Origin of the sequence: Qipengyuania qiaonensis (assembly GCF_019711515.1) — a bacterium.
Classification (GTDB): domain Bacteria; phylum Pseudomonadota; class Alphaproteobacteria; order Sphingomonadales; family Sphingomonadaceae; genus Qipengyuania; species Qipengyuania qiaonensis.
Window position 1 is genome coordinate 168,844 of the sequence record NZ_JAIGNO010000001.1, and the last position, 420,530, is coordinate 589,373.

Here is a 420,530-nt window from a genome sequence, read left to right on the forward strand (position 1 = left end):
AGAGCCTCGAGCGTCGACGGGGTTGCGCCGGTGCGGATGGCCTTCATTCGGCTGCCTCGAGCATGTCGACACGCTGCGGGCCGCGGATCAGGCCGCCGGGCGTCTCGCCCGTCCATTCGCCATCGCGGAACGTGACCTTGCCGTTCTTGATCGTGGCGACGTAGCCTTCGGCTTTCTGCAGCAGGCGCTTGCCGCCGGCAGGAAGGTCGAAAGCGAGCCACGGCTTGCCTAGCTGGATGCGGTCCATATCTATGATGTTGAGATCGGCGAGATAGCCGGGCGCGAGAATACCGCGATCCTCGAGGCCATAGAGCCGCGCGGTGTCGCTGCACTGGCGCTTGATCGCATTTTCCAGCGTGATCGTGCCGCGCGAGCGGTCGCGTACCCAGTGCTGCAGCATGAAGGTGGGCGAGGCTGCGTCGCAAATCGTGCCGCAATGCGCACCGCCGTCCGACAGCGAATTCACCGTATCGTCCGACTGCTGGAGGTCCATCAGGAAATCGAGATTGCCGTCGGCATAGTTAAGGATGGGCAGGTAGATGAAGCCTTTCCCATCGTCGCGGCACAGCAGGTCGTAAGCGTATTCGTCGCCGGACATGCGCGCTGCCTTGGCGCGTTCGAATATGCTTTCCGCGGCGGTCGGCTCGTAATTGAAGCTGGGGTCCATCTCGAACTGCATGTTCCAGCCGCCGCATACGACCATGATCAGGCCGATAATGTCCTGATTGACCTCGGAAAAATCGTGCTGCTCGGCGATCAGTCTGGCTTTGAATTCGGGATCGAACAACTTCGCCTTCTGCTCCTCCCAGGACAGGCCTTCGATTTCCTTCCAGCTCGGTTTCAGGCGGAAGGGATGAACGGTGCCCTGCCACGCCATGACGATGCCGTTGCCGCGCAGCGCGATCTGCGCGACGATATTGGCGCCATTGTCGTTCTCCGCCCGCATGCTGGCGATCTGTTCGTCGAGCGGCAGTTCCTTGGCGATCGACTGTAGCGCGGCAAAGGTAACGGGCAGGCCGGTTTCGCGGCTCATCTTGCCCATCCAGCCGAATTCGTCCCATTCGCGCATCATGTCGGACGCCATTTCGAAGACACCGTGTCCGGCACGGCCCATGGCGCGCCCGATCTCCACCAGTTCCTCCGCCGTCGCGGTAGTGCCGGGGACGACTTCGCCATCGATGTCGCGATGCAGCACGGTGCGCGAGGTGGAGAAGCCAAGGGCGCCGGCGCGCACGCCTTCCTCGACGATACGGCTCATTTCGGCGATGTCGCTCTCGGTCGGGACGGCGCCGGGCCGTTCGCGATCGCCGAGTACATAGGCGCGAACGGAGCCGTGCGGCACGTGCGTGCCGACATCGACCGTACGCGGCAATTTCTCCAGCGCGTCGAGATATTCGGGGAAGGTTTCCCAATCCCAACTCATCCCCTCGGCAAGTGCGGTGCCGGGAATGTCCTCCACGCCTTCCATCAGGCCGATCAGCCACTCGTGCTTGTCGGGCTTGGCAGGGGCGAAGCCGACACCGCAATTGCCCATCACGACCGTGGTCACGCCGTGCCAGCTCGACGGAGCCATTTCCTGATCCCACGTCGCCTGACCGTCATAGTGAGTGTGGATGTCGACGAACCCTGGCGTAACGAGATTTCCGCCCGCATCGATTTCGTCCGTCGCATCGCCGCCGACTTCGCCGACTTGAGCGATCAAACCGTCCCTGATGGCGATGTCGCCGGTAAAGCGGTCACGGCCGGTCCCATCGACGATGGTGCCGTTGCGAATGATCAGGTCGTATGCGGGCATGATTACGTGCTCCTCTCTCCATAGAAGAAGGTTCCACATTGCAACCGATGAGTCCAGCGGTGTTTAGGTAGCGCGTTCCGGCATTCGGACGGTCAGCAATGCGGCGAGTCCGATAAGAAAGAGCAGATGGATCGAAACCATACCGATCCGTTGATCGCCCGACCACAGCGTGAATTGCTCGACAAGCAGCGGGCCCATCCAGACGGTGATCGTCCCTGCAATGGCATAGAGCCCGAAGAATTCACCACTGCGGCCGGGCGGGGCGAGGGTAACGAGCATGGTGCGGCTCGAGGAGATGCTGGCGGTCGCCGTCACCGCAATCACGCTGATCGAGCCGAGATAGACGAGGTCCGACAAGGTGGGGAACACGATGCCGTCCCAGACGGTGAAGTTGGCGACGAGGCCGAACAGCAGGCTCTCCTGAGTGATGCTAAGCTGGAACAGACCGACGACGACCATTGCGAAAATTTCCAGCGCCAATGCGCGTTTGACGCCGACCCGTTCCTCCAGCCAGCCACCAAAAATTCCTCCCGCGAACGCGCACGCGCTGGCGAAGATCGCGTAGCAGAGCATTTCGAGGAAATTCCACCCAAGGAACAGTGCGACATAGACCGCACCGAGCGCCAGCAGAGCCGCCATTCCATCGGCATAGAACATGCGTGCGATCAGGAATTTCAGCAGCTCGCGATACTTTGCAGCCTCGCGCACGGTGCGCCAGACACTGCGGGCGCCTTCGCGGAAAGCCCTGGCCCAGCTCGCGTCCGGGACGCCTGGATCCCTCGCGTTCAGAAAGAACGGGATCGAGAAGAGTGCAAGCCACGCTGCGCAGATGGGGCCGGCGAGGCGGGCATGCTCGAACTTCGTCAGGTCGACGCCGAATTGCGGTACGGCAAAGGGCCAACCGGTCATCGCCGGCAGAACGAACAGCAATGCGATGGCGAGGAAAATCAACGCTGCCGCACCGTTGCCGAGACCGAGGCCGAGCCCCGAGATCATTGCCAGCCGTCGCGGTTCGCCGGAAACGCTCAACATCGCGTTATGGGTCACTTCCGAGTAGGTGTAACTCACATAGGCGATGACCAGCAGCGTCATGATCATAGCCACCGGCAAGCCCTCGCCACCGGGCATGGCAAACCACAGCATCGCGGAGCAAATCGTGATCGAACCGAGGAAGATCGCGAGGATCGGTTTGAGCCGTCCTCCGCGATCGAGCGCCGCGCCGAGGAAAGGCGCTGTCATCGCAGCGATGAAACCGGCCCATTTCGTGACCGAGGCGATGGTAGCCTGTCCCTGCGCATTGGCGGTTGCGAGCGCTTCGTCCGCGGGTAAACCGTCGAGCGCTCCGCTCGCCAGCAGGTCCGCCCCGATAATGTCACGCGCGAAATAGGGCGCGAAAATGTAGATGACGATCAGGATGTAGTAGGGATTGCGGGCCCATTCGAACACCGCCCAGGCAAATCCGGTCTTGCCCAGAGCCCCGCCTTCGCCGGTCGATTGCCGGATGGGCTGGCTGGCAAGCGGATTTGCCGCAAGTGCAGGATCGGTGGCCATCGTCGTTTCTCTCCCGATCCCGTTTTCGTGTCCGCTCAGGCTGCGCGATCCAGCTCTGCCTGTGTTGCCGGAGCGTCGAGGAAGGCGCGCAGCTTGGCGACGCTGTCATCGGCATGGGTCAGCAGGAACAGATGCCCGCCGCCCTCGATCACCTCGAGCCTCGCGTTGGGAATGGCAGAGGCGAGAATGCGGCCATTGACCAGCGGCACGATCTGGTCGTCATCGCCCATCATCACCAGCGCTTCCTTGTTCATGAAGGGCAGGGCGGGCAGGCTGGTCCAGCCCAGCATGGCAATAAGCTGGTAGAAATAGCCGCGCGGGGAGGGCGGCTTGAGGCGGCCGATATGGCTGTCCTTCTGATGTGCCTGACCATCCGGATCGACCCCGCCATAGAGCGTCTGGAAATGCTCGTTCATGAATTTGGGATCGATATAGCGGCGCGGATTGGCCATCTTGGTCAGTGCGGCGGGATTGCCCGGCACCATCAGCATGCCCGCAGTGGTGGCCGCCAGCACCAGGCGGCGGGTGCGCTTGGGATATTGCAGCGCAAAGTGCTGCGCCATCGCACCACCCCATGACACGCCCATCACATCCACTTCTTCGACGCCGAGTTCGTCGAGGATCAGGCGCGCCGTCCAGCTCATGGTGAAGGGGTTGTAAGGCATGGTCGGATCAGGGCTTTCGCCCGTGCCGGGCATGTCGAACATCACGAAGGCCCGTTCTGCGAGCATTTCGGCCAGCGGGGCGACGGCTTCGATATTCGCACCGATGCCGTTGAAGAACAGGATTGGCGGATGATCCGATGTCTCGTCCAGCCGCCAATGCGCAACGCGCAATGTCCTGCCACCTGCTTCCATCATGCGAATGGTTGCAGTCATCGGGTCAGTCTTGGATGTGGTCACGCGGGGTCCTTTGCAGCTGCTCAGCAGGCTTCCATAACGTATTGCCCCGGGGCTGGGTCCAGCGGCGCATAGCCTCTATTACCCAGCTTTGCCGGTGCCTTTTTCTTTGCTCCTGCACGCGCCTGCAGCCATTCCATCCAGTAGGGCCACCAGCTTCCGGCCACCTCCTCGGTGCCCTTGAGCCAATCGTCGGCGGTGTCGGGGAGTTTCTTCTTTGGGTCGCTCTGAATGTAGTATTTCGCCTTGGGGTTGCCCGGCGGGTTGAGGATGGCCTGCATGTGGCCCGACTGGCTGAGCACGTAGGTGACGTCCTTCGAGCCGAACAGGCGGGTCGAGCGATAGGTCGCCTTCCATGGCGTGATATGGTCGGTCACACCGCCGAGGATGAAAAGGTCGCTGGTGACTTTCGACAGATCGATCTTGTGATCGACCATCTCGACTTCGCCCTTTCTGGTGAAGGCGAGCGTTTCGAATACGGTCAGGAAATCGCCCATCAGCGCGCCGGATAGGTTCGTCGCATCGGCATTCCAGAACAGCACATCGAATGCCGGCGGGTCCTGGCCGAGCAGGTAGTTGTTGATGACGTAGTTCCAGATCAGATCGTTCGGTCGGAGCCAGGCGAAACCGCGAGCAAGGTCGTCACCCTTGATAATGCCCTTCTTGGCTGCGCGCCGTTTGGCGAGGGCCAAGCCATTTTCGCTGACGAGGGAACCCGCCTCGATATCGTTCTGCTTCGGATGAAGCACACAGACCATCAGCGTCAGTGCACCGAGCAGATCATCCTTGTCGGACGCCATCTTGCTGGCGAGCATCGAAGCGGTCTGCCCGCCCGAGCAACCAGCTGAAACGTTTACTTTTTTCGAGCCGGTTATCTTGCTCACCGCGTCCATCGCCTCCCGGCAGGAATTGACGTAATCGGCCATGTCCCAATGGCCCTGGTCCTTGCTCGGGTTCTTCCAGCTGATAACGAAAGTCTGGATGCCGTTGTCGAGCTGATACTTCACCACCGACTTTTCCGGCGAGAGATCGTTGATATACATCTTGTTGATCTGCGGCGGGATGGTGAGCTGCGGAATTGCGTACACTTCGTCGGTCGTCGGCGCGTACTGGATCAGCTCCATCATTGCGGTGCGCAGTACAACCGCGCCCTTCGAGGTTGCAACATTCTCGCCCAGCTTGAACGGTTTCTTGTCAACCTGGCTGACCATGCCCTTGTTGTGGACCATGTCGTCATAGGCATTCTTGAGGCCTTTCATCAGGCTCAACCCGCCGCTGGTAATCGCCATCTTCTGAGCGGACGGATTGCCCGCCAGCGTGTTGGTCGGTGCCAGGCCATCGATGATGATATTCGAGATGAACCGCGCGCGATCGCGTTCGAGTTCGTCGAGCTCCAGGTCGTCGAGCCAGTGTGCCGCGCCTTTCTGCACTGCCAGATAGTACTGCATGCCTGCGCGCATGAAGGGGTTGTACTGCCAGGCCGGGTCCTGAAAGCGCTTGTCCTTGGGATGGGGGGCAAGGTCGCTCTTGCCGGTCATGATCTTGATCATGTCCTCGCCCATTGTCCGACTGTGCTTCATCAGCCGCTGCGGATCGGAAGCGGTTTCGCGCAGCATGACGGCCACTGCGCCGAAAATGTCTTCTCTCGTCAATCCGACCAGCGGGCCCAGGGCACTGGTGGATTGTGCGGCTTCGTCTTCGAGCTTGGCCATCGTCAGAAATCTCTCCCGTAATTTCATGACCCTTTTGGGCCTATTCTGGTGTCAGTTCATGCGTCGCCCAGGCGTTCAATGCAAGCAAGTGTCATGCGCCGCGCGCGGCAATCATGCTTTCTATATCGACGAACTTCTCGCGCGGGGAACCCTCGCGCGCCGCGGCGATCTCGGCCTCGTCGATCTTTTGCCAATCCCGGAATGTCACGATGTCGAGGCCGCGCTGCTCGACCAGTTCGTCGAACCCTTCGCGGCCGCGTTTGCGCGATCCGGTGCCGATATCCTCGTCGACAATGTCGATCACCGCATAGCCGTCAGGGCGGTTGGTGCCGATGGTTCCGCTGGGACCGCGCTTCGCCCAGCCGACACAATAAAGGCCCGGCAGGATGCGCCCCTCGGAATTGGCGAAACGGCCGGCGCGCTCGTCGAAGGGAACACCCGCAATCGGCGAGGTCTGATAGCCGATGCAACTCACGACAAGATCGGCAGGAAGGCGGTATGTTTCGCCAGTGCTCACGGCGCGACCGGCTTCGACCTCGGTCCGCTCCACTTCGACGGCCGTTACCTTGCCGCCTTCGCTCAGAACGGCCTTGGGGCTGGCGAAGAAATCGAACTCTATGGCGACCGGTTTCTCGCCGTGGATGCTTTCGGGGATAGCGGCGAATTCGCGCAGCAGCGTGACCGATTTGCGCAGTCCCGGCTCCAGAATGGCATCGTCGCCGACCGGCGGCAGGTCGGCAGCATCGACATGCGGGCTGGCGCGTTCGAGATGCATGAGTTCGCCCAGTTCCTTCGGCGTCATCATGATCTGATGCGGACCGCGGCGGCCGAGGATCGTGATGGTCTCGATATTGCTGGCGCGCAGCGCGCCGAGCGCGTGCGCGACGATATCGGAGCCGAGAAATTCGCCTTCGGTCTTCGACAGAATGCGCGCGACGTCGAGCGCGACGTTCCCCATGCCGATGACGATTGCATGTTTGCCCGAAAGATCGGGCGCGAGTTGTGCGAATTCGGGGTGCCCGTTGTACCACCCGACGAAAGCGGCGCTGCCAAGGACGTTCCCGGTATCCGCGCCATCGATGCCCAGCTTGCGATCCCTGGGCGCCCCGGTGGCGAGGATGACCGCGTCGTACAGCGAAGATAGCTTGTCGATGGAGAGATCGCTGCCGATGCGGACATTTCCCGCAAATCGGACGGTGTCCCCTATCGCCGTTTTTTCGTAGCGGCGCGATACGGCCTTGATCGACTGGTGATCGGGCGCGACGCCTGAGCGAATGAGACCGAATGGGACAGGCAACATGTCGAAGACGTCGATCCGCGCCTCTTCGCCCCATTTCTTAACCGCCGCTTCCGCCGTGTAATAGCCCGCCGGGCCCGAACCCACGATCGCGATCTGCCGCATGCTTTTCTCCCGCGAGACCACCGATCAATGCACGCGTGTCACACCTGTGGCAAGCTTGGGCGTTGCCGTCGTCTTCGCGGGCATGGTTATGCGTTTGGAAAGGATTGGCGCTTACGTAGAACACCCACCCGACGGTTTCGGGGCGCATTCACTTGTTTTCCGATGAGGTTCGACACGCAATGGCTGGGTTTTTCTCACGATCGCTGCGTATAAGCGAGGGAGATCGTGCGGCTTCGGGCGAAGCACCGCTGTGCCCCATTTCCGCATCCGATGCAGCTCGCCGGGTGGAACTTCTCGACAGCTTCGAAGCGGCGGGTCTCGGCTGGTTCTGGGCCACGGATGCCCAGGGCCGCCTCATCTATCTTTCGGAGAATGCGGTCCGCAAGCTTGGCTGGGCCGATGGCGAGACCATTGGCAAGCCGCTGGGCGATCTGTTCACGGCAGATAAGGACGACGATCCGGACAAGGTCGAGCGACCGCTGACGTTCCTGCTCAGCGCCCGAAATTCGATCAGCCAACTGAATGTGCGTCTGGCAGTCGAGGACAAGGAAGTCTGGTGGGAAATCGCCGGCAAGCCGCAATTCGACGACAGGCAATGCTTTACCGGTTACCGGGGTAGCGCGAAGGACATCACGTTAAGTCGTGAAAGCCGCAAGGATGCCGAACGGCTCGCGCAATTCGATTCCCTTACCGGACTGGCCAACCGCCACCGCATGACGAAACGGCTGACGGATACGCTCAACGCCTATCGCAACTACAAGCGTTCCTGTGCGCTGATCATGCTCGACCTGGATCGGTTCAAGCAGGTCAACGATACTCTCGGTCATCCCGCCGGCGATGAACTGCTGAAGCAGGTCGCCGCGCGGCTGAACAGGATCATCGGGGACAAAGGCGAGATCGGTCGCATCGGTGGGGACGAATTCCAGATCATCCTCCCGGATGTCGACGACCGTGGCGAGCTGGGCGAGATCGGCCAGCGCCTGATCCAGATGATCTCTCAGCCCTATTCCATCAACGGGATGCGCGCCATTATCGGTACGTCCCTGGGGATGGCGGTTGCGCCCTATGACGGCCTCGATACCGAAGAACTGGTCACGGCGGCCGACCTGGCGCTCTACGCAGCCAAGGGCGGCGGTCGGGGCCAGTACCGTTTCTATTCCAGCGACCTGAAGGACGGTGCCAATCACCGCCGTCAGGTCGAAGAGGAACTTCGCGACGCGATCGCGAACAACGAACTGTCCATGCAGTACCAGCCATTGATCTGTGCGAAGACGCACACGGTGAAGGCCTGCGAGGCACTGATGCGCTGGGAGCATCCGGAGCGGGGACACATTTCCCCCGGAGTGTTCATTCCGGTGGCCGAGGACATCGGGATCATCAAGGAAGTCGGCGAGTGGGCGCTGAACGAAGTGTGCCGACAGGCAAAGGAATGGCCGGTCGAGCTGCGCGTGGCCGTAAACGTTTCGGCTATCCAGTTCGCTCAGGACGATTTTCCTCAGGTCGTGAAGAATGCGCTTCAATCGAGCGGACTTTCGCCGGATCGTCTGGAACTCGAAATTACGGAAAGCGTGTTTCTCGGAGATACCGGTCGGACGCAGAGCATATTCGCCGAACTCAAGAAACTGGGCGTCCGGTTGGCACTCGACGATTTCGGTACGGGATACAGCTCGTTAAGCTATCTGCGCACGGCGCCGTTCGACAAGATAAAGATCGACCAGAGCTTCGTGCGCGGCGCCACGGAAGAAGGCAATAATAACGCCGCGATCCTGAGCGCCATCACCGGTCTGGCGGACGCGCTCAAGATGGATACCGTTGCCGAGGGCGTGGAAGCCGAAGACGAGTTGGCATTGGTGACCGAGCGCGGGGCGACACTGATCCAGGGATACATTTTCTCGGGCGCGATTACGCATGAGGAATTTCTGGGGCGGCTCGAACAGGGTCAGCTAAAATACGAACGCCGCGGCCCGGCCAAAACTCGTGCCGACCGGAAGCGCGTGTTCCGCCGGATCGGCCTGATCCATGAAGATAGCAGATATAAGGTTGTCATGCGGAACCTGTCGAAAACGGGTGCGATGATCGAAGGCCTTCTCGATGTTCCCTTGGGTACCGATGTCGTCCTGGATCTCGGCGGTGGTCAGTTGGCTGTAGCGACCGTTCGCCGATCCAAGGGATCGATGCAGGGGGTAGAGTTCGAAACGCAGCTCATCAGCGACGGTGCCGATGGGCTGTGCACGCGCCATCGCGTGTCGCCATATCAGATCGAGGCAGCCGGGCGGCCGCTTGCCGCTCTGACCCATGACCCATATGCGCTGATGGTCGCCGATCTCGGTCCGCACGGTATGAAAAAGTTCGTCGAGGTCGAGGTCGGCAATCCGAAACCCGGTACCGGCCTGTGATGTTCCGAACACGGCCGTTAGGGTAAAACTAACCATTACGACGTAGGCCGTTGGGACCAAAGCAACGGTTTTGCGAGGCGGGACCATCATGGGGGCGATGCCCTTTTCAGATTTCTTCAGGGGCAAAAAGGCCGATGGCGAAATTTCGTCCGGCGCCTCGACGCGCCCCGCGCCCGCGACGCTTGCTCCGACCGACAAGCTGGAAATCGTCGATGAAATCGAACTCAGCGGCGCGATAGGTTTCTGGGCGACCGATCCGAACGGTCGCGTCGTCTACCTCAGCCCGGCCATTCTCGAAGGGCTTGGCATTGCGTTCGGGGCCGTGGTCGGACAGCCGCTCCAGCAATTGCTTGTTCCGGTGGAGGGCGAGGGCGATGGCCGATCGCTTGGGCTGAAGCTCAACACGCGCAAGAGCTTCGCCAATCTGACCGTCCAGGCCGGCGACAACCGGCACGACGTCGTGCTCAGACTGTCGGGCAGACCGCTGCATGACGAGGACATGAATTTTATCGGCTTTCGTGGCAGCGCGTTCGATGTGACCGAAGAATTCCGCAGCGAGGAAGAGGCCAGCCGTCTGGCCAAGTTCGATTCGTTGACCGGCCTTGCCAACCGTCACCGTATGGAACAGCGGATCGATTCCACGCTGCACGCCTTCAGGAGCGCCAAGCGCAGTGCAGCGCTGATGATGCTCGATCTCGACAAGTTCAAACAGGTCAACGATACGCTCGGCCACGCTGCAGGCGACCAGTTGCTGCAGCAGGTCGCGGAACGCCTGCAGGGCGTAATAGCCGGGCGGGGCGAGATCGGCCGCCTTGGCGGCGACGAGTTCCAGATCCTCGTTCCCGATATGGACGATCGCGGGGAGCTGGGCGAGATCGCCAAGAAGATCATCCAGATACTCTCGCAGCCCTATTCGGTCGAAGAAGGCCGTGCGATCATCGGTTGCTCGGTCGGTATCGCCGTCGCCCCGTATGACGGTATCGAACGCGACGAACTGACCCGGGCGGCCGACCTCGCGCTCTATGCTTCGAAGAATGGCGGGCGCGGGCAGTTCCGGTTCTACGCATCCGACCTCGAACACGAGGCAAACCTGCGCAAGCGGATGGAAGAAGACCTCGCCGAGGCGATCGAGAACGGCCACTTCACGCTGGAATACCAGCCGGTCGTCACGCTGACGGACAACCGGGTGATCGCGCTCGAAGCGCAATATTGCTGGGCGGACGAAGAACGCGGTCGCGTGGCGCCCGAGACTTTCCTGCCCGTTGCCGAGGGCAGCCGCCTGATCGTGCCGATCGGCGAATGGGCCATCCGCCGCGCGTGCGAAGATGCCGTTAGCTGGCCGGAAAGCCTGCGCATATCGCTGCACGTCAGCCCGGTCCAGTTCGAGGCCAACGGGTTCGTCGAATGTATCGAGCAGGCGCTCGAAGAAACCGGGCTCGATCCGATGCGGCTCGAACTGCGTCTCCCCGAGAGTGTGTTGCTCGGCGATGCATCCAAGGTCGACAAGGCGCTGGCCGCGCTGTTCAAGCTGGGCGTACGACTGACGCTCGACCAGTTCGGTTCGGGACTGTCCTCGCTATCCTACCTGCGCCGGGCGCCTTTGAGCGCGCTTCGGATCGGCGGCGAATTCTTCGAGCCTGTCATGGGCAACGACCTTGGGGACATGGAACTCGTCCGCGCTGTCATCGCGCTGTCGGGTGCGATGGGGATGGAGACGGTCGCCTCGGGCGTCCACGCCCTCGAACTCATGCACGAATTGGAACGGCTCGGCGTCGATCAGGTCAGCGGCTTCGTCTATTCCGAGGCACTCGCCAACGAGCGGGTTCGTGAGGAGCTGGACAAGGGCGAATGGATGCTCGCGCCCACGGATACCGGGACGCAGCGCGCCACGCGCCGCACGGTCTTCCGCAAGATCGGGCTGATCCACGAGGACCACTATTACGACGTGACCCTGCGCAACCTCTCGCGTTCGGGGGCGATGATCCAGGGGCTGGAGGACGTGCCGGTCGGGACCATGTTCGTGCTGGACTTCGGCCAGGGCCAGCTTGCCGTGTGCACGGTGCGCCGGACGATGGACGATACGCAGGGCCTCGAATTCGAGCAGGAGCTGGTCGATGATGGCGCCGGGGGCCTGTGCACCCGCCACCGGGTCAGCCCTTACGAACTGGCCGCTGCGGGCGCTCCGCTGGCGGCACTGCCGCCCGGCAGGTATGCGATGGCGCCCGATAGCGGTATGGCGAGCAGCTTCGCGCAGTTCGCCCTGTCATCCAACGCGCCCAGGCAGACCGGCAAGCGCGAAGCAGCCTGACACGGCGCTTTGCCTGCTGACAGCGGAGTGCGGCGCGGCTAATGGGCGGCGTGATGACCGACCTTTCCAAGATCCGCAACTTTTCCATTATCGCGCATATCGACCATGGCAAGTCGACGCTGGCCGACCGGCTGATCCAGTTCACCGGCGGGCTGACCGACCGTGAGATGTCCGAGCAAGTCCTTGATAACATGGATATCGAGAAGGAGCGCGGCATCACCATCAAGGCGCAGACCGTGCGCCTCAACTACACCGCGCGCGATGGCGAGACCTATGAGCTCAACCTCATGGACACGCCCGGCCATGTCGACTTCGCCTATGAGGTCAGCCGCTCCCTCGCCGCCTGCGAAGGAGCGCTCCTCGTCGTCGACGCGGCGCAGGGCGTGGAAGCGCAAACCCTCGCCAATGTCTACCAGTCTATCGAGCACGACCACGAAATCGTCCCCGTCATCAACAAGATCGACCTCCCCGCGGCCGAGCCCGAACGCGTTGCGGAAGAGATCGAGGAAATCGTCGGCATCGAAGCCACCGGCCCGTGGGAGGAAGGCGGCGCCGTCCTCACCAGCGCCAAATCGGGCATCGGCATCGAGGACACGCTGGAAGCGCTCGTCAAGCGCATCCCGCCCCCCACGGGCGACCGCGACGCCCCGCTGAAGGCCATGCTGGTCGACAGCTGGTACGACCCCTATCTCGGCGTCGTCATCCTCGTGCGCGTGATGGACGGCGTCATCAAAAAGGGCCAGCAGGTCAAGTTCATGCAGGGCGGCACGCAGCATCTGATCGACCGCGTCGGCTGTTTCACCCCCAAGCGCACCGATCTGCCCGAACTGGGCCCGGGCGAAATCGGCTTCATCACTGCGCAGATCAAGGAGGTGGAGCAGGCCCGCGTGGGCGACACCATCACCACGGTAAAGGGCGGGGCCGCCGCGCCGCTGAAAGGCTACAAGGAAGTCCAGCCCGTCGTGTTCTGCGGCCTGTTCCCGGTCGACGCCGCCGATTTCGAGAAGCTGCGCGAAAGCATCGGCAAGCTGCGCCTCAACGATGCCAGCTTCAGCTACGAGATGGAAAGCAGCGCCGCGCTGGGCTTCGGCTTCCGCGCCGGCTTCCTCGGCCTGCTGCACCTGGAAATCATCCAGGAACGCCTCAGCCGCGAATACGATCTCGACCTCATCACCACCGCCCCCAGCGTGGTCTACCGCGTCCATCTCGGCCATTCGAAGAACGAGGACGCGAAGACGATTGAGATCCACAATCCCGCCGACTGGCCCGACGTCAACCGGATCGAGACGATCGAGGAACCGTGGATCAAGGCGGTGATCTACACGCCCGACGAATATCTCGGCGCGATCCTGAAACTGTGCCAGGACCGCCGCGGCATCCAGATCGACCTGACTTACGTGGGCGGCCGCGCGCAGGTGACCTACGAATTGCCGCTGAACGAAGTGGTGTTCGACTTCTACGACCGGCTGAAATCGATCAGCCGCGGCTATGCCAGCTTCGATTACGAACAGATCGGCAGCCGCGAAGGCGACCTGGTGAAGATGAACATCCTCGTCAATGCCGAGCCGGTCGACGCGCTATCGCTGATCGTCCACCGCAGCGTGGCGGAAGAACGCGGGCGCGGGATGTGCGAACGGCTGAAAGACCTGATCCCGCGCCATTTGTTCAAGATCCCGATCCAGGCCGCGATCGGCGGCAAGGTGATCGCCCGCGAAACCATCGCCGCCTTGCGCAAGGACGTGACCGCGAAGTGTTACGGCGGGGATATTACCCGGAAGAAGAAGCTGCTGGAAAAGCAGAAGAAGGGCAAGGCGCGGATGCGGGAATACGGGAATGTGAGCATTCCGCAGGAGGCTTTTATCGCTGCGCTGCGGATGGGGGAGGAGTGAAGGCCGGCGCCTAGCGAAGGCGTTTGCGCAGCAAGCGGCAAGCTAGGAGCGAGAGGCTGGAACTCCCGCAGGCGGGTCAGCCTAGCCGACCCGTTCGACGTCACGTGACGCATAAGCGTTTGCGCTAGCAAACGCGGAACGGCGCTGGTGCTGATACCATGCGGTGGAATTGCAACGTAAAGACTTCTGGACATTGCTCTGAGTTCGAAGAGACTAGGGAAACTGCGCGCGAAGCCGTGTCGGGCATGTAGGCTTAAAGGAGCAATGGGTTGTCAATCCCCGATTATCAAACGCTTATGTTGCCGGTACTGCAATTAGCTGCAAAAGGGGAGTGGCGAGTTCCAGAAGCAGCTGAAAAGATTGCAGATCACTTTCAACTTTCACAAGATGAGCGTGATAAGCTACTTCCGAGCGGCAAGCAGAGAATATTCCATAATCGCATCCATTGGGCCAAGTTTTACATGTCCAAGGCTGGGCTGATCGAAAGCCCGAAGCGAGGAATATTTACCGCCACTTCGGCGGGAAAAGCTCTTCTGGCGCAAGGTTTGCAATCTATCGACAACGAAACATTGAATCAGTTTCCTGAATTCGTTGAATTTCGCCTTGGGAATACGGGCTCAAGCACGCCGGCCATCGCGCAAGCTGCGGCTTCCTCGTCAGATGCTACCCCGGAAGAGCAGATAGACGCGGCACAAGCGGTACTAAAGTCGGCGTTAAGTTCTGACGTTTTGCAGCGAATACTGGATAATTCCCCAACATTCTTCGAAAATGTAATTGTCGAACTGTTGGTCGCAATGGGATATGGGGGGACACACGAGAAAGCCGCGCTCAGGCTAGGTAAGAGCGGCGATAATGGAGTGGATGGCGTAATTGATGAAGATCGATTGGGCTTGGACCGAATCTATGTTCAAGCGAAGCGCTATGCTGCCGCCAATACCGTCCAGAGATCAGAAGTGCAGGCTTTTGTGGGCAGTCTCGTAGGCTTTGGCGCAAACAAAGGCGTGTTCGTCACTACCTCGACATTTACCAGTGGGGCGATTGGGTACGCGGAGCAGATCCCTCAACGCGTGATACTGATCGACGGCGCTCGCTTGACGGATTTGATGATCGAACATGATGTCGGTGTAAGAGCTAGCCGCACAATAAAGGTTAAGCGCATCGACGAAGACTTTTTTGACGACCTATAAAATGTGATCTCGCTATGACCTTCGGCGTTTTCATGCACAAGGATGGGTCGAAATACGACGACATCCCCGAGGTGCATTACCAGTTTCCGAAAAGCTATCTTAGCCGCGCGCAGCAAATGGTCGGCGATTGGATTGTCTATCGCGAGCCGGTCAAGATTCCGAACTCCAAAGGCTTCTTCGCCGTGGCGAAAGTTGAGGAAATCATACCTGACCCGGCGGAGCCTGACCGCTATCGTGCGATCATCGAGAAAGGGAGCTATCTGCCTTTCGAGCCGACCGTACCGCATATCATGAATGGCGAGCAGGTTGAGCGTGGCGTGCTCAATGAGGAAGGCAGAGTATCCGGTCGCGCCCAAGCCGCCGTCCGCTCGCTTTCGCATTCAGACTTTGCGCGCATCGTATCGCTCGGCCTGCCGGATGAGGATTTTCTGCCGCGCAGCGACGACGAAGTCGTCGAGGACAACCGCGTCCGCGACAATCAAACACCGTTCGAAATCGAGCGGCCCATCGTCCAGTCACTCGTCTCCAAGCCGTTCCGGGACCGCGCTTTCCGCCGTGCCGTGATGCACGCCTATGATGGCCGCTGCGCGGTGACAGGCTGGAAGCTGGTCAATGGCGGCGGTCGCTTGGAAGCACAGGCCGCGCATATCCGCCCGGTCGAGCATGGCGGCCCTGACAGCGTGCGCAATGGCCTCGCACTATCAGGCACAGCGCATTGGATGTTTGACCGTGGGTTGATTGGTTTCAGGGATGATCTTGAAATTATGGTATCGCGTCAGGTCAATGATCCAGCGAGCGTCGAAGGCATCATCAATCGGACCGGCAAGGCGATTGCTCCCCAGCGGGAAGCGGACCGACCGCATCCGCAATTCCTCGCGTGGCATCGCGAGCATTGCTTCAAGCATTAGCGCTGATAACTCCCCTCCCGCCTGCTGGAGGGGGCGGAGCTGGTGAAGGATGCGCCTGAACGGACGGGGGCGCCCCCTCTCCCAACCCTCTCCCCTAAAGGAGAGAGGGCTTTGGCTGTTCCGGTCCCCTCGTGCAGCCTCGCGCCGTCGCTGTCGACGTAACTCGCGGCGAGGCGCGCTACACCTTGTTCGGCTTGGGCGCGTAGAACATGCGTTTGCCGTATTGGGCGCGCTCGCGCCAGTTCTGGGCGGTGTCCGGTCGCGGTCGCACGGCCGGGGGATCGAGCAGCAGGGTGGCGGCCGTGAGCCAGCGCATCGTCCGGCGGCGGCCGATCTGCCGGAAGCGGCGCGCGCATTGCAGGCGGGGGCGCAAGCCGGTCTCGAGCCCGGGCACCGCCTCGATGCCGAACAGGCGCCGCAGCGTCAGCAATTGCGTCGCCAGCGCGCGCCGGGCGCGGCCGCCGGGGAAGAGCGCGGCGAGGGTCGCGGGGTCGAGCGGGCCGGTCGCGGTGACGAGCGCGCGCAGGTCGAGGACATGCCGCAGGTCGATCAGGCCGCGCCAGTAGTCGCGCTCCTGCAACTGGTCGTGCGCGATCAGGATCGCGGCCTGCAGGCTGGGCGAGGGCATGAGGACGCTCGCCCCGTGCAGGGTGGCCTCGGTGCAGAAGGGGGCGAGCTGCGCGAAGCCGGGCCAATGGTCGAAGGATCGCAGGCGGTAATGGATGTCGAGTCCGCCCGCATCGCTGCTGCGCTCGAAATTGCGGCCAGTGGCGGGGGCGGCGGACGGGGCGGTCGAACGGTAGCCGATCTCGCCCAGGATCATGCCGGCGAGGGTGGCCTGGCCGGGGGCGATCATCAGGTCGAGATCGGTGAACAGCCGGTCCGCGCCCCCGGCCGGATGCGCAGCGAGGACGACCGCGCCCTTGATCGGCATCGGCACGACCCCCTGGCTCGACAGCGCCTGCACCGCTTCGGCCAGCTGGCGCTCCATCATCGCATTGCGCCGCACCGTGCGCGCGGCGATGTGGGTGAGGAAGGCCTGCACCTCGTCGGGGACCGCGGGATTGCCATGCAGCGCCGCGGCGAGGGCGGGGGTGACGAGCGTGCGGTTGGCGAGCGCGAGCAGGGCGGCCCAGTCCGGCTCCTGCGGCACCGTCCCTTCGAGAGCGCGGCAGAGAACGCTCAGGATGCGCCGGTCAGCGGACAAAATGCGCCCCCAGCAATCGTCCGGCCGCGGCTGCGTCGGAATAGCCGATCGTCAGCGTTTCGGCGCGCGAGATCACCTCGACCATGGCGCGGATATCCGCGACCGATGCCTTGCCCGTGGTCGATTTCGCCTCGCTGCAGAAGTGGCGCAGGCAATCGGTGCCGGACCATGGCGCGAGGCGCGCGTCGCCCTCGCTGCTGCGGTCGAGCCGGACGAGGGCGGCTATGTCCAGCGGCGTTTCCCGGACGGGCCGGCGCAGCGGAAGGTATTTCACCGTCACGCCGTCCTGCCGCTCGACCGGCTCGGCCCGACAGTCGCGCCAGCCGGTCGCGGCGATCATGGGCCAGCTGCCTTCCTTCAGCGTGAGCGGAAGGGCGAGTGGCATGCCGGTGCCCGAGCGGGGATCGAACAGCACGATATCGTCGCCCGCAAGCGCCATCCCGCACTCGCCGGCGAACATGGCGAGCGTGGACTTGCCCGCGCCGGGGGCGCCAAGCAGCAATATCGCCCGGTCTCCGGCGACCAGGCATGCGCCGTGGAGCGCGATGCAATCGGTTTCCGCCAGGATAGCCTCGACCAGCGAAAAACGCAGCGCCGCGGCGATTTGGTGGCGAGGGACCACCCGTGCCGGGCGATCTGCGACCCTGACGATCCCCAGGCCATTATGGGACCACACATGCGCAGTCGGCTCGCCGCTCGCGGCAGCAGGGAGATAGTCGAAGGTGTCGAACCACCCTAGGTCTCCGCCATGACCGGCGAGAATTGCCGCGCCGTTCCCGAGCGGGAGAGCGGCTCTTCTGTCCCCATGTGCCGATGAAAGCGTTTCGTGCGGAAACACGTCGATCAGGCCGGCGGCGGACCAATCGACGAGCAGCCGTTCGAGTTCGGCCACTCCCCCGGCGAACACGGGGAGCAGCCGGTCACAGAGCGATTCCAGCGGCACCGGCTCCTGCAGGCGATCGAGAATTGCGGCCGCGGACGCATTCGGCTCGTAGATGGCCTGACAGGTTTCGGCGAAGATCACCGGCCTCCCGTCGAGCATGACGAGCGTCGATCTTGCGCTCAATCCGATCGACAGCGGTGGGCTATCCAATTGCGCAGGTTCCCGCACCCGACAGGTGTTCTCCGCGCGGCAACGGCGCCGCCGAAGCGACGCGCGATCGCCAGCGCATCGATGGACACCCGCGGTTCAACGGCGCCTTGCGGAGATCGGGAATTCCGGCGCGATGCCCTGCCGCCTCAGCGCCCTTCCTTCTTTGTTTTGCCGCCATCGCCTTTACCGGGATCGCCCTTGCCACGGTCGCCACCGTCGCCTTTGCCGGGATCGCCGCCATTGCCTTTGCCCGGGTCGCCGCCATTGCCGTTGCCGGGGTCGCCACCCTTGCCGTCGCCCTTGCCGCCGCCGTCGCCCTTGCCGGGATCGCCACCACCGCCACGGCCACCACCGTCACCGCCGGACGCAGCAATCGCGGGCGAGGAAAGCGAGGTAGACAAAAGCATCGTCATGACCGGAGGAACGGTCAGCGAATATTTGCCGCAGTCGGCCAGAAAGGACCGTCGATCGGTCTGCATTGCGCCCTGCGATTCGGAAGTCGATTTCACCATGAGCTTCACTCCAAAGAGAGAAGCGAAGGAAGCGCCCAAAATCGGGTTTTGACAATCGGAATCGATCTGGCAGGGGCCACTCATCCAAAATAGTCAAAAAAGATTCACATATCCGACCGTCATCCTCGAGCGTCGGCAAGCGCGAGAATTACGGATTCTCGGGCAGACGGGGTCAAGCTCCGTCCATTCCGCGAGAGGAGAGCGATTATGCGCCGGACGGGGTCGGTTTCGCGGAGTCTTCTTAACCCGGACACGTAGGTGTTTGTTAACCCGCTCAGGGTAGGGCTTGGTGAGGGGGCGATGCGTCAGGCGTCGGGCAACCCCGTTGCGAAAGTGTGGTGCGATGTCATTTATGTATCGCCTGTTTGCCCGGTTGCTGAACGACAACAAGGGCAATGTGCTACCGATCGTTGGCGCGGCCCTGGTGCCGCTGCTGATGATGATCGGGAGCGGCGTGGATCTCAGCCGGGCTTATATGGCCAAAAGCAAGATGCAGAGCGCGTGCGACGCCGCCTCGCTCGCCGCGCGGCGCGTGATGAAGAGCGATACGCTGAACGACGAAGTGACGAAGACGGGCAAGGAATTCTTCAACTTCAACTATCCGCAGGGCTATTACGGGGCGAGCACATTCGAGCCGGTGGTCAGCAAGCCGGCAGCGGGCGTGATCCGGGTGAACGCGTCGACCACTGTCCCCACCACCATCATGCGCATTTTCGGCTTTGCAACGCTGCCCGTTGCGGTGAACTGCGACGCCGAACTGAACTTCGTCAACACCGATATCGTGCTGGTGCTCGACGTGACCGGGTCGATGGCCCAGAACGTGGATGGCGCGCCCAAGATCGACGCGCTGCGGGATGCGGTGATGGCGCTCTATGACGAGCTGGCGCCGATCCAGGCCCAGCTCGCGGCGCAGGGGCTGCGGCTGCGTTACGGCATCGTGCCTTATTCGAGCACGGTCAATGTCGGCCGCCTGATCTATGGGCAGAACGCGAACTACATGCGCAGCTCGACCAGCGTGCCCTCGCGCGTGGCAAATTTCAACAATTACGCCGTCCAGAACCGGACCAATGGTCCCGGTTCATGGGAGGTTTACGGCGGCGGTTCGCTCACCAACGGTCAGTGTCAGACATATGTCACCGCCGATCCCGTGCCCGGCGGGGGGCCGCCGCCGACTGCCACGACCGCCATCAAGTACCAGGGTACCGCCTCAAGCGAAGGCTACGTCCAATCGCAAAACTGGGGTTACTCAGGCGCATCGGATACTTCCGGTAGCGGCCGAAGCTGCCGTCGCTGGCGGTTCGTCGAGACAACGACGTACGACGCCAACCGGAGGCAGTTCAGCAACTGGACTTACCAGCATGTGTCGTACGATGTCTCGAACTACATGAAGCCTGTCAGCAGCAGCATCCCTTCACAGGGCAAGATAACGTACGCGAAAGACGCAACCGGGACCATCCCTGCGCCAAATAAAACGCTTTATATCAATAATATGCCTAGTTCGGTGACAGGGGGCAGCAGCGAGGTCGCAACATGGAACGGGTGTATCGAGGAACGCGACACAGTGACCACCATCGATGGCGGTGCCAGCTACACCATCCCCTCGGGCGCGCACGACCTCGACATCAACCTGATCCCCAACAGCGACGCGACGCGCTGGCGGCCGATGATGCCGGACCTGATCTATGCCCGCAATGCAGGCAATTCCCCAGTCACGCCGTCGGAAACCGACGTACCTGCCACAAGCACTGCGGGCTGGATCAAGAATAATACCCCGGAGAGCGGCTACTGGGCTTGCCCGACGGAGGCTCGTCGTCTTGCCGTCTGGGACCGCACCGCGCTCGACACATATGTGAAGAGCCTCCAGACCGTGGGCGGTACCTATCACGACATCGGCATGATCTGGGGCGCACGCTTCATCTCCAGGGGCGGCATCTTCGGCGATAGCTGCGATGTCTTCAACGGCATGCCCTGCAACCGCCACATCATCTTCATGACCGACGGCGCACAAACCGCCTATTGCAATGTCTATGGTGCTTACGGAGTCGAAGCCAACGATATGCGCGTGAAGGGCGCGACCAACTGTACTTCCGATTCGCAGACCAATTCGGTCACGGCACAGCTTGTCGCCCGCCACGAACAGCGTTTCCGCATGGCCTGCAATGAAGCGAAGAACACGGATACATCGGTGTGGGTGATCGGTTTCGATACCGCTCTCAGCGCCAACCTGACCGGATGCGCCAGTACCCAAAGGCAGGCGGATACGGTTGCCAACCGCGCGGCTCTGATCGCCAAGTTCCGCGAGATCGGCAACCAGATCGGCGCATTGAGGCTGACCCAATGACCGGATTGTTCAAACGGCTTCGCAAGGACGAACGGGGGGCGGCGCTCGTCGAGTTCGCCTTCGTCCTGACGCCTCTGATGCTGTTCATCCTCGGCGGGCTCGACCTCGGCTATCAGGCCTATCTGCGTGCGGCCGTGCAAGGCGCGCTCAACGATGTGGCGCGTACCGGTTCGCTGGAATCTCCGACTTTCACCTGCACCAGCGGCACGGTGGAAGAAAAGATCGCCTGCGCCATCAAGGCCCGGTCGGATGTGCTGGCGCGCAACGCAACCTACCAGATTACCACGCGCAGCTTCTATGACTTCGGCAGTATCGGCAAAAGCGAGAAGCTCGTCACCGACCATAATTTGAACGGCACCTATGACCCAGGCGATTGCTTCGTCGATCTGAACGAGAACGGGGCGTTCAACACGAGCGCGGGGCGCACCACGATCGGCGGGGCAGACGATGTGGTGTTCTACGAAGTCAACGTGTCGATGCCGCGCCTGTTTCCGATCCACCGTTTCATTGACATGTCGCCCAACTATGCGATCAAGGCGACCAGCGCGGTTCGCAACCAGCCTTACGCGGTTCAAAAGACGCCGCCGACGGTGTGCGTATGATGTTGCGCAAATCTCTCTCGCCAAGACGTTTCCTGCGCAGGCTGCGGATGTCCGAACAGGGCATCGCCCTTACGGAATTCGCCTTTGTCCTCCCGATCTTCATTGCGATGCTGTTCGGTGGGCTCGAACTCATCAATCTGGTGATGGCGCATATGCGCATAAATCAGATTGCCATCTCGGTCGCCGATAATGCAGGTCGTGTGCGAACCGGGATCGACGAGAGCGATATTTACGAAGTGTTTGCTGGCGCCGACCAGGTCGGCAGGGGGATGGATTTCGCCACCAAGGGGCGCGTGGTTCTCTCCTCATTGCAACCCAACGGACAGAGCGACGGCAAGGCAGGACAGATGATCAACTGGCAGCGCTGCTACGGGTCTTTGTCGGTTACGCCGCGCTACGGTTTGCAGGATAAGGGTAAGGACGATTCATCGCTTGCCGCGGGCATGGGACCTGACGGCGGCAAGATCAAAGCAGCGGAAGGTACGGCGGTCATGTTCGCCGAAGTGTCCTATCGGTATACGCCCATCGTCTTGCCGGGGATCGTGAGCGGCGGGCTCGATCTGCGCTACGAAAGCGCCTTCAATGTCCGCGAACGGACGAATCAGAACATTACCAATGCACAGGGGCTGACGAGGAACGACTGCTAGTCAGGTTTCGTTTCGCGGATCGAAGGCACAATCGATGGACAAGAAGTTCGCTCTGATTCTCGCCGGTGGCGTCCTGCTGGTAGTTGCGTTTACGATGGGCGAAGACGGAGCGGTAGATCGTATCGCCAAGATGGATGCCGGGCAGGCGCAACGGGTAGGGCAGCAGCTCCAGCAGAGCCAGACCGAAGCATCCTCGCCCGAGTCCGTCGCGCATTTTTCGGAAGACCGCGCCGATCCACACTGGTTCGCGTCCGAGTCTCAACTCGTCCTACCCGCTACTCCGGGCTACCAGCGGGAAGCAACGCATGGTGCAGTGCCGCAGGACGTCCTCGATCCCAAGCTGGTCGCCGCCAGCCCGATCCAGTGACCGGACGACACCTCGGGCGGTAAAACCGGCCAGCGGAGCGATCCCGTCAGGGGCGCGTCTGGCCGTCTCCGTGAACGAGATATTTGAAGCTGCACAGCTGTTCCAGCCCGACGGGGCCGCGGGCGTGCATCTTGCCCGTCGCAATGCCGATTTCCGCGCCCATGCCGAATTCGCCGCCATCGGCGAACTGGGTGGAGGCATTGTGCATGACGATCGCACTGTCGATGCTCGTCATGAACTTGCGCGCCGCCTCGGCATCTTCGGTGATGATGGCGTCGGTGTGGTGGCTCGAATGCTCGTCCACCCAGGCGATGCCTTCGTCCAGCCCGTCGACGATTTTGACGCTGGCGATGGGGTCGAGATATTCGGTGTTCCAGTCTTCTTCGGTGGCCTGCTTGAGGCGGGAATCGATAGCGACGGCATCGGTATCTCCGCGCAGTTCGCAATCGCCCGCCATGGCGTCGGCGAATTTGGGGATGAAGGCTTCGGCCACGGCGCGGTCGACCACGACGCTCTCGGTCGCGCCGCACACGCCGGTGCGGCGCAGCTTGGCGTTGCGGATGACCGAAATCGCCTTGCCGATATCGGCGGCAGCGTGGACATAGCTGTGGCAATTCCCGTCGAGATGCAGCAGCGTCGGCACGCTGGCCTGGTCGCGCACCAGTTCGACGAGGCCGCGCCCGCCGCGCGGAATGACGAGATCGACGAATTCGTCGGCTTTGAGCAATGCGGCGACGGCATTGCGGTCGGTCGTCTGCACCGTCTGCACGGCATCTTCGGGTAGCCCTGCGGCCTTCAGCCCGGCACGCATGCATTCGACGATCACGCGCGTCGAATGGCGGCTCTCGCTACCGCCGCGCAGGATCACCGCATTGCCCGATTTGAGGCAGAGGGCACTGGCGTCGGCGCCGACATTCGGGCGGCTTTCGTAGATCATGCCGATCACGCCGATGGGCACGGCGACGCGTTCGATGGTGAGGCCGTTGGGGCGTTCGAACGTCGCCAGCTGGCGGCCGACGGGGTCGGGCAGTTCGGCAATTTCCTCCAGCGCACCGGCCATGGCTTCGATGCGGTCTTCGGTCAGGCGAAGGCGGTCGATAAAGCTGTCCGGCTTCTTGCCCTCGACGCTCTTCACGTCCTCGGCATTGGCGTCGAGCAGTTCGGCCATGCGGCTGCGCAAGGCCGTGGCGGCTTCGCGCAGGGCGGTGTTCTTCGCTTCGGTACTGGCGGACAGCAGGCCGCGCGCCGCCTTGCGGGCACGCCGGCCCAGTTCGTGGACGTGGATCTGCGGGTCGAGTGTCTGGTCGGTCATGGTATCTCTCTTAGTCTGGTGTCGGGGCGGGAGGCGCCTGGGATCAGCGCAACTCGACCGCCCGGTCGTAGGCTGCCTGCAATGTATCATGCAGGCGGGTGGAAAGGCCACCGTCCCCGTTCAGGGCGGCGAGGCCCGCGGCCGTGGTGCCGCCTTTGCTGGTGACGGAGTTGCGCAAATCCTCGAGGCTGGCTGCGCTGGGCTCGCTGGCCATTGCGATCGCGCCGCCAATGGTGCCGAGGACCATGTCGCGCGCCTCGTCCTCGTCGAAACCCTGCGCCATGGCGGCTTCGGCATAGGCGCGGGCGATCTCGAAAACATAGCCGGGACCGGAGCCCGCCACGGCGGTGACGCGGTCCAGCTTGTCCTCGCTGTCGACCGTGATGGTCGATCCGGCGCGGCGCATGAAATTCTCCGCGTGGCCGGTATGGGCGGAGGTCGCATGCGGGCCGGGGCAGATCCCGCTCACCCCGCGGCCGATGGCAGCGGGCAGGTTCGGCATGGTGCGGATGACGGGCGCATCGCCCATGAGCTTCGACAGGCGCACAGCGGAATAGCCCGCCGCGATCGACAGGACGTAGCCGCCAGGGGCAAGATTGCCGGCATAGTCCGCGAGAATATCGTCGATCAGTTGCGGCTTCACGGCGGCGACGATGCAATCGAAGCGCCGGTCCGCTATTTCCGCACGATCGGCGACAAGCGACACGCCTTCCGGAACCTCGCTACCGGCGGGATCGACTACGGTGATTGCCTCCGGCCCGTCTATCCATTGCGACAGTAAAGCGGAGCCCATTTTTCCGCATCCGACAATGCAAATAGTTTTCGTAATGACTAAAATCCGTTTCCGAGCGTATTCGCTCTCGTTAAATCTTGATACTACTTTGCTATAGGGCGAGTGAATTGAAATTCCAGTATCTCAATAGTATCGAATACATGCCTTTTCGTCCGGCGTGGATATTCGAAAAAATGCGGTTGTGCACTGCACAATCAGTATCTATATTATTTATCGAAAATTTCAAGGCTACGCAATATTCGAGAATATGACCAAAAAGCGAAACATTGTCGTCAAGATCGGTTCGGCCCTCCTGGCCAATCAGGAACTCCTCACCCCCCGCTACGGCTTCCTGCAACGCCTGCTGGAGGATATCGCACAGCTGCGGGCCGAGGGCACGAACGTAATCCTCTGTTCTTCCGGCTCGGTAGCCCTTGGCTTGCGCATCATAGGGGAAACACCCGAGAGCGCGGGAGTTTCCGACAAGCAGGCCGCCGCCGCCTGCGGCATGCCGTTATTGCTGAATGCCTATAAGCAGGTCGGCCACGAATTCGGGTTCGATATCGCGCAGGTGCTGTTGACGCTGGGCGATTTCGAGGACCATCGCCGCTTTCTGAATACGCGCAACACGGTGCATCGGCTGCTGGAATCGCATGTCGTTCCGATCGTCAACGAGAACGATTCCATCACGACGGAAGAAATCCGGGTCGGTGACAACGACCGGCTGGCGGCCAAGGTCGCACAGATGGTCGGCGCGGACGATTTCGTCATTCTCACCGGCGTGGACGGTCTGTACGATCGCAATCCGGACGATCCCGAGGCGCAGTTCGTGCCCGAGGTCGAGGATGTCGGCATGTACATGGCCGCGACGAAGGGCAAGAGCACGCTCGGTACCGGCGGAATGGAGACCAAGCTGCTGGCAGCCAATATGGCACAGGAAGCCGGCGTCACCACGTGGATCGCGCAGGGCGAAGTGGATCGGCCGGTGTCGGAAGTGCTGAACGGTTCGCGCAGATCGACGAAGATCCTGCCCCATCCCAATCCGCTATCCGGCTGGGACAGCTGGATCGCCAACCGGCTGCAAATGGCCGGAAGCATCGTGATTTCGGATGCCATAGCTGCCGGGCTGAGCGGGGATCGTCCGATTCGCCGCGACGATATCATCTCGATGGCTGGCGATTTCACGCGCGGCGACGTCCTCCACATTTACGACAGCAAGGGTATCGAGCGGGCCCGTGGATTGAGCGATTTCACGTCGGAAGAACTGCGCGTTCTCACGAACAATCCCGACACCCAGGCCGAACAGCTGCTGGGCTATCGGACCAAGGGCGAGGTGATCCGGAGCGCCAATCTGGTGATGCTGGAAAATCGCCATCTGCTGTGGGACGCGCCGGAGGAGATCGCCCGGCGCGATTGGGAACAGCCCGCGGCCGGATAACCGGTTGCCCGCCGCTGTCGGGGGACAGGCCCACTAACTTCACTTGGCGTTCATGGGGGGCGTGGCTATAGGCTCGTACCCATGACGACCCAGACCCGATCCACGACCAAGCTCATTTTCGGCGCCGCGCTTGCAGGTGCGACCCTCCTGACCGCCGGATGCGCTGGCCGCAATAACGGCCCCCGCGATACGGCCTATGTCGCGCGTGACGTGGAATCGCTTTACGGCGAAGCGAAGCGTCGTCTCGATAACGGGCAGGCGCAGCTCGCCGCCGCCCTGTTCGACGAGGTCGAGCGTCAGCATCCCTATTCCCCATGGGCGCGTAGGGCGCAGCTGATGAGTTCGTTCAGCTATTATGTCGCCAAGGATTACAACAAGGCGATTCAAGCCTCGCAGCGCTTCCTGCAGATCCATCCGGGCAACAAGGACGCGCCCTACGCCTTCTACCTGATCGCGCTCAGCTATTACGAACAGATCAGCGATGTGCAGCGGGATCAGAAGATCACCGATCAGGCGCTGACCGCGCTGGAAGAGATCAATCGGCGTTTCCCCAGCACCGATTATGCTGCCGATGCGCGGCTCAAGATCGACCTCGTGCGTGATCACCTGGCGGGCAAGGAAATGGAAATCGGCCGCCATTACGAACGGTCGGGCCAGTGGATCGCCGCGCAGATCCGGTTCCAGAACGTGGTCGACACTTACCAGACCACCAGCCACGCGCCCGAAGCGCTCTATCGCCTTACCGAAACCAGCCTCGCGCTCGGTGTTCCCGACGAAGCGGTGAAATACGCTGCGGTGCTGGGGGCCAATTACCCCGGCACCGACTGGTACGAAAAAGCCTACGATCTGGTGCAGGATCACGCATCCGGCGTTTCGCCGAGCTGATTTCCTCAGCCATGCCGGGAACGTGCCGGTTCCCGGTCGCCGACGCGATCGGCCTCGCCTTCCGCCTTGTGCGACCTGACGCGGTTCCGACCGTCATTCTTCGCCCGGTAGAGGGCGCGGTCGGCCTTGCCGTACAGGCCGTTCCAGTCGGCCGGATCGGTGACTATGCCGTCCGCCACTCCGATACTGGCGGTGATCTGTTCGCCATGCGGCATGTAGGCGCCGCGGATTTCGCCGAGTAGCTGGAGCGCGATGGCCGGGTCGAGCGCCTCGGCAGTTGCCAGCAGGGCGAATTCCTCGCCACCGAGCCGGGCCGCGCAGATGCCCCCGCGGACGTGGATGCGCAACAATTCGGCAAAGGCGCACAGGACTTCGTCGCCGACATCGTGACCGTGCCGGTCGTTGATGGCTTTGAAGCGGTCGATGTCGACGACCATCAGTCTGATGTGGCTGCCGAGAGCCGCGTGAGCCTTGAAATGTTCCATCAAAGCGCGACGGTTGGCGAGATCGGTCAGCGGATCGCGGCGGGCCTGCTGGGCCGATTCGTGTTGCTGCTGCGTCATGGCGAACAGCAGATTCTGGTGGCGGTTGATGAGGAAGACCTGAAAACCGACGGCGATGATCTGCGATCCCGCAAGGACCAGATTCATGACTTCGCCCGTGCTCGCCAAGGCGATGGCGATGGGGACCATGGTGATCAAGAGCGTGGTCAACGCGACGCTGCGGACCGCTGTCAGGCAGTAGGCCAGCGTCAGGGCGCCCAGCGCCATGATCGCGGGATAGTAGAGCTTGGATTCCGCCGGGGCGCTCGCCCAACTGCCCAGGCACCAGATACTGCCGATAATCGCTATCAGCAGGCATAGCCGCCATACCGAGGCAATGACGCGCCTCGCTTCCGTTACGCCCGCGGCAAGATCGAGCGGCTTGCGCAATACGATCAGGCCCGTCACCGCAAGGATCAGGATGATGACGGGCAGTCCGAAGGCGATCGACGGCGCCGTCTCCGGACTTGCGCCGAGTACCACCAAGGGCAGGCTGAGGATGAAACCGGCGAATACGAGCAGCGCCTGGCCGCGCATGTGGCAGGCGGCAAGCGTGATGAAATCGTCACGCAGATGCGCTGGAATGTCCGGCCCGAGCAGACCGGCAAGAATGCGTCGCAAAAACACCCCGGAGCTTTATGCGGGAAATACTAATTCACCGTTTACGCTTCGAAACGAGTCGACACGAAGCTTGTCGATTGAAAGCCAAGGGATGCTGACTTGCCGCGCGGCATTGTCTAGGAGGCAGGAAGCATGCTGACCCGGCTTTCTATCCGCAATATCGTGCTGATCGAAGCGCTCGATCTGACTTTCGGGCGCGGTCTCGGCGTGTTGACCGGCGAAACGGGCGCCGGCAAGTCGATCCTGCTCGATGCATTGGGGCTGGTGCTGGGCAATCGCGCGGACAGCGCGCTGGTTCGCGGGGGCGAAGACAAGGCCAGCGTTTCGGCAAGTTTCGAATTCAAGGTGATGCCGCGCGCTCTGTCCGAATTGCTCGAAGATGCCGATATCGAAATCGAAGAGGGCGAACCGCTGATCGTGCGGCGCCAGATCAGGGCCGACGGCAAGAGCAAGGCCTTCGTGAACGATCAGTCCGTCAGCGTCGGCCTGCTGCGCGAGATGGCGGGGCACCTGGTCGAACTGCACGGCCAGCACGACGATCGCGGGCTCGTCAATCCGCGCGGGCACAGGGCGCTGCTCGATCGTTTTGCCGGTAGCGAGACGCAGCGCGCCGCAGCGGGCTGGGCGCGATGGCGCACGGCGGAAACAGCGCTGGCCGAAGCGCGCGAGGCGGTCGAAACCGCGAAGGCGGATCAGGATTTGCTGTTGGCGCATCTCGCCGAGCTGACATCGCTCGAACCGCAGGCGGGCGAAGAGGCGCGGCTGGCCGAAACGCGCGCGAGCATGCAGAAGGGCGAGAAACTCTCCGGCGATCTGGAGGAATTGCGGCATCTGTGGGAAGGTTCGGATTCGCCGCTCGCCAGCCTGCGGGTCGCCGCGCGGCGGCTCGACCGGATTGCCCCCGAACATCCCCTGCTTGCCGAAGCGCTCGCCGCACTGGACCGCGCGGTGATCGAAGCGGGCGAGGCGGAAGACAAGCTGCAGACCGCTGCCGAGGCGCTGGAACACGACCCGATGGCTCTAGAAGCAGCGGAAACACGCCTGTTCGAACTGCGCGCACTGGCCCGCAAGCATCGCTGCGAGGTGGACGAACTTCCGGCAAAGATGCGCGAGATGCGGGCCCGCCTGGAAAGCATCGAGGGCGGCGAGGCGCAGCTCGATGCGCTGGAGGTGGCGGCGAAGGATGCCGGCCAGCGCTATCGCGCCGAAGCCGAAGCCCTGCACGCGAACCGCGTTGCGGCGGCGCTGCGGCTGGACGAGGCGGTGGCGCGCGAACTCGCGCCGTTGAAGCTCGATGCGGCGCGTTTCCGGACGGCGGTGACCGAATTGCCCGAGGAGAAATGGGGCGTTTCGGGCATGGATGCGGTCGAATTCCTCATCGCCACCAATCCCGGCGCCGATTTCGCGCCCTTGAACAAGATCGCCAGCGGCGGCGAATTGTCGCGCTTCATCCTCGCGCTGAAAGTGGCGCTGGCGGAACAGGGCGGGGCGGCGACGGTGATCTTCGACGAGATCGACCGCGGCGTGGGCGGGGCAGTGGCGAGCGCGATCGGCGAACGGCTCGCGCGGCTTTCGGCCGACGGACAATTGCTCGCCGTGACGCACAGCCCCCAGGTCGCCGCGCGGGGGCGCACGCATTACATGATCGCCAAAAGCTCCGACGGCACGGTCACCAAGACCGGCGTCGTCCTGCTCGACGAGGCCGGACGGCAGGAAGAGATCGCGCGCATGCTGAGCGGGGCGGAGGTAACGCCCGAGGCGAGGGCGCAGGCGGACCGGCTGCTGGAGGGGGTTTGAAGATGGTGAACTTGGAAGCCCCCTCTTCTTCAGAGGAGGGGGTTGGGGGTGGTGGCGTCTCGCAAGAGACGCTTCGCAAGCGAGCCTCCCGAATGCGCCGCGAAATGCCCGAACCCGAACTCCGGCTTTGGATGGAACTACGCCACTCTCGCTTCAACGGACTGAAATTCCGGCGACAGGTTGTAATCGGAAAGCGGATCGTTGATTTCTTCTGCCCTGCAAAAGGACTTATTGTAGAGATCGATGGCGATACGCACGATTGGGAGGCCGACAAGTATCGCGACGATACGATGCTGCGGAATCATGGCTTCACGACTGTGCGTTTCAACAACGAGCAGGTAATGCGCAATCTGCACGGTGTTCTGGAAAGGCTGAAAAGCGTGCTCGATGAGACTGCGGACCGATGGCCGAACGGTCGGAAACACCACCCCCAAACCCCCTCCTCTGAAGAAGAGGGGGCTTATTGATGTCGATCGAAATCACCGAAGCCGATGCCGCCAACGAGCTGATGCGGCTGGCGAAGCAGATCGCGCATCATGACCGGCTGTATCATGCCGAGGATACGCCCGAGATTACCGATCAGGAATACGATGCGCTGGTGCGGCGCAACCGGGAGATCGAGGAGGCGTTTCCGCATCTCGTGCGCGAGGATTCACCCTCGAAAAATGTTGGGCACGCCGTTGCCGCCTCGCCGCTCTCCAAGGTGACGCACGAGGTGCGGATGATGAGCCTCGACAATGCCTTCAACGCCGCGGAGGTCGAGGAGTGGGTCGCGCGGGTGCGGCGGTTCCTGTCGCTGGCCGAGGATGCGCCGCTGGCTTTCACCGCCGAGGACAAGATCGACGGCCTGTCATGCTCGCTGCGCTACGAAAAGGGGCGGCTGGTGCGCGCGGCGACGCGCGGCGATGGGCAGGTGGGCGAGGATGTCACGCCCAATGTCGCGCATATTTCCGACATCCCGCAGCAGTTGGACGGCGATGCACCCGAAATCTTCGAGATCCGTGGCGAGGTCTATATGGCGCGCGCGGACTTCGTCGCTCTCAATACGCGGTTGATGGAGGATGCGAGGGCCGCGGCGGAAGAAAAGCGCGAGGAATTCGATCCGTCCAAGGTTCGCCAGTTCGCCAATCCGCGCAACGCCGCCGCCGGATCGCTGCGGCAGAAGGATGCGGGTGTCACGGCCAAGCGCCCGCTCAAATTCTGGGCGCATGGCTGGGGTGCGGCCTCCTCGGTACCCGGCAAGACGCAAACGGAAATGGTGCGCCAGATCGAAGGATGGGGCGTGCCCGTCTCGCCGCTGTTTGCCCGCTTCGAAAGCGCTGCGGAAATCCTCGCGCATTATTCGACAATATCGGCGCAACGCCCTGAGTTGCCGTATGAAATCGACGGCGTGGTCTACAAGGTCGACCGGCTCGACTACCAGCAGCGGCTCGGCTTCGTCGCCAAGGCGCCGCGCTGGGCGCTGGCGCACAAATTTCCTGCCGAGCGCGCCGAAACGACGCTGGAAAGCATCGATATCCAGGTCGGCCGCACGGGCAAGCTCACGCCAGTAGGGCGCCTTGCCCCGGTACTGGTGGGCGGGGTCACGGTAACCAATGTCACGCTCCATAATCGCGACGAGATCGCGCGGCTCGGCGTGCGCCCGGGCGACCGCGTGGTGGTGCAGCGCGCGGGCGACGTTATTCCACAGCTTGTGGAAAACCTGACCCGCGAGGAGAGCCGCGAACCCTTCGTCTTCCCCGATACCTGCCCCGAATGCGGCAGCGAAGCCGTTGCCGCAGAGGGCGAGGTCGATATACGTTGCACAGGCGGTCTTATATGTCCGGCACAACGTACGGAAAGATTGAAACATTTCGTCAGTCGCGGTGCGCTGGACATCGACGGGCTGGGCGAGAAGACCATCGACCAGTTCTTCGCTCTCGGATGGCTCGAAAGCCCCGCCGACATCTTCCGCCTGAAGGACCGCCGGGACGCCATTCTCGCGCTCGACGGGTGGAAGGAACGCTCTGTGGATAACCTGTTGGCTTCTGTGGAAGCGCGGCGCGCGCCCGATGCGGCGCGGCTGCTGTTCGGTCTCGGTATCCGCCATGTCGGCGCGGTTACGGCGCGCGACCTGATGAAGAACTTCCACGACCTGCCCGAATTGCGTGCTGTGGCGGAGCAGGCGCATGCCGGCGACGAGGATGCGCTGGCCGCGCTCACCTCCATCGACGGCATCGGCGGCGCGGTGGTCGAAGCGCTGGGCGATTTCTTCCACGAAGACCACAACAAGGCGGTGTGGGACGATATCCTCTCCGAAACCTCGCCGCCCCGCTACGAGGTCGAGACGAAAGACAGTCCCGTCACCGGGAAGACCGTGGTATTCACCGGCAAGCTCGAAACGATGAGCCGCGACGAGGCCAAGGCGCAGGCCGAACGCCTCGGGGCCAAGGCCAGCGGCTCGGTCAGCGCGAAGACCGACCTGCTCGTTGCCGGGCCGGGGGCAGGCAGCAAGCTCAAGAAGGCGGCCGAGCTGGGTATCGAAGTCGTCGACGAGGCAAGCTGGGCCGAAATCGTCAAGGCGGCTTACCGATAGAAACTATATAAAAACTATTTTACATTTATGAGCATGCGGGATATTTAGCAGTTCATCGAAAGGAAACCCGTATGAATGCTCTGATGGTATTTACGAGTAAAACGGTGGATGAGATTCTCGCTTTGGGAGGAACGGGTCATTGGAACCTAACTCCGGCGAAAGTTACCGCAATGAGGTACGCTGTCTGCACGTTAGGCGATACTCCCGATCCCGAAAAACGCCGTAGTGTTGTGGGTCGTGGAGAGCGTGGCTCCGCGTTCCTCGTGGGGCGCATTTCAGGTCTGCGTCCATCGAGAATGGAAAATGGTCGGCAGCGCTACGTGGTGGAATTTTCACACTACGCGACTTTGGACATTTCGGATGTTTGGGATGGTTCTCGGAACCCGGTCCGCTACATTGATGAGGCCGTTTTGAGTTCGAAGGGAATAGACTTCGATAAACTTCAGTACAAGTCTGTCCCTGCTGTCCGATTGGACGTTGCAGAGCATTCCAACACTGGTTCTCTAACCATTGCTCAGGCAAAGGCCGGTTTAGCCAATCATTTTGGCGTCACTGAATCTCAGATTCAGATCATGATCTCGGCATGAAGTCATTGACCGAAATTCACCCTCAAGCCTTGCGCATCGCCGGATTGCTGCGCGAGCGGGGCGAAAAGATCGCGGTGGCCGACGGCGCGACGGGCGGGCTGATCGCCGCTTCGCTGTTGACCGTGCCGGGCGCGCTCGATTTCTTCGTCGGGGGCGGGGTGGTCTATTCCTTGCGTGGCCGGGACGTGCTGATCGCCCTCCCGCGCGAGGCTTACAAGGGTATGCGCGGAGCGAGCGAGGATTACGCCTTGCTCCAGGCGCGCGCCATCCGTGACAATTTCGGTGCCGAGTGGGGGATAGCCGAAAGCGGCTCGGTCGGCGGCTCGGCCCATCCGGGAGGTGCGCCTTCCGGGCGGAGTTGCACGGCGGTGGTCGGGCCTGATGGTTTCGAATGCGTGCGCATTCTCGAAACCGGCAGCGATGACCGTATCGCCAATATGGAAGCCTTCGCCCGCGCGGCGTTGCATGCGCTCGAGGATGCCCTTTCCCGCTGACTGTGGGCGATGTCGTTCCTGTCCTCGCCTGCCGGCGAGCGGCAGGTTATGATGCGTTCACAGGGCTTGGTGGGGAACGCACATGATCGGCATAATTCGTCGCTACAGGCAGCAGCGTGCCGATGCGCGCGCGATCGGCAAGGATGGCAAGCGCTGGGTCCGGTCCTGGATCAACATATTCCGCACCGAATGCGAGGCGTGCATTCCGCAGAACGAAACACTGTTGGGCGAACTGATCGGCGAAGGGCACTATTGCTGCATCGGACAATCGCATTCCTATAACGGCGTGCAGGTCATCCCCAGCGTCAACGCGATGATGATGCGCGAAGGCGGGTTGACGGCGCTGTCCTACGATCCGGCGACCGAACTGGTGCGCGTCGGCGCGTCGGTTTCCGTCCGCGAACTCAAGCTGTTCCTGCGCGACAAGCATTGCCGGGGCCTGCACAATTCGGGCAATTACATGGAGCAGTCGGTGATCGGTGCACTGGCTACGGGAACGCATGGTTACGGCCCGCGCGGGGTCATGGCCGACAGCATCGTCGAGCTGACCTTCCTCGATGGGGCAGGGCAGCGCGTGACGCTGAAGCGCGGCGATCCCGACTTCGCCTATGTCGCGCTTTCCTTCGGCACGATCGCCCCGATCGTCGAACTGGTGCTGGAGACCAAGCCGCTCCAGCCCTATATCTCGATCAGTTCGATGAGCCGCCTGTCGAAGCTCGACGAACTCAAGCAGGGCTCGATCGCCGCGAACTGGGCGGTTATGCCCTATACCGATCCCGAAGATCCCGTGATCATGCTGCATGCGCTGGCCGAATGCCACGAAGCCGATAGCGTCGTAGCGCATCCCAAGCCGAAGGGGGGTGGCGGGAGAATTGCCGCCTGGGTCCTGCGGCGATATTATGCGTTCGATCGTTTTCTGCCGTCGTTTCGCAGGCCGATGCAGCGCCTGATCGACTGGCTCGATCTCAAGCAAAGCGAGCGGGTGATCACCGATCCGGACGATCTCGACTATCTCTACGATCCGAAGCCCGGCCTGAAGGAAAACCGCGCGCCGAGCATTACGCGCGGCCTCTTCTCGACGACCTATACCGGGTACAATCTCGCCTTTTTCGTCCCGCTGGAAAAGGCACCGGCGGTGGTCAGGTTCATCATGCACGAAGCCGACGCTTTGCGCGATCTGGGGTTCTTTCTGAAGGGCATCATATCGGTGCGTGAGCTGCCCGGCCTGGCGGGACCCATCTTTGCCGCCAATTCCACCCGGCCCATGGCGGCCATCGATCTGTTTGCCGATCCGCGCGACTATGCCTGGCTCGAACGGCTTCAGCGGTCGGTCATGCAGTACGAGCCCGATACGCGCCCGCATTTCGGCAAGAGCGCGCTGGGGCCGGATTTCTGCAACGCGCTGTGCCGCACGCATCTCGACGAGCTGATGCGCATCCATCGCCGCCATTATCCGCAGGGGAACCTGATGTTTTCCGAACGGGTCCGCGCGATGTGCGATGTGGGACGCCCGCTGCCCGGCGTAGCAGCGGTCGATGCGGGTCTGGTCTGAGCCGTCTGGCCGTGTGACTTCGGAACAGAGCTGCGCGAGCTACCGGTCCGCCGGAACCCAGCGCATCACACCTCCCGCCAGCGGCGTCCACAGACCGGTTCGAATTCCGGCCGCGGCCAGCACGTCGCTGGTCCACTGATTGCAGGTATTGCCGATGTGGTAGGTGCCGGGCGCGTCATAGAAGACGTCATTGCCGAAATAGCCCGGGTAGGTCTCGCGGCCCTGCGATGTTACAACCTGCCGCTCGATGGTTGTAACGAGCTTGGCATATTGCGCTTCGGTTATGAGCAGCGGGCGCAGGTCTTCGCCGGGTGCCGGGCGGACGTAATGCGCGACGTGCAGCAGGCTGTCCCCGCCCACGACTGCGCCTGCAATGGTGGATAGCGTTATGTCGCCCCATGTCGGCGTGTTGAGGAAGACCTCGCGTTCGCCCCAGCTGACCGAAACATGCGTGTAAGGACGGTAGGGATCGCGCAGATCGTGGGTTGGGAAATCGGACCGCCAATCCTTCATCGGGGACACCAGCGGCATGACGATAGCGGTGTGGACGCCGTTGGTTTCGATCATGATTTCCACGCCGCGATCGGGTTCGATCCAGTCCGGGTTTCGCGGAATGGCACTGCCGATCCACGCGGCGAGCAGGAACAGCGTAATCAATGTCGCGGGCACGGCAAGCGCCCAGGCGGCCCATTTTGCAGCGCGTTTCAACGCACCCGGCTTTTGCGCAGCCACAGGATCGACCAGTCGCCATTGATCAGGCGCCGGGACAGCCGGAAGCCAAGCGCGCGATAGGCACGGCGCACGCGCGCTTCCTGCGTTTCGAGTAATCCGGCGAGCAGAAGGTTTCCACCGGGGGTTATCGCGTTGGCGAAGGATGGCGCCAGATCGACCAGCGGCCCGGCCAGAATGTTGGCGACAAAGAGATCGTAAGGTCCGCGCAGGCGCAGCAGGGCATCGTCCAGCCCGTCCGCTATGACCATCGTGAGTTCACCCGCATCGCCGCCTTCCGGGATGGCGTTGCTCGCCATATTGTCACGCACCACGCCTGCACAGACCGCGTCGATATCCGATGCCGTTGCGCGCGCGCGCGGCCACAGGTGCATGGCGGCGAAGGCCAGCAGCCCGGTACCGGTACCGATGTCGGCAATGTCGCGCGCCACCACCCCTTCGCGCTTCATCAGGTCGAGCATGGCGAGACACGCCGCGGTGGTTTCGTGCTGGCCTGTGCCGAAAGCCTGACTGGCGGGAATGACGAAATCGACCATCGCCGGGTCCACTTCGTGGTCGGGCGTGCGCACGTGGAAACGGCCCGCGCGGATCGGCTCGACACCCTTCTGGCTTTCGGTCACCCAGTCCGTATCGGGCAGTGCTTCCACGGTAAATGGAGGTTGCTTGTCGGCGAAAAGTGCAGCGACGCGCTTCAGATCGCGCGGCTTGGGCCGGCGATCGAGATAGACTTCGAAAGTCCAGTCGTCCGGTCGGTGGTCGGCCTCTTCCATGCCGGTGACGACCCAGTCGCTCGGCCAGTCGAGAGCGTTCTCGTGCTCCACCAGCGCCGCCCTGGCGACGTCCTTCGATACTGCGGCGACGATCTTCCAGCTGTCAGCCACCCGCTTCCTCCGCGATACGACTGTCGAGCCGTGCTTCTACGGCATCGGCATATTGAGTGCAGGTCATACCGCCGACCAGCGAACCGCTTGCCGCGCGCTTGACCATTTCGCTGGCCGAGGGATGCGGGGTCAGCAGCAGATCGCAATCCACCTCGCGCAGGCGCTGGAGTCCTGCACGGAAGGCGGCGACGTAATCGGGATGGGCGGAAAAACGATAGGTGTCGCTGCTGATAGGGGACAGCGAATCGGCATAGACGATGTCGACGCACTGGCCTGAATTGTCGCAGGATTTCCATGTCCAGCTCAGCGCGCCGGGTGTATGACCCGGCGTCGCAATCGCCGTCAGTGTTGCGGCCTCGCTGCGAACGGTCTCGCCATTGCCGACGATGACATCCACTGCGACCGGCTCGATCGGATCGTGCATGCCGTATTGCGGGTCCGCTGCGTTGTCCTGGCCCGTGCGGAGGACGGCGGCGGATTCGGGCGATGCGACGACATGCGCCCCGCTCGCTCGTTGGACCAGGGCATGGCCGCCGACATGGTCGAAATGTTCATGGCTGTGCAGGATGCTGGCGATCTCGTTGGGCCGGAAACCCAGCTTGCCGACATTGTCGAGCACGACCTGCCCGCCCGCTTTCGTCCCGGTATCGATCAGCAGGTGACCGCCTTCGCCCGCCACGAGAATCGCCGAGATACCGCAGGTGCCGACATAATATGTCGAGCCGTGGATCAGGTAGGGCGGGGCGGGTTTGTCCCACTCGTCCCATTCGGAACAGGTCGCAGCCCATTGCTGAGGCGTGACCTGTTCGGGTTCGGGTAGTGAGGCCGGCGTCTGGATCGGCGGGGCGCAGCTCGACAGCAGGGTGACAGCGGCGAAGACGGCGGATTTTCTAGCGAACATAGCTGGCTCCATTGGCGTCGAGAGTGGCGCCCGTCATGCTCGGCGGCGCATCGAGTGCGCAAAACGCAATGACCTGTGCGATTTCTTCGGGTTCGGCCACGCGGCCGAGCGGAATATCGGCCAGGAGACCGGAACCGCCCCGGCTTTCGAGATAGTCGCCTGCCATGGCGGTGTCGGTGAAGCCGGGCGTGATTGCGAAGCTCAAGATACCCTGATGCGCATACTGGCGCGCGATGGTCTTGTGCATCGCCAGCATGCCGCCCTTGCTTGCGGCGTAGTGCCAATGCGCGGGCGAATCCCCGCGGTGGCCTGCGCGGCTGGCGACATGCACAATCCTGCCGGACACGCCGCGCTCCTGCCAGTGTTTGACAGCGAAGCGGCTGAGCTGCGCGGCGGCGGTGAGGTTGATCCGCATGATGTCTTCCCATGCGTCGAGCCATTCAATGTCCGACCGCTCGATCGGGTTGGGGTCGAACAGGCCGGCATTGTTGACCAGCACGTCGATTTGCCCGCCGGCGCGGGCAAGGGCGGCTTCCCACAATTCGTGCGGCGCTCCCGGTTCGCAGAAGTCGGCCGGGACGGTGTCGATCGAAGAGCTGTGGGTCGCCTGCCCGATGACATTGGCGCCGCGCTTCTCGAGCGCGGACTTGGCTGCCGCGCCGATCCCGCGGCTCGAACCGGTGAGGAGAATGGTAGTCATGGGAGCCGGTTACCGCCTCTCCCTTGCCACGTCACCCCCGCGCGGGCGCGTGGCCCGACAAGCTCGCTGTTCGCTTCGCGTGGCATCCGGATTCCCGCCGTCGCGGGAATGGAGGATTGAAGGAGAGGATTGAAGGAAAAGTGCCCCCGCTACGCCTTGCACCGCGCGCCAGCTTCGCTAAGGGAAGGCCTCCAAATTATCCAATCGGACGAAGATCATGGCCAATCGCCCGCTCTCCCCACATTTGCAGATCTGGAAATGGGGGCCGCATATGTTCACCTCCATTCTCCACCGCGTGACCGGTGACGGGCTGGCCCTGGTCGGCCTCGGCGTACTGCTGTGGTGGCTCGGTGCGATGGCTGCGGGGCCGGAGGCCTATGCGGCGTTCGAGCTGGTCATGGGCTCGCCACTGGGCCTGGTTGTGCTGGTCGGACTTTCCTGGGCTTTCTTCACTCACATGATGAGCGGGCTTCGCCACTTCGTACTCGATATCGGCGCCGGTTACGAACTGGGTGTCAACAAGACCTGGTCGATCCTGTCGCCGTTGCTCGGCGTCGTTCTCACTGCGGGCTTCTGGGCCCTCATCCTGCTTCGTTAAAGGCTTATACCCATGGGTAACGGAACCTCCATCGGACGCGTGCGCGGGCTCGGTTCGGCGCATGAAGGCGCGCATCACTGGCTGCTGCAGCGCTTTACCGCGGTCGGCAATGTCGTGCTCGCGCTGTTCCTCGCGATCAGCCTCGCGCTGCTCCCCAATTACAGCTTTGGCACCGTGACCGGCTGGGCTTCGCAGACGCTGCCCGCGACTGCGCTGGCGCTGCTCGTCATCTCGGTCTTCTGGCATGCCCGCCTCGGCCTGCAGGTGCTGGTCGAAGACTATGTCCACGATGCCGGAACCAAATTCGGCGTCCTCACCCTTCTCAATCTTGCAACCATCGGCGGCGGTGCATTCGGGATCGTTTCGATCGCCCGCCTCGCCCTTGGAGGAGCCGCCTGATGGCTTTCAACCCGACTTTCGAAATCGGTGGCCGCAGCTATCCGATCACCGACCATACCTATGACGTGGTGGTCGTAGGCGCAGGCGGTTCCGGCCTGCGCGCGACCATGGGCGCCGCCGAAAGCGGCCTGAAGACCGCCAATATCACCAAGGTTTTTCCGACCCGTTCGCATACCGTCGCCGCGCAGGGCGGCATCGCCGCCAGCCTGGGCAACAACACGCCCGATCACTGGCAGTGGCATATGTACGATACGGTCAAGGGCTCCGACTGGCTCGGCGATCAGGACGCCATCGAATATATGGTGCGCGAAGCCCCGCAGGCCGTTTATGAGCTGGAACATGCCGGCGTGCCGTTCAGCCGCAATGATGACGGCACGATCTACCAGCGTCCCTTTGGTGGCCATATGCAGAATATGGGCGAAGGCCCGCCGGTCCAGCGCACCTGCGCCGCTGCCGACCGGACCGGCCACGCCATGCTGCACGCGCTCTACCAGCAGAGCCTGAAATACGACGCCGACTTCTTCATCGAATATTTTGCGCTCGACCTGATCATGAAGGACGGTGCGTGCGTGGGCGTGATCGCCATGTGCCTCGATGACGGGACGATCCACCGTTTCCGTTCGAAGGCGGTGGTGCTGGCGACGGGCGGCTATGGCCGTTGCTACTTCACCGCCACCAGCGCGCACACTTGCACTGGCGACGGCGGCGGCATGGTGCTGCGTGCAGGCCTGCCGCTGCAGGACATGGAATTCGTCCAGTTCCATCCGACCGGCATTTACGGTGCGGGCGTGCTCATCACCGAAGGTGCGCGCGGCGAGGGCGGCTATCTGACCAATTCCGAAGGTGAGCGTTTCATGGAACGCTACGCGCCTTCTGCGAAAGACCTTGCCAGCCGCGACGTCGTCTCGCGTTCGATGGCGCTTGAGATGCGCGAAGGCCGCGGTGTGGGTCCGGAAAAAGACCACATTTTCCTGCACCTCGATCATATCGACCCGAACGTGCTGGCCCAGCGCCTGCCGGGCATCACCGAAAGCGGCAAGATCTTCGCCGGTGTCGACCTGACGCGCGAACCGCTGCCGGTCACTCCGACCGTCCACTACAATATGGGCGGCATTCCCTGTAACTTCCACGGCGAAGTCATGGCCGGCGACGCGAGCGATCCGGAAAAGATCGTCCCCGGCCTCTTCGCGGTAGGCGAAGCGGCGTGTGTTTCGGTCCACGGTGCCAACCGCCTCGGTTCGAACTCGCTGATCGACCTCGTGGTGTTCGGCCGCGCGACCGGCCACCGCCTCAAGGAACTGATCAAGCCGGGTACCAGCCATGGCGAGCTGCCTGCGGACAGCGCCGACCTTTCACTGACCCGGCTCGACCATTTCCGTTATGCCGATGGCGAGACGCCGACGGCGAAGCTGCGCGCCGATATGCAGAAATCGATGACCCGCCACGCTGCCGTATTCCGCGACAGCAAGCTGCTGGCCGAGGGCGTGGAGGAACTGAAGGCGATCAACAAGCGGATGGAGGACGTGAAGGTTCACGACCGATCGCTGATCTGGAACAGCGACCTGATCGAAACGCTCGAGCTCGACAATCTCATGGCGCAGGCCAATGTCACCATCGCAAGTGCCGAGAATCGCAAGGAAAGCCGCGGTGCCCACGCACACGAGGATTATCCCGACCGTAACGATGCCGAATGGATGAAGCACACCATTGCCTGGTTCGACGGCTGGGGCGGCAATGGCGGCGGTGTGAAGATCGACTACCGCCCGGTTCACGAATACACGTTGACCGACGACGTGAAGTATATCGAGCCGAAGAAGCGGGTCTACTAGGGACCGTTCCATGCCGAACAGATCGGAGATGTTTGGTCTGCTTTTCGGCGCACTGCTGCTTTCGCCAGTCCCGGTCGCGGCGCAGGACAAGGTTTTCGATATGCATGTCCACCTCCACCATGGTGGGCAATCGGTGGCTGCATACGACGAGCAGAATGCCGAGGATGGCGTTCCCGTCACGGCATTCGGTGCGATGTGGTTCGGCGGGCCCAATCAGGCGCGCGAGGGCGATCTGGATGCCATCCGGCGGGGAAACGATCATGTGCTGACACTGGCGCGGCAGGATTCCCGCGTCTTGCCGATCGGCACGGTTCATCCTTACGATGGCGAACAAGGCATTGTGGAGCTTGAGCGCATCGCCGGGCTTGGCATAAGGGTACTCAAGCTCCATCCGCATACGCAGGGCTTCGATGCGTCCGATCCGCGGGTGGAGAATCTGGTCAGGCGCGCGGGCGAGCTGGACGTGACCGTGCTGTTCGACAATGCCGGGATCGTGCCCGACGACAACGTCAAGCTTTTCAATCTCGCGCTCGCCTGCCCGGACACCACCTTCGTGTTTGCGCATATGGGTGCGCTAGGCTTCCGGTTCTGGAACTTGCTACCAATGGCGCGGACGGCGGAAGGGCTGTTCGGCGAGAACATCAACTTCGACATCTCGGCGATCGTCACGCTGATCCCCGAATCTCCGTTGGCCGAGGAATTCGTATGGACGATCCGCAATGTCGGGATCGATCACGTCCTGCTGGGATCGGATTTCCCGCAGTTTTCGTGGGGATCGACGCTCGAGGCTTTCGAAAAGCTGGGTCTGACGGAAGAAGAGAAGCAAAAGATTCTCTACGGAAACGCCCAGCGTCTCTTCGGTCTCGAGTGAGCTACCGGCTCCGGCTCGGAGCGCCCGTGGTCGCTTGTGCGCTTGCGGTGGCTGCTTGTGCCAACGTTGGGCGACCACCCGGATCGCTGGCGTTGGACCTCTTCTATTCCAAACATGTCTCGGCCAGCGGCATCCCGATCGTATCGTCATCCCGGGTGCCGGACGAGGCGCTGTTCGCCGCGCGCGACATGGTGCGCGGGATGATCGCTCACCGCCCGGATCTTGCCGCCTGGCTGGTCGCCAACGATTACCGCATCGCGCTCATTGCGCGCGACGAGGCTTTGTTGGACCTGCCCGAGAATGCCGGATGGACCAAGCCGGGGCGCGACGATCCGCGGCTGACCCGCTGCGAACTCAAGCATTACGACGAGCGGATCGGCGCGAAGACCGACCGCGAATATTGGGACGAGCGCGCCCGCGGCATCGGGGGAGAGCGGATGGTCGGATCGGAGGAGGACGTGCTAGGCCTGCCCGTCAGCCGCTATTTCGGAGAAACCATTTTCGTCCACGAGTTCGCGCACAATGTGCTGTTCGCCATCGAAGGGACGGATCCTGCGCTCTACGCGCAAGTCGAGGCCGCCTATGCCCATGCGCTGGCGAACGATCTGTGGTTCGAGGAGTACACCACGACAACCATGCAGGAATACTGGGCTGAAGGGACCCAGTTCTGGTTCGATTCCAATCGGTTGCAGGCGTTCGATGGGCGGCGGATACTCAATCATGCCGATTTGGCCGAGTACGACCCGCAGCTCTATGCCGTCCTTGCCCGAGCCTATGGCGACAGCCACAAGCTGAAGTCGGACCCGTTCCATATGCACCCCGCGCGCGTTCCGCCGGGACCGCCGCCGGAGAATACTGCCGAGGTCTGCTAGTCGGCTCCCGCAGGCGCTGCCTCGACGCGCCGCATGTCGACGATCGTTGCAGGCTCGGCGAGCAATTGGCCCTTCATCCAGCCTTCGCCCTTGTCGGGATCGGGCGGCAAGGCATGAATGGCGTTGACCACATCCATTCCATCGACGACGTATCCGAACACCGCAAAGCCGAGCTGCAGATCGGGATCGGGTGAGGCCGGATTGGCGTCGAGACCCGTCTGATCCTTGATCATGATCGAAAAATCGCCCGTCGCAGTGCCCGGATCGTAGCGCGCCATCGACAGCGCTCCGTCGGTATGGCTGAGGCCCGTCTGCGTGGTCGGTTCATGCGCGATCGGGTCGAGCACACGCTCGGGGTCCATCTGCGTGCCGCCCTGCAGCAATCCGTTGGGCGGCTCGCCCCAGTCGAGATGCATGGCGCGGTAGAACTTCGTCCCGTCGAAGCGGTCTTCATCGACATAGCGCAGGAAATTGGCTGCCGTAACCGGGGCGCGTTCGGTTTCGATGGAGACTGTGATGTCGCCCATCGTCGTCTCGATCACCACCAACTGCGTAGCTGCGGCCGGTTCCGGTGCTGGTTCCGCGTCCTGCGCCGACACCGGATGAACGATAAGGGCGAGCGGTGCCAGCGCAGCAAGAAGCCGTGTCATTGATCCATCCTGATATGACGTTGGTCGATAAGCAAGCGCCTTTCCGGAAAATTCATCCAGCCTTCAGGTTTACAGGCGTAATCGCTTCGGCTACAGACGTAATCGAAGAATTACGCATCGATGAGGTGGATATGTCCCAGCGCAACCAGAACCGTGGCGAGCGGATCAGCGAAGCCGAGCATGCAGTAATGGAAGTGCTGTGGGATACGAACCCCATCTCTGCATCGGATGTATGCGAAGCCATCTGCGCCGAGCGTGATTGGTCGATCGCCACCGTGAAAACCCTCCTCAGCCGCCTTGTGCAGAAAGAGGTCGTGGGCACGGAGCCGGATGGCCGCAAATTCCTTTATCGCCCATTGATCGAACGTTCGGACTATGTCGGGGTCGAAAGCCGCCGCCTGGTCGATCGGCTGTTCGGCGGGCGGGCAGCCCCGCTTTTCGCGCAACTTGCGGAGAGCGAAGCGCTGACCGATGACGATCTCGCTGAAATCGAAGCGCTCTTGAGGGAGATGCGCAAATGACCGAGCTTATTCGAGAATATTGGGACTGGTTCCTGTTCGATACGCTGGTGTGGACCGGCGCCTTGATCGGCCTTGTATTGGTGCTGCGCCGCCCCGTGGCGAAACATCTCGGCGCGGGTGCGGCTTACGCGTTGTGGTTCCTACCATTGGCGCGATTGCTTTTTCCGCCCGTAACGCTTCCGGCATGGATGAGGCCCGCATCGTTCGAGAGCAGTGCAGCGGCCGAACCCGTCGCAGCCGGCCAGCCGCCGGTGCCGGCCGCCGATGCCGGTTTCTCCTATGCCGATATCGTCACTCCGGTTACGCCGATGCCGGTCGAATCGCCGATCGATTTCGTCGCTCCGCTGGTGATCCTGTGGCTGGGTGGCGCGGCGATCTTCATCATCCGCCGCTTCTGGCTCTACGGCGAATTGCGCCGCGAACTGCTCGAAGATGCGCGGCCGGTGGGCGAGGTCGGGCGTATTCGCCTGATCGAAACACCCGCAATATCCGGCCCCATGGCTTTTGGCGTGTTCGACAAGGTCATTGCCTTGCCCGAAGGTTTCATGATCAGCCGCGAACGGCAGGTGCGCGATCTCGCCATCGCACATGAACTCGAGCATCACCGCGGGCACGATATCCTCGTCAACGTGCTGATCCAGCCGCTATTCGCGGTGCACTGGTTCAATCCGCTGGGATGGATGGGCTGGACAGCCATGCGCCGCGATCAGGAAGCGGCCTGCGACGCCCGCGTGGTCGCCAGCCGCACCCGCGACGAGCGTGCCGTATACGCCGCGGTTATCGCCGATTTCGCCCGTCGCCCGCAATTCGCACCGCGGCCAGCCCTGGCAGCTCCGATGGCGTGCCCGGTACTTGGCGACAAATCGATCATCCATCGGTTGAGGAGCTTGCCGATGACGGACGATTCCCGCCGTCGCCGTATCGCCGCGCGCGGTGCCGTGGCCGCTGCCGCGCTGGCCCTGCCGATGACGGCCAGCGTGTGCTACGGCGTTGGTTCGCCCGCTTTGGCCACCGATCTGCCCGAATTCAGCGAAGTCGCCTCGCCGGTCATGGATCCCGAAACGGACCACTGGGCCGTTGTCGATGCCGAGCCGCTCGCGGAGCCCGCCGGTCTCGCCTTCTCCGATCCGGACGTCATGGCCGAGACGATAGAAGACCGCGTCGAGCAGCAACGCGAGCAAGCCGAAATACAGCGCGAGCTGGCGGAAGAGGACCGTGAGCGGGCGATGGAGATGCGCCAGCGGCATGACGAAATGTATGCCGAGGGACGCAAGCAATGGGCCGAAGGCCGCATTCAGTACGCCCGCGGCCGCCAGCAATGGGCGGACGGCCGTATCCATTGGGCCGAAGGTCGCGTCGAGCAAGCCAAGGCCAAGGCATCGGCGACCAAGTCACACGCCTATGCCGGCTCCGGCTGGGACGAGGATATGGGCGCAGTGATCGCGGAATCGGTCGCGGCGGCGATGGCCAATGTTCCCGAAGTGGTCGAGGATTGCCGCTACCCGGACAGCCCGGTCACCTCGATTGAAAAGAATGGCAAGGTCACGATGTATGTCTGCGACACGGCAGGCGATCGCATCGCTCTCAAAGCGCTCCAACGTGCCCGTGACGGGATCGAGGGCAATGGACGGATGTCGGACGAAATACGCATCGAAATCCTGCGCGACCTCGATGCGGAAATTCGCGAGCTGAAGAGCGAGCTGCGGAGCTGACCGACCGGTCGCGGGCTCCCAGGTCAAATAGCAGAACGAAGAATCCGAAGGGTTTGGCCAGGCGAGTGCGCCGCCTTATCCTTCTTGTGAATTCGGACGTCTAGCCCACTGCGGTGATCCGGTCGCACGCTCGGTCGTCGCCTTGCAGACCTAAACGCAGGGCATCGCTGCGCTGCTTGCTGGTGCCGTGGGTAAAGTTTTCGGAAGAAACGCGCCCGCCCGTCAACCGATCGTCGCCGATCGCGGCCGCCGCGTTCATGCCCTCTTCGATATCGCCGGGTTCGATCAGGTTGCGGTTCTTGCCCGCCCAGACGCCGGCATAGCAGTCGGCCTGCAGTTCCATCAGCACCTGCAACCGGTTCGCGCTGCGCGGATTTTGCTGCTGTGCGCTGCGGATCTGCTGCGATATGCCGGTGATCGTCTGGATATGGTGCCCGTATTCGTGGGCCATGACGTAATAGCGCGCAAAATCGCCTCCGGCACCCAATTGACGTTCCAGCGTGTCGTAGAAACTGGTATCGATATAGATTGTCTGGTCGGCGGGACAGTAGAACGGTCCCATCGCCGAACTGCCCGCCCCGCAGGCCGTGTTGACACCGCCGCCGCCATACAGGTCGAGTGTCGGCTGTGCGAACCGATCGCCGTAGCCTTGTTCCTGAAAGCTCCGCGCCCACGTCGCATTGAGCGAGGTCAGCGCATTGCAGGCCTCGGTCGCATATGCGCTGCTGGTGCATACTTCCTGTTCGTTGGTATTGGCCGGGCCGGCCTGCGGCTGCCCCTGCTGCACGCTCTCGACCATGCCAGCGGTTTGCATCGGGTCGAGACCGAAGACGAAATAGCCCAGCGCAGCGATCACGATGGTGCCGCAACCGATCCCGCCGGCCTTGCCGCCCGGCATGCCTCCGCCGCTCGACCGCACGTTGATGTTGCCGGTATCGAATGGATTGAGCCGCATCCGCTCCCCCTTTGCCTGCCTGCTTTACAGCGCCTGGTATGTGCGTAATGGCCGATATCGATATGTCCTACAACGCCGGAGGTTGAAATGTTTCTCAAAGGTAAGCGCGCACTCGTCACCGGCTCTACCAGCGGCATCGGTCTGGCCATTGCGCGTGCACTGGCGGGGGAGGGCGCGAGCATCGTGCTTAACGGTTTCGGCGACGAGGGCGAGATTGCCGAGCTCTGCAAGGAACTTAACGCGACCCATAGCGGCGCGGATCTGACGGACGTCGCGCAAGTCGAAGCGATGATGGCGGAAGCAGGAGATATCGACATCCTGGTCAACAATGCCGGCATGCAGCATGTCGCCCCGGTCGAGGAGTTTCCGGTCGACAAATGGAATCTCATCATCGCGCTCAATTTGACCGCAGCGTTTCACACCACCCGGCTTGCCTTGCCCGGCATGAAGAAGAAGGGTTGGGGACGGATCATCAACACGGCAAGCGCGCATTCCAAGGTCGCGAGCCCGTTCAAGGCAGCCTACGTCTCCGCGAAGCACGGGCTCGACGGCCTGACCAAGACCGTTGCGCTGGAACTGGCCGAATGCGGCGTGACCGCCAATTGCATCAGCCCCGGCTATGTCTGGACGCCGCTGGTCGAGAACCAGATCCCCGACACGATGAAGGCCCGCGGCATGACGCGCGAAGCCGTGATGAACGAGGTGCTGCTGGCCAAGCAGCCGACGAAGAAATTCGTCCAACCCGAGGAAATCGGCGCGCTGGCGGTATTCCTGTGCCGTGACGAGATGCAGAACGTGAACGGCGCGAACTGGAGCATTGATGGCGGCTGGACGGCCGAGTAGCGGCGCTCTCCGGCATTTCGCGACCCCCGGGTTTGACCCGGAGCCATATCGTGGGACGGTATGTAGCGGTGAGCCACTAGCGCCATTCTCAAACCGTCGTTACATGGGCCGCCACGTTTCCCCCGGCAGGCGATTCTCATAGTGGCACATCTCGACATTCCCCTCGGTCTTACTTTCGACGACGTTCTCCTCGTGCCGGCCGAGAGCGAGATACTTCCGTCGATGGCCAACACCGCCACGCAGTTGACGCGCGAAATCGCCATCAGCATTCCAGTGATCTCCAGTGCGATGGACACGGTGACCGAGGCCGACATGGCGATAGCAATGGCGCAGCTGGGCGGGATCGGGGTTCTGCATCGCAACCTCGAGGTCGAGGAACAGGCTGCTGCGGTTCGCGCAGTGAAGCGCTATGAAAGCGGCATGGTGGTCAATCCGATCACCATCCACCCAGATGCCATGCTGGGCGAAGCGCAGGACATCATGGCGAAGAACCGCATCAGCGGCATCCCCGTAACCGACCGCGGCGGCAAGCTGGTCGGCATCCTTACCAATCGCGACGTGCGGTTCGCCGACAACCCTCGGCAACCTGTCAGCGAACTGATGACGACCGATAATCTCGCCACCGTGCCGCTCGGCACGAGCCAGGAAGAGGCGCGCAAGCTGCTGCACCAACGCCGCATCGAGAAGCTGCTGGTGGTCGACGATAGCGGGCGTTGCGTCGGTCTCATCACGGTGAAGGATATCGAGAAGGCGGTTGCCTATCCCGACGCCACGAAGGATGCGGGCGGACGCCTGCGCGTTGCGGCGGCGACGACGGTTGGGGACAAGGGCTTCGAGCGCACGGAGGCGCTGATCGATGCCGAGGTCGATGTGGTGGTGATCGACACCGCCCATGGCCACAACAAGGATGTCGCCCGTTCCGTCGAACGGGTGAAGAAGCTGTCGAACAGCGTCCAGGTCATTGCCGGCAATATCGCCACTGGCGAGGCGGCCAAGGTGCTCGCCGGCGCTGGCGCGGACGCGGTCAAGGTCGGCATTGGCCCGGGTTCGATCTGTACCACCCGCGTCGTCGCCGGTGTGGGGGTGCCCCAATTGACAGCGATCATGGACTGCGTCGAGGAGGCCGAGAAGCTGGGTGTCCCGGCAATCGCCGATGGTGGCCTGCGCACCAGCGGCGATGCGGCCAAGGCACTCGCGGCGGGCGCGTCGTCGATCATGGTGGGTTCGATGCTTGCCGGCACCGAGGAGGCGCCGGGTGAGACCTTCATTTATCAGGGTCGCAGCTACAAGGCCTATCGGGGCATGGGCAGTGTCGGCGCGATGGCGCGCGGCAGTGCCGACCGCTATTTCCAGGCGGATGTCAGCCAACAGAAACTGGTGCCGGAAGGCATCGAGGGGCAGGTGCCCTATAAAGGTCCGGCCAGCGCGGTCATTCACCAGCTCGTCGGCGGCATCAAGGCGGCGATGGGCTATACCGGCAGCGCCACGATCGAGGATCTCAGAAAGCGCGCCCAATTCGTGCGCATTACCAATGCGGGCCTTACCGAAAGCCATGTCCACGACGTGTCGATTACGCGGGAAGCGCCCAATTACCCGACGCGATAGGCCATGACGCCTGCTGCACGGGTCCAGACCTCTATCGAACTGCTCGATACGATCATCGGAGCAGCGCGATCGAAAGGCGCGCCTGCCGATCGCATTCTGGCCGACTGGTTCCGGGGAAATCGTTTCGCAGGGTCGAAGGATCGCCGCGCGATCCGCGAACTCGTGTTCTCGGCCATCCGCGCCTGCGGACCTGCTCCCGAGACGGGCAGGGCGGCCATGTTGCGCCTTGCCCAAGTCGATCGAAGCATCGCGCCGCTGTTCGACGGATCGAATTACGGCCCCGCACCGATCGGGGACGACGAGGCCGTGGCAGCCGACGGCGCAGCGCCGGTGTGGCTCGAGGGGCTTTTGCAGGAATCCGAAATCGGGGCGCAGGAAGCCAAGTCTCTGCTTGAACGTGCGCCGCTCGATCTGCGGGCCAACACGCTGAAGGCCGATCGCGCCACGCTACAGCTCCCGGCTGCGGCGGAATGCACCGATGCGCCGAACGGATTGCGATTGGACGCGGGCACGCCGGTCGAACAATGGGCAGCTTTCCGCGATGGCAAGATCGAGGTGCAGGACACCGGTTCTCAGCTCGCCTGCCTCGCCGTGGGCGCCAAACCCGGTGAGACGGTGATCGACCTGTGCGCTGGCGGGGGCGGCAAGACCCTGGCGCTGGCGGCCGCGATGGATAATCTGGGCCGCCTGATCGCCTCCGACACCGACCGCAACCGCCTTGCGCGGCTGGCGCCGCGGGCAGAGCGGGCGGGCGCGACCAATATCGAGACCCGCCTGCTCGATCCGAACCGCGAGATGGATTCGCTCGCCGATCTTGTCGGACAGGCCGATGCAATCCTGATCGATGCCCCGTGCTCGGGCACGGGTACGTGGCGCCGCAATCCCGAAGCGCGTTGGCGGCTGGACGAGAAGGAACTTGCCCGCCTCACCGCTGTCCAGTCCCATCTGCTCGATATTGCGGCAAAGCTGGTCAAGCCGGCCGGACGGATCGTGTATGTCACCTGCTCCCTGCTCGACGAGGAAGGGGCGAAGCAGTTCGACGCTTTCCTTGCCCGATATCCGCATTTCGCAGCCAGGGCACCGAATATCCCGATTGGCAGACCTCGCGGGAAAGGAACGCGACTTTCGCCGTTGCACGATGGCACCGACGGTTTTTTCATCGCTTGTGCAGAATGAACGTGTTAGCCGTTCCCATTATGGCTGACGCGCCACCCATTGGACGGAAATCCCCGCTGGAGACAATTATGCGTTTCGCACCTGCCGCCGCTGCCCTTTCGCTGGCCTTGGCTGTGACATCGAGCATGGGCTGGGCAGGGCAACGTGAGCCTACGCAGCGCGCGGGAGTGCTCATTGCCGAGGGACAGGCCGCGCTGGCGCAGAACGACGTTCAGGGCGCGATCGACGCCTACGAGGCCGCATTGGCGGTCGATCCGGGATATACGCCGATCCTGCTGCGCTTGGCCGAAGCTGCGCGCGCCGATCAGTTGCAGGGCAAGGCGATCCGCTACTACAGAGAGGCACTCGATCGCGATCCGCGCAATCTCGCTGCCATTGCGGGCGAGGGTGAGGCGATGGTCGAAAAGGGCGCTGTCGAGAAAGCCAAGGGCAATCTCGCCAAGCTGGAATCGCTGTGCGGTGCCGGTTGTCCCGAAACGAAGACGCTCTCCGCTCGTATCGCTGCAGGCCCGCCGATCCGGGTGCAGACTGCCGAAGCGGTCATGCCCGACGCGGCGGCCACCCAGCAGAACTGAGCTAGACCAGCTCGCGAAAAGCGTCGACGACTGCGCGGTACACGCGCTTCTTGAATGGTACGATCAGGTCCGGAAGCTCGTCCGGTTCGACCCATTTCCAGTCGCAGAACTCGGGCGGATCATGCGCTTCGAGGTCGATATCGGCATCCGTTCCGGTGAAGCGCGCAAAGTACCAGACCTGTTCCTGCCCGCGATATTTGCCGCCCCACAGCTTGCCGATCAATTCTTCGGGCAGGTCATAGCGGATCGACTCGTCCATCGCTTTGAGGATCGTGACGTTTTCCGGCTTAGCGCCGGTTTCCTCACCCAGCTCGCGTAGCGCCGCGTCCTTCAGATCTTCGCCTTCATCGACGCCGCCTTGGGGCATCTGCCACCAGTCGCCTTCCTTGTTGTCGATGCGGCGGCCGACGAACACTTTGCCGTTGCCATTCACCAGCATCACGCCCACGCATGGGCGGTAACCGAGTGGTTCCCTCACCTATATCGCTCCACCATCAATTTCACTGCGTCGAGAAAGGCCTCGAGATCCGTCTGGCCGCTCGGAATCGCTTTTCTCAGCGTCGTAAAGCCGTGGATGATTCCGGGAAACTCCAGATAGACTACTTCCGTGCCGAGTTGCACCAGGTGTGCGGCGTATTCCCTGCCGGAATCGCGCAACGGGTCGAGACCTGCGGTGCAGAGTACAGTGGGCGGCGTATTGGAACAGTCGCCTACCATCGGCGTATGCCGCGGATCGCTTGCGTCGCCGCCATACTGGTCGGTGAACCAGCTCATTGCGGCGCCGGTGAGGAGAAAGCCCTCGGCAAAAAGCGCGAGACTGTTGTGCTGGGAAGTATCGCTCGCGACCGGATAGATCGGCGCCTGCACGATCACCGGCACGGCAGCGGGATCGTCCATCAGCTGGTTGGTGGTTACGATCGTCAGATTGCCGCCCGCACTGTCGCCGGTGACGACCAGCCCGGTGATCTCGCGGCCAAGTTCCTCCGGCGAGGATGCGACCCAGCGGGCGGCCGCTTCGCAATCGTCGGGCGCGGCGGGAAATGGATGTTCCGGCGCAAGGCGATAATCGACCGACACCACCGGAAGATCGAGATGGTGCGAAATCTCCGTGCAGAGCGCATCGTAGACCTCCAGGTCGCCGATAACGAAGCCGCCACCGTGGATGAACAGTACGCATGGGGAAGCGCCGCGCTCCGCCTTCACATCGTAAAAGCGGATCGGGATCGGACCAGCTAGACCGGGGCAGGTGAGGTCTTTCCGAACCGCCATGGTGCGCGGCTCGCTTTCGGCCACGGCTCCCATCGCGCGCATCTGCTGACGGCCCTCGGCAGCGCCCACTTCCTCGACCCCTTTGCCACCCATGGCTTCGAGCATATCGAGAAATCCCCGGACATCTTCGCGCACATAGTGTTCGGTATCGGCCATCGCATTCTCTCCCCTTGCGTTGCTTTTCAGGACTTAGCGTGTTCGCGACTCTTTTCCATGTGGCTTTTTGGGTCTAGCAGAGAAACTTCATTGCGAGAGGATAGGGCGCGGCCTAGGTGACCCGTCCCGACAGAAATGGCGCTGCATGACGACGGCGCAGACAAGGATCGACCGGATGGCTTCCGCCGCCAAGACGCCGCTGGATGGCGCTTCCACCACCCCCGAAGCCGTGGTTGTGCGGTTTGCCGGGGACTCGGGTGATGGAATGCAGCTGACCGGCGGTCAGTTCACGCTATCGACCGCGCTCGCGGGCAACGATCTCGCCACCTTTCCCGATTTCCCGGCCGAGATCCGCGCGCCGCAAGGCACGCTGTTCGGCGTCTCGGCATTCCAGATCAACTTCGGTTCGACCGACGTCGACACTGCGGGCGACGCGCCCGACGTGCTCGTGGCGATGAATCCGGCGGCGCTCAAGACCAACCTGCCTGCGCTCAAGCCTGGCGGCCTGGTGATCGTGGACGAGGGCGAGTTCGGCAAGCGCAATCTCGACAAGGCGAAATACGACACCAATCCGCTCGAAGACGATACGCTCGCCAAGTATGACGTGCTCAAGCTCGACATTTCGGCCCGCACTATCGAAGCGGTGAAGCCCTTCGGCCTCGGCAACAAGGACGCCCTGCGCTCCAAGAACATGTGGACGCTCGGCCTTGCGCTGTGGATGTTCGACCGCGATCGCAAGCCGATCCACGACTGGCTCAAGGCCAAGTTCAAATCCAAGCCCGAAATCGCCGAAGCGAATATCGCGGCGCTCGATGCCGGTCATGCCTATGGCGAAACGGCTGAACTCGCCGGGCCGCTGCGGCAGGTCCATGTCGACCCGGTGCCGACCGCGCCCGGCCTTTATCGTACGCTGACCGGGGCGGAAGCGGTTGCGCTCGGCCTCGTCGCGGGCGCGCGCTTGTTGCGTCTGCCGATGTTCTTCGGCGGCTATCCGATCACGCCCGCTTCGGCGATCCTGCACCATCTGGTGCGGATGAAAGAGTTCAACGTCACCACCTTCCAGGCGGAAGACGAGATTGCTGCGATCTGCGCCGCCATCGGGGCGAGCTATGCCGGGAGTCTCGGCGTAACCTCTTCCTCCGGCCCGGGCATCGCGCTCAAGACCGAGGCTATCGGCCTCGGCATCATGACCGAACTGCCGCTGGTGATCGTCAATTCGCAGCGCGGCGGTCCGTCCACCGGCCTGCCGACCAAGACCGAGCAGAGCGACCTCTACCAGGCGGTCTACGGCCGCAACGGCGATGCACCCATGCCGGTGATCGCCGCGCGCAGCCCGGCCGACGCGTTCGAATGCGCGATCGAAGCCTGCCGCATCGCGGTGCAGTACATGACGCCCGTCATGCTGTTGACCGACGGCTATATCGCCAATGCGGCCGAACCGTGGAAGGTGCCCGATCCCGAGATTTTCGAGCGGTTCCCGGCGCAGTTTCTCGACCAGCCCAACGGCCCGGACGGCCAGCTCCTGCCCTATAAGCGCGACGACAAGGGCGCGCGGCCGTGGATCAAGCCCGGCACGCCCGGCCTGATGCACCGCATCGGCGGGATCGAAAAGGCGGTCGATACCGGCCATATCGATTATTCGCCCGGCAACCACCAGGCGATGACCGATGCGCGCAAGGCCAAGATCGAAGGCATCCGCGTGCGCGACCAGCAGGTCAGCGTGGGCACCAAGAGCGGCAAGCTTGCGGTCGTAGGCTGGGGTTCGACCTATGGCCCGATCCATCAGGCGGTAAACCGCGCGCGGCGCAAGGGGCTGGACGTCAGCCACATCCATCTGCGCCACATCTGGCCGCTGCCTGCCAATCTCGAGGCACTGCTGAAAAGCTACGACAACGTGCTGGTGCCGGAGATGAACACGGGTCAGCTCAAGACGCTGCTGCGCGACCAGTACCTGATCGACGCGCAACCGCTCACCAAGACCAGCGGCCAGCCGTTCCAGATCGCCGAGCTGGAAGGTGCGATTGGCAAGTTCTTCGATGGCGTCGAAGGTAACGAGGGTGGCGAGGTGCCGCCAAACGCCGACCAATTGCCGAATCCTGTGGGAGTCGAAAAATGAACGAGATGACCACGATCACCACCACCCTCAAGGACTGGGAAACCGACCAGGAGGTCCGCTGGTGCCCGGGTTGCGGGGACTATGCGATCCTGAAGGCGGTACAGCGCACGCTGCCCAAGCTCGGCGCGGATCCCAAGAACACGGTGTTCATCAGCGGCATCGGCTGTTCGAGCCGCTTCCCCTACTACGTCGAGAGCTACGGCTTCCATACGATCCACGGCCGCGCTCCCGCGATCGCCACTGGCGTGAAACTGGCCAACCCGGACCTCGACGTGTGGATCGTCACCGGCGACGGCGACGGCATGAGCATCGGGGGCAATCACACGATGCATATTCTGCGGCGGAACCTGAACTGCCAGATATTGCTGTTCAACAACGAGATTTATGGCCTGACCAAAGGCCAGGCCTCGCCCACCAGCCGCCTTGGCACTCGCTCGCCTACGACGCCTGCGGGCAGCTACGACCGCCCGGCCAAGGCCTGCGCCTTCGCCATCGGTGCAGGCGCGCGTTTCGTCGCCCGCGGGTTCGACGTGTCGAAGAAACTGCCCGAAGTTCTCGAAGCGGCCTATCGGCACAAGGGCGCGGCCTTCGTCGAGATTTTCCAGAACTGCATCGTCTACAACAAGGATGTCTTCGACGGCTTCGCTGCGCCCAAAGGCGCGGAGGACCACCAGCTGTGGCTGGAAGACGGGCAACCGATGCTGTTCGCCAATGGCACCAAGGGCATCACGCTCGACCACGAGACGCTGCAACTGGCGATCGTCGATGTCGTCGATGGCGACTGGAAGGCGGCGGGTGTGATCGTCCACAATGTGAAGAATCGCTCGATCGCGCACATGCTGGTCGAAATCCCGTTCCCGCAATTCCCCAAGGCTCTCGGCGTGCTCTACGACGATCCGCGCCCCAGCTTCGAAGGCGAAGTGGCCGACGAGAAGGCCCGTCTGTCTGAAGGCAAGGAGCCGAACCTCGCTGCGCTGCTCGGCAAGGGGCAGAGCTGGACTGTCGACGAAGACGAGGGACATCCGGCCTGACGCTCTTTCGCGCAGGCGCGCGCTCGGCCTGTCGATGATTTTCGGACGGTGATCCTTCAGGCAAGCCACCAGAAACGGCTTCGAGAGGCACCATTCATCCCGGTGTCTTTGCATCGGTACGCGAACCAAATTGCTTTCCTACTTGCGAGGTGCAGGTTACGCCCGGGATATGGAACATCGCCTCCTATCTCCAACTCGAATTGTCTTGCCGGGCAAGGCGTCAGCAGCGATCCGGGTGGAAATCGGTGTGCAACTCATGACTGTGTCAACTCCGTCAACCTGTGCCGGCAAAGCGCGGGCGAATCCGGACGCCGATGGATAATCTCACGCACAGCCTCGTCGGCGCGCTGATCGGGCAGGCGGGGCTCAAGAAGAAGACCGGGCTCGCCATGCCTGCGCTGATTATCGGCGCGAACCTGCCCGATGTGGATGCAGCGTGTTTCTTCTGGCTCGACGGGGTGGAGCATCTCGGCTTCCGCCGCGGAATCACGCATGGCCCACCGGCCATGGTACTGCTGCCGCTGATCCTCGCGGGATTGCTGTGGGGCTTCGATCGTTGGCAGGCCAGACGTGGCACACGCCCAGAGAGGCGCCTGCCGGTCAGCTTCAAATGGCTGTTCCTGCTGAGTTTCATCGCCTGCCTGACCCACCCGGCGCTGGACTGGCTCAACGTCTACGGCATCCGCCTGCTCGAGCCGTTCTCGAGCCGCTGGTTCTACGGCGACACACTGTTCATCATCGATGTCTGGCTCTGGGCGCTGATGGGCTTCGCGACATGGTTCTCGCTGAGACGCGAAAAGCGCGGCGGGGAGTGGATGAAGCCCGCGCGCTGGGCGATAGCGGTGGCGCTGGCATATATCGGGTTCAACGGCGGCATTACCTATCTCGCCGAGACCAGCAAGGGCACCATGGCAGTGCCGTACCCGATTGTCGCTATCGGCAGTCCGCCTCCGCTAGCCTTCTGGGTGCGTGAGCGGATCATTCAGACCGATGACGGACGGTGGTACTCGACCTCATGGACCGGCAAGGATATCGGCTATGGATACAAGGCACCCGATGCGGTGCTGTGCCGAATGCCCGAGAATGCGGCCGAACAATCGAGCGGAGCTGCAGCATTTCTCTTGTGGTCGCGCACGCCTTTTGCCGAAATGGCCGAAGACGGGTCGGTCATTTTGCGCGACGCGCGATTTTACCAGCCATTGTCCGAAGACCGCTTCTCGGTCGCGCTGCCCGATGTGCAGTGCGAGGAACTTCCCGCTCCATGAACCGTCATTGCGAGCGTAGCGAAGCAATCTACAGCCGTGCTCGTTAAGCCATGGATTGCCGCGGCGACTGCGTCGTATCGCAACGATTGACAAGGGGCGGGTTTCGGGAATTGCCGGTATGACTTCACCACAGATCGTCTGGTTGCGACGTGACCTGCGCATGGCCGACCAGCCCGCGCTCCATGCCGCCGCCAAAGCCGGGCCGGTCGTCCCGGTCTATGTTCTCGATGACGATCGGGCGGGAGACCATGCCTATGGCGGGGCGAGCAGGGTCTGGTTGCATCATGCGCTCGAAAGCTTCGGCAAGTCGCTCGGCAAGCGCAGGTCGAAGATCGTGTTGCGCAAGGGCGATGCGCCGCAGGTGCTCGCCTCGCTGGCGGACGAAGTGGGCGCTGCCTGCATTCACGCGATGCGCCATTACGAGCCGTGGTGGAAGATCGCAGAGGACGAGCTTCGCGACGCTCTGGGCGATGGCTGCAAGTTGTGTCTTTACGACGGCAATTACCTGCTTCCGCCCGGCAGCGTGACGACCGGATCGGGCGATCCGTACAAGATCTACACGCCGTTCTCGAAGGCCGTGCTCGACGTCATGCCGCCGCGCGACGTGCTGCCGGAGCCGGATACGATCCATTCCCCGGAAAGCTGGCCCGACAGCGATGATCTCGGTGATTGGGGCTTGCTTCCGACCAAGCCGGACTGGGCAGGTGGTATCGCTGCGTTCTGGGAATTCGGCGAGGCAGCGGCGCATGAGCGTCTCGACCGGTGGGTCGATGAGGTGGGGGATTATCACGAAGGTCGCAACCTGCCCTCGCAGGACATCACCTCGCGCCTCTCGCCATATCTTCATTGGGGAGAGATCAGTCCGGCGCAGATATGGCACAAGCTCAAGGACAAGCGCAGCAAGGGCTGGCAGACCTTCGCCAAGGAACTGATCTGGCGCGATTACGCGCAGAACGTCATCGACCAGTTCCCCGACTATCCGCGCGAGAGCTATCGCGACTATGACGAGCGTGTCTTGTGGCGAAATCCCAATGCGGGCCATCTGATCGCGCAGGATTTCGAACGCTGGCAGCGGGGGATGACCGGCTACCCGATCGTCGATGCCGGCATGCGTCAGTTGTGGCAGACTGGCTGGATGCACAACCGCGTGCGCATGATCGCCGCCAGCTTTCTCGTGAAGCACCTGCTGATCGACTGGCGTTTCGGCGAACAATGGTTCTGGGACACGCTGGTCGATGCGGACTATGGCAATAACGGCGTCAACTGGCAGTGGATTTCGGGCACCGGCGTCGACAGCAACATGTTCGTGCGGATCATGGCGCCGCTCTCGCAGAGCGAAAAGTTCGATGCCGCTGGCTACATTCGCGAATATGTACCTGAACTATCGGATGTTTCCGAAGGCTGTATCCATGACCCGCCGGACGATATGCGTGGCGACTATCCGGTGAAGATGATCGGACACAAGGAAGCTCGCGAGCGGGCGCTCAGTGCCTACAAGGCTGCAAAGGGCTAGCTTGCTTCCCGTGTCTTGCCGCGCGATAGCGGCTGGCGATGGATATGCCGAGAAACCCCCGTGGCCGCGAGCTTCGCGAAGGATCGCAACGCTTTGCTCGCAAGCCCGGCTGGTTCGCACGCGTCATCGCGCCGGGCTTCGGCAAGATCCTCGACCGCATCGATGCGGCTCTGGCAAGCGGGGCCATCCACGCGACGCTGCCGGACAATTCGCGCCGTACACTCGGCGGCCGCTCCCCGGGCTTCGAGTGCGATGTCGAGCTGTCCAGTTGGAATGCACTCGTTCGCCTCGCCAGCAACGGTTCGGTCGGCTGGTATCAGGCTTGGGAAGCGGGCGAATGGTGGAGCTCCGACCCGGTCCCGCTGTTCGCGCTGTTCATGCAGCATGCCGGGCGGCTGGGCGACACGGCACGGGCGAAGGGGCCATTTCGCCACGCGCTCAAGCTGGCGCACCTCGTCAACCGCAATACGCATGACGGCGCGCAGAAAAACATCAGTGCGCATTACGACCTCGGCAACGATTTTTACGAGGTATGGCTCGACCGGACGATGAGCTATTCCTCCGCGCTGGATATGCGGCGAGATGGCCTCGAGGCGGCGCAGCGGCGCAAGTGGGATGCGCTGGCGTCGCGACTGGGCAATGCGCGGACCGTGCTGGAAATCGGCTGCGGCTGGGGCGCTTTGGCCGGCTTTCTTGCAGAGCGGGGCAATGACGTCACTGCCATCAGCCTGTCCGACGAACAGCTGGCATGGGCTCGTGCCCACAACGGGAAGGGCGTCGAATTCCGCAAGCAGGACTATCGCGACGCGGCAGGACAGTTTGACGCCATCGCGTCGGTCGAGATGGTCGAGGCATTGGGCCGAGAATACTGGCCGACCTTCATGGACTGCATCGCGCGCAACCTGAAACCCGGCGGTCGGGCGGCGATCCAGTACATCTCTATGCGTGACGACCTGTTCGACGATTATGCAAAAAGCGCCGATTTCATTCAGGCCTACATCTTTCCGGGCGGTCTGCTGATCCGCACCAGCGAATTCCGGCACCTTGCCGAAGAACGGGGCCTTGCATGGCGGGACCAGCACAATTTTGGCGTCGATTATGCGGAGACACTGAAAACGTGGCGTCACAACTTCGATGTGGCTGAGGCCAACGGACGCTTGCCGCAGGGTTTCGATGCGCAGTTCTGCGATCTGTGGCGCTATTACCTGATGTACTGCGAAGGCGGATTTCGTGGAGGCGGTATCGATGTCCACCAGGTCACGCTGGTGAAAAAGGGAGAGTGAGAATGAGGGGATTCTGGATTTCGGCAGCTGCTGTGGCGTTGACCGGGTGTGCGACGAACTACGGTGCGGCCGAAACTGCTCCCGTTGTCGCTGCATCGCCCGCCGTCACCCAGTCCATGCCCGAACAGATGGCCAGCATGGATCCGAACGACTCGATCCTGTTCTGGAGCGATGAGCGCCGTTCGGCAGCCTTCCGTGATATGGAAAAACTGTTTCCCGGCCTCGAGGTTGCTCCCGCATCCGCGCCGCGCGCGCTCCCGAGTTCTCCCGAAACGCTGCCCGTTTCACTCCAGTCGTCCATCCGCAGCTACATGACCCAGTCCCATGCGGCCGGATTGATGGTGCTAAAAAATGGTAAGGTAGTGTTCGAAGACTACGGCCTCGACCTGAAGCTCACCGATCGCTGGACCAGTTTCTCGGTCGCGAAGAGTTTCACCTCGACCTTGCTCGGGGCTGCAATCCAGGATGGCACGATCGAGAGCGTGGACACGCCGGTCACCGATATCATCCCCGCGCTTGCTGGCACGGCTTACGAGGGAGTGACCGTCGGTCAGATCGCCACCATGACCTCGGGCGTCGCGTGGAACGAGGACTATACCGATCCCGATAGCGATGTGGCCAAGATGCTTGCGATCGCGCCGGTGGCTGGGGAATCCCAGGCGGTAACCTATGCCCGAACGTTGAAGCGCGAGGCTCCAGCGGGCGAGAAATGGGTCTACAAGACGCTTGAAACCAATCTGCTCGGCCTGATCGTCGAGCAGGCGACCGGTAAATCGCTAGCCACCTACGCCGCCGAGAAGATTGTCGAACCGGCCGGCTTCGAAGGTGGACTATTCTGGATGCAGGACCTTACCGGCGGCAATATCGGTGGTTGCTGCCTGTCCCTGCGGCTCGCGGACTATGCTCGCATGGGCCAGTTCGCACTGGAGGGGGGCGAGGGCGTTGTGCCCATGGGCTGGTTTACAACCGCGGGCTCGGCATTGGTGGATTTCGCTCCGCAAGCGCCAGGCTTCGGTTATGGCTATCAGTGGTGGACCTACCCCGGCGGCAATTACGGGGCGCAGGGTATCTTCGGCCAGGCGATCACGATCGTACCCGAAGAAGATCTGGTCGTGGCGGTCGTGAGCAACTGGAAGACTGCTACCAGCAGGTCCGATCGGGATGGCTTTCGTACGCTGGTCGGGGAAATCGCCGAAGCATTGGGGGATTGATCGATACGGAGTGGTGACGGTGGCCGGATCGAGCGTTTCGAGGCGGCACACCGCCACCGACGACGATCCGGACGAAGGTTCAGGCCAGCGCCCAGAGGTCGCCGCCAATGCGTCGGTCTCGTCGCCTAGGGCGCAAACTCAGTACGAGCGATAGGCTCCTTCGCCACTGTAGCGGGCGAGGATGCTGTCATGCACGATCGGGCTCAACAGTTCGCTGAAAGCGCAGCCCACCATACAGTTTTCCCACCACACGACCTGTGCCTGAAGCGATTCAAGGCCGGGTAGGGTCAGCCAGCAAAGCTGACCTTCGTGCATCCGGTTGAGAGCCGCAGCCGAGAAGCCCGAGATCGAGAGATCGTGGACTACGGTCTGAAAGGCGCGGCCGCCACTGGCACGCAGCTGGCCGGGAATCGTAAGCTTGGTTCGCGGGGCGCAACGGTCTTCCTGGGCTACGAGAGAGTAGCGGTCCTGGGTGTGGTGGATCATGGCTTTCGCCCTTCCTCGATAAATCCAATTTCGATACGGTCGTGTCCCACGCGACGCATTCGACAGACTTTCGCTTATCAAGGTTTCCAATTCGTTAGCATGGCTGGTTAATTCATCCTTCCACCCGCTCTCGGTGGAAGCCCGCAAATTCGTTAACGAGCAGCTCAACGAGGCGATGCGCGACGATCTCGGGCTTTTTTACCGTATCCGGATCTTCGCCGGGATAGGCCTTGGCCCGCATGGCTGTGCGAGTCGCGCCGGGATCGATCAGGGCGACGCGGACTTTCGAGACCTTCTCTACTTCCTGCGCGTAGCTTTCGAGAAGATTGTCGAAAGCGGCCTTGGTCGCGCCATAGGCCGACCAGTACGCACGCGGAGTGTCGCCGACGCTGCTGGTCAGCCCGACAACGCGGCCGGCATCGGCGCGCTTCAATAGCGGATCGAAATTTGCGAGCAGAGCTTGCGTGGCGAGAAAATTGACGGTCAGGGCCTGGCTCAGCTGCTTGCCGTCTATCTGCGTTACCGGTGTGAGAGTCGGCAGGTAAGCCGCTGATATGACGAGATAGTCAAGCTTGTCCCAACGGCTGGAAATAGCTGCGGCAAGGCGGGCAATGCCGTCGCTTTCGCCAAGATCGACGGGTGCAATTGTTGACGCGCCGCCCGCCTCATGAATGCTGTCTTCCACTGTCTCCAGCGCACTGACGTCGCGCCCCGTCAATACGACATGCGCTCCGGCCGCTGCCAGGGCCTGCGCGGTCGCGGCCCCGATTCCCTTGCTGGCCCCGGTGACGAGAGCGAGCCGTTTGTCCAGCGGCTTGGCCATCACGCCACCTGTTCGGACGGGAATGCGAGTTGTTGCTGCCGATTTTCACGTCGCGCCACATCCGTCAGCGAGGTTGGGTAATCGCCCGTAAAACAGGCATCGCAAAATTGCGGGCAGGAGGAATTGCGGGGTTTTTCGCCGACGGCACGATAGAGCCCGTCGATCGACACGAAGGCAAGGCTATCGGCCTTGATGAACTCGCGCATGGGTTCGACATCCATTCGCGCGGCCAGAAGTTTCGACCGTTCGGGCGTGTCGACGCCGTAGAAGCAGCTATGCGCGGTCGGCGGGCTGGCCACGCGGAAATGCACCTCCGTCGCCCCTGCATCGCGCATCATCTCGACGATCTGCAAGCTGGTAGTGCCGCGCACGATACTGTCGTCGATCAACACGATCCGTTTGCCTTCGACCAGTGCGCGATTGGCATTATGCTTGCGCTTGACCCCGGCGTGCCGCGCGCCGTCGCTCGGTTGGATGAACGTCCGTCCGACATAGTGCGAACGGATGATGCCGAGCTCGAACGGAATTCCCGATTCCTGCGCATAGCCGATTGCCGCGGGCACGCCGCTATCGGGCACCGGGATAACAAGGTCGGCTTCTACCGGCTTCTCGCGTGCCAGTTCGGCACCGATGGCCTTGCGCGCTTCATAGATGCTGCGGCCATCGAAGACCGAATCCGGGCGGCTGAAATAGACATGCTCGAAAATGCACGGGCGCGCCGCATGACTGCCGAATGGGTGCAGGGAATCCACATTGCCGTCGAAGTCGACCTTGATGACTTCGCCCGGCTCCACCTGCCTGACGAACTGCGCACCGACGACATCGAAGGCCACAGTTTCCGATGCAAAGACGGTGGCATCGCCCATCCGACCCATTTGCAGCGGGCGGATACCGAGCGGATCGCGGCAGGCGATCATGCCTTCGGGAGTCATGACGATCAGGGCATACGCACCTTCGAGCAGGCGCAGTGCGTCGATCAGACGATCCATGATCGTCGGATAGCGACTGGTGGCGACCAGGTGGATGATGACTTCGGTATCGCTGGTCGACTGGAAGATCGAACCTCGCCGCACCAGATCTTCGCGCAACGTTCCGGCGTTGGAAATATTACCGTTATGGGCGACAGCGAAACCGCCGCTCGCCAGATCGGCATAGAGCGGCTGGACATTGCGCAGGCCCGCACCGCCCGTCGTCGAATAGCGTACATGGCCGGCAGCCATCGTACCCGGCAGCTCTGCGATGGCTTCGGGGCTCGAAAAATTTTCCGCCACATGGCCAAGCCCGCGGCGCGTGTAGAATTCCGCACCGTCGAAACTGGTTATACCAACAGCTTCCTGCCCGCGATGTTGCAACGCATGGAGGCCCAGCGCGGTGGCCGCGGCAGCATCGCTCGCATTGATGGCACCGAATACACCGCACTCCTCGCGCAGCTTGTCGCCATCCTCGTCGAAAAACGGGTGGGTGAGGTTCATCGAAAGGCCTGTCCGCCGCGGCTGATGGGATGCGCGCTCCAATGGCGATGTTACGCGTCGATTACAAGGGCAGTGAGAGGATTGCCCCCGTCGGGAACATGATTTCATTGCACGGAAAGGTTCCTCTGCCTAAACGCGCTCCTACTTTCAGGCAACGACAAGGGCCGCCTTGATCCTCTCTCCTTTCGAATGGACGATTGCCAAACGCTACCTGCTTCCGGGCAAGGGCGAGGCATTCATTGCGTTGGTCGCAAGCATTTCCATTGGCGTGGTGATGCTGTCCGTCGCCATGCTGGTCGTCGTGATGAGCGTAATGAACGGCTTTCGGGCCGAGTTGCTCGACAAGATCGTGGGCCTTAACGGACATGCGATCGTGCAGGCTTATGGCGGCCGGTTGGACGACTGGGAGAACATCCTCGACGACGTTCGGCAGACGCCGGGCGTTGTGCGCGCCTCGCCGCTGATCGAACAACCCTTGCTGACCAGCTTCAACGGACGGGTCGAGGCGATCCTGGTACGCGGCAATACTCCCCAGGACATCAAGGATCTCTCGCCCAAGGTTGTAAGCGGCAATATCGATGCATTGCAGCCTGGCGCAAGCAAGGTTGCCATCGGCATTCGACTGGCGGAAAACATAGGTGCCCGCGTGGGCGACACGATCACGATTATCAATCCGCAGGGCCGCTCCACACCGTTCGGTACTGTGCCGCGACAGGTGGGATACGAAGTCGCAGCGATCTTCGAAGTGGGCGTCTACGACTACGATGGTGCCTTCGTTGTCATGCCGATGCAGGATGCTCAAACTCTGCTTTTGATCGGCGATACCGTTCAGATGATCGAAGTCACCGTCGAAGATGCCGACAGGGTAGGCGAAATTCTCGAACCTGTGCAGCGCGCGGTTCAGGGTCGCGCCGCGGTATCCGACTGGAAGACTATCAACGCCACGCTATTCGATGCACTTCAGGTCGAACGCGCTGCTATGGCATTCGCTCTGAGTTTCATGGTGTTGGTGGCGGCATTCAACATCCTTTCCAGCCTTGTCATGCTGGTTCGCGCCAAGACACGAGATATCGCGATCATGCGGACCATGGGGGCGACACGGAAAAGCTTGATCAAGATATTCGTGACCACGGGCTTTACCATCGGTGCCATCGGTACGATGGCGGGCCTCGTATTCGGCTTCCTGATCCTGGCCGGGCGCAAGCAGATCGTGGAGGCGATCGGGGCGCTGACCGGACAGAATCTGTGGGACCCGCAATATCGTTTCCTCACGACCATTCCTTCCAAGATCGATGGTGTCGAAGTTGCGATGATCGTGTTGCTCGCGCTGGTGCTCAGCTTCCTTGCCACACTCTATCCTGCGTGGAAGGCTGCAAGCACGGATCCGGTACAGGTGTTGCGTTATGAGTAGTCGGGGCGTGAGACCCGTAGTCGAGCTCAAGGGCCTTACCCGCAGCTTCGAGCAGGGTGGTGTGCGCATCGACGTTCTGCGCGGGGTCGATCTTGCAATCCGGCCGGGCGAGATCGTGGCGCTTCTTGGCCCTTCGGGGTCGGGTAAGTCGACCCTGCTGCAAGCGGTCGGCCTGCTCGAAGGTGGCTTCGGCGGCGAAATCGTGCTCGCCGGGCATTCGGCAGAGAAGTCGGACTCGCGCGCGCGGACGGTTCTGCGGCGTGAACATCTGGGCTTTGTGTATCAGTTCCATCACCTGCTGCCCGATTTCGATGCGCGCGAGAATGTCATCCTGCCGCAGCTGGTTGCCGGCACCGCGCGCACCCAAGCCGAGGAGCGCGCCGAGCAATTGCTGACCGCGCTTGGCTTGGAACATCGCCTCGACCACCGGCCGAGCCAGCTTTCGGGTGGAGAGCAGCAGCGCGTGGCGGTCGCCCGTGGTCTTGCCAACAAGCCCGACCTTGTTCTGGCCGATGAGCCGACGGGCAATCTCGACGAAACGACTTCCGACAAGGTTCTCGCCCAATTTCTTGCCCTCGTCCGGGGCGAGGGGAGTGCGGCCTTGATTGCGACGCACAATGAGCGTCTCGCGCAAAAAATGGATCGTGTCGTCCGGCTGCATGAGGGCGTGCTGGAATAGCGATCCCCGTGGCGGGCATCGCAAACGCGCCGATTTCTCACGTTCGTGGGGCGTGATGCGGCCTCGGTCGAACGTCGCTGGCCCGTGTTGGCAATCCTGTGCAGCATGGCACGAAAAGGGGAGACTACCATGCTGACCGCCACCTTGGCGCTTGTTCTTACGCAAGCAACGACGCCTGCAACATCTGCAGCATCGCCACCCTCACCGCCCAAATGCGAAGGCGCAAGCCACGACGCCTTCGATTTCTGGGTCGGCGAATGGGACGTGTTTCCCAGGGGCGGGGACAAACCGGTGGCCGAAAGCCGGATCGAGAAAGTCAGTGCCGGGTGTGCGATCCGCGAGACCTGGATGCCGCTGCGCGGAGCTGGCGGCACCAGTCTCAGCACCTATGATCCAAAGACCGGTGGCTGGCATCAACTTTGGGTCGGCGGCACGCCAGGCCGCGTCTTTTTCGACGGGGGTGCGGTTGACGGTGCCATGGTGCTGACCGGCTATTGGGGCAAGGATAAGGAAGGAAATCCCTCGCTCGTGCGAATGACCTATACGCTTGAAGCGGATGGCAGTGTGCGCCAGTACGGTCAGGCGAGTTCGGATCATGGCCGCACTTGGGCCGACAGTTTCGACCTGACGTATCGCCGCAAGGAATAGCACCGAGATGACCACCATCGCCGATTTCACCGTCGCCACCAACAAGGGCGAGCAGCTCGCTCTCAGGGGAAAGCTCGGCAAGGTTTTGTTGGTGGTGAACACCGCAAGCAAATGCGGCTTCACCTCGCAGTATGACGGGTTGGAAGCGCTTTTCCAGGACTACAAGGACAAGGACTTCGAAGTCCTCGCCTTCCCGTGCAACCAGTTCGGCAATCAGGAACCGGGCGATGCAGGCGAGATCGCGGAGTTCTGTAAGGTCAATTTCGGCCTCACCTTTCCCTTGATGGCCAAGGTGGACGTCAACGGCGACAATGCCAGCCCATTGTTCGACTGGATGAAGAAAGAAAAGCCCGGCCTGATGGGATCGAAAGCGATCAAATGGAACTTCACGAAATTCCTGATCGACCGCGAGGGCAATGTCGTGAAGCGCTATGCCCCGACCGACGCGCCTAAGACCATTGCCAAGGACATAGAAAAGCTCCTCTGAGCCTCCCACAGCCTGTGGAGAATTGACGGCGCGCGTGACTGGAGAATCGTGCGCACAATCCGCATATTGGGTGCCATGTCGTTCAAGCCCTTCGTTCCCTTCCGTGTCCTGTCGGCGTACACCATGCTGGAAGGCGCCATCGATCCCAAGGCGATGGCGAAGCTGGCGAAGGAGCGGGGCTTTCCGGCGATGGCGATTGCCGACCGCAATGGCCTTTATGGCGCGGTCATGTTCGCCAATGCCTGCAAGGCCGAGGGGATCCAGCCCATCATCGGTACGCTGCTGGGCGTCGCTCGCGATCAGGACGGCAAGCAGGTCGATTACCTCCCGCTCTATGCGCAGGACGAAGCGGGTTACGACAACCTTTGCCATCTGGTCAGTCGCGCGCATCTCGACCGCCCGCTCGAATTCGAGCCGCATGTCCGGATTGAGGATTGCGAAGGCCGCACCAATGGCCTGATTGCATTCACCGGTGCGAGCGAGGGGGCTGTGACCAAGCTGCTTGCCGAAGGGCAGCAGACGCATGCAGAAGCGCTGCTGGACCGGCTGCAGGCGTTGTTCCCGAAGCGGCTCTATATCGAGCTTGCGCGGCGCGGGAACGACGTCGAAGAGCGCGCAGAAGCTGCGCTGGTCGATCTCGCCTATGCCCGCGATCTGCCGCTGGTAGCTACCAATCCCGCAAACTTTGCCGAGCCGCATATGCACAAGGCGCATGATGCGATGTTGTGTATCGCCGGATCGACCCATGTCGATGCCGAGCAGCGCACCCGTTCGAACCCCGAAAGCTTTGTGAAAACCTCCCACATGATGGACGAGGCTTTCGACGACCTTCCCGAAGCGGTGCAAAACACGCTCGTGGTGGCGCAACGCTGTGCCTATGCTCCGCCCTATCGCAAGCCCATCCTGCCCAGCCTTGCCGGCGATCTTGAAGGCGAGGCACGGATGCTGGAAGAGGATGCCCGAAAGGGGCTCGAAGCCCGCCTCGAACCTTATGGTGCGCTGAGCGACGACGAGCGCAAGGTCTATACCGACCGGCTGAAGTTCGAAGTCGACATTATCAACCAGATGGGTTTTCCCGGCTACTTCCTGATCGTTGCGGACTTTATCAAGTGGGCCAAGGATCACGATATCCCGGTCGGACCGGGACGTGGTTCGGGCGCAGGCAGCCTCGTCGCCTGGGCGCTCACGATCACCGATCTCGATCCGATCAAGCTTGGCCTGCTGTTCGAACGCTTCCTCAACCCGGAGCGCGTATCGATGCCGGACTTCGATATCGACTTCTGTGAAACGCGGCGCGGCGAAGTGATCCGATATGTCCAGCGCAAATACGGCCACGATCACGTCGCGCAGATCATCACCTTCGGCAAGCTCAAGGCACGCGCGGTGCTGCGCGACACGGGCCGTATCCTGCAGATGAGCTATGGCCAAGTCGATCGCCTGTGCAAGATGGTGCCGAACCACCCGACCGATCCCTGGACCTTACCTCGGGCGCTCAACGGTGCGGCGGACTTCCGGCGCGAGTACGAAAACGACAACGAGGTGAAGCGCCTCGTCGACCTGGCGATGCAACTGGAAGGTTTCCCGCGGAATTCCTCGACCCACGCGGCAGGCGTGGTGATCGGCGACCGTCCGCTTGCCAAGCTGGTCCCGCTGTATCGCGATCCGCGTTCAGACATGCCGGTCACGCAATACGACATGAAGAATGTCGAAAGCTCGGGGTTGGTCAAGTTCGACTTTCTCGGCCTCAAGACGCTATCGGTACTCAAGAAGGCGGTCGACCTTCTCAAGCGGCGCGAGATCGATATCGACCTTTCGGCGCTCCTGCTCGACGACGCCAAGGTCTACGAGCTGATGAAGGCTGGCAACACGGTGGGCGTGTTCCAGCTGGAATCGGAAGGCATGCGCCGTACGCTCACTGCGGTGAAGCCGACCAATTTCGGTGACATCATTGCGCTCGTCTCGCTCTACCGTCCCGGCCCGATGGACAACATCCCGCTGTTCGGTAAGCGCAAGGCGGGCGAGGTGCCGATCGAGTATCCGCACGCCAAGCTCGAGGGCATTCTCGCCGAGACCTACGGCATCTTCGTCTATCAGGAACAGGTGATGCAGGCCGCGCAGATTCTCGCCGGATACTCGCTTGGCGACGCCGATTTGCTGCGCCGCGCGATGGGCAAGAAGGTGCAGGCTGAAATGGATGCGCAGCGCCAGCGCTTCGTCGACGGATGCAAGGAAGTCTCCGGCATCGAGAAGAACGAGGCCAACGCCCTGTTCGACTTGATCGACAAGTTCGCCGGCTACGGTTTCAACAAGTCGCACGCTGCCGCCTATGCGCTGCTCGCCTATCAGACTGCCTGGCTCAAAGCTCACTATCCGGAGGAATTCTACGCCGCCTCGATGTGCTTCGACATGCACCAATCGGAGAAGCTGGCGATCTTCGTCGACGATGCGCGGCGTAGCGGGATCAAGGTTCTGCCGCCTTCGCTCAACCATTCCGAAGCCGAGTATGCGGTCGAACAGACCGACGAAGGTTACGCCGTGCGCTACGCACTGGCGGGAATCCGCAATGTCGGCGAACGTGCGATGGAAGCGATCGTCGAACAGCGCGAGAGCGCAGGCCTGTTCGAAAGCCTGAAGGATCTGTTCGAGCGCCTGCCCAGGGGCTCGATGAACTCGCGACAGTTGGAGGCACTGATCAGCGCGGGTGCTCTGGACGAATTCGAACCGAACCGCGCCAAGCTGATGGCCAATGCCGACATGCTGCTGGCCGTGGCCGACGCGGCCGAGCGCGAACGCTCGAGCGGACAGGCCGGGCTGTTCGGTGGCGAGGGAGCGGAAGTAGAGGATACGCTTCGACTTAAAGAGGCGGAGGACTGGTCGCTGAGCGAGACCCGCAACCGCGAGAAGGAGAATATGGGTTTCTCTTTCAAAGAGCATGCTACTGCGGCCTATCGTGAGATTGCCAGCGCCCAAGGCGCCCGCTCGCACGCATCGCTGATGGCCGGAGGTGTGCCGGGTGGCGGCCGTATGGGCGCGGTCATGGCGGTGCAGGTCGAAGGTGCCAGCAAGGGCACTACCAAACGCGGCAAGCCCTTCATCCGTGCCGATTTCTCCGACAGCTCGGGCCAGTTCAGCGCGGCCTGTTTCGAAGAAGGGCTGGTCGAGAAATTCCTCGAATGGGCCGACAACCAGACCTGCATCAAGCTCGATGTCGAACTCGACAGCCCGAGCCCGGACGAGCCGCCGCGGATCACCGTCCGGCATGCTACACCGCTCGATGCCGTGAAGGGAAGCATGGCGATGCTGCTTACGCTCGAGGTCGACAGTGTGGATGCATTGACGCAGCTTGCGCTTGAATTGGGCGAGGATGGCGCAGGCGGCGATGAAGTGCAGGCCACGCTGCTCACCGGCGATCCGACTCCGCCCGTCATGCGACTGGGCCGAACATTTTCTATCGACGGCGAACTCGCCGAACGCTTGGCAAGCGTGCCCGGTCTTGCCAAAGTGCAGCTTACCGCGCGACGGGGGAAGGCAAATCTGCGCCTCGTCGCCTGATAAAGGCGAGAGGAGAGAGTATGTCGCTTGGCGCGATGCAGGACTGGAGCATGCGGATTGCGCATGTGATCGATCACGCTGCCCGTGAAGCCCCGACCCGCGAAATCGTAACCCATTGGGCGGACGGCAGCGAAACGCGCACCGATTGGGCAGGCATCCATCGCGATGCGAGGAAGATGAGCCAGGCCTTGCTCGCGCTGGGTCTGGCGAAGGGCGACAAGGTTGCCAGCCTGGCGATGAACCATTCGCGTCATCTGGTCAGCTGGTTCGGCGTCGCGGGGATGGGCGGCGTGCTGCACACCTGCAATCCGCGCCTGTTCGAAGACCAGCTCGAATACATTGTCAATCATGCCGAGGACAAGGTCATGCTCTACGATGCGGCCTTTCAGCCGATCGTCGACAAGATGCGTGGCAAGTGGCCGACGGTGGAACACTATATCTGCTTCGACAGTGGCGAGCACACGACCAGCTTCGAAGACTGGATCGGCGCGCAGGATGGCGACTATCGCTGGGCGGAGGTCGACGAGCGCGACCCGTGCATGATCTGCTACACCAGCGGCACTACGGGCAATCCCAAGGGTGTGCAGTACGAACACCGTTCGACCTTGCTGCACGCGATGTCCGGGCTGCAGACCAGCGCGTTCAATTTCAGCGGATCGTCCGTGATGCTGCCGGTGGTGCCGATGTTCCATGCCGCGAGCTGGGGCCTGCCCTATTCGGGTGCGATGGCGGGCATCAAGTTCGTATTCTCCGCCGTGAACGATCCGGCGGTGTTATGCGATCTGATGGAGCGCGAAGGCGTGACCGACAGTGCCGGCGTGCCGACCGTGTGGCTGGCAACCTTCCAGTATTGCGATGCCGAGGGCAAGGATCTGCCCAAGCTGAAGGCGGCCACCATCGGCGGTTCGGCCGCGCCCCGCTTCATGATCGAGCGGCTGATGAAGAACGGCACCCGCGTCCAGCATGCGTGGGGCATGACCGAGACGTCGCCCATCGGCACGGTCGGCGGGCCGACGGTGGACTGGGACGAGCTGACCTTCGAGCAGAAGGTCGAGAAGACGATGAAGCAGGGCCGCCCGATCTTCGGCGTCGAACTGCGCACGGTCGATCTCGACGATCCCGCCAAGGTCCTGCCGCGCGACGGCGAGACCAGCGGCGCGTTGCAGATCCGCGGACCCTGGATTATCAAGCGCTACTTCAAGGCCGAGCACGATTCGACCGATGCGGATGGCTGGTTCGATACCGGCGATGTGGCGATCCTGCATCCCGACGGCACGATGCAGATTACCGACCGCACCAAGGATGTGATCAAGTCCGGCGGCGAATGGATCAGCTCGGTCGAGCTGGAGAATGCCGCCGTCGGCCATCCCGCGGTGGCCGAGGCGGCGGCCATCGGCATGCCGCATCCGAAATGGGACGAGCGACCGGTGCTGTTCGTGGTCAGGAAATCGGGCGCGGAATGCTGCGCGGAAGAGATCATCGAATTTCTTGCCGACAAGGTCGCCAAATGGTGGCTGCCCGATGCGGTCGAGTTCGTCGATGACATTCCCCACACTGCCACCGGCAAGATCAGCAAGAAGGACCTGCGCGAGCGGTTCACGGATTACACGCTGGAGGGTTGATTGCTCCACCTCGTCATGGCGAGGAGAGGGGCGACGAAGCAATCCATGGTGCCGGGCTGCTGCTCTTGCCTCCATGGATTGCCGCGCAGTCTTCGGCTGCTCGCAATGACGGAGTAGAACATGGATAGCTATATCGACCCGAGCCCCGCCAATTTCGCCGCCTTCAAGGACCTGCCGCGCGACGAGCCGATCCACATGCTCAACCTGCTGCTTTATCGCGACGAGGCTGCGTATCCCCAAGGGCATGAACATGCCGACAAGGGCTGGAGCGGTCGGCGCGCCTACGAGGAGTATGGCAAGACCAGCGGCCCGATCTTCCGCCGCGTGGGCGGCAGTATCGTCTGGCGCGGCGCGTTCCAGACCATGGTCACCGGGCCGGACGACAAACGCTGGCATGACGGCTTCGTGGCGCAATATCCCAATTCGGGCGCCTTTTTCGAGATGATCAAGGATCCGGATTATCAAAGAGCGGTGGTCAACCGAACGGCGGCGCTGGTCGACAGCAGGCTGATGCGGTTTAAGTCGGGCGTGGCGGGCGAGGGGTTCTAACCTCCCCGGTAAGGGGAGGGGGACCACGAAGTGGTGGAGGGGCAAGTTTGTCGGCTCCGAAAATCTGCCATTCGCCCGTCGCAAATTTCAAGTAACCGCACGATCACCACCTCGACATCTTCGAGTACCAGCTTTGCCGGAATGCGTGTCGTCGCGACACCCTGCGAACGCAGAAACTCCGATTTCGCGCGATCGCGGCTGATCCTTTCCGCGCTGTCGTGCGCCCAGCCATCGATCTCGATCGCAAGCCTGATTGCCGCGCAATAGAAATCGAGAACATAGACGCCTGCCGGATGCTGGCGGCGGAACTTGAAGCCGCCGGGCCGCTCGCGAAGATGCCGCCAGAGCAACCGTTCGGGCACTGACATTTCGCTGCGCAGCTTTCGAGCGCGCTTGATGGTATCGCGTGGCCCTGTGATCATTTCCTGTGCCCCTCCACCGGCTTCGCCGGTCCCCCTCCCCGTTCCGGGGAGGCGTTCATAGCAACCGCAATTGTCCACCCACTGCTGGCGGCCTGAACTGTGTGCAATCCAGCTCGAATTTCCCCTTGCCGACGCCCGCGCGCTTGCAGGCCACGCGGAACCTGGCGCGGAAGAGGTCGGCCCAGACGCCGCTGGGCTTCATGCGGCTGAAGAAGTTCGGATCGTTGTCCTTCCCGCTCCGGATCGACTGCACGATACCCATCACCTTGTCGCCGCGTTCGGGATAGTGGACCGAGAGCCATTCGCGGAACAGCGGCGCGACCTCGTGCGGGAGGCGCAGCGGGATCCAGCCCGCGCTGCGGATGCCCAGTTCGCCGGCGCGTGCGACAATGTCTTCCATGAACTCGTCGGTGATCGCCGGGATGATCGGCGCGATCGAGCAATGCACTGGCACCCCCGCTTTCACCAGTTTTCCCAGTGCTGCCATACGCTTGGCGGGTGAAGCTGCGCGCGGCTCTAGCTTTCCCGACAGTTTCGGGTCGAGCGTCGTCACCGAAATCGCCACCGCCACCAGCCGCATTTCGGCCATCTCCGCGAGCAGGTCGAGATCGGCCAGCACACGATCCGACTTGGTGGTGATCGTCACCGGATGCCGCGCATCGAGGCACACTTCGAGCACGTTGCGGGTGATGCGATAGCGGCTTTCGATCGGTTGGTAGGGATCGGTATTGGTCCCCATGGCGATCGGCCGCGGACTGTATTTCGGCTTGGCCAAGGTCGCGCGCAGCAGTTCGGCGGCATTGGGCTTGGCGAACAGCTTCGTTTCGAAATCGAGACCCGGCGACAGATCGTGATAGGTATGGGTGGGCCGCGCAAAGCAGTAGACGCAGCCATGCTCGCACCCGCGATAGGCGTTGATCGAACGATCGAAGGGAATATCGGGCGACTGGTTGAAGCTGACGATGGTCTTGGGATGCTCCTCGGTCACGGTGGTGCGCAGCTTGACCGGCGGGCCGTCCAGCTTTTCCATATGGTCGCGCCAGTCCCCATCCGCCTCGCGCGTGGCAAGGCCGAAGCGAGTCGGCACTTCGGCGCCCTGGGCGCCGCGGCCGGGAATCGCAGGTTCGAGACGACGGTCCATGTATGAGAACATATATGGAACATAGGCGATGCGCCAGTGGGTTTCGCGCAGAGACGCAGAGAGCGCAGAGGAGTTCTGCTTGCGGCAGGGCCGTGCCATTCTGGGCACGGATGCGAGAAACCGGGTTTGATAAAGCCACCTTCGGCGGAGCACTATCCTTTGTATCTCTGCGCTCTCTGCGTCTCTGCGCGAAACAGGGAGGCCGAGGAGCCGGACTATCTGCCGGTCGTATTACGCGGGGCGCCGAAGGGAGAACGAGGTGTCATGGCGTAGCCGGGCGGCGGCCCGGCGAGCGTGCGGGCGAGGGCGGAGGTTGACACAGTTGATACGGTCCCGAGGAACGAAAACTCCCGTTCGGCGGAAGGCTCGGCTGCCGGTTGCGGGCAGGCCAGAGCGATTGCCGCAGCGATCGCCGCGGGATCGGGACGGGCATCTTCGGAACGGCACGGAAGACCGGGCGCGGTGGGCGATCCGGGCCAGCCGCATAGCGCATCGATGGAATCGAAGGTGTTCGCCAGGCGAAGGTCCCATTCCTGCTCCGCGCTTGCCCGCGCCCGTTCGGCTATCTCGTCGCATTCTTCTTCGAGCGCGCCGAAATATTCGACGTCCACCTCATCCAATGGCGAGTCGTCATCGTCCTCCCGGTCGTCGATCTCTTGCGAGCCGTAGAACGCGTCGAGCTCGGCCTCGCGGTAGTTTTCCCGCGCTGCTTCGGCTGCCTCGACGATGGCATCCTTGCGTTCGGGCGGCAGGTCTTCCGCTCCGCCGGCGACGCTGGCGAGCAATTCGTCGAACCGGCTTGCATCGGCGCCGGCCCCTTCCTCGTCCGCCAGCGCGTCGAGGCGCGCGAGATGCGCCAGCAGCAGGCGGGCATCGTAGCGGCGGCGCGTGCCGACCAGTTCGCCGCGATAGTAGATCTGTTCCTCCACGCCTTCGATGGCGCGTTCGGCCAGGGCCTGCACGCCGTTCTCGCGGGCGAGTATCAATGCGGCCGCCCAGCCGCGAGCGAAGAACGTGTCGCGGCGGCGCAGACGATAGGCGGCTTCGGCGGACAGGTTCACCGCGCGGCATGCGGCGCGGGCATTGCCATGTGCTGCCAGCCGGTCGAGGAAACGCGCCTTGAGTTCGGGCGTCCAGCCGCGCGCCGGGACATGGGCGAGGGGTTCGATAGTGTCGGGCATGATCCGCATCTCCTGAGGAATGGAAGCGAATCAGGTCCGTTATGCAGGAACGGGCGAGTAGGAAAATGGAATCGGCGGTTGATTTGGCTCACACGAAGACGCGAAGACGGCGTGGCTAAGGTAAAGCCGCTCGTAATTTGCCAGGTCGCGGCACATCCGGCCGTGGGAGCTCCAAAGCGACACTGCGTGCCGCGGGACATCTTCGTGTCTTCGTGTGAAATGCCAACATTTCATCACCGTAAGTGCCGATAATCTACGGGCGCCACTCGGGTTCGGGCTCGATCACCGCTCCCGCAGGCGGGGCATCAGTTCGACGAAATTGCAGGGCCGGTGGCGGCTGTCGAGCTGGTGGGCGAGGATCCGGTCCCACCCATCCTTCACCGCGCCGTTCGATCCGGGCAGGGCGAAGATATACGTTCCGCGGGCGAGCACCGCGCAGGCGCGGCTCTGGATGGTGCTGGTGCCGATGGTTTCGTAACTGATCCAGCGGAAGAGTTCGCCGAAGCCGGGAATATCCTTGCTCTTCACCCGGTCCAGCGCCTCGGGCGTCACGTCGCGGCCGGTCAGGCCGGTGCCGCCGGTGGTGACGATGCAGTCGATCCGCTCGTCGTCGATCCAGCGGTGCAGGTGCGCGGCGAGTTCATTGACATCGTCGCGGCTGATCTCGCGGTCGGCGAGTTCGTGGCCTGCCGCCGCGATACGCTCCGCCAGAATATCGCCCGAACTGTCGTCTGCCAGCGTGCGCGTGTCCGACACCGTCAGCAGAGCGATGCGGACGGGTTTGAAGGGCAGGCTCTCGTCGATTGCCATGAGCGCTCCTTACCTGGCGCGGGGAAACATCGGCCAGTCGTTCTCGGCCAGGTCGGTCCGGCTCGGCGCATCGGCATCGGCCTGGCGCAGATACATCCAGTAATTGCGCATCACGATGGCGACATAGCCGCGTGTCTCCCAATAGGGGATGCTTTCCATGTAGAGCAGCGGATCGCTTTGGTCGCGAATCTCGTACTCCCAGCGCGAAACGGGGCTGGGCCCGGCATTATAGGCGGCCATGATCTTGGGCAGCTTGCCCTGCGTGAAGCCGGAGGCGTTGAGCGATTCGAGCGTCCGCTGACCGAAGGCGAGATTGATCGCCGGATCCTTGAGGTCGGAGGACGTGCTCATATCGATCGAGGCGGCATATTCGCGCTGGGTGATCGGCATGATCTGCATCAGCCCGATGGCACCTGCCGGACTGACCACGCTTTCACGGAAGTTGGATTCCTGCAGCGCATGGGCGAAGGCGAGCGCCGGATCGACGCGCCAGCCGCCCACGGGCGTGCGGAAGGTGACGGGATAGCGCAGGCTGGGATGCGCGCCTTCGCCGCGCGGGGCGTTATAGGCCATGAAGGTCTGCGCACTGGTCAGGCCCAGCGCGCGGGCGAGCCGCGACAATGCGCCGTAATCGCCCGGATCGCCGGTGCGGACGAGCCAGACGAGATCGTCCGCCGCTGCGTCGCGCCGCCCCACCTCCGCCAGCATGACAGCCTGCCGCACCGCCGCTTCGTCCTGCAGGCGCTGCCAGTCGGCCTCGGTCAGATCGGGCAAAGCGTGGATGCGGGGCAGGTCGCGGCCTATCTGCTCATGCGCGAGCATGCCGTAAAGCGTTTCGGGGAAGCGTGCCGCGCCGCGCAATTGCTCCGCCGCCTTTTCGGGATAGCGACACCTTACGAAGGCGCGGCTGGCCCAGTAGTGACCGGCCGCCGTCAGTTCGGGATTGATAGAGCCGCCCGCGCTGCGCTGGAAGGCCTCGGCGGCCTTGTCGCAATCGCCCAGCCGCCATGCGGACAGGCCTGCGACCCAGTCGCCCTCCGCCACCCAGGCCCCGCTGCCGCCATCGCGCGCGGTATCGGCCATCGCCCAGGCCTGCGCGTCCTGATTCTCGATGTAATAGCTGAAGGCCACGCGATAGCGCCATTCGGCGCGCGCTTCGCGGGATAACGTCGCATCGACCCCGTCGAGCAGCAGGCGCGCACCATCGGGATCGTCATTGACGATGCGTTCGAGGATCGCGGCCTTCACCGTTTCGGGCATGGTGCCGTCATTGACATCGCCCGGCCGGATCCGCTTGGTCGAACCGGGCTGGCGGACCAGTTCGCCCGCGGGACGCAGGTAAGGCGGGTTCTCCAGCCCGCGCGTCTGGCCGAGGCGGACGATGGCCTCCGCCTCGGGGAGGTTCGCATAGCGCGCCAGCCAGCTTTCGATTCGCGGCAGTTCGATCCGAGGGCTTTCGGGGTGGAGGTAATAGCTCGCCAGCGCGGCACCGTGCAGCGGGCCGTCCTCGCGGCTGGCCAGCATCACCTCGACCCGGTCCCAGTTCCGCCCGTCGATCGCTTCGAACAGCGAGCCGTAATAGGCGCGGTCGTCCTGCGAGAGCAGTTGCGGCAGGGCGACGGCGTGCGAGCGGGTGAAATAATCGACACTGTCGCTATTCGCGAAGGCCGTCGTGGCGGTGAGGGAGGTTGCTGCCAATGCGACAGCGGCAAGAATGCGAAGGGTCATCGGGTCCAGTCCAGCCAGCGATTCCAGAAAGTTTCCCGCCGCGCGGCCGAGCGGGCGAGATTGCGCAGATCGGGCGCGGCCAGCAGCGGGAACGGCTGGCCGGCGCAATCGATGGAGAGCGGTTCGCGCGCGTCTTCGGGCGATTTGCCGAACAGGGCGAGTTGCGCGCGCCCGAACAGGATCACCCGCTGCGGTGCGGCCAGCGCGATATGGGCGCTGGCGATCTCGCCCAGGCCGCCCGCGGCAAGCTGGCCCCAGTCGGGCATGGCCATGGGTGCGGGCAGGGCACTGGCGACATAGGTTTCGTGCCCGGCAATCCCCAAGGCGCGCAGCATGGCGTCGACGAACTTGCCCGCCCCGCCGGTCAACAGACCCTCGGCATCGTCATCGAAGGGCTGGGGCAGCAAAAGCATCAACTTCGCGCCCTTAACGCCGCGCGGCGGCACGCGCCGGTCGAGCGCGCCATCGGCCAGCGTCGGCTCCGTCATCCACCATTCGCGAAATTTTTCGAGCGTGTCGGGAAGCGCGCCGCGATCGACAGGCGTAGCGGGTACATCCCCCTGCTCCAGCGCGCGCTGCAGCGGCGTCTTGCGCTGGATCGGCGGCGGTGCGGGCGGGGGCGGGGCCGCTACGGCATCGTCGGCGACGGGTGCTGCCAGCCACCCGCTCGACTCGTCGTGGAAATCGGCGTCGACCCCGGCTTCGCGCCACCAATCGAGCGCCCCCTCGAGGCTTTCGAGCGCCGTAAAATCGCGCGTTTTCGGGGGAGCGGCCTGCATCATTCCTTGGGCGCAGGTCTTGACCTCTAAAGCGCCACCAATCAAGGCATTCCCAGCAGTTACACGACGAAAAGAGAGAGACATGAGCGAACGCGAATCCATGCCCTGCGATGTCGTCATTATCGGCGGCGGTCCCGCGGGCCTCGCCGCGGCGATCCGATTGAAGCAGGTGAACGCGGAACTCGAGGTCGTGGTGCTCGAAAAGGGCAGCGAAATCGGCGCGCATATCCTGTCGGGCGCGGTGGTCGATCCGCGGGCGCTGAACGAGCTGCTGCCCGAATGGCGCGATCAGGGCTGCCCGATGGCGGAGGTGCCCGTCACCGAGAACCATCACTGGGTGCTGTCGGCCAGCGGTAAGTCCGACCTGCCCGAATTCCTCCTGCCGCCCTTCATGAGCAATGAGGGCAATTATACCGGCTCGCTCGGCAATATGTGCCGCTGGCTGGCCGAACAGGCCGAGGCGTTGGGCGTGATGGTGTTCCCCGGCTTCCCCGCCGCCGAAGTTCTGCTTGACGACAAGGGCGCCGTCGCGGGTGTCGTCACGCAGGACATGGGCGTGGCCGAGGATGGCAGCCACAAGGCGGATTACCAGCCGGGCATGGAAATCCACGCAAAGTACACGCTCTTCGCCGAAGGTGCGCGCGGCAATCTGACCAAGCAGATGAAGGCCAAGTTCGACCTCGAGGCCGATTGCCAGCCGCAGGTCTATGGCCTCGGCGTCAAGGAATTGTGGGATATCGACCCCGCCAAGCATGAGCCGGGCCGCGTCATCCACACCCAAGGCTGGCCGCTAAGCGAAACCGGCACCTGGGGCGGGGGCTTCCTTTATCATCAGGCGAACGGCCAGATCGCGCTCGGCTTCGTGACCGCGCTCGATTACGCCAACCCTTATGTCTCGCCCTATCAGGAATTCCAGCGCTGGAAGCATCACCCTGAAATCGCCGCGATCCTCGAAGGCGGCAAGCGCGTGTCCTATGGCGGGCGCGTCATCAATGAAGGCGGCTGGCAGTCGGTGCCCAAGCTCGCCTTCCCGGGCGGCGCGCTGATCGGCTGTTCGGCCGGCTTCGTGAACGTGCCGCGCATCAAGGGCAGCCACACCGCGATGAAGAGCGGGATGCTGGCCGCCGAAAGCATCGCCGCTGCGATTGCCGCGGGCAACGAGCATACCGAGCTGATGGACTACAATGCCGCGGTACGCGCGAGCTGGATCGCGGACGAGCTGCAGAAGGTGAAGAACGCGCAACCCGCCGTCGCCAAATGGGGCGAGGATATCGGCACGGTACTTGCCGGGATCGATATGTGGATGCGCACGCTCAAGATCGGGCTGCCGATCACGATGAAGCATCACCGCGACCACGAAATGCTCGAGCGGGCGGATATCTTCCAGCCGGTCGCCTATCCCAAGCCCGACGGCGTGTTGAGCTTCGATCGCCTGACCAATGTCAGCTTCAGCTATACCAATCACGCCGAAGACCAGCCATGTCACTTGAAAGTCAAGGATTTGGAGCTGCAACGTGAGAGCGAGCTGGAAGTCTTCGCCGGCCCTTCGGCCCGCTATTGCCCGGCAGGCGTCTACGAATGGATTTTGGAAGACGGTGCGGAGCCCAAGTTCCAGATTAATTCGCAGAACTGCATTCACTGCAAGACCTGCGATATCAAGGACCCGAACCAGAACATCACCTGGGTTACGCCCGAAGGCGGCGGCGGCCCGAATTATCCGAATATGTGAGGATTGCTCTCTTATGGGCCGGTCTTCGGTTGCGGAAGCCGGGATATCCCGCAGTCTCGCGATATTGGCCCCCCATGACTCGCGAAACCGCTTACATCGGTGTCGATTTCGGGTTACGCGCCGGACCGATATGTCACTGATTCCTACGAAACTCGCCGCCGGTGCCCTGGCGCTGCCGCTAGCCGCCGGGGTGGCGGTCTATTTCGCCTTTCCCGGCCTGCTGGTCAAAGGCACGCAGTGGTTGGCGGCGCGCAAGGCCGGGCTTACCCGCAAGGTCTTGGGCGAAGGCGACGATGCTGTGCATTACTACGAAGGCGGATCGGGGCCGGTGTTAATGCTGCTGCACGGCATGGCGGACGAGAAGAACAGCTTTGCGCAGGCCGCGGCCGAGTTGACCGGCCGGTTCCGCGTGATCCTGCCCGATCTGAAGGGCCATGGCGAGAATGCGCGCGTGGCGGGCGCGGGCCATACGATCCGCGATCAGGTGGCGTTCCTCGCCCGTTTCGTCGACGGGCTCGCACTGGATCGCTTCACGCTCGGCGGCAATTCGATGGGCGGGCACACCGCCGCGGCGTACACGCTGGCGTATCCCGAGCGGATCGAGGCGCTGATCCTGGTCAATGCCGCGGGGTTCGAGATCAAGGGGCACATGGTCTATGGAGGCTTTGGCAGCCCGCTTCAGGGTCGCGCCGATCTGGCGCGGCTGATGCAGCGCGTCTTCCACACTCCGCCCAAGCTTCCGGGCCCGGTCGCCGACAAGATGATCGCCGACGTCAATCGCGACCTGCCCTTCACCGACGCCATGGCCCGGCAGATCCGCGAGGGTGCGGACCATCGGCTCAACGAGCGTTATCACGAGATCGCCGTGCCGACCCTGCTGGTATGGGGACGGTCGGACGAGGTGGTGCCGCTGGCGGCGGCGGCGGAGATGGAGCGGCTGATCGACGACGCGACGCTGGTGGTGGTCGAAGAGGCCGCGCATTCGCCGCAGCTCGAGAAGCCGGTTGAGATCGGGCGCGAAATCCGGGTCTTTCTGGAAGGCGCTGCCGGGGTGGCGGAGAAGCGTTGATCTCTCTCGCCCGCGCGATATGACGCGGCGATGATGCGCGAAACCGCCTATGCCAAGATCAACCTTGCGCTGCATGTCCGCAGGCGGCGGGAGGATGGGTATCATGAGCTTGAGACGCTGTTCGCCTTCGTCGATGCGGGCGATGTGCTGACGGCGACCAGTGGGGCTCGAGATTCCGTGAACGTCGTTGGCGGATTCGCGGGGGGCCTCGACAATCCCTTCGACAACCTTGTGGCCAAAGCGCTGGGCAAGTTGCCGCGAGCGGACGGGCTGGCGATCACGTTGGAGAAGAATCTTCCCGTTGCCGCAGGGTTGGGCGGCGGCTCGGCCGATGCCGGGGCAGTGTTCCGCATCGTGAAAGACCGCTACGGCCTGCCCGAAGACTGGCATGAACGCGCCACTGCTCTGGGCGCCGATGTTCCCGCCTGTGTCGAGAGCCGCACCTGCATCGGGCGCGGTACCGGGACCGAACTCGAACCCGCCGACGACAGCCTCGCGGGCACGCCCGTCCTGCTCGTCAATCCGCGCGTGCCGCTTTCGACCGGGCCGGTATTCAGGCATTGGGATGGAGAGGATCGTGGTGGGCTGCCCCAAGGCGATGCTCGTACGATAGCGCTCGAAGGGCGCAACGATCTCGAGGCGCCCGCCATCTCGCTTTGCCCGCAAATTGCGGGCGTCCTCGCCGTATTGCGCGGAACTTCGCCGTTTCTCGCCCGTATGTCGGGTTCGGGCGCGACGTGTTTCGCGCTGTTCGACAATGAAACAGCGCGGGACCAGGCGGCGGATCGCATCGCTGCTGACCACTCCGGCTGGTGGCAGATGCGAGGTAGACTGCGATGATCGACGGCCAGCCCTACCGCCAGGTGAATGCAGAGGACATTCGCCCCGGCGGCCTGCTGGTGGTGGCCGATCATGCGTCCAACCATGTTCCTGTGGGCATAGAGCTGGGCATCGACCATGCGCTGATGAACGATCATATTGCGATCGATATCGGGGTGGAGGGCGTGGCCGACCGGCTTGCGCGTCGCCACGATCTGCCCGCGCACATTGCGACCGTCAGCCGGCTCGTCTGCGATTTCCACCGCAAGGAAGACGAGCCCGCCGTGGTTCCGACGACGAGCGACGGGCATCTGATCCCCGGCAATATCGGTGCCGATGTCGAAATGCGGCTGGCGCTGTATCACCGACCTTATCACGAGGCGTTGGCCGCTCTGATCGCTCGTATCCAGCCGCGCATGCTGGTGGCGCTGCACAGTTTTACGCCGAGCCTGGCGACCAGCGACGAGGCGCGCCCCTGGGAAGTCGCGCTGCTCTACAACCAGGACGACCGGGCGGCGCAGCATGCGATCCGGCTGTTCGGCGAACAGGGCCTGACCGTTGGCGACAACCAGCCCTATTCGGGCAGGCAGCTCAACGCCACGATGGACCGCCATGCCGAAGCGAACGGCATTCCCTATTGCACGGTCGAGATTCGGCAGGACCAGATCGATACGCCCGCAGGACAGGCCCGCTGGGCGGTGATGCTGGCCGACGTGATGGGGCGCGTGGCGCTGGAGGTTTGAATCAAACGGTTTCGCACAGAGACGCGGAGGAAGTAGAGACGCAGAGATTCTAAAAATGCCGCGTAGCTGCGTGGATACTCACACGAAGACACGAAGATGGAGTGCTTGGTTGCCATCTTGTCCGACATCTTCGTGTCTTCGTGTGAAATAGAAAGCGGCTTCGCCGCCGTTGCTCCCTAGCTTCCTCTGCGCCTCTGCGTGAAACAACCCGGCGCCACGGCGCATAAAGAATTTCCGTTTCGATCCGCGCGTGCGATCCTGTAGGCTTGCCCGATCCACACAAGCATAACCGGACCGACACCATGCCTGCCTATCGTTCCCGCACCACCACCCACGGCCGCAACATGGCCGGCGCGCGCGGATTGTGGCGCGCGACGGGCATGAAGGACGGCGACTTCGGCAAGCCGATCATCGCGGTTGTGAACAGCTTTACCCAGTTTGTCCCCGGACATGTCCACTTGAAGGATCTGGGCCAGCTGGTCGCGCGCGAGATCGAGGCGGCGGGTGGCGTGGCGAAGGAATTCAATACCATAGCTGTCGATGACGGGATCGCGATGGGCCATGACGGGATGCTCTATTCGCTTCCCAGCCGCGACCTGATCGCCGACAGCGTCGAATACATGGTCAACGCCCATTGCGCCGATGCCATGGTGTGCATCTCCAACTGCGACAAGATCACGCCCGGCATGCTGATGGCGGCAATGCGGCTCAATATCCCGGCGGTGTTCGTTTCCGGCGGGCCGATGGAAGCGGGCAAGGTCGTGGTGAAGGGCAAAGAGGTGGCGCTCGACCTCGTCGATGCCATGGTCGCCGCGGCCGACGAGGCCTATACCGACGAGGAAGTGACCGCGATCGAGCAGAATGCCTGCCCGACCTGCGGATCTTGCAGCGGTATGTTCACTGCCAATTCGATGAATTGCCTGACCGAGGCGCTCGGCCTTTCATTGCCGGGCAATGGTTCGACGCTGGCCACCCATGCCGACCGCAAGAACCTGTTCGAGCGAGCGGGGCGGCTCGTCGTGACGCTGGCGAAACGTTATTACGAAGAGGACGACGAGAGCGTGTTGCCTCGCTCGATCGCCAGCTTCGAAGCGTTCGAGAATGCGATGAGCCTCGATATCGCCATGGGCGGGTCGACCAATACCGTACTGCATCTGCTCGCCGCCGCGCATGAGGCGGGGGTCGATTTCACCATGCAGGATATCGACCGGTTGAGCCGCAAGGTGCCGTGCCTCAGCAAGGTCGCGCCGGCCAAAAGCGACGTGCATATGGAGGACGTCCACCGCGCGGGCGGGATCATGGCGATCCTCGGCGAGCTGGAGAAGGCCGGCCTGCTCCACACCGCGCTGCCGACCGTGCATAGCCCGACCATGGGCGATGCGCTGGACGATTGGGACATCGGCCGCACACAGAACAACAAGGTGCGCGAATTCTTCTCCGCTGCGCCGGGCGGGGTGCCGACCCAAACCGCCTTCAGCCAGTCACGCCGCTGGGAAGAACTCGATCTCGATCGCGAGGGCGGGGTGATCCGCAGCGCCGAGCATGCCTTCAGCAAGGACGGGGGTCTGGCGGTACTCTACGGCAATATCGCGCGCGACGGCTGCATCGTGAAGACCGCGGGCGTGGACGAGAGCATCCTGACCTTTGCCGGCCCCGCCAAGGTCTATGAAAGCCAGGACGATGCGGTGACCGCGATCCTTACCGGCCTGGTCGTCGAAGGCGATGTGGTGGTGATCCGCTACGAAGGGCCGCGTGGCGGGCCGGGAATGCAGGAAATGCTCTACCCCACCAGCTATCTCAAATCGAAGGGCCTGGGCGCGGCTTGTGCTCTGCTGACGGATGGCAGGTTTTCCGGCGGCACTTCGGGCCTGTCGATCGGCCACGTCTCGCCCGAAGCGGCGGAGGGTGGAGAGATCGCGCTGGTGGAGGAGGGGGATCGGATCGAGATTTCGATCCCGGAGCGGACCATCAACCTCGCCGTGCCCGACGAAGTGCTGGCCGAACGTCGCGCTGCCATGGAGGCGAAGGGCTGGGCTCCTGCCAAACCGCGCGAACGCCGCGTGTCGCCCGCGCTCGAGGCGTATGCGGCGATGACCACCTCGGCAGCCAGAGGCGCTATCCGCGATGTGGGTCAACTGAAGGCGCGCTGAGGCTTGCCCCCACGCGCCGCGCGTGGCAGCGGCGTCAGATGGCGCGAGTTTCACACAATCTGCAGGCTACGGCAGTATGCGCCGCAATGTGCCTTTCGGCCTGCAGTGGCGATGCTTCTCCGACGATTGCCGAGCAGGGCGGCGAAACGGTCGATTGTGCAATTGCCGGGGCCGGCGATTTCGGCCCGGATTGCCGCATGATCCAAACTCAAGCGGACGATACTGTCGTCACGGTGATTCTCCATCCCGATGGTGGCTTTCGCCGTTTCGAAACGGCGAGCCCGTTCGTCGTGCGCGATGGCGCGCTGGAGGCTCGTACCGCTGTCGACGGCGAGTATCTCGTCCTGACCGTCGACAGCGATCGATATCGCTGGCCGAAGGATCGTTGGGGTGAGTGAACCCGTCCTTACCGTTGCCGAGATGCGCGCGGCCGAGAGGGCGACGATGGATGGCGGAACCAGTGAATGGGAGCTGATGCAGCGCGCCGGGCAGGGGGCCGCACAATGGGTCATGCGCGTTGCCGGGGGGCGCCCGGTCACGGTGCTGTGCGGTCCGGGCAATAATGGCGGCGACGGGTATGTGATCGCCGAGGTCCTTCGGCGGGACGGCCACGAGGTGCAGGTGATTGCTCCGATCGAGGCTACGGCCAAAACCGCGCGCATAGCGCGAGCGCATTTCGGCGGTGAAGTCGTGGCGGATGGGACGCCGCGTGGCGCCGTGGTGGTCGATTGCCTGTTCGGCTACGGACTTACCCGGCAGGTCGAGGGCAGTTTTGGGAAACTGCTCGAGAAACTGGACGCATACGATTGTTATAAAATAGCAATCGACGTTCCAAGTGCAGTGGATAGCGATACCGGAACCGTGCTCGGGCCGCTGCCGCGATACGACCTTACACTGGCTCTCGGGGCATGGAAGCAGGGACATTTCCTGATGCCGGCCATGGCGTCGATGGGCGCGAAACGTCTGGTATCGATCGGTCTCGATATCCGCAGCACGTCGTTCGCGGTCTCCACCAGCCCGCATATCGCTCCCCCGCCATCGGACGCGCATAAGTATCGGCGCGGATTACTGGCCATCGTCGCGGGTGCCATGCCCGGAGCGCCGATGCTCGCTGTGGAGGCCGCGATGCGCGCCGGGGCGGGCTATGTGAAGCTGTTGAGCGAACGTCCGCATCCCGAAGCCCCAGCGGAATTGGTCGTCGAGCAGGACGATCTGGCCGCAGCCCTGTCCGACGAGCGGATCTCCGCGCTACTTGTCGGCCCCGGGCTGGGCCGGGACGATACGGCCCGCAAACGGCTCGCCAGGGTTCTGGCAAAGCGAAAGCCGACAGTGCTCGATGCCGATGCTCTGCATCTGCTGGGCCCCAGACTGCTGGACAGCGTCGACGTCGCGACCTTGTGCCTCACCCCGCATGAGGGCGAGCTGGCCAGCCTGTGTGAAACCTTCGACATCGCGGCGGAAAGCAAGCTCGAACGTGCGCGCGCCCTGCATGACATCACCGGAATGACCGTACTCGCCAAAGGGCCCGACACCATCCTCGTGAGTGACGCCACGACGCGCTTCTTCCCGCAAGGGTCCAGTTGGCTCTCGACCGCAGGAACGGGCGATGTGCTGGCCGGCATCGTGGCGTCACGCCTCGCGGTTCATGGCGAGCCGCTCCGCGCTTGCGAAGAAGCTGTGTGGCTGCATCACGAAGCGGCGCGTCTGGCATCCCCGGCATTTTCCGTCGGAGACCTTGCCAGATCGGTGAAACCGGCCATGGCGGCATTCCTGTGAGCGAGACCGAAACCATTATCCGCATCGCGGCGCGCGGGGATGGCGTCACGGATTCCGGTCGGCATGTCGCAGGCGGGGCGCCGGGCGACGTCGTCACGGCAGACGGCACGCTGACGCCGGGGCCACACCATGCCACCCCGCCGTGCCGACATTTCGCAATCTGCGGCGGGTGCCAGCTGCAGCATGCCGACGAGGAGGCGCTACGCCAGTTCGTCACCGACCGCGTGGTGCACGCCGCCGAGGCGCAGGGTTTGTCGGTCGGGGAGGTCCTGCCGACGCATCTGTCGCCGCCATGGTCGCGCCGCCGAGCTACGCTTCATGCGCTAAGGACCGTCCAGGGCGCCGTGCTGGGGTTCCGCGAGAGCGGATCGCACCGCATCGTCGATATGCGGGAATGCCATATCCTCCTGCCCGAACTGTTCGCCCTTGTCGCGCCGTTGCGGAAACTCGTCGGCGAACATGGCGGCCGACAGGTGGTCGATATCGAGCTGACGCTGGCCGATCAGGGTATCGACTGCATGCTGAAGGGCATCGAGGCCGAGGGGCTGGCCGCTACCGAAGCCCTGCTCGACTTTGCCCGAGAGAATTCGCTTGCGCGCCTGTCGCTCGATCGCGGTTATGGGCCGGAAACGACGTGGGAGCCAGAACCGCTGACCGTCACTTTCGGCGACATTCCGGTGCCGTTCCCGCACGGAAGCTTTCTCCAGCCCACCAGCGATGGCGAGCAGGCCCTCGTCCGTGACGCGACCGACTTGCTCGAGGGGGCATCCAGCTTTGCAGACCTGTTCTCGGGCCTCGGAACATTCGCTTTCGCGCTGGCCGGCCCGCGCAAGGTTCTGGCCGTCGAGGCGGCGCGCGATGCACATCTGGCCTGCAAGGCGGCCGCCAATATGCGGCAGGCGCCCGTCCTTACCCTCCATCGCGATCTGTTCCGCAATCCGCTCCAGCCCGACGAAGCGGGACGGTTCGGCGGACTTCTGCTCGATCCTCCGCGCGCCGGGGCACGGGAGCAGGTCGCGCAGATTGCCGCCAGCCAAGCGAGCCGCGTTGTATATATCAGCTGCAACCCTGTCAGCTGGTCACGCGATGCGAAGGTCCTGACCGATGCCGGGTTCCGGCTCGAGAAGCTGCGGCCGGTCGGACAGTTTCGCTGGTCGACCCATGTCGAACTGACCAGCTACTTTACCCGTTAGCCGCGCAACGCTTCGAGGATTTGCGTGCGCAACCAGGCGCTCGCTTCTGTGGAAGAATACGCATGGTCGGCGCCCGAACAGCGCCTGATCCGCGGGTCTTCTGCGTCCCATCGCTCGGCAAATACCTGCGCGGTGCGGTCGGCATCCGCGAGAAGAATACGGATGGGACCGGCGAATCCGGCGATGCCCTCGCGCATTTCCCCCGCGAGCGAGGACGGTGCCGACTGCTTTTTCGATGCCTGACGCAATCCGCGCGCGAGCTTCTTCAGGTCGACCTGCCCGGAGGCCAGCCTCAACAATTCGCGCGGGTTTTTGAGCTTCTCGACATAGCGTGAACGCACGGCCGCTGGCGGAGGGGTATCGTCCTCGCCGTCCTCGATGGTCCACGGATTGCTCAGCACCAGCCCGTCGCATTCGGCACCGCCGGCGAGCATCAGCGCGCTGGCCGCATCGCAATTGCCGAAGCCGATCACCCGGTCGACCTGCAGCGCGAGTGCACGAAATGCATGAAGTGCGGTAGCTATATCTTTGCGAGATCTGCGAAATTCGCGGTTCTCGCCTTCGCTGTCACCGATCCCGCGTCGGTCGAAGCGAACCACCGGAAAGCCGGCTCGCGCAATTTCCGCAGCAAGCCGGGCCTGCGAATTGAAGGCCCCGGCGCGGATTTCGTTGCCGCCGCTCACCAGCAGCAGTCCGGTCGTACCGGGCGCGCTATCGAGCGTCGCACCGCAGCGCGCGCCCTGGCATTCGAAGGAGAAGGCCAGACGCTTCACGCGCCGGGGGCCTCTGCCGCGATCATGGCAACGATGGCGTCGGCCTGTGCGGGATCGTGATCGTTTTCGGCGCGCAGCCAGAGCGGTTTGCCGCCCACGTCCGCCTGTTCGACAATCCTGTATCCCGATGGTGCAGCAAATTCGGTCGCCTCGATTTCGCAAACGAGCTCCGGCCCAAGCGACCATCCGGCCAGATCGATACCGTTTTCCCGCGCGACTTCCATCAGCGCATCGGAACTCTCTTCGCGCCCAGCCTCTTTCGCGCTCAGTATGCGGGCGCGCAGCATGCTGCGCAGCACCTGTTGCGGCTTCGCCGGTGCGTACAGCCAACCGGCGCCATCTTCGGGCACGAGCCAGCAGCCGGACCGGACGGCAAGGATATCGGTCGCCCGGAAGTTTGCGGCAGCTGCGGCCACGCCGGCCCGCCAATGCGCAAGCGACTGTTTGTCGAAAGGTGCCAGACTCTCGTTGCAGCCCGGCAGGTCTGGGAGGAAACTGTCGATCCCGCGACTGTTCAGTTTCCGCATGATTTCAGCAATTTGGTGCCGAAACTTGTTCGCCTCATCGAATAACGGGCCGACGATCAGGAGCCGCTTCGCGCGCTTGGCATCGAAGCTCAGGACCATTTCCTCGCCGATGTGGCCATCCGGCATCGGGCAAGGCCATGTAGCGTACATGCCGGACGTCAGCTTTCGATCACCTTGGCTTCGGCGAAGGCTAGCAGACCGCTATAGCTTTCCAGCATCTCGCCATCGACATCCTCGTCCTCGATGACGATATCGAGGCGATCCTCCATCTCGGTCAGCAGACCTGCGACCGCCATGGAATCGAGTTCGGGCAGATGGCCGAACAGCCCGGTGTCGCCATCGAACCCATCGACCTGCGCCTGGTCGAGCCCGAGAACGTCCCGCAGGATTGCGCGCAGCGTCTGGTCGATATCGCTGCGGCTCGGCCCGGTCGGCTCGGCTTGTGCAGTTTCGGCGGTCATTCCTTGGGGTTCCCCTCCTTGGCAGGCGATGCCCTTAGCCGGGCCGATTATGCGGTGCAAGGTGGCGCACCAGCGCCTTGCCGATGGTGCGCCAGGCGCGCGGCTGCCGCCAATCGAGGCAAGTCAGACGATAGCGTGGGCGGTTCTGCTCCATCCAGTCGCGTTTATAGGCGTCGCTACCCGTACCGAAATCGACCAGATCGACCCCGTCGATATCGATCACATGCTCGAACAGGGCAGCGCTGAGCGTGGTACCGGCCGAAAGCGGTCTTGCCGCCTCGATATGGGCGAGTTTGTGGATATAGGCTGTGCCCTTTTCGACCGTCCAGAACTGCGCCGCGACGGGGACGCCATCGGCGCGAGCGATGCCGAGGCGAATGCGGCCATTATTGCCTTCGGCGCGGGCGAATGCTTCGAGTACGTCGGAACGCTCTTCCTCCGGTTTCCAGCTTTCGGCGTAGATAGCCTGATAGTCGGCCCAGGCCCGTTCGTCGAAGCGGGAGAAAATTTCGACCTCGATCTTCCTGGCCTTGCGCTTGAGCGTGGTCCGCATCTTGCCCGGGCGGCCCGCCCAATACTCGGCGAAACTGCGACCTGCCACGGGAAGAACATGGTTCTCGTCGCACTGTTCGCGGATAACCAGCCACCCAGCCTCGCGAAACGCGACTTCGGTCCGCCCTGCGCTTCCATCGTCATCGGGGAGCGGGGCGAGCATGACCATGTATGTCCGCCGTCGAAGATCGCGGGCGATGGTCTGCAGCAATTCGCCCGAAGCGCCGATCGGTCGCCAGACGAAGCTGAACCAGGAAGTGAGGGCTTCGAGGCCGTCCTCACCCCGTTGAAGAGGCAGCAGGACTCGCTCCGTGCCGTCCTCCGCCATGGCGAAGAGCGGTCGTTCGAGTAGCGCGAACCATTCCAGCCTGTCGAAAGGCCCCGGCGCGGGCCAATCCAGCCCTTGCAGTTTGGTAACCGTCTCGTGATAGCTGACCGCGATGTTCAACGGATTTCCTTCACATCGGAGCGTTAATGCCTGATCCCACGCCATATCCGCTCGATCAACTGGCCGAGCGCGGGAGTGCACAGGCCCCTGCATTGGTGCTGCGCGACCGCACGCTTACCTTCGATGAGTTGAGGAATCGTGTCTCTCTGCTGGCCGGATGGCTCGCAAGCCGCGCCGACAGAGGCGATCGTATCGCCAGCTGGGCGGTAAAGGGCGAGCTGACCTGTCTTCTGCCGCTCGCTGCGGCGAGGGCGGGGCTGGTGCATGTTCCTGTCAACCCGCTGCTCAAACGGGCGCAGGTCGCGCATATCCTTGCCGATAGCGGGTCGGTCCTGCTGATGGGCACCAAGGCGCGTTTGACGTCGCTGGAAGATGGCGACGTGCCGCGGGGATGCGACGTCATCGACGAGAACGACGTCTTTGCGCTGGCCGAGGCGGAAGCGGCGATGCTGCCGCCATCGAACCGCGACCCCGACGAACTGGCCGCGATCCTCTATACCAGCGGCTCCACTGGCAAGCCCAAGGGCGTGATGCTCAGCCATGCGAACATGTGGCTGGGTGCCGTCAGTGTGGCGCATTACCTCGGCATTGCGGCGGATGACGTCGTGCTGGCAGTCCTGCCGTTCAGCTTCGATTATGGGCAGAACCAGCTGCTATCGACCTGGTATGCCGGCGGCTGTGTGGTGCCGCTCGACTACCTTTTCCCGCGCGATGTGGCGAAAGCCTGCGCGAAACATGGCGTCACGACGCTCGCGGCCGTGCCACCGCTCTGGGTCCAACTGACCGAGATCGAGTGGCCGCCCGAAACGATTGCCGGGATTCGCCGCCTGACCAATACGGGCGGCGCCCTGACGCGGGAACTGGTACACGATCTGCGCGCCCTCTTTCCCGATGCACGGTTGTTTCCGATGTACGGCCTGACCGAAGCGTTCCGCTCGACCTATCTCGATCCCTCACTGGTCGATACGCATCCGACCTCGATGGGCAAGGCGATTCCCTTTGCGGAAATCCTCGCGATCGATGACAAGGGCGACGTCTGCGCCGCGGATGAAGAGGGCGAACTGGTTCATTGCGGGCCGCTGGTCGCGCATGGGTACTGGCGGGATCCGGAGCGTACGGCAGCGCGGTTCAGGCCTGCCCCGGCAGCTTCCAAATATGGCGGTATCGCGGTCTGGTCCGGCGACCGGGTGAAGCGCGATGCCGACGGCTTTCTCTATTTCGTCGGACGGCGCGACGCGATGATCAAGAGTTCGGGCAATCGCATCAGCCCGCAGGAGCTCGAAAGCGCGGCGCTGGCGACCGGACTGGTGGCCGAGGCAGTGGCGCTTGGCGTCAAGGACGAGCGGCTTGGCCATGCGATCCATCTCGTGGTCAGGCCTGCACCCCAGGCGGGAGACTACGAGACGGTGTTGCCGAAGGAGCTCAAAAGGGAGTTGCCGAACTTCATGCAGCCGCATGTGATCCACTGGCGTGACACGATGCCCCTCAACCCGAACGGCAAGATCGACCGGACTGCTCTGGCGGCGGAGATCGGTGCATGAAGCCCTTGGGGCCCATCCCGGCCGGTTTCGAGGCGATAGACGGCGAGCTCGCGATCGGCGGCAGGCCGGTAAGCGGATGGGCCGAAGAGGCCGGAAGAACGCCGCTATTCCTGTATTCGCGGGATCGCATCGAGCGCCGCTTTGCTGAATTGCGCGCCGCCATGCCGGAGCAAATAAGGATCAATTATGCGATAAAGGCCAATAGTTTCGCGCCGCTTCTTACTTTCGTTTCGACACTTGCCGATGGGCTCGATATCGCATCTGGCGGCGAGCTGGAGATGGTGCGCGCGGTGGGGTTCGATCTGTCGCGGGTGAGCTTTGCCGGGCCGGGCAAGCGCGATGTCGAACTCGAAGCGGCGATTTCCGCCGGTGTCACGCTCAATCTCGAAAGCGAGGCCGAAGCCGGTCGCGCGATCGCCATTGCCGAACGTCTCGGGGCGAGGCCGCGGCTCGCAATACGCGTCAATCCCGACTTCGAACTCAAGGGGTCGGGCATGAAGATGGGCGGCGGGGCCAAGCCCTTCGGTATCGATGCGGAGCGCGTTCCGGAGCTGATCCGGCACATCGTCGATGCCGGCTGCGACTTTCGCGGGCTGCATATCTTCACCGGGAGCCAGGCGCTGTCGGCCGAAGCGGTCATCGACATGCAGGCGAAGGTGCTCGACTGCGCCGATCGTCTCGCGGGCGAAGCGGACGTGACACTGCCCAAGCTCAATATGGGCGGCGGTTTCGGCATCCCCTATTTCCCGGGAGACGAACCGCTCGATATCGGCAGCGTCGGCGCCGCGCTGGAGCAGCGGTTCACGGAGCTGCCGGAGACGCTGGCCGAAGCTGAACTGTTTATCGAACTCGGGCGTTATCTCGTTGGCGAAGCTGGCGTTTATGTCGCACGCATCGTCGATCGCAAGGTGAGTTACGGCAAGACCTACCTCGTCACCGACGGGGGTCTGCATCACCAGCTTGCCGCCTCGGGCAATTTCGGCACAGTGGTGCGTCGCAACTATCCGGTCGCCATCGCCAGCCGGTTCACCGCGGATGCCGAGGAAGAGGCGAATGTGGTGGGTTGCCTGTGCACGCCGCTGGACCGGCTCGCCGACAAGGCGCACCTGCCACGCGCAGAGGTTGGCGACCTGGTCGCGGTGTTCTGTGCGGGGGCCTATGGCGCGAGCGCATCACCTAGTGCCTTTTTGGGACAGGGGCCCGCAATTGAGATGCTGGTCTAGCGAAAACCCGCTACCCCAAAATTGCCGCGAAATCTGCGGGTTCGACGGCCTATAGCTAACAGTCTGTTCACCTATTTCGGGCAATAGCAATTCCAAACAGGGGACTATCGGGCGGATCGAACGTCCGGCGCTTCCCCGGAAAAATGCCAGGGAAACGAAGAATGCACCTCACCCGAACTGCCACGCTCCTTGCAGGATGCGCTGCTTCCATGCTTGCCTTGGGAGGGTGCGCCAGCACTGGCGGTGCAGAATTGCCCCCTGCAACCTTCGTCGCCATGCAGGAAGGACCGGGCGAGGAATATGTCATCGGCCCGCTGGACGAACTGACAATTCACGTCTGGCGCAATCCCGAACTGGGTGCTGAGAAGATCCAGGTTCGCCCCGACGGCCGGATCACCATTCCGCTGGTCAAGGACATGCCGGCGGTGGGCAAGACGCCATCGATGCTGGAAGAGGATATCCGTCTCCAGCTCAGCCAGTATATCGAAGATCCGCTGGTTTCGGTCATCGTCAACGAGTTCGCGGGCACGTTCAGCCAGCAGGTTCGCATCGTCGGCGCGACCGAGAAGCCCGCATCGCTGCCTTATCGCGCGAACATGACCGTGCTCGACGCGATGATCGCGGTCGGCGGTCTGTCCGAATTCGCCGCCGGCAATCGCGCAAAGCTGATCCGTTTCGACAAGCAGGCCGGCAGCCAGCGCGAATACTCGCTGCGTCTCACCGACCTGCTCAAGCGCGGTGACAGCGAAGCGAACGTGCTCCTCCAGCCGGGGGATGTCATCATCATCCCGGAAAGCACATTCTAAGGGACGCGCCCGGGCATGCAGGAAGTCTTCGACGAAATCCGCAGCGCGCTGCACACGGTGTGGAACCGCCGCTGGGTCGCGCTGGCCGTGGCCTGGGGTGTCTGCATCCTGGGCTGGCTCGCGATCGCCTTCATTCCCAACAGCTACGAGAGCCGTGCGCGGATTTATGTCGAACTGGAGGACGTGCTGTCCGAGCAGCTCGACATTTCGGGCGACGGCAAGCAGGCGATCACCAAGGTCCGCCAGACGCTCGTTAGCGGGGTCAATCTGGAGCGCGTCGTCCGCACGACCAAGCTCGGCGAGAAAGTGGCGACCGACGCCGAAATGCAGACTGCGGTAAAAAACTTGACCGAGAATATCGTGGTCAAGAGCGAACAGGACAATCTGTTCGAGATTACCGCAACGGTGGGCAAATCCAGTCTCAGCGATGCGGAGAACGCGGCTCTGGCCAAAGATGTGGTGCAGAGCCTGATCGACATCTTTCGCGAATCCAACGTTGCCGGCAATCGCGGCGACGTCGCCAGCACGATTACTTTCCTCGACAAGCAGCTCGACGATCGCAAACGCGAACTCGAAGCGGCGGAACAGCGCCGGCTGAATTTCGAGTCGCAATATCCCGACCTCGTCGGAGGGACCGCCAGCGTGACCGGTCGCCTGCAGGGCATGCGGACCGAAATGCGCGGTATCGACGCCGATATCGCAGCAGCCCAGAGTGCACTGGCGGCAATCAACGGGCAACTCACCAGCACGCCGCGTAACATCGTGACTGCCGATAGCGGCGGTGCCCGCAATGCACTCGCACAGGCGCAGTCCCAACTCGCCGCCATGCGTGCACGCGGTTTGACCGACAGCCATCCCGATATCCAATCGCAACGGCGTCAGATCGAAGCGCTGCGCGAACAGGCAGCGGATGAACCGGCGGGCGCGGGTGGATCGCCCAACCCGGCCTATACATCCTTGCAATCGATCCGGGCGGAGCGGCAGGCCAATGTTCAGGCGCTTGAAGCGCGCAAAGCCGCGTTGCAATCGGATATCTCGGCCCTGATCGCAGCACAGGCCGACGAACCGGCCGTGGCCGCCGAAGCCAATCGCATCAGCCGCGACTACCAGGTGCTCAAGGACAAATATGACGAGTTGCTGAGGAACCGCGAGGAAATGCGCCTGCGCGGCCAGGTCGAAACCGAAAGAAGCGCTTTCAAGTTCGAGGTCATCGACCAGCCGACGGCTCCGCGCCGACCGGCGGCTCCCAATCGCCCGCTTTTGCTTTTCGCCGTGCTGATCTTCGGTATCGGCGCCGGTGCGGCAGTGGCCTTCGTGATGGGACAGCTCAAATCGAGCTTCACGACCGCCGAGAAGCTCCAGCGTACACTCGACCTGCCGGTAATCGGCACTATTTCGCGGTCCATGACCGAAGCCGGAAGGCGCAACGAGCAGCTGCGGTTGAAGCAGTTTCTCGCGGGAGCGGGCGGGCTTGGGGCGATCTGCTTCCTGCTGTTGGCAGTCGAGATGATCCAGGTCGGATCGGTAGCCTGAGGGGAGCGTGTCAGTGAACAAGCCCACGAAAATCATACCGACCAAGAGCGGTGTGTCGGCCAAGAAGAGCGGCCCGGCAAAAAAGCGCGTACCCGCCAAGAAAGTTGCATCGGCCAAGAAAGGTGAAGAGAAAGCGAAGCGCACTTCGCTGTTCGAACGTGCCAGCGGCGCGTTCGGTCTGGACAACCTCGCCCCGGCCGCGGTGCCGGACAAGCTGGAAGACGAGAAGGCCAAGAAGTTCGCGCCCAGGCGCGAGCCGGAAAAGCCGTCCGTACCGGAAACACCAAAGCGTCGAGCGTCCGACTGGATCGGCCAACCGGCGGCGCCCGGAAGTGCGATTGCAGCTCCTGCGCCGGTGGCAACTCCGGAGCCTGAGGATCCGGCCGTTATACTGTCGGGCGAGAAGCGCCAAATTGTGCGCTCGCTGCTTCGCGAACAGGGGCTGATCGATCCGGACGGCGGTGCATCGACATTGCTGGAAGAATTCCGCATCGTGAAGCGTCAGGTCCTGTCCGCCGCGAAGGCCGACGGCACACCTCTGTCGCGACGGGTGCTCGTATGTTCGCCGCACACCAATGAGGGCAAGACCTTTTGCGCGCTGAACCTCGCCATGGCGCTGGCAGGCGAGCGCGATATGGAAGTTTTGCTGGTCGACGCCGATTTCGGCAAGCCATCGATCATGGGCAAACTTGGTCTCGAGGCCGGCAAGGGCTTCATGGATGTGCTGGCCGATCCTGCCACGCATGTTGAGGACTTTGTTGTCGGCACCAACATACCGGGCCTGTGGATTCTTCCCGCCGGTAAGCGGACCGGTCGCGACAGCGAGTATCTTGCCAGCGAGCGGACGTGGACGGTGCTCAACCGGCTGACGCGGGGTGCGCCAAACAGGATTCTGGTTTTCGACAGCCCGCCTACGCTCGCGGCCACACCCGCGGCCGAGCTTGCCAAGCATGTCGGTCAGGCATTGCTCGTTGCGCGCGCCGACATGAGCGGTCGTGCTGCTCTGGAAGACGCCATCGATCTTCTGTCGGCATGCCCGGACATCAAACTGTTGCTCAACGACGCGACCTTCAGCCCAAGCGGTCGGAAGTTTGGAAGCTACTACGGATATGAGGAATAAGGCCTTGCCTTGGAGCGAGAAATTCCACCGGCTTGCGCGTTGTGCGTTTGGTGTGGCGCTGCTGACGGCGACCCCCTTGCATGCGCAAACCTACTCGGGCGACGATATCGGCGAGGGCGAAGCCGAAGAGCTATCCAATGGCCGCGACCGGACCAGCATCGATCCGTATATCGAGGCAAATTCGATCGCCAGCTGGCAGATATCCCCGGGTAGCGATGTCGTTACCTATACGCAGCTGGTCGCCGGCGTCGACGCGTCGATCGTGGGCCGCAACAACGGCGGTAGCGTGTCGCTTCGTTACGAACGCAATTTCGCGCATCAATCGGATGTTGCGGATTCGGACACGATTACCGGCATCGCCAGGGGTTATGCATCGATCGTGCCGCGCGTTCTGACCATCGAGGCCGGCGCATTGGCGACAAGTACACGCGTCGATGAGCTGGGCCGGTCGGTCTTCAATCCGACCGTCGATGACGACCTCTCGACCCAGACCTATTCCGTCTATGCTGGCCCGAATCTTCAAACGCGCGCGGGCGATGTCGAAATCAACGCTAATTATCGCGCCGGGTATACGCGCGTCGACGGGCCGGATTTCGTGACGCTTGATGGCACGTCGGCCGATCTCTTCGATGAAAGCGTGACGCATAGCGCCAGTCTGCGTGCCGGAACACGTCCGAATGAACCGTTTCCGGTGGGCGTTGGCGTGGGTGCCGGCTACTATCAGGAAGACGTCTCCAATCTCGATCAGCGGGTGCGCGATGCTTATGTACGCGGCGATGTGACCATCCCGATCACTCCGACGCTGGCCTTCGTTGCCGGAGCGGGCGTGGAGGATGTGGAAGTATCGAGCCGCGATGCCGTGCGCGATGCGGATGGCAATCCGATCCTTGACACAAACGGCCGCTACGTCACCGACGAAGCTAGCCCGCGCACTATTGCTTACGATGCGAGCGGACTGATCTGGGATGTCGGCGTCGTCTGGAGTCCCAGCAGCCGGACCCAGCTCGAAGCGCATTTCGGGCACCGCTACGATAGCGAAACCTATTATGGCAGCTTTAGCTGGCAGCCGAACCGGCGCAGCAATCTCCAGCTTGCGGTCTATGACGGCATTCAGGGGTTCGGCGGACGCCTCAACAATGCGCTTGCGGCACTGCCGACCGATTTCAGCGTGATACGCGATCCCGTTACCGGCGAACTCACCGGTTGCGTCAGCACACTCGACGGTAGCGGCTGCCTCGATGGGTTGCTCGGCTCGCTCCGGTCGTCGGTTTTCCGCGGACGCGGCGTCGTTGCCAGCTATACTCGCGAGGTGGGTCGGATGACGGCGGGCATCGGCGCAGGCTATGACCGTCGCAGGTTCATCGGCGCCCCGGGGACCGTGCTCGAGCTGGCCGACGGCGTGGTCGACGAAAGCTTTTACCTGACGGCAGGCGTATCGGGGCCGGTCGGCGAGCGTGCGTCATTTACGATCAACACATTCGCAAGCTGGTTCGACAGTGGCACGGTGGGAACCGGCGATCTCCGGGTATTCGGCGGTTCGGCAAGCTACACCCGGGAAATCTATCGAAACCTCTCGGCTCGTGCCGCCTTGGCCATTTCGACGCTCGACAGCGATCTCGCCACCGACGACTTAACCACGGCAACGGCTCTTCTCGGCCTGCGTTACGATTTCTGATAGGACGGCGCGTCATGTACGAAGAATTCTACGATTTCAAAGAGCGGCCCTTCCAGCTCACGCCGGATCCTGCGTTCTATTTCGAGAGTCTCACGCACAAGAAGGCGCTGAGCTATCTCGGCTACGGCCTCAATCAGGGCGAGGGCTTCGTCGTGATCACGGGCGAGGTGGGCGCGGGCAAATCGACATTGGTCGCGCATCTCAAGCAGAAGCTCGACGCCGGACGCATGACGGTCGGCGAAGTCGTCACAAGCGCGCTGGACGATGAGGAGATGATCCATGTCGCGGCGCGCAGCTTCGGTCTCGACATTTCGGGCGGCGACAAGGCCGCGGCGTTGGCCGCGATCGAACTGTTCCTTCATGAAGAAGCCCGCAGCGGTCGCCGCGTGCTCCTGATCGTCGACGAAGCGCAGAACCTTTCTATCGGCGCGCTGGAAGAACTGCGCATGTTGTCGAACTTTCAGCTCGGCTCGCACCCGCTTTTGCAGACGTTGCTGCTGGGCCAGCCCGAGTTCAAGCAGCTTCTGGCGCAATCGGACGAACTCGAACAATTGCGGCAGCGCGTTATCGCCTCGCACCATCTCGAAGCGATGCAACCCGGCGAAGTCGAACCGTATGTGTCGCACCGTCTGAATCATGCCGGCTGGAAAGGTCGACCGGGCTTCGGCAATGACATCTGGGTCAAGCTTCACAAGGCCACCGGCGGTATTCCGCGCAAGGTGAACCAGGTGATGACCCGCCTGTTGTTGCTCGGCGCGGTGGAAGAACGCGACAAGATCGATGCCGATATGCTCGATACGGTTATCGAGGAAATGGTGGGCGATGCCGCGCCTGCGGAGGAGGCAGCTTCACGGCCGCGGCCCGATCGCGATCTGCCGGCTGCGGATGCGATTGCGCGCGCCCATGACGAAGCGCGCCGCCCCTCGCCCGAAGGGCAGGTTGCGCCGGCGATGAGCGCCGAAGCACGCGACAAGGGATTGCTGGATCATCAAATCGACGCGATCGAGGCCGCCTTCGCGGACCGCGACAAGCACATGGAGGCGTTGCGCCGCGAGGTCGAGAAACTCGGCAAGAGCAAGGCTTCCGGTGAACTTCCGGAGGATATCGGCCTGCGTCTTGCATCGATCGAAGCACGTCTGGACGAGCAGGAGCGTTCGCTGCGCCATGTATTGACCATGATGATCGACTATTTCGAATCGCAGGGCTCGCGCGCCGCGGCCTGACATTTGGGGAGGGGGCGTTGAACGACAGAGCAATCGTCAACGGCCTGTCCGTCGATGTCGAAGACTGGTTCCAGGTCGGCGCGTTCGAAACCACTATCGCGCGCGAAGACTGGGACGGGCTGGAATTGCGGGTCGGCGACAATTTGGCGCGGATACTGGACCTGTTCGACGCCGCCGGAGTGAAGGCAACCTTCTTCACGCTGGGCTGGGTGGCGGAGCGCAACAGGGCGGCCATGCAGGCCATCGTCGAGCGCGGTCATGAGCTGGCAAGCCACGGTTACGATCACACAAGGGTCTTTACCTTCACGCGCGAGGAGTTTGCGGCCGACTTAGCCAAGGCTCGAACCATTCTCGAGGATGCGGGTGGGCAGGCAGTCATGGGCTATCGAGCGCCAAGCTTTTCGATCGATGCCCGCAATCCTTGGGCGCATGAAGTGCTGGCCGAGCAGGGTTACGCCTACTCGTCCTCCGTCGCGCCGGTTGTTCACGACCACTACGGCTGGCGGCAGGCGCCGCGTTTCGCCTTCGATCCCGTGCCCGGCAGCGACCTTGTCGAGATTCCCGTCACGACGGCGCTGTTTCGCGGCAAACGCCTCGCGGCCGGTGGTGGCGGGTTTTTCAGGGTCCTTCCCTATGGTTTCAGCCGTTGGGCGATCCGGCAGGTCAATGCCGAGGGGCGCCCGGCGGTTTTCTACTTCCATCCATGGGAAGTCGATCCCGACCAGCCGCGTGTTCCGGGCGCTCCTATGCGTTCGCGCCTTAGACACTATACGAATCTCTCGAAAATGGCCGGCAAGCTGTCGGAGCTGCTGGGCGATTTCGCTTGGGGTCGCATGGACCAGCTTGCCGCGCGAGAGAAGCCGCACAGCCTCAAGTGGGCAGCATGAATGCGCCGCTGACCCACGCCGCCGTCGTTCGGCAGGCCGATCTGCGCGACACTTGCGAAGTCGCGCGTATCGAGGCTTTCGTGGCGGAGTACCGGGGCGTCGTCTTTCAACGCCCGCTCTGGTTGCACGCTATCGAACGCGGCACGGGAAATTCGGCTATCGGCCTGCTGCTGGAACGCGCCGGCATTATCGAAGGATGGCTGCCGCTGACCGAGATGCACTCGCCGCTGTTCGGCCGGGCACTGGTGTCGAGCGGCTTCGGCGTCGGAGGCGGGACGCTCGTCTCGCGCCAAAGCGATGCGGTCACGCTATGTCGTGCAGCAGAGGAGATCGCCCAGCGCCGCTCCGCCAGTACGGTCGAATTGCGGGGCGGTAGCGCACCAAGCGATTGGCACGTCATCGAAGGCAAGCATGCCAATTTCGCCGCCGATCTTGCCGCGGACGAAGAGGCACAATTGCTGGCGATCCCTCGCAAGGCGCGGGCCGAAGTGCGCAAGGGATTGCAGGGTGAACTCGACGCGAATGTGGGTAGCGATGCGGCCGAGCGTGCCGCCCACTATACCGTTTTTGCGGAAAGCGTGCGCAATCTGGGTACCCCCGTGTTCCCGCGCAGCCTTTTCGATGCCGTACTGGACCTGTTCGATAGCGATGCAGAGATCCTGACGGTGCGCCATCAAGGCACGCCGGTGGCCAGCGTCCTCTCGCTTTGTCATCGCGGGACGGTCATGCCGTTCTGGGGCGGGGGAACCTGGGCGGCGCGCGGCCTGCGTGCAAATGAACGGATGTACTATGAACTGATGTGCCATGCTCTTTGCAAGGGCTGTACGCGCTTCGATTTCGGCCGTTCGAAGACCGGTAGCGGGCCATTTGCCTTCAAGAAGAACTGGGGGTTCGAGCCGGAACCCTTGACCTATTTCAGCTGGACGGCGCCAGGTGTCGCGGCGCGCAATATCGACCCGACCGACGAGAGCTATTCCACCAAGATTGGGCTGTGGAAGCGCCTGCCGCTGCCGCTCGCCAATCGGATCGGCCCGTGGATCGCACGCGGTCTCGGTTGACCATGGGTGAAGTGCTGTTCCTTGCGCACCGGGTTCCATTTCCGCCGGATCGCGGCGACAAGATCCGTTCGCACCACTTGCTCAAGGCGCTGGCAAAGCTGGGTCCCGTACATGTCGGCACTTTCGGTGAGACGAAGCAGGATATGGCGCAGAGGCCGGAGTTGGTAACCATCGCCAAAACCCACGCGCTGATCGAGCGGGCCAAGCCTCTTCCGCTTGCGGGTGCCGAAGCGCTGGTGAAGGGCAGGCCCGTAAGTCTGACAGCGTTCGATCACGAGGCGATGCGCCGATATGTCGCCAAGACCCTGGGCAATCACCGGATCGAAACGATCTTCGTATTCTCGGGGCAGATGGGTCAATACATTCCGGACCGCTTCGCCGGTCGCGTGGTGATCGACCTGTGCGACGTCGATAGTGCCAAATTCGAAGCCTATGCCGATGCCGGTCAGCGCAGATGGCTCAACAGGCGCGAGGGTGCCTTGCTCGCCCTGGAAGAAGAGAGGCTGGCCCGGCGCGCCGACAGGCTCTTGCTCATAAGCGAAAACGAAGTCGACCTTTTCCGGTCGCGTCTTTCCGCTTCCACCAAGGCGGACCTGTATGCTCTTGGCAATGGTATCGATGCGCAGTTCTTCGATCCGGTCCAAGTCGGCTTGCAAGCGGATCTGGAGGAAGGCGAGGATCCGCAACTCGTCTTTACCGGGCAGATGGACTACCCCCCCAATATCGCCGCGGTCGGGTGGATGATCGAGAACGTGATGCCCACGCTGCGCAAAACGTATCCCCGTGCACGGTTTCATGTTGTTGGCCGTGCGCCGGTCCAGTCCATCAGAGATCATCACGGCGAAAATGGCGTGCGCGTCTGGGGAGAGGTGCCCGATGTGCGGCCTTTTCTGAAATCGGCGGATGTGGTCGTCGCCCCGCTATTGATCGCCCGTGGAGTACAGAACAAGGTTCTAGAGGCGATGGCCATGGCCAAGCCGGTCGTCGTCACGCCCGGTGCGGCGACCGGGATCGACGCTGTGGACGGTGTACATTTCGCCATCGCGGAGCCCGAACCCGCAGCGACGCTAGATCGCATCGAAGCGCTGCTGTCCGATGACGAAAAGCGGCTCGGTATGGGTAAGGCAGCGCGCCAATTCGTTGTCGAGCGCATGAATTGGGACCGTATTTACATCCGGCTTGCGCAATTGCTCGACGGGTCCGAGAGTGGCCGCGATGCAGCCTGAAGGTATCGTGATGGATCGCCCTGCGACGGGCTGGGGACGCGCGCTGATCATTCTGGCAACGGCGTGGTTCGCGCTGTTCTGGATGACCTTGCCCGAGTGGTCCGAAATGGCCCATCAATGGTGGAATATCGATACCTACAGTCATATCCTGCTGATCCCGCCGATCGTCGCCTGGCTGGTTTGGATCAAGCGGGACGAGTTGGTTAAGGTCGAGCCTGGTGGCTGGGGGCCGGGCTTGATCTGGATGGGGCTCGGCTTGGCAGTTTGGTACGGCGGTCGGATCGCAGACGTCAATCTTGTGGCTCAGGCAGGTACGATTGCCCTGTTCCAAGGCAGCGTCCTGGCGATCCTGGGCCTGCGCGTAAGCCTCATCCTGGCGTTTCCCTTGGCCTATGTGATTTTCCTCGTCCCCTTCGGCGACGAAGTCATCCCGCAGTTACAGTACGTCACGGCAGAGATGGCCACGGCGTTTACCCGTTGGAGCGGGATCGAGACGGTCGCCGACGGTATTCATATCGACACGCCCGCCGGTCTTTTTATCGTCGCCGAAGAATGTTCCGGCGTGAAGTTCCTGATAGCCATGGTCGCTTTGGGAGTGCTTGTAGCGCATAGCTGTTTTGCCAGCTGGAACCGCCGCTTCTGGTTTATGCTTGCCTGTGTGGTGGTGCCGATTCTGGCCAATGGCATCCGGGCCTGGGCGACAATCTTCATTGCCCAATATGTCGGTGCAGAGGCCGCCGGCAGCTTCGATCACATCGTATATGGCTGGGTATTCTTCGGTATCGTCATCGCATTGGTGCTTGGCGTTGCATGGCGCTGGTTCGAGCGTGAACCGGAAGAAGCCGGATGGACCGCTAGCGAAATCGTCGCCATGTCGTGGCTTCGACGGGTCGAAAACAAGCATGTTCACCCGGGGCTTGTCCTCAGCGTCGTTCTTGCCGTCGCATTGCTCTTTGCCGTTCCTGTACGGCTCGGCTAGGCCAGCTCTCATATGTGCGGGATCGCCGGGATTTTCCATTACGAGACGGTGAAGCCGGTCGATCCCAAACGGGTTGAGCGGATGACCGATGCTCTGGCCCATCGCGGCCCCGATGGCAGCGGCGTCTGGACCGCGCCGGGCGTGGGGCTGGGCCATCGGCGGCTGTCGATCATCGATCTGGAAGGATCGCCCCAGCCGATGCATTCGGCGGATGGCCAAGCCGTGATCGCGTTCAACGGCGAGATCTACAATTATCGCGAATTACGCCGCGAACTGGAACGGGGCGGGGCGCATTTCCGCACCGATGGCGATACCGAAACCATTCTTGCCGCGTGGCAGAAATGGGGGGTGGACTGTCTTTCCCGGCTCGATGGGATGTTCGCCTTCGCGCTCTACGATATCGATCGGCGCCAGCTGTTTCTGGCGCGCGACCGGTTTGGGGTGAAACCGCTCTATCTCGCGCAGCTGGAGGGCGGGGCGCTGGCTTTTGCCAGCGAGATGAAGGGATTGCTGGCCAATCCGTTGATGCGCCGCGTGATCGACCCGCTGGCTATCGAGGATTACATGACCTGGGGTTATGTCCCCGATCATCGCGCGATCCTGAAGGGCGTCGAAAAACTCCCTGCCGGCCATTTCCTGCTGCTGGAACACGGTCGCGAACCGGGTCCGCCGCGGCAATGGTGGGATATCGATTTCTCCCGCCGCGACAGGGGGCGCAGCGAGGACCTGTCCGCACAGCTCCTGCATCTGATGCGCGAAGGCGTGACCAGCCGGATGGTGGCGGACGTCCCGCTTGGGGCCTTCCTTTCCGGCGGGGTCGACAGTTCCTCCGTCGTGGCATTGATGAGCGAAGGCAGCGCCACACCGGTCACCAGTTGTTCGATCGGTTTCGATGTCGAGAGTGTCGATGAAACCGCCCATGCGCGCAAAGTGGCCGAGCTTTTTGCAACGGACCATCACGAGGAAATCGTTTCGTCAGATCAGTTCGGCGAAATCGATCGGATTGCGGGGATCTTCGACGAACCCTTTGCCGATGCCAGCGCTTTGCCAACCCTGCGCGTTTGCGAACTGGCGCGCAGGCATGTCACGGTTGCGCTTTCGGGCGATGGCGCGGATGAAGCTTTTGCAGGCTATCGCCGCCAACTGTTCCATGCGCGAGAAGAACTCGCCCGATCAGTATTGCCGCGCAGTCTTCGCGAGTCGGCATTCGGAACGCTTGGGCGGATCTGGCCAAAGGCCGACTGGGCGCCTCGCCCGCTGCGCGCCAAGACGACGCTACTATCGTTGGCGACTAGCGGGGAGGCCGGATATGCGCGGGCGCTCGCCATACTTGCGCCGGAACAGAGGGAGCGGCTGTACGGTACCGCCCTTGTGGGCGCGCGCGGAGAGTACAGGGCAGAGCAGCCTTTCGAAAAATTGATGCGCGATGCGCCGGCACGCAGCGGGCTCGACCGGGCGCAATATGCCGATCTCAAATTCTGGTTACCCGGCGACATTCTCACCAAGACGGACCGGACCAGCATGGCGGTGGGGCTGGAAGCGCGCGAGCCGCTGCTCGATCATCGCCTGATCGAATTCGCGGCACGCCTGCCACATCGCCAGCGTTACCGCGGCACGACCGGCAAATGGTTGATGAAGCACACGATGGAGCGCTACCTGCCCGAAGACATCCTCTATCGCCAGAAGCAGGGCTTCGTGACCCCGCTGGCCGAATGGTTCCGCGGGCCGCTGGCGGGCCAAGCGAGGGCGGTCGCGTCGAGCGAACTTCTCACCGGGAGCGGATGGTTCGCCCGCAAGGCGCTTTCACGCCTCGCGGACGACCATATTTCCGGACGCTCGGACAATGGCCGCGTCCTGTGGCAGCTGTTGATGCTGGAGCGATCGCTCCGCCAGCTGAGGCCTAGCGCCTAGCGCGCGTCGACCAGCACGATCTCGGCGTCCTCGAGCGCTTCGACCACGATTTCACTTTCGCCGGTCACGGCGATGCCGTCGCGCGGCTGCGCTTCGACGCCGTTGACTTTGACGCGGCCCTTGGGGGCGACCAGATATTGATGGCGCTTGCCCGACGTGGCCCAAGTCGCCGTTTGCCCGGCAGCCAGCGTCGTTGCAGCAACCTTGGCATCGGTACGGATCGGCAGCGCGTCATCGGCTTCCGGCGTACCGCTGGCGAGCACTTCGAAGCCGCCTTCGCGGGTGGCCTTGGGAAATTCGCGCTGGCCCCAGCCCGGTTCGTCGCCTGCCCGATCGGGGATTATCCAGATCTGGAAGAGCGTAGTGTCCTCGTTTTCGAGATTGTATTCGGCATGGGTGATGCCCGTGCCCGCGCTCATCACCTGAACGTCGCCCGCGGCGGTGCGGCCTTCATTGCCCAGGCTGTCGCGATGGCTGATCGCACCTTTACGGACGAAGGTGACGATTTCCATGTCGCGGTGCGGGTGCGGCGGGAAGCCGGTCTGCCCCTGGATCGTATCGTCGTTCCAGACGCGAATATTGCCCCAGCCCATGCGGTCGGGATCGTGGTAATTGGCAAAGCTGAAGTGATGTCGCGCATCGAGCCAGCCGTGGTCTGCATGCCCGAGCGAGGCGAAGGGGCGGATATCGATCATAATTAGTTCTCACATCGGCGGGGTGTTGACGCCGGAACCCGATCGATGTGGGGACGGCCCCAAGGCCGTCAAGAAACACCGTTGTTACTACCCCTGACTAGGAGGCGACGCCGTGGCCGCGGGCCATATAGTCGGCGCTCTGCATTTCCTTCAGGCGGCTGACGGTGCGCTCGAACTCGAAAGCGCCATCGCCTGCAGTGTAGAGATTTTCCGGCTCTGCGGCCGCAGTCGCGAACAGCATCACATTGTTTTCGTAGAGCGCATCGACCAGCTTGATGAACCGGATCGCTTCATTGCGGTTGTCGGGCGACATGGCGGGAATGCCGACCACGATCACCGTGTGATAGGCATGCGCGATGGCGAGATAATCGGCCGCCCCGCGGTTTTCGCCGCACAGGCGTTTGAAGCTGAACACGCCGACGCCCTTGAGGCTCTTGGGCACATGCAAGGTGCGTCCGCCGCCCAGATCGAGGTCTGCGCTGGGCACGTTGGCGGCATCTTCCGGCTCGTAATCGGTCAGGCGGAAGAACGCTTCGCGGACCTGCGCCGTCGCGGCATCGCCCAGCGGAGAGTGCCAAGTTTCGATGTCGCCCAGGCGGTCGAGGCGGTAATCGGTCGGCCCGTTGAGTGAAAGCACGTCCAGTTCCGCTTCGACCAGATCGATGAAGGGCAGGAAGAGCGAGCGGTTGAGCCCGTCCTTGTAGAGATCGCGAGGGGGGCGGTTGCTTGTGGTGACGACCGTGACACCCTGGTCGCGGATGAGCGCAGTGAACAGGCGTGCCATGATCGCGGCATCGGCGGTATTGGTCACGACCATTTCATCGAAGGCGAGACAGCGCACGTTTTCGGCAATGTCGCGTGCCACCTTGCCTGTGGGGTCGCCGGGATCGCGCTCACGGCGCTGGCGCATCTGGCGATCTACCTCGAGCATGAATTCGTGGAAGTGCGTGCGGCGTTTCTCCGCGATGCCGAGCGTTTCGATGAACAGGTCCATCAGCATGGATTTCCCGCGCCCTACGCCGCCCCACATGTATACGCCCTGCGGGCTCGCTATCTTCGCGCGGAAGAACTGCGAAAGCAGACCGCCCGAAGTTTCCGCTTCAAGATCCTTTTGCAGCCGATCGAGCCGCTCGGCAGCGCGGCGCTGGTCCGGATCGGCACGCAACTCACCCGCGGCGATGAGCCGCTCGTAACGGGCGAGCATCCCGGTCATGACGCGATGCGGTGCTTCATCTTCTTCACGATGCCCGAAAAGCTGGCGACTGTGTGAGCTTCCTGTTCGACCGTGCCGCGCACGAAGACCATGCTACCGGTTTCGCGCACGATCTCGCACACGGCGTCGAGCGGGCGGTCGGGCTGGCCGCCACCGACGAACTGGGTCGATAGCTCGACGGTCACGGACGGGCCGGCATTGCCCGAACCGATGGTGTGCATCGTCGTGAACAGGCTGATATCGATCAGCGACAGAGTCACCGCGCCATGGATGATGCCCTGAAGGTTCTCGTGCCGTCGTTCGGGAAACATGCGCAGGCGCGCTTTCCCGTCGTCGTCGATCCGGGTGATGAGCTTTCCCATCACCGCGCCGTTGAACAGCGTCTCGTCCTTGAGGTTCCAGTGGCGCCAGCCCGGGTTCTCCGGATCGGGGCCGTGTTCGAATATCTCGTCGCGCGGCGCCAAGGGATCAGATCGCGCGTTCGGCGATCATCTTCTTGGTTTCGGCGATCGCCTTGGCCGGGCTCAGGCCCTTGGGGCAGACATTCGCGCAATTCATGATCGTGTGGCAGCGATAGAGCCGGAAAGGGTCTTCCAGCTGGTCGAGCCGTTCGCCGGTCATCTCGTCACGGCTGTCGGCTAGCCAGCGATAGGCCTGCAGCAGGATTGCCGGACCGAGGAACTTGTCGCTGTTCCACCAGTAGCTGGGGCATGCGGTCGAGCAGCAGGCGCACAGAATGCATTCGTACAATCCGTCCAGCTTTTCGCGCTGTTCGGGCGACTGCAGGCGCTCCTTGCCGCTAGGTGTGGTCGAGACTGTCTGCAGCCACGGGCGGATGCTGGCGTATTGCGCGTAAAAGTGGGTGAAGTCCGGAACGAGGTCCTTGATCACGTCCATGCTCGGCAACGGAGTGATGCGGATCTCACCCTTCAGGTCCTCGATCGCAGTGGTACAGGCGAGACCGTTCTGGCCGTTGAGGTTCATCGAGCACGATCCGCAAATGCCTTCGCGGCAGGAGCGACGGAACGTTAGCGTCGGATCGATCTCGTTCTTGATCTTGAACAGCGCGTCGAGAACCATCGGGCCACAATCGTCGAGATCGATTTCGAAAGTATCGTAGCGTGGATTTTCGCCGCTGTCGGGATCGTAGCGATAGATCTTGAATTTGCGAATGCGCGCGCCGCCCTCAGCCTGGTGGTTGCGGCTCTTGCCGGTGATCTTCGAATTCTTCGGAAGGGTGAAGGTCGCCATGTGCAGTATCGGTCCTGTTGCTTGACGAAACCCATTAGCGGTTGTGGCGCGCGGTGCAAGGGCACGAAAATGCGCAATCCGACCGGACGGCAAAGCTGAAGCGGGCTTGGCTCGAAACAGTGCCAACCCGTGAAATCGCCTGCAACCGAAGACATCCCATGGAACCGACGGTCCGGATCAGACATCTAGTAATGTAGATGGATTCTGAAAAAGCAGTTCGGCGAGCAGCGATATTCGGCGCCAGCGGAGGGATCGGCGGTGCGCTCGCGGCGATCCTTGCCGATCGCGGTGCCAAAGTCTTGGCGGGTAGCCGATCGGGCATAGCGCCGGATGAACGCTGCCGAGGGTTCCGGTTCGATCTTACCGACGAGAACTCGATCGCTGCGGCTGCTGCGGATATGGCCGATGAGCCACCGGACCTGACGGTAATCGCCAGCGGTGTCCTGACGCTTTCCGATGGCACTGGGCCTGAACGCTCGTTCAGGCAGATCGATGCACAGGCCATGGAAGAGGTTTTTCGCCTCAATACCGTCGGCCCTGCAATAGTGGCCAAACATATACTGCCGCTGCTCTCGCGAAGCGAGCGCAGCGTTTTTGCAATATTGTCCGCACGGGTTGGTTCGATCACGGATAATGGTCTTGGCGGCTGGCACAGCTACCGTAGCAGCAAGGCGGCGCTCAATATGCTGATCAGGAACTTCGCCATCGAATTGAGCCGAACGCACAAGAGCGCCATCGTGGTCGGACTTCATCCTGGAACCGTTGACACAGTCTTGTCCACGCCGTTCCAATCGAACCTTCCCGAGGGGCAACTTGTCAGCCCGGCGATTGCCGCCACCAATCTGTTGGCGGTGATCGACGAACTCGAACCTTCCGACAGCGGCAAGATCTTCGACTGGAAGGGCGAGCAAATCCCGGCCTAGATCAGCAGCCCGTGCCGGGTGAGCGATTCCGCCAGGATCGTCTCGATCAACTGCTCCTGGGTCCATCCCGCCAGCTGGGCGGTGCGTCCGAACACTTTTTGCGACCAGAGATTGCAGTTGAGATTGAGCTCCAGGAAGGTCACTTCGCCGGTTTCTTCGTTCACTCGGAACTCGAACCGGCCATAGTCGAAGGGGCGATACTCGTCCCAGACACGTCGTGTCAGATCCGCAATACGTCCTGCCATCTCGGTATTTTCGAATGGGTCGAGCGAGTATTTCTGGCTACGATCCACGAGGTCGCGCTTTTCGTAGTAAGTGCGCAGGTGCGATGGATCCGCCTGGCGAAATATGAGCATCGGCATGATGACCGGCTGTCCCCCGATCGTGACGACGGGTACTTCGACATCGCTTCCATCGATGAAAGGTTCGACCAGGGCGTCGTGCCCAAGTGCGTGGACGGCCTCGATCGCTGCCAGAATGCTGGCGCGATCGGTGGCATCGTGAACCCCCCAACTTGCGGAGGAATTGTTGGGCTTGACCACGAACCTTGTCCCCGTAGGACATAGTTCCATGTCGATAGGAGCGCCCCTGCGGTAGATTGCCCAAGGCGCAGTCGGCACGTCGGCATCGCGAGCGGCGCGCTTCGCGAGGTGCTTGTCGTCCGACAGACCGCGCAGAATTGGGCTTGCACCGAGGTATGGGAGACCAGCTCTTTCGCAAAGCAGCGGGCACAACATCTCCGAATTGAAGAAGCCCGCACGATTGAGCAGGGGAAAAACGAAGTCGCATTCCGGGTTGTCGAACAGGACTTCGAACCGGTCGGCAATCGTCAGATTGAGGTCCAGACCTTCGAGTACCTGCCGCATTTCGCGATGGTACTTGGCATGATTGCCATCTTCCGGGGATCCGGTACCGTCCCAAAGCGCGTTTTTCGCAATAAAAAGGATACGTAGGCGCCTCTTGGATTCGGTACTGATCTTCAAGGGCGAAGGGAAGCGATTCATCGTGTTTGCGGGCCTGTCTGTTAATCTGCCGTTGTGCGCTGCAGCATAGTAGGTATAGTTTCAATCCATAAGATTCATCCGGAAGGACATATGGTCGCTGGCTTAAACCGCCTCGCCGCACAATTTACCGAATCATCCGAGGTGCTGGAGGCAATAGCATTGCTGTCGTCGGGCGGCGACGAGCGTATCGAGTTGTCTGGGGAGACACGGCTGAACCGGTATATGGCTGCACCATATCCACGCGATGTCATGGCCTTTGCATCCTCGACCGCGAATGACATCTCGGCGGATGCGTTCACCCATGTTCTCGGCATTATGCAATCGCAACCACTGGCCGTGGCAGATCGGTTCGAAGAGTTTCGTGCGCGGCTGCGGGCTGCCTATTCGCTTGGCGACGATATAGATGTGGTCTTCGCCCCGTCGGGCACGGATCTCGAATATGTCCCGCTGGTCTGCTCCATGAAGCGGCGCGAGGGAGGGCTGCACAATATCCTGCTTGGCGCCGACGAAGTCGGCCGTGGCTGCATTCATTCTGCCAAAGGGCGCTTCTTCGCCGAATGCACGGCACTGGGTGTTACGACAGAACCCGGGCAGGAGATTGAAGGCTTTCCGTCGATCAGCTTGGCCGACATTCCGGTTCGTGCGGCGGATGGCGATGCGCTCGCCAGCGACAGGATCGCCGAACTGGCAGCAACCGAGTTTGCAGTGGCGCAAGCCAGTGATCGCCACCCGGTGCTGCATATTGTCCATGGGTCCAAAACCGGCCTTATCCTACCTGAAATAGAAGATCTTGATAGGCTGCTGGAACAGCATGCCGGGCAGGTTACGCTTGTGGTAGACGCCTGCCAGGCGCGGATCACGACCGAGGCGCTTCACGCCTATCTGGATCGCGAGGCGATCGTTCTGGTGACCGGCTCGAAATTCATGGGGGGGCCGACGTTTAGCGGTTTTGCGCTTGTGCCCGCTTCGCACCGGCAGCGTGCCCCGCGATTGCCGCAAGGACTCGCCGCAGTTTCGCGCCGACCCGAATGGCCGAAGGGCTGGCCGGGAGCCGAATGCCTGCCGGACGGTACGAACGAGGGACTTCTTCTGCGGCTTGAAGCATCGATTTTCGAACTCGAGCGCTTTCAAGAACTTCCGGTCGCTCAAATCGCCGAAGTGGTCGACACATTCCAACGCACTCTTCGCCGAGTTCTTGTCGAACCGCGCGGGTTTTCCTTGGTGCAGCCCTATCCGAAGGCCAGCTGCCATACCGGACAAGAGCATCCGGTGGAGATGCAAACGCTCGCCACGATCGACATCGGCGAGTTGTCTGACGCCACGACTTTCGATGGCTCCATCGACTTGCACGGCAGGCTGGCCATGGGTGGCATCAGGCTGGGGCAGCCGGTCAAATGCGTGCGGCATCCCGAAGGCGGATGGGGTGGTACCCTGCGGGTGGGGATTTCAATGCCGCAAGTGGTCCGGTGGTCCGCCATGGAGCCGTCGGATCGCATAGCCCAGATGAGTGCCGATTTTCGCCAGATCGCGAAGGCCATGGCGAAGGAGAGCGTCGCCGCCTAGGCTTCACGCCGGTAGCCTCCTGACCGGTCCAAGGGAGTAAGAAACTGCTTGCCGCCCGGCGGAAACTCGATAGCCTTGCCGCATTGCGCAATTGGAGGAACTTGCGCCGTGGGTTTGAAGACCTGGTACGATAGCCATGTAATGCCGCGATTGGTAACGGCGGCCTGCGGACAGAGGGGTATCGAAAAACGGCGCCGGGAAGTGATTCCGCTTGCGCAGGGTCGGGTCTTCGAGATCGGTTGCGGTGGAGGACTCAACCAGGCGCTCTACGACACTGGCTCGATCACCTCGTTTTCCGGCATCGATCCACATGTGAAGCTTCTCGACGGTGCGCGTGCACGGGCGCGGGCCCGGGGCTGGCAGGCCGATATCCGGCAAGGCGTAGCGGAGGATATTCCTTTCCCCGCTGGGTCTTTCGATACGGTCGTCTGTACCTATACGCTGTGCTCGGTCGAAGATCCGGCCAAGGTTCTATCCGAAGTAAGACGCATTCTGGCCCCGCGTGGGAGGCTTCTCTTCCTCGAACATGGACGCGCACCCGACGTTGGGGTGGCGCGCTGGCAGGAACGGATACAGCCGGTGTGGAAGCCACTGGCTGGCGGTTGCCACCTGACGCGTCCCATCGGCTCGACATTGAGAGGGGCGGGTTTTTCGGTCGAGCCGCTGGGCCAAGCGTACCTCGAAAAAACGCCCAGGGTGATGGGCTGGATGGAATGGGGCGTGGCGCGCAAAGCGTGAGGTCGGCGAGCGAGGCTCGCCGACCGTCCACCCTATTTTACTCGTCGCCGAAGGTCCGCTGCCACCAGCCGCGCTTCGGCGCCGCCGGCGCGTCGCGCGGCTCGGTACTTTCTTCCGCTGTCGTCGGAGAAGCAGTTTCAGCCTGCGCATCGTCCTCGGCGTCCTTCTTTGAAGTCGCCTTTTTCACAGGTGCTTTGCGCCGGGTACGTTTGGGCTTTTCTTCTTCGGTCGGCTTTTCCGGATCGCCTGCAGGAGTCTCTGAAGCAGCGTCGACGTCGGCTTTTTTCCGACGCGGTGCACGCTTTTTGGGCTTGGTGGCTTCATCTGCCGTCGCATCGACAGTCTCATCCGCAACGGCGTCCGTTTCCGCTTCGGCCTTTTTCTTGCGCGGGGTCCGCTTTTTGGGCTTTGCCTTCTCTTCCGCATCGGCGGCGGCTTCGGCCGTTTCAGGAGAATCGGTGGGCCCGGCTACCACCGCCATGTCCTCGACGACCGCTTCGGAAACCTCATCAAGTTCCTCGGCGTCTTCGGAAGTTACATCGTCCGATTTCCGGCCACGACCGCGCCCACCCCGGCGGCGGCCGCCGCGCCGCCGACGCTTTTTCGGCTTTTCGTCCGAGTCGGTGTCGTTGCCTTCACCGGTATCACCCTCGACCGTTTCTTCGTCCGCAACGCTTTCGTCACCGTCATCTTCAGGCTGGCGATTCTTGCTGCGTCCGCGACCTCCGCGACGACGGCGACGCTTTTTGCGAGGACGATCGTCGTCCGGATCGTCCCCTTCGTCGTCGTCCTCATCGTCGAGAACCTCGCTCTCGTCATCTTCTTCGATTATCGGATCGAAGCGCGGGGCGTCCTTCGGTTTGGGCCCGTGGCTCGTCACGCTCATCTTGGCGCCTTCTTCCTCGCCTTCGGGGACGACTTCGACGGTGACGCCGTAACGTTGCTCGATCTCCATAAGATCGGCGCGTTTCTCGTTGAGAAGGTAGATTGCCGCTTCCGTGCTGGCAGCGAGGCGGATGACCGAACCCTTGCCCTTGGCGGCCTCGTCCTCGATCAGGCGCAGCGCAGAAAGTCCGGCGCTGGACGCCGTGCGCACAAGGCCGGTGCCATCGCAGTGCGGACAGTCGCGTGTAGTCGCCTCGAGAACACCCGTGCGCAGGCGCTGGCGACTCATTTCCATCAGGCCGAAGCTTGAGATGCGGCCGACCTGGATGCGCGCGCGGTCGTTCTTAAGCGCTTCTTTCATCGCCTTCTCGACCTTGCGGGTGTTGGAATGATGCTCCTGGTCAATGAAGTCGATGACGACCAATCCGGCCATGTCGCGCAGACGCAGCTGGCGAGCTATCTCGCGCGCCGCTTCGAGATTGGTGTGCAGCGCCGTCTGCTCGATATTGTGTTCCTTGGTCGAGCGTCCGGAGTTGATATCGATCGAAACCAGCGCTTCGGTCGGGTTGATGACCAGATAGCCACCCGATTTCAACTGCACGACAGGGTCGTACATCGCTTTGAGCTGATCTTCCGCACCGTAGCGCTGGAACAGCGGAACGGGATCCGAATACTGCTTCACCCGGCGCGCGTGGCTGGGCATGAGCAGTTTCATGAATTCCTTGGCCGATTTGTAGCCGGTCTCGCCCTCGACGACCACTTCCTCGATATCGCGGTTATAGATGTCGCGGATGGCCCGCTTGATGAGGTCGCTGTCCGAATGGATCAGGGCGGGCGCGCTCGACGACAATGTGCGTTCGCGTATCTCGTCCCACAGGCGGGCGAGGTAATCGAAGTCGCGCTTGATCTCGGTCTTGGTGCGGCTGAGACCCGCGGTACGGACGATCAGGCCCATCGATTTCGGCAGGCTGAGATCGGAGACGACCTGTTTCAGGCGCTTGCGGTCCGAAGCGGAGGAAATCTTGCGCGATATTCCGCCGCCATGGCTGCTGTTCGGCATCAACACGGTGTAGCGGCCGGCGAGGCTGAGATAAGTGGTAAGGGCAGCGCCCTTATTGCCGCGCTCTTCCTTGACGACCTGGACCAGCAGCACCTGACGGCGCTGGATGACGTCCTGGATCTTGTAGCGCCGACGCAGCGCCATGCGCTTTGCGCGCGCGTCGTCGACTTCCTTGGCGCGGCTGCGACCGCTCCGCCCCTGGCGACGTCCGCGGCCACGGCGGCCACGGCCATGCCCCTTGGCCCGGTCGTCGCTGTCGTCTTCCAGTTCGTCGTCGTCAGAGTCATCATCGCCATTATCGAGGTGACCTTCCTCGATCGTGGCGACATCGTCCTTGTCTGACGTGTCGACTTCTTCCAGCCCGTCTTCCGCAAGGTCTTCGGCGAGCGCCTCGGCGCTTTCATCCTCGGCATCGTACTCGTCGCCGGGCATTTCGCCACGTTGCTCTTCCTCTTCACGCAGGCGCTGCTCTTCTTCCGCCGCTTCTGCTTCGGCGGCGAGCAAGGCTTCGCGATCTTCTTTGGGAATCTGGTAGTAGTCCGGGTGGATTTCGCTGAAAGCGAGGAAACCGTGGCGATTGCCGCCGAAATCGACAAAGGCCGCCTGCAGAGACGGTTCGACCCTGGTGACTTTTGCTAGATAGATATTACCTTTGATCTGCTTGTGATCGGCAGATTCGAAATCGAATTCCTCAATCCGATTGCCCTTGAGTACCGCCACCCGGGTTTCTTCCTGGTGGCGCGCATCGATAAGCATGCGCGTTGCCATTGATAAGTCTCCAGCCGCGTCGGGGCAGGAGTGATCCTGCAGCTGCGCGGCGTATCATGTTGGAAAATCCGCTGCCCGTGAGGGGCGACGCGGTGTTTGCGAGCCGGCCAACACTCGTAAATATGAGGGGCCGGGTATTCGTGACTGCGGGAAGAGCCCTGCGCTGCAATTGCGCTGTCCGGCCCGACCTGACGGCAAAGGCGATTGCCTGTGCTGCTGGTGTCGGGGAGAAACGGGCCATGTCCGGCATCAACCTGTATTGTCTTGAGCCGAAGCGGCAGGGCCGCTGTGGCCTGAAAAAGAAAGGCTTTTCCCGGTGACCCTCTTCGTCGCGCAGTGTCCGCGCCGATCGGAGGCACCCGGCAACCGATGGCATATCGCTAGCACCGTGGGTTACACACGGCAACCATATTGCGTCACTCGATAACAAAGCCGTAACCATGCGAGCCATGACGATACGGGCGCAAATCCTGCTGCTTATGCTGTTGCCTGTTGCGGCGCTGGGGGCATTGATCGCTGTTGCGCAGCGCATCCCTGTGCTCGAAATTGGCCGCACCTATGTGCTGCGCGTCGAATTGCCCCAAGCCGACGCTCCGGTGGCTTTGCCCGAAATAGCGGGACAGGAGGGCTTGCCGTTGGTGGTTATCGATGCGGGTCACGGGGGGCACGATCCGGGTGCCGTGGGGCAGGGCTATCGCGAGAAAACAATCGTGCTCGATCTTGCGCGTGCGCTGCGCGATGAACTGGAGAAAAGCGGCGATGTTCGGGTGGCGTTGACACGGGACGAAGATCGCTATCTCGTTCACGCCGAACGGGTCGATATCGCTCGCCGACTGGATGCCGATCTGTTTCTGTCGATCCATGCCGACAGCGCGGGCGACGCGGCGGAGGTTGCCGGGGCGAGTATCTACACTTTGTCGAACCAGGCATCCAGCGAAGCGGCGGCCCGTTTTGCCGATCGGGAAAACGCCACCGACCGCTTGAACGGCGTCGACGTCGGCGGGCAGAGCGATGTGGTGAGTGCGATTCTGGTGGAACTGTCGCAGAGAAGAACGCAGGAGCAGTCTGCTGAGTTCGCCGGGCTGATCCTTCGCGAAGGAGAGGGGGCGATACGTTTTCGCACTCAGGCGCGGAGGTCCGCAGCTCTGAAGGTCCTGCGCGCGCCCGATGTGCCATCGGTGTTGTTCGAGAGTGGTTACATAACAAACGAGAGTGACGCACAGCGCCTTACCTCACCGGAAGGTCGCGCCCGTTTTGCCGAGGTAATGGCTCGCGCCATCCGCATCTATTTTGCTCGCCAGCAAGAAAGCTGACCGCACAACGCTGTTCGTTCTGGCGAACTGCAGAATTGGCGTGCTAAAGGACCATCTTATATCATGTCCGAACAATCAGCTCTCCAGTATTATCGTTATCGGCTCAATCGCGATCCCAGGCGATTGCTCGGTTGGGTCAACGCCAATTGGGCGCATAATCAGAAGCTGCGCGTAGCATGCTATCTCGGCGGTTTTTCGGTAGTCATGCTTGTACTGGCTTGGGCGACGCTGGGGCGGAATCTGCCCGATGCCGAATCGCTTCTCGAATACGAGACTCCGCTGCCGACGGTTGTTCGCGGGATCGATGGAGAGATCGTCAACACCTATGCGCGCGAGCGCCGCGTCCAGCTACAATTTGTGGACTTCCCTCCGCGCCTGATCGAATCTTTCCTCTCGGCCGAGGATAAGACCTTCTTCGATCACGCCGGGGTGGACATTACCGGCACGGCCAATGCGGTTATCGACTATGCGACCAAGTTCGGTTCGGGTGAGCGGGCGGTCGGCGGATCGACCATCACCCAACAGGTCGCCAAGAACCTGCTGCTTGGCGATGAGTACTCGATAACGCGCAAGTTGAAGGAAATGATCCTTGCGACCCGCATCGAGAGTGTGCTGACCAAGCAGGAGATTCTCGAACTCTACCTCAACGAAATCCCGCTCGGTCGTCGCAGTTTCGGCATACAGGCTGCCGCACGCGCTTATTTCGACAAGGATGTCGGCGATCTCGAACTGCACGAGATGGCCTTTCTCGCCATCCTGCCCAAGGCGCCGGAGCGCTATGGGCGCGAACGGTACCGTGACCTCGCCATCGAACGCCGTAATTTCGTTCTCGATCAGATGGTCGCCAACGATTTCATCACTGCCGATGAGGGCGCTGCGGCAAAACAGCAGGATCTCGGTCTTGTCCGGCAGCGGACCGAACGTTCTGCCGACGCCGGTTACTTTCTCGAAGAAGTACGCCGTCAATTGATCGACAAGTTCGGCGAGACGGCCGATGACGGACGCAACAGTGTCTATGCCGGCGGCCTATGGGTACGCACGTCGCTGGACACGGAACTCCAGCTAGCGGCGCGTGATGCACTTCGCGCGCAACTTATCAGCTATCATGGCAATCGCGGATTTACCGGACCGATCGCGACGCTCAACCCGGACAATGGCGATCTGACATCGCAATTGGCATCGTCCAATATCTCCATAAACTATCAGGATTGGCGCGTCGGGGTGATTACCGCTCCCGGCCGGATCGGTTTCACGGACGGCGAGGAATACGATCTGTCGGGAGGACCGTCTACGCTTGAAGCCGGCGATGTGGTCGCCGCGGTGAAGTTCGGCGATGGCTATGCCATTCGCGGGGTGCCCGAAGTTTCGGGCGCGTTCCTTGCGGAAGCCCCGCAAACGGGCCGCATCCTTGCCATGCAGGGAGGTTTCGATAGTCGCCTCGGCAGCTTCAATCGCGCGACGCAGGCGCTTCGACAGCCCGGTTCGACCATCAAGCCTTTTGTATACGCCTCGGCGCTCGACCATGGGATGACGCCGGCGACGCAGGTGCCGGACCAGACCTTCTGCGTCTGGCAGGGCGCAAATCTCGGCGACAAGTGCTTTCGCAATTTCGGCGGCGGCGGCGGCGGCGTTCACACGATGCGCTGGGGTCTCGAGCAGAGCCGGAACCTGATGACAGTGCACATTGCCGACGACACCGGAATGAACAATGTCATCAAGACCATCGCGCGTGTGGGCATTGGTGAGTACCAGCCTTATTATTCCTTCGCACTCGGCGCGGGCGACACGACCGTGGCGCGCATGGTCAATGCCTATGCCGCGCTCGCCAACTGGGGCCGACAGAACGACGGGTCGGTTATCGATTACGTTCAGGATCGTGACGGAAAAGTTATCTTCAGGACCGACCGACGCGATTGTTCGAACTGCAACATGGATGAATGGGATGGCCAGCCCATGCCGCGCTTCGATGTGTCGGGTCGGCAGGTGCTCGACCCGCGCACGGCATTCCAGATGGTCCATATGTTGCAAGGAGTGGTGACGCGTGGGACGGCCGTGCGCCTGCGCAGTCTCGATCTGCCGCTGTTCGGAAAAACCGGCACCACCAATGGCCCGACCAACGCGTGGTTCGTGGGCGGTTCGCCAGATATAATTGCGGGCATGTATGTCGGCTTCGACCAACCGCGCAATCTCGGCGGTTGGGTACAAGGCGGCAACACGGCAGCCACGATCATGAAACGGTTCATTGAGGCTACGAAGGATCGCTGGCAGGCAGAGGATTTCGTCGCGCCCCCCGGCGTGCGCATGGTCAAGATAGACCGGCGGAGCGGCAAGCGGGTTTTCGAAGGAGCGCCTTCGGACGCACCGACTGCAGCCGTGATCTGGGAAGCTTTCAAGCCCGATACCGAGCCGCCGCGGGCGACGCGTTCGGACGCCATCGCTGCCAAGCGCAATGAAATTCTCGAACTGATTCGCAGGGGGCGTCAAGGGGCCCAGCAGGCGCTTGCCAATGATTCGAACGAGCAGGCCAACGATTTTGTCGAGGATCAGGGCGGCATCTACTGATCCGCCTTGGCAGGAGCGCACATTGCGTTCATGTTAGATGCTATGAAGATCGCTCGTGCACTTCTCGCCGCAGCCGCCCTTGGTTTCGCCGCAGCGCCCACGCTGGCTGCGCTCGACAAGGGTGAAGAAGCCCCGCGCTTCGCCGCGCAAGGCGCGATGGCGGGCAAGCCGATCCGTGTCGATCTTGGGACATCGCTCAAGAAAGGGCCGGTGGTTCTTTATTTCTTCCCTGCGGCCTTTACCTCGGGTTGCAATCTGGAGGCGCAGACTTTTGCTGCGGCGATGGATGACTTTCGCAAGGCTGGCGCCACGGTAATCGGCATGACTGGCGGCAACACGAACCAGCTGCGCGATTTTTCTGCCAAGCATTGCGCTGGGCAATTCCCCGTCGCCTCGGCGTCGAAAGATCTGATCGATCGCTACGATGTTTCGCTCGGACTGAAAGACGAGAAAGCCGGGTGGAGCGATCGTACTACCTATGTGATCGACACTGACGGTCGGATTGCATTCGTCTATTCGGACCTCAAGCCGCAGGAGCATGTCGCGCGCAGCCTTGCCGCCGTGCGGTCGCTCGCTAGCAAGTAACCGACCTGCAACATCTTCCCCGCGCCGCGCGTCTGCGCTAGGCGCGGCGCCCGCACACCTTTTTCAGGAGAGTTCCATGCGTGCCGAAGGGCAGGCCCATATCGACAGGATCGAAGCCGCATTGGCGCTGGTGCGCCAGTCGCTCGACTGGGACCGCGCGTTGCGCCGCCTCGACGAGCTCGATGCGCGGGTGCAGGATCCCACCCTGTGGGACGATCCCAAGCAAGCTCAGGCGATCACTCAGGAGCAGAAGCGCCTGGAAACAGCGATCGGCACCGTACGCGAGATCGAAGCGGAGATGGCCGATGCCGTCGAATTCGTCGACATGGGTGAAAGCGAAGGCGACGCGGAAGTCGAGCGTGAAGGCCTCGATTCGCTCGCCAGACTGGCCGAGCGCGCCGATCGCGACAAGGTGCAGGCGCTGCTCTCGGGCGAAGCCGACAGTTACGACACCTATCTTCAGATCAACGCAGGCGCCGGTGGCACGGAAAGCCAGGACTGGGCCGACATGCTGCTGCGCATGTACGCCCGCTGGGCCGAACGCCGTGGCTTCAAGGTCGAAACGGTCGAGTATGCGGCGGGCGAACAGGCGGGTATCAAGAGTGCCACTCTGCTGATCAAGGGCGAGAACGCCTATGGTTATGCCAAGACCGAAAGCGGGGTGCACCGTCTGGTTCGGATCAGCCCCTATGACAGTTCCGCACGCCGCCATACCAGCTTCAGTTCGGTATGGGTCTATCCGGTGATAGACGACGATATCGACATCGAGATTAATCCCGCCGATCTCAAGATCGACACGTATCGCGCCTCCGGCGCAGGTGGCCAGCATGTCAACACGACCGACTCGGCAGTGCGCATTACCCATCAGCCGACCGGTATCGTGGTCGCCAGCCAGAACGATCGTAGCCAGCACAAGAATCGTGCAACTGCGATGAACATGCTCAAGGCACGGCTATACGAGCGCGAAATGGCCGAGCGCGAGGCTGCGGCGTCGGGCGAGTATCAGGAAAAGAGCGAAATCGGATGGGGGCACCAGATCCGCTCCTACGTTCTCCAGCCGTACCAGATGGTGAAGGATCTGCGTACCGGCGTGCAGTCGCCAACACCGGACGACGTTCTCGATGGCGGGCTCGACCCGTTCATATCGGCGGCGCTGGCGCAGCGCGTGACGGGCGAAACGGTTGAGGTGGAGGACGCGGATTGAAGCCGATACTTGCCTTGATCCTGCCGCTTGCGCTGCTTGGCGCCTGTAAGGGGCAGGCGATCGTCGAAGAGGATCAGCCACGTTTCCCGGCGCCCGACAGACCCGTATCCAATTTGGGCTCGAACGAGTTCTCGACGGAAGACCAGCGCGACAGTCGCGGCGAAGCGACAACCGTCATGGATCTTGCCGAAATCGAGCCGGGGATGACGGTGGCTGATATTGGCGCAGGCAATGGCTACTATACCGTGCGCCTGGCCGAACGCGTGGGTGACGAAGGCCGCGTGCTTGCGCAGGATATCGACAGCGACGCACTCAGCCGCCTTGGTCGAAGAATTGAACGCCAGCGCTTGGAGAACGTATCGATCCGCCTCGGCGAACCTGCCGATCCGATGCTGCCGGAAAATAGTTTCGACCGCATTTTCATGGTGCACATGTATCATGAGATCGAGCAGCCTTACGAGTTCCTGTGGCGCATGTGGCCCGCCTTGCGCGAAGGAGGTCAGGTCATAGTCGTCGATATCGACCGCCCGACCGACCAGCACGGAATAGATCCGCTGCTCTTGAGCTGCGAATTCAGAGTAGCAGGCTACGAGCTCGTAGCCTTCCGGGACGCGCCGGAACTGGCGGGGTATTATGCCCAGTTCAAGGCTGCGGCCAGGAGGCCGTCGCCCGAAGAGATACTGCCGTGCCGCGGCGATCAAGCCGCGATGGGCGAGGAGGCGCCAAGCGCCCCAGAGAAAAAGAAGAAAGTGTGAGTGACATGAGTTTCAAGGGTCTGGAGCCGATAAGCTATGGCGGCAAGGAGGTCTGGCCGTTGGTCGAAGGCGGCAAGGGCGTTTCTGCCACCAATCATGCGAGCTCCGGTGCATGGGCCGGGGCCGGCGGCATAGGTACGGTCAGCGCAGTCAACGCGGACAGCTACGACGAAGACGGCAACCCGATTCCGCAAGTCTACCCGCAAGCCACTCGCAAGGAGCGCTTCGAACAGCTGGTTCGCTACGCTATCGACGGTGCTACCGAACAGGTGAAGCGCGCGCACGAGATTGCCGGAGGCAAGGGTGCGATCAACATCAACGTCTTGTGGGAAATGGGCGGGGCTCAGCAGGTCCTCGAAGGCATACTGGAGAATTGCCCAGGCCTCGTAACCGGCGTGACCTGCGGTGCAGGCATGCCTTACAAGCTCGCAGAGATCGCGGCGCGGCACAATGTCCACTACCTGCCGATCGTTTCCTCGGCTCGTGCCTTTCGCGCATTGTGGAAGCGCAGCTATTCGAAGGTGCCCGAGTTGATGGCAGCCGTGGTCTACGAAGATCCCTGGCTTGCCGGCGGACACAACGGCCTTTCCAATGCCGAAGATCCGACTGCACCCGAAGACCCGTATCCACGTGTGGCCGCTCTGCGTGAGACCATGCGTAAGGAAGGCGTTTCCGAAGACACCGCCATCGTCATGGCCGGTGGCGTTTGGTTCCTGCGCGAATGGAACGACTGGATCGACAATCCGGAAATCGGCAAGATCATGTTCCAGTTCGGCACCCGACCGCTCCTGACGCATGAAAGCCCGATCCCGCAGGTATGGAAGGACATGCTGCGAACGGTAGAACCGGGCGACGTGCTGCTCCACAAGTTCAGCCCTACCGGCTTCTACTCCAGCGCTGTGAAAACGCCTTTCCTTTACGACCTGATGCACCGTTCCGAGCGACAGATCCCGATTTTCAAGCGCGATGAGGAAGAGGGTACGGTCCCACTGGCCGATCATGGCAAGGCCAAGTATTTCTGGGTCCATCCCGGCGACCAGCGCAAAGCGCTGTCGTGGATGCACGAGGGCTTTTCCGAACCATTGAAGACGCCGGACGACACCGTGGTCTTCGTAACGCCGCAAAGCGCCGAGCAGATCCGCGAAGACCAGCAGGGTTGCATGGGGTGCCTGTCGCATTGCCAGTTCAGTAGCTGGAAGGACCACGACAACCACACTACCGGCCGCCTCGCCGATCCGCGCAGCTTCTGTATTCAGAAAACCCTTCAGGACATCGCCCACGGCGGCGACCCGGACGAGAACCTCGCCTTTGCCGGCCATGCAGCCTACCGCTTCAAGCAGGACCCGTTCTACTCGAACAACTTCACCCCGACGGTGAAGGAACTGGTCGAGCGGATACTGACGGGGGATTGAGACGAATTTCTGGTCTCCCCAGTAACGTCGCCTCAGACCTCGTGAGGGGCGCAAGCTAGTCCTGCGGCGCTTCCGACCCAATCAAGCTTTAAGCTCGGGAGCGAATGATTGGTGACTACAACCCCGTCAACACCTGATCCGGCGGCCTGTGCCCATCCGCCCACATGCGTATGTTGGCAATGACTTTCATGCCGCTTTCTGCCCGGCCTTCGCGTGTGGCGCTGCCTATGTGGGGAAGGGTCATAACATTGGGGTGGTGGATCAGGCGTTTGTCGACATTGGGCTCGACGGGATACACATCGAGCCCCGCACCCGCGAGTTTGCCGCTCTCGAGCGCTGCAATCAACGCGTCCTGGTCGACGAGATCGCCGCGGGCGGTGTTGATAAGGCTTGTCCCATCCTTCATCAGGTCCAGCCGCCGTGCGTCGATCATGTGGCGGGTGCCGGGCCCAGCGGGGCAGTGCAGGGTGAGGATATCTGCCTGGGCCATAAGATCGTCGAGGTTTTCGACCCAACGCGCATGGAACATACGCTCGACCGCTTTGGGAAGACGCTTGCGATTGTGATAGGCGATCTCGAGCCCGAAGGCGCGGGCACGGTGTGCCACTGCCTGGCCGATCCGCCCCATGCCGACGATCCCGAGCACCTTGCCCGCCAGCTTGGTGCCGAGCAGCGCAGTTGGCGTCCAACCTGTCCATTTGTTGCTTCGAATAAGTTCCACGCCCTCTCGGACGCGTCGCGGCACGCCAATGATTCCCGCCATTGCGAGGTCGGCCGTATCGTCGGTGAAAACGCCAGGAGTGTTCGTCACGAGGATATTCCGGGCAGCGGCCGCGTCGAGATCCAGATGTTCCGTGCCCGCGCCGAAATTGGCGATCAGGCCGAGGTTCTTGCTCGAAGCAGCAATCATTTCGGCATCGATCCTGTCCGTGACGGTCGGAACCAGCACATCGCAGTCGCGCATGGCTGCTACGAGTTCGTCACGCGTGAGCGGCACGTCATCGGCATTCAGTTGCACATCGAACAACTCGTTCATACGTTCTTCGACGCTCGGAATCAGGTGTCGCGTAACGAAAACGCGCGGTGTTCGATTGAGCCGTTTGGGCGGGTGGGAGTCGGTGCTTTCCATGCAGTCGCAGCGCTAGGACGTGGGCGGGGGAGCGGTCAAGGATATGACGTGGATGCCATCGCTGCTCGCGTTGACTATTCATACCGATTCCTGAATTCATCAGCGCATGGTCGCGCGCCTTCTCATTCCGCTCTTAATTCTTGTCGGTTTCACCGGGGCGGCAAAGGCGCAGGAACGCGAGGTGCCTTACTGGGCGACGATCCGGGCAAGCGAACTCAACATGCGTGTTGGACCAAGCGCCGACTACAAGATCGATTGGGTCTATCGCCGTCCGGGCCTGCCGGTGAAGGTCGTCCGGATGATGCAAGGATGGCGCCTGATCGAAGATCCGGACGGCGCCAGAGGGTGGGTGGTCGCCCGCCTGCTTAGTCCGGATCGCGGGGCGATCGTCATCGGTGAAGGGAACACCGAGTTGCGGGCCGGCGGGGCGGGCAACGCGCCAATCAAATGGCGCATCGCGCCTGGTGTTGTCGGTGTGCTGGGGGGGTGCGAGGCCGGGTGGTGCGAGTTGTCCGTCGGCAACCGGAGCGGATGGATTTCGGAATCCCGTCTATGGGGTGCGGGCACGCCCTGAAGCGAAAAGAGGCGAAACCTGTGTTCGTCTCTGGCATCATACTCGGCGTAACCTACTCGGCCGAAGACTCCGTTGGAGTTTCGGTCTTATCCTCGACTTTGCGAACGGTTGACTGGATGTTGCCGTCGGCGTCTCGGGCTTCGAAGCTCCCGTCTTTTCCCGGTTCGCCGCCGGTGAAACAGGTCTCCGGCGCATCGCCCTCGGGATCGAAGCATAGCGTGCCACCGTCACCGATGCGCCAGGTGCCACTCTCGGTTTCGGTACCGTCCGCCATTGCATCGACGTAAGTTCCGTCGGCGTTGATGGTTTCCATGATCACGGTACCGTCAGCATTCTTGACCTCGTAGGTGCCCGTTATGTCTCCGGTTGCGGTGCTGCCAAGCGCGGTGTCGGCAGCTTCGGTTGAGGGTTGCGAGGGGACCTCCTGCGATCCGCAGGAGGCGAGCATCATACAGATGGCTGCAGGAATTGCAGAGCATCGCGTCACGATTTCTCTCCCCCCTGCCGGAGCGATCAGATCAACTCTACTGCGACTGCAGTCGCTTCGCCACCGCCGATGCAAAGCGAGGCCACGCCGCGTTTCTTACCCTGGCTCTTGAGCGCGTTGAGCAGCGTCACGATGATGCGAGTCCCACTCGCGCCGATCGGATGACCCAGCGCGGTGCCACCGCCGTTGACGTTGATCTTCTCGTGCGAGATGCCGATGTCGCGCATGGCGAACATCGCGACGCAGGCGAACGCTTCGTTGACTTCCCAGAGGTCCACATCGTCGGCCGACCAGCCTGCCTTTTCGAGCACCTTGGTTATCGCGCCGACCGGTGCGACGGTGAATTCCGACGGCTCCTGAGCATGTGCAGCCATGGCGACGATCTTCGCTACGGGTTCCTGCCCGTTGTCCTTTGCCACACTTTCGCGGGTCAGCACGACCGCGGCTGCCCCGTCCGATATCGACGAGGATGTTGCGGCCGTGATCGTACCGTCTTTGGCGAAAGCGGGGCGAAGCGTGGGGATCTTGTCGGGCTTGCCCTTGCCTGGCTGTTCGTCATGCTCGACCGTCACCTTGCCCGCGCGGGTGGAGAAAGTCACCGGGACAACTTCTCCGGCGAACGCACCGCTTTCGATCGCAGCATTGGCGCGACGCAGTGATTCGATCGAATAGGCGTCCATGTCCTCGCGGGTGAGCTGGTACTCGTTGGCTGTATCCTGCGCGAAAGTGCCCATCGCCCGACCTTCTTCATAAGCATCTTCGAGCCCGTCGAGGAACATGTGATCGTAGGCGGTGTCATGGCCCAGCCGGGCACCCGACCGGTGCTTCTTCAAGAGGTAGGGTGCGTTGGTCATGCTCTCCATGCCGCCTGCCACGACATAGTCGATTGTGCCGCTGGCCAGTGCTTCGGCGCCCATGATGACCGTCTGCATACCGCTTCCGCAGACCTTGTTGACCGTGGTCGCCTGTACCGATTTCGGCAGGCCGGCCTTGATCGAAGCCTGGCGCGCCGGAGCCTGACCGAGACCGGCGGGGAGTACACAGCCCATATATGTGCGATCGAACCTGTCGACCGGCACGCCCGATCGCTCGACCGCCGCCTTGACGGCCGTCGCCCCCAGATCGGTGGCGGAAACATCCGCGAGGGCGCCCTGCATGCCGCCCATCGGGGTGCGGGCGTAGGACAGGATGACGACGGGATCGGATGCGCTGAACTGGGTCATGCTTGTGCTGGTCCTTGCGTTCTGGAATATCGGTTGTCGAAGGCGACCTATCAAGTTGCCCCCTACCTAGTGCTGCGACGCAGCGATATCAAACGGAGAGAGCGATGGCGGACGATCGGAAGAGCGAAATGGAAGCCGTGTTGCGCAAGCAACGCGCCGCGCACAACCAGATGCGTCCAGAGCCGATGGCGCTGCGAAAGGACCGGATCGAACGCGCCATGAAGTTGCTCAGGGATCATGGCGAGGATCTGTGCAAGGTCATGGCAGCGGATTTCGGCAATCGTTCCCCGCATCAGTCGATGATCACCGACATCGCAGGCACGGTGAATTTCGGGAAATACTGTCTCAAGAGCATGGACAAGTGGGCGAGAGCGGAAAAGCGGCATGTGCAGTTTCCGCTCGGCCTGCTCGGGGCCAAAGCCGAGCTCCGCTACGAACCCAAAGGCGTGGTCGGTATTCTCTCGCCGTGGAATTTTCCGGTGAACCTCAGCTTCGGGCCGCTGATGCAGATTTTCGCCGCCGGCAACCGCGCGATGATCAAGCCGAGCGAGTTTACCGAGAAAACGAGCCTGCTCACCAAAGAACTTGTTGAGGAATATTTCACTCCGGACGAATGCGCAGTGTTCACCGGCGGTCCCGAAGTGGCGGCCGCCTTCAGCGAATTGCCTTTCGACCACCTTATTTTCACGGGGTCGACCGCGACGGGCCGCAAGGTGATGGAAGCGGCTGCGAAGAATCTCGTCCCGGTCACGCTCGAACTTGGCGGCAAGTCGCCGGTCTTCATGGGCGAGAGCGCCGATTTCGCCAAAGCGGGCGAACGGGTGGCGATGGGCAAGATGATGAATGCGGGCCAGATCTGCCTCGCGCCGGATTATCTCTACGTACCGGAAAGCAAGCAGGACGAGGCGATCCACGGCGTTTGGCAGGGAACTGCCAGCATGTATCCCACCCTGCTCGACAACGAAGACTACGCCAGCGTCGTGACCGATCGCCATTTCGACCGGCTGCAGGAACTCGTCGCCGATGCGCGAGACAAGGGCGCGGAGGTGATCGAGGTCAATCCGGGCAACGAGGATTTTTCGAACACCAACGCCCGCAAGATGCCGCTGACGATCCTCAAGAACGTCAACGACGACATGAGGGCGATGCAAGAAGAAATCTTCGGCCCCGTCCTTCCCGTAAAAACTTACGGCAGCATCGACGAAGCCATCGACTACGTGAACGAGCACGACCGCCCGCTCGGCCTCTATTATTTCGGTCAGGATGCCGCGGAACGAGAGAAGGTCCTTACCAAAACCATCAGCGGCGGTGTGACGGTGAACGACGTCATCTTCCATATATCTATGGAGGATCTGCCGTTCGGAGGCGTGGGTCCGTCGGGTATGGGCAGCTATCATGGAGTGGAGGGCTTCCGCGAGTTCAGCCATGCGCGCAGCATCTATACACAGCCCAAGATCGACGTCGCCAAGCTTGGCGGATTCAAGCCACCCTATGGTCCCGCGACAGAGAAAGCGGTCAAAACCATGATGAAATAGCCGGACTTGGCAGGGGCGCCCCGCATGTCGCGGATTTATTGCGAATAGTTCGCATTTCTGCACCCTTGCACCATCTGGGTGAGGGGCCTAGAGGCGGGCGCGAACCAAGCCCGACGCCTAGGAATCATTCGTGGTCGACCTCGAACAATACCTGCCCATCCTGATCTTCCTGTTTGTTGCCGTTGGCCTTTCGGCGCTCTTCGTTTTCCTGCCGATGGGCGTTTCGCGGCTGACCGGCTCGCATAAGCCGGATGCAGAGAAGCTCAGCGAATATGAATGTGGTTTTCCCGCGTTCGAAGATCCGCGCAGCCAGTTCGACGTGCGCTTCTACCTGATCGCGATTCTGTTCATTATTTTCGATCTTGAAGCGGCTTTCCTGTTTCCCTGGGCGGTCAGCCTGGATCTCACCGGATGGCCGGGTTGGATCACGATGATGATCTTCCTCGGCGAACTCGCCGTCGGCCTCGCTTATGCGTGGAAGGTCGGCGCGCTGGAGTGGGAGTGATCGTATGAGCAATTCGACCATCATCACGCCGCCAAACGCTGTGCCCGCGGCACAGGGCGGAGAAGTCAGGCAGCCCGATGCCGACTATTTCGACGCGCTACAGACCGAAGTGAACGACAAGGGCTTTCTGGTCACCTCGACCGAAGACCTGTTTCAGTGGGCCCGGACCGGCTCGCTATGGTGGATGACTTTCGGCCTCGCGTGCTGCGCGGTGGAGATGATCCACGTTAACATGCCCCGCTACGACATGGAGCGTTTCGGCGTCGCCCCGCGTGCTTCCCCGCGTCAGTCGGACGTGATGATCGTCGCCGGTACGCTGTGCAACAAGATGGCCCCGGCGCTCCGTAAGGTCTACGATCAGATGTCGGAACCGAAATATGTCATCTCGATGGGTAGCTGCGCCAATGGCGGCGGCTATTACCACTACAGTTATTCGGTAGTGCGCGGTTGCGACCGGATCGTCCCGGTCGACATCTACGTGCCCGGTTGCCCGCCTACGGCCGAAGCGTTGCTTTACGGCGTGATGCAGTTGCAGCGGAAAATCCGCCGCTCAGGCACGATCGAGAGGTAGGCGCCATGGCAACTCTGCATCCTGCCCCCCGCTTCACGCTGATCGACGGGCTCAAGGCCACGCTTGCCAAGGCACTGGGCGATCACCTGCTCGAAGCGAATGAGGCGCATGGCGAACTGCTGTTTACCGTGAAGCGCGAAAGCATCGAGGATGCGCTCCGTATTCTCCGTGACGATCACAAGTACCAGCAGCTCATGGAAATCGCGGGCGTCGACTACCCAAGCCGCGCTGAGCGGTTCGAAGTGGTCTACATGCTGCTTTCGCTGACTGCCAACAGCCGCATTATCGTCAAATGCTCGGCTTCCGAAGATACGCCGGTGCCGACTGTCACCACGCTGTGGCCCAATGCGGGTTGGCTCGAGCGCGAAGTGTTCGATCTCTATGGGGTGTTGTTTGCAGGGAATACGGACCTGCGCCGTATTCTGACCGATTACGGTTTCGAAGGGCATCCTTTCCGAAAGGACTTCCCGCTTACCGGCTATCACGAGCTACGCTATTCGGAAGACGAGAAGCGTGTGGTGTACGAGCCGGTTGAACTCGCTCAGGACCTCCGTCAGTTCGACTTCATGAGTCCCTGGGAAGGTGCCGATTACGTCCTTCCTGGCGACGAAAAGGCGGACACTCCGCCGGTCGACAAGCCGAAGACCACTGAGAAGCCGTCGGACACCGGTGCCGGTGCGAAGACCGACAAGCAGGCGACCGGGAAGGTCGGCGCCGGTGCGCCGGATGAGAAAGACGGTGGCAAGGGAGCTCCAGCGCCCGAGCCGACCGAAGACCGGCCTGCGCGTGCCGCGCGAAAGGGCAAGGTTGGAGGCTCCGCCAAAGCCACCGAGCCGAAGAAGAAACCGAAGGCTCCTGCCAAGCGCAAGCCTGCCGCCAAGAAGAAGGATTCCGAGTGATGAAAAAGCTGCTCTATGTCGTCCTTCCGCTTGCCCTTGCTGCTTGTTCGTCCGAACCTGCAGAACAGGAAAGCGCCGACGATTTCGCCAATCGCATCGGTCAGAATGGCAAAGAGGTCGATCCGTCGCGACCGGATCCGGATGCGCCCAACACGGCATCGGAGACACCACCGAAGGGCGCGGACCTGACGCAGCTGGCGAAGCTTGGCGATATTGGCGGGGTCAATCTGGGTCCCCGCGAAGGCGGATGCACATTGATGATCGGCAGCCAGGAGATGCTTATCGCTGCCGGGATGAAAGATGGCGCGATACCTGGTAAAGCGGTCGTTCGGGTGGGCGACAGCTTGACGACGATCGATGCCGATGTCGGCGGGCTGGATGCGATCAAGACCGGCACGACCTTTTCCGGCGAAGGCTTTACCGTATCGGTGGCGCCCGCTGCCGGCGACCAGCAGCGTCGGCCAGCCAACGTTACCGTGCGCGATGCTGCGGGCAAGAGCCAAAGTTATAGCGGAAACTGGATCTGCGGATGAGTCACGCCATGCATCTCGAAGAGTCGCCGACCACCGGCGACGAGGTGATCACCAACTACACGATCAATTTCGGGCCCCAGCATCCCGCTGCCCACGGCGTGTTGCGCATGGTGATGGAACTCGATGGCGAGATCATCGAGCGGATCGATCCGCATGTCGGCCTGCTCCACCGCGGCACCGAAAAGCTGATCGAGCACAAGACCTATCTGCAGGCGCTGCCGTATTTCGACCGCCTCGACTACTGCTCCCCGCTTTGCATGGAGCATAGCTACGTCCTGGCTATCGAAAAGCTTCTCAATATCGAAGTGCCGGAGCGCGCCCAATACCTGCGCGTGCTGTTCGCGGAGCTGACCCGCATCTGCAATCATATGCTCAATATCGGCGCGCATGTGATGGATGTCGGCGCCATGACGCCGAACCTGTGGGTGTTCGAACTGCGCGAAGACTGCCTGAATTTCTTCGAGCGCGCCTCGGGCGCGCGCATGCACAGCGCCTGGTTCCGCCCCGGCGGCGTCCATCAGGATGTTCCGGAAAAGCTGCTCGTCGATATCGGCGAATGGCTCGATACGCGCCTGCCCGAACTGTTTGGCGATGCCATGAGCCTTGTGCTCGACAACCGCATCTTCAAGCAGCGCAATGTCGATATCGCCGTGGTCAGCAAGGACGATGCCGTGGCCTGGGGCTTCTCCGGCCCGATGATCCGCGCTGCCGGCATTCCGTGGGATCTGCGCAAGTCGCAGCCTTACGACGTGTACGATCGGATGGATTTCGACATTCCCGTCGGCACCAATTCGGACTGCTACGACCGCTTCGTGGTGCGCGTGAAAGAAGTCTACGAAAGCGCGAAGATCATCAAGCAGTGCCTGGCGCAGATGCCGTCCGGCCCGGTGGCGAGCGACGACCGCAAGGTGGCACCGCCGAAGCGCGCCGAGATGAAGCAATCGATGGAAGCGCTGATCCACCACTTCAAGCTCTATACCGAGGGCTTCCACGTGCCCGCGGGCGAGGTTTATGTCGCCACCGAAAGTCCCAAGGGCGAATTCGGCGTCTATCTCGTCAGCGATGGGTCGAACAAACCCTATCGCTGCAAGATCCGCCCGACGGCATTCTCGCACTTACAAGCAATGGATTTCATGAGCCGCGGCCACATGCTGCCCGACGCCACCGCCATCCTCGGCGCCATCGACGTCGTGTTCGGGGAGTGCGACCGGTGAGACAGTATTTGAATTGGCTTGATCCGAAGATTGATCCAGCACGCGGCAGCGTTCGTGGGCTGGTCGCCGCGCATGTGATAGGCTTCGCATGGATGGCGATTATCGTCTCTCCGGCAGTGCTTATAATTGGAGAACCGGGCACCTACGGTTACGACAATCTAATCCTGCCGGTTCTTATATTCTCAGTCTTTCCGCTCTTTCTCCACTATGGCCGATATATTCAGCTGTACGCCCGCACGAATGGAGCCTAAAACTAATGGCTGACCGTTCCCCCGCACCCGATACTCCCGAACTGCGCGAGCGCTGGGGTGCCTTCGAGTTCACCGAAAGCTCCCGCGAGCGTGCCGACAAGGCAATTGCGCGCTATCCCGAAGGTCGCCAGCGCTCGGCGGTGATGCCGCTGCTCGACCTTGCCCAGCGCCAGGTCGGCGAGGAAACCGATACGCAGGGCTGGCTGCCGCTGCCGGTGATCGAATATGTCGCCGACTATCTCGACATGCCGGTCATCCGCGTGCTCGAAGTCGCCAGCTTCTATTTCATGTACAACATGAAGCCGGTGGGTAAGTACCACGTGCAGGTCTGCGGTACGACGCCCTGCATGCTGCGCGGTTCGGACGGATTGTTCGAAACCTGCAAGAAGCGCGGCATGAGCAAGGGCCATGTTTCGGAAGACGGCCTCTGGACGCTGACCGAGGTCGAATGCATGGGCAATTGCGCCACCGCGCCGATGGTCCAGATCAACGACGACAATTACGAGGATTTGACGCCCGCGCGCCTCGATGAAATCCTCGACGAACTGGCCGCGGGCAAGCAGCCGAAAACCGGCACACAGATCGCAGGCAAGCGGACCAGCGAACCCGAAGGCGGACCCACGACGCTGAAGGAAATGGTCGACGCCAATCACGATTACCGGAAGGAATGGTGATGATTTCCCGTTTCTCCTGTCATCGCGAGGAGCCGCGGGCGACGCGGCGATCCATCGCGCAGGTCCATGGATTGCTCCGTTACACTCGCAATGACTTTGCGAAGGGAGGCTTTGCTTGAGCATCGCCACTATCCTCATTGCGCTGATCCTGGGCTTTGTTGCCTGGAAAGTGCTGGTCGGACTCGTGAAATTCGGCGCGCTCGCGATCATCGCGGTCGCCGCCATCTACATCCTCTCGCAGGGGAGCACATTCTGATGCTTGCCGACAAGGACCGCATCTTCACCAATCTGTATGGCTTCCAGGACTGGGGGCTGAAGGCGGCGCAGCAGCGCGGCGATTGGGACGATACCAAGGCGCTGATCGCGCGCGGGCACGACAATATCATCGAAGAGATGAAGGCCTCGGGCCTGCGCGGACGCGGCGGCGCTGGCTTCCCGACTGGCCTGAAGTGGTCGTTCATGCCGAAGGAAAGCAAGGACGGGCGTCCGAGTTTCCTCGTCATCAACGCCGACGAATCCGAGCCAGGTTCCTGTAAAGACAGAGAAATCATCCGCCACGATCCGCACAAGCTGATCGAAGGTGCGCTGGTGGCCGGATACGCCATGCGGGCGAGGGCGGCCTATATCTACATCCGCGGCGAGTATATCCGCGAAGCCGAAACGCTGCAAAAAGCTGTCGATCAAGCGTATGATCAGGGGCTGATCGGACGCAATGCGTGCAAGTCAGGCTATGATTTCGATGTGTTCGTCCACCGTGGTGCAGGCGCTTACATCTGCGGCGAAGAAACCGCGATGATCGAAAGCCTCGAAGGCAAAAAGGGCCAGCCCCGCCTCAAGCCGCCATTCCCGGCGGGCGCTGGCCTTTATGGTTGCCCGACCACGGTCAACAATGTGGAATCGATCGCTGTCGTGCCGACCATTCTGCGGCGCGGCGCGAGCTGGTTCGCAAGCTTCGGGCGCGAGAATAACAAGGGCACCAAGCTCTTCCAGATCAGCGGCCATGTAAACAAACCGTGCGTGGTCGAGGAAGCGCTCAGTATCCCGTTCAGCGAGCTGATCGAGAAGCATTGCGGCGGTATCACCGGTGGTAAGGACAACCTCCTTGCGGTGATCCCGGGCGGTTCGTCGGTCCCGCTGGTCCCGGCCGAGCAGATCTGGGATGCGCCGATGGATTTCGACGGGCTCAAGGATCTCGGTTCGGGCCTCGGCACGGCCGGCGTAATCGTGATGGACAAGTCCACCGATATCGTCCGCGCCATCAGTCGCATCAGCTATTTCTACAAGCACGAAAGCTGCGGCCAGTGCACCCCCTGCCGTGAAGGCACGGGCTGGATGTGGCGCATGATGGAGCGCCTGCGTACCGGCGATGCGGCGATCGAGGAAATCGACATGCTCCAGCAGGTCACCAAGCAGGTCGAAGGCCACACCATCTGCGCGCTCGGCGACGCTGCGGCCTGGCCGATCCAGGGCCTGATCCGCCATTTCCGCCCCGAACTCGAGCGCCGGATCGAAGAGCACAATGCCAAGTTCGCGGAGGCGGCGGAATGAGGCGCGAGGAGCCCTTGTCGAAATTTGCACTTCTTATCGGTGTGTCGGCGATCGTGTTGTTCTTTCACGAAGCAGGCAGCCATCTCTTGCAACTTGTAACCGAAGGATCGTTCAAGGATCCTGGCTATGCCCAGAGGCAAATTGTCGCGGGCGTGGTCTTCGCCGCACTCCTCGCGTGCGCCGCAGTTGGCGTCCAGTATCTGGCCGACATCAAATGGCTCCTGAAAAACAAGGTCGATCGCCATGCCTAAAGTCACCGTAGACGGACAGGAAATCGACGTACCCGACGGCGCGACCGTGCTTCAGGCGTGCGAGCTGGCGGGGAAGGAAATTCCGCGCTTCTGCTATCATGAGCGGCTGAGCATCGCGGGCAATTGCCGCATGTGCCTGGTCGAGGTGAAGCCGGGGCCGCCCAAGCCGCAGGCTAGCTGCGCGCTGCCCGCCACCGAAGGGCAGGAAATCCGCACCGACAGCCAGATGGTCAAGACCGCGCGCGAAGGGGTGATGGAGTTCCTCCTCATCAACCACCCGCTCGACTGCCCGATCTGCGATCAGGGCGGCGAATGCGATCTGCAGGACCAGTCGATTGCCTATGGTCGCGGCGCCACGCGCTATGAGGAAAACAAGCGCGCGGTCACCGAGAAGTATATGGGCCCGCTGATCAAGACAGTCATGACCCGCTGCATCCACTGCACCCGCTGCGTGCGTTTCAGCGAGGAAATCGCGGGTGTGGACGAAATCGGCGCGGTCGGTCGCGGCGAGGACATGCAGATCACCACCTATCTCGAACAGGCGGCGGAGCATGAACTGTCGGCCAATGTAATCGACCTCTGCCCGGTCGGCGCGCTCACCAGCCGCCCCTATGCCTTCGAGGCGCGTCCGTGGGAACTCAAGAAGACGCTCAGCATCGACGTGTCCGATGCGGTGGGCGCGAATATCCGCCTCGACAGCCGCGGCCGCGAGGTCATGCGCGCACTTCCGCGCATCAATGACGACGTCAACGAGGAATGGATTTCCGACAAGGCGCGCTATCAGGTCGACGGCCTGTCGAAGCGCCGCCTCGACAAGGTGTTCATGCGCAAGCGCGGGAAGCTGCAGCCGGCGAGCTGGGACGAAGCCTTCAAGGCCATCGCCAAGGCCAAGCCGGGCAAGGATATCGCGGCGATCGCCGGCGACATGGTCGATTGCGAAACGATGTTCGCGGCCAAGGCGCTGCTCAAGGCTTGCGGTTCGAAACTGATCGAAGGCCGCCAGACCGGCATGGATTACGACGTTTCGAACCTCGCAGCGGTCAATTTCAATTCGACCTTTGCAGGTATCGAGGCGGCGGACGCGATCCTGATCGTCGGCAGCCACATCCGCTGGGAAGCCGCGCTGGTGAATGTGCGCATCCGCAAAGCGGTGAAGCGCGGTGCGAAGGTCTTCGTCGTCGGGCCTTACTGGGACACGACCTATCCGGCCGAGTTCCTTGGCGAGGACCTGTCGGTTCTCGGCAAGCTGCCCAAGGAGGTTGCCGAAGCCTTCAAGGGCGCCGAGCGCCCGGCCATCATCATGGGCGGTGCGGCGCTGGCCAGGGGTGCGCTCGGCGCCGGACTGGCTTTTGCGGAAAAGTTCAAGCTGGTTCGCGATGGCTGGAAAGGGTTCAACGTGCTGCACTTCAGCGCCGCGCGCATGGGCGGGCTGATGCTCGGTTTCGCGCAGAAGGGCGGCATGAAAGACATCGTCAAAGCCAAACCCAAGGTGGTTGTCAGCCTGGGCGCGGACGAGATGGATTTCGAACCATTCGCCGATGCGCTGAAGGTCTATATCGGCCATCATGGCGACAAGGGCGCACATGCGGCGGACATCGTCCTTCCGGGTGCGAGCTATGCCGAGAAGGACGGGACCTACGTCAACACCGAAGGCCGCGTGCAGTTTGCCGAAAAGGCCGTGTTCGCGCCGGGCGATGCGCGCGAGGACTGGACGATCCTGCGGGCGCTAGCCGATGCGCTGGGCGTGAATGTGGGCTTCGACAGCTTTGCGCAGCTTCAGGGTGCTATGATCGCCGAAGTCCCCGCGCTGGGTGAAGAGGGTCTGGCGGATTACGGTGCATTCCCCAAGGCCGATGCCAAGGCAAAGGCCGAAGGAACCATATCGGCCTATCCGATAAGGGATTTCTATCTCACCAATCCGATCGCCCGCGCGAGCTCGGTGATGCAGCAATGTTCGAGCGAACTGCTCGGCGGTGGCGAACTGGCGGAGGCCGCCGAATAATGGCTTCTCCGATCATTCCCTTAGCAATTCTCGGTGTAAGCGGTCTCGCCGTATGGCGCGGTTTCCGCACCGACAGCAGCAACAAGTCGAGCGCGGCCAATGGCTGGCGCAACGAAGCCTATTCCGCCCGCGAGAAGGTGGAGAAGGGCAGGAAGCAGAAATGACCGAATTCTTCCAATCGCTCGGCATGACCTATGAATGGGCATGGTTCGTCGCGACCTTCGCCGGGATCCTCCTGATCGCATTGCCGGTGATGCTGGCAGTTGCCATGGTCATCTATGTCGATCGCAAGGTCTGGGCGGCAATCAATCTGCGGCGCGGGCCCAATGTGGTCGGTCCGTTCGGCCTGCTGCAAAGCTTTGCCGATGCGCTCAAGGTGATGTTGCAGGAAACCATCATTCCCTCGGCCGCCAACAAGGGCATCTTCATCATCGCGCCGATCGTCACCTTCACTGTGGCGCTGGCAGCCTGGGCGGTGATTCCGTTCAGCGAAACGGCGGTACTCGCCAATATCAATGTCGGTCTGCTCTACATCCTCGCGATCAGTTCGCTGTCGGTTTATGGCGTGGTCATGGCGGGATGGGCGTCGAACTCGAAATACCCGTTCTTCTCGGCCATGCGTGCCGCGGCACAGATGATTTCCTACGAAGTCTCGATCGGCTTCATCCTGGTGTGCGTGGTGCTGTGGGCGGGGACCTTCAATCTGAACGATATCGTGATGGCGCAGAAGGGCCACGGGTTCGGCATCATCAACGGCTATTTCTTCAATATCCTGCTGTTCCCGATGTGGGTGGTGTTCTTCATCTCCTCGCTCGCCGAGACGCAGCGCGTCCCGTTCGACCTGACCGAGGCCGAGAGCGAGCTCGTGGCCGGGTACCAGACCGAATACAGCTCGATGGCCTTCGCCATGTTCTGGCTGGGCGAATATGCCAACATCCTGCTGATGTGCATGCTCAATGCACTGCTGTTCTTCGGCGGATGGCTGCCGCCGATCGACTGGGCGCCGCTCTACTACGTGCCCGGCATCGTGTGGCTGCTGCTCAAGGCATTTTTCTTCTTCTTCATGTTCAGCTGGGTCATGGCCACTGTGCCGCGCTATCGCTACGACCAGCTGATGCGCCTGGGGTGGAAGGTGTTCCTGCCGATGAGCCTCATCTTCGTCGTCGTCATTTCCGGATATTTGATGGCCACCGGCCACTATGGAGCCGCCGCATGAGCGTCGCGCATCTCGTAAAATCGTTCACCCTGTGGGAGTTCGTGAAGGCGCATGCCCTCACGCTGAAATACTTCTTCAAGCCCAAGGTGACGATCAACTACCCGTTTGAAAAGAACCCGATCTCGCCCCGGTTCCGCGGCGAGCATGCGCTGCGCCGTTACCCCAACGGGGAAGAGCGCTGCATCGCCTGCAAGCTGTGCGAGGCCGTGTGCCCCGCACAGGCGATCACCATCGAGAGCGAACCGCGCGAGGACGGCAGCCGACGTACCACGCGCTACGACATCGACATGACGAAGTGCATCTATTGCGGCTTCTGCCAGGAAGCCTGCCCGGTGGATGCCATCGTCGAAGGGCCGAACTTCGAATATGCGACCGAAACGCGCGAGGAACTGCTCTACGACAAGGCCAAGCTGCTGGCGAACGGGGACAAGTGGGAGCGGGCGATCGCCGCGAACCTTGAAGCCGATGCGCCATATCGCTAACCGCCGCGCCAACGAGACACAGGGGTCATGATACAAACTCTCGCCTTCTACCTGTTCGCTGCGCTTGTGATCGCCAGCGCTGTCATGGTCATCATGGCGCGCAACCCGGTGCATTCGGTGCTGTGGCTGATTCTCGCATTTTTCAACGCTGCGGGTCTGATGGTCCTCGTCGGCGCCGAATTCATCGCCGCCTTGCTGGTGATCGTCTATGTCGGGGCGGTCGCGGTCCTGTTCCTGTTCGTCGTGATGATGCTCGACATCGATTTCGCTTCGCTGCGCGCCGGTTTCGTGAAGAATTTCCCGCTCGGCATCGCGATTGCGCTGGTCCTCGCGGCCGAACTGATCTTCGGCATAGGGGCATACCAGGCCGGGCGGATCGAACTCGGCGTCGCGAGCGGAGCGGCTGCACCGATCCTCGATGCCTCGAACACCGCCAGTATCGGTGCGGTGCTCTATCGCGACTATCTGTTCCTGTTCGAAGCGGCGGGCCTCATCCTGCTCGTCGCCATGGTCGGCGCGATCGTGCTGACTCACCGCCAGCGACCCGATGGCGCGCGCGGCCAGCAGAACATCACCAAGCAGGTGCGTCGCAATCCGAACGAGGCAACGGTCATGAAGCAGCCCACCGTGGGCGAAGGGGTCGAGCTGTGATCGGCATCGAACACTACATCGTCGTCAGCGCGATCCTCTTCGTGCTCGGCGTGCTCGGCATCTTCCTCAATCGGAAGAACATCATCGTCATCCTGATGGCGATCGAACTGATCCTGCTGTCGGTAAACATCCAGCTGGTGGCTTTCAGCGCTTTCCTCGGCGATCTGGTGGGGCAGGTCTTCGCCATGTTCGTGCTGACCGTCGCCGCGGGCGAAGCAGCCGTCGGGCTCGCCATTCTCGTCATCTATTTCCGTGGCCGCGGCACGATCGCGGTCGACGACGTCGACCGGCTGAAGGGATAAGCCCCGGTGCATCCGATACTACTTATCGTCTTCCTGCCGCTCGTCGCGGCAATCGTCGCCGGCCTGACCAACAAGGCCGCGCCGAGCGTGTTCGCCAAGTCGATCACGACCGGCGCGCTGTTCATCAGTGCCGCTTTGAGCTGGCCGATCTTTCTCGGCTTCGTGGGCGGAACCGCAGAACCGACAGTGGTGCCGGTGCTCAAATGGGTGCAGTCGGGTACGCTCGCCTTCGACTGGGCGCTGCGGGTCGACACGCTGACCGCGGTCATGCTGGTGGTGATCAACACTGTTTCGGCGCTCGTCCACCTCTATAGCTGGGGCTATATGGAGGAAGATCCGGACCAGCCGCGGTTCTTCGCCTATCTCTCGCTCTTCACCTTCGCCATGCTGATGCTGGTGACCGCCGACAACCTTGTCCAGATGTTCTTCGGATGGGAAGGGGTGGGTCTCGCATCCTACCTGCTCATCGGTTTCTGGTTCAAGAAGCCCAGCGCGAATGCCGCCGCAATCAAGGCCTTCGTGGTCAACCGCGTCGGCGATCTCGGCTTCATGCTGGGGATATTCGGCACCTATCTGGTGTTCGACACGGTCTCGATCAGTGAGATCCTCGCGGCTGCACCCGGCATGAGCGGGGCGACCATCGGTTTCCTCGGCTACAGCGTCCAGACGATGGACGTATTGTGCATTCTCCTGTTCATCGGCGCGATGGGCAAGTCGGCGCAGCTCGGCCTGCACACCTGGCTGCCCGATGCGATGGAAGGTCCGACGCCGGTTTCCGCGCTGATCCACGCCGCCACCATGGTGACGGCGGGCGTGTTCATGGTCTGCCGCCTGTCACCGATGTTCGAAACGGCGCCGGTCGCGCTCGGCATGGTGACCTTCGTCGGTGCGGCGACCTGCATCTTCGCCGCCACGGTCGGTACGACGCAGTGGGATATCAAGCGCGTCATCGCCTATTCGACCTGTTCGCAGCTCGGCTACATGTTCTTCGCCGCGGGCGTCGGCGCCTATGGCGCGGCCATGTTCCACCTGTTCACGCACGCTTTCTTCAAGGCACTGCTGTTCCTCGGCGCAGGCTCGGTCATCCATGCGATGCATCACGAACAGGACATGCGCTATTATGGCGAGCTGCGTAAGCACATCCCGCTGACCTTCTGGGCGATGATGGCCGGGACGCTGGCGATCACCGGTGTGGGCATCTATCACCTCGGCGCGGGCTTTGCCGGCTTCTGGTCGAAAGATGCAATCATCGAGGTCGCCTTCGCACGCAGGACCGAACTGGGCAATTTCGCCTTCTGGATGGGTGTTTTCGCGGCGCTGCTGACAAGTTTCTATAGCTGGCGCCTGATGTTCCTGACTTTCTGGGGCAAGCCGCGCTGGATCGAAAGCGAGCACATCCAGCACAGCGTTCACAAGACGCCGGAGCAGGCTGGCGAGGACACTACGGGCGGTTATCACCCGCACGAAAGCCCGCTGACCATGCTCATCCCGCTCGGCGTCCTGTCGATCGGTGCGGTGCTGGCCGGGCAGATCTTCGCGCCGACTTTCCTCGACAGCGCTGCTTTCTGGGGCAGCTCGATCTTCTACAACGAGCCGCTGATCCACGCGATGCACGGCGTGCCCTATCTGGTGAAGTACGCCGCGTTCATCGTGATGCTGATCGGCCTGTTCGTCGCCTGGTACGCCTATATCAAGGACACCAGCATCCCGGCGAAGACCGCCGAACAGCTCGGCCCGGTCTACCGCTTCCTCTACAACAAGTGGTATTTCGACGAGCTTTATCACTATCTCTTCGTGGTCCCGGCCTTCTGGCTCGGCCGCCAGTTCTGGAAACTCGGCGATATCGGCACGATCGACCGCTTCGGCCCCAACGGCGTCGCCTGGGTGGTCGAGAAGGGCGCCGTGGGCGCACGCAAGTTCCAGACCGGATATCTTTATAGCTATGCGCTGGTGATGCTTCTCGGCCTCGTCGCCGCGGTCACCTGGGTGCTGTTCTGATGGAGTTCCCCATCCTTTCCCTGATGCTCGCCATCCCCTTGGCCGGTGCAATGGCCTGTCTGTTCCTGGGTGCGCAAAGCGCGCGCATGGTCGCGCTTGTCGCCACTCTGCTGAACCTGGTTCTCGGTATCGTTCTCTGGATGAATTTCGAGATCGGCGGCGCGCAGTGGCAGTTCGTCGAGCGGGCGGAAATCTTCGCCGGCTTCAGCTATGCGCTCGGTATCGACGGCATTGCGCTGATGCTGATCATGCTCAGCGTCTTCCTGATGCCGATCTGCATCCTCGCCAGTTGGGATGCGATCGAAAAGCGCGTCGGCGAATACATGAGTGCCTTCCTACTGATGGAAGTACTGATGATCGGCGTTTTCGCCGCGCAGGACATGTTCCTGTTCTACATCTTCTTCGAAGCCGGCCTCATCCCGATGTATCTGATCATCGGCGTGTGGGGCGGCGATAACCGCATCTACGCCTCGTATAAGTTCTTCCTCTACACGCTGCTCGGCTCGGTCCTGATGCTGATCGCCATGATGTGGATGGTGAACGAAGCGGGCACCACCGATATACCGACGCTGCTGAACTACGACTTCCCGCCCGCCGCGCAGACCTGGCTGTGGCTGGCCTTCTTCGCCAGCTTCGCGGTGAAGATGCCGATGTGGCCGGTCCATACCTGGCTGCCCGATGCGCACGTTCAGGCGCCCACCGCCGGTTCGGTGATTCTCGCCGGTGTCCTGCTGAAGCTGGGCGGCTATGGTTTCATCCGTTTCAGCCTGCCGATGTTCCCCGAAGCGAGCGAGCAGTTCGCATGGCTGGTCTACATCCTCTCCATGGTCGCCGTGATCTATACGTCGCTCGTCGCCCTGGTGCAGAACGATATGAAGAAGCTGATCGCCTATTCCTCGGTCGCGCATATGGCGATCGTGACGGTTGGCCTGTTTGCCTTCAACGTACAGGGTATCGAAGGCGCGATGATGGTCATGCTCGGCCACGGCCTGGTGTCGGGCGCGCTGTTCCTGTGCGTCGGCGTCATCTACGACCGCCTGCATACGCGCGAGATCGCACGCTATGGCGGGCTGTCGATCAACATGCCGAAATATGCACTGTTCTTCCTGCTGTTCACCATGGCCAGCATCGGCTTGCCGGGCACCAGCAACTTCATCGGTGAATTCCTTGCGCTGGCGGGGATCTACAAGGTCTCGACGCTGGTGACGCTGGTCTGCACCACCGGCATCATCCTCGGTGCTGCCTATATGCTCTACCTCTATCGCCGCGTGGCATTCGGCGATCAGAAGAACGCCGATGCGGCCGCGATGCCCGATCTCAATGCCCGCGAATGGGCCATGCTTGCCCCCATCGCAGCCGCGGTGCTGTGGATGGGCGTCTATCCGGAAAGCTTCCTTGCCCCCATGCGTCAGGACATCGCTGCACTCGAAGCGCGTATCGCGCGGGCCGCCCCCGATTTCGATGCCGACAATGTGATCGGCACGCCGCGCGAGCATAATGCGAACTACGTCGCGCCTGCGCATGGCGAAGGCCACGGTGAAGAGGGAGCGCACTGATGAGCTACGCAACCTCTCTATACCTGACGGGCGCCGAAATCGGCCTGTCGCTGACCGGACTGGTTCTGCTGCTGGTTGCCGCATGGGGCGGCACGAAATCGGCGCGTCTTCTCACCATGGTCAGCGTTGCCGCGCTGATCGGCGCGGCGATTTTCAGTATCGGCCTGTTCGACCGGGCAACAAGCGAAGTCGCGGGTCGCGCTTTTGGCGATCTTTACCGGGCCGATGCTTTCGGCAGCTTCGCCAAGATCCTGATCTATCTCGCGTCCGCCGCGGTTCTCGTCGTCACTCCGCGATTCTTCGCGCAATCGGGCAGCTATCGTGCGGAATACCCCGTCCTGCTGCTGTTCAATGCGGTCGGCATGGGGATGATGGTATCCGCGACCGACCTGATGACGCTCTATATCGGCCTCGAGATGTCGAGCCTGTCGAGCTACGTCCTGGCCAGTTTCCTGAAACAGGATGGCCGGTCGAGCGAAGCGGGGCTTAAATATTTCGTTCTCGGCGCACTGGCCTCCGGCATCATCCTCTACGGCGTCAGCCTGGTCTATGGATTTACCGGATCGACCAATTACGAAGGCATCCGGGCAGCGTTCGAAACCAACTTCTCGACCGGTGCGCTGTTCGGTGTGGTGTTCGTGCTCGCCGGCCTGGCATTCAAGGTCAGCGCGGTGCCGTTCCACATGTGGACGCCCGACGTTTATGAGGGCGCTCCCACGCCGGTCACCGCATTCTTCGCCAGCGCTCCAAAGGTCGCGGCGATGGGCATGCTGCTGCGCATGGCGATGGACCCCTTCGCCGGCGAGGTGGACAGCTGGCGCCAGATTGTCATATTCTCCGCACTGGCCTCGATCGTGGTCGGCGCGCTGGGCGCCATCGGCCAGCAGAACCTCAAGCGCCTGCTCGCCTATTCCTCGATCAACAATGTCGGCTTCATCCTGATAGGCCTTGCCGCGGCGACACAAGCAGGCGTAGCCGCTTCGCTGACCTATGTGGCGATCTATGTCGCCATGACGGTCGGCAGCTTCACCGCGCTGTTGATGCTGCGCGCACCCGACGGCACCAATCTCGAGACCTTCGCGGATATTTCGGGCCTTTCGACAAAGCGCCCGGCGCTGGCATGGTCGCTTCTGGCAGTGATGTTCAGCCTGGCGGGCATTCCGCCCCTGTTCGGCTTCTGGGGCAAGTTCGTGGTCTTCCAGGCAGCCGTTCAGGCCAACCTCGTCGCCCTGGCGGCCATCGGCATCGCGGCAAGCGTGATCGGCGCTTTCTACTACCTCAAGTTCATCAAGGTGATGTTCTTCGACGAGCCCACGCGCGAGATCGAGACGACAAGTCCGTTGAGCCATTGGGCGGTATTGGCCATCTGCGTGGCGATCATCTCGCCGCTCGGCTATCTGCTGACCATTCCGCTGGGTGAATGGACTGCGCAGGCGGCAGCCTCGTTCGTCGCCGCGATGTGATCCGCTTCGTCACCGAAACCGGTTCGACCAATTCAGACCTTGCGACACGATTGCGTGCGGGCGAGGTGGTGCCAGAAGGCCATTGGCTGGTCGCAGACCGTCAGGCGGCCGGGCGAGGGCGGCAGGGCAGGACCTGGTTCGACGGCACCGGCAATTTCATGGGCTCTACCGTGGTCCATCTTTCGCCGCGCGATCCCAATCCGGCAACGCTGGCTCTGGTGGCCGGTATTGCGGGATATGAGGCGGTGTCGGGCCTCCTTGCCGAGCCGGGCCGGTTGAAGCTCAAATGGCCGAACGATCTGCTGCTGGATCATGCCAAGCTGGCGGGAATCCTGCTGGAACGGGAAGGGCCGGCGATTGTCGTCGGAATGGGTGTCAATCTGGCGGCGCCCCCCGATTTGCCCGATCGCGAGACCATCGCTCTTTCGGCTTTCGGTCCAGCGCCCGACCGCGATCTTTTCGCTCGGACGCTGGCATCGGCGTTCGACCGGGAAATCGACCGCTGGCGTACCTATGGGCTCGAACCGTTGATCCGTCGCTGGGAAAGTGTGGCGCATTCCCGGGGTACGGAGTTGACGGTGAATCCCCCGGGCGAGGACAGGATCGTGGGCACTTTCGATGGGCTTATGGCGGATGGGGCCCTTTTACTACGCTTGGCGGATGGCACGGTCCGTGCCATCCACGCGGGCGATGTGATGCTCGTGAACCAGGGGAACTGAACCATGCTGCTGGCGGCCGATGTCGGAAACACCAATGTGGTTTTCGCCTTGTTCGAGGGGCGCGAGATCAAGGCTCGCTGGCGGATCGCCACCGATCCGCGCAGGACGGGTGACGAATACGCCGTGTGGCTGCTTCAGCTCGCCGAGTTTCAGGGCTTCAGTACGGAGGATATCACGCAGGTCATCATCGGCTCGGTGGTACCGCGCGCCATTCACAATCTCACGGTTCTGTCCGAGAAATATCTCGGTATTACGCCGCTTATCGCAGGGCAGGGCGGTGCCGAATGGGGCTTCGAGCTGGATATCGAACAACCCAGTTCGCTCGGTGCGGACAGGGCCCTGAATACGCTTGCCGCGCATGCCAAATATGACGGCGATCTGATCGTGGTGGATTTCGGCACCGCGACGACATTCGACGCGGTCGATTTCAACGGTGCCTACAAAGGCGGGATCATCGCGCCCGGCATCAATCTTTCGCTCGATGCGCTGGTGGGCAATACCGCGAAGCTCCCGCGCATCGCCATCGAGAAGCCGGGTAGCGACAGCGTTATCGGCCGGAACACGGAGGATCAGATGCTGATCGGCGTCTTCTGGGGCTACGTCTCGCTGATCGAAGGTCTGATCGCGCGCATGAAGAAGGAAATCGGTCGACCGGTCAGGGTCGTCGCGACCGGCGGGTTGGCGATATTGTTCGACGAGCACACCGATCTGTTCGACTTGGTCGATGCAGACCTCACGCTCGAAGGTCTGGCCATTCTTGCGGAGCGTTCGGCTTGAAGAAAGATTTTACCCCGGAAGACGAACTGCTTTTCCTCGCGCTCGGTGGATCGGGCGAGATCGGCATGAACGTCAACCTTTACGGGTGTCAGGGTCGCTGGCTGATGGTCGACCTCGGGATGACCTTTTCGGGCGATCAGTATCCCGGCGTCGACCTCGTCTTCGCCGACATCGAATTCATCGAGGAGCGGGCCGACAAGCTCGAGGCGATCGTGCTGACGCACGCCCACGAAGATCACATCGGTGCCGTACCCTATTTCGCCGCCGATCTGGGTGTTCCGATCTACGCGACGCCGTTCACCGCCGATCTCGTCCGAAGGAAACTGGAAGAGGCAGGCATCGTCGATCAGATCGAACTCAAGGTGGTTGACGACGATCATGGCAGCTTCGAAGTCGGACCGTTCGAGATCACCTACATCCCGCTCGCGCACTCTATTGCCGAAGGCAACGCGCTGCTGATCGATACCCCGCACGGCCGCATTTTCCACACGGGCGACTGGAAGCTCGACGAAGACCCGATCATTGGCGAGCCGACCACCGAAGAAGAGCTGACCGCGATTGGCGATGAGGGCGTGCTCGCGCTCGTCTGCGACAGTACCAACGTCTTCAACCCCGCGCCCAGCGGATCGGAAGGCGCGGTGCACAAGGGGTTGCTGGAAGAAGTACAACGTCACACCGGAAAACGCGTTCTGGTTACAACCTTCGCCAGCAATGTTGCACGCCTCCAGACACTCGGCGACGTCGCGCGCGAGACCGGCCGCCAGCTATGCGTGGCCGGCCGTTCGCTCGACCGCATCATTGAGGTGGCGCAAGACAACGGCTATTTGCAGGACCTGCCCGATCTTGTCGATTTCGATACGGCAATGGGCCTGCCGCGCGGTGAGGTTCTGATCCTCGCGACGGGCGGGCAGGGGGAACCGCGTGCTGCACTCGCCCGCATTGCCGAAGAGAACCACCCCCTCGAACTGGTCAGTGGCGATGTGGTACTGTTCTCCAGTCGCCAGATTCCCGGCAACGAGATTGCCATCGGCGCGGTACAGAACCGGCTTGCAGCGCGCGGGATTACCATGGTCACCGACCGACAAAGCATGATTCATGTCTCGGGGCATCCGGGGCGACCGGAGCTCGAGGCATTCTATGGCTGGCTGCGGCCGGACATTCTTGTCCCGGTGCATGGCGAGATGCGACACATGCAGGAACAGGGCAGGTTGGGGAAGGCGAACGGTATCCCCGACCAGGTAGTCCAGCAGAACGGCGACATCGTCCGGCTCGCGCCTGGGGCTCCGGGCAAGATCGCGGAGGTGCGGGCAGGGCGGCTCGTTCTCGATGGCGACATCATCGTTCCCGCCGATGGCGAGGCCATAGCCATGCGTCGTCGGATCATGCGCGAGGGCGTTCTGATCGTCGCGCTCGATGGCGATCTCAATCCGCGTATCGACAGTCTCGGATTGCCTCTCGACGAGGATTACGAGGACTTTGTGACCGAAGCGAGTAGCGATATCCGCGATGCGATAGCCAAGCTGCGCGGAGCCGATCGCCGCTCGGAGGCCAGCGTCCATGAAGCCGCGCGTCTTGCGGCGCGCCGTGCCGCCCAGCGCTGGTCGGGCAAGCGTCCGCAAGTCCGCGTTATCGTGCCGAATCTCTAGGAGACGCACCGATGCAATGGACCAGCATTCTTGCGATCTATTTCCTGTTCTTCGTGTTCAGCGCCTTCGTGCTGCTACCGTTCGGCGTACGGACCCACGACGAGGCGGGGGTCGAAAAAGTACCCGGGCAGGCCGACAGTGCGCCCGTGGAGTTTCGCGGCGGGAGGGTGCTATTGCGTGCAGCCTTACTCGCCGTTCTTGTCACCGCCGCCTATGTACTGAACTACATTTACGCGTGGATCACTGTCGATGATCTGATGTTCTGGGGCCCTTGGGCGGAATGATCGCTACCTCAGGCGTTCCAGGGCCTGCGCCAGCACAACATAGAGCTTACCCATGTCGCTGCTGAGCAATGTAACGCTGACGGCATTGCCATCTCGGGTCGATAACATGGTGCGGAGCATCGCCTCGAAATCATGGATGTAACGGCTGACATGCTCACGAAAATCGTGATCGCTGTCGTATAGCTCAGCGATCTCGCGCGCTTCGGTATTGTCCAGCAGACGAACGGCCCGGCGGGTGAAAATTCCGCGATCGCCCCGCAGATAACTTGCCCATGCCGTGTCCGTGATTTCGGTCGACAAAGCCTTCGCGATATCGATGGCATTCGAGTTCAGGCTCTCGGTGATCAGAGCGACCCGGCGAGAGAAATCGTTGCCGACATCTTCGGTCGCACGTTCGCGGGCATGGGCGATGCGGCTCTCGAGATTGCCGGCAAGTTCGTTGACCTTGGCCAGTTGGTCGCGCAGCTGTCGTGTAACTTCGCGTCCGGTCTCCGCCGAACGCTCCGTGGCGCGATCGAGCGAGGAGATCGCTTCCTCGGTATGCTCCCGCAGTGCCTTGTCGATGGCCTCGGCACTTTGTGCGCCGACATTCTCAGCAATGCTCTTAATACGCTCGGCCTGTTCGGTTTCGATGGCCGTCAAAGCGTTGCGCGCGCTGCCTTCCAGGGTTGCGATCGCGTCGCGCAATTCTCCTTGGGCGCGAGCGGACACGGTGGCGCTTTCGTCGCCCAGTGCAGCAACACTTGCGCGCAGACGCTCAATCCCGTCGACCTGAGCTGCCGCGGTTTCGCCGAAGTGGGCTTGGAAATGGTCTACTCCAGCTATGGCCTCGCGGCTCCGAACCTCCGCAGCATCCATGCTCGAAGTAAGCGCTTCGCCCGTCGACTTTGCTTGATCGAGCAAGCTTTTCACTTCGGTCGCACGCCTTTCGATCTCGGCAAGGCGTGCTTCGCTCTCCTCTATGGCGACGGGTAGGTCTTCTCGACCGTGCTTCGCGCTGGCCTGGATGAGCTCAAGCAACCTCACGCTTGCATCGGTCAAGGCCGCTACTGCCATGTCCGTGCCGTCCAGCGCTTCGCGGCTTTCCAACAACTTCGTATTCAGCGCGTCGATACCATCGGACAGTTGGGAGTGCGCTTCGCGGCCCTGCAGCGACACCGATTCGAATGTGGCGCCCAGCGCCGCAATTCTTTCGCCGAGTTCCTCGCCTTCCACTGAGATGAGCGAAAGCTGCTCGGCCTGGGCTGCCCGACGCTCCGCAATTGTTTCATCAAGTGCGGCAAGCCGCTCGGTTAGCCGGGTATGCGCTGCCTCTTCGGCCTCGTCGAATTCGGTCTGTCGCCGCCCGGTTTCGATAGAAAACAAGCGGTTGCGTTCCGCAATCCGCGCATCCACGTTCTCTGCCTCGTTGAACAATTCTTTCAATTTGGAACTGGCCGAAGCGGTTGCGGCTTCATCGATGCTGGCAATTTCTGCGACTGCTTCGCCCAGACGTTCCTGCATGGCCGCAATCTGACTGGCCCAGGCCGTCAAGGCATGGGCTTCTCCGTCGCGGATTGTCTCGGCGAATTGCTTGCTTTCCCGACGGACCGTTTCGAGGCGATTGTTGAGGCTTTCCATCGCCGCCTCGCGCTCAACGCCAGCTGCAGCATTAGTTTCGGCCAGCTCGGCTCGCAGGCTTTCGAAGCGCTTCCTGATGGAAGCCAGCGCGTCAATCTCGCGACTGTCGAGCTCGCCGCGAAATGCTTCGCTACTGTTCCGCAGTTCCGAGAAACGCTGTTCTGCGATGTCGCCTAGCTGGTCGGCTTGCGCCGCAAACGCATCTAGCGATGCATCGACGCGTTTGCGCAGGGACGCGACTTGCCGTTCGCTGGCCGCTCCGAATTCGTTCAGCCGTTCGAAGCCCTCGATCAAGTCGTCAAGCTGGCTTCTTGCCTCGCGTCCTGCTCCACCGATCTGGTTCGAAACATCTTTTGCCGAGTTGGCGATAACCGGTAGATTGTCGCGCAGTTTGCCCATGTTTTCCAGAGCACTAACGCTGACACGTGCTATTGATTCGACCTTATCGCCATTTTCGCCAATGAGCGATTGCAGGCGATCAGCATGCTCTGACAGTCGATCGGTTGCAGTGCGACCGAGATAGTCCAGCTCTCTGGTCTGGCTGGTCAGGAATTCGCGCGCCAGGCTCAGTTCGCGATTGACCGTGACGAGACGCGCTTCGAGTTCGGCCGATTGAGTGGATAGCGCGTGCGCGACCTCCGAAAACCGCCTCGCCTCGCGGGTCGAATTGCGCATGGCGAGCAGCCAGACCGCAACGACAAGCAGGACCGGGATCGACCATTGCGTGGCAAGGGCGGACCATCCATCGGGCGTCGGTCCCGTTTGAATAAAGGCATGATGTGCCCATCCGAAAAAGGCCGTCCAGCCTAGTATGACCGTGATAGCAAGCGCAGGAGCGAGCCAGCCACGTCTTGGTTTGAGCTCCTCATCTTCAGGCCATTCTTCTTGAAACAATTCTTCATCATCACTTGATGTTTCTTCGTTAACATCCTCGGAAACCTGGATTTCCGGAGTGTCTTCATCCGTCGAATGATCGACGGCCTGGATCAGAGGGCGCTTTCTCATAGATTGTAAATCTATCACCAAAGTTCGCGGCCTTAAACTATATTTAACCACTGTGTTCGCGCGGTGCGACCGTGTCCTGCCAATTGACCGGCTTTATCTCGGCTTGCAGGACCGCAGGGAGATGCGGGCTTGAAACCGCATGGATGAGCACGTGGGCATTACAGACTGAGGGAAAGTGTATCTTGCGGGTTGGCGAGTGCCCTGTACCGCACTTAGAAGCATGGCTCGTTTCGCAGTATCTGTCCGGAGTTGAACTTGCGCGCCGCCCTGCTGTCAGTGCTCGATGGCCAAGCCGATCCGCGCAAGGTCCCGGGGCCATTCCGAATGCTCGCTGGCGCGCGCATTGTAGAGCGTCAGCTCGATATCGCATTGGCAGCGGGATGCGAGATCGTTGCTTGCCTTGCGAATACGGTTGGTCGGGAGGTCATCGATCTTCAGTACCGTGCCGAAGCAGCTGGAGCGCGGTTCATAGCAATTCGCGAGCCGCGCAAACTTTCTGGATTGGTCACTGCGACCGACGAATTACTGGTGCTTGCGCCGGGCGTGCTGCCCGATGAGGAGCCGGTTCTTCGTTATCTCGGGAAACCGTGTGTTCTGGTGTTTCCCGAGGATCCTGCGATCCAAAGAGGATACGAGCGGATCGACGCCCAGTTCGCATGGGCCGGGGCGTTGTTGGTGAAAGGGAACGCAGTCGAGCATCTCGCACAACTTCCCGGAGATGTCGATGCGCCCTCTGCCCTCCTGCGGATCGCGCTTCAGGCAGGCGTGCGAACCCATCCGCTCGAAACGCGTCTGCTGGAAGATCACGCCTGGTTGCGCGATCCTTCGCCGGAAGAGCTGGCAGCGCGTGAGCGGAGCTGGGTTTCGGGTCATGCCGACGTAGCATCGTTTGCCGCGCCGGGCCTTGCTATCGCGGAACGAATGGGAGTGCGTCTCGCTCAGGACACGCTTGGCGGAAACTTGCCGAAGATACTGGCGCTGGCCTCGGTCCTTGCGGGAGCGATCGGCCTGTCTCTGGCAATCGCCGGGTGGTTGCTGCCCGGTTTTGGCTTTGCCGCTCTTGCGACGTTGCTGTTCGCGATGGAGGAGGTGGTCCGGCGGGTTTCGAATGCCGGGCAGGTTCGACCGCGCGTACCTCTGTTGGTCCAGGCGATGACGATTCTGCTCGATCCCCTGCTAGTGGTCCTTCTCGCCATGGCATCGCCGGAAGACACTGGGTGGCTTCGTCTCTTTGTGCCCGCCGTGCTTTTCGGTTTGCTGCATCTGGGCGAAAAAATCGGCACGAAGCGTTGGAAGCGCAGTTATGCAGACAGAGTGCTGTTGTCTGTTCTGCTTGTTCCGGCAGTGTTTTTCGGCGTGGCGCAGCCGGTGGTAGCGGTGCTATCGGCTGCTGTTCTGATTACGCTTTTTCTCACTTCCGAACCGCGAAACTAACGCGCATTTAACCATAACGCCGCTATTCGTGAGAAATGTCGATGCCTGAAGCATCTCGAGAGGACGCTGCCGACCAGGAAACCCTGCGCGACGCGCTCGCCCGCGGGAACGTGGCGCTCGCGCGCATCGGGCCCATTCTTTCGCACTTGCTGGCTGCGCCCGACCATTCTTTGTTCAGCGACGAAATCGTCGCGCGGATACGCGGCATGTGTCAGCATCTTGCCTGGCAGGTACTCCGCGCGCAGGCCGAGGCCGCAGGGCAGGCGGGGCGCGAGGCTTTTGCCGAACGACATGGCGAGGCGCTGGCGGAACATCTCCTGAGCGGTCCGGCTCTGCTGGCCCATTGCCATGCATTGGCGCTCGAATGGCAACTTACGGAGAAGCTCGAGATACAATACGGTATCGATCCGGTGCTTTCCCCGCTCATCCAGGAGTTGATCGCGGCGGAAGATGACGGTCTTGCCAGCGCTGCCATGGCATCCCTGACCGCCCAGGCTCGTTTCTCGCAGACCCAGCGCCGAATGGAGTTGCCCCTCGGCGAGCTTCCGGGAGACCTGTTCCACGACCTGCTCATGGATTGGCGCGCCTTTGGCGGTCATCTTCGGTCCGATGCGATGATCCGCGCCGAAGCGAAACTGCGCAACGCCTATGACGAGGGAGCCGGACGGATCGCGCTGCTGTCGCGCGTCGTTGGCGGAATGGGCAATGATGTGCAGCGAGCGCTCGATATCGATCAAGCTGGCGCGCCGCTGTTTCTTACGGCGATGGCTGCACGCACGGGTCAGTCGCGGGTTGCGGCAGTATTGTCGACCAATCAGGAGCAGACCGCACGCCTCGCGCTCGGCTTGCGCGCGGCCGGCCTCGACAGTTCCGAGGTCGAGCGTCAGGTGCTGCGTCTCGATCCCAAGGCTCTGCCACCGCGCGAGATCGCCGGTATGCCGCCGGAAGATGCACGCCGGCTTCTGGCCGAAGCTGCGATCGCTGGAGGCGCCTGACGATGGCCACCATTGGCACCCCCTATATTGCTCATGCCAAGGCCGATGCCGATGGCAGGCTGGTGGAAGCCGACGAGGTACTTGCGCGGCTGCAACGCGCCTGCGGCGGTTCGATCGGTTCGCGGATTGCGATCCCGGAGCTTCTGGCGCTGGTGGAGAAAGCGCAACGCTATGGCTTGCGCTTGGCGCGCCAGTTCGAGGCAGTGGATGGCGAAAACCGTGTGACGGCTTGGGTTGAAATCGCACCATCGATTGGCGGGTCGGGAGAGAGCGATGGCAGTACCATCGACGTGGTCAATTGGCACACCGATGAACTGCCGCCCGAGAACGAAACCGACGCGGCGCGAAGGCGAGTGGAGATCAACCGACACCTGGCCGACTGCACTGCGCGCCTCGATTCAAACCAACGCCTGCTCGCCATCGATACCGAGGCACCGGATCTAGCTGAATTCGCGCATGTTGCACTTGCCAATGTCGGGAAGCCCTGGACCGATTTCGTGCGATTGCCGGGCAATGCACACCAGCAGCCGCTGCATTGGCGCTTGCTGGACGGCACACAATGCGACATCGACGGCTCGGCTCGCAGGTGGACCGCACATCTCGAACCGCTGGGCCAGCCACAGCCAGGGAGTGCGGGTTTTGTACTCTATTTGACAGCCGATAGCCCGCTTGCAGGAGCGATCTCCGAGGCGGAGGCGGACGGCGCAGACGGGCCGTCCTTCGGTCGGGATCTGACGCCTGTGCTGCGCCAGCCGATCAATCGCATCATCGCCAATGCCGAAACCATCCGAACCAAACTCGCCGGGCCGCTTGCAGACGAGTACAGTTCCTACGCAGCCGACATTGCGACCGCCGCGCAGCATCTCCTGGCGCTGATCGACGATCTTTCCGATCTGGAAGTGGTCGAATCGGAAGATTTCGTTACCGCTCCCGATCGGATCGAACTTGCCGATGTCGCCCGCAGGGCCTGCGGGATTCTCGGTGTCCGGGCGCGAGAGAAGGGCATCACCCTCGTAGCACCGCCGGACGGCGAGGGGCAGTTGGCCATTGCCGAGTTTCGCCGAGTGCTGCAGATCCTGCTCAACCTGTTGGGCAATGCGATCCGGTATTCGCCGAACGAAAGCCAAGTTTGGATTCGTCTGGATCGGATCGGGAATCGTGCGCTCATAACGGTGGCAGACCAGGGGCACGGACTTGAGAAGGAACAGCAGGAGCAGATTTTCGAGAAGTTCGAACGGCTTGGCCGAAGTGGCGACGGCGGATCGGGTCTTGGCCTGTACATCTCGCGTCGGATCGCGCGGGCCATGGACGGAGATCTCACCGTGGAAAGCGCACCCGGACAAGGCGCACGATTTACATTGGCGGTACCGGCAGCGGACGAGCTGCGCGATAAGGCACGTTGATCAGATCTTTCTCGGCGTTCTCACGCAGAAAAGCAGCCCGAAAAAGAAGACAATGCTGCCGCCAATCGTACATTGCCCGTCAGCCAGCATTTAGCTTCCAACGGGCCGATTATCGATGCCGGGGCCTTGAAGCGTCTAGAGGCCTTCGGAGCGCATAAAAGCTACTCCGAAGACCATTAGTACAAACCGCAGATCAACGTTTGTCGATTGGCACGTAGTCGCGCTCGGTCGGGCCGGTATAGAGCTGGCGCGGACGACCGATGACCTGTGCGGGGTCCGAAATCATCTCGTTCCACTGCGCAACCCAGCCGACGGTGCGCGCCAAGGCGAACAGCGCGGTAAACATCGTGGTCGGGAAGCCGATCGAGTTGAGGATGATGCCCGAGTAGAAATCCACATTCGGGAAGAGCTTCTTTTCCCTGAAGTAATCGTCGTTCAACGCGATTTCCTCAAGCTGCAATGCAGTTTCGAATACGGGGTCATTGACGTCCAGGGCCTCGAATACCTCCCGCAGTGTCTGCTGCATGACCGTGGCACGCGGATCGTAGTTCTTGTACACGCGGTGGCCGAAGCCCATCAGGCGGAACGGATCGTTCTTGTCCTTGGCGCGCTCGATATAATGCGGAATTCGATCGGGCGAACCGATTTCCTGGAGCATGTTGAGCGCCGCTTCGTTCGCACCGCCATGTGCCGGACCCCAGAGGCAGGCGATGCCGGCCGCAATGCAGGCGAACGGATTGGCCCCCGACGAGCCGGCGAGGCGCACAGTCGAGGTCGAAGCGTTCTGTTCGTGGTCGGCGTGAAGGATGAAAATACGATCCATGGCGCGTTCGATGGCTGGGTGGATCTCATACTCCTCGGCCGGAACGCCGAAGGTCATGCGCAGGAAATTGCCCGTGTAGCTGAGCGAGTTCTTCGGCTGCATGAAGGGCTGACCGACAGAATACTTGTACGCCATGGCTGCGATCGTCGGCATCTTGGCGATGAGACGATGGCTCGCGATCTTGCGCTGCTCGGGATCCGAAATGTCGGTGCTGTCATGATAGAAGGCCGAGAGTGCGCCGACCACGCCGCACATGACCGCCATCGGGTGCGCGTCGCGGCGGAAACCCTGGTAGAATTGCCGCAACTGATCATGCACCATCGTATGTCGAGTGATCGTGTAGACGAAATCGTCGAGATCCTCTTGCGACGGCAGTTCGCCATTCAGCAGAAGGTAGCTGACTTCCATGAAGCTCGAATGCTCGGCGAGCTGACCGATGGGGTAACCGCGATGGAGGAGCACCCCTTCTTCGCCGTCGATATAGGTAAGCGCGCTTTCGCAGCTGGCGGTCGACTTGTAACCAGGGTCATAGGTGAACTTGCCGGTTGCACCGTACAGCTTGCGGATGTCGATAACATCCGGCCCGACGCTGCCCTGCAGCACGGGAAATTCCTGGGTTTGTCCACCCAGATCGAGGGTTGCCTGCTTGTCGGCCACGCGTGTCTCCTCACTCGTTCTCATCGGTGCCTGTGGGCGAGGCCTGCGCGTCAATACGCAAGAGCGACTCTTCCTTGCCCAACAGGACCAGCACATCGAAAATGCCAGGGGACGTGGTTGTCCCCGTAAGCGCAGCGCGCATGGGCTGCGCGAGCTTGCCGAGACCCAGTTCGAGCTCCTCGGCATATGATTTCGTAGTGGCCTCCAGCGCCTGGATTGTCCAGTTGTTTTGCAGGTGCAGCATTTTCGACAACCCGGCGAGACGCCCGCGAGCTTCTTCGTCGAGCAGCCCGGCGGCCTTCTCGGTCATCTCAAGCGGGTGCTTGGAAAAGAGAAATGCAGCTCCCTCAGCCAGTTCATTCACGGACTTCGCACGCGTTTTGAGGACCGGCATAGCCTGGGTCAGCAGCTCGACATCCGCTTTCGGACCGATCTTCGCAGCGACGATTTCCGCCAGCCGTTTATCGTCGGCCTCGCGGATGTAGTGACCGTTGAGGTTCTGCAGCTTCTTGATGTCGAAGCGCGCCGGACCTTTACCGACGCCATCGAGATTGAAGAGCTCGACGGCTTCGCTCTTGGTTATCTCTTCGCGGTCACCGTGACCCCAACCGAGGCGCAAAAGGTAGTTGAAGAGCGCTTCGGGAAGCACGCCTTCCTGGTCGCGATAGGCCTCGACACCAACCGCTCCATGACGCTTGGACATTTTCGCACCGTCCGGGCCGTGAATCAGCGGCACATGGGCATAGACCGGATCGGGCCAACCGCCCTCGATAAGATCCATTGCTCGGATGATGGGAAGCTGTCTGAACGCATTGTTGAGATGATCGTCGCCCCGGATGACGTGTGTGACACCCATGTCGTGATCATCGACCACCACGGCAAGCATGTAGGTCGGCGTGCCGTCGGCGCGCAGCAGGACGTAGTCGTCGATCTCTGAATTCTTGACCGTGACCTTGCCTTGGACCGCGTCCTCGATCGTGGTTTCGCCCTCGGTTGGCACTTTGAGACGGATTACGAAGGGAGCGCCTGCTGGAGCTTCGCTTTCGTCGCGATCGCGCCAGCGGCGATCGTAGCGCATCGGCTGCTTGTTGGCGCGCTGCTGCGCGCGCATTTCCTCGAGTTCCTCGGGCGTGGCGAAGCATTTATAGGCATGGCCCGCCTCGAGCAGTTTCCGGGCGACTTCGGCATGGCGCTCGGCACGGTCGGACTGGAACAGCGGAGCGTCGTCGAAATCCAGGCCGAGCCAGTTCAGACCGTCGATGATCATGTCGATCGCGTCCTGTGTGCTGCGTTTCCTGTCGGTATCCTCGATGCGTAGCAGCGTGCGACCACCATGATGGCGCGCGTACAGCCAGTTAAAAAGCGCGGTTCGTGCCCCGCCGATATGCAGATAACCGGTCGGGGATGGAGCGAAGCGGGTGACGACCGAAGGGGCCTTGCTGTCACTATCGCTTGCCATTGTCTCTCGCTTCCTTTCAAACACTTGCATGGCGACACGGGGGACGCCCTCGATACCGATGGGGGAGGCGGGTGAAGAGACCCGCGTGACGGTGCGGCGCACTTGGCGCATGCGCGGTCTCTTGTCCAGTTCTGCGCAGATGTTCGAGACGTTTCTCGCAGCTGCGCAGTTCGACCGCGGGCCATGGCTGACAGTCGCTTTCGCGTGCGGGATCGGTCTTTGGTTTTACCTTGCGGCGCCGTGGCAATGGTTGGCGGTTATCGGGGGGACGCTCGCGATCGCGGTATTCGCTTTCGCCAAGTGGAAAGACAAGGCCGGCCGCGCCTATGTTATGGTGGCTGTAGTTTCGCTTGCTCTCGCCTTGGCAGCCGGTGCTTCGCTCGTCTGGGCACGATCGGCCATGGTGGGGGCCGGACCCATTCCCCATCCGCGCTTCGAACGGATAGACGGCCGAATTCTGGAACGCGAAGAGCAACCCGCCGAGAACCGTGTCAGGCTGACACTGGCGGCGCGTGATATCGAGACCGGTCGAGCTATGGCTTATCGCGTCAACGTGCCGCTGGATGCGGACCGGCCCGAACTGCGCGAAGGGGCGAGGGTGCGGCTGTCGGCTCGTCTGATGCCGCCATCGCCACCGATCGTGCCGGGAGCGTACAATTTCGCGAGACGGGCCTGGTTCGAAGGGCTGGTCGCGACCGGATCGGCCGTTGGTGATGTTGAATTGGTGGAGCCGCCGCCGCGGTCCGAGCTGTCGCTTGCGTCCATCCAGAGGCGGTTGTCGGCGCATGTCCGCGACAGGCTCGGCGGGACCAGTGGAGCTATTGCGGCCACATTGGCGAGCGGCGATCGCGGAGCCATCCCTGAAACCGACGAAGAGGCCATGCGCGATGCCGGCCTGACGCATCTGCTGTCGATCAGCGGGTTGCATGTCAGCGCGATCATCGCGGCAACGTATCTGGTGACATTGAAGCTTCTCGCGCTCTGGCCGTGGCTGACCCTGCGCGTGAGGTTGCCGCTTGTTGCCGCCGTGGCGGCAGCGATGGCCGGGATCGGTTACACGTTGCTCACCGGTGCCGAAGTGCCGACGGTGCGCAGCTGCATTGGGGCGCTGCTGGTCCTGATCGCGCTGGCATTGGGCCGCGAGCCGCTGTCGATGCGCATGGTCGCGATTGCAGCAGGTGCCGTGCTGGCGCTGTGGCCGGAATCGCTGGTCGGGCCCAGTTTCCAGATGAGTTTCGCAGCGGTCATGGCCATCGTGGCCCTGCACAACGTCAGCGCGATCCGCGATTTCCTCGCCCCACGGCAGGAAAACTGGTTGCGGCGGGTGGCGAGACGGACTGCCGTCCTGTTTCTCACGGGACTGGTCATCGAACTTGCCCTGATGCCCATCGTGCTGTTTCATTTTCACCGCGCCGGCGTCTACGGTGCTGTTGCCAATCTCGTGGGCATTCCTCTGGTGACCTTCGTGTCGATGCCACTGGTGGCGCTTGCGCTTGCGCTGGACCTTATCGGAGCGGGTGCTCCGGCATGGTGGTTGGTGGGCAAATCGCTCGACCTGCTTCTGGGGATCGCCCATTTCTTCGCCGAACAACCCGGCGCGGTGAAGCTGGCGCCAAGGATCGGCATGGGAGTCATGACGATCTATCTGGCGGGCGCTCTGTGGCTGGCCCTATGGCAAGGGAAAACGCGGCTCTTGGGGCTGGTCCCGATCTCGGTAGCCGCTGTCCTCATGCTTGCGGCGCCGGTGCCCGATATTCTCATCACCCGCGACGGTCGGGATATCGGCATCGCCAACGAGACGACGCAACTGCTGGTCCTGCGCGACAGCGAAGGAGGATATGCCCAGGATAACCTACTGGAACTGGGTGGGACGGACCGGGAACCGATCCCGATTGCCGATTGGCCGCAAAGCCGTTGCAGCGCCGAGTTCTGCGTTCTCACCATCAGGCGTGACGGTCGCGACTGGTCGATCCTCATCGCCCGCAATCGCGATCTCGTCGAAGAGCGGGCATTGGCGGCGGCTTGCGCAAGAGCCGACATCGCCATTGCCGACCGCTACCTTCCGTATAGTTGCCGCCCACGCTGGCTGAAGGCCGATCGCCGGTTTCTCGATCGCGAGGGCGGCGCGGCAATCCACCTGGCGTCCGGCCGGGTCGAAACCGTTGCGCAGGATCAGGGCAAACATGGCTGGTGGCGCGCCGCCGACAGATAGCGCGCCCAACCCGATCAATGATAGCGCCGCAGCAATCCTGCGAGCTTGCCCTGAACCTGGACCCGATGCGGTTCGTAGATCTGGGCTTCGTAGGCGCCGTTGGCCGGATCGAGTATCACGCGCCCGGAATCCTTGCGCAGATACTTCAGCGTCGCTTCCTCGTTATCGACCAGCGCAACGACGATTTCGCCGTCGCGGGCCGTATCGGTGCGCTTTACCAGAGCAAAGTCGCCATCGAAGATGCCTGCCTCGATCATGGAATCGCCCGATACTTCGAGCGCGTAGTGTTCACCCGGACCGAGAAGCGCGGCGGGAACAGGCATGCTCGACTGGCCTTCGATCGCTTCGATCGGGGCACCGGCAGCGATACGTCCATGAAGAGGAACATCGATGATATCGTTGGCCGGTTCCGGCGCCACCGCCTTTGCCGGGATTGCAGCACTCACGGCGTCGTTCGCGGCTGCGGGCTTGGGCGAGCCCATGACCGCATCTTCCGGCAGCTTGACGACTTCCAACGCGCGGGCGCGGTTGGGCAGTCGGCGGATGAAGCCACGTTCTTCCAGAGCAGAGATCAGGCGGTGCACGCCCGATTTGCTCTTGAGGTCCAGCGCTTCCTTCATCTCCTCGAAGCTCGGAGAAATGCCGGTTTCTTCCAGACGCTGCTGGATGAAGCGGATCAATTCGTGCTGCTTGGCGGTCAGCATGGGTACGAACTCCCGTATCGACTGTTCACAAATCTGTGAACGAATGCGGAACAAGTAAGCAACTTGATTCGCCAAGTCAAGCATTTCAGCCATTTCCGGCCAATCTGCTGTGGAACATGCGTTCACGGTTCGGTCCGAATCGGGTCCAGTCGCCTTGCTGTCGCCGTTCAGCTTCGCGCGCATTAAGCTGACACATGGACCGCATGGACCACAGTCCAGGGAGGAAAAACGCCATTCCTACGGAACAGGGCAAGAGTCATATTGTCGAACCGGCATATGCCGGTACCGTTCCCGGCTTTACTGCATACCTGCCGTGTAGGACAGGTCAGGTGCCGATGAGGGCGCGGGTAGCGGCCTCGACATCGACGTGCCGCATCAGGCTTTCGCCCACGAGGAAGCTGCGAACGCCCGAGCGTGCCAGACGCTCGCAATCGGCACGCGTTGCTATTCCGCTTTCGCCGACGAGGAGCGACCCTTCGGGTGCAAGCGGGGCGAGCCGTTCGGTCGTCGCAAGGTCGGTCGCGAAGCTTCGCAAGTCGCGGTTGTTGACGCCGATCAGGCGCGACTGCAGCGAGAACGCCCGTTCCATTTCCGCCTGATCGTGCACTTCCACCAGAACGTCCATGCCATAGTCTATTGCCGCACTCTCGATTTCGGTCATCGCGCCGTCGTCCAGCGCAGCGACGATGATCAGTATCGCGTCGGCACCCAGCGCACGGCTTTCGACAACCTGCCAGGGATCGACCATGAAATCCTTGCGCAGAACGGCGAGGTCGCACGCATTGCGGGCTTCGACGAGGTAATCCTCGTGGCCCTGAAAATAGGGAGCATCGGTCAGGACCGAAAGACATGCGGCTCCACCAGCTGCATAGGCACGTGCGTGTGCAGCGGGTTGAAAATCTTCCCGGATCAATCCCTTGGACGGGGAAGCTTTCTTGATTTCCGCGATCAGCCCGAAGCCGGAATGTTGAGCGCGTGCGAGTGCCGAGCGAAATCCGCGCGGGGCCGATCGATCGCGCGCGTTCGCCTCGAGATCGGCCAATGAGCGGTCCTGCTTGCGCGCAGCCACTTCATCGCGCTTCGTCGCGCAGATTTCTTCCAGCTTGTTCATTTTACGCGGCCATCGCGATCCAGCTTTCGAGAAGTGCCTTGGCCTTACCCGAATCTAGCGCTTCGGCGGCGATTTCGGCACCATCGGCCCAGTCGTCGGAGCGATCGGCTACGATCAAGGTGGCGGCCGCGTTGAACAGCACCGCGTCGCGATAGGGGCCGGGGGCTCCGGCCAGCAGGGCTTCCAATGCACGCGCATTGTGTTCGGGATCCCCGCCGCGAATGGCCTCCACCGGCGCATGCGGCAGGTTTGCCTGTACGGCGACCACCCGGCGCATTTCGAATTCGTTGCCCTGCACATCGGCCAGTTCATTGCCGCCCGCGAGGCTCAGTTCGTCGAGCCCCTCGTCGCCCGATGCGATGAAGGTACGCTCCGTTCCGAGCTTGGCCTTGGCCGCCGCATAGATCGGCACATAGGCCGGTCGAGCGATACCGATCAGCTGGCGCTTGACGCCTGCGGGGTTGGACAGCGGGCCCATCAGATTGAAGATCGTGCGCACGCCGAGTTTTTGCCGAATGGGTTGAATACGGCCCATCGCGGGATGATGGTTCTTGGCGAAAAGAAAACAAATTCCCAGCTCAGCCAATGTCTTTTTGGCCGTTCTTCCCGCCGCTTCCATATCGAGACCGAGCACTTCCAGCGTATCCGCCGCGCCCGATTTGCTGCTGGCGGCGCGGTTGCCGTGCTTGGCAACCGGCACGCCGCAAGCGGCGACCACCAGGCTGACTGCGGTGGACACATTGAGCGTATGATGCCCGTCGCCACCGGTGCCGCAGCAATCGACCGTGCCTGCGGGCGCATCCACCGGGATGAGGCGCATACGCAGCGCTCGCGCGGCTCCGGCGATTTCGTCGGCGGTTTCGCTGCGGGCCGACATGTCGACGAGAAAACGGGCGATATCCTCGTCTCCGGTCTCGCCGTCGAGGATCCAGCCGAAGACTTCCTCCGCTTCATCTTCGCCCAGATGCTGTTTTGCGTCGGGAAGCCGTTTCATGCCGGGACCTTTGCAGCGATACCGCATATGTCGAGAAAGTTGGCGAGCAGCGCGTGACCATGCTCGGTGGCGATGCTCTCGGGGTGGAACTGCACGCCATGTATCGGCAGTTCGCGATGACGAAACCCCATCACGCTGCTGCCGTCGAGGCCCGGCGTTTCGCTCGACGCGTTGACGTCGAGACAGTCTGGAATGTCCTCGACCACCAGCGAATGATAGCGCGTCGCGGCGAAGGGTGACGGCAATCCGGCAAAAACACCGCTGCCGTCATGCGTGACGGGTGACGTCTTGCCATGCATAAGCCCGCCGCGCACCACATGCCCACCGAAATGCTGGCCGATGGACTGGTGCCCGAGGCAGACGCCGAGCAGCGGCTTGCCCGCATCCGCACATGCCGCCACGAGGTCGAGACTGACGCCTGCTTCGGTCGGGGTACGGGGCCCGGGGGAAATGAGGTAGCCGGCATGGCCTGCCGCCAAAGCCTCGCGTGCCGAAATGGCGTCGTTGCGTACCACCTCCACCTCCGCGCCCAATTCCATGAGGTAATGGACCAGGTTGAAGGTGAAGCTGTCGTAATTGTCGATTACGAGGATGGAGCGGCTGTCGGTCATTCGTGGCGTCAATGCAGGGCTGTGGCGCGCCTTTCAAGCAAGGAAAGCTGCGAGCCGCGAAACGGCAGGTGGCGTCAGGAGCGCTTGCCTGCCAGCCGGTCGGTTGCGCGCACGAGGCCGTCGACAATGCCTGGCTCGCTAGCGCTGTGTCCGGCATCGTGGACGATCCACAGATCGGCTTCGGGCCACGCCTTCTTCAATGCCCATGCAGCGCCAGGCGGGGTGCAGATATCGTGCCGACCCTGGACGATGACACCGGGTATTCCGGCCAGCTTGTCGACGTTCTCGAGCAGTTGATTTTCATCGAGGAAGAAGTCTTCGAGGAAGAACCGTGCGCAGATTCGAGCGAAGGGAACCGCCTTGGCTGGGTCGCCGAAGCTGTCGAGCAGTGCCGGATTGGGTAGCAGCGTAGCGACATGGCCTTCCCACAGCGACCATTCGCGCGCGGCGGCGAGGCGCGTTGCCTCATCCTCGCTGGTGAGCCTTCGATAATACGCGCGGACGAGATCGCCGCGCTCTTCCTCGGGAATGAGGCCGATGAACTCGTCCCACTGCTCGGCCATCACCTCACTCGCACCATAGCCGTACAGCCAGGATCTTTCCCGCTGGCGCGCGAGGAAAACGCCGCGCAGGACCAGTTCGCTCACCCGCTCGGGATATTTCTGCGCATAGGCGAGGGCGAGGGTGGAGCCCCAGCTACCGCCGAAGGCCTGCCATTTTTCATGGCCGCACATTTCGCGCAGACGCTCTATATCCTCGACTATGCGCCAGGTATCGTTGTTCTCGATCTCCGCGAAGGGCAGCGACTTGCCGCAGCCGCGCTGATCGAACAGCAGCACGTCGTAGAGTTCGGGGTCCCACTGGCGACGGTGGTCGGGCGACATCCCGCCACCGGGCCCGCCATGCAGGAAAACTGCCGGTTTCGCGCCTTTGGTTCCCACGCGCTCCCAGTAGAGAGAATGCCCCTCGCCGACGTCGAGCATTCCCGTGTCGTAAGGTTCGATCTCGGGATAGAGTACCCGGCAGGCTTCGGTCATTCGGAGGCTTTCTTTCTTACCACGACTATGGGGCCGATAGGGGCCCCGGTATCGAGCCGCTCGGTAGCAGGGTTCCACAGCAGCGAGACATTGCCGTCGAGATACAGTGCGTTCTTCACTTCGAGCTCGTCCTTGTAGAAACGGGCGAGTTTGCCGAAGGAAATCGGCGCATTGGAAATGACAAAGTGCGCGCGCCCTTCATCGTCCACGCCGACGGCGTTGCGCAACAGCTTGGACGGCCCGTCCTGTGTGATTTCCGGATGGATCTTGCCATCGACCACCAGCATCGGGCCGGATTGCGTGCCGAACTCGGGTCGTTCCGTGACGTTGGCGAGGAACGAATCGGTATCGCGAACCACCCATTCGCCGCCGCTGCCGTAGAAGACGCCATTGGGCTTCATGTGAAAATTGCCCTCGCCATCGGCGGTGTTGAGCTTGTGCAGTCGTTCCGAGTCCTCGACGAAATAGCCGATCGGTTCGCCCTCATCGTCGAACATGCCGGCGTTCATGGCGAAGGCGATCGTTTCGCCGTCGCTCGCGGCCGCGAAGTCGGTCAGGCTGCGGTACGGTTTTCCATCGCTACCCAGAGCCATGTCTATCCGGTGGCGCGCAGGGACAGCGAGACAATGCGTAAGCGGCGCATCCTCGAAAATGATCGAGCGGCATGCGCTTTCGACCTGGCTTGCAAGCGTTTCGGCCGGTGTCGGCTCGGAACTGGGCGTGGCGGCCTGTTGCTGGCCGTCGATGCGCGCGCGGGCGACGGGTTCGCCCTCCGGCTGGGCTTCGCAGGCTGTCAGCGCGAGCAAGGCAAGCGCGGCGATTGAACACTTCATTGACCGAATCCGGGCTCCCTCGCGAGGCGAACGGCTTCTTTCGCCGCAGCGAGCAGAGCGCCCGCCTTCGCTTCGCATTCTCTCTGTTCATAGGCCGGATCGCTGTCGGCGACTATCCCCGCGCCGGCCTGCACATGCATGATGCCGTCCTTCACGACGGCGGTCCGCAAAACGATGCAGCTATCGACCGAGCCGTCGGGCGCGAAATAGCCCACGCCTCCGGCATAGGGGCCGCGGGTAGCGGGTTCCAGCTCGGCGATGATCTCGCAGGCTCTCACCTTCGGGGCGCCGCTGACCGTCCCCGCGGGAAAACCCGCAAAGAGCGCGTCGATGGCGTCCTTCGAACTATCGAGACGCCCGGTGACATTGCTGACGATGTGCATGACGTGACTGTAGCGTTCTACGGTGAAGCTTTCCGTGACGGCGACGCTGCCGGATTCGGCCACCCTGCCTACATCGTTGCGGCCGAGATCGAGCAACATCAGGTGTTCCGCCCGTTCCTTCGGGTCGGCGAGTAGCGACTGCTCCGCGATTAGATCCTCCACGCGCGTCGATCCACGCGGACGGGTACCCGCGATCGGCCGGATCGTTACCTCGCCGTCGCGCACCCGCACGAGGATTTCCGGACTGGAGCCGACGATCGCGAAGCCGGGCATATCGAGGATATACAGAAACGGCGATGGATTCACCCGGCGCAGAGCGCGGTAAAGCGCCATCGGAGGCAAAGCGAAGGGAGAGGTGAATCGCTGCGACAGCACGACCTGGAAGATATCGCCCGCTTCGATGTAATCCTTGGCACGCAGTACCATGGCTTCGTAATCGGTGGCCGGCATTGTGGGGGCCAAAGCGGGGTCCGGATGCGCGAACGCCGATAGTTCCGGCTGACGGGCAGGTCGGGTCAGGGTGCGGAGGACGTCGTCGATCCGCTCGCCGGCCCGCTCTATCGATCCGTTCGGCCAGACGGGTGCGATGCAGAACAGGGCATCGCTCAGTCGGTCGAAGACCAGCATGACGGTTGGGCGCACGAAGAGCATATCGGGCAGGCCCAGCTCGCCTTCCGGTGGACGGGGCAGCTTTTCGACAAGACCTATCGTTTCATAGCCGAAATGGCCCACGAGGCAGGCGAGGGCCGGTGGCAATTCGTCCGGCACATCGCAGCGACAGGATTCGACCAGCGCGCGCAGGCTTTCGAGGGCGCCTCCTGCGCAAGGCTCAAATGCGTCCTCGGAATGCTGCCAATCGCGATTGATGGCAGCATCGTTACCGGTCGCTCGAAACACGAGGTCCGGATCGAGCCCGATCAGGCTGTAACGCCCGCGCACCTCGCCGCCTTCGACCGATTCAAGTAGGAAATCGCCGCGGCCCTCCTTAAACAGCTTGAGCGCCGCGCCGACAGGCGTTTCGGTATCGGCGACAACCTCGCGCCACACCAATGCGGGCTTGCCTCCTGCCAGCGCCTCTCGCGCTCCGTCGACGCCTTTCAGGCCGGTGCTCAAATGCGCCTCAGTTGCCGATCAGTTGCTTGCGGACGGCTTCGATTGCCGAGGAGTTACGCGACACGCCCAGTTCCTCGCGCATGGCAAGGCGGAGCTGCTCGGCATATTCCTCGCCCAGCAATGGCCCCATCTGACGCTTGGCCTGTGCAATCAGCGGATCGTTATCGGCAATGTCATCCATCGCGATGTTGTTCACATTAACCACGAAGAACCCTGTATTTCCGCCAGCTTCGAGCTTCTTGGTCGTGTTCTCCGCCATGCTGAACAACAGCGCAATGGGTGGAGGTACACGCTGTTCGCGCTGACGAGCAAGGTCCTCTCGGGTCATATCGACCGACTGGGCGGGAGGAACGCGGCGATCTTCCGCGGCGAGTGCCGCAGCGATGGTGCTTCCGCCACGCACACGTGACATTACCCGGTCGGCAGCGGCCTGGGCTGCTTTCATGCCTTCCGCGGCACGCCAATGGGCTTCGACCAATTGTTCGATTTCGCCATATGGGGCGACTGCGGCGGGGGTAATGTCGCCGACTTCGTAGACGAGATAGGTCTGGCCGCCATCGACAGGCGCGATTTCCGGCTCTTCCACGTCCATCTGGAACGCGGTTGCGAGCGCCGGTCGCAACACCTCGGGCACTGACCGATCGGGGCTTTCGAAAATGCGACCATCGGCGAGGGCGGGGCCGACGGTGGACAGATCAAGATCCAGATCGTCGGCAACTTCGGCCAGCGTAGCACCGTCTGCGAGCTGGTCTTCGATCTCGGTCGCAAGGTCGGCCAAACCGCGCACGCGCTTCTCTTCGCGCAGCGTGTCCGTGATTTCGCCACGGACCTCGGCCAGGCTGCGCGCGGGGGCCGTATCGACGGCGTCGATGCGAGCGACGTGCCAGCCCAGCGAACTGCGTGCCGGAGTCGTCATCGCTCCCTGTTCTGCGGAAAAATACGCGGCGGCGACAGCAGGGGAGGCTTGGGAGGCCAGTCCGCTGCGATCGACATCGGCCACGGGAGATGCGCGCAGACCGGCTTCGCGTGCCACCTGTTCGAACGATGCCCCCCCCGCAACACGATCGCGGATCGATTTCGCAGCCGCTTCGGTAGGAACGATCAGCTGTGTGAAATCGCGCGTTTCGCTAGCTGCATATTGATCCGCATCGCGCTCGTAACGCGCGGCAATTTCCGCGTCGGTCGGCTCGATGCGATCGCCGAGCGCATCCGAATCGAACGTCGAAAAACGTATGACGCGGCGTTCGGGACGGACGAAGGCTTCGCGATTCCGGTCGTAGTGGGAGCGCAGTACCTTGGGGTCGGCGGCGCCCGTCGGGGCATAGGTCGCGGCGGGCAAAAGCGCGATAGAGCCCTGCCGGCGCTCCTTGAACAACTGGGCATAGCGGTAGGCCAGCTTGTCGGGAACCGATGCGCCGAAGCCTGCCGGTATCAGCATCTGCTGGGACAGGAGACCGACCCCCAGATCGCTGCGGACCTGAGCATCCGTAATCCGCTGGAGCGCCAGCGCCTGCCGATAGGTTTCCTCGCTGAAATTCCCGTCCGCACCGCGAAAGGCCGGAATCATGCGAATTTCGCTGTTGAGCAGGTTTTCCCCGGCTCGAAGCCCATACTTTTCTGCATAGCCCAGAATGGCATGCCGATCGACCAGGGCTTCCAGCACCTGCTCCAACTGACCGCCGGCGACAAATTCCGGCATCGAAAGGGTCGGATCTTGCTGGCGAACGCGTTCGAGGCCGTTATTCGCCCCGGTCACTAGTTCGGAGGTCGAAATCTTTTCATCGCCGACAACGGCAACACGATCCCCGCCTGCGATACCGCCAAAGGTTCCGGTGCTGGAAACGTCAGCGCTGGCGAAAGCGAGAGCGATGAGCCCGAGAAAGGCGAGCGCCACGGCAAGGCCGAGCTTGGTCTTGAAGAAGTTGCGGAAAAACTGGAACATGGTGTGCTGGCGATCCCATCGGGTTGCTGCTGTCGTCCAGGCGAGGCCTGAATGGTTGAGGCGCTTTATCCGCCCTGCGACCCATGGGCAACAGGGTGCAAAGGGTTTTGACGTGCGAAGAAACCTTGTCTAGCGGAGCGCAACCCTTGCCCCATATAGCGGGCCACTCATTCAGAAAATTCGCAGGACCAACCTATGGCCGAACGGCCCTACATCGTCGGAAACTGGAAAATGAATGGCACGCGCGCCATGCTTTCCGAAGCGCGCGCCATCGATCGTGCCGCTCAGCGCTACATGAAAGTGGAGGTTGCCGTTGCTCCTCCCTACACGCTGATTCATGCGGTTCACAAGGAAGCCGAGCAGATCGGCGTCGGCGCGCAGGATTGCCATCCCGGTGCCGAAGGTGCGCATACCGGCGACATCAATGCGTCGATGGTCGCCGATGCCGGGGCGAAATTCGTGATTCTCGGGCACAGCGAACGCCGGCAGGATCATGGGGAAAGCAACGAACTGATCAATGCCAAGATCGAATCGGCGCTGGAAGCCGGTTTGCGTGTCATTCTGTGTTGCGGCGAATCGCTTGAAACGCGCGATGCGGGCAAGGCCGAAAGCTATGTGCTTGACCAGCTCAGGGCGGCGCTGCCGGTCTTCCAGGACCCGGCCGAACGCCTGACGATCGCATACGAGCCGATCTGGGCTATCGGAACGGGGCGCACGGCGACAACGGACGATATTGCCGCCATGCACGGCGCGATTCGCGGATTGCTCGACGAAACTTTCGGCGAGGAAGATTCTGCGAAGGTGCGTATTCTCTATGGCGGCTCGGTCAAGCCGGACAACGCCCGGGACATCCTTGCGGTGCCGGAAGTGGGCGGCGCGCTGGTCGGCGGTGCCAGTCTCTCTGCCGAAAGCTTTCTCGGCATCGTCGTCGGCGCTTCCGAGGCCGAAGAAGCCTGACGACGCCCACCTTGCCGTTTGGCGCCTGCGCGCCTAAATGCGCGTAAGCCCAACAATACCAATCCCAAGAGTACCCGCATGTTTCTGTTTCTCACCGTCGTCCAGGCGATTGTCGCAGCCGCGCTCGTCGGCGTTATTCTGATGCAGCGCTCCGAGGGCGGTGGTCTTGGAATCGGCGGCAGCCCGTCGGGTATGCTGAGCGCGCGAGGAGCTGCGGATTTCCTCACTCGCTCTACGAAATGGCTGGCGATATTGTTCGTTATCCTGTCGATTGCCCTGGCCGCCGTTGCGGTCGAGACTACGGGCGGCGACGCTATCGAATCGACGCTTGATCGTACCGTCGCTCCTGCTGCGCCGGCCGACCCGCTCGGCCCGGCAACCACTGGCGGGGAAGCTCCAGCGACCGACGATCCGCTGGCCGCCGATCCATTGGCCGATACAACCGAATAGACCAAATTCCATCGCAAGCTTGTGGATTGCGCCGCATGCGCGGCGCGATTTGCGTGTGTTTGCGCTTGCCCCGACTCAAACTCTCAGCTTAAGGCCCGACTCCCATGGCGCGGTATATCTTTATCACCGGCGGCGTGGTCTCCTCGCTCGGCAAAGGTCTCATGGCAGCATCGCTTGCTGCTCTTCTCCAGGCGCGTGGCTACAAAGTCCGTATCCGCAAGTTCGATCCATATCTCAACGTCGATCCGGGGACGATGTCCCCCTATCAGCACGGCGAGGTCTACGTGACGGATGACGGTGCGGAGACCGATCTGGACCTGGGCCATTACGAGCGTTTTACCGGTGTTTCGGCCCATCAGGGCGACAACATCACGTCAGGCCGCATCTACCAGGACATCATCGGCAAGGAGCGCAGAGGCGATTATCTCGGCGCGACGGTGCAGGTGGTTCCACATGTGACCGACGAGATAAAGGCCTTCGCCCTTGCGGGGCAGGACGATCACGATTTCATCCTGTGCGAGATTGGCGGCACCGTGGGCGACATCGAAGGCTTGCCTTTCATGGAGGCCATCCGACAGCTGCGGAACGATCTGGAGCCATGGCAGACGCTGAGTGTTCACGTCACGCTGGTGCCCTACATTGCCGCCGCGGGCGAGTTGAAGACGAAGCCGACACAGCATTCGGTACGGGAACTGGCCAGCCTCGGCATCAAGCCCGATGTGCTGCTGTGCCGGGCCGAACATCCGATCCCCAAAACCGAGCGCCGCAAGATCGCGCAGTTCTGCAATGTGCGCCAGGAAGCGGTGATCCCTGCGCTCGACGCACCTTCGATCTACTCGGTGCCTTTGCAATATCATGGCGAGGGGCTCGATGCGGAGGTGCTTAGGGCTTTCGGTATCACCGATGCTCCCGAACCTGATCTGTCGCGCTGGTACGATGTCGTGGACCGGCATTCGAATCCCGAAGGCGAGGTGACGATCGGCGTCGTCGGGAAATATGTCGGGCTTCAGGACGCCTACAAATCGCTCAACGAGGCACTGGTCCATGGCGGCATGGCGAACCGGGTCAAGGTCAACATCAAGTGGATCGATGCCGAGGTGTTCGAGGGCGACGATGCGGACATTGCCGCCAAGCTCGAGCCCATGCACGCGATCCTCGTACCCGGCGGTTTCGGCGAGCGCGGAAGCGAAGGCAAGATTGCCGCAGTCCGCTTTGCGCGCGAACGCAAAGTGCCGTTCTTCGGGATTTGTCTGGGCATGCAGATGGCCTGCATCGAAGCTGCACGGTCGGCCGGCTACTCCGAAGCCAGCTCGACCGAGTTCGGCGAAACTGCAGAGCCGGTAGTCGGTATCATAACCGAATGGATGACCGATGAAGGGCTGCAGACGCGTGAAGCTGGCGGCGATCTGGGCGGAACCATGCGTCTGGGAGCCTATGATGCGAACCTTGCCGCGAACAGTCATGTATCGAGCATCTATGGCGGAAATACCGAGATTTCGGAGCGCCACAGGCACCGTTACGAAGTGAATAGCACGTACATCGATCCACTGGAGAAGCAGGGTCTGATCTTCTCGGGCATGTCTCCGGACGGTCTGCTCCCGGAGATCGTCGAGCGCCCGGACCATCCCTGGTTTATCGGCGTTCAGTTCCATCCGGAACTGAAATCGAAGCCGTTCGATCCGCATCCGCTGTTCGCCGGCTTCGTCGGCGCCGCGCTGGAACAGGCGCGCCTGGTCTGAGCCGCGGGAGCACTGGGCTCTCTAATGTTCTGTTTTCATTGAGTCAGTTGTGGCCGGCGCTTGTAACGAGGCGACAAAATAGGTGCGCCCCTTCAAGGTGGCTTTATCTTTTGATATACGTCGTGCAGACTTGGGGGAATGTCCGTATCGCTATACGGCTTCGTAAGCATACGCTTGGATAGCAAGCGGTGGGGCTTGCCTCGATGACGGTTGTCTTCTGCGACCCGGACGGCCGATTTCGGGGCTAGGCGGCGTTCAGCGTCGCGGGGGCGGAACCGATGTTCCGCCCCCTATACTTTCAGATTGGTTGGAAACGGACGCAGATCAGGCAGCCTTGCTGCCATCGTCCTGATCGTCCTTCACCACTTCGAACGGCTTCTGGCCGCCGATGGCAATCTTTTTCGGCCTCATTGCCTCGGGGACTTCGCGCACGAGATCGATGACGAGCAGCCCGTCGGCCAGGTCGGCATTGTCGACCCGCACATAGTCGGCCAGCTCGAAGCGGCGTTCGAAGCCGCGATTGGCGATGCCGACATGCAGCATCTCGCCTTCGTTCAGCTCATCGCGCTTCTTGCCAGTGACGACCAGCAGGTTCTGCTGGGCGACGATATCGAGATCGGCGGAGCGGAACCCGGCCACTGCGAGTGTGATGCGATAATCGTCCTCTCCGCGACGTTCGATATTGAAAGGAGGGTAATTGTCGCCCCCGGCATTGCGAGCCTGGCGTTCCATCAGGTCGAACACGCGGTCGAAGCCGACGGTGGAGCGACGGAAGGGGGTAAGGTCCATACGGTTCATCGAAACAAATCCTCTTGTGAGCGATTTTATCCAGACGAGGCCCGAAACCGGCACCCCGCCGCCGTCACGCTTTGCGCAACGACGTATTTGAAATAGGCGCGCCTTTGGGGGTTTCAAGTATCCATTGTTCGCGCTAGCTGCCGTTGGAAAGACAGGTGAATTCTATGAGCCAGCCACAGGTGGATATCTACACGAAATTCGGTTGCGGCTACTGTTTTCGCGCCAAGCGGCTGCTGGACGAGAAGGGTGTCGATTACACCGAGTTCGATATCACCATGGGCGGAGCCAGGCGCGACGAAATGCTCCAACGTGCACCCACCGCCATGACTGTGCCGCAAATCTTCATAGGTGACACGCATGTGGGCGGGTCGGTCGAGCTCGCCGCGCTCGAACGGGAAGGCAAGCTCGACGCCTTGCTGAACGGCTGAATGCCGCAGATAGCCCTCGTGCAGATGACCTCGGGCATCGATGCCGGGGTAAATGCAATCAATCTAGAAAAAGCGATAATACGCGCTGCCGATGGCGGTGCCGAGATGGTGTTCACGCCTGAAATGTCGGGGTTGCTGGATCGGGATCGGCAGCGCGCGGCAAAATCGATCGTCCCCGAGGAGGAGACCATCGCCCTCGCTCGGGTGCGCGAGGCGGCATCTCGGGCGGGTGTTTGGGTATCGCTTGGTTCGCTCGCTGTCGAGACGCAGGACGGTCGATGGGCCAATCGTTCCTTCGTGATCGATGCGGATGGGGACATCGTGGCACGGTACGACAAGATACACATGTTCGATGTCGATCTCGCCAGTGGCGAAAGCTGGCGGGAATCCAACGCGTACAAGGCGGGCGAGAAAGTGGTCGCCGTAACCGATACGCCGGTTGGGAAACTCGGCCTGACGGTCTGTTACGACATCCGCTTTCCCGCGTTGTTCGACGCTTTGGGACAGGCGCGATGCGATGTCATTGCCATTCCAGCTGCATTTACCGTTCCTACGGGCAGTGCGCATTGGCATGTCCTCCAACGCGCTCGCGCGATCGAGGCGAGCGCTTTCGTCGTGGCAGCGGCGCAGGTGGGGGATCATGCTGATGGTCGGCGAACATACGGTCACAGTCTCGTGGTCGACCCCTGGGGCGAGGTTTTGCTCGATATGGGCGGTGCGGAACCTGGCCTTGCGTTGTGCGACATCGATCTCGACCGCATTGGCGAAGTGCGCGCGCAGGTGCCAAGCCTTGCCAATCGCCGCAAAATCGCCAAATAGGCCGCCTGAATGATCGTATTCGACCTCTCCTGCAGCGAAGGCCATCGTTTCGAAGGCTGGTTCGACTCGTCCGATGACTATACCGACCAGAAGGCGCGAAGGCTTCTGGCATGTCCGCAATGCGGTTGCGAGGAGATCGGCAAGGCGCCGATGGCTCCGTCCCTGGCCGCGAAAGGCAACACCCGGCAAGGCGCTGCCATTGAAACCACGCAGGTGGCCAAAGGCGAAATGCCTGCCGAGGTGAAGAAAGCTCTCGAAACATTGGCCAAAGCGCAGGCGAAGGCGTTGAAAAGCAGTACCTGGGTCGGCGACAAGTTTGCCGAGAAGGCCCGCGAAATGCACTACGGCGAGGCGGATGAAGCGCCGATCCACGGTCGCGCCACCCGGGATGAAGCGGAAGACATGGTGGCGGAAGGTATTGCGGTGGCGCCACTTGTCGTGCCGGTCGCGCCGCCCGACGAACTCAACTGATTGCCACGCAAGGCCGAGCCGCTATACGGGGCCCCGGCGCGCCCGTAGCTCAGTAGGATAGAGCATCAGATTCCTAATCTGGGGGCCACAGGTTCGAATCCTGTCGGGCGCACCATAAATAAATGACCTAGCGGGGAAGGGGTCGTTACCTTGCGACGGTCGGATAGCGCATAGGTAACGGGGGATGTGGTGACTACGAACGAATGGCTTACGTTGCTCGCGATCGTGCTTGGACCAATCATCGCTGTTGTTATCACCCTCATCATCCAACGCACTCGCGAGAAGCGAGAGAGGCGCCTCGTGATTGTCCGGATGCTTATGGCCACTCGGCATCTGCCAGGAGATCCGAATTATTCGACCGCGATCAATCTCATACCGATTGAGTTTTACGATGAGGCAGGCGTGATAGCCGCCCTCAAGGAATACAAACGGGCTACTGGTCAGGATCGCCCAATACTTCCCGATGGCAATGCGCGCGTAAACCAAGAGGTTGCGACCGCACAAATTAAACTCATCTCTGCTATACTGCAGTCGCTCGGTATGAGGGTATCGGAAGCGGACTTGGCGGTTCAAGCCTACGCTGCCGGCGGAATGATAGAGCGCGACAACCTTTATCTGCGCTCCCTAGATGCCCAGATTCGCACGGCCGATGCACTGGAGAAACAGCTCACAGACTAAGAGGGGAGAGGGAGCGTTAAAGGTGCGCATGACGACCGTTCCCCCTTTCTCACTTCCCCGATAATCGGATGAATATAATAAGCGTTGGCCGTAACCACGGCCGCGGCGATAGCGAGCGAGTTCTCCTGCGCGGTCGTCAGCCGCTCGGCCTTGTTCAAACCGCAATCCTGGGTGAAGGCGCCAAGAGAATGTCCTCGACAAGCCGGTCGGAAGATCCGGTCTTGGTTCGAAACCTTATGGTGTCTTGCGCTTGGTGTCACCTAGGTGGCTGACCGGCACCGTTTCCTTGAAGGTGTGCGTGACATAGGGGAAGGGGATTTCGATACCCTCTTCGTCCAGCGCTGCCTTGATCGCGCGGATGACCTTGTCCTTGCTTTCCCATGCTGCTCGCGGTGTCGAACCGGCCCACCAGCGCACCAGAAAATCGACCGAGCTCGAGTTGAACTCCTGCGCGAAAATATCGATTCCCTTGCTCGCGAGCACATCGTCGACATTCTCGACCGCACGAAGGATCACGTCGGCAGCGTGATCGAGTTGTGTGTCGTACGAGACGCCGACAACGACTTCATGGCGACGCTGGTCGACATCGGTGAAAATCTCGACCGGGTTCTTGAACAGGATGGAGTTGGGAACGACCGTGAGTTCGCCCGATAGCTTGCGAACATGCGTTTCGCGCAAGGTAATATGCTCTACCTTGCCGGTAATTCCTTCGCATTCGATGACGTCTCCGATGCGCATTTTCTCGCGCAGCATGATCAACACGCCTGCAAGGAAGTTTTCGAAGATGTCCTGAAATGCGAAGCCGATCGCCACCGCTCCGATCCCCAAACCGGCGAGAAGGCTGGCGGGTGTCAGATCGGGAATGACGACAACGGCGGCGACGAACAGACCGAGCGTCCAGATGCCGAGTTTTACGAGCGTATCGATCAGATTCTTGAGGCTCGCTCGGATTTCCGTGCGCCCTACGATCGTGTCGGATATGCGCGCGGCAAAGCGCGCGACGATCCACGTCAGGAAGACAATGAACAGCGCAATTGCCAGATTGGGCAAGGCTTCCACGAAGCCCGTGCTCATGTCCTGCAGCTGATCGCGCAGCGTAGCGATGTAATTCACGTTTAAGGAACTCCCTTTGCGGGGCAACGAGGTTACGACGCAAAGGGTTCCGATTTTCTCAGGTCTTTTGCTTAGCGGAAATTAGCCATTTCCATGTTCGCTGCGGGCGATTTCATGCAGCCAGTCGGCATGGCGCGGAGCCTTCTTTGTTTCGCTCCATTCGTCGAGCATCAGCGGGGCCACCCGCTTTAGTTCGGCATATTGCTCTTCGGTTCCGATATCGGTGGCAAGTTCGACGCGGTGGCCGTTGGGGTCGAAGAAGTAGATCGACTTGAAAATGCCGTGATGGGTCGGGCCGAGAACGTCTATGCCGAGGCTTTCGACATGCGCCTTGGCGGCAAGCAATTCCTCTTCGCTACCGACTTTGAAGGCGAGGTGCTGGACCCATGCCGGGGTATTCTCGTCGCGGCCCATGTCCTTCTGGTTGGGCAGCTCGAAGAAAGCGAGGATGTTCCCGTTACCCGCGTCGAGGAAGACGTGCATGTAGGGATCGTATTCCCCGGTCGAAGGCACGTGATCTTCGGCAAAGGCCGTGGTGTAATCCATACCGAGGACCTTGCCGTACCAATCGACCGTTTCTTTCGCGTCCTTGCAGCGATAGGCGGCGTGGTGCACGCCATCGAGCTTCACCGGATGGTCCGCGATGCCGCTCATTCGGCAGGCTCCGTCTCGACCGTCTTCGCATCCTCGACGCTCAGCACGCCTCGTTTGATCTGATCGCGCTCCATGCTTTCGAAAAGCGCCTTGAAATTGCCTTCGCCAAAGCCTTCGTCACCCTTGCGCTGGATGAACTCGAAGAACACCGGTCCGACCTGCGCTTCGGCAAAGATCTGCAGCAGCAGGCGGGGTTGGCCGCCTTCTGTGGTGCCGTCGAGCAGAATACCGCGTGCCTTCAGCTCGTCGACCGGTTCGCCATGGTCCGGAAGGCGTTCGGGCAGCATCTCGTAATAGGTCTCCGGCGGTGCGGTCATGAACGGCACGCCGAGTTTGCGGAGATTGTCCCAGCAGCTGACCAGATCGTCGCAGATCAGCGCGATATGCTGAATGCCTTCGCCGTTGAATTCCTTGAGGAACTCCTCGATTTGTCCCTTGCCGCCTTCGCCCTCTTCATTGAGCGGGATGCGGATCTTGCCGTCGGGCGCGGTGAGCGCCTTGGAAGTCAGGCCGGTGTATTCGCCTTTGATGTCGAAAAAGCGGATTTCGCGGAAGTTGAAGAGCGTCTCGTAATAGTCCGCCCAGTATTTCATGCGGCCGTTGTAGACGTTGTGGGTCAGGTGATCGATGACGTTGAAGCCGGCGCCCACGGGGTGTTTGTCGACCCCTTCGAGATATTCGAAATCGATATCGTAAATGGACAGTCCTTCGCCTTCGGCATCGGCATATCGGTCTATGAGGTAGACGATCGCGCCACCGATACCGCGAATCGCGGGTATCCGCAGTTCCATCGTGCCCGTTTCGACCGCCACCGGTTCCGCACCGCGCGAAAGCAGTTCCTCATACGCCTTCCTGGCGTTGCGGACCCGAAAGCCCATGCCGCAGGCCGAGGGACCGTGTTCGCGGGCGAAGAACCATGCTGCGCTGCGAGGCTCGTAATTGACGATGAGATTGATCTGACCCTGGCGCCAAAGATGGACGTCCTTGGACCGATGCGCGGCGACTCGCGTAAAGCCCATGGCTTCGAACACGGGCTCGATGATACCTTTGTCGGGTGCGCAGAATTCGACGAATTCGAAGCCGTCGAGACCAATGGGATTGTCGAAGAGATCGGGCATGTCGTTCCTTTGAAGATCGGAGCGCGTTTGGTCCATAACTGGTTGCATGTGTAACCAGGTCGAGTCAAGGAAAGAGCTCTTTCACGCTACGGCAAGTTCCAAATTCGCGCCGAACGGTTGTGCGGAACGAATTGCTCTTGCGCGGACAGGTTAACTGTGATTCTGTGAGGTTATGCGGCGCACGAATTCCATAGCACCCATTCGCAGGGCAAAGATAACGCAGCATGCTGCGCTAGCGGCTCTGTTGGTCATGGGTGGCCTCGCGATCGCCGGCCCCTCTGGTCTGCTTGCGTGGAGCGAAAACCTTCGCCTGCTCGATCAGCGGGAGGCTCAGCTCGCCGAGTTGGAAGCAGAGCGCAGCGCGCTGAAGAATCGCGTCGCACTTTTGAATCCCGATGCCGCCGACCCGGACATGGTTGGCGAGCTGCTTCGCAGCCAGCTCAATGTCGTTCACCCCGACGAGGTCGTCATTAAGTTGGAAGACTGAACGGAGCGAAACCTTCGCTTTCCGTAAGGGTTTTCGTATGCACATGCGCTCCGCCGTTGCGTGCGTGGCAAGCCTGTGCCTATAGGCGCAACCGATATTCCTCCCCGGAAGAACAAGGACATCAGTCTTGGCCAAACCCCCCCGGACTAAGAAGACCCCCGCGAAGTCACCTGCAGAGGATACCGATTTCGTCCTTCATTCGCTGCAGGACGCGCTGGAGAAAGACAGACGCTACGACGCGACCAAAGAGCAGATGTTCCATTTCTACGAGCAGATGCTGCTTATTCGTCGCTTCGAGGAGCGTGCGGGGCAGCTTTACGGCCTCGGCCTGATCGGCGGCTTCTGTCACCTTTATATCGGCCAGGAAGCTGTCGCTATCGGCCTCCAATCGGCGCTCGATGGCGACAAGGATAGCGTCATCACAGGATATCGCGATCATGGCCACATGCTCGCTTACGGGATCGATCCCAAGCTCATCATGGCCGAGTTGACGGGTCGCGAAGCGGGGATATCCAAGGGCAAGGGCGGGTCGATGCATATGTTCTCGACCGAGCACAAGTTCTATGGTGGCCACGGCATCGTCGGTGCGCAGGTTTCTCTTGGTGGAGGTCTCGCGCTTGCACATCAGTACAACAACGATGGCGGCTTTTGCCTGGCCTATTTCGGTGACGGGGCGGCCAATCAGGGCCAGGTTTACGAAACCATGAACATGGCCGCCCTATGGAAGCTGCCGATCGTCTTCGTGGTCGAGAACAACCAGTACGCAATGGGCACGGCGGTCGGTCGCAGTTCTGCGGAGACCGAGTTCCATCGCCGCGGCACCGCTTTCCGCATCCCCGGCATGGACGTGAACGGCATGGACGTGCTCGAGGTGCGCCAGGCCGCCGAAATCGCGTTCAAACATGTGCGCGAAGGCAAGGGGCCGGTGCTGATGGAATGCAATACCTACCGCTATCGCGGCCATTCCATGTCCGATCCTGCGAAATATCGTACGCGTGAGGAAGTGCAGGACGTGCGCGAACACAAGGATCCGATCGAGGGACTCAAGAAGGCGCTGCTCGAAAAGGGATCCACCGAGGACGAGCTCAAGGCCATCGACAAGGATATTCGCAAGACCGTGACCGAAGCAGCCGACTTCGCCGAGAATTCGCCCGAGCCGGAGCCCAGCGAACTCTACACCGATGTTCTGGTGGGGGAGTACTGAGCGATGGCTATCGAACTCAAGATGCCCGCCTTGTCGCCCACCATGGAGGAGGGCACACTTGCCAAGTGGCTGAAATCGGAAGGCGACGAGATCGTCGCCGGAGATATTATCGCGGAAATCGAAACCGACAAAGCGACGATGGAATTCGAAGCCGTCGACGAAGGTACCTTGGGCAAGATCCTGATCGACGAAGGCACCGAAGGTGTCAAAGTCGGCACGGTGATTGCCATGCTGGCAGGCGAGGGCGAGGATGCGGCGGATGTGGAAGCGCCCAAGGAAGCAGTTCCGACCGAAGCCGAGCCCGGTGAAGGCAAGGATGTCGGTCAGGAACCGAGCGAAGCCGAGATCACAAAACCCGCGCGCAAGATCGACGTAAATGATCCGGACGTTCCCGAGGGTACGGCGTTTATTTCAACGACCGTCCGCGAGGCCCTGCGTGACGGCATGGCCGAGGAGATGCGCAAGGACGACCGTGTCTTCGTCATGGGCGAGGAAGTCGCTGAATATCAGGGCGCTTACAAGGTCACCCAAGGCCTGCTCGACGAATTCGGACCCCGGCGCGTGATCGACACGCCGATCACCGAATACGGATTCGCCGGCATTGGTACTGGCGCTGCCATGGGTGGTCTTCGCCCCATCGTCGAGTTCATGACCTTCAACTTCGCCATGCAGGCGATCGACCACATCATCAATTCCGCGGCCAAGACCAACTACATGTCGGGCGGCCAGATGCGGTGCCCGGTCGTTTTCCGTGGCCCGAATGGCGCTGCAAGCCGCGTTGGCGCGCAGCACAGCCAGAACTATGGTCCGTGGTATGCCAGCGTGCCGGGCCTGATCGTTATCGCACCCTATGACGCAGCCGATGCCAAGGGTCTGATGAAAGCTGCCATCCGATGCGAAGACCCGGTGGTCTTTCTCGAAAACGAGCTGGTCTATGGCCGTAGCTTCGAGGTCCCCGATATTGACGACTACGTCTTGCCGATCGGCAAGGCGCGGATCGTACGTGAAGGATCGGATGTCACGATCGTGGCGTATTCGATCTCCGTCGGCCTTGCGCTCGAAGCGGCAGAGCAATTGGCGGACGAGGGTATCGATGCCGAAGTCATCGATCTGCGTACGCTGCGCCCGCTTGACAAGGACTCGATCCTCACCTCGCTTGCCAAGACCAATCGTCTGGTGATTGCGGAAGAGGGCTGGCCGACCTGCTCGATCGCATCGGAAGTGATAGCGATCTGCATGGAAGAAGGTTTCGATCACCTCGACGCGCCCGTCAGCCGGGTGTGCGACGAGGACGTTCCTTTGCCGTATGCAGCCAATCTCGAGAAGCTCGCGCTGATCGATACGCCGCGCATCGTGCAAGCGGCGAAGAAGGTCTGCTATCGCGACTGACCAGGAGGGCTCTTTCGTGGAGCGTGCCGACCTGCTCGACGAATGTCCGGAGGTTTCGCGTGTCGCTTTGGCGAGCGCCAGTGCGAAGCGCGATCTGTGGCTCGCCGCGCTGGCGCTGGACGGACGGATCGGCCGGATGGTGCTGGGGGCGAGCGAACCCATGCTCGGCCAGGTGCGGCTCGCGTGGTGGCGTGATCAATTGGGGAAGCCTGTCGAGGAGCGCCCCCGAGGTGATGTGCTGCTCGACCTGATCGGTCGGAACTGGGCGCACGCCGAGTCCGCCCTGGTCGCTCTGGTCGATGGGTGGGAGGCACTGCTGTCGCCCAGACCGATTGCGGATACAGCGATGATGCAGTTTGCCGAAGGGCGCGCGCAACTTGCTCGAGGTTTGGCCGATTATGTCGGTTGCAAGCGCGCGGCGGAGGATGCGGAGCGGGCGGGAAAGCTTTGGGCCTTCGCCGATCTGGCGCGTCACGCCGAGGATCGAACCGAACTCGATGGAGCGTTGAAACAAGGGATTGGGCTTGCTTCCGATCCTTTACGGCTGCCCCGTTCGCTGAGACCTCTCGCCGTGATCGGCGGATTGGCCCGGCGTGCCCTCCGTTCGAACGGGCAAGCAATGCTTGGGGATCGTTTCAGCCCCCTGGTAGCCTTGCGGTTGGGTTTGATCGGACGCTAGGCTAAAGGCTTGCTGCGGGAGGAGTTTGTCGCGTGAACCGGATCGTGCTCGGAGCATTCGTGGCGCTTGCGCTGATGGGATTAGGAACCTTCTGGTGGCAGGGCAGGGCGCAGGTAGAACGTGCGGCGCCACCGCCCGAAATGGCTGAAGCGGCAGAAACCTTGCCCGACATACCCGCATCCGATCCGAAGGACATGGTCGGTCCGGCACCGCCGACCGCGACCGAACTCACCAAGGAACAGCAGCGCTTCTTCCGCTACGATCGCAACCGCGACTGGCGCATCACGCGAACCGAAATGCTCTCGAGCCGGTCCGATGGTTTCCGCAAGCTCGACAAGGATGGCAACAATCTCCTCGATTTCGAGGAGTGGGCGGTCGCCACGGTCGACAAGTTCGAAGGCGCCGATACCGATGGCGACAATCGGCTGACACCGGGTGAATTCGCGACAACGGCCCCCAAGCCCAAGAAGAAACGTAGCTGCGCCTGTTAGGCAGGGACGGCTTCCATGCTGGACAGCCACTCGCCGAAATCGGATTTCGCACGGTTCGTATAGGCTTCTTTGCGCACTTTCTTGCCCACGTCGTGCAGGGGTGGGAAGAGACCGAAATTGACGTTCATGGGCTGGAAGGTGTCGGCTTGCGCATCGCCGGTTATGTGCGACAACAATGCGCCGAATGCCGTCGTGCCGGGTGGGGCGGTCCAGGTGCGATCGCCCAATTCCGTTGCCGCCATCAATCCAGCGATCAGCCCGACCGCGGAGCTTTCGACATAGCCTTCGCAGCCGGTTATCTGGCCGGCAAAACGGATATGCTCGCTACCTTTTAGTCGAAGCTGGCGATCGAGCACGATTGGCGAGTTGATAAACGTATTGCGATGGAGCCCGCCCAGACGGGCGAACTCGGCGTTCTCCAGGCCCGGAATGGTCCGAAAAAGCTCGATTTGCGCGCCGTATTTCAGCTTTGTCTGAAAGCCCACCATGTTCCACAGCGTGCCGAGCTTGTTGTCCTGGCGCAGCTGCACGACGGCGTAGGGCCAGCGGCCCTGTGGGAATTCGGGCGATGTGTCGTAAGGATTGTCGAGACCGACGCCCTTCATCGGCCCATAGCGCAAAGTCTCGACACCGCGCGCAGCCATGACTTCGATCGGCATGCAACCGTCGAAATAGGGCGTATCGGCCTCCCATTCGCGGAACTCGGTCTTCTCGCCGTCCATCAATCCCTGGTGGAAGGCAAGATACTGCTCCCTGGTCATCGGGCAGTTGATGTAATCGCCGTCCTCGTTCGACACTGCCGTCCGCTTGTTCCAGCGACTCTGGATCCAGCATTTCGACATGTCGATACTGTCGCGGTGGACGATGGGAGCGATGGCATCGAAGAACGCCAGCCGATCCTGTCCCGTGGCTCCGACGATGCTTTCGGCGAGCGACTGCGCCGTGAGCGGACCGGTGGCGACGATCGCTGGACCAGAAGAGGGGAGGGTGTCCACCCGCTCGCGCACGACGGTCACGTTCGGGTGCTCTTCGAGTGCGCGCTCGACTTCGGCGGAGAACACATCACGGTCGACCGCCATGGCCGAGCCGGCCGGAACGCGTGCCGTTTCGCCGGCGCGCATGATCAGGCTGTCGAGGCGACGCATTTCATGATGCAGCAAGCCGACCGCGTTCTTGGTATCGTCGTCCGAGCGGAAGCTGTTCGAGCAGACCAGTTCGGCAAGCCCATCGGTCTGATGAGCGGGCGTCATGTCACCACTGCCGCGCATCTCCGACAGGCGAACCTTGAAGCCGCGCTTCGCCAGTTGCCATGCCGCTTCGCTCCCGGCCAGTCCGCCGCCGATTATGTGGATATCATGGGTCATTGCACGCGCCCTAATGCTTGCATGGCGACTTCGACAAGGCCTAGCGTCGCACGATGCCACGCCGCGCCCTAATCGACCATCGCCCGTGGTTGCTCGCCAGCCTGATTGCAGGCGTCAGCTATTTCTTCGTGGCCGACGATCCGATCGGCGGCGTGTGGCTGATGCTATGGAAAGGGGCGGGCGTAGCCTTTCTCGCGATTTACGCCGCCTTTCGGGGGAAGGGTATCGACGGTCTCCTGATCGCCGCTGCCCTGATGTTCGGTGCCCTCGGCGATATCGCGCTCGAGATCAGTTTTCTCTTCGGCGGGGGCCTTTTCGCCGTGGGCCATCTCATTGCGATCGCGCTGTATCTGCGCAACAGGCGCGAGCGGACCAGTCCAAGTCAGCTCACAGCCGCCCTTGCATTGCTCGCGCTTACACCCGTCATTGCCGGGCTGATGACCTACCCGCTCGAAAACTGGATGCTGGCCATCGCCTATTCGGGCCTGGTAGGAGCGATGGCGGCCGCGGCCTGGACCAGCGGGTTCCCGCGTTACCGTGTGGGCGCCGGCGCCGTCGCTTTCGTGATCAGCGATCTGCTGATCTTTGCAAGGGAAGCAGCAGTGCTTCCCGACACCGTCACCAGCTGGCTGATCTGGCCTCTCTATTATTGCGGCCAGTTCCTGATCGCGACCGGAGTGGTGCAGACGTTGCGCAACCGTCGCATTGGCGAACCGCATCGGGGTTGACGCAGACCGCCCCGTTTAAAAAACTCCGAAGCGGCCGTTGCTAGGATCATTTTCGGCAAATAATTAAATATAATCAAATGGATAGGCTGCAAGCCTTTCACCGCGGCGTGCCGAAATTCTGTCACCTTCCCGATTGCCTATGCCTAACGCATTTTTGTGCCGAGGGGGGCTATTCGCCCCGACCGAAAATGTGAAAGAACCGGAGTGATTCTAGCACTCGGTGTCGATGTAGGAAACTCCCGCCGGGTCGCGACTATTCGCCGTCGGGTTCTTCCCCGATATTGTCGTCCGAATGCAAGGTCGTATGCGGGGTGGTGCGGTCGAGCCCGCCACGGTCGGCGATCTCGTCCGCTACAGCCGCTTCGGCCTCGTTCTCGGGCTCTGCGCTCTCGTCGATGCGCGCAGCCTTGACGATCTGTTCGCCCTTGGCGACGTTGAAGATGCGGACACCGGACGAGCCACGTCCCGAAATCGAGAAGCCGTTATGGCTTTCGAAACCGCCTTCGATCAGGTGCCTGAACTGCAGTGGCAGGCGAATCAGCTTGGCCTGATCGGTGACCAGCATCAGTTGCATGCCGTGGCGCACGGGGAAGCTGGCGACCACATGGCCGTTGCGGTCCGGGTTGCTCGAAGGCTCGCCGATATTGGTCAACCCCTGACCGCCGCGACCGGTTGTGCGGTATTCGTAGGCCGAAGAGATCTTCCCATAGCCGTTGGCCGTGAGCGTAAGGATGAACTCCTCGGCCTCGGCCATGTCCGCGACCTTCTCGGCATCCAGCGTCGGCGCGTTCTCGTTATTCTTCCAGTCGGCGGCACGCAGATATGCATCACGCATGTCGGTATCGCGTTCACCGGTATCGAGCACGGCCATCGAGACGACTTTCTGACCATCCTTCAATTTCATGCCGCGCACACCGATACCCGTACGGCTCTTGGTCTCACGCGCATCGCCCGCGGCAAAGCGGATGGCCTTGCCGGCATCCGAGGCCAGGAAGATTTCCTGGTCTTCGGTCAGCAGGCGGACGCCGATCAGCCGGTCGCCGCTGCCTTCGACGAAACCCATGGCGTATTTGCCATTGCTGGGGACATTGGTGAAGGCGTCCATCGAGTTGCGGCGCACCATGCCTTGCTCGGTCGCAAAGACGATGTTGAGCCTGCTCCACTCATTCTCGTCCTCGGGCAGGGGCAGCACGTTGGTGACACGTTCGTCATCGCCCAGCGGCAGGAGGTTGACCATCGGGCGGCCCTTCGTCTGCGGCCCGCCTTCGGGCAGCTTCCAGACTTTCATGCGGTAGACGCGGCCCGTATTCGTGAAGAACAGCACCGGGTTGTGCGTCGAGGTAACGAACATCTCGACGACGGCGTCCTCGTCCTTGGTTGCCATGCCGCTGCGGCCCTTGCCGCCGCGGGCCTGGGCACGGAAGGCATCTAGCGGCGTGCGCTTGATGTATCCACCATGCGTCACGGTGACGACCATCTCTTCGCGCTCGATGAGGTCTTCGTCCTCGATCCCGTCCCAGGCGGGCGCGATCTCGGTCATGCGCGGCGTGGCATAGGTGTTGCGGATTTCTTCCAGCTCTTCGCGCATCACGCGATAGAGCTTCACCCGGTCGGCCAGAATCGAGAGATATTCCTCGATCGCCAGGCTCAGTTCCTTGAGCTCGTCGCCGATCTCGTCACGGCCGAGCGCAGTCAGGCGGTGGAGGCGCAATTCGAGAATCGCCTTCACCTGTCGTTCGGACAAACGATAGGTCCCGCCGGTCTGCTCGTCGGTCGGTTCGATCGCTTCGACCAGCGCGATATACTGCGCGATGTCGCCGATGGGCCATTCCTTGGCGAGCAGCCTGGCGCGGGCATCGGCCGGGTTGGAGGACCCACGGATCATCGCCACGACTTCATCGAGGTTCGATACCGCGACCACGAGGCCGAGCAAGATATGCGCCCGTTCGCGCGCCTTGTTCAGTTCGAACTTGGTGCGCCGGGTAATGACTTCTTCGCGGAAACCGATGAAGGCCTGGACGAAATCGCGCAGCGTCAGAACTTCGGGCCGCCCCCCGCGGATCGCCAGCATGTTCGCCGGGAAGCTCGACTGAGCCGGGCTGTAGCGCCATATCTGATTGAGCACGACTTCGGGCGAGGCATCGCGCTTCAGATCGACAACCACACGAACCCCTTCGCGGCTCGATTCATCGCGAATGTCGGAAATGCCTTCGATCCGCTTTTCCTTGGCGGCTTCGGCAATCTTTTCGACCAGCCCGCTCTTGCCGACCTGATAGGGAATGGACGTCAGGACAATCGACTGCCGGTTGCCTTTGGTTTCGACTTCGTGCCGGGCGCGCATCAGGATCGACCCGCGACCCGTGGTATAGGCGGCGCGGGCGCCGGACTTGCCGAGGATCAACGGCGCGGTCGGGAAATCGGGCCCGGGGATAATTTCGAAGAGATCTTCCGATGTTATCGCCGGATTCTCGATAAAAGCGAGGCAGCCATCGATCACTTCGCCGAGATTGTGCGGCGGGATATTGGTGGCCATCCCGACGGCAATACCGCCCGCGCCGTTTACCAGCAGGTTGGGGAAGCGGGCGGGCAGCACGGTCGGCTCCCGGCGCGAACCGTCATAGTTGTCGGTAAAGTCGACCGTATCCTTGTCGAGATCGTCGAGCAGGGCATTGGCGACACGGGCCAGGCGCGCTTCGGTATAGCGCATCGAGGCTGGCGGGTCCGGGTCCATCGAGCCGAAGTTGCCCTGACCATCGACGAGCGGAACGCGCAGCGACCAGTCCTGCGTCATGCGGGCCAGCGCATCGTAAATCGCCGCATCGCCATGCGGGTGATAGTTGCCCATCACGTCGCCGACGATCTTGGCGCTCTTGCGATAGGGTCGCCCGGCAACGAAACCACCTTCCTGGCTGGCGAACAGGATACGCCGATGGACCGGTTTCAAGCCGTCGCGCACATCGGGCAGTGCGCGGCTGACGATCACGCTCATCGCGTAATCGAGATAGCTGGTCTTCATTTCATCGACGATGTCGATGCGGGCGTAGTCTTCACCGCCGGGGGCGGGGGTATCCATGATATCGGTATCGTCGGACAAAGTGTATTATTCCGTGCTGCGAACTGCTTATGTTCTGAAAGCCAAGAGCTTAGGCGAAAGGGGGGCAATGCGCCACTTATCGCGGGAACCAAAGCCCGGTTTCGTGCGCTTTTTCCACATATGGGTGTTGCGCGCGCGGATGGTAGCCATGAACGACCGGCAGGATGGATATTCAATGCCCGTTCAGCCCCATTTCGCCAGAAGAATTTGCAATGAGAGCCCATCCGCGGCATGCGACCCAGCCATAGTTCAACAGGCGCTCAAAGCGCTCAGCCCCCCTGTCCACTCTTGGGAGTTAACTACATGATTTTCTCACGTTTCGCCCGCAAGAACGGTATGGCTTCGGCCCTTGCGCTTGCGACAATGCTCGCGAGCGGTGCCATGATCGGCGCTGCTGCGCTGGAAACCCCGGCGCTCGCTCAGAAAGATAAGAAGGAAAAGCCCGCAAAGGCGGACTATTCCAAAGGCTTTATAACAGCGTACAAACCACTCGAAGAAGCCGCGAATGCCGAAGCGCCCGATTGGGCGACGATCAAGGCTGGAGTTCCCGCGCTCGCCGCGGCTGTGGAAACACCCGACGACAAGAATGCCGCCGGCAGCTTTATTTACACTACCGGGACCAAGGCCCAGGACAACGCATTGTCGTTACAGGGCATGGAGATGATGATCGAGAGCGGCAAACTCGCTCCGGAAAATGTCGGTCAGTACAACTTCGTGGCGGGGCAATTGGCCTATGCCGCCGAGGATTATGCCAAGGCGCGCCCCTATTTCCAGGCGGCAGCAGAAGCAGGCTATACGGAAAACGATCCGCTAATCTTCGTGGCGGAAAGCTATTTTGCCGAAAACCAGGCGCAGCAGGGCCTGACCTATCTCGGCCAGCTTGTCGAAACCAAGATCGCCGCGGGCGAACCCGTGGATGAGGCGTGGCTGAAGCGTGGTCTGGCTCAGGCCTATAACAACAACCTTAAGGCGGAAACCGCGAAGTTCTCCGGCTGGTATGTCAGCCAGTATCCGGGCGAGGATAGTTGGGGCGATGCCGTGGCGATCCTGCTCAATACCGGAGGCTACCAGAACCCCGAGGTTCTCGACCTGCTTCGTCTGGGCCAACGCGCTGGCGCATTGCGCGACGGCAAGTTGTATCTCGATTACATCGACGCCGCCGATTATCGCCGCCTGCCGGCCGAAGTCGTGTCGGTAATCGACGAAGGTTATGCCAAGGGCAAGCTGGAAAAGACCGACCCCTATGTCACCGACACGCGCAAGCAGGCCGCCGAGCGTGCTGCCGCCGACCGTGCCGATATCGACCGCTTGATCGCCGATGCCAACAAGTCCGGCGCGACACTCGCCACGGTGCTGGCGGCAGGCGATACGCTGCTCGGGCTCGATCGTCCCGCCGATGCCGAAGCGATGTATACCAAGGCGCTGTCCATGCCGAGCGTCGACGCGGCGATGGTATCGACGCGTCTGGGCATCGCGCAGCTCGATCAGGGCAAGAATGCGGAAGCCGAAGCAACGTTCAAGAAAGTCGAAGGTGCGCGCAAGCCGATTGCGAACCTCTGGGCTATCTACGCTACGCAGAAGACGGCAGGCGGCGCGTAAGCGACCGATACTTTGGCCGGATCAAGGGGGCGCGGACTTCGGTTCGCGCCCTTTTTTCAACGCAGTCGCTTTACATAGAGGTGGTTGTTTTCGCGGCGCTCGACCTGGAATTGGTCGATCGACTGGAACAGGTCGGACAACCGCTTGAAGCCGTAATTGCGCACATCGAAACTCGAACGGTTGCCGGCGATGTTGCCGACTTCGCTCAAGGAAGCATAGCCATTTTCGTCTCGTTTGGCGGCTTTCCAGGCAGTGCCGAGCAGCTCCACCAGTTCCTCATCGATTTCCGCTTTGCCGGGCGTCGCCTGTGACTTCGGCCTGTCCGCATCGTCCGCGGCGCCTTCGATCAGGGCGTCGATGTCGATGAAACGGGTGCAGGCGCTCTTGAACGCGGCAGGGGTCTTCTTGGTACTGCCGAAGCCATACACGATCAGTCCGTCCTGCCGGAGCCGCGTGACCAAAGGCGTGAAATCGCTGTCCGAGCTCATGATTCCAAAGCCGTCGACCTTGCCCTGATAGAGCAGGTCGATGGCATCGATCGTCATCGCCATATCGGTGGCGTTCTTGCCCGAAGTCAGGTCGAATTGCTGCTGCGGGCGAATGCCGTATTTGTGGGTGATCTTGTCCCAATTGGCGAGGTTGTTCTTGGCGAAATTGCCATAGGCCCGCTTGATGTTCACCTGGCCCAGTTCGGCCATGACGGTGAGTACCGGGTCGATGCCTTTCGGGCTGGTGTTATCCGCGTCGATCAGCAGGGCGATGTTCTTGAGGTCGGGTTCTGACATGCCCGCACACATGGCTGCACGATGTGTCTCGTGCAAGTCAGGATGCCGGAAGGAATTCTCCGGTGCTCTCGTCGAGCAGATGCAGCACGCCATCCGAAATCGCGAAATAGGCGCCGCGCAGCCTGAGGCTGCCATCGCCTTCCTTTTCCTGCACAAAAGGGAAGGTGCGCAGATTGGCGAGGCTTACTTCGACCGCCGCGAGTTCCATCGCACGCTCGGCCTCGCGCCCAGTGGTTCCTTTTTCGGCGGCGATCGGTTCGCGGGCCTGATCGAGCATTTCGATCCAGTTCGCCACGAACCCGCCTTCACCGAGCGGGTTCCCATGAAGATCCCGAGTCAGTGCAGCCTTGCAGCCCCCGCACATGCCATGTCCTATGACCGCCACTTCGCGAACCTTGAGGAACTGCACCGCGAATTCGAGTGCTGCCGAAACGCCATGATGGCCCGGCGTGGTCCCGAACGGGGGGACCAGTGCCGCAACGTTGCGCACGACAAAGATTTCACCCGGATCGACGTCGAAAATCTGTGCCGGATCGACCCGGCTGTCCGAACAGGCGATCACCATCACCTGTGGCGATTGACCTTCCTTCAGCTGTTCCCACCGGTCGTGCTGGCGCTGCCAGTCGCCCGTGCGGAAACGGCCATAGCCCTCGATCATCTCGTCGAATGTCTTCATGCGTTATCCGCTGCCTCGATTCGACCAGCGATGCAAGTGCGGCGCACGAATAGCTATGCGGGTTGCGGGGCAGGGGCAGGGGGCTTAGATGGGCGTCGACATGAACGACCTTTCTTCCGCACCCATCCCCGAGGGCGAACGCCCGAAAATGCAGCGCAAGCCGGACTGGATCCGCGTCAAGGCGCCTGTCAGCCAGGGTTATCAGGAAACGCGCAAACTCATGCGCGAGCTGAACCTGCATACGGTATGCGAGGAAGCGGCCTGCCCGAACGTCGGCGAGTGCTGGACCAAGAAGCATGCGACGGTCATGATTCTGGGCGACACCTGCACGCGCGCCTGCCGGTTCTGCAACATCAAGACGGGCATGCCCATGCCGGTCGATCCGCTCGAGCCGGAACATACGGCAGCGGCAGCCGCGGCCATGGGCCTCGAACATATCGTCATCACCAGCGTCGACCGGGACGATCTGCCCGATCGGGGTGCAGGGCAATTCGTCAAGGTCATCAACGCCCTGCGCCGTGAAACCCCCAATACGACGATCGAAATCCTCACGCCTGACTTCAAAGGCCGGATGAAGCAGTCGATTGCGGAGATCTGCGAAGCGGGACCCGACGTTTTCAATCACAATCTCGAAACCGTACCGCGGTTGTATCCGACAATTCGGCCCGGTGCCCGCTATTACGCCTCGCTGCGTCTGCTCGAAGAAGTGAAGGTGCACAACCCGCTCATCTTCACCAAGTCCGGCATCATGCTGGGGCTTGGTGAAGCACGGCTCGAAGTGCATCAGGTGATGGACGATATGCGTAGCGCGGATATCGATTTCATCACCATGGGCCAGTACCTGCAACCGACACCCAAACACGCCGCAGTCGAGGAGTTCGTCACACCCAAGCAGTTCGCCGCTTATGGTTCGATCGCACGGGCAAAGGGGTTTCTGCAGGTCGCGTCGAGTCCTTTGACCCGTTCGAGCTACCATGCCGGTGAAGATTTCGCCGAGATGCGCGCCGCGCGCGAAGCGAAGCTTGTAAAACAGGGCGCTTGATGCCCGGGATTCGCGAACAGCGTCGCCTGCCCTACAGCCAGGAGCAGATGTTCGATCTGGTTGCCGATGTCGGCAGTTACGGACAGTTCCTGCCATGGGTCGTGGCCACCCGCGTAAGGAGCGACAGCGAAACCGAAATGGTCGCCGATATGCTGGTCGGCTTCAAGGCGATCCGCGAGAAGTTCACTTCCCGGGTTCTCAAGAACCGACCCGGACATATCGAGGTGATCTATGTCGACGGCCCGCTAAAGGATCTCGATAATAATTGGACATTCACCCCGACGGACGAGGGAGGGTGCGAAATCGATTTCTGCGTCGATTTCAGCTTTCGCAACGCTGTGTTCGAGGCGCTCGCCGGCCAGTATTTCGACCGCGCATTCCGCAAGATGGTGCAGGCGTTCGAAGATCGCGCCGACGAACTCTATGGCCGCGAGAACGCCGCCGCCAACCTTTAGGGCAGTAACAGTTCCAGCGCGCAAATCGTTGCTTCGCGGCGGATATCTGCGCGGGATGTGGGTTCGAAGCGCTTGAGTTCGCCTTCGGGTTCGCCTTCTTCGCCCCGTACTACTCGAGCGAAGACCACGGTTCCGACCGGCTTCAAATCGGTGCCTCCGCCGGGTCCGGCAACGCCGCTGATTGCCACCGCCACATTGGCCTGCGAGCGTTCGAGCGCTCCTTTGGCCATTGCCCATGCGCAGGCGATGGACACCGCACCGAATGTTTCGATTATGTCCAGCGGCACGCCGAGGCTTTCGATCTTGGCCTCGTTCGAATAGGTGACGAAGCCCCTGTCTAAAACCGCAGACGAACCGGGTATTTCCGTCAGCGCAGCGGCGACGAGGCCACCTGTACAACTCTCTGCCAGAACGATTTTCCGCCCGGCCTCTGTGTTCCCTTTGATCACCCGCTTGGCAAGCGCGTCGATATCGTCGGGAAGGAGTGCTTCGAGAGGCATGCTGTTCCTCAATCGCTCTGTACTGTGGCGATCGCTTGCGCGGCGATCCCCTCGCCCCGCCCGGTGAAGCCGAGGCGTTCTGTAGTAGTGGCCTTTACCGATATCGCCGCAATGTCAACGCCGAGCAGTTCGGCGATGCGGATGCGCATGGCCTCGCGGTGCGGGCCAATTCTCGGGGCCTCGCAGACGATGGTGAGGTCGACATTGTTGATTCGGTAGCCCGCTTCACCAACCAACCCAGCCGCGTGCGACAGGAAGCGGTCGCTGCTGGCGCCTTTCCATTGAGCATCGCTGGGCGGGAAATGGCTGCCGATATCGCCGTTGCCGATAGCGCCAAGCAGAGCGTCGACAAGGGCGTGAACCGCAACGTCGGCATCGCTGTGACCGACGAGGCCTTTGTCGTGCTCGATACGGACGCCCGCGAGCCAGAGATCTTCGCCCTCTGCAAGGCGATGGACATCGAAGCCCATGCCGGTCCGTACTGTGCAAGGCGACTGGCTCATGAAATCCTCCGCGAAAGTCAGTTTAACGAGTCGGTCATCTCCCGGAACGTGCGCGACGTCACCTCCTGCTGCATACAGAACCTGGGCGTCATCGCCCGCATTCCGTTCTCCTTGCCAGGCCTTGTGCGCTTTCAGGATATCCCGATAGCGAAATGCCTGCGGGGTCTGGACGCGACGCAATACGTCCCGCTGCGCAGCACCAGCCATCATGCCGTCACTGTCGATGGACAGGCTATCTACCACTGCAAGAACGGGTATCGCCCCAACAGCATTGTCGAGCGCCGCCAGCAGTCGCTGGATGACTTCCGGTGGCAGATCGGGACGTGCGGCGTCGTGTATCAGGACCCGATCCGCGCTTTCGATCGCTTGAAGCGCGCGGAGGACCGAGTCCTGACGCGTATCGCCGCCCGTCACGAGCGTGAACCCGTGAAGGCCATCAAGTGCGTCAAGCGCAGCCTTCTCGCCGTTTTCCGGGACGGCGATGACCACGGGACATGCACCGGCCCGGAGAAATGTCTCGACCGAATGGCGCAGGACGGATTTGCCGCGCCATTGTGCGAACTGCTTCGGCAGGGGTTGCCCGGCCCGCAGACCTTTTCCTGCCGCAACGACAACTGCCGCGAAGGAAGGGAGGGGTTCTTTATCCTGCATATGAACGCTGCCCGCTAGCGACTTGCTGTTTTCGCTGCAACGCACTATGTGCGTGCCCAATATTTAGGCAACAATTCCGGCATGACCACAAATCCTCATCCTCCGGCGCCGCCGAAGCCGATACTCGTCGGCGATGTGTCGATCGACACGCCTGTCGTGCTCGCCCCGATGACAGGGGTCACGGACCTGCCGTTCCGCAAGCTGGTACGTCGATATGGCTCGGGGCTCAACGTCACCGAAATGATCGCCAGCGAGGCTGCGATTCGCGAGACCCGCCAGAGCATCCAGAAGGCGGCCTGGGATATGTCCGAAGAACCGGTTTCGATGCAACTGGTCGGCTGCGATCCGTACAGCATGGCCGAAGCCGCCAAGCTGCAGCAGGACAACGGCGCGGCCATAATCGATATCAATTTCGGCTGCCCGGTTCGTAAAGTGGTCGGCCAGCTTGCCGGTTCGGCGCTGATGCGGGAAGTTCCGCTGGCAACCCGATTGATGGAAGCCACGGTCAAGGCGGTCGACGTGCCGGTCACTGTAAAGATGCGCATGGGATGGGACCATGCCGATCTCAATGCCCCCGAACTTGCGCGCATCGCCGAGGATCTCGGCGTCAAGATGATTACGGTTCACGGCCGCACTCGCAACCAGATGTACAAGGGCAGCGCCGATTGGGCGTTCATCCGCAATGTCAAAGAAGCCGTGGCGATACCCGTGATTGCCAATGGAGACATCTGTACGATCGAGGATGCGGCCAATGCCCTGGAGCAGTCGGGCGCGGACGGTATCATGATCGGACGAGGCGCCTATGGCAAGCCGTGGCTGCTCGGCCAGGTGATGCATTGGTGGCGAACCGGTGAAGTGCTCGAAAGCCCGAGTTTCGACGAACAATACGAGGTGCTGATCGAACATTACAAGGCGATGCTCGATCATTACGGCGAGAGCGTTGGCGCCAAGATCGCCCGCAAGCATCTGGGCTGGTACACAAAAGGCCTTCATGGTTCTGCGGAGTTCAGAAATTTTGTCAATTTCATCGATGATCCTCATAAAGTCATTGAAGAAATCGAACGTTTCTACCAGCCGTTTCTACGTCGCCGGGCAGCGTGAGCACATCGGTTGGTGCGCCCGATGCGCGAGATCAGCTCGCCGCCCTCATTTTTGCAGTCCTGCTACTCGATGAAGACGACATGATCGTCGAAGCAAACCATGCAGCAGAAGAAATGCTGGGGCGCAGCGCGCGTAAGCTGTGCGAAAAGCGTTTCTGGGACGTGGTCGGTATTTCCGATCAACGTCTGAGCGAGAATTTCGCCGCTTCGGATGCGCAGATAGTCGCGCGGGGGGTCATCATCGCGACGCCCGTCGGCGATCGACGGGTGAATATCAGCAGTTCGCCTATGCATGGCGAGGGCGGTTGGCGTGTGCTCACCTTGTCGGATGCCGGGCAGCTCGAGAACGACGAGGATGAGGACGAGAGGGTCGAACTTCGCGCGCCGGCGGTCCTCGCACACGAGATCAAGAACCCGCTATCCGCCATTCGCGGCGCAAGCCAACTGCTGGCGCGGCGAGTGGCGGGAAAAGACAAGCTGCTGGCGAAAATGATCTCGGCCGAAGTGGATCGCATTGCCCAGCTCATCGACCGAATGCAGCAGCTGGGTGCCAAGCCGGTGAAGATCACCGGCCCGTGCAATCTGCACGAAGCGGTCCGAAACGCCATGGCTACCGTGCGTGCCGGGCGCAAGGATGTCTGCGAACTGGTCGAGGAATTCGATCCCTCATTACCTGCCGTGGCCGCGGACCAAGGGGCGCTCGAGCAGGTCCTGATCAACCTGATCGCCAATGCTTGCGACGCGGGCGCTGGATCGGAGCAAGCGGCGGTAACCGTCAGAACGCGTTTCGTGAGCGGTCTTGTCTTCAACACGATCCGGTTGGGGAAAGCGACGCGCCTGCCGATCGAAATAACAGTCACCGATACTGGCCCCGGGATCGATCCCCTCCTGCGCGATCACGTGTTCGAGCCATTCGTGTCGAGCAAACCTCAAGGCCAGGGCCTTGGGCTTGCTCTGGTACGCAAGCTGTTGCGCGACATGGGCGGACGTATTTCGCACGAACGCGACGAGCGCGCGGGCAAAACGCATTTCAGGATCAACCTGCCGGTGGCGGGCTAGGGGCGGGTAATGGCGCATTCGATACTACTGGTTGAAGACGATAAGAGCATTGCCACGGTCATTACCCAAGCCTTGCGCGAAGACGGGTTCGACGTCACCGCCTGCGAAAGTCTTGCCCGGCGCGATGCCTTGCTGGCCGGCCACACATTCGATGTCATGCTGACCGACGTCATCCTTTCCGATGGCGATGGGCTGGCATCCATTTCCACCGTGCGCGAGCATGCGCCGCGGATGCCGATTATCGTCCTCTCCGCGCAGAACACGCTCGATACCGCCGTCCGCGCAAGCGATAGCGACGCCTTCGAATATTTCCCCAAGCCTTTCGACCTGGACGAGTTGACGCAAGCGGTTGCGCAGGCCGTTGCCAGCCGGCCGGTGGCGGAAGGATCGGATGACGGAGAGGAAAGCGCACTGCCGCTGATCGGGCGTAGTCCGGCCATGCAAGGCGTTTTCCGCATGATTACGCGCGTAATGCGCAATGATCTGACCGTGCTGATCACCGGGGAGAGCGGCACCGGGAAGGAACTCGTCGCCGAAGCGATCTACCAGCTCGGCGCGAGGAAGACCGGGCCCTTTATTGCCGTGAATATGGCCGCGATCCCGCACGATCTCCTGGAAAGCGAGCTGTTCGGACATGAGCGTGGAGCCTTTACCGGTGCGGTCAGCCAGCAGATCGGCAAGTTCGAACAGGCCAATGGCGGTACGCTGTTCCTCGACGAGATCGGCGATATGCCTGCCGAAGCGCAGACACGGCTGCTACGCGCATTGCAATCGGGGCGGATACGCAGGGTGGGGGGACGGCAGGAAATCGGCGTTGACGTACGCATCGTCGCAGCCACAAATCGTGATCTGGTGCCGATGATCGCCGATGGCCGCTTTCGCGAAGATCTTTACTACCGCCTCAATGTGGTTCCGATCCATCTGCCGCCCCTGCGGGAGCGGCAAGAAGACATCGGCGCGCTGGTCCGTCATTTTCTCGGCCAGGCTGCAGGCGAGGGATTGCCGGCTCGCCAAGCGAGTTCGGACGCTATCGACGTTCTCAAAGCTCGCGAGTGGCGAGGCAATGTCCGCGAATTGCGCAATGCGGTGTTCCGCCTCGCATTGATGGCCCGCGACGACGTGATCGACGAGTCATCGGTCAACGACGTCCTGCCCGCAACGCGTATTGCCGAACACGCGGACGCCAAGCACGGCTTCGACGCGGCGCTCGAGCTCTGGATCGAAACGATGCAGCCCGGCGAAGGTACATTGTACCATGCAGCCCTTGCGGCATTCGAGAAACCGTTGTTCGAACACGCGCTCGAACGGACCGAGGGCAACCAGTTGCGCGCTGCGAGAATGTTGGGAATTAACCGCAACACCCTTCGCAAGCGGCTAGCGGAACTCGATATTGCGCCGGAAAGTTTCAACCGGAGACGCTAGCGGCCGGCGTGCCGGCTGCTGCGGACCTCAGTTTGTCGAATTTGTACTTGCATAACTGCAACAGTGCAGTTGTATGCCCGCCACGATGTTAGCTGGCGTAGAAGGATCAAAGCGACAAACTCCGCGCTGGTGGCGCAGATTCGTCGTCACGTCGCGCCGTCAGAACATATTCGCCTATATCGAGGTCACTGCGGCTGTCGCCTTTCTGGTAATGGTTGCCAGCACGTGGGCGACTTTTACCAGTGCGCCGCCGAATGGCGATTTGCTGCCATCCCGTCAGGTAGCGGGCCTGCTTATCGGTACATTGATACCGGCAATGACGTTGCTGGTTCTCGCCGGACGGAGAATGGCCTTGCGGCGCGCAGCGGGCAGTACGGCGCGTCTGCACGTCCGCTTGGTGTTCTTCTTCTCGATGATCGCCGCCGTGCCGACGCTGCTGGTCGCCGGTTTTGCGGCTTTTCTGTTCCAATCCGGAGTGGATTTCTGGTTCTCGGATGATTCCCGCGGTTTGATGGAGAACGCGAATCGGCTTGCCGAGAACTATTACGAGGAAAACCAGCTCGATCTCGCCAACGAAACCGTATCGATGGCGATGGACATGCGGTCTATTCTCGGCCGTTTGGAAATAACCGATCCGAACTTTGCTGTTCTCTATCAGTACCAAGCAGAGCCTCGGGATGTCGTCGAAAGTGCCATCCTGCAAGCGATGCCCGATCGTACGATGCGTACTGCGGTCGTATATGGTCTCAACGAAGACAGTGATCCTCGTGCATTTGCCCAGGAATCGCTGGCCCAGCTGTCAAACGGAGAGCAGGTTGCGGTGCGAGGCAGCCCGGAGAGGATTGAAGCGGTCGCCCCGATCGACCGAGACACAGGTATTTATCTTTATACCGCGCGCAGTTCCGAAGCCGGCACTTTCCGAAGCTGGCAGTCCGCGCGTTCGATCTCGACCGCCTATGACGAGCTCACCAAACGCGCTCGCGCGCTTCAGCTGCGCTTCAATCTGGCGCTTTTCTTCGTCTCGCTCGCGCTCGTTGGATTGGCCGTCTGGTTTGCGCTTCGCTTTGCCGACCGACAGGTGGAGCCACTTACCGATCTGGTCGCCGCGGCGCGAAAGGTCGGGGCGGGTAATTTCGCTCTGCGGGTGGAGGGGCGGACGGGGGCCGACGAGATCGGGCTGCTCAACCGTGCATTCAACAGAATGACGGCACAATTGGAAAAGCAGACCGATGCGCTGTTATCCGCCAATACCGAGCTTGAGGAACGTCGTAGCTTTATCGAAGCCGTTCTCGAATCGGTCAGCGCCGGAGTGATTTCCGTCGACGGCGATCTCAACGTCCTCCTCATGAATGCGCCAGCCCAGGCGATGCTCGCCAACGAAGCCGCGATCGGGAATCTGCCCACGACACTCGACGATCTTGCGCCGCAGATCGGCGCGATGGTACGGGCAGGGCTGGATAAGGGAGTGATTTCACACAGCCGCGATGGCGAACTGCTGACACTCGCGGTCAAAATCGGGCGCGAAAGCGACGGCCACGTCATCACTTTCGAAGATATCACCCGACAGCTGCTCGATCAGCGCCAGGCCGCATGGTCCGACGTGGCACGTCGCATCGCACATGAGATCAAGAACCCGCTGACTCCGATCCAGCTGGCCACCGAACGCCTCAAGCGGCGCTATCGCAAACAGATCGAGCAGGATGGCGAGCTCTTCGACGAACTGACCAGCACGATCGTGCGGCAGGTCGGCGATCTGCGAAAGATGGTCGACGAATTCTCGAGCTTTGCCCGTCTGCCAAAGCCGAGCTTTCGTCCCGAAGACGCCCTCGATCTCGTGCGGCAGTCGTTGTTTCTTCAGGAAGTGGCGCACCCGGATGTCGATTATCGTTTCGAGGCCCCGGATAATGGTCCCATCCGGATCCAGTGCGACCGGCACCAGCTTGGTCAGGCGCTGACAAATACGCTTAAAAACGCGTACGAGGCAATTGAAGTAAAGGCACAATCCTCCGATATCGACTTTCGCGGCCGGATATTCGTGGAGGTGGTCCCCAGCGAAGATGCAATCACCGTTTCCGTGCAGGATAACGGGATCGGGCTGCCTCAGGACCGCGTCAATATCCTGGAGCCTTATGTGACCACCCGGGAGAAGGGTACCGGGCTGGGCCTCGCAATCGTGAACAAGATCGTCGAGGAGCACGGGGGAGAGATGATGTTTACCTCGGTAGATACCGGGGGCACGCGCGTGACCATGCGGTTCGCGCGCGACCCGCTGGCCATGAGCGGCGAAACGCAGACAAGCAGGAAAAGTGAAGGGTAGGGCCGTATGGCGTTAGATATTCTCATCGTCGACGACGAGCGCGACATTCGTGAGCTCGTGGCCGGTGTCTTGAGCGACGAAGGCTATGAATGTCGGACGGCGGCGGACAGTACGTCTGCACTGGAAGCGGTCGATGCCAAGCGGCCGAGCCTCGTCCTGCTCGATGTTTGGCTGCATGGAAGCCAGCTGGACGGGCTGGAAGTTCTGGACGCGATCAAGGTGCGTGAGCCGGATCTGCCCGTCATCATTTTCTCCGGTCACGGTAACATCGATACAGCGGTCAGTGCCGTCAGTCGCGGAGCAGTAGATTTCATCGAGAAGCCGTTCGAGGCGGAGCGCCTGCTTCATCTCGTCGAGCGCGCGACCGAAACCGAACGACTGCGGCGGGAGAATACCCGACTACGCGAAAATCAGACGCAGGGTGACGAATTCACTGGAAACTCCGCAGTTATCAACACTGTCCGGGCCACACTGAAGCGCGTCGCCAATACCGGCAGCCGGGTTCTTGTGACCGGACCGGCCGGTGCGGGCAAAGAGGTCGCAGCGCGGCTCTTGCATAGTTGGAGCCCCCGCGCCGACAAGGCCTTCGTGATCGTCAATTCCGCCCGCATCACGCCGGAGAGATTTGAGGAAGAGCTTTTCGGCGAAGAGGCCGATGGCAAGTTGGTGCGTCCGGGCCTTCTTGAAACGGCGGATGGCGGAACACTTTACCTCGACGAGGTGGCCGATATGCCGCTTTCCACCCAGGCCCGGATCCTGCGAGTGCTGACCGAACAGAGCTTCGTGCGAGTTGGCGGCACGCGGCAGATCGGTGTTGATGTGCGCGTCGTTTCGTCGACTTCCCGCGACCTGGCGAAAGAGATGGACGAGAAGCGCTTTCGCGAGGATCTTTTCTATCGACTGAATGTGGTTCCCGTCGAAGTGCCATCATTGTCCGAACGTCGCGACGATATTCCCTCGCTGGCCGACAGTTTTTTTGCCCGCTACGCGACCGAGCAGGGTATCAGGCCTCCGGAGATCAGCGAGGAAGCCATGGCTGCATTGCAAGCCTATGATTGGCCCGGCAATGTGCGCCAGCTCCGCAATGTCGTCGAGCGCACTATCATTCTGACGCCGCGCGAAAATCTCGAACAGATCGAGGCGGACATGCTGCCGGAAGAAGTGCTCGGCGGGAAGGTGAGCGGGAATGGCGGGGTAGGGGCCATGATGGGTGCCCCGCTCCGCGAAGCGCGGGAAAACTTCGAACGCGAATATCTGACGGTACAGATCCGCAGATTTTCGGGCAATATTTCGAAGACGGCAAACTTCATTGGAATGGAGCGCTCGGCGCTGCATCGAAAGCTCAAACTGCTTGGCATGGTAGAAAAAAAGGGGCCGGACCGGAAGAACTGATGGGTGTCGCGAAAGTTGCGTATTCGCTTACCAAACCAGGATTGCATTGCGTTGTTTCGGATATTCAACCACTATAGCTAGGCTCGCAGAAGCCTGCGGACAAACTCGGGCGTGGTGGGCGCCCAGATTGCACTCCTGAAAGGGTGCCAAGAAACGGGAAAAACACATGTCCGGCGACCGAACACTCTCTGCACGACCACGCCCCAAACCGCCTGAAACCGGTCAGGGCAATCGTCCACAGAATCTCCAGGATGCCTTTCTGAATCTGCTGCGCAAGAACAAGGCGCCGGTGACGATGTTTCTTGTCAAGGGCGTGAAGCTGCAGGGTATTGTCACCTGGTTCGACAACTTTTCGATCCTGCTTCGTCGCGACGGTCAGTCGCAGCTGGTTTACAAGCACGCGATCAGCACCATCATGCCAGCTCAGCCGGTGGACACTGCACAATTCGCCAGTCAGGGTTCCGGCGCCAAGCAGCGGCTGTTGCAGGACGTCTTTCTCAGCCGCGTAAGCCAGGCTGAGGCGCAGGTTACGATGTTCCTGGTCAACGGTGTGATGTTGCAGGGCAGAATTGCTGCATACGACCTGTTTTGTATGCTGCTCGAGCGCGACGGTTACGTCCAACTGGCCTACAAGCATGCCGTCTCGACGATCCAGCCTGCGACCCCGGTCGATCTGACCGAGGAATGGGAAGAGGACGACAACTGAGTTTCGACGATGATTTGATGGGCGAAGTATCGCGCGGTGCGCGGGCACTCGTGGTGTGTCCGGACATCCGCGGCATGGCCTACGACCTCGACGCACAGTCCCGGCTTGCCGAAGCCGAGGGCCTGGCGCTGGCCATCGGTATCGTGATTGCCGAACGTTTCGTACTGCCCGTGCGCGAGGTGCGGCCGAACCTGCTCTTTGGGGCGGGGCAGGTCGAGAATATCGGCATCGCGTGTGAACAGAACGAAGCCGAACTGGTCGTGGTGGACGGGGCGCTTACTCCGATCCAGCAACGCAACCTTGAAGAAAAGCTGGGGCGGAAGGTCATCGATCGTACCGGCCTGATCCTGGAGATATTCGGCGAACGTGCCGCGACGGCGGAAGGTCGACTTCAGGTCGAACTTGCCCATCTGGATTACCAGCAGAGCCGCCTTGTGCGGAGTTGGACCCACCTCGAGCGCCAGCGTGGTGGCTTCGGCTTTCTCGGGGGACCCGGCGAAACCCAGATCGAAGCCGACCGGAGAATGATCCGCCAACGGATGGGGCGCCTGCGCAAGGAACTCGAGCAGGTCCGGAAAACCCGCGGCTTGCATCGCGAGCGGCGGGAGCGCGCGCCATGGCCGGTCGTCGCGCTGGTCGGCTATACGAATGCCGGCAAGTCCACCCTGTTCAACCGCCTTACCGGGGCGGGGGTGATGGCCGAAGATCTGTTGTTCGCCACACTCGACCCGACCATGCGTGCGATTGCCCTGCCGGGCGTCGAAAAGGCGATCCTGTCGGACACGGTCGGGTTCATTTCCGATCTGCCGACCCAGCTAGTCGCGGCATTCCGGGCCACTTTGGAGGAAGTCACTTCCGCCGACGTCATCTGCCACGTCCGGGACATTTCCAATCCTTCGACCGCGGCTCAGAAAGCGCAGGTGCTCGCCATACTTCGCGACCTCGACATCATCACGGGCGAGGGCGACACATCGTCGATCCCCATCGTCGAAGTCTGGAACAAGTGGGACCAGCTTGCCGACGAGGATGCGCAGGAATTGGCCATGCAGGTCGAGGCGAACGAGGATGTTATCGCAGCTTCGGCGCTTGACGGCGAAGGCGTGGATGTGCTGCTCGAACGCCTGGGCGAGATGCTCACTCGCAACGCAACCTTGCGCACATTCGAAGTTCCGGCAAGCGACGGTCGGCGGATCGCGTGGTTGCACGCGCATGGCGAGGTGATCGAAGAAATCGAAGCGGCCAACGGTAGCTCCAACCGTCTGATCACCGTGCGGCTAAATCCGAAGGAACTGGGCCAGTACGAAGCGCTAGCCTAGCCGATCTCGTGTTTGGCGCGCTGCCAGTATTGCTCCTGAATATCGAGATCGAGCGCGGGAAACTCCTTCCCGTCGACCTGAGATAGTTCTTCCATCTTTCTGAAACGACGCTCGAATTTTGCGTTCGCTGCGCGTAGCGCCTGCTCCGGATCCACGCCAAAGCGCTTCACGATATTGACCGCAACGAAGAGCACGTCGCCAGCCTCGATCAGGCGTTCCGCGTCGGTCGCGGCGCTTGCGAGTTCCTCGATCTCTTCGTGCAGCTTGTCGATGGGCCCGTTCACATCGGGCCACTCGAAACCCACGCGCGCGGCGCGCTTCTGCAGTTTGTGAGAGCGCATTAGCGCCGGGAGCGCCTCGGCCACGCCATCCATGGCACTTGCGGCACCCGACGCTTCGCGCTCTGCCGCCTTGAGATCTTCCCAGCGACCGCTGTCCATCGTGCCGCCTTGATCGCCGAAGATGTGCGGATGGCGCGCCTCCATCTTGTCGCAGATGGTCCGGGCGACATCTTCATAGGAAAAATCGCCGGCTTCCTCGGCCATTCGGGCGTGGAACACGACTTGCAGCAACAAATCACCGAGCTCGCCGCGCAGATCGTTCATATCGCCGCGCTCGATGGCGTCCGCGACCTCGTAGGCTTCCTCGATCGTATATGGCGCAATCGTCGTGAAATTCTGTGCGGTGTCCCATTCGCATCCGGTTTCCGGATCGCGCAGCCTGGCCATGATTTCGAGAAGTCGGTGGGTTTGATCGGACATGACCGCGGTCTAGCCGAGAGGGTAGCGCATCGAAAGAGACGATGGAGCAGAAACCTCGGCTAGATGTATTAGACTGATAATATATATTATGTTAAATAAGAGTGGTACCCATTCGAGCGGGCGAGCTCGGATAACTGGCCGGCCACCCTCTCGACGTTCCGCGCCCCGATCGGGCTTTTCCCGATCTGCTTGTTGGCAGCGATAATCATGCAAAAGACCGTCGCGCTGCCGATACCTGCTGGAGAACGCCTGAAGATCGATCAGGTGGCGTTCGCGAGAATGTCCAGCAGCCTCTTGGCTGCAGGTTCGCTCGACGGCGGATTCTGGCCGGTTATCAGCAGGCCGTCCTCCACCACATGAGGCTCGAATGCTCCGGCCCTGGAGAACGATCCGCCCTGATCCTTCAGCACGTCTTCAAGCAGGAACGGGACCACATCGGTCAAACCGACGGCTTCCTCTTCCTCGTTCGTAAAGCCGGTGATCTTGCGGCCCTTGACGATGGGCTCGCCATCGGGCGCGGTCACGGTCTTCAGTACTGCCGGGGCATGGCAGACGAGCGCAACGGGCTTTCCGCCCACGAGCGCGCCCTCTATGATCGCCTTGGATACCGGGCTCTGTGCGAGATCCCAAAGCGGACCATGACCGCCCGGATAGAATACGCCATCGAATTTCGAGATGTCCACATCGGCCAGTTTCAGCGTCGAGGCAAGCTGTGCCTGAGCATCCCGGTCCTGCTTGAACCGCTCGGTCGCTTCGGTTTGTGCGTCGGGTTCGTCCGACTTGGGATCGAGCGGCGGCTTGCCTCCGGCCGGGCTCGCCAGAGTTATATCGTGTCCGGCGTCCTTCAGCACGTAATAGGGTGCGGCGAATTCCTCGAGCCAGAAGCCGGTTTTCCTGCCGGTATCGCCAAGTTGGTCGTGGCTGGTCAAAACCATGAGGATTTTCATTTGGGTAGTCCCTGTGTCGGATGGCTGGTGTCGGATGGCTGGTGCGAGGTCTGTTTTCAGCCGCTTCCCGATATGAACACGCAATTCCGGCATCGGTTTCGATAGCGGCAATCAGGCGAGCCACCCGATCATCGTTTGGCCTTCTCGAACAGATCGACGAGCTCACCGAACTTGCGCTTCTGCTCGTCAGCATCGCCGCTGGCGATCGCTTCGGCTACGCAACAGGCGGCATGGCGCTTGAGGATTTCGCTCTCCGCCCGGCCAAGCGCAGCCTTCACCGCCTGCATCTGGTTGAGGATGTCGATGCAATAGCGATCGTCCTCGACCATCTGCGCCACGCCGCGCACCTGTCCCTCGATCCGGCGCAGTCGGTTGATGATACTCGCACCACCGGTTTCCTGCATTTCAGTGCTCCGTCCTGAAGAATACCCTCGGGGGTATCTTGTCATACTCCCTAGGGGTATATATGACGGAGGCTGAAGGAGTTACAAGACCCATGTCCGAATTGGCGGTATCACGTCGTCGCCTGCTGACCGCCGGGGCTCTTGGCGCAGGTGCCCTGGCCTTGCCCGCCTGGGCCCGTGGGGCAGACCTTCATGGCGAAATGATCCGGCCCGGATTCGACGAAGTGTCCGGCCGCGACATCGCGCTCACCATAGGCGAAGGGGCTCGCATCGTGCAGGGCCGCCGTGGTCATGCCGTCGCCGTCAACGGCAGCGTTCCCGGCCCGCTTGTGCGCTTGCGCGAAGGCCAGCCGGTGCGGCTTGCGGTCACCAACACGCTCAGGGAAGATAGTTCGATTCACTGGCATGGATTGCTGCTGCCCTTTCAGTTCGATGGGGTTCCCGGCGTCAGCTTTCCCGGCATCGGGCCGGGCGAAACATTCGTCTACGACATTCCCGCGCTCCGCCAGTCGGGGACATATTGGTGGCACAGCCATTCGGGTCTGCAAGAGCAGGCTGGGCACTACGGCCCGATCGTCGTCGAGCCCGCAAGTGGCGATCCGGTGCAAGAGGATCGCGATTACGTGCTGCTGCTGAGCGAATTTACCCCGCTCCACCCGCATACGATCATGGGCAAACTCAAGAAAGGCGAGGAGTACTTCAGCTACAACAAGACCACCTGGACCGACGGCTATGGCTTGTCGGGCGAGCAGCGGCGGATGTGGGCGCGGATGCGCATGATGCCGACCGATATCGCCGATGTGACCGGTTCGACCTACACCTATCTCGCCAACGGACGCGGGCCGGACGAGGGGCTCGAATACCTGTTCAACATTGGCGAACGCGTGCGGTTGCGGATCATCAACGGCAGCGCAATGACCTTCTTCAACGTCCGTATTCCGGGCACGAAGTTCTGGGTGGTTGCTGCCGACGGGCAGAACGTGCGTCCGGTAGAGGTCGAGGAGTTCCAGATCGGCACAGCCGAGACTTACGACATAGTCGTCGAGCCGACCGGCGAAGCGCATGCGATCGTCGCAGAAAGCATGGATCGGTCGGGCATGGCCCTGGCAATGCTTGCCTCGCGCCCCGGGGCTCAGGCGAACGTTCCAGCGCTACGCGACCCCCCTCTCCTGACGATGGCGGATATGGGGATGGATCACGGCGGCGGCGGTATGGCCGGAATGGACCATTCGGCTATGGACCATGGCATACCGTCCCGAACACGTGCTGCCGAGCCGATGGACAATATGGCGATGGGTGGCATGAACATGCGCGACACGTCCACCCTGCCCCCCGATGTCGCGGTTGGGCCGGGTGTCGACATGGTTTCGATGAACCCCGTCGACCGCATGGGCGATCCCGGCATCGGTCTCGACAAGGTTCCCCATAAGGTGCTGACTTACAGGGATCTCGTCGCGCTCGTACCGAATGACGATCTGCGGCCCCCTTCGCGCCAGATGGAAATCCACCTCACCGGAAATATGGAACGCTATATGTGGTCTTTCGACGGAAAGAAGTTTTCTTCCGTCAGCGACGATCCCATCCGTTTCGCTTATAACGAGCGCGTCCGTGTCAAGCTCGTCAACGACACCATGATGGCGCATCCAATCCACCTGCACGGGCACTTCTTCGAGCTGGTCAATGGCGCCCCCGCCGATCGGCAGCCGCAAAAGCATACGGTAGTCGTCCAGCCCGGCGGCAGCGCGACTTTCGACCTCACCGCCGATGAAGAGGGCGACTGGGCGTTTCACTGCCACCTCCTGTACCACATGCATATGGGGATGTTTCAGATCGTCACCGTCGCGCCCAGGGGCAATCGCACGGATGCTAAGCGGGAGGAGACGGACTGATGCGCGTCTTCGTTGCCGCGCTGCTGGCGAGTACCGCCACGCCAGCTATTGCGCAGGATCATTCCGGGCACGCGGTATCTGCCGCGCCTCCGCCGGCGCAAAGCGAATGTGAGATGGAAGCCGCGCGTCACCGCGCCATGGGCCACCCCGTGCCGGAAGGTTCATGTGTGCCTGAAGCCTCGACATCCGATGAAAAGCCAGCAGATGCCGGTACCGATCATGGGGGCGTGGATCATTCGCATATGGACCATGGCGCGGTGGGAACCAGGCCGATTGCCGATGGTCCTGCTCCGGCAGCGGCCGGCGCCGGGCCGCCACGCGCCGCCGATGCGATCTGGGGTGCCGATGCCATGCGCGCCTCGCGCGAAGCGCTGCGGATCGAGAATGGCGGGATGAGCTATTTCTGGTTTCAGGGCGACCGCGCCGAATATCGCGCGCGCGAGGCTGGAGACGGTTACCTGTGGGACGTACAGGGCTATTACGGCGACGATATCGACAAGTTCTGGTTCAAGAGCGAGGGCGAAGGCGCGTTTGGCGAGAAACCGGAGTCCGCCGAACTCCAAGGCCTATGGAGCCACGCAATCGGTCCCTGGTGGGATTTGCAAGCGGGTATCCGCCAGGACCTGGTCGGCCCCGGACGCACTCACGCCGTCATCGGCGTCCAGGGACTGGCCCCCTATCTGTTCGAAGTCGACGCGGCGGCGTTCCTGTCGACCAAGGGCGATCTGACCGCGCGTGTCGAAGCCGAACTCGACGAACGCGTGACCCAGCGCCTGATACTTCAGCCGCGCGCCGAGGTGAATTTGTCGGCTCGGGATGTGCCCGAGCTGGGCGTTGGCGCGGGCGTCGATACGGTGGAGCTGGGTCTGCGGCTGCGCTATGAGATCGCCCGCGAATTTGCGCCTTACATCGGCGTCGAGCAGGAATGGAAGCTCGGCCGAAGCGCGGATTATGCCCGGCTTGCGGGCGACGATCCGAGCGTAACCAACTACGTTATCGGCCTCCGGTTCTGGTTCTGAACGGGGCTGCCGATCAGCGGACCATATCGATGAAGAGGATCGTGATGGCGAAGATCCCTGCCCAGGCGCCCGCCATATAGAGGCCCTTCCTCCAGCCGACATTGTGCGATCTGAAACCCGATGCGACCAGTATGAGGAAGCCGACCAGCGAAATCAGCGAGACGATCTGGTACTCGTTCACGCAACCATCTCCAATCCGTCGAAGCCTACCGTGACGTTCCTGGGAACTTCGTCGCAAAGACTGCGATAGTCCATGCTCTTGTCCATATGCGTGAGAACGGTTCTACGGACCTTGCATTTCCGCGCCAGTTCCAGCGCCATGTCCAAATTGGCATGCGTGGGATGCGGTCGTTTGCGCAGACAGTCTACCACCAGAATATCGGCGCCCTGGTAGCAACGTAACATGGCTGGGGTGATTTCGCTGAAATCGGTCGCGTAGACGATCGACTTCCCGTCGGCTTCGAAGCGAAATCCGGTGCTCGTTACGGGCCCGTGCGGCATTTCGACATGATCGAAGGAAAACCCTGCAACCATCTGAACATCCGATACGTTTTTAAGACCTATAAGCGTCGGATAGCCGAATTGCCCCTCGAACACATAATCGAACCGCCGCCGCAGGCGCTCGCCGGTCACGGTGCTGGCGAAGCCCGGCAGCGGATTGCTTCGGTCATAGCGCATGACACGCAGATCATCGATGCCGTGGCAATGATCGGCATGGTCATGCGTCCAGAAAACCGCATCGACCTTGTCGATCCCATTGGCGAGCAGTTGCATGCGCAAATCGGTCGAGGTGTCGACCAGGATCCGTTGGCCGGCATCGTTCTCGACGATGATCGAAACTCTGCTGCGGCGGTTTCGCGGCTCGTTCGGATCGCATTCGCCCCAGTCATTGCCGATACGCGGCACCCCGGTCGAGGTGCCCGAGCCGAGCATCAGAAGCTTCACGCGGCTGCCCTGCTGAACAGCGCATAGAAATTCCGGGTCGTATAGGATGCGAGGTCTTCGATGCTCTCTCCGCGCAAGTCGGCGAGGAAAGTGGCAGTATCGCGGACGAATCCGGGTTCGCAGGTCTTTCCGCGATGCGGTACGGGGGCGAGGAACGGGCTGTCGGTTTCGACCAGCAAACGATCCTGCGGGATATCCTTCGCGAAGTCCTGCAATTCGCGGGCATTCTTGAACGTGACGATGCCGGAGATCGAGACTGACAGACCGAGTGCCAGCACGTGTTCGCCAAATTCCGCCGATGCGGTGAAGCAATGGATAAGGGCAGGAAAAGCTCCCTTCCCCATTTCCTCCTCGAGGATATTGAGCGTATCCTTTTCCGCATCGCGCGTATGGATGATTACCGGAAGCTGCGTTTCGCGCGCCACATAGATGTGCAGCCTGAACAGGCGTTGCTGCGCCTCGCGATCCGAATGGTCATAATAATAATCGAGGCCGGTTTCCCCGATCCCGATCACTTTGGGATCGCGCGTCGCTTCCAGCAATTCCTCGCGCGTCAGGTCGGGATGATCGTCGGCATTGTGCGGATGGATGCCGACACTGGCATAGACGTCGCCCTGCGCCTGCGCCGTGCCCACCACCTGTCTCCATTCGGCCCGCTTGGTCGAGATGTTGAGGAAGGCCTGAACCCCGGCGCTGCGCGCACGGTCGAGCACGGCGGCCTGATCGTCGACCAGCCCGTCATATTCGAGATGGCAATGGCTATCGACCAGCATCAGGCGGGCTCTTCGCTGGGCAGTTCGAGACGGGGGAAAACAGGCTTCGGCGGATCGATCGCATGCCCGCCGGCGACCAGCGCTTCGAACCAGCCATCGTCCGACAGATCCGCATAAGCACGGCGATCGGCAGGAATGCCGAGCTGATCGAGCACGGCGACCGATTTCTCCGGCACGACGGGCTGGATCGCTATGGCGAGGTCGCGAATGGCGATGAACAGCGTCTGCAGCACGGCTTTCATCCGCTCCGGATCGGTTTTCTTGAGCGCCCAGGGCGCTTGTTCGTCGACATAGGCATTGCAGGCATAGACGGCCCTGAGCCAGGCTTCGATCCCGATGGAAAAGGCAAGCTGGTCGAACTCGCGCGGCAGAATATCGGCGCAGGCTTCGTGAACCTTCACCAGCAACGCACGATCATCCACTGAAGAATCGAAGCGTTCGAGCGTGCCATCCATGTTCTTCGCGATCATCGACAAGGTGCGTTGCGCGAGATTACCAAAGCTGTTGGCGAGTTCGGCATTCACCTTGTTTACAAGAGCTTCCGCCGAATAGCTGCCATCCTGCCCGAAGGTGACTTCGGCCAATAGGAAGTAGCGCAGCGCATCGACGCCGAACCGTTCGGCAAGCTCCATCGGATCGGTCACATTGCCGAGCGACTTCGATTCCTTGACCCCGCGATTGAGCAGGAAGCCGTGGCCGAACACCTTTTTCGGCAGCGCCAGGCCCGCGCTCATCAGGAAGGCCGGCCAGTAGATCGTGTGAAACCGGACGATGTCCTTGCCGATCAGGTGGAGGTCTGCCGGCCAGAACTTGTCCCATAGCTCGCCGCCATCGGGATAGCCGACACCGGTGATGTAGTTGGTCAATGCGTCGACCCAGACATACATCACATGGCCATCGCTATCGGGCACTTTCACGCCCCAGTCGAAGCTGGTCCGGCTGACCGAAAGGTCCTGCAGTCCGCGTTCGACGAAAGCGATCATCTCGTTGCGGCGGCTTGCCGGTTCGAGGAATCCGGGGGTGTTCAACAGTGCGAGCAGCGGTTCCGCATAGTTCGAGAGGCGGAAGAACCAGGTTTCTTCTTCGGTCCATTCGACCGGAGTTCCCTGGGGCGAGAGTTTTTCGCCTCCCTCCCCTTCGACCAGTTCCTTCTCGTCGTAATAGGCTTCGTCGCGAACCGAATACCAGCCTTCGTACCGGTCGAGATAGAGATCGCCCTTGGCTTCCATCGCCTGCCATATCGCCTGACTGGCGTTATGATGATCGGCATCCGTCGTACGAATGAAGCGATCGTAAGAAATGTTGAGAACGTCGAACAGTTCCTTGAAATGTCCTGACATTTCATCGGCAAGCTCGCGCGGCGCCATGCCCAGGTCGCGCGCCTTCTGCGCCATCTTCAGCCCGTGCTCGTCGGTGCCGGTCTGGAAGCGCACCTCGCGCCCGCGCAGGCGCTGGAAGCGGGCGATTACGTCGGCCGCGATCGTTTCATAGGCATGGCCGATATGCGGCTTGCCGTTGGGATAGTGGATCGCGGTGGTAAGGTAATAGGGTTCAGCCATCGGCCCGCTCGCTAGCCTTGGCAGCGTTGGCGAGCAAGGTGCCGATTTCCATTGCGAGCAATCCGGCGTCGAAATTGTAGGTCGGCTGCTCGCCGGTCAGGCGGACGAGTTCGCTATGCGTGTCGATGATGCGGCGCGGATCGGCCATGTTGGCCTCGAGCCGCTGGGCCACGACCGATCGTGCCAGTTCGAGCACGGCGCGGATGCGGTCCCGGTCCGGACGCGCGCCGATCAGTCCTGCCAGAGTTCCGCGCAGCCGGAAATCGGGATCGCCCCGGTCGAGAATGTCACGCATGGCCTGCGCGACACTGCCGAGTTCCATATCGACGAACTCGCGAGCCGCGCCCGGCGAGCCGGCGGCAGCCGCGATGGCAGCGGCACGGGTCGCTTCATCCGCTGCCGGTGACAGGTCTTGCAGGAGATTGTCCATCTCCATGTCGGAAACGGTCGGGAAACGAAGTACGCGGCAGCGCGAGCGGATCGTAGGCAGAAGCCGCGCCGGACTATGCGCGACCAGCAGGAAATAGGTTCCTGCGGGGGGTTCTTCGAGGCTTTTGAGAAGTGCGTTGGCTGCGTTGCGCTCAAGATCGTCGGCGGGGTCGATGATGATCGCGCGCCTATCGCCCAATGTCGGCCGCGTACTCAGGCGGCTTTGCATTGCGCGGATCTGGGCAATGCGAATGCTGCGAGCCAGTTCGAACGGCTTTCCCTCTGCGCGTTTGCGCTCTTCCTTGTCGTCCTTCGGCGCGTAGGAAATCATATGGATGTCGGGATGCTGTTCCGTCTGGGCATTTCCAGTCGCAACAAGCTGGCGGGCCGCAGCAAGTGCAAAGCTCGCCTTTCCTACCCCGCGCCGACCGGCAAGCAGCCAAGCATGGTGCATCCGTTCGCCGGCCATGGCCCGGCGCCACTCGCGCCAGGCTTCCTCGTGACCGATCAGCACCGGGCGAATTCCTCGAAGCGAGATCGCATGACAGCGATCACCCGCTCGTGAACGTCTTCGATGGAGCCCGAGCCGTCGATGACGGCAAAGCGCTCGGGCTCTGCATCCGCAAAATCGCGAAACGCGGCGTTGACCGCCTCATGGTATTCGGTCGCCCGCCCCCCGATCGCATCGCTCGTATCGCCGTCGCGCCGGGCGAGCCGCTCGGACGCTGCCGCAATTGGCGCGTCGATCAGAAGAGCGAGGTCGGGCAAAAGCCCATCGCTGCCCACGCGATGAAGAGCGTTTACGCTGTCGTCCCCCAGACCGCCGGCAATGCCCTGATAGGCCCGGCTCGAATCGATGAAACGATCGCAGACGATCCACGTACCCGCTTCGAGCGCAGGGCGGATTCTGCGCGCGACATGATCGGCACGCGCAGCGGCAAACAACAGCGCCTCGGCCGCCGGCGGCCAGCCTTCGCCCGGCGGCGCCAGCAACAGTTCGCGGATCGCCTCCGCCCCCGGAGTTCCCCCGGGCTCTCGCGTGAGTTCGACCGCCCGGCCCCATCGCTCCAGCTTTTCCGCGAGCATGCGGGCCTGGGTCGATTTGCCCATGCCCTCGCCACCTTCGAACGCGATAAACCGGCCCCGGTTCACGTCACCCAGCTCCTGAAGGCGTTGAAGACGCGTTGCAGCATGGTTGCCTCGAGCACTTCCTCACCGGCCACCAGCGGCACGCGATGTTCGGGCATTCCCTCGATGGAAACTATCAGTTCGGCGACTTCCTCTCCTTTCGCGACGGGCGCTTGCAGCGGCCCCTCATAGCGCAGCGACAAAGACACCTGCGGGTCGCTGCCCCGAGGAATGGCAATGCGTACACCCCCCGGTACGACCAGGCCGACCTCGGTCGCCCCGCCCTCCTGTACATCGGCACCGGCGATGCGTTCGCCATCGGCGAACAGCACGCGGCTCTCGAAGTTTTGGAAGCCCCATTCGATGAATTCGCGCGAAGCCCGGTTCCGCGCCCTTCCATCGGGACTTCCGGCGACAACCATGACCAGGCGTTGCCCGTTTCTTTGCGCCGATCCGAGGAAACCGTAGCCTGCCTGATTGGTAAAGCCGGTCTTGATCCCGTCGGCCCCGGCGACCACACCCGATATCGGATCGTGATTGCGCTGTTCGATCCCGTTATATTTGAGACCCGCAGCCCCGATGAAGTGCCGGTACTTAGAAGGGTGGCGCGCGACCATAGCCTGCGCCAGAGTGCCGAGATCGCGGGCGGTCACGAAGGTCTTCCCGTCGTCCATCCAGCCATTGGGATTGCCGAAATGACTGTTGCTCATGCCGATGTCCCGGGCGCGGGCATTCATCGCCACGACCCAATCCCCGACCGATCCCGCGGCCCCTTCTGCGAGGACGACTGCCCCGTCGTTCGCGGATACCGTCGTTATGCCGTGCAGAAGATCGTCGACCGTTATCCTTGCATCGGCGGGCAGGAACATGGTGGAACCCTTGCGGTTCCATTCACGGAACGTGCCCGGTCGGACGCCAAAGACCTGCTGAGGAAACAGACGCCCCTCTTCCATCCATTCGAATGCCAGAAACGTCGTCATCACCTTGGTGATCGAAGCCGGCATGAAACGGCGGTCAATTTCGCGCTCGTAGAGAATCTGTCCGCTGCCGGCATCGATGAGATAGGCAATCGGCGCGTCTTCCACGGCCGGAATCCGGGGAACGGTTTTGTCCTGCGCGCCAAGCGGTGATGCAATGGGAAGGGCGATTAGCAGAGCCAGCGAAATCAGGCGGTTACGCAAGTGTGCTCCCGTGCCGGGCGAGAGCCGCGGTCTGTCATTCGAGTGAAAGTATCAAAGCTTCCTTATAACCACGCCCGCGCAGCTTGGCGAGCGCCTGTTCGGCCTGTCCACGGCTTGCGAAAGGGCCGACCCGAACCACCGCCAGTCTGTCGCTAGTGACGATACTGCCCTGCACCTGGCGGGCCATTTTCTCCGCATTCGCGCGGACCGAAAAGGCGCCCAACTGGACGACATAGTTTCCATCCGGAGATATCGGGACCATTACCGGAGCCCGCGCCGGACCGCCTTCGACCGCCATGGTCAGTTCGGGTCGGGCTGGCTCGTCCTTGGCGATGGTGGCGGGATCGCCTTTTTCCGTGTCTTCCATCTCTGGGCTCGCAGCGGCCTGCTCGTTGGGATCGAGTGTGGCGATGGCATCGGGAGTGGGTACCGTTCCGCTTATCGTCGCCTGACGCGGATCGCCGAGCGCTGCGGCGCCCTGTTCGGGCAGGCGTCGCCTGAGAACCTCCAGCAGGCCCCCGGGCGTATCCATGCGCGGTGGAGCCTCGCGCCCCGCCCGCAGTTCCGCGCGATGCGCTTCGGGGGGATTGACGCGTCGCATGCGAATCGCGGCGCCTTCGCCTGCGCCAAGCTGTGCCATTGCCGCCCCGGACAGCGCGATTAGACGATCGCCCCTCATCGGACCGCGCCGTTCGAGCCGGACCAGTATGGTACGACCGGTATCGAGAGCGGTGACCTCGACATAACTTGGAAGTGGCAAGATGCGGTGGGCGCCGGTCACACCCGACGCGCCTGACTCGTCGAGCGTCGCGTAGCCTACGTGGTCGTAATTCAGCGTGTCGACCGGAGTATAGGTTATGCCGTCGACCACATAAGGATCGCCGATCACCATCGGATAATCCGCCGCAGGGCCATTCTCGATTGGCGGCGTGGCCGCCGCGCCGCGCGTCTGCGCCGTTGTCGCGCCGGAGCCGAGGCCAAGTACCCCGACTGCGACCCCCACCGCGAACAGAGATCTAGTTTGCGACTTCATCGGCGAGCAATCCCACGCTCATCGCGTAATAATTCGAGCAGTTGTATTCAAGGATCACCCGATAATTCGAGGTCAGCAGCCAGGCAGGTGTTCCCGGCCCGTCCGGTTGGAACAGGGTTGCCTGGACATCGTCGCCGATCACGCGTTGCGCCTGAATGCCCAGCTCACGCCATTCGCGAACCGTCTTGTAAACGCTGTGCCGTTCGTGAACGCGCGAGCAGACGGGGGCGACGATGGGGCTGCGATAGGCGCCGACATTGAAGCCCGATGGCACGGAGGCGCGTACGCCCCAAGGCTGCCCGGTACGCCAGCCGGCATCGCGGAAATAATTCGCGATCGAGGCCAGCGCATCCGCGCCGTTGTTCATGATATCCGCGCGGCCGTCTCCGTTGCCGTCGGCCGCCAAGCGCAGATAGACCGAGGGGAGGAATTGCGGATTGCCGAATGCCCCGGCCCAGCTACCCTTCAACTCGCTGCGGGAGTAACCTTTGTCGGCCACTTTCATCAAGGCGACCCATTCGCTCGCGAACAATTCGCGGCGGCGCCCCTCCCACGCCAGTGTGGCGAGCGCCTGCGACAGGTCGAAGCCGCCCTTGACCGCGCCATAAGCGGTTTCGTGGCCCCAGATCGCGACCAGGATTTCTGCGGGCACACCGTACTGACGTTCGATAGATCGCAGTGAACCAGACCATGTCGATCGAGCATTTCGCCCTCCGATGATCCGGGCCGAATCGACATGCGACGCGATGTAGGGGGCGAGCGGCGGATACCCGGAGCCGGTCGAAGATCCGGGCTGGCTTTGATCGAGTTCGATCACGCGATAGTTCGGCTGCAGGCCCGTCGTCATCCGTTGGAGGGTGCTTTCGCTGACCCCCTCCGCCCGGGCGCGGGCAATCAGCAGCTGGAGATAGGCATCGAAACTCAGATTGCCTTGTGCTTGTGCAGGAAGCGCCGGCAGGGCAAGCGCGATAGCCCCGAGGGCGGCGAACAATCGTCTGAAAATCATGCGCTAGTTGTCGCAGAGTGAAGCTTAACGGCAAGTGTCATCTGTCGTTTGCAGAGAACGAGTTGTCGATGTTCCCGAAAGACGTGACAAAACGCTCGGATGCGACTAGCTAGCCCGGCTCGCGGACAGGTGGCAGAGCGGTTGAATGCACCGGTCTTGAAAACCGGCAAGGGTGCAAGCCCTTCGTGGGTTCGAATCCCACCCTGTCCGCCAGCCCACCAGGCCCGTAAGGTCCTTTGCGGGATGAGCCTCAAAGCGCGTATTGCAGCATAGCTTCGTAGTCGTCCCGGCATTCCGCAGCCACTTCCGCAAAAGCACCCTCCGGTTCGGGCAAGCTATACACGCCGCCCTCGTTTCGCGCGTCGGGTGCGTAGAGATGAGTGCCCTGCGTCAACTCAGTGTCGCCGTGCTGCTATCTCGTCCATCGCGTCGCGCAGCTTGGGATCCCATTCGGCCTTCAACTCTCTGATCTTCGCGAGCAGCGCTTCGTTCTCGTGTGCGGGTATGTCGAGGCGGTAGACGTCGGCGATTTCGCGCATCGAGGTCCGGTCCATCTCCTCCCACGCATCCACCATCGCTATGGCTGCCTGGCGGTCATGACCGAGCGCTTCGTAGACCGAGCGCCCCATGCGGAGCGAACTGTCGTAGGTTTCGCGGATAATGTCGCGGCAGCCCATGGCCCAGAGGTGATAGACATGGTCCCGGTCTTTCGCGCGCGAGATCACGTGCAGCCTGGGGAAGTTTTCGCAGGCATAGCGGACCAGCTTGTCGATCTGCTCGCGCTCGTCGAGCGCGACGACGAGGATTCGCGCCCGCTCTATCCCCGCGCTGGCCAGCAGGTCGGGACGGGTGGCATCGCCGTAATAGGTCTTGATCCCGAACTTCTTGAGGTTCTCCAGATGCTGGCTGTTGTAGTCGATGACGGTCGCGCGGTGCCCGGCAGCATCGAGCATGCGATCGATTATTCCCCCTACCCGGCCCCGACCGGCAATGATGATCGGGTTTTCTTCCCCGATCGGATCGGACGCGTCCGGTGCCTGACCTGCAAAGTAGGCATGGGCGATGAGCTTGTCGTAGAGGATGAACAGCAGCGGCGTCACCAGCATGGTCAGCGCCACGACCAGGAGCAGCAGATCGGCGAAGGCCTGGTCGAATACCGCATTTGCTACGGCAAAAGCGATCAGGACGAAGGCGAATTCGCCGGCCTGCGGCAAGCTCAGGGCGAACAGCCAGAGCGCCTGGCGACGAAGCCCGTAGAACCAGCCCACCGTCAGCAGCACCGCCATCTTCGCAGCGATCGTGACAGCCGCCCAGAAGACGACCGAGGTCCAGATCGTGCTGGCGAGCCCGAAGTCGATGCCCGCGCCCACGGTGATGAAGAACAGGCCGAGCAGCAGGCCCTTGAACGGGTTGATATCGCTTTCCAGCTCGTGGCGGTATTCGCTCGTCGCCAACACGACGCCGGCGATGAAGGCGCCGAGTGCAGGCGAGAGGCCGACCAGCGACATCAGCAGCGCGATCCCGATTACCACCACCAGCGCGGCGGCCGTGAAAAGTTCGCGCAGATTGGCCCGGGCGATGTAGCGGAACAGCGGGCGGATGGCGAAGATGCCGATGGCGATGACCGCGGCGACGGCGCCGATGCGCGTAATCCCCGCCAGCCAGCCCGACATGGATGCGGTTAGATCGATCCCGCCATGCGCGCCATCTCCGCCATGGCCTGCGGCCAGTGCACCCAGTTCGGGAAGAGCCAGCAGAGGGATCAGCGCGAGAATGGGGATTACGGCCACGTCCTGGACCAGCAGGACGGAGAAGCTCGCCTCGCCGCCTTCGGTCCGGAGCAGTCCCTTCTCGGTCAGCGTCTGGACGATGATCGCGGTCGAACTGAGCGCCAGCATCATGCCGATGGCGAGAGCCGTCTGCCACGGCCGGTCGTCGATCAGCGCGATGCCTGCGATCGCCAGCGTGGTCAGCAGCACCTGCCCGCCGCCCAGCCCGGCCAGCTTGCCGCGCATGTCCCACAGCCGCTGCGGTTCCATTTCCAGCCCGATGATGAACAGCATCATCACCACGCCGAATTCGGCAAAGACCTGCAACGCCTCGACATCGACATTCAGCGAGGCGAGGATCGGCGAGATGGCCATGCCCGCGAGCAGATAGCCGAGCACCGAACCCAGGCCGAAGCGGCTCGCCAGCGGGACGGCGATCACGCCCGCGATCAGGATCAGGAAGGCGAGTATCAGGAAACCGGTCATCTCGCCCTCCCCCTATGTGCGGCGCAGCCTAGATATGCAGCGCGCGCCCGTAGCTCGCAAGCACGCTTTCATGCATGCTTTCGCTGATGGTCGGATGCGGGAAGATGGTCTGCATCAGTTCTGCCTCGGTCGTCTCCAGCGTCTTGCCGACGACGAAGCCCTGGATCATCTCGGTCACTTCGGCGCCGACCATATGCGCGCCGAGCAGTTCGCCGGTCTTCGCGTCGAACACGGTCTTGGTGAAGCCCTCGGCCTCGCCCAGCGCGATGGCCTTGCCGTTGCCGATGAAGGGGAAGGTGCCCGCCTTGACCTCGTAGCCTGCTTCCTTCGCCTTCGCTTCGGTCATGCCGACGCTGGCGACCTGCGGGTGGCAATAGGTGCAGCCCGGGATGTTGTTGCGGTCGAGCGGGTGCGGATGGACATCTTTGTTGCCCAGCTCCCTGGCGATGGCTTCGGCAGTCGTGACGCCTTCGTGGCTCGCCTTGTGGGCCAGCCAGGGACCGGGGGTGCAGTCGCCGATCGCCCACAGGCCTTTCGACTTCGTGCGGCCGTAATCGTCGATCTGGATGAAGCCGCGGTCCATCTCGGCCAGCTTGTCGAGGCCGATATCCTCCGTGTTCGGCACGATGCCGATGGCCGTGATGCAGTGGCTGAACTCGGTTTCGCTGACCTTGCCCTTGGCGTCCTTGATCTTGGCCTTGACGCCCTTGTCGCTGACCTTGAGATCCTCGACACCCGCGCCGGTCATGATGGTCATGCCCTGCTTGGTCAGGCTCTTTTCGAGGAAGGCGGAGACGTCCTTGTCTTCGACCGGCACGATGCGGTCGAGCATCTCCACCACGGTCACTTCGCAGCCCATATCGTTGTAGAAGCTGGCGAACTCGATCCCGATCGCGCCGCTGCCGATGACCAGCAGCTTCTTGGGCATTTCGGGCGGTGTCATGGCATGACGATAGGTCCATACGCGCTTGCCGTCGGCCTTGGCGAAGGGCAGGTCGCGGGCGCGCGCGCCGGTGGCGACGATCACATGTTTGGCAGTGAGCTTCTCTTCGCCCTTCTCGCCTTTGACGGTGAGCGATGTCGGGCCGGTCAGCACGCCCTCGCCCATATGCACGGCGATCTTGTTCTTCTTCATCAGATGCGTGACGCCCTGATTGAGTTGCTTGGCCACGCCGCGGCTGCGTTTCACCACGGCTTCCAGATCGGCCTCGATCGCGCCCGCGATCTTCAGGCCGTAATCCTTGGCGTGCTGCGCGTAATGCAGGATCTCGGCCGAGCGCAGCAGCGCCTTGGTCGGGATGCAGCCCCAGTTGAGGCAGATGCCGCCGAGCAGTTCGCGCTCCACGATGGCGGTCTTCAGCCCGAGCTGCGCGCAGCGAATCGCCGCGACATAGCCGCCGGGTCCGGAGCCGAGAACGATGACGTCGTATTGGGTATCAGCCATTCAGCTTAAGCCTTTCGAGCCTGAATAGTGGACCGGGTGTTACACTGTCCAAGGGTGAAAAATCCGGGGATCACGGAAGCGGCATTTGGGGTTCGATGGGTGCAGGTTTCAAGGCGCGCGACACGGGTCATGCGGGCACCCATCGCATGGCGGGTGGTCTGTAGGACAGCGGTCATACCTGCCGCACAACTCCCGCTTACTCTGAGCCTGTCGAAGGGTAGTTGCCTGTCCCTCGACAGGCTCAGGACGAGCGGAGCTAGGCCCATTTGGCCACCGCACGCGGGCGGTCGTTCGCGTCGAGCAGGACGAATTTGAACGTGCCCTGCGCCACCTTGGTTTCCGCCTCGCCATTGCGCTCGCGGGCAATGGCCTCCGCGGTGATGGTGAGCGAGGTGTTGCCGGTGGCGGCGACGGCGCAATAGACCGACAGCTCGTCGCCCACCTGCATCGCGCCGGGAAAAGCGAAATCGGTGGCCGAGACGACCACTGCCTTGCCCTGCCCCTCGCGGCTCGCGAGCGAGCCTGCACCGAGCGCCATCTGGCTCATCAGCCACCCGCCGAACACCCCGCCATAAGGGTTGAGATCGGACGGCATGGCGGTGGCGCGGATGACGGGGGAGCGGTCAGGCATCGAATTCTTCCTGCATGCTCGCGAGTTGTGCTTTGCGAAGTTTCTCCGCTCTCGTTCCCAAAAAGATCATCATGCCGAAACCAAGCAACCAGGAGAGAATGTAAACGCTGCTGACGAGATCATTAAACGCGATGCAGAAGTGGTTTCCGCGTGGACATTTACCCTCATCCAGAGAAGCGGACATGCCGATCGCGAACATCTGACTAATAGCTGCAGCTATAGCGAGTAGAACGGTGGCGATACCACTTCTTACGAGCATCGCGACTGAGAGAAAAAAAGGCGGCAAGCAATAGGGAAATATCACCAAAGGGAATATAATTGGCCATATCAAAAGCAGCCAACCTACGAATTCACCGCCTTCCCTCGCAGCCATATCCCGTAGGAGCGAAACAAAGATAACAATAGCCCCCAAAAAAAGGGCAATCGCAGATGCTCCGGCGACAAAACTACTGCTTTTGTCAATTTTCTCGGATGTGCATTGGAACGTCTTTAGTTCTGCAGAGGCAGGCTCCGCGTTTATCGCAGAAGATCGAAGGGTCACCCTCCCGACCTTCTTTTCCATCAAACCACCAGCCCCATCGGGTTTTCGCATAGCTGCTGGAATGCCTCCATCAGTTGCGCGCCGGTCGCGCCGTCGATGGCGCGGTGGTCGAAGCTGCCGCTGGCGGTCATCACGGTGGCGACCTGCAGCGCGCCGTCGACCACATAGGGGCGCTGCTCGCCCGCACCGACGGCCATGATCATGCCCTGCGGCGGGTTGATGACCGCGTCGAATTGCTTGATGCCGAACATGCCGAGATTGGACAGGCTGACGGTGCCGCCCTGATATTCATGCGGCTGCAGTTTGCCTTCGCGTGCCTTCTCGGCCAGCTCCTTCATGGAGGTGCTGATCGAGGCGAGGCCGCGCGTATCGGCTTCGGTGACGATCGGGGTGATGAGGCCGCTCGGCGCAGCGACCGCAACCGACACATCGGCGCGGCTATACCGGTGCAGCGTGTCGCCCTGATAGCTGACATTGCAATCGGGCACGCGGATCAGCGCGCGGGCCAGCGCCTTGATCAGCAGATCGTTGACCGACAGCTTGACCCCGTCCGCCTCCAGCCCGGCATTGAGCTGCTTGCGCAGGTCGAGCAGCGCATCGAGCCGGATATCGACCGCGAGATAATAGTGCGGCACCTGCTGCTTGCTCTCCGTCAGGCGGCGCGCGATGACCTTGCGCACGTTGGAGAGCTTTTCTTCCTCGTAAGGCGCGCCGAATTCGCTCGCGGCGGGTGCTTTGGCGGGGGCCTTGGATTCGCCCCTGTCCTGCGGGGCGGCGGCTTCGTCCTTCGCGGGTGCGGCACCGGGCGTCGCGCCCTCCACATCGGCCTTGACGATACGGCCGTTTGGCCCGCTGCCGGTCACGCCGGACAGGTCGATGCCCTTCTGTTCGGCAATCCGCTTGGCGAGCGGCGAGGCGATGATGCGGTCGCCCTTGGCGCCACTATCCGCTCGTCCTGAGCTTGTCGAAGGACCGTCACCGGCGCTTGCGGCGGGTGCCGGAGCGGGGCCTTCGACAGGCTCAGGCTGAGCGGGGGCGGGTTCAGGTTTGGCCTCGTCACCAGCAGGCGCAGCCTTCGCCGCTTCCTCCACATCCTCGCCCTCTTCGGCGAGCATGGCGATGACGGTGCCGACCTTCACCCCTTCGGTCCCTTCATCGACCGCGATCGAGGCGATCGTGCCTTCGTCCACGGCTTCGAATTCCATCGTCGCCTTGTCGGTTTCGATTTCGGCCATGATGTCGCCGGCATTGACCTTATCCCCCGGCTTCACCAGCCATTTGGCGAGCGTGCCCTCTTCCATGGTGGGCGACAGGGCGGGCATCTTGATCGGCGTGGGCATGGCTGTTTACGTTACGTCCTCGCTGGGGAGATTGTGCGTTGGCACCTCTGGCGAAAAGGGCCGTGCGCTGCAAGGTCCTTGCGCAGAATACGAATTAGCTTGTAACTCGCCGCCGAGGGAGTTGGGGAGCATACATGCGTACATACCTTGTCATCATGGACGAGACCGAGGAAGCCAAGCAGGCGCTGCGCTTCGCGTCGCTCCGCGCGCACAAGACGGGCGGTTCGGTACACATACTCGCGCTGGTGCCGCAGCAGACCTTCAACGCCTTCGGCGGCGTGCAGGCGACGATCGAGCAGGAGGCGCGCGAACGCGCCGAAGTGATGGCCAATTCCGCGGCAGGCAGCATCTTCGGCGAGATGGGCAAGATGCCCACCATCGCCGTGCGGCCGGGATCGCCCGCCGACGTCATCCGCAAATATATCGAGGAACACGGCAACATCGCCGCGCTGGTGCTGGCGACGAGTGCCGAAGGCGGCTCAGGCCCGCTGGTGACGCATTTCGCAGGGCATGCAGGGCAATTGCCCTGCCCGCTCTACCTCGTCCCCGGCGGGCTGAGCCGCGAAGCCATCGACGAACTGGCCTGACCCATCAGGTCAGCGTTCCGCGGGTCGGCTAGTCCTTCTGCGGATCGACGATCCGTCTTCGAGCCGCGTTCGGTTACTTCTTCTTGCGGCCCTAATGACGGATATTGCCGGGCCGCCCGCGCTTGCCCTGATCGTGCGACTGGCGCGGGGCGCCCTTGCCCTTTGCGGGCCCCCTCTTCTGATGGGTGCGTTTCTTCGCGGGCATGCGATTGCCCCGCGGTTCGATACCCGCGCCATCGCTGTCGGGAACTTCGAATTTGAGCGCGCCGGTCAGGGCATTGGCTTCGGCCAGCTTGAGCTTGAGCCGGTCGCCCACCGCATATTCGGTGCCGCTGCTTTCGCCGACCAGCTTCTGGGCTTTCTCGTCATAGCTGAAATATTCGCGGCCCAGCGTGCTGACCGGGACCAGCCCGTCGCCGCCCAGCTTGTCGATCGTGGCGAAGAAGCCGAAGCCCTGCACGCCGGTAATGCGCGTATCGAAAGTTTCGCCGACGCGGCCCGAAAGCCAGGCCGCGACATAGCGGTCGATCGTATCGCGCTCCGCCTCCATCGCGCGGCGCTCGGTCTGGCTGATCGCATCGGTGATCTGGTGCAGCGCGGTCCTGTCGCGGTCTGACAGGCCGGTTCCGTCGGGCAGGTCCAGCTTCGGTTTCGGCTGTTCGAGCTTGTAGGCATCGACCAGCGCGCGGTGGACCAGCAGGTCGGCATAGCGCCGGATCGGCGAGGTGAAATGCGCGTAGCTGCCGAGCGACAGGCCGAAATGCCCCGCATTGGCCGGGCCGTAATAGGCCTGCGTCTGGCTGCGCAGTACCGCTTCCATGATCAGGGCTTTCTCGGCCGGATCGGCGATGTCCTTGAGCATGCGGTTGAAGATGCCGGGCGTGATCACCTGACCCATCGCGAACTTGCGGCCCTGGCTGGCGAGATATTCCTTGAATGCCAGCAGTTTTTCGCGGCTCGGCGTTTCGTGAATGCGATAGACCACGGGGGCGGCCTTGGCCTCCAGCGCCTTGGCCGCGGCGACATTGGCGGCGATCATGAAGTCCTCGACCACGCGATGCGCATCGAGCCGTTCGCGCACGGCGATTTCCTCGATCACACCGTCGTCATTGAGGCGCACCTGCCGCTCGGGCAATTCGAGGTCGAGCGGATCGCGTGCCTCGCGTGCCTTGAACAGCAGTTTCCACGCGCCCCACAGGTTCTGCAGATATTCGGGCGCATCGCCTGCATCGATGGCGGCCTGTGCGTCTTCGTAAGCGATGTTCTTCGCCAGGCGAACGATGGCGCGGGTGAAGCGCCAGTCGGTGACCTTGCCATTCTTGTCGACGCGGATGTGGCAGGCCATCGCCGCCCGGTCGACGTCCTCTTTCAGCGAGCAGACGTCGGCGCTCAGCACTTCGGGCAGCATGGGCACGACGCGATCGGGGAAATAGACCGAGTTACCGCGCTTGCGCGCCTCGCGGTCCAGCGCGCCGCCCGGACGGACGTAATAGCTGACATCGGCGATCGCGACGATTGCGCGGTAACCGCCCTTGCCATCGGGTTCGGCCCAGATCGCATCGTCATGGTCGCGCGCATCGGCGGGGTCGATGGCTACGATGGGCACATCGCGCAGGTCTTCGCGCGTATCGGTGTTCAGCGGCAGTTCGGTCGCCAAACGGGCTTCATCGAGCGTCTGATTCGCAAATATATGCGGGATGCCGTGCTTGGCGATGGCGATCAGGCTGAAGGCTTTGGGTGCCAGCGGATCGCCGATAACCTCTACCACTTTGACCTTGGACCGGGCGGATTTGCCCATGCGTTCCGCGAGTACCAGCTCGCCTTCCTTCGCCTCGCCGAGCTCGCCGATGGGCGCACTTTCGCGGACCCGCTTGTCGACCGGCGCAAGCCACGGCTTTCCCGCGCCGTCGAATTCGACGACGCCCATCAGCCCCTCGGTCCGCGCGGGCAGCTTCTTCATCGGCGTGGCGCGCCAGCCACGTCCGGTCTCTTCGTTGCGTGCAAGGATCCGGTCGCCCTTCTTGAGAGCGGCCATCTTCTTGCTTTCGACCACCAGCAGTCGCGGCGGCTTTTCCTTGCTGTCCGGCGCCCAGTTTTCGGGCTCGGCGAACACTTCGCCATCCTCGATCGCAACGATCTTGAGCACCGTGACCTTCGGCACCCCGCCCATGCGGTGATAGGCTGTGCGTCTGCCATCGATCAGGCCCTCTTCGGCCATGTCCTTGAGGCGCTTCTTCAGGGCAATCTTTTCCTGCCCCTTCAGCCCGAAAGCCTTGGCGATTTCACGCTTGCCGGCAGGTTTGTCAGAGGTCTGGATGAATTCGAGTATCTGTTCTTTGCCCGGCATACCCTTGGGTTGCCGATGCCTGTTCTGTTTTGTCATGCGCACGATATGGGGACGACCGGCCCCTATGTCACGGGGTGCTAGTACGCCTTCGCCAGCAACACCCGCTCCACCGCCGGCTCGCCGGTGAATATGCAGGTGCCATCGACGGGTGCCGCATCCATCGGCACATTGCGGATGGTGAGCTTGTGCTCCTTGAGGCGTTCCACGACTTTCTCCAGCGCCTCGCCGGTCGGCCTGGACCACTGGACTTCGACCCAGCCCGGATACCGCGAGTCGCTGAAATGCTTCTCGACCTCGGCGAAATCGGTGATCCCGCGAGTTACGTTCGCGTCGCGCCGCTCCGCGGCCTGAGCGAGCAGCGCGTTCTGCATGTCGGCGAGGATATCGGGAATCGTCTGCCCCGCCACTTCGCGAGTGGGATTCTGGAATTCGACCTTGCCTGTCGCGGCATCCCACAACCGGTCGCGGCGGAGCATGGAAACCACGCCGCCTTCCATATCGCGGCTACCGACTTCGACGATGATCGGAGCACCTTTGCGGACATAGTCCCAGCGCTTCTGCGCGGCCTTGCCGGGGCGGGTGTCGAGCAGCACGCGCAGCGGCTCGCCGAACACGCTTTGACCGGCAAGCGTGGCACGCAGCGCCTCGCAATAGTCGATCAAAGCCTCGTCCTCGGGCTTGTCGCGCAGCATGGGCAGGATCACGACCTGCTGCGGTGCGATCCTGGGCGGAAGGCGCAGACCATCATCGTCGCCATGCGTCATGATGACACCGCCGACCATGCGGGTGGACACACCCCAGCTGGTGGTGTGCGCGAGGCTTTCACTACCTTCCTTGTTTTGGAACTTGATCCCGCTGGCCTGCGCGAAATTGGTGCCGAGATAGTGGCTGGTCCCGGCCTGTAGCGCCTTGCCGTCCTGCATCATGGCTTCGATCGACCAGGTTTCGACCGCGCCGGGGAAACGCTCGTTCTCGGGCTTTTCGCCAGCGATCACGGCCAGTGCGAGATCCTCGTCCGCAAACGCGCGATAAACCTCGAGCATGGTGAGGGTATGCTCTTTTGCCTCGGTCTCGTCGGCGTGGGCGGTGTGGCCTTCCTGCCAGAGGAATTCGCTGGTGCGTAGGAACATGCGGGTGCGCATTTCCCAACGCACGACATTGGCCCACTGGTTGAGCTTCAGCGGCAGATCGCGCCAGCTCTGCACCCAGCGCGCCATCGCATCGCCGATGATCGTTTCCGATGTCGGGCGCACGACCAGCGGTTCTTCGAGCTTCGCCTCCGGATCGGGGACCAGCCCGCCATCCTTGCCCGCGATCAGTCGGTGATGCGTGACCACTGCCATTTCCTTGGCGAAGCCTTCGACATGCTCTGCCTCGCGCTCGAAATTCGAGAGCGGGATGAACAGCGGGAAATAGCAATTGTCGTGCCCGGTGGTCTTGATCCGGTCGTCGAGCAGGCGTTGCATGCGCTCCCAGATCCCCCAGCCCCACGGACGGATCACCATGCAGCCGCGCACGCCCGATTCCTCGGCCATTTCGGCGGCGCTGATAACTTCCTGGTACCAGGCGGCGAAATCATCTTCGCGCTTGGTGTTCAAGGCATGGCGAATCTGGGCCAAGTGGTATTTCCCGTAATTACTGGTCGGATCGGCGCGCGGGCCGATGCCGCTATTTGCTCATCTCGTCCAGCTTCTTCTGCATTTCGGCCATCTGCTTGCGCATCTCGGCCAGTTCGTCGGGCTGGTCGGGCCGCGCCGGCTTGCGGCTGCCCGGGATGAAGGCTTCGGCGGCATTCTGCATCATCTTGAAATTGGCTTCGGCCATCTTGGCAAACGGGTTGCTTTCGATGCCCTTGGCAAAGGCCGCCTGCAGCTGTTCGCGGTTCTTGCGCAAATTGGCCATGCTGGCTTCGAGATAGCTCGGCATCATCGCCTGCATCGAATTGCCGTACATGCTGATCAGGTCGCGCAGGAAGCTGACGGGCAGCATCTGCGATCCGTGGCTTTCCTCTTCCACGATGATCTGGGTCAGGATGGTATGCGTGATATCGTCGCCCGTCTTCGCGTCGAGAACGTGGAAGTCGATATTCTCCCGGACCATTCTGGCAAGGTCGTCCAGCGTAATGTAGCTGCTGGTGTCGGTGTTGTAGAGCCGCCGGTTGGCGTATTTCTTGATGACGATCGGTTCACCCTCGGCGGTCCGTTTTGCCATTGCGCATGCTCCCCCAAATTGTGCGTTGCGAGAGTGGTTTAGCACGTGCACAAACCGCAGCGCAACATCACGCAAGGGTCAACCGAAGCGATGGCCCAGAACGGTGAGCAGTTCATACTGCGAAAGAGAGGTTTGCCGCGCCGCATCGGGCAGGTGGTACGGCAGCTCCACCCAGTCGCCTTCGGCCAGATCGGGCGCTTCGGAGAGATCGACGACGATCATGTCCATGGAAACCCTGCCCAGGATCGGCAATCTGTCGTCACCTGAAACAAAGTGGGCCCCGGCCCAGCTTCTCAGGATGCCGTCGGCATAGCCTAGCGAAACGACGCCGACCTTCATCGGCGCAGGTGCGGTGAAGGTCGCGTTGTAGCCGACCTTATCCCCTGCATTCAGCCGACGCACCTGAATGAGCGCCGCCTCCGGCGAAGCGACCTGGCGTATCGCACCATCGAGTTCGGCTCTGGGCACGCCGCCATACAATGCCAGGCCGGGCCGTGTCAGGGCGAAGGCATATTCCTTGCCAAGCGCGATCCCTGCGCTGTTGGCAAGGCTCGCTTCGCGATGTGCCACCCCGCCGATACAAGAGAGGAATGTTGCGAGCTGACGCGCATTCATGGCGCTGTCCTCGTCTGCGCAGGCCAAATGGCTCATGAGCACATCGACCTCCAGCGACTGGACCGCGGGATCGGAGATGTCCGCAGGCGCAATGCCCAGGCGGTTGATGCCGGTGTCGATCATCACGTGGCACCTGCCGCCCCCGCCATCGCCCCACAGCTTCGCCTGCCGCAGACTGTCGATGACCGGTCGCACTCCCGTCGCGCGGGCAAAAGTCACATCCTCGGCGCTCAGGGGCCCGTGGAGCACGCTGATCCGATCGGCAGGAACGTGACGCAGGACCGCGGGAACCTCGCACCAATGCGCAACGAAGAAATCGCGGCAGCCTGCCTCGCGCAGGACAGGCACGGCGCGGTCGACACCGAGACCGTAGCAATTCGCCTTTACCGCGGCCCCCGCACGCGCATTGCCCGACATCGCGTGAAGTGCGCGCCAGTTGTGAGCCAGTGCTTCGCTATCGATACGCAGCCGCATGGTGGGCGGCGGAAGATCTGTCATCTGGTACTCATGGCATGGCGGGCGAGACGGGCGGATCCCGCTCGCTATCCTCGAAATCCCGCGGTGGTCCATCGGGCAAACCCCACCACGCAACGATCAGGCCGAAGCCGACCACGGCCATCGTGTACCACAGCCCGGAATAGGCATCGCCGGTCATGGCCACGATATAACCGGCAATCAGCGGCAGGAATCCGCCGAGATAACCAGCGCCTATGTGATAAGGGATCGACATCGAACTGTAGCGGATCCTCGCCGGGAACATCTCCGACAACAAGGCCGCGACCGACCCGTAAGTGAGAGCGGACAGTACGCCGAGCACCAGCAGCAGGCCGATGATGCCGAGTATGCTGACCACTGGCGGCGTCTGGCGCGTGAAATCGTATCCGTTGGTCTCCAGCCAGCCTTGGACGATTGCACGGCGCGTATCGTCGGGCAGATCGGCATAATCGTATGTCTCCGTACCGATCGCGAGCGAAGGGGCGCTATCCTCGCCAATGGCATAGGGCACGCCCAATGCGGTGAGATCTTGCAGCGCACGGCCGCAGGGACTGGCCTGGACCTCCGCAAAAGGATCGTATTCGCACTGTTCGCCATTTACCGTGACAGGGGCAGCGCGGGAGCTTGCCTCCAGCCCCGGATTGGCAAGCGCGCCGATGCCCCAGAATATCGGGAACAGGAGCGCGAGCGAGGCGATGGCACCGATGATGATCGGCTTCTTGCGGCCGACCTTGTCCGACCATTTTCCGACAACGATGTAGAAGCTCATTGCAATGGTGCCTGCGATCAGCACCATCCATTCGACCAGGCTTTCATCGACGCGCATCGGACCGCGCAGAAATGAAAGGCCAAAGAAGAACGCGGTGTACCAGATCGTCGTGAGCACACCGGTAATGCCGAACAGCGCCACGAAGATTCGCTTGGGATTGCCGGGATAGGTCAGGCTTTCCGTGAACGGGTTGGCGCTGGTTTCGCCTGCCGCCTTCATGGCTTGGAACACCGGACTTTCCGACAGCTTGAGGCGCATCCAGAGCGAGATGCCGAGCAGCACGATCGACAGAAGGAAGGGTATGCGCCAGCCCCATGCCGCGAAATCATCCGCCGGGATCAGCGCTCGGCAGGAGATGACTACGAGGATCGACAACACAAACCCCCCCGCCACACTGGCCTGGATGAAGCTGGTGTAGAAGCCGCGCTTTTCCGGCGGAGCGTGCTCGGCCACATAGATCGCCGCGCCGCCATATTCGCCGCCCAGCGCCAGGCCTTGCAGGATGCGCAGGCAGATCACGATCAGCGGAGCGGCCAGGCCGATACTCGCGGCGCTCGGGATAAGGCCCACGCCTGCCGTCGCGATGCCCATCAGTGTGACGGTAACGAGGAAGGTGTATTTGCGACCGAGCCGGTCGCCGAGGAAGCCGAACAGGATAGCTCCGAGCGGGCGAAAGCCGAAGCCCACCGCGAAGCCGGCCCATACGAGCAGGATCTCCAAGGTTTCGTTATCGCTCGGAAAGAACGCAGCCCCGATCAGCCCGGCGAGCGTGCCGTAGATGAAGAAATCGTACCATTCGAAGACCGTCCCCGCGCTGCTCGCGGCGATGACCATGCGAATTTCCTTCTCGGTCGGTTCCCTTTGCCCGTTGACGGCAGCCTCGGCCATGTCGCGCTCCCTCATTCGCGAATTTCGTCGTAATGGACAGCGGGTCTAGCGAGCGTCCGGGGCCTTGGAAAGCGCGTCCAGCGCGGCTCTCCACGGCAAGAGGATCGCTTCATGGCGGCCCCGGTGCGGTCGCGCCGGTTCGAGCAGTTCGAGCCTGGGCATGATAGAGCTGTCAGCGTGGCCTTGAAGCCAGTTGCCAAGAGCATGCAGCATGCTGTCGACTTCGACCGCGTCCATGCCCTGGGCTTCGCGAGCGAATATCGCAGCCGATGCCTGGCCAACTGCGCAGGCTGTCACCTTGATTCCGATGCCGTCGAGTTGTGTCGACCCGCTGGACGACAGCTCGATGATACTGCCGCAACTCCGCGATCGCGCATGCCCCCTTAGCGGAGCATCGGCTCGATAAGGGACCTCCGCCAGCTCTATCGCCAGCGCCAGCAACTCTGGCGAATACAGGACAGGTGCGCGCGACGCTGCCATCACTCGCTTGGCGAAGACTGGTCGCGTAAATGCGCCCGGCGTTCGGCCAGCATCTCCACCAGCGCCCGCGAACTCGAATCCACGAACTCGTAGCTGCGCGCGGTCGTAATCCAGTTGGGCCGCCCCTTGTAGCTCCACACCGTATCGTAGCCGAGAACCAGCAGCGAAAATGCGATGACCACGATGACGGTGCCTTTGAGCGCGCCGAAACCGAAGCCGAGCACCCGGTCGATCGGCCCGAGGATTGAACTGCGCGATGCCGTACCGACATTGTTCGCGATGACCTTCATGGCGGCGTAGGGTATCAACAACAGCAGGGCAAAGGACAGCAGCGCAGTCGTTATGTCGGTGCCGAGGTAATCCTGCAGCGCCAGTGTCAGCGGAGTGTGCAGGAACCGGATCGCAAACACGGCCAGCACCCAGGCGGCCAGCGACAGGATTTCCTGCATGAATCCACGCATGAAGCCGCCCGCAGCGGCGATGCCGACGATCAGCAGAACGATGTAGTCGAAACCCGTCATGGCCCTTCCTCGGCCGTGACTTATGAACTCCCGATTATCCGGTCAACGAGATTGGCCAGTTGTCCCAAACCGTTATAGACGAGCGTCGACGAGCCGGACTTCACATCCATTGGGCCAAAACCGTACTCGAACCCGAGTTTGGCCGCTTCCCGCAAGCGCAGACCGCCATGGGCGACCGGTCGGATTTCCCCCGCCAGCGACACCTCTCCCAGCCATACGCTGCGCATGGGCAAGGGTTTGTCCGCCAGCGCGCTGACCAATGCAGCCGCAACGGCGAGATCGGCGGCGGGATCGGACAACCGATAGCCGCCCGCCACGTTCAGATACACTTCCGCCGAAGAGAAATTCAGTCCGCAACGTGATTCCAGAACTGCCAGCAGCATCGCCAGACGGCCATTGTCCCAACCGACTACGGCCCTCCGCGGCGTGGCGCCCGATTGCAGTCGCACGATGAGCGCCTGGATTTCCACGAGGACCGGGCGCGTGCCCTCGATAGCGGAAAACACGGCGCTACCGGCAATCGGTTCTTCACGTCCCGAAAGGAACAGCATGGAGGGGTTGTCGACTTCTTCCAGTCCTTCCCCCGCCATGGCGAAGACGCCTATCTCGTCCACTGCACCGAAGCGGTTCTTGAGCGCGCGCAGGATACGATACTGGTGGCTGCGCTCACCCTCGAAGCTCATCACGACATCGACCATATGTTCGAGCACGCGGGGGCCGGCGATGCTGCCGTCCTTGGTCACATGTCCGACCAGCACGAGCGCAACGCCATTCTCCTTGGCATAACGGATCAATTCGAACGCACAGCCCCGCACCTGGCTGACCGTGCCCGGGGCGCCTTCGATCGTGTCCGAATGCATGGTCTGTATCGAATCGATGACCAGCAGCTTCGGCGCGTCCATCGTGCCAAGCGTCGTAAGAATATCGCGCACGCCCGTTGCCGCCGCGAGCTTTACCGGTGCATCGGACAGGCCGAGCCGCGCGGCACGCATGCGAACCTGAGCGGACGCTTCCTCGCCGCTGACGTAAACGACACCGTGCCCCTCGCGCGCGATCCTCGCGGCCGCCTGCAACAGAAGAGTCGATTTCCCGATTCCCGGATCGCCACCCAGCAGGATCGCCGAACCGGGGACAAGCCCGCCGCCCAGCGCCCTGTCGAATTCGGCCAGCCCCGTCCGTTGCCGTGTGGGTAGCGGACCCGGCTTGTCCAGCTCGACGAACTGGACCGCCCTGCCCCCGCTCGACAGATCGTGCTTGAGCGAGAACACCGTGGCAGGCGCATCTTCCTCCAGCGTATTCCATTCCGCGCAGTCGGGACACTGGCCCTGCCAGCGGTGCGAGACGCTGCCACAGGCCTGGCAGACGTAGCGTTTCTTTGGCTTCGCCATGGATCAGTTGGAAACCGGATGCCGGTCGAACTGCTTTGCCTGGTCGCAAATCGGCAGCCAGTCAGGCTTCTCGGCCACGAATTCGTGGAAGCGTACCGACAGGTCGAGGGGATCGTCGAAGCAATTGGCAGGAATGGGAAAACTCTCTCCGTTTCCGCCGATTTCGCCCAGTGCCGAGCCGCATTTCGAACAGAAACTTCGTGTGTAGCGATAGCCGTCTTCGGGCATATAGATGGCGATTGCATCCTCACCCGCAACAAGGCGGAAATTTTCCCGTACAACGAACACGAATGTAGCCGCCCCCACCTTGCGACAGCGCGTGCAGTGACATGTCGCCATCATTGAAGGAGGTTGTGACACCTCGAAGCCAACTGCTCCGCAACAGCAACTTCCTCTAAGCACGATACTTCTCCTTGCCGTGAACGGAACATTAAAGGAACGAATGTAAAGCGCAAGTCTGAGCCAGAACACTTTCCATGTCTTTTCCCAACTGGCACAAGGCGGACGATGCGGCAGAAGGAACTGAGGATCGCGCTGGTCTGCTATGGCGGGGTGAGCCTGGCCATCTACATGCACGGCGTGACACGCGAGCTATGGCAGCTTGCCCGCGCGAGCCGCGATTTCCATGCCAACGGATCTGCTCGCAACGGCGTCCATTCGATCTACCGCAGCTTGCTGGAACGGATCGAGCGGGAGCAAGGTCTGCGCCTGAGGGTGCTTCCCGACATAATGAGCGGTGCCAGTGCAGGTGGGATCAACACGGTGTTTCTTGCGCAGGCGGTGCATTCGGGCCAGTCGCTCGAACCGCTGACCGACTTGTGGCTGGAGGTTGCCGATGTCGACGAACTGGTCGACCCCAAGGCCCGGCTGAAGTGGCGCTTTTCGAAAATCTGGGCGCAACCTTTCGCGACATGGTTGCTCAGTCGGCCGGGCGGTAATCTGGCCGATGCCGTTGCCCCGGAAACACAAGCAGAAGTGGAGCGAAAAGTCTCGCACCTCGTTCGTGGACGATGGTTCGAGCCACCCTTTTCCGGCCTCGGCTTTTCGCGCCTGCTCGAACGCGCCTTCTCGGCGATGGCGGACAGCGAGGCCGAAGATCCCCTTTTGCCACCCGAACATCCATTGGACTTGTATGTCACGGCCACGGATTTTCACGGCTATCTGGAACTCCTGCGCCTTCACAGTCCGCCGGTTGTCGAGGATACCGAGCATCGAATGCCGATCTCGTTCCGCTCGCGCACGCCGATGCAGGGAGGGCGCGATCTGGCCAACCCTCTGGAACTCGTTTTTGCCGCTCGCGCGACGGCGAGCTTTCCCGGCGCCTTTCCCCCGTTGCGTGTCGAAGAGATCGACCGTCTGTCCGATCTTACCGAACGACAATGGCCTGGGCGCAATGCATTTCTCGAACGCATCATGCCCGTTCATGCTGCGCGGGAAACAATTGAAAACGTGTCACTTATCGATGGATCGGTGCTCGTCAACAAACCGTTTGCGGGAGCGATCTCGGCGTTGCAGGGACGCCCGGCCCAACGCGAGGTCGATCGCCGTTTCGTCTATGTCGATCCCCGCCCCGACCGTTTCGGGAATCGCACTACCGACAAGAACGAACCGGTAGGTTTCTTCTCTGCAATCTTCGGATCGCTATCCACGCTTCCCCGGGAACAGCCGATTCGTGACAATCTGGAGCAACTCGAAGAACAGAGCCGCGAGGCCGAGCGGCTGACGCGGATCGTCACTGCCCTGCGCCCGGAGGTCGATGCCGCAGTCGACAGGTTGTTCGGACGCACCCTGTTCCTTGACCGTCCTACGCCTGCCCGACTCAAGGTCTGGCGGCAGAAGGCCCAGCAGGCTGCGGCGGAGCGCGCCGGATATGCCTTCCACGCTTATGCCCAGGCGAAATTCTCAGGGATAGTCGGCAGGCTTGCACGGCTCGCCCTGACGGCTGCGCCCAAACTCGGCTTCGACGACACCTCGCCGATCGAGGCGGTTTTGCGCGAAGAACTGGTTCGGCGCGGATTGGAGACGCTGGCGGCGCCGGCAGGCGGTGCATCTCAGGAAGCCATCGCCTTCTTCCGGGAACACGATATCGGTTTCCGCATCCGGCGTCTTCGTCTTCTCGCGCGCCGGCTTGCGCGCGACTGGGAGGCCGATCCCGAAATCCCGGACGATGCGCTGGAAGAGGGGCGCGACGCCGTTTTCCGGATCCTCGCGCTCTATTTCGAAAAAGAGGGCATGTCGGCTCTGGGCCCGGCCTTCGAACCGTTGGCGCAGGAGGTCATGCGCGATCCGGGTACGCTGCTCGATCTCATCGAGGAGAAACGCCTGCTGCCCGATCTCGACGACCGGGCGGAGGAAATGCTGGCTGCAGCGCTTGAACATATGCCGAGGAATCTGCGGCGGCGCATGCTTCTGACCTATCTCGGTTTCCCATTCTACGATGTCGCCACGCTGTCGCTGTTGCGCAATGAGGGATTGACCGAATTCGACGCGATCAAGGTCGACCGCATCAGCCCCGACGATGCACGGAGCATTCGCGAAGGCGGGACACGAGCAACTTTGCGCGGGATCGAGTTCTACAATTTCGGCGCCTTCTTCAGTCGCGCCTATCGCGAAAACGATTATCTCTGGGGTCGGCTGCATGGGGCAGAACGGATGATCGACCTCGTCTGTTCGACGGTGAGCAAGCCGTTTCCCGAGGATACTTGCCGCGGTTTCAAGCGCGATGCCTTCCACGCCATTCTGGATGAAGAGCAAATGGCCGGACGCTGCAAGCTCACGCTGATCGACGAAATTCGTCGCGAAATAGAGGGAAGAATGCCCTAGTCCCCGGCCCGGCCGAAAAATAGCAGCATCACGAGACGCGCATTATCCGCATCGGTGCCGAAGCCGGGTGCGGCATTATGGAACTGCCAAGGCGAGAACAGTACGAGCCGGTTGAAGCGCATCGGGACCCGCATTACGCGCTCCCACCGGGATGGCTGCATTGTATCCCTGTTGACGACGTCTTCGACGAGTTCGTCGAGACTGTCGTAGCCGCTCGAAGCGAGTTCAGCCCCATTGGTCGGGACGCGCTCCAGACCGGTACGCTTGTGCCTGAAGAAATCGGTCCCTCCGGCGCCGGGTCTGGCGCAGTCTTCAGGTCGCGAGAGGTAGAGGATGCCCGAATAGTAAGCGGGGTCGATATGTACGCCGCTTCGCCCCTTGTCCGACTTGAGCGTAAGGCGGCAATGCCCGTGCTCGGTGCCCTTCGCACCCGTAAATTCGATGCCGACACGGCGAGATACCGAGGCGTTGATACCGTCCATCGGCAGCGAACATGTGGAGTCTCGACCGGGATAGTTTCCGCCGGAGCCTGGCTGCGCATAGTCGAGGGCCAGCGCCGCCCTGCGGGCGGCCCAGGGATCGGTCAGGAAATCGTCGATGATCGTCAGCGAAGGCAGCATGGGTCGCGCTTATCGCCAGCCCGGCTGCGCTTGGCAATCACCCGCCGAAGGCGTCCTTCAGCTTGTCGAAGAAACCACGGCTTTCGGGGCACTCATCGCCGGTTTCGAGCTCGCGGAATTGCTCCAGCAATGCGCGCTGTTCCTTGCTCAGCTTGGTCGGCGTTTCGACTGCGATCTCGACCACGAGATCGCCCCGCCCGCGGCCCTGCAATACCGGCATGCCCGAACCGCGCTGGCGCAACTGCTTGCCCGACTGGATGCCTGCAGGAATCTCGATCGTCACCTGTTCGCCATCGAGGTTCGGGATGTCGATCGAGCCACCGAGAGCGGCCTTGGTGAAACTGATCGGAATGCGTGTTGCGAGCGCCGTGCCCTCGCGCTGGAAAATGGCATGCGGCTTTACATGCACGAAAATGTAGAGGTCACCGGGAGGGGCACCACGCGGGCCGGCTTCGCCCTTGCCGGACAAGCGAATCCGCGTGCCGGTATCGACGCCGGGCGGAATATCCACTTCGAGCTTCTGCGCCTTGTCGACGCGCCCTTCTCCGCGGCAATCGCGGCACGGCGAGGCGATGACCTCGCCACTGCCGTGGCAGTTGGGGCATGGGCGTTCGACCACGAAGAAACCCTGCTTGGCGCGGACCTGACCCTGACCGTGGCACAGGTTGCATGTCCGGGCGCGCGTCCCGGGCGTAGCTCCCGAACCGTGGCAGGTGTCGCAATTCTGCGAAACTTCGATCTCGACCTCGGTCGATTTGCCGTGGAAGGCATCCTCGAGATCGATTTGCATGTCGTACCGCAAATCGGCTCCGCGGCGCGGACGGGCGCGGCCCCCGCCACCGAAAGCACTGCCGAAAATCGTTTCGAAAATATCGCCGATATCGCCGAAATCCGCCCCGGCCTGGCCACCGCCCGGCCCGCCGTTCTGAAACGCGGCATGGCCGAAGCGGTCGTATGCCGCGCGCTTCTGCGGATCTTTGAGCACTTCATAAGCGGCGCTGACCGCCTTGAATTTTCCCTCGCTGACATCGCAACCCGGGTTGCGGTCGGGATGGTGCTTCATGGCCAGCTTGCGATAGGCCGACTTGATCGTCGCGCCATCGGCGTCGCGGCTGACCTCGAGCAATTCGTACAGATCTGTTTCTGTTGTCGACATGGCTTTCCAAGTGTCAATCGCCACCGGTGCGCGGCGGCACCGGTGGCAACTGGCTAATCATCGGACGATCAGTTTTTGGCGTCTTCGTCGACTTCGGAGAATTCGGCGTCGACCACCTCTTCCTCCGGGCCGGAATCCGCAGCGGCATCGGCATCGGGAGTGTCCGAACCGGCCTTCGCCTGTTCCTGTTCGTAGATCGACTGACCCATCTTCATCGCGCTCTGCGACAAGTCCTGAGCCTTGGCGTTGATATCCGCAGCATCATCTCCTTCGAGCGCAGTCTTGAGCGCTGCGACCTTCTCTTCCACTTCGCTCTTCAACGAAGCGTCGATCTTGTCGCCATGCTCTTCGAGCTGCTTCTCGGTCGCGTGGACGAGGCTGTCGGCCTGGTTGCGAGCTTCCGCGCCTTCGCGGCGCTTCTTGTCATCGTCGGCAAACTTCTCGGCATCCTGAACCATCTTCTCGATGTCGTCATCCGACAGACCGCCCGACGCCTGGATCCGGATCTGCTGTTCCTTGCCCGTGCCCTTATCCTTGGCCGACACGTTGACGATGCCGTTGGCGTCGATATCGAAGGTCACTTCGATTTGCGGGACGCCGCGCGGAGCGGCCGGAATGCCGACCAGATCGAACTGACCCAGCATCTTGTTATCCTGCGCCATCTCGCGCTCGCCCTGGAAGACACGGATCGTAACCGCATTCTGGTTGTCTTCAGCGGTCGAATAGGTCTGCGTCTTCTTGGTCGGGATCGTCGTGTTGCGATCGATCATCTTGGTCATGATGCCGCCGAGCGTTTCGATACCCAGCGACAGCGGGGTCACATCGAGCAGTAGCACGTCCTTGACGTCGCCCTGAAGCACGCCGGCCTGGATCGCGGCGCCCATGGCGACGACTTCATCGGGGTTCACGCCGGTGTGCGGCTTCGAACCGAAGAATTCTTCGACCACTTCGCGCACCTTGGGCATGCGGGTCATGCCGCCGACAAGGATGACTTCGTCGATTTCGTCCTTGGACACCCCGGCATCGGCCAGCGCCTTCTTGCAGGGTTCGAGCGTGCGCTTGATCAGATCGCCGACGAGCTGTTCGAGCTTCGAGCGGCTGATCGTTTCCACGAGGTGCAGCGGAGTCGAGCTGCCGCCTTCCATGCGGGCGGTGATGAAGGGCAGGTTGACTTCGGTCTGAGCCGAGCTCGACAGTTCGATCTTGGCCTTCTCGGCCGCTTCCTTCAGGCGCTGCAGAGCGAGCTTGTCCGAACGGAGATCCATGTTCTCCTTCTTCTTGAACTCGTCCGCGAGATATTCGACGATCGCGCTGTCGAAGTCTTCGCCGCCCAGGAAAGTGTCGCCATTGGTCGACTTCACTTCGAAGACGCCGTCACCGATTTCGAGGATCGAGACGTCGAACGTGCCGCCGCCAAGGTCGTAGACGGCGATGGTCTTGCCGTCTTCCTTGTCCATGCCATAGGCGAGTGCCGCGGCAGTCGGTTCGTTGATGATGCGCAGTACTTCGAGACCGGCGATCTGTCCGGCGTCCTTGGTCGCCTGGCGCTGCGCGTCGTTGAAATATGCGGGAACGGTGATCACCGCCTGCGTGACCGTTTCGCCAAGATAGCTCTCGGCGGTTTCCTTCATCTTCTGCAGAATGAAGGCGGAAACCTGGCTGGGCGAATATTCTTCGCCGCCGGCTTCGACCCAGGCATCGCCATTCTTGCCCTTGACGATGTCGTAAGGAACGAGGCCCATGTCCTTCTTGGTCAGCGGATCGTCGAAACGACGGCCGATCAGACGCTTGATCGCGAATAGTGTGTTGTCAGGGTTGGTGACGGCCTGACGCTTGGCGGGCTGGCCGATCAGGCGTTCGCCATCCTTGGTGAAGGCGACGATCGAAGGCGTCGTACGCGCGCCTTCCGAATTTTCGACGACCTTGGGCTTGCCGCCGTCCATCACGGCTACGCAGCTGTTGGTGGTGCCTAGGTCGATACCGATAACTTTGCTCATGGATTCCCCATCTGTTTCAAGTCGTTGGACACCGCTTCGTTGGTTCCCCGATCATGGCGGAACCGGTGGGCGGCTCTATCCGGTGGTGTGTTACCCGGGCGATATAGGTGTGGTTTTCCTTGGCACAAGGGAGCGGCCGCGCTAGTTTTTAGTCCAGTATCAAGAGGGAACAACTCCATGAATTTTACGCATTTCGTGCCTGCCGCGCTGGCAATGGCTTCCGTCGTCCTGACCGGATGCTCGGGCGCGGCGGAAGAAACTGCGGCACCTGCAGCCGACGATGTCGCGCTTGAAATCAGCAATGCCCGCCTGATGCTACCTGCGGTTTCGGGCAATCCCGGCGCGGTCTATTTCGATGTCACGAACACCGGAGAGCGCAACTACGCCATCCGCCGCGCCGACATTGTCGGGGCGAGCAAATCGGAACTCCATGGTTCGATGGAGATGAACGGCCAGATGATGATGGATGGCGTCGGACAGGTGCTGGTAGAAGCAGGCGGCGAGCAGAGTTTCGAGCCGGGTGGCTTTCACGTGATGGCCTTCGATCTCGATCCGTCGATCGCGGCGGGTGGCTCTACCGAAATGACCCTGACCGTGGTGGGCGGCAAGCAGAAGACTTTTCCCGTCGAAGTTCGCGCAGCAGGTGACGAACGCTGATCGAAAGGCCCGACACGCTGGGGGTCGAGACGGGAGACGATCCGATGGTACCCGGCTGTCCGGTCGGTGGCGAACGCCCTCTTACGCGTGGTGAGGTTGCTCTGGCTCGCACGGTTTTCGGCGACGCCATAGACTATACCAAGGTTACCATCCGGCGGAGGAAGTGGTTTCCGTTCCAGCCGCGCCGGATCACCATGGCCCCGCGCGGGCATCTGCACTTTCATCCGCGAGGCGAAACCTATTGCGACGACTTCTCCCAGACCAATGTTCTGCGACAGGGTCTGCTGATCCACGAACTCGTCCATGTGTGGCAGGTCCAGACCAAAGGTGACTGGTTTCTTGTCACCCGGCGGGTGCCCTGGGCGCGGTACGACTACTCACTTAAGCCCGGTTGGCCACTCGAACGCTATGGTATCGAGCAGCAGGCGGAGATCGTGAAACATGCCTTCTGGCTCCGCAACGGGGTCAGGGTTGCCGGTGTGGCCGATGTCGGAGCTTACGATCTGCTGGTCCGTTTTCCCGGCGCCGCAAACTAGACCGGCGCAAGACCCGACCTGTTCACCAATATCGTGCATAGCGGTCATCATTGCGGCAATCGTCATCTACATAGCGCCCGTCGCCATAGTAGCCGTCGCAGTCGTCGTTCTTATCCTTGACGTAGCCGATAACCCCGCCAATGGCCGCACCGGCCAGAGCATAGGTCTCGATATCGTCGCCAAGGATTGCACCAAGTCCGGCACCGGCCGCAGCGCCGACGGCTGCACCTTCGACTGCGTAGTTCTGGGCGCATGCGCCCAGGCCGAGGCTCGACGCGGCCAGTGCGGGTGCGAGCAGCAATTTGGTATTCATGGAGTATCTCCGTTTGCGTCCCTTTGACGCAACTACGGATGTGCTCCGGGCATGTTCCTCGATAGCCGAGCCTTCAGTCGTATCTGACGCCGGCAAGCCCCTGCCCGCCATCGGCGATGAAGGCGTCGATCCGGGCCTCTAGCGCCGGGAGCGGCACCGAACCGAGAGACAGCACGACATCGTGGAACTTGCGAATGTCGAATTCGTCGCCGAGTTCCTCTTCGGCCTTTGCGCGCACCTGCCGCATGGTCATTTCGCCCAGTTTGTACGCCAGCGCCTGCCCCGGCCAACTGATGTAGCGATCGATCTCGGTCCCGACTTCCCGATCCGACAATGCGGTATGATTGGACAGGTATTCGACTGCTCGCTCGCGACTCCAGCCGTAACGATGGATCCCGGTATCGATGACGAGTCGGGCTGCGCGCCACATCTCGTAGGAGAGTCGGCCGAATTTCTCATACGGGGTCCGGTAGATGCCCATTTCCTCGCCGAGATACTCCACATACAACCCCCAGCCCTCGCCGAAGCCGGAGAAATAGGTCTGTCGCCGGAAGCGGGGAGCTTCCTCCTGCTCGAGCGCGACCGCTCCCTGAAAGCTGTGTCCCGGCGCGCATTCGTGCAAAGTGAGTGCCGGGATGTTGTATAGCGGGCGTGACGGCAGGTCGTAGGTGTTCATCTGGCATGCATCGAGCCCGCCGCGCCCGGCCGTGTAGAAGGGCGCAATGGCGGGATCGACCGGGCGGATCGTGAAGCGATGGCGGGGGAGAAAGCCGAAGTAATCCGCGATCTTACCGTCGACCCGCTTGGCGACATAGGCCGATACGCCCATCAGCTCGTCGGGTGTCTTGGCGACGAACTGGGGATCGGTGCGCAGGAAGGTAACGAATTCGGCCAGCGTCCCGTCGAAGCCTGCTTCCGTTTTCACCCGCTCCATTTCTGCGGTAATGCGGGCCACTTCCTTCAGACCGATCTCATGGATCTGTTCGGCCGTCAGATCGAGCGTCGTATATTGCCGGATCTGCTGGGCATAATAGGCCTCGCCATCCGGAAATTCACTGGCACCCAGAGTAGTTCGTGTACGGGGCAGATATTCTTCGCGAAAGAAAGTCAGCCATTTCGCATAGGCCGGGGTCACGCTGTCCGAAATCGCGCCGCGCCCCTCCGCCTTCAGGCGCTCGCGGTCACGCTCCGGAATGCTCTTCGGCATATCGGCAAATGCTTTCCAGAACGGGCTCTGTTCCGGGTCATCGACGACGTATGAGGCGATCGAGACGTCGCGCCCTTCCAATGTCACCCTCGGCACCGAAAACCCGCGGGCGAGCCCTGCCTCCGCATTGGCGGTCTGTTCCGTGAAATAGCGCGGGATATCGCGCATCCGACCGATGTAGTTCTCGTATTCCTCGACAGTAGCGAAACCGCGCGAGGGAGCGAGGTAGGACCAGAAATTCGAATCGCTGTCGAACGGCATTTCCCATTCGGCGAAGCGCGCGTCCCCGATATCGGACTCCAGCAGGGAACGCAGGACCAGCGCATTGGTCCGCGACTTTTCGCTCAACCCGTCGGCATCGATCCGGTCGAGGCGAGACAGATAAGCTGCATACTGCTCGGTCCGCTTGCGCTGTGCCTTCGGCGTCACCGACCAGAGAGTGTCGCCCTGTTCGGTGCTGCCATTCGCGGCTTCGGTAAGGTTGTACTGCTCGAGCTGGTAATCGTAATAGGCATCGGCCAGCGTGGAGAGCTGCTCGTCGGCGCTGTCCTGCGCAGCAAGCGACGAGGCAAATCCACAGGCGGCGAGGACCGCCGCTCCGAAAATGGCAGTCCTCATGCTCTTCCCCTTATGGAACGGATCAGTCGGGCTTCTTCGCTACGCCGACCATAGCCGGGCGCAGCAGGCGGTCCTTGATCATGTAGCCGGCCTGCATCTCCTGCACGATAGTGCCGGGTTCCGCATCGTCGGTCGGCACTTCCATCATCGCCTGATGCTGGTTCGGGTCGAGCGGCATGCCCTTTGCGGCGATGCGCGTGATACCATTGCCGTTGAAGACCTTCTCAAGTTCGCGCTGGGTCGCCTCGATCCCGGCAATGAAGTTCTTGGCCTTTTCGCTCTCGCGCAGTTCCACGGGGACATGCTCGAGCGCGCGGGACAAGTTGTCGGCCACGCTCAGAATATCGCGGGCGAAACTGGTCGCGCCGTAATTGCGGGCGTCCTGCACGTCCTTTTCCAAGCGGCGGCGCACGTTCTGAGTTTCAGCGCGCGCATAGAGCACGTCCTGCATGGCCGTTTCGAGATCGCCCCTCAGCTTTGCGAGGGCATCTTCGATTGCCGAGTTTTCGTCGTCTTCCGACGCTTCACGCAGATGCTCCGGTACGCCGTCCATCTCGCGCGCCATTTCTTCGTCGACCGCCTGATCCTGCGGTTCGTTCTTGTTCTCGTCGTTCACTGGAAAACCCTGTCAGCCAATTCGTTTGCCCAAGGATCGGGCGGTGAAATCCACCATGGGGACGACTCGCGCGTAATTCAACCGAGTCGGGCCGATCACACCCAGCACGCCGACCACCTTTCCGTCCCGATCGCGATAGGGTGCGGCGATGACCGATGAGCCCGACAGGGAGAAGAGGCGATTTTCGCTGCCGATGAAGATGCGCATGGCTTCGGCCCGGCGCGCACGTTCCAGCAGGTTGGCCACCGATTGCTTGCTTTCCAGATCGTCCAGCAGCGAACGGACACGCTCGATATCGCCGAGCGCCGCTTCGTCCAGCAGATTGGCCTGCCCGCGCACGATCAGCACCGGGCGTTTCGCGGCATCCTCGCTCCACGTCGCGAGACCCCGCTGAACCAGATCGCGGCTCGCCTCGTCGAGCGCCGATTTGCCGCCGGCGATCTCCTTCTCCATCAGGGTGGCGGACTCTGCCAGCGTGCGGCCGGAAGTTCGCGCGGTCAGATAGTTGCTGGCCTGTTCCAGCGAGGTGCCAAGCGCTTCGACCGGAAGCGAGAGGATGCGGTTTTCGATATGACCGTCTTCGCCGACCAGTACCGCCAGCACCCGGTTCGCATCGAGTGCGGTAAGCGAAACCTGTACCAGCCTGGGCTCACGGGTCGGCACCATCACCATGCCTGCCGCCCCCGAGAGGTCGGATAGCAGCGCGCTGGTTTCTTCCAGCGCGCGTTCGATGGGCCCCGGTTCCGCGAGGCGCTGTTCGATGGCGGCCTGTTCTTCGCGGGTCGGTTCGGCAACCTGCATCATGGCATCGACGAAGAGGCGCAAGCCGGTTTCTGTAGGCATGCGCCCTGCGCTGGTATGCGGGGCCGCGAGCAAGCCGCGCTGTTCGAGTTCGGCCAGTACGGACCGAATCGATGCCGGAGACAGGTTGACCCCAGCCTCGCCCGCCAGCGCTTTCGATCCCATCGGCGTGCCGCTATCCAGATAGCCTTCGACCACGAGCCGGAAGATCTCGCGGGCGCGATCCGACAAATCGGTGAGCGGCGGGGAATTCATCGTTCCTATCTAGCTCCTCCTCTTGCGGCCTCAAGACCCATGCGCCACACGCGTCCACGAGATTCGACTGCAATGGAGAACCTGAATGCGACCTTCCGGCCGTGCGCCCGACGAAATGCGCGCCATCACCATCGAGACGGGATATACCAAACACGCTGAAGGCAGCTGCCTGATCAGCTTCGGCGAAACCCGCGTCCTGTGCACCGCATCGGTCGAAGATCGCATTCCGCCATGGCTGCGCGGCAAGGGCGAAGGCTGGGTGACCGGTGAATACTCCATGCTGCCGCGTGCCACCCATACGCGTGGCCAGCGCGAAGCGGCAAAAGGCAAGCAAAGCGGCCGAACACAGGAAATCCAGCGCTTGATCGGTCGCAGTTTGCGCGCCGTGGTCGACCTCAAGAAGCTTGGCGAGCATCAGATCACGCTCGACTGCGACGTACTGCAGGCCGATGGAGGCACCCGTACGGCATCGATTTCCGGCGCATGGGTCGCGCTTCGCCTCGCGGTTGACGGCCTGCTGAAATCGGGCGCGATCACGCAGGATCCGATCACGGCCAAGGTCGCCGCGATTTCCTGCGGCATTTACAAGGGCACGCCGGTGCTCGATCTAGACTATCCCGAGGACAGCAGCGCCGATGCCGATGCCAATTTCGTGCTGATCGAAGGCGGCAAGATCGCCGAGGCGCAGGCGACGGCTGAAGGCGCACCCTATGACGAGGAGGGCTTCCTGCGTCTCCTGCGCCTCGCCCAGATCGGTTGCGCGCAGGTGTTCAAGGCGCAGGGCGAGGCTACGCGTAAATGACACGCCGTATCGGTTCGGGCACGCTGGTGATCGCCACGCACAATGCGGGGAAGCTCAAGGAGATTTCCGCGCTGCTCGAACCGTATGGGGTCAAGTGTATCTCGGCCGGGTCGCTCGGCCTGCCCGAACCTGCCGAGACCGGCACGACATTCGTGCAGAACGCCTTGATCAAGGCGCGGGCGGCGGCAGAAGCATCGGGCCTCGTAGCATTGGCGGACGATAGCGGGTTGTCGGTCGACGCGCTCGACGGTCGCCCGGGCGTCTACACCGCCGACTGGGCGGAACGGCAGTGGTTCGAAGGCGATCCGGGGCGTGACTGGTTCATGGCCATGGGTAAGGTTGAAGGCATGCTCCGGCAAAAGGGTGCCGATGTGGACCGTTCTTGCGCCTTCCATTGCGTGCTGGCGCTCGCATGGCCCGATGGGGAGCAGGCAGTCTATGAAGGCATCGCGCCGGGGACGCTCACCTGGCCGCCGCGCGGCACGATGGGTTTCGGCTACGATCCGGTATTCGTGCCGGCCAGCCGGCAGAAAACCTTCGCCGAGCTGGACCCTGAGGAAAAGCACGCCATAAGCCACCGTGCCGACGCCTTCGCCAAGCTGGTCGCCGAACAGTTCGGCTGAAGCTCAGTAGGCCTTCTGGCCCCAGATATTCCCTGCGGGCCAGTAACGGCAGACCAGCACGTCGTTGCCGCGCGCGGTCGCTACAGCGCATCCGACTTCCTTGGTGTCGCGCCAGATCACTTGGGTATAGTGACCCACATCGGACCAGCTTCCGGTTCTCGAGATGTCCGGGAAACTGGCGTGGCGGTAATGCTTCTTTTCGTCGATGAACATGCCCACCATGCGCTCGACGGGCCAGTTGCCCGCAGTCCCCATCCAGAGGTTTTCGCCCGTCCCGTTGCGCGTCGCACGATCGGCATGTTGCAAGGAACCCCTGCGGGAAAGGACCTCTGCCCATTGTTTCGCCTCCTGCTCGAGGTGGACATTCCACTTCAGAGGCTCGAGGCTGAGGCGCATACGCTCGTTGTTGTGAGTGCCGAGGACACTGGCCGCCAGGCGGATATCCGCAGCGCCGCTGCCTGCGGAGTATCGCTCGGGATAAGCGCCGCTTGTCGAGATCGATTGCGACGACCCGCTTGCGGCCACGCCCGAACCCGTGGCACACAACAATGCCATAGCGCTCGCGACCAAAGTTATCCGTTTTTTTGACCCGACCATTGTGACCATAATTGCACAGTTTCTGCCTCGATAGTTAAGATCCTCTGAAGACACCATGGCCCGCGCCCTCTACATCCATTGGCCGTTCTGCCTCGCAAAGTGCCCCTATTGCGACTTCAACAGCCACGTCCGGAAATCCACCGACAAGACTGCCTGGAAAGCGGCGCTGCTGGCAGACATGCGTTACGAGCAAGCTGAGACACGGTCGAAAGAAACTCTTACAAGTATCTTTTTTGGCGGCGGAACTCCGTCATTGATGCCGCCTGCGCTCGTGGCCGACCTACTGGCCGAAGCGGAAGAATTATGGGGGTTCGACCCGGGAATCGAGATCACGCTGGAGGCCAACCCCAGCTCGGTCGAGGCAGCCAACTTCGCCGATCTGGCGGCCGCAGGGGTCAATCGAGTGTCCCTCGGCGTGCAGTCTTTACGCGACGAAGTGTTGCGTTTTCTCGGCAGGCTGCATGGTGTCGACGAGGCGCTGAGGGCCGTCGAGCTGGCGCAAAGGCATTTTGAGCGGGTTTCGATCGACTTGATCTATGCCCGGCCCGACCAGACCGAAGGCGAATGGGCCACGGAATTGGGCGAAGCTCTCGCGCTCGGTACGGATCACGTGTCGCTGTATCAGCTGACGATCGAACCTGCGACGCGCTTTGCAAAGGATGTACGCCGCGGGGTCTTCGAACCGCTGGACAATGACAACGCAGCCGACCTCTTCTCGCTTACTCGCGACCTGACGGCAGCGGCTGGATTGCCCGCCTACGAGATCAGCAATCATGCCCGCCCAGGGCAGGAAAGCCGCCACAACCTCACCTACTGGAGATACCAGGACTACATGGGCATCGGGCCGGGTGCTCATGGACGCCGGAACGACGTCGCTACGGTGCGGCATAGAAAGCCGGAAAACTATCTCTCCGCCGTAACAGCCCAGGGCCAAGGGATGGCGGAGGCCCGCGCACTCGATTTTCGCGAGCAGGCTTCCGAGGCCTTGCTCATGGGCTTGAGGCTGGCCGAGGGTGTCGATCTGGGCGCCTTTGCGCAGCGTTTCGACGTCATGCCTTCGTCGCTGGTGGATGACGCCAAGCTGGCGCTTTACCGCGACCTCGGTCTTGTGTGGACCGGGGCGGAGCGGATTGGCGTCACACCGCAAGGCATGCCGTTGCTCGATGCACTGCTGGGCGAACTTGTTCAGGCAGACCTCGTGACGTCATGAGCAGAACCGAAATTCTCGGCGCGTGGCATGATCATCTTGCCTTGGGGCTGAGGCGGTCGGCGCATACTGTGCGAGCTTACGACAAGGCGGCCGAGCGCCTTCTGACCCGGCTCGATTTCGATTCATGGGACGATGTCGCCGATCTCACAACAGCACGGTTGCGGACGCATCTGGCTTCGCGCCGCTCGGATGGATTGTCCAACGCCTCTGCGGCGCGCGAACTGTCGGCCCTCAAAGGATTTATCGCATTTGCCCGTATGCAGGCCGGTCATGAGGTTTCGGACCCACCGCGCATGCGCGGTCCAAGGATCAAGAAAGGCCTTCCGCGTCCCGTTACGCCGGACGATGCGCTTGGCCTGGCGGAAACGGTGGAAGCCCTTGCGGGTGAGGACTGGATAGGAGCGCGCGACCGGGCGGTACTCCTGCTGCTCTACGGTGCCGGCATGCGGATTTCCGAGGCGCTGTCCCTGACTGCCGCCGCGCTCCCGCTAACCGAGCGACTTACCGTCACCGGCAAGAGCGGCAAGCAGCGTGTTGTGCCGCTTTTGCCGATCCTGCGCGAGGCGGTGGCCGATTATATGGCCAAGTGTCCGTGGGCTTTTGCGAAGGACGATCCTCTGTTCCGCGGTGCGAAAGGCGGTGCTCTGTCCCAGGGCGTAGTGCAGAAAGCTGCCGCCCGCGCGAGAAAGGCGCTGGGCTTGCCGGATACCGCCACACCACATGCGCTTCGCCACAGCTTCGCGACACATCTGCTCGGCGCTGGTGCCGACCTCAGGAGCCTGCAGGAGCTATTGGGGCACGCAAGCCTGGGCTCCACTCAGATCTACACGAAGGTAGATGCGGCCAGCCTCCTGGACACCTATCGCAAGGCTCATCCGCGCGAAAGCGACTAGCGCTTGTCGCGCGGTTTCCAGGTCACGATCCGCCAGAGATACCCGATGAAGGCGGCACCGATGGAGCCGAGAATGATCCAGCCGAGCACGTGCTGCGATTCATCCAGCCACGCAGCAAGCCTGCGCCCGCCTTCGACGAGCAAGAGGTTCCAGATGAACGCTCCGGCGAAGGTGAAGGTGAGAAACCGCCATACGCCCATATGCGCGAGACCTGCCGGAAGCGAAATCATCGTGCGAAAAATCGGCATGAAGCGGAACACGAATACGACCCATGGCCCGTGCCGCCGGAAAAAGCCGCGCGCTTTCTCCACGTCCTGCCACTCCATCGTCAGCCAGCGTCCCCATCGATCAACGAATGGTTCGAGCCTGGTGCGCCCCCAGTGGTCGCCCAGCCAATACCAGGCGTAATTGCCGAGGGTCGATCCGACCGTACCGACGATCATCAGCGGCCAGAAATCCATCGTGCCCCTGGAGACGGCTACCCCGCCCAGCCCCATGATGACCTCCGAAGGAATTGGCGGGAAGATATTCTCCAGCGCCATCAGCAGGAAAATGCCGACGAGGCCGCCCTGCTCTATCGCGCGGATGATGAGTTCGTGCATGGACGCGTAACGGGCGAGTGCGGCGGTTGGTTCTACATTGCCGCGTGGCGGCGTTCTATCGCATCCCAGATAAGGCCGGCCGTGTCCGTTCCGTTGAATTTGTCGATGGCGACGATGCCTGTGGGCGAAGTGACGTTGATCTCGGTCAACCATTTCCCGCCGATCACATCGATGCCGACGAAGACAAGGCCGCGCCGCTTCAGCTCCGGCCCCATGGCCGCACAGATTTCCTCTTCGCGCGCGGTCAGCGTCGTGGCCTCTGCATGGCCGCCCTGCGCAAGGTTCGAACGAAACTCGCCTTCTCCGGGGAACCGATTGATTGCACCGGAAAATTCCCCGTCGACCAGGACGATTCGCTTGTCGCCCTCGGATACCTCCGGAATGAAGGGCTGAACCATGTGCGGCTCGGGCCAGGTCTGGTCGAAGACTTCGGATAAGGCGGAAAGGTTCGTGCCCTTTTCGTCGATCCGGAAAATCGCCTTGCCGCCATTTCCGTGCAGCGGCTTCACCACCACCGAGCCGTGCTTCTTCTGAAACGCGCGCAGATCGTCGATATGACGTGCGACCAGCGTCGGCGGCATGTACTGCGCATAGTCGAGGACGAACATCTTTTCGGGAGCATTCACGACTTCGCGCGGGTCGTTGATGACCAGCGTGGCGCCCTTCAGCCTGTCCAGAAGAAGTGCCGCACTGATATAGCCGAGGTGGAAGGGTGGGTCCTGCCGCATCAGCACGACATCGATGTCGCGGGCGAGGTCGATGCGTCGCCGCTCTCCGGCCGCGAAATGATTGCCGGTTTCACGCTGTACGGTGACGGGTGCCGCATGCGCGGTGATCAGCCCCCGCGGCGTTCCATCGCTTTCATAGGCGAGGCTTGCGACGTCGTAGTGCCATAATTCGTGCCCCCGCGCCTGAGCCGAAAGCATCAGCGCGAAGGAACTGTCGCCCGCTATATTGATGCCTTCCAGGGGGTCCATCTGGACGGCGACACGTAACGGCATGCTGATCTCCGATTGTCCCGAGCCTGTCGACAGCGAAGCCGTCGGATGGTGACGGCGACTAAGGCTGCCAGGCATTCGCGATGTGGCGAGGGAAACTGCCCGGCGCAAGGAGGATCACGTCGATCCGTATATCTTCCCCGTTCAGGGCGTAGCGATGGGCCACGGCTTCGACGGCTGCCGCGACCCGGGACAGGCGATATTCGTCGATCGCATGATCGAGATCGGCCCGCTTTTTCCGCCACTTGACCTCCACGAATGCGACTACCGCGCCACGTTTTACGACCAGGTCGATTTCTCCGGCGGGGGTCTTCACCCGCTGGTCGAGGATTTGCCATCCCTTGGCTCGCAGCCAGAAGGCCGCCCTGGCTTCACCGTCGCGACCGCTTTTTTCGGCCAGTTGGCGGTTCATGCCGAACGCAGTTCCGTCGCGCGCGCATAGAGGGTTTTGCGATCCATGCCGGTGGCCTTTGCCACCTGAGCCGCAGCCTGTGAGGCCTTCATGGTTCGCAACGCATCGATCAGCAGTGCATCGGCATCTTCCTCGCTGGCGATGCTTTCGGGCGGCGGGCCCACCAGAAGAACGATCTCTCCCTTGGGCGGATTTGCTTCGTAATAAGCCAGCAATCCGGATGGCAGGCTGCGTCGAACCTCTTCGTGGAGCTTGGTGATTTCGCGCGCCACGGCAACTTCGCGGTTGGGCAATGACGCCTCGATAGCGGTCAGGGATTTGGTGAGTCGGGGCGCAGTTTCATAGAAGACCAGCGTTGCGTCCACGGCGGCAAGCTCCTCGAGAACTTCGCGCCGTGCCTTGTCCTTGCTCGGCAAAAAACCGGCAAAAAGAAAACGGTCGTTGGGCAGGCCCGACAAAGCCAGCCCGGCAATCGCCGCGCAGGCGCCCGGCAATGCCGTCACGGGAATGCCCTCGGCCCGGCAATCGTTGACCAGGCGATAGCCGGGATCGGACACCATTGGCGTTCCCGCATCGCTGACCAGAGCGACCGCGCGCGTTCGCATCGATTCGACAAGCCGCGTCCGGTCCTTGTGTTCGCTATGATCGTCGTACCGCCACATGGGTTTCGAGATGCCCAGGTGCTTGAGCAGCTTGCCTGTGACCCTCGTGTCTTCGCAGGCAATGCCGTCACAGTGCCGCAGAATGTCTATTGCGCGCAGCGTGATATCGCCGAGGTTGCCGATCGGGGTGGCTACTATATAGAGCCCCGGTGTAAGGGAAAATTCTTCGGAGGGGGATGGATCGGACACGTTCCCCCCATGAACCAAGAGTGAGGGACGCGGCAAGATGAAGCGCTGGACTTTCGACCGTCGGGCAATTGTGACCGTGGGGCTGGCGGCTCTGCTCGGGGCTTGTTCGGTCATCCCCAAGGGCGCCGAACGACCAGGACCTGTCGCCGAGACGCCCGCTCCCGAGCCGACCGAAAGCCTGCCCGGCGATGCGACGCGGCATCGCATCGCGCTGCTGGTCCCGATGTCGGGACAGAACGGCGCAGTCGGCCAGTCGATCGCTAATGCCACCACCATGGCGTTGCTCGACACCAATGCGAACAATCTGCGCATCACGACATACGACACCGCCAAAGGTCCCGAAGCGGCGGCGAGGCAGGCGATTCAGGAGGGGAACAAGCTGATACTCGGCCCGCTCATGGGTTCGAACATCGCATCGGTCGTCGGTCCGGCACGCGCGGCGGATGTGCCGGTCATTTCCTTCTCGAACGATACCGACGCAGCGGGCGGCGATGTATTCATAATGGGTCAGATCCCCGACCAGTCGATCATGCGCACGATCCAGTATGCCCGTAGCAAAGGATCGCAGCGATTCGCGATCCTCGCGCCCGATGGCGAGTATGGCGCCCGGGCCGAGGAAGCCATGCGAAGCGCCGTATCGGCCTATGGCGGCGAAGTTGCCTGGACGGAGCGTTATGCGCGCGGAAACACGTCGATCGTCAGCGCGGCCCAGCGCCTGAAATCGCACGGCGGCTATGATGCGGTCCTGATCGCCGATGGTGCGCGCCTGGCAGCGCAGGCCGCTGGGGTCCTCAACCCCAGCGGCGGCAGCATGACCCGTGTTCTGGGCACCGAGCTGTGGAGCGGCGAAAGCTCGGTCACGCGCTCCTCCGCGCTCACGGGCGCATGGTTCGCGGCTGTGTCGGACAATCGCTACAAACGCTTCGTCGACAGTTACGAGGCACGCTTCGGCAGCCAGCCCTATCGGATCGCCACGCTCGGCTATGACGCCGTGCTGCTGACCTTGCGGGTCGCGCGCGACTGGCGGGTCGGACAGGATTTCCCCGAAAGCGAGCTGCTGGCGCGGGACGGCTTTCTGGGTCTGGATGGCGCATTTCGCTTCGGGCGCGACGGACTGGTCGAACGCGCTTTCGAGGTACGCGAGGTGCGCAATGGTTCCGTCGTCGTGGTCGACAATGCACCGGCTCGCTTCTGAGCAGCGCGGATAACCTCGCCGGTGAGCTTGTGGCTGCGCAAATCCGCGCGATATAGCTGCCGGCATGTCCGACGATCTGTTCGAAAACACACCAGCTGCCAGCGGCGATTACGACGCTTCCTCGATCGAGGTCCTCGAGGGCCTCGAACCCGTGCGCCGCCGCCCGGGCATGTATATCGGCGGGACCGACGATCGCGCGCTGCACCATCTGGTGGCGGAAGTGCTCGACAACGCGATGGACGAGGCGGTCGCCGGCCATGCGACGCGGATCGAGCTGCGCCTTGAAGAAGGCAACCGCGTTACGGTTGCGGACAATGGCCGGGGCATCCCGGTCGGCGAGCATCCGAAATATCCGGGCAAGTCGACGCTCGAAGTGATCCTCTCCACGCTGCACTCGGGCGGCAAGTTTTCGGGCAAGGCCTATGCCACCAGCGGCGGCCTGCACGGCGTCGGCGTGTCGGTAGTGAACGCGCTGTCGAGCGATACCCGCGTCGAAGTGGCGCGCGACAGGCAACTCTATGCGCAGAGCTTCTCGAAGGGCCAGACGCTCGGCCAGCTTGAGCAGCTCGGCCCTACCCCCAATCGTCGCGGCACCACGGTAAGTTTCGTCCCCGATGTCGAAATATTCGGCGATCGGCAGTTCAATCCGAAACGCCTGTTCAAGCTGGCGCGGTCGAAGGCCTACCTCTTCGCGGGTGTCGAGATCCGCTGGAGATGCGCAGAAAGCCTGGCAAGCGAAGAGGTGCCGACAGAGGCCGTATTCAAGTTCCCCGGTGGCCTTGCGGACCATCTGGCGGAACAGGTCGGCAGTCGCGAATGCGTCACGGCCGAACCCTTCGCCGGCAATCAGGACTTTCCCGATGAAGCCGGCCGGGTCGAATGGGCCATCGCTTGGCCGCTCTATTCGGACGGCTCGACCAGCTGGTACTGCAACACCGTGCCTACTCCCGATGGCGGCACGCACGAACAGGGTCTGCGCGCGGCCTTGACCAAAGGCCTGCGCGCTTTCGGCGAACTTACGGGTGCGAAGAAGGCCAAGGATCTCACCGCCGACGACGTGATGACCGGTGCCGAAATCATGCTCAGCGTCTTTATCCGCGATCCGCAGTTCCAGAGTCAGACCAAGGACCGGCTGACCTCGCCAGAGGCCGCCCGCCTCGTCGAGAATGCGGTGCGCGACCACTTCGACCATTTTCTCGCCGACAATATGGATCGCGGCAAGGCGCTGCTCGGCGAGGTGATGGAGCGGATGGACGAGCGCCTGCGAAGGAAGCAGGAACGCGAGATCAAGCGCAAGACCGCGACCAATGCCAAGAAGCTGCGCCTGCCCGGCAAGCTGACCGATTGCTCGGGCGAAGGCGACGGCGAGACGGAGCTGTTCATCGTCGAGGGGGACTCGGCAGGCGGCAGCGCCAAGCAGGCGCGCGACCGCAAAACGCAGGCGATCCTGCCGATCCGCGGCAAGATCCTCAACGTCGCCAGTGCGACGGCCGACAAGATCCGCGCGAACAGCGAAATCGCCGATCTGACGCTGGCGATGGGGTGCGGCACGCGCAAGGATTGCGACCCGGAAAACCTGCGCTACGACCGTATCATCATCATGACCGACGCCGATGTCGACGGCGCGCATATCGCCACGCTGCTGATGACTTTTTTCTTCCAGGAAATGGCCGAGATCGTGCGCGGCGGACATCTCTATCTTGCACAACCGCCGCTCTATCGCCTGACTGCCGGCAAGGAGAGCCGCTACGCCCGCGACGATGCGCATCGCGCCGAACTGGAAGAAACCGTGTTCAAGGGCAAAAAGGTCGAAGTCGGGCGCTTCAAGGGCCTGGGCGAAATGAACCCGTCGCAGCTGCGCGAAACCACGATGAACCCCGAAACCCGCAGCCTGATCCGCATCACCCTGCCGCAGGAGTTCGAGCAGCGGGCAGTAGTCAAGGAACTGGTCGACCAGCTCATGGGCCGCAATCCCGAACATCGCTTCAACTTCATCCAGAACAATGCCGGCGAGTTCGACCGCGAGATGATCGACGCATGATCCTTGCCATACGTATCGGCGACCTTCGCGATAGACGTATGCTACGATAGATGTTGGGAAACGTCGGCGCCGAAAATACCACAATCGAGACTATGCCGCGTCGATCTCGATTGGCCGGCCGCGTGTGATCTAGGCAGTCATCGCCTCATTGCGCTTACTCTCGGCAAACAGACGCGTCGCCATCACGGCGAACAACGCCAGGGTTAGCGGTGCAAGCAGCGGCACGCCGAGATAGAGCCCGGTTGTGCGCGCAAACAGAGGAGCGACGAATAGCGCGGCCGTGAGAAACCTTTCCCACGGACGAAAGCCGTCGGTTGCCAGAAACATCAGCGGGAACGCCAGCAGCACGAAGTCATAGTCGAGCACGAAGGGCGTAGCCACCATCGTGCCAGCCAGCATGGTCGCACCGAGGCCGACAGACCAGCCGTTGCGCCATCCGGCAAATGCAAGGACGGATGCGACGCCTAACGAACAGGCGATCTGCACTGCGATGGCAATTGCGTCTGGCACGCCCATGAGGCGCAAAGCCGAGAATGTGCTTTGCAGTTTGGCAAACCCTATCTGTCCCTCGGTCAGGGCGGCGCGTGCAACATCTCCGGTCGCCAGCCAGGCATTCCAGGTGTCCAGCCCGGCAATGCCGGATGCCAGCAAAGCGAGGCCGGCGCTAGCCAACCCCGCGCCTACGATTACCCGCCATTGACCCGAGGCCAGCAGCACGACCGGCACCAGCAATCCCATTTGCGGCTTTATGGTCGCGAGCCCGAACAGGATGCCCGCCAGCCACGGACGCCGATCCACCAGTAGCACGCCAGCACCGAGCAGAAATGCGACTAGAAAACTCGTCTGCCCATGAGCGACACACAGCCATAAGGCCGGGGACGCAAGTACCAAGACCGCTCCGGGAGGTCGCCCCCACAGGCTCAGTGCCCATGCGCGCACGGCCAGCAGATAGAGACCTCCGGTGATCGCCAGCCAGACAATGAGAGCGGGGATGTAATCCGTGAAACCGAAGGGGACAAAAAAAGGAAGAATGGATGGTGGATAGAAGAACCCCACATAGCTGTTTTGCGCGATGTAGACTTCCCGTTGAGCCGCAATGTGGGCCGAGATGTCGTACGGATCGAGCCCGTCGAGCACCATCTTGCCGCTAGTCCAGAAACTGACGAAATCCGTACCCAGCAGTTGGCCGTTAGAATCGACTCCGCCGCTCGAGTTGACCACCAGCCAAATCGCCAATCCCGCCTGCAACAGCGCCAAGAGGCGTAGAACCGCGGTTACACGGTCTGCAGTAAGCCAGTCCGCGCTGCGCAATATATGGAAAAAGCTCCCCATGGCCCCTCGCTCGGGACTAGCAGCGCGGCTCGAGCGTATCAATCGCTCTCGTATTTACTCGTCACGATATGCAACTCGCCTTCCAGCGTTTGATGCACCGGACACTTGTCGGCGATTTCGACGATGCGTTGCCGCTGCTCTTCGTCGAGGCTCTCGCCATGTAGCGCGATCCGCCGATGGAGAGCCTGGATCCGTTTGCCGTCCGCCATAGCCTTGGCGTGATCGCAATGGCCCGCATGGTCGCGTTCATGCGTGACTTGAACCGTTACTCCATCGAGCGGCCAGCCCTTTCGGTCGGCATACATCTTCATCGTCATCGCGGTGCAGGTACCCAGCGCTGCGGTGAGGAGGTCGTAGGGTGTCGGCCCGCTATCGTCGCCGCCATAGCTCCGCGGTTCGTCTGCGATGAGGTGATGGGTTCTGGTGTGGACCTCGGTGCCGAACTTGCCATGGCCGGTTTTCACCACCACGCCTTCCTCCGGCATCGGCCAGTCGTCACGCAGGGGCAGGTAACGGGTCGCCCACGCCGCGATGACGCTGGCGGCGAATTGAGCATCGGTCTCCCTTAGCAGGAGGTGGTCGGCACCCTCCAAACTGACGAAGCTTTTCGGATGTTTCGCCGCGGCGAACAGGGCGCTCGCATTCTCGATCCCGACTATCGCATCGGTCGGCGAATGGAGAAACAGCAAGGGTCGTCTCAACCGCGCGACCTCTTCCAGCAGATCGACACTTTCGACTTTCTCGAGGAAATCGCGGCTTAGCGCGAAATTGCGCCCGCCGATGCTTACCTCCCCCGTACCCGTCTCGCGGATTGCGTCGAGATCGCCTTCGATCCGCTGCAGAACGTGCGGCACGTCGCTTGGCGCGGCGATGGTCGCAATGGCTGCGACCCCGTCGAACCCGATATCGTCCGCAGCCGCCAGCACCGCCGCGCCGCCAAGGCTGTGTCCGACAAGGAGGATCGGCTGGGCAAAGCGATCGAGCAAGTTGCGCCCTGCAGCTACGAGGTCCGCGACATCGGCGGCAAAGCCGGCCCGACCGAATTCACCCTCGCTCCCGCCGAGGCCGGTAAAGTCGAACCGCAGGCAGGCGATGCCCTCTTTCGCCAGAGCCCTTGCCACCGTCACCGCAGCCTTGCTCTGCCGCGTGCAGGTAAAGCAATGTGCGAACAGCGCGGCGCCCCGAACCAGCCCGGTCGGCAGTTCCAGCGAGCCTTTCAGGTCGTGCCCGGCGTCGGTCGCGATGGTGATGGTTTCGGTCGGCATGGATCGTCCTTGTGGCCCCCGGGAATAGTCGTCTTTGCGATAATACGCGCGAAGCTTGCGCAAGGGTTACGGCCCGGCTGAGATTCCGCGACCGGGTCGGCGAGCAGGCAGAATTTTCCTACACTTCGGCAATCGGCCATAGAGCCGGTTCGACCGCTCTGTCGAATAGCGCAGCGATTATTCGGCAAAGCTGGCAGGCGGTCTGTAGCGAGCTGGAGGCGAAGGTGACAATGCGTGGACGAGAATATCCGACAAAATACTGATATAATACAATTATTCGATAGTTTCGAGTTTTTGAAAATACCCCCTTTAGCGGTCCACATGGACAGCCGCGTGGTTCCCGCTCTTGCCCTTCCCCGCGCTGCCCCCTAACGCTTACGTAAAGTTACAAGGGAAAACCGATGACCGACCAGACCAGCGAGCCGGCCCGTTTCGAGGGAACGAAATCCTATATCGCCACCGAAGACCTCAAGGTTGCGGTCAATGCCGCTGTAACGCTGCGCCGCCCGCTCCTCGTCAAGGGCGAACCGGGCACGGGCAAGACGGTCCTCGCACATGAAATCGCCAAGGCCATAGATGCCCCGTTGATCGAATGGAACGTCAAGTCGACCACCAAGGCCCAGCAGGGTCTGTACGAATACGATGCGGTCGCGCGCCTGCGCGATGGCCAGTTGGGCGACGAGCGGGTCCACGACATTTCGAACTACATCAAGAAGGGCAAGCTGTGGGAGGCGTTCACGTCCAAACAGCTCCCGGTGTTGCTGATCGATGAGATCGACAAGGCCGATATCGAATTCCCCAACGATCTGTTGCAGGAACTCGATCGTATGAGCTTCGACGTTTACGAGACGCATACGCGGGTCGAGGCCAAGAAACGCCCGATCGTGGTCATCACTTCGAACAACGAGAAGGAACTGCCCGACGCATTCCTGCGCCGCTGTTTCTTCCACTACATCAAGTTCCCCGATACCGAGACGATGCGCGACATCATCGAGGTGCACTTCCCCGGCATCCAGAAAAACCTCGTCACCAAGGCGATGGAGATCTTCTACGAGATCCGCGATGTGCCGGGGCTCAAGAAGAAGCCCAGCACCAGCGAACTGCTCGACTGGTTGAAGCTGCTGCTGAACGAGGACATGCCGATCGAGGTGCTGCAGGACGCGAATCCCAATGCCGCGATCCCGCCGCTTCATGGCGCGCTGCTCAAGAACGAACAGGATGTGATGATGTTCGAACGGCTTGCCTTCATGGCGCGGCGGCAGCAGTAGCGCTCGGGCGCTGGCGCTCGACACCTTCGACCGACAATGCCCGTCGGGATCAGCGGAAGCTGTAGGCCAGTTCGAAATCCCCCCAGCGGCGACCGCCGATATAGACGGGGATGTAGACGTTGCGCACCACGATGTAGTTCTTGCCGTCGCCTTCCTGACGATACACGGCCATCGTGTAAGGGTCGGTCGTCGCTTTTGCGACGTGGTCGATCCCTTCGAGGATGATCCGGCCGTTGCGGCAATATTTCGTGTCGTGGGCAAGCTCGCCGGTGGGCCTGCGGGAATGATCGGTGACATGCGTGGGCAGGAAACCGTTCATGTCCGCCTGCGAGCACATGATCACCGCACCGCCACCGCCGCTGACCCTATCGTTCACCGGTCGCCAGTTTATGTCGGCCCAATCGCTCAGGCTGGTGCGATAAAGGGGCGGATTGGTGCCAGGGACTTGCCGGTAGTCCCGGTCGAAGAGCTGATCCATCGTCAGTTCGCCTGACGCGATGGCCTGCTCGGCCAGCGTAACAATTTCCTGCGCATGTCCCTGGGCCTTTTCGACCATGGTGCTGTCCTGCGGCGAAAGCCCCGCCTTGACGAGCTTGTCGAACATGTCGCTGGCGATCAGTTCGAGGTCTTCCATACGCGTGTGGGCAGCGGCAAGCTTGCTCTCGTTCTCGCTGACGGCACCATCGAAATCGCCCAGCACGTCTTGTACGCGATGAACATGGTCCGAAATCGTCGCGGTGTTGCGCGCGATCTGGTCCTGCTGGCCGTCCACTTCGATCAGCAGTTCCGTGACGCTGCGCATCGTATCTTCAATCGACCCGACGGAGTTCTTGGCCTGAGTGCTGGCGGCTGCCCCGCTCTGGATCTTTTCGATGACCTGCTCGGCCTCGCTGCCCAGCGTATCGATCGTGCGACCGATCTCTTCGGTCGCCTTGCGGGTTTCGCTGGCCAGCGTCTTCACCTCGTTGGCGACAACGGCGAAAGTGCGGCCCTGCTCGCCGGCGCGCATCGCTTCGATCGTGGCGTTCAGCGCGAGGATATTGGTGGTCTCGGCGATCTGGTCGATTTCCTGGCTCGAACGGCGGACCTGATCCATCGCCGCCGCAAAGCCGGTGACGTGCTCGGTCAGCGTTTCGACGAGGCTGAGGAGGTTGCCGATTTCGTTCAGCGAACTGCTGATCATCGTCGTGCCATCGTTGAGACGTTCGATCGCTCTCTCGGACAGCAGGCGCGCTTCGTCGCTCGCTTCCAGGACCTTGCTCTGATCTTCGTCCAGCGCACGGACCGTACCCTGCAACTCGACATACTCGCTGCGCAGATGTCCGAAGGAATCGATCACTCCCTGGACGATGCCCGCCACGTCCGAGCATCCCACGGTTACCTTGCCGCAAGCCTCTGGAATCTTGTCGAGGGCCGATGCGCCGCGGGCATCGATCGCACTGAGTTCCATGTGAGTGATGACCCCCATCTGATCTTGTTCAATCTGCCATCTACGACAGGATGGTTAGCGGACAGTTAAGTCGGCGCAGTTCGCAGAAAAACGCGCTCTGGCGCAGACCTGAGCTTCCCGCTAGACCATGTTCATGTTCTTCAATTTCGTCGACGAGCTGCGTTCTGCGGGAATTCCCGCGAGCTTCAAGGAACATCTCACGCTGATCGAGGCACTCGATCGCGATGTCATCGAGCAATCGCCAGAGGCGTTCTATTATCTCAGCCGCGCAACCTTCGTGAAGGACGAAGGCCTGCTCGACCGGTTCGATCAGGTCTTTCAGAAGGTTTTCAAGGGCATCCTCACCGATTACGGCCAGAACCCGGTCGATGTGCCCGAAGACTGGCTCAAGGCAGTCGCCGAGAAATTCCTTTCTGCCGAGGAAATGGAGAAGATCAAATCTCTGGGTGACTGGGACGAGATCATGGAGACGCTGAAGAAGCGGCTCGAAGAACAGGAAAAGCGCCATCAGGGCGGCAACAAATGGATCGGCACCGGAGGCACCTCGCCCTTCGGCAATTCGGGTTACAATCCCGAAGGCGTGCGGATCGGCGGGGAAAGCCGCCACAAGCGTGCGCTCAAGGTGTGGGACAAGCGTGAGTTCAAGAATCTCGACAGCACAAAGGAACTGGGCACACGTAACATCAAGATGGCGCTCCGGCGCCTGCGGCGCTTCGCGCGCGAGGGGGCGGCGGACGAACTTGACCTCGATGCGACCATCGAAGGCACGGCCAAGCAGGGCTGGCTCGACATCCATATGCGCCCGGAACGCCACAATGCGGTAAAACTGCTGCTGTTCCTTGACGTCGGCGGGTCGATGGACCCGTTCATCAAGCTGTGCGAGGAACTGTTCAGCGCGGCCACGGCGGAGTTCAAGAATCTCGAATTCTTCTACTTCCACAACTGCCTCTACGAAGGCGTCTGGAAGGACAACCGTCGCCGCTGGCAGGAGCGCACCAAGACCTGGGACGTGCTCCACAAATACGGGCATGACTACAAGGTGATTTTCGTCGGCGATGCCGCCATGAGCCCCTACGAAATCACCCATCCGGGCGGAAGCGTCGAGCATATGAATGAGGAAGCCGGCGCCACCTGGATGCAGCGCCTGACCAATACCTATCCTGCGACGGTGTGGCTCAACCCCGTGCCCGAGAAGCAGTGGAGCTATTCGCAGTCGACCAAGGTGATGAAGCAGCTAGTGAACGACCGCATGTATCCGCTGACGCTTGACGGGCTGGACGACGCGATGCGCGAACTGAGCCGCAAAACGGGCGCGTGATTTGAAGCATTCACGCTTCGAGGCGATCCGCCTTCGCCTCGAAAGATTCGATCCGGGGACGGGTTGGCGGCTGTGGCTCTATGAGTTCCTGCTATTCGGCTTCAAACAGGGTTGGGCCTGCCTCTTCGGCGCATTGATGCTGGCGCTGCTTCTGGCGACGCATTTCTTGTATCCCGAAAGCGCACCGCTCCATCGCTACGATTTCCTTACGCTTTCTGCCGTCGCCATTCAGGGCGCGATGCTGGCTTTTCGCCTGGAGACGTGGGCGGAAGCCAAAGTCATCCTGATCTTCCACGTGGTCGGCACGGTGATGGAGCTGTTCAAGACCGCCGCGGGCTCGTGGATCTATCCCGAGGCCAGCGTGCTGCATATCGGCGCGGTACCGCTGTTTTCAGGCTTCATGTATGCCGCCGTCGGCAGCTATATCGCGCGCGTCTGGCGTATCTTCGATTTTCGTTACACCGGTTATCCGTCGCGCTGGGCGACTTGGGTGCTCGCCGCCGCGATCTATATCAACTTCTTTGCGCATCACTGGCTGCCCGATATCAGGATGGCACTGTTCGCAGCGACGATCCTGCTGTTCTGGAAGACCAGAATCCATTTCCGCAACTGGCGCGAGCATCGCTGGATGCCCTTGCTGCTGGGCTTCTTGCTCGTCGCATTGTTCATCTGGGGCGCGGAGAATATCGGCACGTTCGCCCGTGCCTGGACTTATCCGGGGCAGGAGAATGGCTGGAAAATGGTAAGCCTGGCCAAGCTCGGCAGCTGGTTCCTGCTGATGCTCATCAGCTTCGTACTGGTCGAGCTCGTATCACCGGTCAGGGAACCGGATTAGTCCTTTTTGTCGAGTTCGTCATTCAGCCTGAGCGAGCATCGCCAGAAGAAAAAGGCCGGAACCACACCGAGGAATGTGGCACCGTAGAGCACGTATCGAACGCTCTCTTCGCCATAGGTAGGCTGGAGAAGGTCCGACAGGATGCCGAAGAACAACGGGCCGAGGCCGAGGCCGATCAGGTTCTGGAAAAACAGCAGCACCGCCGCCGCGATGGCCCTTGCCCTGAGAGGTACGAGCCCCTGCACGCTCGAATATGTCGGACCGTAATAGAGCGAATTGCAGAGCGTCGGGATTATGAGAAGGAACAGGGCTAGAAACCAGTCGTCGGTCATGAATGCCAGCAACGCAAACGGTATCGTGAAGACCATTCCGAGTGCCGGGGCGGTCAGGACGTGACGGCGGTTCTCCGACCCGAACTTGTCGGCGAGATATCCCCCCAGAACGGTTCCGGCGATACCGGCCGCACCATTGACGACCCCGAACCAGAACCCGACTTCGCCGGGCGTCAGCCCGTGCGTTCGCTGGAAGAATATGGTGATCCAGGTCACCTTGCCATAGGCCAGAAAGGCCGCGGCGGAACCTGCCGTGACCAGCAGCACGAATGCCCGCGAACTGAACATCGCTTTGAGCGCATCCTTCATCGGCATCTGCCCGGTCGATTGCGCCGCTATAGCCTGCACTGTCGCCCCTGAGCGTCGCGGATCCCTGAGCGTCATGAAGACGATAACGGCCAGCAGAATGCCCGGCAGGCCGACGATCAGGAACGCGTTTCTCCACCCCACCGTATCGGCAAGGATTCCACCGATAAGCATGCCCAGAAGCGTGCCGATGGGAATCCCGAGCGCGTAGAATGCCAGAGCCGAGGAGCGCTTGGCAGGTTCGACGAGGTCGGCGATCAGGGAATGCGCAGGCGGCGTGCAGCCTGCTTCACCTATCCCCACACCGATCCGCGCCAGCAGCAGCTGGATGAAATTCTGCGCCAGTCCGCAGAGTGCCGTCATCGCAGACCAGATCGCCAGAGCTCCGCCGATCAGCCACGGGCGATTGGTCGAGGGCCGGTCGGAGAAGCGGGCGATCGGCAGACCCAGCACGGTATAGAACAGTGCGAAGGCCAGACCGGTCATCAATCCGATCTCCGTATCACTCAATCCCAGTTCGATCCGGATCGGTTCGGCCAGGATGTTGACGATCTGACGGTCGATAAAATTGAAGATGTAGACGACCAGAAGAATCCACAGGGTAACCCTGACCGATCCGCCGGTCTGCCGTGCTGCCGCAGTCGCCATTATTATCTCTCCAGAAGCGCGGGTATGCCCGTCGCTTTCCGGCAAGCTTCCCTGATTACGCCATTTCGTCAAGGCCGTTGGTCGAAAATCGAAGATCAGGTCGGGTCATACTGCTGCGGAAATCCTTTCCCGTCGGCAACATGTGCTTAGCTGTAGATCAGATGCCCTGAGATGGTTTCGCGCCAGGCCGCTTCGTCAGCGCTTGCCACTTCGTCCAGATCGTCGGGTGCCGCCTCGCCGTCGTCCACCCATTCGCGCAATGCCGGCCCGCCATTGATGACATCGATGGCCAGGCGGTCGAATTCATACTCGTACGGGAAATCGCGCCAAAGCGGATAGTCCGGATACAGATTGCGGATCGCCTTGAAGGCGAGAGCCTGGAGACGCCAGGGCTGGAAGGCATGATGATCGTAGAATTTGCCTTCGGCGTGAATCATCAGACCGTTGCAGAGCGTTCCTGCATGTTTGTGGAAGGTAGGTTCGAACCAGCATTCGCGAATTGCGCAGCCCCGCAACCACATCGGCGCAATGCGTCGCATTTCCGCCAGAACTGCCTTCGCATCGACGTCGGGTGCGCCGAACAGGACTTCGAGCGGCCGGGTGGTTCCCCTGCCCTCGCTCAGCGTTGTACCTTCCAGCATAACCGTGCCGGCATAGGCACGCGCCATGTTGAGATTGGCGGCATTAGGACTGGGATTGATCCAGATACGGTTTTCCGGCCACCCGTAACCGGCAGGGTGCCCGGGTTTCCAGCCGCTCATTTCGATGATCTTCAGATCGACATCGAGCTTGAAGTGATCGACGAACCACTTAGCCATTTCGCCCATGGTCAGGCCGTGCCGCATGACCATGGGTGCCGCGCCGACAAAACTTTCCGCTCCGGGCAATAGCAGCGTCCCTTCGACCGGTCCGCCTGCGGGGTTCGGCCGGTCGAGCACCCATACGCTTTTGCCCAGTTTCGCCGCTTCCTCGAGCAGATAGAGCAGTGTGGTGACGAAAGTGTAGATGCGACACCCCAGATCCTGAAGGTCGAACAGGAATACATCCGCGCTGGACATCATCTGGCCTGTCGGGCGACGGACTTCGCCATAGAGGCTGAAGATTGGGATACCGTATTGCGGATCGGTTTCGTCCGCGGTTTCGACCATATTGTCCTGTTTATCGCCTTTCAGCCCATGTTGTGGTCCGAAAGCGGAAGTTACGTTCACACGGCGTTCGATCAACGCATCAAGCGAATGGTCCAGACCGACCGTGACAGAAGCCGGATGTGCCACAAGCGCAACTCTTTTGCCTTCCAGCGGCTTGCGTAATTCTTCGTCTGTGATGAGTCTGTCGATGCCGAATTTCATGTGGCGCTGGGTGCCGCAAGGTGGGCAGTGAAGCAAGCCGGATCGTGGAAATCCGGTTCAGCGCCCGAATGTTGCAGGGCCCAATAGCTTTTGCGACTGTCCGTCTCCTCGATCACGCAGGTGAGAGCCATCGCGCAATCTACATGCGGTAATCCCGCAACCGGCAAGGCTGAATCGAAGATGGCGAAGGTACTACCCAAGCGGATCGTACAGTCGGGTTCGCGTGGCATGCGGCGTTCGGTCATGCCCTGGCGGCGACTGTCGAAATCATAGGCATTCCAACGCTCGGAAGGCGAAAGGTTGAACTCGCAATAGGGTGTTCCCTGCTCCGGTCGAAGGAAGAGTTCGAAGCAGGTAGTCTGCCATAACTCGTCGGCCCTGCCCTTGCCCGCAAACGCGGGTACGACAAGATTGACTGAACCTTCAATCCGCCAGCGCAGCCGCAACCAGTTTTCGTCTCTGCCGATTACGCGCGCTTCGATGCTGGTTACGGCAAGTGGAGGGTGGGCCGAATGCGGCTCCAATCGATACGTTTGCATGCCGCCTCTTACCTGCTAGCGGGCGCTTCGTCATGAGCAACTATCAGTCCGACCTATTGCGCGTGCTCGATCAGCGCGGATACATCCACCAGATCACCGATCCGGCTGGCCTCGATGCACTTGTGGCGCAGCAGGTCGTGCCGGCATATATCGGCTTCGATGCCACTGCGCCGTCGCTTCATATCGGCAGTCTGGTACAGATCATGATGCTGCGTCGTCTGCAGCAGACGGGCCATAAACCGATCGTATTGATGGGCGGCGGGACCACACGCATCGGAGATCCAACCGGGCGCGACGAGAGTCGCAAGATGCTGACCGATCAGGTGATTGACGAAAACATCGCAGGCATACGCACGGTCTTCGAGCGTCTGCTTGTTTTCGGTGACGGTCCCACCGATGCGGTTATGGTCAATAATCAGGATTGGCTGAGCGGTCTTGGCTACATCGAGATGCTCCAGAAAGTCGGCACGCATTTCACGGTCAATCGCATGCTGACATTCGACTCGGTTCGCCTTCGCCTTGAGCGTGAACAGCCGATGACCTTCCTCGAATTCAACTACATGATCCTGCAAGGATATGACTTCAGGCATCTATCGCTGGAAATGGGCGCGCGACTCCAGATGGGTGGCAGCGACCAGTGGGGCAACATCGTCAACGGCATGGAACTCGGCCGTCGTATGGATGGGAGCGAACTGTTCGGTTTGACCACTCCGCTGCTCACAACGGCCGATGGAGCCAAGATGGGCAAAACCGCAGCGGGGGCTGTATGGCTTAACGAGGCCCAGTTGCCGAACTATGATTTCTGGCAATACTGGCGCAATGTCGACGATCGCGATGTCGGTCGCTTCCTGCGGCTGTTCACCGACCTTCCTTTGGAAGAAATCGCCACACTGGAAGTGCTTGAGGGTTCGGACATCAACCGAGCCAAGACGGTTCTTGCCAACGAAGTAACCAAACTGGTTCGGGGTGAGGAGGCGACAATTCTTGCGGAGCGTACTGCTTCGGAGACATTCGCCGGAGGCGGGACAGGTACGGACCTTCCCACACTAGAGGTCGGCGTTGACGGCATGCGTATCGGCGCGGTGCTGACGGCACTCGGCTTCACGGCCTCCAATGGCGAGGCCAAGCGTAAGCTGGCCGAAGGCGCCGTCAAACTAGATGGCGAGCCAATAACCGATCCCGGCCATCTCGTTACCGTCACCGCCGGCGCGGAAGCCAAGCTCAGCCTGGGCAAGAAGAAGCATGCGATTATCCGTCGCTAGGATCGACGAACTGCCCGATTTGCCTGGTATACTGCTAGGGCGGTTTACCAATTGCTAGCCTTTTAGGTGCATAAAGACACTCGATTGTTTCACGAATAGAGGGATCGCCAGCTATGGGTGCCGGAGCACAACTGAGCGTAACCGACCAGCGGCGCATGACGCGTCACCCGGTTGACCACCCGGTCATTGCCGAACATTTCGGCAAGGGCGATGTGCGGCTGCACATCGCAAACATCTCGGCCAATGGCTTTATGGTGGACAATGCCGATGCCATCGGTCGTGGTGAACGCGTGATCGTGCGCCTGCCGGTGATCGGACGCATTGAAGCCTATTGCATCTGGACCCGCGATAACCGTGCCGGTTTCCAGTTCGAACGCATCATTCGCGTCGACGATTTTCTGGCCTTGATCGATACGCTGCAGCCAAACCCGCGCCTGCGCAAGCTGCGCTGAGCCGCAAAACCTACTTCTAGAACTGCAAGCAGGCCCGTCTTCACAACCGAAGGCGGGCCTGCCATGCGTCCGGGGTGAGCGAAACCGACACACTCTCCCCCGAATTCTCGCCCTTGCGAATAGCGAATTTCCGCGCCTACTTTGTTTCGCGCCTGACGATGACGCTAGCGCAATATGCGATGATGCTGATCATCGGTTGGCAAACCTACAATATCGCGCGCGATAGTGGATTGGGCGTGGCGGCGGCGTCTGGGCAGCTGGCACTTATTGGTCTCCTGCAGTTTGTGCCGCTCTTCATACTCACCCCGTTTTCGGGGTGGGCAGCCGATCATTTCGACCGGCGAAACCTCGCCCGGCTGACCATGCTGGCCCAGTTGGGATGTGCGCTCGCCCTTACTTGGTTTACTTGGTCGGAAACAATGACCTTGCCCGCTCTATTCGGCGTTGCGATCGTGCTGGGCATCGTTCGCTCCTTCAATGGGCCGGCGCTTTCGGCGCTTGCGCCCAATCTGGTGCCAAAGACGATTCTGCCTAATGCAATCGCCCTGTCCAGCATCGCCTGGCAGACGGGTATGATCGTCGGTCCGGCGATCGGGGGATATACCCATGCTATCGCACCTGCCCTCCCTTACGCGGTGGCGTGCGCTCTGTTTGCGGTGGCGATCATGGCGCTGTCTTTCGTCGGTCGAGTGCCCCAGCCCCCGCGCGAGGCAAACAAGCGGCCGATCCACCAAATGGTTGAAGGCTTGCGCTACGTGATCCGCAACAAGATGGTACTGGGTGCTATCACACTCGACCTTTTCGCAGTCTTCCTTGCCGGAGCGACAGCGCTTTTCCCGGTTTTCGCGCGCGACATTCTCGAAGTCGGCGAAACCGGCCTCGCCCAGCTTGCCATGGCCCCTGCCGTTGGCGCCGCGCTGACAGCCTTGTGGTTCAGCTTCCGCCCCCTCAGGACGAATGTCGGACCCAAAATGCTTTGGGCGGTCGCGATCTTCGGTTTCGCCACTGTGATCTTCGGCCTGTCCAAATCGATGCCGCTCAGCCTCGCCATGCTATTCATCGTCGGTGCGGCGGATATGTTCAGCGTCTATATCCGCCAGTCGCTGATCCAGTTGCACACGCCCGACGACAAGCGGGGGCGTGTGTCCTCGGTCAGCCTGCTGACGATCAGCGCCTCAAACGAGTTCGGCGATTTCTTCTCCGGCAGCCTCGCCTTCCTCGTCGGTCCGGTGCTCGCGGTGGTCGGTGGCGGGGTCGGGGCGATCATCACCGTCGCCATATGGGCGCGCATATTTCCCGTTCTCCGAACAACGCGGACCTTTGACCCGCCTGAAGAATTGCTAGACACTCCCCCCGAAGAAAAATTGCAGGAGCAGATGCCATGAAAGCCGACTCCGTTCTCGCCACTATCGGCAGCACCCCTCACATCCGCCTGTCGCGCCTGTTCCCCGACCACGAGGTCTGGGTGAAGAGCGAGCGTGCCAATCCCGGCGGTTCGATCAAGGATCGCATCGGCCTCGCCATGGTCGAAGATGCCGAGAAGGCGGGCAAGCTCAAACCGGGCGGCACAATCATCGAGCCGACCAGCGGCAACACCGGTATCGGCCTTGCCATGACCGCCGCGGTCAAAGGCTACAAGCTGGTGCTGGTCATGCCCGAAAGCATGAGCATAGAACGCCGCCGCCTGATGCTCGCCTATGGCGCGACCTTCGATCTCACGCCCAAGGAAAAGGGCATGAAAGGCGCGATCGAACGCGCTCAGGAACTGGTAGAGCAGACGGAAGGCGCCTGGATGCCGAGCCAGTTCGACAATGAAAGCAACTGGAAGGTCCATGCCCGCACTACGGCAAAGGAAATCCTCGAGGACTTCGCCGACACTCCCATAGACGCACTGATTACCGGCGTCGGCACGGGCGGCCACCTGACCGGCTGCGCCGAAGTTCTCAAGGAACACTGGCCCGATATGAAAGCCTATGCGGTCGAGCCCACCCTGTCGCCTGTCATCAGCGGCGGCCAGCCCGGCCCGCACCCGATCCAGGGCATCGGCGCGGGCTTCGTTCCCGACAATCTCCATACCAAGGCCATTGACGGCGCGATCCAGGTTGAACCCGAAGACGCCAAGGAAATGGCCCGCCAGTGCGCGGTGAAGGAAGGCCTGCTCGTCGGCATTTCAAGCGGCGCGACGCTTGCTGCGATCAAGCACAAGCTGGTCGATCTGCCCGCCGGATCGCGCGTGCTCGGCTTCAACTACGACACTGGCGAGCGGTATCTGTCGGTACCGGACTTCCTGCCCGAATGAAGAATTTCGAGAAGGTCGGATATAATGACGGCACGGTTGGCTTGACCGCATTGCACGCGCGGTCGGATGGTCAGGTCCGGGCCGCCGTCGCCATCTTTCCCACCTTCATGAACTCTACACCTGCCGTCGAGGCCAAGGTACGGCAACTGGTAGAAGCGGGCTACGCCGTCCTCATCGGCGATTTCTACGGGCCAGAGGCGCCCGCCAATGCCGACGAAGCCTTCGCCGCGATGCGTAATCTGCGCAGCGATCCGGAAGCAATGCGGCAAAGGCTGCGCGCCACGCTCGATCTCCTGCGCGAGCTGGAACCGGGCGTCCCGCACCTTGCCATCGGTTTCTGCCTCGGCGGACTGGCTGCGCTGGAAATGGCCCGCGACGGACAGGATCTAGCAGCAGTCGTCAGCTTCCACGGAATGCTCGAAACGGCCCTCCCCGCAAGCGCGCCGATCAAACCGCGCATACTGGTCTGCCACGGCGACGCTGACTCGCTCGTACCCAGATCGCAAGTCGCGCAGTTCTGGGAGGAAATGGACGCTGTAAAGGCGGACTGGCACTTCCACAGCTATGCGGGTGTCGAACACGGCTTCACCAATCCACGCACGCTCGATGGCTCACCCAACCCGGCCTACAATGCCAGCGCCGACCGCCAGAGCTGGAGGGCGATGCATGCTTTTCTCGACGAGGTACTGGGCAAAGCCAGGCCTTGTACCAGGTAACATCTCGCGGGGGGGTAACGGCAGGGAAAGCGGCCTCTGTCTCTCCTTCCCTGCCGTCCGGGATCAGAGGCCGACGACTCCGCCGTCGTCCTTGGTTATCGCGACAACACCTGAGCGCGGACGGCCCGATTGGTTGCCGGATTGCGATTGCGGCCAGTTGCTGGAAGGTGCGTCGGGCGTTCCGTCTTCACCCGGGTGCTGAATGCCGACGAACAAGGTCCGACCATCGGGAGTTGAATCAACTCCGGTTATCTCACATTCGTTCGGCCCAACCAGAAAGCGCCGGAGATTTGCCGAGGTCGCGGCTGTGCCCATGACCGTCTGCTGTGAGGATGCCATTCCGGCAGCATCCATTCCGCCGACCGTTATGCGATCACCGTCGCCAACCTTGCCGGGAAATGCAACCAGCATCTGGTCATTGGTCCGATCATCCATCGATCCGTCATCTGTCTGGATCCAGGCAAGCGGTGCCACTTGTCCCCCGGCATTCTGTGGACGCGAAAACCACAAGCCGTCCGGCGAAGAGAAATCGTTCGCGTTACCGAGCTCGGAAATGTTGCGATCGACGCCCGGTTGGTCCGGATCCTGAGAGTCCGCTCCAAAAAGATACACATCCCACGTGAAGCGAGTTGCCCCCGGATTGCTCTCACGCTCGCGAATCCGAACGATGTGGCCATTGGGATTGCCATAATTGTTGGCGCTTGCGGGCGATGGATCGTTGTAGAAACGAGGATTGGGTGCGTTGACTGCCGTGATCGGTCGACTGGACGCACGATTGTTGGTCAATGTCAGGTACACTTCGCCGGTGACCGGATTTGTAGCGGTCCATTCCGGGCGATCCATTGTCGTCGCGCCAACCGCATCTGCAGCGAGACGTGCGTGCACGAGAATGTCAGCTTGGTCAGCAAACTCATACCCTGCCGGATTCGGTACTTGACCAAATACCAGCGGTAACCACGTACCCGTGCCGTCCTCGTTGAACCGCGCCACATAGAGCGTTCCATTGTCCAGATATTTGTCGCCAACAGCCAAACGATCCTCGGCCAGCGCATCTTGAGGGTCCCATTTCGCCGCGGAGACGAACTTGTAGAAATACTCGTTGCGCGAGTCGTCACCCATATAGACGGATACCGGCCTACCCCGAGTAATCTTCCCGAGCCATGCGCCTTCATGTGCAAAGCGACCAAGGGCTGTGCGTTTGCGGGGCGCTGCATTGGGATTGTATGGGTCGATCTCGACCACCCAGCCATATTGGTTGGGCTCGTTGCGATAGTCGGTCACCGCGTCGGCCGGATCATCGGTTTTGGCACGCGCGTCCCACTTGTCGAAAACATCCTGCGGCCAAGCGCTCGCGGAGACACTGGCCCACCCATAATTACCAGTGCTCGACGTAACCCCATAGCGACGAAGGGCGACCAGTTCTTCAGGGCTTCGTTGGGCATCATCCCCGCTCCGAAGGAAATAGAACGCCCAGTTCTCTTCGCAGGTTAAAAGCGATGCCCAAAGCGTGACGCCGTTGGCGCAATTGTTGATTGTGCCGCGACCTGCCGTACCCGCAGGAGAGAACTTGGTCTTGAGCAGGTCCGATCCTCGGACGGGCCCGTAAATTTCGGTAGGAGTGTTCGGGGTCACTCTGCGGTTCAAAGGCCCGCCCTGCACGAATTCCCAAGTGCTCGGGATTTTCTTGCCGCCATCTCCCCCTTTCCTGCTACCTTCGCCACTTCCGAGCTTGGCGGTGTCGCGAATCTCGACGAACGAAACACCGTGCGCCTCGATCTCCTTCATGGCTTCTTCTTCCGGTCGGGTGCCCGAAGCGCTTGTCGTGGGGCCGTTGGGGTGGAGATACTGAATGTTCAGATTTTCATGGTTCTGGGCAAGGATCCCGCGAAGCGAGGAATTGTCATCGCGACGACCCGTCTTCACTCCAAGGCCGAAATAGTACAACGCATCTCCATGATCCCCGATGCGGCCCGCGTAATTGGCGTCCGTTCCGTCGTTCTGGAAAGCGGGAACGCCTGCGAGGATCGGATCTCCCAGGGCGGTCAGAATAGCTACGGAGTAGCCCTTGGGCACGGTCACTTCATCGGTAATGTTCTTGTCGACCGCCTTGAACTTCAGCTTTGCCGGTTCGACCTTAACCTTGCGCTCTACGCGCCGACCATCCTTCATCACCGAGAACGAGAATTCGGTCGGTCGTGAAACGGCCGGCGCAATGAAGCTGCCGGGCAGGCCTTCGTCACTGAGCAGGGTCACGGGAGACCCATCAATCTGACTTATGGTCAAACCCGACGTGCTTGGCCCGGAGCCGGCGGTGCCGGAACTCGGGGCCGATATGTCCACCATGCTGCCGGCGGTAGCAACGATCGTACCGGTGGCGGAATCGTTCGAAGTCAACGAGAAAGGGGAGTCTTCCCCACCGCACGCGGTGAGCAAAGTGCTGCCGAAAACTGCCGCACCGGTTGCTCGTGCACCTCCAAGGATCGTAGCGCGTCTTGAAAGACGCCGGTCGACCAAGGCGCCCAGAGCGGGATTGTCGGTCTGGTTGCTATCGATATCGCCATCCGAGTACATGGAATGGTTAGCAAATTCATCGCGCACGAGATCAGTCATCGAACTTCCCTCCCAAAAGGAATCTGGAAGTTCAGATGGTATTAACGATGTCTTTCGAAACGGCGCTATGTTTACGTCCGCCTAGTGACACGGGAGCTAGCAACGCAAAATGCGAAGACTATCCTGTATTCTGGCCTGAACCGGGCAAGAACATGATTTCCAAAGGCTTCCGTGCTTGATCCGGCCGAAGGGCGGAACTCGATATCACCAAACTGTAGGTCTACGGTCATACAATGGACTCATTGTCCATTTCGAGAGACAGAAGTTGCTCTTCCCGTCTGTGACCAAAGTATCGAAAATCGAGTCCCGCCATTCCAGAGAAGGCCCTGAGAACACGGTCAGGCGGCGGTAGCAAAAGCCTCCTCGCCCAGCGCCATCATGCTCTCGCTGCCCGCTTCGAGCTTGCGGCGCAATGCGCCGGCATCCGGCAGGAAGCGATCCATGTAATAGCGGGCCGTCGCGAGCTTGGCTTCGTAGAACGCATTGTCACCGGTTCCGCTGGCAAGGGCAGCCTGTGCCACGTCGGCCATGCGCAACCACATCCACCCAAGGGTCACAATGCCCATGATGTGCATGTAATGATGGGCACCCGCGCCGAGATCATTGGGGTTCTGCATCGCATTTTGCATGAACCACATGGTGGCGGCTTGTTGCTGCCCAAGAGCCTTCTCGAGCTGCTCGGCCATCGCGCCAAGATTTTCGTCGCCCTTGGTAGCGGCGATATCGTCGCCCACGGTCTTGAAGAACGCCTGGATGGCCGCGCCCCCCTTGCTGGCCAGTTTGCGCCCGCACAGATCCATCGCCTGCACACCATTCGTACCTTCATAGATCTGCGCGATGCGGGCATCACGAACGAACTGGCTCATGCCCCATTCTTCGATGTAGCCATGGCCGCCAAAGACCTGCTGCATATTCGTCGCAACTTCGTAGCCCTTGTCGGTGCCATAGCCCTTGATGACCGGGGTGAGCAGGCCGATCATGGCGTCGGCTTCGGCACGCTCCTCTTCTGTCTGCGCTTTGTGCGTCAGGTCGACCTGCAAGGCTCCCCACAGACACAAGGCACGCATGCCTTCGGTGAAGGCCTTGGCATCCATCAGCATGCGGCGGACATCGGGGTGGACAAAGATCGGGTCGGCTTGTGCTTCGGGATCGGCCGGGCCGGTCAATGCGCGCCCCTGACGACGGTCGAGTGCGTACGCGACGGCGTTCTGATAGGCGACTTCGGCCTGGCTAAGTCCCTGGATACCGACACCGAGCCGCGCGGCATTCATCATGATGAACATGGCGGCGAGACCCTTGTTCTCCTCGCCGACGAGCCAACCCTTGGCGCCATCGTAGTTGAGGACGCAGGTCGAGTTCGCGTGGATGCCCATCTTGTGCTCGATCGAACCGCACATCACGCCATTGCGTTCCCCGACCGAACCGTCTTCGTTCACGAGGAATTTTGGCACTACGAAGAGCGAGATACCCTTGGTGCTATCGGGCGCACCCGGCGTCTTGGCAAGAACGAGGTGGATGATGTTGTCCGCCATGTCGTGTTCGCCGGCGGAGATAAAGATCTTGGTGCCGGTGATCGCATAGCTGCCATCGGCCTGCGGTTCGGCCTTGGTGCGGATCATGCCGAGGTCCGTTCCGCAATGCGGTTCGGTCAGGTTCATGGTGCCGGTCCATTCGCCCGAGACCATCTTGGGAAGATATGTTTCCTTCTGCTCCTGGCTGCCTTTGGCGATCAGTGCCGAGATCGCGCCATTTGTGAGGCCCGGATACATGCCGAAAGCCTGGTTGGCGCTTGAGATGAACTCTTCCATCACGAAGCCCAGGACGTGGGGCATGCCCTGCCCGCCGAACTCTTCCGGATGGGCTAGTGTCCCCCAACCCGCGGTACGAAATTGGTCGAAAGCAGCCTTGAAACCCTTGGGGGTGGTGACCGAACCGTCTTCGTTTCGGGTGCAACCTTCCTGATCGCCTGACTGGTTGATCGGTGCGAGCACCTCTGCACAGAACTTCCCGCCCTCATTGAGAACCGCGTCGGTCACATCCGAACTCGCCATCTCGAAACCCGGCAGATTGCCGTAACTGGCAAGGTCCAGCATCTCATTGATGATGAAACGGGTGTCGCGGGTCGGGGCGGAATAGATGGGCATCTGAGTGTCCTTGGTCTGGGTTCTGTCAGGTTCTTTTGCCAGAGGGCAAATCAGTCGAGATCGAGCGTCTCGATATGCTCGATGAATTCTGTCAGTTCGTTGATCGAACTGTCGATATCGTCACGCTGTTCTTTCAGCTTGGCGACATGCGCCTTGCATTTCTCGATCGTTACGCGGCGCTGCTCAACGCGACCGTCTCCGAGATCGTACAAGTCGATCATTTCGCGGATTTCGGTCAGCGAGAAGCCGACATTCTTGGCCCGCATGATCCATGCAAGTCGTGCGCGATCGCGCTTCGAGTATATTCGCGTAAGGCCAATGCGCGATGGCGCGATCAGCCCCTCATCCTCGTAAAAGCGCAAGGCGCGCGCGGTGCAGCGAAATTCGCTGGTAAGGTCGGAGATCGAATATTGCTCGCGGCCAAGTTCGTCGGGCCGCTCGATATGCGCGCCGGCATGCCGGCGATCACCCTGTCCGGCGGCGGAATCCTTGGGAAGCGGCTGAGTCATGCATTCCCAATATCTCAACGTTTACGTAAGCGTCAAGTCTTGACGCGTTGGAGAACACCGTTCTCGAGCACCCGGTAGAAACAGCTATGTTCGCCGGTGTGGCAGGTGGGGCCTTGTGGGATGCACGAAATCACCAACGCATCCTGGTCACAGTCGACGAGAATTTCACGCACCTCGAGCACGTTGCCCGATGTCTCGCCCTTCTTCCACAGTCTCCCTCTCGACCGTGAGTGGAAGTGGGCGAACCCGGTTTCCAAAGTCGCAGCCAACGCCTCCGCGTCGACGAATCCGACCATAAGGACTTCGCGAGTCTCGTCATGGACAATGACCGCGCTCAGGAGCCCTTTGTCGTCGAATTTCGGCACAAAGGTGCTTCCGGCCTCACGCTCGGTTTGTTCGCCCACCTGACAGTCCTTCCAAATTGTATTCCCGCGACAAGCTTGTTGCACGATAACCACAAAGCCGACCCAAAATCCTACACTAATGCAAAAGCCTGTTTGATCTCAGCGGCTTTTGGGCAAGAAAGACATCGCAGGCAAGTGAGGCCTGCCCACCGGAGCAGCGGTGCCAGCAGAGCGCCAGGTTCAGGGGGTTAACGGATCCGCGGCCGCGATCGAGGGTTTATGCGGCGCATCCGGAAACGATGAGGGATGGACCCAAGGTGCATGCTGGGGGGCTGCATCCGAGCCGCAAGGCAGGTCCGGTATAATTCGTCACGTGGCGCCCGGGATCGCAAGGTCCCGGGCGTTTCCTTTGGCGATCATACATCGAGTGCTTCGTCGAGTACGCGCGAAAAGCATACGATCGTGACAGTCTTGGCTCCTGCGCGCTTGAGAGTGTTTACGCAGGCCGAACTGGTTGCGCCGCTGGTTAGAACATCGTCGACCAGCAGGATGTTGGCGCCCCCAACTCGTGCGGCCTGTGATGCGTTCAGACGAATCGCTCCGGCCAGCGCTTTCGCGCGCGCTTTCTTTCCAAGTCCTCCCAATGTCGGTGTAGGTTTCGCGCGGACCAGCGCGTCGACACACAGGCTGCCATGCCCCATTCGTGCCAGCTGACGCCCGAGCAATGCTGCCTGATTGTAACCCCTTTGCCACAAGCGGTGCCGATGTAGCGGGACCGGAACGATCAACCTTTGTCCGTCGACCTCCGGCAGCCGCGCCGCCATCAGTTTTGCCAGCATGGGGGCAAGAGCGATTCTGCGACCGTGCTTGTACGCCAGAACCAGCTTGCGCGAGGTATCGGTGTAAAGCGTTCCCGCCGCGATGCCGTCGTGTTTCGGCGGCTCGGCGAGACAGGGCGCGCAGATTGCGCCTGTACTTGGTCCCGCGTTGCCGAACGGTCTCTGGCATGTCGAGCAGCAGGGCTCGGACGGAATCACCAGGTCCTGCCAGCATTCGGGACACAGCCCACCCTGCTCGCCCACGCCGTTTCCGCAGGCGGGGCAGCGGGGCGGATAGACGAAGTCCAGCAGCGGAGCGAAGCTTTCGGTGAGGAGGCGGCTTGTCGACACCTTCCCTGCCTGCGCGCCTTGCGTGCATGTTGCAAGCGCGGCAGGGGTTTGCGCCATGGCCAGCCCCGCCCCGCCCCGCATTTTCTCGCGCCGCCGCCGCATTGCGGGCCTGCGCCGCGCGAGTGTGCGACAGGCGCAGCGCGATGCGGCACGCTATCTGATGGACGATATGGTCGAGGATATTCTCGACCGGCTCGAATTCATCCGCATGTCGCCCGCGCGCGTTCTGGTTATCGGGGACTGGACCGGTACGCTGGCCCTGTCGCTTCGCGGTGCCGGATCGGATGTGACCGAGCTGGATATGGCCACGCTGGACGAGGAGCAGCCGATCGACGCAGCTCCTTACGATCTCGTCGTCAGTCTCTCATCGGTCGATCGGGTCAACGATCTGCCCGGCGCGCTGCTTCATATGCGCAATGCCCTGGCGGAGGACGGCATGATGATCGCGAGCTTCCTCGGTGCGGGGAGCCTGCCGAACCTGCGGCGTGCGATGCTTGCTGCCGAACCGGACCGGCCTGCTGCACGGATGCACCCGCTGGTGGACAATCAGGCCGCTTCCGCGCTTCTCCAGCGGGCACTGTTCAAGCGGCAGGTGGTCGATGGCCGTAGCCTCAACGTGTCCTTCGCCTCGCTCGACCGGCTCGTGTCGGACCTGCGCGATCAAGGCCTCGGCAGTGCGCTCGCCAATGCGCCCGCGCCGCTGGGCAAGGCAGCGAAGAAGCGAGCCGATGCGGCCTTCCTCGCCGGCGCGAACGACAAGGGTCGAGTACTCGAAAACTTCGAGATACTGACCCTAACAGGCTGGAAAGACTAGCGAAGACTTGCCTGCGCCGCCGCGAGCCGCGCGATCGGAACACGGTAGGGCGAGGCGCTGACGTAATCGAGCCCGGTCTTCTCGCAAAAGCCGATGCTCGCCGGATCGCCGCCATGTTCGCCGCAGATACCGAGTTTCAGGCCATCGCGCGTCGCTCTGCCCCGCTCTGCCGCGAGTTCGACCAACTGGCCGACGCCATCGACATCGAGGCTGACGAAGGGATCGCGCGCGAAGATGCCCTTGTCGACATAGGCAGTGAGAAACCGACCCGCATCGTCGCGGCTCACGCCGAGTGTCGTCTGCGTCAGATCGTTGGTCCCGAAGCTGAAGAACTCGCCCACTTCGGCTATTTCGCCTGCCATCAGGGCGGCGCGGGGCAGTTCGATCATTGTCCCGACGAGATATGTCAGCGTCATGCCAGCAGCATCGAAGACCTCTTGCGCCACTCGATCGACGACGCCCTTGAGCAATTCCAGCTCTCGCCGTGTCGCGACCAGCGGGATCATAATTTCGGGAACCGGCGCTTCGCCGCTGTCTTTCGCGACCCGGCAGGCAGCCTCGAAGATAGCCCGGGCCTGCATCTCGTAGATTTCGGGATAGGTGATGCCCAGGCGACAGCCGCGGTGGCCCAGCATTGGGTTGAATTCGTGCAACTCGCCTGCGCGGCGACGCAGCTTGTCGATATCGATGCCGGTCGCCCTAGCCAGTTCCTCGAATTCGGCATCGCCATGTGGAAGGAATTCGTGCAGCGGCGGATCGAGCAGGCGGATCGTGCAGGGCAGCCCCGCCATGACCTCGAAGATGGTGACGAAATCGCTGCGCTGCTCGGGCAGCAACTTGTCTAGCGCAGCGCGGCGTCCCGCTTCGCTATCGGCAAGGATCATCTCGCGTACCGCGCTGATGCGTTCCGCATCGAAGAACATGTGTTCGGTCCGGCATAATCCAATGCCTTCCGCGCCGAACTGGCGCGCCATGCGGCATTCGGTTTCGGTTTCGGCATTGGTACGCACGCGCATCCGACGATGCTTATCGGCCCATTCCATGAGCGTACCGAAATCGCCCGCCAGTTCGGGTTCGATCGTCGCCACTTCACCCGCCATCACCTGCCCGTTGGCACCATCGATGGTGATGACATCGCCTTCGGAAAGTTCGCGGTCGCCAATCGTCAGCGTGCGACCTTCGCGCGGGATCGAGACCTGCGATGCGCCCGAAACGCAGGGGCGGCCCATGCCGCGTGCCACCACGGCCGCGTGACTGGTCATCCCGCCGCGCGCGGTCAGGATGCCGGTCGCGGCGTGCATGCCGTGAATATCCTCCGGGCTGGTTTCGACGCGCACGAGAATCACCTTCTCGCCGCGATTGGCCCAGAGTTCCGCAGTATCGGCATCGAGCACGATCTTGCCGCTGGCCGCACCGGGCGAAGCCGGCAGTCCGGTCGTCAGGACATCGCGCGGCGCATCGGGATCGAGCGTCGGGTGGAGCAATTGGTCGAGCGCCATCGGATCGACCCGCAGGATGGCGGTCTTCTCGTCGATCAGCCCTTCGCCCACCATGTCGACCGCCATCTTGAGCGCGGCCTTCGCGGTGCGCTTGCCGCTGCGGGTCTGCAGCAGCCACAACGTGCCCTGCTGCACGGTGAATTCGATGTCCTGCATGTCGGTATAGTGCCGTTCGAGCAGTTCGAAGACGCGCGCCAGTTCGGCGAAAGCTTCGGGCATGGCTTCTTCCATGCTCGGCTTGTCCGCACCGGCCTGCTCGCGCCGCGCTTTCGTCAGATATTGCGGCGTGCGAATGCCGGCGACCACATCCTCGCCCTGTGCATTGACCAGCCATTCGCCGTAATAGGCCCGTTCGCCCGTCGACGGATCGCGCGTAAAGGCGACTCCGGTCGCGCTGGTGTCGCCCATATTGCCGAATACCATCGCCTGCACATTGACCGCCGTGCCCATGTCGTGCGGGATATCGTTGAGGCGGCGATACACCTTGGCGCGTTCAGTGTCCCAGCTGTCGAACACGGCGCCGATCGCGCCCCATAATTGTTCGACAGGGTCCTGCGGGAAAGGCTGGCCCAGTTCCTGCTCAACGATGGATTTGTATTCCGCGACCAGCGTCTTCCATTCTTCGGCGGACAGTTCGGTATCGGCGTAATAGCCGTTGTCTTCCTTGGCGATTTCGAGGGCTTCCTCGAACAGGCCGTGATCGACGCCCAGGACCACGTCGCCATACATCTGGATGAATCGGCGGTAGCTGTCCCAGGCGAACCGTTCGTCGCCGGAGGTGTTCGCCAGACCTTCTACCGTATCGTCATTGAGGCCGAGATTGAGCACGGTATCCATCATGCCGGGCATGGAGATCGCCGCGCCCGAGCGGACCGACACAAGCAGCGGATCGGCGGCATTGCCGAAGCCTTTGCCCACCGTCTGTTCGACATGGTTCAGTGCCGTGGCGACATCGGTGCGCAGTTTTTCGGAAAAGTCCGATCCGCCCGCGAGGTATTTCAGGCACTCCTCGGTCGCGATGGTAAAGCCGGGAGGAACGGGCAGGCCGATGCTGGCCATCTCGGCCAAATTCGCGCCCTTGCCGCCGGTTACGGTTTTGTCCTTCTGCCGTGCATTCGAATGCGGAGCGTTGCCGCCGAAGGTGAAGACCGTTTCGTTCATATTACTGCCTGTCAGTCTGAAGGATGGACCGCATGTTACACGGTCCAAAGGAAGAAAAAGCCTATCCCTCTATGCGAGAGAAATCGGCCACATTGTGCACTGCAGCACGAAAGGCCGCAAGTAGGTCGAGCCGGTGGGCGCGCTTGTTTCCTTCTTCCGCATTTACCGTCACTTCGTCAAAGAAACGGTCGATTGGCGCCCGTAGGGAAGCGAGCGCAGCCATCGCTTGCGCGAAGTCTTCCGCCTCGATTGCTTGGGCGGCTGCCGGTTCCGATATTGCCAGTGCATCCATCAGCGCTTTCTCGGCGGGCTCGGGCATGTAGGAAAGTTCTTTCGCGTGGCGAAGGGCCATCTTGGCTTCGATCACCGCCTTCATGTCGGGATCGTCGACCTGGCTCAGCGGGTCTTCCTCGCCGGTGCGGGCGATTTCACCTTCGACGCCGTGCCAGTCTTCCTTCTTGAGGAGATTGGCCGCACGCTTGTAGCCCGCGAGGAGGTTGGCGCCGTCTTCGCTGTCCATGAAGGACTGGAGCGCGTTTACGCGGGCGAGCAGGCGGACGAGATCGTCCTCCTTACGATCGCCGACCTTCATCGCAGAAACCGCATCGATGATGTCGTGACGCACGTCGTGCTCGCGCTGCTGCACTTTAAAGCGCTCGAAGAAGAACTCGTCCAGCTTTCGTGTCCCCTCGAAAGCCTGCTCCCTAATCTCGTCTGAATTTGGGAACCTTTGCCTGACTAATTTCTCAACGTCGCTCAAATTCGGTTCGTGGCCTTCCGCCTGTTGGAGACCGAAATAGACATCTGCGTAAAGTTGGTGGCCTTGCCGCTCGGCTTCAGAAACATACCACCGGTGGGTCGAGGCGAGGATCAACCTAAAGAAGGGAACCCTCAGCTGATTGCGGAGGACCAAATGTATAACTGCCAAGGCAGCGCGACGAAGTGCGAAAGGGTCTTTTGAACCAGTTGGTCGCTCGTCAATGCAAAAGAACGAAGCGAGCGTATCGAGCTTGTCGGCCAAGCTCACCGCCACCGTCACGGGCGCGGTGGGCACCTCGTCGCCCTGCCCGACCGGCTTGTAGTGATCGCGGATCGCGTAGGCGACTTCATCGGGCAGGCCTTCGGCGCGGGCATAGTAGCCGCCCATCAGGCCCTGCAGTTCGGGGAACTCGCCGACCATTTCGGTGACGAGGTCGGCCTTGGCGAGCCGCGCGGCCTGTTCGGCCATGTCAGCAAGCTCTCCAACCGCTCGTGCTGAGCCTGTCGAAGTACGAGTGGCTGGCACTGCGCCTGATCCTTCGACAGGCTCAGGATGAGCGGAAGTGGTTGATGATGCAGGTTTTACGATGCCTTCTTTAACCAGCCACCGCGCCAGCTTCGCAACGCGCTCCACCTTGTTGGCGACCGTGCCCAGTTTCTCGTGGAAGGTGATACGCTTGAGGCCTTGCGCGTGTTCGGCGAGGGTCTTCTTGCGGTCGACATCCCAGAAGAAGCGCGCGTCGGACAAGCGGGCGGCGAGGACCTTGCGGTTGCCGTCGACCACGCGCGCGCCGCCATCCTCCGCCTCGATATTGGCAGTGCAGATGAAGGCGTTGGCGAGATTGCCCGCGTCGTCCTCGCAGACGAAATATTTCTGGTTCACGCGCGCGGTGAGCTGGATCGTCTCGGGCGGGACCTCCAGGAAGTCCTCCTCGAACCGGCCGAGCAGCGGGACCGGCCATTCGGTGAGCCCCGCATTCTCGATCACCAGCCCCTCGTCCTCGACCAGCACAAGGCCCGCTTCGGAAGCAACCCGCGCCGCGCCAGAGCGGATCAGGTCCTGCCGCTCTTCATGGTCGACGATGACGTGCCCTGCCCGCAGCTTCATCGCATAGTCGTCGGCATTGCCGATGGTGATGTCGCCCGAATGGTGGAAGCGGTGGCCGAGCGTGACCGAGCCGGAAGTTACCCCATGCACCTCGCATTCGACCACCTCGTCGCCCAGCAGCGCGACGATGCCCGATAGCGGGCGCACCCAGCGCAGGCTTTCGGTGCTGATCGAAGCCGCGCCCCAGCGCATCGATTTGGGCCACGAAAAATCGCGGACGATCGCAGGGATCGCTTCGGCGAGGAGGTCCTTCGTCGCCTTGCCCGGTTTCTCGATCACGGCGACATAGGTCGGGCGGCCCTTCACGTCGCGCACTTCGAGCCGGTCGCGCGCGACACCGTTCTTGCGGCAGAAACCCTCCACTGCCTGATCGGGCGCGCCTTCGGGCGGACCCTTGACTTCCTCGCTCACCGCTTCGGTGGCTTCGGGCAGGCCGCGTGCGATCAGCGCAAGACGGCGCGGCGTGGACCACACGGTGATTTCGTCCACCGACACGCCCGTCGCGTCCATCTCGCGGCGGAACAGCTTTTCCAGTTCGGCGCGCGCACCGGCCTGCATGCGGGCGGGGATTTCTTCGCTGCGCAGTTCGAGGAGGAAGTCGCTCATTGCCCTGCCTCCCGCACCGAAACCCGCTCATGCCGAGCTTGTCGAAGCATAGGCAGAGGGCTGGCGTCGCGCATGGCCTTCGGCAGGCTCAAGCTGAGCGGATGTGGCGCCGGGCGGATCATTTCGACCACTCCGGATATTTCTCGGCCCACGCGGGGGCTTCCTTTTCCATGTACGCTTCGCAGGACCCGCGCGCGAGATCGCGGACGCGGCCCATATAGCTGGCGCGTTCCTGCACGCTGATCACACCGCGGGCCTGCAAGAGGTTGAAGATGTGGCTGGCTTCGATCGCCTGCTCATAGGCGGCGATGGGCACATCGGCGGCGAGTGCGTTGCGACATTCGGCCTCGGCCTTGCCGAACAGATCGAACAGCGCGTCGGTCTCGGCGACCTCGAAGTTCCACTTCGACATCTGCTTCTCGTTCTCGAGGAACACGTCTCCATAAGAAACGCCGTGGCCGTTGAAATTCAGGTCGTAGACGTTGTCGACGCCCTGGATGTACATCGCGAGGCGTTCGAGCCCGTAGGTCAGCTCGCCAGCCACCGGCTTGCAGTCGAACCCGCCCATCTGCTGGAAATAGGTGAACTGGGTGACTTCCATCCCGTCGCACCAGACTTCCCAGCCCAGCCCCCAGGCGCCCAGCGTCGGGCTTTCCCAATCGTCCTCGACAAAGCGGATATCGTGCTTGAGCGGATCGATACCGATGACTTCGAGGCTCTTGAGATAAAGGTCCTGAATATCCGGCGGGCTCGGCTTGAGGATCACCTGATACTGGTAGTAGTGCTGCAACCGGTTGGGGTTTTCGCCATAGCGGCCGTCGGTCGGGCGACGGCAGGGCTGGACGAAGGCCGCGTTCCACGGTTCCGGCCCGAGCGCGCGAAGGGTGGTCGCGGTGTGAAAGGTCCCCGCCCCCATCCGCATGTCGTAAGGCTGGAGGATGAGGCAGCCATGCGCGCTCCAGAAATCGTGCAGCGCAAGGATCATGTCCTGGAAGGAATGCGCGGGGTTTCGTTCGGGATTGCGGTCCATGGCGCGCGGCAATGGCGCAAGCGGTTTCGAGGGTCAATGCCGCAACATGACCGACCCGTCGATGGAAGGGGATCGCGACATCATGTCAGGTAATCTTGACATTGACAGTGAATCGCGACATATAGTCATGTAGACCTGACATTGTGTCGGGTCGGCACGACGGAGAGACCGATGCTCAAAGCCCGTAAATGCTGCAACCGTCCCATGACCAAGGACGAAGCCGTCATCCTCTGGATATCGATCGGCATCTGCATTTATGCCGCGGTGGGACTGTAGGGAGCGGGAGATGTTCCCGATGAACGCAACTCGCCCGAACGATCTGCGCGACAAGGCGCCGGGGATTCTCGCCAATATCACCTTCCTGCTCGCAGGTTACGCTGTTGGCGACATCATCGCGACGCTCCAGCGCGCCCTCGCCTGACGAGATGACGCGTGTCCGATCGAGCAAACAGCAAGCTGCCAGTCAGCTTTGCCGAAGCCTGAGCGCATGAAGAACCGCCTTCGCGTTCTGCGCGCCGAGCGCGAGTGGAGCCAGGCCGAACTGGCCGGTCGACTCGACGTCTCGCGCCAGGCTGTAAACGCTATCGAGACCGGCAAGCACGACCCCTCGCTCGGCCTTGCCTTCAGGATTGCCCGGCTGTTCGACATGCCGGTCGAAGAAATCTTCAGCGATGGGGAGGACTGACACATGACATCGGACGACCAACCTGGCCCCGGCCTGCGCAAGACGCGCAAGAGGCGTCGGCGGCAGCTTTATTACATGGGCACCGCCGTAGTGTTGGGTGCGCTGATCGGCGCCCTGCTCGCGCAACCCGACAGCGAACGCAGCTTTTTCGGCCCCGATGTCACGGGCCTGACCCTCGATCCCATGGCCGCTATCGGAATTAGCGCCCTCATTCTGTTCTCGCTGCTGATTTTCCCGTTGTGGGGGTTCACCCAGATCGACGAACACCTGCGCGAACAGAACCTGATCGGCTCCGTCGGTGGTACCATGGCCGTGCTCAACGGCTACCCGGTGTGGCTCATGCTCTACGCCGGCGGCTTCGTGGATGAACCTCACGCGTTCGGCCTCTTCCTCCTCGCATTCGGCGGCACGATTATCTCGTTTCTGGTCGCGAAAGCGAGGGATTGGTTACCTTTGTGAATCTCTTTGCGAATATGGAGGACCCAAGATGAAAACTTCAAAGCTTCTCGCGCTCTCGCTTTGCCCCGCCGCCCTTGCCCTGCAGGCTTGTGCGAGCAATCCCGATGCCGAAGGCGGCGTGGCTACCACCGCTGCGCAGGCGGGCAAGCCTGCCGGTACCTCGGGGCCCGGCCTTTGGAAGGTCGCCGACGAGGATACGACGATCTATCTGTTCGGCACGGTTCACGCGCTTCCCGAAAGCGTGGAGTGGTACGAGGGCGAGATCGAAACCGCCCTTGCTACATCGCAGGAGCTGGTGACCGAGATTCCCGGAGAAGCGACGGGCGACCCCGCCTCCCAGCAGATGGTCATAACGAAGGCCATGCTTCCTGTCGACAAATCCTTGCGCGATATGCTCGCCGATCCCCAGCGCGCGAGTTACGAGGGCGCGCTCAACAAATTGGGCATGCCCCCGGCGTCATTCGACCGTTTCGAGCCCTGGTTCGCGGGGATGACCCTGGCCGTGATGCCGCTGATGCAAGCCGGCTACAAAGCCGAAAGCGGCGTCGAACTGAAACTGGAAGAGCTGGCACCGGCCGATGCCGCGCGTGGCGCGCTGGAAACGCTGGAGTGGCAAATCGATCTGTTCGACACGCTGCCGGTGGAATCGCAGGTTTCGTTTCTGATGGTTTCCGCCGACAATATCGACGAGATCGTGCCGATGATGGATCGAATGGTGGCCGAATGGCTTGAAGGCGACGCCGACGGTCTGGCGGCGCTGATGAACGAAGGGTTGACCGATCCGGCGCTGGCCGATGCATTGCTGTACAAGCGCAATGAGCGGTGGGCGGAATGGATCGATGACCGGCTCGACAAGCCCGGGACCGTTTTCATTGCCGTGGGTGCGGGCCATCTGGCCGGGCAGCAAAGCGTGCAGGATTATCTCACGGGACGCGGCCTGTCGGTGACGCGCGTTCAGTGATCGCTCGGATGGGCGGCTTCGCATATGCCGCCCATCCAAGCTAAGAGGAATCAAACGGAGAAGTTGTGAGTCTGCCCCGCTATCCCTTTCTTCATATCGCGGTGGCGCTGTTGCTCGGCGCCTGCAGCTCGCAGGCCGATGTAACCAAACCGGATGGGCCCCACCCTGCTCTTTGGGAAATCACCGACGGTTCGGGAACGGTCGAAGGTTGGATGTTCGGCACGATCCATGCCTTACCAGACGACACCAGATGGCGCTCGCCACGGCTAGACGAGATTGTCGGCAAGGCCGACATGCTGGTGGTGGAAGTCGCCAATCTGGAAGATGGCGCCGAACTTTCCAGCCTGTTCGAACAACTGGCCTTCGACCGTCCGGGCGGGCCGATCGCACAGCGGATCGATCCCGAACTGCGCAGCGAATTCGACGCGTTGGTCGTTAGGGCGAAGGTCCGCCGCGACTATTTCGATCCCATGGAAAGCTGGGCGGCGGCGCTGGCCCTGTCGCAGGTCGCGCAGTCATCCAAGTCGGAGAACGGGGCCGACCGAGCGCTGCTCGCGAGCTTCGAGGGCGGTGAAATCGTTGAACTGGAGGGTGCACGCCGCCAGTTGGAGATGTTCGATCGCCTGCCCGAGACGGAACAGCGCGACCTTCTGAATGCCGTGCTGGAGGAATCAGCCGAATACGAAGCGGATATCGGTGCGCTTGCCAAGGCGTGGCTGGCCGGCGACATCGAAAGGCTTTCCCAATTGACCCGGCGCGGAATACTCGCCGATCCGGAACTGGAAAAGGTGCTGCTTCACGATCGCAACGCCAATTGGGCAGCGCAGATCGAGAACCTCCTTTCGACCGACGAGCGACCTCTGATCGCCGTTGGCGCGGGGCACCTCCTGAGCAGCGGGGGCCTGCCGGCAATGCTCGAAACGCGCGGATACACGATCAGAAGGCTCGAATAGCGTCCATTCGGTCGGTTACCGCTTGCCTTTCGCCCGCTTCCTGCTAAGCGCCCGCCCTTCGGCATCATGGTCATCCCTGGAGGCGTGATGGACCGAACAACCAATATGCATTCGAAAGGTACGTGACATGAGCGACGCTCTGACCCTGCCGGCCGAGGCGCGCGAACGGGCTGGCAAGGGAGCCTCCCGTCAACTTCGCCGCGAAGGCCGTGTTCCCGCCGTTATCTATGGCGGCAAGGAAGAACCCACCCTGATCCATGTGGAAGCCAAGGAACTGGTGCGCCAGCTCGACACCGGCCACTTTATGAACTCGATCGTCGAGATCGAACTGGGCGGCAAGAAATTCCGCACGCTTCCCAAGGACGTGTCGCTTCATCCGGTCAGCGATCGCCCCGAGCACGCCGATTTTCTCCGCCTCGCCAAGGGCGCGAAGGTCGAAGTGAGCGTTCCGGTCGTCTTCATCAACGAAGAAGCATCGCCGGGCCTGAAGAAGGGCGGCGTTCTCAACGTCGTACGCCACGAACTCGAACTGGTCTGCGATGCAGACAAGATCCCGAGCGAGATCGAACTCGACGTCACCGGCAAGGAAGTCGGCGACTCGATCCACATCAGCGAAGTGACGCTGCCCGACGGCAGCGCAAGTGCGATTACCGATCGCGACTTCACCATCGCCACCCTGGTCGCACCTTCGGCGCTCAAGAAGAGCGAAGGCGACACCACGACTGCCGATGCCGGCGATGTGCCTGCAAGCGAGCAGGAGGCCGAGGATGGCGAAGAAGAAACCACGGAAGAGGAAAAAGGCGGCGAGGAGTAATCCTGCCACCCTCACCCGGGTTTCACGAAGCGCCGGTCCTGCAAGGGGCCGGCGTTTTGCTTTTGCGATGTGTGGAGATAGGGGATCAGGATGCAGATCTGGACAGGCCTTGGAAATCCCGGACCGCAATATGCGATGCATCGGCATAATGTCGGCTTCATGGCAGTTGACGTCATTGCCGAAATGTACAGCTTCGGTCCGGTCCAGAAGAAATTCTCCGGGTGGGTGCAAGAAGGGCGGATCGGCACGCAGAAGATCCTGTTGTTGAAGCCCGCCACTTTCATGAACGAAAGTGGCCGCGCGGTGGGAGAAGCGCTACGTTTCTACAAGCTGGAGCCCGATGCCATGACCGTGTTCCACGACGAGCTCGATCTAGCTCCGTTCAAGGTCAAGGTGCGTACCGGTGGCGGTTTGGCCGGGCACAACGGCCTCCGCTCGATCAACCAGCACCTCGGCCCCGATTTCCGCCGCGTGCGGATCGGGATCGGTCATCCGGGATCGAAGGAGCGCGTGCACGGTCATGTGCTGGGCAACTACGCCAAGGCGGAAATGGATTCTTTGACCGACATGCTCGCAGGCATCGCCGCCGAGGCCGAATGGCTCGCGAATGGTGACGATGCGCGCTTCATGAGCGATCTCGCACTACGTGTGTGACCCAGTGGAGCTCTGCTCGGATGATATGTCCCGAGCCGAGACAGCCGCCGCCCAACAATCGATTTTTAGCTTTCCGCTGTTAGGAGCGAAGCACGATTCATCAGGGGGATATTCGATGCGCTTGCTTCAGACGGTACTCTTATCGGCAACATTGCTTGCTACAGCGACTTCAGCTGCTGCGATGACGCGCCCGCCGGGCGATACGGGCGGCGGCGGCAAAGACGGTGGTACTTCCGTGCCGGAACCCGGCTCTATCGCTATGATGGCTACCGGTGTTGCAGGCTATGGCGCCGCCGTTGCGCTGTATCGGCGCAAGAAACGCAAAGAAAAGCGCTAAGCTTCCGCAGTCTCGCCTGTCGGGACAGGTTCCGGGAAAGCTTCAAGGCCGAGTTCTGCTTCTTCGCACGTGACGCGCTGGCCAACCGCGCCATACCGCGTCATTGTACGAAGGAGAGGAGACTCGCCATGGCCGAACTTACTCGTCGTACGCTGCTTGCCGGGGCTGCTGCCACCGGTGCGCTTGCCGCCACTACGACGCTTGCCCAGCACGACAAGATCGAGGCGTTGCCCGACCTCAGTGGCAAAACAATCCTGATCACGGGGACATCGTCGGGCTTCGGACGCTTGGCGAGCGAACACTTCGCGCGAGCGGGTGCAACCGTTTTCGCGACCATGCGCAACACCCCACGCCCGGAAGCAGACGAACTCAAACAGCTGGCCAGCGACGAGAAACTGGACATCCACGTCCTTCGCCTCGACGTCCTGCTCGATGAAGAAGTTACCGAAGCGGTCGCCACGGCGGAGCGGGAAACCGGCCGGGGACTCGATGTTCTGGTCAACAATGCCGGCATCGGCATAACCGGACCGGTAGAGGTGCAGGACATCGAGGCAACCAAGCTTGCCTTCGATACCAATGTTCTGGGTTATCATCGCCTTACCCGCGCAGTCCTGCCCGGCATGCGCGCACGCAAGCAGGGCCATATCTTCGCCGTGTCGAGCCAGCTCGGGCGGGTGATCGTTCCACATGCGGGCCATTATTCGGCGACGAAATTCGCCGTCGAGGCGATGTTCGAACAACTCGCTTACGAACTCGTGCCGCACAATATCGGTGTGACTGTGATCGAACCGGGGGGCTATCCGACCAGGGTCTGGGTCAACCGCAACCGTTATTCTGCAGAGCTCAAGGCGCGCGCCTCCGACCTGCATACGGATGGCTATCCAAAGATAGTAGCGCGCATGGGGGAAGAAGACGGATCGGGCCGCAGCGCCGACCCGATGGACGTACCGCGGGCCATGGCCAAGGTGCTCGGCATGGCGCCGGGCACGCGCCCGGTTCGGGTGCCCGTGAGCGGCGGCAGTATCCCTCAAGTTGCCATCAACGATATCTCCGCAAAGACGCAGGTAGACTGGTTGGGCGAAAGTCCCCTCGGTCCGCTCATTCGTGCCGTGCATAATGCCTGAAATGACCGAGACGACGCGGGAACTGCCGCGCTGGAAAATCGCCGCTGCGATGATCGTTCAAGCCATGGCATTTGTCTCACTTGGATTGGCTCTCTGGTATCTAGCCGGCCGGGATGCGACGAATTTCGTCTCTCCCAGTGTAAAAAGCTTTCTCCTGGGCCTGCTCGTCGGGCTGGGCCTGATCGCTGTATTCGCCGTGTTGTGGCGCAAGTTTCCACACACTGGGGAGAAGCTCGTCCGCGTGCAGGCCCCGACCTATCGGTTTCTGGGACGTGATCTCACTTGGCCGATTGTCGTCCTGATCTCGCTTAGCGCGGGAATAGGTGAGGAGGCGCTCTTTCGCGGAGGCTTGCAGACCTGGCTCGGCACTCACGTCACAATGTCACTCGCCATTGTGTTGGCGGCTTTGGCTTTTGCCGTGCTGCACGGTGCCAAGCTTTTCGTTGCGGGGCTTATCTTCCTCATCGGAAGTCTGTTCGGACTGCTTTATTGGCAGACCGGCGATCTGCTGGCGATGATGGTCGGGCACGCAGTCTACGACGTCTGGGCGCTTCTTTTTCTCAACCGCGAAATGCATCGGCTCGGTCTGTTCGACGAGGTGGATCGAGGTACTGCTCAGGAAGGCGCCACCATACTGGCCAAGTGCGATGCGGCGGGCTAAGGGCGCGGCCAAGCACACAATTTCCGGAGTTTCTGATGGGTTTCCGCTGCGGGATCGTCGGCCTGCCGAATGTCGGCAAGTCCACCCTGTTCAACGCATTGACCGAAACGCAGGCCGCGCAGGCCGCGAATTATCCGTTCTGCACGATTGAGCCGAATGTCGGCCAGGTGGCCGTGCCGGACGAGCGGCTCGACAAGATCGCCGGGATCGCCAAGTCCGCGAAGGTCATCCCGACGCAACTGGCCTTCGTCGACATTGCCGGCCTGGTGAAGGGTGCAAGCAAAGGCGAAGGCCTGGGCAACCAGTTCCTCGGCAATATTCGCGAGGTGGATGCGATCGTCCACGTGCTGCGCTGTTTCGAGGATGACGATATCCAGCACGTCGCCAACAAGGTCGATCCGTTGGCCGATGCAGAAGTGGTCGAAACCGAACTGCTGCTTGCCGACCTCGAAAGCCTGGAGAAGCGGGTTCCCGCTGCCGCCAAGCGAGCGACCGGCGGTGACAAGGAAGCGAAGCTGATGGCCAGCGTGCTGGGGCAGGCGCTGGAACTGTTGAAAGACGGCAAGCCTGCGCGCCTCACCGAACCCAAGGACGAGGAAGAAGCACGTATCTTTCGCCAAGCACAGTTGTTGACGGCAAAGCCCGTACTGTATGTCTGCAACGTGGCGGAAGAAGATGCGGCGAACGGCAATGCGCTGTCCGATCAGGTTTTCGCCAAGGCTGCCGCCGAAGGCGCGGAAGCCGTCGTGGTTTCGGCTGCTATCGAGAGTGAACTCGTCGGCATGCCGATAGAAGACCGCGCCGAATATCTGACCGAACTCGGTCTCGAGGAATCCGGACTCAGTCGCGTAATCAAGGCCGGATACAAGCTGCTTGGTCTGCAAACCTTCTTTACGGCGGGGCCGAAGGAATCGCGCGCCTGGACCTTCCCCGCCGGAGCCAAGGCGCCACAGGCCGCGGGTGAAATTCATACCGATTTCGAGCGTGGCTTTATTCGCGCTGAAACAATTGCCTACGATGACTACGTCGCCCTGGACGGGGAAAGCGGCGCGCGCGAAGCGGGCAAGCTGCGCCAGGAGGGCAAGGAATATCTCGTGCAGGATGGCGACGTCATGCTGTTCAAGTTTAACGTCTGAGGACAATCACATGAACCGGATCGCAGCCGCCCTTGCCCTCGGCCTCGCTAGCCTAGTCGGGGGCTGTGCGACCTATGCCGATGCGCCGGTTGCAAATGCGCCTGCGGAGCAACGCGATCCGGTGACGATCCTCGTTTCGATCGACGGGTTCGCGTCGGACTATCTGGCGCGGGGCCTCACGCCCACGCTCTCCCGACTAGCTGCGGAGGGCGCCAGTGCTCCGATGCGACCTTCGTTCCCGACAAAGACCTTTCCAAACCACTGGACCTTGGTGACGGGACTGGTGCCGGATCACCATGGCATTATCGCAAATCGGATGGAGGATGAGGCCCGGCCTGACGAGCCATTCACGATGGCGACGGTCGATCCCTATTGGTGGAACGAGGCCAAGCCGATCTGGGTGGAAGCGGAAGAAGCGGGGATCCGTAGCGCAGCAATGTTCTGGCCCGGCTCGGCGGTGCCGTGGGGTGGTACGGCGGTGCGTTATGGCCCCGTAACCGACGGCGAGATGGCAAGCGATTGGCAGGCCTTCAGCATGCAGGTTTCGAACACGCAGCGCGTGAATTCCGTGCTGGACTGGCTGCGCCGTCCCGCCGACATCCGCCCAGCTTTCGTGACGCTCTATTTCGACACGGTCGACAGTGCCGGCCACGATGGCGGGCCTGAGAGCGCGGAAGTCGACCAGGCACTGCGCGATATCGACACGCACATCGCCGATCTCGTTGCAGGGCTCGCAAAGCTGGGACAGCCTGCCAATCTCGTGATCGTTTCCGATCACGGCATGGCTGCGACAGGATCGGACAAAATGGTCGTCCTAGCCGATATTGTAGATCCGTCGCTGTACCGCCTCGTCGAAGGCGGAGCCTATGCCACGTTCGAGCCGACAGACGGCAACACCGAGGCACTCGAGAAAGATCTGCTGCGCGATCACGCGCATATGGAATGTTGGCGGAAGGACGAGATTCCCGCGCGCTATCAATATGGCACGCACCGGCGCATTCCGCCCTATTTCTGCCTTCCGGACACCGGCTGGACGATATCGGCCACCGCTCCGGATGCAGCCTGGAGCGGGGGCAATCACGGCTACGACCCCTTTGCCCCGGAAATGGCGTCGTTGTTCATTGCCAACGGCCCGGCATTCCGCGATGGAGTTACGCTGGAAAGCTTCCAGAACACGACCATTGCCCCCCTTCTGCGCCATCTTGTAGGGCTGCCACAGGTGTCGCGTGCAGACGGCAAATTGGCGGATGTTTCCCAAGCGCTTGTTGGGGAAGACTAGGAGTTTGCCGGAACGAGCCAGCGCCCTTCCCGTTGCCATCCAAAGAACAACCGGGAGCCGATGGTGGTCGACAAGTCGAACAAGTTCAGCACGCTGGTACGCGTCGGCTACTTTAGCCGGGCTATTTTATACTCCGTGCTCGGCCTTATCGCTCTGACCAGCGCCGCGCAGATCAGCCAGGGCACCAACGGAATCTTCGATGCGATCGAAGAATTTCCTCTCGGTACGGCCATTTTGTGGCTGATGGTCGTCGGATTGCTCGCCTATGCATTTTTCCGCTTCGCTTCCACATTCTTCGATATCGAGAACCAGGGCAGCGACGGCACCGGTTGGGCTCATCGCATCGGACATGGAGGCAGCGCTGTCGGCCACCTTGCCCTGGCCTATTCGGCCTATAAGTTCGCGACCGCTGGTGGTGATAGTGGAGACGGTGCCAGGGAGGCGGCCTCGGGTATTCTTTCGATGGATTTCGGAGGTGCAGCCCTTGGCATTCTCGGCATTGCGTTTTTCGTGACTGCCGCATTCCAGGCCAAGAAGGGCCTGACCGGAAGTTTCATGAACCGCATCAGTCATGCTGCGCCCGCGCAGACCCGGCTTGTCGGAAGTATCGGTTACGTCGCACGCGCGGTCGTTTTTCTGGTAATTGGGTGGTCGCTGTTCAAAGCGGGCTTCATGTCCGGCGGAGCCGAACAGATCAAGACACTGGGCGACGCTGTGGCGGCGCTGGCTGGTCAGGGCATCGTTTTTACGCTTGTGGCAGTCGGCATACTTGCCTTCGGCTTGTTCAGCGTCGTGTTGGCGCGCTACCGCATCATCCCGGATATGGGCATCGAAGGGCGGGCACCGAAGTTTCGCGCGTAACTTGAAATATACCCAAGGGGGTATATCTGAGAGCCGTGGCGAAGACGGCAAAACTCTATCGCATGGTGATGGACAAGCATGTCTGTCCCTACGGCGTCAAATCGAAATGGTTGCTCGAGCGAGAGGGCTATGCGGTCGAAGACAATCATCTCACGACACGGAAAGAAACCGATGCCTTCAAGGCAGAGCACGGGGTGGCGACCACGCCGCAGACTTTCATCGAGAACGAACGGATCGGTGGCTACACAGATCTGCGGAAGCGTTTCGGATATGACAAGAACAGCGAAAGCGAACCCAGCTATCGACCGGTCATAGCGGTTTTCGCGGTGGGCGCTGCGCTGGCGGTGGCGCTGAGCCAGTTCGTATTCGATGCCCCCTTCACCATTCGCACCGCGGAATGGTTCGTGGCTTTTTCCATGGCGATGCTGGCGATGCTCAAACTGCAAGATGTCGAGCAATTCTCGACCATGTTTGTCGGTTATGATCTGCTTGGTCAGCGATGGGTGCCCTATGCTTATGCCTATCCATTTCTAGAGGCGACCGCCGCAATATTGATGGCGGGACGACTGCTGCCTTGGCTGTCCATCCCGATCGCCTTCGTCATTGGGTCTATCGGCGCGGCAAGTGTATTCTACGTGGTGTACATTCAGAAGCGCAGCATCAAGTGTGCCTGTGTCGGCGGCAGTGCGAACGTGCCGCTGGGCTTCGTTTCCCTGAGTGAAAATCTCGCGATGATCGGCATGGCGATTTGGATGTTGCTTCGTCCGACTTTATAATCCATTGCAATTTGCAATGCAGTTTTACGAAGACATAGAGGTCGGTCACAAGCAGGCCTTCGGGCATTACGATGTCACGCGGGAAGAGGTGATCGCATTCGCCTCGAAATACGATCCGCAACCGTTCCATCTGGACGACGAGGCGGCGGCGCAGACCCATTTCGGGCGGATTTCCGCAAGCGGTTGGCATACCTGCGCCATGACGATGTCGATGCTGGTCGAAAACCTGACAGCCAATCGCCAGGCCGGCCTCGGTTCGCCAGGCGTAGATCAGCTGCGTTGGCAGAAGCCTGTCTACCCGGGCGATACCTTACGCTGCGAGAGTGAGATCATCGAAAAACGAAGAAGTGCATCGCGACCGGAGATGGGAATCTTCAAAAGTCGTCTCACGGTATTCAACCAGCATGATGAACCGGTCATGGAAATGGTTTCGAACGGCCTGATCCGCACGCGCAATCCGGAAATTTCGGAGTAGATTACGCTCCACACTGCGCAATGCCGGACTTGCGATAGACGATCTGGTCGTTGTCATCGTGGATGGTCAATGTAGCGGGATAATCGCTGACTTCGTCGCCCACCCGTTCGCCCGCGCCTTCTTCGATATCGAGCGTCATCGAATAGGCTTTGCCATCATATTTGCGGCGCGCGAGATAGGGCAGCTCCGCACTGCCCATATCCGCTGCAAGAGTGATCATATCGTCGCCACGCAGGAAGTATCCCTTGTCGGCCATGGCCAGCGCAACCGCAGATAGTCCGCCCCCGTCAGGCGCAAAACTGCACCCGGCGCCGTAAAGCTCGTATTTCTCGATCTCCAGATAACGGATGGCGGCCAGTTCGAGTTGCTCGGGCGGCGGGGCCTGGTTCGCCTCGACTTCGGCGACCGCAGCGGCGCGTTCCTCTTCCGTCGGTTCGCTCGAGCAGGCGGCGAGCACCATGGCGAGCAGCAGGATAATCGCGCGCATCAATGCCTCCCGAAAAGTTTCTCGACGTCTTCCATCGATAGCTTGACCCATGTCGGGCGGCCGTGATTGCATTGCCCGGACCGCGGTGTACGCTCCATTTCGCGCAGCAGCGAATTCATTTCGTCGACACGCAATACGCGCCCTGCCCGAACCGAACCGTGGCACGCCATGGTGGCGAGCACGAGATCGAGTTTCTCCCCGAGCAGCAGCGCCTCGCCATTCAGCGCGAGATCGTCGTCGATGTCGCGCAGCAGTTTCTCCGGATCGGTCCTTGCAATGGCATGCGGCATGCTCCGGACAAGCATCGCGGAAGGGCCGAACCGCTCTATCGCAAGGCCGTGTTCGGCCAGTTTCGATGCCGCTTCCTCAAGCCGGTCGCAACTCGTTTCGTCGAGTTCGACAACTTCCGGAATCAGCAGTGCCTGGCTACGCGCCGCAGCTTCCTCTGCCCCGACTGCACGAAGCCGTTCCAGCACCAATCTCTCGTGCGCCGCATGCTGGTCGACGAGAACCAGCCCGTCTTTCGCCTCCGCTACGATATAGGTATTGGCGACCTGGCCACGGGCAATGCCCAGCGGAAAGTTCTCGGCGTCTTCCGCGATTGGTGCGGCTTCCTCCGCCCGACCCCGCGGCTGGGCCATCACATCGGCTTCGACCCCGCGCCACGCGGCATTGGCCTCGGCCACACGCTGTTGCGGTGCGGACCAGTCGCGTCCGTTGAAAATCGAACGGAGTACGGGCGATGGCTCTTCGCCCACCGGCTCCCGCTGCCAACGTCCCATAGCCCCCGCATCCGGCGTCTGCGCGCTTCGCTTATCGCCGGTCGCCAGCGCCTGCCGCAAACCGGAAACGATAAAGCCGCGCACGCCCTGCGCATCCCGAAAGCGAACCTCCGATTTTGCTGGGTGAACGTTCACGTCGACATCTTCGCAGGGAAGTTCAAGAAACAAGGCGAGCACTGCGTGCCGGTCGCGAGCGAGCATGTCGGCGTAGGCACCCCGCACTGCGCCGGTTAGCAGACGATCCTTGACCGGACGCCCATTGACGAAAAGATACTGGTGATCGGCAATGCCGCGATTGTAGGTCGGCAGGCCGGCAATACCCGTCAACTTCATTGCGCCCCGTTCCAGATCGATGGCGACGCCGTTGTCCTTCAGCTCGCGCGCGACCAGTTGCGCTACACGGTTGGCCAGACCCTCGCCGCCCTGGAGCCCGAATATGCGCCGATCCCCGTGGTCGAGCGTGATGGCCACGTCGGGTCGGGCCATCGCAAGCCGCTGAACGACGTCCTTGCACGCGGCATATTCGCTGCGCGACGTCCGCAGGAATTTGCGGCGCGCGGGGATCTTTCCGAACAGGTTCTCCACGCGCACACGGGTTCCAGGCGGCAGAGCGGCAGGACCGTCAACGAGCATTTCCCCGTGATCGATCATGCGCTTCCAGCCCTGTTCGGCATCATGCGGACGGCTCTCAAGCGTAAACCTCGCGACGCTGGCAATGCTCGGCAATGCTTCGCCGCGAAACCCCAGCGTCGCAACCAGCTCGATCGCTTCGCCGGGCAGCTTGGAAGTCGCATGCCGTTCCAGCGCGAGCGCCATCTCATCCGGCGTCATTCCGCATCCGTCATCGGTCACTTCGAGGCTGGTCAACCCGCCATCGACCAGCTTCACGGCAATCCGTGTAGAACCGGCGTCGATGGCATTTTCCACCAGTTCTTTGAGCGCCGAAGATGGACGTTCGACCACCTCGCCGGCGGCGATGCGGTTGACCAAATTCTCAGGTAGGCGGCGGATTTGTGGCATTGACGAACTTTTCTAACGGCGAAGCGCCGTGAATCCGAGACGGTGCGTTTCGCTATCCCCCGTAAGATAGCAGGAAAATTTTGGCATTCCTGCCTTAATATCGCTAAGGCACCGCCACCATTTCCCCCTGGAGAGGTGCGAGCGGGCCGCATCCACTCGCCGGATTACGCGACAACACGGAAAATCGAGTTAAAATGGGCTTCTGGAACAACATCTTCAAATTCGGCGTGCAGAACATGGCGATCGACCTGGGGACCGCCAACACGCTCGTCTATGTTCAAGATCAGGGCATCGTCCTGAATGAGCCGAGCGTGGTAGCGCTCGAAACGATCAACGGCATGAAGCGCGTCAAGGCCGTGGGTGACGATGCAAAGATGATGATGGGCAAGACGCCCGACAGCATCGAAGCGATCCGCCCGCTGCGCGACGGTGTCATCGCGGATCTCGATGTGGCCGAAGAGATGATCAAACACTTCATCCGCAAGGTGAACGGCCGCAAGAGCCTGATGCGCTATCCGGAAATCACCATCTGCGTTCCATCGGGCTCGACCTCTGTCGAGCGCCGCGCCATTCGCGATGCCGCATCGAATGCGGGTGCTTCGCAGGTCTATCTGATTCTCGAACCGATGGCTGCGGCGATCGGCGCCGACATGCCGGTTACCGAACCGGTCGGCAGCATGGTCGTCGATATCGGCGGTGGCACAACTGAAGTCGCCGTACTCTCCCTCCGCGGTCTTGCTTACACGACATCGGTCCGTACCGGCGGCGACAAGATGGATGAAGCTATCGTCTCTTATGTTCGCAGGCACCACAACCTGTTGATCGGCGATGCGACTGCGGAACGGATCAAGAAAGACTATGCGGTAGCGCGCCCACCGGAAGACGGTGTTGGTGAAAGCATTACGATCAAGGGCCGCGACCTTGTGAACGGCGTGCCCAAGGAAATCACGATCAACCAGGGCCACTTGGCGGAGGCGCTCAACGAACCGATCGGGGCCATCGTCGAAGGTGTGCGTATCGCTTTGGAGAATACTGCGCCCGAGCTGGCTGCCGACATTGTCGACCAGGGCATCGTTCTGACCGGCGGCGGCGCGCTGATCGGTGGGCTCGACGATTACCTGCGCGAGGAAACCGGGCTGCCGGTCACCATTGCGGAAGATCCGCTATCGTGTGTGGCGGTGGGCACGGGCCGCGCGATGGAGGACCCGATTTATCGCGGTGTCCTGATGACGGCTTAGGAAGGCAAAGGGGATGGCGCCGACAAGTTCACGGCGCTCGGGGTATTCTCGCAGGGCGCAGTACAATCTCTTTACCGGTTACGTGATCGCGGGCGTCGGCGCGCTGATCGGCGCAATCCTGCTCGCCCTGTCGTTCTTCCAGCCACAATTGTTCGGCGGACTTCGCGGCGCGGCGCAGGACGGCATTTCTCCGGCAACGCAGACCGCCTCCACCGTCCGCACTGGCAGCAAGGGCTTCTGGGACACGATCAGCGGATACTATCGCGCCGGCTCCAAGAATGCCGCGCTCAAGCGTGAAATGGAAATCGCCCGTATTCGCCTTGCCGAAGCCGATGCAGTGAAGCAGGAAAACGTCCAGCTCAAGGGTTTGCTCAATCTTAAAGACGCCGAGACGGAGCCTGTGGCCGTAGCGCGGCTGGTTGGCTCCTCCGCATCGAGTACCCGGCGCTTCGCCTATCTGGGCGCGGGGTCCAACGATGGCGTCGAAATCGGCATGCCCGTGCGCTCGCCCCGGGGGGTGATCGGGCGCATACTGGAAGTCAGCAGCGGCAGCTCGCGCGTCCTCCTGCTGACCGATACCGAAAGTATCCTGCCGGTGCGCCGGTCGAAAGACGAGGTCGTCGCCTTTGCCGAAGGTCGCGGTGACGGCCTGATACGGATCAGGCTTATCAATCTAGGCATCAATCCCTTGAAGCCGGGCGACGTCTTCGTGACCAGCGGTGCCGGCGGATATTATCCGCCCGGCATTGCCGTGGCGATCCTGACCGAGACGACGGATGACGGCGGTGTGGCCCGTATCATCAGCGATCCCGCAGCAACCGGTTATGTCAGCGTCGAGCCGATCTACGAGCCGGAAGCGGTGCTCGGCGCGGAAACGCCGATCGAGCGTGAACTGACCGACTGATGGAACGTAACGATCCACGTTCGCGCAGCGATGCCTATGGCAGCCGGATCAACCGTTCGCATTCCGTGTCGCTGGCGAACGTCGTGCCATGGGCGAGCATCGTTGTCGGCTCGATCCTGCCGATCTTTCCGATCGCTTCCGCATTGCCGATCGTTCCACCCCTGGGATTGCTTATGCTCCTCGCCTGGCGACTTGTTCGCCCCGGCCTGATGCCGGTGTGGGCAGGAATGCCGCTCGGTCTGGTCGACGACCTGTTCAATGGTCAGCCCTTCGGCTTCGCCATCGTCACCTGGTCGCTGGTCATGATCGCCGTCGAGCTGATCGAAACCCGTCTTCCCTGGCGTACCTTCTGGCAAGACTGGTTCACCGCCTGTATATTGATCTTCGGGTACCTGTTCGCAGGCTGGCTGCTGTCGGGTGCTCAACCGACAATTCATTCGCTCATCGCCCTGATCCCTCAACTCGTGCTGACCGTGCTCATCTTTCCCATCTTCGCCAGACTGGTAGCCATGCTCGACCGGTTTCGCCTTACGCGGTGGAAGGCGCTGTGATGCGGCTGAGCAAACGCGCGAAACCGCGCGAGGTCGTGACGCAGTCGACACTCGACAACGCCTTCGACCGGAGGACATTCGTGATCGGCACCGCCATGGGCGGTCTCGGCGTATTGCTCGCCGCGCGCATGGGTTACATCGCCATCGCGGAGAACGAGAAATACGAACTGGAGTCGGAAAGCAATCGCGTCAACCTTTCGCTGATCCCACCGCGCCGGGGCTGGATCCTCGACCGCAACGGCGCGCCGCTTGCCTCGAACCGGGCCGATTTTCGCGTCGACATAATACCCGATCGAACACCCGACACCGAGGCGACGATCGCCGCGCTCACAAAAATCCTCAGCCTTGACGAAAACCATGCGGCGGATATCCGCAAACACATAGACGACGGTCCCGGCTACCAGCCGGTCGAGATAGCGTCGGGAATCACTTACGACGAATTCGCCGCGGTCAGTGTGCGGCTGCCGGACCTGCCCGGCGTTGTTCCGCAACGTGGATTTTCGCGTTTTTATCCCACGGGTCCGAGCGTCGGCCACCTGATCGGCTACGTTGGAACGGCCAATGCAGAGGAATATGCAGAACAGGACCGCAATCCATTGCTCGTCACTCCCGGCTACAAGATCGGCAAGGATGCGCTGGAAATGCAGTTCGAGCAGGAACTGCGCGGCGTCCCGGGAGCACGCCGCGTCGAAGTGACCGCTGCGGGCCGCATTGTGCGCGACCTTGAAACTCGGGAGGACGTCCAGGGCGATCCTGTGCGCCTGACGATCGATGGACCGCTGCAGGATTATGCGGCGCGGCGGATCGGTCTGGAAAGCGGATCGGTTGTCGTGATGGATTGTGACACCGGCGATCTGTTGTGCATGGCATCGATGCCCAGTTTCGATCCCAACAGTTTTTCGCAAGGTATCGGCCGGGTCGAGTATGCAATGCTGCGCGACGACGAACGGGTGCCCTTGCGCAACAAGGTGCTCAAGGGTCTCTACCCCCCCGGATCGACCGTCAAACCGATGCATTGCATGGCATTCCTGGATGCGGGCATCAAACCCGACGAAGCGATCATGTGCGGCGGGGGGCGACGCATAGGCAACCGGTTCTTCAATTGCTGGAGCAACCATGGCCGGGTCGACATGGCCAAGGCGATTTACCAGAGCTGCGACAGCTACTTTTATCATTTTGCCCAGCAGATCGGCTTCGCCAAAGTCGCCGAGTGGGCGCACAAGATGGGCCTTGGCGAGGAATTTCCCCTACCGGTAGTAAGCCAGTTCTTCGGGACCGTGCCATCTCCCGAATGGAAGCAACGGCGCCATGAAAGCGAATGGCAGCCCTACGACACGGTGAACTCGTCGATCGGCCAGGGCTATTATCTTACCAGCCCTCTGCAACTGGCCGTCATGAGCGCACGGATGGCAACCGGCTACAAGGTCATGCCGCGCCTTCATCTAACGGGCGAGAAACCGCGTTTCGAGCATTTCGACTTCAGCCCGGAAGAAATCGGCTACGTTCGGCAGGCGATGAGCGACGTAGTGAATGGTCCGGGTACGGCAGGACGGGCGCGCCTGCCATTCGACGACATAAAGATGGCCGGCAAGACCGGTACCGCGCAAGTGGTTTCGCTCAGCGTATCCAACGGCAAGACCGGCCCGTGGAAATACCGGGACCATGGATTGTTCGTATTCTTCGCACCGTTCGACAAACCGAAATATGCCGGTGCGGTCGTCATCGAGCATGGCGGGGGATCGGGCGCGGCATACCCGATCGCTCGGGATGTCATGACCTTTGCGTTTGACCCCGTGAAAGGTATGGAAGCGCTTCGTCCGCTGGAGGAACAATGGGGCGGCACGGCACAGCAGCGACTTTCCAGCAAGTACCGCGCATACGCCGCCGCCCAGGGCGAAACTGTCCCTCCCGCCCCCACGCGCGACGAAGACATCTTCGACCAGGTAGAGGCTGAAGCGCGCTTGGCTGCCCGCCAGCCGGAAAAGATCGCCGAACAATCGACACCGTCGCGCGTGGATGATCGCACGCCCGAGGAGATTTCGCGCTCTTCCGCAGCGACCGTCGCACGCGCGGGCGCCGACGGAAACACGGAATGAGCGGGATCGTCCCCGCGCCGATAGCGCGGCAACCCTGGCAAATGCTGTTCCCGCTGATCGTGTTGATCGGGTTTGGTGCGCTGGTCCTGTTTTCGGCTGCTGCGGGGAGCTGGACACCCTATGCGTCGTCGCACATCGTTCGCTTTGCAGTGTTCCTCGTGATGGCGTTCGTGCTGGCCCGGTTCACGCGCGAACTGGCTATGTTTCTGGCTTTCCCGATATATGCGATCGTACTGGTCATGCTGGTTGCCGTCGAGGCGATCGGGTTCGTTGGCGGCGGAAGCCAACGCTGGCTCGATCTGGGCTTCATGCAGTTGCAGCCGTCCGAACTGATGAAGCCGGCGATCGTGCTGGTTCTGGCACGGTTCTATTCCACTCTGCCGATCGGGATGATCCCGACCTGGCGGGCGCTTGTCCCCGCCGCAGGTCTGATATTGACGCCAGTCGCACTCGTTCTTCTCCAGCCTGACCTGGGCACCTCGCTGGCGATCCTGTTCGGCGGCGCGGTCGTCATGTTTGCTGCGGGACTGCCCATGCGTTGGTTTCTGGGTGCTGCGCTGACTGGAGCTGTGCTTGCGCCAGTCGCATTCTTCTTCGGCCTGCAACCCTATCAGCAGAAGCGCGTCTTCACCTTTCTGGATCCGGAAAGCGACCCGCTTGGCGATGGCTATCACATCACCCAATCCAAGATTGCCATTGGATCGGGCGGGTTCTCCGGCAAAGGCTTTAACGAAGGTTCGCAGAGCCATCTCCATTACCTGCCCGAACCCCATACCGATTTCATCTTTGCCACAATGGCCGAAGAATGGGGTTTCGTCGGCGGACTTGTGGTAATTGGTGCGTTCGCGATCATTTTCGCTTGGGGCCTTTCGGTCGCCCGCGGGAGTGCCGACCGGTTCGGCAAACTGATCGCTCTGGGAATGACCGCGACGGTGTTCTTCTACGTCGCGATCAACCTGATGATGGTGATGGGCCTTGCGCCAGTGGTCGGTATCCCGTTGCCCTTCATGAGCCATGGCGGCAGTTCGATGCTGACCAACATGATCTGCATCGGGTCGCTGATGATGGTCCATCGCTGGAACCGCAAGGCCCCCCGCGCAGGCCTCATACGTTAGGCTGGCGGGGACGCAGCCGCAGTGAAATGCTGCTCGCAACCGGGAAAACCGTCCATCCCCCTTCATATCTGGCATTAAGGGCTTTTCATCGAAGGAAAGCCCGCTATATGGGCGCCTCCCGAGTCGGGAACGCCTCTTTCCACGAGGCAGCGGCAAGCCGCAGAGTGGACGCATAGCTCAGTTGGTAGAGCAGCTGACTCTTAATCAGCGGGTCCTAGGTTCGAGCCCTAGTGCGTCCACCATTCATTCCAGACAGTCGCAAGTTTCGAACGCTCGAAGGCCGATGTGCCTGTTCATCACATGCGATGTGATGAAGTATTGGTAAACACATTTTGATGTGATATCCGGGCTGTCATGAACACCATGGATAAAGTTCGCACATTGGTTTCGCAGGGTCTTATGACCCGTGCCGGGCTGGCTCGCGCGGCAGGTCTCCACGCCAACACGCTGCGTGATTGCGGCGAGGATAACTGGAACCCGACGACGGACACCCTCGCCAAGCTCGAAGCCTTCCTTGAGGCCAACGACGAGACACCCGTGATCGTAGGCGCCGAGGAGATCATCGACGAGGCGCGCAACGGCCGCATGTATATCCTGGTGGACGACGAGGATCGCGAGAATGAAGGCGATCTCATCATCCCGGCGCAGATGGCCACGCCGAGCGCGATCAATTTCATGGCGACTCACGGACGCGGCCTGATCTGCCTGTCGCTCGATCGCAAGCGCGTCGAGGCGCTCGGCCTCGAACCGATGAGCCGCGACAATCGCGAAAGCATGCAAACCGCCTTCACCACTTCGATCGAAGCGAAAGAAGGGGTGACGACCGGAATAAGCGCCGCAGACCGGGCAAGGACGGTCACTGTCGCTATCGATTCGACAAAGGGACCGGACGACATCGTCACGCCCGGTCACGTATTCCCCCTTGCTGCACGCGATGGCGGCGTCCTGGTCCGTGCCGGGCACACCGAGGCGGCCGTCGACATCTCGCGCCTGGCGGGCCTCAATCCGTCCGGCGTGATCTGCGAGATCATGAACGAAGATGGCACCATGGCCCGCCTCGACGATCTGATCGGTTTCGCGCGCAAGCACGATATGAAGATCGGCACGATCCGCGACCTCATCGAATACCGCATGCGTCACGACCACCTTGTGGAACGGATGGGCGAAGACAGTTTCGACTCCGATTATGGCGGCGACTGGCGGTTGCTGACCTATCGCAATACGGTCGACGGCAGTGAAAGCTATGTGCTCCAGAAAGGCCATGTCGTCGAAGGCCAGCCCACACTGGCCCGCGTTCACCCGATCTCGATCTTCGACGATCTCCTCGGCAAGCCCGGCCCGCGCAAACGCACCCTTCAGCGCGCCATGCATGCGGTGGGCGAGCATGGTTCGGGCGTCATCGTGCTCATCACCGGCCGCCCTGCCTCGAACCGCGGCTACAGCGACAATGACGCTCAGCGAAACGTAGGCATCGGCTCGCAGATCCTCGCCGATCTCGGCATTGAGGACATGATCCTGCTCAGCAATTCGCAACCAAATGTCGTGGCGATCGAAGGCTATGGCCTCAATATCGTCGACCATATGCCCATACCGGAGTGATTGCATGGCCCGTTTCCTGATCGTCGAAGCCCGTTTCTACGACCACCTCAACGACATGCTGATTGCCGGCGCGCGCTCCGCTCTCGAAGCCGAGGGGCACGAGGCAGACGTGCTGACCGTACCCGGCGCTCTGGAAATTCCAGGCGCCATCGCACTTGCCAGCGAGAGCAACCGCTATGACGGCTATGTCGGCATTGGCGTGGTGATCCGGGGCGAGACCTACCATTTCGAAATCGTCGCCGGGGAAAGTGCGCGCGGCATCATGGCGCTGACGATGGACGGCATGGCCATCGGCAACGGTATTCTCACCGTCGAGAACGAAGAGCAGGCCATCGTGCGCGCCGATCCGAAACAGAAGGACAAGGGCGGCGAGGCAGCCAAGGCAGCCATCGCCCTGCTCGAATTGCAGCAGCGCTTCACCGCCTGATCCCATGATCGAAATCGCCGCGCTGATGATGATCGCCTCGGGTGCGATCCACGCGGTGGTGAATGCCGTGCTCAAATCGGGCAGCGACAAGCTCGCAAGCCGTGCGCTGATCGATCTCAGCGGCGGGATACTCGTCCTGCCCGCCATCTTCTTCTTCCCGGCTCCGCAAGGCGCATGGGGCTGGCTGGCGGGTTCCCTGATAGTTCACGCCATTTATTTCCTCGCATTGGTCCGCGCGTTCGAGGTGGCCGATATGAGTGCGGCCTATCCGGTCATGCGCGGCACCGCCCCGGTCTTCGCAGCGCTTGGCGGGGTTGTGATCCTTGGCGATGCGATGACCCTGCCCGTCGCCGTCGGTCTGGGACTGGTGACCACCGGCATTTTGCTGAGCGCCATTGGACGAAATCTGACGCACGCGGCGTTCGGGTACTCGGTCCTCACCGGCCTCGCCGTTGCCTGTTACACAGTCCTCGATGCGGGCGGCGTCCGCGCCGCGCCGACCCCGATGTCCTACATCGCCTGGGCATTCTTTGTGTTCGGAGCGGTCATTGGAGGGGCGTTCGGTGCATGGCGCGGACGCGCCTTCATCGCATATGCGCGAGGCAACTGGCGCAGTTGTGTGCTGGCCGGCGGCATGGGTGTCGTGAGCTACGGGCTGGCCATGCTGGCCTTTTCGCTGGGCGACCTGCCGCGCCTTGCCCCCTTGCGGGAAAGTTCGATCCTTTTCGCCCTGCTGATTGCGATCCTGTTCCTCGGCGAAAAGGCAGGCCGTCTCAAGATCGCCGGGGGGGGGCGCTGATCTTCGCAGGCGTCGTAACACTCTTGCTGGCTCGCTAGGCCGCTCCGTCGAGGAAATCTTTCAGCCCGAGGGGTGCGAAGGGGCCGATGATCAGTTGCTCGAATACCCCGATTCCATCGGAACCGTCGCCGGCCGCTACGCGCACCGGAATCTGGACATGCAGGTTTTCCGGCGCAAGCGGATCGAGCTCCGAGAGTTCGATATCCTCGCGCTCGACCTTCAGGGACCCGTGATACATGCCATGGCCCCATTCGGGATGGGTGTAGCCGAGGCCCCGCATCTGAAACCTCCCGAGCGGTTCAAACATTACCTGTTCGGGCGCACCGCGCAGCGCGAGCGATAACGTCCCGCCCGAAGGCCAGCGCGTTCCCGCTTCGAGACGGGTGCGCATGCTGCCGTGACCTTCGACCAACTCGGTCGCGGATGCGCCTTCCGCCGCCCATGCGGCACGCGTGTTCCACGCATTGCCGAGCTTGTCGTTGTTGACGTGGAAGAACAGGCTACCGCTTGCGAAGTTGACCGGGGTCCATTGCCAGAAAAAGCCTGGCATGGGTGCGCCCGGCATCGGCTGCATGTCGCGTGCGCCCACAGGCCTCACGCCCCAGCTGCGATCGCGCGTCCCCATCGTCCCCTCGGCGAGATCTTGTTTCTCGCCGTCGATTTCGATCCAGCCCTGGTAGCGGCCATTCTGCGTCATGCGTGTGTAGTCCATGAACGCACGAGGGCCGATCCGGTGGGTGAAGCGCGGTTCTTCGATCGGAAAGGCGCGGCCCGTGAAAGTGATGTCGGCCGCGAGCCCCTCGAACGGTTCGAGCCGGATGCGCAGCACATTGAGCGCTTCGATGATCTCGACCGAGATCGGCCCGGCCGACATGGCCATGCGCTCCATGCCGAGTTCCGCACTTGCATGGATGCAGTATTGCACACCTTCGCGGACGACGTTGAAATGCGCGTCGATCACATCGAGATGCGGATAGATGCCGAGCGCAACGGCGAAGAACCCGGTGCCATCGGGTGCATAGCCGTTGAAAAAATAGCGATCGTAGAAATTCCGGTCGGTCCCGGCATAGGCCACCGGTTCGGGTGTCTGGTGGATGGGGTAGTCGTCGCCGCGGCTCAATGCCATCACAGAACCTCCTTTAACGCAGTCATACTATCGCGTGCGAGCGCCAGCGAACAAGAGCCGCGTGCCATGGACAGAAAATTCGCGTCCCCGCGCTCGGTTCGCTCGACGAAGGCTGCGCTGAACACGGCGGTAGCGACTCCGTGGAGGATGCCGACACGGTAGTCGTGGTCGATCTCTTCGCGAGTCAGCGCGATGCCGCGCCGGTTCATTTCGCTCAGCCACAGGGCAAGCAGTTCCTCTTCGTGCTCGCGCCACAGCGCTTCACCCACGCCGCAGCCGATGAAATAGCCGACATCGGCCATCGGTTTGCCCACTGCCACGGTCTGCCAGTCGAGCACCGCGATCGGCTCGACGCCGCCCTTGATGTCGAACAGCATGTTGTCGAGCCGGAAATCGCCATGGACGAGGCATTGCGGCGGCTCTTCGCGTCCGAACAATCTCGCACTCGCTTCGGCCAGTTGTTCGCATATCGCCATGTATTCGGGCTCGAGCGTATCGGCATAGCGCTCGGCAAAAATCGCCTGAGCCTGTGGATACATGTCGGCGAGCCGTCCACGCAGGTCTGCTGGTGGTTTGAGCCAGTCCGCTTCGAGGATCTCCGTGCATCCCCAGCTTGGGGCATGGATCGCCGCCGCTTGCCGGATAGCGGCGCGTGCATCCTCGATCCCGCAACTGGAAATCTGGTCGCCCTGTCGCGCGGGCCCTATGTCTTCGAACAGCAGGATGAATTCGCCCCCGGTCTCGTCGACCTCGGCGAAATACACCGCCGGCACTCGCACGGCCAGTTGCGACGCCACATGCCGGTAGAACTCGACCTCCTTGCGATAGAGGCCGAACATGGCTGCCGTGCCACGACTTGTGGCATCGGCGGCAGGAAACTTGCCCGCTAAGGTCCTCGGGCAGCCTTCGCCTGATATGTGGAAACGGACGCTATCGCCCACTTGGCCCGTACCGACTGGCTCCCATCGAATGCCGGACACTTTCGCGCCCAGCACATCGCCGAGCCACGCGGTCGTCACTTCATCCGGATGCGCCGGAAATCGTGCCAAGCCCCTCTCCCAGCAAAAGCAGTGGCGGAACGCTAGCGGGCACCGAGCGTCGTGACAATCATGGAGGTCGACCCGACATGAACGGACCACAGGAATGGATCGCCTCCATCGGGACCGTCCTTGCAGCCTCGATGATCGCCCTCGACATGGGACGCCGCGCAACCGCCTGGGGCTTTGTTCTGTTCTGTGGCGTTTCCGCCTTGTGGATCTATATCGGGCTGACCCAGAACGCGATGCCGCTCGCCGCAATGAACGGCGTTCTGCTGCTCATCAATGCCTGGGGTGTATGGCAATACTGGTTCCACCCGAAGAACCCCGGGCGGAAAGCGGTCCTTAAGCCCCGATGCGTCCGAAGCAGGCGCGCCCGGCATAGTGCGCGCTATCGCCCAGCTCTTCCTCGATCCGGATGAGCTGGTTGTATTTTGCAAGACGATCGGAACGGGCCAGTGAACCGGTCTTGATCTGGCCGCAATTGGTCGCGACCGCGAGGTCTGCAATCGTCGCATCCTCGGTCTCGCCCGAACGATGCGACATCACCGCGGTATAGCCTGCGCGATTGGCGATGCTGACCGCATCCAGCGTTTCGGACAGCGTGCCGATCTGGTTGACTTTCACCAGCAGCGAATTGGCCAGCCCCTGGTCGATCCCTTCGCGAAGGCGCTGGGGATTGGTTACGAACAGATCGTCGCCGACCAGCTGTACGCTATTGCCGATACGATCGGTCAGCGCCTTCCAGCCTTCGAAATCGTCTTCGGCCATGCCGTCCTCGATCGAGCGGATCGGATAATCGCGGCACAGTTTGTCGAGATACTCGGCCATTTCGGCGCCCGTCAGCGACAGGTTTTCGCCCGAGATTTCGTACTTGCCATCCTTGAAGAACTCGGTCGACGCACAATCGAGTGCGAGGGCGATGTCCTCGCCTGGCTTGAAACCGGCCTGCTCGATCGACGCCATGATGAAATCGAGTGCATCGCGCGTGCTGGCAAGATCGGGTGCGAAGCCACCCTCGTCTCCTACGGCAGTGGCCAAGCCTTTTTCGTGCAGCTTTTTCTTCAGCGTGTGGAACACTTCCGCACCCCAGCGCACAGCTTCGGCAAGGCTGTCCGCCCCGACCGGCATCACCATGAACTCCTGGATGTTGATCGGGTTGTCGGCATGTTCGCCGCCGTTGATGATGTTCATCATAGGGACCGGCAGGACATGCGCCGATACGCCCCCGATATAACTGTAGAGTGGCAGGCCGCGAGCATTTGCGGCTGCCTTGGCCACGGCCATGCTCGTGCCGAGGATTGCGTTCGCGCCTATACGGCCCTTATTGGGGGTGCCGTCCAGCGCGATCATCGAAAGGTCGATGTCCCGCTGGTCTTCGGCATCGAATGCGCCCACCAGCAGATCGCGGATCTCGGTGTTCACCGCATTGACGGCGTTGATCACCCCCTTGCCCAGATACCGGTCATTGTCCCCGTCGCGCAGTTCGACGGCTTCGTGCGCACCGGTGGACGCGCCGCTCGGAACGGCCGCACGTCCGAAGCTGCCATCGTCGAGTAGAATATCGACCTCCACAGTGGGATTACCCCTCGAATCAAGAATTTCGCGGGCGTGGATGTCGATAATGGCGGTCATGGCTGCTAGTGCTCCGGGCAAAGGTGTTGTAATTCACTAAAACACCCCCAGATGGGGAGTCGACAGCGCTCTATTCGCCGGAACATTGCCGCGCAAGTTGCGTTGCTTGATCGAAGGTAATTTGACCCGACGAATACGAATTGAGGGGAAGGAAGACTACCATGCCCGAAACCACCGCAGATGGCACGCCCAAGAAGCGCAAGACCCCTGCCGTCAGGAAACCCGCAGCCAAGAAGGCGCCAGGCACCAAAGCGCCGCGCAAGACCGTAGCTAAGAAGAGCACAGCTAAGGAGACCGTTCCCGTGACCAGCACAGCTCCCACTTCCAAAGAGACAAACAATCGTACCGAGGCCAAATCGCGCTTCAATGCTGCGCTCGAAGAGGCAAAAGCGGGTGCTGCGGCGCTGAAAGCCGAAGGCAAGGATCGCGCCACCGCCTATCGTGAACAGGCGAAACACAAAAGCGACGACTGGGTCGCCGAGGCCAAGGCATACGGAACGGACGCCAAGGTCAAAGGGCGCGAGTTGGCTACCGAAGGCAAGGTCAAGGCTGGCGAAGGTTTGCGATCGCTGAGCAAGTTGGTCAATGACAATGCCTATCAGGTCGACGAGAGGCTCGGCGCGAAGTATGGCGATTATGCGCGCAGTGCATCGAAGTCGCTCGATGGCTATGCCACCAGGTTGGACGAGAAAAGCGTCGACGATCTGGTCGACGACGGGCGAGAATTCGTTCGCAAGAGCCCGGGCAAGGCGCTTGGTATCGCCGCGGTTGTGGGCTTCATGCTTTCGCGTCTATTCCGCAGCTCGCGCTGACCGAACCGGCATGGGGGTATGAATGCGGGACGATGACAACGAGCGGGCCGAGGATTATACCGGCCCGCTCGATTTGCCTGACGAACACGGGGCTCCCGATACGGACGGGCGGGACGACCAGCATTTCTCGCTCACAGACGATGTCGTCGCTTTACTCGAAGATCTCAAAACCTATGGCGAAGCCGAGTTGCGCTTCCAAAAGAGCCGGGCGGGATTCATCGGAAACCGGACCAAAGGCGTAGTTGCATACCTACTTGCTGCATTTGGCGTGCTGCACCTCGCCTTGATTGCGGCGACCGTTGGCTTGGTCCTGGCTCTCGTGCCTGTAGTTGGTCCATGGGCTGCAACGGCAATTGTTACGGTGGCCCTTGTAGTCGCGGGGGTCATCTTGCTTTTGTTGCTGAAGGGGAGGCTGGACGATATTCGCGATGCCTTCGACGATGGAGACGATAAGTGAGCTACCGGCGAGCGCGGATGCTGGAAGACAAGCACTTGCGCGATTCCGCCCGAGCCCTGGTCGATGCGGACATAAAGCACCTCAAGTCGGATTTCGCGCACAGGAGTTTTGCGGGGCGCGCACTCGACCGTGTGCGTGAAGGCGCGACCGACCTCTACGAAGAAGCTATCGATGTCGCCGAAGACAATAAGGGCGCGCTGGCGGCGCTGTTGGCGGCCGTCGCTGTATGGTTCGCGCGTAACCCGATCTTGGAAATGCTCGGTTTTGGTCAGGAAGCGGACGAAAAGCATGATGACCGCGACGAAGGCTCGGAACGTTGGGACCCTTGAAATCGTTGCTTTACCAAGCGCAAGTTCCGGAGAGAAACCATGACCAATGCAGTTGAAAGCAATGTTACCCCCATCAGCGCCGAGAGTAATCTGAGCGACGAACAGAAGCGCGAACAGCTGCGCGCCCGGATCGAAGCGGGAGAGAAGCGCAACGCGGAGCGTACCTTTGCCGACCAAGCTAAGGATGTTGTTGACGGCGCACTTGAGTTCACCAAGCGGCATCCGCTGGCAGTAGCCGGTGGCGTTGTTGTCGCCGGACTGGCCATCGGAGCGATGACCCGCCGTGGCCGAAACATCGGTCGCCGCGGTGGCGTGCTTGCCGGCATCGCGGCGGACGCGATGCTGGCTTACGGTGCACGAATGATCGACGGCGTAGTCGATGGCGCGCACTATGCCGGCGACCGGATAGAGGACTTCAGCGACAACGCGACGACGGCTGCACGCGGCTTGCGTCGGGACGCAGCCTATAAGCTTGATGTCGCGGGTGACGCGTTGCGTAGTTCAGGCCGGAAGGCTGGTCGAAAGAGCAGCCGTGCCTATCGCTCTTTGCGTAACCGCTTCACACAGTAAGCGCTCGCTGGAACGTGCGATAGCGGCGCGACGGGGTTGCCTGTCGCGCCGCTTTCGTTATGTGGCGCAGCCAATTGTCCTCCCCTTCGAGAAAGTCAGACACATGGAAGAAACCGAGAGCAAGCAGGCGCTCTATCTGGTGATGGGTGGCCGCGTGATCGATCCGCGCAGCGTCACCTTCGCCGATCCGGAAAGCATCCACGTCGCCGGAGTTTTCAGCAGCTACGACACGGCCGTCGATGCTTGGCGTTCGAATGCGCAGCGCACGGTCGACGATGCCGAAATGAAGTACGTGATCGTTCATTTGCACAAGCTGCTCGATCCCGGCGCCTGATTCCCGCAATGGCCTATGCGATCAGGCCATATCGCGAGAATGATGCCGAGGCCCTGGCGATCATGGTCGCGGCGGCCATAAGCGAGATCGGCGCGCACGCCTATTCGCCCGAACAGGTCGCCGCATGGTCCGCGCGTCATACCGGTGCCGGGCGATACCGGGAGCGGGTGGCGATGGGTGATGTCATCTTCGTGGCAGCCGATGCCGACGACAAACCGGTCGCCTATGCGCTGATCGAGCGCGACGGCCACCTCGACCATCTCTACAACCACCCCGACCATACCCGCCGGGGCCTGGCCGCGCAATTGCTGGCCAGCGCGGAATCACATGCGCGCGAGCGAGGCATAGCGAAGCTCTACACCGAAGCGAGCGATCTTGCCCGCCCCGTATTCGAGCGAGCGGGTTACATCGTAACCGGAAAACGGGAGTTCACCATCGCCCATGAAGGCCGGGACGTCCCGATCCACAACTGGCCGATGGAAAAGCTGCTTAAATGAACTCGATCTTGTCGATCAGGTAGAACTTGTCGCCTGAAGGAACGGTCACTTCGACCTCTTCCTCGATTTGCTTGCCGATCAGGGCGCGGCCGATGGGCGAATTATAGCTGATCCGGCCCTTCGACGCGTCCGCTTCGGTCTGACCGACGATCTGGTAGCGCACCGGCTTGTCGTTTTCGTCGAGAAGGGTGACGGTTGCCCCGAAGATCACCTTGTCGCCCGAAAGCGTGGTCGGATCGATGATCTGCGCGCGGCTGATCTTGTCTTCCAGCTCGCCGATCATCGCCTCGACCTGGCCCTGACGTTCCTTGGCCGCATGATACTCGGCATTCTCGGAAAGGTCGCCATGCGCACGCGCTTCCTCGATCGCGTCGACGATCTTCGGGCGTTCCGCCCGCAAAACCTTAAGGTCTGCCGTGAGCTTTTCGTAACCCTCGGCCAGCATCGGCACTTTTTCCATAGGACCCCTTGTCCTTCCTGTTCCAGCTCGCCCGCGGGACAATTCGAAGCCGGTCCGCCGGATTGCGGAGCCCAATCGGTTCGAATGTCTGGAGGGGCAGCGTCGTGTTCTTCGTCAACTATAATAGTCTTGCAACGAACGCACTTCAAGCTGATCCGGTGAAACCTCTGCTATCGCCTGTGCAACGGCCAGCGATGCGGCGGCAGTGGTGTAGTAGGGAAGCTTCTTTTCCAGCGCCGCTTCGCGGATGGATTTGCTGTCGAGCAGCGACTGCCAGCCTTCGGTGGTGTTGAAGATCAGCTGCACATCGCCATCGATAATCGCATCGACGATATGCGGGCGACCTTCGGCAACCTTGTTGACTGGCTCCACGGCAAGGCCCTGTTCTGCAAGGTAGCGCTGCGTTCCGCCGGTAGCGATCACGCGAAAGCCCTTTTCGAGCAGCGTCCGCACCGCAGGCAGGATCAGCGGCTTGTCGGTATCCTTTACCGAAACGAACAGCGTACCCGATTGCGGCGGCTTCATCCCTGCGCCCAGCTGCGATTTCAGGAAGGCGGCAGCGAAACCGCGATCGATCCCCATGACCTCGCCAGTCGATTTCATTTCGGGCGACAGCACCGGGTCGGCACCCGGGAAGCGCGCGAAGGGAAATACCGCCTCCTTCACCGCCATATGGTTCGGATTGAGATCGAAGGGCTCGAACGTGTGCAGGCCCTCGCCCGCCATGACGCGCGCGGCGACCTTGGCGATCGGGCGTCCGATGGCCTTGGCAACGAAGGGCACGGTGCGGCTCGCGCGCGGGTTGACCTCGATCAGGTAGACCTCGCCTTCCTTCACCGCGAACTGCACGTTCATCAGTCCGCGCACCTGCAGTGCCTTGGCCAGTTCGGTGGCCTGACGTTCCATCTCGGTGACGATCTCCGGCGGGAGGCTGTAGGGCGGCAGGGTGCAGGCGCTATCGCCCGAATGGACGCCAGCTTCCTCGATATGCTGCATCACGCCCGCAATGCGCACCTCGAACCCGTCCGAGACGACATCTACATCGCATTCGATCGCATCGCGCAGATACTGGTCTACCAGCACCGGGCTGTCGCCCGACACGTTGACCGCGGTGTTGATATAATCGTCGAGCTGCGCCTCGCTGTCGACGATTTCCATCGCCCGTCCGCCCAACACGTAACTGGGGCGCAGCAGCACCGGATAACCGATGCGCGCGGCGACCGCGGCGGCTTCGTCACGGCTCTTGGCGATACCGTTCATCGGCTGCATCAGCTTCAGCTTGTTGACAAGTTTAGCAAAGCGTTCGCGGTCTTCGGCCAGATCGATCGCATCCGGGCTGGTGCCGAGGATCGGGATGCCTTCCCGCTCCAGCGCGGCGGCCAGCTTCAGCGGCGTCTGCCCGCCGAACTGGACGATGGTGCCGACCACCTCGCCCTTCGACATTTCGACACGCATGATCTCCAGCACGTCTTCCTCCGTCAGCGGCTCGAAATAGAGGCGATCGGAGGTATCGTAGTCGGTCGAAACGGTTTCCGGGTTGCAATTGACCATTATCGTTTCGAACCCGGCTTCGGCCAGTGCGAAACAGGCGTGGACGCAGCAATAGTCGAACTCGATGCCCTGCCCGATCCGGTTCGGGCCGCCGCCGAGGATGACGATCTTCTTGCGATCGCTCGGAGCGGCCTCGTCTTCGGGCTCGCCGAAGCTCGGAGCTTCGTAAGTCGAATACATATAGGGCGTGATCGCCTCGAATTCGGCGGCGCAGCTGTCGATCCGCTTGTAGACCGGATACACGCCCAGCTTGCGGCGCAGATCGCGCACTTCCTGCTCGCTCGTCGCGCCCGCCATGGCACGCAATGCGTCGTGCAGCAGGCCCGACCGCTTGGCCTGCGTTTCACCCAGCCCGCCCGCAACTCCGACCGACCGCACAGCCAAAGTGGCGAGGCGCCTGTCCGAAAAGCCCATCGCCTTCAGGCGGCGCATTTCGGCGGCTTCGTTGGGCAAGCCATTATGCGCGATCATCTTTTCTTCATAGATGATTGCCTCGATCTGCCGCAGAAACCAGGGATCGAAACCCGTGATCTTTGCGATTTCCTCGACCGTGAAGTTCTCACGAAAGGCTTGTGCAATCTTGAGGATACGGTCGGGAGTGCGCTTGGAGAGCGAAGCGGTCACGACTTCGCGGCTGAGGCCCTCGAACTCGGTAATGCGGTTGAACCCGTCGAGCCCGGTTTCCAGACCGCGCAGCGCCTTCTGCATCGATTCCGCGAAACAGCGGCCAATGGCCATGACCTCGCCGACCGATTTCATCGCGGTCGACAGTTCGTTCTTCGATCCCTTGAACTTCTCGAAGGCGAAGCGCGGGATCTTGGTCACGACATAATCGATGGTCGGCTCGAAACTGGCAGGCGTCGCACCGGTGATTTCGTTCTGGATCTCGTCGAGCGTGTAGCCCACGGCCAGCTTGGCCGCGACGCGCGCGATAGGGAAGCCGGTGGCCTTGGACGCCAGCGCGGATGAGCGCGAAACGCGCGGGTTCATCTCGATCACGATCAGGCGGCCGGTCTTCGGATCGACTGCGAACTGTACGTTCGAACCGCCTGTTTCCACGCCGATTTCGCGCAGCACCTCGATGCTGGCGGTGCGCATGATCTGGTATTCCTTGTCGGTCAGCGTCAGCGCCGGGGCGACCGTAATGGAATCGCCCGTATGCACGCCCATCGGATCGACATTCTCGATCGAACAGATGATGATGCAATTGTCCTTGCGGTCGCGCACCACCTCCATCTCGTATTCTTTCCAGCCAAGGAGCGATTCCTCGATCAGGACTTCGGTGGTGGGCGATGCGTCCAGACCTTCGCGGACGATCTTGTCGAATTCCGCCTTGTTATAGGCGATGCCGCCACCCGTGCCGCCCAGCGTGAAGCTGGGGCGGATGATTGCGGGCAGGCCCGTGGTTTCGAGCACCCTGAACGCCTCGTCCACCGTATTCGCCACGCCGCTGCGCGCGCTTTCGAGGCCAATCTTGTCCATCGCTTCGCGGAACCGCTGGCGGTTCTCGGCCTTGTCGATGGCATCGGCATTGGCCCCGATCATGGTGACGCCGAACTTCTCCAGCACACCCTGATTGGCGAGGTCCAGCGCGCAGTTCAGCGCCGTCTGCCCGCCCATTGTCGGCAGCACTGCATCGGGCCGTTCCTTCTCGATGATCTTGGCGACGATCTCAGGGGTAATCGGCTCGACATAGGTCGCATCGGCCATTTCCGGATCGGTCATGATCGTGGCGGGGTTGGAGTTGACCAGGATGACCCGGTACCCCTCCTCCTTCAGCGCCTTGATCGCCTGCGTGCCCGAATAGTCGAACTCGCAGGCCTGGCCGATGATGATCGGGCCGGCGCCGATGACGAGGATCGAGGAGATGTCTGTACGTTTGGGCATCAGAGGGGGATTTCCACGAGAGTTTCAAGAGTGGGCGCATTCTGCGCCAGCGGCGAGGCGGGCGGCGGCAGGACAACGGTGAAATCGGTATGCATCCGCGCGAGGCGGCGATAGTCGACTTTGGTCACCCCGCTGCGGCGCGGGAAGACGCAGTTGCGGCGGATCGAGACGATATCGTCGCCCGTGCGCACCGCGATGTAGGTCAGCACTTCATAGCGCAAGGGGCCATTGCCGCGCATGGTGACATCGAGCTGGCGCACCTGGTCTCCATCCTGCGCCTCGCGCTCGATCTCGGTAAGGCCGCGGGTAGAGAGGCGAGACACCTGCGCTTCGTGAACATTTCCGAGCGCGAAAAGCGCTGCGGAAAAAGGCGACCAGCCCGCTGCAGCACGGCAGTCCATCCGCCCGGCGATCGGCCCAGCGGAGGTCTCGTACTGGATCGGCCGCCAGAAGGTGGCGATGACCGTGCCGTCGACGCCCTCGAGCTGATCGAGCCCGCCATCGCCGGTGAAGGTAACGCCGGGGGTGAGCTGGACGCCTTCCGTCGCGGCCGGTTGTGCGGCCAACGGAAATGAAATCACTGCAAGGACGGATGCAAATACACCCTTGCAAAACGCCGCCTCCCTAAACCACGGCAAGAAGAATTTGGCAGACACGCGACGGCTAGCTACGCAAAGCCCCTTCCCTTGAGGGAAGGGGTTGGGGATGGGTGTACAACGTTGGCGGAAAAACGACTGACCGGCGCAGCGCGTAAACTGCGAAACAACATGACGGATGCCGAACAGCGCCTCTGGTCTCACCTGCGCGCTCGCCAGCTCTGCGGCGTCAAATTCACCCGTCAGTTCCCTATCGGCGGATACATCGTCGACTTCGCCTGCCGTTCCCTGCGCCTCGCCATCGAATGCGACGGCGGCCAGCACACCCCCGAAACCGACACTGCGCGCACCGTAGCCATCGAAGCCCACGGTTATCGCGTCATCCGTTTCTGGAACCACGACATCTTCGAAAACCCCGATGGCGTACTTGAAACAATCGCCGCCGAAATCGCCCTCGCCCGAAACCAACGCTGACAAGCCCCTTCCCTTGAGGGAAGGGGTTGGGGATGGGTGTACGACTGCCGAGATTCCGTGCCTGGCCATCACCGCCGAACCCCCATCCCCAACCCTTCCCCAAGGGGAAGGGAGTTTGCGAGGATCCAGGAGGTGGCTGTGCGTTTGGGCATTAAATTTTACCTGCGATCCAAAGTGTCACTAGTATACTTGCGATACCGACAAGGACTCCTACCCAGCCAGCCCATGAAAGTTTTGCATTAGGTACAGATTTGCGGTCGCTCTGAACGTTATTCACGGGTGAGAAATTGTTCACGATACTAATTGGCGAACTGGGTGCTTGTTCGTTTGGTTGCGAGCGGTTTTCTTCCTTCTCCCATGTGAACCATTTCCAGCCATCGGGTAATGGCAAATCCTCGTTCGGATCCACATCAGAAAAAATCTCCCTCAGGTCAGGTGTGACCCGTAGTGAGGTCGCTCCAATGATCGAAAGCACCTCTTCGTAAGCGTCACCGTATGAGTCGCGACGCAATCTGGCGCTCAATGGTGTTCCAGTCCGATAAATTTTTGCAAAGCCCTTCTTTTGCCAGTGTATAAAAGCGTCGTTCAGCAGATCGGGCGGAATTTTCGCGTTATATCTTTCGTTCAGTTCCTTCACCGGCTGATATCTATTCGAGCCCGTGACGTGCTCAAGCAGGAGAATAAACAGCGCGTTATCTCGATACTTTTGGGTGTCGGTTTTCACCCCAACATCCCCACGAACTTTTCGAACAGATAGAAGCTGTCCTGCGGGCCAGGGCTCGCCTCAGGGTGGTATTGTACGCCGAAGGCCTTCTTGCCCTTGATCGAAATGCCGCAATTCGTCCCATCAAACAGCGAAACGTGGGTCTGCTCCACATCATCCGGCAGCGTCTCGCCATCGACCGCGAAGCCGTGGTTCATGCTGGTGATCTCGACGAGGCCCTCGCTTGCGCCCCAGCCCTCGCCCACACGCTGGACGGGATGGTTGGCGCCGCGGTGACCTTGGAACATCTTGGCGGTTTTCGCGCCCGCCGCGATGCCGAGCATCTGATGCCCCAGACAGATGCCGAACAGGGGTGTTTCGTTCTCGATCAAGCGTCTGATTAACGGAACCGCGTACACTCCGGTGGCCGCCGGATCGCCCGGTCCGTTCGACAGGAACACGCCATCCGGCTCCAGCGCCATGACCTCTTCGAACGAGGTTCTTGCGGGCACTACCGTCACCTTGGCCCCCGCTTTCACGAGGTTGCGGAAGATATTGTCCTTGGCGCCGTAATCCAACGCCACGACATGTGGCTTGTTGGCATTGCCCTCGCCATATCCAAAGCCGAGCTGCCAGTGGCCGCCGGTCCAGCTTTCCTGCCCTTCCCGCGTCACCCCCGGCACGAGGTCCAGCCCTTCAAGTCCGCTCCACTCGGAAGCCCGCTTTTTCAAGGCCTTGAGATCGAATTCACCCTGCGGACTATGCGCGATCACGGCATTGGGCGCGCCGTTCAACCGGATGCGGCGGGTCAGCGCGCGGGTGTCGATACCCGACAGCCCGATCTTGCCATGCGCCACGCACCATTCGACGAATTCGTTCTGCGCGCGGAAATTCGAATGCGGCGTAATCTCCTGCCTCACCACCAGTCCGACGGCACCCAGACCACGGCTTTCGTGGTCTTCTTCGTTCGCGCCAACATTGCCGATATGCGGGAAGGTGAAGGTGACAATCTGGCTGTCATAGGACGGATCGGTCATCACTTCCTGATAGCCGGTCATCGCGGTGTTGAAGCAGACTTCGCCCACCGCATTGCCGCTGGCACCGAAGCCCTTGCCCCAGATGACGGTGCCGTCGCCGAACACGAGGACTCCCGTCGCGCCTTTGGGTTGCGCGTGCGAAATTGCGGACAGGGCCATGGGCGCTCCGGGTAAAAGGTTTCCAGCGATGTGTGCTAAGTCCCAGCCGCTAGGGACCTGTGCGATTCCCGTCAAGCGGAACACTTGGCATATCGGTGCACTGTTCTAAATGGACTGCCGAAACAGTCTCCAACCATCGGGAATGCCAATGCTGCGCGAAAGAATCCAGGCCGAAACCGTCACCGCCATGAAGGCCAAGGACAAGGACCGCACCGCCGCGCTCCGCCTCATCGGCGCCAAGATCAAGGATCGCGATATCGAATTGCGCACTTCGGACAAGAAGCCGGAAGACAACGAGCTCGTCACCGACGTGCTGCTCAAGATGGCCAAGCAGCGCCGCGAATCGATCGAGATGTACGAGGATGGCGGCCGCCAGGAATTGGCCGACAAGGAAAAGGCCGAACTGGTCGTGATCGAGGAATTTCTGCCAAAGCAGATGAGCGAGGACGAAACCCGCACCGCGATCGCCGGGATCAAGGCCGATCTCGGTGCCGACGGCATGAAGGATATGGGCCGCGTCATGGGCGAGCTCAAAAGCCGCCACGGCGCGACACTCGACATGACCAAAGCCAGCGGACTGGTGAAGGAAGCGCTGTCGTGAAGCAAATCATCGCGCTTCTATTGCTCGGCGCGCTCGCCGCTTGCGGTTCGCCGGAGCCGGAACCTGCACCCTCGCCTACGCCGACCGTCGCCGCACCGCGCACACTGATCGGCGCAGACCTCGACCTGTCGACCCTCGGGGCGAAGATCGTCGGGCCGGAGGGCCCCGAAGTCGAAACCCTGCTCAGCACCAGCACCCACGAGATCGGCAACATGGTCAGCTATGTCGCCTGCCCTGCAGGCGTCAGCGCCTGCAAGCCGGGCGAAATGCCGAAAGGCACGGTCTATACCTATGTCCACCGCGTCACATTGGCGGATGCCAGCCAGGCCGCCGATGCAGAGCCGACCGAAGGCCCGGAGGTCGTTCAAAGCCCGCCTACTCTCTTCCGCACGATTCGCAGGGCCGCGGGTTTCAACCAGTCGATCGGCTTTTCGAGCGCCGAAGCTGAAGAGACGCTAGGGGATCCCGATGCGATTTCGATCCGGAACGACAGTGGCAGCCTGATCTGGCGCGTGGTTAGCGGATCGGGCTGGAAGCCGGGCGGCACGGTGACCTTCTGGTGGCAGTCGACCTCGCCGCCACAAGGCCCTGCCGAAGCCTATGTGCTCGAACTCGACGGCAACCAGGTCACGGCGATCGGCCCCTTCCCGCCTGAGGATAAGCCTGTGGAGGGCGGCAACGCCGGCTAGCGGCGGGTCCCAAGCAGGCTTAAGGTCTGTGACCTTATGGCCCTGTCTCCTCAATGGCTCGACGAACTGCGCATGCGGACCACGCTGTCCGCAGTGATCGGCCGTACCTTACGGCTGACCAAGGCCGGCCGCGAATTCAAGGCCTGTTGCCCCTTCCACAACGAAAAGACGCCGAGCTTCTACGTCAACGACGAGAAGGGCTTTTATCATTGCTTCGGTTGCGAAGCGCATGGCGATGCGATCCGCTGGCTGACCGATCAGCGCGGCATGCCGTTCATGGACGCGGTGAAGGAACTGGCGGCGGAAGCGGGCATGGAAGTTCCCGCGCCCGATCCCCGGGCCGCGCAGCAGGCCGAAAAACGCGCCAGCCTCCACGACGTAACCGCCGCTGCACAGGAATGGTTCGAAGGCAATCTGCGCGGGTCAGACGGAGTTCAGGCGCGTGGCTATCTCGGTCGGCGCGGTTTTTCCGATGCGACCGTGCGAGAATTCGGCTTCGGCTATGCGCCCGAGGACCGGCAGGCATTGAAACGCGCTTTGGCGACGTTCGAAGAGCCGATGCTGATCGAGGCCGGGATGCGCATCACGGTCGAGGACAAGGAGCCTTACGACCGGTTCCGCGGCCGCCTGATGCTGCCGATCCACGATACACGCGGGCGGGTGATCGCCTTTGGCGGGCGTATTCTCGACGGCGAGGCCAATCCCAACGCGCCCAAATATCTCAACAGTCCCGACACGCCGCTCTTCGACAAAGGACGCACGCTCTACAACCTCCACCGCGCCGCTCCCGCCGCACGGCAGAGCGGGCGGATGATCGTGGTCGAAGGCTATATGGACGCAATCGCGCTCGCCAACGCCGGTATCCGCGAGGCGGTCGCCCCGCTCGGCACCGCGCTGACCGAAAACCAGATCGAACTGCTCTGGCGCCAGGTCGAACGACCGATCCTGTGCTTCGACGGCGACAATGCGGGCCAGCGCGCTGCCATGCGGGCAATATCGCGCGCGCTGCCGATGCTGCGCCCCGCCCATTCGCTGTCGATCGTCCGGTTGCCCGCCGGGCTCGATCCCGACGACCTGCTGCGCGAAAGAGGCCTGGGCGCAATGGAAGAATTGCTCGCCCGGCCCGCCAGCCTGCTCGATACGCTGTGGGAGTTCGAGAAGGCCGCTGCCCCGCTCAATTCGCCCGAGGACAAGGCCGGTCTCAAGGCGCGCCTGCTCGATCATGTCGACAGCATCCAACACCCCGACATTCGCGCGCTCTACAAACGCGAATTGCTCGAACGCTTTTCCGCCTTCGCCTTCCCGCCCCGTCCGCAGCGCGAATTCCGCCCGCGTGTCGACTGGAAGAAGGGTCCGTTCAGGCAGCCCGCGCCGACGCTGTCGCCCGATGCCCGCGACAGCCTGACGCGGGCGATGAAAGGCGGCGCGCGCGACGCGCTTACGCGGGCAGTCATCGCCGGCCTCGTGAAATACCCGGACCAGATCATACGGCACGAGGAAGCCCTGTCGGACCTTGCCAGGCGTGACCAAAATGTCGGCCCAGCGCTCGATTCGTTGCTCGAAGCCGCAGAGACGCTTGATTTGTCCGCGCAATCGACCATATCGCTGGAAAGAGGCCTTCCCGCCCCACCGGAAAAAACTGCATTCGCCTTCCTTCATGAAGGCACCGACCCGGTTGATGCGCGCGAGGATCTGGCCGAAGCCGTGTCGTTGCTGGTCGAAAGGCCGGCGCTGGAGGCTGCGCTTGCCGCGGCCACTGCGCGTTTTGAACGCGATCCGGAAGGCTCCATCGCCGAACAGGCCCGATTGCGCGAGCGATTGCTGGCACTTAACGAGCGGTTGAAGCGTTTCGGTCGCAGGAAAGCTGCGGCAGACGGTGAATCGGATTCATGATCCCCGCGGTTACGCGACCCGCGGGAAAAAGAAGACTGGACTGAATTACTCTATGGCCACCAAGTCGAAAACCAAGGACGATGGCGATGCTCCCCTGATCGACCTCAACGAAGCGTCGATCAAGAAGCTCATCACGAAGGCGAAGAGAAAGGGCTACGTCACCTATGACGAGCTCAACGATGCCTTGCCGCAGGGCGAGATGAGTTCGGACCAGATCGAGGATATCCAGTCCGCCCTGTCCGATATGGGCGTACAGATCGTCGAGAGCGATGAGGACGCCGAAGCGGCGGCCGAGGAAGCCGACGAAGTCGAGGAAATCTCCTCCGACGCGAAGAAGGACAGCAAGGCGGCCGCGAAGCCTGCCGCCAAGAAACTCGCCACCGGCGAGCGTACCGACGATCCGGTGCGCATGTATCTGCGCGAAATGGGCGCGGTCGAACTGCTCAGCCGCGAAGGCGAGATCGCCATCGCCAAGCGGATCGAGGCCGGGCGCGACATGATGATCATGGGCCTGTGCCAGTCACCGATCACCTTCCACGCAATCATTCAGTGGTCCGAGGCGCTCAACGCCGAGGAAATGCAGCTGCGCGAGATCCTCGATCTCGATGCGATGCTGTCGAAGGAACCGCCGGCGGACAAGCTGAACGACGATGCCGAGGACGATGACGACGACGGCGAAATCTCCGAAGAGACCGCCGGCCCGACCATCCGCGACGACGATGAGGATGAAGACGACGAGTCCGATTCCGAAGACGAGGACGGAGAGGAAAGCACATCCAAGAGCGACGACGATGACGACGAGGACAACACCATGTCGCTCGCGCAGATGGAAGCCGCGCTCAAGCCCGACGCCATCGAACGCTTCGCGCGCATTACCGACCTGTTCGGCAAGTTCGAAAAGCTCCAGAAGGAACGCGTCGAGGTAATGGCCCGCGGCGAGGCATTCACGCCGGCCAAGGAAAAGAAATACGAAGGGCTGTCGGAGCAGCTTACGGCCGAGGTCGAAAGTGTTCAGTTCCATGCGACCAAGATCGAATTCCTGGTCGACAACCTTTATGCATTCAATCGCCGGCTGACGGCGCTGGGCGGTCAGATGCTGCGCCTTGCCGAACGGCACAAAGTCAAGCGGATCGACTTTCTCGATGCCTATATCGGCAACGAACTCGATGACGCCTGGCTCAAGGACCGCGTGAAGAAGGACAAGAAGTGGGCCGCCTTCGCCGAGAAGGAGGCCGATGCCGTCGAGCGCATCCGGGCGGAGATTTCCGACATTGCCGGCCAGACCGGGATGGCGCTGGAAGAATTCCGCCGCATCGTGAACATGGTCCAGAAGGGCGAGCGCGAAGCGCGTATCGCCAAGAAGGAAATGGTCGAGGCAAACCTGCGCCTCGTGATCTCGATCGCCAAGAAATATACCAATCGCGGCCTGCAATTCCTGGACCTGATCCAGGAGGGCAATATCGGCTTGATGAAGGCGGTCGACAAGTTCGAGTACCGCCGCGGCTACAAATTCAGCACCTATGCCACGTGGTGGATCCGTCAGGCGATCACCCGCTCGATCGCCGATCAGGCGCGCACAATCCGCATCCCGGTTCACATGATCGAGACGATCAACAAGCTGGTTCGCTGCAGTCGCCAGTTCCTGCACGATCAGGGCCGCGAACCGACACCCGAAGAGATGGCCGAGAAGCTCTCCATGCCGCTTGAAAAGGTGCGCAAGGTGATGAAGATCGCCAAGGAACCGATCAGCCTCGAAACGCCCATCGGCGACGAGGAAGACTCGCACCTGGGCGATTTCATCGAGGACAAGAACGCGATCATCCCGGTCGATGCGGCGATCCAGGCGAACTTGAAGGAAACGGTCACCCGCGTCCTTGCCAGCCTGACTCCGCGCGAGGAGCGCGTGCTGCGCATGCGCTTCGGTATCGGTATGAATACCGACCACACGCTGGAAGAGGTCGGCCAGCAGTTCTCGGTTACCCGTGAACGCATCCGGCAGATCGAAGCGAAGGCGCTGCGCAAGCTCAAGCACCCGAGCCGGTCGCGGAAAATGCGGTCGTTCCTGGATCAGTAATGTGAAAACCTTCGTCGGGCTAAGACGAAGGTTTTTCCTGTCCTACATCGGAGGAGATGTGTCAGCATCCGGGCATGCCGGCGAATCCATCGATACGTCCCACTTGCTCCCGCGCTCACCGACCGCGGAAGGCTTTTCTGGCGGGCAATCTTCAGTATCGGGTTGCGCGACACGTCAGGTCTGCGGAAGGTCACACGGTAACCCGTCGCGAATGGCGCTTTCCGGCGACAAGACGCCGATAGTCACGGTTTTTAGCGCGCCTGTTTGCGTCAACACATTGCCGTCCTTTCGCCCGGGGGACAACCGAACGCATGGGTGGCGGTGGACGCGCCAAACGACTATGGGACCGCCATGCGTATAGCCATTGCCTCCGATCACGCCGCCATCGACCTCAAGGCCGAGCTGCGCGACTGGTTGATCGAGCAGGGCCATGAGGTCGCCGACCTTGGCCCGGAAAGCACCGACAGCGTCGATTATCCCGACTTCGGTTACAAGCTTGCCAGTGTCGTTGCCGACGGCACTGCCGAACGCGGCGTGGCGCTCTGCGGGTCGGGCATCGGTATCTCGATGAGCGTCAACCGGAATCCGGCCCTGCGTTGCGCGCTGGTGTCGGAACCGCTTTCCGCCAGCCTCGCGCGCGAACATAACGACGCCAATTGCATCGCCATGGGCGCCCGCCTGACCGGCAGTGACATGGCCAAGGCATGCCTTGCCGCCTTCCTCGAAACCGAATTCGCCGATTCTCTTCCTGACGGCACCGGGCGCCACCAGCGCCGCGTCGACAAGCTATCCAACCCTGAGGTCTGATTCCATGGCAACCCAGCCCGCCGCTACGTCCCGCTCACCCATCGACCGGTTCTGGCACGACACGCTCGAAGAGGCCGATCCTGAAATCTATGCGGCCGTGCGCAGCGAGCTCAAGCGGCAGCAGGACAAGATCGAGCTGATCGCGAGCGAAAACATCGCGTCGAGCGCGGTGCTCGAAGCGACCGGAACGGTCTTCACCAACAAATATGCCGAAGGCTATCCGGGCAAGCGCTATTATGGCGGGTGCGATTACGCCGACGTGGTCGAAACGCTGGCAATCGAGCGCGCCAAGCAATTGTTCGGTTGCGGTTTTGCCAATGTGCAGCCCAATTCGGGCAGCCAGATGAACCAGGCCGTGTTTCTCGCGCTGTTGCAGCCGGGGGACACCTTCATGGGTCTCGACCTCAATTCGGGCGGTCACCTCACCCATGGCTCGCCGGTTAATATGAGCGGCAAATGGTTCAATCCCGTCAGCTACGGCGTGCGCAAGGACAATGAACTGATCGACATGGAAGAGGTCATGGGGATAGCTAGGGCCAACAAGCCGAAGCTGATCATCGCCGGCGGCACCGCCTATTCGCGCGTGTGGGACTGGGAAGCTTTCCGTCGCGTGGCCGACGAGGTTGGCGCCTATCTGATGGTCGATATGAGCCACATCTCGGGTCTTGTAGCCGGCGGCGCGCACCCTTCGCCCTTCCCGCATGCGCATGTCGTCACGACCACCACGCACAAGAGTCTGCGTGGCCCGCGCTCGGGCGTGATCCTGTGGGATGACGAAGAACTGAGCAAACCGCTTAACATGGCCGTTTTCCCGGGTATGCAGGGCGGCCCGCTGATGCATGTCGTCGCAGCGAAGGCAGTAGCCTTTGGCGAGGCATTGCGCCCCGACTTCAAGGATTACGCCAATCGCGTCGTTGAAAACGCGCGAGCGCTGGCCGAAGGGATTGAGGCCAACGGCCTGCGCGTCGTGTCCGGCGGCACGGACAACCACTCCATGCTCGTCGATCTCACCGCCAGGGATGTGACGGGCAAGGATGCCGAGAAGGGTCTCGATCGCGCTTGGCTGACGTGCAACAAGAACGGCATCCCTTACGATACGCGCAGCCCCTTCGTGACCAGCGGCATCCGCCTGGGCACGCCTGCCGGCACTACGCGCGGCTTCGGGCCGGATGAGTTCCGAAAGATTGGCGCGCTGATCTGCGAGGTGGTAGACGGCCTGTCGCGCAATGGCCCCGAAGGTGATGGGCAGGTGGAAGATCAGGTGCGCGGCAAGGTGGCCGAGCTCTGCGCCGCCTTTCCCGTCTATCCGGGCCGCTAAGGAGACGAGCTATGGACGGCCGAGAACCGAACCATCAGGATCACGATCTGGTCTCCGACGCCGGAGACGAGATCAAGGGCATGGCCAAGCAAGGCCTCAACCATCCATCCACCAAACCGGTCCTGACCGGAGCTGCCATCGGGGCGATTGCAGGGGGGATCCTGCCCGTAGTAACCTGGCCGCTCGGCCTCGTCGCCGGGGCGGGTTTCATGCTCTACAAGCGCCTTCGACCCTGAATGCGCTGTCCGTTCTGCGCGCATGACGACACCCAGGTAAAGGATAGTCGTCCGACCGAGGATTCGACCTCGATCCGCCGCCGCCGCCAGTGTTCGAGTTGCGGCGCACGCTTCACGACATTCGAACGTGTTCAACTGCGCGAGGTCACGGTGGTCAAGAGCGGGAACCGCCGCCAGCCTTTCGATCGGGGCAAGCTGGAGCAGTCCATTGCGCTTGCCTGTCGCAAGCGCGACGTACCTCATGAAAGAATCGATCAGCTCGTCTCGGGCATTCAGCGGCAGGTCGAAATCGCCGGCGAGGCGGAAGTGTCGTCGCAGCGTATCGGCGAAATGGTTATGGATGGGCTTAAGGGCCTCGACAGCGTCGCCTATATTCGGTTCGCCAGCGTCTACCGCGATTTCAGCGAAGCGCGCGACTTCGAGGAGTTCGCCAGCACGGTGCAGGAAGCGGCCGCCAATGAACGAGGGTGAGACCCGCAAGCCCATCATTGTTCTCGTCCGCCCGCAACTAGGCGAGAATATCGGCAAGGCGGCACGCGCCATGCTCAATTTCGGGCTCACCGAGATGCGACTGGTCGAACCGCGCGACGGTTGGCCGAATCCGTCCGCCGGACCGGCGGCATCGGGCGCCGATATCGTGCTGAACCGCGCGCAGGTCTATGCTTCTACTGCCGACGCGGTAGCCGATTGCGCACATGTCTACGCGACGACGGTGCGCAAGCGCGGAGTGACGAAACCCGTGGTAACGCCGGCAGAGGCGAGCAGCGAAATCGCCGCTGCCCAAGGCCGGAGTGCGATCCTGTTCGGCCCGGAACGTTCGGGCCTGGAAACCGAGGATGTCGCCCTCGCCCGCGCTATCCTGACGGTGCCGATCAATCCGGAATTCGGTTCGCTCAATCTCGCGCAGGCGGTGATATTGTGCGCCTATGAATGTTCGAAGCATGAGGGGTTGGTGCAGCCGACGCAGGAAGATCTGCTACCGCCCGCCCCTCAGGAAGAACTCGACGGTCTGATCGCACATCTCGAGAGCATGCTCGAACCGAAGGGCTATTTCCGACCGGAGGCTCGGGCAGAGGCCACCCGCCGCACCCTGCGCGGGGTGCTGACCAAACCGGCGTGGAACCATCTCGAAGTGCGCACACTGCGCGGCGTGCTATCCTCGCTCCAACGCGAGCCCAGGCTCTAGGACCTAGGCCCTAGGCCCTGATCCGGTCCCATTCGACCAGTTCATAGGCTATCGACGTCTCGACCAGCTCGTTCCAGATCTGCCCGATCCCGTCGACCGGAAGATCGCGGCGCTGGGCATCGGCGCAGGCGTTTTCGACAACCTCGGCCTTGCGAGCCTCGTCGCGCACAACGTCACGGTCGGTCTTGATACGTGCAGCCGCTCGCATGTAGCCGAAGCGGCGGTCGAGCAGCTCCATCAACTCGCGATCTGTCGTATCCACCCCGATCCGCACTTCGGCCATAGTGGTGCAGTCCTCGGGAAGTTTGAAAGCGTCACTCATGGAGCAGCGCCCTGCCCCGCTTGAACGCTCTTGTCGAGCGACTATCTTACCGCTTGACGCGCTGCACGATATTGCTAGGAGCGCGCCTTCGCGAATTGGCTCCGCACCCCGGTGAAGCGGTAGCCGCGTCGGTCGAAAGATTGGCGGTGCGATGCCGGGTTAGATGGCTGCCATCGGGGCAGTCCAGCAAATTGAAGGAAATGCATATGACGAAGCGCACCAGCGCCAAGTACAAGCTCGACCGCCGGATGGGTGAAAACATCTGGGGTCGCCCGAACAGCCCCGTCAACAAGCGTTCCTACGGCCCAGGTCAGCATGGCCAGCGCCGCAAGGGCAAGATGAGCGACTTCGGTCTGCAGCTCCGAGCCAAGCAGAAGCTCAAGGGCTACTATGGCGACGTCACCGAGAAGCAGTTCAAGCGCACCTACAAGGAAGCGTCGGCGATGAAGGGCGACACCGGTCAGAACCTGATCGGCTTGCTCGAACAGCGCCTCGACATGGTCGTCTACCGCGCCAAGTTCGCGCCGACCATCTTCGCCGCCCGCCAGATCGTGAGCCACGGCCACATCTACCTGAATGGCGTGAAGACCAACATCGCTTCGGCCCGCGTCAAGGTCGGCGACGTTATCAGCCTCGGCAAGAAGGCGCAGGAAATGGCGCTCGTTATCGAAGCACAGAGCCTGCCCGAGCGTGACATTCCCGACTATGTCAGCCCGGACGGCAACGACAAGGTGACATTCGCCCGCGTGCCGAAACTCGACGAAGTGCCTTATCCGGTGACGATGGAACCGAACCTGGTGGTCGAGTTCTACTCGCGCTAAACCGAAGCAGTATCGACAGAATCAAGGGCGGTCCGTACGGGCCGCCCTTTTTGCATCAATTCATCTTATTTTCAGTGTTTTAGGGGGAACAGGCATCAAGATCGGTGGTTCGGTCTTCACCATGACCCAATACCGCTTCATCACTCCCAATCGTCGAGGTAAATGGTACGACAACCTCGGCGATGCCCAAGCTCGCGCCAATATCATCGGTGCAGGTTTTCTGGATGCTGCGGGAACCTTCGTTTCATACCGCGGCACCGTTTTGCACATGCGTGAAAAGAAGCCGGCCTGATTCAGTAACGACTGGCGATCTTCAGCGATTTCCAGACCATCGCGAAAATCGTGAAAGTGATCAAACCGCCCCAGAACCAGTACGGCAGAAACAACGCGTCGGCGATGCGACCGGTATCCGATATTGCCACTCGCCCATCGACACTTCCGCCCGGACTGAACAGATATCCGAGATCCTGATAAACACTGACTGCGCCCTGCACGCCAAGAAATTCGACCGCGATCCGCTGCCACTTCTCGTTCCCACGCAACGCGATATAAAACGATGCAGCCGCAAAAATCGGGAGCACGACCCATCCCGCGACCGACCGGACCCAGATTAGCGTCGAAAGCACAAGTGCGGCGCCGAGCCCCAGCAACACGATGCGAGTGGCACGGCGCGATCGCGATGCGATGATCATCAGGCAGCCGGCGATACTGGGGCCCAGTAGTCCCGCCGCTGCGACGGTCGCCTGACCGATAGCCCAGAGATTGCCGGAATATTCCGCGAAGCCCGAACCGTTTGCGAAGATAACGAGCCGTTCGAACTCGGCACCGAGCGCTGCCGCGGTCAGCCCGTGCGCCATTTCGTGAAACCATGTCGCCAGCAAGGTGAACGGCATCAGCACCAGCGTGCCGATCGCAGTCTGCCAAGCGATAATCGTCAACACGGCAAAAGCCACGATATAGCTTTGTTCGCGCTGGATCATCGGTTGCACTTCGTCCTGCGCGTAGGGTATGCCCCATTTCGCGGGCACGATGGGCTGGCCGGCATTTTCCTTCATTTCCCAAGACTATAACAGCCTCGGCTTAACGCAAGTAATCCCTTCGGAAATCGGCTGCAAAGGTCGCGAAGCAGCCCTTGCCAATCGCATCGCGCATGGCCTGCATCAGCTGCTGGTAGAATGCAATGTTGTGCTCCGTCATCAACATTGCCCCGAGAATTTCCTGCGATTTGACAAGATGGTGGAGGTAGGCACGCGTATAGGTACCGCACGTGTCGCAGGTACAACGGCTGTCGAGCGGTTCCTGATCTTCGGCAAAGCGCGCGTTTCTGAGATTGATCGGGCCGTTCCAGGTAAATGCCTGACCGTTGCGGCCCGAGCGGCTCGGTAGCACGCAATCGAACATATCGACTCCGCGCTCGACCGCGCCGACAAGGTCGTCAGGCTTGCCAACGCCCATCAGATAACGTGGACGGTCTACCGGCAGCTGGCCCGGCGCGTAATCGAGTGTGGCAAACATCGCCTCCTGTCCCTCGCCCACTGCAAGACCCCCGATAGCATAGCCGTCGAAGCCGATATCCGTGAGTTGCTCGGCGCTGATCTGGCGTAATTCTCGATCGAGCGCGCCCTGCTGAATGCCGAAGAGCGCCGCGCGTTGAGCGAGTTCTCCCCCGGCATCGAAACCGCTCCTGCTGCGCGCTGCCCAGCGCATGCTCATCTCCATGCTGGCGGCAATCTCTTCGCGGGGACGGTCGGCGCGTGGACATTCGTCGAAGGCCATGACGATATCGCTGCCAAGCAGACGCTGTATTTCTATGCTGCGTTCCGGTGTCAGCATGTGTTTCGAACCATCGATGTGGCTCCGAAACTCTACTCCTTCCTCCGTCAGCTTGCGCAGATCGGACAGGCTCATCACCTGATATCCACCGCTGTCGGTCAGGATCGGTCGATGCCAGTTCATGAACTTGTGCAGTCCGCCGAGCTTCGCCACACGCTCGGCTCCCGGGCGAAGCATCAGATGATAGGTATTGCCAAGAATAATGTCCGCGCCAGTCTTCCGCACGGTTTCGGGCTTCATCGCTTTGACTGTTGCCGCAGTGCCAACCGGCATGAAAGCAGGCGTGCGAATCTGCCCACGCAGCATGGATATCGTGCCAGTCCGGGCCGCGCCGTCGGAAGCCTCGACGGCGAAGGAAAAGCGGCTTTTCAAATTCAGAAGCCGTAGACGATCGATGCACGCGTCGATGTATCGGTCGACAAAGCGCCTACCGCTGGGTTGCTATCGTAGTCGATGGCATAGCTCATCCGCGCGCGCAGCTTATCGGTCACTTTGAAATCGAGACCGGTAACCAGGTTCAGCGTGGTACTCGTGCTGTCTACGATCACCAGCGCCTGTCCGCCGGTTTCGGCGACGGCGTTAGTATCCTGAGTAAGGGTCAGTCGATCGAAGACCCGCCAGTCGAAATCCAGGCCGGCGAGTGCAGCGATGCTGTTTTCGGTTCGGCCGTCGGTGTAGTCGGTGACCCGATAGGCCGGTCCCGCCTTGACGGAAAGACTGACGCCGTCGCCATCGACCACCTTATATCCCAGACCACCCGACAACGCGTATCTGCCATCGATACCCTGAAAAATGTCGCTATCGTACTGCGCCAATCCGTACGCGAAGATGTTTTCGCCAAACTCCCAACGTGGCTCATAGGAAGCGAAATACTTTTCGCGACTGGTAACGCCATCCTGGCGCTGGAAATCGAATCGACCTTTCAGACGATGGGACCAGTCGATCCCCTGACGCATCAAGCTAAGTGCAGCGGTAATGCCAGTCATCCTGCTATTGCCAGTGGAGTGGAACCCGCCCAGCTCGCCCTCTCCGGTCCATCGATCGAGCAATCCCGCCGTGCGAATCTCCTCTTCCTTCTTCTTTTCCGCCAGAGCAGCCTTCTCGGCACTCGCCTTTTTCCACTGGCCTTCGATCTGGGCGATCTCTTCGGCGTCGTCTGGCCAAGTCTTCCGCGCGAGTTCGATGACCGTGGCGATCTTCGTTTTGTCGCCGGCTGCCAAAGCCGTGTCGATCATCTGCCGCGCAGCTTCGGGCAGCTCGGCCTGCGCAGGCGCAGCAAGCGCAATCATGCCTATCATTGTGGCGCGAGATACGGTTCTGACAATCATACTCAGTACACTATCGAGGACACTGCCCGGTCGCCACCCTGGATCGACCGAATGCCTTCGTATTCAGGCGCGTAGTCTCCAACCTGTCCTGAAGATATAGGCGATCACCGCCACGCATATGGCGAGGAAGCCCAGCGTGATGGCGAAGCTTATCCAGATGTTGACATCGCTAGATCCATAGAACGTCCAGCGTAGTCCGCTCACCAGATAGACTATCGGATTGGCCAGGGCGATGGTGTCCCAAGGTTTGGGCAGCATATCGATCGAATAGAATGTGCCGCCCAAAAAGGTCAGCGGGGTGAGAAACAGCAAGGGTATAATGCCGAGTTTCTCGAAATTGTCGGCCCAGATGCCGAGGATGAACCCGAACAGGCTGAAGGCCGCCGCGACCAGCATGATGTAGAACACCGCCAGCAATGGATGGGCGATCGAATAATCCACGAACAATCGTGCCGTCACGAGAATGATCGTGGCAAGGATCAGGCTTTTGGTCATTGCGGCGCCTACGAAGCCAATCAGCGTTTCGGCAACTCCGACAGGTGCGCTCAGCAGTTCGTAGATCGTGCCGGTGAACCGCGGCATGTATATCCCGAAGCTCGAATTGCTGGTTGTCTCGCCCAGCAGCGTCAGCATGAGCAGCCCTGGAATGATGAAAGCGCCGTAATCGACACCGCCCAGGTCGGGCATGCGTCCGCCGATCGCTGCGCCGAACACGATGAAATAAAGCGATGTCGTCAATACGGGCGCAAGCACGGATTGGAATGCGGTACGCAAAAAGCGCATCAGTTCGCGTGTGTAGATTGCCCAGGTTGAGCGCCAGGAGATCATGCCGCGACCTCCTCGTCACCAAGCAGGGAGACGAATATGTCTTCCAAACTGCTCTCACGAGTATCGATGCCCGTATAGTCGATACCGGCCCTGATCAGGGCTTTTGTAAGCTCCGCGACTTCGGCCTTACCCTTGCCCGTACCATCGCCACCGCGATAACAGATTGACCGGCCGCCCTGCTCCAGTTCGACCGGGAAGCGGGCAATTTCCGGCGGCAGCACCGGCAAGGGCTCGGCCAACCAAATATGTGCCTCGGTCCGTCCGAGCCGTGCCATCATGGCGTCCTTCTCGTCGACCATCAGAAGCTTTCCGCGGTTGATGATGCCGACACGGTCGGCCATCATTTCCGCTTCTTCGATGTAGTGCGTCGTCAGGATGATGGTAACTCCCCTGCTCCGCATCTCATCGATGATCGCCCACATGCCTTTGCGCAATTCGACATCGACGCCAGCGGTCGGCTCGTCCAGGAAAAGCAGGTCCGGTTCGTGCGCGAGCGCCTTGGCGATCAGGACACGGCGCTTCATCCCGCCCGACAGAGCCATAATCCGTTCGTCGCGTTTTTCCCACAGGCTCAGACTTCGCAGGATCTCCTCGATCCGCTTCTTGTCGGGCGCCAGCCCGAAAAGTCCGCGCGAATAGCTAACAGCGCGGTGCACGGGCTCGAACATATCGGTGCTCAGTTCCTGTGGTACGAGGCCAATGCGGCTGCGTGCCTTGCGCCAGTCATTCTGAAGATCATGACCGAAAGCCCGGATCGTACCGGAGCTGGCGCGCACAAGCCCGCACACCGCGCCGATCAACGTCGTCTTGCCCGCGCCGTTCGGGCCGAGCAGGGCGAAAATTTCACCCTTGCGTATAGCCAGATCGACATTGTCGAGCGCTTTCAGCCCGCCGGGATAGACCTTGGACAGGCCGGATAACTCTAGAATCGAATCCACGAACGCTTAGCTAGCGGCGATCCAGTTGCCATGGAAGCCCGGAGGAATGAGGTGCGGGATTTGGATCGATGCAACCGGCTCTAGGCTAATCGCATCGAGAATTTCCAGCGCACTGGTGCGCAAGTTGCGGTCGATGACGTATCCCATCACCCAGCCATCGCCTTCCGGCGCATCGGCAGTCCGCGGTACGAACACGAATTCGCCCGGAATGCGCCCCTCGCCGAAATCGTGTTGAATGCGCTCACCGGTAGCAAGGTCCTGACGATAAAGCGGCATTGGGGCGACGAATTCGAGATCCCCGTCCTCGGGCAGTCCCATCGCCCAGAGATAGCGGTAGTCTTTGGTGAAATAGCGCTCGTCGGGTCGCGGGAATTCCTGTCCGGCGGAGTCGATCGTAGCGCGCCGGACAGTCCCGCCTTTTCCGTCGACAGTCCAACGCTCGAGCCCAAGCGCTCTGCCATAGGGGCCAGGCATCTCGCCATCGAAAATGGTCTCGTAGGCGCATAGGTCGATGATCACCTCGCCAGCTTCGTTCTCGAAGCTGTTGCCGACATGGAAGACATAGCAAGGCTCGACCTCGTGCCAGACCACCTCCCGCAGGCTATCCGCGCGCGACAGAAGGCCGACTCGCGCCGTGTGACTGCGGTTCCAACGATATGGGAATTTATGTCCCGCGATCAGCGCCTGCATCGAGAACGTCACCGGCAGATCGAGGATGACGACATAGTTCTCGGTCAGCGCGCAATCGTGGATCGATGGGCCGTTTCGAACCGCGATCTCGGTTTCCCGCAGCACTTTACCCGTTCGATCCATGGCGACATGACGGATCTTGTCGTGCAAGGCACCATCGTAGCAGATAGCGTGAAACTCACCATTGGCTGGGCATTGGTGCGGATGCGCGGTGAATGAACCGGTCAGGCCGCCGCCGAAATCGGAATAGGCAATGCTGTCGAGATTGCCGTCGAGTTCCACCGGGAAGCTGCTCGCCTCGACCAAAGCCATGATCTTCCCGCCGATGCCGAGGACATTGGTATTGACCGTATCGCCATGACCGCGACGGGGCCCTTCGACCGCGTCGGGGCCACCCTTCGCTGCAAGATCGCGCGAGCGGATGAAACGGTTGCGATACCATTCCGCCTTGCCGTATTTTAGCCGCACGCCATGGACCATCCCATCGCCGACGAACCAGTGATGGCCCTTGCTTCCTTCGCCAAACGGATTGGGGCCGATGCGGACGTAACGGCCATCGAGTTCGGCGGGGATGGAGCCCATTACGTCAAGGTTGTCGAGCGTGAACTCCTCTGTAAGCGGCGTATGCACGCCCCCGAGAAAAGGATTCTTCCCGGCATCGGGCAAGCGATAGCGGTTGATGTTGGCTACCGCCTGAATTGCCGGAGTTACCGCCTTGCGAATGGTTTTCTCGATGACGCTTGCCATGAACGACTCGCCAAAGCTAAAGTGAACAACGTAAACATAGAGATTATGGTAACAGTGTCAACATCCTCCCCGGCATATCATCACGGCAACTTGCGCGATGCCCTTCTTTCCTCCGGCATGAATGCGCTCGAGGGACCGGATGGCAAGGCACCTTCCTTGCGCGAGTTGGCCCGCGATGTGGGGGTTTCTCCTACCGCCGTCTATCGCCATTTTCCGGACAAGCAGGCGCTCGACAAAGCGCTGGCTCGCGAAGGGTTGAAGCTGCTCGGAAGCGAACAATCCGCAGCCGCGAAAAAAGCAGGCGGTGGAGCAGCGGGCTTTGCCGAGACGGGCAGAACCTATGTTCGGTTCGCCCTCGCCCATCCCGCTCTGTTCCGGCTGATGTTCACGCAGGGTCGCCCGATCGAAGACAGCGATGTGCCGGACGAAGCGCGCGCCCTGCTCATCGCCAACACCCGGGCGCTCGCCGGCAATCCCGAACGCGCTGAGACGCTGGCGCTGCAGGCATGGTCGATAGCCCACGGCATAGCCATGCTCATGCTCGATGGCCGGATACCCGCCGACGATTCCCTCATCGAACGGATGCTCGATACCGACAACCTGTTTCCCGATCAGGGAAGCAGTAGCGAGGAATCCCCGTAGCTATAGAACCGGTAATCGTTCGAAATGGCATGTTCGTAGGCGGTCAGCATGCGCTCACGCCCCATCAGCGCGCTCACCAGCATCATCAGTGTCGATTTGGGTAGATGGAAGTTGGTCATGAGCCCGTCCACGGCTCGGAACCGATATCCGGGGGTGATAAAGATGTCTGTATCGCCGGAGAATTCTCGCACGACTCCGTCCATTCCCGTCGCACTTTCCAGCAGACGAAGACTGGTGGTGCCGACCGCGATCAATCGTCCCCCTGCCATCTTGGCGGCATTCAGACGCGCGGCCACTTCCGGTTCGATACGGCCCCATTCGGAATGCATGGCATGGTCGTCGGTGTCCTCCGCCTTGACCGGCAGAAAGGTACCGGCACCTACGTGCAGCGTGAGCAACTCGCGCCTGATTCCTGCCGCGTCGAGCGCCTCGATCAGATCGGGCGTAAAATGCAGGGCGGCGGTCGGTGCGGCGACGGCGCCATCCCTCGCCGCGAACATGGTCTGGTAGTCTTGGCGGTCACGCTCGTCCGTTGCACGTTTGCCGGCAATATAGGGCGGCAGCGGCATCCGCCCCGCTCGTTCGAGCAACAGCTCGACGGGCTCTTCACCTTCGAACGCCAGGACGAAACTTCCATCCGGCAATCGCTGTTCGGCGAAGGCAGTGACTCCGCCCCCGAATTCCGCGACATCGCCAGCACGCAATCTTTTGGCATTACGCACGAAAGCCTGCCAGCGCCGGAGATCGATGCGTTTGTGCAGGGTGGCGCCAATTTTCGCATCGCCTCTGCGCCCCTCGAGCTGGGCAGGGATGACCCGCGTATCGTTGAACACCAGCACGTCGCCTGCGCGCAGCAATTGTGGCAGATCGCGCACGCCCCGATCCTCGAACGGCTTGTTGCCACGAACCACGAGCATGCGTGCAGCGTCGCGCGGCTGTGCCGGCCGCAAAGCAATCCGCTCGGGCGGCAGTTCGAAATCGAAAAGGTCGACCTTCATCGCGCCGCCCCTAATGCGGGCGCGGCATGATGGGAAGTCAGTTGCCGATCGGCGCGTTCAGATCGTCGATCGAAATGGATTCTTCCTGGATCTGCGGCGCAGGCATTGCCGGCACCGGCTTGTTGTCGGCGGCGATCGAGGCCTGCAGAACACGTGTGGGATTTGCGGGCGGTTCGCCACGCTGGATCGCATCGACCGCTGTCATGTTGGAGATAACGCGACCGAAATTGGTATAATTGCTGTCGAGGTTAAGCCGCGGATAGAAGACGATGAAGAATTGGCTATTGGCGCTGTCTTCACTGGCCGCGCGGGCCATGGAAACCGTGCCGCGCACATGGGGCATGCGGTTGAATTCCTCGGCTACGTCGGGAAGTTGCGAACCGCCTGTGCCGGTTCCTGTGGGATCTCCCGTCTGGGCCATGAACCCATCGATCACGCGGTGAAAGATCACTCCATCGTAAAAACCCTGACGAGTCAGTGTCTTGACGCGTTCCACATGGTTGGGCGCCCAATCGGGCTTCAGGCGGATTGCCACCCGCTCACCGGTCGAAAGATCCAGCAGAAGAATGTTTTCGAGATCTTCGTTGACGTTGAAATTGACCGGCGAGAACACACGAGTGTCGGCAGCATCTTCAGTATCGGCATCATCGTCAGTAGATGTCGACTGTCCGGCAGGGGCATTCTGCCCCGTTGAGATATCTTGTTCGGTTTGTTCGGTCGCGACCGGCTCTTCTTGCGCGTGAGCGACAAAAGGCGTGACGGCAAGCGTCAGCGCGGCAGCAATGGCAAGCGAAGTCTTGAGCATCGTCATTCCGTGGCAATGTCCTGAATGATGGGCCGTCTAGCGGGAGGCGTCTGTCGGTTCAATGAATAGGTTCGTCGCGCAGATCAGTCGCCGCGCTTGCCCATTTTCTGGACTCGTTCCTCCACGTCGGCACGCACCGCTGGAGTTACGAACTTCTCGATCGGACCGCCATAAAGGGCAATTTCCTTCACCAACCGGCTGGCTATCGGCTGGAGTTCGACATCGGCCATCAGAAAGACGGTTTCTATCCGATCGTTGAGCTGCCTGTTCATGCCGGTGAGCTGGTATTCATACTCGAAGTCCGTCACTCCGCGGATACCCCGGATCACGATGTCGGCTTTCATGTGCTCGGCAAAATTCATCAGGAGCGAGTTGAAGCCAACCACGCGAATGCTCTTGCTGGCCAATCCCGCAACTTCGCGTTCGACCATGGAGATGCGTTCGCCGTCATCGAACATCGGCGACTTCGCAATATTGGTCGTTACGCCGATGATCAATTCGTCGACCAACTTGGCACCGCGCTCGATTATATCCATATGGCCGAGCGTGATGGGATCGAACGTCCCGGGGTAAATGCCGACGCGTTTTGCCATCAATGATCTCTTTTCACGATGAAATTGGCAAGTTCCACCAGCAACCGTGCATCCTCGCCATGGCCGGAAAGATGCCGTCCGGCCTGTTCCACCAGCATGGTTGCTTGTGCCCGTGCCTGATCGGCCCCCATCAATGTCACAAAGGTCTGCTTGCCCTGCCCGTCGTCCTTGCGCAGCGCCTTGCCCGCTTTCTCCTCGTCGCCTTCCACATCCAGCAGATCATCGGCAATCTGGAACGCCAGGCCGATGTCTCGGGCATAGGCGCGCAAATGCGTGCGTCCTTCCGGGGGCACCCGTCCGAGCACCAAACCCATCTCGACACTCGCGGCGAGCAATGCACCGGTCTTGAGCTGCTGCAGCCGCGTAATCTGTCGCAGGTCGTAATCCTCCTGCTCCGAGACGATATCCATCATCTGGCCACCAGCCATGCCATCATGGCCGCTGGCTCGTGCCAAGGTCGCCACCAATTCGGCGCGCACGAAAGGATCCGTACTGGTGTCCGGCTGTGTCAGGATATCGAAAGCGAGAGCGTGTAGGCTATCGCCTGCGAGGACCGCAGTCGCTTCGTCGAACGCCTTGTGCACGGTGGGTTTGCCATGACGCAGGTCGTCGTCGTCCATGCAAGGAAGATCGTCATGGATGAGCGAATAAGCGTGGATCGCCTCGACCGCACATCCCGCGTTGATCGCCGCGTTCCGATTTACTCCGAACAGCTCCGAAGTCGCGACAAGGAGTAACGGACGTATGCGCTTGCCAGCACCGATCGCCGCGTAGCGCATCGCTTCGACCAGTCTCGCCCGGGTGTCGTCCGGTACCGGAAGAAAAGCATCGAAGGCGCTGTCCACCTCATCCTGGATTCGCTCGAAAGCTTCACCCAGCAGATCGGGCATGGCCGTCATAAAGGTCACGCTACGCTACCGGGATCGAAAGGCTCGGTCCCGGCGGGCTTTCCATCGGGACCGGCAACGATCTTCTCGATCCGCGCCTGGGCCGCGTCAAGCCGCGACTGACATGCCTTGCGCAGGTGTTCGCCGCGTTCATAGAGATCGATGCTCTCGTCCAAGGGGACTTCTCCACTCTCGAGCCGACGCACCACGCTTTCGAGTTCGCGTAGCGCCTGCTCGAAACTCAACTCCGAAATCTGTGATTGTTCCTCTGTCATTGAGGGCAAGCATTGACGGGTGGTCTGCGCGCGGTCAAGTAAGCCCAAAAGACGGGGAGCCAATATGACGTGGATTGTCGCCGCAGTCGCAGCCGCTTTGGTGTTTGGCGCCTTGGATGCCGTCTGGCTCAATTGGGCAGGCCCCAACTTCTACCGCCCTCAACTCGGCAACCTGCTGGCGGACAGCTTTAGTATGGCTCCCGCGCTAGTGTTCTATGCTGCCTATGTAGGCGCGATCGTATGGTTTGCGGTTCGACCGGGTTTGGCGAACGGGATCGAAGCGGCCATACTCAACGGCGCACTGCTCGGCGCAATCTGCTATGCGACCTACGATCTTACGAACCAGGCCACAATGCGTACCTGGCCGACGATCGTGACCGTCATCGACATTTGCTGGGGTACATTTGCCACTGCGGGCGCCGCCGGCGCCGCAACATTCGCTGCAAGAAAGTTCGGCTGAGCCGATGTTCATCGGTCACTTTGCGCCCGCCTTCATTGCACGCGGGCTAACCGAAGAAGCTCCCAAGCTGGGTACCTTGTTCGTAGCGGCGCAGCTGGTGGACTGGGGATTTTTTACGCTCGCCCTGATCGGCGTCGAAAAGCTGCGACTGGTTCCCGGCATCACCGCGATGAACCCGCTCGATCTCTATCACATGCCCTACACCCATAGTCTTTTGGGCACCGGGGCATGGGCGCTTGGCTTTGCCATGGTGATCTGGTTCGTGTCGCGTAATTTCGTCGCGGCGACTTGGGGTGCAATCGTCGTCATGAGCCATTGGCTTCTCGATCTTCTGGTCCATCGTCCGGACCTGACGATTGCCGGCGGCGAACACAAGCTCGGGTTCGGTCTCTGGGACTCGCCCCCTATCGCGATGCCGGTCGAGATCGGCCTGATCCTCGCGGCCTATCTGTTCTACATCAGTCGCACCAAGGGGCCACTCATCCCGCCGCTGATCCTGCTTGCCACCATGCTGCTGTTTCAGGCAATCAACTGGTTCGGTCCAAAACCCCAGGAAGCCGGTGTCGCCATGTTCGCCACGGCGCTGCTGTCCTTCGCAATACTGACCGCGCTGGCCTATTGGGTCCAGGCGACAAGGTGGCATAAAAACCAAGTGGGACTGGCAGTCCCGAGCGTGCGGCGCTAAGCGCGCGCGCATGGCAACAGTCGAATCCGCGATCACACCCCAAGTCGTCGAGCAGCACGGGCTAAGCCCCGAGGAGTACGAGCGCGTCCTGAATGCGCTGGGCCGCGAGCCCAATCTGGTAGAGCTGGGCATTTTCTCGGTCATGTGGAGCGAGCATTGCTCCTACAAATCAAGCCGTTTGCATCTCAAGAAGCTGCCGACCGAAGCACCCTGGGTAATCTGCGGCCCGGGCGAGAATGCGGGCGTGATCGATATCGGGGACGGACAAGCCGCCATCTTCAAGATGGAGAGCCACAACCACCCCAGCTACATCGAACCCTATCAGGGCGCGGCGACCGGCGTCGGGGGGATCCTGCGCGACGTCTTCACCATGGGCGCACGACCCGTCGCCAATGCCAATGCCTTGCGCTTCGGACGGCCCGACCATCCGAAGATGAAGCACCTCGTCCAAGGCGTGGTCGCGGGGATTGGCGGCTACGGCAACTGCGTTGGCGTTCCCACAGTGTGCGGCGAAACCAATTTCCACCCTGCCTATGACGGCAATATCCTCGTGAACGCGATGACGGTCGGCGTCGCCGATGCCGACAAGATCTTCTATTCGGCGGCGACCGGCGTCGGCAATCCGATCGTCTATGTCGGCTCCAAGACCGGGCGCGACGGCATTCACGGGGCGACCATGGCCTCCGCCGATTTCGAGGAGGACGCCGACGCCAAGCGTCCCACCGTGCAGGTGGGCGATCCGTTCACCGAAAAGCTGCTGATCGAAGCTTGCCTCGAACTCATGGCGACCGACGCCATCGTCGCGATCCAGGATATGGGCGCGGCGGGGCTTACCTCGTCCAGCGTCGAGATGGCGACCAACGGCAAGGCCGGCATCCGCCTCGAGATGGACAAGGTGCCATGCCGCGAAACCGGCATGACGCCTTACGAAATGATGCTGAGCGAAAGTCAGGAGCGCATGCTCATGGTGCTGAAGCCCGGCAAGGAAGCCATGGCGGAAGCCATCTTCAAAAAGTGGGAACTCGATTTCGCGGTCATCGGCGAAGTCACCGACACACGGCATATGGTGCTCGAATTCGGCGGCGAGGTCGTGTGCGACATCCCGCTGGGCCCGCTCGCCGCCGACGCGCCCGAATACGACCGCCCCTACATCTCCAAGGACGAATACACCGCCTGGGCCGGCATCAAGCCGATGGCAGAGCGACCCGATACCGACGACGTCGGCGGCGACCTTATCAAGCTGCTCGCATCGCCCAACCTCTCGTCGCGCAAATGGATATCGGAGCAGTATGACAGCCAGGTCGGCGCGGACACGCTCCAGACCGGGGGCGATGCCGGCGTTGTCAGGGTTCACGGCACGAAGAAGGCGCTGGCAATCAGCACCGATTGCACGCCGCGCTACGTCTTTGCCGACCCATATGAAGGCGGCAAGCAGGCCATCGCCGAGGCCTATCGCAACCTCTGCGCAGTCGGCGCGCGACCGCTCGCGGTCACCAACTGCCTCAATTTCGGCAACCCGCAGCGGCCCGAGATCATGAGCCAGTTCGTCCACGCGCTGGAAGGTATGGGCAATGCCTGCCGCGTGCTCGATTTCCCGATCGTGAGCGGCAATGTCAGCCTCTACAACGAAAGCAAGGCGACGGGTGGCGGCAGCGCCATCCTGCCCACCCCGGCCATCGGCGGCGTCGGCCTGATCGACGATTACGATCGCATGATGACCATGCCCTTCAAGGCCGAAGGAGAGGCGATCTACCTCATCCGCGCCGAACACTGGGCCACGCCCGATCCGGAACGTTCGCATCTGGGCAAATCGCTGTGGCTCAGCGAAATCCACGGCCGCGACGAAGGTCGCACGCCGCCGACCGATCTCACCGTCGAGAAGAACGCCGGCAAAATCGTCCTCCAGCTGATCGCCGACGGGCTGGTGAGTGCGGTGCACGATGTGTCGGACGGCGGCCTCGCCGTGGCGCTCGCCGAAATGGCGATGGCCGGAGATATGGGCGCCGATGTGGAATGGCATCGCGATTACACCCAGGCGCAGTGGTGGTTCGGCGAAGATCAGGGGCGCTACGTTGTCACCGTCCCCGACCCGCAAGCCCTGAACGAGGCGCTCGCCAAGGGTACCGAGAACGAGGATACCGCCTCGATCGGCTTCCGCCGCATCGGCAGGACCGGCAGCGAGACGCTGTTCGGCAAGACCATCGTCGAGCTGAAGGCCGCGCATGCCGGCTTCTTCCGCAACTGGATGGAAAAATGACCGTTCGCGCCGGTATCGGCGGGTGGACTTACGCGCCGTGGCGCGGCGCTTTCTATCCCCACGGCCTGGCACAGAAACGGGAGCTGGAATACGCGGTCCAGCATCTCACCGCGATCGAGATCAACGCCACTTTCTACGGGCGGCAAAAACCCGAAAGCTGGCGCAAATGGGCGGAAGCGGCGCCCGATGGTTTCCAGTTCAGCCTCAAGGCCTCGCGCTATTCGACCGCGCGCAAACTGCTCGCCGAGGGCAAGGAGTCGATCGAGGCCTTCCTTGGTCAGGGCTTTACCGAACTGGGCGCCAAACTCGGCCCGATCCTGTGGCAATTCGCCGCCGCCAAACGCTTCGAACCCGACGATTTCGCCCGCTTTCTCGATCTCATTCCCGATGCACAGGATGGCGTACCGCTGCGCCATGCGCTCGAACCGCGCCATGACAGCTTCGCCGATCCGGCTTTTTTCGAGCTGGCGCGTGCACGCAACATGGCGATCGTCTTCGCCGACAGCGACGATTATCCGCGCATCGAAGAGCAGACCGCCGATTTCGCCTATGCCCGCCTGCAGCGCACGATCGAGACGGTGGATACCGGCTACGACGCATCCGCGCTGGACAGTTGGGCGGACAAGGCCCGCGATTGGGCCAAGGGCGACCGCGATGCCTATGTCTTCTTCATCGCGGGGGCCAAGGTCCGCAATCCTGCGGCTGCGCAGGCGCTCATCGAACGGCTGCCCTGATGGCCGCCGGCTATTCGGGAACGCCGCTGGCCAAAAAGCTCAGTCTGCGCGACGGTCAGCGAGTCTGGTTCGATGCCATGCCGGAAAGCGTGCAGGACGAGATCGGCGAATATGCCCTCGATCTGATCTTCGTGGCAGGTCCCGAAGAACGCCCCGATGCCGCGCATATTTTCGTGACGGACCGGGCCGCACTGGAAACCACGCTGGCGCAGCTGCGTCGGCATATGGCGCACGACGGGCATGTCTGGGTCAGTTGGCCCAAGAAAGCATCCGGGATCCCGACCGATGTAACCGAAGACACGATCCGCGAAATCTGCCTGCCGATGGGGCTGGTCGATACCAAGGTTTGTGCTATCGACGAGACATGGTCGGGCCTCAAACTCGTGATCCGCAAGGAATTGCGCTGACCGATGCGTAGCCATGACGCCGTTCCCTATACCCTCCCTGAAATGTCGGATGAGGAACGGGTCGCGCGGGCCACAGCCTTTCGGGACCGGCTGAAGGAACGGCGTACCTGCCGCTACTTTTCCGACGATCCCGTACCGCGCGAAGTGATCGAGGCAGCAATCGAAGCGGCTGGGACGGCGCCGAACGGTGCAAACCACCAACCCTGGCACTTCGCCGTGGTGTCCTCTCCCGAAAGGAAGCAGGAGATCCGCGGCGCCGCCGAAGCGGAAGAACGCAATTTCTATGCCGGCAAGGCAAGCGAAGAATGGCTCCAAGCCCTCGCGCCGCTCGGCACCGACGAAGACAAACCGTTCCTCGAAACCGCGCCGTGGCTCATCGTGGTGTTCGCTCAACGCAAGGGCGGGATCGAGGAAGACGGCAAGACGCAGAACTATTACGTGAACGAAAGTGTCGGGATTGCCTGCGGAATGCTGATCGCGACGCTACACGAGGCAGGATTGGCGACCTTGACGCACACCCCCTCGCCCATGCGATTTCTGCGCGAACTATGCGGTCGGCCGGATTGGGAGAAACCCTTGATGGTCGTCGTTGTCGGGCACCCTGCCAAAGGCGCGACAGTCCCCGTTCATGCTCTTAACAAGAAGCCGCTGGCGCAGATCGCCAGCTGGCTGTGACCTCAGGCGGCTGCCGCCACCTTCGTCATTCCTTGTTGCCGGGCTAGCAAGTCGTAAGGGTCGACGCCTTCTTCGCGCCAGATTCGATGGCATTCGTGGTACCAGTGTGGCTCGGGAATGTTCAGCTCCACGCGTGCCTGCCTCAGATCCTTTATCAGCAGCTCGCGGATCGAAAGACCGACTAGCGGCGGGCACGCCCGGCCGATGCGATGGGCCTGCCGCACGGCCTTCATGATGGGCGCTTCGCTCTTCACCATCTTCTTCAGATGGACCGATCCTGCATAGCCCAGCAGCAAATGGCCCTGACTGGGGCTCTGGCCATGCGTAAACAGCAGCACACATTGCTCGCCCAGCGCGTCACGGCCATAGCCGGTCAACACATGCATCAGATCATGTGTGTCGCGCTGGCGGGAACCGAACCACTGGACGAGATCGTCATAGACCGGACGGCCCACCTTCTCGAATTCCTCGACCAGACCGGCAGCGGAAAGCCCCTCCTGCTCCATGAAATCGCAATAGGCGTGGGCGACCGAACCCCTCGGCATTTTGCGCAAGGCATCGTGATCGTCGAGGATTGGCGGAAGAAACGGCTCGCTCGTGCGCAACGCCTCGCCATGCTGGCTGAGCGTTAGCGCGCGCACACGCGGAATGAACTGGCTGGAAGGCAATGCATTGTAAATCTTGAAAACTTCCGCCGTGTTCTCCTTGTCCTTCAGCAGCTCGTGAAAATGTCGGAGCGCAGCGAGGGGGCGATAACGCGTCTTGGGCCTATGCGGATGACGCAGCGGCGTCCCGTCACGGGCGGTTTCCAGATCGACGGAGGCGAAAGCACCGTTTGTCGTGGTATTCATCATAACTGCCCGATCCCTAACAGAAACGAACGGTCTCGCATTGGAAATGCGCGCCATACCTAGACGGCCGAGACATCCTCCACCCATTCGCTTTCGGGAATTCCGAAGAGCTTCAGGATCGCGGTGAGATCGACGCTGTTTATCCGCCCGTTCGCGGCATCGCGCGCTTTCGGTTTGGCACGATAGGCGAAGCCGTAATCGGCAGCCTGGATCATCGGCACGTCGTTCGCGCCGTCGCCGGTCGCGAGCACGCGCGCGCCATCGCCCAAATTGTCGCGTTCTTCCTCCAGCGTCGTGAGTTTGGTCGACGCATCGCTGACCGGTCCTACAAGCGACCCGGTGAGAATACCGTCGGCAACACCGAGCCGGTTGCCGACGACGCGTTCGAACCCCAGCAGATCTGCGATCGGATCGGCAAAATGATGGAAACCGCCAGTTACCAGCGCCGTGCGGCAGCCCTTGCTCCGTAGCGTCGCGACAAGCGTCCGCGCACCGGCGACCGGACTGATTCTTTCCGCGAGGCAACGATCGATCGCGTCTTCCGCCAGACCTTGGAGCAGCCCTACTCGCTCCTTGAGCGCCGTCCCGAAATCAAGCTCTCCAAGCATGGCGCGTTCGGTTATCGCAGCAACCTCGTCTTTGATACCGGCGAAATCCGCCAGCTCGTCGATGCATTCCTGGCCGATCATGGTCGAATCCATGTCCGACACAAACAGACGCGGGACTTCGATTTCGTGGTCCGCGACGAGCAGATCGCATTCTCCGAAATGTTCGACGAGGATGCCGGTGAGCTCCCTGGAGTTCCCATGCGGCAGCGAGAGCTGGAGGACGTCACCGCAGAAGTCGAGCATGCTGGCCGCGGCTACCGGCATGTCCGCATCGGTGCAGGACTCGAGCGCCGCACCGAGCCGTGTTTCCACGTCGTCCATGTCTGCTATCAGCCGGGCAATGAGCACCAACACGTCTCCCGATTTGAAACCGGTCGCGCTCATTGCAGGGCCGACCGCCAGCGGCAAGAGCGATCTCGCGGTGGAACTTGCGCAGCGCCTCGCTCGCGCGGGACGGCGCGGCGTGGTTGTCAATGCCGACAGCCAGCAGGTCTATAGGGACCTGCGCGTGCTCTCGGCGCGGCCGACAGAGCAGGACATGGGCGGGATCGAACACCGGCTCTTCGGGACATGGGATGGTGCCCAGCCCTGCTCGGCTGCCGACTGGGCCGCAGTGGCCAAGTCCGCGATCGCCAAGGTTCATGCGGATGGCAACATACCGATACTGTGCGGTGGCACAGGCCTCTACATGCGGACCTTGCTGGACGGCATATCGCCAATTCCCTCGATCGATCCTGAGGTGCGGGAAACCGTTCGCGGGCTCGCGACCGAAAAGTTGCGCGAAAGGCTCGTCGACGAAGACCCAGAAGCCGCCCGACGTCTCGGGCCTCGCGATACGCAGCGCATGGCCCGGGCGCTCGAGGTCGTGCGTTCGACCGGGCATCCGATGGTTTATTGGCAAGACCGGCAAACGGGCGGAATCGCGAAAGAGATCGCACTTCATCCCTTGGTTGTCCTGCCCGACCGGGACTGGCTGTACGCGCGATGCGATGCGAGGTTCGAACGGATGCTCGATCTCGGCGCTCTCGAAGAGGTCGAATCCCTGCTCCGGCGGGACCTCGATCCGGCGCTCCCCGTCATGCGTGCGATAGGCGTGCCCGAGATCGCCGGCCTGCTCAAAGGAGACCTATTGCGCGCTGAAGCTATCGCCGCTGGCCAGACCGCCACGCGCCAGTATGCCAAGCGCCAATACACGTGGTTCCGCAACCAACCGCCGGTAAACTGGCCGCGTGAAAATAACAAAACTATCGCTGAATATGATTATTTTGTTTCTTTGTTTCACGAAATCGGTTGACCGTGAAATTAGACGCATCTATCTGGAGCGTAGTCGGCCCGGCGCTTCAGACCCCAGCGTCGGGCCGATTTGTGTCTGTCGAACACCGGAAACGGGTCGGAGGATAAAGTGAGTACTGAGCGCAGCGGCGCCGCCATCCTGATCAAATGCCTCAAGCGCCAGGGCGTCGAGTTCGTCTTCGGCTACCCCGGTGGAGCGGTGCTCCCCATCTATGACGAGCTTTTTGCCGATCGGGAAATTCGCCACATTCTCGTGCGTCACGAGGCCGGTGCCGCGCATGCCGCGGAAGGCTATGCGCGCTCCACCGGCAAGCCCGGCGTGGTGCTCGTCACCAGCGGCCCTGGCGCGACCAATGCGGTCACAGGCATCGCCGATGCCTTTATGGATTCGATTCCGCTGGTCGTAATCACCGGACAGGTTCCCACCGCCCTGATCGGCACAGATGCCTTTCAGGAAGCCGATACGGTCGGCCTTACCCGCCATTGCACCAAGCACAATTACCTCGTCAAAGATCCCGAGAGGCTGGGTGCGACGATCCGGGAAGCCTTTCGCATCGCCACAACCGGCCGCCCCGGCCCGGTCGTCATCGACATTCCGAAGGATGTGCAAATAGCTCTGGCGAAGTGGGACGATCAGGACGACAGCCCCCTGCCCTCGCACCGCTACCAGCCCTGCGTGATCGGCGCGGCGGACGAGATCGCCGAGGCTGTCGACATGCTCGCCAAGGCGGAAAGGCCGGTGTTCTACACTGGCGGCGGCGTCATCAATGCCGGGCCGCGCGCCGCGGAATTGTTGCGCAAGCTGCAGGATACGACCGGCGCGCCCGTCACCAGTACGCTCATGGGCTTAGGCGCGTTTCCTGCCGATCATCCCGACTGGCTGGGCATGCTCGGCATGCACGGCACCTATGAAGCCAATATGGCGATGAATCGGGCCGACCTCATCGTCGCCATCGGCGCGCGCTTCGACGACCGCGTGACCGGCCGCCTCGACGCGTTCGCGCCCGAAGCAAAGAAGATCCACATCGACATCGACCGCGCAAGCATCAACAAGATCGTCCCGGTCGATCTCGGTATTGTCGGCGATTGCGCGCATGTACTAGATCAACTTGTCGAGGGCTGGGGCCAGCGGAAAGCGCAGGATCTTTCCGAATGGAAAGCCCGCATCCTCGGCTGGAAAGCGCGCGACTGCCTCTCCTATCCGGAACGTTCAGGCGGCTTGATCATGCCCCAGAAGAGCGTTGAGCGCCTTTTCGCCCTGACGAAAGACCGCGATCCGATCATCACCACCGAAGTCGGCCAGCACCAGATGTGGGCGGCGCAGTATTTCGGCTTCATGGGGCCGAACAAGTGGCTGACCAGCGGCGGTCTCGGGACGATGGGTTACGGCCTGCCTGCCGCAATCGGCGCCCAGTTGGGCAATCCCGACAGCCTCGTCATAGATATCGCGGGCGAAGCGAGCATCCAGATGAATATTCAGGAACTTGGCACGGCAAGCCAGTATCGCCTGCCGGTCAAGGTCTTCATCCTCAATAATGAGTATATGGGCATGGTCCGGCAGTGGCAGCAACTGACCTATGAAAGCCGCTACTCGAACAGCTACTCGGACAGTCTGCCCGATTTCGTGAAGCTTGCCGAAGCCTATGGCTGGAAGGGCATCCGGATCGAGGATGAAAGCCAGCTGGATGTCGGCATCGATGACATGCTCGCCCATGACGGACCGGTGATGGTGGATTGCCGGGTCGCCAAGGAAGCCAACTGTTTTCCGATGATTCCCAGCGGCGCAGCGCACACCGAGATGCTGCTCTATGGTGATGAAGTGGGCGGCACGATGGACGACGAAGCCAAGGCTCTGGTCTGATGGGTATGCAGCAGAAAATTCCATCGCACTTCGCGGATCGCGCGGAGCGTCGCGTGTGGTTCAACCGTCCCGATGCCGAGCGGGTGCTCGACTGGATCGAAGATAGCGGTCAGCGCTTTCTCGGTATGGAAGTGGCGCAGAAACAGGGCGACGACGCCTGGATCCTGTTGCCCGACACACTCGACCTCGGCCGCCAGACCGACAATTTCGAAGCCATCCGCCGCGGCCGTGATTTTTTGCGCGAGTACGACGGCAAAGGGCGTATGTTCGAGCCAGTATGGCAGGATCGCGAGCAGTGAAGATCGCCCAGCAGACCGCAGAGCGGCACGTCCTCAACGTCATCGTCGACAACGAACCGGGCATCCTCGCCAAGATCACCGGTATGTTCACGGCGCGCGGCTACAACATCGACAGTCTGACCGTCGCCGATATTTCAGAAGATCACGCGATCAGCCGCATCACCATCGTGACCAACGGTCCCGAACCGGTGATCGATCAGATCCGTGCGCAGCTTGAACGGCTGGTTCCGGTGCACAAGGTGATCGACCTGACCGAAGAAGGAGCGCATGTCGAGCGTGAGCTGGCGCTGGTAAAGGTCGGCGGCAAGGGTGACAACCGGGTCGAGGCGTTGCGTATCGCGGAGCTTTTTCGCGCCAACGTGGTCGACACGACGACCAGTAGCTTCGTCTTCGAACTCACCGGCTCGCCGGACAAGATCAACAGCTTCATTGCCCTTATGCGCGAACTTGGCCTTGTGGAGGTCGGACGCTCGGGGATCGTGGGAATGATGCGCGGTACTGGGGACTGAGACCATGCTTGCCGCTTCGATCATCATGCTCGCGCAAGCCGCGAGCACCGCAACAGCATCGCCGCCGCTGGCGCATTACCGGGTCCAGCTCGAGAGCTGCGTCGAGCAGGCGGTGACCGATCCGGAATTCCGGGAATGCTACGGCGCCGCGATCAGTGCCGCCGACGAACGGCTGAACGAGCGATGGAAGAGGTTGATGCAGCTGGTCGATGAGCTGTACCCAGATGCACGCGCGCCGCTGGTCGCTGAAGAAAGGGCCTGGATCGCCTTCAAGGAGGGCTCATGCACGGCCTTTTACAGCCAAGGCTTCGGCTCGATGCACCGCGTGATTGCCGCGCCCGACTGCAGACTGGACATCATCGAACACAGGATTGCCGATATCGAGGGCTACATCAGCTGGCTCGATATCGACGAATATGAGAACGCGGGCGACGCCCCGCAAGACGGGAAATGACCATGCAAGTTTACTACGATACCGATTGCGAAACCGGGCTGATCAAGGACAAGAAGGTCGCTATCGTCGGCTATGGCAGCCAGGGCCACGCCCATGCCCAGAACCTGCGCGACAGCGGCGTGGGTGAAGTCGTCATTGCTTTGCGAGAAGGTTCGACCACGGCGAAGAAGGCAGAAGCTGCAGGCTTTATTGTGAAGACGGTATCCGAAGCCGCCGAATGGGCCGATGTGCTCATGATCCTTGCGCCGGACGAGCATCAGGCGGCGATCTATGCGGACGAGGTTGCGGGCAAGATGCGCCGCGGCACCGCGCTCGCATTCGCGCACGGTCTCAACATCCATTTCGGTCTTATCGACCCGCCCGCAGACATCGATGTCATCATGATCGCGCCCAAAGGCCCCGGCCACACCGTGCGTGGCGAATACCTGAAAGGTGGCGGCGTGCCCTGCCTTATCGCAGTCCACCAGGAGAGTGAGCAGTCGGGTGGTCAAGGCTACGCCAAGCAGCTCGCCCTATCCTATGCCAGTGCCGTCGGCGGCGGACGCAGCGGCATCATCGAGACCGATTTCAAGGAAGAGTGCGAAACCGACCTCTTCGGTGAGCAGGCCGTGCTGTGCGGCGGTATCACTCACCTGATCCAGGCAGGGTTCGAGACACTGGTCGAGGCTGGTTACGCGCCCGAAATGGCCTACTTCGAATGCCTGCACGAAACCAAACTAATCGTGGACCTGCTCTATGAAGGCGGCATCGCGAATATGCGCTATTCGATCTCGAACACCGCCGAGTACGGCGATATCAGGACGGGCCCGCGCATCATTACGGACGAGACCAAGGCCGAAATGAAGCGGGTGCTCAAGGACATCCAGTCGGGCCGCTTCGTGAAGGATTTCGTGCTCGACAATCAGGCCGGCCAGCCCGAACTGAAGGCGAGCCGCAAGGCTGCCGCCGCGCATCCGATCGAACAGACCGGCGCGCAGCTGCGCGCGATGATGCCCTGGATCGGCGCCAACAAGCTGGTCGACAAGGACAAGAACTGAGCTAGGGTCGCGCTCATGGAGGGAAACACCATGAGCGCCCCCGGAACCCTGCCTTTTGCCTGCCAATGTGGCACCGTGACCGGCGCAGTTCTCAAGGCAGGTCCGTCCGAAGGCGACAGGGTAGTTTGCCACTGCGCCGATTGCCGCGATCTTGTCCGTCACCTGCGTCAGGAAGAGCGCGTACTGGACGATCTTGGCGGCACCGACCTCTACCAGTCGCGCTGTGCCCGGGTGGAGCTGCATACGGGCCGGGACCAACTGGCGAGCCTGCACATGACTTCAGGCAAGACTTTGCGTTGGTACGCAAGCTGCTGCAATTCGCCACTGTTCAACACCTATGCCAATGGCAAAGTGCCCTACGTAACCACCATCCTCGCCAACACCGACGGAGCGCAGCGTGAGGCACTGCTGGGATCGCCCATTGGCCATGTCTTTCCCGAGCAGGCGACCGGCGATGCCAGTGCGCTTACGCCCATGCCCTTCAACCGGTTGATGCGGCGTTTTTTCTGGCGAATGATCAAGGATTTGCTCGCGGGCGACCATCGCCGCAGTGCTCTGTTCGATCCGAAGACACTGGAACCCGTCGTTTCGCCCCGCCGCCTGACCGAGCTCGAGCAGAAGGCGCTTGGCCGCGCATGAAGCTCGCCGACTGTCACAATATCGACGATTTCAGGACGCTGGCGAAACGGCGCCTGCCCTGGCCGGTGTTCGACTATATCGACGGAGCGGCTGACGACGAGATCACCAAGGCGCGAAATACCAGTGCCTTCGACGAGGTCGACCTTGTGCCCGACGTGCTGGCGGGCGTTGGCAGCATCGACACCTCCTGCACGATTATGGGCCGCACGAGCGCCCTGCCCTTGATGCTCAGCCCTACGGCCCTCCAACGCGCCTTCCATCGCGATGGCGAGCGCGCAGTGGCACAGGCGGCGGAAAAGTTCGGCGTGTGGTTCGGCATCTCCAGCCTCGCAACGCATTCCATCGAGGAAATCGCCGCGTTGACTGGCGGACCGAAGCTGTTCCAGCTTTACGTCCACAAGGATGAGGGCCTCAACGCATCGTTGATCCAGCGCTGTCGGGAAGCGAAGTTCGATGCGCTCGCGCTGACAGTCGACACTATCGTATCGGGCAAACGCGAGCGCTGTCTGCGCTCGGGCTTCACTACTCCACCGCGCTTTACCGCCAGGGCCTTGTGGAGCTACGCGACGCGTCCGCGGTGGACGCTGGACTACGTCTTCGGGCCGAAGTTCCGTCTCCCCAATCTCGACAGGCATGTGCAGGAAGGCACCGGTAAAGCTGTAAGCATCCAGGACTATTTCAACACCATGCTCGATACGAAAATGGACTGGGGCACGGCCGAACGCATCCGTCAGGATTGGGGAGGCACTTTCGCCCTGAAGGGCGTGATGAGCGCTGCCGACGCTCGCCGCGCTGTCGAGATCGGGGCCGATGCCATCTGGATTTCGAACCACGGCGGCAGGCAGCTCGATGGCAGTCGTGCTCCGTTCGATCAATTGCGCGAGATCTTCGATGCGGTTGGTGGCGAGATCGAAATCATCCTCGACGGTGGCGTTCGGCGCGGCACGCATGCCCTCAAGAGCCTGGCAGGCGGAGCAACCGCCGCTTCGGGCGGAAGGCTCTATCTCTATGCGCTTGCTGCGGCAGGTCAGGCCGGTGTCGAAAGGGCGATCGGCATTCTCAAGGAAGAGATCGAGCGCGGGATGCGCCTCATGGGCGTAACCTCGGTCGCCCAACTCACACCCGAGCGCCTGCGCTGGCGCTGAGCTTGTTCGAAGTTACTGCGAGGAGCGGCAGGCGATGCGGCAACGGCACTCGTAACGACAGGTGGGAGAGATCAAACCACTTTAGCAAAACAAGCACGCAACTCTCTCACGAACAGATCCGGTTGCTCCCACGCTGCAAAGTGGCCGCCCTTCTCCAGCTCGTTCCAGTAGACAAGATTGGTCAGAGTCCGTTCGACCCAAGCGCGCGGCGCTGGTAGTATTTCTTTAGGAAATGCGCTGGCACCCGACGGAATATCCACCGTTCCAGCGCCGAACTTGGCGAAGCTCTCCCAGTAAAGCCGCGCCGCTGACGCACCCGTTGCCGGTAGCCAATAAAGCATGATGTCGTCGAGCACTTGATCCATCGACAAAGCATCCCAGGGCGATCCGTCATTGTCGGTCCAGTAATAGATCTTCTCGAGGATCCACGCTGCCAGCGCGACCGGAGAATCGACCAGCGCATAGCCGATTGTCTGCGGCCGTGTGCTCTGCTCCTTCGAATAGCCCGAGTCCCATTCCCTATAAAAGCCCAGTGCCTGCATCGCCTTCAGCACTTTGGGATCCTTGCTCGCCATGTCTTGCGGCCCCGGCTGTCCGATGGGCATATTGAGGTGGATGGCTTTACACCCTTTCGGCGCAAGCTGGCCGATGGCGGTGGTCACTGCTGCGCCCCAATCGCCACCCTGAGCGACCCAGTGATCATAGCCAAGCCGCTGCATTAATTCGACCCATGCACGCGCAATGCGCTCAATCCCCCAGCCCGTCGAGGATGGCTTTTGTGAAAAGCCGTAGCCGGGCAGCGACGGCGCGACCACGTGGAACGCCATGGCGTCAGGATCGGATGGCTCGACCAATTCGTCGATGACGCCAAGGAATTCGATCACCGAGCCCGGCCAACCGTGGGTTATAACCAGCGGCATCGCATCCTCTCGCGAGGATCGCTTGTGGAGGAAGTGGATCGAAAGACCATCGATATCCGTGGTGAACTGGCCGATATCATTGAGCCGCGCCTCACAGCGCCGCCAGTCGTATTCGATACGCCAGTAGGCGACGAGTTCCTTGAGTGCAGCGAGCTTGGTGCCCTGCGACCAGTCCGCGACCGGTTCCTCCTCCGGCCAGCGAATCCGGTCGAGTCGATCGGCCAATGCCACCAGTGCGTCCTCCGGAATATTGAGCGTGAAAGACCTGATCGGGTTCATGCCGTCTTACTTCCGGTCGCCTGCTTCGACGCCTCGATTGCGCGTACCATATCGGCCAGCCGGATCGTGCTGGTAGCCTTGGCCAGCACCGTACCGTTTGCGTCCTTGAGGTGGCCTTCATAAAACCTCGTCCGCTTGCCGTGCCGTTCGAGCCAGGCTTCTGCAATCTCCAGGCCGGGTCGCGTCGGGGCGAAAAAGCTGACCTTCAGTTCCAAGGTCATGGGCACAATGCCGGGTCCGTTTTTGGCCATGGCTGCGTGCGTCATGGCAGCATCGATCCATCCGCTGATGAAGCCGCCCTGCACCACGCCACGCGAGTGGCATTGTTCGCGCTTGGCCTCATAATCGAGGCGGGCGCCACCTTCGGCATCGGTCGAAACGATCCGCACCAGCCCATCGTCTCGTACAACGAATGTCCGTCTGTCATACCATCTCCCAAACGTAAGATTATGTCTTGCGATGCCCAAGCTTCTTTTGCTTTACAACCTCGCCAAGGCGCAGCATAGGAATGACTATGCGTACCGCATTCGGTCTGATTATCCTTCGACTTACACGCCCTTGGGCGTGATAGCTGGCGTGCTTGCCCGGGCGCGCTGAGCGCCCAAGGGACCGATCACCGCTCCAGACCTTCGCAGCCCCCGAGTTACGCCGATGTCCATGCTCCGCAACCCGAGCACGAAATATTCGCCCTTTCCGCAAGTGCCTCTTGTCGACCGGCAGTGGCCGAGCCGCACGATCACGGCGCCACCCCGTTGGTTGTCGACCGATTTGCGCGATGGCAACCAGGCCATTGTAGACCCGATGGACGCGCACAAGAAGCGGCGCTTTTTCGACCTGCTCATCGAAGTCGGCGTGAAGGAGATCGAAGTCGGCTTTCCCAGCGCCGCCGCGACGGAGTTCGATTTCATCTCGGATCTCGTCCAGTCGGGCCGAGTACCCGAAGACGTGCTCGTACAGGTGCTTACCCAGAGCCGCGAAGACCTGATCCGGACCAGCTTCGCTAGCCTGGCGGGCGCGCGGGCGGCCATCGTACACCTGTACAATGCCGTAAGTCCCGCTTGGCGAGAGGTCGTATTCGGCATGACCAAGGACCAGGTCCGCGAAATCGCAGTAAACGGCGCCAAAATTATGCGCGACGAGGCCGGAAAGCAGCCGGATACCGACTGGCACTTCCAATATAGCCCGGAAACCTTCTCGACCGCCGAACTCGATTACAGCCTCGAGGTCTGCGAGGCGGTGATGAATGTCCTCGCCCCCACCCCAGATCACCCCATCATTCTCAACCTGCCCGCGACGGTCGAGGCGGCGACACCCAATATCTACGCCGATCAGGTCGAATACTTCATCCGCAACCTGCACAATCGCGATAGCGCGGTGATCAGCCTGCACACGCATAACGATCGCGGTACCGGCGTCGCCGCGGCTGAACTGGCGCTGATGGCAGGCGCCGACCGTGTCGAGGGCTGCCTGTTTGGAAATGGAGAACGCACCGGCAATTGCTGTCTCGTTACAATAGCGCTTAATATGTACACTCAAGGCATTGATCCAGCTCTTGATTTTTCCGATATCGACCGAGTTATCGAAACCGTCGAGTACTGCAACGCGCTACCGGTGCATCAGCGTCATCCCTATGGGGGCGAACTGGTCTACACGGCATTTTCCGGCAGCCATCAGGATGCGATCAAGAAAGGGTTCGCTGCGCTGGAAACGCAAAACGATCCGCATTGGCGCGTGCCCTATCTGCCGATCGATCCGGCGGATCTGGGTCGCAGTTACGAAGCGGTCATCCGCGTCAATTCGCAATCCGGCAAGGGCGGTTTTGCCTGGGTGCTCGAACAGGACAGGGGTCTCAAACTGCCCAAAAGGATGCAGGCCGACTTCAGCCCGCATGTCCAGCGGATGGCCGACAAGCTAGGCCGCGAACTGAACGCTGCGGATATCTGGGATGCATTCAAAACCGCCTATCACGTTCACACGGAGGACAAGCACTTCCAGCTCGTGGATTACGAGGAACGACGCGCCAGCGATGGAACGCGCCTTTTTACCGGCACGATCGCGGTTGAAGGCCAGGAGCAGACCGTATCTGGGCGGGGCAACGGCCTTATCTCATCCGTGTTGACGACGGTGGAAGATGCGTTCGGCCTAAGTCTGGAAGTGGTCGATTACACCGAGCACGCACTTACTTCCGGACGTGACAGTCGAGCCGCCGCCTATCTGGAATGCCGCACGGCGGACGGAAAAGTAATCTGGGGTTGCGGCATAGACGAGGACGTTGCGACGGCAAGCGTAAGGGCGGTGTTGAGCGCCGCAAATTCGGGCATCGGCCCTGCCTAGCGCACGGCGATAAGAGTAGAACTCGAACGATCGCGCACGGACGACCCTGCAAAGTGGCGCATGTGCTGTGCATGGCGGATACAATTGCGACCGGCTGCCTTCGCCGAATAAAGGGGTCCGTCAGCAGCCTGCATCGCCATCGAGGAACTACAACGTTCTGAAATTTGAGCTATTCCTATGCTCATGGTGATGTTGAAATGGCCACCGTCATTGTCCGTCATGGCGGACCGCAGGATCGCGAGCCGGAGACGCTCGCAGATGATCGACAGGGTCTCGAGAGCTGACCCGCACGCAATCAAGCCGAACTCTTCTCCGCCCAGTCGCGCGAAGAAGCAATCGTCGGTGGTGTTTTCGCGCATGATCTGTGCGACCTGCTTCAATACCTTGTCACCCACGGCATGGCCGTAGGAGTCGTTGACACGTTTGAAATGATCCAGGTCGATCAGCGCGAAGCCGAAAGGCTGCTCGTCGGCAAACTCGAGTTGGGCTTCCGGCACGTCGAGGAATGCTCGCCGGTTCGGCAAGCCCGTCAGCACGTCGGTCCGGGCTTCCCATGATATCTGAATTTCGTTGAGTTTGCGCTCGGTCACGTCACGAATGGTAACAACGAAAGTGGAAGCTTGCTTCTTGGACGCATCTACCGCCCGCAACTTGGCCTTCAGCCATCGGGTCTGCCCACTCCGTTCCACGGAACGTTCGATGATTTCCGTGTGCCCCCGATAATGCGCAGCGGAAACGAGAGCGCTGGCAACAATCTCCTTGTCAAACTCGCTGAAAAAAGCCGCAAGAGGCAGACCTTCGACGATTTCGAGACCGCTAAGGCGGGTCGACGCCGGTGATGCGAAACGGATCGTCCCTTCGCGATCCAGATGCAACAATGCGTCGTCGGAATGGTCTGCGATCAACCGTTGCATGGCCTCGCGATCAACGAGTTCTTCCATGAAGCGCTGTCGCTGTTTCAGAGCAACGGCCAGCGGGAAAGATATCAGCAGCAGGACGCTAAGATAAAATTGCAGGAACAGGGCCTTCTGCCACAGTGCAAGGTGGAGTTGCGCGAAAACGCCGACGTCCATTGCCAGCGAAACGGCAGCACACACCGTTATGTTGAGCACGGTCACCGACGCGCCGAAGCGACCGAAGCAAAAACTCGCAAGAACCAGTGGTACGATGGGCAAGAAAAGTGTTGGGACAGTGGATTGCAGGAATGCGACGGCTGAGATGGTGAGAGTCAGGAGGACAATGCCGAAGAAAGGCAGAAGCCGCCCAGGCCCTCGGATCGGCTCGGGGATCGGCTGCCGGTAAGAGGCGAGCAGCAGAGCCAGCGGCAGAACCAGAAGCGTGCCCAGGCCGTGACCGACTCCCCATGAGAAGGCGTGTTCCAGCCAGTTGCCGCCAACGACCTGCATAACCACGAGGCTGCCGGGTATCGCAGCGGCAAAGGGCCCGGCCAGGCCGGCGAGGAAGCCAAGCCAGACTATTCCTTGTTCGCTGTCGACGTAATCGCGTTCCGGCCGGAAACGAACCAGCAGCCACGCTATAAACCAGGCTTCGAAGATATTGATTGTGGCGAGCGGGAAAGCCCATTCGGGCCCGAGACCGAATACACTTGTTGCCAACGTACTCAAGCCGACGAGAAGCACTGCTGTGCCCAGATGCCGCGACTGTGGAACCGAAAGAAACAGGGCTGCAGCGATCGCCGTTCCTGGCCAAACCAACGCCAATCCACCGGCAAAGCGGGTCCAGAAAATCGTGAAGCACGTAACGCCGAAAAACAATGTCCCGTACACGAAGATCCGTGTCGCTGGATGCATCTTCTGTTGTGCGGCTGCCATGGCATCCATCTAGCCGGTCAGTGTTAACCTCGCGACGGAAGCCAGCTCCGCAAAATCCCGTAGATCGGGCCAATGCGCCGAAGAGTTCGAACACTGCCCGATGACGGCCGATGACCTTCAGCTGTTAAAGGAATTGGTCAAATGGACGCGGTTCGATCTTTTCTCGACGAGCGAGTTGCAGGACATTTTCAAACGGAGCGCGGCACCTTCAATTTTGCTTGTCAGCAACGCGTCGCATGTGTTCCATCGGGCCTGCGTGAGCATAACGACGCGCAAACAGGCTTAGGCCAAAACGGGAGAGGATACGCAGTCGATGACCGAGAATATACTGGAGCCCGATCTGCCGATCATCGATCCACACCACCATTTGTGGGACCTAAGGCCGCTGATCCCCGCTTTTCCCGAACCGCGGCACGACTTCATTGAAGCAATTGCAGGGGCCGCCTATTACACGTTCGACGAACTGTACTCCGACATTCAAAGCGGCCACAAGGTAGTCGGTACCGTCTACATGGAATGCGGCGCATTTTACGATGCCAGTCGGGACGAAGCGATGAAACCGGTGGGCGAAGTCGAGTTCGTCAACGGGGTCGCAGCTCAGGGCGCAAGCGGGCTTTACGGAAATTACCGCCCCTGTGCCGCCATTGTCGGTCATGCAGACCTGACTTTAGGCGATGCGGTCAAACCGGTTGTCGAAGCACTGATTACCGCGGGCAATGGCCGTTTCAAGGGCATTCGCCACGCCGCAGCCTGGGATGCCGATCCCGCAGTCCTCGGCCCGCCATTCCACGCGCCGCAGGGACTTTACGGAGCCGATGCATTCCGCACGGGTTTTGCCGCCTATACAGAATATGGCCTGACCTTCGATGCATGGATCCTGGAACCGCAGCTCGATGACGTGATCGAATTAGCTCGAGCCTTCCCGGACCAGCAGATCGTGCTCGACCATTGCGGAACACCACTCAATATCGCCAGCTATCGTGGCAAGCTACACGAACGTTTCGACATTTGGCGCCGATCGATCCACGCGCTCGCAGAATGCCCCAATGTCGTGGTAAAGCTCGGCGGCCTTGCGATGGCTTTCTGCGGTTTGCCCGAAGACGGCCCCGCCAAAGGTCACGGGTCGGAACATCTTGCAAGCCTATGGCGTCCGTATGTCGAGACATGCATCGAGGCGTTCGGAGCGAACAGGGCCATGTTCGAATCGAATTATCCCGTAGATCGTTGGGGCGCGAGCTATCCGGTGCTGTGGAATGCTTTCAAGCGCCTCGCAAAAGACGCCAGTGACGAAGAGAAGAACGCGCTCTTCGCCGGCACGGCGGCGCGCATTTACGATATCGAGCACGTACTGCCTGTTGCTTGACGTTTACGTAACGTCACCCTCGACAAGCGCATGAAGGGGCCATACCCGTCGCCGATCACACGAGAGAGGAGCCCTCCTGCCATGACCCTGCCCGCCCCCTTCGACAAGCTGCGTCTGCCGGTCATCGGCTCGCCGCTATTCATCGTCTCGGGCCCCGAATTGGTCATCGCGCAGTGCAAGGCAGGAATCGTCGGCGCTTTCCCGGCTCTCAACGCCCGCCCCCAAAGCCAGGTCGACGAATGGCTTCACCAGATCACGGAAGAACTTGCGGCGCATAATCGCCAGCATCCCGACCGGCCGGCGGCGCCCTATGCAGTCAACCAGATCGTCCACAAGTCGAATGATCGGCTCGACGCCGATATGGCGACTTGCGCCAAATGGCAGGTGCCGATGGTCATAACCTCGCTGGGCGCGCGCGAGGAAGTGTTCAACGCCGTCACAAACTGGGGCGGGATCACCATGCACGACGTGATCAATGACCGGTTCGCGCGCAAGGCGATCGAAAAGGGGGCTACCGGGCTCATCCCCGTGGCCGCGGGTGCCGGGGGGCATGCGGGCGTTCTCAGCCCCTTCGCGCTGATGCAGGAAATCCGCGAGTGGTTTGATGGCCTGATCGCCCTTTCGGGATCGATTGCGCACGGTCGCTCGATCCTTGGCGCCCAGGCGCTGGGGGCCGATTTCGCTTACATAGGTTCGCCCTGGATCGCGGCGACGGAAGCCAATGCCGACGAACGCTACAAACAAGCTATCGTCGAAGGCCGCGCCGATGGTATCGTCTATACCAATCTGTTTACGGGGGTTCACGGCAACTATTTGCGTTCCAGCATCGAAGGGGCGGGTCTCGATCCGGACAACCTACCTGTCAGCGATCCGAGCAAGATGAACTTCGGTAGTGGCGGCAATACCAAAGCCAAGGCCTGGAAGGACATCTGGGGCTCGGGACAGGGCATCGGTACAGTGACGAAGAGCGCACCGGTCGAAGAAACCGTATCTCGCCTCGAACGAGAGTATGTCGCGGCAAAGGAGGCGTTGAACAGGCTGGTTGCCTAGCTAGCCCGCGCGTATCGCACCCTTGTCATTCGGTTGGCATGATCGGGCTCGAGCTGGACGATAGTCGCGTCGTCGAGCGAGAACTCCCTGGCGGATTCCGGCATTCCAAACCCTACCAGTTCGTGCGCGACGCTGGCCGCGACATCTGTTGCTTCACGATCCGCGCCGCACAGGTCCGCGTCGATCGTGAATTCACTGCCGACAAAGAACGCCAGGCCGTTGCTGCGGATGCTCCCATCGGCGGAGCGACGCAGCGCAAACAGACCCGGCGCGGGAAACTGCCCGCCTCGAAGCCAGACATCGACCGCCTCCACAAAAGTAGGCGGTGAGACGGCCGAGCGTGCAGGCGTCCAGCAGATTGCGCGCACACTTGCGAACTTCGCTGCAAGTTTCGCCGCAAGGCCCAGCATGGTCCGGACGACCGGCAGCGTGTTCGCTCCTTCCGCAACATGCGGGCTGGGAAAAAGACCGACGGCTTCGCAGTCGATCAGATCGTCGGGAGCCCGCTCGACAAAGTGCTCGATAGCCGGTGGGACAATCCAAGGACCCGGGAGCAAGCCAAGAAGATCGAATGCCAGACCATCGATGAGTATCTCCAACGATCCCTCGGAAGGGAAGGCCAGAGATGCTGAATCAGAAACATGCGACGAAGCGGCGGGCACAGGATCGTGTCTGACAACGGCCCGAGGAATATCGGACAATGCGGCCAGCACCGCCTTGCGACCGGGCCTGCCGCCCTGTTCGAACATCAGCAAAAGACCGGGCAATTCCGATCTACCCGGATCGCCCGTAAACACTTGATCGGTCAACGAATCTGCCCCCAACTGATCGCTTGCGGGTCATGGCGGCAATCGGGCGATCCGTCGAGCCTCGATGCGCATCGAGCAGGAAAAAACGCTAGAAGATGCCTTGCCGGATACCTTCGGCCAGCGCCGCGCCAAGTTCCGAAGCCCGATCGAGTTCGCGAGCGCCGACGGTTTTCGGGGCCAGGATATCCTCGCGCTCCTGCGCGTCGGTTTTGACGATCCACGGATCGCTAACGCGCTTCAATCTCCATCCAGTGGCGATGCGATCGATCTGCCGCTGGGCGCCCTCGCCATCCGAACCGGCGGCGATGATCGTGGCAAATGAGCGCCCTTCGATCCGGCCGAGTACGGGGTAATAGCAGCGGTCGAACATCTCCTTCATCTCCCCGCTCATGCTCGCCAGATTTTCGGGGCAGCAGAACAGATAGCCGCTGGCCATCAACAGATCGTCCGGCACGACATCGCTCGCGCGCATGAGAACCCCGCCCTCGCCCGCGCCGTCCGCGGCCGCCTGCGCCAGCTGTTCGCTCGTGCCGGTACGGCTGTGCCAGATGATCAGCAGCGACGGTTTTGCCATGCCGCACAATCGCCAGCGCCTGTCGATTGTCAATGTGCGCACCTTTCGTTGCGGGACGCGAAAGACTATTGCCGATCCATGGCATCGCACGCCCTTTCCCCCGTCTTCGGTGTTTCCAACTCGCTGACAGGCCGCGCCTGGCACTGGCGCGGCGGCAACATGGAACTGGGGAACAGGCCCGCGTTGGGTGACGACATCGTTCGCCAGTTGCTGCTGTCGAGAGGCGTCGCGCCGGACGATATCGAGCGCCATCGCACCCCGACACTACGGAATTTCCTGCCCGACCCATCCCTGTTCCGCGATATGGACACGGCCGCCGACCGGATTGCCCAGGCGGTCATCTCGGGCGAGAAAATCACCATCTACGGCGATTACGACGTCGATGGGGCGACCAGTTCCGCCCTGCTGATCCGTCTCCTGCACGATCTCGGGGTCGAGGCGGGTTATTACATCCCCGATCGCCTGCTCGAAGGCTACGGCCCATCGGGCGAAGCCCTCGTCAAACTGGGCGAGGAAGGCTCGAGCCTGATCGTGACCGTCGATTGCGGCGCGATGGCGCATGAAGCACTGGGCGCGGCACACGAAGCGGGCATCGACGTGATCGTGGTAGACCACCACAAATGCGCGGCAGACCTCCCAAAGACGGTGGCGCTGGTCAATCCGAACCGATTGGACGAACAGGACGAAGCCGCATCGCACGGGCATCTCGCCGCCGTCGGTGTGGCGTTCCTGCTTGCGATAGCGCTTGTAAGGACACTGCGCGAGCGGGACCATTTCGTCGACCGCAAGGAACCCGACCTGCTGGCGCTGCTCGACGTTGTCGCACTCGGCACCGTGGCCGACGTTGCCGCATTGCACGGACTCAACCGGGCCTTCGTTGCGCAAGGGCTCAAGGTCATGGCGAGACGCGACAATATCGGCATGTCAGCGCTGATCGATGCCAGTCGCCTTAAGCGGGCTCCGGCATGTTCCGATCTCGGCTTCGCCTTGGGTCCGCGCATCAATGCGGGCGGTAGAGTCGGGGAATCGACATTGGGGGTGCGCCTGCTGACAACCCACGATGCGGACGAGGCCCGCGAGATCGCGGCACAGCTTTCCGCACTGAACGATGAGCGCCGCGCCATCGAAGCGGCCGTGCAGGAGGCGGCCGAAGAACAGCTTGCATCGCAACACAATCGTGCGGTGCACCTGCTGGCGGGGAAGGACTGGCACCCCGGCGTAATCGGCATCGTGGCTGGCCGCATCAAGGAGAAGACCGGCAAACCTTCGCTGGTCATCGCGCTCGATGGTGAAACCGGCAAGGGCTCTGGCCGCTCGATCGCTGGGGTCGATCTTGGTGCCGCGATCATCCGAGCTCGAGACGAAGGTCTGCTGATTGCCGGCGGCGGACACGCCATGGCAGCCGGGCTGACCGTCGCCAGCAACAGGATCGACGACCTTGCCGACTGGCTCGACACAACGCTCGAGGGACAAGTCGCCCGCGCCTCGGCGAGTCGCGAACTCTCACTCGATCTCGCGGTCTCGCCTGGCGGATTGACGCCTGAACTGGTCGACGCGCTCGAAGGTGCCGGGCCGTTCGGCGTCGGCTGGCCTGGCCCTCGCGTTGCGGTCGGTCCGGTTCGGCTGGTCAAATGCGACATAGTGGGAACCGATCACGTTCGACTGATAGCCGCAGGAGACGATGGCAAGACCTTCAAGGGAATCGCCTTTCGCGCTGTTGACAGCGAAATGGGGCAAACGCTGCTCCACTCGTCGCGCGGCCGGAAACTCTGGCTCGCCGGCCGCGTAAAGATCGACGATTGGGGCAGCAGGCCGCAAGCCGAACTCCACCTCGAGGACGCAGCCTGGGCGGATCGGTGAAAATGCGTGCATTCGAGGGTTGACGGCCCGAGGCCCCGCGCCTAATTGGCCCGCCACGCCACCGACCCGCAATGCGGGTGTGGCCCGTTCGTCTAGCGGTTAGGACGCGGCCCTTTCACGGCTGAAACACGGGTTCGATTCCCGTACGGGTCACCATGGTGGCGGTATTGCATTGGCAATCCGCACAAAAGCGCCACTGATGTGGCCCGTTCGTCTAGCGGTTAGGACGCGGCCCTTTCACGGCTGAAACACGGGTTCGATTCCCGTACGGGTCACCACTTCCACATATAGAGAAACAAATCGGGTGGCGCGCATAGCTGCACGTCGCTAAGCGGCGCCCACAATGAGCGAGCGAAGGTTTCCATGGTCGGGATTCGTACTGGCGCTCGTCGCCTGCACGATCCTTGCGGCGCTTGACGTGGACCTCATATATGTCGGGTCGGTCCTTATCGTCTGGATCGGATCGTTGTATCTCGTCGCGGCTCGCCCGCCGCAGGCCAAGGTGGCTCCCGCGGGCCCCGCGTTCACGCGCGACAACATGGCCGACCTCTTCGAACAGTCCGAAACGCCGGTAGTCATCACCGAACGCGATCGGGTCGTGATCGCGAACCTTTCGGCTCGCACCCTGCTTGGCGGCCATATCGTCGGCCAGGATGTGCGCATGGCATTGCGCCAGCCCGAAGCGGTCCGATTGCTGGAGAGAGATGCCGAAGGCGGGGCGGTCGTACGGGGCCTGACGCGTCGAACGGATATCTGGAAGATCAATCGCAAAACGCTTCCCGGCGATCTTGCAGTTATCGAATTCGTGAACAAAACAGCCGAAGCTGACATCTCCCGCGCGCATACCGATTTCGTGGCCAATGCAAGCCACGAATTGCGCACGCCGCTGGCCTCGATCATCGGCTATGTCGAAACCCTGCGCGAAGATGTCGAGAATCTCGACCCGCCGATGGCGGACAAGTTTCTCGGCACGATCCAGCGCGAGGCAAGGCGATTGCAAGAACTCGTCAGCGACCTTATGTCGCTGTCCCGCATCGAAGCCGAAAAGCACGACCTTCCTAGCGATACAGTAGAATTCGCCAGGCTGGCGGAACGCGCCGCCAACGATGCTGCCGGTGGTGAACGGTCGGACCTGATCGATTTCGAGGCGGCTGACGAATTCGCGGTCCGCGGCGATCAGCAGCAACTCGAACAGCTGGTGCGCAATCTTGTGGACAACGGCTTCAAATATGGCGCGCCAGGCCAGCAAGTGACCGTGAGGCTGCATCCAAAGGGAGAAAACAGGGTCCGCCTGACGGTGACCGATCGGGGCGAAGGCATCGCAGCCGAGCATATCCCGCACCTTACGCGACGCTTTTATCGTACCGATCCCGGCCGGAGCCGGGCGTCGGGCGGAACCGGTCTCGGCCTTGCTATCGTGAAGCATATCGTAGAACGTCATCGCGGCCGTCTGGACATCGACAGCACGCTTGGTGAAGGCACGCGCGTTACGGTGACCCTGCCTATCGAGAAGAGCAGCGAAATCGCTTGATCTACAATCCGCGCTGGCTCGGTCATCGATGGTAGGGCAGGCAGTATTTTGCACATCGACTGTCACTTTAATGTAATTTATTGGTCATAATGCGGTCGCTGATTAGCAATCTCCACGTCAACGGATAAGCTTCGATGGCCCCCGCCCTCCGCATCCCCGCGGCCGCCGCGTTCTGCTGTTTTTCGATACATCCTCTATTTGCACAGGAGGCCGATCTTTCGGCGGAAGACCTGTCCGCCTCGCGCACGCAGCCGCTCGCCGCTACTGATGCCGACGGGACAGATACAGCCAAAACTGACGCGGCGACTGGCGTAGAAATAGCTGAGTCTGAGCCCGCCCGGGACGATCTGATCCAAGAGGACAGTTGGAGCTTCGAGCCGCGCGGCCGCCTTATGTTCGATGCGGGCTTCACCGATGTGCCGGATGCGGCAGGTGCGAGCGAAGGCTTCGGCAATGAGCTGCGTCGGGCACGCCTCGGCGCATCCGGCAACATTCCCGGCGGCTTCGGCTACAAGTTCGAGTTCGATTTTGCCGGCGACGAAGTCCAGGCGACAGACGCCTATCTGACCTACAGCGATGGTCCGCTGGAGATTATCGTCGGCCAGCACAACAATTTTCAGTCCCTCGAAGAACTGACCAGCAGTCTGGATACGACCTTCATCGAACGAGCCGCTTTCACCGACGCTTTCGGTTTCGAACGCCGGCTGGGCGCTTCGGCAAGCTATTCAAAGGGAAACTTTCTTCTACAGGCAGGTATTTTCACCGACGATCTTGAAGATATGTCGAGCAAGAACCGCAGTGCCGATGCCCGCGTGGTATTCATGCCAAAATCGGGCCCTGCCCAACTGCATTTCGGCGCGTCTTTCCACTACACCCATCTCGACGATCCAGCCTCCAGCCTGCGGTACCGTCAGCGTCCACTGGTTCATTTCACCGCTGAACGATTTGTCGATACCGGAGACCTGGGTGCCGATAGCGAAAGCGGTTTCGGACTCGAAGCCGCCGCTATTGCCGGCCGTTTCCACGTCGCCGCGGAAGGTTTTTGGCAATCGGTCGACATAGCTAGCTCGTCCAGCGATCCGGCATTTTTTGGCGGGTATTTGGAGGCAGGCCTTTTCCTGACCGACGATACGCGTGGATATGGCGGCGGCAAGTTCGAGCGCACCAAACCGAGCCGCCCGGTTGGCGATGGAGGTCCGGGGTCGCTTCAGTTCAATATCCGCTACGACCATCTGGACCTCAATGATTCGGGGATCCTCGGCGGCGTGCAGGCCGGCTATCTCGCGTCGCTGATCTGGAAGCCGACTGGCCATACCGCCCTAATCGTGAATTATGGCCGCCTCCAATACACCGATGCGGTGATCGCGACCGCGACCGGCGATACCTTCTATGGGGTCGATGCCCTAGGCTTGCGGGCTCAGATCGACTTTTGATCCGGCCGATAGGCGCACAGGTCAATTTTTTGTCGCAACCATGTAACATTGAGGCGCTTTGGCGCCGCTAGCAATCAATCCAAGGGGCTTTTCATGACCAAGACCAAATCCCTCATCTTCGCAGCGGTTTCGGCCTGTGCTCTTGCTGCCTGCGGCAGTGCTGGTGGCGATGCTGGTTCGCGCGATTCCATCCGCGCTGTCGGATCCTCGACCGTCTTTCCCTTCGCCAAGGCGGTATCGGAGGCGTTCGTCCGGTCGAACCCCGATTTCAAATCGCCGATCATTGAATCGACGGGCACTGGCGGCGGATTGAAACTTTTTTGCGCTGGCGTCGGTGCGAACACACCCGACATGACCCATGCGTCGCGCCGCATGAAGGCAGCTGAATTCGCGGACTGCCAGGCCAACGGCGTCACCGACATAGTGGAAATACAGGTCGGCCTCGACGGGATCGCGTTCGCTTCCGCCAAGGGTGGCATTACCATGAACCTCACCCCCAAACAGGTCTACGAGGCCTTGGCCACTTCGCCCTATGGAGGGGAACAGACCACCAAGAACTGGTCGGATGTCGATCCTTCGCTCCCGAACCAACCCATTCTCGTATATGGCCCGCCATCCACCTCCGGCACGCGCGACGCTCTCAAGGAACTGGTGCTGGAGGTCGGCTGCACGACCAATGCTGATATGGAAGCGCTCGAGGAAACCGACGAAGATCGGTATGCCCAGCTTTGTACCGAAGTTCGTTCGGATGGTGCCTATGTCGATCAGGGCGAGCAGGATAATCTGATCGTGCAGAAGATAGAGGGCAATCCGAATGCTGTAGGTATCTTCGGCTACAGCTATCTCGAAGAGAATGCCGACAAGGTTCAGGGGCTCAACATGAACGGTGTTGCCCCGACCTATGAAAACATCTCGAGCTTCGAATATCCGGGAGCGCGCCCGCTCTACGTCTATGTCAAGAAAGCGCATCTCGACGCGATCCCCGGCCTGAAGCAATATCTGGCCCAGTGGACCACGATGTGGGCCAGGGATGGGGAGCTGGCAAAGATTGGTCTTGTCGCATCGCCCGACGACGTTATGGCGACCAATCAGAAGGCGGCTACCGAGTTCACAACGCTCGACGGCGCGCAGCTCAAATAAGGTCTGAAAGCACACTATGTCGCCAGCTATCCTGCTTCTCCTGGCCCTCGGGCTCGGGCTCGCCGGATGGTTGGCGGCCCGGGCGCGTGCCTGGGCTTTCCGGCGCGCGAGCCCCGATGGCAGGCTGCCAAGCCTGCCCAACTACCACGCGTGGTATGTCGCGCTGTGGATAGTCCTTCCCGTGCTCGCATTCGTCGCCCTGTGGAGTGCGATTGCTCCCGGCCTGGTCAGCCAGTCGGTGCTTGCAAGCCCCGCCGCCGCGGACCTGCCCGCCTTTGGATTCCAGCGGCAGACGATGCTCAACGAAGCGCGCGCCGTCGCCACCGGCGCGGCACCTGCGGTATTCAACCCCGAGGCCGCCGGTCTGGTCGAGCCCTATCGCGAGGCCTTGTCGCACTACAACCTCATCGGCATTGTCGTGACGCTGCTCATCGCCTTCCTGGGCGGTGTATGGGCTTTCCTGCGCCTTAGGCCCGATTTCGCGGCCCGCACCAAGGTAGAGCGGATCGTTATGGCGATTCTGCTCGGCGCATCGCTTGTCGCCATCCTAACCACCATCGGCATCCTCGCCAGCCTGGTCTTCGAAACGATCCGCTTCTTCGGGATGGTTTCGCCTGTGGATTTCCTGTTCGGCACCCACTGGGGTCCAGACCCCATGGCCAGCCCCGAAAACCCCGACAGCAGCCGCTACGGCGCAGTCCCGCTGTTCTGGGGAACATTGTTCATAGGCGCGATCATAGCGATGATAGTCGCCATCCCTCTCGGATTGATGAGCGCCATCTATCTGACGCAATACGCCAATCCGGCGTTGCGCAGGTGGATCAAGCCTGCTCTCGAAATTCTCGCTGGCGTGCCGACCGTAGTCTACGGCTATTTCGCCGCGCTTACCATCGCCCCCGCTATTCGCGATGTCGCGCTCTCGCTAGGCGCCACAAACCCGTCGAGCGAGAGCGCTCTAGCGGCCGGTCTCGTAATGGGTGTGATGATTATTCCTTTCGTGTCATCCATGGCGGACGACAGCATAGCCGCTGTACCACAGGCTATGCGCGATGGCAGCCTGGCTATGGGGGCGACAACCAGTGAAACGATCCGTCGCGTACTCGTCCCGGCTGCCCTGCCCGGCATCGTGGCGGGCATCATGCTCGCCGTAAGCCGCGCGATCGGCGAAACGATGATCGTGGTGATGGCCGCCTCCACGGCCGCCAACCTCTCCGGCAATCCACTCGAGGCGATGACCACGGTAACGGTGCAGATCGTTGCCATGCTGACCGGCGAAGGCAGCTTCGACCACCCCGCCACGCTGAGCGCATTCGCTCTCGGCTTTGTGCTGTTCATGGTTACGTTGGGGCTAAACTTCATCGCGCTCAGCGTCGTCAAGAGGTACCGAGAAGCTTATGAGTGAGCGTATCGCCCCAACGCGTACGACTGCCTTCGAGGCAAGGCTTAAGAAGCGCTATGCTGCGGAACGGCGGTTCAAGGCACTCGGTCTGACATCGATCCTTTTTTCGGTCGCGGTGCTGGTCTTTCTGCTCGGCACGATGACCTTGAACGGTATTGGCGGTTTCCAGCGTGTCGAGCTGGAAGTGCCGATCGATTTCACCCAGGCCGGGATCGCCGCCGACCCATCGACCATGCAGCAGCCAGGGGCCACGCAGGCGCTGGAAGCGCAGGGGCTGCGGGATGTGGTCCAGTTTTTTGCCGAAGAGCATCTGGGCGACGAAGCCGCCTCTCAGTTTGGCAGTCAGGCATGGCGCGATGTGGCTGATGCGATCGCAGCCGATCCGTCAATCCTGCGCGGAGAGGCAAATTTCTGGCTCCCGGCATCCGCTGGTCTCGCTTCGGGATATCAGGGCGAAGGGTCATCGGAAATGCAGGCCTTGGCGGCGCAGCTGTCCGAGAAAGGTCTGATCGCCAAGAATTTCGATCCGGGCTTCCTCTCCCGTTCGGACGCGACGGATCCGCAGCAAGTGGGGATCTGGGGCGCGCTTAAGGGCTCGATGTTGACGATGATCGTCACTCTTCTGCTCGCCTTTCCGATCGGCGTCCTCGCGGCGCTCTACCTCGAGGAATATGCACCCAAGAACCGGTGGACGGATCTGATCGAGCTGTCGATCAACAACCTTGCGGCGGTCCCCTCGATCATCTTCGGCCTGCTCGGCCTGGCGGTTTTCCTGACGATGTTCCCGAACTTGCGCTCGGCGCCAGTTATCGGGGGCATGACGCTGGCTCTCATGACCATGCCAGTCATCGTCATCGCCGGGCGCAATGCGATCAAAGCCGTGCCGCCCAGCATCCGCGACGGCGCCCTGGCAATCGGAGCATCGCCCGTGCAGGTGGTGTTCCATCATGTGCTACCACTCGCCCTGCCCGGCATTCTCACGGGAACGATCATCGGTATGGCACGCGCACTTGGGGAGACCGCGCCGCTGCTGATGATCGGCATGCGCGCCTTCGTTGCGACGCCGCCCGATGGCTTCGCCTCGCCCGCAACGGTGCTCCCAATGCAGATATTCCTGTGGTCGGACGAAATCGACCGCGGTTTCGTAGAACGCACCAGCGCGGCGATCATCGTGCTATTGTTGTTCCTGCTCGTGATGAACGGGCTCGCCATTTACCTGCGTAACAAATTCGAGAAAACCTGGTGACCGTAGTCCACGACAACCTCGAGAAGACCCAAGCCAAGATGAGCGCCAAGAGTGTCTCTGTGTTTTACGGAGACAAGAAGGCGATCGATGAGGTCTCGATCGACATACCTACCGAATATGTCACGGCTTTCATCGGCCCGTCCGGCTGCGGCAAATCTACTTTTCTGCGCACGCTCAATCGGATGAACGACACCATACCGTCCGCTCGGGTCGAGGGTGAGATCGATCTTGACGGGCAGGACATCTATCGGTCCGGCATGGACGTGGTTCAACTGCGCGCCCGCGTAGGGATGGTGTTCCAGAAACCGAACCCCTTTCCCAAGTCGATCTACGACAACATCGCTTACGGCCCCAAGATTCACGGTCTTGCCGAAGGCAAGGACGAGCTCGACGCAATCGTCGAAAAGTCTCTCAAACGCGCCGGCTTGTGGGAAGAGGTCAAGGATCGCCTACAGGACAGCGGAACCGCGCTTTCGGGCGGACAGCAGCAGCGCCTATGCATTGCGCGCGCCATTGCCGTAGACCCTGAAGTCATCCTGATGGACGAACCCTGTTCGGCCCTGGACCCCATTGCGACGGCAAAAATCGAGGAACTGATTGCCGAGCTCAACGGTCGCTATGCTATCGTGATCGTTACGCATTCCATGCAGCAAGCCGCGCGGGTCAGCCAACGCACTGCCTTTTTCCACCTAGGAAAGATGGTGGAGTATGGTCGTACTTCTGACATATTTACCAATCCGCACGAACAGCGCACGCAGGATTACATTACTGGGCGCTACGGATAAGGTCATGAATCCCATGCAAGAACATACTGTAAAGGCCTTCGACGAAGACATCACCCGCCTCCGGGGCCTCATCGCAGAAATGGGTGGGCTTGCAGAAGCCGCTGTCGAACGTTCACTCGAAGCCTTGGTTAAGGGCGACGACGACCTTGCCGACCAGGTCATCAAGGGTGACAAGAAGATTGACGCGCTGGAGACCGAGATCGACAAGCTCGCCGTACGCATTATTGCCCTGCGCGCGCCTATGGCAGACGACTTGCGCGAAGTTATCGCCGCGCTCAAAATTGCCGGCGTGGTCGAACGGATCGGCGACTATTCGAAGAACATCGCCAAGGCGAGCAAGCAGATCGGTGGCAATCGCAAGCAGTTCGAGCCGCTCACGCTACTGCCCGCAATGGCTGAGGTAGCCGCCGAAATGGTCCATGATGTACTGACCGCCTATGCCGCGCGCGATGCCGAACTCGCCCGCGAAGTCATCGCGACCGACGAAAAGGTAGACGCGTTCTATAATTCCATTTTCCGTAATCTAGTCAGCCATATGGTTGAAAATCCTTCGACCATTTCGAGTGCCGCGCAAATGCTTTTCATAGCTCGCAACCTGGAGCGGGTTGGCGATCATGCGACTAATGTTGCGGAAATGGTGCATTTTGCGGCAACCGGAAACTATCCTCCCGACGAAGACAGTTGACACAAAACTGTAGTGCAGAGGTCATAAAGCCGTGCCGACCGAGATAGAGAACTCCCGGAAAGGCCAGGATTTGCACGCCGCCAAACTATTGCTGGTAGAGGACGATCCGGCCCTCTCCGAGCTGCTCGAGTATCGCTTCAACAACGAAGGCTACCAGGTCCGCACGACCTCGGATGGCGACGAAGCATTATTGCTGGCCGCTGAGGACGTTCCGGATTTGGTGATTCTCGATTGGATGATCGAAGGCACCAGTGGGATCGAGGTTTGCCGCCGGTTGCGCCGCGACAAGGAAACGGCTCACGTTCCTATCATCATGCTCACTGCGCGCGAAGCGGAGGATGACCGCGTTCGGGGCCTCGATACTGGTGCCGACGATTACCTGACCAAGCCCTTCTCTCCTCGCGAACTGTTGGCCCGGGTATCCGCCGTAATGCGCAGGATCCGCCCCGCTCTTGCTGGTGAAAGCATAGAAGTGGGTGACATTACGCTCGATCCGGTGGCGCATAAGGTTACGCGGCGTGGCCGCACGCTGCAGCTTGGCCCAACCGAATATCGCCTACTGAAGTTTTTCATGGAAAGCCCGGGTCGGGTGTTCAGTCGGGGCCAATTGCTCGACGGCGTATGGGGCACCGAAAGCGAGATCGAATTGCGCACGGTCGATGTGCATATCCGCCGACTGCGAAAGGCGATCGAAATCGACGGCGCGAAGGATCCAGTGCGTACAGTGCGGAGCGCGGGTTACTCGCTCGAGGCGTGAGCATCGTGTTCAGCACCGAAACAGGCGCAGTCGTTTAGCGTTCCTCCCATTGGAGAACGCCGATGTTCGCTAAGCCCGTTGCCGCAATCCTCGCCTGCTGCTGTACGGCTGCCATATTCGCATGCATTCCGGCAGTTCAGGACGACGAAGAGAGTAACGGCGGAGTTGCGTCCGCAGAGGGATATGCGCCATCCAGTGGCACGCCCGTTGCCAGCAGTCGCGAGATCGACGGCAAGTGGGACATAGTCAGGTTCGACGGGTATGAGCCGGCGAGGCTGTCGGGCGCGACGCGGGTAGCTTTTGCAGATTTCACCGAACGCGGCGTCGCACTAAAGATCGAATGCAACTCTTCTGGCGCTACGGGCACGGTAGTGGATGGAACGTTCAAACCTCAACCAGGTGACCGCATCCAGACCCTCATGGGCTGCGGGCCGGAGCGCGAGGCGCGCGACGCAGCACTCTTTGGATTCTTCGACAAGTCTCCAAGCGTCAGGCGCCTGCCAGACGGCAAGCTCCTGCTTAGTGCAGAGGGTGAAGAGCTGGTACTTCAGCGACCCGATCAGCGGCGGCTGGACTTCCTTCCTCTTCCCGGTGATCTTACCGGCGAATGGCGATTGATCGGCGTTACACGCTATCTGGAAGGCAATGGTTATGCCGGGATCGGCTTGTCGGATGTCCCAGGTCGCATCGTTTTCTCGGATGGGCAGGCGGGCTATACACGCTGCCCGCAGTATGATTTCGGCTACCGCTACACCGAAGAAGGTAGGCTCCTGAAGATTTCCGGCCCTCCCGCACCGGAGCTGCCGGAAGCCTCCTGCGCCGAACTTTCCGAACCACGACCGGGCTCAATCGATATGCCGGTGCAATGGGATGTCATGAGTGTCCTTCATGCCAGTCCGCTGGTCGAATGGGCGGGAGATCGGGAGATCCTCCTCTCCAACGATAATATCGGACTCGTTCTTTCGCGCGCGCAATGCGGTTCCCGGGAGCAGTCCGACGATCACTCCAAAACGCGTGAAGTGGATTGCGCCTAGCCGCGCTAGCGACAGACGCCGCGCCAGCGCGGGCTCATGTCGAAATGGAAATGGTCGGCATGCGCTGCATTGTAGTCGGGCGACAGGACCGTGGCGAAACTGCTGCAGGCGCCATCGCGAACTTCGCGCAGAAAGCTCGCCTTGTCGCCCCCGCCCGTCCAATCGCGTAGAACGCTGATGCGCGTGCCGTCTTCCAGAACGAATCCAGCGATATCTATGGCATTTGCCGTTGCGTGCTCGCTCCAGGGCCCGGAGTTCCGACCGTAGAGGCGACGGCACGAATAGGCGCCAAGGTGCTCTATTCGCGACACTTCCGAACGGAACTTTGCTTTGGCTGCTGGCGCCACCACATCGCGCTCCCACAGCAATAGCGCTACGGAAGCAGGGCAGGTGACAGGCGGCGTTCCGGGTATCAGGGGAAACGAGTTGAGCAGCGTACGATCCTCACGGCGGCATGCTCCATCCCCGGCAGGTTCGAGTGCTTGATACGACACATCGCTGCGGTCTAGCACTGCCCGACACATCGATATGTCGTTGCGTAGAGCCAGCAGCTTGGCCTCGATCGCCCATCCCGTGGGATCGCGCAGGTCCAGCGGAGCCCATGGGTCATGTTCTGGATGTTCGGAAAGCCATACGCGCCCTGTCAGCAGGACAGCAGCGCCTATGAGGAAAACCACCAGTCGTCGATCGCCGGAAAATCTTCCGATCTGCGTCGAGATGGCAGGCTTCACAATCCGTTCTCCAGCAATTCGGCCAGTATGACGACCGAAATCAGCAGAAAAACCGATCCGATGGCACGATCGATCCAGCGGCGCGATGCGCTATTTTCCATCATCCGCGCGAGCCGCTTTCCAGCCCCAATATAGAGCCCTCCGATAGGCAGATCGAGGAACAGCGCCACGACTGCAAGAATAACGATCTGAGGACCGACCGGCGACTGCGCGTCGACGAATGGCGGGATGATGGCGATCATGTAGATCAGCGACTTTGGATTCCCTACGGCAATGAATATCCCGTCGCGAAAAGCGTGACGCGAGGGTTGGCGCACAGGTTCGAACGTGTCCTCATCGGTATGGAAGGAATGGCGGATTGCCTGAAAACCAAGCCACGCCAGATAAGCAATCCCTGCAAAGGCCAGTACGCGGAACGCTAGCGGATAGGCGGCGGCAAGCGTGCCGAGGCCAAGACCAGCCAGCACCCACCACACGATGTAGCCGATCTGCATTCCCAGTAGAGCAGCCCAGCCCGAGCGTGCACCGCGCCAGATCGTTTGCCCGAGGACGAATAGCATCGATTGGCCCGGCACAAGACTGGTCGTAGCGGTCACCAGGGCGAAAGCGATGAGCTTCTCGGCATCGATCATCGACGGGGTGCCTAATCCAGGTAATGGTTCGGGAAAATGATCCTTGAGTTTGCTTATGGATGCGCGCGCATACTCGCAACAACTGTCATCAGTTCTCCGCCAACTCGTCCAGTCTGCCGCGAACTGCAGCCAGATCGGCAGCGAATAGCCGCTCCTGTTCCTCGCGAGCCGACCCTTCGAGCCGCAGGAGGTATGAGGGATGCGCGGTGACCCACAGTTCACTGCCGTCCTCGAGTGTCATAGGTGCGCCGCGAACCTTGGATATGCTCACCGTCTTGCCGAGCATTCCCCGCGCCGCGCTGGCACCCATGGCCAGCACCAGCTTTGGCTTCACGATCGCACGCTCGCTCTCGATCCACCACCGGCAGATATCGACTTCCTTCGCGCCCGGGTTTTGATGGAGCCGCCGTTTCCCGCGCTGGACAAATTTGAAATGCTTTACTGCGTTGGTCACGTATGCGGTGCCGCGGTCGATGCCGGCCTTGTGGAGATGCTGGTCGAGCACTTGTCCTGCCGGTCCGACGAACGGGCGACCTTCTCGATCCTCCTGGTCGCCCGGCTGCTCACCGACGATCATCAGAGCAGCATTGCGCGGCCCCTCGCCCATCACCGCCTCATTGTCGAGCTGACCGATCGGGCATTTGCGACAGACATGGATCGCCTTGTCAATTGCCGCCAGTGTCTCCGGACGTTCGGCAAATTCCAGCGCACCTTCCGCGACCATTTTCGCTTCCCGCGACTGCGCATCGGCCACCAGTGCGGGAATCAGCGATGCTTCCGGCATGTTCTTCCAGTATTTCTTCGGCATTTCCTTCAGCATCGCACCGACTTTCAATCGCGCCGGGTTGAAGATCGAGGCGTAATATTTGCGCCACAGATCTTCCATCGGATCGCCATCCGGCGCATCCGCACGCTGGGCTGGCGGTCCCTCGGACATCGTCGTACCATCCCAATGAAGGCTGCCTCGCGGTGTCAAGATCGACCAGTGCATGTTCGAGAAGCGCCGTACGAAAAAGCCGGCATTTGCGCGCAGGATATGGTGTTCGGGCTCGAACCAGGCCACGTATCGATCGGTAGTTAGTTGATCAAACACATGCGGGTCGGTCTCGACCAAACGAAACCGGACGAAGGCGTGCATCTTGTGGCTATCGCGACGGACATTCTTGGCGAGCTCTTCGATCTGACGGACCTCGATGTCGGCCTTGTCTTCGAGCAGGCGGCCATTGCGCTGCAAGCGCCACAGGAGGTCGTAAAGTACAGAAAATCGATTATGATCAGAGTGTAATATCGCATTCTTTGCAAGTGATAGGAACTGCTTGCTTGCGCGTACGGGCGGCGCATCGGGGGCCGGGACAGGTAGCGGCACATGCCCGGGAGCGAAGAGATCGCCGATTCCGCCCGGTTCGATCCAGGCGATCCGATCGGGCGGTATCGCGCATTGCACCAAAGCCCGTGCCTTGTCGCGCCAGAACTCGAAATCGTCCGGAGCCGGAAGTTCGACGCGATAGGAAGCATCGGAACGAGCAAGCGGTGTTACAATCATACGCCAAACAGCTCCAGCTGCTCGGCCTTGGGGGCCAGGAGACTGCGCAAATCGGCACGATCGGTAAGCGTTACGGGGCGCCAGTCGACCGTGCAGATGAAAGGCCGTATCTTGACGATCGAGACTGTCAGCCGTGCAATATCGTCGAGCCGCAGCGCCCGATGGCGACGGCTGGTCAGGATATTGCCTACCGCTTTCACGCCGAGTCCCGGGACACGTAGCAACTGCTCTTTCGTGCCCCGGTTTACATCGACCGGAAACTGGTCACGAAACTTCAGCGCCCAAGCCAGTTTGGGATCGATGTCGAGTGGCAGGTTTCCATCCGCTTCGGTAGCCTCCATCACATCGGTCGGCTTGTAGCCGTAGAAGCGCATAAGCCAGTCGGACTGGTATAGCCGATGCTCCCGGATCAGAGGCGGACGTTTGAGCGGCAGCACGGCGCTCGCATCAGGGATAGGGGAAAAAGCGCTGTAATAGACACGACGTAAGTTGAAGGCGGTGTACAGGCTGCTCGCCTTCCCGACGATATCCGCATCGGTCGCGGCATCGGCACCGACAATCATCTGTGTCGACTGGCCCGCCGGCGCGAAGCGCGGCGCGTGCCTGAAGCGTTTGCAGGCATCTTTCAACTCTACGATGTCGTTCCTGACCTTCCCCATTGCCCCCTCGATCTGGCGGCCATTCTTGTCGGGAGCGAGGCGGGTGAGCCCGCTATCGGTCGGCAGTTCGACATTGATCGAAATCCGGTCGGCATAGAGCCCTGCCTGATGAACAATCTCAGGATCTGCCTCGGGAATGGTCTTGAGATGGATGTATCCGCGGAAATCATGCTCGTCTCGCAGGATACGCGCAACTTCCACGAGCTGCTCCATGGTGTAGCTCGAGTTCTTCACGATACCCGAGGACAGAAACAGCCCTTCGATGTAATTGCGCCGGTAGAAGGCGAGTGTGAGGTCCACCACCTCCTGCGGCGTGAACCGCGCGCGGACTACGTTCGAACTCTTGCGATTAACGCAGTAGTGGCAGTCGAAAACACAATGATTGGTCAATAAAATCTTCAGCAGCGAGATACATCTGCCATCAGGCGCGTAGGCATGGCAAATGCCCATTCCTTCCGTCGAGCCAATGCCCTTCCCACCCAGCGAATTGCGCTTGGCAGTCCCGGAAGACGCACAGGAAGCATCGTACTTGGCAGCGTCCGCCAAAATTTCCAGTTTCTGCAAGACAGTTTGCGCAGGCATTCGTTCTTTATATGTTCCAATTGATGCACTGCCAATATCGAATGATGTATCGGCAGCTTATGACAGAGATGCTCTTCGGAACGCTTGGTAGCCGATCGTGTCCGCTCGGCGCTCCCAGATCTCTCAACAACGCACAGCGCGGGAGCAAAGCACCGGCCAGACCATTGGTGGTATGTAGCGTATGTGAGGAGCCAATCCATGAAAGAAGCCCAAGGAAACCCTCAGGAACTCAAGAAGAAATTTTGGCAGGCACTGGCTGACAGCCCTTATCTTTTCCTGCAATTGAAGGACAACAGTTCGAGCGCAGTGCCCATGAGCCCGCAACTCGACAAGGATGCGAACAGCGCCATCTGGTTCTTCACTCACACCAAGAGCGATTTTGCCAGGCTTGGTCCGGTGACCGCAACTTTCGAAGGCAAGGGTCACGACATGTTCGCCCGCTTCGACGGAACGCTAGTGAAAGAGATCAGCCAGGCACGGTTCGATCAATTCTGGAACAATTTCGTCGAGGCATGGTACGATGGCGGCAAGGACGATCCTGACCTACTGTTTCTGCGAATGGATCTGGACAGCGCTGAAATATGGGAAAGTGATATCGGCTTGCTCAACACGGCGAAAATGGCGCTCGGTATGACCGTGCATGACGAGGCTGAAAAACACCACGTCGATACGGTCGACCTTTAGTCATGTTTCAGTACCAAGGGCCGCTGCCGATAGGAAGCGGCCCTTGTCCGTGGTTGCCATGCCATCTACCTTGGCGGAGCAATCGGTATCGCCGTCTCTTCTCCCGCGACATCATCGACGACTTCCACAGTTCCGCGGCCCAGATGACTCCGGCTGCGACCGTAGCCGAAATACACCAGAAGCCCGAGAGCGGTCCAAAGTGGAAGGACCAGCATCGCATCGATTGGCAAATTCAGGAAGAGGAACAGACAACCCAGGACCGTCGCGGGGCCCACAAACCACAACCCCTTGACCCGAAATCGCCGGGGCACATCAGGCCGCCTCCGCCGCAAAACCATGACTGCCACCGCAACCATGAGAAAAGCATAGAGCGTGCCGGCATTGGCGATGTCGGCCAGTTGCCCGACCGGGAAAAAGGCGGCACCCACGGCGACGACAAAGCCGGTCAACGCCGTCACCACATGAGGCGTGTGCCAGCGCGGATGCACCTTGCTCAGAAATTCAGGCAACAAGCCGTCGCGGCTCATGACGAAGAAGATACGCGTCTGTGCGAAGAGCAGCACGAGAATCACAGAAGGCAAGGCGAGAAACGCGGCGATGCCAAGCAGATTTCCGACTCGGGACCACCCAATCTGGCGCAGCACGTGCGCCAGAGCTTCATTCGAGCAGACCAGCGCGTCGACATGTTCAGGCAATGCGCACTGACGCGCGAGCTCTTCCGATCCTGCCGGGAACGGTATCCCTCCGGGGCCCATGATTGGCTGCCCTCCAATCGTCCCGATCGCTCCCGCCGCGACGAAGATGTAGAAGATTGTGCAGAACAACAACGAACCCACCAATCCGAACGGAACGTTGCGTTGGGGATCTTTGGTTTCTTCCGCAGCCGTCGAGACCGCATCGAAGCCAACATAGGCAAAGAAAATTGTCGCCGCTGCCCCGACGGCGCCGACACCAGTGCCGAAGCCACCAAAGACACCAGCCGGCAGGAATGGATTGAACTGATTGGCGTCGAAGGCGGGGCTAGAAAGCGTCAGCGCTATGAATGCAGTCAGCGCCGTAACTTTGATCGCTACCAGCACGGCATTGAATTTGGCACTCTCGCTGGTACCAATCATCAAGAGACCGGTGATCAGGAGAGCGATAATGAAAGCCGGCAAGTTGATTAACCCGCCTTCGGCCCCGCCAAGCGCCAAGGGCCCGGCAGACAACCATGCAGGCAAGGAAATGCCTAAAGTCTCGTTGAGAATGGTCCCGACGAAATAGCCGGACCAGCCCACCGATACTGCACTGGCAGCAATCGCGTATTCAAGAACCAGCGCCCAGCCTACTGTCCATGCCAGAAATTCACCCATGGTGGCGTAGGTGTAGGTATACGCCGAACCCGAGACGGGTACCGTAGCTGCAATTTCCGCATAGCACAGCGCAGCGACGATGCAGACCGCCCCCGCGATGGCGAATGCGAGCATCAGGCCGGGTCCCGCTTTCTGCGCACCAGCCGCAGTAAGTACGAAAATCCCTGTACCGATAATGCAGCCAATGCCGAACAACATCAATTGTATGCCGCCAAGCGAACGCTTGAGCGACTTTTTCTCAGCAACCGCCAGAATTGCATCCAGCGGCTTCACCCTGTCGAAAATCATTCGGCCTTCGGCCTCCCCAGGCCCGCCGCAGGACTACCCTGCTCCGCCAGCCGGAAGCTTTGCGAATAGTTGCTAATTCGACGCTGGAAAAGCGGAATCCTTACTGACCACCCAGAATTGCCGGAAACAAACCAGTCGCCAGGATGATTGCAACCGCGATAGGGCAGAGCCAGGCGATCAGGAAGCGCCACAGGCTGAACGCAAGTGGCGACAGGCCGGTGGTTGCCCGCAGCAGGTTTTCGTCAGCCTTCCAGCCGATGAAAATCGATGTCAGCAGAGCACCGACAGGCAGCATCACCTTGCCGGTAAACCCATCGACCGTATCGAGAATATCGGTTTCGGCGAACAGGCTCCAGAACCCCAACGGGCGGACGTCGGACCATATGTTGTAACCCAGCAGGCACGCAATTCCGACGACGAACGCACCGGTGCCGAATATCAGCGCCGATTTTGGTCGGCTCCAGCCGCGCTCACCGATGCCCCATGCGGTCGGGACTTCGAGAAGCGAAATGGAACTGGTCACGGCTGCGACCAGGATGAGGACGAAGAACAGAAAAGCAAACAGCGCACCTCCCGGCATGGTCTGGAAGGCAAATGGCAGCGTTTGAAAGACCAGTGTCGGCCCGGCGGCAGGATCTAGGCCGACCGCAAAAACAATCGGGAAAATCATCAAGCCAGCCAGTAAAGCGACGCACGTATCCGCTACTGCTATGAGGGCTGAAGTTGGTCCCAGACCGCTACCCTCCTTGATGTAGGACCCGTAGGTTATCAGCCCTGCAACTCCTAGCGAAAGGGAGAATAGCGCTTGGCCTAGAGCCGAATTCATTACCTGAGGGGTCAATTTCGACCAATCGGGCGTAAACAGGAAGGCGATGGCGTCACCGATATCGCCTTCTACTGCACCGTAGATCACCAACCCGACCAGTAGGACGAAAAACATCGGCATGAGATAGGTCGCCGCTTTTTCAATCCCCGAGCTCACGCCGCGCGCCACTATGTAAAGAGTGAGACCCATAAAGACGAGGTGCATTGCCAGTAGCAAGCCGGGGCTGGCGAACATGTCGCCCAGCCGTTGCTGAATCTGACTCTGACTTTCGCCTGCCAGTGCGCCTCGGAACGGATCGCCGGCCATGATAGCCTGCACGAGATCGCCGCCCATTACGCCAGCATAATATAGCACCCAGCCGGCGACGACAGAATAGAACGATACGATCAGGAATGCTGCGAGCGCCCCGATAGCGCCGAATATCGACCAGTTCGGTGAAGCCTTTGATTGCGCTGACACGCGACGGATCGATCCCACCGCATCGGTCTGGCCCACTCTTCCGATAAAAATTTCGGACAGAACCAACGGCAAACCCAACAGGAAAACACAGGCGATGTAGAAGATTACGAATGCGCCGCCCCCGCTTTCTCCTGCAAGAGTCGGAAAACGCCAGATATTTCCAAGCCCCACGGCAGCGCCGATTGCGGCCAGAATAAATGCCGAACGCGAGGACCAACCCTCGCCCGTCGAAGTGGTAGCGACCATTACGAATTATACCTCCCGGACCGCAGCTTTCTTTAGCCGCGCCTCTCAAACGTGCGTCCTTAGACACGTAAATCCGAGGAATTCCAAGCTTCGCTTTGCCAACGTTCACACGCTTGCTAGTGAGCGGGCATGTCGACGACGTTTCAGCTCGATACGAGCACCAGCCGAGCCAATCCTACACCGCAGCCGATGAAGCGGCTGACGGTGCCCAAGATTCGTTCACACAAGGCGGAAGGTCAAACGCGAGAGCCGTTGGTCATGTTGACCGCCTATACGGCGCGTCAAGCGCAGCTGCTCGATGCGCATTGCGACATCCTTCTGGTCGGAGATTCGTTGGCGCAAGTCATTTACGGGCTACCAACCACCATTCCCGTGACACTCGACATGATGGCCAACCACGCGGCCGCCGTAGTCCGGGGCAGCTATCATTCGGTTGTAGTGGTCGACATGCCGTTCGGTTCCTACGAACAATCGCCGCAGCAGGCATTCGAAAGTGCTACTTTCCTGTTGAAGCAGTCGGGCGCAGCCGCAGTGAAGCTCGAGGGCGGCGAGCAGATGGCCGAAACCGTATCCTTCCTCAATCAGCGCGGCATACCGGTGATGGGACACGTTGGCCTTACCCCTCAGGCCGTCAACGTGCTCGGCGGCTACGCGGCACGGGGACGCGACGATGCCGAAGCGCAGAAGATCGTAGGCGATGCAAAGGCGCTCGATGATGCCGGAGCTTTCGCCATCGTGCTGGAAGGCGTGCTCGAACCCATCGCGATCGAGGCAACCAAAGCGGTTTCCTGCCCCACGATCGGTATTGGTGCCTCGGCCCAATGCGACGGACAGGTCCTCGTCACCGAAGACATGTTGGGAATGTTCGAACGCGTACCGCGCTTCGTCAAGAAGTACGAAGATATTGCGAGCGTCATCGAAAAGACTGTCGCACAATATGCTGAAGAGGTTCGTGCTCGCAGCTTCCCGACTGCGGATCAGACCTACCAGCCCAAGCGCTGAATTCAGGGTCACCCTATCATGGCAACGTTCTGGCGCTTTTACGGCTTTTCGTTCATTTTCACACTGATCTGCCTCGCGCTCGGGGTGTGGTATGGTTGGTCGAGCACGAACTCGATCCCCGGCACATTATCGCTATTGTGGATCGTCGTGGTCCTGTCGGTGCTGGAGGTGTCGCTGAGCTTCGACAATGCCGTGGTCAATGCCTCGGTCCTAAAGGAAATGGACGAGGTATGGCAACGACGCTTCCTGACCTGGGGCATTGCCTTTGCAGTGTTCGGGATGCGTATTGTTTTTCCGCTCGCCGTCGTCGCGATCGCGGCTGGCCTTGGGCCGATCGAAACCGTGAATCTCTCGCTCAACGACCCACGGGAATACGAACGCATCGTTTCGTCCGCTCATGTCGGCATCGCCGGTTTCGGTGGAGCTTTCCTTGCCATGGTCGGCCTGAAGTTCTTTTTCGACCTCGACAAAGAAATTCACTGGATATCGATAATCGAGAAGAATCTGGCTAGGTTTGCCGCCCTACCCGCGGCGGAAATTGCCCTTCTGCTGCTCGTAATGTGGGGCATTTCCACCACGCTCGAACCTGCCGATGCCCTGACCTTCCTTGTCGCGGGAATCTTGGGGCTGGTGACCTTTATCGCCGTCGAAGGGGTCAATGCGATACTCGAAATGAAAGAGCAGGCGGCCAAACTCCAGGGCGCGGTCGTACGCAGCGGGCTCGGCGGCTTCCTCTATCTCAATGTACTCGATGCCAGTTTCAGCTTCGACGGAGTCATCGGAGCGTTCGCGCTGTCAAACAACATGATCGTAATTGCACTGGGGCTTTCAATCGGTGCGATGTTCGTTCGGTCGATGACGATCCATCTGGTTCGGCAGGGAACGCTGGCTGCCTATCGTTTTCTCGAGCACGGCGCTTTCTGGGCAATCATTGTCCTCGGTGCGATCATGCTGATGTCGGCAAAGGTCCACATCCCCGAAACGATTACCGGCTTGATCGGCGCTATACTGATCGGGCTCAGCTTCTGGTGGTCGGTACGTTATAATCGACGGCATCCCGAAGCGAGTGTTCTGCCAGCCGATTAGCAATCGGGGCTGCAACGACCAGCTGGAAAAAGTGATAGAGCAACAGCGCTATCACAATGAATCCCGCCTCGGCCGGAGGAAAAAGGATTGTCGCCAGCGGCGCACCGACCGCCGCACTTTTCTGTGCGCCTGCAAAAAGGAACGCGATCCGGTCCGGACGTTCGAGCCTGAGGATACCACCTGCCATCCATGCGCCCAAATTGCCGATAAGGAGAAACAGGGTGACCAGCATTCCGATCATGGCCCAGTCCAGCCCATCGATACGCGACCAGATGTCCTGTTCTACCGCGCCCGAGAAAGCGACGTAAATTGCAGCCGAGATTGCGAAACGATCGACCCAAACGATCTTTGGCTTATGCTTTTCGATCAATGTACCGGCAACGCCTTGCAGCGCCTGCCCCAAGGCGAACGGCAGGATCAGCAAAAGAATAATCTTGATCGCTACGTTGGCACCCACCGCACCGCTGCCAATCCCGCCGAGTGCAAGAAAGACCGGGACGGTAACGAAAACACCCAGGATATTAAGCAGTGCGGCACCGACTACCGACAATGCTACATTCCCCCCTGCCAAAGAAGTGTAGGAGGTCGCCGACTGCACCGTCGAAGGCAAAGTCCCGAGATACAGGAAACCGATAGCAACCGATGGAGTGAGCCAGCCGCTGCCCAGCGAGGCCAGGGCTAGCCCCGCCAAGGCCATCGCACCGAAAACCCATACAACAAGCGGAACAAGAAAGCGCCAGTTGGCAATCCCTGCGATAATTTCACGCCGGGCAATTCTCATTCCGTTGAGCAGAAAGAGGGTGAATATCGCGGTATTGGCAACGATCTGGGCAACACTTCGCGCCTCTCCTGTTGCTGGTGCCAATGCGGCGATGGCGATTGCCGCGACGAGCATACGCAGCATCGGATCGACCCAGATGGTTCGTACTGTCATGGATTTTCCCTGCCGCGGTAGCCGGCACGTGTCGAGCGCTTCACCCCTGCGTCAACGATTCGAGTTTCGTTTCGAGCTCTTCGCGGGTTTCAGCTTCGTCTGCAGGCAAAGCCGCTATCAATGCTGAAATCGCCAAGGGGCTCATAGGTTGCAACTCATGCGCAGCCAATGCGAACTGCAGTGCAGTGTCGGGGTCATCTAGCTGGCGCGCTGCAATGCTGCGTGCTGCCAGCACCCACGGCACCTGACCCATGCCAAGTTCCATCGCGTGGTCAAGCAATAGCACTGCCTTCGCCCAATCGCCTTTCGCCGCCGCAGCGTCAGCCAGGCGAGCCGCGGCCTCTCCATTCATCGGATCGCCTTGCACGAACGTCTCGAGCAATCGTCGCGCGTCTGTGCTGCTATCCTGGGCTCTGACAAGTCGAAGCGTAAGCGGCCATGACCGCCTAATCCGAGCGGACCGTTCATAGGCCGCCCGCGCGGCGCGTCTATTTCCCTCGGCCAGTTCGGCATCCCCGAGTATGGCGAAAGCATCTGCAGACCCGGGAAAACGCCGCGCGAAACCTCTGGCTCGTCCGACGCTGGCCGTCGTTTCATCGCGGGCTATTGCGTTGCGCACATAATCGCGTGTTTCCAACCCATCCATTGGACCGGAGCCAGCCAGGACATCGACGGATCGAGCACCGGCAAGGACCGACAGATCCGATTGGTCAATAGATGCGAGGTCGAGAAAGACCGCAGCGAGCTCTCGTTCTCCCAGCGTTTCGTAGGATCGACCGACCAAAGCCCGCAAATAAGCCGAGCCATCACTTCCGGCGGCAGAACCTGCGAAACGACGCACCAGCTCAAGTTCGCCACCGCTGCGGGACAGTGCGTAGGCGAGCAAATCGCGCACCCGACGATTGTCGGGCTGAACGGCCGACAGCCGGTCTAGTGTCTGTGCTGCGCTGGCGTAGTTCCCTTCCTCCAGGTCGATGATTGCCGACAGGAGTTGAGCTGCCGGAGAGCTTTTCTGGGGCCCCTCTGAACGCACAAACAGATCACGCGCCAAACGGATATTCCCGCCACGGGCAGCAATGACCGACTGCAAAAAAAGTCCCTTGGGCGTCGACGCGGCCCTGCCCTCGCCCGCCCTGAGAACTTGAAGTGCCTCTTTTGCCCGCCCCGCGTCACCGAGTGTAGCGGCATATTCCACCCGCAAAGCCGTGTTGGCTGGTTGGCGCGCAAGTGCTTTGCGGAAAATACGGGCACCAGTTTCCGCACCTTGGGCATCCCGCGCAAGCTGACCACGGAACAGCCATGCAGCGCCGCTGGTCGGATCGATTTCAAGCGCATGATCGACAGCCTCGATGGCTTCGATCTGCTCGCCGCCGCGATAGCGCAAATACCCGATATCGACCCATAAAGCAGCGTTTTCAGGATCGATCTGGTAAGAACGATCAAAGGCCCGTGCCGCGCCTCGAAGGTCGCCTTCCATCATTTCCAGCCGTCCCAGCAGCTGCAAGCGATCCGCCTGCATGTCGTATGGGAACTCTTCCTGCTCGAGCCAGTCTCGCGCGGTTTCCAGGTCTCCATCGATCAGCGCAGCCTCGGCGAAAAATATCGCCAAGTCGCGCCGGGGCTGTCCCTCTTCGAGCGCCCGGTCGAGATAGAACTTCGCGGAAAACGCGTTCCCGTTGGTCAGTTCGATCTGCGCCTTCTCGATCGACGACGAACTGGCCTCTGACTGATCACATGCACCAAGCACGAAGCAGGTGATTGTCAGCGCCGCTGCGTTCGTCAGGTTACGCCTGCAGATCATATTGTTTGAGCAGATCGTACAGTGTCGGACGACTGATGCCGAGCAGCTTGGCTGTATTCGAGATGTTCCCTTCGCTGCGAGCAAGTGCCTGCCTTATCATGCGCCGGTCAGCCTGCTCTCTCGCAGCCTTGAGGTTCAAGGCGATATCGCCACCGTCCGCTTTGGTCGATGCGAGATCAAGATCCTCGGCGGAAACCATCTTCCCATCAGCCATGATGACCGCCCGCTTCACCCGATTTTCAAGCTCACGCACATTCCCGGGCCAGTCCCAACCGTCTATCGCAGCAAGGGCATCGGGGGTGAAACCTTTCAGACGCGGATTCATCTCGTCGGCAAATCGGGCGAGGAAATGCTTGGCCAAAAGTATCGCATCTCCTGCCCGCTCGGCCAGCGTTGGCACTTTCACCACGATTTCCGCCAGACGATAGAACAAATCCTCGCGAAATGTGCCTTCCGAAATCATCGATTCGAGGTTCTGGTGGGTTGCGCAGACGATCCGGGTGTCTACCGGTATCGGCTTGCGTCCGCCGATACGCTCGATCGTACGTTCCTGCAGGAACCGCAGGAGTTTTACTTGCAGCGACAGCGGAATATCGCCCACCTCGTCGAGAAAAAGCGTTCCCCCATCGGCAAGTTCGATTTTGCCCTCGGTCATCTTGACCGCACCGGTAAAAGCACCCTTTTCGTGTCCGAACAGTTCGCTTTCGAGCAGGTTTTCAGGGATGGCCGCGCAATTGATCGCAATGAAGGCACCATACCCACGATCGCTGCAATCGTGCACCCCCCGAGCAAGCAATTCCTTGCCGGTGCCGCTCGCACCCAGCAGCATCACAGAGACATTGGTCGGGGCTACCCGCTCGATAGTTCTTGCAACCTTCGCCATTTCGGGAGCTGCAGTAACCATCGATCCCAGGACCGTTCGATCCTCACCGACTTTCTCGGCGAGGCGGCGGTTTTCGGTTTCGATCTGATGTAGCCGATAGGCGCGCTGAACGATCAGTCCGAGCGTGTCGATATCTACGGGTTTCTGATAGAAGTCATAGGCGCCTTGTTCGACAGCTTTTAGCGCACTTTCACGCGCGCCATGACCCGATGCCACGATCACCTTTGTGTCCGGTTTGATGGCCATGATGGCTTCTAGAACCGCAAAACCCTCGGTCGTCCCGTCGGGATCTGGAGGCAAGCCGAGGTCTAGTGTGACCACCGCAGGCTCCTCCGATCGCAACGCTGCAAGAGCAGCTTCCCGTGTTCCCGCGATTACTACCTCAAAATCTTCATACGCCCATTTGAGTTGAGCCTGGAGACCCTCATCGTCTTCGACGATCAGCAGCTTGGGCTTGGATTGCGCCATTATACGACCTCGTCTTCCCGAGCTTTCCTGCCTCGTTCGATGATCCTCGTTGCCGACTCCAATGGCAGCCTGACCACAAATCGGGTTCCCAATCCTTCGCGTGATTCCACATCCAGGCGCCCGCCCATCGCCCTAACGAGTTCGCGAGCTTCGAAAGCACCTATGCCGAAGCCTCCGGCCTTGGAGGATATGAACGGCTTGTAGAGACTGTTGCGCAGAAATTGCGGCGACATGCCGCGACCGTTGTCGATCACCTGCATTATCCCCGATACTCCATCGCTGTAGGCTTCCAAGATCACGGGACTATTCGGTTCGCTGGCGTCGATGGCGTTCTGGATCAGATGAACCAATGCCTGATCCAGCGCTTCCGGGTTGCCCTCAACCGTCACCGACTCCGACCGCAAGACTGCCACAGGATGCAGCCGACCCAACTTCCCGGCCACTTGACGCGCAGCGTCGGCCAGATCGAACCGATGCACCTTCTGAGGCTCCGGCGCACCATACCGTCCGAGGCGGGCGAGCAGAGTATTGAGCTTTTCCGCGCTGCTTCGCACAGTAACGAGCATGTCTTTCTGAAATTCCGGCTTGTCGGCGTGTCGCTCCGCATTGCGCAGCAATAGCGACATCTGGCTGGACAGGTTCTTGATGTCATGCATGACAAAAGACATGCGGCGATTGAATTCGTCGAACCTTCCAGCCTCCAGCAGTGCCGCCTGTCCGGCCTGCTCGGCAAGGTAACTCGCCACCTGACGACCGACGACCGTCAGGAGATCGAAGTCTTCCCAGTCCAGCTCGCGCTCGACCAGTGGGCGTGACAGGACTACCAGTCCGACGAGGCGGTCGAAATGGAGTAACGGCACCGCCGCCCATGTATTGAGGTTGTCGCGCATCCAATCGGGCACCAGCGCTTGTTCGCCATGATGATCGACGCCCTCGCGCAGTTCGTCGAACGCAACGATCAACTCGCTGCGTTCGAGAAGTTCGCCCAGTTGGGCTGGTGCGGCTCTCCCGGGAACGACGACCGACGGCCAACGCCACTTTGCCGCAAGTTCGAGTGTGCCGTCTTCCTCCGGGACCAGCAGAATACCGGCAGGACTGTCGGTAATGTCGGCGAGCGCCTTAACCAACCGCTCCTGCAACGCGGAGTTGTCGAAGCCGGTGGTGCCGATCGTATGGGTAAACCTGATCCATTCGTTGCGGTAGTCGTACCGGTGCTTGAACAGATGCTTGATCGCCGTGACCCGCAGCCAACCTCGTAGATGGTCCGAAGGGAGCCAGATCAACGCCAAGGCTCCCGCTGCGATGACCAACCCGACCTGCGTCATTCGTGTAAGGTCGCCCGTTAGCATATCGAGCGAACGCGCAAGCGCGAGCATGACGGCGAGATAAGTGCCGATAACCAGCAAGGAGAGAAAGCGAAAAGTAGCCGTGCGAGATGGTCGGAATTCTAGCCCCGACGATTTGCGATTGAAGCCCATCGCAAATGGCACGGCAAAGATTGCTGCTGCCCAGCCGCGTAGCGCATCGAGTTCGATCGGAACTGCGGCCGTGATGTAGGCGATGGTAAAATAGTTGAGATCGAAGGCCCATAGCACTGCAAGCGCCGCGACATTCCAGCGCAGGATCTGTCGCGAGGACACTGCTGCCCCGACATAAAGATTGTGCAGCAATACGAGCGCGCCCACCGCGACCATAACTCGAAACAGCGTTGCGGTTTCGAGTATCGGGGCGGACAGTTCGGCGGCGCCCGCGTGCTGACGAGCGATAAGCAGCAACGCCAACTGCAAGCCTTCCACGAAGACAAGCGCGAATACTACCGGGCGGACCAGTCGCAGCGTCTCATCGCGTCCGTCGTTGGCGAACAGCCGAAACAACAGGAACAGCCAGGCAAGATTGCGTGAGATTTCCGCAAGCTCTACGATCGGTTTACCCGGTTCGAAACTGGCCGCGGCAAAACACCAGTTTGCAGTTAAGGCCAACGCGACAACGGCCGGGGTGCGATCATTTCTGGTTTCGTCGCCTCTGCCGCCAACCCAGATCGCCGCCAGAGCGCAGACGATGGCACCCGCGGAATAGCCGACATAGGAAAGGGTCGCGATCCAGAGCATCATCTGGCACCCTCTGGCCAGAGGATCACTCTTGCCGTCTGTAGCAAGATCAGAATGTCGAGAAAGGGTGTGTAGTTTTTGGCGTAGTAAAGGTCGTATTCCAGCTTGTGCCGTGCATCTTCGATGCTTGCGCCATAGGGGTAATTGATCTGCGCCCAACCGGTTATGCCGGGTTTGACAACGTGGCGTTCCGCATAAAAAGGCAGCTCGAGTTCCAGATCGCCCACGAACGCCGGCACTTCGGGCCGCGGTCCGACGAAGCTCATCTCACCCTTCAGAACGCTCCAAACCTGTGGCAGCTCGTCGATCCGTACCTTGCGGATCAGTCGCCCGACGCGAGTGATCCGTGGATCGTCTTTCTCCGCCCATTTTGCACCAGCGGCTTCCGCATCCGTGCGCATCGAACGCAATTTGATCAGGGTGAACGGCTGTCCGTAAAGACCGACGCGTGTCTGCCTGAAAAATGCCGGCCCCTTAGTCTCCAACTTCACCAGTGCCGCAAAGATCGCAATAAGCGGAAGGCCAACGACAAGTAAGAACAGGCTTGCAACGACATCGAACGCACGTTTGGCAACGCTCGACAGCCGCCTTCCCGCAGAGAAACCGTCTGAGAAGATCAGCCAACTAGGATTGAGCGTATCGAGATCTACCCGACCCAGTTCACGCTCAAGAAAGCTGGAAAAATCGTTAACATGCACACCCTTCGTCTTGATCCGAAGCAAGTCTTTGAGTGGTAGTGAATTGCGTCGCTCCTCCAGAGCCAGTACCACCTCTGTGGCGCCAAGCCGCTCCACAAACTTGCCGAGATCGGCGATTGATGAGCGCGGAACAGCCGTTTCGATGGTGTTCGCGCTGTCGCCCATTGCGACGAATGCACCGACAGCAAAGCCGCTTTCGTCACGCTGCGACAATCGCAGGAGCCGCTCAGCGCGTCTGCCGGAGCCGAGAACGAGAATCGTTCTTCGAAATGCATCCGCTCCTAGCATCCGTCCAGCCAGAAGGCGATTGGCGACCAGAAGAACGACTGCCATGCCCATGGCGTAAAGCAGCACGGACCGCCAAAGGGCCGAACCGGGCAGAACGAAATTCATCAGCGAAATCGCCAGCACGCCCAGACTTACGGCAACCAAGAGCCGTGCGGTTGCGAAGCGGATAGAGCGGAGCGCCTCGGGCCCATATGTTCCGACCGCGATCATGGCCAGCCAGACAACGCCGACAAAGCCTCCCAGCTCGAACGCGCGATCGGAGAACTTGCCGACGCTCACCCCGATTTGCGTAACCCTCAAACGCCACGCCGCTTCACCCGCCAAAAAGAGCAGAACGAGGTCTATCGCTGATAGCAGCACTACATTGTATGAAATGTAGTGCTTGAACAGGCGGATCATCCGGTCCGGCTCACGAGTTGCTAGTGTCGGAATCCTTGACTAGCAGAAAGGGATGAACCGTCGGTAAACTTTACACTCACGTTCGAAGGGCGACGCGCCGCCAAGTGCATCGCCCTCTCACGCTTTCTCGATCGATCAATTGTTGACGGCGTCCTCCACCGCTTCTCCGGCATTCTGGGCAGCTTCGCCGACCTGGCCGGCTGCTTCGCCGACTTGATCGGCAGCACCCGCAATTGCGTTGTCCTTGGCGACTTCGGCGTTGTTCATCTGAGTGAGGAAGAATATCCCCACTATGGCGACGACCAGCACGAGCAAGAGCATTGCCCAATTCGTGCCGCCACCACGGTTACCGCCATCCGAGACTACGGTGTGGGTTGTATGGGTATTCCCGGCTGCATCGGTGGTTTCGGTTATGCGTTCTTCTGTCATGTCATTCCTTCCCTGCGACGGAGTTTATGCGGCCAAAAACGCCCACGACCTCAGGGCGGTTCCGCAAATGACACCGATTGATGGTTAACCCTGAGCAAACTCGAACGGCGTGATCCCACGTCGGATCGTGTCGAAGACGAGCTTGCGACCGATGGGCGGCAACGACCGCTGATTGCAACGTATGCGATGGCAACGCGTGCATCCTGGCCCGATCGGCTGAGCGTCGTCGGGGCGCAATGACACGCCTCGCGCTTGGGCAAGTTCTGTTGCGAGTACGGCTTCGATCCCCACAGCGATCACGAACTGCGCCTCGCCCGGCGCCCCGGTGCCCTCGACAGTCCGGGACATGGTCAGCCAGCCTCCGTCGCGATCGCCAGAATTGTCGAGCGAGACAAACTGTACCTGCAACTCACCGGCGCGATCGAACGCCCTATGAGCATGCCAAAGCGGGCAGCTCTTATCGGATTCGACGAAGCGCGCGGTGCTGGCTCCGGTGAATGTCTTTGAGAACTGCCCGGCCCGGTCGAGCCGCACCATAAAAAATGGCAGACCTCTTTGACCAACGCGCTGGAGCGTAGTGAGACGATGCGCCAATTGTTCGAAACTTACGCCGAACCGACGCTCGAGCACGGGCAAGTCATATCCTGTAGCTTCGCAAGCGCGTAGAATACGACCATACGGCATAATCAGGGCCGCAGCGACATAGCCGGTCAAATGCCGCGCAAACAGAGAACGTGCAGCCTCGTCCTCGAACTTGGCCCCTTTCGCGACAGCGTCAATGGCGTCCGAAAACTCGAGCTGGGCGAGCTGGAGTGCGAGCTGAAAATTTCGCGAAGGAATACTCATCATCTCGGACAGCTGGACCTGCCGTGCATGGAGATCGAGGCGCCGCAAACTGTCGGGCATGACCTCCCTTGGCAATATCCGCACAGATAGTTGGTGTCTTTCGCGCAGGCGTTCCGCCAGGGCGATACCGATATCGGCGCGCGATAGGCGCATTTCGTCGGCCAGTTCTTCCGCAGCCATGTCCAGATCGGCGAAATGGTTGCGCCATCGCTCGATCTCACGCCGCGAAGCCGCGAGCGGATCGTCGGCTTCGGGTACTGCAGCACCGGCATTATCGTAGAGACGGACGAAGGCCGCCGCTGCTTGGGGAGCGGCTGAGAGAAATTCCTGCAGCTCTTCGCGATCGACGCCCAAATCGACGAATCGCTCGTCGGCGAAACGACGTGCAAGTCCATCGACCCCGCCGATTGCCTCGTCCTCGCGAAGCGAACGCGGGTCGAAATCGAATTGTTCGACCAGGCGCATCATCACCCGCGCGCTGACGGGTCGCTGGTTGCGCTCGATCAAATTGAGATAGCTAGGCGAGATATCTAGCCGCGCGGCCGTGCCGGCTTGAGTCAGCCCCTCGCGCTTGCGCAGTCTACGGATTGCAGGTCCAGCAAAAAGAGCTTCATCCGCCATTTGTAACTTTCTTTACGAGTTTACACGCTCATTAGCTTTTAGCATGCCTTCTAGACAAGAATTTTTGTAAATTTTCCTGTCGGTCGCCGTATTATCCCGTCACAAAGGGTCCAGGCGATGACGCCTCGACACGACAAGGAGTATCCCCGTGACCTATTCGGCCCGGATCAACGAACTGAACGAAACCATCGCAGCCAACGGCGCGCCGTGGGGTGCGATCGACGCCGAAAGTGCCGCGCGCATGGTCGTCCAGAACCGCTTCCGCACGGGGCTCGACATCGCACGCTACACTGCAAAGATCATGCGCGAGGACATGGAAGCCTATGACCGTGACCCGGCGAACTACACGCAATCGCTCGGCACCTGGCACGGCTTCATCGCCCAGCAGAAGATGATCTCGATCAAAAAGCACTTTGGCAATACGAAGCGCCGTTACCTCTACCTGTCGGGATGGATGGTTGCCGCACTGCGCAGCGAGTTCGGTCCGCTGCCCGACCAGTCGATGCACGAAAAGACCTCGGTGCCCGCGCTGATCGGCGAACTCTACACATTCCTCAAGCAGGCAGATGCTCGCGAACTCGGTGGCCTATTCCGCCAGCTCGACGACGCGAAGGCTGTAGGCGATGCAGTCAACACTCATCGTCTTCTGAAGGAGATCGACGAACATCAGACACATGTCGTCCCGATCATCGCCGATATCGATGCCGGCTTCGGCAATGCCGAGGCGACTTACCTGCTTGCCAAGAAGATGATCGAAGCCGGCGCCTGCGCGCTGCAGATCGAAAACCAGGTGTCGGACGAAAAGCAGTGCGGTCACCAGGACGGCAAGGTAACCGTTCCGCATGAAGACTTCCTGCAGAAGATCCGTGCCATCCGTTACGCCTTCCTCGAACTCGGTGTTCCCGATGGCATCATCGTTGCCCGGACCGACAGTCTCGGCGCCGGTCTGACCAAACAGATCGCCTTCTCGACCGAACCGGGCGATCTCGGCGATCAGTACAACAGCTTCCTCGATTGCGAAGAAGTAGAGCCCACCAATATCACCAATGGCCAGGTCTTCATCAGCCGCGACGGCAAGCTCATGGCGCCGAAGCGTCTGCCTTCGAACCTCTATCAGTTCCGTGCCGGGACCGGCGAAGATCGCTGCGTGCTCGACTGCATCACTTCGCTCCAGAACGGCGCCGACCTGCTGTGGATCGAAACGGAAAAGCCGCATATCGAGCAGATCGCGGGCATGGTCGACCGGGTTCGCGAAGTGATCCCGAACGCCAAGCTGGTCTACAACAACTCGCCCAGCTTCAACTGGACGCTCAATTTCCGCCAGCAAGTCTACGACGGCTGGGCGAAAGCTGGAAAGGACGTCTCCGCCTACGATCGCGACAAGCTGATGAGCGTCGATTACGATGGCACCGAACTCGCCGTCGAGGCCGACGAGAAGATCCGCACTTTCCAAGCCGATGCCGCAAAACGCGCCGGAATCTTCCACCACCTGATCACACTGCCGACCTATCATACGGCTGCGCTGAGCACCGACAACCTCGCCCGCGAATATTTCGGCGAGCAGGCCATGCTTGGCTACGTCAAGAACGTCCAGCGCGAGGAGATCCGCCAGGGTATCGCCTGCGTGAAGCACCAGAACATGGCCGGATCCGATATCGGTGACGACCACAAGGAGTACTTTGCCGGCGAAGCGGCCCTGAAGGCCGGCGGCAAGGACAACACCATGAACCAGTTCGCCGCTGCGTAAAGGAGAGAGAGGATGACGACCATGACCGACGACACTCCGAAGACCGAGCCGGGCCGCGCCCGGGCGCTCTTCTCGACAGCGGACTTCCGCCTGCTGCGCACCGCATTGACGCATTATGCCCGCCAGACCGACGATCGCGAAGAACTGGCGAAGATCAATGCTCTTCATCACCGGCTCGGGACCTACGTCCCATCGGAAGGCTGAAGAACTGAAACGAATTCTCCTGGGGAGGAGAATACGGCCGTCGGAGCGCCCCAACGCTCCGGCGGCCACACTATTGGTTCAAAGCTCAGGCACCGCCGCGCGGCATCAGATCTATAGCGGCGCTCGCCAGTGCCTCGGCGCCGGTCTCGATCACTTTTTCCGCATCCGGTGCCCAGAACGGCGAGTGAAGCGACGGTAAGGGTGTCCCGTCCTGTTCGAGCGCATCGAGCATCGGCTGTGGCGTGCCGCTGATCCAGAAAATCATCGACTTGACGTCCTCCGGCGCGGCGCGGCGGAACTGGCTGAAATCCTCACCTCCCATGACCGCGGGCCATTCCGTCACGCGGTCATCGCCGAACCTCTGCCTGAACGCAGCCGCGATTCCCTCGCTGAACTCGGGATCGTTGAAAGTGGAAGGCGTGTACGGATCTTCGACAGTGACTTCAGGCATCAGTTCGTCGGGCAGACCAGCGGTAATTGCTTCGCCGCGCGCTACGCGACGGATACCATCGAGCAGCAATTGGCGGCTTTCGTCCGAATAGCTGCGCACCGTAAGCTGCAGCTTTGCCTCGTCGCTGATGATATTGTGCTTCGCCCCGGCATGAAAGCTGCCCACCGTAATGACCGCCGGATCGAGCGGCGACGAATTGCGGCTGACTATGGTTTGAAGCTTCATCACAATCGCACTGGCAAGAACGATCGGATCCTTAGTGGTGTGCGGATAGGCGCCATGCCCGCCCACGCCTTTGACCTTGATGTCGACGCTGTCGACATTGGCCAGCGCATAGCCCGGCGTGTAACCGATGGCTCCGGCAGGAGCGGGCGCAGCGGCATCGTGAAACGCCAGTGCATAGTCGGGCTTGGGAAAGCGCTCGTATAGTCCATCCTCGATCATGGCGAGAGCGCCAAGCCCGAGCTCTTCTGCCGGCTGCAGGACCATGACCAGCGTACCCTGCCACTTATCCTTGTGATCGACCAGGAGCTGGGCCGCGCCGATGAAGCCGGCCATATGGGTGTCATGGCCACAGGCATGCATTACCCCGGTTGTGACGCCGCTCGCCGGGGTTGCCGTGACCTTGGACGCAAACGGTAGCCCTGTCTGTTCGACTACCGGCAGACCGTCCATATCCGCACGAAGGAGTACGGTCGGACCCTCTCCGTTCTCCATGACCGAAACGACGCCGGTTTTGCCGATGCCCTCGGTCACTTCGAAGCCCAGGTCGCGCATGCGTTTGGCAAGCTTTGCCGCGGTCTCATGCTCTTCGAAGCTCAGTTCGGGGTTCGCGTGAAGATCGCGATAGAGCTCCATCAGGCCGGGCATGTCGGCTTCTAGATCAGCTCGCAGTTCGTCTGCATGCGCCGGTGTGGCGAACATAATGAACAGGGCTCCGAAGCCGGCTGGAATGAAATTCGACATACCCTCTGTTCTCCCTGCTGAACGAACACATGAGGCACGGCTCATGAGTCCTATTTCGGTCACCCAATCGAGGCGGAGCATTGGGGAGCCTGTGTTGCAGAATGTGGCCTGTAAGGAAAGCCTTACAAACCGTATGTAACCACTAGGGCGAGAGACAGCATCGTGACCATGATCAGCACAAGCGGCACACCCGTGCGGACATAGTCTTTAAATTCGTACGACCCCTCCGCCATGATCAGCATATTGGTCTGGTAGGCTATGGGCGTCGCATAGCAAAGATTGCAACCGAACAGCACGGCAAGAATCAATGGTTCGGGCGGCAGCCCCAGCTGAGCCGCTATCGCGAATGCAATGGGTGTGCCTACAGTCGCCGCTGTGGCGTTCGAAGCAAAGTTCGTGAGGAACGTCACGAACAGCATTATGGCCGCAAGAACCGCTGCCGGAGAGAGATACTGCAGTCCGCCGGCGAGCACGCTGCCGAGCCAATTGGCCGCGCCACTTTCCAGCACGATCCGGCCGATTGCAATGCTCGCCGCCACCAGAACTATGACTTTGCCGGATAGCGCTCTTCCGACACGGTCGAATTTGACGCACCCGGTTACGAACATCAGGATCGACCCGGCAAGCGCAGATATCGCTATCGGAATCAGCCCGACCGAGGCGAAACCGACCGATCCCACCATGATCGCTGCAGCAAGAACCGCCTTGGATCTCCGTGGCAGCTCGCGCATGCCTTCCAGCGTCAGCAAACTGTCGCTTCGTGCGAAAAGCTGGAGGTCGTCGGGCAGGCCCAATACGAGCAGTACGTCGCCTTCGGCGATGCGCAGATTGCCACCTTCGCTGAAATCGTCTTTCTTGCCGACGAGGCGCTTCGGGCGATGGATTCCGATGACAGCCACCCCATACAAATCGGCAATACCCGATGAAGGGAGCGTTCGCCCAATCAAACGGGAATCGGCGGTAACGGTCATTTCCACCACGGCTATATCCGTCCGGGTTTCCGACGATCGCCGCCGGATCCGGTCGAGCACCCACGATGGCGCAGCATCACCGCGCAAGATGCGTGAAGCTTCCTCGATCGCTTCGTGTGTCCCCGTCATGCGCAACCGCTGGTTCGGGCGCAGCAGGCCAAGGGGTACGTCGTCGAATTCGATGTCGGCTGGCAGCCGAGCCACAACCTCGCTCAACTCCCGGCCATTCAGTATCGAATCCTCGGTGACGCGCAGTCGCGTTTCAAAGCGCCGTAACTCATGAAGGTTTTCGGTTCGGTTGTCCCCCAGAAGCCGCGGCATAACCAGCCAGAGATAAGGCAGCGCAACGATCGCAGCGACCAGCACGATAGGTGTGTAGTGGAACACCCCCATTTCGGGCATCCCCAGATCGACGGCGATCGAGACGACAAGGATGTTCGTCGACGTGCCGATTGTTGTCGCCATGCCACCGATCAGGACGGCGGCATTGAGCGGAATAAGCGTCTTGGAAGCCGCCATTGCACCGCGCGCGGCGAGTTGCACGAATATCGGCAGAAGCAGGACGAGCACAGGAGTGTCGTTCACACCCATCGAAAGCAACATCGCAACCAGCAGCGAGACCAGCAATCCGAGCTGCCTGTTGAACTTGAAGATGCGTTCGAGGAACCTAGCAGCAGGTTCGAGAGCCCCCGTTACAACCAGCCCCCTCCCCATGATCATCAATGCGCAAATGGTAATCAGCGCATAGTGTCCGAAGCCGGAGAAGGCGAGACTTAGCCCGTCGATTGGCTGGGTATCGGGCAGCGGAAAGAAATAAAGCCCGACCGCAATCACCGCGATTGTCAGGAGCGAGATGATCTCGACCGACATCCGTCCGCGTGCGAAGGCGATGAACATTGCGACAGTGATGACCATTGCCGCAATCGCGTGGTATGAAGGAACCCCGATCATCCAGCGAACTGAATCCCAAACTATCCGCAATGTGGCAAGGATTTAGTTTGGTACCCCTGGCCGGACTCGAACCGGCACTTCAGAAGAAACTCGATTTTGAGTCGAGCGCGTCTACCAATTCCGCCACAGGGGCACTGGGTCGGGAGCGCGGCGGATAGCTCGCGGATGCTGGGTATTCAAGCAGCTCTTTCGCGCGATGGTCAGAAATCCATTCCGATGGCGATATGAGCGAGACGCGGGGCATCCTTGAACTTGGCTCCCATCGCCCCGACCGAAAGCACCGGTCCTGCATCTATCAGTTCCATCTGCATCGCAGGCGGTTGGAAGGGGCGTTCATTCAAATCGCGAGGCAGAACCGAATCCACCGGAAACGCATCTTCCCTCGCAACAGAGCCGGGTTCTGGAATGGCAGCCAGATCGAAACTTTCAGGCATGGGAACTGATGCTCGAAGCAGCTGCCTCTGACGCTCGTTCGCCATCGCAGGCGTGGAACACGCGATACAGACTAACGTGACCCCAAGCGCCTTGAACATATGCGACCTCTTGAGCCTTGCTCTTGCGAGTCAGACGTCACAGCCAAGGCTCGGTTCCCGATGTCAGACTCGCGAAACCAAGTATATCAGGTCTTGAGAGCGCCGACGAGAAGCTTGTGTAGTTTGGAGTGCAAAGCATCGTTGGCGGCGAGTACCTGTGCCGCGTGAATGGGTTGCGAGCGGCCCCGGAAGTCGGAGACAAATCCACCTGCCTCGCGGACGATCAGGCATCCAGCGGCCGTATCCCAATCGTTTAGGTCGCTTTCCCAGAAACCGTCGAAGCGTCCGGCGGCAAGCCATGCAAGGTCGAGCGATGCCGCACCGAAGCGGCGAATGCCGGCAACCTGCGGTCCGATAGCTGCAAAAATCTTCGCCCATTCCCCGAAATCGCCGTGGCCCTGGAAGGGAATGCCGGTAGCGATCAGGGCTTCCGGAAGCGTTCGGCGCGCCGAGACACGCAAGCGTCCGTCATGCAGCCAGGCACCGCGGCTCTTTTCCGCCCAGAAGGTTTCGTCCGTGATCGGGTTGTAGATGACGGCTGCGGTGATATCGCCCCAGCCTCCGCCGCCCAGTTTCGGTTCCTGCGCCGCGATGCTTACCGCGAAATGCGGGATGCCGTGGAGGAAGTTGCTCGTGCCATCGAGCGGATCGACGATCCAGCGTGGCTTGTTTTCATCGCCTTCGATCACGCCAGCTTCTTCCATGACGAAGCCCCAGTCGGGACGCGCGGCAAGCAGTTCGTCATAGATCGTGCGTTCGGCGATACGGTCCGCCTTGGAGACGAAATCCGCCGGCCCCTTGCGGCTGACCTGGAGGTGTTCGACCTCGCCGAAATCGCGGCGCAGGCGGCCGCCGGCCTTGCGCGCGGCTTTCTCCATTACGCGAATGACACCCGATAGAACGGCCATGAGAACTCTCTTATTCGGTCAGGACGCGGATCGAGCGCGCCTGCAGGTGGATCGTACCCCACTCGCAGGCCATGTCGAATTTCGTGCCCTCGATATTGAACGACTGGATGGCGAAGCGGCGCGAGCTCGATGCCGCACCTTCCGCCCGCTCTAGGCTGAGCTTGGAAATCCCTGCAAACTTGAGCAAACCCGGGTGGAAACAGCATTCCTCGCCCTCGCCCGGCGTCTCGTACTCCGGATGGTCTTCTTCAAGGCAGAAATCCATCTCCAGGGTCAGTTCGTCATCGTTGATTATCACGGCACGCAGCACGCTAGCTATGATGTCGATATTCTCGAACCGGCTGGCGATGGACTTGCCCATACGATCAGTTCGCCTTGCCGACGTAGCTCTGTTCGTAGACGTCGACGATGATCCGCGTGCCGCTTTCGATATGCGGAGGGACCATGATGCGCACGCCATTGTCGAGGATTGCGGGCTTGTAGCTGGACGAAGCGGTCTGCCCCTTCACGACTGCGTCGGCCTCGACGATCTCGGCTTCGATCTGTTGCGGCAGTTCGACAGAAATGGGCTTTTCTTCCCACAGCTCGAGCATCACTTCCATTCCGTCTTGCAGGAACGGGCGAGCATCGCCGAGCAGGTCGCTCGGCAGATTGATCTGTTCGTAGGTATCCTTGTCCATGAAGACGAGCATGTCGCCATCTTCGTAGAGAAACTGGAAGTCCTTGGTATCGAGACGCACCTTCTCCACCGTGTCGGCGCTGCGGAAGCGGACATTGGTTTTGCGGCCGTCCTGCAGGTTCTTCATCTCGACCTGCATATAGGCCCCGCCCTTACCGGGTTGGGTGTGCTGGATCTTGGCGACCTTCCAGATGCCGCCTTCGTATTCGATGATGTTGCCCGGACGGATGTCCACGCCGCTGATCTTCATGGGAAGCTACCTTCGACTTGTAAAAGAGCGCGACCGCCCATCGGGCGGAGATGTGCGGCGCGCCTTAGCGGAGCGAGAGCGCGCGGGCAAGCGAGTGGAAAATCACTGCAACAATCGCTATCTGGGTTCTGCGATGATCGACATGAAACGTCTTGCTGAACTTGCCCTTGCCGCCGCTCTTGCGGGTCTCTTATCCGCTCCTGGCGCGGCCCAGGGGCGTTTATCCCTGCTTGATCAGGGCGAATATATCTGCGCGCTCCCGGGTGACGCTACCGGATCGGCGTGGATCGAGCAAAGCGGGCGCGATTTCGCGATAACCGGCGGTTCGAGCTACCGAGCCGCTCGGGGCGGCGGGACCTATCTGATGGAAGGCAAGAAGGTGACATTCACCCGGGGCCCGATGCGGGGCATGAAATTCATGCGATTGGGATCCGGCATGCTTCAGGAAATTGCGCGCGACGGCAAACTCGGCCGCCTTCGCTGCCACAGGGCAGGCCCGACCAGGGATTGATCAGTTGCCGCTGAGGAGCGGGTAGGGATTGACCGCTGTCGCAGGCTCCCACCACTCGGCATCTTCGGCAGTCTGCAAGATCGCGAAATGAAGATGCGGCGCTTCATTGGAGGCGTTGCCCGTGTTGCCGACCGTTCCTATGCGCTGGCCGCGACGCACACGCTGGCCTTCCTTCAGGCCTTTCGCATAGTCATCGAGGTGCGCGTAATAGTAGATTGTCCGTCCATCGGTCGAACGGATGTAGATTGTCTTGCCGCCCGCATCCGATTGGAAAAGCTTCTCGACAACGCCCGGTGCCGTCGACAACACACTTGTGCCGTTCGGCGCCATGATATCGATCGCTTCGTGTAGACGCGAACCGCCTTCACGCGAATCGCTATAGCTGTCGGTCAGGTCGGCGGGGCGAATGTTCTTCACCGGGATCACAAGCTTTCCCGATCTCGACGCTTCGGGTGTTTGCGCCACCGCGACATCGAGTGAGCCGATACCTTCCGCTTCGGTCGGCGCAGGGCTTTGCACGGCGTCCGCAGGACGGGTGACCTCGATCTGGCTGGCGCTGCCGGCGTTCTCGATCAAGCTGCCCCCCAGCACGATCCAGACGGCACTCGTAAGTGTGGCAGTGACGACGATGGTAAGGACGCGGTCGACGATGTTCATGACCGCAGACTAACCGCAAAGGCCGCGAAAATCACCTTCGGCGGTTGCGCCACTATGCAAGCAAGCCGACCCGAGGCCGAATTGCCCACTCGCCAATATCAGCCGTGCTGCATCCGACAGAGGAAATAGAGCGAGAGCGAGCGAGTGCCCGAGGCCGTGTTTTCCGAGCTAGAAAGGACCGGTTTTTGAGGATACCCCGCTCATGCCGGGCGGATCTGTTCCGCAAAAGCCTCGATGGCCGATACTTCGTCACCGTTCCAGACAGCGCCCGAGACGGCGAGAAAGTCCGCGCCGGCTTCGACCAGCGGTCGGCAATTTTCCGGCGTTATCCCGCCGATGGCCACACAGGGAATTTCGAACAGTGTACTCCACCAATCGAGGATATCCGGATCGGGCCGGTAGTCGCTTGCCTTAGTCGTGCTGTCGAAAAACGCGCCGAAGGCAACATAGTCCGCCCCCGCCTCGCCCGCTTCCATGGCAAGATGCTTCGAGGCGTGACATGTCACCCCGATCTGCGTTTCGCGCCCCAGTTGTTCGCGTGCGTCCTTGGGATCGCCGTCGCCCTGCCCCAGATGAACCCCGTCGGCACGCAACCTCTTGGCGAGCGAGATGTCGTCATTGACGATAAATGCCACGTCGCGCGCCGCGCAGATCGCCTGCAATGGTTCCGCCAACCTGACGGCGTCGTGCTGATCGATTCCCTTCACGCGGAACTGGAACGCTGTAACGAGGCGCGGCCCCGCATCGAGCGCACGTTCGAGCCGCTGGGGAAATTCACCCGATACGTCGAGCGGCGAAATCAGGTATAGCTGGCAATCGGTCATCGGCGCGCTCTCTAAAGCCGATATCGCATTTCGTCACGCGTTCAGAACTCCGAAAGCGTTTCAAGCGTTGAGCAAACTATATGAAAGCCCTATTTGCTGCAGCGCTCATCGCCCCCCTCGCCGCTTGCGCGATAATTCCCGACACGCCTATGTCCAACGGCGACGCGGCTGCGCAGGGAAGCGCGGTAGGCATCAATCAGCCGGTGTGGGCGGGCGATACGATCCTGACACCGCTGGCGGTGACCGAAGACAGCCGCTGCCCTGAAAACGCGCGCTGCGTCCAGGCCGGCAAACTGATCGTCTCGACCCGCATAGCGGCCACTCACTGGACGCAAACCGCTCCGCTCACTCTGGGCGAGCCGCATGAAATTCTGGGCCGGACCTACGTGCTCGTGTCGGGAACGCCGGAAAAGACAGCCGACCGGCAAACGCCGGTCGGAGAGTATCGATTTGTTTTCGAAAGGCGCTGAGACTCAGGCGACGCTGGCGGCGTGGATCTGATCGATCGCGCCCGACAACATACCATCGAACTCTTCATCGCTCTGCCCAGCGCGCAATTCCTGCAGCAGTCCGCGGCTGAAGCTGGCAATCATGCCGGGGTTTTTGGCAAGCTCGCTGCAAGCTTCTTCCGTCGAATAGCCACCGGACAACGCCACGACGCGCAGGACTTTCGGATGCTTGGTCAGACCTCCGTAAATCCCGGCTTCCTTGGGAATCGAAAGCTTGAGCATGATCTGCTGCCCCTCGGGCAGCGCTTCCAGGCCTTCCTCGATCGCTTCGAGCAGGATCTTCTCGCCCTCGGCACGATCTTCGGCTGTGATGTCGTATTCCGGTTCGAGCATCGGGACGAGGCCGCAGCTTAGAATACGCGCGCCTTCCGCGAACTGCTGGCGAACGGCTTCCTTGATGCCGACGGGGTTGCCGGACTTGATCACGCTACGCATCTTCGTGCCGAACACACCAAGTTCCTTCGCGCGATTGCACATATTTTCGAGGTCAGGATTGGGCTTCATCAGCTGAGCGCCCTCGCGCTCATCCTCGAGACCCTTGTCGACCTTGAGAAACGGCACGATACCGCGATCCTTGAGACGTGCCGGGACGGATTTTCCGCCGCTTTCGCCTTCCATGGTCTTCTCGAACAAGATCGCGCCGATGACCTTGCCGCTGCCGAAACACGGGCTTTCGATGATGCGCTGGCGCATTTCATGAATCAGACCGAACATCTCATCATCGGTGGTCCAGGCACCGTCTTCGATACCGTACCCCTTCAGCGCTTTTGGCGTAGAACCACCCGATTGGTCGAGCGCCGCGATAAAGCCCTGGCCCTCGGCGATACGCGCCTTCATTTCGTCGAAAGTCATGTGAGAAACCCCGTGATGGTGCATTCGTATGCGGTGCCCATACAAAAGGCTTTTCGCACCTGCAACAGCGCCGTGTAACTTATTGTCCCGCCGTTCGTATGACTTCATACAAGCCGGAGAAAACATGCTTGACGAACTGCAAGAAAGGCTGTGCCGGGAAAACGAAACCGACTTTTCGGATCTCAGAGCGCTGACGATCAACTGCACTTTGAAGCCCAGTCCCCAAGGGTCGCATACGGACAAGCTGCTCGGCGTGGTGGACGCGATACTTGCACGAAACAGCGTCGAACTCGGCCGGGTTCGATTGGTCGACCACGAGATTGCACCGGGTGTCTATCCCGATATGACGGAACATGGCGTCGGGAAAGATGATTGGCCGACGATCTGGAAGAAGGTCGAGGCGGCCGATATCCTCGTGGTCGGAACACCGATCTGGCTCGGCGAAAAGTCGAGCGTCTGCCAACGGCTGATCGAGCGACTCTACGCCCATTCGGGCCAGACCAACGAGAAGGGCCAGTACGCCTTTTACGGCAAGGTCGGTGGGTGCATCGTTACTGGCAACGAAGACGGTATCAAACATGTGGGCATGGGCGTGCTATATTCGCTGCAGCATGTGGGTTACACCATCCCGCCCCAGGCCGACGCCGGCTGGATCGGCGAGGCGGGTCCCGGCCCCAGCTTCGGCGATCCACGAGACGACGGTGACGGCTATGTCGGGTTCGACAACGACTTCACTCGGCGCAATACGACCTTCATGACATGGAACCTGATGCATATGGCACGCATGCTGAAGGACGCCGGCGGCATCCCCGCGCATGGCAATTCGCTCGATCAGTGGAAGGAAGGCCGCCGCTTCGATTCCCCGAACCCCGAGTATCGTTAGTCCCGGCGGATTTTGCGGATGATGCCGTTGAAGCTCAAAACCGGCACATCATCGGCCCGGATCATGCCGACGACGTAGATCGTCTTGCCGCCCGCGCGCACGACCTCGCCGCGCGCCTCGATCATCTGACCGACACGTGCCGGATCGAGGAAATCGCCGGCAAGATGCATCGTCACGCCATGCGAACCTGACAGTTCGTCGGTCGCAATGGTGAAGATCGCGCTATCGGCGAAAGTCATCATACAGCCGCCATGCATGAAACCGGCACCGTTCATATGGCGCTCCTCGGCGCGGAAGGCGGCAACCATCGTGCCATCTTCTTCACGCCGTTCGTAGAAGGGGCCGGCGCGCTGTTCGAAAGCATCGCTTTGCCAGGTCGACCATCCGGCCCATTCGCCCTCGATGACAGGGACAAGTCCACCGCTCGCCCCAACGGCTTCGTTCTCGCTCATGCGGTCAGCGCTGCCACACCTGGCAGGTCCTTGCCTTCCATCCATTCGAGAAAGGCACCGCCCGCCGTCGATACGAAGGTGAAATCGTCCTTCACGCCCGCATGCGCCAGCGCCGCCACCGTATCGCCGCCGCCCGCCACGGACGTGAGCGAGCCGTCTTGTGTCAGCGCCGCTGCCGTCTTCGCCAGCGCGACCGTTGCGGTATCGAACGGCTCGGTCTCGAATGCACCCATCGGACCGTTCCACACCAGTGTTCGGCATGTTTTCAGCACGTCACCAAGCGCTTCAATCGCAAGCGGACCTACATCGAGGATCATTTCGTCGGCGGCGACCTCATGCACATTGCAGGTGCGCAGCGACGGCGGATTGGCTGCAAATTCCTTCGCCACGACGACATCATACGGAAGGTGAACGGTGCAACCGGCATGCTCGGCCTCGTCCATGACCCGGTTGGCCGTATCGGCGAGGTCGTGTTCGCACAGCGACTTTCCAACATCGACGCCCTTGGCGGCCAGAAAAGTGTTGGCCATCCCACCGCCGATGATGAGATGCTGCACCCGGCCGACGAGATTGGTCAGCACGTCCAGCTTGGTCGAAACCTTGGCCCCGCCGACCACGGCAGCGACCGGCGGCTCGGGAGTGCCGAGAGCCGCATCTAGCGCCTTGAGTTCCGCTTCCATCGCTCGCCCGGCATAGGCTGGCAGATGATGCGCCAGACCTTCGGTCGAAGCATGCGCTCGGTGCGCCGCGCTGAATGCGTCGTTGACGTAGAAATCGCCGTGCGCCGCGATGCCCCTGGCAAACTCGGGATCGTTGGCTTCTTCGCCCGGCCAGAAGCGTATATTGTCGAGCAGGCCGATATCGCCATTGCGGAGAATGCCAATCGACTGGTCGACCACCGGGCCCATGACCTCGGGAATGAACATGATTTCCTTGTCCAGCACCTTCTCGACATCGCCCTGCACGAAACTGGTACTCATGGTCGAGTGACGCTGGCCCTTCGGGCGCCCGAAATGGGCGAGCAGTAGGACCTTGGCGCCTTTGTCGGCGAGTTCGAGGATGGTGGGTTTCACCGCCTCGACACGGGTCACATCGGTGGCTGACCCGTCCTTCATCGGTAGATTCAGGTCAACGCGCACTAGCGCGACTTTTCCGGTGATATCACCAAGGTCGTCGAGGGTTTTGAAAGCCATGCCGGCTATACTCCTGATGAGGTTTTCGGCCCCCTAGCCAGTCTTTCCCTCAACGGAAAGGCCCGATCCGGCAGGAATGCCGGATCGGGCCGAATTCAATTTCACTAAGACGCTCTGCGCCGCTTGTTATTAGAGCTCGCCTTCAAAAACGGCGCGGACTGTGCGGTTGCTGCCGTCGGAAAACTTGAGCATCAGATCGACTCCACCTCGACTCCGCGCTGCAGGGGTCAGGTCCTTGAGCATGAGATGGCGTCCGTCCGCCTCAAACGTGATAGACCCATTTGCGGGAATTTCGACATTGGAAATCGTGTCGCTGATCGAGACCGAGCTACTGTCGTCGGCCGGCACGACGAACTGCACCTTAGCGGCGTCGGGCGAGCGCGCGCCGACCAGCGATACGGTCTTCTGTCCACCCTCAAGCACGAGATATACCGGAACCTCGGCCGGAGCGCGCGCGGTGATGGCTGCAGCCGCGTGGCTTACGTGGTGCACTGCTGGTGTTGTGGTGGCAGCAACGGTGACGGCACCTATACCGGCGACACCGATACCAAACGCGGTGAGAGCAATAAGCTTCTTCATGTGGGACAACCCTTTTCCTCCGGGTCGCCGGGAATCGGCGACCCAGAAGACAAATCGGCTGTTTCCCGTGAATAGTCGCTGACCCCACCGTACAGATAGGATGCAGCGAAGATCCAATACCCAAGCGCCTTAGAGGAACTCGGCCATTACGCCCGCGGTGTCGATCATGCGGTTCGAGAAGCCCCACTCGTTGTCGTACCAGCTCACGACGCGGGCAAGCTTGCCTTCCATCACGCTGGTTTCGAGGCTGTCGATCGTCGAACTGGCCGGATAATGATTGAAATCCGACGAAACGAGCGGCTGGTCGGTATAGTCGAGTATGCCCTTCATCTTGCCTTCGGCGGCCGTCTTGAGCGCGGCGTTCAGTTCCTCGACGCTAGTGTCACGGCCGGGCGTAAACACGAGATCGACAAGGCTGACATTCGGCGTCGGGACACGAACCGAGGAGCCGTCGAGTTTACCGGCCAATTCTGGCAGGACCAGGCCGACCGCGCGCGCTGCACCCGTGGTCGTCGGGATCATGTTCTGTGCGCCACCGCGAGCACGACGCATGTCGCCATGCATCTGGTCCAGCATGCGCTGATCGTTCGTGTAGCTGTGGATCGTGGTCATGAACCCGCGCTCGATACCTACGGTCTCGTGCAACACCTTGGCCATCGGCGAAAGGCAGTTGGTCGTGCAGCTGGCATTCGAGACGATCACATCCTCGGCCGTCAGCGTTTCGTCGTTCACCCCGTACACGATGGTAGCAGACACGCCTTTGGCCGGGGCCGAGATCAGAACACGCTTGGCTCCCGCGTCGAGGTGAGGGCGGCAGGCTTCGTCCGACTGGAAGAACCCAGTGCATTCAAGCACGATGTCGATGCCCTGTTCACCATGCGGCAGATTGGCAGGGTCGCGTTCGCTCGTGACCACGATGCTCTTGCCGTTGACGATTATCGCGTTGTCGCCGACTTCGACCGTGCCGGGGAATCGACCGTGCGTAGAATCGTACTGGAAGAGAATCGCGTTCGACTTCGTGTCGGCCAGGTCGTTGATACTGACGAGGTCGAGATCGTGATCGTCCCGCTCGAGAATGGCGCGCGCCACGAGCCGACCGATACGTCCGAAACCGTTGATTGCAACCTTGGTCGCCATTGGTAAGAACTCCTGCTTAACCGTTCAATTTATTCATGATTTGCGGCACGATTGCGTCCGCGGTAAGGCCGAATTTGTCGAAGAGATCGCCTGCAGGCGCGCTTGCTCCGAACCGGTCTATACCAATGCGCAGTCCGTGGGTCATGGTGTAGCGATCCCAGCCAAACGTCGTCCCGGCCTCGATGCTCACGCGAAGGATTTCGTCGGGAGAGACATCGGGCAGAATGTCGGAGCGATAAGCATCGTCCTGCTCGTCGAAGAGCTGAGTGCAGACCATCGAGACGACATCGGCACCAATTCCGGATTCCTCAAGCCTCTCGGCACATTCCATCGCTACGTGCAGTTCGGAACCGGTCGCCACCAGTATCACACGTCGCGGCGCCTGCGATGCCTTAAGACGGTATCCGCCGTACTGCGTCATGTTCTCGGATAGTTGATGCGTTCGCATCTGGGGAAGATTCTGGCGGCTCAAAGCGAGCACCGTGGGACGATCGGGCTGGCGCAATGCAATATCCCAGCATTCCGCGGTTTCTACCGCATCGGCGGGACGCATTACGAGCAGATTAGGCATCATTCGCAGCGACTGGACATGTTCCACCGGCTGATGCGTCGGGCCGTCTTCGCCTAGCCCGATACTGTCATGCGTCATGACATAGACCACCCGCACCTGTTGCAGGGCCGACAGGCGGATGGCCGCGCGGCAGTAGTCGGTGAAGACGAGGAAGGTGCCACCATAAGGAATCACCCCGCCATGCAGCGCCATGCCATTCATCGCCGCGGCCATGCCGAATTCGCGGATGCCGTAATAGACGTAACGCCCCGAGTAATCATCCGCCGTAAAGGGGCCGATGCCACCCGCCTTGGTGTTGTTCGAACCGGTCAGATCGGCGCTGCCGCCGATAGTTTCGGGCAGCTTCGTGTTGATTTCGGCCAACGCCATCTCGCTGGCCTTGCGAGTTGCCACCTTCTGCGGTTCTTCGATCAGCGCCTGGATGTAGCCATCAAGACTGAAACCTTCGGGCAATTCGCCCGCCATGCGGCGTTCGAACTCGGCCCTGCGACCGCTTTGGCCGAGACGGTCCTGCCAGTCGGCATGAGCCTTCTTGCCGCGCTCCGCGGTGCCGCGCCAGTCCGACAGCACTTGCTCGGGAATTTCGAACGGCTTGGCGTCCCAGCCGAGCACGGCGCGCGCGGCGGAGATTTCCTCATCGCCCAACGGCGCGCCATGCGTTGCGCTGGTGCCTTGCTTGTTGGGGGCGCCCTTGCCGATCACCGTCTTGCAGGCAACGAGCGAGGGGCGATCGTCCGCCACGGCCTCGTCGATAGCGCGACGGATATCGTCGAAATCGTGACCGTCGCAGCTGACGACATGCCAGCCGGTCGCTTCGTAACGGGCCTTGATGTTCTCGCTGGTCGAAAGCTCGGTCGACCCATCGATGGTGATGTTGTTGTCGTCCCAGAACACCACCATGCGGCCGAGCTTGAGATGACCCGCGAGGCCGATCGCTTCGTGATTGATGCCTTCCATCAGGCAGCCGTCGCCAGCGATCACCCATGTGCGGTGATCGACGATTTCATCCCCGAATGTCGCGTTGAGATGGCGCTCCGCCATCGCCATTCCGACCGCCATGGCAAGGCCCTGCCCCAGTGGGCCGGTGGTGCTTTCAACGCCGTCCAGAAGGAAGTTTTCAGGGTGTCCGGCGCATGGAGATTCGATCTGACGGAAATTGCGGATGTCTTCCATCGTCGGGCGGTCGTAACCCGCAAGGTGGAGCAGCGAATAGATCAGCATCGAACCATGGCCCGCCGACAGCACGAAACGGTCGCGATCGGACCAGCCGGGCGCCTTTGGATCGTGCTTTAGATACTCGCTCCACAGCACGGTTGCGACGTCGGCCATGCCCATCGGCATACCGGGGTGACCTGAATTCGCCGCCTGCACCGCATCCATCGAAAGCGCCCTGATGGCATTGGCCATCTGGACCATGCGAGCGGTGTCGAGACTCATGAAATATCTTCTCCGGAATTAGGGCCGATTCGACGCGCGCGAAGCCTTCGCGGAGCGCGCGCGCGAGGTCAACCCGCGCCCGCGCCCATGCACAGTGCCACTCCCCTCATTCCACTTATCAACAGCACGGGCCAAGCCTTTGCCTCCGCGGGGCAATCTTGGTATTCAGATCTTCTTATGAGTGCCGACCGCATCAAAAATGCCATGGATCGCATCGATCGCGCTTTGGCGCGGATCGAAACGCAGGCCGCGCTTTCTTCGCATTCGCCCGCGACGGACGATGCGGAACGCTCAGAACTAGCAGCGCGTCACGACGCTTTGCGCGAGCAGGTTTCGGCCAGCATTGCCGAACTTGATACATTGATCGAAAGGCTCGAGCGATGAGCGACGTCACTCTCGCTGTCGGGGGCCGCAACTACACGGTTTCCTGCGCCGACGGTCAGGAAGAGCATGTCCAGCGCCTCGCCGGAGTGATCGACGGCAAGCTGGGCACGATGGGTGCAAACCTGTCGAGCCAGGAGGCCAAGAATCTCCTGTTTGCGGCCCTTCTTCTCGCCGACGAACTCGATGAAGCGAGAACACAGGGCAGTTCGTCGCCCGGGGAGCCTCAATTCGATCAGGGCCGGTTTGCCGGCCAGCTGGAGCGCGTCGCTCTCGCACTTGAGAATGTTGCCTCGACCCTTGAGGGCGGCGGTCACACATCCTAAATAGCGCGATGGCGGGGCTGCCCGGCACGAGCCGCATGAACATCCCTGAGGCTATAAGCAATCCAAGGGAGCTGTCCCTGCCCTGGTCCACCGGTTCGGCCGTGGGATTGGGGCATACGGTACCCACCTGACGTTTAGGCGTCAGAGGATTTCGCCGGAAATCGACCCATGGTGGTTCCGCCACTTTCACCATCATCGAGCACGTGGACGGCGGCGAGACCTCCCGGTAAGGACGCAGGCGTGACCAAGGACGACCTCCGCAAACGGCTGCGCGCCGCTCGCCGCGAGCATGTGGCTGCCCTGCCCGACAGTGTGCGGACACTGGTGTTCATGCGCCCGCCCGCGCCATTGCTCGACATGGTGCCACAGGGTGCGACGATCGGTCTTTATCGCGCTGCATCCACGGAAGCACCTGCCGGAGCCTATGCGCGCTATTTCTACGACGCGGGCCACGAGCTGGCCCTGCCCCGGTTTGCCGACAGGAACGCCCCGATGCAGTTCGCGCGCTTTACCGATCCGTTCGAAGAGAGCGATCTGGAAACTGGCCCGTTCGGACTGCTACAGCCAGCGATGGACGCTGCCATCATCGAACCATCCGTCCTGTTCGTACCGCTGGTCGGCTTCACGGCCGACGGCGCGCGTCTCGGACAGGGCGGCGGACATTACGATCGCTGGCTGGCGGCGCACACCGGGGTTATCGCGATCGGGATCGGGTGGGATTGCCAACTGGTCGACGAACTTCCCACCGAACCGCACGACATCCCGCTCGCCGCTATCGTGACGCCGACCCGCCTCTACGGTCCGTTCGCATGAGAAAAGAACCCACCTGGCGCATCCCGGTCGGCATTCTTGGCCTTCTGCTTGCATTGGCGGTCTATGGGCTCGTCATTGCGCGCTATGCACCGGGGCTGATCGGCGGGTGGCCGACGCTGGTCCAGACGATCGTCTATGTCGTGTTGGGCGTGATCTGGCTCTTGCCGCTGCGCCGCTTTCTGATCTGGATGGAAACGGGCCGCTGGGGCTGACTGGTCCGTAGCGGGCATGCCGGCTGGCACGCGGAATTCCGCGAACGTGATAGTCTGCAATATCGGAAGATACCCAAGTGGCGCGAGTGACGGGGCTCGAACCCGCGACCTTCGGCGTGACAGGCCGACACTCTAACCAACTGAGCTACACCCGCGCAGCCACTTGGGAGCCGCGCATCTACGGGCGGGTCCGATTCCTGTCAATGAAGATATGACGGTTTTTTTGCTCTTTTTGCAGGGCTTGAATTGCGTTGACGCCTTTACCCGGATTTAGCCCTTATCGCCGAGATTTCCGTCAGCGTTTGCGCGTGGGGGAATTCACGGGCGGCGTAATGCTGGATAAGATTTTTCTTATCTTTTCCATGAGCTTATTGGGCACACGCGGGATTGCCACGCAATCGGCACTGGATATCCAGACCGCCGCGTATCCGATTGCAGCGGGAACTGCTCCAGAACGGGCGGGACCATCGCCCGCGACCCGATCCGGAAATCTATCCAAACCTATCCATCGCTGACGGCAGAAACCGTCAGTCGACCAGGATCAATGCGGGCGTTTCCAGAAGTTTCTTGAGCGCCTGGACAAAGCTCGCGGCATCCCAGCCATCGACTACGCGATGGTCGCAGCTGATCGAGATGTTCATCAGCTTGCGCTTCTCGATCCGCTCCACTCCATCGCTACCGGTGATGTACATCGGGCGTTCGATGATCCGGTTCGGGCCAATAATAGCGACTTCTGGTCGATTGATCACAGGCGTCGTCGCCACGCCACCCAGCGGGCCGAGCGAGGTGACGGTGAGAGTACCGCCCTGCATTTCTTCGGATTTGGCGGTGCCGTTGCGCGCAGCGTCGGCGAGACGCACAATCTCGTTCGCCAACTGCCACAGATTTTTCGACTCCGCGTTCCTGATCACAGGCACCATTAGTCCCGCATCGGTCTGTGCGGCCATTCCCATATGCACGGCGCCGTGCCGCGTCACCACGCCCGCCTCGTCATCATAGCGGGCATTGATCATCGGAAAATCGGGCAGCGTCTTGCAGATCGCGGTGATCAGCAGCGGCAGAATGGTGAGCTTGGGCTTGCCACCGCGGGCACCATTGAGCTGTGCGCGTAATTCCTCCAGCGCGGTAACGTCGCACTCTTCGACATAGGAGAAATGCGGGATGTTGCGTTTCGACGCAGCCATGTTCTCGGCGATGCGGCGGCGCATGCCGATAACTTTCTGCTGCTGATCCTCGCGAGTCTTGGCTGCAGCGCCGTAGCCCGAATTGTACGACAGGAACTGATCCAGATCGCCGTGCCGTATGCGGCCTTCTTCGGAAGGTTTCACCTTGCCGAGATCAACGCCGAGGTCTTTAGCGCGCTGGCGCACGGCAGGGGTCGCCAGAACCTTCGCATGAGCCAAAGGTTCGGGTGCCGGAGTGGGGTCGGGAAGCGGTTCGGGTTCGGCATCGGCGGCCAGTGCATCGTCGGCATCGGAAGCGTCCGAGGTTTCCACCTCTATCCGTTTCTCGACCTCTTCGTCCTTCGGTGCGGGTGCGGCTTCCGCTGCCGCCTCGTTCTCTTCTATTACGTCTTCAGGTACTTGGCCCTCGACTTCGATAACCACCAGCATCGAGCCGATCGAAACCATATCGCCCTCGCCGCCGGCAATCTCGAGGATCTTGCCGGTGACCGGGCTTTCCATCGGCACGGTCGCCTTGTCGGTCATCATGTCTACGAATTCTTCGTCTTCATTGACCGTATCGCCGACAGCCTTGTGCCACTGCACGATCTCGGCCTCGGCAATGCCTTCGCCGATATCGGGCATGTTGAAGGTGAATTTCGCCATGGGGATCAGTCCTTGAGGATCTTGTCGATGGCCTCGCCGATGCGGATCGGACCGGGGAAATAGGCCCATTCGAGGCTGTGGGGATAGGGTGTGTCGAAGCCGGTCACGCGTTCGACGGGCGCTTCGAGATGGTAGAAGCAGCGTTCGGTAACGAGCGCGGACAGCTCGGCCCCGAAACCGGCAGTGCGGGTCGCTTCATGGACGACCAGGCAGCGCCCGGTCTTCTTGACGCTTTCTTCGATCGCTTCGATGTCGAGCGGAACGATGGTTCGCAGGTCGATGATGTCCGCCTCGACGCCCTTCTCGGCGCAGACCGCTTCGACCACGTGAACCATAGTGCCGTAGGCGAGGATGGTGAGCTCCTCGCCTTCGGTCGCCAGGCGGGCCTTGCCCAGCGGGATCTTGTAATAGCCTTCGGGGACAATGCTCGCGTCAAACTTCTTCCATGGCTGCACCGGCTTGTCGTAATAGCCGGAGAACGGACCGTTGTAGATGCGCTTGGGCTCGAAGAAGATGACCGGATCGTTGTCCTCAATGCAGGAAATCAGCAAGCCCTTGGCATCGTAGGGCGTCGCCGGGATGACGGTCTTCAATCCCGATACATGGGCGAAGATCGCCTCCGGGCTCTGGCTGTGCGTCTGGCCGCCGAAGATGCCGCCTCCGAAGGGCGACCGTACCGTCATCGGTGCAATGTATTCTCCCGCCGAACGGTACCGCAGGCGTGCGGCCTCGGAAATCAGCTGGTCGAGCCCGGGATAGATGTAATCGGCAAACTGGATTTCCGGGACGGGCCGCAGACCATAGGCTCCCATCCCAACCGCCACCGCGATGATGCCGCATTCGTTGATCGGCGTGTCGAAAACACGGGTCTTGCCGTATTTTTCCTGCAGGCCGGCCGTGCAGCGGAACACCCCGCCGAAATAACCGACGTCCTCGCCCATCACGACTACGTCGCCGTCGCGTTCCATCGACACATCGAGCGCTTCGTTGATCGCTTCGATCATGTTCAGCCGACGTTCGGTGCCCGATGAAGCGTCCGATTCACGTGCTTTTGTGGCGGTGCTCACTGGTCGAGCCCTCCCGGAAACTTGATCTCGCGTTCCCGGATTGCCTGCCGGCTCTGCTCCCTGAGATGCCAAGGCAGTTCCTCGAACACGTCCTCGAACATGGTGCGGAACGGATGGTGTAGGCCGTGCCCCAGAATGCCGTTGGCTTCGGCTTCCTTGGTCACCTTTTTGACGTGTTCGGCCGCCTCGAGATCCATCTTTTCCTGCCGGTCCTCGTCCCATTCGCCGATCGCGATAAGGTGGTCCTTGAGGCGCGTCACCGGATCGCCCAGCGGCCATTCATTCCGCTCTTGCGCGCTGCGATAGCCGCTGGGATCGTCAGAGGTCGAATGCCCCTCGGCACGGTAGGTGAAGAACTCGATCAGCGTCGGCCCGGCATTGGCGCGGGCACGGTTGGCGGCCCATTGCTCTGCGGCGTAGCAAGCCAGCGCATCGTTTCCATCGACACGCAAACCGGCGAGGCCATAACCCAGCGCGCGCGCGGCGAAGGTGGTGCGCTCCGCACCGGCAAAGCCGCTGAAGCTGCTGATGGCCCACTGGTTGTTGATAACATTGAGGATAACCGGTGCATTATACACCGTCGCGAAGGTGCAGGCCGAATGGAAATCGCCTTCCGCGGTGCTGCCCTCGCCCACCCATGTCGCGGCGATCCGGCTGTCCCCCTTCATCGCGCTGGCCATGGCCCAGCCCACCGCCTGCGGGGTCTGCGTCGCAAGATTGCCGCTGATGGTGAAGAAGCTGTGCTCACGGCTCGAATACATGATCGGTAGCTGACGGCCCTTCAGCTTGTCGCCCTTGTTCGAATAGATCTGATTGATCATCTCGATCAGTGGATAGCCGCGCTGGATCAGGATGCCCTGCTGGCGGTAGCTTGGAAAGACCATGTCGTCTCCGGCGAGCGCCATCGACGCGGAAACGCTGGTCGCCTCCTCGCCCGTGCACTTCATATAGAAGCTGGTCTTGCCCTGCCGCTGGCCGCGAAACATGCGCTCGTCGAATGCACGGGTCATCGCCATATGGCCGAGCATCTTGCGCAATGTGTCGGGATCGAGCTTGGGATCCCAGGGACCGTGCGCCTTGTTGTCATCCCCCAGGACACGCACCAGTCCGAACGCCATGTCGCGCATCGTTGCAGGGTCGCAGGTTTCATCGGGACGCGGGGTGTTACCCGCTTCGGGCACGTCGATGTGCGAGAAATCGACCGTGTCGCCCGGCCGGAACTTGGGTTCGGGAACATGCAGCGAAAGCGTCGGGCGGTTATCGCCTTGTGCTGCACTACCCTGGGGCCTGTCGGCCATAGAATCGTCTCCCAGACGCAATCTTACGCTTGCGCGTTATTTTATTTCACGAGTGGGAAACGGTCAAGTCAGCGCCGGATCACACCGCTACAGGCGCCTTGATGGGCCCGTGCGGCGCATAGTCGTGAACCGCGAAATCCTCAATGCTATAGTCGAATATAGAGGTCGGGCGCCGCACTATTTCAAGCTTCGGATGCCCTTGCGGCTCCCGCGAAAGCTGCTCCTCGATCAGATGCTCGTGATTGAGGTAGAGGTGGGTGTCGCCACCCATCCAGACCAGCTCTCCCGGTTCCAGATCGGTCTGCTGCACGATCATCCTCGCCAACAACGCCGCCGACCACAGGTTGAATGGCAAACCCAGAGCTACATCGCAACTGCGTTGATAGAGCAAGCAGTTCAGCCGATCGCCAGCGACATAGAACTGATAGGTCTTGTGACACGGCGGCAGCGCCATCTCGGGTAGTTCCGCAACATTCCAACCCTCGATGATGTGGCGACGGCTGCCTGGGTTAACGCGCAGGCTTTCGACAACTTGGGCAACCTGATTGATCCCCAGCCCCTTGCTGAACAGTCCTCCCTCAACGGGATTGTAGGTCGGCCAGTCGACCCACTGCTTGCCGTAAACCGGACCTAGATCGCCCCATTCGTCCGCGAAGGCCTCGTCATCCCGGATCCGATCAACGAAATCGTCGAGCGCAATCTTGTCGCCTGTTTCCCTGACGTAGCGAGCATGTGGCCACTCGTTCCAGATTTTCACGTTTTGCTGCACCAATGGCCGGATGTTGGTATTTCCCGTGAGAAACCACAGCAGCTCGCGTGTAGCAGTTTTCCAGTAGACTCGCTTGGTCGTGATGAGGGGCATCGCGCTGTGCGCGAGATCGAAGCGTAACATAGCACCAAACACAGAGCGTGTGCCTATGCCAGTACGGTCCTGCCGCTCGTCTCCCTCGAGCCAGATACGGCGCATGAGGTCGAGATACTGATGTTCGTAATGCGGACTTTGCACGGGATTTTGCTCGCTTCGGGTGTTCCATACCCCTACTCCCGATCTTCCGTAATTGCCTGCTTGCACGTTCAGCAATCCACACCTATAGGGCGCGCCTGCTTCGCACCCGCTGCTTGAAAGAAGCCGCGGGCCGATCCGGTCGGGGAGTAGCTCAGCCTGGTAGAGCACTGTCTTCGGGAGGCAGGGGCCGGAGGTTCGAATCCTCTCTCCCCGACCACTTTATCTTAAAAGTGACGGTTTTTCGCCAATTTGCATGGGCTAATGCCGTGCACCGGACACATAACCGATACATATAAGCGTAGCACATGCGGGAAGGTGATCAACCGATGCCGCGCATTCCGCACGTGACCCGCCGCGATGGACGGTATGTCTTTCGCCGCCGGATGCATTTCCGAAATATTATATCGAAGCCGCTAGTTATCTCGCTGCGCACGGCAGATGGTCACACCGCCCGAGAACGGGCTGCGGTCCTTTCTGCACATTTCGTGCTCGTGAAATTATGCGTGAGAGAAATGCTGCAATCTGGGAAAGAACTGACCGAGGCAGAAATTGTGACTCTGTTTCGAAACGCCCTGAAGGAACGGCTTCGTCAGCATGTTCGTATCGCCTTTGAATATGGCGAATGGTCGGACAGAGCGCTTTCGATCGCCGCCGACGATCGGGAAGCTTACCTTACTCTCAGGCCGACCGGCGGTCTTGATCCCGATTTATTGTCCGTTGCGAAGGAGATACTTCCCGATCAGGACATAGAAGCCACCCTCACGGAAATTGGGGCTCCCGTCACTGCGGGAAACGTCGCCCTGGCTCGCACACACATCTTCCGAGCCAGGGCCGCAGCAGGCAAACGCGTCCAGCGACTGTATGATGAAGAAATCATGGACGCGCCTGATGCGGTCAGGGCACTTATGGCGGACATCGATCTGCCGATACAAAACGGCTTCGGTTCGATTGAACATACAAGCCAACCGCCCGCCAACTCCTCGTCCGATCAAAGATCAGAAAGCCAGTTCCTGATCTACGATGCGCGGCGCTTCGGCGATGTTATTGAGGAAATCCTGCGTGAGCTGAAAGCCGAGCGCATTTGGAAGGGCGATCTGCGCCAGCAGCGCAGGGTCATTCAGACCTTTGCCTGGATCACGGGAAATCGAGAGCTTGGCTCGTACGATCATCGAGACGTCAAGGCGTTTAAGAATGGATTGCTGCGTTTACCAAAGGGCTTCCGGTATGGAACGTTGACGAAGGGGTCAATGGCTCAGCCTTTCTCGGAAGTTGTCGCCGCTCTCCCTCCCGTTGCGCCCGGCGAGGGGAGAAATATGAAGACCCTGAATCGCGACCTGAGTTACATGAACACGGTCTCGAAGCATCTCGCAGAGTCGGCTTGGAAGCCCAGGCACCATGATATGCTTGTGCTGAATTTTGCGAGCAACCTGGCAAGGATCGTCGACAAGGGCATTGATCCCAGGCCGCCTTGGACGACGAAGCATCTGGAACTGCTATTCAAATCGCCGCTTTATGTTGGAGGATGAGGTGCACTTCACCGTCTGCACGAAGCGCCTCGACCACGGGTTTATCACGATGCTGCGTATTTTGCGCCGTTGCTCTGGTACTACACTCATGCATGTCGCGAAGAAATTTGCGGCCTAGGGTCTGTGGGGATTTAGGATTCCCATTTGCGTGGATTTGTGATTCACGCTTTGGATGGAACGCTTTGTACTGA

At 61.4% G+C, this 420,530-nt stretch carries 400 protein-coding genes, 8 tRNA genes and 1 other RNA gene (1 of these 409 running past the window's edge); 231 read left to right on the plus strand and 178 right to left on the minus strand.

Annotated features, from left to right (window positions below; translation table 11 throughout):
* From K3174_RS00855 to K3174_RS00880, 6 genes are all read right to left on the minus strand, one after another.
* Positions 1-47: the 5' portion of a zinc-dependent alcohol dehydrogenase family protein gene (locus tag K3174_RS00855; RefSeq protein ID WP_221554946.1), read on the minus strand. 964 nt of this gene lie to the left of the window's left edge; the window shows 47 of its 1,011 coding nt (coding positions 1-47); it begins with the start codon at positions 45-47; the stop codon falls past the left edge of the window.
* Positions 44-1,795 carry an N-acyl-D-amino-acid deacylase family protein gene (locus tag K3174_RS00860; RefSeq protein WP_221554947.1) on the minus strand — a complete coding sequence of 584 codons (1,752 nt, stop codon included), beginning with the start codon at positions 1,793-1,795 and terminating at the stop codon, positions 44-46. Before K3174_RS00860 ends, K3174_RS00855 begins: the two co-directional genes overlap by 4 nt.
* A gap of 63 nt (positions 1,796-1,858) precedes the next feature.
* Positions 1,859-3,346 (minus strand): MFS transporter, encoded by a 1,488-nt coding sequence (locus K3174_RS00865; protein ID WP_221554948.1) that lies wholly within the window; start codon positions 3,344-3,346, stop codon positions 1,859-1,861.
* Positions 3,347-3,381: 35 nt separating this feature from the next.
* Positions 3,382-4,248, minus strand: a complete 867-nt coding sequence (locus tag K3174_RS00870) for an alpha/beta fold hydrolase (protein WP_425594412.1) — start codon at positions 4,246-4,248, stop codon at positions 3,382-3,384.
* A gap of 20 nt (positions 4,249-4,268) precedes the next feature.
* Positions 4,269-5,957, minus strand: coding sequence for a PHA/PHB synthase family protein (locus K3174_RS00875; protein ID WP_221554949.1), 1,689 nt, complete (start codon positions 5,955-5,957; stop codon positions 4,269-4,271).
* 91 nt (positions 5,958-6,048) lie between these two features.
* The gene (locus tag K3174_RS00880; RefSeq protein WP_221554950.1) at positions 6,049-7,359 is read right to left on the minus strand and encodes an FAD-dependent oxidoreductase; all 1,311 of its coding nucleotides are present in this window, start codon (positions 7,357-7,359) and stop codon (positions 6,049-6,051) included.
* Between the two features lie 179 nt (positions 7,360-7,538).
* Between K3174_RS00880 and K3174_RS00885 the strand changes: the two genes are divergently transcribed.
* From K3174_RS00885 to K3174_RS00905, 5 genes are all read left to right on the plus strand, one after another.
* Positions 7,539-9,755, plus strand: coding sequence for an EAL domain-containing protein (locus K3174_RS00885; protein ID WP_221554951.1), 2,217 nt, complete (start codon positions 7,539-7,541; stop codon positions 9,753-9,755).
* A gap of 88 nt (positions 9,756-9,843) precedes the next feature.
* On the plus strand, positions 9,844-12,063 hold the full coding sequence (locus K3174_RS00890) for a putative bifunctional diguanylate cyclase/phosphodiesterase (protein ID WP_221554952.1): 2,220 nt from the start codon (positions 9,844-9,846) through the stop codon (positions 12,061-12,063).
* Between the two features lie 53 nt (positions 12,064-12,116).
* Entirely contained in the window at positions 12,117-13,952 is a 1,836-nt protein-coding gene (lepA, locus tag K3174_RS00895) for a translation elongation factor 4 (RefSeq protein WP_221554953.1), read from the plus strand.
* 269 nt (positions 13,953-14,221) lie between these two features.
* The gene (locus tag K3174_RS00900; RefSeq protein ID WP_221554954.1) at positions 14,222-15,139 is read left to right on the plus strand and encodes a restriction endonuclease; all 918 of its coding nucleotides are present in this window, start codon (positions 14,222-14,224) and stop codon (positions 15,137-15,139) included.
* Between the two features lie 14 nt (positions 15,140-15,153).
* Positions 15,154-16,047 (plus strand): HNH endonuclease, encoded by an 894-nt coding sequence (locus K3174_RS00905; RefSeq protein WP_221554955.1) that lies wholly within the window; start codon positions 15,154-15,156, stop codon positions 16,045-16,047.
* 178 nt (positions 16,048-16,225) lie between these two features.
* Here the strand turns inward: K3174_RS00905 and K3174_RS00910 are convergent, their stop codons facing one another.
* The 3 genes from K3174_RS00910 to K3174_RS00920 form a co-directional block, all read right to left on the minus strand.
* A complete protein-coding gene (locus K3174_RS00910) occupies positions 16,226-17,254 on the minus strand; it encodes a nucleotidyltransferase family protein (protein WP_221554956.1) in 1,029 nt (342 codons plus the stop codon).
* Positions 17,244-18,347 (minus strand): hypothetical protein, encoded by a 1,104-nt coding sequence (locus tag K3174_RS00915; protein ID WP_221554957.1) that lies wholly within the window; start codon positions 18,345-18,347, stop codon positions 17,244-17,246. Before K3174_RS00915 ends, K3174_RS00910 begins: the two co-directional genes overlap by 11 nt.
* A 146-nt stretch (positions 18,348-18,493) precedes the next feature.
* The gene (locus K3174_RS00920; RefSeq protein ID WP_221554958.1) at positions 18,494-18,859 is read right to left on the minus strand and encodes a hypothetical protein; all 366 of its coding nucleotides are present in this window, start codon (positions 18,857-18,859) and stop codon (positions 18,494-18,496) included.
* Positions 18,860-19,202: 343 nt separating this feature from the next.
* On the opposite strand from K3174_RS00920, the gene K3174_RS00925 reads away from it, so the two are divergent.
* Genes K3174_RS00925 through K3174_RS00940 form a run of 4 tightly spaced genes read left to right on the plus strand, consistent with a single transcriptional unit; the run spans position 19,203 to position 22,816 of the window.
* Positions 19,203-21,200: a TadE/TadG family protein gene (locus tag K3174_RS00925; RefSeq protein WP_221554959.1), complete on the plus strand. Its 1,998-nt coding sequence runs from the start codon at positions 19,203-19,205 to the stop codon at positions 21,198-21,200.
* Positions 21,197-21,802 (plus strand): TadE/TadG family type IV pilus assembly protein, encoded by a 606-nt coding sequence (locus tag K3174_RS00930; protein WP_221554960.1) that lies wholly within the window; start codon positions 21,197-21,199, stop codon positions 21,800-21,802. Before K3174_RS00925 ends, K3174_RS00930 begins: the two co-directional genes overlap by 4 nt.
* A complete protein-coding gene (locus tag K3174_RS00935) occupies positions 21,799-22,449 on the plus strand; it encodes a TadE/TadG family type IV pilus assembly protein (protein WP_247711797.1) in 651 nt (216 codons plus the stop codon). The genes K3174_RS00930 and K3174_RS00935 overlap by 4 nt, the downstream gene beginning before the upstream one ends.
* A 34-nt stretch (positions 22,450-22,483) precedes the next feature.
* A complete protein-coding gene (locus K3174_RS00940) occupies positions 22,484-22,816 on the plus strand; it encodes a hypothetical protein (protein WP_221554961.1) in 333 nt (110 codons plus the stop codon).
* 46 nt (positions 22,817-22,862) lie between these two features.
* Here the strand turns inward: K3174_RS00940 and K3174_RS00945 are convergent, their stop codons facing one another.
* Both K3174_RS00945 and K3174_RS17060 read right to left on the minus strand, forming a co-directional pair.
* Positions 22,863-24,128, minus strand: a complete 1,266-nt coding sequence (locus tag K3174_RS00945; protein ID WP_221554962.1) for a glutamate-5-semialdehyde dehydrogenase — start codon at positions 24,126-24,128, stop codon at positions 22,863-22,865.
* A 43-nt stretch (positions 24,129-24,171) separates the two neighbouring features.
* Positions 24,172-25,035 carry a pyrroline-5-carboxylate reductase family protein gene (locus tag K3174_RS17060; RefSeq protein ID WP_345719571.1) on the minus strand — a complete coding sequence of 288 codons (864 nt, stop codon included), beginning with the start codon at positions 25,033-25,035 and terminating at the stop codon, positions 24,172-24,174.
* Between the two features lie 133 nt (positions 25,036-25,168).
* Between K3174_RS17060 and proB the strand changes: the two genes are divergently transcribed.
* Both proB and K3174_RS00960 read left to right on the plus strand, forming a co-directional pair.
* A complete protein-coding gene (gene proB, locus K3174_RS00955; RefSeq protein ID WP_221554964.1) occupies positions 25,169-26,338 on the plus strand; it encodes a glutamate 5-kinase in 1,170 nt (389 codons plus the stop codon).
* Between the two features lie 81 nt (positions 26,339-26,419).
* Positions 26,420-27,223 (plus strand): outer membrane protein assembly factor BamD, encoded by an 804-nt coding sequence (locus K3174_RS00960; protein ID WP_221554965.1) that lies wholly within the window; start codon positions 26,420-26,422, stop codon positions 27,221-27,223.
* Between the two features lie 5 nt (positions 27,224-27,228).
* Here K3174_RS00960 and K3174_RS00965 read toward each other — a convergent pair whose 3' ends face one another.
* Positions 27,229-28,386, minus strand: a complete 1,158-nt coding sequence (locus K3174_RS00965; RefSeq protein WP_221554966.1) for a GGDEF domain-containing protein — start codon at positions 28,384-28,386, stop codon at positions 27,229-27,231.
* 132 nt (positions 28,387-28,518) lie between these two features.
* Between K3174_RS00965 and recN the strand changes: the two genes are divergently transcribed.
* The 6 genes from recN to K3174_RS00995 all read left to right on the plus strand — a co-directional run bounded on the left by recN (position 28,519) and on the right by K3174_RS00995 (position 35,391).
* Positions 28,519-30,183: a DNA repair protein RecN gene (recN, locus tag K3174_RS00970; RefSeq protein WP_221554967.1), complete on the plus strand. Its 1,665-nt coding sequence runs from the start codon at positions 28,519-28,521 to the stop codon at positions 30,181-30,183.
* 2 nt (positions 30,184-30,185) lie between these two features.
* On the plus strand, positions 30,186-30,650 hold the full coding sequence (locus tag K3174_RS00975) for an endonuclease domain-containing protein (protein WP_221555385.1): 465 nt from the start codon (positions 30,186-30,188) through the stop codon (positions 30,648-30,650).
* Entirely contained in the window at positions 30,650-32,758 is a 2,109-nt protein-coding gene (gene ligA, locus K3174_RS00980) for an NAD-dependent DNA ligase LigA (protein WP_221554968.1), read from the plus strand. The genes K3174_RS00975 and ligA overlap by 1 nt, the downstream gene beginning before the upstream one ends.
* 71 nt (positions 32,759-32,829) lie before the next feature.
* A complete protein-coding gene (locus K3174_RS00985) occupies positions 32,830-33,345 on the plus strand; it encodes a hypothetical protein (RefSeq protein WP_221554969.1) in 516 nt (171 codons plus the stop codon).
* Complete coding sequence (locus tag K3174_RS00990; protein ID WP_221554970.1) at positions 33,342-33,839, plus strand: CinA family protein; 498 nt, start codon at positions 33,342-33,344, stop codon at positions 33,837-33,839. Before K3174_RS00985 ends, K3174_RS00990 begins: the two co-directional genes overlap by 4 nt.
* An 82-nt stretch (positions 33,840-33,921) precedes the next feature.
* Positions 33,922-35,391: an FAD-binding protein gene (locus tag K3174_RS00995; protein ID WP_221554971.1), complete on the plus strand. Its 1,470-nt coding sequence runs from the start codon at positions 33,922-33,924 to the stop codon at positions 35,389-35,391.
* A 39-nt stretch (positions 35,392-35,430) separates the two neighbouring features.
* Here the strand turns inward: K3174_RS00995 and K3174_RS01000 are convergent, their stop codons facing one another.
* The 4 genes from K3174_RS01000 to K3174_RS01015 are packed head-to-tail and all read right to left on the minus strand — an operon-like array spanning position 35,431 to position 38,602.
* Positions 35,431-36,099, minus strand: a complete 669-nt coding sequence (locus tag K3174_RS01000) for a TIGR02117 family protein (protein ID WP_247711799.1) — start codon at positions 36,097-36,099, stop codon at positions 35,431-35,433.
* Positions 36,096-37,001, minus strand: a complete 906-nt coding sequence (locus K3174_RS01005; protein ID WP_221554972.1) for a 50S ribosomal protein L11 methyltransferase — start codon at positions 36,999-37,001, stop codon at positions 36,096-36,098. Before K3174_RS01005 ends, K3174_RS01000 begins: the two co-directional genes overlap by 4 nt.
* Positions 36,994-37,902 carry a subclass B3 metallo-beta-lactamase gene (gene bla, locus K3174_RS01010; RefSeq protein WP_221554973.1) on the minus strand — a complete coding sequence of 303 codons (909 nt, stop codon included), beginning with the start codon at positions 37,900-37,902 and terminating at the stop codon, positions 36,994-36,996. Before bla ends, K3174_RS01005 begins: the two co-directional genes overlap by 8 nt.
* Positions 37,892-38,602, minus strand: a complete 711-nt coding sequence (locus K3174_RS01015; protein WP_221554974.1) for an SDR family NAD(P)-dependent oxidoreductase — start codon at positions 38,600-38,602, stop codon at positions 37,892-37,894. Before K3174_RS01015 ends, bla begins: the two co-directional genes overlap by 11 nt.
* Before the next feature lie 217 nt (positions 38,603-38,819).
* Here K3174_RS01015 and sdhC point away from each other — a divergent pair, with 217 nt between their 5' ends.
* The 5 genes from sdhC to K3174_RS01040 are packed head-to-tail and all read left to right on the plus strand — an operon-like array spanning position 38,820 to position 43,171.
* Positions 38,820-39,200: a succinate dehydrogenase, cytochrome b556 subunit gene (gene sdhC, locus K3174_RS01020; RefSeq protein ID WP_221554975.1), complete on the plus strand. Its 381-nt coding sequence runs from the start codon at positions 38,820-38,822 to the stop codon at positions 39,198-39,200.
* A 12-nt stretch (positions 39,201-39,212) separates the two neighbouring features.
* Positions 39,213-39,599 (plus strand): succinate dehydrogenase, hydrophobic membrane anchor protein, encoded by a 387-nt coding sequence (gene sdhD, locus K3174_RS01025; protein WP_221554976.1) that lies wholly within the window; start codon positions 39,213-39,215, stop codon positions 39,597-39,599.
* Positions 39,599-41,428 (plus strand): succinate dehydrogenase flavoprotein subunit, encoded by a 1,830-nt coding sequence (gene sdhA, locus K3174_RS01030; protein WP_221554977.1) that lies wholly within the window; start codon positions 39,599-39,601, stop codon positions 41,426-41,428. The genes sdhD and sdhA overlap by 1 nt, the downstream gene beginning before the upstream one ends.
* A gap of 10 nt (positions 41,429-41,438) precedes the next feature.
* A complete protein-coding gene (locus tag K3174_RS01035; protein ID WP_247711800.1) occupies positions 41,439-42,299 on the plus strand; it encodes an amidohydrolase family protein in 861 nt (286 codons plus the stop codon).
* The gene (locus K3174_RS01040) at positions 42,296-43,171 is read left to right on the plus strand and encodes a glycoside hydrolase (RefSeq protein WP_345719555.1); all 876 of its coding nucleotides are present in this window, start codon (positions 42,296-42,298) and stop codon (positions 43,169-43,171) included. The genes K3174_RS01035 and K3174_RS01040 overlap by 4 nt, the downstream gene beginning before the upstream one ends.
* On the opposite strand, the gene K3174_RS01045 is transcribed toward K3174_RS01040, so the two are convergent.
* On the minus strand, positions 43,168-43,821 hold the full coding sequence (locus tag K3174_RS01045; protein WP_221554978.1) for a peptidylprolyl isomerase: 654 nt from the start codon (positions 43,819-43,821) through the stop codon (positions 43,168-43,170). The genes K3174_RS01040 and K3174_RS01045 overlap by 4 nt on opposite strands.
* 131 nt (positions 43,822-43,952) lie before the next feature.
* Between K3174_RS01045 and K3174_RS01050 the strand changes: the two genes are divergently transcribed.
* Positions 43,953-44,342, plus strand: coding sequence for a BlaI/MecI/CopY family transcriptional regulator (locus K3174_RS01050; RefSeq protein WP_221554979.1), 390 nt, complete (start codon positions 43,953-43,955; stop codon positions 44,340-44,342).
* Complete coding sequence (locus tag K3174_RS01055; RefSeq protein ID WP_221554980.1) at positions 44,339-46,054, plus strand: M56 family metallopeptidase; 1,716 nt, start codon at positions 44,339-44,341, stop codon at positions 46,052-46,054. The genes K3174_RS01050 and K3174_RS01055 overlap by 4 nt, the downstream gene beginning before the upstream one ends.
* A 100-nt stretch (positions 46,055-46,154) precedes the next feature.
* On the opposite strand, the gene ypfJ is transcribed toward K3174_RS01055, so the two are convergent.
* Entirely contained in the window at positions 46,155-47,009 is an 855-nt protein-coding gene (gene ypfJ, locus K3174_RS01060; RefSeq protein ID WP_221554981.1) for a KPN_02809 family neutral zinc metallopeptidase, read from the minus strand.
* An 87-nt stretch (positions 47,010-47,096) separates the two neighbouring features.
* Between ypfJ and K3174_RS01065 the strand changes: the two genes are divergently transcribed.
* The 4 genes from K3174_RS01065 to K3174_RS01080 all read left to right on the plus strand — a co-directional run bounded on the left by K3174_RS01065 (position 47,097) and on the right by K3174_RS01080 (position 51,208).
* Positions 47,097-47,852 carry a 3-hydroxybutyrate dehydrogenase gene (locus tag K3174_RS01065; RefSeq protein ID WP_221554982.1) on the plus strand — a complete coding sequence of 252 codons (756 nt, stop codon included), beginning with the start codon at positions 47,097-47,099 and terminating at the stop codon, positions 47,850-47,852.
* A 141-nt stretch (positions 47,853-47,993) separates the two neighbouring features.
* Positions 47,994-49,457, plus strand: coding sequence for an IMP dehydrogenase (guaB, locus tag K3174_RS01070; RefSeq protein WP_221554983.1), 1,464 nt, complete (start codon positions 47,994-47,996; stop codon positions 49,455-49,457).
* 3 nt (positions 49,458-49,460) lie between these two features.
* Positions 49,461-50,633 carry an RsmB/NOP family class I SAM-dependent RNA methyltransferase gene (locus K3174_RS01075; protein ID WP_221554984.1) on the plus strand — a complete coding sequence of 391 codons (1,173 nt, stop codon included), beginning with the start codon at positions 49,461-49,463 and terminating at the stop codon, positions 50,631-50,633.
* Between the two features lie 68 nt (positions 50,634-50,701).
* The gene (locus K3174_RS01080) at positions 50,702-51,208 is read left to right on the plus strand and encodes a tetratricopeptide repeat protein (protein WP_221554985.1); all 507 of its coding nucleotides are present in this window, start codon (positions 50,702-50,704) and stop codon (positions 51,206-51,208) included.
* 1 nt (position 51,209) lies between these two features.
* Here the strand turns inward: K3174_RS01080 and K3174_RS01085 are convergent, their stop codons facing one another.
* Positions 51,210-51,686, minus strand: a complete 477-nt coding sequence (locus K3174_RS01085; protein ID WP_221554986.1) for an RNA pyrophosphohydrolase — start codon at positions 51,684-51,686, stop codon at positions 51,210-51,212.
* A complete protein-coding gene (locus K3174_RS01090; RefSeq protein WP_221554987.1) occupies positions 51,683-52,633 on the minus strand; it encodes an alpha/beta hydrolase in 951 nt (316 codons plus the stop codon). Before K3174_RS01090 ends, K3174_RS01085 begins: the two co-directional genes overlap by 4 nt.
* Positions 52,634-52,808: 175 nt before the next feature.
* On the opposite strand from K3174_RS01090, the gene K3174_RS01095 reads away from it, so the two are divergent.
* The 6 genes from K3174_RS01095 to K3174_RS01120 all read left to right on the plus strand — a co-directional run bounded on the left by K3174_RS01095 (position 52,809) and on the right by K3174_RS01120 (position 61,052).
* A complete protein-coding gene (locus K3174_RS01095; protein WP_221554988.1) occupies positions 52,809-54,749 on the plus strand; it encodes a 2-oxoacid:acceptor oxidoreductase subunit alpha in 1,941 nt (646 codons plus the stop codon).
* Positions 54,746-55,780 carry a 2-oxoacid:ferredoxin oxidoreductase subunit beta gene (locus tag K3174_RS01100; RefSeq protein ID WP_221554989.1) on the plus strand — a complete coding sequence of 345 codons (1,035 nt, stop codon included), beginning with the start codon at positions 54,746-54,748 and terminating at the stop codon, positions 55,778-55,780. Before K3174_RS01095 ends, K3174_RS01100 begins: the two co-directional genes overlap by 4 nt.
* 314 nt (positions 55,781-56,094) lie before the next feature.
* Entirely contained in the window at positions 56,095-57,045 is a 951-nt protein-coding gene (locus tag K3174_RS01105; protein ID WP_221554990.1) for a metal-dependent hydrolase, read from the plus strand.
* A 118-nt stretch (positions 57,046-57,163) separates the two neighbouring features.
* Positions 57,164-58,558 (plus strand): cryptochrome/photolyase family protein, encoded by a 1,395-nt coding sequence (locus tag K3174_RS01110; protein WP_221554991.1) that lies wholly within the window; start codon positions 57,164-57,166, stop codon positions 58,556-58,558.
* A 38-nt stretch (positions 58,559-58,596) separates the two neighbouring features.
* Positions 58,597-59,841 (plus strand): SAM-dependent methyltransferase, encoded by a 1,245-nt coding sequence (locus K3174_RS01115; RefSeq protein ID WP_221554992.1) that lies wholly within the window; start codon positions 58,597-58,599, stop codon positions 59,839-59,841.
* A gap of 2 nt (positions 59,842-59,843) precedes the next feature.
* Positions 59,844-61,052, plus strand: a complete 1,209-nt coding sequence (locus tag K3174_RS01120; protein ID WP_221554993.1) for a serine hydrolase domain-containing protein — start codon at positions 59,844-59,846, stop codon at positions 61,050-61,052.
* Positions 61,053-61,190: 138 nt separating this feature from the next.
* Here the strand turns inward: K3174_RS01120 and K3174_RS01125 are convergent, their stop codons facing one another.
* The 3 genes from K3174_RS01125 to purF form a co-directional block, all read right to left on the minus strand.
* A complete protein-coding gene (locus tag K3174_RS01125; protein ID WP_221554994.1) occupies positions 61,191-61,538 on the minus strand; it encodes a PilZ domain-containing protein in 348 nt (115 codons plus the stop codon).
* Positions 61,539-61,650: 112 nt separating this feature from the next.
* Positions 61,651-62,361, minus strand: coding sequence for an SDR family NAD(P)-dependent oxidoreductase (locus tag K3174_RS01130; RefSeq protein ID WP_221554995.1), 711 nt, complete (start codon positions 62,359-62,361; stop codon positions 61,651-61,653).
* Entirely contained in the window at positions 62,361-63,833 is a 1,473-nt protein-coding gene (gene purF / locus K3174_RS01135) for an amidophosphoribosyltransferase (protein WP_221554996.1), read from the minus strand. Before purF ends, K3174_RS01130 begins: the two co-directional genes overlap by 1 nt.
* A 169-nt stretch (positions 63,834-64,002) precedes the next feature.
* On the opposite strand from purF, the gene K3174_RS01140 reads away from it, so the two are divergent.
* The 7 genes from K3174_RS01140 (at position 64,003) to K3174_RS01170 (ending at position 72,781) form a co-directional block, all read left to right on the plus strand.
* Positions 64,003-65,244, plus strand: coding sequence for a lipoprotein-releasing ABC transporter permease subunit (locus tag K3174_RS01140; protein ID WP_221554997.1), 1,242 nt, complete (start codon positions 64,003-64,005; stop codon positions 65,242-65,244).
* A complete protein-coding gene (locus tag K3174_RS01145) occupies positions 65,237-65,923 on the plus strand; it encodes an ABC transporter ATP-binding protein (protein WP_221554998.1) in 687 nt (228 codons plus the stop codon). Before K3174_RS01140 ends, K3174_RS01145 begins: the two co-directional genes overlap by 8 nt.
* Positions 65,924-66,052: 129 nt before the next feature.
* Complete coding sequence (locus tag K3174_RS01150) at positions 66,053-66,571, plus strand: hypothetical protein (protein ID WP_221554999.1); 519 nt, start codon at positions 66,053-66,055, stop codon at positions 66,569-66,571.
* Between the two features lie 7 nt (positions 66,572-66,578).
* Positions 66,579-67,058 (plus strand): glutathione peroxidase, encoded by a 480-nt coding sequence (locus K3174_RS01155; protein ID WP_221555000.1) that lies wholly within the window; start codon positions 66,579-66,581, stop codon positions 67,056-67,058.
* Between the two features lie 75 nt (positions 67,059-67,133).
* On the plus strand, positions 67,134-70,610 hold the full coding sequence (gene dnaE / locus K3174_RS01160; RefSeq protein ID WP_221555389.1) for a DNA polymerase III subunit alpha: 3,477 nt from the start codon (positions 67,134-67,136) through the stop codon (positions 70,608-70,610).
* A gap of 20 nt (positions 70,611-70,630) precedes the next feature.
* Positions 70,631-72,232, plus strand: coding sequence for a long-chain fatty acid--CoA ligase (locus K3174_RS01165; protein ID WP_247711801.1), 1,602 nt, complete (start codon positions 70,631-70,633; stop codon positions 72,230-72,232).
* A gap of 120 nt (positions 72,233-72,352) precedes the next feature.
* Positions 72,353-72,781: a DUF1330 domain-containing protein gene (locus K3174_RS01170; protein WP_221555001.1), complete on the plus strand. Its 429-nt coding sequence runs from the start codon at positions 72,353-72,355 to the stop codon at positions 72,779-72,781.
* Here K3174_RS01170 and K3174_RS01175 read toward each other — a convergent pair.
* The 6 genes from K3174_RS01175 to K3174_RS01200 all read right to left on the minus strand — a co-directional run bounded on the left by K3174_RS01175 (position 72,778) and on the right by K3174_RS01200 (position 78,845).
* Complete coding sequence (locus K3174_RS01175; protein WP_221555002.1) at positions 72,778-73,203, minus strand: endonuclease domain-containing protein; 426 nt, start codon at positions 73,201-73,203, stop codon at positions 72,778-72,780. The two genes, K3174_RS01170 and K3174_RS01175, sit on opposite strands and share 4 nt — an antisense overlap.
* 55 nt (positions 73,204-73,258) lie before the next feature.
* Positions 73,259-74,344 (minus strand): PA0069 family radical SAM protein, encoded by a 1,086-nt coding sequence (locus tag K3174_RS01180; protein ID WP_221555391.1) that lies wholly within the window; start codon positions 74,342-74,344, stop codon positions 73,259-73,261.
* A 215-nt stretch (positions 74,345-74,559) separates the two neighbouring features.
* Complete coding sequence (locus K3174_RS01185) at positions 74,560-75,525, minus strand: hypothetical protein (protein ID WP_221555003.1); 966 nt, start codon at positions 75,523-75,525, stop codon at positions 74,560-74,562.
* A gap of 282 nt (positions 75,526-75,807) precedes the next feature.
* Complete coding sequence (gene moaB, locus K3174_RS01190) at positions 75,808-76,335, minus strand: molybdenum cofactor biosynthesis protein B (RefSeq protein ID WP_221555004.1); 528 nt, start codon at positions 76,333-76,335, stop codon at positions 75,808-75,810.
* A gap of 9 nt (positions 76,336-76,344) precedes the next feature.
* The gene (locus K3174_RS01195; protein ID WP_221555005.1) at positions 76,345-78,063 is read right to left on the minus strand and encodes a lytic transglycosylase domain-containing protein; all 1,719 of its coding nucleotides are present in this window, start codon (positions 78,061-78,063) and stop codon (positions 76,345-76,347) included.
* Positions 78,060-78,845 carry a uracil-DNA glycosylase family protein gene (locus K3174_RS01200; RefSeq protein ID WP_221555006.1) on the minus strand — a complete coding sequence of 262 codons (786 nt, stop codon included), beginning with the start codon at positions 78,843-78,845 and terminating at the stop codon, positions 78,060-78,062. The genes K3174_RS01195 and K3174_RS01200 overlap by 4 nt, the downstream gene beginning before the upstream one ends.
* Positions 78,846-78,924: 79 nt before the next feature.
* On the opposite strand from K3174_RS01200, the gene K3174_RS01205 reads away from it, so the two are divergent.
* The 8 genes from K3174_RS01205 (at position 78,925) to K3174_RS01240 (ending at position 88,321) form a co-directional block, all read left to right on the plus strand.
* Positions 78,925-80,571 (plus strand): electron transfer flavoprotein-ubiquinone oxidoreductase, encoded by a 1,647-nt coding sequence (locus K3174_RS01205; RefSeq protein ID WP_221555007.1) that lies wholly within the window; start codon positions 78,925-78,927, stop codon positions 80,569-80,571.
* A 130-nt stretch (positions 80,572-80,701) separates the two neighbouring features.
* Positions 80,702-81,640: an alpha/beta fold hydrolase gene (locus tag K3174_RS01210; protein ID WP_221555008.1), complete on the plus strand. Its 939-nt coding sequence runs from the start codon at positions 80,702-80,704 to the stop codon at positions 81,638-81,640.
* 30 nt (positions 81,641-81,670) lie between these two features.
* On the plus strand, positions 81,671-82,480 hold the full coding sequence (locus tag K3174_RS01215) for a 4-(cytidine 5'-diphospho)-2-C-methyl-D-erythritol kinase (protein ID WP_486659981.1): 810 nt from the start codon (positions 81,671-81,673) through the stop codon (positions 82,478-82,480).
* Complete coding sequence (locus K3174_RS01220) at positions 82,477-83,202, plus strand: N-formylglutamate amidohydrolase (RefSeq protein WP_221555009.1); 726 nt, start codon at positions 82,477-82,479, stop codon at positions 83,200-83,202. Before K3174_RS01215 ends, K3174_RS01220 begins: the two co-directional genes overlap by 4 nt.
* Before the next feature lie 302 nt (positions 83,203-83,504).
* Positions 83,505-85,352, plus strand: coding sequence for a dihydroxy-acid dehydratase (ilvD, locus tag K3174_RS01225; RefSeq protein ID WP_221555010.1), 1,848 nt, complete (start codon positions 83,505-83,507; stop codon positions 85,350-85,352).
* A 38-nt stretch (positions 85,353-85,390) separates the two neighbouring features.
* On the plus strand, positions 85,391-85,750 hold the full coding sequence (locus K3174_RS01230; protein ID WP_221555011.1) for a hypothetical protein: 360 nt from the start codon (positions 85,391-85,393) through the stop codon (positions 85,748-85,750).
* Complete coding sequence (locus K3174_RS01235; protein WP_345719556.1) at positions 85,743-87,128, plus strand: NAD(P)H-hydrate dehydratase; 1,386 nt, start codon at positions 85,743-85,745, stop codon at positions 87,126-87,128. Before K3174_RS01230 ends, K3174_RS01235 begins: the two co-directional genes overlap by 8 nt.
* Entirely contained in the window at positions 87,125-88,321 is a 1,197-nt protein-coding gene (locus K3174_RS01240) for a class I SAM-dependent RNA methyltransferase (protein ID WP_221555012.1), read from the plus strand. The genes K3174_RS01235 and K3174_RS01240 overlap by 4 nt, the downstream gene beginning before the upstream one ends.
* On the opposite strand, the gene K3174_RS01245 is transcribed toward K3174_RS01240, so the two are convergent.
* From K3174_RS01245 to K3174_RS01260, 4 genes are read right to left on the minus strand one after another with little or no spacing between them, the layout of a single operon-like run.
* Entirely contained in the window at positions 88,318-89,094 is a 777-nt protein-coding gene (locus K3174_RS01245; RefSeq protein ID WP_221555013.1) for a hydrolase 1, exosortase A system-associated, read from the minus strand. The genes K3174_RS01240 and K3174_RS01245 overlap by 4 nt on opposite strands.
* The gene (locus tag K3174_RS01250; RefSeq protein WP_247711802.1) at positions 89,091-89,747 is read right to left on the minus strand and encodes an alpha/beta hydrolase family protein; all 657 of its coding nucleotides are present in this window, start codon (positions 89,745-89,747) and stop codon (positions 89,091-89,093) included. Before K3174_RS01250 ends, K3174_RS01245 begins: the two co-directional genes overlap by 4 nt.
* A gap of 32 nt (positions 89,748-89,779) precedes the next feature.
* Entirely contained in the window at positions 89,780-90,082 is a 303-nt protein-coding gene (locus K3174_RS01255; RefSeq protein WP_221555015.1) for an acyl carrier protein, read from the minus strand.
* A 34-nt stretch (positions 90,083-90,116) separates the two neighbouring features.
* Positions 90,117-91,082, minus strand: a complete 966-nt coding sequence (locus K3174_RS01260; RefSeq protein WP_247711803.1) for a GNAT family N-acetyltransferase — start codon at positions 91,080-91,082, stop codon at positions 90,117-90,119.
* A gap of 26 nt (positions 91,083-91,108) precedes the next feature.
* Between K3174_RS01260 and K3174_RS01265 the strand changes: the two genes are divergently transcribed.
* From K3174_RS01265 to K3174_RS01320, 12 genes are all read left to right on the plus strand, one after another.
* Complete coding sequence (locus tag K3174_RS01265; RefSeq protein ID WP_221555016.1) at positions 91,109-92,623, plus strand: acyl-CoA ligase (AMP-forming), exosortase A system-associated; 1,515 nt, start codon at positions 91,109-91,111, stop codon at positions 92,621-92,623.
* Entirely contained in the window at positions 92,620-93,846 is a 1,227-nt protein-coding gene (locus tag K3174_RS01270) for a pyridoxal-dependent decarboxylase, exosortase A system-associated (protein WP_221555017.1), read from the plus strand. The genes K3174_RS01265 and K3174_RS01270 overlap by 4 nt, the downstream gene beginning before the upstream one ends.
* A gap of 161 nt (positions 93,847-94,007) precedes the next feature.
* A complete protein-coding gene (locus tag K3174_RS01275; RefSeq protein ID WP_221555018.1) occupies positions 94,008-94,652 on the plus strand; it encodes an XrtA/PEP-CTERM system exopolysaccharide export protein in 645 nt (214 codons plus the stop codon).
* A 15-nt stretch (positions 94,653-94,667) separates the two neighbouring features.
* Entirely contained in the window at positions 94,668-96,185 is a 1,518-nt protein-coding gene (locus tag K3174_RS01280; protein ID WP_221555019.1) for an XrtA system polysaccharide chain length determinant, read from the plus strand.
* Positions 96,186-96,198: 13 nt separating this feature from the next.
* The gene (locus K3174_RS01285) at positions 96,199-97,305 is read left to right on the plus strand and encodes a P-loop NTPase family protein (RefSeq protein ID WP_345719557.1); all 1,107 of its coding nucleotides are present in this window, start codon (positions 96,199-96,201) and stop codon (positions 97,303-97,305) included.
* Positions 97,306-97,357: 52 nt separating this feature from the next.
* The gene (locus K3174_RS01290; RefSeq protein ID WP_221555020.1) at positions 97,358-98,980 is read left to right on the plus strand and encodes a preprotein translocase subunit YajC; all 1,623 of its coding nucleotides are present in this window, start codon (positions 97,358-97,360) and stop codon (positions 98,978-98,980) included.
* A 14-nt stretch (positions 98,981-98,994) separates the two neighbouring features.
* Positions 98,995-100,203 carry an XrtA/PEP-CTERM system-associated ATPase gene (locus K3174_RS01295; RefSeq protein ID WP_221555021.1) on the plus strand — a complete coding sequence of 403 codons (1,209 nt, stop codon included), beginning with the start codon at positions 98,995-98,997 and terminating at the stop codon, positions 100,201-100,203.
* Between the two features lie 17 nt (positions 100,204-100,220).
* Positions 100,221-101,090, plus strand: a complete 870-nt coding sequence (locus K3174_RS01300; RefSeq protein WP_221555022.1) for an XrtA system polysaccharide deacetylase — start codon at positions 100,221-100,223, stop codon at positions 101,088-101,090.
* On the plus strand, positions 101,087-102,148 hold the full coding sequence (locus K3174_RS01305) for a FemAB family XrtA/PEP-CTERM system-associated protein (protein WP_221555396.1): 1,062 nt from the start codon (positions 101,087-101,089) through the stop codon (positions 102,146-102,148). Before K3174_RS01300 ends, K3174_RS01305 begins: the two co-directional genes overlap by 4 nt.
* Positions 102,124-103,374 (plus strand): TIGR03087 family PEP-CTERM/XrtA system glycosyltransferase, encoded by a 1,251-nt coding sequence (locus K3174_RS01310; protein ID WP_345719558.1) that lies wholly within the window; start codon positions 102,124-102,126, stop codon positions 103,372-103,374. The genes K3174_RS01305 and K3174_RS01310 overlap by 25 nt, the downstream gene beginning before the upstream one ends.
* The gene (xrtA, locus tag K3174_RS01315; RefSeq protein WP_221555023.1) at positions 103,364-104,353 is read left to right on the plus strand and encodes an exosortase A; all 990 of its coding nucleotides are present in this window, start codon (positions 103,364-103,366) and stop codon (positions 104,351-104,353) included. Before K3174_RS01310 ends, xrtA begins: the two co-directional genes overlap by 11 nt.
* Positions 104,354-104,365: 12 nt before the next feature.
* Positions 104,366-106,264 carry an XrtA/PEP-CTERM system amidotransferase gene (locus K3174_RS01320; protein ID WP_221555024.1) on the plus strand — a complete coding sequence of 633 codons (1,899 nt, stop codon included), beginning with the start codon at positions 104,366-104,368 and terminating at the stop codon, positions 106,262-106,264.
* On the opposite strand, the gene K3174_RS01325 is transcribed toward K3174_RS01320, so the two are convergent.
* The 4 genes from K3174_RS01325 to K3174_RS01340 form a co-directional block, all read right to left on the minus strand.
* The gene (locus K3174_RS01325; RefSeq protein ID WP_221555025.1) at positions 106,261-106,959 is read right to left on the minus strand and encodes a pirin family protein; all 699 of its coding nucleotides are present in this window, start codon (positions 106,957-106,959) and stop codon (positions 106,261-106,263) included. The two genes, K3174_RS01320 and K3174_RS01325, sit on opposite strands and share 4 nt — an antisense overlap.
* 97 nt (positions 106,960-107,056) lie before the next feature.
* The gene (zapE, locus tag K3174_RS01330; protein ID WP_221555026.1) at positions 107,057-108,172 is read right to left on the minus strand and encodes a cell division protein ZapE; all 1,116 of its coding nucleotides are present in this window, start codon (positions 108,170-108,172) and stop codon (positions 107,057-107,059) included.
* Positions 108,169-108,636: a PaaI family thioesterase gene (locus K3174_RS01335; RefSeq protein WP_221555027.1), complete on the minus strand. Its 468-nt coding sequence runs from the start codon at positions 108,634-108,636 to the stop codon at positions 108,169-108,171. Before K3174_RS01335 ends, zapE begins: the two co-directional genes overlap by 4 nt.
* Positions 108,637-108,640: 4 nt before the next feature.
* Positions 108,641-109,423, minus strand: coding sequence for a succinate dehydrogenase iron-sulfur subunit (locus K3174_RS01340; RefSeq protein WP_247711804.1), 783 nt, complete (start codon positions 109,421-109,423; stop codon positions 108,641-108,643).
* Positions 109,424-109,620: 197 nt separating this feature from the next.
* Here K3174_RS01340 and K3174_RS01345 point away from each other — a divergent pair, with 197 nt between their 5' ends.
* Positions 109,621-110,346: an SDR family NAD(P)-dependent oxidoreductase gene (locus K3174_RS01345; RefSeq protein WP_221555028.1), complete on the plus strand. Its 726-nt coding sequence runs from the start codon at positions 109,621-109,623 to the stop codon at positions 110,344-110,346.
* On the opposite strand, the gene K3174_RS01350 is transcribed toward K3174_RS01345, so the two are convergent.
* Entirely contained in the window at positions 110,343-111,212 is an 870-nt protein-coding gene (locus K3174_RS01350; RefSeq protein WP_345719559.1) for a D-alanine--D-alanine ligase family protein, read from the minus strand. The genes K3174_RS01345 and K3174_RS01350 overlap by 4 nt on opposite strands.
* Before the next feature lie 228 nt (positions 111,213-111,440).
* Here K3174_RS01350 and K3174_RS01355 point away from each other — a divergent pair, with 228 nt between their 5' ends.
* Positions 111,441-112,913 (plus strand): hypothetical protein, encoded by a 1,473-nt coding sequence (locus tag K3174_RS01355; RefSeq protein WP_221555030.1) that lies wholly within the window; start codon positions 111,441-111,443, stop codon positions 112,911-112,913.
* A gap of 108 nt (positions 112,914-113,021) precedes the next feature.
* Positions 113,022-113,651, plus strand: coding sequence for a class I SAM-dependent methyltransferase (locus tag K3174_RS01360; RefSeq protein ID WP_345719560.1), 630 nt, complete (start codon positions 113,022-113,024; stop codon positions 113,649-113,651).
* Positions 113,652-113,688: 37 nt separating this feature from the next.
* Here the strand turns inward: K3174_RS01360 and K3174_RS01365 are convergent, their stop codons facing one another.
* Complete coding sequence (locus K3174_RS01365; RefSeq protein WP_221555031.1) at positions 113,689-116,364, minus strand: Rne/Rng family ribonuclease; 2,676 nt, start codon at positions 116,362-116,364, stop codon at positions 113,689-113,691.
* 449 nt (positions 116,365-116,813) lie between these two features.
* Between K3174_RS01365 and K3174_RS01370 the strand changes: the two genes are divergently transcribed.
* The 6 genes from K3174_RS01370 (at position 116,814) to K3174_RS01395 (ending at position 124,195) form a co-directional block, all read left to right on the plus strand.
* Complete coding sequence (locus tag K3174_RS01370; RefSeq protein ID WP_221555032.1) at positions 116,814-117,677, plus strand: N-acetylmuramoyl-L-alanine amidase family protein; 864 nt, start codon at positions 116,814-116,816, stop codon at positions 117,675-117,677.
* A gap of 63 nt (positions 117,678-117,740) precedes the next feature.
* Positions 117,741-120,239 (plus strand): penicillin-binding protein 1A, encoded by a 2,499-nt coding sequence (locus K3174_RS01375; RefSeq protein ID WP_221555033.1) that lies wholly within the window; start codon positions 117,741-117,743, stop codon positions 120,237-120,239.
* A 42-nt stretch (positions 120,240-120,281) separates the two neighbouring features.
* Positions 120,282-120,824, plus strand: a complete 543-nt coding sequence (locus tag K3174_RS01380) for a peroxiredoxin (RefSeq protein ID WP_221555034.1) — start codon at positions 120,282-120,284, stop codon at positions 120,822-120,824.
* Positions 120,825-120,900: 76 nt separating this feature from the next.
* Positions 120,901-122,028 (plus strand): peptide chain release factor 2, encoded by a 1,128-nt coding sequence (prfB, locus tag K3174_RS01385; RefSeq protein WP_221555035.1) that lies wholly within the window; start codon positions 120,901-120,903, stop codon positions 122,026-122,028.
* A complete protein-coding gene (locus K3174_RS01390) occupies positions 122,025-122,783 on the plus strand; it encodes a class I SAM-dependent methyltransferase (protein ID WP_425594413.1) in 759 nt (252 codons plus the stop codon). The genes prfB and K3174_RS01390 overlap by 4 nt, the downstream gene beginning before the upstream one ends.
* 5 nt (positions 122,784-122,788) lie before the next feature.
* Positions 122,789-124,195 carry an NAD(P)H-dependent flavin oxidoreductase gene (locus K3174_RS01395; RefSeq protein ID WP_221555036.1) on the plus strand — a complete coding sequence of 469 codons (1,407 nt, stop codon included), beginning with the start codon at positions 122,789-122,791 and terminating at the stop codon, positions 124,193-124,195.
* A 115-nt stretch (positions 124,196-124,310) separates the two neighbouring features.
* On the opposite strand, the gene K3174_RS01400 is transcribed toward K3174_RS01395, so the two are convergent.
* The gene (locus K3174_RS01400) at positions 124,311-125,324 is read right to left on the minus strand and encodes a 2-hydroxyacid dehydrogenase (protein WP_221555037.1); all 1,014 of its coding nucleotides are present in this window, start codon (positions 125,322-125,324) and stop codon (positions 124,311-124,313) included.
* Between the two features lie 106 nt (positions 125,325-125,430).
* Between K3174_RS01400 and K3174_RS01405 the strand changes: the two genes are divergently transcribed.
* Entirely contained in the window at positions 125,431-125,898 is a 468-nt protein-coding gene (locus K3174_RS01405) for an SH3 domain-containing protein (protein WP_221555038.1), read from the plus strand.
* A 52-nt stretch (positions 125,899-125,950) separates the two neighbouring features.
* Here the strand turns inward: K3174_RS01405 and K3174_RS01410 are convergent, their stop codons facing one another.
* Positions 125,951-126,349 (minus strand): hypothetical protein, encoded by a 399-nt coding sequence (locus K3174_RS01410; RefSeq protein WP_221555039.1) that lies wholly within the window; start codon positions 126,347-126,349, stop codon positions 125,951-125,953.
* A gap of 62 nt (positions 126,350-126,411) precedes the next feature.
* Positions 126,412-127,608 (minus strand): thiolase family protein, encoded by a 1,197-nt coding sequence (locus K3174_RS01415; protein WP_221555040.1) that lies wholly within the window; start codon positions 127,606-127,608, stop codon positions 126,412-126,414.
* Between the two features lie 104 nt (positions 127,609-127,712).
* Here K3174_RS01415 and K3174_RS01420 point away from each other — a divergent pair, with 104 nt between their 5' ends.
* From K3174_RS01420 to K3174_RS01530, 23 genes are all read left to right on the plus strand, one after another.
* On the plus strand, positions 127,713-129,143 hold the full coding sequence (locus K3174_RS01420; RefSeq protein WP_221555041.1) for a coniferyl aldehyde dehydrogenase: 1,431 nt from the start codon (positions 127,713-127,715) through the stop codon (positions 129,141-129,143).
* Between the two features lie 130 nt (positions 129,144-129,273).
* On the plus strand, positions 129,274-129,648 hold the full coding sequence (locus K3174_RS01425) for an NADH-quinone oxidoreductase subunit A (protein ID WP_221555042.1): 375 nt from the start codon (positions 129,274-129,276) through the stop codon (positions 129,646-129,648).
* A gap of 4 nt (positions 129,649-129,652) precedes the next feature.
* Positions 129,653-130,219 (plus strand): NuoB/complex I 20 kDa subunit family protein, encoded by a 567-nt coding sequence (locus tag K3174_RS01430; RefSeq protein WP_221555044.1) that lies wholly within the window; start codon positions 129,653-129,655, stop codon positions 130,217-130,219.
* Positions 130,220-130,224: 5 nt separating this feature from the next.
* Positions 130,225-131,118: an NADH-quinone oxidoreductase subunit C gene (locus K3174_RS01435; RefSeq protein ID WP_221555045.1), complete on the plus strand. Its 894-nt coding sequence runs from the start codon at positions 130,225-130,227 to the stop codon at positions 131,116-131,118.
* Positions 131,118-131,651 (plus strand): hypothetical protein, encoded by a 534-nt coding sequence (locus K3174_RS01440; RefSeq protein WP_221555047.1) that lies wholly within the window; start codon positions 131,118-131,120, stop codon positions 131,649-131,651. Before K3174_RS01435 ends, K3174_RS01440 begins: the two co-directional genes overlap by 1 nt.
* 8 nt (positions 131,652-131,659) lie before the next feature.
* Entirely contained in the window at positions 131,660-132,865 is a 1,206-nt protein-coding gene (locus K3174_RS01445) for an NADH-quinone oxidoreductase subunit D (RefSeq protein ID WP_425594414.1), read from the plus strand.
* 256 nt (positions 132,866-133,121) lie between these two features.
* On the plus strand, positions 133,122-133,790 hold the full coding sequence (gene nuoE / locus K3174_RS01450) for an NADH-quinone oxidoreductase subunit NuoE (RefSeq protein ID WP_221555050.1): 669 nt from the start codon (positions 133,122-133,124) through the stop codon (positions 133,788-133,790).
* Between the two features lie 115 nt (positions 133,791-133,905).
* A complete protein-coding gene (locus K3174_RS01455) occupies positions 133,906-134,046 on the plus strand; it encodes a hypothetical protein (protein ID WP_221555052.1) in 141 nt (46 codons plus the stop codon).
* On the plus strand, positions 134,046-135,338 hold the full coding sequence (gene nuoF, locus K3174_RS01460) for an NADH-quinone oxidoreductase subunit NuoF (RefSeq protein WP_221555054.1): 1,293 nt from the start codon (positions 134,046-134,048) through the stop codon (positions 135,336-135,338). Before K3174_RS01455 ends, nuoF begins: the two co-directional genes overlap by 1 nt.
* 41 nt (positions 135,339-135,379) lie before the next feature.
* A complete protein-coding gene (locus tag K3174_RS01465) occupies positions 135,380-135,589 on the plus strand; it encodes a hypothetical protein (protein ID WP_221555056.1) in 210 nt (69 codons plus the stop codon).
* A complete protein-coding gene (nuoG, locus tag K3174_RS01470) occupies positions 135,582-137,591 on the plus strand; it encodes an NADH-quinone oxidoreductase subunit NuoG (protein WP_221555058.1) in 2,010 nt (669 codons plus the stop codon). Before K3174_RS01465 ends, nuoG begins: the two co-directional genes overlap by 8 nt.
* Positions 137,591-137,755 carry a hypothetical protein gene (locus K3174_RS01475; protein ID WP_221555060.1) on the plus strand — a complete coding sequence of 55 codons (165 nt, stop codon included), beginning with the start codon at positions 137,591-137,593 and terminating at the stop codon, positions 137,753-137,755. Before nuoG ends, K3174_RS01475 begins: the two co-directional genes overlap by 1 nt.
* On the plus strand, positions 137,752-138,807 hold the full coding sequence (nuoH, locus tag K3174_RS01480; RefSeq protein WP_221555062.1) for an NADH-quinone oxidoreductase subunit NuoH: 1,056 nt from the start codon (positions 137,752-137,754) through the stop codon (positions 138,805-138,807). The genes K3174_RS01475 and nuoH overlap by 4 nt, the downstream gene beginning before the upstream one ends.
* Positions 138,804-139,289, plus strand: coding sequence for an NADH-quinone oxidoreductase subunit NuoI (nuoI, locus tag K3174_RS01485; protein WP_221555064.1), 486 nt, complete (start codon positions 138,804-138,806; stop codon positions 139,287-139,289). The genes nuoH and nuoI overlap by 4 nt, the downstream gene beginning before the upstream one ends.
* A gap of 27 nt (positions 139,290-139,316) precedes the next feature.
* A complete protein-coding gene (locus K3174_RS01490) occupies positions 139,317-139,940 on the plus strand; it encodes an NADH-quinone oxidoreductase subunit J (RefSeq protein ID WP_221555066.1) in 624 nt (207 codons plus the stop codon).
* A complete protein-coding gene (gene nuoK / locus K3174_RS01495; RefSeq protein ID WP_221555068.1) occupies positions 139,937-140,242 on the plus strand; it encodes an NADH-quinone oxidoreductase subunit NuoK in 306 nt (101 codons plus the stop codon). The genes K3174_RS01490 and nuoK overlap by 4 nt, the downstream gene beginning before the upstream one ends.
* A gap of 6 nt (positions 140,243-140,248) precedes the next feature.
* On the plus strand, positions 140,249-142,240 hold the full coding sequence (nuoL, locus tag K3174_RS01500; RefSeq protein WP_221555070.1) for an NADH-quinone oxidoreductase subunit L: 1,992 nt from the start codon (positions 140,249-140,251) through the stop codon (positions 142,238-142,240).
* On the plus strand, positions 142,240-143,796 hold the full coding sequence (locus K3174_RS01505; protein ID WP_221555071.1) for an NADH-quinone oxidoreductase subunit M: 1,557 nt from the start codon (positions 142,240-142,242) through the stop codon (positions 143,794-143,796). The genes nuoL and K3174_RS01505 overlap by 1 nt, the downstream gene beginning before the upstream one ends.
* Entirely contained in the window at positions 143,796-145,259 is a 1,464-nt protein-coding gene (gene nuoN / locus K3174_RS01510; protein ID WP_221555072.1) for an NADH-quinone oxidoreductase subunit NuoN, read from the plus strand. The genes K3174_RS01505 and nuoN overlap by 1 nt, the downstream gene beginning before the upstream one ends.
* Entirely contained in the window at positions 145,256-145,978 is a 723-nt protein-coding gene (locus K3174_RS01515; protein ID WP_221555401.1) for a biotin--[acetyl-CoA-carboxylase] ligase, read from the plus strand. The genes nuoN and K3174_RS01515 overlap by 4 nt, the downstream gene beginning before the upstream one ends.
* Positions 145,979-145,981: 3 nt before the next feature.
* On the plus strand, positions 145,982-146,755 hold the full coding sequence (locus tag K3174_RS01520; protein ID WP_221555073.1) for a type III pantothenate kinase: 774 nt from the start codon (positions 145,982-145,984) through the stop codon (positions 146,753-146,755).
* A complete protein-coding gene (locus K3174_RS01525) occupies positions 146,752-148,401 on the plus strand; it encodes a ribonuclease J (RefSeq protein ID WP_221555074.1) in 1,650 nt (549 codons plus the stop codon). Before K3174_RS01520 ends, K3174_RS01525 begins: the two co-directional genes overlap by 4 nt.
* A gap of 11 nt (positions 148,402-148,412) precedes the next feature.
* On the plus strand, positions 148,413-148,685 hold the full coding sequence (locus tag K3174_RS01530; protein WP_221555077.1) for a DUF1467 family protein: 273 nt from the start codon (positions 148,413-148,415) through the stop codon (positions 148,683-148,685).
* Between the two features lie 3 nt (positions 148,686-148,688).
* On the opposite strand, the gene K3174_RS01535 is transcribed toward K3174_RS01530, so the two are convergent.
* Entirely contained in the window at positions 148,689-151,310 is a 2,622-nt protein-coding gene (locus K3174_RS01535) for a coiled-coil domain-containing protein (RefSeq protein WP_221555078.1), read from the minus strand.
* Between the two features lie 255 nt (positions 151,311-151,565).
* On the opposite strand from K3174_RS01535, the gene K3174_RS01540 reads away from it, so the two are divergent.
* From K3174_RS01540 to K3174_RS01550, 3 genes are read left to right on the plus strand one after another with little or no spacing between them, the layout of a single operon-like run.
* Complete coding sequence (locus tag K3174_RS01540) at positions 151,566-152,744, plus strand: hypothetical protein (protein ID WP_221555080.1); 1,179 nt, start codon at positions 151,566-151,568, stop codon at positions 152,742-152,744.
* 41 nt (positions 152,745-152,785) lie between these two features.
* On the plus strand, positions 152,786-153,739 hold the full coding sequence (locus K3174_RS01545; RefSeq protein ID WP_221555082.1) for a hypothetical protein: 954 nt from the start codon (positions 152,786-152,788) through the stop codon (positions 153,737-153,739).
* A gap of 2 nt (positions 153,740-153,741) precedes the next feature.
* Complete coding sequence (locus tag K3174_RS01550; RefSeq protein WP_221555084.1) at positions 153,742-155,142, plus strand: sensor histidine kinase; 1,401 nt, start codon at positions 153,742-153,744, stop codon at positions 155,140-155,142.
* A gap of 193 nt (positions 155,143-155,335) precedes the next feature.
* Here the strand turns inward: K3174_RS01550 and K3174_RS01555 are convergent, their stop codons facing one another.
* Complete coding sequence (locus K3174_RS01555; protein WP_221555093.1) at positions 155,336-156,622, minus strand: citrate synthase; 1,287 nt, start codon at positions 156,620-156,622, stop codon at positions 155,336-155,338.
* 10 nt (positions 156,623-156,632) lie between these two features.
* Positions 156,633-158,081, minus strand: a complete 1,449-nt coding sequence (gltX, locus tag K3174_RS01560; protein ID WP_221555095.1) for a glutamate--tRNA ligase — start codon at positions 158,079-158,081, stop codon at positions 156,633-156,635.
* 28 nt (positions 158,082-158,109) lie between these two features.
* Here gltX and K3174_RS01565 point away from each other — a divergent pair, with 28 nt between their 5' ends.
* Complete coding sequence (locus K3174_RS01565) at positions 158,110-160,293, plus strand: ComEC/Rec2 family competence protein (RefSeq protein WP_221555097.1); 2,184 nt, start codon at positions 158,110-158,112, stop codon at positions 160,291-160,293.
* A gap of 14 nt (positions 160,294-160,307) precedes the next feature.
* On the opposite strand, the gene lexA is transcribed toward K3174_RS01565, so the two are convergent.
* The 8 genes from lexA to K3174_RS01605 all read right to left on the minus strand — a co-directional run bounded on the left by lexA (position 160,308) and on the right by K3174_RS01605 (position 169,021).
* Entirely contained in the window at positions 160,308-160,997 is a 690-nt protein-coding gene (gene lexA, locus K3174_RS01570; protein WP_221555099.1) for a transcriptional repressor LexA, read from the minus strand.
* A gap of 325 nt (positions 160,998-161,322) precedes the next feature.
* Positions 161,323-162,108 carry an indole-3-glycerol phosphate synthase TrpC gene (gene trpC / locus K3174_RS01575; RefSeq protein ID WP_221555101.1) on the minus strand — a complete coding sequence of 262 codons (786 nt, stop codon included), beginning with the start codon at positions 162,106-162,108 and terminating at the stop codon, positions 161,323-161,325.
* Position 162,109: 1 nt separating this feature from the next.
* Positions 162,110-163,102, minus strand: coding sequence for an anthranilate phosphoribosyltransferase (trpD, locus tag K3174_RS01580; protein WP_221555104.1), 993 nt, complete (start codon positions 163,100-163,102; stop codon positions 162,110-162,112).
* On the minus strand, positions 163,099-163,713 hold the full coding sequence (locus K3174_RS01585) for an anthranilate synthase component II (protein WP_221555105.1): 615 nt from the start codon (positions 163,711-163,713) through the stop codon (positions 163,099-163,101). Before K3174_RS01585 ends, trpD begins: the two co-directional genes overlap by 4 nt.
* 74 nt (positions 163,714-163,787) lie before the next feature.
* Positions 163,788-164,750, minus strand: coding sequence for a prolyl aminopeptidase (gene pip / locus K3174_RS01590; RefSeq protein WP_221555112.1), 963 nt, complete (start codon positions 164,748-164,750; stop codon positions 163,788-163,790).
* Complete coding sequence (locus K3174_RS01595) at positions 164,747-165,583, minus strand: phosphodiester glycosidase family protein (RefSeq protein WP_221555114.1); 837 nt, start codon at positions 165,581-165,583, stop codon at positions 164,747-164,749. The genes pip and K3174_RS01595 overlap by 4 nt, the downstream gene beginning before the upstream one ends.
* Positions 165,580-167,079, minus strand: coding sequence for an anthranilate synthase component I (gene trpE, locus K3174_RS01600; RefSeq protein ID WP_425594415.1), 1,500 nt, complete (start codon positions 167,077-167,079; stop codon positions 165,580-165,582). The genes K3174_RS01595 and trpE overlap by 4 nt, the downstream gene beginning before the upstream one ends.
* A 7-nt stretch (positions 167,080-167,086) precedes the next feature.
* Positions 167,087-169,021, minus strand: coding sequence for a peptidylprolyl isomerase (locus K3174_RS01605; protein WP_221555116.1), 1,935 nt, complete (start codon positions 169,019-169,021; stop codon positions 167,087-167,089).
* Between the two features lie 195 nt (positions 169,022-169,216).
* On the opposite strand from K3174_RS01605, the gene tpiA reads away from it, so the two are divergent.
* The 3 genes from tpiA to pyrG all read left to right on the plus strand — a co-directional run bounded on the left by tpiA (position 169,217) and on the right by pyrG (position 172,167).
* Positions 169,217-169,978 (plus strand): triose-phosphate isomerase, encoded by a 762-nt coding sequence (tpiA, locus tag K3174_RS01610; protein ID WP_221555119.1) that lies wholly within the window; start codon positions 169,217-169,219, stop codon positions 169,976-169,978.
* Between the two features lie 78 nt (positions 169,979-170,056).
* Positions 170,057-170,428 carry a preprotein translocase subunit SecG gene (gene secG, locus K3174_RS01615; protein WP_221555121.1) on the plus strand — a complete coding sequence of 124 codons (372 nt, stop codon included), beginning with the start codon at positions 170,057-170,059 and terminating at the stop codon, positions 170,426-170,428.
* 104 nt (positions 170,429-170,532) lie between these two features.
* Positions 170,533-172,167: a CTP synthase gene (gene pyrG / locus K3174_RS01620; protein WP_221555123.1), complete on the plus strand. Its 1,635-nt coding sequence runs from the start codon at positions 170,533-170,535 to the stop codon at positions 172,165-172,167.
* Between the two features lie 324 nt (positions 172,168-172,491).
* Here pyrG and K3174_RS01625 read toward each other — a convergent pair whose 3' ends face one another.
* On the minus strand, positions 172,492-172,965 hold the full coding sequence (locus tag K3174_RS01625; protein ID WP_221555129.1) for an Hsp20 family protein: 474 nt from the start codon (positions 172,963-172,965) through the stop codon (positions 172,492-172,494).
* 164 nt (positions 172,966-173,129) lie between these two features.
* Between K3174_RS01625 and grxC the strand changes: the two genes are divergently transcribed.
* From grxC to K3174_RS01650, 5 genes are all read left to right on the plus strand, one after another.
* Positions 173,130-173,393 (plus strand): glutaredoxin 3, encoded by a 264-nt coding sequence (grxC, locus tag K3174_RS01630; RefSeq protein ID WP_221555131.1) that lies wholly within the window; start codon positions 173,130-173,132, stop codon positions 173,391-173,393.
* On the plus strand, positions 173,394-174,212 hold the full coding sequence (locus K3174_RS01635) for a carbon-nitrogen hydrolase family protein (protein WP_221555133.1): 819 nt from the start codon (positions 173,394-173,396) through the stop codon (positions 174,210-174,212).
* Between the two features lie 9 nt (positions 174,213-174,221).
* Positions 174,222-174,683, plus strand: coding sequence for a DUF1178 family protein (locus K3174_RS01640; protein WP_221555135.1), 462 nt, complete (start codon positions 174,222-174,224; stop codon positions 174,681-174,683).
* Positions 174,684-174,721: 38 nt separating this feature from the next.
* A tRNA-Arg gene (locus K3174_RS01645) sits at positions 174,722-174,798 on the plus strand.
* A 71-nt stretch (positions 174,799-174,869) separates the two neighbouring features.
* Positions 174,870-175,361: a DUF6680 family protein gene (locus K3174_RS01650; protein ID WP_221555137.1), complete on the plus strand. Its 492-nt coding sequence runs from the start codon at positions 174,870-174,872 to the stop codon at positions 175,359-175,361.
* A 234-nt stretch (positions 175,362-175,595) separates the two neighbouring features.
* Here K3174_RS01650 and K3174_RS01655 read toward each other — a convergent pair whose 3' ends face one another.
* The 3 genes from K3174_RS01655 to hppD all read right to left on the minus strand — a co-directional run bounded on the left by K3174_RS01655 (position 175,596) and on the right by hppD (position 178,246).
* A complete protein-coding gene (locus tag K3174_RS01655) occupies positions 175,596-176,474 on the minus strand; it encodes a mechanosensitive ion channel family protein (RefSeq protein WP_345719561.1) in 879 nt (292 codons plus the stop codon).
* Positions 176,475-176,555: 81 nt separating this feature from the next.
* Entirely contained in the window at positions 176,556-177,128 is a 573-nt protein-coding gene (locus K3174_RS01660; protein ID WP_221555139.1) for a VOC family protein, read from the minus strand.
* The gene (gene hppD / locus K3174_RS01665) at positions 177,125-178,246 is read right to left on the minus strand and encodes a 4-hydroxyphenylpyruvate dioxygenase (protein WP_221555141.1); all 1,122 of its coding nucleotides are present in this window, start codon (positions 178,244-178,246) and stop codon (positions 177,125-177,127) included. The genes K3174_RS01660 and hppD overlap by 4 nt, the downstream gene beginning before the upstream one ends.
* 250 nt (positions 178,247-178,496) lie before the next feature.
* On the opposite strand from hppD, the gene K3174_RS01670 reads away from it, so the two are divergent.
* The 5 genes from K3174_RS01670 to K3174_RS01690 all read left to right on the plus strand — a co-directional run bounded on the left by K3174_RS01670 (position 178,497) and on the right by K3174_RS01690 (position 182,496).
* Entirely contained in the window at positions 178,497-178,733 is a 237-nt protein-coding gene (locus K3174_RS01670) for an FtsB family cell division protein (protein WP_345719562.1), read from the plus strand.
* A 127-nt stretch (positions 178,734-178,860) separates the two neighbouring features.
* On the plus strand, positions 178,861-179,937 hold the full coding sequence (gene pdhA / locus K3174_RS01675) for a pyruvate dehydrogenase (acetyl-transferring) E1 component subunit alpha (protein WP_221555144.1): 1,077 nt from the start codon (positions 178,861-178,863) through the stop codon (positions 179,935-179,937).
* Positions 179,938-179,940: 3 nt separating this feature from the next.
* A complete protein-coding gene (locus K3174_RS01680; protein WP_221555146.1) occupies positions 179,941-181,326 on the plus strand; it encodes a pyruvate dehydrogenase complex E1 component subunit beta in 1,386 nt (461 codons plus the stop codon).
* Between the two features lie 16 nt (positions 181,327-181,342).
* Positions 181,343-182,005, plus strand: a complete 663-nt coding sequence (locus K3174_RS01685) for a hypothetical protein (protein WP_221555148.1) — start codon at positions 181,343-181,345, stop codon at positions 182,003-182,005.
* A 32-nt stretch (positions 182,006-182,037) separates the two neighbouring features.
* The gene (locus K3174_RS01690; protein WP_221555150.1) at positions 182,038-182,496 is read left to right on the plus strand and encodes an EF-hand domain-containing protein; all 459 of its coding nucleotides are present in this window, start codon (positions 182,038-182,040) and stop codon (positions 182,494-182,496) included.
* On the opposite strand, the gene trmFO is transcribed toward K3174_RS01690, so the two are convergent.
* Positions 182,493-183,860: a methylenetetrahydrofolate--tRNA-(uracil(54)-C(5))-methyltransferase (FADH(2)-oxidizing) TrmFO gene (gene trmFO, locus K3174_RS01695; protein WP_221555151.1), complete on the minus strand. Its 1,368-nt coding sequence runs from the start codon at positions 183,858-183,860 to the stop codon at positions 182,493-182,495. The two genes, K3174_RS01690 and trmFO, sit on opposite strands and share 4 nt — an antisense overlap.
* A gap of 53 nt (positions 183,861-183,913) precedes the next feature.
* Between trmFO and K3174_RS01700 the strand changes: the two genes are divergently transcribed.
* Positions 183,914-184,588: a lysoplasmalogenase family protein gene (locus K3174_RS01700; RefSeq protein WP_221555152.1), complete on the plus strand. Its 675-nt coding sequence runs from the start codon at positions 183,914-183,916 to the stop codon at positions 184,586-184,588.
* Between the two features lie 253 nt (positions 184,589-184,841).
* Here K3174_RS01700 and gyrA read toward each other — a convergent pair whose 3' ends face one another.
* Positions 184,842-187,682 carry a DNA gyrase subunit A gene (gyrA, locus tag K3174_RS01705; protein ID WP_221555154.1) on the minus strand — a complete coding sequence of 947 codons (2,841 nt, stop codon included), beginning with the start codon at positions 187,680-187,682 and terminating at the stop codon, positions 184,842-184,844.
* A gap of 303 nt (positions 187,683-187,985) precedes the next feature.
* On the opposite strand from gyrA, the gene K3174_RS01710 reads away from it, so the two are divergent.
* Positions 187,986-189,281 (plus strand): hypothetical protein, encoded by a 1,296-nt coding sequence (locus K3174_RS01710; RefSeq protein ID WP_221555157.1) that lies wholly within the window; start codon positions 187,986-187,988, stop codon positions 189,279-189,281.
* Between the two features lie 56 nt (positions 189,282-189,337).
* Here the strand turns inward: K3174_RS01710 and K3174_RS01715 are convergent, their stop codons facing one another.
* Together K3174_RS01715 and K3174_RS01720 are read right to left on the minus strand one after the other, a co-directional pair.
* Positions 189,338-190,066 carry an NYN domain-containing protein gene (locus K3174_RS01715; RefSeq protein WP_221555158.1) on the minus strand — a complete coding sequence of 243 codons (729 nt, stop codon included), beginning with the start codon at positions 190,064-190,066 and terminating at the stop codon, positions 189,338-189,340.
* Positions 190,067-190,103: 37 nt separating this feature from the next.
* Positions 190,104-190,742 carry a carbonic anhydrase gene (locus K3174_RS01720; protein WP_221555159.1) on the minus strand — a complete coding sequence of 213 codons (639 nt, stop codon included), beginning with the start codon at positions 190,740-190,742 and terminating at the stop codon, positions 190,104-190,106.
* Between the two features lie 100 nt (positions 190,743-190,842).
* Here K3174_RS01720 and lipA point away from each other — a divergent pair, with 100 nt between their 5' ends.
* The gene (lipA, locus tag K3174_RS01725; protein ID WP_247711806.1) at positions 190,843-191,784 is read left to right on the plus strand and encodes a lipoyl synthase; all 942 of its coding nucleotides are present in this window, start codon (positions 190,843-190,845) and stop codon (positions 191,782-191,784) included.
* Positions 191,784-192,239, plus strand: coding sequence for a type II toxin-antitoxin system RatA family toxin (locus K3174_RS01730; protein WP_221555163.1), 456 nt, complete (start codon positions 191,784-191,786; stop codon positions 192,237-192,239). Before lipA ends, K3174_RS01730 begins: the two co-directional genes overlap by 1 nt.
* On the opposite strand, the gene K3174_RS01735 is transcribed toward K3174_RS01730, so the two are convergent.
* Positions 192,236-192,739, minus strand: a complete 504-nt coding sequence (locus tag K3174_RS01735) for a CinA family protein (RefSeq protein ID WP_221555165.1) — start codon at positions 192,737-192,739, stop codon at positions 192,236-192,238. The two genes, K3174_RS01730 and K3174_RS01735, sit on opposite strands and share 4 nt — an antisense overlap.
* Positions 192,740-192,747: 8 nt before the next feature.
* Entirely contained in the window at positions 192,748-193,893 is a 1,146-nt protein-coding gene (locus K3174_RS01740) for a bifunctional 2-C-methyl-D-erythritol 4-phosphate cytidylyltransferase/2-C-methyl-D-erythritol 2,4-cyclodiphosphate synthase (RefSeq protein WP_221555167.1), read from the minus strand.
* Positions 193,894-193,974: 81 nt separating this feature from the next.
* Between K3174_RS01740 and dusB the strand changes: the two genes are divergently transcribed.
* The 7 genes from dusB to hflX all read left to right on the plus strand — a co-directional run bounded on the left by dusB (position 193,975) and on the right by hflX (position 203,205).
* A complete protein-coding gene (dusB, locus tag K3174_RS01745) occupies positions 193,975-194,994 on the plus strand; it encodes a tRNA dihydrouridine synthase DusB (protein ID WP_221555168.1) in 1,020 nt (339 codons plus the stop codon).
* Entirely contained in the window at positions 194,991-196,052 is a 1,062-nt protein-coding gene (locus K3174_RS17065; protein ID WP_221555171.1) for a two-component system sensor histidine kinase NtrB, read from the plus strand. The genes dusB and K3174_RS17065 overlap by 4 nt, the downstream gene beginning before the upstream one ends.
* A 9-nt stretch (positions 196,053-196,061) precedes the next feature.
* Positions 196,062-197,474, plus strand: a complete 1,413-nt coding sequence (gene ntrC, locus K3174_RS01755) for a nitrogen regulation protein NR(I) (RefSeq protein ID WP_221555172.1) — start codon at positions 196,062-196,064, stop codon at positions 197,472-197,474.
* 85 nt (positions 197,475-197,559) lie between these two features.
* Entirely contained in the window at positions 197,560-199,791 is a 2,232-nt protein-coding gene (locus tag K3174_RS01760) for a sensor histidine kinase (RefSeq protein ID WP_221555173.1), read from the plus strand.
* A 6-nt stretch (positions 199,792-199,797) separates the two neighbouring features.
* Positions 199,798-201,183, plus strand: a complete 1,386-nt coding sequence (ntrX, locus tag K3174_RS01765; RefSeq protein ID WP_221555174.1) for a nitrogen assimilation response regulator NtrX — start codon at positions 199,798-199,800, stop codon at positions 201,181-201,183.
* Between the two features lie 166 nt (positions 201,184-201,349).
* Complete coding sequence (gene hfq, locus K3174_RS01770) at positions 201,350-201,889, plus strand: RNA chaperone Hfq (protein WP_221555175.1); 540 nt, start codon at positions 201,350-201,352, stop codon at positions 201,887-201,889.
* 17 nt (positions 201,890-201,906) lie between these two features.
* Positions 201,907-203,205: a GTPase HflX gene (gene hflX, locus K3174_RS01775; protein WP_221555176.1), complete on the plus strand. Its 1,299-nt coding sequence runs from the start codon at positions 201,907-201,909 to the stop codon at positions 203,203-203,205.
* Here hflX and mazG read toward each other — a convergent pair.
* From mazG to K3174_RS01790, 3 genes are all read right to left on the minus strand, one after another.
* On the minus strand, positions 203,202-203,966 hold the full coding sequence (mazG, locus tag K3174_RS01780) for a nucleoside triphosphate pyrophosphohydrolase (protein WP_221555177.1): 765 nt from the start codon (positions 203,964-203,966) through the stop codon (positions 203,202-203,204). The two genes, hflX and mazG, sit on opposite strands and share 4 nt — an antisense overlap.
* A 260-nt stretch (positions 203,967-204,226) precedes the next feature.
* Positions 204,227-204,913 carry a type 1 glutamine amidotransferase domain-containing protein gene (locus tag K3174_RS01785; RefSeq protein ID WP_221555178.1) on the minus strand — a complete coding sequence of 229 codons (687 nt, stop codon included), beginning with the start codon at positions 204,911-204,913 and terminating at the stop codon, positions 204,227-204,229.
* 128 nt (positions 204,914-205,041) lie between these two features.
* Positions 205,042-205,317: a metal-sensitive transcriptional regulator gene (locus K3174_RS01790; RefSeq protein WP_221555179.1), complete on the minus strand. Its 276-nt coding sequence runs from the start codon at positions 205,315-205,317 to the stop codon at positions 205,042-205,044.
* A gap of 92 nt (positions 205,318-205,409) precedes the next feature.
* Between K3174_RS01790 and K3174_RS01795 the strand changes: the two genes are divergently transcribed.
* Together K3174_RS01795 and K3174_RS01800 are read left to right on the plus strand one after the other, a co-directional pair.
* On the plus strand, positions 205,410-207,206 hold the full coding sequence (locus K3174_RS01795; protein ID WP_221555180.1) for a copper resistance system multicopper oxidase: 1,797 nt from the start codon (positions 205,410-205,412) through the stop codon (positions 207,204-207,206).
* Positions 207,206-208,225 carry a copper resistance protein B gene (locus K3174_RS01800; protein WP_221555181.1) on the plus strand — a complete coding sequence of 340 codons (1,020 nt, stop codon included), beginning with the start codon at positions 207,206-207,208 and terminating at the stop codon, positions 208,223-208,225. Before K3174_RS01795 ends, K3174_RS01800 begins: the two co-directional genes overlap by 1 nt.
* Before the next feature lie 13 nt (positions 208,226-208,238).
* Here K3174_RS01800 and K3174_RS01805 read toward each other — a convergent pair whose 3' ends face one another.
* Genes K3174_RS01805 through K3174_RS01845 form a run of 9 tightly spaced genes read right to left on the minus strand, consistent with a single transcriptional unit; the run spans position 208,239 to position 216,279 of the window.
* Positions 208,239-208,406, minus strand: a complete 168-nt coding sequence (locus K3174_RS01805; protein ID WP_221555182.1) for a hypothetical protein — start codon at positions 208,404-208,406, stop codon at positions 208,239-208,241.
* Positions 208,403-209,170: an MBL fold metallo-hydrolase gene (locus K3174_RS01810; RefSeq protein ID WP_221555183.1), complete on the minus strand. Its 768-nt coding sequence runs from the start codon at positions 209,168-209,170 to the stop codon at positions 208,403-208,405. Before K3174_RS01810 ends, K3174_RS01805 begins: the two co-directional genes overlap by 4 nt.
* Positions 209,167-209,943, minus strand: coding sequence for a TatD family hydrolase (locus K3174_RS01815; RefSeq protein ID WP_221555184.1), 777 nt, complete (start codon positions 209,941-209,943; stop codon positions 209,167-209,169). The genes K3174_RS01810 and K3174_RS01815 overlap by 4 nt, the downstream gene beginning before the upstream one ends.
* Positions 209,943-211,502 (minus strand): methionine--tRNA ligase, encoded by a 1,560-nt coding sequence (gene metG, locus K3174_RS01820; protein WP_221555185.1) that lies wholly within the window; start codon positions 211,500-211,502, stop codon positions 209,943-209,945. Before metG ends, K3174_RS01815 begins: the two co-directional genes overlap by 1 nt.
* Entirely contained in the window at positions 211,495-212,445 is a 951-nt protein-coding gene (locus K3174_RS01825) for a DNA polymerase III subunit delta' (RefSeq protein ID WP_345719563.1), read from the minus strand. Before K3174_RS01825 ends, metG begins: the two co-directional genes overlap by 8 nt.
* Entirely contained in the window at positions 212,439-213,083 is a 645-nt protein-coding gene (tmk, locus tag K3174_RS01830) for a dTMP kinase (protein ID WP_221555186.1), read from the minus strand. The genes K3174_RS01825 and tmk overlap by 7 nt, the downstream gene beginning before the upstream one ends.
* Positions 213,080-214,240, minus strand: a complete 1,161-nt coding sequence (locus K3174_RS01835) for a D-alanyl-D-alanine carboxypeptidase family protein (protein WP_221555187.1) — start codon at positions 214,238-214,240, stop codon at positions 213,080-213,082. The genes tmk and K3174_RS01835 overlap by 4 nt, the downstream gene beginning before the upstream one ends.
* Before the next feature lie 34 nt (positions 214,241-214,274).
* Entirely contained in the window at positions 214,275-215,243 is a 969-nt protein-coding gene (locus K3174_RS01840) for an SPOR domain-containing protein (RefSeq protein ID WP_345719564.1), read from the minus strand.
* 13 nt (positions 215,244-215,256) lie between these two features.
* Entirely contained in the window at positions 215,257-216,279 is a 1,023-nt protein-coding gene (locus K3174_RS01845) for a lytic murein transglycosylase (RefSeq protein ID WP_221555189.1), read from the minus strand.
* A gap of 123 nt (positions 216,280-216,402) precedes the next feature.
* Here K3174_RS01845 and K3174_RS01850 point away from each other — a divergent pair.
* A tRNA-Ser gene (locus K3174_RS01850) sits at positions 216,403-216,492 on the plus strand.
* A gap of 182 nt (positions 216,493-216,674) precedes the next feature.
* Here K3174_RS01850 and K3174_RS01855 read toward each other — a convergent pair.
* The 5 genes from K3174_RS01855 to K3174_RS01875 form a co-directional block, all read right to left on the minus strand.
* Positions 216,675-218,534, minus strand: a complete 1,860-nt coding sequence (locus tag K3174_RS01855; RefSeq protein WP_221555190.1) for a cation:proton antiporter domain-containing protein — start codon at positions 218,532-218,534, stop codon at positions 216,675-216,677.
* Positions 218,535-218,562: 28 nt separating this feature from the next.
* A complete protein-coding gene (lpdA, locus tag K3174_RS01860) occupies positions 218,563-219,978 on the minus strand; it encodes a dihydrolipoyl dehydrogenase (RefSeq protein ID WP_221555191.1) in 1,416 nt (471 codons plus the stop codon).
* Between the two features lie 256 nt (positions 219,979-220,234).
* On the minus strand, positions 220,235-220,609 hold the full coding sequence (locus K3174_RS01865; protein ID WP_221555192.1) for an acyl-CoA thioesterase: 375 nt from the start codon (positions 220,607-220,609) through the stop codon (positions 220,235-220,237).
* Positions 220,602-221,171, minus strand: coding sequence for a hypothetical protein (locus tag K3174_RS01870; protein WP_221555193.1), 570 nt, complete (start codon positions 221,169-221,171; stop codon positions 220,602-220,604). Before K3174_RS01870 ends, K3174_RS01865 begins: the two co-directional genes overlap by 8 nt.
* Positions 221,171-222,490 (minus strand): pyruvate dehydrogenase complex dihydrolipoamide acetyltransferase, encoded by a 1,320-nt coding sequence (locus K3174_RS01875; RefSeq protein WP_221555194.1) that lies wholly within the window; start codon positions 222,488-222,490, stop codon positions 221,171-221,173. The genes K3174_RS01870 and K3174_RS01875 overlap by 1 nt, the downstream gene beginning before the upstream one ends.
* Before the next feature lie 134 nt (positions 222,491-222,624).
* On the opposite strand from K3174_RS01875, the gene K3174_RS01880 reads away from it, so the two are divergent.
* Positions 222,625-223,077: a universal stress protein gene (locus K3174_RS01880; RefSeq protein ID WP_221555195.1), complete on the plus strand. Its 453-nt coding sequence runs from the start codon at positions 222,625-222,627 to the stop codon at positions 223,075-223,077.
* Between the two features lie 91 nt (positions 223,078-223,168).
* On the opposite strand, the gene rnr is transcribed toward K3174_RS01880, so the two are convergent.
* The 9 genes from rnr to K3174_RS17170 all read right to left on the minus strand — a co-directional run bounded on the left by rnr (position 223,169) and on the right by K3174_RS17170 (position 233,367).
* Positions 223,169-225,424 carry a ribonuclease R gene (rnr, locus tag K3174_RS01885; protein ID WP_221555196.1) on the minus strand — a complete coding sequence of 752 codons (2,256 nt, stop codon included), beginning with the start codon at positions 225,422-225,424 and terminating at the stop codon, positions 223,169-223,171.
* A gap of 77 nt (positions 225,425-225,501) precedes the next feature.
* Complete coding sequence (gene proS / locus K3174_RS01890) at positions 225,502-227,043, minus strand: proline--tRNA ligase (protein ID WP_221555197.1); 1,542 nt, start codon at positions 227,041-227,043, stop codon at positions 225,502-225,504.
* 49 nt (positions 227,044-227,092) lie between these two features.
* The gene (phaR, locus tag K3174_RS01895) at positions 227,093-227,635 is read right to left on the minus strand and encodes a polyhydroxyalkanoate synthesis repressor PhaR (RefSeq protein WP_221555198.1); all 543 of its coding nucleotides are present in this window, start codon (positions 227,633-227,635) and stop codon (positions 227,093-227,095) included.
* Between the two features lie 78 nt (positions 227,636-227,713).
* Positions 227,714-228,748, minus strand: a complete 1,035-nt coding sequence (gene alr, locus K3174_RS01900; RefSeq protein WP_221555199.1) for an alanine racemase — start codon at positions 228,746-228,748, stop codon at positions 227,714-227,716.
* 7 nt (positions 228,749-228,755) lie between these two features.
* Positions 228,756-230,402: an MFS transporter gene (locus K3174_RS01905; protein ID WP_221555200.1), complete on the minus strand. Its 1,647-nt coding sequence runs from the start codon at positions 230,400-230,402 to the stop codon at positions 228,756-228,758.
* Positions 230,403-230,447: 45 nt separating this feature from the next.
* Positions 230,448-230,882: an iron-sulfur cluster assembly scaffold protein gene (locus K3174_RS01910; protein ID WP_221555201.1), complete on the minus strand. Its 435-nt coding sequence runs from the start codon at positions 230,880-230,882 to the stop codon at positions 230,448-230,450.
* On the minus strand, positions 230,882-231,403 hold the full coding sequence (locus K3174_RS01915) for a CvpA family protein (RefSeq protein ID WP_221555202.1): 522 nt from the start codon (positions 231,401-231,403) through the stop codon (positions 230,882-230,884). The genes K3174_RS01910 and K3174_RS01915 overlap by 1 nt, the downstream gene beginning before the upstream one ends.
* A 20-nt stretch (positions 231,404-231,423) precedes the next feature.
* Positions 231,424-232,791: a DNA repair protein RadA gene (radA, locus tag K3174_RS01920; RefSeq protein WP_221555203.1), complete on the minus strand. Its 1,368-nt coding sequence runs from the start codon at positions 232,789-232,791 to the stop codon at positions 231,424-231,426.
* A 3-nt stretch (positions 232,792-232,794) separates the two neighbouring features.
* Positions 232,795-233,367, minus strand: coding sequence for a GFA family protein (locus K3174_RS17170; RefSeq protein WP_486659982.1), 573 nt, complete (start codon positions 233,365-233,367; stop codon positions 232,795-232,797).
* Here K3174_RS17170 and K3174_RS01930 point away from each other — a divergent pair.
* Entirely contained in the window at positions 233,299-235,614 is a 2,316-nt protein-coding gene (locus K3174_RS01930) for a patatin-like protein (RefSeq protein WP_221555205.1), read from the plus strand. The two genes, K3174_RS17170 and K3174_RS01930, sit on opposite strands and share 69 nt — an antisense overlap.
* On the opposite strand, the gene K3174_RS01935 is transcribed toward K3174_RS01930, so the two are convergent.
* The 3 genes from K3174_RS01935 to dnaK all read right to left on the minus strand — a co-directional run bounded on the left by K3174_RS01935 (position 235,611) and on the right by dnaK (position 239,387).
* Positions 235,611-236,234 carry a DUF6445 family protein gene (locus tag K3174_RS01935; RefSeq protein WP_221555206.1) on the minus strand — a complete coding sequence of 208 codons (624 nt, stop codon included), beginning with the start codon at positions 236,232-236,234 and terminating at the stop codon, positions 235,611-235,613. The two genes, K3174_RS01930 and K3174_RS01935, sit on opposite strands and share 4 nt — an antisense overlap.
* Positions 236,235-236,271: 37 nt before the next feature.
* The gene (gene dnaJ / locus K3174_RS01940) at positions 236,272-237,390 is read right to left on the minus strand and encodes a molecular chaperone DnaJ (protein ID WP_221555207.1); all 1,119 of its coding nucleotides are present in this window, start codon (positions 237,388-237,390) and stop codon (positions 236,272-236,274) included.
* Between the two features lie 68 nt (positions 237,391-237,458).
* Complete coding sequence (gene dnaK / locus K3174_RS01945; RefSeq protein WP_221555208.1) at positions 237,459-239,387, minus strand: molecular chaperone DnaK; 1,929 nt, start codon at positions 239,385-239,387, stop codon at positions 237,459-237,461.
* A 177-nt stretch (positions 239,388-239,564) separates the two neighbouring features.
* Here dnaK and K3174_RS01950 point away from each other — a divergent pair, with 177 nt between their 5' ends.
* Positions 239,565-240,044 (plus strand): copper chaperone PCu(A)C, encoded by a 480-nt coding sequence (locus tag K3174_RS01950; RefSeq protein WP_247711807.1) that lies wholly within the window; start codon positions 239,565-239,567, stop codon positions 240,042-240,044.
* Between the two features lie 44 nt (positions 240,045-240,088).
* Positions 240,089-240,580 carry a vgr related protein gene (locus K3174_RS01955; RefSeq protein WP_221555209.1) on the plus strand — a complete coding sequence of 164 codons (492 nt, stop codon included), beginning with the start codon at positions 240,089-240,091 and terminating at the stop codon, positions 240,578-240,580.
* A gap of 22 nt (positions 240,581-240,602) precedes the next feature.
* Here the strand turns inward: K3174_RS01955 and K3174_RS01960 are convergent, their stop codons facing one another.
* The 4 genes from K3174_RS01960 to hrcA form a co-directional block, all read right to left on the minus strand.
* Positions 240,603-240,893 (minus strand): YMGG-like glycine zipper-containing protein, encoded by a 291-nt coding sequence (locus K3174_RS01960; protein WP_221555210.1) that lies wholly within the window; start codon positions 240,891-240,893, stop codon positions 240,603-240,605.
* 73 nt (positions 240,894-240,966) lie between these two features.
* Complete coding sequence (locus K3174_RS01965; RefSeq protein ID WP_221555211.1) at positions 240,967-242,718, minus strand: DUF885 domain-containing protein; 1,752 nt, start codon at positions 242,716-242,718, stop codon at positions 240,967-240,969.
* A 22-nt stretch (positions 242,719-242,740) separates the two neighbouring features.
* Positions 242,741-243,334, minus strand: a complete 594-nt coding sequence (gene grpE / locus K3174_RS01970; RefSeq protein WP_221555212.1) for a nucleotide exchange factor GrpE — start codon at positions 243,332-243,334, stop codon at positions 242,741-242,743.
* Between the two features lie 12 nt (positions 243,335-243,346).
* A complete protein-coding gene (hrcA, locus tag K3174_RS01975; protein WP_221555213.1) occupies positions 243,347-244,390 on the minus strand; it encodes a heat-inducible transcriptional repressor HrcA in 1,044 nt (347 codons plus the stop codon).
* Positions 244,391-244,475: 85 nt separating this feature from the next.
* Between hrcA and rph the strand changes: the two genes are divergently transcribed.
* Both rph and rdgB read left to right on the plus strand, forming a co-directional pair.
* A complete protein-coding gene (gene rph / locus K3174_RS01980) occupies positions 244,476-245,192 on the plus strand; it encodes a ribonuclease PH (protein WP_221555214.1) in 717 nt (238 codons plus the stop codon).
* Positions 245,189-245,815, plus strand: a complete 627-nt coding sequence (rdgB, locus tag K3174_RS01985; protein WP_221555215.1) for an RdgB/HAM1 family non-canonical purine NTP pyrophosphatase — start codon at positions 245,189-245,191, stop codon at positions 245,813-245,815. The genes rph and rdgB overlap by 4 nt, the downstream gene beginning before the upstream one ends.
* 3 nt (positions 245,816-245,818) lie before the next feature.
* On the opposite strand, the gene K3174_RS01990 is transcribed toward rdgB, so the two are convergent.
* Positions 245,819-246,370 carry a CAP domain-containing protein gene (locus K3174_RS01990; RefSeq protein WP_247711808.1) on the minus strand — a complete coding sequence of 184 codons (552 nt, stop codon included), beginning with the start codon at positions 246,368-246,370 and terminating at the stop codon, positions 245,819-245,821.
* Positions 246,371-246,467: 97 nt separating this feature from the next.
* On the opposite strand from K3174_RS01990, the gene hemW reads away from it, so the two are divergent.
* Together hemW and K3174_RS02000 are read left to right on the plus strand one after the other, a co-directional pair.
* Positions 246,468-247,622: a radical SAM family heme chaperone HemW gene (hemW, locus tag K3174_RS01995; protein WP_221555217.1), complete on the plus strand. Its 1,155-nt coding sequence runs from the start codon at positions 246,468-246,470 to the stop codon at positions 247,620-247,622.
* On the plus strand, positions 247,619-248,515 hold the full coding sequence (locus K3174_RS02000) for a tyrosine recombinase XerC (RefSeq protein WP_221555218.1): 897 nt from the start codon (positions 247,619-247,621) through the stop codon (positions 248,513-248,515). Before hemW ends, K3174_RS02000 begins: the two co-directional genes overlap by 4 nt.
* Here the strand turns inward: K3174_RS02000 and K3174_RS02005 are convergent.
* From K3174_RS02005 to rsmI, 4 genes are read right to left on the minus strand one after another with little or no spacing between them, the layout of a single operon-like run.
* Positions 248,512-249,117, minus strand: a complete 606-nt coding sequence (locus tag K3174_RS02005) for a DedA family protein (RefSeq protein ID WP_221555219.1) — start codon at positions 249,115-249,117, stop codon at positions 248,512-248,514. The genes K3174_RS02000 and K3174_RS02005 overlap by 4 nt on opposite strands.
* Before the next feature lie 32 nt (positions 249,118-249,149).
* Positions 249,150-250,118, minus strand: coding sequence for a glutathione synthase (gene gshB / locus K3174_RS02010; RefSeq protein ID WP_221555220.1), 969 nt, complete (start codon positions 250,116-250,118; stop codon positions 249,150-249,152).
* A 58-nt stretch (positions 250,119-250,176) separates the two neighbouring features.
* Entirely contained in the window at positions 250,177-250,527 is a 351-nt protein-coding gene (locus K3174_RS02015; protein WP_221555221.1) for a YraN family protein, read from the minus strand.
* Positions 250,524-251,378 (minus strand): 16S rRNA (cytidine(1402)-2'-O)-methyltransferase, encoded by an 855-nt coding sequence (gene rsmI, locus K3174_RS02020; RefSeq protein ID WP_345719566.1) that lies wholly within the window; start codon positions 251,376-251,378, stop codon positions 250,524-250,526. Before rsmI ends, K3174_RS02015 begins: the two co-directional genes overlap by 4 nt.
* Before the next feature lie 37 nt (positions 251,379-251,415).
* Here rsmI and K3174_RS02025 point away from each other — a divergent pair, with 37 nt between their 5' ends.
* Positions 251,416-252,573 (plus strand): penicillin-binding protein activator, encoded by a 1,158-nt coding sequence (locus tag K3174_RS02025; protein ID WP_221555223.1) that lies wholly within the window; start codon positions 251,416-251,418, stop codon positions 252,571-252,573.
* 64 nt (positions 252,574-252,637) lie between these two features.
* Positions 252,638-254,614, plus strand: a complete 1,977-nt coding sequence (gene parE, locus K3174_RS02030; RefSeq protein WP_221555224.1) for a DNA topoisomerase IV subunit B — start codon at positions 252,638-252,640, stop codon at positions 254,612-254,614.
* Between the two features lie 129 nt (positions 254,615-254,743).
* On the opposite strand, the gene K3174_RS02035 is transcribed toward parE, so the two are convergent.
* Together K3174_RS02035 and K3174_RS02040 are read right to left on the minus strand one after the other, a co-directional pair.
* On the minus strand, positions 254,744-255,946 hold the full coding sequence (locus tag K3174_RS02035) for a glycosyltransferase family 87 protein (RefSeq protein ID WP_221555225.1): 1,203 nt from the start codon (positions 255,944-255,946) through the stop codon (positions 254,744-254,746).
* A gap of 38 nt (positions 255,947-255,984) precedes the next feature.
* Positions 255,985-257,211, minus strand: a complete 1,227-nt coding sequence (locus tag K3174_RS02040) for a bifunctional alpha/beta hydrolase/OsmC family protein (RefSeq protein ID WP_221555226.1) — start codon at positions 257,209-257,211, stop codon at positions 255,985-255,987.
* A gap of 401 nt (positions 257,212-257,612) precedes the next feature.
* Here K3174_RS02040 and K3174_RS02045 point away from each other — a divergent pair, with 401 nt between their 5' ends.
* Positions 257,613-258,479 (plus strand): AAA family ATPase, encoded by an 867-nt coding sequence (locus K3174_RS02045; RefSeq protein ID WP_221555227.1) that lies wholly within the window; start codon positions 257,613-257,615, stop codon positions 258,477-258,479.
* Between the two features lie 49 nt (positions 258,480-258,528).
* Here the strand turns inward: K3174_RS02045 and K3174_RS02050 are convergent, their stop codons facing one another.
* The gene (locus K3174_RS02050) at positions 258,529-259,947 is read right to left on the minus strand and encodes a methyl-accepting chemotaxis protein (protein ID WP_247711809.1); all 1,419 of its coding nucleotides are present in this window, start codon (positions 259,945-259,947) and stop codon (positions 258,529-258,531) included.
* 115 nt (positions 259,948-260,062) lie between these two features.
* On the opposite strand from K3174_RS02050, the gene K3174_RS02055 reads away from it, so the two are divergent.
* Both K3174_RS02055 and K3174_RS02060 read left to right on the plus strand, forming a co-directional pair.
* On the plus strand, positions 260,063-261,247 hold the full coding sequence (locus K3174_RS02055; RefSeq protein WP_221555228.1) for a vWA domain-containing protein: 1,185 nt from the start codon (positions 260,063-260,065) through the stop codon (positions 261,245-261,247).
* Between the two features lies 1 nt (position 261,248).
* Complete coding sequence (locus K3174_RS02060; protein ID WP_221555229.1) at positions 261,249-262,082, plus strand: DUF817 domain-containing protein; 834 nt, start codon at positions 261,249-261,251, stop codon at positions 262,080-262,082.
* Here K3174_RS02060 and K3174_RS02065 read toward each other — a convergent pair.
* The 3 genes from K3174_RS02065 to K3174_RS02075 all read right to left on the minus strand — a co-directional run bounded on the left by K3174_RS02065 (position 262,079) and on the right by K3174_RS02075 (position 265,256).
* Positions 262,079-263,368 (minus strand): spinster family MFS transporter, encoded by a 1,290-nt coding sequence (locus K3174_RS02065; protein WP_221555230.1) that lies wholly within the window; start codon positions 263,366-263,368, stop codon positions 262,079-262,081. The two genes, K3174_RS02060 and K3174_RS02065, sit on opposite strands and share 4 nt — an antisense overlap.
* Positions 263,369-263,514: 146 nt before the next feature.
* Positions 263,515-264,717, minus strand: a complete 1,203-nt coding sequence (locus K3174_RS02070; RefSeq protein ID WP_221555231.1) for an exo-beta-N-acetylmuramidase NamZ family protein — start codon at positions 264,715-264,717, stop codon at positions 263,515-263,517.
* Positions 264,714-265,256 carry a DOMON-like domain-containing protein gene (locus K3174_RS02075; protein ID WP_221555232.1) on the minus strand — a complete coding sequence of 181 codons (543 nt, stop codon included), beginning with the start codon at positions 265,254-265,256 and terminating at the stop codon, positions 264,714-264,716. The genes K3174_RS02070 and K3174_RS02075 overlap by 4 nt, the downstream gene beginning before the upstream one ends.
* A 32-nt stretch (positions 265,257-265,288) precedes the next feature.
* On the opposite strand from K3174_RS02075, the gene tyrS reads away from it, so the two are divergent.
* The 5 genes from tyrS (at position 265,289) to K3174_RS02100 (ending at position 269,985) form a co-directional block, all read left to right on the plus strand.
* Positions 265,289-266,518 carry a tyrosine--tRNA ligase gene (gene tyrS / locus K3174_RS02080; RefSeq protein ID WP_221555233.1) on the plus strand — a complete coding sequence of 410 codons (1,230 nt, stop codon included), beginning with the start codon at positions 265,289-265,291 and terminating at the stop codon, positions 266,516-266,518.
* A gap of 113 nt (positions 266,519-266,631) precedes the next feature.
* Entirely contained in the window at positions 266,632-266,970 is a 339-nt protein-coding gene (locus K3174_RS02085) for a PilZ domain-containing protein (protein ID WP_221555234.1), read from the plus strand.
* A gap of 74 nt (positions 266,971-267,044) precedes the next feature.
* Complete coding sequence (locus K3174_RS02090; RefSeq protein ID WP_221555235.1) at positions 267,045-268,355, plus strand: MFS transporter; 1,311 nt, start codon at positions 267,045-267,047, stop codon at positions 268,353-268,355.
* A complete protein-coding gene (cysK, locus tag K3174_RS02095; RefSeq protein WP_221555236.1) occupies positions 268,352-269,269 on the plus strand; it encodes a cysteine synthase A in 918 nt (305 codons plus the stop codon). The genes K3174_RS02090 and cysK overlap by 4 nt, the downstream gene beginning before the upstream one ends.
* Positions 269,266-269,985: a dienelactone hydrolase family protein gene (locus K3174_RS02100; RefSeq protein ID WP_221555237.1), complete on the plus strand. Its 720-nt coding sequence runs from the start codon at positions 269,266-269,268 to the stop codon at positions 269,983-269,985. The genes cysK and K3174_RS02100 overlap by 4 nt, the downstream gene beginning before the upstream one ends.
* Before the next feature lie 63 nt (positions 269,986-270,048).
* On the opposite strand, the gene K3174_RS02105 is transcribed toward K3174_RS02100, so the two are convergent.
* The 5 genes from K3174_RS02105 to K3174_RS02125 all read right to left on the minus strand — a co-directional run bounded on the left by K3174_RS02105 (position 270,049) and on the right by K3174_RS02125 (position 276,761).
* Complete coding sequence (locus K3174_RS02105; protein WP_221555238.1) at positions 270,049-272,595, minus strand: PhoX family protein; 2,547 nt, start codon at positions 272,593-272,595, stop codon at positions 270,049-270,051.
* Positions 272,596-272,933: 338 nt separating this feature from the next.
* A complete protein-coding gene (locus tag K3174_RS02110) occupies positions 272,934-274,739 on the minus strand; it encodes an acyl-CoA dehydrogenase C-terminal domain-containing protein (RefSeq protein ID WP_221555239.1) in 1,806 nt (601 codons plus the stop codon).
* 50 nt (positions 274,740-274,789) lie between these two features.
* Positions 274,790-275,248: a MerR family transcriptional regulator gene (locus tag K3174_RS02115; protein ID WP_221555240.1), complete on the minus strand. Its 459-nt coding sequence runs from the start codon at positions 275,246-275,248 to the stop codon at positions 274,790-274,792.
* A gap of 32 nt (positions 275,249-275,280) precedes the next feature.
* Positions 275,281-275,652 (minus strand): phosphoribosyl-AMP cyclohydrolase, encoded by a 372-nt coding sequence (hisI, locus tag K3174_RS02120; RefSeq protein ID WP_221555241.1) that lies wholly within the window; start codon positions 275,650-275,652, stop codon positions 275,281-275,283.
* 356 nt (positions 275,653-276,008) lie between these two features.
* Positions 276,009-276,761 (minus strand): double zinc ribbon domain-containing protein, encoded by a 753-nt coding sequence (locus tag K3174_RS02125; RefSeq protein WP_345719567.1) that lies wholly within the window; start codon positions 276,759-276,761, stop codon positions 276,009-276,011.
* 55 nt (positions 276,762-276,816) lie between these two features.
* On the opposite strand from K3174_RS02125, the gene K3174_RS02130 reads away from it, so the two are divergent.
* Complete coding sequence (locus K3174_RS02130; protein WP_221555243.1) at positions 276,817-277,575, plus strand: class I SAM-dependent methyltransferase; 759 nt, start codon at positions 276,817-276,819, stop codon at positions 277,573-277,575.
* On the opposite strand, the gene ppdK is transcribed toward K3174_RS02130, so the two are convergent.
* From ppdK to K3174_RS02145, 3 genes are all read right to left on the minus strand, one after another.
* Complete coding sequence (gene ppdK, locus K3174_RS02135; RefSeq protein WP_221555244.1) at positions 277,572-280,235, minus strand: pyruvate, phosphate dikinase; 2,664 nt, start codon at positions 280,233-280,235, stop codon at positions 277,572-277,574. The genes K3174_RS02130 and ppdK overlap by 4 nt on opposite strands.
* Positions 280,236-280,296: 61 nt before the next feature.
* Positions 280,297-282,708 carry a glycine--tRNA ligase subunit beta gene (gene glyS / locus K3174_RS02140; protein ID WP_221555245.1) on the minus strand — a complete coding sequence of 804 codons (2,412 nt, stop codon included), beginning with the start codon at positions 282,706-282,708 and terminating at the stop codon, positions 280,297-280,299.
* 118 nt (positions 282,709-282,826) lie between these two features.
* A complete protein-coding gene (locus K3174_RS02145) occupies positions 282,827-283,738 on the minus strand; it encodes a glycine--tRNA ligase subunit alpha (protein WP_221555246.1) in 912 nt (303 codons plus the stop codon).
* Between the two features lie 295 nt (positions 283,739-284,033).
* On the opposite strand from K3174_RS02145, the gene K3174_RS16960 reads away from it, so the two are divergent.
* The 15 genes from K3174_RS16960 (at position 284,034) to K3174_RS02215 (ending at position 294,913) form a co-directional block, all read left to right on the plus strand.
* A complete protein-coding gene (locus K3174_RS16960; protein ID WP_282099651.1) occupies positions 284,034-284,159 on the plus strand; it encodes a hypothetical protein in 126 nt (41 codons plus the stop codon).
* Between the two features lie 66 nt (positions 284,160-284,225).
* A complete protein-coding gene (locus tag K3174_RS02150; protein ID WP_221555247.1) occupies positions 284,226-284,423 on the plus strand; it encodes a helix-turn-helix transcriptional regulator in 198 nt (65 codons plus the stop codon).
* Positions 284,424-284,426: 3 nt separating this feature from the next.
* Entirely contained in the window at positions 284,427-284,882 is a 456-nt protein-coding gene (locus K3174_RS02155; RefSeq protein ID WP_221555248.1) for a hypothetical protein, read from the plus strand.
* 28 nt (positions 284,883-284,910) lie between these two features.
* Positions 284,911-285,843 (plus strand): TraB/GumN family protein, encoded by a 933-nt coding sequence (locus K3174_RS02160; protein ID WP_221555249.1) that lies wholly within the window; start codon positions 284,911-284,913, stop codon positions 285,841-285,843.
* 65 nt (positions 285,844-285,908) lie between these two features.
* Entirely contained in the window at positions 285,909-286,796 is an 888-nt protein-coding gene (locus K3174_RS02165) for a TraB/GumN family protein (protein ID WP_221555250.1), read from the plus strand.
* Between the two features lie 127 nt (positions 286,797-286,923).
* Positions 286,924-287,610, plus strand: a complete 687-nt coding sequence (locus tag K3174_RS02170; RefSeq protein ID WP_221555251.1) for a 50S ribosomal protein L25/general stress protein Ctc — start codon at positions 286,924-286,926, stop codon at positions 287,608-287,610.
* 90 nt (positions 287,611-287,700) lie between these two features.
* On the plus strand, positions 287,701-288,264 hold the full coding sequence (gene pth / locus K3174_RS02175; protein WP_221555252.1) for an aminoacyl-tRNA hydrolase: 564 nt from the start codon (positions 287,701-287,703) through the stop codon (positions 288,262-288,264).
* Between the two features lie 181 nt (positions 288,265-288,445).
* Positions 288,446-288,601 carry a PEP-CTERM sorting domain-containing protein gene (locus K3174_RS02180; RefSeq protein WP_221555253.1) on the plus strand — a complete coding sequence of 52 codons (156 nt, stop codon included), beginning with the start codon at positions 288,446-288,448 and terminating at the stop codon, positions 288,599-288,601.
* Positions 288,602-288,729: 128 nt separating this feature from the next.
* Positions 288,730-289,725, plus strand: a complete 996-nt coding sequence (locus K3174_RS02185; protein ID WP_221555254.1) for an SDR family oxidoreductase — start codon at positions 288,730-288,732, stop codon at positions 289,723-289,725.
* Position 289,726: 1 nt separating this feature from the next.
* Positions 289,727-290,386, plus strand: coding sequence for a CPBP family intramembrane glutamic endopeptidase (locus K3174_RS02190; RefSeq protein WP_221555255.1), 660 nt, complete (start codon positions 289,727-289,729; stop codon positions 290,384-290,386).
* A gap of 35 nt (positions 290,387-290,421) precedes the next feature.
* Positions 290,422-291,522, plus strand: a complete 1,101-nt coding sequence (ychF, locus tag K3174_RS02195) for a redox-regulated ATPase YchF (protein ID WP_221555256.1) — start codon at positions 290,422-290,424, stop codon at positions 291,520-291,522.
* Positions 291,523-291,532: 10 nt separating this feature from the next.
* Positions 291,533-292,801, plus strand: coding sequence for an alkaline phosphatase family protein (locus K3174_RS02200; protein ID WP_221555257.1), 1,269 nt, complete (start codon positions 291,533-291,535; stop codon positions 292,799-292,801).
* A gap of 60 nt (positions 292,802-292,861) precedes the next feature.
* A complete protein-coding gene (locus K3174_RS02205) occupies positions 292,862-293,662 on the plus strand; it encodes a DUF1206 domain-containing protein (RefSeq protein ID WP_247711810.1) in 801 nt (266 codons plus the stop codon).
* Positions 293,663-293,697: 35 nt separating this feature from the next.
* Positions 293,698-294,438, plus strand: coding sequence for a MauE/DoxX family redox-associated membrane protein (locus K3174_RS02210; RefSeq protein ID WP_221555258.1), 741 nt, complete (start codon positions 293,698-293,700; stop codon positions 294,436-294,438).
* 16 nt (positions 294,439-294,454) lie between these two features.
* Positions 294,455-294,913, plus strand: a complete 459-nt coding sequence (locus K3174_RS02215) for a MaoC family dehydratase (protein WP_221555259.1) — start codon at positions 294,455-294,457, stop codon at positions 294,911-294,913.
* A gap of 1 nt (position 294,914) precedes the next feature.
* On the opposite strand, the gene K3174_RS02220 is transcribed toward K3174_RS02215, so the two are convergent.
* Together K3174_RS02220 and mutL are read right to left on the minus strand one after the other, a co-directional pair.
* Positions 294,915-295,400 (minus strand): hypothetical protein, encoded by a 486-nt coding sequence (locus tag K3174_RS02220; RefSeq protein WP_221555260.1) that lies wholly within the window; start codon positions 295,398-295,400, stop codon positions 294,915-294,917.
* Complete coding sequence (gene mutL, locus K3174_RS02225; RefSeq protein WP_221555261.1) at positions 295,400-297,202, minus strand: DNA mismatch repair endonuclease MutL; 1,803 nt, start codon at positions 297,200-297,202, stop codon at positions 295,400-295,402. Before mutL ends, K3174_RS02220 begins: the two co-directional genes overlap by 1 nt.
* 194 nt (positions 297,203-297,396) lie before the next feature.
* Here mutL and K3174_RS02230 point away from each other — a divergent pair, with 194 nt between their 5' ends.
* From K3174_RS02230 to K3174_RS02270, 9 genes are all read left to right on the plus strand, one after another.
* Complete coding sequence (locus tag K3174_RS02230; RefSeq protein WP_221555262.1) at positions 297,397-298,440, plus strand: rod shape-determining protein; 1,044 nt, start codon at positions 297,397-297,399, stop codon at positions 298,438-298,440.
* Between the two features lie 13 nt (positions 298,441-298,453).
* Positions 298,454-299,344 (plus strand): rod shape-determining protein MreC, encoded by an 891-nt coding sequence (mreC, locus tag K3174_RS02235; protein ID WP_221555263.1) that lies wholly within the window; start codon positions 298,454-298,456, stop codon positions 299,342-299,344.
* Complete coding sequence (mreD, locus tag K3174_RS02240) at positions 299,344-299,895, plus strand: rod shape-determining protein MreD (protein WP_221555264.1); 552 nt, start codon at positions 299,344-299,346, stop codon at positions 299,893-299,895. Before mreC ends, mreD begins: the two co-directional genes overlap by 1 nt.
* The gene (gene mrdA / locus K3174_RS02245) at positions 299,895-301,991 is read left to right on the plus strand and encodes a penicillin-binding protein 2 (RefSeq protein ID WP_221555265.1); all 2,097 of its coding nucleotides are present in this window, start codon (positions 299,895-299,897) and stop codon (positions 301,989-301,991) included. Before mreD ends, mrdA begins: the two co-directional genes overlap by 1 nt.
* Positions 301,988-303,106 (plus strand): rod shape-determining protein RodA, encoded by a 1,119-nt coding sequence (gene rodA / locus K3174_RS02250; protein WP_221555266.1) that lies wholly within the window; start codon positions 301,988-301,990, stop codon positions 303,104-303,106. The genes mrdA and rodA overlap by 4 nt, the downstream gene beginning before the upstream one ends.
* A gap of 166 nt (positions 303,107-303,272) precedes the next feature.
* Positions 303,273-303,348 (plus strand) — tRNA-Lys (locus K3174_RS02255).
* A 112-nt stretch (positions 303,349-303,460) separates the two neighbouring features.
* Positions 303,461-304,705: a 3,4-dihydroxy-2-butanone-4-phosphate synthase gene (ribB, locus tag K3174_RS02260; protein WP_221555267.1), complete on the plus strand. Its 1,245-nt coding sequence runs from the start codon at positions 303,461-303,463 to the stop codon at positions 304,703-304,705.
* Between the two features lie 4 nt (positions 304,706-304,709).
* Entirely contained in the window at positions 304,710-305,132 is a 423-nt protein-coding gene (gene ribH / locus K3174_RS02265; protein ID WP_221555268.1) for a 6,7-dimethyl-8-ribityllumazine synthase, read from the plus strand.
* 4 nt (positions 305,133-305,136) lie between these two features.
* Positions 305,137-305,931 carry a DMT family transporter gene (locus tag K3174_RS02270; RefSeq protein WP_221555269.1) on the plus strand — a complete coding sequence of 265 codons (795 nt, stop codon included), beginning with the start codon at positions 305,137-305,139 and terminating at the stop codon, positions 305,929-305,931.
* Positions 305,932-305,965: 34 nt separating this feature from the next.
* Here the strand turns inward: K3174_RS02270 and K3174_RS02275 are convergent, their stop codons facing one another.
* From K3174_RS02275 to eno, 3 genes are all read right to left on the minus strand, one after another.
* Entirely contained in the window at positions 305,966-307,057 is a 1,092-nt protein-coding gene (locus K3174_RS02275; RefSeq protein WP_221555270.1) for an Rv3169 family protein, read from the minus strand.
* Positions 307,057-308,106 carry a phosphotransferase family protein gene (locus tag K3174_RS02280; RefSeq protein WP_247711811.1) on the minus strand — a complete coding sequence of 350 codons (1,050 nt, stop codon included), beginning with the start codon at positions 308,104-308,106 and terminating at the stop codon, positions 307,057-307,059. The genes K3174_RS02275 and K3174_RS02280 overlap by 1 nt, the downstream gene beginning before the upstream one ends.
* Positions 308,107-308,439: 333 nt before the next feature.
* A complete protein-coding gene (gene eno / locus K3174_RS02285; RefSeq protein ID WP_221555271.1) occupies positions 308,440-309,729 on the minus strand; it encodes a phosphopyruvate hydratase in 1,290 nt (429 codons plus the stop codon).
* A gap of 161 nt (positions 309,730-309,890) precedes the next feature.
* Here eno and K3174_RS02290 point away from each other — a divergent pair, with 161 nt between their 5' ends.
* From K3174_RS02290 to K3174_RS02315, 6 genes are all read left to right on the plus strand, one after another.
* A complete protein-coding gene (locus K3174_RS02290; RefSeq protein WP_221555272.1) occupies positions 309,891-310,541 on the plus strand; it encodes a hypothetical protein in 651 nt (216 codons plus the stop codon).
* A gap of 22 nt (positions 310,542-310,563) precedes the next feature.
* A complete protein-coding gene (locus K3174_RS02295; protein WP_221555273.1) occupies positions 310,564-310,998 on the plus strand; it encodes a phage holin family protein in 435 nt (144 codons plus the stop codon).
* Positions 310,995-311,327: a hypothetical protein gene (locus K3174_RS02300; protein WP_221555274.1), complete on the plus strand. Its 333-nt coding sequence runs from the start codon at positions 310,995-310,997 to the stop codon at positions 311,325-311,327. Before K3174_RS02295 ends, K3174_RS02300 begins: the two co-directional genes overlap by 4 nt.
* A 39-nt stretch (positions 311,328-311,366) precedes the next feature.
* On the plus strand, positions 311,367-311,897 hold the full coding sequence (locus K3174_RS02305; protein WP_221555275.1) for a hypothetical protein: 531 nt from the start codon (positions 311,367-311,369) through the stop codon (positions 311,895-311,897).
* Positions 311,898-312,000: 103 nt separating this feature from the next.
* Positions 312,001-312,231, plus strand: a complete 231-nt coding sequence (locus K3174_RS02310) for a DUF4170 domain-containing protein (RefSeq protein WP_221555276.1) — start codon at positions 312,001-312,003, stop codon at positions 312,229-312,231.
* Between the two features lie 8 nt (positions 312,232-312,239).
* Positions 312,240-312,728: a GNAT family N-acetyltransferase gene (locus tag K3174_RS02315; protein ID WP_221555277.1), complete on the plus strand. Its 489-nt coding sequence runs from the start codon at positions 312,240-312,242 to the stop codon at positions 312,726-312,728.
* On the opposite strand, the gene greA is transcribed toward K3174_RS02315, so the two are convergent.
* The 3 genes from greA to K3174_RS02330 all read right to left on the minus strand — a co-directional run bounded on the left by greA (position 312,721) and on the right by K3174_RS02330 (position 317,192).
* On the minus strand, positions 312,721-313,188 hold the full coding sequence (greA, locus tag K3174_RS02320; protein WP_221555278.1) for a transcription elongation factor GreA: 468 nt from the start codon (positions 313,186-313,188) through the stop codon (positions 312,721-312,723). The genes K3174_RS02315 and greA overlap by 8 nt on opposite strands.
* Before the next feature lie 114 nt (positions 313,189-313,302).
* Positions 313,303-316,626, minus strand: coding sequence for a carbamoyl-phosphate synthase large subunit (gene carB / locus K3174_RS02325; protein WP_221555279.1), 3,324 nt, complete (start codon positions 316,624-316,626; stop codon positions 313,303-313,305).
* Entirely contained in the window at positions 316,626-317,192 is a 567-nt protein-coding gene (locus K3174_RS02330; protein WP_221555280.1) for a hypothetical protein, read from the minus strand. The genes carB and K3174_RS02330 overlap by 1 nt, the downstream gene beginning before the upstream one ends.
* 153 nt (positions 317,193-317,345) lie before the next feature.
* Between K3174_RS02330 and K3174_RS02335 the strand changes: the two genes are divergently transcribed.
* Entirely contained in the window at positions 317,346-317,696 is a 351-nt protein-coding gene (locus K3174_RS02335; RefSeq protein WP_247711812.1) for an endonuclease domain-containing protein, read from the plus strand.
* A gap of 151 nt (positions 317,697-317,847) precedes the next feature.
* Here the strand turns inward: K3174_RS02335 and K3174_RS02340 are convergent, their stop codons facing one another.
* The gene (locus K3174_RS02340) at positions 317,848-318,420 is read right to left on the minus strand and encodes a hypothetical protein (protein WP_221555281.1); all 573 of its coding nucleotides are present in this window, start codon (positions 318,418-318,420) and stop codon (positions 317,848-317,850) included.
* Positions 318,417-319,595, minus strand: coding sequence for a glutamine-hydrolyzing carbamoyl-phosphate synthase small subunit (gene carA / locus K3174_RS02345; RefSeq protein ID WP_221555282.1), 1,179 nt, complete (start codon positions 319,593-319,595; stop codon positions 318,417-318,419). Before carA ends, K3174_RS02340 begins: the two co-directional genes overlap by 4 nt.
* Before the next feature lie 148 nt (positions 319,596-319,743).
* Between carA and K3174_RS02350 the strand changes: the two genes are divergently transcribed.
* From K3174_RS02350 to K3174_RS02390, 9 genes are all read left to right on the plus strand, one after another.
* Positions 319,744-320,196 carry a GatB/YqeY domain-containing protein gene (locus K3174_RS02350; RefSeq protein ID WP_221555283.1) on the plus strand — a complete coding sequence of 151 codons (453 nt, stop codon included), beginning with the start codon at positions 319,744-319,746 and terminating at the stop codon, positions 320,194-320,196.
* On the plus strand, positions 320,193-320,885 hold the full coding sequence (locus tag K3174_RS02355; protein WP_221555284.1) for a hypothetical protein: 693 nt from the start codon (positions 320,193-320,195) through the stop codon (positions 320,883-320,885). The genes K3174_RS02350 and K3174_RS02355 overlap by 4 nt, the downstream gene beginning before the upstream one ends.
* A gap of 36 nt (positions 320,886-320,921) precedes the next feature.
* A complete protein-coding gene (gene dnaG / locus K3174_RS02360; protein WP_221555285.1) occupies positions 320,922-322,778 on the plus strand; it encodes a DNA primase in 1,857 nt (618 codons plus the stop codon).
* Between the two features lie 52 nt (positions 322,779-322,830).
* Positions 322,831-324,852, plus strand: coding sequence for an RNA polymerase sigma factor RpoD (gene rpoD, locus K3174_RS02365; protein WP_221555286.1), 2,022 nt, complete (start codon positions 322,831-322,833; stop codon positions 324,850-324,852).
* Between the two features lie 351 nt (positions 324,853-325,203).
* Positions 325,204-325,659 (plus strand): RpiB/LacA/LacB family sugar-phosphate isomerase, encoded by a 456-nt coding sequence (locus tag K3174_RS02370; RefSeq protein ID WP_221555287.1) that lies wholly within the window; start codon positions 325,204-325,206, stop codon positions 325,657-325,659.
* 4 nt (positions 325,660-325,663) lie between these two features.
* The gene (gene glyA, locus K3174_RS02375; protein WP_221555288.1) at positions 325,664-326,977 is read left to right on the plus strand and encodes a serine hydroxymethyltransferase; all 1,314 of its coding nucleotides are present in this window, start codon (positions 325,664-325,666) and stop codon (positions 326,975-326,977) included.
* 11 nt (positions 326,978-326,988) lie between these two features.
* Entirely contained in the window at positions 326,989-327,213 is a 225-nt protein-coding gene (locus K3174_RS02380; protein ID WP_221555289.1) for a hypothetical protein, read from the plus strand.
* Entirely contained in the window at positions 327,214-327,684 is a 471-nt protein-coding gene (nrdR, locus tag K3174_RS02385) for a transcriptional regulator NrdR (protein ID WP_221555290.1), read from the plus strand. It abuts the gene before it with no gap.
* A complete protein-coding gene (locus K3174_RS02390) occupies positions 327,671-328,399 on the plus strand; it encodes an RNA methyltransferase (protein WP_221555291.1) in 729 nt (242 codons plus the stop codon). The genes nrdR and K3174_RS02390 overlap by 14 nt, the downstream gene beginning before the upstream one ends.
* Positions 328,400-328,409: 10 nt before the next feature.
* Here the strand turns inward: K3174_RS02390 and K3174_RS02395 are convergent, their stop codons facing one another.
* Positions 328,410-328,721: a chorismate mutase gene (locus K3174_RS02395; protein ID WP_221555292.1), complete on the minus strand. Its 312-nt coding sequence runs from the start codon at positions 328,719-328,721 to the stop codon at positions 328,410-328,412.
* Positions 328,722-328,927: 206 nt separating this feature from the next.
* Here K3174_RS02395 and rpsD point away from each other — a divergent pair, with 206 nt between their 5' ends.
* Positions 328,928-329,542: a 30S ribosomal protein S4 gene (gene rpsD / locus K3174_RS02400; RefSeq protein ID WP_221555293.1), complete on the plus strand. Its 615-nt coding sequence runs from the start codon at positions 328,928-328,930 to the stop codon at positions 329,540-329,542.
* 121 nt (positions 329,543-329,663) lie between these two features.
* Positions 329,664-329,834, plus strand: a complete 171-nt coding sequence (locus K3174_RS02405) for a hypothetical protein (protein ID WP_221555294.1) — start codon at positions 329,664-329,666, stop codon at positions 329,832-329,834.
* A gap of 1 nt (position 329,835) precedes the next feature.
* Here the strand turns inward: K3174_RS02405 and K3174_RS02410 are convergent, their stop codons facing one another.
* The 6 genes from K3174_RS02410 to K3174_RS02435 form a co-directional block, all read right to left on the minus strand.
* The gene (locus K3174_RS02410; RefSeq protein ID WP_221555295.1) at positions 329,836-330,597 is read right to left on the minus strand and encodes a M50 family metallopeptidase; all 762 of its coding nucleotides are present in this window, start codon (positions 330,595-330,597) and stop codon (positions 329,836-329,838) included.
* A gap of 25 nt (positions 330,598-330,622) precedes the next feature.
* Entirely contained in the window at positions 330,623-331,747 is a 1,125-nt protein-coding gene (gene tgt / locus K3174_RS02415; protein WP_221555296.1) for a tRNA guanosine(34) transglycosylase Tgt, read from the minus strand.
* A 2-nt stretch (positions 331,748-331,749) separates the two neighbouring features.
* On the minus strand, positions 331,750-332,664 hold the full coding sequence (locus K3174_RS02420; protein WP_247711813.1) for a DUF481 domain-containing protein: 915 nt from the start codon (positions 332,662-332,664) through the stop codon (positions 331,750-331,752).
* A gap of 102 nt (positions 332,665-332,766) precedes the next feature.
* Positions 332,767-333,531: an ABC transporter permease gene (locus K3174_RS02425; RefSeq protein ID WP_221555298.1), complete on the minus strand. Its 765-nt coding sequence runs from the start codon at positions 333,529-333,531 to the stop codon at positions 332,767-332,769.
* Complete coding sequence (locus tag K3174_RS02430; protein WP_221555299.1) at positions 333,528-334,469, minus strand: ABC transporter ATP-binding protein; 942 nt, start codon at positions 334,467-334,469, stop codon at positions 333,528-333,530. Before K3174_RS02430 ends, K3174_RS02425 begins: the two co-directional genes overlap by 4 nt.
* A gap of 6 nt (positions 334,470-334,475) precedes the next feature.
* Positions 334,476-335,906: an 8'-apo-carotenoid 13,14-cleaving dioxygenase gene (locus K3174_RS02435; protein WP_221555300.1), complete on the minus strand. Its 1,431-nt coding sequence runs from the start codon at positions 335,904-335,906 to the stop codon at positions 334,476-334,478.
* 117 nt (positions 335,907-336,023) lie between these two features.
* Here K3174_RS02435 and K3174_RS02440 point away from each other — a divergent pair, with 117 nt between their 5' ends.
* On the plus strand, positions 336,024-336,548 hold the full coding sequence (locus tag K3174_RS02440) for a TetR-like C-terminal domain-containing protein (RefSeq protein ID WP_247711814.1): 525 nt from the start codon (positions 336,024-336,026) through the stop codon (positions 336,546-336,548).
* Here K3174_RS02440 and queA read toward each other — a convergent pair.
* From queA to K3174_RS02465, 5 genes are all read right to left on the minus strand, one after another.
* Positions 336,518-337,546, minus strand: a complete 1,029-nt coding sequence (gene queA / locus K3174_RS02445; protein WP_221555302.1) for a tRNA preQ1(34) S-adenosylmethionine ribosyltransferase-isomerase QueA — start codon at positions 337,544-337,546, stop codon at positions 336,518-336,520. The genes K3174_RS02440 and queA overlap by 31 nt on opposite strands.
* 37 nt (positions 337,547-337,583) lie before the next feature.
* Positions 337,584-338,351, minus strand: coding sequence for a peptidylprolyl isomerase (locus K3174_RS02450; protein WP_221555410.1), 768 nt, complete (start codon positions 338,349-338,351; stop codon positions 337,584-337,586).
* Positions 338,352-338,434: 83 nt separating this feature from the next.
* Positions 338,435-338,947, minus strand: coding sequence for a pantetheine-phosphate adenylyltransferase (gene coaD, locus K3174_RS02455; RefSeq protein WP_221555303.1), 513 nt, complete (start codon positions 338,945-338,947; stop codon positions 338,435-338,437).
* Positions 338,944-339,843 carry a polyprenyl synthetase family protein gene (locus K3174_RS02460; RefSeq protein WP_247711852.1) on the minus strand — a complete coding sequence of 300 codons (900 nt, stop codon included), beginning with the start codon at positions 339,841-339,843 and terminating at the stop codon, positions 338,944-338,946. The genes coaD and K3174_RS02460 overlap by 4 nt, the downstream gene beginning before the upstream one ends.
* A gap of 5 nt (positions 339,844-339,848) precedes the next feature.
* Positions 339,849-340,106 (minus strand): exodeoxyribonuclease VII small subunit, encoded by a 258-nt coding sequence (locus K3174_RS02465; RefSeq protein ID WP_221555304.1) that lies wholly within the window; start codon positions 340,104-340,106, stop codon positions 339,849-339,851.
* Positions 340,107-340,170: 64 nt separating this feature from the next.
* Here K3174_RS02465 and K3174_RS02470 point away from each other — a divergent pair, with 64 nt between their 5' ends.
* The 6 genes from K3174_RS02470 to K3174_RS02495 are packed head-to-tail and all read left to right on the plus strand — an operon-like array spanning position 340,171 to position 345,324.
* On the plus strand, positions 340,171-340,566 hold the full coding sequence (locus K3174_RS02470) for a DUF2177 family protein (protein ID WP_221555305.1): 396 nt from the start codon (positions 340,171-340,173) through the stop codon (positions 340,564-340,566).
* A 4-nt stretch (positions 340,567-340,570) separates the two neighbouring features.
* Positions 340,571-341,251 carry a hypothetical protein gene (locus K3174_RS02475; protein ID WP_221555306.1) on the plus strand — a complete coding sequence of 227 codons (681 nt, stop codon included), beginning with the start codon at positions 340,571-340,573 and terminating at the stop codon, positions 341,249-341,251.
* Positions 341,252-341,261: 10 nt separating this feature from the next.
* Positions 341,262-343,508 (plus strand): phosphoribosylformylglycinamidine synthase subunit PurL, encoded by a 2,247-nt coding sequence (gene purL / locus K3174_RS02480; RefSeq protein ID WP_221555307.1) that lies wholly within the window; start codon positions 341,262-341,264, stop codon positions 343,506-343,508.
* Complete coding sequence (locus K3174_RS02485) at positions 343,505-344,242, plus strand: DUF72 domain-containing protein (RefSeq protein ID WP_221555308.1); 738 nt, start codon at positions 343,505-343,507, stop codon at positions 344,240-344,242. The genes purL and K3174_RS02485 overlap by 4 nt, the downstream gene beginning before the upstream one ends.
* Positions 344,242-344,649 carry a DUF3052 family protein gene (locus tag K3174_RS02490; protein ID WP_221555309.1) on the plus strand — a complete coding sequence of 136 codons (408 nt, stop codon included), beginning with the start codon at positions 344,242-344,244 and terminating at the stop codon, positions 344,647-344,649. The genes K3174_RS02485 and K3174_RS02490 overlap by 1 nt, the downstream gene beginning before the upstream one ends.
* Positions 344,650-344,652: 3 nt before the next feature.
* Complete coding sequence (locus K3174_RS02495; RefSeq protein WP_221555310.1) at positions 344,653-345,324, plus strand: nitroreductase family protein; 672 nt, start codon at positions 344,653-344,655, stop codon at positions 345,322-345,324.
* Between the two features lie 2 nt (positions 345,325-345,326).
* Here the strand turns inward: K3174_RS02495 and K3174_RS02500 are convergent, their stop codons facing one another.
* Together K3174_RS02500 and serB are read right to left on the minus strand one after the other, a co-directional pair.
* Positions 345,327-346,178: a Coq4 family protein gene (locus K3174_RS02500; RefSeq protein WP_425594416.1), complete on the minus strand. Its 852-nt coding sequence runs from the start codon at positions 346,176-346,178 to the stop codon at positions 345,327-345,329.
* Between the two features lie 56 nt (positions 346,179-346,234).
* Positions 346,235-347,167 carry a phosphoserine phosphatase SerB gene (serB, locus tag K3174_RS02505; RefSeq protein WP_247711815.1) on the minus strand — a complete coding sequence of 311 codons (933 nt, stop codon included), beginning with the start codon at positions 347,165-347,167 and terminating at the stop codon, positions 346,235-346,237.
* Here serB and miaA point away from each other — a divergent pair.
* From miaA to K3174_RS02545, 8 genes are all read left to right on the plus strand, one after another.
* Complete coding sequence (gene miaA / locus K3174_RS02510) at positions 347,124-348,077, plus strand: tRNA (adenosine(37)-N6)-dimethylallyltransferase MiaA (RefSeq protein ID WP_221555311.1); 954 nt, start codon at positions 347,124-347,126, stop codon at positions 348,075-348,077. The genes serB and miaA overlap by 44 nt on opposite strands.
* A 108-nt stretch (positions 348,078-348,185) precedes the next feature.
* Positions 348,186-349,937 (plus strand): biosynthetic-type acetolactate synthase large subunit, encoded by a 1,752-nt coding sequence (gene ilvB / locus K3174_RS02515; protein ID WP_221555312.1) that lies wholly within the window; start codon positions 348,186-348,188, stop codon positions 349,935-349,937.
* On the plus strand, positions 349,937-350,236 hold the full coding sequence (locus tag K3174_RS02520; RefSeq protein WP_221555313.1) for a hypothetical protein: 300 nt from the start codon (positions 349,937-349,939) through the stop codon (positions 350,234-350,236). Before ilvB ends, K3174_RS02520 begins: the two co-directional genes overlap by 1 nt.
* Complete coding sequence (gene ilvN / locus K3174_RS02525) at positions 350,233-350,745, plus strand: acetolactate synthase small subunit (protein ID WP_345719568.1); 513 nt, start codon at positions 350,233-350,235, stop codon at positions 350,743-350,745. The genes K3174_RS02520 and ilvN overlap by 4 nt, the downstream gene beginning before the upstream one ends.
* Before the next feature lie 25 nt (positions 350,746-350,770).
* A complete protein-coding gene (locus K3174_RS02530; RefSeq protein WP_221555315.1) occupies positions 350,771-351,199 on the plus strand; it encodes a lysozyme inhibitor LprI family protein in 429 nt (142 codons plus the stop codon).
* Between the two features lie 2 nt (positions 351,200-351,201).
* Positions 351,202-352,236, plus strand: a complete 1,035-nt coding sequence (gene ilvC / locus K3174_RS02535) for a ketol-acid reductoisomerase (protein ID WP_221555414.1) — start codon at positions 351,202-351,204, stop codon at positions 352,234-352,236.
* A 30-nt stretch (positions 352,237-352,266) separates the two neighbouring features.
* Positions 352,267-352,875 (plus strand): DUF6151 family protein, encoded by a 609-nt coding sequence (locus tag K3174_RS02540; RefSeq protein WP_221555316.1) that lies wholly within the window; start codon positions 352,267-352,269, stop codon positions 352,873-352,875.
* Positions 352,872-354,020 carry an alpha-hydroxy acid oxidase gene (locus K3174_RS02545; RefSeq protein ID WP_221555317.1) on the plus strand — a complete coding sequence of 383 codons (1,149 nt, stop codon included), beginning with the start codon at positions 352,872-352,874 and terminating at the stop codon, positions 354,018-354,020. The genes K3174_RS02540 and K3174_RS02545 overlap by 4 nt, the downstream gene beginning before the upstream one ends.
* A 71-nt stretch (positions 354,021-354,091) precedes the next feature.
* Here the strand turns inward: K3174_RS02545 and K3174_RS02550 are convergent, their stop codons facing one another.
* Together K3174_RS02550 and K3174_RS02555 are read right to left on the minus strand one after the other, a co-directional pair.
* Positions 354,092-355,219 carry an epoxide hydrolase family protein gene (locus K3174_RS02550; RefSeq protein WP_221555318.1) on the minus strand — a complete coding sequence of 376 codons (1,128 nt, stop codon included), beginning with the start codon at positions 355,217-355,219 and terminating at the stop codon, positions 354,092-354,094.
* On the minus strand, positions 355,216-355,608 hold the full coding sequence (locus tag K3174_RS02555) for a PaaI family thioesterase (protein ID WP_345719569.1): 393 nt from the start codon (positions 355,606-355,608) through the stop codon (positions 355,216-355,218). The genes K3174_RS02550 and K3174_RS02555 overlap by 4 nt, the downstream gene beginning before the upstream one ends.
* A gap of 262 nt (positions 355,609-355,870) precedes the next feature.
* Here K3174_RS02555 and leuA point away from each other — a divergent pair, with 262 nt between their 5' ends.
* Positions 355,871-357,553: a 2-isopropylmalate synthase gene (leuA, locus tag K3174_RS02560; RefSeq protein ID WP_221555319.1), complete on the plus strand. Its 1,683-nt coding sequence runs from the start codon at positions 355,871-355,873 to the stop codon at positions 357,551-357,553.
* On the opposite strand, the gene K3174_RS02565 is transcribed toward leuA, so the two are convergent.
* The gene (locus K3174_RS02565; protein ID WP_221555320.1) at positions 357,550-359,394 is read right to left on the minus strand and encodes a sensor domain-containing diguanylate cyclase; all 1,845 of its coding nucleotides are present in this window, start codon (positions 359,392-359,394) and stop codon (positions 357,550-357,552) included. The two genes, leuA and K3174_RS02565, sit on opposite strands and share 4 nt — an antisense overlap.
* Before the next feature lie 304 nt (positions 359,395-359,698).
* Between K3174_RS02565 and K3174_RS02570 the strand changes: the two genes are divergently transcribed.
* Both K3174_RS02570 and K3174_RS02575 read left to right on the plus strand, forming a co-directional pair.
* Positions 359,699-360,748 carry an amidohydrolase family protein gene (locus K3174_RS02570; RefSeq protein ID WP_221555321.1) on the plus strand — a complete coding sequence of 350 codons (1,050 nt, stop codon included), beginning with the start codon at positions 359,699-359,701 and terminating at the stop codon, positions 360,746-360,748.
* A gap of 81 nt (positions 360,749-360,829) precedes the next feature.
* The gene (locus K3174_RS02575; RefSeq protein ID WP_221555322.1) at positions 360,830-361,798 is read left to right on the plus strand and encodes an NAD(P)H-dependent flavin oxidoreductase; all 969 of its coding nucleotides are present in this window, start codon (positions 360,830-360,832) and stop codon (positions 361,796-361,798) included.
* On the opposite strand, the gene K3174_RS02580 is transcribed toward K3174_RS02575, so the two are convergent.
* Both K3174_RS02580 and K3174_RS02585 read right to left on the minus strand, forming a co-directional pair.
* Positions 361,795-362,607: a hypothetical protein gene (locus K3174_RS02580; protein ID WP_221555323.1), complete on the minus strand. Its 813-nt coding sequence runs from the start codon at positions 362,605-362,607 to the stop codon at positions 361,795-361,797. The two genes, K3174_RS02575 and K3174_RS02580, sit on opposite strands and share 4 nt — an antisense overlap.
* 88 nt (positions 362,608-362,695) lie before the next feature.
* Entirely contained in the window at positions 362,696-363,181 is a 486-nt protein-coding gene (locus K3174_RS02585; protein ID WP_221555416.1) for a flavodoxin family protein, read from the minus strand.
* Between the two features lie 78 nt (positions 363,182-363,259).
* On the opposite strand from K3174_RS02585, the gene recJ reads away from it, so the two are divergent.
* The 12 genes from recJ (at position 363,260) to K3174_RS02645 (ending at position 375,051) form a co-directional block, all read left to right on the plus strand.
* The gene (recJ, locus tag K3174_RS02590) at positions 363,260-365,041 is read left to right on the plus strand and encodes a single-stranded-DNA-specific exonuclease RecJ (RefSeq protein ID WP_221555324.1); all 1,782 of its coding nucleotides are present in this window, start codon (positions 363,260-363,262) and stop codon (positions 365,039-365,041) included.
* An 81-nt stretch (positions 365,042-365,122) separates the two neighbouring features.
* Positions 365,123-365,197 (plus strand) — tRNA-Glu (locus tag K3174_RS02595).
* A gap of 47 nt (positions 365,198-365,244) precedes the next feature.
* Positions 365,245-365,319, plus strand: a tRNA-Glu gene (locus K3174_RS02600).
* A gap of 65 nt (positions 365,320-365,384) precedes the next feature.
* Positions 365,385-366,572, plus strand: coding sequence for a sensor histidine kinase (locus K3174_RS02605; RefSeq protein ID WP_221555325.1), 1,188 nt, complete (start codon positions 365,385-365,387; stop codon positions 366,570-366,572).
* A 134-nt stretch (positions 366,573-366,706) separates the two neighbouring features.
* The gene (locus K3174_RS02610) at positions 366,707-368,005 is read left to right on the plus strand and encodes an OprO/OprP family phosphate-selective porin (RefSeq protein WP_221555326.1); all 1,299 of its coding nucleotides are present in this window, start codon (positions 366,707-366,709) and stop codon (positions 368,003-368,005) included.
* Between the two features lie 93 nt (positions 368,006-368,098).
* Complete coding sequence (locus tag K3174_RS02615; RefSeq protein ID WP_221555327.1) at positions 368,099-369,145, plus strand: substrate-binding domain-containing protein; 1,047 nt, start codon at positions 368,099-368,101, stop codon at positions 369,143-369,145.
* A 16-nt stretch (positions 369,146-369,161) separates the two neighbouring features.
* The gene (pstC, locus tag K3174_RS02620) at positions 369,162-370,547 is read left to right on the plus strand and encodes a phosphate ABC transporter permease subunit PstC (RefSeq protein ID WP_221555328.1); all 1,386 of its coding nucleotides are present in this window, start codon (positions 369,162-369,164) and stop codon (positions 370,545-370,547) included.
* Positions 370,540-371,790, plus strand: coding sequence for a phosphate ABC transporter permease PstA (pstA, locus tag K3174_RS02625; protein WP_221555329.1), 1,251 nt, complete (start codon positions 370,540-370,542; stop codon positions 371,788-371,790). Before pstC ends, pstA begins: the two co-directional genes overlap by 8 nt.
* Before the next feature lie 38 nt (positions 371,791-371,828).
* Positions 371,829-372,575, plus strand: a complete 747-nt coding sequence (gene pstB, locus K3174_RS02630) for a phosphate ABC transporter ATP-binding protein PstB (RefSeq protein WP_221555417.1) — start codon at positions 371,829-371,831, stop codon at positions 372,573-372,575.
* Positions 372,576-372,588: 13 nt separating this feature from the next.
* Complete coding sequence (phoU, locus tag K3174_RS02635; RefSeq protein WP_221555330.1) at positions 372,589-373,260, plus strand: phosphate signaling complex protein PhoU; 672 nt, start codon at positions 372,589-372,591, stop codon at positions 373,258-373,260.
* Between the two features lie 70 nt (positions 373,261-373,330).
* Positions 373,331-374,017: a phosphate regulon transcriptional regulator PhoB gene (gene phoB, locus K3174_RS02640; RefSeq protein ID WP_221555418.1), complete on the plus strand. Its 687-nt coding sequence runs from the start codon at positions 373,331-373,333 to the stop codon at positions 374,015-374,017.
* Positions 374,018-374,079: 62 nt separating this feature from the next.
* Positions 374,080-375,051: an META domain-containing protein gene (locus K3174_RS02645; RefSeq protein ID WP_221555331.1), complete on the plus strand. Its 972-nt coding sequence runs from the start codon at positions 374,080-374,082 to the stop codon at positions 375,049-375,051.
* 5 nt (positions 375,052-375,056) lie between these two features.
* Here K3174_RS02645 and K3174_RS02650 read toward each other — a convergent pair whose 3' ends face one another.
* The 4 genes from K3174_RS02650 to K3174_RS02665 all read right to left on the minus strand — a co-directional run bounded on the left by K3174_RS02650 (position 375,057) and on the right by K3174_RS02665 (position 379,198).
* Positions 375,057-375,782, minus strand: a complete 726-nt coding sequence (locus tag K3174_RS02650) for an extensin-like domain-containing protein (RefSeq protein ID WP_221555332.1) — start codon at positions 375,780-375,782, stop codon at positions 375,057-375,059.
* On the minus strand, positions 375,779-376,414 hold the full coding sequence (locus tag K3174_RS02655) for a LysE family translocator (RefSeq protein ID WP_221555333.1): 636 nt from the start codon (positions 376,412-376,414) through the stop codon (positions 375,779-375,781). Before K3174_RS02655 ends, K3174_RS02650 begins: the two co-directional genes overlap by 4 nt.
* An 88-nt stretch (positions 376,415-376,502) precedes the next feature.
* Positions 376,503-377,957, minus strand: a complete 1,455-nt coding sequence (locus tag K3174_RS02660) for a UdgX family uracil-DNA binding protein (protein WP_221555334.1) — start codon at positions 377,955-377,957, stop codon at positions 376,503-376,505.
* Positions 377,954-379,198 carry a putative DNA modification/repair radical SAM protein gene (locus tag K3174_RS02665; protein ID WP_221555335.1) on the minus strand — a complete coding sequence of 415 codons (1,245 nt, stop codon included), beginning with the start codon at positions 379,196-379,198 and terminating at the stop codon, positions 377,954-377,956. Before K3174_RS02665 ends, K3174_RS02660 begins: the two co-directional genes overlap by 4 nt.
* A gap of 198 nt (positions 379,199-379,396) precedes the next feature.
* Here K3174_RS02665 and K3174_RS02670 point away from each other — a divergent pair, with 198 nt between their 5' ends.
* On the plus strand, positions 379,397-379,882 hold the full coding sequence (locus K3174_RS02670; protein ID WP_221555336.1) for a pyridoxamine 5'-phosphate oxidase family protein: 486 nt from the start codon (positions 379,397-379,399) through the stop codon (positions 379,880-379,882).
* A gap of 65 nt (positions 379,883-379,947) precedes the next feature.
* Here K3174_RS02670 and K3174_RS02675 read toward each other — a convergent pair whose 3' ends face one another.
* Together K3174_RS02675 and K3174_RS02680 are read right to left on the minus strand one after the other, a co-directional pair.
* Entirely contained in the window at positions 379,948-381,522 is a 1,575-nt protein-coding gene (locus K3174_RS02675; RefSeq protein ID WP_221555337.1) for an amino acid permease, read from the minus strand.
* A gap of 100 nt (positions 381,523-381,622) precedes the next feature.
* Entirely contained in the window at positions 381,623-383,053 is a 1,431-nt protein-coding gene (locus K3174_RS02680; RefSeq protein WP_221555338.1) for a sodium-dependent transporter, read from the minus strand.
* A 129-nt stretch (positions 383,054-383,182) separates the two neighbouring features.
* On the opposite strand from K3174_RS02680, the gene panB reads away from it, so the two are divergent.
* Positions 383,183-384,055 (plus strand): 3-methyl-2-oxobutanoate hydroxymethyltransferase, encoded by an 873-nt coding sequence (gene panB / locus K3174_RS02685; RefSeq protein WP_221555339.1) that lies wholly within the window; start codon positions 383,183-383,185, stop codon positions 384,053-384,055.
* An 18-nt stretch (positions 384,056-384,073) separates the two neighbouring features.
* Positions 384,074-385,141: a DUF475 domain-containing protein gene (locus tag K3174_RS02690; protein ID WP_221555340.1), complete on the plus strand. Its 1,068-nt coding sequence runs from the start codon at positions 384,074-384,076 to the stop codon at positions 385,139-385,141.
* Here K3174_RS02690 and K3174_RS02695 read toward each other — a convergent pair.
* From K3174_RS02695 to K3174_RS02725, 7 genes are all read right to left on the minus strand, one after another.
* A complete protein-coding gene (locus K3174_RS02695) occupies positions 385,074-386,075 on the minus strand; it encodes a bile acid:sodium symporter family protein (protein WP_221555341.1) in 1,002 nt (333 codons plus the stop codon). The genes K3174_RS02690 and K3174_RS02695 overlap by 68 nt on opposite strands.
* 40 nt (positions 386,076-386,115) lie before the next feature.
* On the minus strand, positions 386,116-387,876 hold the full coding sequence (locus tag K3174_RS02700) for a tetratricopeptide repeat protein (RefSeq protein ID WP_221555342.1): 1,761 nt from the start codon (positions 387,874-387,876) through the stop codon (positions 386,116-386,118).
* On the minus strand, positions 387,860-389,227 hold the full coding sequence (gene prsR, locus K3174_RS02705; protein ID WP_221555343.1) for a PEP-CTERM-box response regulator transcription factor: 1,368 nt from the start codon (positions 389,225-389,227) through the stop codon (positions 387,860-387,862). Before prsR ends, K3174_RS02700 begins: the two co-directional genes overlap by 17 nt.
* Positions 389,227-391,338, minus strand: coding sequence for an XrtA/PEP-CTERM system histidine kinase PrsK (prsK, locus tag K3174_RS02710; protein ID WP_247711816.1), 2,112 nt, complete (start codon positions 391,336-391,338; stop codon positions 389,227-389,229). Before prsK ends, prsR begins: the two co-directional genes overlap by 1 nt.
* Positions 391,335-392,720: a TIGR03013 family XrtA/PEP-CTERM system glycosyltransferase gene (locus K3174_RS02715; protein WP_221555344.1), complete on the minus strand. Its 1,386-nt coding sequence runs from the start codon at positions 392,718-392,720 to the stop codon at positions 391,335-391,337. The genes prsK and K3174_RS02715 overlap by 4 nt, the downstream gene beginning before the upstream one ends.
* A 135-nt stretch (positions 392,721-392,855) precedes the next feature.
* Positions 392,856-393,149, minus strand: a complete 294-nt coding sequence (locus K3174_RS02720; RefSeq protein ID WP_221555345.1) for a hypothetical protein — start codon at positions 393,147-393,149, stop codon at positions 392,856-392,858.
* Positions 393,150-393,233: 84 nt separating this feature from the next.
* A complete protein-coding gene (locus K3174_RS02725) occupies positions 393,234-394,616 on the minus strand; it encodes a helix-turn-helix domain-containing protein (protein ID WP_221555346.1) in 1,383 nt (460 codons plus the stop codon).
* Positions 394,617-394,764: 148 nt separating this feature from the next.
* Between K3174_RS02725 and K3174_RS02730 the strand changes: the two genes are divergently transcribed.
* Positions 394,765-396,363, plus strand: a complete 1,599-nt coding sequence (locus tag K3174_RS02730; protein WP_221555347.1) for an isocitrate lyase — start codon at positions 394,765-394,767, stop codon at positions 396,361-396,363.
* Between the two features lie 12 nt (positions 396,364-396,375).
* Positions 396,376-396,567, plus strand: a complete 192-nt coding sequence (locus K3174_RS02735; protein WP_425594417.1) for a hypothetical protein — start codon at positions 396,376-396,378, stop codon at positions 396,565-396,567.
* Between the two features lie 85 nt (positions 396,568-396,652).
* Here K3174_RS02735 and K3174_RS02740 read toward each other — a convergent pair whose 3' ends face one another.
* The 7 genes from K3174_RS02740 to efp form a co-directional block, all read right to left on the minus strand.
* Positions 396,653-397,984, minus strand: coding sequence for an amidohydrolase (locus K3174_RS02740; protein WP_221555348.1), 1,332 nt, complete (start codon positions 397,982-397,984; stop codon positions 396,653-396,655).
* A 122-nt stretch (positions 397,985-398,106) separates the two neighbouring features.
* The gene (locus tag K3174_RS02745) at positions 398,107-399,906 is read right to left on the minus strand and encodes an SLC13 family permease (protein WP_221555349.1); all 1,800 of its coding nucleotides are present in this window, start codon (positions 399,904-399,906) and stop codon (positions 398,107-398,109) included.
* 48 nt (positions 399,907-399,954) lie between these two features.
* A tRNA-Leu gene (locus K3174_RS02750) sits at positions 399,955-400,039 on the minus strand.
* Positions 400,040-400,106: 67 nt separating this feature from the next.
* Positions 400,107-400,439 carry a hypothetical protein gene (locus K3174_RS02755; protein WP_221555350.1) on the minus strand — a complete coding sequence of 111 codons (333 nt, stop codon included), beginning with the start codon at positions 400,437-400,439 and terminating at the stop codon, positions 400,107-400,109.
* 86 nt (positions 400,440-400,525) lie between these two features.
* On the minus strand, positions 400,526-401,347 hold the full coding sequence (locus K3174_RS02760) for an inositol monophosphatase family protein (RefSeq protein ID WP_221555351.1): 822 nt from the start codon (positions 401,345-401,347) through the stop codon (positions 400,526-400,528).
* 10 nt (positions 401,348-401,357) lie between these two features.
* Positions 401,358-401,708, minus strand: coding sequence for a hypothetical protein (locus tag K3174_RS02765; protein ID WP_221555352.1), 351 nt, complete (start codon positions 401,706-401,708; stop codon positions 401,358-401,360).
* 4 nt (positions 401,709-401,712) lie between these two features.
* Positions 401,713-402,276 carry an elongation factor P gene (gene efp / locus K3174_RS02770; protein ID WP_221555353.1) on the minus strand — a complete coding sequence of 188 codons (564 nt, stop codon included), beginning with the start codon at positions 402,274-402,276 and terminating at the stop codon, positions 401,713-401,715.
* Between efp and K3174_RS02775 the strand changes: the two genes are divergently transcribed.
* Positions 402,275-402,787: a hypothetical protein gene (locus tag K3174_RS02775; protein ID WP_247711817.1), complete on the plus strand. Its 513-nt coding sequence runs from the start codon at positions 402,275-402,277 to the stop codon at positions 402,785-402,787. The two genes, efp and K3174_RS02775, sit on opposite strands and share 2 nt — an antisense overlap.
* Here the strand turns inward: K3174_RS02775 and K3174_RS02780 are convergent, their stop codons facing one another.
* Entirely contained in the window at positions 402,788-403,444 is a 657-nt protein-coding gene (locus K3174_RS02780) for a M23 family metallopeptidase (protein WP_221555354.1), read from the minus strand. It abuts the gene before it with no gap.
* Positions 403,445-403,644: 200 nt separating this feature from the next.
* On the minus strand, positions 403,645-404,268 hold the full coding sequence (thiE, locus tag K3174_RS02785; RefSeq protein ID WP_221555355.1) for a thiamine phosphate synthase: 624 nt from the start codon (positions 404,266-404,268) through the stop codon (positions 403,645-403,647).
* 80 nt (positions 404,269-404,348) lie between these two features.
* Between thiE and K3174_RS02790 the strand changes: the two genes are divergently transcribed.
* Positions 404,349-404,738 carry a hypothetical protein gene (locus K3174_RS02790; RefSeq protein ID WP_221555356.1) on the plus strand — a complete coding sequence of 130 codons (390 nt, stop codon included), beginning with the start codon at positions 404,349-404,351 and terminating at the stop codon, positions 404,736-404,738.
* Between the two features lie 3 nt (positions 404,739-404,741).
* On the opposite strand, the gene K3174_RS02795 is transcribed toward K3174_RS02790, so the two are convergent.
* Entirely contained in the window at positions 404,742-405,629 is an 888-nt protein-coding gene (locus K3174_RS02795; protein ID WP_221555357.1) for a fructose bisphosphate aldolase, read from the minus strand.
* Positions 405,630-405,753: 124 nt separating this feature from the next.
* Between K3174_RS02795 and K3174_RS02800 the strand changes: the two genes are divergently transcribed.
* Entirely contained in the window at positions 405,754-406,512 is a 759-nt protein-coding gene (locus K3174_RS02800) for a flavodoxin family protein (RefSeq protein WP_221555358.1), read from the plus strand.
* On the opposite strand, the gene K3174_RS02805 is transcribed toward K3174_RS02800, so the two are convergent.
* The 5 genes from K3174_RS02805 to tkt all read right to left on the minus strand — a co-directional run bounded on the left by K3174_RS02805 (position 406,509) and on the right by tkt (position 411,881).
* Positions 406,509-406,964, minus strand: a complete 456-nt coding sequence (locus K3174_RS02805; protein ID WP_221555359.1) for a PaaI family thioesterase — start codon at positions 406,962-406,964, stop codon at positions 406,509-406,511. The genes K3174_RS02800 and K3174_RS02805 overlap by 4 nt on opposite strands.
* Positions 406,961-408,157, minus strand: coding sequence for a phosphoglycerate kinase (locus K3174_RS02810; RefSeq protein ID WP_221555360.1), 1,197 nt, complete (start codon positions 408,155-408,157; stop codon positions 406,961-406,963). Before K3174_RS02810 ends, K3174_RS02805 begins: the two co-directional genes overlap by 4 nt.
* Positions 408,158-408,286: 129 nt before the next feature.
* Positions 408,287-408,736 carry a copper chaperone PCu(A)C domain-containing protein gene (locus K3174_RS02815; protein WP_221555361.1) on the minus strand — a complete coding sequence of 150 codons (450 nt, stop codon included), beginning with the start codon at positions 408,734-408,736 and terminating at the stop codon, positions 408,287-408,289.
* Positions 408,737-408,865: 129 nt separating this feature from the next.
* Complete coding sequence (gene gap, locus K3174_RS02820) at positions 408,866-409,873, minus strand: type I glyceraldehyde-3-phosphate dehydrogenase (RefSeq protein ID WP_221555362.1); 1,008 nt, start codon at positions 409,871-409,873, stop codon at positions 408,866-408,868.
* Between the two features lie 16 nt (positions 409,874-409,889).
* Positions 409,890-411,881 carry a transketolase gene (tkt, locus tag K3174_RS02825; protein ID WP_221555363.1) on the minus strand — a complete coding sequence of 664 codons (1,992 nt, stop codon included), beginning with the start codon at positions 411,879-411,881 and terminating at the stop codon, positions 409,890-409,892.
* Between the two features lie 177 nt (positions 411,882-412,058).
* Here tkt and K3174_RS02830 point away from each other — a divergent pair, with 177 nt between their 5' ends.
* The 5 genes from K3174_RS02830 (at position 412,059) to K3174_RS02845 (ending at position 413,613) form a co-directional block, all read left to right on the plus strand.
* Positions 412,059-412,265 (plus strand): hypothetical protein, encoded by a 207-nt coding sequence (locus K3174_RS02830; RefSeq protein ID WP_221555364.1) that lies wholly within the window; start codon positions 412,059-412,061, stop codon positions 412,263-412,265.
* Positions 412,262-412,588 (plus strand): cell division protein ZapA, encoded by a 327-nt coding sequence (locus tag K3174_RS02835; protein WP_221555365.1) that lies wholly within the window; start codon positions 412,262-412,264, stop codon positions 412,586-412,588. The genes K3174_RS02830 and K3174_RS02835 overlap by 4 nt, the downstream gene beginning before the upstream one ends.
* 11 nt (positions 412,589-412,599) lie before the next feature.
* Positions 412,600-412,770, plus strand: a non-coding RNA gene (gene ssrS, locus K3174_RS17135) — 6S RNA.
* A 58-nt stretch (positions 412,771-412,828) separates the two neighbouring features.
* Positions 412,829-413,401: a 5-formyltetrahydrofolate cyclo-ligase gene (locus K3174_RS02840; RefSeq protein ID WP_345719570.1), complete on the plus strand. Its 573-nt coding sequence runs from the start codon at positions 412,829-412,831 to the stop codon at positions 413,399-413,401.
* Positions 413,398-413,613 carry a DUF2842 domain-containing protein gene (locus K3174_RS02845; RefSeq protein ID WP_221555367.1) on the plus strand — a complete coding sequence of 72 codons (216 nt, stop codon included), beginning with the start codon at positions 413,398-413,400 and terminating at the stop codon, positions 413,611-413,613. The genes K3174_RS02840 and K3174_RS02845 overlap by 4 nt, the downstream gene beginning before the upstream one ends.
* 78 nt (positions 413,614-413,691) lie before the next feature.
* Here K3174_RS02845 and K3174_RS02850 read toward each other — a convergent pair.
* The 5 genes from K3174_RS02850 to thyA all read right to left on the minus strand — a co-directional run bounded on the left by K3174_RS02850 (position 413,692) and on the right by thyA (position 418,813).
* A tRNA-Asp gene (locus tag K3174_RS02850) sits at positions 413,692-413,768 on the minus strand.
* A 372-nt stretch (positions 413,769-414,140) separates the two neighbouring features.
* A complete protein-coding gene (locus K3174_RS02855; RefSeq protein WP_221555368.1) occupies positions 414,141-415,442 on the minus strand; it encodes a dihydrolipoamide acetyltransferase family protein in 1,302 nt (433 codons plus the stop codon).
* A 5-nt stretch (positions 415,443-415,447) separates the two neighbouring features.
* Complete coding sequence (locus tag K3174_RS02860) at positions 415,448-416,446, minus strand: alpha-ketoacid dehydrogenase subunit beta (protein ID WP_221555422.1); 999 nt, start codon at positions 416,444-416,446, stop codon at positions 415,448-415,450.
* A 59-nt stretch (positions 416,447-416,505) separates the two neighbouring features.
* Entirely contained in the window at positions 416,506-417,807 is a 1,302-nt protein-coding gene (locus tag K3174_RS02865; RefSeq protein ID WP_221555369.1) for a 3-methyl-2-oxobutanoate dehydrogenase (2-methylpropanoyl-transferring) subunit alpha, read from the minus strand.
* A 79-nt stretch (positions 417,808-417,886) separates the two neighbouring features.
* Positions 417,887-418,813, minus strand: a complete 927-nt coding sequence (thyA, locus tag K3174_RS02870; RefSeq protein WP_221555370.1) for a thymidylate synthase — start codon at positions 418,811-418,813, stop codon at positions 417,887-417,889.
* Positions 418,814-418,953: 140 nt separating this feature from the next.
* On the opposite strand from thyA, the gene K3174_RS02875 reads away from it, so the two are divergent.
* Both K3174_RS02875 and K3174_RS02880 read left to right on the plus strand, forming a co-directional pair.
* A tRNA-Pro gene (locus K3174_RS02875) sits at positions 418,954-419,030 on the plus strand.
* Positions 419,031-419,139: 109 nt separating this feature from the next.
* Positions 419,140-420,339, plus strand: coding sequence for a hypothetical protein (locus tag K3174_RS02880; RefSeq protein ID WP_221555371.1), 1,200 nt, complete (start codon positions 419,140-419,142; stop codon positions 420,337-420,339).
* On the opposite strand, the gene K3174_RS02885 is transcribed toward K3174_RS02880, so the two are convergent.
* The coding region (locus K3174_RS02885; RefSeq protein WP_221555372.1) for a hypothetical protein at positions 420,311-420,530 on the minus strand (220 nt) is incomplete at its 5' end. The two genes, K3174_RS02880 and K3174_RS02885, sit on opposite strands and share 29 nt — an antisense overlap.

Excerpts from the sequence above, each read along its gene's own strand:
- K3174_RS01405 (WP_221555038.1), top strand. The coding sequence starts at position 125,431 with ATGGTCGCGCGCCTTCTCATTCCGCTCTTAATTCTTGTCGGTTTCACC.
- K3174_RS01520 (WP_221555073.1), top strand. The coding sequence starts at position 145,982 with ATGCTGCTGGCGGCCGATGTCGGAAACACCAATGTGGTTTTCGCCTTG.
- K3174_RS02170 (WP_221555251.1), top strand. The coding sequence starts at position 286,924 with ATGAGCGACGCTCTGACCCTGCCGGCCGAGGCGCGCGAACGGGCTGGC.
- rodA (WP_221555266.1), top strand. The coding sequence starts at position 301,988 with ATGAGCGGGATCGTCCCCGCGCCGATAGCGCGGCAACCCTGGCAAATG.
- gltX (WP_221555095.1), bottom strand. The coding sequence starts at position 158,081 with ATGGCAAGCGATAGTGACAGCAAGGCCCCTTCGGTCGTCACCCGCTTC.
- K3174_RS02205 (WP_247711810.1), top strand. The coding sequence starts at position 292,862 with ATGGTGGTCGACAAGTCGAACAAGTTCAGCACGCTGGTACGCGTCGGC.
- purF (WP_221554996.1), bottom strand. The coding sequence starts at position 63,833 with ATGAACCTCACCCACCCGTTTTTCGACGAGGATGGCGACAAGCTGCGC.
- K3174_RS01325 (WP_221555025.1), bottom strand. The coding sequence starts at position 106,959 with ATGATCGATATCCGCCCCTTCGCCTCGCTCGGGCATGCAGACCACGGC.
- K3174_RS01050 (WP_221554979.1), top strand. The coding sequence starts at position 43,953 with ATGTCCCAGCGCAACCAGAACCGTGGCGAGCGGATCAGCGAAGCCGAG.
- nrdR (WP_221555290.1), top strand. The coding sequence starts at position 327,214 with ATGCGCTGTCCGTTCTGCGCGCATGACGACACCCAGGTAAAGGATAGT.
- K3174_RS01730 (WP_221555163.1), top strand. The coding sequence starts at position 191,784 with ATGCCCGGGATTCGCGAACAGCGTCGCCTGCCCTACAGCCAGGAGCAG.
- purL (WP_221555307.1), top strand. The coding sequence starts at position 341,262 with ATGGCAACAGTCGAATCCGCGATCACACCCCAAGTCGTCGAGCAGCAC.
- K3174_RS01370 (WP_221555032.1), top strand. The coding sequence starts at position 116,814 with ATGACGATACGGGCGCAAATCCTGCTGCTTATGCTGTTGCCTGTTGCG.
- K3174_RS02775 (WP_247711817.1), top strand. The coding sequence starts at position 402,275 with ATGGGAAGCTACCTTCGACTTGTAAAAGAGCGCGACCGCCCATCGGGC.
- radA (WP_221555203.1), bottom strand. The coding sequence starts at position 232,791 with ATGGCGAAGCCAAAGAAACGCTACGTCTGCCAGGCCTGTGGCAGCGTC.
- K3174_RS01255 (WP_221555015.1), bottom strand. The coding sequence starts at position 90,082 with ATGACCGCCGAAACTGCACAAGCCGAGCCGACCGGGCCGAGCCGCAGC.
- gap (WP_221555362.1), bottom strand. The coding sequence starts at position 409,873 with ATGGCGACCAAGGTTGCAATCAACGGTTTCGGACGTATCGGTCGGCTC.
- K3174_RS02490 (WP_221555309.1), top strand. The coding sequence starts at position 344,242 with ATGGCCGCCGGCTATTCGGGAACGCCGCTGGCCAAAAAGCTCAGTCTG.
- K3174_RS02190 (WP_221555255.1), top strand. The coding sequence starts at position 289,727 with ATGACCGAGACGACGCGGGAACTGCCGCGCTGGAAAATCGCCGCTGCG.
- K3174_RS01365 (WP_221555031.1), bottom strand. The coding sequence starts at position 116,364 with ATGGCAACGCGCATGCTTATCGATGCGCGCCACCAGGAAGAAACCCGG.
- ligA (WP_221554968.1), top strand. The coding sequence starts at position 30,650 with ATGTCGATCGAAATCACCGAAGCCGATGCCGCCAACGAGCTGATGCGG.
- cysK (WP_221555236.1), top strand. The coding sequence starts at position 268,352 with ATGAAAGCCGACTCCGTTCTCGCCACTATCGGCAGCACCCCTCACATC.
- K3174_RS16960 (WP_282099651.1), top strand. The coding sequence starts at position 284,034 with ATGAACGCAACTCGCCCGAACGATCTGCGCGACAAGGCGCCGGGGATT.
- sdhA (WP_221554977.1), top strand. The coding sequence starts at position 39,599 with ATGGCTTTCAACCCGACTTTCGAAATCGGTGGCCGCAGCTATCCGATC.
- K3174_RS00925 (WP_221554959.1), top strand. The coding sequence starts at position 19,203 with ATGTCATTTATGTATCGCCTGTTTGCCCGGTTGCTGAACGACAACAAG.
- sdhD (WP_221554976.1), top strand. The coding sequence starts at position 39,213 with ATGGGTAACGGAACCTCCATCGGACGCGTGCGCGGGCTCGGTTCGGCG.
- K3174_RS02815 (WP_221555361.1), bottom strand. The coding sequence starts at position 408,736 with ATGAAGAAGCTTATTGCTCTCACCGCGTTTGGTATCGGTGTCGCCGGT.
- K3174_RS02270 (WP_221555269.1), top strand. The coding sequence starts at position 305,137 with ATGATCGAAATCGCCGCGCTGATGATGATCGCCTCGGGTGCGATCCAC.
- prsR (WP_221555343.1), bottom strand. The coding sequence starts at position 389,227 with ATGGCGCAATCCAAGCCCAAGCTGCTGATCGTCGAAGACGATGAGGGT.
- eno (WP_221555271.1), bottom strand. The coding sequence starts at position 309,729 with ATGACCGCCATTATCGACATCCACGCCCGCGAAATTCTTGATTCGAGG.
- K3174_RS02040 (WP_221555226.1), bottom strand. The coding sequence starts at position 257,211 with ATGCCGACCGAAACCATCACCATCGCGACCGACGCCGGGCACGACCTG.
- K3174_RS01475 (WP_221555060.1), top strand. The coding sequence starts at position 137,591 with ATGGCTTCTCCGATCATTCCCTTAGCAATTCTCGGTGTAAGCGGTCTC.
- K3174_RS01795 (WP_221555180.1), top strand. The coding sequence starts at position 205,410 with ATGTCCGAATTGGCGGTATCACGTCGTCGCCTGCTGACCGCCGGGGCT.
- rdgB (WP_221555215.1), top strand. The coding sequence starts at position 245,189 with ATGACACGCCGTATCGGTTCGGGCACGCTGGTGATCGCCACGCACAAT.
- K3174_RS01545 (WP_221555082.1), top strand. The coding sequence starts at position 152,786 with ATGCCTGAAGCATCTCGAGAGGACGCTGCCGACCAGGAAACCCTGCGC.
- K3174_RS02065 (WP_221555230.1), bottom strand. The coding sequence starts at position 263,368 with ATGGCGACTGCGGCAGCACGGCAGACCGGCGGATCGGTCAGGGTTACC.
- K3174_RS02295 (WP_221555273.1), top strand. The coding sequence starts at position 310,564 with ATGCGGGACGATGACAACGAGCGGGCCGAGGATTATACCGGCCCGCTC.
- K3174_RS00995 (WP_221554971.1), top strand. The coding sequence starts at position 33,922 with ATGATCGGCATAATTCGTCGCTACAGGCAGCAGCGTGCCGATGCGCGC.
- serB (WP_247711815.1), bottom strand. The coding sequence starts at position 347,167 with ATGAGCGCGACCGGTTTCAAATCGGGAGACGTGTTGGTGCTCATTGCC.
- ilvC (WP_221555414.1), top strand. The coding sequence starts at position 351,202 with ATGCAAGTTTACTACGATACCGATTGCGAAACCGGGCTGATCAAGGAC.
- K3174_RS01855 (WP_221555190.1), bottom strand. The coding sequence starts at position 218,534 with ATGACCGGTTTCCTGATACTCGCCTTCCTGATCCTGATCGCGGGCGTG.
- nuoI (WP_221555064.1), top strand. The coding sequence starts at position 138,804 with ATGAGCGTCGCGCATCTCGTAAAATCGTTCACCCTGTGGGAGTTCGTG.
- K3174_RS02585 (WP_221555416.1), bottom strand. The coding sequence starts at position 363,181 with ATGGCAAAACCGTCGCTGCTGATCATCTGGCACAGCCGTACCGGCACG.
- phaR (WP_221555198.1), bottom strand. The coding sequence starts at position 227,635 with ATGGCAAAACGGACCGCCGAGGGTGAACCGATCGTCATCAAGAAATAC.
- K3174_RS02795 (WP_221555357.1), bottom strand. The coding sequence starts at position 405,629 with ATGACTTTCGACGAAATGAAGGCGCGTATCGCCGAGGGCCAGGGCTTT.
- tyrS (WP_221555233.1), top strand. The coding sequence starts at position 265,289 with ATGAGCAACTATCAGTCCGACCTATTGCGCGTGCTCGATCAGCGCGGA.
- K3174_RS01395 (WP_221555036.1), top strand. The coding sequence starts at position 122,789 with ATGAGTTTCAAGGGTCTGGAGCCGATAAGCTATGGCGGCAAGGAGGTC.
- K3174_RS01605 (WP_221555116.1), bottom strand. The coding sequence starts at position 169,021 with ATGTTCCAGTTTTTCCGCAACTTCTTCAAGACCAAGCTCGGCCTTGCC.
- K3174_RS02370 (WP_221555287.1), top strand. The coding sequence starts at position 325,204 with ATGCGTATAGCCATTGCCTCCGATCACGCCGCCATCGACCTCAAGGCC.
- K3174_RS01625 (WP_221555129.1), bottom strand. The coding sequence starts at position 172,965 with ATGAACCGTATGGACCTTACCCCCTTCCGTCGCTCCACCGTCGGCTTC.
- K3174_RS02660 (WP_221555334.1), bottom strand. The coding sequence starts at position 377,957 with ATGATTGTAACACCGCTTGCTCGTTCCGATGCTTCCTATCGCGTCGAA.
- K3174_RS01095 (WP_221554988.1), top strand. The coding sequence starts at position 52,809 with ATGGCTTCCGCCGCCAAGACGCCGCTGGATGGCGCTTCCACCACCCCC.
- K3174_RS02410 (WP_221555295.1), bottom strand. The coding sequence starts at position 330,597 with ATGAAGGAAAATGCCGGCCAGCCCATCGTGCCCGCGAAATGGGGCATA.
- K3174_RS02470 (WP_221555305.1), top strand. The coding sequence starts at position 340,171 with ATGACGTGGATTGTCGCCGCAGTCGCAGCCGCTTTGGTGTTTGGCGCC.
- prfB (WP_221555035.1), top strand. The coding sequence starts at position 120,901 with ATGCGTGCCGAAGGGCAGGCCCATATCGACAGGATCGAAGCCGCATTG.
- K3174_RS01445 (WP_425594414.1), top strand. The coding sequence starts at position 131,660 with ATGCATCTCGAAGAGTCGCCGACCACCGGCGACGAGGTGATCACCAAC.
- K3174_RS02465 (WP_221555304.1), bottom strand. The coding sequence starts at position 340,106 with ATGACAGAGGAACAATCACAGATTTCGGAGTTGAGTTTCGAGCAGGCG.
- K3174_RS01200 (WP_221555006.1), bottom strand. The coding sequence starts at position 78,845 with ATGATGCAGGCCGCTCCCCCGAAAACGCGCGATTTTACGGCGCTCGAA.
- K3174_RS02570 (WP_221555321.1), top strand. The coding sequence starts at position 359,699 with ATGACCGAGAATATACTGGAGCCCGATCTGCCGATCATCGATCCACAC.
- dnaK (WP_221555208.1), bottom strand. The coding sequence starts at position 239,387 with ATGAGCAAAGTTATCGGTATCGACCTAGGCACCACCAACAGCTGCGTA.
- K3174_RS01530 (WP_221555077.1), top strand. The coding sequence starts at position 148,413 with ATGCAATGGACCAGCATTCTTGCGATCTATTTCCTGTTCTTCGTGTTC.
- K3174_RS02420 (WP_247711813.1), bottom strand. The coding sequence starts at position 332,664 with ATGATTGCGCTTGCTGCGCCTGCGCAGGCCGAGCTGCCCGAAGCTGCG.
- K3174_RS02440 (WP_247711814.1), top strand. The coding sequence starts at position 336,024 with ATGAATGCGCTCGAGGGACCGGATGGCAAGGCACCTTCCTTGCGCGAG.
- K3174_RS01740 (WP_221555167.1), bottom strand. The coding sequence starts at position 193,893 with ATGCAGGATAAAGAACCCCTCCCTTCCTTCGCGGCAGTTGTCGTTGCG.
- K3174_RS01320 (WP_221555024.1), top strand. The coding sequence starts at position 104,366 with ATGTGCGGGATCGCCGGGATTTTCCATTACGAGACGGTGAAGCCGGTC.
- glyS (WP_221555245.1), bottom strand. The coding sequence starts at position 282,708 with ATGAGCGACTTCCTCCTCGAACTGCGCAGCGAAGAAATCCCCGCCCGC.
- recN (WP_221554967.1), top strand. The coding sequence starts at position 28,519 with ATGCTGACCCGGCTTTCTATCCGCAATATCGTGCTGATCGAAGCGCTC.
- K3174_RS01120 (WP_221554993.1), top strand. The coding sequence starts at position 59,844 with ATGAGGGGATTCTGGATTTCGGCAGCTGCTGTGGCGTTGACCGGGTGT.
- K3174_RS02115 (WP_221555240.1), bottom strand. The coding sequence starts at position 275,248 with ATGACTCAGCCGCTTCCCAAGGATTCCGCCGCCGGACAGGGTGATCGC.
- K3174_RS02110 (WP_221555239.1), bottom strand. The coding sequence starts at position 274,739 with ATGCCCATCTATTCCGCCCCGACCCGCGACACCCGTTTCATCATCAAT.
- K3174_RS02540 (WP_221555316.1), top strand. The coding sequence starts at position 352,267 with ATGAGCGCCCCCGGAACCCTGCCTTTTGCCTGCCAATGTGGCACCGTG.
- K3174_RS01915 (WP_221555202.1), bottom strand. The coding sequence starts at position 231,403 with ATGACGGGTTTCGACTACATCGTTCTGCTGATCGTCGGCATCGCCGCT.
- K3174_RS02310 (WP_221555276.1), top strand. The coding sequence starts at position 312,001 with ATGGAAGAAACCGAGAGCAAGCAGGCGCTCTATCTGGTGATGGGTGGC.
- K3174_RS01800 (WP_221555181.1), top strand. The coding sequence starts at position 207,206 with ATGCGCGTCTTCGTTGCCGCGCTGCTGGCGAGTACCGCCACGCCAGCT.
- K3174_RS02675 (WP_221555337.1), bottom strand. The coding sequence starts at position 381,522 with ATGATTTTCGACAGGGTGAAGCCGCTGGATGCAATTCTGGCGGTTGCT.
- K3174_RS01305 (WP_221555396.1), top strand. The coding sequence starts at position 101,087 with ATGAATGCGCCGCTGACCCACGCCGCCGTCGTTCGGCAGGCCGATCTG.
- tkt (WP_221555363.1), bottom strand. The coding sequence starts at position 411,881 with ATGAGTCTCGACACCGCTCGCATGGTCCAGATGGCCAATGCCATCAGG.
- K3174_RS01340 (WP_247711804.1), bottom strand. The coding sequence starts at position 109,423 with ATGGCGACCTTCACCCTTCCGAAGAATTCGAAGATCACCGGCAAGAGC.
- K3174_RS02025 (WP_221555223.1), top strand. The coding sequence starts at position 251,416 with ATGAAGCGCTGGACTTTCGACCGTCGGGCAATTGTGACCGTGGGGCTG.
- pip (WP_221555112.1), bottom strand. The coding sequence starts at position 164,750 with ATGACCGAAGCCTGCCGGGTACTCTATCCCGAGATCGAACCTTACGAC.
- tpiA (WP_221555119.1), top strand. The coding sequence starts at position 169,217 with ATGGCCGAACGGCCCTACATCGTCGGAAACTGGAAAATGAATGGCACG.
- K3174_RS01960 (WP_221555210.1), bottom strand. The coding sequence starts at position 240,893 with ATGAATACCAAATTGCTGCTCGCACCCGCACTGGCCGCGTCGAGCCTC.
- ilvD (WP_221555010.1), top strand. The coding sequence starts at position 83,505 with ATGCCTGCCTATCGTTCCCGCACCACCACCCACGGCCGCAACATGGCC.
- ypfJ (WP_221554981.1), bottom strand. The coding sequence starts at position 47,009 with ATGCGGCTCAATCCATTCGATACCGGCAACATCAACGTGCGGTCGAGC.
- K3174_RS01535 (WP_221555078.1), bottom strand. The coding sequence starts at position 151,310 with ATGAGAAAGCGCCCTCTGATCCAGGCCGTCGATCATTCGACGGATGAA.
- K3174_RS01905 (WP_221555200.1), bottom strand. The coding sequence starts at position 230,402 with ATGGCCGAGGCTGCCGTCAACGGGCAAAGGGAACCGACCGAGAAGGAA.
- K3174_RS01015 (WP_221554974.1), bottom strand. The coding sequence starts at position 38,602 with ATGACTACCATTCTCCTCACCGGTTCGAGCCGCGGGATCGGCGCGGCA.
- K3174_RS02315 (WP_221555277.1), top strand. The coding sequence starts at position 312,240 with ATGGCCTATGCGATCAGGCCATATCGCGAGAATGATGCCGAGGCCCTG.
- nuoE (WP_221555050.1), top strand. The coding sequence starts at position 133,122 with ATGGCTGACCGTTCCCCCGCACCCGATACTCCCGAACTGCGCGAGCGC.
- pstB (WP_221555417.1), top strand. The coding sequence starts at position 371,829 with ATGAGCGCCAAGAGTGTCTCTGTGTTTTACGGAGACAAGAAGGCGATC.
- K3174_RS02185 (WP_221555254.1), top strand. The coding sequence starts at position 288,730 with ATGGCCGAACTTACTCGTCGTACGCTGCTTGCCGGGGCTGCTGCCACC.
- K3174_RS01220 (WP_221555009.1), top strand. The coding sequence starts at position 82,477 with ATGATCGACGGCCAGCCCTACCGCCAGGTGAATGCAGAGGACATTCGC.
- K3174_RS01595 (WP_221555114.1), bottom strand. The coding sequence starts at position 165,583 with ATGAAGTGTTCAATCGCCGCGCTTGCCTTGCTCGCGCTGACAGCCTGC.
- hemW (WP_221555217.1), top strand. The coding sequence starts at position 246,468 with ATGGCCCGCGCCCTCTACATCCATTGGCCGTTCTGCCTCGCAAAGTGC.
- K3174_RS02475 (WP_221555306.1), top strand. The coding sequence starts at position 340,571 with ATGTTCATCGGTCACTTTGCGCCCGCCTTCATTGCACGCGGGCTAACC.
- K3174_RS01415 (WP_221555040.1), bottom strand. The coding sequence starts at position 127,608 with ATGACCCAGTTCAGCGCATCCGATCCCGTCGTCATCCTGTCCTACGCC.
- K3174_RS01565 (WP_221555097.1), top strand. The coding sequence starts at position 158,110 with ATGGCGACACGGGGGACGCCCTCGATACCGATGGGGGAGGCGGGTGAA.
- K3174_RS01955 (WP_221555209.1), top strand. The coding sequence starts at position 240,089 with ATGGTACCCGGCTGTCCGGTCGGTGGCGAACGCCCTCTTACGCGTGGT.
- K3174_RS01950 (WP_247711807.1), top strand. The coding sequence starts at position 239,565 with ATGAATTTTACGCATTTCGTGCCTGCCGCGCTGGCAATGGCTTCCGTC.
- K3174_RS00975 (WP_221555385.1), top strand. The coding sequence starts at position 30,186 with ATGGTGAACTTGGAAGCCCCCTCTTCTTCAGAGGAGGGGGTTGGGGGT.
- K3174_RS01430 (WP_221555044.1), top strand. The coding sequence starts at position 129,653 with ATGAGCAATTCGACCATCATCACGCCGCCAAACGCTGTGCCCGCGGCA.
- K3174_RS01735 (WP_221555165.1), bottom strand. The coding sequence starts at position 192,739 with ATGCCTCTCGAAGCACTCCTTCCCGACGATATCGACGCGCTTGCCAAG.
- K3174_RS02100 (WP_221555237.1), top strand. The coding sequence starts at position 269,266 with ATGAAGAATTTCGAGAAGGTCGGATATAATGACGGCACGGTTGGCTTG.
- K3174_RS01490 (WP_221555066.1), top strand. The coding sequence starts at position 139,317 with ATGATACAAACTCTCGCCTTCTACCTGTTCGCTGCGCTTGTGATCGCC.
- pyrG (WP_221555123.1), top strand. The coding sequence starts at position 170,533 with ATGGCGCGGTATATCTTTATCACCGGCGGCGTGGTCTCCTCGCTCGGC.
- K3174_RS02765 (WP_221555352.1), bottom strand. The coding sequence starts at position 401,708 with ATGGGCAAGTCCATCGCCAGCCGGTTCGAGAATATCGACATCATAGCT.
- K3174_RS02435 (WP_221555300.1), bottom strand. The coding sequence starts at position 335,906 with ATGGCAAGCGTCATCGAGAAAACCATTCGCAAGGCGGTAACTCCGGCA.
- K3174_RS02700 (WP_221555342.1), bottom strand. The coding sequence starts at position 387,876 with ATGATCTGCAGGCGTAACCTGACGAACGCAGCGGCGCTGACAATCACC.
- K3174_RS02550 (WP_221555318.1), bottom strand. The coding sequence starts at position 355,219 with ATGAACCCGATCAGGTCTTTCACGCTCAATATTCCGGAGGACGCACTG.
- miaA (WP_221555311.1), top strand. The coding sequence starts at position 347,124 with ATGAGCACCAACACGTCTCCCGATTTGAAACCGGTCGCGCTCATTGCA.
- K3174_RS00860 (WP_221554947.1), bottom strand. The coding sequence starts at position 1,795 with ATGCCCGCATACGACCTGATCATTCGCAACGGCACCATCGTCGATGGG.
- K3174_RS02690 (WP_221555340.1), top strand. The coding sequence starts at position 384,074 with ATGGCAACGTTCTGGCGCTTTTACGGCTTTTCGTTCATTTTCACACTG.
- ppdK (WP_221555244.1), bottom strand. The coding sequence starts at position 280,235 with ATGAACGAAACGGTCTTCACCTTCGGCGGCAACGCTCCGCATTCGAAT.
- K3174_RS01115 (WP_221554992.1), top strand. The coding sequence starts at position 58,597 with ATGGATATGCCGAGAAACCCCCGTGGCCGCGAGCTTCGCGAAGGATCG.
- K3174_RS02075 (WP_221555232.1), bottom strand. The coding sequence starts at position 265,256 with ATGCAAACGTATCGATTGGAGCCGCATTCGGCCCACCCTCCACTTGCC.
- K3174_RS01420 (WP_221555041.1), top strand. The coding sequence starts at position 127,713 with ATGGCGGACGATCGGAAGAGCGAAATGGAAGCCGTGTTGCGCAAGCAA.
- K3174_RS02460 (WP_247711852.1), bottom strand. The coding sequence starts at position 339,843 with ATGACGGCCATGCCCGATCTGCTGGGTGAAGCTTTCGAGCGAATCCAG.
- queA (WP_221555302.1), bottom strand. The coding sequence starts at position 337,546 with ATGAAGGTCGACCTTTTCGATTTCGAACTGCCGCCCGAGCGGATTGCT.
- K3174_RS02500 (WP_425594416.1), bottom strand. The coding sequence starts at position 346,178 with ATGATGAATACCACGACAAACGGTGCTTTCGCCTCCGTCGATCTGGAA.
- K3174_RS01075 (WP_221554984.1), top strand. The coding sequence starts at position 49,461 with ATGACGCCTGCTGCACGGGTCCAGACCTCTATCGAACTGCTCGATACG.
- K3174_RS01785 (WP_221555178.1), bottom strand. The coding sequence starts at position 204,913 with ATGAAAATCCTCATGGTTTTGACCAGCCACGACCAACTTGGCGATACC.
- K3174_RS02520 (WP_221555313.1), top strand. The coding sequence starts at position 349,937 with ATGGGTATGCAGCAGAAAATTCCATCGCACTTCGCGGATCGCGCGGAG.
- hrcA (WP_221555213.1), bottom strand. The coding sequence starts at position 244,390 with ATGAATTCCCCGCCGCTCACCGATTTGTCGGATCGCGCCCGCGAGATC.
- K3174_RS01145 (WP_221554998.1), top strand. The coding sequence starts at position 65,237 with ATGAGTAGTCGGGGCGTGAGACCCGTAGTCGAGCTCAAGGGCCTTACC.
- K3174_RS02050 (WP_247711809.1), bottom strand. The coding sequence starts at position 259,947 with ATGGGGGTCATCACTCACATGGAACTCAGTGCGATCGATGCCCGCGGC.
- K3174_RS02215 (WP_221555259.1), top strand. The coding sequence starts at position 294,455 with ATGCAGTTTTACGAAGACATAGAGGTCGGTCACAAGCAGGCCTTCGGG.
- K3174_RS02610 (WP_221555326.1), top strand. The coding sequence starts at position 366,707 with ATGGCCCCCGCCCTCCGCATCCCCGCGGCCGCCGCGTTCTGCTGTTTT.
- K3174_RS01815 (WP_221555184.1), bottom strand. The coding sequence starts at position 209,943 with ATGCTGGTCGATAGCCATTGCCATCTCGAATATGACGGGCTGGTCGAC.
- K3174_RS01230 (WP_221555011.1), top strand. The coding sequence starts at position 85,391 with ATGGCGCGAGTTTCACACAATCTGCAGGCTACGGCAGTATGCGCCGCA.
- lpdA (WP_221555191.1), bottom strand. The coding sequence starts at position 219,978 with ATGGCTGATACCCAATACGACGTCATCGTTCTCGGCTCCGGACCCGGC.
- K3174_RS01355 (WP_221555030.1), top strand. The coding sequence starts at position 111,441 with ATGGTCGCTGGCTTAAACCGCCTCGCCGCACAATTTACCGAATCATCC.
- K3174_RS02380 (WP_221555289.1), top strand. The coding sequence starts at position 326,989 with ATGGACGGCCGAGAACCGAACCATCAGGATCACGATCTGGTCTCCGAC.
- K3174_RS02045 (WP_221555227.1), top strand. The coding sequence starts at position 257,613 with ATGACCGACCAGACCAGCGAGCCGGCCCGTTTCGAGGGAACGAAATCC.
- xrtA (WP_221555023.1), top strand. The coding sequence starts at position 103,364 with ATGCAGCCTGAAGGTATCGTGATGGATCGCCCTGCGACGGGCTGGGGA.
- alr (WP_221555199.1), bottom strand. The coding sequence starts at position 228,748 with ATGACAGATCTTCCGCCGCCCACCATGCGGCTGCGTATCGATAGCGAA.
- pstA (WP_221555329.1), top strand. The coding sequence starts at position 370,540 with ATGAGTGAGCGTATCGCCCCAACGCGTACGACTGCCTTCGAGGCAAGG.
- K3174_RS01715 (WP_221555158.1), bottom strand. The coding sequence starts at position 190,066 with ATGTCAGAACCCGACCTCAAGAACATCGCCCTGCTGATCGACGCGGAT.
- K3174_RS02740 (WP_221555348.1), bottom strand. The coding sequence starts at position 397,984 with ATGTCGAATTTCATTCCAGCCGGCTTCGGAGCCCTGTTCATTATGTTC.
- K3174_RS02130 (WP_221555243.1), top strand. The coding sequence starts at position 276,817 with ATGGCCAGCCCCGCCCCGCCCCGCATTTTCTCGCGCCGCCGCCGCATT.
- K3174_RS02805 (WP_221555359.1), bottom strand. The coding sequence starts at position 406,964 with ATGAGCGAGAACGAAGCCGTTGGGGCGAGCGGTGGACTTGTCCCTGTC.
- K3174_RS02070 (WP_221555231.1), bottom strand. The coding sequence starts at position 264,717 with ATGAAATTCGGCATCGACAGACTCATCACAGACGAAGAATTACGCAAG.
- K3174_RS01380 (WP_221555034.1), top strand. The coding sequence starts at position 120,282 with ATGAAGATCGCTCGTGCACTTCTCGCCGCAGCCGCCCTTGGTTTCGCC.
- K3174_RS01195 (WP_221555005.1), bottom strand. The coding sequence starts at position 78,063 with ATGACCCTTCGCATTCTTGCCGCTGTCGCATTGGCAGCAACCTCCCTC.
- nuoF (WP_221555054.1), top strand. The coding sequence starts at position 134,046 with ATGCTTGCCGACAAGGACCGCATCTTCACCAATCTGTATGGCTTCCAG.
- K3174_RS01275 (WP_221555018.1), top strand. The coding sequence starts at position 94,008 with ATGCACCTCACCCGAACTGCCACGCTCCTTGCAGGATGCGCTGCTTCC.
- K3174_RS01055 (WP_221554980.1), top strand. The coding sequence starts at position 44,339 with ATGACCGAGCTTATTCGAGAATATTGGGACTGGTTCCTGTTCGATACG.
- K3174_RS02275 (WP_221555270.1), bottom strand. The coding sequence starts at position 307,057 with ATGGCATTGAGCCGCGGCGACGACTACCCCATCCACCAGACACCCGAA.
- K3174_RS01170 (WP_221555001.1), top strand. The coding sequence starts at position 72,353 with ATGGATAGCTATATCGACCCGAGCCCCGCCAATTTCGCCGCCTTCAAG.
- K3174_RS01935 (WP_221555206.1), bottom strand. The coding sequence starts at position 236,234 with ATGCTGCCTTCGCTGACGATCATCGACGATTTCCTGACCGATCCCTGG.
- rph (WP_221555214.1), top strand. The coding sequence starts at position 244,476 with ATGCGACCTTCCGGCCGTGCGCCCGACGAAATGCGCGCCATCACCATC.
- trmFO (WP_221555151.1), bottom strand. The coding sequence starts at position 183,860 with ATGACCCATGATATCCACATAATCGGCGGCGGACTGGCCGGGAGCGAA.
- K3174_RS02695 (WP_221555341.1), bottom strand. The coding sequence starts at position 386,075 with ATGACAGTACGAACCATCTGGGTCGATCCGATGCTGCGTATGCTCGTC.
- K3174_RS02830 (WP_221555364.1), top strand. The coding sequence starts at position 412,059 with ATGAGTGCCGACCGCATCAAAAATGCCATGGATCGCATCGATCGCGCT.
- K3174_RS02865 (WP_221555369.1), bottom strand. The coding sequence starts at position 417,807 with ATGGCCGACAGGCCCCAGGGTAGTGCAGCACAAGGCGATAACCGCCCG.
- trpD (WP_221555104.1), bottom strand. The coding sequence starts at position 163,102 with ATGAAACGGCTTCCCGACGCAAAACAGCATCTGGGCGAAGATGAAGCG.
- K3174_RS01175 (WP_221555002.1), bottom strand. The coding sequence starts at position 73,203 with ATGATCACAGGGCCACGCGATACCATCAAGCGCGCTCGAAAGCTGCGC.
- K3174_RS01375 (WP_221555033.1), top strand. The coding sequence starts at position 117,741 with ATGTCCGAACAATCAGCTCTCCAGTATTATCGTTATCGGCTCAATCGC.
- K3174_RS01585 (WP_221555105.1), bottom strand. The coding sequence starts at position 163,713 with ATGACCGACAGCCGCTCCATCCTCGTAATCGACAATTACGACAGCTTC.
- K3174_RS01215 (WP_486659981.1), top strand. The coding sequence starts at position 81,671 with ATGATGCGCGAAACCGCCTATGCCAAGATCAACCTTGCGCTGCATGTC.
- K3174_RS01435 (WP_221555045.1), top strand. The coding sequence starts at position 130,225 with ATGGCAACTCTGCATCCTGCCCCCCGCTTCACGCTGATCGACGGGCTC.
- K3174_RS01720 (WP_221555159.1), bottom strand. The coding sequence starts at position 190,742 with ATGAAGACATTCGACGAGATGATCGAGGGCTATGGCCGTTTCCGCACG.
- K3174_RS01845 (WP_221555189.1), bottom strand. The coding sequence starts at position 216,279 with ATGATTTTCAGACGATTGTTCGCCGCCCTCGGGGCTATCGCGCTTGCC.
- K3174_RS02725 (WP_221555346.1), bottom strand. The coding sequence starts at position 394,616 with ATGGCGGATGAAGCTCTTTTTGCTGGACCTGCAATCCGTAGACTGCGC.
- ntrX (WP_221555174.1), top strand. The coding sequence starts at position 199,798 with ATGGCGTTAGATATTCTCATCGTCGACGACGAGCGCGACATTCGTGAG.
- K3174_RS01045 (WP_221554978.1), bottom strand. The coding sequence starts at position 43,821 with ATGACACGGCTTCTTGCTGCGCTGGCACCGCTCGCCCTTATCGTTCAT.
- K3174_RS02575 (WP_221555322.1), top strand. The coding sequence starts at position 360,830 with ATGACCCTGCCCGCCCCCTTCGACAAGCTGCGTCTGCCGGTCATCGGC.
- K3174_RS01035 (WP_247711800.1), top strand. The coding sequence starts at position 41,439 with ATGCCGAACAGATCGGAGATGTTTGGTCTGCTTTTCGGCGCACTGCTG.
- K3174_RS01640 (WP_221555135.1), top strand. The coding sequence starts at position 174,222 with ATGATCGTATTCGACCTCTCCTGCAGCGAAGGCCATCGTTTCGAAGGC.
- K3174_RS02150 (WP_221555247.1), top strand. The coding sequence starts at position 284,226 with ATGAAGAACCGCCTTCGCGTTCTGCGCGCCGAGCGCGAGTGGAGCCAG.
- K3174_RS02290 (WP_221555272.1), top strand. The coding sequence starts at position 309,891 with ATGCCCGAAACCACCGCAGATGGCACGCCCAAGAAGCGCAAGACCCCT.
- panB (WP_221555339.1), top strand. The coding sequence starts at position 383,183 with ATGTCGACGACGTTTCAGCTCGATACGAGCACCAGCCGAGCCAATCCT.
- moaB (WP_221555004.1), bottom strand. The coding sequence starts at position 76,335 with ATGGCAATCGACGAGAGCCTGCCCTTCAAACCCGTCCGCATCGCTCTG.
- K3174_RS02745 (WP_221555349.1), bottom strand. The coding sequence starts at position 399,906 with ATGATCGGGGTTCCTTCATACCACGCGATTGCGGCAATGGTCATCACT.
- nuoH (WP_221555062.1), top strand. The coding sequence starts at position 137,752 with ATGACCGAATTCTTCCAATCGCTCGGCATGACCTATGAATGGGCATGG.
- K3174_RS01930 (WP_221555205.1), top strand. The coding sequence starts at position 233,299 with ATGCGGCAGAAGGAACTGAGGATCGCGCTGGTCTGCTATGGCGGGGTG.
- ribH (WP_221555268.1), top strand. The coding sequence starts at position 304,710 with ATGGCCCGTTTCCTGATCGTCGAAGCCCGTTTCTACGACCACCTCAAC.
- K3174_RS02450 (WP_221555410.1), bottom strand. The coding sequence starts at position 338,351 with ATGCTCAAGACTTCGCTTGCCATTGCTGCCGCGCTGACGCTTGCCGTC.
- carB (WP_221555279.1), bottom strand. The coding sequence starts at position 316,626 with ATGCCCAAACGTACAGACATCTCCTCGATCCTCGTCATCGGCGCCGGC.
- K3174_RS01400 (WP_221555037.1), bottom strand. The coding sequence starts at position 125,324 with ATGGAAAGCACCGACTCCCACCCGCCCAAACGGCTCAATCGAACACCG.
- K3174_RS01090 (WP_221554987.1), bottom strand. The coding sequence starts at position 52,633 with ATGGCCGATACCGAACACTATGTGCGCGAAGATGTCCGGGGATTTCTC.
- K3174_RS02530 (WP_221555315.1), top strand. The coding sequence starts at position 350,771 with ATGCTCGCGCAAGCCGCGAGCACCGCAACAGCATCGCCGCCGCTGGCG.
- K3174_RS00920 (WP_221554958.1), bottom strand. The coding sequence starts at position 18,859 with ATGGTGAAATCGACTTCCGAATCGCAGGGCGCAATGCAGACCGATCGA.
- K3174_RS02665 (WP_221555335.1), bottom strand. The coding sequence starts at position 379,198 with ATGCCTGCGCAAACTGTCTTGCAGAAACTGGAAATTTTGGCGGACGCT.
- metG (WP_221555185.1), bottom strand. The coding sequence starts at position 211,502 with ATGGCTGAACCCTATTACCTTACCACCGCGATCCACTATCCCAACGGC.
- K3174_RS01080 (WP_221554985.1), top strand. The coding sequence starts at position 50,702 with ATGCGTTTCGCACCTGCCGCCGCTGCCCTTTCGCTGGCCTTGGCTGTG.
- K3174_RS02565 (WP_221555320.1), bottom strand. The coding sequence starts at position 359,394 with ATGGATGCCATGGCAGCCGCACAACAGAAGATGCATCCAGCGACACGG.
- secG (WP_221555121.1), top strand. The coding sequence starts at position 170,057 with ATGTTTCTGTTTCTCACCGTCGTCCAGGCGATTGTCGCAGCCGCGCTC.
- K3174_RS02720 (WP_221555345.1), bottom strand. The coding sequence starts at position 393,149 with ATGACAGAAGAACGCATAACCGAAACCACCGATGCAGCCGGGAATACC.
- parE (WP_221555224.1), top strand. The coding sequence starts at position 252,638 with ATGTCCGACGATCTGTTCGAAAACACACCAGCTGCCAGCGGCGATTAC.
- K3174_RS02105 (WP_221555238.1), bottom strand. The coding sequence starts at position 272,595 with ATGACTGATCTCGTGCGCGATGAATTTGCTAACCATTCCATGTACTCG.
- gshB (WP_221555220.1), bottom strand. The coding sequence starts at position 250,118 with ATGCCGTTACGTGTCGCCGTCCAGATGGACCCCCTGGAAGGCATCAAT.
- K3174_RS02035 (WP_221555225.1), bottom strand. The coding sequence starts at position 255,946 with ATGGGGAGCTTTTTCCATATATTGCGCAGCGCGGACTGGCTTACTGCA.
- K3174_RS01700 (WP_221555152.1), top strand. The coding sequence starts at position 183,914 with ATGCCACGCCGCGCCCTAATCGACCATCGCCCGTGGTTGCTCGCCAGC.
- K3174_RS01880 (WP_221555195.1), top strand. The coding sequence starts at position 222,625 with ATGCGTACATACCTTGTCATCATGGACGAGACCGAGGAAGCCAAGCAG.
- K3174_RS01110 (WP_221554991.1), top strand. The coding sequence starts at position 57,164 with ATGACTTCACCACAGATCGTCTGGTTGCGACGTGACCTGCGCATGGCC.
- sdhC (WP_221554975.1), top strand. The coding sequence starts at position 38,820 with ATGGCCAATCGCCCGCTCTCCCCACATTTGCAGATCTGGAAATGGGGG.
- K3174_RS01505 (WP_221555071.1), top strand. The coding sequence starts at position 142,240 with ATGGAGTTCCCCATCCTTTCCCTGATGCTCGCCATCCCCTTGGCCGGT.
- zapE (WP_221555026.1), bottom strand. The coding sequence starts at position 108,172 with ATGACCGGGATGCTCGCCCGTTACGAGCGGCTCATCGCCGCGGGTGAG.
- K3174_RS00890 (WP_221554952.1), top strand. The coding sequence starts at position 9,844 with ATGGGGGCGATGCCCTTTTCAGATTTCTTCAGGGGCAAAAAGGCCGAT.
- K3174_RS02680 (WP_221555338.1), bottom strand. The coding sequence starts at position 383,053 with ATGGTCGCTACCACTTCGACGGGCGAGGGTTGGTCCTCGCGTTCGGCA.
- pstC (WP_221555328.1), top strand. The coding sequence starts at position 369,162 with ATGTCGCCAGCTATCCTGCTTCTCCTGGCCCTCGGGCTCGGGCTCGCC.
- K3174_RS01990 (WP_247711808.1), bottom strand. The coding sequence starts at position 246,370 with ATGGCATTGTTGTGTGCCACGGGTTCGGGCGTGGCCGCAAGCGGGTCG.
- lexA (WP_221555099.1), bottom strand. The coding sequence starts at position 160,997 with ATGCTGACCGCCAAGCAGCACGAATTGATCCGCTTCATCCAGCAGCGT.
- K3174_RS02230 (WP_221555262.1), top strand. The coding sequence starts at position 297,397 with ATGGGCTTCTGGAACAACATCTTCAAATTCGGCGTGCAGAACATGGCG.
- rpoD (WP_221555286.1), top strand. The coding sequence starts at position 322,831 with ATGGCCACCAAGTCGAAAACCAAGGACGATGGCGATGCTCCCCTGATC.
- K3174_RS02880 (WP_221555371.1), top strand. The coding sequence starts at position 419,140 with ATGCCGCGCATTCCGCACGTGACCCGCCGCGATGGACGGTATGTCTTT.
- mreD (WP_221555264.1), top strand. The coding sequence starts at position 299,344 with ATGGAACGTAACGATCCACGTTCGCGCAGCGATGCCTATGGCAGCCGG.
- K3174_RS02180 (WP_221555253.1), top strand. The coding sequence starts at position 288,446 with ATGACGCGCCCGCCGGGCGATACGGGCGGCGGCGGCAAAGACGGTGGT.
- K3174_RS00865 (WP_221554948.1), bottom strand. The coding sequence starts at position 3,346 with ATGGCCACCGATCCTGCACTTGCGGCAAATCCGCTTGCCAGCCAGCCC.
- K3174_RS01150 (WP_221554999.1), top strand. The coding sequence starts at position 66,053 with ATGCTGACCGCCACCTTGGCGCTTGTTCTTACGCAAGCAACGACGCCT.
- carA (WP_221555282.1), bottom strand. The coding sequence starts at position 319,595 with ATGGCCCTGTCCGCAATTTCGCACGCGCAACCCAAAGGCGCGACGGGA.
- K3174_RS01250 (WP_247711802.1), bottom strand. The coding sequence starts at position 89,747 with ATGCCGGATGGCCACATCGGCGAGGAAATGGTCCTGAGCTTCGATGCC.
- grxC (WP_221555131.1), top strand. The coding sequence starts at position 173,130 with ATGAGCCAGCCACAGGTGGATATCTACACGAAATTCGGTTGCGGCTAC.
- K3174_RS02015 (WP_221555221.1), bottom strand. The coding sequence starts at position 250,527 with ATGAACCGCCAACTGGCCGAAAAAAGCGGTCGCGACGGTGAAGCCAGG.
- K3174_RS01100 (WP_221554989.1), top strand. The coding sequence starts at position 54,746 with ATGAACGAGATGACCACGATCACCACCACCCTCAAGGACTGGGAAACC.
- bla (WP_221554973.1), bottom strand. The coding sequence starts at position 37,902 with ATGTTCGCTAGAAAATCCGCCGTCTTCGCCGCTGTCACCCTGCTGTCG.
- K3174_RS02835 (WP_221555365.1), top strand. The coding sequence starts at position 412,262 with ATGAGCGACGTCACTCTCGCTGTCGGGGGCCGCAACTACACGGTTTCC.
- K3174_RS02800 (WP_221555358.1), top strand. The coding sequence starts at position 405,754 with ATGCTTGACGAACTGCAAGAAAGGCTGTGCCGGGAAAACGAAACCGAC.
- K3174_RS02645 (WP_221555331.1), top strand. The coding sequence starts at position 374,080 with ATGTTCGCTAAGCCCGTTGCCGCAATCCTCGCCTGCTGCTGTACGGCT.
- dnaJ (WP_221555207.1), bottom strand. The coding sequence starts at position 237,390 with ATGTCGACAACAGAAACAGATCTGTACGAATTGCTCGAGGTCAGCCGC.
- nuoN (WP_221555072.1), top strand. The coding sequence starts at position 143,796 with ATGAGCTACGCAACCTCTCTATACCTGACGGGCGCCGAAATCGGCCTG.
- ychF (WP_221555256.1), top strand. The coding sequence starts at position 290,422 with ATGGGTTTCCGCTGCGGGATCGTCGGCCTGCCGAATGTCGGCAAGTCC.
- K3174_RS02160 (WP_221555249.1), top strand. The coding sequence starts at position 284,911 with ATGAAAACTTCAAAGCTTCTCGCGCTCTCGCTTTGCCCCGCCGCCCTT.
- leuA (WP_221555319.1), top strand. The coding sequence starts at position 355,871 with ATGTCCATGCTCCGCAACCCGAGCACGAAATATTCGCCCTTTCCGCAA.
- K3174_RS02855 (WP_221555368.1), bottom strand. The coding sequence starts at position 415,442 with ATGGCGAAATTCACCTTCAACATGCCCGATATCGGCGAAGGCATTGCC.
- rnr (WP_221555196.1), bottom strand. The coding sequence starts at position 225,424 with ATGCCGGGCAAAGAACAGATACTCGAATTCATCCAGACCTCTGACAAA.
- K3174_RS01790 (WP_221555179.1), bottom strand. The coding sequence starts at position 205,317 with ATGCAGGAAACCGGTGGTGCGAGTATCATCAACCGACTGCGCCGGATC.
- K3174_RS01350 (WP_345719559.1), bottom strand. The coding sequence starts at position 111,212 with ATGCGGCAGGTACTCGAAGGTCTGGACCTCAATCTGACGATTGCCGAC.
- K3174_RS02735 (WP_425594417.1), top strand. The coding sequence starts at position 396,376 with ATGACGACCATGACCGACGACACTCCGAAGACCGAGCCGGGCCGCGCC.
- K3174_RS01265 (WP_221555016.1), top strand. The coding sequence starts at position 91,109 with ATGCCTGATCCCACGCCATATCCGCTCGATCAACTGGCCGAGCGCGGG.
- K3174_RS01065 (WP_221554982.1), top strand. The coding sequence starts at position 47,097 with ATGTTTCTCAAAGGTAAGCGCGCACTCGTCACCGGCTCTACCAGCGGC.
- K3174_RS00935 (WP_247711797.1), top strand. The coding sequence starts at position 21,799 with ATGATGTTGCGCAAATCTCTCTCGCCAAGACGTTTCCTGCGCAGGCTG.
- K3174_RS01550 (WP_221555084.1), top strand. The coding sequence starts at position 153,742 with ATGGCCACCATTGGCACCCCCTATATTGCTCATGCCAAGGCCGATGCC.
- K3174_RS00990 (WP_221554970.1), top strand. The coding sequence starts at position 33,342 with ATGAAGTCATTGACCGAAATTCACCCTCAAGCCTTGCGCATCGCCGGA.
- K3174_RS01180 (WP_221555391.1), bottom strand. The coding sequence starts at position 74,344 with ATGGACCGTCGTCTCGAACCTGCGATTCCCGGCCGCGGCGCCCAGGGC.
- K3174_RS00875 (WP_221554949.1), bottom strand. The coding sequence starts at position 5,957 with ATGGCCAAGCTCGAAGACGAAGCCGCACAATCCACCAGTGCCCTGGGC.
- K3174_RS02790 (WP_221555356.1), top strand. The coding sequence starts at position 404,349 with ATGAAAGCCCTATTTGCTGCAGCGCTCATCGCCCCCCTCGCCGCTTGC.
- K3174_RS02395 (WP_221555292.1), bottom strand. The coding sequence starts at position 328,721 with ATGAGTGACGCTTTCAAACTTCCCGAGGACTGCACCACTATGGCCGAA.
- K3174_RS02655 (WP_221555333.1), bottom strand. The coding sequence starts at position 376,414 with ATGATCGATGCCGAGAAGCTCATCGCTTTCGCCCTGGTGACCGCTACG.
- K3174_RS01870 (WP_221555193.1), bottom strand. The coding sequence starts at position 221,171 with ATGGAAAAGAAGGTCGGGAGGGTGACCCTTCGATCTTCTGCGATAAAC.
- K3174_RS02860 (WP_221555422.1), bottom strand. The coding sequence starts at position 416,446 with ATGATCGAAGCGATCAACGAAGCGCTCGATGTGTCGATGGAACGCGAC.
- K3174_RS02305 (WP_221555275.1), top strand. The coding sequence starts at position 311,367 with ATGACCAATGCAGTTGAAAGCAATGTTACCCCCATCAGCGCCGAGAGT.
- phoU (WP_221555330.1), top strand. The coding sequence starts at position 372,589 with ATGCAAGAACATACTGTAAAGGCCTTCGACGAAGACATCACCCGCCTC.
- K3174_RS02780 (WP_221555354.1), bottom strand. The coding sequence starts at position 403,444 with ATGAACATCGTCGACCGCGTCCTTACCATCGTCGTCACTGCCACACTT.
- K3174_RS02760 (WP_221555351.1), bottom strand. The coding sequence starts at position 401,347 with ATGGCCGTTCTATCGGGTGTCATTCGCGTAATGGAGAAAGCCGCGCGC.
- K3174_RS00945 (WP_221554962.1), bottom strand. The coding sequence starts at position 24,128 with ATGACCGACCAGACACTCGACCCGCAGATCCACGTCCACGAACTGGGC.
- K3174_RS01910 (WP_221555201.1), bottom strand. The coding sequence starts at position 230,882 with ATGGCAGCGTCGCGCGCACCTGTCCTGTATTCGCCAGAGTTGCTGGCG.
- K3174_RS01410 (WP_221555039.1), bottom strand. The coding sequence starts at position 126,349 with ATGATGCTCGCCTCCTGCGGATCGCAGGAGGTCCCCTCGCAACCCTCA.
- K3174_RS01165 (WP_247711801.1), top strand. The coding sequence starts at position 70,631 with ATGTCGCTTGGCGCGATGCAGGACTGGAGCATGCGGATTGCGCATGTG.
- K3174_RS02485 (WP_221555308.1), top strand. The coding sequence starts at position 343,505 with ATGACCGTTCGCGCCGGTATCGGCGGGTGGACTTACGCGCCGTGGCGC.
- K3174_RS02755 (WP_221555350.1), bottom strand. The coding sequence starts at position 400,439 with ATGTTCAAGGCGCTTGGGGTCACGTTAGTCTGTATCGCGTGTTCCACG.
- K3174_RS02545 (WP_221555317.1), top strand. The coding sequence starts at position 352,872 with ATGAAGCTCGCCGACTGTCACAATATCGACGATTTCAGGACGCTGGCG.
- lipA (WP_247711806.1), top strand. The coding sequence starts at position 190,843 with ATGAACGACCTTTCTTCCGCACCCATCCCCGAGGGCGAACGCCCGAAA.
- K3174_RS02055 (WP_221555228.1), top strand. The coding sequence starts at position 260,063 with ATGTTCTTCAATTTCGTCGACGAGCTGCGTTCTGCGGGAATTCCCGCG.
- K3174_RS01635 (WP_221555133.1), top strand. The coding sequence starts at position 173,394 with ATGCCGCAGATAGCCCTCGTGCAGATGACCTCGGGCATCGATGCCGGG.
- K3174_RS01205 (WP_221555007.1), top strand. The coding sequence starts at position 78,925 with ATGAGCGAACGCGAATCCATGCCCTGCGATGTCGTCATTATCGGCGGC.
- hppD (WP_221555141.1), bottom strand. The coding sequence starts at position 178,246 with ATGCCCGATCTCTTCGACAATCCCATTGGTCTCGACGGCTTCGAATTC.
- prsK (WP_247711816.1), bottom strand. The coding sequence starts at position 391,338 with ATGATGCTCTGGATCGCGACCCTTTCCTATGTCGGCTATTCCGCGGGT.
- thiE (WP_221555355.1), bottom strand. The coding sequence starts at position 404,268 with ATGACCGATTGCCAGCTATACCTGATTTCGCCGCTCGACGTATCGGGT.
- K3174_RS02715 (WP_221555344.1), bottom strand. The coding sequence starts at position 392,720 with ATGATCCGCCTGTTCAAGCACTACATTTCATACAATGTAGTGCTGCTA.
- proB (WP_221554964.1), top strand. The coding sequence starts at position 25,169 with ATGACCAAAAAGCGAAACATTGTCGTCAAGATCGGTTCGGCCCTCCTG.
- K3174_RS02495 (WP_221555310.1), top strand. The coding sequence starts at position 344,653 with ATGCGTAGCCATGACGCCGTTCCCTATACCCTCCCTGAAATGTCGGAT.
- K3174_RS02425 (WP_221555298.1), bottom strand. The coding sequence starts at position 333,531 with ATGATCTCCTGGCGCTCAACCTGGGCAATCTACACACGCGAACTGATG.
- K3174_RS00880 (WP_221554950.1), bottom strand. The coding sequence starts at position 7,359 with ATGCGGCAGATCGCGATCGTGGGTTCGGGCCCGGCGGGCTATTACACG.
- K3174_RS02155 (WP_221555248.1), top strand. The coding sequence starts at position 284,427 with ATGACATCGGACGACCAACCTGGCCCCGGCCTGCGCAAGACGCGCAAG.
- K3174_RS01280 (WP_221555019.1), top strand. The coding sequence starts at position 94,668 with ATGCAGGAAGTCTTCGACGAAATCCGCAGCGCGCTGCACACGGTGTGG.
- dnaG (WP_221555285.1), top strand. The coding sequence starts at position 320,922 with ATGGCCCTGTCTCCTCAATGGCTCGACGAACTGCGCATGCGGACCACG.
- K3174_RS02350 (WP_221555283.1), top strand. The coding sequence starts at position 319,744 with ATGCTGCGCGAAAGAATCCAGGCCGAAACCGTCACCGCCATGAAGGCC.
- dusB (WP_221555168.1), top strand. The coding sequence starts at position 193,975 with ATGACCACAAATCCTCATCCTCCGGCGCCGCCGAAGCCGATACTCGTC.
- K3174_RS02605 (WP_221555325.1), top strand. The coding sequence starts at position 365,385 with ATGAGCGAGCGAAGGTTTCCATGGTCGGGATTCGTACTGGCGCTCGTC.
- nuoG (WP_221555058.1), top strand. The coding sequence starts at position 135,582 with ATGCCTAAAGTCACCGTAGACGGACAGGAAATCGACGTACCCGACGGC.
- K3174_RS02200 (WP_221555257.1), top strand. The coding sequence starts at position 291,533 with ATGAACCGGATCGCAGCCGCCCTTGCCCTCGGCCTCGCTAGCCTAGTC.
- pth (WP_221555252.1), top strand. The coding sequence starts at position 287,701 with ATGCAGATCTGGACAGGCCTTGGAAATCCCGGACCGCAATATGCGATG.
- K3174_RS00905 (WP_221554955.1), top strand. The coding sequence starts at position 15,154 with ATGACCTTCGGCGTTTTCATGCACAAGGATGGGTCGAAATACGACGAC.
- K3174_RS02810 (WP_221555360.1), bottom strand. The coding sequence starts at position 408,157 with ATGGCTTTCAAAACCCTCGACGACCTTGGTGATATCACCGGAAAAGTC.
- mrdA (WP_221555265.1), top strand. The coding sequence starts at position 299,895 with ATGCGGCTGAGCAAACGCGCGAAACCGCGCGAGGTCGTGACGCAGTCG.
- K3174_RS01130 (WP_221554995.1), bottom strand. The coding sequence starts at position 62,361 with ATGGCCAAGCCGCTGGACAAACGGCTCGCTCTCGTCACCGGGGCCAGC.
- K3174_RS00960 (WP_221554965.1), top strand. The coding sequence starts at position 26,420 with ATGACGACCCAGACCCGATCCACGACCAAGCTCATTTTCGGCGCCGCG.
- greA (WP_221555278.1), bottom strand. The coding sequence starts at position 313,188 with ATGGAAAAAGTGCCGATGCTGGCCGAGGGTTACGAAAAGCTCACGGCA.
- mazG (WP_221555177.1), bottom strand. The coding sequence starts at position 203,966 with ATGTCCGATCAAACCCACCGACTTCTCGAAATCATGGCCAGGCTGCGC.
- K3174_RS01345 (WP_221555028.1), top strand. The coding sequence starts at position 109,621 with ATGGATTCTGAAAAAGCAGTTCGGCGAGCAGCGATATTCGGCGCCAGC.
- dnaE (WP_221555389.1), top strand. The coding sequence starts at position 67,134 with ATGTCGTTCAAGCCCTTCGTTCCCTTCCGTGTCCTGTCGGCGTACACC.
- K3174_RS01270 (WP_221555017.1), top strand. The coding sequence starts at position 92,620 with ATGAAGCCCTTGGGGCCCATCCCGGCCGGTTTCGAGGCGATAGACGGC.
- mutL (WP_221555261.1), bottom strand. The coding sequence starts at position 297,202 with ATGCCACAAATCCGCCGCCTACCTGAGAATTTGGTCAACCGCATCGCC.
- K3174_RS01680 (WP_221555146.1), top strand. The coding sequence starts at position 179,941 with ATGGCTATCGAACTCAAGATGCCCGCCTTGTCGCCCACCATGGAGGAG.
- K3174_RS01210 (WP_221555008.1), top strand. The coding sequence starts at position 80,702 with ATGTCACTGATTCCTACGAAACTCGCCGCCGGTGCCCTGGCGCTGCCG.
- K3174_RS01760 (WP_221555173.1), top strand. The coding sequence starts at position 197,560 with ATGTTAGCTGGCGTAGAAGGATCAAAGCGACAAACTCCGCGCTGGTGG.
- K3174_RS02145 (WP_221555246.1), bottom strand. The coding sequence starts at position 283,738 with ATGGACCGCAATCCCGAACGAAACCCCGCGCATTCCTTCCAGGACATG.
- K3174_RS00940 (WP_221554961.1), top strand. The coding sequence starts at position 22,484 with ATGGACAAGAAGTTCGCTCTGATTCTCGCCGGTGGCGTCCTGCTGGTA.
- K3174_RS01125 (WP_221554994.1), bottom strand. The coding sequence starts at position 61,538 with ATGATCCACCACACCCAGGACCGCTACTCTCTCGTAGCCCAGGAAGAC.
- K3174_RS02005 (WP_221555219.1), bottom strand. The coding sequence starts at position 249,117 with ATGCACGAACTCATCATCCGCGCGATAGAGCAGGGCGGCCTCGTCGGC.
- K3174_RS01660 (WP_221555139.1), bottom strand. The coding sequence starts at position 177,128 with ATGAGCGGCATCGCGGACCATCCGGTGAAGCTCGATGGCGTGCACCAC.
- K3174_RS01295 (WP_221555021.1), top strand. The coding sequence starts at position 98,995 with ATGTACGAAGAATTCTACGATTTCAAAGAGCGGCCCTTCCAGCTCACG.
- K3174_RS01865 (WP_221555192.1), bottom strand. The coding sequence starts at position 220,609 with ATGCCTGACCGCTCCCCCGTCATCCGCGCCACCGCCATGCCGTCCGAT.
- K3174_RS00985 (WP_221554969.1), top strand. The coding sequence starts at position 32,830 with ATGAATGCTCTGATGGTATTTACGAGTAAAACGGTGGATGAGATTCTC.
- K3174_RS00930 (WP_221554960.1), top strand. The coding sequence starts at position 21,197 with ATGACCGGATTGTTCAAACGGCTTCGCAAGGACGAACGGGGGGCGGCG.
- K3174_RS01440 (WP_221555047.1), top strand. The coding sequence starts at position 131,118 with ATGAAAAAGCTGCTCTATGTCGTCCTTCCGCTTGCCCTTGCTGCTTGT.
- efp (WP_221555353.1), bottom strand. The coding sequence starts at position 402,276 with ATGAAGATCAGCGGCGTGGACATCCGTCCGGGCAACATCATCGAATAC.
- ribB (WP_221555267.1), top strand. The coding sequence starts at position 303,461 with ATGAACACCATGGATAAAGTTCGCACATTGGTTTCGCAGGGTCTTATG.
- mreC (WP_221555263.1), top strand. The coding sequence starts at position 298,454 with ATGGCGCCGACAAGTTCACGGCGCTCGGGGTATTCTCGCAGGGCGCAG.
- K3174_RS01670 (WP_345719562.1), top strand. The coding sequence starts at position 178,497 with ATGGGTGGCCTCGCGATCGCCGGCCCCTCTGGTCTGCTTGCGTGGAGC.
- hflX (WP_221555176.1), top strand. The coding sequence starts at position 201,907 with ATGGGCGAAGTATCGCGCGGTGCGCGGGCACTCGTGGTGTGTCCGGAC.
- K3174_RS02405 (WP_221555294.1), top strand. The coding sequence starts at position 329,664 with ATGACCCAATACCGCTTCATCACTCCCAATCGTCGAGGTAAATGGTAC.
- K3174_RS02220 (WP_221555260.1), bottom strand. The coding sequence starts at position 295,400 with ATGCGCGCGATTATCCTGCTGCTCGCCATGGTGCTCGCCGCCTGCTCG.
- K3174_RS00885 (WP_221554951.1), top strand. The coding sequence starts at position 7,539 with ATGGCTGGGTTTTTCTCACGATCGCTGCGTATAAGCGAGGGAGATCGT.
- K3174_RS01710 (WP_221555157.1), top strand. The coding sequence starts at position 187,986 with ATGATTTTCTCACGTTTCGCCCGCAAGAACGGTATGGCTTCGGCCCTT.
- glyA (WP_221555288.1), top strand. The coding sequence starts at position 325,664 with ATGGCAACCCAGCCCGCCGCTACGTCCCGCTCACCCATCGACCGGTTC.
- recJ (WP_221555324.1), top strand. The coding sequence starts at position 363,260 with ATGGCATCGCACGCCCTTTCCCCCGTCTTCGGTGTTTCCAACTCGCTG.
- lepA (WP_221554953.1), top strand. The coding sequence starts at position 12,117 with ATGACCGACCTTTCCAAGATCCGCAACTTTTCCATTATCGCGCATATC.
- trpC (WP_221555101.1), bottom strand. The coding sequence starts at position 162,108 with ATGAACAAGCTGGAAGAAATCTGCGCGACGAAGCGCGATGAAGTGGCT.
- K3174_RS02845 (WP_221555367.1), top strand. The coding sequence starts at position 413,398 with ATGAGAAAAGAACCCACCTGGCGCATCCCGGTCGGCATTCTTGGCCTT.
- rpsD (WP_221555293.1), top strand. The coding sequence starts at position 328,928 with ATGACGAAGCGCACCAGCGCCAAGTACAAGCTCGACCGCCGGATGGGT.
- K3174_RS02085 (WP_221555234.1), top strand. The coding sequence starts at position 266,632 with ATGGGTGCCGGAGCACAACTGAGCGTAACCGACCAGCGGCGCATGACG.
- K3174_RS02390 (WP_221555291.1), top strand. The coding sequence starts at position 327,671 with ATGAACGAGGGTGAGACCCGCAAGCCCATCATTGTTCTCGTCCGCCCG.
- K3174_RS02615 (WP_221555327.1), top strand. The coding sequence starts at position 368,099 with ATGACCAAGACCAAATCCCTCATCTTCGCAGCGGTTTCGGCCTGTGCT.
- K3174_RS01185 (WP_221555003.1), bottom strand. The coding sequence starts at position 75,525 with ATGCCCGACACTATCGAACCCCTCGCCCATGTCCCGGCGCGCGGCTGG.
- K3174_RS02670 (WP_221555336.1), top strand. The coding sequence starts at position 379,397 with ATGAAAGAAGCCCAAGGAAACCCTCAGGAACTCAAGAAGAAATTTTGG.
- K3174_RS01155 (WP_221555000.1), top strand. The coding sequence starts at position 66,579 with ATGACCACCATCGCCGATTTCACCGTCGCCACCAACAAGGGCGAGCAG.
- ntrC (WP_221555172.1), top strand. The coding sequence starts at position 196,062 with ATGGCGCATTCGATACTACTGGTTGAAGACGATAAGAGCATTGCCACG.
- K3174_RS01965 (WP_221555211.1), bottom strand. The coding sequence starts at position 242,718 with ATGAGGACTGCCATTTTCGGAGCGGCGGTCCTCGCCGCCTGTGGATTT.
- K3174_RS01105 (WP_221554990.1), top strand. The coding sequence starts at position 56,095 with ATGGATAATCTCACGCACAGCCTCGTCGGCGCGCTGATCGGGCAGGCG.
- hfq (WP_221555175.1), top strand. The coding sequence starts at position 201,350 with ATGTCCGGCGACCGAACACTCTCTGCACGACCACGCCCCAAACCGCCT.
- K3174_RS01875 (WP_221555194.1), bottom strand. The coding sequence starts at position 222,490 with ATGCCCACGCCGATCAAGATGCCCGCCCTGTCGCCCACCATGGAAGAG.
- K3174_RS02000 (WP_221555218.1), top strand. The coding sequence starts at position 247,619 with ATGAGCAGAACCGAAATTCTCGGCGCGTGGCATGATCATCTTGCCTTG.